This window comes from Pseudomonas azadiae (genome assembly GCF_019145355.1).
In the GTDB taxonomy this organism is placed as follows: Bacteria; Pseudomonadota; Gammaproteobacteria; order Pseudomonadales; family Pseudomonadaceae; genus Aquipseudomonas; species Aquipseudomonas azadiae.
This window is the reverse complement of sequence record NZ_JAHSTY010000001.1, coordinates 1888055-2341815: the sequence shown is the minus strand read 5'-3', so window position 1 is coordinate 2341815 and position 453761 is coordinate 1888055. Positions and strand designations below refer to the sequence as shown.

Annotated in this window: 412 protein-coding genes, 11 tRNA genes, 6 rRNA genes, 1 other RNA gene and 5 pseudogenes (2 of these 435 running past the window's edge); 258 read left to right on the top strand and 177 right to left on the bottom strand. The window is 59.1% G+C overall.

The window, feature by feature from the left end; translation table 11 throughout:
* Positions 1 to 30, top strand: partial view of an acyl-CoA dehydrogenase C-terminal domain-containing protein gene (locus tag KVG91_RS10695; protein ID WP_169376850.1) — the 3' portion only. Its footprint begins 1749 nt before the window's first position; only the last 30 of its 1779 coding nucleotides appear in the window; its start codon lies off the left edge, out of view; the stop codon is at positions 28 to 30.
* Positions 31 to 256: 226 nt separating this feature from the next.
* Here KVG91_RS10695 and KVG91_RS10690 read toward each other — a convergent pair whose 3' ends face one another.
* Positions 257 to 1156 (bottom strand): LysR family transcriptional regulator, encoded by a 900-nt coding sequence (locus KVG91_RS10690; protein WP_169376849.1) that lies wholly within the window; start codon positions 1154 to 1156, stop codon positions 257 to 259.
* Between the two features lie 209 nt (positions 1157 to 1365).
* On the opposite strand from KVG91_RS10690, the gene KVG91_RS10685 reads away from it, so the two are divergent.
* The 4 genes from KVG91_RS10685 to KVG91_RS10670 all read left to right on the top strand — a co-directional run bounded on the left by KVG91_RS10685 (position 1366) and on the right by KVG91_RS10670 (position 3703).
* Complete coding sequence (locus KVG91_RS10685) at positions 1366 to 2634, top strand: aspartate aminotransferase family protein (protein ID WP_169376848.1); 1269 nt, start codon at positions 1366 to 1368, stop codon at positions 2632 to 2634.
* 106 nt (positions 2635 to 2740) lie between these two features.
* Complete coding sequence (locus KVG91_RS10680) at positions 2741 to 3145, top strand: type II toxin-antitoxin system RelE/ParE family toxin (protein WP_169376847.1); 405 nt, start codon at positions 2741 to 2743, stop codon at positions 3143 to 3145.
* The gene (locus KVG91_RS10675; protein WP_169376846.1) at positions 3129 to 3449 is read left to right on the top strand and encodes a helix-turn-helix domain-containing protein; all 321 of its coding nucleotides are present in this window, start codon (positions 3129 to 3131) and stop codon (positions 3447 to 3449) included. The genes KVG91_RS10680 and KVG91_RS10675 overlap by 17 nt, the downstream gene beginning before the upstream one ends.
* A 95-nt stretch (positions 3450 to 3544) precedes the next feature.
* On the top strand, positions 3545 to 3703 hold the full coding sequence (locus KVG91_RS10670; protein WP_003176503.1) for a YqaE/Pmp3 family membrane protein: 159 nt from the start codon (positions 3545 to 3547) through the stop codon (positions 3701 to 3703).
* A 5-nt stretch (positions 3704 to 3708) separates the two neighbouring features.
* Here the strand turns inward: KVG91_RS10670 and pqqE are convergent, their stop codons facing one another.
* The 9 genes from pqqE to KVG91_RS10625 form a co-directional block, all read right to left on the bottom strand.
* On the bottom strand, positions 3709 to 4890 hold the full coding sequence (gene pqqE, locus KVG91_RS10665; protein ID WP_178115154.1) for a pyrroloquinoline quinone biosynthesis protein PqqE: 1182 nt from the start codon (positions 4888 to 4890) through the stop codon (positions 3709 to 3711).
* On the bottom strand, positions 4832 to 5107 hold the full coding sequence (gene pqqD, locus KVG91_RS10660; protein ID WP_003194772.1) for a pyrroloquinoline quinone biosynthesis peptide chaperone PqqD: 276 nt from the start codon (positions 5105 to 5107) through the stop codon (positions 4832 to 4834). Before pqqD ends, pqqE begins: the two co-directional genes overlap by 59 nt.
* Positions 5104 to 5856 carry a pyrroloquinoline-quinone synthase PqqC gene (gene pqqC, locus KVG91_RS10655; protein ID WP_169376844.1) on the bottom strand — a complete coding sequence of 251 codons (753 nt, stop codon included), beginning with the start codon at positions 5854 to 5856 and terminating at the stop codon, positions 5104 to 5106. Before pqqC ends, pqqD begins: the two co-directional genes overlap by 4 nt.
* Positions 5857 to 5867: 11 nt before the next feature.
* Complete coding sequence (gene pqqB, locus KVG91_RS10650; protein WP_169376843.1) at positions 5868 to 6779, bottom strand: pyrroloquinoline quinone biosynthesis protein PqqB; 912 nt, start codon at positions 6777 to 6779, stop codon at positions 5868 to 5870.
* Between the two features lie 66 nt (positions 6780 to 6845).
* Positions 6846 to 6920 carry a pyrroloquinoline quinone precursor peptide PqqA gene (gene pqqA, locus KVG91_RS10645; RefSeq protein WP_003194766.1) on the bottom strand — a complete coding sequence of 25 codons (75 nt, stop codon included), beginning with the start codon at positions 6918 to 6920 and terminating at the stop codon, positions 6846 to 6848.
* Positions 6921 to 7079: 159 nt separating this feature from the next.
* The gene (gene pqqF, locus KVG91_RS10640; protein WP_169376842.1) at positions 7080 to 9428 is read right to left on the bottom strand and encodes a pyrroloquinoline quinone biosynthesis protein PqqF; all 2349 of its coding nucleotides are present in this window, start codon (positions 9426 to 9428) and stop codon (positions 7080 to 7082) included.
* A 48-nt stretch (positions 9429 to 9476) separates the two neighbouring features.
* Entirely contained in the window at positions 9477 to 10271 is a 795-nt protein-coding gene (locus tag KVG91_RS10635; protein ID WP_169376841.1) for a carbon-nitrogen hydrolase family protein, read from the bottom strand.
* 11 nt (positions 10272 to 10282) lie between these two features.
* Entirely contained in the window at positions 10283 to 12001 is a 1719-nt protein-coding gene (locus KVG91_RS10630; RefSeq protein WP_169376840.1) for a flavin monoamine oxidase family protein, read from the bottom strand.
* Between the two features lie 145 nt (positions 12002 to 12146).
* Positions 12147 to 12593 carry an Lrp/AsnC family transcriptional regulator gene (locus KVG91_RS10625; protein WP_169376853.1) on the bottom strand — a complete coding sequence of 149 codons (447 nt, stop codon included), beginning with the start codon at positions 12591 to 12593 and terminating at the stop codon, positions 12147 to 12149.
* Positions 12594 to 12863: 270 nt separating this feature from the next.
* Here KVG91_RS10625 and KVG91_RS10620 point away from each other — a divergent pair, with 270 nt between their 5' ends.
* Positions 12864 to 13442 (top strand): hypothetical protein, encoded by a 579-nt coding sequence (locus KVG91_RS10620; protein WP_169376839.1) that lies wholly within the window; start codon positions 12864 to 12866, stop codon positions 13440 to 13442.
* A 157-nt stretch (positions 13443 to 13599) separates the two neighbouring features.
* Here the strand turns inward: KVG91_RS10620 and KVG91_RS10615 are convergent.
* The 5 genes from KVG91_RS10615 to rpsU all read right to left on the bottom strand — a co-directional run bounded on the left by KVG91_RS10615 (position 13600) and on the right by rpsU (position 22106).
* Positions 13600 to 13676: transfer RNA gene (locus KVG91_RS10615), tRNA-Ile, on the bottom strand.
* Between the two features lie 15 nt (positions 13677 to 13691).
* Positions 13692 to 17435 (bottom strand): EAL domain-containing protein, encoded by a 3744-nt coding sequence (locus KVG91_RS10610; protein WP_169376838.1) that lies wholly within the window; start codon positions 17433 to 17435, stop codon positions 13692 to 13694.
* Between the two features lie 120 nt (positions 17436 to 17555).
* Positions 17556 to 19406 carry an RNA polymerase sigma factor RpoD gene (gene rpoD / locus KVG91_RS10605; RefSeq protein ID WP_169376837.1) on the bottom strand — a complete coding sequence of 617 codons (1851 nt, stop codon included), beginning with the start codon at positions 19404 to 19406 and terminating at the stop codon, positions 17556 to 17558.
* A gap of 67 nt (positions 19407 to 19473) precedes the next feature.
* Positions 19474 to 21444 (bottom strand): DNA primase, encoded by a 1971-nt coding sequence (gene dnaG, locus KVG91_RS10600; RefSeq protein WP_169376836.1) that lies wholly within the window; start codon positions 21442 to 21444, stop codon positions 19474 to 19476.
* A gap of 446 nt (positions 21445 to 21890) precedes the next feature.
* Positions 21891 to 22106, bottom strand: a complete 216-nt coding sequence (rpsU, locus tag KVG91_RS10595) for a 30S ribosomal protein S21 (RefSeq protein ID WP_002551877.1) — start codon at positions 22104 to 22106, stop codon at positions 21891 to 21893.
* 202 nt (positions 22107 to 22308) lie between these two features.
* On the opposite strand from rpsU, the gene tsaD reads away from it, so the two are divergent.
* Entirely contained in the window at positions 22309 to 23334 is a 1026-nt protein-coding gene (tsaD, locus tag KVG91_RS10590) for a tRNA (adenosine(37)-N6)-threonylcarbamoyltransferase complex transferase subunit TsaD (protein WP_017739515.1), read from the top strand.
* Positions 23335 to 23367: 33 nt separating this feature from the next.
* On the opposite strand, the gene plsY is transcribed toward tsaD, so the two are convergent.
* Positions 23368 to 23937: a glycerol-3-phosphate 1-O-acyltransferase PlsY gene (gene plsY, locus KVG91_RS10585; RefSeq protein WP_169376835.1), complete on the bottom strand. Its 570-nt coding sequence runs from the start codon at positions 23935 to 23937 to the stop codon at positions 23368 to 23370.
* A gap of 74 nt (positions 23938 to 24011) precedes the next feature.
* Between plsY and folB the strand changes: the two genes are divergently transcribed.
* Positions 24012 to 24365, top strand: a complete 354-nt coding sequence (folB, locus tag KVG91_RS10580; RefSeq protein WP_169376834.1) for a dihydroneopterin aldolase — start codon at positions 24012 to 24014, stop codon at positions 24363 to 24365.
* The gene (gene folK / locus KVG91_RS10575) at positions 24356 to 24874 is read left to right on the top strand and encodes a 2-amino-4-hydroxy-6-hydroxymethyldihydropteridine diphosphokinase (protein WP_169376833.1); all 519 of its coding nucleotides are present in this window, start codon (positions 24356 to 24358) and stop codon (positions 24872 to 24874) included. Before folB ends, folK (KVG91_RS10575) begins: the two co-directional genes overlap by 10 nt.
* On the opposite strand, the gene KVG91_RS10570 is transcribed toward folK (KVG91_RS10575), so the two are convergent.
* The 11 genes from KVG91_RS10570 to KVG91_RS10520 form a co-directional block, all read right to left on the bottom strand.
* Positions 24869 to 26098: a multifunctional CCA addition/repair protein gene (locus KVG91_RS10570; protein WP_169376832.1), complete on the bottom strand. Its 1230-nt coding sequence runs from the start codon at positions 26096 to 26098 to the stop codon at positions 24869 to 24871. The genes folK (KVG91_RS10575) and KVG91_RS10570 overlap by 6 nt on opposite strands.
* Before the next feature lie 63 nt (positions 26099 to 26161).
* Entirely contained in the window at positions 26162 to 27724 is a 1563-nt protein-coding gene (locus KVG91_RS10565; RefSeq protein WP_169376831.1) for a SpoVR family protein, read from the bottom strand.
* On the bottom strand, positions 27721 to 28992 hold the full coding sequence (locus tag KVG91_RS10560; RefSeq protein WP_169376830.1) for a YeaH/YhbH family protein: 1272 nt from the start codon (positions 28990 to 28992) through the stop codon (positions 27721 to 27723). The genes KVG91_RS10565 and KVG91_RS10560 overlap by 4 nt, the downstream gene beginning before the upstream one ends.
* 113 nt (positions 28993 to 29105) lie before the next feature.
* On the bottom strand, positions 29106 to 31028 hold the full coding sequence (locus tag KVG91_RS10555) for a PrkA family serine protein kinase (protein WP_024077722.1): 1923 nt from the start codon (positions 31026 to 31028) through the stop codon (positions 29106 to 29108).
* A 284-nt stretch (positions 31029 to 31312) separates the two neighbouring features.
* Positions 31313 to 31642, bottom strand: coding sequence for a thiosulfate sulfurtransferase GlpE (gene glpE, locus KVG91_RS10550; protein ID WP_169376829.1), 330 nt, complete (start codon positions 31640 to 31642; stop codon positions 31313 to 31315).
* A gap of 9 nt (positions 31643 to 31651) precedes the next feature.
* The gene (locus tag KVG91_RS10545) at positions 31652 to 32500 is read right to left on the bottom strand and encodes a symmetrical bis(5'-nucleosyl)-tetraphosphatase (protein WP_169376828.1); all 849 of its coding nucleotides are present in this window, start codon (positions 32498 to 32500) and stop codon (positions 31652 to 31654) included.
* Entirely contained in the window at positions 32500 to 32880 is a 381-nt protein-coding gene (apaG, locus tag KVG91_RS10540) for a Co2+/Mg2+ efflux protein ApaG (protein ID WP_169376827.1), read from the bottom strand. Before apaG ends, KVG91_RS10545 begins: the two co-directional genes overlap by 1 nt.
* 209 nt (positions 32881 to 33089) lie before the next feature.
* A complete protein-coding gene (gene rsmA / locus KVG91_RS10535; protein WP_169376826.1) occupies positions 33090 to 33902 on the bottom strand; it encodes a 16S rRNA (adenine(1518)-N(6)/adenine(1519)-N(6))-dimethyltransferase RsmA in 813 nt (270 codons plus the stop codon).
* Positions 33899 to 34888, bottom strand: a complete 990-nt coding sequence (pdxA, locus tag KVG91_RS10530) for a 4-hydroxythreonine-4-phosphate dehydrogenase PdxA (protein ID WP_169376825.1) — start codon at positions 34886 to 34888, stop codon at positions 33899 to 33901. Before pdxA ends, rsmA begins: the two co-directional genes overlap by 4 nt.
* Positions 34885 to 36225, bottom strand: a complete 1341-nt coding sequence (locus tag KVG91_RS10525; RefSeq protein ID WP_169376824.1) for a peptidylprolyl isomerase — start codon at positions 36223 to 36225, stop codon at positions 34885 to 34887. Before KVG91_RS10525 ends, pdxA begins: the two co-directional genes overlap by 4 nt.
* Positions 36200 to 39013 carry an LPS-assembly protein LptD gene (locus KVG91_RS10520; RefSeq protein WP_169376823.1) on the bottom strand — a complete coding sequence of 938 codons (2814 nt, stop codon included), beginning with the start codon at positions 39011 to 39013 and terminating at the stop codon, positions 36200 to 36202. The genes KVG91_RS10525 and KVG91_RS10520 overlap by 26 nt, the downstream gene beginning before the upstream one ends.
* Before the next feature lie 130 nt (positions 39014 to 39143).
* Between KVG91_RS10520 and KVG91_RS10515 the strand changes: the two genes are divergently transcribed.
* Genes KVG91_RS10515 through KVG91_RS10505 form a run of 3 tightly spaced genes read left to right on the top strand, consistent with a single transcriptional unit; the run spans position 39144 to position 41606 of the window.
* Entirely contained in the window at positions 39144 to 40166 is a 1023-nt protein-coding gene (locus KVG91_RS10515; protein ID WP_169376822.1) for an aminoglycoside phosphotransferase family protein, read from the top strand.
* Positions 40163 to 40837, top strand: a complete 675-nt coding sequence (murU, locus tag KVG91_RS10510; RefSeq protein WP_169376821.1) for an N-acetylmuramate alpha-1-phosphate uridylyltransferase MurU — start codon at positions 40163 to 40165, stop codon at positions 40835 to 40837. The genes KVG91_RS10515 and murU overlap by 4 nt, the downstream gene beginning before the upstream one ends.
* Position 40838: 1 nt before the next feature.
* Complete coding sequence (locus KVG91_RS10505; protein WP_169376820.1) at positions 40839 to 41606, top strand: TerB family tellurite resistance protein; 768 nt, start codon at positions 40839 to 40841, stop codon at positions 41604 to 41606.
* Positions 41607 to 41751: 145 nt separating this feature from the next.
* Here the strand turns inward: KVG91_RS10505 and KVG91_RS10500 are convergent, their stop codons facing one another.
* Positions 41752 to 42726, bottom strand: coding sequence for an alpha/beta hydrolase family protein (locus KVG91_RS10500; RefSeq protein WP_169376819.1), 975 nt, complete (start codon positions 42724 to 42726; stop codon positions 41752 to 41754).
* Positions 42727 to 42803: 77 nt separating this feature from the next.
* On the opposite strand from KVG91_RS10500, the gene KVG91_RS10495 reads away from it, so the two are divergent.
* The 10 genes from KVG91_RS10495 to trpE all read left to right on the top strand — a co-directional run bounded on the left by KVG91_RS10495 (position 42804) and on the right by trpE (position 54573).
* The gene (locus KVG91_RS10495) at positions 42804 to 44798 is read left to right on the top strand and encodes a PAS domain-containing sensor histidine kinase (protein WP_169376818.1); all 1995 of its coding nucleotides are present in this window, start codon (positions 42804 to 42806) and stop codon (positions 44796 to 44798) included.
* Between the two features lie 18 nt (positions 44799 to 44816).
* Positions 44817 to 45446 (top strand): response regulator, encoded by a 630-nt coding sequence (locus KVG91_RS10490; RefSeq protein ID WP_169376817.1) that lies wholly within the window; start codon positions 44817 to 44819, stop codon positions 45444 to 45446.
* A gap of 225 nt (positions 45447 to 45671) precedes the next feature.
* Positions 45672 to 46784: an ABC transporter ATP-binding protein gene (locus KVG91_RS10485; protein WP_076953322.1), complete on the top strand. Its 1113-nt coding sequence runs from the start codon at positions 45672 to 45674 to the stop codon at positions 46782 to 46784.
* Positions 46785 to 46829: 45 nt separating this feature from the next.
* The gene (locus KVG91_RS10480; protein WP_169376816.1) at positions 46830 to 47870 is read left to right on the top strand and encodes an ABC transporter substrate-binding protein; all 1041 of its coding nucleotides are present in this window, start codon (positions 46830 to 46832) and stop codon (positions 47868 to 47870) included.
* Between the two features lie 164 nt (positions 47871 to 48034).
* Positions 48035 to 49261: an ABC transporter permease gene (locus KVG91_RS10475; protein ID WP_169376815.1), complete on the top strand. Its 1227-nt coding sequence runs from the start codon at positions 48035 to 48037 to the stop codon at positions 49259 to 49261.
* Positions 49262 to 49273: 12 nt separating this feature from the next.
* Complete coding sequence (locus KVG91_RS10470) at positions 49274 to 50098, top strand: ABC transporter permease (RefSeq protein WP_076953328.1); 825 nt, start codon at positions 49274 to 49276, stop codon at positions 50096 to 50098.
* A 200-nt stretch (positions 50099 to 50298) separates the two neighbouring features.
* A complete protein-coding gene (locus tag KVG91_RS10465) occupies positions 50299 to 51447 on the top strand; it encodes an iron-containing alcohol dehydrogenase (RefSeq protein ID WP_217894885.1) in 1149 nt (382 codons plus the stop codon).
* A gap of 84 nt (positions 51448 to 51531) precedes the next feature.
* Positions 51532 to 52206: a ribulose-phosphate 3-epimerase gene (gene rpe / locus KVG91_RS10460; RefSeq protein ID WP_024077703.1), complete on the top strand. Its 675-nt coding sequence runs from the start codon at positions 51532 to 51534 to the stop codon at positions 52204 to 52206.
* Entirely contained in the window at positions 52203 to 53021 is an 819-nt protein-coding gene (locus KVG91_RS10455; protein ID WP_169378776.1) for a phosphoglycolate phosphatase, read from the top strand. The genes rpe and KVG91_RS10455 overlap by 4 nt, the downstream gene beginning before the upstream one ends.
* A 70-nt stretch (positions 53022 to 53091) precedes the next feature.
* On the top strand, positions 53092 to 54573 hold the full coding sequence (gene trpE, locus KVG91_RS10450; RefSeq protein WP_169378777.1) for an anthranilate synthase component I: 1482 nt from the start codon (positions 53092 to 53094) through the stop codon (positions 54571 to 54573).
* Positions 54574 to 54616: 43 nt separating this feature from the next.
* On the opposite strand, the gene estP is transcribed toward trpE, so the two are convergent.
* Positions 54617 to 56536, bottom strand: coding sequence for an esterase EstP (gene estP / locus KVG91_RS10445; RefSeq protein WP_169378778.1), 1920 nt, complete (start codon positions 56534 to 56536; stop codon positions 54617 to 54619).
* 418 nt (positions 56537 to 56954) lie between these two features.
* Between estP and KVG91_RS10440 the strand changes: the two genes are divergently transcribed.
* From KVG91_RS10440 to KVG91_RS10425, 4 genes are all read left to right on the top strand, one after another.
* Positions 56955 to 57548, top strand: coding sequence for an aminodeoxychorismate/anthranilate synthase component II (locus tag KVG91_RS10440; RefSeq protein ID WP_169378779.1), 594 nt, complete (start codon positions 56955 to 56957; stop codon positions 57546 to 57548).
* Between the two features lie 9 nt (positions 57549 to 57557).
* A complete protein-coding gene (trpD, locus tag KVG91_RS10435) occupies positions 57558 to 58607 on the top strand; it encodes an anthranilate phosphoribosyltransferase (RefSeq protein ID WP_169378780.1) in 1050 nt (349 codons plus the stop codon).
* A complete protein-coding gene (trpC, locus tag KVG91_RS10430; RefSeq protein ID WP_169378781.1) occupies positions 58604 to 59440 on the top strand; it encodes an indole-3-glycerol phosphate synthase TrpC in 837 nt (278 codons plus the stop codon). The genes trpD and trpC overlap by 4 nt, the downstream gene beginning before the upstream one ends.
* A 156-nt stretch (positions 59441 to 59596) precedes the next feature.
* Positions 59597 to 60292 carry a lipoate--protein ligase family protein gene (locus KVG91_RS10425; protein WP_169378782.1) on the top strand — a complete coding sequence of 232 codons (696 nt, stop codon included), beginning with the start codon at positions 59597 to 59599 and terminating at the stop codon, positions 60290 to 60292.
* Here the strand turns inward: KVG91_RS10425 and crp are convergent.
* Positions 60289 to 60933: a cAMP-activated global transcriptional regulator CRP gene (gene crp, locus KVG91_RS10420; protein WP_169378783.1), complete on the bottom strand. Its 645-nt coding sequence runs from the start codon at positions 60931 to 60933 to the stop codon at positions 60289 to 60291. The genes KVG91_RS10425 and crp overlap by 4 nt on opposite strands.
* A 244-nt stretch (positions 60934 to 61177) precedes the next feature.
* On the opposite strand from crp, the gene KVG91_RS10415 reads away from it, so the two are divergent.
* On the top strand, positions 61178 to 61600 hold the full coding sequence (locus tag KVG91_RS10415; protein WP_005792019.1) for an OsmC family protein: 423 nt from the start codon (positions 61178 to 61180) through the stop codon (positions 61598 to 61600).
* An 84-nt stretch (positions 61601 to 61684) separates the two neighbouring features.
* Here KVG91_RS10415 and coq7 read toward each other — a convergent pair whose 3' ends face one another.
* From coq7 to hemJ, 6 genes are all read right to left on the bottom strand, one after another.
* Positions 61685 to 62332, bottom strand: a complete 648-nt coding sequence (gene coq7, locus KVG91_RS10410; protein ID WP_169378784.1) for a 2-polyprenyl-3-methyl-6-methoxy-1,4-benzoquinone monooxygenase — start codon at positions 62330 to 62332, stop codon at positions 61685 to 61687.
* Between the two features lie 116 nt (positions 62333 to 62448).
* Positions 62449 to 62787, bottom strand: a complete 339-nt coding sequence (locus tag KVG91_RS10405; protein ID WP_003194682.1) for a histidine triad nucleotide-binding protein — start codon at positions 62785 to 62787, stop codon at positions 62449 to 62451.
* Positions 62788 to 62834: 47 nt separating this feature from the next.
* Complete coding sequence (locus KVG91_RS10400) at positions 62835 to 63623, bottom strand: SDR family NAD(P)-dependent oxidoreductase (protein ID WP_169378785.1); 789 nt, start codon at positions 63621 to 63623, stop codon at positions 62835 to 62837.
* A 63-nt stretch (positions 63624 to 63686) separates the two neighbouring features.
* Positions 63687 to 64649 carry a DUF805 domain-containing protein gene (locus KVG91_RS10395; protein WP_169378786.1) on the bottom strand — a complete coding sequence of 321 codons (963 nt, stop codon included), beginning with the start codon at positions 64647 to 64649 and terminating at the stop codon, positions 63687 to 63689.
* Positions 64650 to 64718: 69 nt separating this feature from the next.
* Positions 64719 to 65681, bottom strand: coding sequence for an NAD(P)H-dependent flavin oxidoreductase (locus KVG91_RS10390; protein WP_169378787.1), 963 nt, complete (start codon positions 65679 to 65681; stop codon positions 64719 to 64721).
* A 24-nt stretch (positions 65682 to 65705) separates the two neighbouring features.
* Positions 65706 to 66134, bottom strand: a complete 429-nt coding sequence (hemJ, locus tag KVG91_RS10385) for a protoporphyrinogen oxidase HemJ (RefSeq protein ID WP_169378788.1) — start codon at positions 66132 to 66134, stop codon at positions 65706 to 65708.
* Positions 66135 to 66268: 134 nt separating this feature from the next.
* Between hemJ and argC the strand changes: the two genes are divergently transcribed.
* Both argC and erpA read left to right on the top strand, forming a co-directional pair.
* A complete protein-coding gene (gene argC / locus KVG91_RS10380; protein WP_169378789.1) occupies positions 66269 to 67303 on the top strand; it encodes an N-acetyl-gamma-glutamyl-phosphate reductase in 1035 nt (344 codons plus the stop codon).
* A gap of 165 nt (positions 67304 to 67468) precedes the next feature.
* A complete protein-coding gene (gene erpA, locus KVG91_RS10375) occupies positions 67469 to 67819 on the top strand; it encodes an iron-sulfur cluster insertion protein ErpA (protein ID WP_003176443.1) in 351 nt (116 codons plus the stop codon).
* A 91-nt stretch (positions 67820 to 67910) separates the two neighbouring features.
* On the opposite strand, the gene KVG91_RS10370 is transcribed toward erpA, so the two are convergent.
* Together KVG91_RS10370 and KVG91_RS10365 are read right to left on the bottom strand one after the other, a co-directional pair.
* Complete coding sequence (locus KVG91_RS10370; protein ID WP_169378790.1) at positions 67911 to 69002, bottom strand: anhydro-N-acetylmuramic acid kinase; 1092 nt, start codon at positions 69000 to 69002, stop codon at positions 67911 to 67913.
* Between the two features lie 3 nt (positions 69003 to 69005).
* The gene (locus KVG91_RS10365) at positions 69006 to 70424 is read right to left on the bottom strand and encodes a peptidoglycan DD-metalloendopeptidase family protein (protein ID WP_169378791.1); all 1419 of its coding nucleotides are present in this window, start codon (positions 70422 to 70424) and stop codon (positions 69006 to 69008) included.
* Positions 70425 to 70633: 209 nt separating this feature from the next.
* On the opposite strand from KVG91_RS10365, the gene tyrS reads away from it, so the two are divergent.
* The 55 genes from tyrS to bfr all read left to right on the top strand — a co-directional run bounded on the left by tyrS (position 70634) and on the right by bfr (position 113193).
* A complete protein-coding gene (gene tyrS, locus KVG91_RS10360; protein ID WP_169378792.1) occupies positions 70634 to 71833 on the top strand; it encodes a tyrosine--tRNA ligase in 1200 nt (399 codons plus the stop codon).
* A 553-nt stretch (positions 71834 to 72386) separates the two neighbouring features.
* Positions 72387 to 73923 (top strand): 16S ribosomal RNA (locus KVG91_RS10355).
* A gap of 122 nt (positions 73924 to 74045) precedes the next feature.
* A tRNA-Ile gene (locus KVG91_RS10350) sits at positions 74046 to 74122 on the top strand.
* 10 nt (positions 74123 to 74132) lie between these two features.
* Positions 74133 to 74208, top strand: a tRNA-Ala gene (locus KVG91_RS10345).
* A 236-nt stretch (positions 74209 to 74444) separates the two neighbouring features.
* Positions 74445 to 77336 (top strand): 23S ribosomal RNA (locus KVG91_RS10340).
* A gap of 157 nt (positions 77337 to 77493) precedes the next feature.
* Positions 77494 to 77609, top strand: a 5S ribosomal RNA gene (rrf, locus tag KVG91_RS10335).
* The 16S, 23S and 5S rRNA genes sit together here with 2 tRNA genes alongside, the layout of an rRNA operon.
* A gap of 165 nt (positions 77610 to 77774) precedes the next feature.
* Positions 77775 to 78734 (top strand): bifunctional biotin--[acetyl-CoA-carboxylase] ligase/biotin operon repressor BirA, encoded by a 960-nt coding sequence (gene birA, locus KVG91_RS10330; RefSeq protein ID WP_169377973.1) that lies wholly within the window; start codon positions 77775 to 77777, stop codon positions 78732 to 78734.
* A complete protein-coding gene (locus KVG91_RS10325; protein ID WP_169377974.1) occupies positions 78724 to 79473 on the top strand; it encodes a pantothenate kinase in 750 nt (249 codons plus the stop codon). The genes birA and KVG91_RS10325 overlap by 11 nt, the downstream gene beginning before the upstream one ends.
* 7 nt (positions 79474 to 79480) lie before the next feature.
* A complete protein-coding gene (locus KVG91_RS10320; RefSeq protein ID WP_169377975.1) occupies positions 79481 to 79927 on the top strand; it encodes a hypothetical protein in 447 nt (148 codons plus the stop codon).
* Between the two features lie 142 nt (positions 79928 to 80069).
* A tRNA-Tyr gene (locus tag KVG91_RS10315) sits at positions 80070 to 80154 on the top strand.
* A 24-nt stretch (positions 80155 to 80178) separates the two neighbouring features.
* A tRNA-Gly gene (locus KVG91_RS10310) sits at positions 80179 to 80252 on the top strand.
* 25 nt (positions 80253 to 80277) lie between these two features.
* Positions 80278 to 80353, top strand: a tRNA-Thr gene (locus KVG91_RS10305).
* Between the two features lie 163 nt (positions 80354 to 80516).
* Positions 80517 to 80592, top strand: a tRNA-Trp gene (locus tag KVG91_RS10300).
* 45 nt (positions 80593 to 80637) lie between these two features.
* Positions 80638 to 81006: a preprotein translocase subunit SecE gene (gene secE, locus KVG91_RS10295; RefSeq protein ID WP_169377976.1), complete on the top strand. Its 369-nt coding sequence runs from the start codon at positions 80638 to 80640 to the stop codon at positions 81004 to 81006.
* 9 nt (positions 81007 to 81015) lie between these two features.
* A complete protein-coding gene (gene nusG, locus KVG91_RS10290; RefSeq protein WP_003176436.1) occupies positions 81016 to 81549 on the top strand; it encodes a transcription termination/antitermination protein NusG in 534 nt (177 codons plus the stop codon).
* A 117-nt stretch (positions 81550 to 81666) separates the two neighbouring features.
* Positions 81667 to 82098, top strand: a complete 432-nt coding sequence (gene rplK / locus KVG91_RS10285; RefSeq protein WP_003210097.1) for a 50S ribosomal protein L11 — start codon at positions 81667 to 81669, stop codon at positions 82096 to 82098.
* Positions 82098 to 82793 (top strand): 50S ribosomal protein L1, encoded by a 696-nt coding sequence (gene rplA, locus KVG91_RS10280; protein ID WP_169377977.1) that lies wholly within the window; start codon positions 82098 to 82100, stop codon positions 82791 to 82793. Before rplK ends, rplA begins: the two co-directional genes overlap by 1 nt.
* Positions 82794 to 82992: 199 nt before the next feature.
* Positions 82993 to 83493, top strand: a complete 501-nt coding sequence (rplJ, locus tag KVG91_RS10275) for a 50S ribosomal protein L10 (RefSeq protein ID WP_015886139.1) — start codon at positions 82993 to 82995, stop codon at positions 83491 to 83493.
* A 78-nt stretch (positions 83494 to 83571) separates the two neighbouring features.
* Complete coding sequence (gene rplL / locus KVG91_RS10270; protein WP_003176432.1) at positions 83572 to 83937, top strand: 50S ribosomal protein L7/L12; 366 nt, start codon at positions 83572 to 83574, stop codon at positions 83935 to 83937.
* 219 nt (positions 83938 to 84156) lie between these two features.
* Entirely contained in the window at positions 84157 to 88230 is a 4074-nt protein-coding gene (rpoB, locus tag KVG91_RS10265) for a DNA-directed RNA polymerase subunit beta (RefSeq protein WP_169377978.1), read from the top strand.
* Positions 88231 to 88294: 64 nt separating this feature from the next.
* Complete coding sequence (rpoC, locus tag KVG91_RS10260) at positions 88295 to 92494, top strand: DNA-directed RNA polymerase subunit beta' (RefSeq protein WP_169377979.1); 4200 nt, start codon at positions 88295 to 88297, stop codon at positions 92492 to 92494.
* A gap of 217 nt (positions 92495 to 92711) precedes the next feature.
* Positions 92712 to 93083 (top strand): 30S ribosomal protein S12, encoded by a 372-nt coding sequence (gene rpsL, locus KVG91_RS10255; RefSeq protein ID WP_002555494.1) that lies wholly within the window; start codon positions 92712 to 92714, stop codon positions 93081 to 93083.
* A gap of 118 nt (positions 93084 to 93201) precedes the next feature.
* A complete protein-coding gene (gene rpsG / locus KVG91_RS10250; RefSeq protein WP_002555493.1) occupies positions 93202 to 93672 on the top strand; it encodes a 30S ribosomal protein S7 in 471 nt (156 codons plus the stop codon).
* A gap of 30 nt (positions 93673 to 93702) precedes the next feature.
* Positions 93703 to 95808, top strand: coding sequence for an elongation factor G (gene fusA / locus KVG91_RS10245; protein WP_076952600.1), 2106 nt, complete (start codon positions 93703 to 93705; stop codon positions 95806 to 95808).
* A gap of 30 nt (positions 95809 to 95838) precedes the next feature.
* Entirely contained in the window at positions 95839 to 97032 is a 1194-nt protein-coding gene (gene tuf, locus KVG91_RS10240) for an elongation factor Tu (RefSeq protein WP_003176426.1), read from the top strand.
* A gap of 158 nt (positions 97033 to 97190) precedes the next feature.
* A complete protein-coding gene (rpsJ, locus tag KVG91_RS10235) occupies positions 97191 to 97502 on the top strand; it encodes a 30S ribosomal protein S10 (RefSeq protein ID WP_003186070.1) in 312 nt (103 codons plus the stop codon).
* Between the two features lie 81 nt (positions 97503 to 97583).
* The gene (gene rplC, locus KVG91_RS10230) at positions 97584 to 98219 is read left to right on the top strand and encodes a 50S ribosomal protein L3 (RefSeq protein ID WP_003194649.1); all 636 of its coding nucleotides are present in this window, start codon (positions 97584 to 97586) and stop codon (positions 98217 to 98219) included.
* Positions 98220 to 98231: 12 nt separating this feature from the next.
* Complete coding sequence (gene rplD, locus KVG91_RS10225) at positions 98232 to 98834, top strand: 50S ribosomal protein L4 (RefSeq protein WP_057014518.1); 603 nt, start codon at positions 98232 to 98234, stop codon at positions 98832 to 98834.
* Complete coding sequence (gene rplW, locus KVG91_RS10220; RefSeq protein WP_002555488.1) at positions 98831 to 99130, top strand: 50S ribosomal protein L23; 300 nt, start codon at positions 98831 to 98833, stop codon at positions 99128 to 99130. The genes rplD and rplW overlap by 4 nt, the downstream gene beginning before the upstream one ends.
* Before the next feature lie 14 nt (positions 99131 to 99144).
* Positions 99145 to 99969: a 50S ribosomal protein L2 gene (gene rplB, locus KVG91_RS10215; protein ID WP_003176423.1), complete on the top strand. Its 825-nt coding sequence runs from the start codon at positions 99145 to 99147 to the stop codon at positions 99967 to 99969.
* A 16-nt stretch (positions 99970 to 99985) separates the two neighbouring features.
* Positions 99986 to 100261, top strand: coding sequence for a 30S ribosomal protein S19 (gene rpsS, locus KVG91_RS10210; protein WP_003232420.1), 276 nt, complete (start codon positions 99986 to 99988; stop codon positions 100259 to 100261).
* 11 nt (positions 100262 to 100272) lie between these two features.
* Entirely contained in the window at positions 100273 to 100605 is a 333-nt protein-coding gene (gene rplV / locus KVG91_RS10205; protein WP_003103908.1) for a 50S ribosomal protein L22, read from the top strand.
* A 13-nt stretch (positions 100606 to 100618) separates the two neighbouring features.
* On the top strand, positions 100619 to 101305 hold the full coding sequence (gene rpsC, locus KVG91_RS10200) for a 30S ribosomal protein S3 (protein ID WP_003176422.1): 687 nt from the start codon (positions 100619 to 100621) through the stop codon (positions 101303 to 101305).
* A gap of 12 nt (positions 101306 to 101317) precedes the next feature.
* Positions 101318 to 101731, top strand: coding sequence for a 50S ribosomal protein L16 (gene rplP, locus KVG91_RS10195; protein WP_003232424.1), 414 nt, complete (start codon positions 101318 to 101320; stop codon positions 101729 to 101731).
* Positions 101731 to 101922: a 50S ribosomal protein L29 gene (gene rpmC, locus KVG91_RS10190; RefSeq protein ID WP_002555481.1), complete on the top strand. Its 192-nt coding sequence runs from the start codon at positions 101731 to 101733 to the stop codon at positions 101920 to 101922. Before rplP ends, rpmC begins: the two co-directional genes overlap by 1 nt.
* 2 nt (positions 101923 to 101924) lie before the next feature.
* Complete coding sequence (gene rpsQ / locus KVG91_RS10185; RefSeq protein ID WP_003176419.1) at positions 101925 to 102191, top strand: 30S ribosomal protein S17; 267 nt, start codon at positions 101925 to 101927, stop codon at positions 102189 to 102191.
* A 23-nt stretch (positions 102192 to 102214) separates the two neighbouring features.
* Positions 102215 to 102583: a 50S ribosomal protein L14 gene (gene rplN, locus KVG91_RS10180; protein WP_002555479.1), complete on the top strand. Its 369-nt coding sequence runs from the start codon at positions 102215 to 102217 to the stop codon at positions 102581 to 102583.
* An 11-nt stretch (positions 102584 to 102594) separates the two neighbouring features.
* Complete coding sequence (gene rplX, locus KVG91_RS10175) at positions 102595 to 102909, top strand: 50S ribosomal protein L24 (protein ID WP_003176416.1); 315 nt, start codon at positions 102595 to 102597, stop codon at positions 102907 to 102909.
* 20 nt (positions 102910 to 102929) lie between these two features.
* Positions 102930 to 103469 carry a 50S ribosomal protein L5 gene (gene rplE, locus KVG91_RS10170; protein WP_003176415.1) on the top strand — a complete coding sequence of 180 codons (540 nt, stop codon included), beginning with the start codon at positions 102930 to 102932 and terminating at the stop codon, positions 103467 to 103469.
* Positions 103470 to 103482: 13 nt separating this feature from the next.
* On the top strand, positions 103483 to 103788 hold the full coding sequence (gene rpsN / locus KVG91_RS10165) for a 30S ribosomal protein S14 (protein ID WP_003176414.1): 306 nt from the start codon (positions 103483 to 103485) through the stop codon (positions 103786 to 103788).
* Between the two features lie 207 nt (positions 103789 to 103995).
* Positions 103996 to 104388, top strand: a complete 393-nt coding sequence (gene rpsH / locus KVG91_RS10160) for a 30S ribosomal protein S8 (RefSeq protein WP_003176413.1) — start codon at positions 103996 to 103998, stop codon at positions 104386 to 104388.
* Between the two features lie 12 nt (positions 104389 to 104400).
* A complete protein-coding gene (rplF, locus tag KVG91_RS10155; protein WP_003176412.1) occupies positions 104401 to 104934 on the top strand; it encodes a 50S ribosomal protein L6 in 534 nt (177 codons plus the stop codon).
* A 10-nt stretch (positions 104935 to 104944) separates the two neighbouring features.
* A complete protein-coding gene (gene rplR / locus KVG91_RS10150) occupies positions 104945 to 105295 on the top strand; it encodes a 50S ribosomal protein L18 (RefSeq protein ID WP_003176410.1) in 351 nt (116 codons plus the stop codon).
* A gap of 3 nt (positions 105296 to 105298) precedes the next feature.
* Entirely contained in the window at positions 105299 to 105799 is a 501-nt protein-coding gene (gene rpsE, locus KVG91_RS10145; protein WP_003176409.1) for a 30S ribosomal protein S5, read from the top strand.
* 2 nt (positions 105800 to 105801) lie between these two features.
* The gene (rpmD, locus tag KVG91_RS10140; protein ID WP_003176408.1) at positions 105802 to 105978 is read left to right on the top strand and encodes a 50S ribosomal protein L30; all 177 of its coding nucleotides are present in this window, start codon (positions 105802 to 105804) and stop codon (positions 105976 to 105978) included.
* A 3-nt stretch (positions 105979 to 105981) separates the two neighbouring features.
* On the top strand, positions 105982 to 106419 hold the full coding sequence (gene rplO, locus KVG91_RS10135; RefSeq protein WP_003176407.1) for a 50S ribosomal protein L15: 438 nt from the start codon (positions 105982 to 105984) through the stop codon (positions 106417 to 106419).
* A complete protein-coding gene (gene secY, locus KVG91_RS10130; RefSeq protein ID WP_003194637.1) occupies positions 106420 to 107748 on the top strand; it encodes a preprotein translocase subunit SecY in 1329 nt (442 codons plus the stop codon). It abuts the gene before it with no gap.
* A gap of 28 nt (positions 107749 to 107776) precedes the next feature.
* Positions 107777 to 107893 carry a 50S ribosomal protein L36 gene (rpmJ, locus tag KVG91_RS10125; protein ID WP_002555468.1) on the top strand — a complete coding sequence of 39 codons (117 nt, stop codon included), beginning with the start codon at positions 107777 to 107779 and terminating at the stop codon, positions 107891 to 107893.
* A gap of 129 nt (positions 107894 to 108022) precedes the next feature.
* Entirely contained in the window at positions 108023 to 108379 is a 357-nt protein-coding gene (rpsM, locus tag KVG91_RS10120; RefSeq protein ID WP_003210063.1) for a 30S ribosomal protein S13, read from the top strand.
* Between the two features lie 30 nt (positions 108380 to 108409).
* Positions 108410 to 108799, top strand: a complete 390-nt coding sequence (rpsK, locus tag KVG91_RS10115) for a 30S ribosomal protein S11 (RefSeq protein WP_002555466.1) — start codon at positions 108410 to 108412, stop codon at positions 108797 to 108799.
* A gap of 18 nt (positions 108800 to 108817) precedes the next feature.
* Positions 108818 to 109438 carry a 30S ribosomal protein S4 gene (gene rpsD / locus KVG91_RS10110; RefSeq protein ID WP_003176404.1) on the top strand — a complete coding sequence of 207 codons (621 nt, stop codon included), beginning with the start codon at positions 108818 to 108820 and terminating at the stop codon, positions 109436 to 109438.
* A gap of 22 nt (positions 109439 to 109460) precedes the next feature.
* Entirely contained in the window at positions 109461 to 110462 is a 1002-nt protein-coding gene (locus KVG91_RS10105; RefSeq protein ID WP_003176403.1) for a DNA-directed RNA polymerase subunit alpha, read from the top strand.
* A 41-nt stretch (positions 110463 to 110503) separates the two neighbouring features.
* On the top strand, positions 110504 to 110890 hold the full coding sequence (gene rplQ, locus KVG91_RS10100; RefSeq protein ID WP_007918448.1) for a 50S ribosomal protein L17: 387 nt from the start codon (positions 110504 to 110506) through the stop codon (positions 110888 to 110890).
* A 234-nt stretch (positions 110891 to 111124) separates the two neighbouring features.
* On the top strand, positions 111125 to 112573 hold the full coding sequence (locus tag KVG91_RS10095) for a catalase (protein ID WP_169377980.1): 1449 nt from the start codon (positions 111125 to 111127) through the stop codon (positions 112571 to 112573).
* Positions 112574 to 112728: 155 nt separating this feature from the next.
* Positions 112729 to 113193: a bacterioferritin gene (gene bfr / locus KVG91_RS10090; RefSeq protein WP_003176400.1), complete on the top strand. Its 465-nt coding sequence runs from the start codon at positions 112729 to 112731 to the stop codon at positions 113191 to 113193.
* A gap of 67 nt (positions 113194 to 113260) precedes the next feature.
* On the opposite strand, the gene uvrA is transcribed toward bfr, so the two are convergent.
* Positions 113261 to 116095, bottom strand: coding sequence for an excinuclease ABC subunit UvrA (uvrA, locus tag KVG91_RS10085; RefSeq protein ID WP_169377981.1), 2835 nt, complete (start codon positions 116093 to 116095; stop codon positions 113261 to 113263).
* Positions 116096 to 116273: 178 nt separating this feature from the next.
* Here uvrA and KVG91_RS10080 point away from each other — a divergent pair, with 178 nt between their 5' ends.
* From KVG91_RS10080 to KVG91_RS10055, 6 genes are all read left to right on the top strand, one after another.
* Positions 116274 to 117668 carry an MFS transporter gene (locus tag KVG91_RS10080; RefSeq protein WP_169377982.1) on the top strand — a complete coding sequence of 465 codons (1395 nt, stop codon included), beginning with the start codon at positions 116274 to 116276 and terminating at the stop codon, positions 117666 to 117668.
* Positions 117669 to 117677: 9 nt separating this feature from the next.
* On the top strand, positions 117678 to 118193 hold the full coding sequence (locus KVG91_RS10075; protein WP_017849542.1) for a single-stranded DNA-binding protein: 516 nt from the start codon (positions 117678 to 117680) through the stop codon (positions 118191 to 118193).
* A 129-nt stretch (positions 118194 to 118322) separates the two neighbouring features.
* Entirely contained in the window at positions 118323 to 119567 is a 1245-nt protein-coding gene (locus KVG91_RS10070; protein WP_169377983.1) for a tyrosine-type recombinase/integrase, read from the top strand.
* Positions 119564 to 121138 (top strand): site-specific integrase, encoded by a 1575-nt coding sequence (locus KVG91_RS10065; protein WP_169377984.1) that lies wholly within the window; start codon positions 119564 to 119566, stop codon positions 121136 to 121138. The genes KVG91_RS10070 and KVG91_RS10065 overlap by 4 nt, the downstream gene beginning before the upstream one ends.
* The gene (locus tag KVG91_RS10060) at positions 121131 to 123131 is read left to right on the top strand and encodes an integrase (protein ID WP_169377985.1); all 2001 of its coding nucleotides are present in this window, start codon (positions 121131 to 121133) and stop codon (positions 123129 to 123131) included. Before KVG91_RS10065 ends, KVG91_RS10060 begins: the two co-directional genes overlap by 8 nt.
* A complete protein-coding gene (locus KVG91_RS10055) occupies positions 123132 to 123575 on the top strand; it encodes a hypothetical protein (protein ID WP_169377986.1) in 444 nt (147 codons plus the stop codon). It begins immediately after the preceding gene.
* A gap of 163 nt (positions 123576 to 123738) precedes the next feature.
* Here KVG91_RS10055 and KVG91_RS10050 read toward each other — a convergent pair whose 3' ends face one another.
* Complete coding sequence (locus KVG91_RS10050; RefSeq protein ID WP_169377987.1) at positions 123739 to 125835, bottom strand: hypothetical protein; 2097 nt, start codon at positions 125833 to 125835, stop codon at positions 123739 to 123741.
* 417 nt (positions 125836 to 126252) lie between these two features.
* Between KVG91_RS10050 and KVG91_RS27545 the strand changes: the two are divergent.
* Positions 126253 to 126711: pseudogene (locus KVG91_RS27545) on the top strand (recombinase family protein); the annotation flags it as partial.
* A 375-nt stretch (positions 126712 to 127086) separates the two neighbouring features.
* A complete protein-coding gene (locus tag KVG91_RS10040; RefSeq protein WP_169377989.1) occupies positions 127087 to 127347 on the top strand; it encodes a hypothetical protein in 261 nt (86 codons plus the stop codon).
* 199 nt (positions 127348 to 127546) lie between these two features.
* On the opposite strand, the gene KVG91_RS10035 is transcribed toward KVG91_RS10040, so the two are convergent.
* Positions 127547 to 128416: a DUF2971 domain-containing protein gene (locus KVG91_RS10035; RefSeq protein WP_169377990.1), complete on the bottom strand. Its 870-nt coding sequence runs from the start codon at positions 128414 to 128416 to the stop codon at positions 127547 to 127549.
* Positions 128417 to 128739: 323 nt separating this feature from the next.
* Between KVG91_RS10035 and KVG91_RS10030 the strand changes: the two genes are divergently transcribed.
* The 3 genes and pseudogenes from KVG91_RS10030 to KVG91_RS10020 form a co-directional block, all read left to right on the top strand.
* Positions 128740 to 129564 (top strand): Hachiman antiphage defense system protein HamA, encoded by an 825-nt coding sequence (locus KVG91_RS10030; RefSeq protein ID WP_169377991.1) that lies wholly within the window; start codon positions 128740 to 128742, stop codon positions 129562 to 129564.
* Entirely contained in the window at positions 129554 to 132667 is a 3114-nt protein-coding gene (locus KVG91_RS10025) for a DEAD/DEAH box helicase (RefSeq protein ID WP_169377992.1), read from the top strand. Before KVG91_RS10030 ends, KVG91_RS10025 begins: the two co-directional genes overlap by 11 nt.
* 292 nt (positions 132668 to 132959) lie before the next feature.
* Positions 132960 to 133253, top strand: a pseudogene (locus KVG91_RS10020) (IS21 family transposase); the annotation flags it as partial.
* A 445-nt stretch (positions 133254 to 133698) separates the two neighbouring features.
* Here the strand turns inward: KVG91_RS10020 and KVG91_RS10015 are convergent.
* Complete coding sequence (locus KVG91_RS10015; protein ID WP_225926963.1) at positions 133699 to 133977, bottom strand: hypothetical protein; 279 nt, start codon at positions 133975 to 133977, stop codon at positions 133699 to 133701.
* 84 nt (positions 133978 to 134061) lie between these two features.
* Positions 134062 to 134718 (bottom strand): HEPN domain-containing protein, encoded by a 657-nt coding sequence (locus tag KVG91_RS10010; protein WP_169377993.1) that lies wholly within the window; start codon positions 134716 to 134718, stop codon positions 134062 to 134064.
* 218 nt (positions 134719 to 134936) lie between these two features.
* On the opposite strand from KVG91_RS10010, the gene istA reads away from it, so the two are divergent.
* Both istA and istB read left to right on the top strand, forming a co-directional pair.
* Positions 134937 to 135959, top strand: coding sequence for an IS21-like element ISPsy4 family transposase (gene istA, locus KVG91_RS10005; protein WP_002551322.1), 1023 nt, complete (start codon positions 134937 to 134939; stop codon positions 135957 to 135959).
* Complete coding sequence (gene istB, locus KVG91_RS10000) at positions 135956 to 136765, top strand: IS21-like element ISPsy4 family helper ATPase IstB (RefSeq protein ID WP_005741073.1); 810 nt, start codon at positions 135956 to 135958, stop codon at positions 136763 to 136765. The genes istA and istB overlap by 4 nt, the downstream gene beginning before the upstream one ends.
* A gap of 65 nt (positions 136766 to 136830) precedes the next feature.
* Here the strand turns inward: istB and KVG91_RS09995 are convergent, their stop codons facing one another.
* The 4 genes from KVG91_RS09995 to KVG91_RS09980 all read right to left on the bottom strand — a co-directional run bounded on the left by KVG91_RS09995 (position 136831) and on the right by KVG91_RS09980 (position 141209).
* Positions 136831 to 137265 carry a hypothetical protein gene (locus tag KVG91_RS09995; RefSeq protein WP_122310386.1) on the bottom strand — a complete coding sequence of 145 codons (435 nt, stop codon included), beginning with the start codon at positions 137263 to 137265 and terminating at the stop codon, positions 136831 to 136833.
* A 560-nt stretch (positions 137266 to 137825) separates the two neighbouring features.
* Entirely contained in the window at positions 137826 to 138137 is a 312-nt protein-coding gene (locus tag KVG91_RS09990) for a hypothetical protein (protein ID WP_169377994.1), read from the bottom strand.
* A gap of 283 nt (positions 138138 to 138420) precedes the next feature.
* Positions 138421 to 140112 carry a PDDEXK family nuclease gene (locus KVG91_RS09985; protein WP_122310396.1) on the bottom strand — a complete coding sequence of 564 codons (1692 nt, stop codon included), beginning with the start codon at positions 140110 to 140112 and terminating at the stop codon, positions 138421 to 138423.
* A 323-nt stretch (positions 140113 to 140435) separates the two neighbouring features.
* Positions 140436 to 141209, bottom strand: coding sequence for a hypothetical protein (locus KVG91_RS09980; protein ID WP_122310398.1), 774 nt, complete (start codon positions 141207 to 141209; stop codon positions 140436 to 140438).
* Between the two features lie 157 nt (positions 141210 to 141366).
* On the opposite strand from KVG91_RS09980, the gene KVG91_RS09975 reads away from it, so the two are divergent.
* Positions 141367 to 141852 carry a hypothetical protein gene (locus tag KVG91_RS09975; protein ID WP_169377995.1) on the top strand — a complete coding sequence of 162 codons (486 nt, stop codon included), beginning with the start codon at positions 141367 to 141369 and terminating at the stop codon, positions 141850 to 141852.
* A 775-nt stretch (positions 141853 to 142627) separates the two neighbouring features.
* Here the strand turns inward: KVG91_RS09975 and KVG91_RS09970 are convergent.
* The gene (locus KVG91_RS09970; protein WP_225926962.1) at positions 142628 to 144517 is read right to left on the bottom strand and encodes a restriction endonuclease; all 1890 of its coding nucleotides are present in this window, start codon (positions 144515 to 144517) and stop codon (positions 142628 to 142630) included.
* Positions 144518 to 145499: 982 nt separating this feature from the next.
* On the opposite strand from KVG91_RS09970, the gene KVG91_RS09965 reads away from it, so the two are divergent.
* Together KVG91_RS09965 and KVG91_RS09960 are read left to right on the top strand one after the other, a co-directional pair.
* Entirely contained in the window at positions 145500 to 147293 is a 1794-nt protein-coding gene (locus tag KVG91_RS09965; RefSeq protein ID WP_169377996.1) for a restriction endonuclease, read from the top strand.
* A gap of 248 nt (positions 147294 to 147541) precedes the next feature.
* On the top strand, positions 147542 to 148336 hold the full coding sequence (locus KVG91_RS09960) for a hypothetical protein (protein WP_169377997.1): 795 nt from the start codon (positions 147542 to 147544) through the stop codon (positions 148334 to 148336).
* Between the two features lie 993 nt (positions 148337 to 149329).
* Here the strand turns inward: KVG91_RS09960 and KVG91_RS09955 are convergent.
* A complete protein-coding gene (locus tag KVG91_RS09955; RefSeq protein ID WP_169377998.1) occupies positions 149330 to 149779 on the bottom strand; it encodes a hypothetical protein in 450 nt (149 codons plus the stop codon).
* Between the two features lie 84 nt (positions 149780 to 149863).
* Here KVG91_RS09955 and KVG91_RS09950 point away from each other — a divergent pair, with 84 nt between their 5' ends.
* Together KVG91_RS09950 and tam are read left to right on the top strand one after the other, a co-directional pair.
* Complete coding sequence (locus KVG91_RS09950) at positions 149864 to 150133, top strand: helix-turn-helix domain-containing protein (protein ID WP_169377999.1); 270 nt, start codon at positions 149864 to 149866, stop codon at positions 150131 to 150133.
* Between the two features lie 493 nt (positions 150134 to 150626).
* The gene (gene tam, locus KVG91_RS09945; protein ID WP_169378000.1) at positions 150627 to 151388 is read left to right on the top strand and encodes a trans-aconitate 2-methyltransferase; all 762 of its coding nucleotides are present in this window, start codon (positions 150627 to 150629) and stop codon (positions 151386 to 151388) included.
* Between the two features lie 14 nt (positions 151389 to 151402).
* Here the strand turns inward: tam and KVG91_RS09940 are convergent, their stop codons facing one another.
* Positions 151403 to 151966 carry a cysteine hydrolase family protein gene (locus KVG91_RS09940; protein WP_169378001.1) on the bottom strand — a complete coding sequence of 188 codons (564 nt, stop codon included), beginning with the start codon at positions 151964 to 151966 and terminating at the stop codon, positions 151403 to 151405.
* Positions 151967 to 152062: 96 nt separating this feature from the next.
* Between KVG91_RS09940 and KVG91_RS09935 the strand changes: the two genes are divergently transcribed.
* The 3 genes from KVG91_RS09935 (at position 152063) to KVG91_RS09925 (ending at position 155047) form a co-directional block, all read left to right on the top strand.
* Positions 152063 to 153022: a GlxA family transcriptional regulator gene (locus KVG91_RS09935; protein ID WP_169378002.1), complete on the top strand. Its 960-nt coding sequence runs from the start codon at positions 152063 to 152065 to the stop codon at positions 153020 to 153022.
* 170 nt (positions 153023 to 153192) lie between these two features.
* A complete protein-coding gene (locus KVG91_RS09930; protein WP_169378003.1) occupies positions 153193 to 154302 on the top strand; it encodes a DUF3182 family protein in 1110 nt (369 codons plus the stop codon).
* Complete coding sequence (locus KVG91_RS09925; RefSeq protein ID WP_076952611.1) at positions 154292 to 155047, top strand: alpha/beta hydrolase family protein; 756 nt, start codon at positions 154292 to 154294, stop codon at positions 155045 to 155047. Before KVG91_RS09930 ends, KVG91_RS09925 begins: the two co-directional genes overlap by 11 nt.
* Positions 155048 to 155144: 97 nt before the next feature.
* Here KVG91_RS09925 and KVG91_RS09920 read toward each other — a convergent pair whose 3' ends face one another.
* Genes KVG91_RS09920 through KVG91_RS09905 form a run of 4 tightly spaced genes read right to left on the bottom strand, consistent with a single transcriptional unit; the run spans position 155145 to position 159058 of the window.
* Positions 155145 to 156110: a lysylphosphatidylglycerol synthase domain-containing protein gene (locus tag KVG91_RS09920; RefSeq protein ID WP_169378004.1), complete on the bottom strand. Its 966-nt coding sequence runs from the start codon at positions 156108 to 156110 to the stop codon at positions 155145 to 155147.
* Entirely contained in the window at positions 156100 to 157362 is a 1263-nt protein-coding gene (clsB, locus tag KVG91_RS09915) for a cardiolipin synthase ClsB (RefSeq protein ID WP_169378005.1), read from the bottom strand. Before clsB ends, KVG91_RS09920 begins: the two co-directional genes overlap by 11 nt.
* Positions 157359 to 158135: an endonuclease/exonuclease/phosphatase family protein gene (locus tag KVG91_RS09910; protein ID WP_169378006.1), complete on the bottom strand. Its 777-nt coding sequence runs from the start codon at positions 158133 to 158135 to the stop codon at positions 157359 to 157361. The genes clsB and KVG91_RS09910 overlap by 4 nt, the downstream gene beginning before the upstream one ends.
* On the bottom strand, positions 158132 to 159058 hold the full coding sequence (locus KVG91_RS09905; protein ID WP_169378007.1) for a DUF72 domain-containing protein: 927 nt from the start codon (positions 159056 to 159058) through the stop codon (positions 158132 to 158134). The genes KVG91_RS09910 and KVG91_RS09905 overlap by 4 nt, the downstream gene beginning before the upstream one ends.
* A gap of 159 nt (positions 159059 to 159217) precedes the next feature.
* Here KVG91_RS09905 and KVG91_RS09900 point away from each other — a divergent pair, with 159 nt between their 5' ends.
* Positions 159218 to 161299, top strand: a complete 2082-nt coding sequence (locus KVG91_RS09900) for a mechanosensitive ion channel family protein (protein ID WP_169378008.1) — start codon at positions 159218 to 159220, stop codon at positions 161297 to 161299.
* 129 nt (positions 161300 to 161428) lie between these two features.
* On the opposite strand, the gene KVG91_RS09895 is transcribed toward KVG91_RS09900, so the two are convergent.
* Positions 161429 to 165676: a DEAD/DEAH box helicase gene (locus KVG91_RS09895; protein ID WP_169378009.1), complete on the bottom strand. Its 4248-nt coding sequence runs from the start codon at positions 165674 to 165676 to the stop codon at positions 161429 to 161431.
* A 142-nt stretch (positions 165677 to 165818) separates the two neighbouring features.
* On the opposite strand from KVG91_RS09895, the gene KVG91_RS09890 reads away from it, so the two are divergent.
* Positions 165819 to 166703, top strand: a complete 885-nt coding sequence (locus KVG91_RS09890) for a sugar nucleotide-binding protein (RefSeq protein WP_169378010.1) — start codon at positions 165819 to 165821, stop codon at positions 166701 to 166703.
* Positions 166704 to 166827: 124 nt separating this feature from the next.
* Here KVG91_RS09890 and KVG91_RS09885 read toward each other — a convergent pair whose 3' ends face one another.
* The 5 genes from KVG91_RS09885 to KVG91_RS09865 all read right to left on the bottom strand — a co-directional run bounded on the left by KVG91_RS09885 (position 166828) and on the right by KVG91_RS09865 (position 170870).
* Complete coding sequence (locus KVG91_RS09885) at positions 166828 to 167526, bottom strand: OmpW/AlkL family protein (RefSeq protein ID WP_016978527.1); 699 nt, start codon at positions 167524 to 167526, stop codon at positions 166828 to 166830.
* Between the two features lie 94 nt (positions 167527 to 167620).
* Entirely contained in the window at positions 167621 to 168133 is a 513-nt protein-coding gene (locus KVG91_RS09880) for a DUF3299 domain-containing protein (RefSeq protein WP_169378011.1), read from the bottom strand.
* An 11-nt stretch (positions 168134 to 168144) separates the two neighbouring features.
* Positions 168145 to 169410: an ABC transporter permease gene (locus tag KVG91_RS09875; RefSeq protein WP_169378012.1), complete on the bottom strand. Its 1266-nt coding sequence runs from the start codon at positions 169408 to 169410 to the stop codon at positions 168145 to 168147.
* A gap of 1 nt (position 169411) precedes the next feature.
* Entirely contained in the window at positions 169412 to 170122 is a 711-nt protein-coding gene (locus KVG91_RS09870) for an ABC transporter ATP-binding protein (RefSeq protein WP_169378013.1), read from the bottom strand.
* A 148-nt stretch (positions 170123 to 170270) separates the two neighbouring features.
* Positions 170271 to 170870, bottom strand: a complete 600-nt coding sequence (locus KVG91_RS09865) for a DUF2796 domain-containing protein (RefSeq protein WP_169378014.1) — start codon at positions 170868 to 170870, stop codon at positions 170271 to 170273.
* Positions 170871 to 171003: 133 nt separating this feature from the next.
* Between KVG91_RS09865 and KVG91_RS09860 the strand changes: the two genes are divergently transcribed.
* The gene (locus KVG91_RS09860; RefSeq protein WP_169378015.1) at positions 171004 to 171354 is read left to right on the top strand and encodes a hypothetical protein; all 351 of its coding nucleotides are present in this window, start codon (positions 171004 to 171006) and stop codon (positions 171352 to 171354) included.
* 117 nt (positions 171355 to 171471) lie between these two features.
* On the opposite strand, the gene trxA is transcribed toward KVG91_RS09860, so the two are convergent.
* The 3 genes from trxA to KVG91_RS09845 form a co-directional block, all read right to left on the bottom strand.
* Positions 171472 to 172344 carry a thioredoxin gene (gene trxA / locus KVG91_RS09855; protein WP_169378016.1) on the bottom strand — a complete coding sequence of 291 codons (873 nt, stop codon included), beginning with the start codon at positions 172342 to 172344 and terminating at the stop codon, positions 171472 to 171474.
* Positions 172345 to 172494: 150 nt separating this feature from the next.
* Positions 172495 to 173151, bottom strand: a complete 657-nt coding sequence (locus tag KVG91_RS09850) for a class I SAM-dependent methyltransferase (protein WP_169378017.1) — start codon at positions 173149 to 173151, stop codon at positions 172495 to 172497.
* A complete protein-coding gene (locus KVG91_RS09845) occupies positions 173148 to 173603 on the bottom strand; it encodes a YbaY family lipoprotein (protein WP_169378018.1) in 456 nt (151 codons plus the stop codon). The genes KVG91_RS09850 and KVG91_RS09845 overlap by 4 nt, the downstream gene beginning before the upstream one ends.
* Positions 173604 to 173743: 140 nt before the next feature.
* Here KVG91_RS09845 and nrdR point away from each other — a divergent pair, with 140 nt between their 5' ends.
* The 10 genes from nrdR (at position 173744) to KVG91_RS09795 (ending at position 181180) form a co-directional block, all read left to right on the top strand.
* Positions 173744 to 174214: a transcriptional regulator NrdR gene (gene nrdR, locus KVG91_RS09840; protein WP_076952627.1), complete on the top strand. Its 471-nt coding sequence runs from the start codon at positions 173744 to 173746 to the stop codon at positions 174212 to 174214.
* Positions 174211 to 175350, top strand: a complete 1140-nt coding sequence (ribD, locus tag KVG91_RS09835; RefSeq protein WP_169378019.1) for a bifunctional diaminohydroxyphosphoribosylaminopyrimidine deaminase/5-amino-6-(5-phosphoribosylamino)uracil reductase RibD — start codon at positions 174211 to 174213, stop codon at positions 175348 to 175350. The genes nrdR and ribD overlap by 4 nt, the downstream gene beginning before the upstream one ends.
* Before the next feature lie 47 nt (positions 175351 to 175397).
* Positions 175398 to 176072 (top strand): riboflavin synthase, encoded by a 675-nt coding sequence (locus KVG91_RS09830; RefSeq protein ID WP_169378020.1) that lies wholly within the window; start codon positions 175398 to 175400, stop codon positions 176070 to 176072.
* Between the two features lie 15 nt (positions 176073 to 176087).
* Positions 176088 to 177179, top strand: coding sequence for a bifunctional 3,4-dihydroxy-2-butanone-4-phosphate synthase/GTP cyclohydrolase II (gene ribBA, locus KVG91_RS09825; protein WP_169378021.1), 1092 nt, complete (start codon positions 176088 to 176090; stop codon positions 177177 to 177179).
* 89 nt (positions 177180 to 177268) lie between these two features.
* Positions 177269 to 177745, top strand: coding sequence for a 6,7-dimethyl-8-ribityllumazine synthase (gene ribH / locus KVG91_RS09820; protein WP_003194576.1), 477 nt, complete (start codon positions 177269 to 177271; stop codon positions 177743 to 177745).
* Positions 177742 to 178242 carry a transcription antitermination factor NusB gene (nusB, locus tag KVG91_RS09815; RefSeq protein ID WP_076952631.1) on the top strand — a complete coding sequence of 167 codons (501 nt, stop codon included), beginning with the start codon at positions 177742 to 177744 and terminating at the stop codon, positions 178240 to 178242. The genes ribH and nusB overlap by 4 nt, the downstream gene beginning before the upstream one ends.
* An 18-nt stretch (positions 178243 to 178260) precedes the next feature.
* Positions 178261 to 179214: a thiamine-phosphate kinase gene (gene thiL, locus KVG91_RS09810; protein WP_169378022.1), complete on the top strand. Its 954-nt coding sequence runs from the start codon at positions 178261 to 178263 to the stop codon at positions 179212 to 179214.
* A 147-nt stretch (positions 179215 to 179361) separates the two neighbouring features.
* Positions 179362 to 179979, top strand: a complete 618-nt coding sequence (gene ribA, locus KVG91_RS09805) for a GTP cyclohydrolase II (RefSeq protein WP_169378023.1) — start codon at positions 179362 to 179364, stop codon at positions 179977 to 179979.
* Positions 179976 to 180395, top strand: coding sequence for a nuclear fragile X mental retardation-interacting protein 1 (locus KVG91_RS09800; protein WP_169378024.1), 420 nt, complete (start codon positions 179976 to 179978; stop codon positions 180393 to 180395). The genes ribA and KVG91_RS09800 overlap by 4 nt, the downstream gene beginning before the upstream one ends.
* Positions 180392 to 181180 (top strand): cobalamin-binding protein, encoded by a 789-nt coding sequence (locus tag KVG91_RS09795; RefSeq protein WP_169378025.1) that lies wholly within the window; start codon positions 180392 to 180394, stop codon positions 181178 to 181180. Before KVG91_RS09800 ends, KVG91_RS09795 begins: the two co-directional genes overlap by 4 nt.
* A 91-nt stretch (positions 181181 to 181271) precedes the next feature.
* Here the strand turns inward: KVG91_RS09795 and KVG91_RS09790 are convergent, their stop codons facing one another.
* From KVG91_RS09790 to KVG91_RS27535, 8 genes and pseudogenes are all read right to left on the bottom strand, one after another.
* Positions 181272 to 183161: a TonB-dependent receptor domain-containing protein gene (locus KVG91_RS09790; protein ID WP_217894884.1), complete on the bottom strand. Its 1890-nt coding sequence runs from the start codon at positions 183159 to 183161 to the stop codon at positions 181272 to 181274.
* A gap of 156 nt (positions 183162 to 183317) precedes the next feature.
* On the bottom strand, positions 183318 to 185216 hold the full coding sequence (dxs, locus tag KVG91_RS09785) for a 1-deoxy-D-xylulose-5-phosphate synthase (protein WP_169375659.1): 1899 nt from the start codon (positions 185214 to 185216) through the stop codon (positions 183318 to 183320).
* 110 nt (positions 185217 to 185326) lie between these two features.
* Entirely contained in the window at positions 185327 to 186214 is an 888-nt protein-coding gene (locus KVG91_RS09780; RefSeq protein WP_169375658.1) for a polyprenyl synthetase family protein, read from the bottom strand.
* Entirely contained in the window at positions 186211 to 186453 is a 243-nt protein-coding gene (locus KVG91_RS09775; protein WP_003176346.1) for an exodeoxyribonuclease VII small subunit, read from the bottom strand. The genes KVG91_RS09780 and KVG91_RS09775 overlap by 4 nt, the downstream gene beginning before the upstream one ends.
* Before the next feature lie 75 nt (positions 186454 to 186528).
* Positions 186529 to 186735 (bottom strand): annotated as a pseudogene (locus KVG91_RS09770) (DUF4172 domain-containing protein); the annotation flags it as partial.
* A 251-nt stretch (positions 186736 to 186986) separates the two neighbouring features.
* Positions 186987 to 187283 (bottom strand): hypothetical protein, encoded by a 297-nt coding sequence (locus tag KVG91_RS09765; protein ID WP_225926961.1) that lies wholly within the window; start codon positions 187281 to 187283, stop codon positions 186987 to 186989.
* Between the two features lie 32 nt (positions 187284 to 187315).
* Complete coding sequence (locus KVG91_RS09760) at positions 187316 to 191950, bottom strand: RHS repeat-associated core domain-containing protein (protein ID WP_217894883.1); 4635 nt, start codon at positions 191948 to 191950, stop codon at positions 187316 to 187318.
* Positions 191951 to 192080: 130 nt separating this feature from the next.
* Positions 192081 to 192457, bottom strand: a pseudogene (locus KVG91_RS27535) (MerR family DNA-binding protein).
* A 104-nt stretch (positions 192458 to 192561) separates the two neighbouring features.
* Here KVG91_RS27535 and KVG91_RS09750 point away from each other — a divergent pair.
* Positions 192562 to 193593, top strand: a complete 1032-nt coding sequence (locus KVG91_RS09750) for a PDDEXK nuclease domain-containing protein (protein ID WP_169376716.1) — start codon at positions 192562 to 192564, stop codon at positions 193591 to 193593.
* Between the two features lie 48 nt (positions 193594 to 193641).
* Here the strand turns inward: KVG91_RS09750 and ycaC are convergent, their stop codons facing one another.
* The gene (ycaC, locus tag KVG91_RS09745; protein WP_169376717.1) at positions 193642 to 194274 is read right to left on the bottom strand and encodes an isochorismate family cysteine hydrolase YcaC; all 633 of its coding nucleotides are present in this window, start codon (positions 194272 to 194274) and stop codon (positions 193642 to 193644) included.
* 529 nt (positions 194275 to 194803) lie between these two features.
* Between ycaC and KVG91_RS09740 the strand changes: the two genes are divergently transcribed.
* Entirely contained in the window at positions 194804 to 195040 is a 237-nt protein-coding gene (locus KVG91_RS09740) for a hypothetical protein (RefSeq protein WP_169376718.1), read from the top strand.
* A gap of 289 nt (positions 195041 to 195329) precedes the next feature.
* Here KVG91_RS09740 and KVG91_RS09735 read toward each other — a convergent pair whose 3' ends face one another.
* From KVG91_RS09735 to exaC, 9 genes are all read right to left on the bottom strand, one after another.
* The gene (locus KVG91_RS09735; RefSeq protein WP_169376719.1) at positions 195330 to 196106 is read right to left on the bottom strand and encodes a LexA family transcriptional regulator; all 777 of its coding nucleotides are present in this window, start codon (positions 196104 to 196106) and stop codon (positions 195330 to 195332) included.
* A gap of 213 nt (positions 196107 to 196319) precedes the next feature.
* A complete protein-coding gene (gene ppa, locus KVG91_RS09730; protein ID WP_076952643.1) occupies positions 196320 to 196847 on the bottom strand; it encodes an inorganic diphosphatase in 528 nt (175 codons plus the stop codon).
* A 109-nt stretch (positions 196848 to 196956) separates the two neighbouring features.
* Complete coding sequence (locus tag KVG91_RS09725) at positions 196957 to 197772, bottom strand: M90 family metallopeptidase (protein WP_169376720.1); 816 nt, start codon at positions 197770 to 197772, stop codon at positions 196957 to 196959.
* Positions 197773 to 197778: 6 nt separating this feature from the next.
* Positions 197779 to 198435 (bottom strand): DedA family protein, encoded by a 657-nt coding sequence (locus tag KVG91_RS09720; RefSeq protein WP_169376721.1) that lies wholly within the window; start codon positions 198433 to 198435, stop codon positions 197779 to 197781.
* Positions 198436 to 198883: 448 nt separating this feature from the next.
* On the bottom strand, positions 198884 to 199342 hold the full coding sequence (locus tag KVG91_RS09715) for a GNAT family N-acetyltransferase (protein ID WP_169376722.1): 459 nt from the start codon (positions 199340 to 199342) through the stop codon (positions 198884 to 198886).
* 89 nt (positions 199343 to 199431) lie between these two features.
* A complete protein-coding gene (eutC, locus tag KVG91_RS09710) occupies positions 199432 to 200265 on the bottom strand; it encodes an ethanolamine ammonia-lyase subunit EutC (protein WP_169376723.1) in 834 nt (277 codons plus the stop codon).
* Positions 200262 to 201656, bottom strand: coding sequence for an ethanolamine ammonia-lyase subunit EutB (locus KVG91_RS09705; RefSeq protein WP_169376724.1), 1395 nt, complete (start codon positions 201654 to 201656; stop codon positions 200262 to 200264). The genes eutC and KVG91_RS09705 overlap by 4 nt, the downstream gene beginning before the upstream one ends.
* A 64-nt stretch (positions 201657 to 201720) precedes the next feature.
* On the bottom strand, positions 201721 to 203154 hold the full coding sequence (gene eat / locus KVG91_RS09700) for an ethanolamine permease (protein WP_169376725.1): 1434 nt from the start codon (positions 203152 to 203154) through the stop codon (positions 201721 to 201723).
* A gap of 210 nt (positions 203155 to 203364) precedes the next feature.
* A complete protein-coding gene (gene exaC, locus KVG91_RS09695; RefSeq protein WP_169376726.1) occupies positions 203365 to 204885 on the bottom strand; it encodes an acetaldehyde dehydrogenase ExaC in 1521 nt (506 codons plus the stop codon).
* 270 nt (positions 204886 to 205155) lie between these two features.
* Here exaC and KVG91_RS09690 point away from each other — a divergent pair, with 270 nt between their 5' ends.
* The 6 genes from KVG91_RS09690 to KVG91_RS09665 all read left to right on the top strand — a co-directional run bounded on the left by KVG91_RS09690 (position 205156) and on the right by KVG91_RS09665 (position 214311).
* On the top strand, positions 205156 to 207033 hold the full coding sequence (locus KVG91_RS09690; RefSeq protein WP_169376727.1) for a sigma-54-dependent Fis family transcriptional regulator: 1878 nt from the start codon (positions 205156 to 205158) through the stop codon (positions 207031 to 207033).
* Positions 207034 to 207432: 399 nt separating this feature from the next.
* On the top strand, positions 207433 to 210756 hold the full coding sequence (locus tag KVG91_RS09685) for a hypothetical protein (protein ID WP_178115146.1): 3324 nt from the start codon (positions 207433 to 207435) through the stop codon (positions 210754 to 210756).
* A 264-nt stretch (positions 210757 to 211020) separates the two neighbouring features.
* Positions 211021 to 211944, top strand: a complete 924-nt coding sequence (locus KVG91_RS09680) for a hypothetical protein (RefSeq protein WP_318840842.1) — start codon at positions 211021 to 211023, stop codon at positions 211942 to 211944.
* A gap of 114 nt (positions 211945 to 212058) precedes the next feature.
* Positions 212059 to 213408 (top strand): UDP-N-acetylmuramate:L-alanyl-gamma-D-glutamyl-meso-diaminopimelate ligase, encoded by a 1350-nt coding sequence (gene mpl, locus KVG91_RS09675; RefSeq protein ID WP_169376728.1) that lies wholly within the window; start codon positions 212059 to 212061, stop codon positions 213406 to 213408.
* On the top strand, positions 213405 to 214034 hold the full coding sequence (gene ubiX, locus KVG91_RS09670; RefSeq protein ID WP_076952653.1) for a flavin prenyltransferase UbiX: 630 nt from the start codon (positions 213405 to 213407) through the stop codon (positions 214032 to 214034). Before mpl ends, ubiX begins: the two co-directional genes overlap by 4 nt.
* Positions 214027 to 214311, top strand: a complete 285-nt coding sequence (locus tag KVG91_RS09665; RefSeq protein WP_169376729.1) for a YceK/YidQ family lipoprotein — start codon at positions 214027 to 214029, stop codon at positions 214309 to 214311. The genes ubiX and KVG91_RS09665 overlap by 8 nt, the downstream gene beginning before the upstream one ends.
* 122 nt (positions 214312 to 214433) lie before the next feature.
* Here the strand turns inward: KVG91_RS09665 and KVG91_RS09660 are convergent, their stop codons facing one another.
* From KVG91_RS09660 to KVG91_RS09650, 3 genes are all read right to left on the bottom strand, one after another.
* Positions 214434 to 215075 carry an oxidoreductase gene (locus KVG91_RS09660; RefSeq protein ID WP_169376730.1) on the bottom strand — a complete coding sequence of 214 codons (642 nt, stop codon included), beginning with the start codon at positions 215073 to 215075 and terminating at the stop codon, positions 214434 to 214436.
* 29 nt (positions 215076 to 215104) lie between these two features.
* Positions 215105 to 216823 carry a C13 family peptidase gene (locus KVG91_RS09655; protein ID WP_169376731.1) on the bottom strand — a complete coding sequence of 573 codons (1719 nt, stop codon included), beginning with the start codon at positions 216821 to 216823 and terminating at the stop codon, positions 215105 to 215107.
* 105 nt (positions 216824 to 216928) lie between these two features.
* Positions 216929 to 217384: a MaoC family dehydratase gene (locus tag KVG91_RS09650; protein ID WP_169376732.1), complete on the bottom strand. Its 456-nt coding sequence runs from the start codon at positions 217382 to 217384 to the stop codon at positions 216929 to 216931.
* Positions 217385 to 217542: 158 nt separating this feature from the next.
* Between KVG91_RS09650 and KVG91_RS09645 the strand changes: the two genes are divergently transcribed.
* Genes KVG91_RS09645 through KVG91_RS09635 form a run of 3 tightly spaced genes read left to right on the top strand, consistent with a single transcriptional unit; the run spans position 217543 to position 219221 of the window.
* A complete protein-coding gene (locus KVG91_RS09645) occupies positions 217543 to 217896 on the top strand; it encodes a CidA/LrgA family protein (RefSeq protein ID WP_076952658.1) in 354 nt (117 codons plus the stop codon).
* A complete protein-coding gene (locus KVG91_RS09640; RefSeq protein WP_169376733.1) occupies positions 217893 to 218609 on the top strand; it encodes an LrgB family protein in 717 nt (238 codons plus the stop codon). Before KVG91_RS09645 ends, KVG91_RS09640 begins: the two co-directional genes overlap by 4 nt.
* Positions 218610 to 218630: 21 nt before the next feature.
* Positions 218631 to 219221: an LON peptidase substrate-binding domain-containing protein gene (locus tag KVG91_RS09635; RefSeq protein ID WP_169376734.1), complete on the top strand. Its 591-nt coding sequence runs from the start codon at positions 218631 to 218633 to the stop codon at positions 219219 to 219221.
* 143 nt (positions 219222 to 219364) lie between these two features.
* Here KVG91_RS09635 and KVG91_RS09630 read toward each other — a convergent pair whose 3' ends face one another.
* Complete coding sequence (locus tag KVG91_RS09630) at positions 219365 to 220681, bottom strand: bifunctional DedA family/phosphatase PAP2 family protein (protein WP_169376735.1); 1317 nt, start codon at positions 220679 to 220681, stop codon at positions 219365 to 219367.
* A 91-nt stretch (positions 220682 to 220772) separates the two neighbouring features.
* A complete protein-coding gene (locus KVG91_RS09625) occupies positions 220773 to 221456 on the bottom strand; it encodes a DNA-3-methyladenine glycosylase (protein WP_169376806.1) in 684 nt (227 codons plus the stop codon).
* 175 nt (positions 221457 to 221631) lie between these two features.
* On the opposite strand from KVG91_RS09625, the gene KVG91_RS09620 reads away from it, so the two are divergent.
* The 13 genes from KVG91_RS09620 to KVG91_RS09560 all read left to right on the top strand — a co-directional run bounded on the left by KVG91_RS09620 (position 221632) and on the right by KVG91_RS09560 (position 234113).
* Positions 221632 to 222897 carry a glutamate-5-semialdehyde dehydrogenase gene (locus KVG91_RS09620; protein ID WP_169376736.1) on the top strand — a complete coding sequence of 422 codons (1266 nt, stop codon included), beginning with the start codon at positions 221632 to 221634 and terminating at the stop codon, positions 222895 to 222897.
* Positions 222897 to 223541: a nicotinate-nucleotide adenylyltransferase gene (nadD, locus tag KVG91_RS09615; protein ID WP_169376737.1), complete on the top strand. Its 645-nt coding sequence runs from the start codon at positions 222897 to 222899 to the stop codon at positions 223539 to 223541. The genes KVG91_RS09620 and nadD overlap by 1 nt, the downstream gene beginning before the upstream one ends.
* Before the next feature lie 69 nt (positions 223542 to 223610).
* The gene (gene rsfS / locus KVG91_RS09610; protein ID WP_003237041.1) at positions 223611 to 224105 is read left to right on the top strand and encodes a ribosome silencing factor; all 495 of its coding nucleotides are present in this window, start codon (positions 223611 to 223613) and stop codon (positions 224103 to 224105) included.
* Between the two features lie 9 nt (positions 224106 to 224114).
* A complete protein-coding gene (gene rlmH, locus KVG91_RS09605; protein WP_003176297.1) occupies positions 224115 to 224582 on the top strand; it encodes a 23S rRNA (pseudouridine(1915)-N(3))-methyltransferase RlmH in 468 nt (155 codons plus the stop codon).
* 15 nt (positions 224583 to 224597) lie between these two features.
* A complete protein-coding gene (gene mrdA / locus KVG91_RS09600) occupies positions 224598 to 226496 on the top strand; it encodes a penicillin-binding protein 2 (protein ID WP_169376738.1) in 1899 nt (632 codons plus the stop codon).
* 31 nt (positions 226497 to 226527) lie between these two features.
* The gene (rodA, locus tag KVG91_RS09595) at positions 226528 to 227631 is read left to right on the top strand and encodes a rod shape-determining protein RodA (protein WP_169376807.1); all 1104 of its coding nucleotides are present in this window, start codon (positions 226528 to 226530) and stop codon (positions 227629 to 227631) included.
* 17 nt (positions 227632 to 227648) lie between these two features.
* Positions 227649 to 228659: a lytic murein transglycosylase B gene (gene mltB / locus KVG91_RS09590; protein ID WP_169376739.1), complete on the top strand. Its 1011-nt coding sequence runs from the start codon at positions 227649 to 227651 to the stop codon at positions 228657 to 228659.
* On the top strand, positions 228659 to 229660 hold the full coding sequence (locus tag KVG91_RS09585; RefSeq protein WP_169376740.1) for a septal ring lytic transglycosylase RlpA family protein: 1002 nt from the start codon (positions 228659 to 228661) through the stop codon (positions 229658 to 229660). Before mltB ends, KVG91_RS09585 begins: the two co-directional genes overlap by 1 nt.
* A 178-nt stretch (positions 229661 to 229838) precedes the next feature.
* Positions 229839 to 230996, top strand: coding sequence for a D-alanyl-D-alanine carboxypeptidase family protein (locus KVG91_RS09580; RefSeq protein WP_169376741.1), 1158 nt, complete (start codon positions 229839 to 229841; stop codon positions 230994 to 230996).
* Between the two features lie 83 nt (positions 230997 to 231079).
* Positions 231080 to 231355: a DUF493 domain-containing protein gene (locus KVG91_RS09575; protein WP_048724650.1), complete on the top strand. Its 276-nt coding sequence runs from the start codon at positions 231080 to 231082 to the stop codon at positions 231353 to 231355.
* Positions 231355 to 232002 carry a lipoyl(octanoyl) transferase LipB gene (lipB, locus tag KVG91_RS09570; RefSeq protein ID WP_169376742.1) on the top strand — a complete coding sequence of 216 codons (648 nt, stop codon included), beginning with the start codon at positions 231355 to 231357 and terminating at the stop codon, positions 232000 to 232002. The genes KVG91_RS09575 and lipB overlap by 1 nt, the downstream gene beginning before the upstream one ends.
* A gap of 26 nt (positions 232003 to 232028) precedes the next feature.
* Positions 232029 to 233030 carry a lipoyl synthase gene (lipA, locus tag KVG91_RS09565; RefSeq protein ID WP_169376808.1) on the top strand — a complete coding sequence of 334 codons (1002 nt, stop codon included), beginning with the start codon at positions 232029 to 232031 and terminating at the stop codon, positions 233028 to 233030.
* 165 nt (positions 233031 to 233195) lie between these two features.
* A complete protein-coding gene (locus tag KVG91_RS09560; RefSeq protein ID WP_169376743.1) occupies positions 233196 to 234113 on the top strand; it encodes a S66 peptidase family protein in 918 nt (305 codons plus the stop codon).
* A gap of 108 nt (positions 234114 to 234221) precedes the next feature.
* Here KVG91_RS09560 and KVG91_RS09555 read toward each other — a convergent pair whose 3' ends face one another.
* From KVG91_RS09555 to leuS, 5 genes are all read right to left on the bottom strand, one after another.
* Positions 234222 to 235547 carry a lytic murein transglycosylase gene (locus tag KVG91_RS09555; RefSeq protein WP_169376744.1) on the bottom strand — a complete coding sequence of 442 codons (1326 nt, stop codon included), beginning with the start codon at positions 235545 to 235547 and terminating at the stop codon, positions 234222 to 234224.
* Between the two features lie 61 nt (positions 235548 to 235608).
* A complete protein-coding gene (gene arfA, locus KVG91_RS09550; protein ID WP_003176285.1) occupies positions 235609 to 235773 on the bottom strand; it encodes an alternative ribosome rescue factor ArfA in 165 nt (54 codons plus the stop codon).
* Between the two features lie 229 nt (positions 235774 to 236002).
* Entirely contained in the window at positions 236003 to 237040 is a 1038-nt protein-coding gene (gene holA / locus KVG91_RS09545) for a DNA polymerase III subunit delta (protein WP_169376745.1), read from the bottom strand.
* A 39-nt stretch (positions 237041 to 237079) separates the two neighbouring features.
* A complete protein-coding gene (locus KVG91_RS09540; RefSeq protein WP_169376746.1) occupies positions 237080 to 237685 on the bottom strand; it encodes an LPS-assembly lipoprotein LptE in 606 nt (201 codons plus the stop codon).
* Between the two features lie 88 nt (positions 237686 to 237773).
* The gene (gene leuS / locus KVG91_RS09535) at positions 237774 to 240380 is read right to left on the bottom strand and encodes a leucine--tRNA ligase (RefSeq protein WP_169376747.1); all 2607 of its coding nucleotides are present in this window, start codon (positions 240378 to 240380) and stop codon (positions 237774 to 237776) included.
* A gap of 261 nt (positions 240381 to 240641) precedes the next feature.
* Here leuS and KVG91_RS09530 point away from each other — a divergent pair, with 261 nt between their 5' ends.
* Positions 240642 to 240959, top strand: a complete 318-nt coding sequence (locus tag KVG91_RS09530; RefSeq protein WP_169376748.1) for a hypothetical protein — start codon at positions 240642 to 240644, stop codon at positions 240957 to 240959.
* 93 nt (positions 240960 to 241052) lie between these two features.
* Complete coding sequence (locus KVG91_RS09525; protein ID WP_169376749.1) at positions 241053 to 241814, top strand: YdcF family protein; 762 nt, start codon at positions 241053 to 241055, stop codon at positions 241812 to 241814.
* Between the two features lie 119 nt (positions 241815 to 241933).
* Here the strand turns inward: KVG91_RS09525 and lnt are convergent, their stop codons facing one another.
* From lnt to miaB, 5 genes are all read right to left on the bottom strand, one after another.
* The gene (gene lnt / locus KVG91_RS09520; RefSeq protein WP_169376750.1) at positions 241934 to 243457 is read right to left on the bottom strand and encodes an apolipoprotein N-acyltransferase; all 1524 of its coding nucleotides are present in this window, start codon (positions 243455 to 243457) and stop codon (positions 241934 to 241936) included.
* Positions 243458 to 243465: 8 nt separating this feature from the next.
* Complete coding sequence (locus KVG91_RS09515; protein ID WP_010206772.1) at positions 243466 to 244305, bottom strand: HlyC/CorC family transporter; 840 nt, start codon at positions 244303 to 244305, stop codon at positions 243466 to 243468.
* A 42-nt stretch (positions 244306 to 244347) separates the two neighbouring features.
* Entirely contained in the window at positions 244348 to 244806 is a 459-nt protein-coding gene (gene ybeY, locus KVG91_RS09510) for an rRNA maturation RNase YbeY (RefSeq protein WP_169376751.1), read from the bottom strand.
* Positions 244799 to 245803, bottom strand: a complete 1005-nt coding sequence (locus KVG91_RS09505) for a PhoH family protein (RefSeq protein WP_169376752.1) — start codon at positions 245801 to 245803, stop codon at positions 244799 to 244801. Before KVG91_RS09505 ends, ybeY begins: the two co-directional genes overlap by 8 nt.
* Positions 245804 to 246040: 237 nt before the next feature.
* Positions 246041 to 247369: a tRNA (N6-isopentenyl adenosine(37)-C2)-methylthiotransferase MiaB gene (gene miaB, locus KVG91_RS09500; protein ID WP_169376753.1), complete on the bottom strand. Its 1329-nt coding sequence runs from the start codon at positions 247367 to 247369 to the stop codon at positions 246041 to 246043.
* A gap of 131 nt (positions 247370 to 247500) precedes the next feature.
* Between miaB and KVG91_RS09495 the strand changes: the two genes are divergently transcribed.
* Positions 247501 to 247827 (top strand): DUF1820 family protein, encoded by a 327-nt coding sequence (locus KVG91_RS09495; protein WP_003194436.1) that lies wholly within the window; start codon positions 247501 to 247503, stop codon positions 247825 to 247827.
* A gap of 131 nt (positions 247828 to 247958) precedes the next feature.
* Here KVG91_RS09495 and KVG91_RS09490 read toward each other — a convergent pair whose 3' ends face one another.
* From KVG91_RS09490 to KVG91_RS09475, 4 genes are all read right to left on the bottom strand, one after another.
* Positions 247959 to 248513: a tetratricopeptide repeat protein gene (locus KVG91_RS09490; protein WP_169376754.1), complete on the bottom strand. Its 555-nt coding sequence runs from the start codon at positions 248511 to 248513 to the stop codon at positions 247959 to 247961.
* Positions 248514 to 248738: 225 nt separating this feature from the next.
* On the bottom strand, positions 248739 to 250022 hold the full coding sequence (gene hemL, locus KVG91_RS09485; protein WP_169376755.1) for a glutamate-1-semialdehyde 2,1-aminomutase: 1284 nt from the start codon (positions 250020 to 250022) through the stop codon (positions 248739 to 248741).
* A gap of 16 nt (positions 250023 to 250038) precedes the next feature.
* Positions 250039 to 250662: a thiamine phosphate synthase gene (gene thiE, locus KVG91_RS09480; RefSeq protein ID WP_169376756.1), complete on the bottom strand. Its 624-nt coding sequence runs from the start codon at positions 250660 to 250662 to the stop codon at positions 250039 to 250041.
* A 32-nt stretch (positions 250663 to 250694) separates the two neighbouring features.
* Entirely contained in the window at positions 250695 to 251492 is a 798-nt protein-coding gene (locus tag KVG91_RS09475; protein WP_169376757.1) for a hydroxymethylpyrimidine/phosphomethylpyrimidine kinase, read from the bottom strand.
* A gap of 286 nt (positions 251493 to 251778) precedes the next feature.
* On the opposite strand from KVG91_RS09475, the gene KVG91_RS09470 reads away from it, so the two are divergent.
* The 4 genes from KVG91_RS09470 to KVG91_RS09455 all read left to right on the top strand — a co-directional run bounded on the left by KVG91_RS09470 (position 251779) and on the right by KVG91_RS09455 (position 258249).
* Complete coding sequence (locus KVG91_RS09470) at positions 251779 to 254169, top strand: hybrid sensor histidine kinase/response regulator (protein WP_169376758.1); 2391 nt, start codon at positions 251779 to 251781, stop codon at positions 254167 to 254169.
* Between the two features lie 66 nt (positions 254170 to 254235).
* Positions 254236 to 255888, top strand: a complete 1653-nt coding sequence (locus KVG91_RS09465; RefSeq protein ID WP_169376759.1) for an acyl-CoA dehydrogenase family protein — start codon at positions 254236 to 254238, stop codon at positions 255886 to 255888.
* Between the two features lie 181 nt (positions 255889 to 256069).
* A complete protein-coding gene (gene amn / locus KVG91_RS09460; RefSeq protein ID WP_169376760.1) occupies positions 256070 to 257542 on the top strand; it encodes an AMP nucleosidase in 1473 nt (490 codons plus the stop codon).
* Between the two features lie 71 nt (positions 257543 to 257613).
* A complete protein-coding gene (locus tag KVG91_RS09455) occupies positions 257614 to 258249 on the top strand; it encodes a pseudouridine synthase (protein WP_169376761.1) in 636 nt (211 codons plus the stop codon).
* Here the strand turns inward: KVG91_RS09455 and KVG91_RS09450 are convergent.
* Together KVG91_RS09450 and KVG91_RS09445 are read right to left on the bottom strand one after the other, a co-directional pair.
* A complete protein-coding gene (locus KVG91_RS09450) occupies positions 258244 to 258453 on the bottom strand; it encodes a DUF2788 domain-containing protein (RefSeq protein ID WP_049713471.1) in 210 nt (69 codons plus the stop codon). The two genes, KVG91_RS09455 and KVG91_RS09450, sit on opposite strands and share 6 nt — an antisense overlap.
* Positions 258454 to 258647: 194 nt before the next feature.
* Positions 258648 to 259127 carry an Lrp/AsnC family transcriptional regulator gene (locus tag KVG91_RS09445; protein ID WP_003194418.1) on the bottom strand — a complete coding sequence of 160 codons (480 nt, stop codon included), beginning with the start codon at positions 259125 to 259127 and terminating at the stop codon, positions 258648 to 258650.
* Positions 259128 to 259524: 397 nt separating this feature from the next.
* Between KVG91_RS09445 and KVG91_RS09440 the strand changes: the two genes are divergently transcribed.
* The gene (locus tag KVG91_RS09440) at positions 259525 to 260559 is read left to right on the top strand and encodes a DUF6515 family protein (protein WP_169376762.1); all 1035 of its coding nucleotides are present in this window, start codon (positions 259525 to 259527) and stop codon (positions 260557 to 260559) included.
* Here KVG91_RS09440 and KVG91_RS09435 read toward each other — a convergent pair.
* Both KVG91_RS09435 and KVG91_RS09430 read right to left on the bottom strand, forming a co-directional pair.
* A complete protein-coding gene (locus tag KVG91_RS09435) occupies positions 260556 to 261449 on the bottom strand; it encodes a cation diffusion facilitator family transporter (RefSeq protein ID WP_169376763.1) in 894 nt (297 codons plus the stop codon). The genes KVG91_RS09440 and KVG91_RS09435 overlap by 4 nt on opposite strands.
* 9 nt (positions 261450 to 261458) lie before the next feature.
* The gene (locus KVG91_RS09430; RefSeq protein WP_169376764.1) at positions 261459 to 261878 is read right to left on the bottom strand and encodes a polyribonucleotide nucleotidyltransferase; all 420 of its coding nucleotides are present in this window, start codon (positions 261876 to 261878) and stop codon (positions 261459 to 261461) included.
* Positions 261879 to 262131: 253 nt separating this feature from the next.
* Here KVG91_RS09430 and hrpB point away from each other — a divergent pair, with 253 nt between their 5' ends.
* Complete coding sequence (hrpB, locus tag KVG91_RS09425) at positions 262132 to 264639, top strand: ATP-dependent helicase HrpB (protein ID WP_169376765.1); 2508 nt, start codon at positions 262132 to 262134, stop codon at positions 264637 to 264639.
* 43 nt (positions 264640 to 264682) lie between these two features.
* Here the strand turns inward: hrpB and KVG91_RS09420 are convergent, their stop codons facing one another.
* Complete coding sequence (locus KVG91_RS09420; RefSeq protein ID WP_169376766.1) at positions 264683 to 265771, bottom strand: endonuclease/exonuclease/phosphatase family protein; 1089 nt, start codon at positions 265769 to 265771, stop codon at positions 264683 to 264685.
* Positions 265772 to 265811: 40 nt separating this feature from the next.
* Positions 265812 to 266471, bottom strand: a complete 660-nt coding sequence (locus tag KVG91_RS09415) for a YciC family protein (protein WP_169376767.1) — start codon at positions 266469 to 266471, stop codon at positions 265812 to 265814.
* 176 nt (positions 266472 to 266647) lie between these two features.
* Here KVG91_RS09415 and KVG91_RS09410 point away from each other — a divergent pair, with 176 nt between their 5' ends.
* The 3 genes from KVG91_RS09410 (at position 266648) to KVG91_RS09400 (ending at position 268619) form a co-directional block, all read left to right on the top strand.
* Positions 266648 to 267388, top strand: coding sequence for a DUF2076 domain-containing protein (locus tag KVG91_RS09410; protein WP_169376768.1), 741 nt, complete (start codon positions 266648 to 266650; stop codon positions 267386 to 267388).
* Between the two features lie 116 nt (positions 267389 to 267504).
* The gene (locus KVG91_RS09405) at positions 267505 to 267981 is read left to right on the top strand and encodes a LabA-like NYN domain-containing protein (RefSeq protein ID WP_169376769.1); all 477 of its coding nucleotides are present in this window, start codon (positions 267505 to 267507) and stop codon (positions 267979 to 267981) included.
* Between the two features lie 26 nt (positions 267982 to 268007).
* A complete protein-coding gene (locus KVG91_RS09400) occupies positions 268008 to 268619 on the top strand; it encodes a 3'-5' exonuclease (RefSeq protein WP_169376770.1) in 612 nt (203 codons plus the stop codon).
* A 140-nt stretch (positions 268620 to 268759) separates the two neighbouring features.
* Here the strand turns inward: KVG91_RS09400 and KVG91_RS09395 are convergent, their stop codons facing one another.
* Positions 268760 to 269056, bottom strand: a complete 297-nt coding sequence (locus KVG91_RS09395) for a DUF6124 family protein (RefSeq protein WP_169376771.1) — start codon at positions 269054 to 269056, stop codon at positions 268760 to 268762.
* A 473-nt stretch (positions 269057 to 269529) separates the two neighbouring features.
* On the opposite strand from KVG91_RS09395, the gene KVG91_RS09390 reads away from it, so the two are divergent.
* Entirely contained in the window at positions 269530 to 270096 is a 567-nt protein-coding gene (locus KVG91_RS09390) for a hypothetical protein (protein ID WP_169376772.1), read from the top strand.
* Complete coding sequence (locus KVG91_RS09385; protein ID WP_169376773.1) at positions 270086 to 270349, top strand: acyl carrier protein; 264 nt, start codon at positions 270086 to 270088, stop codon at positions 270347 to 270349. Before KVG91_RS09390 ends, KVG91_RS09385 begins: the two co-directional genes overlap by 11 nt.
* A 133-nt stretch (positions 270350 to 270482) precedes the next feature.
* On the opposite strand, the gene KVG91_RS09380 is transcribed toward KVG91_RS09385, so the two are convergent.
* Positions 270483 to 270944, bottom strand: a complete 462-nt coding sequence (locus tag KVG91_RS09380) for an Lrp/AsnC family transcriptional regulator (protein ID WP_169376774.1) — start codon at positions 270942 to 270944, stop codon at positions 270483 to 270485.
* A gap of 160 nt (positions 270945 to 271104) precedes the next feature.
* Here KVG91_RS09380 and yedA point away from each other — a divergent pair, with 160 nt between their 5' ends.
* Together yedA and KVG91_RS09370 are read left to right on the top strand one after the other, a co-directional pair.
* A complete protein-coding gene (gene yedA / locus KVG91_RS09375) occupies positions 271105 to 272001 on the top strand; it encodes a drug/metabolite exporter YedA (protein ID WP_169376775.1) in 897 nt (298 codons plus the stop codon).
* A gap of 49 nt (positions 272002 to 272050) precedes the next feature.
* Positions 272051 to 273385, top strand: a complete 1335-nt coding sequence (locus tag KVG91_RS09370) for a DEAD/DEAH box helicase (protein WP_169376776.1) — start codon at positions 272051 to 272053, stop codon at positions 273383 to 273385.
* Positions 273386 to 273505: 120 nt separating this feature from the next.
* On the opposite strand, the gene KVG91_RS09365 is transcribed toward KVG91_RS09370, so the two are convergent.
* A complete protein-coding gene (locus KVG91_RS09365) occupies positions 273506 to 274732 on the bottom strand; it encodes a TIGR03862 family flavoprotein (protein WP_169376777.1) in 1227 nt (408 codons plus the stop codon).
* Positions 274733 to 274903: 171 nt separating this feature from the next.
* Positions 274904 to 275824, bottom strand: a complete 921-nt coding sequence (locus tag KVG91_RS09360) for a histone deacetylase family protein (RefSeq protein WP_169376779.1) — start codon at positions 275822 to 275824, stop codon at positions 274904 to 274906.
* Positions 275825 to 275900: 76 nt separating this feature from the next.
* Here KVG91_RS09360 and KVG91_RS09355 point away from each other — a divergent pair, with 76 nt between their 5' ends.
* The 3 genes from KVG91_RS09355 to KVG91_RS09345 are packed head-to-tail and all read left to right on the top strand — an operon-like array spanning position 275901 to position 277974.
* On the top strand, positions 275901 to 276470 hold the full coding sequence (locus KVG91_RS09355; RefSeq protein ID WP_169376780.1) for a GNAT family N-acetyltransferase: 570 nt from the start codon (positions 275901 to 275903) through the stop codon (positions 276468 to 276470).
* Positions 276471 to 276508: 38 nt separating this feature from the next.
* Positions 276509 to 277378, top strand: coding sequence for an acyl-CoA thioesterase II (gene tesB / locus KVG91_RS09350; RefSeq protein ID WP_169376781.1), 870 nt, complete (start codon positions 276509 to 276511; stop codon positions 277376 to 277378).
* Positions 277375 to 277974, top strand: a complete 600-nt coding sequence (locus tag KVG91_RS09345) for an HAD family hydrolase (RefSeq protein ID WP_169376782.1) — start codon at positions 277375 to 277377, stop codon at positions 277972 to 277974. Before tesB ends, KVG91_RS09345 begins: the two co-directional genes overlap by 4 nt.
* Before the next feature lie 255 nt (positions 277975 to 278229).
* Here the strand turns inward: KVG91_RS09345 and KVG91_RS09340 are convergent, their stop codons facing one another.
* Genes KVG91_RS09340 through KVG91_RS09330 form a run of 3 tightly spaced genes read right to left on the bottom strand, consistent with a single transcriptional unit; the run spans position 278230 to position 280545 of the window.
* The gene (locus KVG91_RS09340) at positions 278230 to 279204 is read right to left on the bottom strand and encodes an alpha/beta hydrolase (protein WP_169376784.1); all 975 of its coding nucleotides are present in this window, start codon (positions 279202 to 279204) and stop codon (positions 278230 to 278232) included.
* Entirely contained in the window at positions 279205 to 280086 is an 882-nt protein-coding gene (ypfJ, locus tag KVG91_RS09335; RefSeq protein WP_076952704.1) for a KPN_02809 family neutral zinc metallopeptidase, read from the bottom strand.
* Between the two features lie 45 nt (positions 280087 to 280131).
* On the bottom strand, positions 280132 to 280545 hold the full coding sequence (locus KVG91_RS09330; RefSeq protein WP_076952705.1) for a lipoprotein: 414 nt from the start codon (positions 280543 to 280545) through the stop codon (positions 280132 to 280134).
* A gap of 178 nt (positions 280546 to 280723) precedes the next feature.
* Between KVG91_RS09330 and KVG91_RS09325 the strand changes: the two genes are divergently transcribed.
* Entirely contained in the window at positions 280724 to 281602 is an 879-nt protein-coding gene (locus KVG91_RS09325; RefSeq protein ID WP_169376786.1) for a DMT family transporter, read from the top strand.
* 1 nt (position 281603) lies between these two features.
* On the opposite strand, the gene KVG91_RS09320 is transcribed toward KVG91_RS09325, so the two are convergent.
* Positions 281604 to 282938 carry an MFS transporter gene (locus KVG91_RS09320; protein WP_169376787.1) on the bottom strand — a complete coding sequence of 445 codons (1335 nt, stop codon included), beginning with the start codon at positions 282936 to 282938 and terminating at the stop codon, positions 281604 to 281606.
* Positions 282939 to 283150: 212 nt separating this feature from the next.
* Here KVG91_RS09320 and quiC point away from each other — a divergent pair, with 212 nt between their 5' ends.
* Together quiC and KVG91_RS09310 are read left to right on the top strand one after the other, a co-directional pair.
* Positions 283151 to 285052: a 3-dehydroshikimate dehydratase QuiC gene (quiC, locus tag KVG91_RS09315; RefSeq protein ID WP_169376788.1), complete on the top strand. Its 1902-nt coding sequence runs from the start codon at positions 283151 to 283153 to the stop codon at positions 285050 to 285052.
* Between the two features lie 78 nt (positions 285053 to 285130).
* Positions 285131 to 285772, top strand: coding sequence for a TetR/AcrR family transcriptional regulator (locus KVG91_RS09310; RefSeq protein ID WP_169376790.1), 642 nt, complete (start codon positions 285131 to 285133; stop codon positions 285770 to 285772).
* A gap of 144 nt (positions 285773 to 285916) precedes the next feature.
* Here KVG91_RS09310 and KVG91_RS09305 read toward each other — a convergent pair whose 3' ends face one another.
* Together KVG91_RS09305 and aroQ are read right to left on the bottom strand one after the other, a co-directional pair.
* Complete coding sequence (locus KVG91_RS09305; RefSeq protein WP_169376792.1) at positions 285917 to 286765, bottom strand: shikimate dehydrogenase; 849 nt, start codon at positions 286763 to 286765, stop codon at positions 285917 to 285919.
* Positions 286762 to 287211: a type II 3-dehydroquinate dehydratase gene (aroQ, locus tag KVG91_RS09300; RefSeq protein ID WP_169376793.1), complete on the bottom strand. Its 450-nt coding sequence runs from the start codon at positions 287209 to 287211 to the stop codon at positions 286762 to 286764. Before aroQ ends, KVG91_RS09305 begins: the two co-directional genes overlap by 4 nt.
* A gap of 328 nt (positions 287212 to 287539) precedes the next feature.
* Here aroQ and KVG91_RS09295 point away from each other — a divergent pair, with 328 nt between their 5' ends.
* Positions 287540 to 287968 carry a DUF4160 domain-containing protein gene (locus tag KVG91_RS09295; RefSeq protein ID WP_169376795.1) on the top strand — a complete coding sequence of 143 codons (429 nt, stop codon included), beginning with the start codon at positions 287540 to 287542 and terminating at the stop codon, positions 287966 to 287968.
* On the top strand, positions 287965 to 288429 hold the full coding sequence (locus KVG91_RS09290; RefSeq protein WP_169376797.1) for a DUF2442 domain-containing protein: 465 nt from the start codon (positions 287965 to 287967) through the stop codon (positions 288427 to 288429). Before KVG91_RS09295 ends, KVG91_RS09290 begins: the two co-directional genes overlap by 4 nt.
* 120 nt (positions 288430 to 288549) lie before the next feature.
* Here KVG91_RS09290 and trmA read toward each other — a convergent pair whose 3' ends face one another.
* Together trmA and KVG91_RS09280 are read right to left on the bottom strand one after the other, a co-directional pair.
* Positions 288550 to 289629: a tRNA (uridine(54)-C5)-methyltransferase TrmA gene (gene trmA / locus KVG91_RS09285; RefSeq protein WP_169376799.1), complete on the bottom strand. Its 1080-nt coding sequence runs from the start codon at positions 289627 to 289629 to the stop codon at positions 288550 to 288552.
* Entirely contained in the window at positions 289626 to 290921 is a 1296-nt protein-coding gene (locus KVG91_RS09280) for an NCS2 family permease (RefSeq protein ID WP_169376801.1), read from the bottom strand. The genes trmA and KVG91_RS09280 overlap by 4 nt, the downstream gene beginning before the upstream one ends.
* Before the next feature lie 173 nt (positions 290922 to 291094).
* On the opposite strand from KVG91_RS09280, the gene KVG91_RS09275 reads away from it, so the two are divergent.
* The 4 genes from KVG91_RS09275 to KVG91_RS09260 all read left to right on the top strand — a co-directional run bounded on the left by KVG91_RS09275 (position 291095) and on the right by KVG91_RS09260 (position 295310).
* Positions 291095 to 291541 carry a DUF4879 domain-containing protein gene (locus KVG91_RS09275; RefSeq protein ID WP_169376802.1) on the top strand — a complete coding sequence of 149 codons (447 nt, stop codon included), beginning with the start codon at positions 291095 to 291097 and terminating at the stop codon, positions 291539 to 291541.
* A gap of 96 nt (positions 291542 to 291637) precedes the next feature.
* On the top strand, positions 291638 to 292144 hold the full coding sequence (locus KVG91_RS09270; protein WP_225926960.1) for a (2Fe-2S)-binding protein: 507 nt from the start codon (positions 291638 to 291640) through the stop codon (positions 292142 to 292144).
* Positions 292141 to 293130, top strand: a complete 990-nt coding sequence (locus KVG91_RS09265) for an FAD binding domain-containing protein (protein WP_169376803.1) — start codon at positions 292141 to 292143, stop codon at positions 293128 to 293130. Before KVG91_RS09270 ends, KVG91_RS09265 begins: the two co-directional genes overlap by 4 nt.
* Positions 293127 to 295310, top strand: a complete 2184-nt coding sequence (locus tag KVG91_RS09260) for a xanthine dehydrogenase family protein molybdopterin-binding subunit (RefSeq protein WP_169376804.1) — start codon at positions 293127 to 293129, stop codon at positions 295308 to 295310. Before KVG91_RS09265 ends, KVG91_RS09260 begins: the two co-directional genes overlap by 4 nt.
* A 155-nt stretch (positions 295311 to 295465) precedes the next feature.
* Here KVG91_RS09260 and KVG91_RS09255 read toward each other — a convergent pair whose 3' ends face one another.
* Positions 295466 to 296704: an MFS transporter gene (locus tag KVG91_RS09255; protein ID WP_217894882.1), complete on the bottom strand. Its 1239-nt coding sequence runs from the start codon at positions 296702 to 296704 to the stop codon at positions 295466 to 295468.
* A gap of 313 nt (positions 296705 to 297017) precedes the next feature.
* Here KVG91_RS09255 and KVG91_RS09250 point away from each other — a divergent pair, with 313 nt between their 5' ends.
* Genes KVG91_RS09250 through KVG91_RS09240 form a run of 3 tightly spaced genes read left to right on the top strand, consistent with a single transcriptional unit; the run spans position 297018 to position 299661 of the window.
* The gene (locus tag KVG91_RS09250; RefSeq protein ID WP_169377531.1) at positions 297018 to 298472 is read left to right on the top strand and encodes a cytochrome ubiquinol oxidase subunit I; all 1455 of its coding nucleotides are present in this window, start codon (positions 297018 to 297020) and stop codon (positions 298470 to 298472) included.
* 1 nt (position 298473) lies between these two features.
* The gene (cydB, locus tag KVG91_RS09245; RefSeq protein WP_169377532.1) at positions 298474 to 299481 is read left to right on the top strand and encodes a cytochrome d ubiquinol oxidase subunit II; all 1008 of its coding nucleotides are present in this window, start codon (positions 298474 to 298476) and stop codon (positions 299479 to 299481) included.
* A 12-nt stretch (positions 299482 to 299493) separates the two neighbouring features.
* Positions 299494 to 299661 carry a DUF2474 domain-containing protein gene (locus KVG91_RS09240; protein ID WP_169377533.1) on the top strand — a complete coding sequence of 56 codons (168 nt, stop codon included), beginning with the start codon at positions 299494 to 299496 and terminating at the stop codon, positions 299659 to 299661.
* Between the two features lie 66 nt (positions 299662 to 299727).
* Here the strand turns inward: KVG91_RS09240 and KVG91_RS09235 are convergent, their stop codons facing one another.
* Together KVG91_RS09235 and KVG91_RS09230 are read right to left on the bottom strand one after the other, a co-directional pair.
* A complete protein-coding gene (locus KVG91_RS09235) occupies positions 299728 to 300852 on the bottom strand; it encodes a methyltransferase (protein ID WP_169377534.1) in 1125 nt (374 codons plus the stop codon).
* 156 nt (positions 300853 to 301008) lie between these two features.
* Entirely contained in the window at positions 301009 to 301719 is a 711-nt protein-coding gene (locus tag KVG91_RS09230) for a helix-turn-helix transcriptional regulator (RefSeq protein WP_169377535.1), read from the bottom strand.
* A gap of 387 nt (positions 301720 to 302106) precedes the next feature.
* Here KVG91_RS09230 and KVG91_RS09225 point away from each other — a divergent pair, with 387 nt between their 5' ends.
* Positions 302107 to 302883, top strand: coding sequence for a ferredoxin--NADP reductase (locus tag KVG91_RS09225; RefSeq protein WP_169377536.1), 777 nt, complete (start codon positions 302107 to 302109; stop codon positions 302881 to 302883).
* A gap of 43 nt (positions 302884 to 302926) precedes the next feature.
* Here KVG91_RS09225 and mscL read toward each other — a convergent pair whose 3' ends face one another.
* Positions 302927 to 303346 carry a large-conductance mechanosensitive channel protein MscL gene (mscL, locus tag KVG91_RS09220; protein WP_169377537.1) on the bottom strand — a complete coding sequence of 140 codons (420 nt, stop codon included), beginning with the start codon at positions 303344 to 303346 and terminating at the stop codon, positions 302927 to 302929.
* 287 nt (positions 303347 to 303633) lie between these two features.
* On the opposite strand from mscL, the gene katB reads away from it, so the two are divergent.
* Genes katB through radA form a run of 3 tightly spaced genes read left to right on the top strand, consistent with a single transcriptional unit; the run spans position 303634 to position 307173 of the window.
* Positions 303634 to 305175: a catalase KatB gene (gene katB, locus KVG91_RS09215; protein ID WP_169377538.1), complete on the top strand. Its 1542-nt coding sequence runs from the start codon at positions 303634 to 303636 to the stop codon at positions 305173 to 305175.
* Positions 305176 to 305230: 55 nt separating this feature from the next.
* Positions 305231 to 305770 (top strand): ankyrin repeat domain-containing protein, encoded by a 540-nt coding sequence (locus KVG91_RS09210; RefSeq protein ID WP_169377539.1) that lies wholly within the window; start codon positions 305231 to 305233, stop codon positions 305768 to 305770.
* Positions 305771 to 305805: 35 nt separating this feature from the next.
* Positions 305806 to 307173 (top strand): DNA repair protein RadA, encoded by a 1368-nt coding sequence (radA, locus tag KVG91_RS09205; RefSeq protein WP_169377540.1) that lies wholly within the window; start codon positions 305806 to 305808, stop codon positions 307171 to 307173.
* Between the two features lie 127 nt (positions 307174 to 307300).
* On the opposite strand, the gene KVG91_RS09200 is transcribed toward radA, so the two are convergent.
* Positions 307301 to 307669 carry a PilZ domain-containing protein gene (locus tag KVG91_RS09200; protein ID WP_169377541.1) on the bottom strand — a complete coding sequence of 123 codons (369 nt, stop codon included), beginning with the start codon at positions 307667 to 307669 and terminating at the stop codon, positions 307301 to 307303.
* A gap of 175 nt (positions 307670 to 307844) precedes the next feature.
* Between KVG91_RS09200 and KVG91_RS09195 the strand changes: the two genes are divergently transcribed.
* The 3 genes from KVG91_RS09195 to yjiA all read left to right on the top strand — a co-directional run bounded on the left by KVG91_RS09195 (position 307845) and on the right by yjiA (position 311270).
* Entirely contained in the window at positions 307845 to 309911 is a 2067-nt protein-coding gene (locus KVG91_RS09195; RefSeq protein ID WP_169377542.1) for a carbon starvation CstA family protein, read from the top strand.
* 15 nt (positions 309912 to 309926) lie between these two features.
* Positions 309927 to 310124 carry a YbdD/YjiX family protein gene (locus KVG91_RS09190; RefSeq protein WP_033901562.1) on the top strand — a complete coding sequence of 66 codons (198 nt, stop codon included), beginning with the start codon at positions 309927 to 309929 and terminating at the stop codon, positions 310122 to 310124.
* A gap of 186 nt (positions 310125 to 310310) precedes the next feature.
* Positions 310311 to 311270 carry a GTPase gene (gene yjiA / locus KVG91_RS09185; protein ID WP_169377543.1) on the top strand — a complete coding sequence of 320 codons (960 nt, stop codon included), beginning with the start codon at positions 310311 to 310313 and terminating at the stop codon, positions 311268 to 311270.
* Positions 311271 to 311453: 183 nt separating this feature from the next.
* On the opposite strand, the gene glyA is transcribed toward yjiA, so the two are convergent.
* Together glyA and KVG91_RS09175 are read right to left on the bottom strand one after the other, a co-directional pair.
* Positions 311454 to 312707 (bottom strand): serine hydroxymethyltransferase, encoded by a 1254-nt coding sequence (glyA, locus tag KVG91_RS09180; protein ID WP_169377544.1) that lies wholly within the window; start codon positions 312705 to 312707, stop codon positions 311454 to 311456.
* Positions 312708 to 312939: 232 nt separating this feature from the next.
* Entirely contained in the window at positions 312940 to 316791 is a 3852-nt protein-coding gene (locus KVG91_RS09175) for a bifunctional diguanylate cyclase/phosphodiesterase (RefSeq protein WP_169377545.1), read from the bottom strand.
* 239 nt (positions 316792 to 317030) lie between these two features.
* On the opposite strand from KVG91_RS09175, the gene KVG91_RS09170 reads away from it, so the two are divergent.
* From KVG91_RS09170 to gdhA, 10 genes are all read left to right on the top strand, one after another.
* Positions 317031 to 317705 (top strand): thermostable hemolysin, encoded by a 675-nt coding sequence (locus KVG91_RS09170; RefSeq protein ID WP_169377546.1) that lies wholly within the window; start codon positions 317031 to 317033, stop codon positions 317703 to 317705.
* Positions 317702 to 319258 carry an AMP-binding protein gene (locus KVG91_RS09165; protein ID WP_169377547.1) on the top strand — a complete coding sequence of 519 codons (1557 nt, stop codon included), beginning with the start codon at positions 317702 to 317704 and terminating at the stop codon, positions 319256 to 319258. Before KVG91_RS09170 ends, KVG91_RS09165 begins: the two co-directional genes overlap by 4 nt.
* Positions 319255 to 320163: a TauD/TfdA family dioxygenase gene (locus KVG91_RS09160; RefSeq protein WP_169377548.1), complete on the top strand. Its 909-nt coding sequence runs from the start codon at positions 319255 to 319257 to the stop codon at positions 320161 to 320163. Before KVG91_RS09165 ends, KVG91_RS09160 begins: the two co-directional genes overlap by 4 nt.
* Positions 320164 to 320173: 10 nt before the next feature.
* On the top strand, positions 320174 to 321079 hold the full coding sequence (locus KVG91_RS09155) for a diiron oxygenase (protein ID WP_225926959.1): 906 nt from the start codon (positions 320174 to 320176) through the stop codon (positions 321077 to 321079).
* 10 nt (positions 321080 to 321089) lie between these two features.
* Positions 321090 to 322472, top strand: coding sequence for an MFS transporter (locus KVG91_RS09150; protein ID WP_169377550.1), 1383 nt, complete (start codon positions 321090 to 321092; stop codon positions 322470 to 322472).
* 11 nt (positions 322473 to 322483) lie between these two features.
* Positions 322484 to 323263, top strand: a complete 780-nt coding sequence (locus tag KVG91_RS09145; protein WP_169377551.1) for an AraC family transcriptional regulator — start codon at positions 322484 to 322486, stop codon at positions 323261 to 323263.
* A 98-nt stretch (positions 323264 to 323361) separates the two neighbouring features.
* A complete protein-coding gene (locus KVG91_RS09140) occupies positions 323362 to 323838 on the top strand; it encodes a hypothetical protein (RefSeq protein WP_169377552.1) in 477 nt (158 codons plus the stop codon).
* A 102-nt stretch (positions 323839 to 323940) separates the two neighbouring features.
* Complete coding sequence (ettA, locus tag KVG91_RS09135; protein WP_169377553.1) at positions 323941 to 325605, top strand: energy-dependent translational throttle protein EttA; 1665 nt, start codon at positions 323941 to 323943, stop codon at positions 325603 to 325605.
* Positions 325556 to 325900 (top strand): hypothetical protein, encoded by a 345-nt coding sequence (locus tag KVG91_RS09130; RefSeq protein ID WP_217894916.1) that lies wholly within the window; start codon positions 325556 to 325558, stop codon positions 325898 to 325900. The genes ettA and KVG91_RS09130 overlap by 50 nt, the downstream gene beginning before the upstream one ends.
* Before the next feature lie 51 nt (positions 325901 to 325951).
* Positions 325952 to 327289 (top strand): NADP-specific glutamate dehydrogenase, encoded by a 1338-nt coding sequence (gene gdhA, locus KVG91_RS09125; protein WP_169377554.1) that lies wholly within the window; start codon positions 325952 to 325954, stop codon positions 327287 to 327289.
* Here gdhA and KVG91_RS09120 read toward each other — a convergent pair.
* Together KVG91_RS09120 and KVG91_RS09115 are read right to left on the bottom strand one after the other, a co-directional pair.
* On the bottom strand, positions 327286 to 327783 hold the full coding sequence (locus tag KVG91_RS09120) for a GreA/GreB family elongation factor (RefSeq protein ID WP_169377555.1): 498 nt from the start codon (positions 327781 to 327783) through the stop codon (positions 327286 to 327288). The two genes, gdhA and KVG91_RS09120, sit on opposite strands and share 4 nt — an antisense overlap.
* Before the next feature lie 103 nt (positions 327784 to 327886).
* Positions 327887 to 328243, bottom strand: coding sequence for a hypothetical protein (locus tag KVG91_RS09115; protein WP_169377556.1), 357 nt, complete (start codon positions 328241 to 328243; stop codon positions 327887 to 327889).
* A 425-nt stretch (positions 328244 to 328668) separates the two neighbouring features.
* Between KVG91_RS09115 and KVG91_RS09110 the strand changes: the two genes are divergently transcribed.
* A complete protein-coding gene (locus KVG91_RS09110) occupies positions 328669 to 328959 on the top strand; it encodes a DUF3077 domain-containing protein (RefSeq protein ID WP_169377557.1) in 291 nt (96 codons plus the stop codon).
* Between the two features lie 83 nt (positions 328960 to 329042).
* Here KVG91_RS09110 and KVG91_RS09105 read toward each other — a convergent pair whose 3' ends face one another.
* The 4 genes from KVG91_RS09105 to KVG91_RS09090 form a co-directional block, all read right to left on the bottom strand.
* On the bottom strand, positions 329043 to 330128 hold the full coding sequence (locus tag KVG91_RS09105; protein ID WP_169377558.1) for a type I restriction endonuclease: 1086 nt from the start codon (positions 330126 to 330128) through the stop codon (positions 329043 to 329045).
* Positions 330129 to 330364: 236 nt separating this feature from the next.
* The gene (locus KVG91_RS09100) at positions 330365 to 330676 is read right to left on the bottom strand and encodes a chorismate mutase (protein WP_169377559.1); all 312 of its coding nucleotides are present in this window, start codon (positions 330674 to 330676) and stop codon (positions 330365 to 330367) included.
* 40 nt (positions 330677 to 330716) lie between these two features.
* The gene (locus KVG91_RS09095) at positions 330717 to 332570 is read right to left on the bottom strand and encodes an Lnb N-terminal periplasmic domain-containing protein (RefSeq protein WP_169377560.1); all 1854 of its coding nucleotides are present in this window, start codon (positions 332568 to 332570) and stop codon (positions 330717 to 330719) included.
* A gap of 90 nt (positions 332571 to 332660) precedes the next feature.
* Positions 332661 to 333149 carry a DUF3015 domain-containing protein gene (locus tag KVG91_RS09090; RefSeq protein WP_010206666.1) on the bottom strand — a complete coding sequence of 163 codons (489 nt, stop codon included), beginning with the start codon at positions 333147 to 333149 and terminating at the stop codon, positions 332661 to 332663.
* Between the two features lie 265 nt (positions 333150 to 333414).
* Here KVG91_RS09090 and KVG91_RS09085 point away from each other — a divergent pair, with 265 nt between their 5' ends.
* Both KVG91_RS09085 and KVG91_RS09080 read left to right on the top strand, forming a co-directional pair.
* Positions 333415 to 335853, top strand: a complete 2439-nt coding sequence (locus tag KVG91_RS09085; RefSeq protein WP_169377561.1) for a Lon protease family protein — start codon at positions 333415 to 333417, stop codon at positions 335851 to 335853.
* A gap of 399 nt (positions 335854 to 336252) precedes the next feature.
* Positions 336253 to 336567: a PA4575 family protein gene (locus tag KVG91_RS09080; RefSeq protein ID WP_169377562.1), complete on the top strand. Its 315-nt coding sequence runs from the start codon at positions 336253 to 336255 to the stop codon at positions 336565 to 336567.
* A 10-nt stretch (positions 336568 to 336577) separates the two neighbouring features.
* Here KVG91_RS09080 and KVG91_RS09075 read toward each other — a convergent pair whose 3' ends face one another.
* Complete coding sequence (locus KVG91_RS09075; RefSeq protein ID WP_178115207.1) at positions 336578 to 338401, bottom strand: hypothetical protein; 1824 nt, start codon at positions 338399 to 338401, stop codon at positions 336578 to 336580.
* 163 nt (positions 338402 to 338564) lie between these two features.
* On the opposite strand from KVG91_RS09075, the gene KVG91_RS09070 reads away from it, so the two are divergent.
* Positions 338565 to 339053 (top strand): TIGR00645 family protein, encoded by a 489-nt coding sequence (locus tag KVG91_RS09070; protein ID WP_005791582.1) that lies wholly within the window; start codon positions 338565 to 338567, stop codon positions 339051 to 339053.
* 15 nt (positions 339054 to 339068) lie between these two features.
* Here the strand turns inward: KVG91_RS09070 and KVG91_RS09065 are convergent, their stop codons facing one another.
* The 3 genes from KVG91_RS09065 to galE all read right to left on the bottom strand — a co-directional run bounded on the left by KVG91_RS09065 (position 339069) and on the right by galE (position 343136).
* A complete protein-coding gene (locus KVG91_RS09065) occupies positions 339069 to 340502 on the bottom strand; it encodes an ArnT family glycosyltransferase (protein WP_169377563.1) in 1434 nt (477 codons plus the stop codon).
* 115 nt (positions 340503 to 340617) lie between these two features.
* Positions 340618 to 341643 carry a hypothetical protein gene (locus KVG91_RS09060; protein ID WP_169377564.1) on the bottom strand — a complete coding sequence of 342 codons (1026 nt, stop codon included), beginning with the start codon at positions 341641 to 341643 and terminating at the stop codon, positions 340618 to 340620.
* Between the two features lie 467 nt (positions 341644 to 342110).
* Complete coding sequence (gene galE / locus KVG91_RS09055) at positions 342111 to 343136, bottom strand: UDP-glucose 4-epimerase GalE (RefSeq protein WP_169377565.1); 1026 nt, start codon at positions 343134 to 343136, stop codon at positions 342111 to 342113.
* A gap of 310 nt (positions 343137 to 343446) precedes the next feature.
* Here galE and KVG91_RS09050 point away from each other — a divergent pair, with 310 nt between their 5' ends.
* The 9 genes from KVG91_RS09050 to KVG91_RS09010 all read left to right on the top strand — a co-directional run bounded on the left by KVG91_RS09050 (position 343447) and on the right by KVG91_RS09010 (position 353324).
* Positions 343447 to 344616 (top strand): glycosyltransferase family 1 protein, encoded by a 1170-nt coding sequence (locus KVG91_RS09050; RefSeq protein WP_169377566.1) that lies wholly within the window; start codon positions 343447 to 343449, stop codon positions 344614 to 344616.
* Complete coding sequence (gene glf, locus KVG91_RS09045; protein WP_169377567.1) at positions 344604 to 345797, top strand: UDP-galactopyranose mutase; 1194 nt, start codon at positions 344604 to 344606, stop codon at positions 345795 to 345797. Before KVG91_RS09050 ends, glf begins: the two co-directional genes overlap by 13 nt.
* Complete coding sequence (locus tag KVG91_RS09040) at positions 345794 to 346996, top strand: glycoside hydrolase family 1 protein (protein ID WP_169377568.1); 1203 nt, start codon at positions 345794 to 345796, stop codon at positions 346994 to 346996. The genes glf and KVG91_RS09040 overlap by 4 nt, the downstream gene beginning before the upstream one ends.
* Complete coding sequence (locus tag KVG91_RS09035) at positions 346993 to 348753, top strand: ABC transporter ATP-binding protein (RefSeq protein WP_169377569.1); 1761 nt, start codon at positions 346993 to 346995, stop codon at positions 348751 to 348753. The genes KVG91_RS09040 and KVG91_RS09035 overlap by 4 nt, the downstream gene beginning before the upstream one ends.
* Positions 348754 to 348910: 157 nt before the next feature.
* Positions 348911 to 349336, top strand: coding sequence for an HPF/RaiA family ribosome-associated protein (locus KVG91_RS09030; protein WP_169377570.1), 426 nt, complete (start codon positions 348911 to 348913; stop codon positions 349334 to 349336).
* Between the two features lie 11 nt (positions 349337 to 349347).
* Positions 349348 to 350475, top strand: coding sequence for a baeRF3 domain-containing protein (locus KVG91_RS09025; protein WP_169377571.1), 1128 nt, complete (start codon positions 349348 to 349350; stop codon positions 350473 to 350475).
* A 35-nt stretch (positions 350476 to 350510) separates the two neighbouring features.
* Positions 350511 to 350804 (top strand): hypothetical protein, encoded by a 294-nt coding sequence (locus tag KVG91_RS09020; RefSeq protein WP_169377572.1) that lies wholly within the window; start codon positions 350511 to 350513, stop codon positions 350802 to 350804.
* A 28-nt stretch (positions 350805 to 350832) separates the two neighbouring features.
* Positions 350833 to 352476: a malate dehydrogenase (quinone) gene (gene mqo / locus KVG91_RS09015; RefSeq protein WP_169377573.1), complete on the top strand. Its 1644-nt coding sequence runs from the start codon at positions 350833 to 350835 to the stop codon at positions 352474 to 352476.
* Between the two features lie 8 nt (positions 352477 to 352484).
* The gene (locus KVG91_RS09010; RefSeq protein WP_169377642.1) at positions 352485 to 353324 is read left to right on the top strand and encodes an MBL fold metallo-hydrolase; all 840 of its coding nucleotides are present in this window, start codon (positions 352485 to 352487) and stop codon (positions 353322 to 353324) included.
* 124 nt (positions 353325 to 353448) lie between these two features.
* Here KVG91_RS09010 and KVG91_RS09005 read toward each other — a convergent pair whose 3' ends face one another.
* The 4 genes from KVG91_RS09005 to KVG91_RS08990 all read right to left on the bottom strand — a co-directional run bounded on the left by KVG91_RS09005 (position 353449) and on the right by KVG91_RS08990 (position 356764).
* Positions 353449 to 353769, bottom strand: a complete 321-nt coding sequence (locus KVG91_RS09005) for a DUF2388 domain-containing protein (protein WP_169377574.1) — start codon at positions 353767 to 353769, stop codon at positions 353449 to 353451.
* 258 nt (positions 353770 to 354027) lie between these two features.
* Positions 354028 to 354288 carry a DUF6124 family protein gene (locus tag KVG91_RS09000; protein WP_169377575.1) on the bottom strand — a complete coding sequence of 87 codons (261 nt, stop codon included), beginning with the start codon at positions 354286 to 354288 and terminating at the stop codon, positions 354028 to 354030.
* 504 nt (positions 354289 to 354792) lie between these two features.
* Positions 354793 to 355620 (bottom strand): hypothetical protein, encoded by an 828-nt coding sequence (locus KVG91_RS08995; RefSeq protein ID WP_169377576.1) that lies wholly within the window; start codon positions 355618 to 355620, stop codon positions 354793 to 354795.
* Entirely contained in the window at positions 355583 to 356764 is a 1182-nt protein-coding gene (locus KVG91_RS08990) for a tyrosine-type recombinase/integrase (protein WP_318840841.1), read from the bottom strand. The genes KVG91_RS08995 and KVG91_RS08990 overlap by 38 nt, the downstream gene beginning before the upstream one ends.
* On the opposite strand from KVG91_RS08990, the gene KVG91_RS08985 reads away from it, so the two are divergent.
* Entirely contained in the window at positions 356731 to 357045 is a 315-nt protein-coding gene (locus KVG91_RS08985) for an antitermination protein Q (protein WP_169377578.1), read from the top strand. The two genes, KVG91_RS08990 and KVG91_RS08985, sit on opposite strands and share 34 nt — an antisense overlap.
* 152 nt (positions 357046 to 357197) lie before the next feature.
* Here KVG91_RS08985 and KVG91_RS08980 read toward each other — a convergent pair whose 3' ends face one another.
* Both KVG91_RS08980 and KVG91_RS28215 read right to left on the bottom strand, forming a co-directional pair.
* A complete protein-coding gene (locus KVG91_RS08980; protein WP_169377579.1) occupies positions 357198 to 357788 on the bottom strand; it encodes a hypothetical protein in 591 nt (196 codons plus the stop codon).
* A gap of 323 nt (positions 357789 to 358111) precedes the next feature.
* Positions 358112 to 358300, bottom strand: a complete 189-nt coding sequence (locus KVG91_RS28215; protein ID WP_450091393.1) for an ECs_2282 family putative zinc-binding protein — start codon at positions 358298 to 358300, stop codon at positions 358112 to 358114.
* A gap of 125 nt (positions 358301 to 358425) precedes the next feature.
* Between KVG91_RS28215 and KVG91_RS08970 the strand changes: the two genes are divergently transcribed.
* From KVG91_RS08970 to KVG91_RS08950, 5 genes are all read left to right on the top strand, one after another.
* Positions 358426 to 358743: a phage holin, lambda family gene (locus KVG91_RS08970; protein WP_169377643.1), complete on the top strand. Its 318-nt coding sequence runs from the start codon at positions 358426 to 358428 to the stop codon at positions 358741 to 358743.
* Positions 358740 to 359126, top strand: a complete 387-nt coding sequence (locus tag KVG91_RS08965) for a hypothetical protein (RefSeq protein WP_169377581.1) — start codon at positions 358740 to 358742, stop codon at positions 359124 to 359126. Before KVG91_RS08970 ends, KVG91_RS08965 begins: the two co-directional genes overlap by 4 nt.
* A complete protein-coding gene (locus KVG91_RS08960) occupies positions 359089 to 359274 on the top strand; it encodes a hypothetical protein (protein WP_065948823.1) in 186 nt (61 codons plus the stop codon). Before KVG91_RS08965 ends, KVG91_RS08960 begins: the two co-directional genes overlap by 38 nt.
* 228 nt (positions 359275 to 359502) lie before the next feature.
* Positions 359503 to 360507 carry a hypothetical protein gene (locus KVG91_RS08955; protein WP_169377582.1) on the top strand — a complete coding sequence of 335 codons (1005 nt, stop codon included), beginning with the start codon at positions 359503 to 359505 and terminating at the stop codon, positions 360505 to 360507.
* A gap of 216 nt (positions 360508 to 360723) precedes the next feature.
* On the top strand, positions 360724 to 361149 hold the full coding sequence (locus KVG91_RS08950) for a cell wall hydrolase (RefSeq protein WP_169377583.1): 426 nt from the start codon (positions 360724 to 360726) through the stop codon (positions 361147 to 361149).
* A gap of 379 nt (positions 361150 to 361528) precedes the next feature.
* Here KVG91_RS08950 and KVG91_RS08945 read toward each other — a convergent pair whose 3' ends face one another.
* The 14 genes from KVG91_RS08945 to KVG91_RS08880 form a co-directional block, all read right to left on the bottom strand.
* On the bottom strand, positions 361529 to 361759 hold the full coding sequence (locus tag KVG91_RS08945; protein ID WP_169377584.1) for a hypothetical protein: 231 nt from the start codon (positions 361757 to 361759) through the stop codon (positions 361529 to 361531).
* Positions 361756 to 361995: an excisionase gene (locus tag KVG91_RS08940; RefSeq protein ID WP_169377585.1), complete on the bottom strand. Its 240-nt coding sequence runs from the start codon at positions 361993 to 361995 to the stop codon at positions 361756 to 361758. The genes KVG91_RS08945 and KVG91_RS08940 overlap by 4 nt, the downstream gene beginning before the upstream one ends.
* 33 nt (positions 361996 to 362028) lie before the next feature.
* Complete coding sequence (locus KVG91_RS08935) at positions 362029 to 362226, bottom strand: DUF4224 domain-containing protein (protein ID WP_169377586.1); 198 nt, start codon at positions 362224 to 362226, stop codon at positions 362029 to 362031.
* Positions 362227 to 362257: 31 nt separating this feature from the next.
* The gene (locus KVG91_RS08930; protein WP_169377587.1) at positions 362258 to 362473 is read right to left on the bottom strand and encodes a hypothetical protein; all 216 of its coding nucleotides are present in this window, start codon (positions 362471 to 362473) and stop codon (positions 362258 to 362260) included.
* A gap of 111 nt (positions 362474 to 362584) precedes the next feature.
* Entirely contained in the window at positions 362585 to 362965 is a 381-nt protein-coding gene (locus KVG91_RS08925; protein ID WP_169377588.1) for a hypothetical protein, read from the bottom strand.
* Positions 362966 to 363053: 88 nt separating this feature from the next.
* Complete coding sequence (locus KVG91_RS08920; RefSeq protein WP_169377589.1) at positions 363054 to 363968, bottom strand: hypothetical protein; 915 nt, start codon at positions 363966 to 363968, stop codon at positions 363054 to 363056.
* 110 nt (positions 363969 to 364078) lie between these two features.
* Entirely contained in the window at positions 364079 to 364300 is a 222-nt protein-coding gene (locus tag KVG91_RS08915) for a hypothetical protein (RefSeq protein ID WP_169377644.1), read from the bottom strand.
* A gap of 22 nt (positions 364301 to 364322) precedes the next feature.
* A complete protein-coding gene (locus KVG91_RS08910; protein WP_169377590.1) occupies positions 364323 to 364631 on the bottom strand; it encodes a hypothetical protein in 309 nt (102 codons plus the stop codon).
* Positions 364632 to 364704: 73 nt separating this feature from the next.
* The gene (locus KVG91_RS08905) at positions 364705 to 364944 is read right to left on the bottom strand and encodes a hypothetical protein (RefSeq protein ID WP_169377591.1); all 240 of its coding nucleotides are present in this window, start codon (positions 364942 to 364944) and stop codon (positions 364705 to 364707) included.
* A 394-nt stretch (positions 364945 to 365338) separates the two neighbouring features.
* Positions 365339 to 365734 carry a hypothetical protein gene (locus KVG91_RS08900; protein ID WP_169377592.1) on the bottom strand — a complete coding sequence of 132 codons (396 nt, stop codon included), beginning with the start codon at positions 365732 to 365734 and terminating at the stop codon, positions 365339 to 365341.
* Between the two features lie 164 nt (positions 365735 to 365898).
* Positions 365899 to 366295: a transfer-messenger RNA gene (gene ssrA, locus KVG91_RS08895) on the bottom strand.
* Between the two features lie 104 nt (positions 366296 to 366399).
* The gene (locus KVG91_RS08890) at positions 366400 to 366678 is read right to left on the bottom strand and encodes a hypothetical protein (RefSeq protein ID WP_169377645.1); all 279 of its coding nucleotides are present in this window, start codon (positions 366676 to 366678) and stop codon (positions 366400 to 366402) included.
* Positions 366679 to 366814: 136 nt separating this feature from the next.
* The gene (locus KVG91_RS08885; RefSeq protein WP_169377593.1) at positions 366815 to 369625 is read right to left on the bottom strand and encodes an FAD-binding and (Fe-S)-binding domain-containing protein; all 2811 of its coding nucleotides are present in this window, start codon (positions 369623 to 369625) and stop codon (positions 366815 to 366817) included.
* A 69-nt stretch (positions 369626 to 369694) separates the two neighbouring features.
* Positions 369695 to 371389, bottom strand: a complete 1695-nt coding sequence (locus KVG91_RS08880) for a lactate permease LctP family transporter (protein WP_169377594.1) — start codon at positions 371387 to 371389, stop codon at positions 369695 to 369697.
* A 246-nt stretch (positions 371390 to 371635) separates the two neighbouring features.
* Between KVG91_RS08880 and KVG91_RS08875 the strand changes: the two genes are divergently transcribed.
* A complete protein-coding gene (locus KVG91_RS08875; RefSeq protein ID WP_169377595.1) occupies positions 371636 to 372403 on the top strand; it encodes an FCD domain-containing protein in 768 nt (255 codons plus the stop codon).
* 36 nt (positions 372404 to 372439) lie between these two features.
* Here the strand turns inward: KVG91_RS08875 and smpB are convergent, their stop codons facing one another.
* Positions 372440 to 372922, bottom strand: a complete 483-nt coding sequence (gene smpB, locus KVG91_RS08870) for an SsrA-binding protein SmpB (protein WP_049711476.1) — start codon at positions 372920 to 372922, stop codon at positions 372440 to 372442.
* A gap of 167 nt (positions 372923 to 373089) precedes the next feature.
* On the opposite strand from smpB, the gene KVG91_RS08865 reads away from it, so the two are divergent.
* Complete coding sequence (locus KVG91_RS08865) at positions 373090 to 373524, top strand: type II toxin-antitoxin system RatA family toxin (RefSeq protein ID WP_076952823.1); 435 nt, start codon at positions 373090 to 373092, stop codon at positions 373522 to 373524.
* Positions 373517 to 373819, top strand: coding sequence for an RnfH family protein (locus tag KVG91_RS08860; RefSeq protein WP_169377596.1), 303 nt, complete (start codon positions 373517 to 373519; stop codon positions 373817 to 373819). Before KVG91_RS08865 ends, KVG91_RS08860 begins: the two co-directional genes overlap by 8 nt.
* 63 nt (positions 373820 to 373882) lie before the next feature.
* Here KVG91_RS08860 and KVG91_RS08855 read toward each other — a convergent pair whose 3' ends face one another.
* Positions 373883 to 374410 carry an outer membrane protein assembly factor BamE gene (locus KVG91_RS08855; RefSeq protein WP_169377597.1) on the bottom strand — a complete coding sequence of 176 codons (528 nt, stop codon included), beginning with the start codon at positions 374408 to 374410 and terminating at the stop codon, positions 373883 to 373885.
* A gap of 98 nt (positions 374411 to 374508) precedes the next feature.
* Between KVG91_RS08855 and fur the strand changes: the two genes are divergently transcribed.
* Entirely contained in the window at positions 374509 to 374913 is a 405-nt protein-coding gene (gene fur, locus KVG91_RS08850; protein ID WP_003194220.1) for a ferric iron uptake transcriptional regulator, read from the top strand.
* Positions 374914 to 374999: 86 nt separating this feature from the next.
* Here the strand turns inward: fur and recN are convergent, their stop codons facing one another.
* Entirely contained in the window at positions 375000 to 376673 is a 1674-nt protein-coding gene (gene recN / locus KVG91_RS08845) for a DNA repair protein RecN (RefSeq protein ID WP_169377598.1), read from the bottom strand.
* Between the two features lie 253 nt (positions 376674 to 376926).
* Here recN and grpE point away from each other — a divergent pair, with 253 nt between their 5' ends.
* The 8 genes from grpE (at position 376927) to KVG91_RS08805 (ending at position 387398) form a co-directional block, all read left to right on the top strand.
* A complete protein-coding gene (grpE, locus tag KVG91_RS08840) occupies positions 376927 to 377487 on the top strand; it encodes a nucleotide exchange factor GrpE (protein WP_076952827.1) in 561 nt (186 codons plus the stop codon).
* 102 nt (positions 377488 to 377589) lie between these two features.
* A complete protein-coding gene (gene dnaK, locus KVG91_RS08835; protein ID WP_169377599.1) occupies positions 377590 to 379506 on the top strand; it encodes a molecular chaperone DnaK in 1917 nt (638 codons plus the stop codon).
* Between the two features lie 316 nt (positions 379507 to 379822).
* Positions 379823 to 380947: a molecular chaperone DnaJ gene (dnaJ, locus tag KVG91_RS08830; RefSeq protein WP_169377600.1), complete on the top strand. Its 1125-nt coding sequence runs from the start codon at positions 379823 to 379825 to the stop codon at positions 380945 to 380947.
* Positions 380948 to 380957: 10 nt separating this feature from the next.
* Positions 380958 to 381764, top strand: a complete 807-nt coding sequence (gene dapB, locus KVG91_RS08825; protein ID WP_169377601.1) for a 4-hydroxy-tetrahydrodipicolinate reductase — start codon at positions 380958 to 380960, stop codon at positions 381762 to 381764.
* 259 nt (positions 381765 to 382023) lie between these two features.
* Positions 382024 to 383160 carry a glutamine-hydrolyzing carbamoyl-phosphate synthase small subunit gene (gene carA, locus KVG91_RS08820; RefSeq protein ID WP_169377602.1) on the top strand — a complete coding sequence of 379 codons (1137 nt, stop codon included), beginning with the start codon at positions 382024 to 382026 and terminating at the stop codon, positions 383158 to 383160.
* A gap of 104 nt (positions 383161 to 383264) precedes the next feature.
* The gene (gene carB, locus KVG91_RS08815) at positions 383265 to 386486 is read left to right on the top strand and encodes a carbamoyl-phosphate synthase large subunit (protein ID WP_169377603.1); all 3222 of its coding nucleotides are present in this window, start codon (positions 383265 to 383267) and stop codon (positions 386484 to 386486) included.
* Between the two features lie 2 nt (positions 386487 to 386488).
* Positions 386489 to 386965: a transcription elongation factor GreA gene (gene greA / locus KVG91_RS08810; protein WP_057725061.1), complete on the top strand. Its 477-nt coding sequence runs from the start codon at positions 386489 to 386491 to the stop codon at positions 386963 to 386965.
* 28 nt (positions 386966 to 386993) lie between these two features.
* Positions 386994 to 387398 carry an MFS transporter gene (locus tag KVG91_RS08805; protein WP_169377604.1) on the top strand — a complete coding sequence of 135 codons (405 nt, stop codon included), beginning with the start codon at positions 386994 to 386996 and terminating at the stop codon, positions 387396 to 387398.
* A gap of 8 nt (positions 387399 to 387406) precedes the next feature.
* On the opposite strand, the gene KVG91_RS08800 is transcribed toward KVG91_RS08805, so the two are convergent.
* The gene (locus KVG91_RS08800; protein WP_010206607.1) at positions 387407 to 387715 is read right to left on the bottom strand and encodes a YhbY family RNA-binding protein; all 309 of its coding nucleotides are present in this window, start codon (positions 387713 to 387715) and stop codon (positions 387407 to 387409) included.
* Positions 387716 to 387821: 106 nt separating this feature from the next.
* Here KVG91_RS08800 and rlmE point away from each other — a divergent pair, with 106 nt between their 5' ends.
* The 16 genes from rlmE (at position 387822) to KVG91_RS08720 (ending at position 404195) form a co-directional block, all read left to right on the top strand.
* Complete coding sequence (gene rlmE / locus KVG91_RS08795; RefSeq protein WP_124425019.1) at positions 387822 to 388472, top strand: 23S rRNA (uridine(2552)-2'-O)-methyltransferase RlmE; 651 nt, start codon at positions 387822 to 387824, stop codon at positions 388470 to 388472.
* A 200-nt stretch (positions 388473 to 388672) separates the two neighbouring features.
* Positions 388673 to 390583, top strand: coding sequence for an ATP-dependent zinc metalloprotease FtsH (gene ftsH / locus KVG91_RS08790; protein ID WP_076952834.1), 1911 nt, complete (start codon positions 388673 to 388675; stop codon positions 390581 to 390583).
* A gap of 8 nt (positions 390584 to 390591) precedes the next feature.
* Positions 390592 to 391443 (top strand): dihydropteroate synthase, encoded by an 852-nt coding sequence (folP, locus tag KVG91_RS08785; RefSeq protein ID WP_169377605.1) that lies wholly within the window; start codon positions 390592 to 390594, stop codon positions 391441 to 391443.
* A 16-nt stretch (positions 391444 to 391459) separates the two neighbouring features.
* Positions 391460 to 392797, top strand: coding sequence for a phosphoglucosamine mutase (glmM, locus tag KVG91_RS08780; RefSeq protein ID WP_169377606.1), 1338 nt, complete (start codon positions 391460 to 391462; stop codon positions 392795 to 392797).
* A 66-nt stretch (positions 392798 to 392863) separates the two neighbouring features.
* Positions 392864 to 393619 carry a triose-phosphate isomerase gene (tpiA, locus tag KVG91_RS08775; protein WP_169377607.1) on the top strand — a complete coding sequence of 252 codons (756 nt, stop codon included), beginning with the start codon at positions 392864 to 392866 and terminating at the stop codon, positions 393617 to 393619.
* 4 nt (positions 393620 to 393623) lie between these two features.
* Positions 393624 to 394007, top strand: a complete 384-nt coding sequence (gene secG, locus KVG91_RS08770) for a preprotein translocase subunit SecG (protein ID WP_169377608.1) — start codon at positions 393624 to 393626, stop codon at positions 394005 to 394007.
* Positions 394008 to 394028: 21 nt separating this feature from the next.
* A tRNA-Leu gene (locus tag KVG91_RS08765) sits at positions 394029 to 394114 on the top strand.
* Between the two features lie 96 nt (positions 394115 to 394210).
* Positions 394211 to 394287: transfer RNA gene (locus KVG91_RS08760), tRNA-Met, on the top strand.
* A 140-nt stretch (positions 394288 to 394427) separates the two neighbouring features.
* Positions 394428 to 394886, top strand: a complete 459-nt coding sequence (gene rimP, locus KVG91_RS08755) for a ribosome maturation factor RimP (protein ID WP_169377609.1) — start codon at positions 394428 to 394430, stop codon at positions 394884 to 394886.
* A gap of 47 nt (positions 394887 to 394933) precedes the next feature.
* A complete protein-coding gene (gene nusA / locus KVG91_RS08750) occupies positions 394934 to 396415 on the top strand; it encodes a transcription termination factor NusA (protein ID WP_076952839.1) in 1482 nt (493 codons plus the stop codon).
* Positions 396416 to 396442: 27 nt separating this feature from the next.
* On the top strand, positions 396443 to 398968 hold the full coding sequence (infB, locus tag KVG91_RS08745; protein ID WP_076952840.1) for a translation initiation factor IF-2: 2526 nt from the start codon (positions 396443 to 396445) through the stop codon (positions 398966 to 398968).
* A gap of 159 nt (positions 398969 to 399127) precedes the next feature.
* Positions 399128 to 399523, top strand: coding sequence for a 30S ribosome-binding factor RbfA (gene rbfA, locus KVG91_RS08740; RefSeq protein WP_057725021.1), 396 nt, complete (start codon positions 399128 to 399130; stop codon positions 399521 to 399523).
* A gap of 3 nt (positions 399524 to 399526) precedes the next feature.
* On the top strand, positions 399527 to 400444 hold the full coding sequence (truB, locus tag KVG91_RS08735; RefSeq protein ID WP_014719950.1) for a tRNA pseudouridine(55) synthase TruB: 918 nt from the start codon (positions 399527 to 399529) through the stop codon (positions 400442 to 400444).
* 261 nt (positions 400445 to 400705) lie between these two features.
* Positions 400706 to 400975 (top strand): 30S ribosomal protein S15, encoded by a 270-nt coding sequence (gene rpsO / locus KVG91_RS08730; RefSeq protein WP_003176135.1) that lies wholly within the window; start codon positions 400706 to 400708, stop codon positions 400973 to 400975.
* Positions 400976 to 401170: 195 nt separating this feature from the next.
* Positions 401171 to 403276, top strand: coding sequence for a polyribonucleotide nucleotidyltransferase (gene pnp, locus KVG91_RS08725; protein WP_169377610.1), 2106 nt, complete (start codon positions 401171 to 401173; stop codon positions 403274 to 403276).
* A 298-nt stretch (positions 403277 to 403574) separates the two neighbouring features.
* A complete protein-coding gene (locus tag KVG91_RS08720; RefSeq protein WP_169377611.1) occupies positions 403575 to 404195 on the top strand; it encodes a BON domain-containing protein in 621 nt (206 codons plus the stop codon).
* Between the two features lie 289 nt (positions 404196 to 404484).
* Here KVG91_RS08720 and KVG91_RS08715 read toward each other — a convergent pair whose 3' ends face one another.
* The 14 genes from KVG91_RS08715 to dksA form a co-directional block, all read right to left on the bottom strand.
* A complete protein-coding gene (locus KVG91_RS08715; protein WP_169377612.1) occupies positions 404485 to 407403 on the bottom strand; it encodes a DUF748 domain-containing protein in 2919 nt (972 codons plus the stop codon).
* Positions 407404 to 407490: 87 nt separating this feature from the next.
* The gene (locus tag KVG91_RS08710) at positions 407491 to 408507 is read right to left on the bottom strand and encodes a class I SAM-dependent rRNA methyltransferase (protein WP_169377613.1); all 1017 of its coding nucleotides are present in this window, start codon (positions 408505 to 408507) and stop codon (positions 407491 to 407493) included.
* A gap of 67 nt (positions 408508 to 408574) precedes the next feature.
* Positions 408575 to 409444 (bottom strand): oxygenase MpaB family protein, encoded by an 870-nt coding sequence (locus KVG91_RS08705; protein WP_169377614.1) that lies wholly within the window; start codon positions 409442 to 409444, stop codon positions 408575 to 408577.
* A 16-nt stretch (positions 409445 to 409460) separates the two neighbouring features.
* A complete protein-coding gene (acs, locus tag KVG91_RS08700) occupies positions 409461 to 411398 on the bottom strand; it encodes an acetate--CoA ligase (protein ID WP_169377615.1) in 1938 nt (645 codons plus the stop codon).
* Positions 411399 to 411503: 105 nt separating this feature from the next.
* Entirely contained in the window at positions 411504 to 413168 is a 1665-nt protein-coding gene (gene pgi / locus KVG91_RS08695) for a glucose-6-phosphate isomerase (protein ID WP_169377616.1), read from the bottom strand.
* 212 nt (positions 413169 to 413380) lie between these two features.
* Positions 413381 to 414232, bottom strand: a complete 852-nt coding sequence (gene panC / locus KVG91_RS08690; RefSeq protein ID WP_169377617.1) for a pantoate--beta-alanine ligase — start codon at positions 414230 to 414232, stop codon at positions 413381 to 413383.
* Complete coding sequence (panB, locus tag KVG91_RS08685; protein ID WP_169377618.1) at positions 414229 to 415029, bottom strand: 3-methyl-2-oxobutanoate hydroxymethyltransferase; 801 nt, start codon at positions 415027 to 415029, stop codon at positions 414229 to 414231. The genes panC and panB overlap by 4 nt, the downstream gene beginning before the upstream one ends.
* Before the next feature lie 364 nt (positions 415030 to 415393).
* A complete protein-coding gene (gene folK, locus KVG91_RS08680; protein ID WP_169377619.1) occupies positions 415394 to 415879 on the bottom strand; it encodes a 2-amino-4-hydroxy-6-hydroxymethyldihydropteridine diphosphokinase in 486 nt (161 codons plus the stop codon).
* Between the two features lie 2 nt (positions 415880 to 415881).
* Positions 415882 to 417285 (bottom strand): polynucleotide adenylyltransferase PcnB, encoded by a 1404-nt coding sequence (locus KVG91_RS08675; RefSeq protein WP_169377620.1) that lies wholly within the window; start codon positions 417283 to 417285, stop codon positions 415882 to 415884.
* 707 nt (positions 417286 to 417992) lie between these two features.
* Entirely contained in the window at positions 417993 to 419420 is a 1428-nt protein-coding gene (locus tag KVG91_RS08670; RefSeq protein WP_169377621.1) for a sigma-54-dependent transcriptional regulator, read from the bottom strand.
* Between the two features lie 22 nt (positions 419421 to 419442).
* Complete coding sequence (locus KVG91_RS08665; RefSeq protein ID WP_169377622.1) at positions 419443 to 422397, bottom strand: sensor histidine kinase; 2955 nt, start codon at positions 422395 to 422397, stop codon at positions 419443 to 419445.
* The gene (locus tag KVG91_RS08660) at positions 422381 to 422557 is read right to left on the bottom strand and encodes a hypothetical protein (RefSeq protein ID WP_003176118.1); all 177 of its coding nucleotides are present in this window, start codon (positions 422555 to 422557) and stop codon (positions 422381 to 422383) included. Before KVG91_RS08660 ends, KVG91_RS08665 begins: the two co-directional genes overlap by 17 nt.
* A gap of 62 nt (positions 422558 to 422619) precedes the next feature.
* Positions 422620 to 423507, bottom strand: a complete 888-nt coding sequence (gene gluQRS / locus KVG91_RS08655) for a tRNA glutamyl-Q(34) synthetase GluQRS (RefSeq protein WP_169377623.1) — start codon at positions 423505 to 423507, stop codon at positions 422620 to 422622.
* Between the two features lie 83 nt (positions 423508 to 423590).
* A complete protein-coding gene (dksA, locus tag KVG91_RS08650; RefSeq protein ID WP_169377624.1) occupies positions 423591 to 424031 on the bottom strand; it encodes an RNA polymerase-binding protein DksA in 441 nt (146 codons plus the stop codon).
* Between the two features lie 319 nt (positions 424032 to 424350).
* Here dksA and KVG91_RS08645 point away from each other — a divergent pair, with 319 nt between their 5' ends.
* Both KVG91_RS08645 and sfsA read left to right on the top strand, forming a co-directional pair.
* A complete protein-coding gene (locus KVG91_RS08645; protein WP_169377625.1) occupies positions 424351 to 425523 on the top strand; it encodes a pyridoxal phosphate-dependent aminotransferase in 1173 nt (390 codons plus the stop codon).
* Positions 425523 to 426233, top strand: a complete 711-nt coding sequence (sfsA, locus tag KVG91_RS08640) for a DNA/RNA nuclease SfsA (protein ID WP_169377626.1) — start codon at positions 425523 to 425525, stop codon at positions 426231 to 426233. The genes KVG91_RS08645 and sfsA overlap by 1 nt, the downstream gene beginning before the upstream one ends.
* Here the strand turns inward: sfsA and KVG91_RS08635 are convergent.
* Complete coding sequence (locus KVG91_RS08635; RefSeq protein ID WP_169377627.1) at positions 426230 to 426547, bottom strand: Rieske (2Fe-2S) protein; 318 nt, start codon at positions 426545 to 426547, stop codon at positions 426230 to 426232. The two genes, sfsA and KVG91_RS08635, sit on opposite strands and share 4 nt — an antisense overlap.
* A gap of 156 nt (positions 426548 to 426703) precedes the next feature.
* Between KVG91_RS08635 and KVG91_RS08630 the strand changes: the two genes are divergently transcribed.
* The 3 genes from KVG91_RS08630 to KVG91_RS08620 are packed head-to-tail and all read left to right on the top strand — an operon-like array spanning position 426704 to position 429383.
* Entirely contained in the window at positions 426704 to 427582 is an 879-nt protein-coding gene (locus tag KVG91_RS08630; RefSeq protein ID WP_169377628.1) for a heme/hemin ABC transporter substrate-binding protein, read from the top strand.
* Positions 427579 to 428616, top strand: a complete 1038-nt coding sequence (locus tag KVG91_RS08625; RefSeq protein WP_169377629.1) for a FecCD family ABC transporter permease — start codon at positions 427579 to 427581, stop codon at positions 428614 to 428616. Before KVG91_RS08630 ends, KVG91_RS08625 begins: the two co-directional genes overlap by 4 nt.
* The gene (locus tag KVG91_RS08620; RefSeq protein WP_169377630.1) at positions 428616 to 429383 is read left to right on the top strand and encodes a heme ABC transporter ATP-binding protein; all 768 of its coding nucleotides are present in this window, start codon (positions 428616 to 428618) and stop codon (positions 429381 to 429383) included. The genes KVG91_RS08625 and KVG91_RS08620 overlap by 1 nt, the downstream gene beginning before the upstream one ends.
* Before the next feature lie 231 nt (positions 429384 to 429614).
* Here KVG91_RS08620 and KVG91_RS08615 read toward each other — a convergent pair whose 3' ends face one another.
* From KVG91_RS08615 to KVG91_RS08605, 3 genes are all read right to left on the bottom strand, one after another.
* Positions 429615 to 429887 carry a TfoX/Sxy family protein gene (locus tag KVG91_RS08615; RefSeq protein ID WP_169377631.1) on the bottom strand — a complete coding sequence of 91 codons (273 nt, stop codon included), beginning with the start codon at positions 429885 to 429887 and terminating at the stop codon, positions 429615 to 429617.
* A gap of 190 nt (positions 429888 to 430077) precedes the next feature.
* Entirely contained in the window at positions 430078 to 430422 is a 345-nt protein-coding gene (locus KVG91_RS08610; protein ID WP_169377632.1) for a pentapeptide repeat-containing protein, read from the bottom strand.
* Positions 430423 to 430514: 92 nt separating this feature from the next.
* Positions 430515 to 432071 (bottom strand): bifunctional aminoglycoside phosphotransferase/ATP-binding protein, encoded by a 1557-nt coding sequence (locus KVG91_RS08605; protein ID WP_169377633.1) that lies wholly within the window; start codon positions 432069 to 432071, stop codon positions 430515 to 430517.
* A 118-nt stretch (positions 432072 to 432189) separates the two neighbouring features.
* On the opposite strand from KVG91_RS08605, the gene mrcB reads away from it, so the two are divergent.
* The 16 genes and pseudogenes from mrcB to recB form a co-directional block, all read left to right on the top strand.
* Complete coding sequence (mrcB, locus tag KVG91_RS08600) at positions 432190 to 434514, top strand: penicillin-binding protein 1B (RefSeq protein WP_169377634.1); 2325 nt, start codon at positions 432190 to 432192, stop codon at positions 434512 to 434514.
* 16 nt (positions 434515 to 434530) lie between these two features.
* Positions 434531 to 435265, top strand: a complete 735-nt coding sequence (locus tag KVG91_RS08595; RefSeq protein ID WP_169377635.1) for a tetratricopeptide repeat protein — start codon at positions 434531 to 434533, stop codon at positions 435263 to 435265.
* A complete protein-coding gene (locus KVG91_RS08590; protein WP_169377636.1) occupies positions 435265 to 435594 on the top strand; it encodes a YqcC family protein in 330 nt (109 codons plus the stop codon). Before KVG91_RS08595 ends, KVG91_RS08590 begins: the two co-directional genes overlap by 1 nt.
* A gap of 431 nt (positions 435595 to 436025) precedes the next feature.
* A complete protein-coding gene (locus KVG91_RS08585; protein ID WP_169377637.1) occupies positions 436026 to 437750 on the top strand; it encodes an acetolactate synthase 3 large subunit in 1725 nt (574 codons plus the stop codon).
* A 2-nt stretch (positions 437751 to 437752) separates the two neighbouring features.
* A complete protein-coding gene (gene ilvN, locus KVG91_RS08580; protein ID WP_003176102.1) occupies positions 437753 to 438244 on the top strand; it encodes an acetolactate synthase small subunit in 492 nt (163 codons plus the stop codon).
* 47 nt (positions 438245 to 438291) lie between these two features.
* Entirely contained in the window at positions 438292 to 439308 is a 1017-nt protein-coding gene (gene ilvC, locus KVG91_RS08575) for a ketol-acid reductoisomerase (RefSeq protein WP_124359823.1), read from the top strand.
* Positions 439309 to 439453: 145 nt separating this feature from the next.
* Positions 439454 to 440311 carry a CDP-diacylglycerol--serine O-phosphatidyltransferase gene (gene pssA / locus KVG91_RS08570; RefSeq protein ID WP_169377638.1) on the top strand — a complete coding sequence of 286 codons (858 nt, stop codon included), beginning with the start codon at positions 439454 to 439456 and terminating at the stop codon, positions 440309 to 440311.
* Between the two features lie 63 nt (positions 440312 to 440374).
* Complete coding sequence (gene msrP / locus KVG91_RS08565; protein ID WP_169377639.1) at positions 440375 to 441388, top strand: protein-methionine-sulfoxide reductase catalytic subunit MsrP; 1014 nt, start codon at positions 440375 to 440377, stop codon at positions 441386 to 441388.
* A pseudogene (gene msrQ, locus KVG91_RS08560) lies at positions 441388 to 442007 on the top strand (protein-methionine-sulfoxide reductase heme-binding subunit MsrQ). Before msrP ends, msrQ begins: the two are co-directional and overlap by 1 nt.
* Positions 442008 to 442552: 545 nt before the next feature.
* Positions 442553 to 444089, top strand: a 16S ribosomal RNA gene (locus tag KVG91_RS08555).
* 82 nt (positions 444090 to 444171) lie between these two features.
* Positions 444172 to 444248: transfer RNA gene (locus KVG91_RS08550), tRNA-Ile, on the top strand.
* Between the two features lie 30 nt (positions 444249 to 444278).
* Positions 444279 to 444354 (top strand) — tRNA-Ala (locus KVG91_RS08545).
* A 248-nt stretch (positions 444355 to 444602) separates the two neighbouring features.
* A 23S ribosomal RNA gene (locus tag KVG91_RS08540) occupies positions 444603 to 447494 on the top strand.
* 157 nt (positions 447495 to 447651) lie between these two features.
* Positions 447652 to 447767: ribosomal RNA gene (gene rrf / locus KVG91_RS08535) — 5S ribosomal RNA — on the top strand.
* Between the two features lie 143 nt (positions 447768 to 447910).
* Entirely contained in the window at positions 447911 to 451360 is a 3450-nt protein-coding gene (recC, locus tag KVG91_RS08530; protein ID WP_169377786.1) for an exodeoxyribonuclease V subunit gamma, read from the top strand.
* On the top strand, positions 451357 to 453761 hold the 5' portion of the coding sequence (gene recB / locus KVG91_RS08525; protein WP_169377785.1) for an exodeoxyribonuclease V subunit beta. 1270 nt of this gene lie beyond the right edge of the window; the window shows 2405 of its 3675 coding nt (coding positions 1-2405); the start codon lies at positions 451357 to 451359; the stop codon falls past the right edge of the window. Before recC ends, recB begins: the two co-directional genes overlap by 4 nt.

Here is a 453761-nt window from a genome sequence, read left to right as displayed (position 1 = left end):
TTGTTTTTACTGGATGAAGCCCTGTTCTAAGGCGTTGGAGGGCGTGTAAGCATTCTCTTACATGACGTGCTGCTATTCGTCCTCTATCGCCAGATTGGATCCACGGATAATCTACTTCACATGGACGTCGCGCAGGAAGCGCAAAGCAACAACACGGACACGTAGGATTCTGCCAGGAAGGCGGAGTGAAATGGATGTCAGGGAAACAGTCTGCAAAGCCCCGCTTCGGCGGGGTTTTCTTTTGCCTGCGAAAAAGTCAGGCGGGCGCGTGCGGGGCGTTCATCACGTCTTCCAGCAAGGTGCGCAACAATGCCACTGTCGCCTGCTGGCGCTGCACATCGCGGCACACCAAGCCCACTTTCAATGGCACCCTGGGTTCACTCAAGGGTTTCCACAATAGCGACTGGCTGTTGTGTTCGTCCTGGGAGCGCCCCGGCAACACTGTTGCCAGCTTCGTATGAGGCAGGCTGTCGAGAATCCCCACCATGGTGTTGAGCTCCGCCTGCACTTGCGGGCGGCGGCCAAGGTTGGCCAACTGGGCCTGCCAGATCTGCCGCACCTGGAATTCTTCGCCCAACAGCAGCATCGGCAGCTCTGCCGCCTGTTTCAGCGAGACTTTCTTGAATTCGCGCAGAGGATGGTCCTCGGGGATGACGACCTTCAGTTCATCTTCGTACAACAACACGCCGTGCAGCCCTGGCTGGCGTGGTGGCAGGTAGCTGATACCGATGTCCAGCGAACCGTTGAGCAAGCGCCGCTCGATCTCAATCCCGGTCAATTCGTAGATCTGCACCACCAGGTGCGGCTGGGCTTTGCGCACGCGCTCGAGCATCTGCGGCACCAGGCTGGTGTGCACGGTTTGCAGCACGCCGATGGCCAGGGTGCGCATCGCCTGGCCTTTGAAGTTACGCAACGCTTCGACGGCCTGTTGCATCCCGTCGATCAACGGCAGCGCATGGTTGTACAAAGTGTGAGCAGCCAGCGTCGGCAACAGGCGCTTGCTGCTGCGCTCGAACAGGCTCACATCCAGGTTCTGTTCCAACTGGCGAATCTGCTGGGACAGGGCCGGCTGGGAGATCGACAGACGCTCCGCGGCACGGCCGACATGGCCTTCTTCATACACCGCGACGAAATAACGCAGTTGCTTGAAATCCATAACGCTTACTTATCGAAAATGCTGGAAAATCGAAATGGCCGCTGGCCCCCGAGACGCCTAGTCTAGCGCCTATTCGCAGGGCTTACAGGGCCGGATCGGGCAATGAACAGCATGCATGTTGAAAGCGTTTACATAGGCAAGGCAAACAATCCTCAGACTGCTTACAGGACGGATACCGACCAAGGTATGGTTGCCAGCGAGCGTGGCCTGTGAACCTGTTCACTAGGCGTCGCCCTGCACCGAGCCTGGACGATCTGGTCCTGGATGCCGCAGGCGGCAGGCTTTGCAGCGAATCCTTGATGCCCACGGTGGCCCGTCCGCCTCAAGTCTTTGTGCGGGGCCAGGGTTCATGGTTGTGGGACAGTGACGAGCGCGCCTACCTGGACTTCAGCCAGGGCGGTGCCGCCAACAGCCTCGGCCACAGCCCGAAGGTGCTGATCGAAGCGTTGGCCGACCAGGCCCAGGCGCTGATCAACCCAGGCAACGGTCTGCATAACCGCACCCAGCTCAACCTCATCGAGCGCCTGTGCCATCGCACCGGCAGCGACCAGGCGTACCTGCTCAACAGTGGCGCGCAAGCCTGCGAAGCGGCGATCAAGCTGGCGCGCAAATGGGGCCAACTGCACCGTGGCGGCGCCTACCGCATCATCAGCGCGAGCGGTGGTTGCCACGGCCGCAGCTTTGCAGCATTGGCCGCCTCGGCCGGCGCTGTCGCCAACCGGTTTGAACCGCAGTTGCCGGGCTTCAGCCATGTACCGTTCAACGACCTGGCAGCCCTGCATGCTGCCGTCGATGCGCAGACCGTCGCCATCATGCTCGAGCCGATCCAGGGCGAAGCCGGCGTGATTCCCGCGACGGAGCACTATCTCAAAGGCGTCGAGCGTTTGTGCCGGGAACTGGGGATCCTGCTGATCCTCGACGAGGTACAAACGGGTATCGGCCGTTGCGGCAGCCTGCTCGTCGAACAGCAATACGGCGTACGCGCCGACATCATCACCCTCGGCAAAGGCCTGGGCGGCGGCGTCCCCCTCGCGGCGTTGCTGGCACGCGGCAAAGCCTGTTGCTTTGAAGTGGGCGAGTTGGAAGGCACCCATCATGGCAATGCGCTGATGGCGTCGGCCGGGGTGGCCGTGCTTGATACGGTGTTGGAAAACGGCTTTCTGGAGCAGGTGCGTGACGCCGGTTTCTACCTTGGCGAGGGCCTTGCCCGTCTGGCCTATCGCTATGAACACGGCCCACTACGCGGCCATGGCCTGATGTGGGGGCTGACGCTGTTGGATGATTCTGCGGAGGCTGTCGTAAAAGCTGCCTTCCATGAAGGCTTGATCATTAACGCCCCGCAAGCGAACTGCCTGCGCTTCACGCCGGCCCTCACGGTAAGCAAAAGCAACATCGACGAAATGCTTCTGCGCCTGGCCCGCGCCTTCGCGCGCGTGCGCACCGCGCAGTTGCAATGCCGCAAGGGCATTGCCGTTTAAACCCCAGTTTACTCAACCGTCTCGCGGCCTACGCGGCGCCTCCAGCCTGATTTTTTCGGCTGGGGGCGTTTTTTTGTGCGCGTAATTTTTGGATTGGAAATGTTGATTGAGCACTTGTGAAAACAATGGCTCTTTAGCGGGTGTCGGTAAGGACTGCCGATGGGGTGCAGAGCTTTTTGCTGATGCGGCCCGTAAGGCTTGGATTTGTGATTCAGCGTTGAGCGAGGCATTTGGTCAGTTACTTAAGGGGCAAGCGGATAGTCTGGGAGGTGGAGTGTGGAAAAAGCGCCTAAATCAGAATAGACATCGCTCTATCATTCTGGCCAAGGGCAGGCATTACTGGGTTTATCAGTTTTTGTTCGCTAAGCAGGATCAAAGCAATATCAGTCAAAAGGATTTGATATGGTTTCGAGCAATGGCAAAGACTTATGAAGGTTTAAACGAAGCACAGGTCCAGCAACTTCTGGATCTCAGGGAGTTTGTGGAGATACATCATGATCAAAAAATATGAAAGCGAAGCGTTGGAGTCGATACACAAATCCGCCGTAGCGCTTTATGCCATCGGCGCCATTAGCAAAACCACGCTTCGTGAATATGACGAGGCGTGCTTATCCGCCGTCCCTGAGCAAATCCCGGCCGAACAAATCAAGCAGCTTCGTGAAAGCAGCCATGTGAGCCAACCTGTTTTCGCCCGCTACCTGAACACCAGCGCTTCCACAGTGAAAAAGTGGGAGTCCGGCGAGAAACAGCCCAGTGGCATGGCGCTCAAGCTGCTGAGCATCGTACAAAAACACGGGTTGGAAATTCTGGCCTGAAGATAGCCCAACGCCAGAGCCCACTGAACCCTCACGAACGCCCAAGGTCGATTAGCTACACGGCTCACACGAGCCGATTTTTCTGGAGCTGACCCATGGATTTCATTCGTATCATCATCGCCATTCTGCTGCCGCCATTGGGTGTGTTCCTGCAAGTGGGCTTCGGCGGCGCGTTCTGGCTGAACATCCTGCTGACGTTGTGTGGCTACTTTCCGGGCATCATCCACGCGGTGTACATCATCGCCAAGCGCTGAGGCCGTCAGCCTTTTGCGATGAGCCGTGAGTTGCGCTCGTTGCGAAAGGCCAACTGCTCGATGGTCTGGGTGGCGTGTTCGGCCTCTTCGCGCGCTTGCAGGATGATGCCGTGCTGCTCGGACTTGCTGCACACCGGGTCGGCATTGCTCGCATCCCCTGTGAGCATGAAAGCCTGGCACCGACAGCCGCCGAAGTCCTTTTCCTTTTCGTCACATGACCGGCACGGCTCGGGCATCCAGTCGTAGCCGCGAAAGCGGTTGAAGCCGAACGAGTCGTACCAGATGTGCTGCATGCTGTAGTCGCGCACGTTGGGAAATTGCACCGGCATCTGTCGGGCGCCGTGGCAGGGCAGGGCGGTGCCGTCGGGCGTCACGGTCAGAAAAATGCTGCCCCACCCGTTCATGCAGGCTTTCGGGCGCTCTTCGTAGTAATCCGGCGTGACAAAGATCAGCTTGCACGGGTGACCTTCGGCTTCCAGTTTGGCGCGGTATTCGTTGGTGATGCGTTCGGCGCGCACCAGCTGTTCGCGGGTCGGCAACAAACCCACGCGGTTGAGCTGCGCCCAGCCATAGAACTGGCAGGTGGCGAGTTCGACAAAATCCGCCTCAAGCGCGATACACAGCTCGATGATGCGGTCGATCTTGTCGATGTTGTGCCGATGGGTGACGAAGTTCAGCACCATCGGGTAGCCGTGGGCCTTCACCGCGCGGGCCATTTCGAGCTTTTGCGCGAAGGCTTTTTTCGAGCCGGCCAGCAGGTTGTTCACCTGTTCGTCGCTGGCCTGGAAGCTGATCTGGATATGGTCCAGGCCGGCCTTTTTGAAGTCACTGATCTTCTGCTCGGTCAAGCCGATGCCGGAGGTAATCAAGTTGGTGTAGAAGCCCAGCTTGCGCGCCTCAGCGATCAGCTCGGCGAGGTCTTGGCGCACCAGCGGCTCACCGCCGGAAAAACCCAATTGCGCCGCACCCATTTCCCGCGCTTCACGAAATACCTTGATCCATTGCTCGGTACTCAACTCCTTGCCCTGCTCGGCAAAATCCAGGGGGTTGGAGCAATACGGGCACTGCAACGGGCAGCGATAAGTCAGCTCGGCCAGCAGCCACAACGGCAGGCCAATTGCTGGTTTGTCAGGCAAGGGTGATCCAGTGCTCAGCACGGGCGACCTCCATGAATTGCTCGATGTCATCACCAAGCTCAGGCACGCCGGGGAATTGTTTATCCAGCTCGGCGATGATCGCCGCCACGTCGCGCTCGCCATCAATCAAGCCACCGATCAGCGCGGCGCTGTCGTTGAGCTTGATCATGCCTTCGGGATAGAGCAATACATGGCCCTTTTGCGCGGGCTCGTACTGGTAGCGATAGCCCTGGCGCCAGGTCGGTTTTTTGCTGCGATCAAAGCTCATAGGGTGATCCCTTTATGCCAAACCCGTTGCTCGGTCACGCTGTGATACGGCGGGCGTTTGAGTTCGTAGGCCATGCTCATGGCATCGAGCATGCTCCACAGGATGTCCAGTTTGAACTGGAGAATTTCCAGCATGCGTTCCTGGCCTTCGCGGGTGGTGTAATGCTGCAGGGTGATCGCCAACCCGTGCTCCACATCGCGACGGGCCTGGCCCAGACGGGTGCGGAAATACTCATAGCCGGCCGGGTCGATCCAGGGGTAATGCTGCGGCCAGCTGTCGAGGCGCGACTGGTGGATCTGCGGCGCGAACAGTTCAGTCAGCGAACTGCTGGCCGCTTCCTGCCAACGGGCGCGACGGGCGAAGTTGACGTAGGCATCCACCGCAAATCTCACACCGGGCAATACCAGTTCCTGGGAGCGCAGTTGGTCCGGGTCGAGGCCCACGGCTTGGCCCAGGCGCAGCCAGGCTTCGATGCCACCGTCTTCACCGGGAGCGCCGTCGTGGTCGAGCAGGCGCTGGATCCACTCGCGGCGGATCTCACGGTCCGGGCAGTTGGCCAGGATCGCGGCGTCTTTCAGGGGAATATTCACCTGATAGTAAAAGCGGTTGGCGACCCAGCCCTGGATCTGCTCGCGGGTCGCGCGGCCTTCATACATCGCCACATGGTAGGGGTGATGAATATGGTAGAAGGCGCCCTTGGCCCGCAAAGCGTGTTCGAACTCGGCGGGCGTCAGCGGTGTGTCAGTCATGGGGTCTGCTCCTACAATTCAATGCTCATGCCGTCGTAAGCCACTTCGACATTGCGCCGCACCAGCTCCGCGCGCTCGGGGGAGTCTTCATCGAGGATCGGGTTGGTGTTGTTGATGTGGATAAGCACCTTGCGCTGCCGGGGCAATTGCTCAAGCACTTCGAGCATGCCGCCGGGGCCGTTCTGTGCCAGGTGCCCCATTTCACGGCCGGTACGGGTGCCGACGCCGCGGCGTTGCATTTCGTCGTCGTCCCACATCGTGCCGTCCACGAGCAGACAGTCGCTGCCGGCCATGATGTCGAGCAACGGCGCGTCGACCTTGCCCAGGCCTGGGGCGTAGAACAATTTTCCGCCGGTGCGCAGGTCTTCGACGATCAGGCCGATGTTATCGCCTGGGTGCGGGTCGAAGCGGTGCGGCGAGTAGGGGGGCGCTGCGCTGCGCAATGGCAGTGGCGTGAAACGCAGGTTGGGGCAGGCCGGGATGGTGAAGCGGGCGTCCAGCTCGATACGGTTCCAGGCCAGGCCGCCATTCCAGTGGGTGAGCATGGTGAACAGCGGGAAGCCGGTGCTCAGGTCTTCATGGACCATGTCGGTGCACCAGACCTGGTGCGGGCAACCTTCGCGCAGGCTCAACAGGCCGGTGGTGTGGTCGATCTGGCTGTCCATCAGGATGATCGCGCTGATGCCGGTATCGCGCAGGGTGCGGCCGGGTTGCATCGGGGCGAAGCCTTGAAGCTGCGCACGGATATCCGGCGAGGCATTGCACAACACCCAGTTCACACCATCGTCGGAGATCGCGATGGACGATTGGGTACGCGCTTGGGCCCGCAGGCTACCGTCTCGGAAACCTGCGCAGTTCACGCAGTTGCAGTTCCACTGCGGGAAACCACCGCCGGCGGCGGAACCTAGAATCTGGACAAACATGGTCGCTCCATCAAGCTCAAAACAAAAACGCCCCGGGCGAACCGAGGCGTTGTATTACCCAGCGGATTAACGGCTGGCGAAGTACATGGTGACTTCGAAACCGATGCGCAGATCAGTGTAAGCAGGTTTGGACCAGGTCATATTCTTACTCCTACGAAGGGATGGGACGTTTACTACCAAGTAATACATATAGTCCACCTCCAGTCGGAGATGTTCAGATGTGTGCGTGGGAATGTTACGCAATTCTTTTCAAGTTAGCGCTGTCTCGGTGGAAAAAGCCTATTGCAGGGGCGGCAATGATCAATCGCCCGCTTGCCAATCAACCGAGACGCGCGGGCCGTTGGCCACGCAGCGCCAGCCGCCTGCGGCGTCGTTCAGTTGTTCGGCGGCCGTCTGCAGGGCTTGCGGTGTACAGGTTTGGATCCGGGATTGAAGATGCGCCAGATAGTCCGACGGATGGCCTGCCAGATGGGCGTGCCACAACCATTCGGCGGCTTGGGCGGTGGGCAGCGTCTGCGCTGAGAACTGCTGCGCCAGGGTCTGGTTGCCCAGGTCGTCGCTGCATTCGATCAACGCCGGCAGTTGCTTGAGGAAGTGTTGCAAGTGATCAGTGATTCCTTCCAGGGACACACTGGGCGATTGCACGCCGAATAGCAGGCCGGTCTGGCCGTTTATCTGTCGGATGCCGCTGAATACTGCGTAGCCGATTTGCAGTTCTACACGCAGGCGCTGGTAGAACGGTGCCTGAAGCAGGTGGCCGAGCAATCGCCATGCCGCTTCATCGGCCAGGGCCGGGCTTGGCGTTGGGCAAAACAGCAGCAGTGCGGCTTCGTTAGAATCGGTTTTCACCTCATGCCATACGCGTTGGCCGCTGAGGGAGGGGAGTGGTTGATTGAGCTTCGCAGACTGTCCAGGCAAACGGGCCGCTGCCGTTTTGATTGCGGCTTCATGCGCGGCCGAAAACCCCACCCCCAAGCCTTGCCAGCGGGCGGTGCCCCTGGCAGCAGGTTGCGGATCGATGGTGCCGCAGCAAGCGGGCAGTGCCTTTAGCAATGCTCGAATGGCGATCGTGGCGGGCTTGGCAAATTGAACCTCTTGGGGTTGGTTCAGGCTTTGCACCAAGGCATCCAGCACGGCGGGCATGGGTTCCTGCAGCCCGATCATTCTTACCAGCGAGTCGTTACCCAGGCTTTCGAAGGACAATTCGACACCCGCCTGGCGGGCATTTTCGCGCAGCGACTGCACTGTGGTTTCCAGGCCGGAAGGCGCCGCGCGCCATTGCAGATACAGCGCCGCTTCATCACTGTCGTCCGCCAATGCCGGACTGAAGGTCAACGCTGACATCTCCCTGCGCCCACGGGAGCGATCCTGGGCAAAGGTGCGCAAGCCCCGATGGGCGCTGGTCTGGCCACGAATCAAGCCAGCGCGCTCGTCCCTGGCCGGTGAGCGCAGGAACGGGTTGTTCGGCGGCAGTTGCCAGCGCTGCTCAGAGGGCGGCAGGCGCAGCGAAACCAGCAGTGTCTTGAGAGCGACGACATCCTGTTCCGAAAGGTCTTGGCAGTCATGCCTGGCCAACGCCAGGGCGCCCTGGATCTGTTGCTGGCGAGCAGCCAGCCGCGCAAATTCTTCGCGCAGTGACGTCCAATCGCTGTGTGCGAAAAAGCTCAGCCAGTCGTGCAGCAACGCTTCGACCTGCGTAACCGCTTCATCTTGGGTACTGAGCGTAAAGTCGATATCCAGCACCGCTTGCCCGGCGAAGTGATAAAGCACCGACGCCTGCAACGCGCTCGCCAGTTGTCGCGCTTTCAGTTCAGCCAGCAACCCGCCGGGTGCCGAGGCGTTAAGCCAGGTGCAGAGAAAGTCCAGTGCTTCACGGGGCGCATCACCTGTAATGACGTGGTGCAGGTGGTTATCGGCGATGTGCTGATAGCTGCGCGCTTGGCCCTGCATCAATGCCATGGGCGCGGATTGGGGGTGTAGAGGCCCTGAGGTGAGGTGTTCGCTGAACTGCTGCGCCAGGTTTTCCAATGCTTGCAGCGACTGCGGGCCGGCCAGGCTCAATGTCATCTGCCCGCTCTGGTAGAAGTGCATATGGAAGTCACGCAACGCCTGCTGAAATGCCTCACGCTCCACCGGCAGGCTATCGCGGTTACCCGCATGAAACCCTCGCAGCGGATGATCCGCCGCCAGGCCTTGCAGCAACGCGACCTGCTGCTGCGCCTGGGTATCCTGGGACCAGGCGATAAATTCCGCGTGCAGCACTTCGCGTTCGCGCAGTTGGTCTTCCAGGGCCAGGCGCGGATGAGTCAGCATGTCCGCCAAACGCTCCAGCCCACCGCTAAACGTTGCAACTGGCAACTCGAAGAAGAACTCGGTGGTGCGCTCACGAGTGCTGGCATTGACCAGGCCTCCATGACGTTGCACATAGGCCATCAGCCCTTCATTCGTGGGAAAACGCCGGGTACCGAGAAACAACAGGTGTTCCAGAAAATGCGCCAATCCCGGCCACGCCACTGGCACGTCATGGCTGCCGGCGGCTACCCGCAGGACGGCGGCGCAACGCTTCAAGCGCGGTGCATGACGCAAGGTAACCCGCAAGCCATTGGCCAGGGTCAGGTGGAGAGGATGAAGCGGGGCCGGCGCAGGCATGGGCACTTCCATAACGTAGGAACCGCCTATGCTAACAAACCCGCCGGATCAGGGCTTGTGCAGCGCGCCGTACAGCTCGGGGCGCCGGTCTTGCAGGTAGTGGTTGGCGGCGCGCGCATCAAGGATCGATTGCCGCTCCAGCGTGCCGACGATCAAGGCTTCATCCAGGCCCGCCTGGGCAATGCGCTGGCCATTCGGTGCGGCGATGCTGCTTTGCCCGCAGTACCGGATATCGCCTTCGTGCCCGCAGTAATTGGCATAGGCCACATAACACTGGTTTTCAAAAGCCCGCGCCCGCACGGTGACATCGGCGACAAAGTCGAACGGCACCATATTGGCGGTGGGCACCAGGATCAGTTCGGCACCTGCCAGGGCCAGGCGCCGAGTGTTTTCCGGAAACTCCAGGTCGTAGCAGATCAGAAAACCGAGCCTCCAACCGTTGAGTTCCACCAGCGGGAAATCATCGTCGCCGGCACTGAACATCGAACGGTCCAAATCACCAAACAGGTGCGTCTTGCGGTAGTTGCACCGGCGTTGGCCGTGGGCGTCGATCAACTGCACGGCGTTGTAGATTTGGCCGTCTTCGGCCCGTTCCGGGTAGCCGTACAGGATCGCCAGCCCGGCGCTTTTGGCCAGTTCGGCAATCGCCTGTGCCGACGGCCCATCCTGCGCCTCGGCCAGGGCCCCGACGGCTTCGGCACCGATGTTGTAGCCGCTGAGAAACATCTCCGGCAGCACCAGCAGATCGGCACCGGAGGCCTCATGCGCCAGCTGATGCAGGCGCTTGAGGTTGGCGGCAACATCCAGCGGCAGGGGCGGGCATTGGTAGAGGGCGACACGCATGGCTTGGCTCCTTATTCAGGCAGGGCGATCGGCCCGATTTCATCGAATACATCGCCCGGCCCCGGGTTCTCGGGGTGAGTGCTGCCGCCGAAGTGATTCATGATGCCCCACACCGCGTTCAGCGAGGTTTGCACCGCGCCTTCGACCCATGCCGGCGTCCAGGAGACGTCGTCACCGGCGATAAAAATCCCACGCTGTTCGGCGGGCATGTCCTTCTGCATGAAATGCGCATACATACGCTGGTTGTAGCGATAATGGCCGGGCAGGGCGCCCTTGAAGGCGCCGAGGAAATGCGGGTCGGCTTCCCACGACACCGTGATCGGGTCGCCGATGATGCGCGCCTTGATATCGACTTTCGGGTAGATCTTGTTCAGTGCGTCGAGGGCCAGCTTCACGCGTTTATCGATGGGCTGCGGCAGCATTTTCAGCGCGTCGCTCATCCACGAGTACGACAGGCAGATCACGCCTGGTTTGTCGTCACCGTTGTCGTACTTTCCGTTTTCGAACAGGTAGGTACCACGGGTGAGGCGATCGGTGAGGGTCATGCTCATCAGGTCGCGGCCGGTTTCCGGGTCTTTGTCTTTCCAGAACGGACGATCGACCATCACAAAGGTTTTTGACGATTGCATGTAGCGGGTGCGGTCCAGGGCCATCCACATCTTCTGCGAGAACAGGGTTTCGTCGCATTCGATCTGGGTGGTCAGCAGCCAGCTCTGGCAGGTGGTCAGCACGGCGGCGTATTCGCGGGTGTCGCCATAGGTGTCGGTCACTGCAAAACGGCCATCGGCGGCGTGGGCGATGCGTTTCACCCCGGCCCGTGGCGCGCCGCGGTGCAGCGAACTGAGGCTGGTACCGGCCGGCCAGTGGGCGCAGCGCTCCGGGACATGGCGCCAGATACCCATGGGGACCTGGGCAACGCCGCCGACGATCAAGTGCTGGTGGTCGTCGCAGTTGGTCATCACCACGCGAAAGATTTCCAGCATCGAGTTAGGGAAGTCCGAGTCCCAGCCTCCGGTGCCGAAACCCACCTGGCCAAACACCTCGCGGTGATGAAATGACAATTTGGCGAAGGCCTTCGAAGTGGCGACGAAGTCATAGAAGGTGCGGTCGTCCCACAGCGGCACCAGCGTGTTCCACAGCGCTTTGAGGCGCGGCACGTCACGGTCGCGGATGGCTTGCTGGATATCGGCGAACTGCGAGCCGGCTTCCAGCGCATCGGCCCAGGCGTCAGCCACTTCCTGGAACAGTGCGGGCAAGTCGGAGAGTTTCTGTGCGTAGTGAGTCTGGCCTTCGAGGTCGATCACCGTGCTGCCCGACGCCGGAGTCAGCGGGTTGGGAAACGGTTTGGTTTCCAGGCCCAGCTTGTCCACGTAGTGATAGAACGCGGTGGACGACACCGGGAAACGCATCCCGCCCAACTCGGCGATGATGCCTTCGGCGCCTTCAAACGCCTGGGAGCGCAGGCGGCCGCCCATTTTCGAGGCTTCATACACCACCGGCTTGAGGCCCAGCTTCATCAACTCGTAAGCGGCCACCAGGCCCGCGATCCCCGCGCCGACAATCGCCACTTCCGCACCATGGTTGGCGGCAGGAATGCTGCCCAGGCCAGCAGGGTGCTCGATCCAGTCATCAAAGGCGAACGGGAAATCCGGGCCGAAGATGGTGATGGGCTTCTGACCGTCGACCGGGTGGCGATGGGGCTTGGCGAGGGTGCTGGACGGAATGCTCATGGCTGACCTTACTGGCGACTGGGCGGACGTGACCCGCTGAGTATAGGAAAAGATGGCAGCCAGTTTAGGGAGCGTAGCGTTCGTTATTAAGACGCAATGTGTCGTCGGATTGAATTGATTTCAGTCATAACGACGAGATGCCTGGTCAGATTGATTGTCCACGATCCAATTTGTTGCTGAGGATGATCGACGTGGTGGTTTTTTCCACACCGTCCACGCTGCCGATCTGGTCGAGCAATTGGTCGAGCTGTTCCGGCGAATCCGTGCGCAGCCAGGCAACGTAGTCAAACTCGCCACTGACCGCGCACAACTGCTGTACCTGCGCCATGGCGCTGAGCCGACGCAGCACTTCCTTGCCCGAGCGCGCCTGCACAGTGATGCCGACGTACGCCTGCAAACCGCCATCCACCACGCGCTTGCCGAGACGCACGCCGTAACCGGTGATGACCTGGGTTTTCTCCAGGCGCGCCAAGCGTGAGGTTACGGTGGTGCGCGCGATGCCTAGTTGCCGGGCAAGCATGGCCACGCTTTCGCGGGCGTTGAGCTGCAGGGCGGCGATGAGTTGGCGGTCGATTTCGTCTAGGGCGGGCAAGGCGAGCTCCGGTTTGGCGGTGATAGGGAGCATGTTACAGACTTCCAGACACACAAAAGCCGCGCAATGCGCGGCTTTCTTGTTTGGTGGGCCCGCACGGACTTGAACCGAGGACGAAAATATTATGAGTTTTGTGCGTGATACTAAAAGGCTATTAGCGTTTCGCGTAGCCTATGTAAGCCTGGGTATCAGAGCGAGAAATAGGCTTCTCCCCCGTACAGCAATACTGCTATCGAATACAGTGCAGCTTCCTTTCAGCAGAGTAACGCCATGAACGTACAAATCGGTGGAGGCGCCCTCGCGGTCATTCTGACGGGCATGCTCATAGTTTTCGGCGTCAGCGAGTGCCAGCGTGGCCCGTTGAACCCGGAACTTGCCGACGACGCCAGCGACGCGCAAAAGACCTGGCTGACCATCGAGCACCGCATCAAGCGTTATGACCCGGCCCTGACGCAGGTCACGCGAGACCAGCAAGCTCTGACCGTTTTCTACCGTCCAGCCACGCCCGCCGAGGAGGTCGACGATTGGGCCCCGGACATGCTGCGTACCGTCGGCCACGCACTGGCGGCGCTGAACGGCGCGCCAGGAGGAAAGGCGTACACCCAAGTGACCGTCAGAGCGCGAATGCTCGCCGATGATGATGTGGGATTGGTGTACGACATGCCGGGGGTCGATGCCGTCAAGACCCAGCAGGATGGTTACTTCAACTTCGCCAGCACGCCGCGCAGCCTGTCATTCAGCCCGGCCGCCCTGGCGCAGATCAACGACGCTTGCCGGGGCATGAACGCCCAGGCGTTCTATCCGCAATTCTGCCGGCGAGTCGAAGAGGCCGCAACGAGCCATCCCTGAACGCGTGCACACCGCATGCGTTTAATCCGTTTTTTGACGCAATACTGTCAACTCTGACAGTAGGCGAGTTCATCCCGATTCCAAGCTCGAATCGTCGAAGGTAGCCGCGATGGTTCCGCCAAGAACGCGAAAGCCGCGCAATGCGCGGCTTTGGAGTTGGTGGGCCCACACGGACTTGAACCGTGGACCAAAGGATTATGAGTCCTCTGCTCTGACCAACTGAGCTATAGGCCCTTAACAGGTCGCGGATTATAACGATGGTTTCCCCGCTGTGCCATCCGAAAAATCCTCAATGCTCATACGAAGAAACGTCGCGGCAAAAAGCTCGGGCGGTAGCGGCAGGCTGACGATGTAGCCTTGCATCTGTTCGCAGCCTTCGGCAGCCAGGAAAGCCTGTTGCGCGGTGTTCTCCACGCCTTCGGCGATGATGGTGAATTGCATGCTATGGCCCAGGGCGATGATGGCGCGCACGATGGCGGCGTCGTGGGGGTCGTCGGGCAGGCCGCGGACGAAGGATTGGTCGATTTTCAGGAAGTCCAGCGGCAGGCGCTTGAGGTAGCTCAAGGACGAATAACCGGTGCCAAAGTCGTCAATGGCGAGCTGTACGCCCAAATCCTTGAGTTGGTGCAGGACCTGCAACGCTTCTTCGGCCTGGCTCATGATGAAGTTTTCGGTGATCTCCAGTTGCAGGCGGCCTGGGTCGAGCCGGTAGTCGCGCAGCAGTTGTTCGATGCGATCCAGCAAGCCGGGATGGCGCAATTGGGCACCCGCCAGGTTGACCGACAGCGGGCCGAAGTCGTCGAAGGTGCCTTGCCAGGCATGCAGTTGTCGGCAGGCTTGTTCGAGTACCCAGTCGCCGATCTGCAGGATCATGCCGTTTTCTTCGGCCAGGGCGATGAAGTGTTCGGGCGGCACGTCGCCAAAGGTGGGGTGGCGCCAGCGGATCAGCGCTTCAGCACCGATCAGTTCCTGGGTGGCCAGGCTGAGTTTGGGCTGGTAGTACAGGCTCAGTTCATCGCGCTCGATGGCGCGGCGCAATTCGTGTTCGAGTGCCAGGCGTTCGTTGGCTTGCGCGGTGAGATCGCTGGTGTAGCTTTCGACCCGGTTACGGCCCTTGGCCTTGGAGCGATACATCGCGGCATCGGCGTTCTTGACCAGCGTGGCGACATCCGTGCCGTCCTGGGGGTACAGGCTGGTGCCAATGCTGGCGCTGATAAAGAACTCGTGTTCGCCCGCCTGGAAGGGGGGGATGAAGCAGGCCAGCAGTTTATTGGCCAGGTACTCGGCGTCGTTGGCGTGCTGCAGGCCGGGGAGCAGGATGATGAATTCGTCACCGCCCAGGCGCGCAACGGTGTCAATGTCACGCAGTTGCTCCTTGAGGCGCACGGCGATGCCCTTGAGCAGCAAGTCGCCTATCGGATGGCCGAGGCTGTCGTTGATGTGCTTGAAACGGTCCAGGTCCAGAAACAGTACGGCGCCTTGCTTGCCGGTTTCCTGGTGTCCGTTGAGGGCGGCCTGCAGCCGACTTTCAAACAGCGTGCGGTTGGGCAGGCCGGTCAGCGGGTCGTGGTGCGCCTGGTAGTCGAGGCGGGCCTGGGCCAGCTTGAGGCTGGATATGTCGGCAAACACGGCGACGAAGTGGGTGATCACCTCGTCGCGGTCGCGCACGGCGCTGATGGTCAGCCAACTGGGGAACAGCTCACCGCTCTTGCGCCGATTGGAGATCTCACCCTGCCAGTGGCCCCGTGCGGCCAGTTGATGCCACATGGCGGCATAAAAGGCGCTGTCATGCAGGCCGGAGGCAAGCAGACGGGGTGTTTGGCCGAGGGCTTCGGCCTCGCTGTAGCCGGTGATCTCGGTGAAGGCGCGGTTGACTGCGCTGATGTTCTGGCGGATATCGGTGATCAAGACGCCTTCGGCCGTACTCTCGAACACCGTGGCAGCCTGTTGCAGTTTTTCCTGCATCAACTGGCGTTCGGTAATGTCCCGCGCGATGGTCAGCATGCATTCCTCATTGCCAATGCTCATTGGGCGGCTGGACACTTCACAGAGCCGAATCTGCCCGTCGCTGCGCCGTATATGGCAGATGTAGTCACGCACAAAGCCATCGCGCTGCATCGTTTCCAGCAGGTGTTTGCGTTCATTGAGATCGACCCAGATGCCCAGGTCCAGCGTCGATTGGGCGAGCGATGCGGCGCTGGAAAAACCGGTGATTCGAGTGAAGCCGTCGTTCACTTCAATCAACAGGCCATCCCGTTGTCGGCTCAGCAGCAGCCCATCGGGAGAAGCGTGGAAGGCCTTGGCAAATTTCTCTTCGGAAGTTTGCAGCAGCTGCTGGGTTTCCTTGAGTTGGGTGATGTCGCGCACCACCACCACGATGGCTTGCGTGGTATCAAGTTGAAACGGCTCGGCAGAAATCAGCCCGGTAAAGGCCTGGCCATTGCTGCGCAGGAAGGGCATTTCCAGGTTGCGGATGCTGGTGGTCTGCATCCGCTGCAGCAAGTCAGGGCCAACGCCTTGAATGTCCCAGATATCCAACTCGGTGATTCTTCTGCCGATCACGCACTCGGCACCCAGGCCGATCTGGTCCTCAAATGCCTTGTTCACCTCCAGCAGGCAGCCATCGGACAGTCGCGCGATCACCAACATATCCGGGCATTGCTGGAACACCGAGGCAAATTTTTGCTCGGACAGTTGCAAGGCTTCCTCGGTGCGCTTGGCCTCGCTGATGTCAATCATCAAGCCGCGCAATACGGGCTGGTGGCCGTGCTCGATCAGGCTGACGATGTCCCGTACCCATAAGCAGCGGCCATCGGCGGTGATCACGCGGTAATCAACGCTGTGGTCACGGTTGGCACGGGTTTCTCGGTAACAGTAGGCTTCGGTGCGGGTCCGGTCGGCGGGATGAATGATGTTGCGCCAGAAACCTGGAATCAGCCAGTGGGCGCGGGGGTACCCCAGCAGGTCTTCGGCGTGGGGTGACACATAGCTGTAGGTGAAATCGGCAACGCTGGCTTCCCAGGCGATGGCGGACAGGCTCTCCACCAGGCCGCGATAGTGATATTCGCTGCTGCGCAGTTCCTGTTCGAGGGCGACGCGGCGGGCAATTTCCGAACTGAGCCGGCGATTGATCCGGATCACGATGGCCAATACGGTGGTCAACAGCAAAACCGCCGGTAGGCCGTACAGCAATAAGTCTTCCCAGAAGCTGCGGTGGTCGGTGAAGCTGCCGACCCAGCGCCGCTGGATGGCGTTGGTTTCTTCCGGGCTCAGGTCGGCAAACACTTTGTCCAGGATGCCCACCAGCATTTTGTCGTTGCGGGGCACGCCCATCGCCAGTTGATAGCGGTAAGGCGTCTCGCCACTGACGTACAAGCCGTCGAGCTTGAGCTCGCGCAGGTTCCACACCGTCGAAGCCAAGTCGCTGACCACGGCGTCGACTTCACCGGTGGCCAGTGCTTGCAGGGTCGAGCTGACGTTGGGCAATGCCACCAGATTAAGGTCGGGGTGGTGGGTACGCAGCAGTTCGTGAGGGGAATAGTTCTCGACCACCGCAACTTTCAGTCCGTAGAGGTCCTTGAGATTGCGCGGACGAGCACCGCCTTCGTGCGCAAGGATGACCATCGGGAAGTCAATGTAGGGGCGTGTGAATGCCAGGTAGTTCTGTCGCTCCGGTGTCGACATGATGCTGGATATGAGATCCAGCTGATTGTTCCGTGCCATCTCCAGAACAGCACCCCAGGCGGGCGGTTCGATAAGCTTGATCCTCACGCCTAGGCGGTCTTGGATCAAACGGATGTAATCCGCCGCCAAACCTTGGTAGCGGCCCTCTTCATCACGGTATTCAAAAGGTGGCCATGAGGCATCCACCCCCAGCCGCAGCTCCTGATGGTCCGCCAGCCAGGCACGCTCATCATCATTGAACGTCAACGCGCCAGCCGTTGCGGTCCAGGTCAGCAGCCACAGCAAACACACAGCCGGCAGTCTGGGCATAACGGTCTCGTTATGGCACGGGGAATGTTTCGAGTGTAGACGGGCTTTTGGGGGAGGGATCTGGCGCGGGGTTTTATCTGTAGAAAACAAAACCCCCGGCCTGGGCCGGGGGTTTTGGTATCACTCGTCGAGGAAGGAGCGCAGATGCTCGCTTCGCGTCGGGTGGCGCAACTTGCGCAGCGCCTTGGCTTCGATCTGACGGATCCGCTCGCGGGTCACGTCAAACTGCTTACCGACTTCCTCAAGGGTGTGGTCGGTATTCATGTCGATGCCGAAACGCATGCGCAGTACCTTGGCTTCACGGGCAGTGAGGCCGGACAGTACGTCGCGAGTCGCTTCTTTAAGGCTCTCAACAGTGGCGACATCGATTGGCGACTGCATGGTCGAATCTTCGATGAAGTCACCCAGGTGAGAGTCTTCGTCATCACCAATCGGGGTTTCCATGGAGATCGGCTCTTTGGCGATCTTCAATACCTTGCGGATTTTATCCTCAGGCATTTCCATGCGTTCGCCTAGTTCTTCCGGGGTCGGTTCGCGACCCATTTCCTGCAACATCTGCCGGGAAATACGGTTGAGCTTGTTGATAGTCTCGATCATGTGCACCGGAATACGGATGGTGCGGGCCTGGTCGGCGATCGAGCGAGTGATCGCCTGACGGATCCACCAGGTGGCATAAGTCGAGAACTTGTAGCCGCGACGGTATTCGAACTTGTCCACAGCCTTCATCAAACCGATGTTGCCTTCCTGGATCAGATCGAGGAATTGCAGGCCACGGTTGGTGTACTTCTTGGCGATGGAGATCACCAGACGCAAGTTGGCTTCGACCATCTCTTTCTTCGCGCGGCGGGCCTTGGCCTCACCGATCGACATGCGACGGTTGATGTCCTTGATCTCGGCGATCGTCAGGCCGGTCTCGGTCTGCAGTGCGATCAGCTTTTGCTGGCAACGAATGATGTCCGGTTGCAGGCGACCGATGGCTTCGGCGTATTTCGCCTTGCCCTTGGCCAGTGCGTCGGTCCAGCTTTCGTCGACTTCGTTGCCCGGGAACTGGCGCAGGAAGTCGGCACGCGGCATGCGCGCATCACGGACACAGAGCTGCATGATCGCACGCTCTTGTGCACGCAGGCGCTCAAGGGCGCTGCGGACACGCTCGACCAGGCCTTCGAATTGCTTGGGCACCAGCTTGATCGGCATGAACAGCTCAGCCAGGGCAACCAGCTCGGCGATTGCCAGCTTGTTGGAACGGCCGTGCTTCTTCAGCGCCTTGCGGGTGATTTCCATCTGATCGGAAACCGCACCGAAACGCTGGGCAGCCACGACCGGATCCGGACCGCTTTCAACTTCATCTTCGTCGTCGCTGCTGGCTTCAGCATCGTCGTCTTCGGTTTCGTCGTCGGCTTTAACGGCTTTCGGGTCGACAGGCGGCGGCACTTCGGCGGCAGGCGGCGCGATGCCGTCGTCCGGGTCGATGTAGCCACTCAGCACGTCGGACAGGCGACCGCCTTCGGTGGTGACTCGGGTGTACTCGGAGAGAATATGGTCAACCGTGCCAGGGAAGTGCGCAATTGCGCCCATCACTTCACGGATGCCCTCTTCGATACGCTTGGCGATTTCGATTTCGCCTTCGCGTGTCAGCAGCTCGACGGTACCCATTTCACGCATATACATGCGCACAGGGTCGGTGGTACGACCGATATCGGTCTCCACAGCGGCCAGCGCGGCAGCCGCTTCTTCAGCGGCAGCCTCGTCGGTATCGGCGTCCGCCAGCATAAGGGAATCCTTATCTGGCGCAGCTTCGAATACGTTGATCCCCATGTCGTTAATCATGCGGATGATGTCTTCCACCTGCTCTGGATCTGAAATATCCTCAGGCAGGTGGTCGTTGACCTCCGCGTAAGTCAGGTAACCCTGCTCACGACCGAGAACGATCAACTCTTTGATACGAGACTGCTGTTGCGCTTTTCCGGACATAACACCCTATCCACTGAAGGTCTTGGCGGGCAAAAAACAAGCCGAGGATTATACCCGAGCTATGACCTCACACGCCAGCTGAGGTCGGGTTTGATGCGCAAACGTTCTGTTTTAAGAGGTCGCGCATCTGTTTTGCTATCTGAATTTTCTCTTCAGCCGATAAATCCGGCTGTCTTGCTCGCTTGATGAGCTCATCGAGGGTCTGTGTGTGCTGACCCGCGGATAACCTATTAATGGTGTCTAAAAACTGTTGTTCAAGGTTGTCGCCGTCAATTAGCCACTCCTTTTCCGCGAGGGCTTTCAACAGTCGGCCTTGTTCGGTGCCGTGCCAGCGTGCCATCAGCTGAATTGAGTTTAGCTTGGGATTTTTCTGTACCGCCTCGATCAAGGCGATCAGCACCTGGGCATAAGTATTGCTCGCGTTAGCAAAATGGTCGGCGCTCTCAACCTTGCCCGCCAGCTGCGGGTGATGGATGAGCGTACGCAGCGCAATAAGCGTTGGCGCTTCAACGGCCACCGGCGTTCTCGGCGCGTAGGATTCGTCGCGATCGCCACGCTTGCCGTTCTTGCTCCAGGGTTTGTTGTCCCATTTCTTGCCGCCGGCGCCGGGCTTTTTCGGTGTCCACTCCTGCTGGGGCGCATAGGCCTCCTGCGGTTGGTGGAAGTCGGAATAGTCCGGCATGGCGTCGTAATCCATGCCTGGGTCGTACGCCGGCGGGGCATCTTGCGGTGCGTTATGCACCAACTGGCTGACGGCCTCGCCGCTCAAGCCGGTGATTTCCAGCAGGCGCATGCGCATCAGCGATTTCAGGTTGGCGCCGGGGACTTTGTCGATCAGCGGTGCCGCGAGGGTGGCCATGTGGGCCTTGCCTTCGAGGGAGCGCGGGTCAGCCTCTTCGGTCAGTTGCTGGAAGAAATAGTCCGCCAGCGGCTGTGCGTGTTGATTGATGCGCGCGCGGAATGCGTCGGTGCCTTCGGAGCGCACCAGGGTGTCCGGGTCTTCGCCTTCGGGCAGGAACAGGAAGCGTGCACGACGCCCGTCCTGCAGGCTCGACAGTGTTGCCTCAAGCGCGCGCCAGGCGGCGTTGCGGCCGGCTTGGTCACCGTCGAAGCAGAAGAGCACGCTGGGCACCACGCGAAACAGGCGCTTCATGTGTTCTTCGCTGGTGGCGGTGCCGAGCGTGGCCACGGCGTTGCGCAGGCCCTGTTGAGCGAGCGCGATCACGTCCATATAACCTTCAACCACGATGATCTCGTCGAGGTTGCGGTTGTTCTTGCGTGCTTCAAACAGGCCGTAGAGTTCCTGGCCCTTGTGGAACACCGGGGTTTCCGGCGAATTCAAGTACTTGGGTTTGTCGTCCCCCAGCACCCGGCCACCAAAGGCGATGATGCGGCCACGGCTGTCCCGTATCGGGAACATCACGCGGTCGCGGAAACGGTCATAGCGTTTGCCGGTTTCGGCGTTTTCCACCAGCAGGCCGGCATCGATCATGGCTTTTTGCTGGAGGGTGTCGCTGCTCAGGTGCTTGTACAGGTTGTCCCAACCGGGCGGGGCGAAACCGAGGCCGAAGTCACGCGCGATTTCACCCGTGAGGCCACGGCCCTTGAGGTAATCGACGGCGGCTTTGCGCTGTGGGTGGCTTTTAAGCGCCTGGCGGTAGAAGTCGGCAGCAGCGGTCAGCAGCGGGTAGAGCGGCGAATCGGTGGGTTGTCGCGGTTTGTGCGGGCGGCCACTTTCTTCGCGGGGCACTTCCATGCCCGCCGCTTTCGCCAGGTCCTCGATAGCCTGGGGGAAGTCCAGGTTGTCGTGGTCCATGAGAAACCCCAGGGCGTTACCGCCGGCGCCGCAACCAAAGCAGTAGTAGAACTGCTTGTCGGGACTGACGCTGAACGATGGAGTTTTTTCCTTGTGGAACGGGCAGCAGGCGGTGTAATTCTTGCCAGCTTTTTTCAGTTGCACGCGCGAGCTGACAACATCGACGATGTCGGTGCGGTTCAGAAGGTCGTCAATAAAGCTCTGGGGAATCAGCCCGGCCATGGCGTTCTCGTCATCACTGCGTGTAAATGAGGGCCCATCAAGTATTCAAGCGCACGCATCGTGTGGCTCGATCATCAAATGCCCGCTTGGGCTTACAGGAAGTGTATCTGCCGCGCATTCGCTGACGTTAATTTCAATCAGGTTTTCGGCATGGAAATATTGCCCCGGCATCCGGTCTTGGCCAATGGCGGGCCTCGGAAGCGCATTATCGGGCACAGCCGATACAGTTGATCGCCTGCTTGAAAAATGAGTGTGCTCGTCAGTAGCCTTGATAGGCTCGTCAGAAGAGACGTGCACCGCTGGCAGAAGCGCCAGTCCTGACGTGTGAAGCAGGTGTTTCAGTCGCATGTGCGGCGTCAACAGTGAAACATCAAGCGATATCCGCAAATGCCATTAGCCCGGCTGAGGGCCGGGCTTGGCAGAAGCTTGCTACGAACGTCTGTGTATTAGTACAGACGAACGGCGCGGCGCTGTTCGCGCTGAACTTTCTTGGCGTGACGCTTAACAGCGGCTGCTGCTTTACGCTTACGCTCAGACGTTGGCTTCTCGTAAAATTCGCGGCTACGAACTTCAGCCAGTACACCGGCTTTTTCGCAGGAGCGCTTGAAACGACGCAGAGCTACGTCGAAGGGTTCGTTCTCTTTAACTTTGACGGCTGGCATCCAGAGCTACCTTCTTTCATTACCGGGATCAACGTTCTCGTCGCAAAAAATTCGCGGCTGAGGTCGTCGGTTTTTAAGGGTTGCGGATGTTAACCCCTCATTGCCCGGAATGCAAAGCCTCTGATCGAAAACCGCTAGTCGGGAGGGGGAGCGGCGACTATTATGCGCGCCTTCGAATCTAGCCTCTACAAGGCGAAAACCCATGCTAGTACTGGGACTTGAAACCTCCTGCGACGAAACCGGTGTCGCACTTTACGACAGTGAACGCGGGCTCTTGGCCGATGCGCTGTTCAGCCAGATCGACCTGCACCGTGCCTATGGCGGTGTGGTGCCGGAGCTGGCCAGCCGTGATCACGTCAAACGCATGCTGCCGCTGATCCGCCAGGTGCTGGATGAGGCCGGCTGCGTGCCGACAGAGATCGACGCCATCGCCTACACCGCGGGCCCTGGATTGGTCGGAGCCCTGCTGGTTGGGGCCTCTTGCGCCCAGGCGCTGGCATTCGCCTGGGGCATTCCCGCCCTCGGCGTGCACCATATGGAAGGCCATTTATTGGCGCCGATGCTGGAAAAAACACCCCCTGAGTTCCCGTTCGTCGCTTTGTTGGTTTCAGGGGGCCATACGCAGCTGGTTCAAGTGGATGGCATCGGCCAATACACCCTGTTGGGTGAGTCACTGGACGACGCCGCGGGCGAGGCATTCGACAAGACCGCGAAGATGATGGGCCTCAATTATCCCGGTGGCCCGGAAATCGCGCGTCTCGCCGAAAAAGGCGTTGCCGGCCGCTACACCTTCCCGCGCCCGATGTGCGATCGCCCTGGCCTGATGTTCAGTTTCAGTGGTTTGAAGACCTCTGCGCTGAACACCTGGCAGCACAGCGTCAGCGCCGGGGACGACAGTGAGCAAGCCCGTTGCGACATCGCACTGGCGTTCCAGCAGGCCGTGGTGGAGACTTTGACCATCAAGTGCAAGCGCGCCCTGAAACAGGCGGGCATGAAGCGCCTGGTGATCGCTGGCGGTGTCAGCGCCAACAAGGCCTTGCGCACTTCACTGGAAAAAATGCTCGGTGACATGAAAGGCGATGTGTTCTACGCCCGGCCCGAGTTCTGCACCGACAACGGTGCGATGATCGCCTATGCCGGTTGCCAACGCTTGCAGGCGGGTCAGCACGAAAGCCTGGCGATCAGTGTGCAGGCGCGCTGGCCGATGGAGCAGTTGTCGCCGCTGTAACGCCCAAGCGTGAGCCGGGCTCGCCGAAGGTATTTAAAAATGCCGTTCGCGCCCGGCAAACAGGTCGCGTAAATTGCCTCGGTGGCGCCACACGATCAGCAGTGTCAGCACGCTCATCGGCAGCAGCGCCGCCGGTTCTTGCCAGGCCAGCAGCGGCAGGGTGAGCGGAGTCGCGATCAAGGCGGCGAGTGAGCTGGTGCGGGTCAAGTAGAACGTCAGTAGCCAGCCGAGTAGGGCCAGCAAGGCCGCCGGGGGATAAATTCCCAGCAACATGCCGGCTGCCGTGGCGACGCCTTTGCCGCCGCGAAAACGGAAGTACAGTGGGAACAGGTGGCCGAGGACGGCGCATACGCCGATCCAGGCCTGTTGTTGCAGGGTAAGGCCGGCGAGGCTGGCGATCAGCACGGGCAACAAGCCTTTGCACGCGTCGCCCAGCAACGTGAGTACGGCGAGTTTCTTGCCGGCCAGACGCAACATATTGGTGGCGCCGGCATTGCCTGAGCCACTCATTCGCGGATCGGGATTTCCCGTCAGGCGGCTGAGCAAAATGGCGAAGGACAGCGAGCCGAGCAGGTAGGCGAAAGTCGCCAGTGACCAAAACATGCTAACTATTCCGGGCGAGGACGCCCTGATTCTAACGGGGCATCGCGCCCTTGTCGTGCTGCGGAGAAGAGTGCTTGGACAGAGTGTTTATCGAAGGCCTGGAAGTCGACACCGTGATCGGGGCCTACGACTGGGAGCGCGGAATCCGCCAATGCCTGCGCCTGGACCTGAGCTTCGCCTGGGACAACCGCCCGGCCGCCGCGGGTGACGACCTGACCTTGGCGCTGGATTACGCCAGCGTATCCGCTCGTATCCAGGCCTTTGCCGAACAAGCCCAGTACCAGTTGGTCGAGACGTTCGCCGAGCGCCTGGCCGAAGTGCTGATGAGTGAATTCCAGATTCCCTGGCTGCACCTCAAGTTGACCAAGCCAGGTGCCGTGCCGGCTGCCAAGGGTGTGGGTGTGGAGATCGAGCGCGGATGCCGCTAACTCAGGTTTACCTTGGCCTAGGCAGCAACATTGAGCGCGAGTCGCATCTGCGTGCCGGCCTTGATGCGCTGGCAAGTTTCTTGACCGATGTGCGTTGCTCGCCCGTGTTCGAAAGCCAGCCGGTGGGCATCAAGAGCGGTCCGTTCTTCAACCTGGTGGTGTCGGCTTATACCGACCTGCCATTGATGGAACTGGATCGCCGGTTGAAATTCATCGAGGCCGATAACGGCCGCTATGCGCCAGACCGCAAGGGCCTGCCGCTGGATATCGATGTGTTGCTGTATGGCGACCTGGTGGGCAACTTCGATGGTTTGATCCTGCCGCGTGCAGAAATCCTCAAGAACGCCTTTGTACTGTGGCCACTGTCGTTGATGGCGCCGGAGCGTGTGCACCCTGAAGTGGGCAAGACCCTGGCTGAGCTGTGGCGCGATGCGCAGATTGACCAGGTGCTGGCGCCTGTCGGTTTCGAGTGGCAGGGCCGGCAACTGACGCCGGATGCGTTCCTATAGGGAATGCCGTTCCTTGTAGGCCTTCAATGCCTTGTGCCGTTCGCGCTTGAGTGCCTCCCCCAGTTCCGGGCCTTTGAAGCCTTTCTCCAGCAGCGGCGCTACGGCGACTTCGCGTGCGGCCTGTGCCGCGCCGCGCAGGTAATCCGCCTGTGGATAACTTCTCAGTTCCAGGCCCTTGCGGCCTCGGGCATCCATCTCGCAGGCAACCACAAACTCTTCAAAGCGCTGCGGTCGCCGGTAAACGTCGAAACTCTGCAGCAACTCCAGCAACGTCGAGGCTTTCAGCTCCAGGGCCCGGTGGCCATGGGTGTGATATTGGCCCACCAGCAGCGCCAATTCCTGGCAGTCCTTGGGTACTTTGAAGCGCTCGTTGACGGCCTTGATCAGCTTTAAACCCAGGTGTTCATGGGCGATGTGCTGCGGCCACTTATCCACAGGCGTCACACCCTTACCCAAGTCGTGCAGCAGGCAGGCCCAGCGCACAGTCAGTGGCTGTTTGTGCCGGGCGGCTTGTTCCAGCACGCTTAAGGTGTGTACGCCGGTGTCGATTTCAGGGTGATGCGCTTCGGGCTGCGGCACGCCGAACAGCGCATCGACCTCGGGCATCAAGATTTTCAGTGCAGTGCAGTCGCGCAGCACCTGGATAAAGACTTGGGGCCGGTCTTCCAGCAGCGCTCGGGAGATTTCTTTCCAGCTGCGCTCCGGCGTCAGGGCTTCCAGTTCGCCGGACGCACTGAGCTCACGCATCAGTTCGAGTGTTTCTGGCGCCACGGTAAAACCCAGGTGTGCGTACCGCGCGGCAAAGCGTGCAACGCGCAGCACACGTAGCGGATCTTCGGCGAATGCCGGAGAAACATGGCGCAAAATGCGTGCGTCAAGATCGTGCCTGCCGTGATAAGGGTCGGTCAGGTTGCCATCATCGTCTTCCGCCATGGCGTTGATGGTGAGGTCGCGACGGATCAGGTCTTCTTCCAGCGTGACCTCGGGGCTGGCGTGAAACACAAAGCCCCCATAACCCCGGCCGCTCTTGCGTTCCGTGCGGGCAAGCGCGTATTCATCGCCGTTTTTGGGGTCCAGGAACACCGGGAAGTCAGCGCCGACCGGCTTGTAACCTTTGGCCAGCATCTCTTCGGCAGTTGCGCCAACGACAACGCGGTCAATATCGGTGACCGGGATGCCCAGGAGGCGGTCCCGTACCGCACCGCCGACTTTATAAATTTTCATGAAAAAGCCTCCATTAGCGCCACAGGATACCGTCTGTGCGTGGCTAATGGAGGCTTTGCCGTTTCAGAGATGGACGACGGCGAGGTCCAGGCGACCGTAGTCATCGTTATGATCGTTGCGCGGTGGCACATGGTGGGTTTTCATCACTTGGTCGCCCTGCAGGGTCTCCAGGTGAATGTCGAAGCCCCACAGCCGATGCAGGTGCTTGAGCACTTCCTCGGTGGATTCGCCCAACGGTTTGCGGTCGTGCTGCTGGTGACGCAAGGTCAACGATCGATCGCCACGCACATCAATGCTATAGATCTGCACGTTGGGCTCGCGGTTGCCCAGGTTGTACTGCGCCGCCAGCGTCTCACGAATGGTGCGGTAGCCGGGCTCATCGTGGATGGCCGGCACCACCAGGTCGTCCTTGAGGTCGTCGTCGAGGATGCTGAACAGCTTGAGATCCCGAATCACCTGAGGCGACAGGTACTGCAGGATAAAGCTCTCATCCTTGAAGCTGCTCATGGCGAACTTGAGGGTGGACAGCCAATCGCTGCCGGCGATTTCCGGAAACCAGCGGCGGTCTTCCTCGGTGGGGCGTTCGCACATGCGCCGGATATCGCGGTACATGGCGAAGCCCAGCGCATAAGGGTTGATGCCGTTGTAGTAAGGGCTGTCGAAGCCGGGCTGGAATACCACGCTGGTGTGAGCGGTGAGGAACTCCATCATGAAACCATCGGTGACCAGGCCTTCGTCGTACAGGTCGTTCATCAACGTGTAGTGCCAGAACGTCGCCCAGCCCTCGTTCATCACCTGGGTCTGGCGCTGTGGATAAAAGTACTGGGCGATCTTGCGCACGATACGCACGATCTCCCGTTGCCAGGGCTCCAGCAGCGGGGCATGTTTTTCCAGGAAATAGAGGATGTTTTCCTGCGGTTCGCTGGGGAAGCGCGCATTGTCCTTGTCGTTGTTTTTGTCGGCGCGCTTGGGAATGGTGCGCCACAGGTCGTTGATCTGCTTCTGCAGGTGCTCCTCGCGCTCCTTCTGGCGCAGGCGTTCTTCTTCGGCCGAAATCGGGTACGGGCGTTTGTAGCGGTCCACGCCGTAGTTCATCAGCGCATGGCAGGAGTCGAGCAGGTCCTCCACCGCATCGATGCCGTGGCGTTCCTCGCATTGCATGATGTACTGCTTGGCGAACACCAGGTAGTCGATGATCGAACTGGCATCGGTCCAGGTGCGGAACAGGTAGTTGCCCTTGAAGAAGCTGTTGTGCCCGTAGCAGGCATGAGCCACCACCAGCGCCTGCATGCAGATGGTGTTTTCTTCCATCAGGTAGGCGATGCAAGGGTCGGAGTTGATCACGATCTCGTACGCCAGGCCCATCTGGCCACGGGTGTAGGACTTCTCCGTGCTGAGGAAGTGTTTGCCATAGGACCAATGGTGATACCCCAGTGGCATGCCGACGGAGGCGTACGCATCCATCATCTGCTCGGCGGTGATCACTTCGATCTGGTTGGGATAGGTGTCCAGGGCATAACCTGCCGCGATGCGGCTTATTTCCCGGTCATAGGCCTGGATCAGTTCAAAGGTCCACTCGGATCCTGTGGAAATCGGTTGGCGCTTATGCTCTTTTTTGGCGGTCATGTCACTAACCTGCGCTGGAAGAGTTCACGGAAGACCGGGTAGATATCGCCGGCCGAGACCAGTTGCTGTTGGGCGAACGTATCGGCAAAGGCTTCGCCGATGCGCTCGTATTCGAACCACAGGGCCTGGTGCTCACGGGGGGTGATTTCAACGTACGTGTAGTACTGCACGAACGGCATGATCTGGTTGATCAGGATGTCGCGGCAAATAGGCGAGTCGTCGTTCCAATTGTCACCGTCCGAAGCCTGGGCGGCGTAGATGTTCCATTCGTTGGCGGGGTAGCGCTCGGCCATGATTTCCTGCATCAGCTTCAGGGCGCTGGAAACGATGGTGCCCCCCGTCTCCCGCGAGTAGAAGAACTCTTCTTCGTCCACTTCCCGGGCGCTGGTGTGATGGCGGATGAATACCACGTCGATCTTGTCGTAGTTCCGCTTCAGGAACAGGTACAGCAGGATAAAGAAGCGCTTGGCGATATCCTTGGTGGCCTGGGTCATGGAGCCGGAGACGTCCATCAGGCAGAACATTACTGCCTTCGAGCTGGGGTTGGGTTGCTTGACCAGCAGGTTGTACTTCAAGTCGAAGGTATCGAGGAACGGCACGCGATGGATGCGCGCGCTGAGTTTTTCGATCTCAGCTTCGATTTGCTGGATATCACCGAAGTTGTCCGGTTCCTCGCGCTTCAAGCGCGCCAATTCTTCTTTGGCTTCCTTCAATTTGGCGCGGCTGCTGCCCGACAACGCAATACGTCGGGCATGGGCTGAACGCAAGGTGCGGATGATATTGATACGGGACGGATTGCCCTCGTTGCTGATCCCGGCGCGCACGGTCTTGAACGTGTCGGTGCCGGTCAGGTGGCGCTTGACCAGGTTGGGCAGCTCCAGGTCCTCGAACATGAACTCAAGAAATTCCTCCTGGGTGATCTGGAACACGAACTCGTCCATGCCTTCGCCGGAATTGCCCGCCTTGCCCGGACCCTTGCCGCCGCCACCACCTTGGGGGCGCTGGATGTGCTCACCGGTGGTGAACTCCTTGTTACCCGGATGCACGACGGTCTGCTTGCCGCCGCGACCGTGGTGCAGCACCGGTTCGTCGATGTCCCGTCCGGGAATGCTGATTTGTTCGCCATGCTCCATGTCGGTGATGGAGCGGCGGCTGACGGCCTCTTCGACGGCCTTTTTGATGTGGCCACGGTAACGCCGCAGGAAACGCTGGCGGTTTACCGTGCTTTTGTTCTTGCCATTGAGGCGTCGGTCGATCACATAGCTCATGGGGAGCCCTCCGGGCAGCTTCACGTTACAAGCTTCAAGCCGCGAGCTGGAAGCTTAGAGACAAGCGGTCGGCTGCCAGGCCAATGGCCCGGCAGCGTATGCCTGTCGCTGCCTTACTGCGATTTCCGGACCCGTAGGTACCACTCGGAGAGCAGCCGTACCTGTTTGTCGGTGTAGCCGCGCTCGACCATTCGAGTGACGAAGTCGTTGTGTTTTTGCTGATCCTCCTTGCTGGCCTTGGCGTTGAAGCTGATAACGGGCAGCAGATCTTCGGTGTTGGAGAACATTTTCTTCTCGATGACCACCCGCAGCTTCTCGTAGCTGAGCCAGGTCGGGTTCTTGCCGTTGTTGTTGGCCCGGGCGCGCAGCACGAAGTTGACGATTTCGTTGCGGAAATCCTTCGGATTGCTGATGCCGGCCGGTTTCTCGATTTTCTCGAGTTCCTCGTTGAGGGCCACGCGGTTGAGGATCTCGCCGGTTTCCGGGTCGCGGTATTCCTGGTCCTGGATCCAGAAGTCGGCGTACAGCACATAGCGGTCGAAGATGTTCTGGCCGTACTCGCTGTAGGATTCCAGGTATGCGGTCTGGATTTCCTTGCCGATGAACTCGATGTAGCGCGGCGCCAGGTATTCCTTGAGGAAGCGCAGGTAGCGTTCGCGGGTTTCCGCCTGGAATTGCTCCTGTTCAATCTGCTGTTCCAGCACATAGAGCAGGTGCACGGGGTTGGCGGCGATCTCGTGAGGGTCGAAGTTGAAAACCTTGGACAGGATCTTGAACGCAAAGCGCGTCGACAGGCCGTTCATGCCCTCATCCACGCCGGCGGTGTCGCGGTATTCCTGGATCGACTTGGCCTTGGGGTCCGTGTCCTTGAGGTTTTCGCCATCGTAGACGCGCATCTTCGAGTAGATATTCGAGTTCTCCGGTTCCTTGAGGCGCGACAGTACGGTGAACTGGGCGAGCATCTTCAAGGTATCGGGCGCGCAGTGGGCCTTGGCCAGGGAACTGTTGAACAGCAGCTTGTCGTAGATCTTGATTTCATCGCTGACCCGCAGGCAGTACGGCACCTTGACGATGTAGATGCGGTCGATGAAGGCTTCGTTGTTCTTGTTGTTGCGGAAGGTGTGCCATTCCGATTCGTTGGAGTGAGCCAGCAGGATCCCGGTGAACGGAATCGCGCCCAGGCCTTCGGTGCTGTTGTAGTTGCCTTCCTGGGTTGCGGTGAGCAGTGGGTGCAGCACCTTGATCGGGGCCTTGAACATCTCGACGAATTCCATCAGGCCCTGGTTGGCCCGGCACAGCGCACCCGAGTAGCTGTAGGCATCGGCGTCGTTCTGCGGGAATTCTTCGAGTTTGCGGATATCGACCTTGCCCACCAGCGCCGAGATGTCCTGGTTGTTCTCGTCGCCCGGTTCGGTCTTGGCCACGCCGATCTGGTTGAGGATGGAGGGGTAGAGTTTCACCACGCGGAACTGGCTGATGTCACCGCCGAACTCGGCCAGGCGCTTGGTGGCCCAGGGCGACATGATGGTGTTGAGGTAGCGCCGCGGAATGCCGAAGTCTTCTTCGAGGATTGCGCCATCTTCCGTGGCGTTGAACAGGCCCAGGGGCGACTCGAACACCGGCGAGCCCTTGATTGCGTAGAAGGGCACCTTCTCGATCAGTTGCTTGAGTTTTTCGGCCAGGGACGACTTGCCGCCGCCGACGGGGCCGAGCAGGTAGAGGATCTGTTTCTTCTCTTCCAGGCCTTGGGCGGCATGACGGAAGTAGGAGACGATCTGGTCAATGCACTCTTCCATGCCATGGAAGTCTTCAAAGGCCGGATAGCGACGGATCACTTTGTTGGAAAATATCCGCGACAGGCGCGAATTGTTCGAGGTGTCTACCAGCTCCGGCTCGCCAATCGCCAATAGCAGGCGTTCGGCGGCAGACGCATAGGTGCTGCGGTCCTGCTTGCACAGCTCAAGGTACTCTTGAAGCGTGAGTTCCTCCTGCTGTGTGGACGCGAAGCGTTGTTGGAAGTGGCTAAAGATACTCATGACGTCGTCACCTCGCTCGATACGTGGAGCCGACGCCGGGTCAATCAGTCGATGCTGGCAGACATTGACGCATGCCAATGGCTGTTTTCCCCCCAAACACCCTGAAACGCTACCGATGACCCGCGCGCCGGTGTACCGGCTCTCCCCTGATTCGGATGGCCTGCGCTTAAGGATAGTTCGGAATCGGAGAGGTCAAGGCGCGATGCGCAATTAGTTTGGCTGCGCCGTTCGTCAGAATCGGCGCGAGCCCAAGCGTCACGCGGGGTAGCGGGGTGTGAAAAAAATTATTGCGAATTGTCGGAAGAAATTTCCGCCGGATAGGTCGTACGCCACAGCTCAAAGCCGCCGTCCAGGCTATAGACATCGGAGAAGCCCTGGCTGATCAGGTAGGCCGCGGCGCTCTGGCTGGAGTTGCCGTGGTAGCAGGCCACAATCACGGGCGCATCGAGGTCGGCGGCGCGGATGAAATCGGCGATGTTGACGTTATCCAGATGCTGGGCACCGGTGATGTGAGCCGCTGCATACGTCGGCTGGTCACGGATGTCGACCACCACGGCGCCTTGCTGGCGCAGTGCCTGGGCTTGTTCAGGGGGGATACGTTTGAATTCGCTCATGGCGGGCTCCTAGGGCTTGGCGGCCGGCAGTGTCAAAGAAAGAGGAGGTTCGCACCGGCAGCTCAGGCGCTCGCCGGTGTCGATGTTCATCAGGGTCATGGCGCCACCCCACACGCAGCCGGTGTCGAGGGCGAACACGCCGGGCTCGTCGCATTTGCCTTCCAGGGCCGCCCAGTGGCCGAAGATGATCTTGGTGTCACGGGCCTTGCGTTCCTTGTGCGCAAACCACGGTTTATAGCCGGGCAGTGCGGTGTCGGTGCCTTCCTTGCTCTTGAGGTCCAGCTTGCCCTCGGCGGTGCAGAAGCGCATGCGCGTGAAATAATTGGTAATTACCCGCAGGCGCGTGACACCGGTGAGGTCGTTGTCCCACTTCACCGGCTCGTTGCCATACATGCCGTCGAGGTAGACGGTGTACAGGTTGTCATCGGCCAGTGCGCTTTCAACTTCGGCGGCGCACTTGAGGGCCTTCTTAAGCGTCCACTGGGGCGGGATGCCAGCATGGACCAGGGCCATATTGCGGGCTTCGTCGTAATGCATGATTTTTTGCCGGCGCAGCCAGTCGAGTAACTCGGCGCGATCCGGTGCTTCAAGGATTTCGCGCAGGGTATCGCCCTTTTTCAGGCGCTCGATGTTATTGCCGGCCGCCAGCAAATGCAGGTCGTGATTGCCAAGGACGCATACCAGCGAGTCACGCAAGCCATATAGATAGCGCAGGGTCTGCAGGGATTCGGGGCCGCGATTGACCAGGTCACCGACCAGCCACAGGCGATCATTCGCCGGGTCGAAGGCGACCTGCTCAAGCAGGCACTTGAGAGGCGCCAGGCAACCCTGTAGGTCACCGACCGCATACGTCGCCATCAGTGCAGGGCTCCGGGCACCGCGAGGCGGAAGGGCTTGATCGTTGCGTCGAACAAATGCCCATCGGTGGCTTTCATCTGATACGAGCCCTGCATGGTGCCGACCTTGGAGGTCATCACCGTGCCGCTGCTGTAGGTGTGGCTCGCGCCGATGTCGATCAACGGTTGTTGGCCTACCACGCCTGCGCCGCGTACTTCCTCGACCTGGCCGTCACCGTCGGTGATTACCCAGTGGCGGGACAGCAGCTTGGCCGGCACCAGCCCGTTGTTTTTCACCGTGATGGTGTAGGCAAAGGCGAAGCGGTTCAGTTCAGGTTGCGATTGGTCCGCCAGGAAGCGGGTGACGACGCTGACGTCGATCTGGTAGCGAGGATCGGACATGCAAGAGGCCTTAAAAGCAAAAGCGGAGGACAGCAGATGCGGATCAGTCTAGGCCAAGAGGAGGGCACTAGGCCAGACATGCTGGCTCGTGGTGCGGAGAATGTGGGAGCGGGCTTGCTCGCGAATGCGGTGTGTCAGTTGATGCATGTGCCGACTGATCCGCCGTATTCGCGAGCAAGCCCGCTCCCACATTTGAGTTGCGTTGAGCCTTACTCCGATGTCGGGGCTGGCTGGATGGCAAGCTGGTCGGCCAGGCGCACGAATGCGGCCAGGTCCAGTTGCTCGGGGCGCAGGCTGCCGTCGACGCCGGCCGCTTCGATCTCGGCGTTGCTCAGCAGCGCCTTGAGCGTGTTGCGCAAGGTTTTGCGGCGCTGGTTGAAGGCTTCACGCACGACGCGCTCAAGCAGTTTGTGATCCTTGGCCGGATGAGGCAGCACGGCGTGGGGCACCAGGCGCACGATGGCCGAGTCGACCTTCGGCGGCGGGTTGAACGCGCCAGGCCCGACGTTGAACAGGTGTTCGACGCGGCAGTGGTACTGGACCATGATCGACAGACGGCCCCAATCACCGCCACCTGGGCCGGCAGCCAGGCGTTCCACCACTTCCTTTTGCAGCATGAAGTGCATGTCGCGGATGATCCCGGCGTTGTTCAACAGGTGGAAAATCAGCGGGGTAGAGATGTTGTACGGCAGGTTACCCACCACCCGCAGGCTGTTGGGCGCTGCGTTGAGGCTGTTGAAGTCGAACTTCAGTGCATCACCTTGATGCAGGTTGAAGTTGGGCTTGTCGGCGAATTGCTGGTTGAGGATCGGAATCAGGTCCTTGTCCAGCTCCACCACGTCCAACTGGCCGCCGCTGGCCAGCAGGCCTTGGGTCAGGGCGCCCTGGCCCGGGCCGATTTCCAGCAGACGGTCGGAAGATTTGGCATGGATGGAGCGCAGGATGCGGTCGATCACGCCAGCGTCGTGCAGGAAGTTTTGCCCGAAGCGCTTGCGCGCCCGGTGTTGGTAATGCTCGGTCATATACGGGTCTCGGCCATCTGATAGGCGGTTTCCAGGGCCACGTGCAGGCTGCCGGTGTCGATCCTGCCGCTGCCCGCCAGGTCCAGGGCGGTGCCATGGTCGACGGAGGTACGGATGATCGGCAGGCCCAGTGTCACGTTGACTGCGGCGCCGAAGCCTTTGTATTTAAGCACCGGCAGCCCCTGGTCGTGGTACATCGCCAGCACTGCGTCGCAGTGCTCCAGATATTTGGGGGTAAACAGAGTGTCCGCAGGCAGTGGGCCGCGCAGGTCCATGCCTTCTTGGCGCAGACGCTCCAGGGTTGGTTCGATGATGTCGATTTCTTCACGGCCCAGATGTCCGCCTTCACCGGCATGGGGGTTGAGCCCACAGACCAGGATGCGCGGTCGGGCGATGCCGAATTTGTGTTGCAGGTCGGCGTAGAGGATGCGCGTCACGCGCTCTATACGTTCGGCGGTAATGGCCTCGGCAACGTCGCGCAGCGGCAGGTGCGTGGTCACCAAGGCAACCCGCAGGCCGCGCGTGGCCAGCATCATGACGACTTGAGCGGTGTTGGTCAGCTCGGCGAGGAATTCGGTATGGCCGGAAAAGGCGATACCGGATTCATTGATCACACCCTTGTGCACGGGCGCGGTGATCATGCCGGCGAAGTCGTCATCGATGCAGCCTTGCCCTGCGCGTGTCAGGGTTTGCAACACGAACGCCGCGTTGGTTTTATCCAGTTGCCCGGCAACCACCTTGGCCTGTAAGGGGGTGTCCCACACATACAGGCTGCCGGCCGGGGCGGGCAGGTCGGGCCAGCCGCCTGGCGTCACGTTCAACAGATTGACCGCCACACCCAACTGCACGGCCCGCTCAAGGAGCAGGTCGCGGCTGGTAATGGCGATCAGGGGATGTGGCTGGGCTTGCGAGGCGAGCAGCAGGCACAGGTCTGGACCAATGCCGGCCGGCTCGCCGGGTGTTACCGCGAAACGCTTGGGTTTCACTGAACGGCCTGGTCGGTGCCTGTTTGCTCGGCGCCTGGCAGCTTGTTCTCAACGTAGGCTTCGTCGCGGATCTGACGCAGCCAGGTTTGCAGCTCTTCGTCGTATTTGCGGTTACGCAGTACGTTCAGCGCTTGTTGCTCGCGGGCCTGGTTGGTGTTGTCGGTGGCGCGGCGGCCAAGGACTTCCAGTACATGCCAGCCATATTGGGTCTTGAACGGCTTGGACAGCACACCTTGCGGGGTCTCGGCCATCACCTGCTGGAACTCCGGCACCAGCGCTTTCGGATCGATCCAGTTCAGGTCGCCGCCGTTGAGGGCCGAACCTGGGTCTTCCGAGAAGCTCTTGGCCAGGGTGGCGAAGTCTTCACCGCTTTCGATGCGGTCGTAGATCTTCTGGGCCAATTCCTTGGTTTGGGCTTCGGTGCGGATTTCGCTTGGTTTGACCAGGATGTGACGAACATGCACTTCGTCTTTCAGCGAGGTCTCGCCACCACGACGCTCCAGCAGCTTAAGGATGATGAAACCACCTGGCGTACGCGCTGGCTGGGTGATGCCACCGACTTCCATGGCGCTCAGTTCGCGGTCGAACGGCGGCGGCAATTGAGCGGCTTTACGCCAGCCCATGTCACCGCCTTCAAGGGCGTTGTCGCTGCCGGACTGGGCAATGGCCATCTGGGCGAAGTCGGCACCGGCCTTGAGGCGTTCATAGATAGCCTGGGTCTTGGCCGCCGCGGCATTGAGCTGCTCGGAGTTGGCGCTGTCCGGTGTCGGAATCAGGATGTTGGCCAGGTGCAGCTCTTCGGACAGCTGCATCTTGCCCAGGTCCGACGCCAGGAAGTTCTTCACTTCCTGCTCGGACACCTGCACGCGCTCGGCCACTCGGCGCTGACGCACACGGCTGATGATCATTTCGCGGCGGATCTGGTCACGGGCGTCCTCATAGGACAAGCCGTCGCGGGCCAGGGCGGCGCGGAACTGGTCAATGCTCATGTTGTTGCGCTGGGCAATGGTGCCGACAGCCTGGTTCAGTTCTTCGTCCGAAATACGGATGCCGGAGCGATCACCGATCTGCAGTTGCAGGTTCTCGACGATCAGGCGCTCCAGCACCTGTTGGTCCAGGACGCTGGTAGGTGGCACGCCACCGCCACGCTTGGCGATGGTTTGCTGGACTTCCTTGACGCGCTGGTCCAGTTGGCTCTGCATGATCACGTCGTTGTCGACGATGGCCACTACCTTATCCAGTTCCTGAACCGCGGCGTGCGCCGATGCGGTGCCCAGGAACAGCGCGCCCAGTACGAGCGGGCGCAGACAATCAGAAAGCTTGGTTTTCACGTTCACGATAACCTTCAATGCCTTTGTCTAGGAAGCTCTCTACCTTGGCGCCGGTCAGGCCGCCGAGTCCTTTGAGGACGATCTGCAGGAAGAGCCCGTGGTCACCCTTTTCGTTAAGCGGGGCGAGCTGGCTGTATTCGTCGTTGTCCACCCAGTAGCGGTTGATGACACGCAGTTTCCAGCAGCAGTTGTCGTACTCGAAACCACCGAAGGCTTCCAGGGTACGGTTGCGGGCGTAGTCATACTGCCAGCGAGTGATCAGATTCCACTGAGGGATGATCGGCCACATCATCGAGAAATCGTGTTGCTGGATTTTGTAGTAATCCTTCACGAAGTTCGGATCGCCCGGCTGACCATAGTCACCGCCGAACTGCCATCTGCCGGTCAGCTGGTTGTAGACCACCTGGTCGTTACGATAGCGATAACCGACGTTGATGATCTTGTTTGGATCGTTCTCCGGTTGGTAGTGGAGCATTGCGCTGCCTGAACGAGGGCTGTGTTCCTCGGTGTCCCAGTTGTAGTCGGCCGTGGCGCGCCAGTCGCGGTTGAAGCGGAATTCGTATTCCAGGGCAACGGGCGAAACGTCAGACTGTGCATCTGCACGGTCGGCGGCCAGGATGCCCGGTAATTGAACTTCGCGATCCTTGAAGTACACGGCTTGGCCGACGCTGACGCGCTGACGCTCAAAGCCGTTTTCCTCGATCCAGCGGCTTGTTACGCCCAGGGAAAGCTTGTTCTCGTCACCGATCCGGTCGGAACCGCTGAAGCGGTTGTCGCGAAACAGCGACGCATAGCTGAACGAGTACTCGCTGGTGTCGAAGACTGGGATGTCGCTTTGGTCTTTATTCGGAACATAAAGATAGAACGCGCGTGGTTCGAGGGTCTGGCGATACTCTTTGCCGAACCAGTTAGTGTTGCGATCGAAGTACAGGCCGCTGTCGACGCTGGCGATTGGAACTGCGCGGTCTTGCGAGCTATTAAACGTGCCGCCGGCGTATTGGGTGCCAGCTGACGCCGCTGCGGCTTGCGCTGCAACAATGTCGTTCTTGCCTATGTTATCCAGGTCAAGATCGTACTTGGTGTAAACGTACTTGAGCTTCGGCGTAATGAAACCGTAGGTCCAGTTCATCGGATAATCGACAGCAGGCGCTACGTTCAGGCGAGTACCGTTTGCACGGGTCAGGCCTCTCACGTTTGTGTCCAGTCGAGCAGTCTCTACACCGTCTTCGCCTGTGAACATGCCCTTTTCCAGGCTGCGCTCAAAGCGAACGGCTTCCGTCTCGTACGTGAAGTTCAACCCGCCCGGATGATAGGGCAGCGCACCATTGAAGGTGATCTGCGGCAGTCGATCATACGGCGTGATCTGGGAAATCGTCGCCAGCTGGTAAGCCTGGACGTTCAAACGGGCCTGATAGGAGTCGCCGCGATAGGTCACGGCACCCTGCTGATTGAGGAAGTCACGAGACTCCACGCCAATCTGGTTGCTCTTCAGATCCTGGAAATAATACGGATCGCTGATCCGGGTGTAGTCAACCTGAGTCGCTACGCGCGAATCCAGCCCGCCCTTATGCTGCCAGTTGAGCATGTAGCGGGTTTTTTCGTAATCGGTCTGCTTTTTCCGCTCGTCGCTGTCGTCGTTCAGGTACGCGCCGCCGAACTGGCCCTCGCTGGACTTGGTGAGGTAGCGGAATTCGCCTTCCATCAGCATGCCGCGCTTGGTCATGTACTGCGGATACAACGTGGCGTCGTAGTTGGGCGCCAGGTTGAAGTAGTACGGCGTGTTCAGCGTAAAGCCGGTTTCGCTGCCGGTGCTGAAGCTCGGTGGCAGGAAGCCGGATTGACGACGGTCGTCGATCGGGAAATAGATGTAAGGGGTGTACAGGATCGGGATGTTCTTGATCCGCAACGTCGCGTTGGTGGCCGTACCGAAACCGGTGGCCGGGTTCAACGTGATGTTGTTGCCCTTGAGCTGCCAGGCGTTGCTGTCTGGCTCGCAGGTGGTGTACGTACCGTCCTTGAGACGGATAATGGCGTTTTCGGCACGCTTGGCGTACAGCGCGTTACCGCGGATACGCGACTTGTGCATCACGTATTCGGCGTTGTCGATCTGCGCGGCGCCGGTGTCCAGCTGGACTTCGGCGTGGTCGCCCACGATCAGTGCGCCATTGTCGCGCAGACGGACTTTGCCGTTCAGCTCGCCACGGTTCTCGGCCTGGTACAGGCTGGCTTCTTCAGACTCCAGCTGCATGCTGCCCTGGCGCATGACGACGTCACCGGCCAGGGTCGCGACTTGCGATTCCTGCTCGTAACGCGAGGCCTTGGCGCCGATAAAGGTGGGCGCATCGCTCTTGTTCGTCTTGTCGTTCATGCCAGGACGAGTCGGCTCGATGTACGCACCACCGCAGTACGGACCAGTTTCGGCCAGCTGCGCGGCGGTCAGCTTGTCGCGCGGTACCCAGTCCAGGTGGCTGTAGTCGGCACTGCGCGAACGCAGGCCTCGGCCCTTGGCGTCAGTGACCAGCGCGGTCTTGGGCTCGGCCTCGGCTTTGCCGCCGGCATCGGCTTGCGCCGTGCTGTTGGCGGAGCTGACGGCTGCGCCGTCATGCACCGGGCGTGGTGGCAACGGGGCTGCGGCGGTTTTCGGCGCGCAATCCCAGGCACCCGAAGCAGAGACTGAGCAGTCATACTGTTCCGCGGCGACCACGAATGAGGTGGCGAAGGGTTGCAAGGCCAGCAGACTGCCGGTTACCAGCAACGGAAATTTTCTACGAAACGCGGGGGATTTCAATGCCATCTTATTAGTCCGGGCTTCCTGCGTGCCATCTGCCCGCGGTTTGGGCCGCACGCCTCTCGATGGTCTGAAAAAGATGCGTGATAATAAAGCATGCCCCGCTTGACGGCTAGCGCCGTCGGAGACCCTTGTAATGCCCGAGCAAGATCTACGTTTACAACAGCTGGAAGTCTGGCTGGATGAGCAGTTGCCGATTCTTTTCAACGCTCAGGATTGGGGCTCCGTACCCCCGGCTACATTGACCGCGGCCAGCAGCGACGCGAGTTTCAGGCGCTATTTCCGTTGGGAAGGCGGTGGCCGGACACTCGTCGTGATGGACGCTCCACCCCCTCAGGAAAACTGCAAACCTTTCGTCGATATCGCCCATTTGCTGGCGAAGTCAGGCATAAATGTGCCAAAAATTTATGCAGAAGATTTGCCGCGAGGCTTTCTTTTGCTCAATGACCTGGGCAGAAAAACCTATCTGGACGTGATTGACGACCAAAACGCCGATCAATTGTTTGCCGATGCCATCGACGCCTTGCTGGCTTTCCAGCAGCTCCCGATGGACGCGCCACTGCCCAGCTATGACGTCGCCTTGCTGCGCCGCGAACTCGAATTGTTTCCGGAGTGGTACGTTCGCCGGCACTTGGGTGTCCAGCTGGATGCGCAGCAACAAGCGCTTTGGCAGCGTGCCAGCGACCTTTTGATCGACAGCGCCCTTGCGCAGCCCAAAGTGCTGGTGCACCGCGACTACATGCCGCGCAACCTGATGATCAGCGAGCCGAGCCCAGGCGTGCTGGATTTCCAGGATGCAGTCTACGGGCCCGTGACCTACGACATTACCTGCCTGTTCAAGGACGCCTTCCTCAGTTGGCCGAAGGCGCGTGTGCGCGAATGGCAGCGTGGCTATTGGGAGCGTGCGGTTCAAGCGGGTATCCCGGTGCAGGCGGACTTCGACGACTTCGAGCGCGCCAGCGACCTGATGGGCGTGCAGCGTCACCTCAAGGTGATCGGTATCTTCGCGCGCATTTGCCATCGCGACGGCAAGCCTCGCTACCTGGCTGACGTGCCGCGCTTCTTCGCCTATATAGAAGCGGTGCTGGCCGACCGTCCGGAGTTGCGCGAGTTGGGCGAACTGCTGGCCAGCCTGCAGCCCGTCGAGGCAACTGTATGAAGGCGATGATCCTGGCGGCCGGCAAAGGCGAGCGCATGCGCCCGCTTACCCTGCATACGCCCAAGCCGCTGGTGCAGGCCGGCGGCAAGCGCCTGATCGAGTATCACCTGGAAGCGCTGGCCAAGGCCGGTTTCACTGATATCGTGATCAACCATGCCTGGCTCGGCCAGCAGATCGAAGGCTACCTGGGCGATGGCGCGCAGTTTGGGGTGCGCATCCGCTACTCCCCCGAGGGTGAACCGCTGGAAACCGGCGGTGGGATTTTCCAGGCGCTGGCGTTGCTGGGAGATGAACCCTTTCTGGTCGTCAACGGCGATATCTGGACCGACTACGATTTTGCCCGGCTCAAGCAGCCGCTCAAGGGCCTGGCTCATCTGGTGATGGTCGATAACCCGGCGCATCACCCCTCGGGGGGCGATTTCTACCTGGATCACGGTTTGCTTCATGATGCGGCGGCCGGTGCCGATAACCTGACCTTCAGTGGCATTTCAGTGCTCGACCCCAAGCTGTTTGCGGGTTGCAGTGCCGGTGCCTTCAAACTGGCGCCGCTGTTGCGGGCGGCCATGGCCAAAGGTCTGGTAACGGGGGAACACATGGCGGGACGCTGGATCGATGTCGGCACGCTGGAACGCCTGGCGCAAGTCGAAACCCTGCTGGCAGCGGGGCAGTAACATGCTGTGGCCAGGGACGCTGATCGGCGCCGGGGCTGGCTTTGCCATTGCCAGTATTCCGGGGGCCTTGTTGGGGGCATTGTTGGGGCAGGCACTGGACCGCCGCCTGCAATTGCAAAGTTGGGCGCAGTTGCGCGAGCGCCTCGGCGGGCGCCCGGCGTTGCGCAATGATGAACTGCTGTTTGTGTTGCTGGGGCGCCTGGCCAAGAGCAATGGGCGAGTGGTGGATGGGCATATCCAGCAGGCGCGCCAGGAAATGCGCTCGCTGGACATGACCGACTCGGCCCAGCGCCGCGCGATTGCCGCCTTCAATCGCGGCAAGTCCGGCTCCGACCGGGTGCGCAGCTACCTGCGTGTGCTCAAGGCTCAGCCCCACGCGGCGGAAGGCGTGTTGCGCGCGTGCTGGCGCATGGTCTGGGCGGACGGCAGGGCCGATGAAGCCGAGCGTGACCTGATCGACCTGTGGGGCAAATGGCTGGGGTGGACGCCGCAACAGCTGAAGGCGTTGGCTGCCGACTACACGCCGGAGCGCAAGCCGCTGGTCAATCGCAGCGTTACCTATCAGGACGCGTTGCGCTTGCTGGGCGTGACGGCCACCACCGAGCCGTCGGCTATCAAGCGCGCCTATCGTCGCCTGCTGAGCCGGCATCATCCGGACAAGATTGCCGGTACCGGTGCCACCCCCGCGCAAGTGCGGGATGCCACCGAGCGCACGCGCGAATTGCATAATGCCTACACGTTGATTCGCGAACGGCGGGATTTTCGCTAGCTGGCACTCTTTCACTTTGATAACCCATTCCCCTGTGGGAGCTGGCTTGCCTGCGATAGCGGACTTTCAGTGACACAGGCTTTGCTGACCCACCGCTATCGCAGGCAAGCCAGCTCCCACATTTGGATGGGTTACCAGCCCGGAATCAGTCCGAGCTGGCCTGCGGGCTCAACCACCCGCGGACCCTGCGATACAACTGCTCCTGCTCCGCAGCGCTATTGCCGGGCGAGGCCGTCAACGACACTTGCTTGTAACCGTCATTCTTCAAGCGCTTGGCCGCCTGGGCGCGGGCCAGGGCGCTTTTGCGTGTTTGAGCGTCGTCCTGATAGTAGATGTCAGCAGTCGGCACCTTCAGGCCCGGGGCCAGTTGCTGCACGTCCGGATGGCGCGCGTTGGGCGTCTTTGCCGCGACCATCACGAACTTCTGCACCTGGGACGGCTGCTTCTCGCTCAAATAGCGCGCGGCCCACCAAGCGCCGGTGCCATGCCCGAGCAGCACCACGCTACGCGCGCTCTGGGTTTGGGCGTACGCGACCGCGGCGTCGATGCGGGCAAAAATGCGCGACGCGTCGGTCTTGTCCTGCTCGTCGGCGCCAGGCACCACCGCCGGGTCAGTCCCTTCTGCTTCGGCGCTGGCGGCCTGCTCGATGGGTTTGTCGGCGGTGCTGGCTTCCTTGCTGCTGGTGTCGACCGTGGCCTGGGGCGCTTCCATCACGCGCGGCGGCAGGGTATCAACGCTTACATCCGGCAACGACAGGCTGAGGCTGCCCCAATTGGCATCCGGCAATTTATGCCGCAACGGGCTGATTGCTTGCGGCCAGTCAGCCGTCTCGCCAGCGCCTGGCACGATAATCACCACGCCTTCGGGCTCGGCGCTGTTGGCTGGCTTCCAGAGAGCGAGGAATGAGTCGCTACCGGCCTGCAATTGCTGCTGTTCCTGTTGTGGGATTTTGCGTTCCAAGGCACTGGCTTCTTCCAGGCTGCGCTCGGGCAAGGGTTGGCGCTCGACAGGTTTTTCGGCTTCAGGTGCGGGGGCGTCAGCAGCCTGCACAGAAAAGGCACTGGTAAAAAGCAGCGACAGGCACAATGCTGGCAGTGCTGAACGGTGGAGAAAGGGCATCGTTAATTCCCGGCCAGAAGTGATTCCAGCAGCCTAATGGGTTGGTCAGTATTTGTCAGTGATGTGAGACGTGGATCATGGGTTTTCGCTGTCTGCTGGTTATCGGCTGTTTGTGCCTTGCCTTGATGGCAAATGCCGCCCCCGCGCCCGCCGCGCCCCAGGCGCAGCTCAATGCGCAGCAACGCGATTGGCTGGCCCGGCACCCCGAGCTTCGGGTGGGCCTGGTGTTGCAGGCGCCCTACGCGCAGTACGATCGGCGTTTGCAGCGCCTGTCCGGGGCCAATGTCGAGTTGATGCAAGGGTTGGCCAAGGCGCTGAACATCGAGCTGACCTGGCGCAACTTCCCCACTCAGGAACAACTGGAAGCTGCCGTGCGCGAGGGCGAGGTGGATATCGCCCCCGGCCTGCAACAGACCCCGGCCAGCTTGCGCCTGTGGTCGTTCACCGACCCTTACATGCGCGTGCCGCAGCTTATCGTCGGTACCCGCGAGGGCGGCGGCGCCGTGGAGTTGGATAAGCTTGATGAGCAATCGCGCGTCGCTGTGCGCATGCCCAGCGCCGTGGCCGATTACCTGCGCAGCACCTATCCCGCTCTCAACCTGCAAGGTGTGCCGATGGAGCGCCAGGCCCTGCAATTGCTGGTAAGCCAGCAGGCGCGGTACGCGGTGGTGGATGAAGCGCAATTGAGCCGTTTGTCTGGCGAAGCTGAATTTGCCGGGCTGGCGGTGGTGGGTGATGTCGGCCTGCCGCAATTGCTTCGGGTGGCGACGCGGCGCGAATGGCCGGAACTGGCTGGCATCATGGAAAGTGCCTTGCGCGCCATCCCGGCACGCGACCTGGACCAACTGCACAACCGCTGGCTGCAGCCCCAATACCCGCACCTGAAGCAATCCACCGGGCTGTGGCAAAACCTCAGTTTGTTGTTGGGCCTGCTGCTGCTCGCCAGCCTGGCCGTCGTGTTCTGGCAGCGCCGCCAGCAGCGGGTGCTGGAACACGGCCTGCTGGCCGCGCGAGAAGAAAGCGCGGCCCGCGCCGCCGGTGCCGAAGCGCTGCGGTTGACGCAGTTTTCCATCGACCAAAGCACTGTCGGCATCCTCTGGGTCAACTGGGACAGCCATGTGCGCTACGCCAATCGTGCGGCTGAAAGCATGCTTGGCTACGCGCCCGGTGCGCTGATCGAGCGGCCCTTGGTCGACCTTGACCCAAGCCTGGACATGGACCGTTGGCTCAACCTGTGGAAACGCGCACGGGCCAGTGAAGACGGCCCGCAGAACTTTGCCACCGATTGCCGGCGTGCCGATGGCAGCATCCTGCCGACCCATGTGTCCTTGAGCTTCCTGCGGTTTGCCGAGGCCGAATACCTGGTGGTCTATCTCAACGACGTCACCGAGCTGCGCCGCACCTTGGCGGCCTTGCTGCAAAGTGAAGCGCAACTGCGCGAACTGTCCGCCCACCTGGAAACCGTGCGCGAAGAAGAAAAGGCCCGCATCGCCCGCGAAGTGCACGACGAACTGGGGCAAATGCTCACGGTGCTCAAGCTTGAAACCTCGATGTGTGAGCTGGCCTATGCGCAACTCGACCCTGGTCTGCATGAACGCTTGAACAGCATGAAGCGCCTGATCGCCCAGCTCTTCCAATTGGTGCGGGACGTGGCGACAGCGTTGCGCCCGCCAATTCTCGACGCCGGTATCGCCTCGGCCATCGAGTGGCAGGCCCGGCGTTTCGAAGCGCGCACGCACATTCCCTGCCTGGTGCGGGTTCCGGATAACCTGCCGGCCTTGAGCGATGCCAAGGCCATCGGCCTGTTCCGGATCCTGCAGGAGGCGCTGACCAATGTGATGCGTCATGCCCAGGCGCATACTGTGGAGCTGACCCTTGCCGTGGAGGGCACGGACCTGCGGCTGACCATCAGCGACGATGGCGTAGGTTTCGTGCCGGCCCAGGACCGCCCGGTGTCGTTCGGTCTGGTGGGCATGCGCGAACGGGTGTTGATCATGGGCGGGCAGTTGAGCCTGGACAGCGAGCTGGGGGAGGGCACCACCCTGAGTGTCACGGTGCCATTGGATGCCTAACATCAAGAGGAAGTCCCTGTGATCCGCGTACTGGTAGCCGAAGACCACACCATCGTTCGTGAAGGCATCAAGCAATTGATCGGCCTGGCCAAAGACCTGTTGGTGGTCGGCGAAGCGAGCAATGGCGAGCAACTGCTGGAGGCCCTGCGCCACGTGCCTTGCGAGGTGGTGTTGCTGGATATCTCGATGCCCGGCGTCAACGGCCTTGAAGCCATCGCGCGGATCCGTGCGCTGAGCCACCCGCCGGCGATCCTGGTGCTGTCGATGCACGACGAAGCGCAAATGGCCGCCCGCGCCTTGAAGGTCGGCGCCGCCGGTTACGCCACCAAAGACAGCGATCCGGCGCTGTTGCTGACGGCGATTCGCAAAGTGGCGGCGGGCGGTCGTTATATCGACCCTGACCTGGCCGACCGAATGGTCTTCGAAGTCGGCCTCACCGATGCCCGGCCGTTGCATTCATTGCTCTCGGAGCGCGAGTTCTCGGTGTTCGAGCGCCTGGCCCAAGGCGCCAATGTCAACGACATCGCCCAGCAACTGGCGCTGAGCAGCAAGACCATCAGTACCCACAAGGCGCGGCTGATGCAAAAGCTGCATATCACTTCCCTGGCTGAACTGGTGAAGTACGCCATGGAACACAAACTGCTCTAGCGGCATACCTGATAACGACACACCAGAATCACTGCCGCGCCCATTCCTGCCGCTTGCAGCTCGCCGCTTGTGGTTGCCCTGTTCCATCCCCGCCATCCGTGTAGGGCGATCCCTACCCCGAACCTTCCATCCGGCTGATGCCATTCTCTCCTGGCCCCCGATTTCCGGGGGCTTCGGCGTGGACTACGCTTGTGCCACAGCAGTCCAAAACACAAAGGTGCGGGTATGAGCGAGGTGGATTCAAATGATGTGCTGGTCAGCTTTCGTGGCGTGCAAAAGAGCTACGACGGCGAGAACCTGATCGTCAAAGACCTCAACCTGGAAATTCGCAAGGGCGAGTTCCTCACGCTGCTCGGGCCTTCCGGCTCGGGCAAGACCACCAGCCTGATGATGCTCGCCGGCTTCGAGACGCCGACTGCCGGTGAAATCCAGCTGGCCGGACGTTCGATCAACAACGTGCCCCCGCACAAGCGCGACATCGGCATGGTGTTCCAGAATTACGCATTGTTTCCGCACATGACCGTCGCCGAGAACCTGGCGTTCCCGCTCTCGGTACGCGGTTTGAGCAAGACCGATATCAGCGAGCGGGTCAAACGCGTGCTGAGCATGGTGCAGCTTGACGCCTTCGCCCAGCGCTACCCGGCACAACTCTCCGGCGGCCAGCAACAGCGCGTGGCCCTGGCGCGCGCGTTGGTGTTCGAACCGCAGCTGGTACTGATGGACGAGCCCCTTGGGGCCCTCGACAAGCAACTGCGCGAGCACATGCAAATGGAGATCAAGCACCTGCACCAGCGTCTCGGCGTGACGGTGGTGTACGTGACCCATGACCAGGGCGAAGCGCTGACCATGTCTGACCGCGTGGCGGTGTTTCACCAGGGCGAAATCCAGCAGATTGCCGCACCACGCACTTTGTACGAAGAGCCGAAAAATACCTTTGTCGCCAACTTCATCGGCGAGAACAACCGCCTCAACGGCCGCCTGCACAGCCACACCGGCGAGCGCTGCGTGGTGGAGTTGGCGCGCGGCGAGAAGGTCGAGGCGCTGGCGGTGAACGTCGGCCAGGTCGGCGGCCCGGTGACCCTGTCGGTGCGCCCGGAACGCGTCAGCCTGAATGGTTCGAGCGAAGCGTGCGTCAACCGTTTCTCGGGACGGGTGGCGGAGTTCATCTACCTGGGCGACCACGTGCGCGTACGCCTGGAAGTCTGCGGCAAGGCCGATTTTTTTGTGAAACAACCGATTGCCGAGCTGGACCCAGCCCTGGCGGTCGGCGACGTGGTACCGATTGGCTGGCAAGTCGAGCACGTTCGCGCACTCGACCCACTTCTAGAGGCGAATTGATCGCCCCCCCTGGCTTCACCAACCCTGCACGTGGAGAGCACAACAATGTTGAGATCCCTTAAGTATTCAGCGCTGGCGCTTGGCTTGATCGGCGCGACCCAGGCCATGGCGGGCCCGGACCTGACGGTCGTGTCCTTCGGCGGCGCGAACAAGGCGGCCCAGGTCAAGGCCTTCTATGCACCGTGGGAAAAGGCCGGCAATGGCAAGATTGTCGCCGGCGAGTACAACGGTGAAATGGCCAAGGTCAAGGCCATGGTCGACACCAAGAGCGTGTCCTGGGACCTGGTGGAAGTCGAATCGCCGGAACTGTCCCGTGGCTGTGACGAAGACATGTTCGAGCCGTTGGACCCGAAACTGTTCGGCAACAGCGCCGACTACGTGAAAGGCGCGATCCAGCCATGCGGCGTGGGCTTTTTCGTATGGTCGACCGTGCTGGCCTACAACGCCGACAAACTCACCAGCGCGCCGACCAGTTGGGCGGATTTCTGGGACACCAAGAAATTCCCGGGCAAGCGCGGCCTGCGTAAAGGCGCCAAGTACACCCTGGAATTCGCGCTGATGGCCGACGGTGTAGCGCCCAAGGACGTCTATAAAGTGCTGGCCGGCAAGGATGGCCAGGACCGAGCGTTCAAGAAACTCGACGAACTCAAGCCGTCGATCCAGTGGTGGGAAGCCGGTGCACAGCCGCCGCAGTACCTCGCCTCGGGTGACGTGGTGATGAGCTCGGCCTACAACGGCCGGATCGCCGCCGTGCAGAAAGAAAGCAACCTGAAAGTGGTGTGGAACGGCGGCATCTACGACTTTGACGCCTGGGCCATTCCCAAAGGCCTGGACAAGGACCGCGCTGAGGCGGCGAAAAAATTCATCGCCTTCTCGGTGCAGCCGCAGCAGCAGAAGACCTATTCGGAAAACATCGCCTACGGCCCGGCCAACACCCAAGCCGTGCCGCTGCTGGCCAAGGACATCCTCAAGGACATGCCGACCACCCCGGAAAACATCGCCAACCAGGTGCAGATCGACGTGAGCTTCTGGGCGGACAACGGCGAGCAGTTGGAGCAGCGCTTCAATTCATGGGCGGCCAAGTAACAGTGCATAACCCTCTGGCACAACCGGCTCATGTGGGAGCTGGCTTGCCTGCGATGCAGACACCTCGGTGTAGCTGACACACCGAGTCGATGCCATCGCAGGCAAGCCAGCTCCCACAGTGGCCGCGATCGCCAGGGACTCAACGTATATTTGCGGAGTTTGCCATGGCCATTGCCATTCCCACCCTCAAGCAGCGCCTGGCGCGTGCCGAACGGCTTAACCGCTGGAAGGCCCAGGCCTTGATCGCACCGCTGGTGCTGTTTTTGCTGCTGGTATTCCTGGTGCCGATCGTTGCGCTGCTGTTCAAGAGTGTCGGCAACCCGGAGGTGGTGGCCGGTTTGCCGCGTACCGTCGTGGCCGTAACGGCCTGGGATGGGCGTGGCTTGCCGGGCGAGCCGGTGTACCAGGCACTCACCGAGGACTTGGGCGAAGCACGCAAAAACCAGACGCTGGGCGATCTGTCCAAACGCTTGAACATGGAACTGGCCGGCTATCGCAGCCTGTTGACCAAAACCGCGCGGGCGCTGCCGTTCAGCGAAGTGCCCGGCTCCTATAAAGAAGCGCTGGAAAACCTCGACGAACGCTGGGGTGACCCGGCGTACTGGCAGGCGATCCGGCGCAATACCAGCAGCGTGACACCGTTCTACCTGCTGGCGGCCGTCGACCACCGCATCGACGATCTCGGCGAGGTCGCACCGGCCACGCCGGACCAGGCAATTTACCTGGACATCTTTGCCCGCACCTTCTGGATGGGCCTGGTGATCACGGCGATCTGCCTGCTGCTGGCCTATCCCCTGGCGTACCTGCTGGCCAACCTGCCTGCGCGTAAAAGCAACTTGCTGATGATCCTGGTGTTGTTGCCGTTCTGGACGTCGATCCTGGTGCGCGTGGCGGCGTGGATCGTGTTGCTGCAGTCCGGTGGGCTGATCAACAGCGCGCTCATGGGCATGGGGCTGATCGACAGTCCGCTGGAGCTGGTGTTCAACCGCACCGGGGTCTACATCTCCATGGTGCATATCCTGCTGCCGTTCATGATTCTGCCGATCTACAGCGTAATGAAGGGCATCTCGCCCACTTACATGCGCGCGGCGATTTCCCTGGGCTGTCATCCGTTCGCCAGTTTCTGGCGCGTGTATTTCCCACAGACCTACGCCGGCGTGGGCGCCGGCTGCCTGTTGGTGTTCATCCTGGCGATTGGTTACTACATCACCCCGGCATTGCTGGGCAGCCCGAACGACCAGATGGTCAGTTACTTCGTGGCGTTCTACACCAACACCAGCATCAACTGGGGCATGGCAACGGCGTTGGGTGGCTTGCTGCTGCTGGCGACCGTGGTGCTGTACCTGATCTATAACCGGCTGGTGGGCGCCAGTCGCCTGCGCCTGAGCTAAGGAGACCTAGCGATGCTGAGCCCTTATATGTCGCCCGTTGAGCGGGTCTGGTTCTACAGCTTGCGGATCCTCTGCGGCTTGATCCTGCTGTTTTTGATTCTGCCGGTGCTGGTGATCATCCCGCTGTCGTTCAACAGCGGCAGTTTCCTGGTGTACCCGCTGCAAGGCTTCTCGCTGCACTGGTACCAGGATTTCTTCGCCTCCGCCGAGTGGATGCGTGCACTCAAGAACAGCATCATCGTCGCCCCGGCCGCCACGCTGCTGGCCATGGTGTTCGGCACGCTGGCGGCCATCGGCCTGACACGCGGCGATTTCCCCGGCAAGGCGTTGGTAATGGCCCTGGTGATTTCGCCGATGGTGGTACCGGTGGTGATCATCGGCGTGGCCAGTTACCTGTTCTTTGCGCCTTTGGGCCTGGGCAACAGCTTTTTTTCGCTGATCGTGGTGCATGCGGTGTTGGGCGTGCCCTTTGTGATCATCACCGTGTCGGCGACCTTGCAGGGGTTCAACCACAACCTGGTGCGGGCGGCGGCCAGTCTCGGCGCTTCGCCATTGACCGCGTTTCGCCGGGTGACCTTGCCGTTGATCGCGCCGGGGGTGATCTCCGGCGCGCTGTTTGCCTTTGCCACTTCGTTCGATGAAGTGGTGGTGACCCTGTTCCTCGCCGGCCCTGAACAAGCCACCTTGCCGCGCCAGATGTTCAGCGGCATCCGCGAGAACCTCAGCCCGACGATTGCCGCGGCGGCGACCTTGCTGATTGCCTTTTCGGTGCTGTTGTTGCTGACCCTGGAATGGTTGCGCGGACGAAGCGAGAAACTACGTACTGCCCAGGTTTGAAGGTCGGACTCGGTTAACTGTGGGAGCTGGCTTGCCTGCGATGGCGATGTGTAATTCACCGCCGCCATTGCAGGCAAGCCAGCTCCCACATTGACCGTGCCCGCTTTGGCCCACCTGACCATTCAGCCGCTGAATGGCAGACAACCCCTCTGCATCAGCTACTCTTGTGCCAGCCCATCTATCAATAAGAGGCCGCGCACATGAGTACTTCCTCATTCAAGATCGCCCACAAACTGCTGACCGGCGCCGGTGCCATCGAGCAACTGGCCGCTGAGCTCACGCGCCTGGATGTGGACAACCCGCTGATCGTCACCGACGCAGCGCTGGTCAAGTCCGGCACGGTGGCGCTGGCGCTTGAACACCTGGGCGAACGCCCCTATGAAATCTTCGACCGCGTGCTGCCCGACCCGGAAATCGCCATCGTCGAAGACTGCATGCGCGTTTACCGCGAGGGCGGTCACGACGGCCTGATCGGGCTGGGCGGCGGCAGTGCCATCGATATCGCCAAAAGCGTGGCCGCCTATGCCGGCTACCACGGCGCCCTGGCGGATTTGTTCGGCGTCGACCAGGTGCCGCGCAAGGGCCCGCCGCTGATCGCCATTCCCACCACAGCCGGCACCGGTTCGGAAGTGACCAATGTGGCGATTCTCTCCGACAAGGCCGCGCAGCTGAAAAAAGGCATCGTCAGCGATTTCCTGCTGCCGGATGTGGCGCTGATCAGCCCGCAAATGACCCTGACCTGCCCGCGCAGCGTCACCGCTGCCAGTGGCGTGGATGCGCTGGTGCATGCCATCGAGTCGTACCTGTCGCTGAATGCTTCGCCGATCACCGACGCCCTGGCCATCGGCGCGATCAAGCTGATCGCCAATGCGTTGCCCAAGGCCTACGCCAACCCGGCCAACCTGCAGGCCCGCGACGATATGGCCACTGCCAGCCTGATGGCCGGCATGGCATTCGGTAACGCCGGGGTCGGCGCAGTGCATGCGCTGGCCTATCCGCTGGGCGGGCGGTTCAATATCGCCCATGGCGTGAGTAACGCGCTGTTGCTGCCCTATGTGATGCACTGGAACAAGTTGGCTTGCGTGGAGCGCATGCAGGACATTGCCCAGGCCATGGGCGTGAATGTCACCGGCTTGAGTGTCAACGCTGCCGCCGACCAGGCCGTCGAGGCGATGACGCAACTGTGTACCGCCGTCGAGATTCCACTGGGCCTGCGCAGCTTCGGCGTTCCCGAGGACGCCATTCCCGCCATGGCCATCGAAGCGGCGGGCATCGAGCGGCTGATGCGCAACAACCCGCGCAAGCTCAGCGCGGCCGACATCGAGAAAATCTATCGGGCAGCCTACTAGCCATTGAGCCAGGTCACGGTGCGCGCGGCAAAGCATGAGGTATACAATGCGCGCCATCGTGATTTAGCTCAAAAAAGGTGCGTCATGCAGCCCTTCGTCATTGCTCCATCGATTCTCTCCGCCGATTTCGCCCGCCTGGGTGAAGAGGTGGACAAGGTGTTGGCCGCCGGTGCCGACTTCGTGCACTTCGATGTCATGGACAACCACTACGTGCCCAACCTGACCATCGGCCCGATGGTCTGCGCGGCGCTGCGCAAGTACGGCATTACCGCGCCGATTGACGCGCACCTGATGGTCAGCCCGGTGGACCGCATCATCGGTGACTTCGTTGACGCCGGCGCGACCTACATTACCTTTCACCCGGAAGCCTCGCTGCACGTCGACCGCACCCTGCAACTGATCCGCGAAGGCGGCTGCAAGGCGGGCCTGGTGTTCAACCCGGCGACGCCGCTGGACGTGCTCAAGTATGTGATGGACAAGGTCGACATGGTCTTGCTGATGAGCGTCAACCCAGGCTTCGGCGGGCAGAAGTTCATCCCTGGCACCCTCGACAAGCTGCGCGAAGCGCGTGCACTGATCGACGCCTCGGGCCGTGATATCCGCCTGGAAATCGACGGCGGGGTCAACGTCAACAATATCCGCGAAATCGCTGCCGCCGGCGCCGACACCTTTGTGGCCGGCTCGGCGATCTTCAACGCGCCGGACTACCAGGAAGTCATCGCGAAGATGCGCGCCGAACTGGCGCTGGCGCGTCCATGAGCGGCTTTGAGCAGCTGTTCCCCGGCAAGCTGCCACGGCTGGTGATGTTCGATCTGGACGGTACCTTGATCGACTCGGTGCCTGACCTGGCGGCGGCGGTGGACGAGATGCTGCTCAAACTGGGGCGCAAGCCGGTCGGGATCGAGTCGGTGCGTGAATGGGTCGGCAACGGTGCGCCGATGCTGGTGCGCCGGGCCTTGGCCAATCATATCGATGCCGAGGGGGTCGATGAGGTCGAAGCCGAGCACGCCCTGGAGTTGTTCAACGCCGCCTATGAAAACGGCCACGAATTGACTGTGGTGTATCCCGGCGTGCGCGACACCCTTAAATGGCTGCACAAGCAGGGCGTGGAAATGGCCCTGATCACCAACAAGCCGGAGCGCTTCGTCGCGCCGCTGTTGGACCAGATGAAAATTGGCCGTTATTTCCGCTGGATCATCGGTGGCGATACCCTGCCACAGAAAAAGCCTGATCCGGCGGCGCTGTTTTTCGTGATGAAAATGGCCAATATTCCGGCCTCGCAGTCGTTGTTTGTCGGCGATTCGCGCAGTGATGTGCAAGCGGCGAAGGCCGCGGGCGTGCAGTGCGTGGCGCTCAGCTACGGCTACAACCACGGCCGGCCGATCGCCGAAGAATCGCCTTCCCTGGTGATTGATGACCTGCGACTGCTAATCCCCGGTTGCCTGGGCGCTGGCGCTGAGATAACGTTGCCCGGTATCGATCCTTCCCCTTCTGGAAATGCCATCGTGGTGGTCACTCGCAAACTCTGGATGAAAGTCATCAAGGCCCTGGCCCGCTGGCGTTGGCGCGCCTGACCGATCCTGGCCGCGCTGCGCGGCACGTTTGCCTACCTGACTGTTAGACCCTCATGCCACGAGGCACATCATGACCCGCGAAGAATTCCTGCGTTTGGCCGCTGCCGGCTATAACCGCATCCCCCTGGCCTGCGAAACCCTGGCCGACTTCGACACGCCGCTGTCGATCTATCTGAAACTGGCCGACGAGCCCAATTCCTACCTGCTGGAATCGGTGCAGGGCGGCGAGAAGTGGGGCCGTTACTCGATCATCGGCCTGCCGTGCCGCACCGTGATGCGCGTTCACGATCATCATGTGAGCATTACCCATGATGGCGTCGAGATCGAAAGCCATGATGTGGAAGACCCGTTGGCGTTCGTCGAGGCGTTCAAGGCGCGCTACAACGTACCGACCATTGCTGGCCTGCCGCGTTTCAACGGCGGGCTGGTGGGTTACTTCGGTTACGACTGCGTGCGTTACGTGGAAAAACGCCTGGGCAAATGCCCTAACCCGGATCCTTTGGGTGTGCCGGACATTCTGTTGATGGTCTCGGATGCGGTCGTCGTATTCGACAACCTCGCCGGCAAGATGCACGCGATCGTACTCGCCGACCCTTCCCACGCCGACGCTTTCGAGCAAGGCCTGGCGAGCCTGGAAACCCTGCTGGACAAACTGCGCCAGCCGATCACCCCGCGTCGCGGCCTGGACCTCAGCCGTCCACCGGCGGCCGACCCGGTGTTCCGCTCCAGCTTTACCCAGGATGACTACGAGCGCGCCGTCGACACCATCAAGGAATATATCCTCGCCGGTGACTGCATGCAGGTGGTGCCGTCGCAACGCATGTCCATCGACTTCAAGGCCGCGCCGATCGATCTGTACCGGGCGCTACGCTGTTTCAACCCGACGCCGTACATGTACTTCTTCAACTTCGGTGACTTCCACGTGGTGGGCAGCTCGCCGGAAGTACTGGTGCGCGTCGAAGACAACCTGATCACGGTGCGCCCGATCGCCGGTACCCGTCCGCGTGGCGCGACTGAAGAAGCCGACCTGGCGCTGGAAGAAGACCTGCTGAGCGACGACAAGGAAATCGCCGAGCACTTGATGCTCATCGATCTGGGCCGCAACGATACCGGGCGTGTCTCGGAAATCGGTTCGGTGAAGCTCACTGAGAAGATGGTGATCGAGCGCTATTCCAACGTGATGCACATTGTGTCCAACGTCACCGGCGAGCTGAAGGCCGGCTTGACCGCGATGGATGCACTGCGCGCTATCCTGCCGGCCGGCACCTTGTCGGGCGCGCCGAAGATCCGCGCGATGGAAATCATCGACGAACTGGAGCCGGTCAAGCGCGGTGTCTACGGCGGCGCCGTGGGGTATTTCGCCTGGAATGGCAACATGGACACGGCCATTGCGATCCGCACGGCCGTGATCAAGGACGGGGAACTGCATGTGCAGGCCGGCGGCGGGATTGTCGCCGACTCGGTGCCGGCCCTCGAATGGGAAGAAACCCTGAACAAGCGCCGCGCGATGTTCCGCGCGGTGGCGCTGGCCGAGCAAACCCCTCAGGACTGAAGGCTGACTCCCACACTAGGTTTTGTGGGAGGCTCAAGCCCTATTAGAAGTCCAGGCTTACCCCGACACTGACCCCTTGCTGGGTCAGGTTGTCATCTTTGCTCACGTTATACGCCGCGCGTAGCGCCAGCGCCTGCGTCAGCTTGTGGCTGACACCCAGGCTCAAACGATCCGAGTTGCTGCGCGGGGTATAACCGTCCAGCTTGAAATCGATCCCCTGCACGCTGTTGAGCGAGATATTCACCTTCTGCGTATCGTTTTCGAATTCATGCTCGTGGGCCACTTCGCCAAACACTTGGGTCTGTGGTGTGACTCGGTAGCTGCCCTTCAGGCCGACGCCGAGACGTTTGGAGTCGCGCTGCTGGTCATCAAAGGTCAGCGCGGTGGAGCGGCTGTCCTTTTCCGAGTAGCCCTCAACGTCTACACGTGAATAGTCGGCGCTGAGGAAGGGTGACAGGTGCCAGTCGCTGCCCGGCGGGGCAATGTCGTAACCCACGCGGCCGCTCAAGGCCCACAGCCAGCCATCGGTGTCGCCCTTTTCGGAGCCTTCGCTGACGCCCAGGGCAAACTTGCGCTTGAGGCTGTCGAAATCCAGCTTGCCGCCGCTCAACGCCGCATCGGCCCACCAGTGATTCTGCTGAAACTGCGCGAAGGCTGTCCCCATGTAGCTGTTGAGTTTGTAGTCTGAGTCGCTGGCGCCGGCTTCAAGAGTCTGGCGATATAAGCCAGCGGCCACTCCGACGCGCCACGCCTCGTTGAGCCGGTAGCTGCCACCGATATTCAGGTTGTAGCCCCCGCCGTCACCGCTTGCCGAGCTGTCTTGGGCATCGAAATCCAGGCGCTGGCCACCGGCGGCCACGATCGCGCGCCATTGGCCGACCGCCTGCCAGTGGCCGTCATCGGCCTGCCACTGGTTACGCAATTCATCCTGATGGGCGCGCAAGCTGCCTTGGGCCATTTCTGGCAACAACGTCAACTCCCAGGGCGCAGCCAGCAGCGAATAGGCGTAGTCGGCGATCAGGCGTTGCCCTGCAATGGTGGGGTGAGCCGCGTCGTTATAGATCAGCCGGGTGGGATCGGGGGTGGTGCCGCCGATGCCATAGGTCGGGTTGGCGGCGCAGCCGTTGCCGCTGAAGCAGGTTCCCGTGAGGTTTTGACCGATGGCCAGGCCGAAGCGGCCGGGGTCGGCGAAGGTTTCCTGGAGGAGCAGCGGAATATTCAGCGGGATCACTTGGGCGTCAATCTGCGACAGGCGTTGCACCAGCGCCTGGTTGAACAGGCTGCTGAGGGCAGTGCTTGGCGCTTGCAAAGGTGTGCCGTTGATGGCCGGCGTCAGGCCGAGGTCGGGCAGCATCCATACCATGATGTAGCGCGCGCCGGCTTGCTGCAGCACCTGGGCGCTGTCGGCCAGGCGCCCGCCGGCGGCAACGGCCTGGCCGGGGCTGAGTACGCGTCCTTGCAGGAAGTCATTGCCGCCGCCGGATAGGAAGTACAGCGCATTGGGATCGGCTCGTCCGCCATTGGCCGGCAGATAACCCTGGCGACTGCGCAACACCGTGCCGCCGCCGGGGTTTCCGGGTGGGATCGCCGCGTCGGAAACCGTGGTGATGGAGTCGAGGATGTTGTCCGTACGGTAGCCGCCCACGGCCCAGTTATTCCCGTCGGGCAAGCTCTGGGCCGCACGCACGGGTGAGGTGGAAGCGTTCAAGTCATTGGCGGCAACGCCCAACCTTGCGCCGAGCAAGGTTGACGACACCAGGCCGAAATCACCCTGGAAGCCAGGCCCGGTGCGGTTGGTAAAGCGCAAGGTGGAACCGCGGGTGCCGTCGGGAAACTGGCCGGCATCCGCCAGGCTGTCACCAAACACAACCATGGTGGAGTAGGGCGATGCTGCCAGCGCCTGGGCGCAGGCCAGTGATAAGAGGCAGCCGGCAAGGGGGGTAAGAAACGCAGGTCTGGGCATAGAAAAATCCATTTCGTTGTTGTATCGGGAAGAAAACATTAACAAAGTAGTGGGTTTTTTCTGCAACTCAAAACAGCTTTAGGCTACAAACCGCCCAAAGGCGCTGCCCCCGTATTTGCTGCTCCATATTGCACCGCTGGCGAGGCTACGTTACTGTGCCTGAACGTATGAATGAGACCCTCCCTGTGTTGATCATCAGCAAACTCTTGATGCGCGTAGTCAAGGCACACGCCCGTTGGCGTTGGCGCGCCTGACTTTTTCTTTACCGGCCCGGCCGGACCTGTACCGATTTGCCTTCTTTACCCTTGCTCGACGCCCCTTGCCTGCGATGCCGGCAACCGGAACGTGCGTCTGGCAGCGGGCTTTTCCCTTGAAGGCCGTCACTAAAAATCAGTGAGTTCAAGAGGTGTTAGCTTCCATGTTGCTGATGATTGATAACTACGATTCCTTTACCTACAACGTTGTGCAGTACCTGGGCGAGCTGGGTGCCGAGGTCAAGGTGGTGCGCAACGACGAACTGACCGTGGCCCAGATCGCTGCCCTGAATCCGGAGCGCATCGTGGTTTCGCCCGGCCCGTGCACGCCCACCGAGGCGGGTATTTCCCTGGAAGCCATCAACTACTTCGCCGGCAAATTGCCGATTTTGGGCGTGTGCCTGGGTCACCAGTCCATCGGCCAGGCCTTTGGCGGTGACGTGGTGCGCGCGCGCCAGGTCATGCACGGCAAGACCAGCCCGGTGTTCCATAACGATGTCGGCGTGTTTCACGGGCTGAACCTGCCGGTGACGGTGACGCGCTACCACTCGCTGGTGGTCAAGCGTGAAACCCTGCCGCAATGCCTGGAACTGACGGCCTGGACCCAGCTTGAAGACGGCTCCGTCGACGAGATCATGGGCCTGCGCCACAAGACGCTGAATATCGAAGGGGTGCAATTTCACCCCGAGTCGATCCTGACCGAGCAGGGCTACGAGCTGTTCGCCAACTTTCTCAAGCAGAGCGGCGGCACGCGCTAAGGACTTTCCATGGATATCAAGACTGCCCTGAGCCGTATCGTCGGCCACCTGGACCTGAGCACCGCCGAGATGAGCGATGTGATGCGCGAGATCATGACCGGTCAATGCACCGACGCGCAGATCGGCGCGTTCATGATGGCCATGCGCATGAAGAGCGAGAGCATCGACGAGATCGTCGGCGCCGTGTCGGTGATGCGTGAGCTGGCGGACAAGGTCGAACTCAAGACCCTCGACGGCGTGGTGGATGTGGTGGGCACCGGCGGTGACGGTGCTAACATTTTCAACGTGTCGACCGCTGCGTCGTTTGTTGTGGCGGCGGCGGGTTGCACCGTGGCCAAGCACGGTAACCGCGCAGTGTCCGGCAAGAGCGGCAGCGCCGATCTGCTGGAGGCGGCCGGGATCTACCTGAACCTGACGCCGGTGCAAGTAGCGCGTTGCATCGACAACGTCGGCATCGGCTTTATGTTTGCCCAATCCCACCATGGTGCGATGAAGCACGCCGCCGGCCCGCGCAAGGACCTCGGCCTGCGCACCCTGTTCAACATGCTCGGCCCGCTTACGAATCCGGCCGGTGTGAAGCACCAGGTGGTGGGCGTGTTCAGCCAGGCGCTGTGCCGGCCGTTGGCCGAAGTGCTGCAGCGCATGGGCAGCAAGCACGTGCTGGTGGTGCATTCCAAAGACGGGCTGGACGAATTCAGCCTGGCGGCACCGACGTTTGTCGCCGAGCTGAAGAATGACCAGGTCACTGAGTATTGGGTCGAGCCGGAAGATTTGGGCATGAAGAGCCAGAGCCTGCACGGCCTGGCGGTGGAAAGCCCGGCCGCGTCGCTGGAATTGATTCGCGATGCCCTGGGGCGTCGCAAGACCGAGAACGGCCAAAAAGCCGCTGAGATGATTGTTTTGAATGCCGGCGCCGCACTTTATGCGGCCGACCATGCCTATAGTCTTAAGGAGGGTGTCGCCTTGGCCCACGATGCACTGCACACCGGTCTGGCTCGCGAGAAGCTCGAAGAGCTGGGAGCATTCACCGCAGTATTCAAGATGGAGAATGAAGAATGAGTGTGCCGACCGTTCTGGAAAAAATCCTGGCCCGCAAGGCTGAAGAGGTGGCCGAGCGCCGCGCCCGTGTGAGCCTGGCCGAGCTGGAAAGCCAGGCCAAGCTGGCTGATGCGCCGCGTGGTTTTGCCAACGCGTTGATCACCCAGGCCAAGCTCAAGCAGCCGGCTGTCATCGCTGAAATCAAGAAAGCTTCGCCAAGCAAAGGCGTGATCCGCGAGCACTTCGTGCCGCAGGAGATTGCTGTCAGCTACGAAAAGGGCGGGGCGACCTGCCTGTCGGTACTGACCGATGTGGACTACTTCCAGGGCAGCGACCTGTTCCTGCAGCAAGCCCGCGCCGCCTGCAAGTTGCCGGTGATCCGCAAGGATTTCATGGTCGACCCGTACCAGATCATCGAAGCCCGTGCCTTGGGCGCCGACTGCGTGCTGCTGATCGTCTCCGCACTGGATGATGTGAAGATGGCTGAGTTGGCGGCCGTGGCCAAGAGCGTCGGCCTGGACGTACTGGTGGAAGTGCACGACGGCGATGAGCTGGAGCGCGCGTTGAAAGCCCTCGACACACCGCTGGTGGGGGTCAACAACCGTAACCTGCACACCTTCGAGGTCAGCCTGGAAACCACCCTCGACCTGCTGCCGCGCATACCGCGCGACCGTTTGGTGATTACCGAGAGCGGCATCCTCAATCGCGCCGACGTGGAGCTGATGGAAATCAGCGACGTGTACGCATTCCTGGTGGGCGAAGCCTTCATGCGCGCTGAAAACCCAGGGACGGAACTGCAGCGCCTATTCTTCCCGGAGCGTGGCGTGGCGGTCAGCGGTTCGACCCTCGATTAATTCAAAGCGCGGCCTGGCTGCCAGAAGCAGGCTTCTGTGGGAGCTGGCTTGCCTGCGATTGCATCACTTCGGCGTTACTGAAAACCGAGGTGCCAGCATCGCAGGCAAGCCAGCTCCCACATTTGATTTTGTGTGATTCAGATAGGCAGGTGTTTGATGGCTAAGCCGGTGTCGATGACTGTTGAAGCTGGGCTGGCCGCGGAGCAAGCCTTACTGGCGGCCGTTTGCGCTGGCGATCAAGAGTTCGGCCTGCTGTTCTGGCAACCCAACGACCAAGCCTTGGTAATGCCGCGTCGTTTGAGTCGCCTGCCCGCGTTCGAAACCGCCAGCCAGGTCTCGGCCGACGCCGGGTGGCCGGTGTTGCTACGGGAAACCGGCGGCGAACCGGTGCCGCAGTCGAACGCCACGGTCAATATCGCCCTGGTCTACGCCCCGCCGCGTAGTGAAGGGGACCAGAACCGTATCGAAACCGGTTACCTGCGTTTATGCCAGCCGATTTGCGACCTGCTGATAGAGTTGGGGGGCGATGCCAGCGTCGGCGAAATCGATGGCGCGTTTTGCGACGGTCGCTACAACGTCAACCTCAACGGCCGCAAAATGGTCGGCACCGCCCAGCGTTGGCGACAAAGCGGCGGCCGCCCGGTGGGGTTGGTGCACGGTGCGTTGTTGCTGGATAACGACCGCGAAGCACTGATCACTGCGGTCAATCGCTTCAATGAGGCCTGTGGCCTGGAGCAGCGTGTTCGCGCCGACAGCCATATCGCCCTGCACGAAGCTTTCCCTGCGCCGGACGCAATCGGCCGCCTGGACACGCTGTATCGTCAAATGCTGGCCAGCTTTCTGCCGGTTTAACGCGTGCCGAACACCACCATCGTCTTGCCTTTGACGTGCACCAGGCTGCGCTCTTCCAGATCCTTGAGCACGCGGCCGACCATCTCCCGTGAACAGCCGACAATGCGCCCGATTTCCTGGCGTGTGACTTTGATCTGCATGCCATCGGGGTGAGTCATGGCGTCGGGCTGTTTGCACAATTCCAGCAGGCAGCGGGCTACCCGGCCGGTGACATCAAAGAAGGCCAGGTCGCCGACCTTGCGCGTGGTGTCCCGCAGGCGCTGGGCAATCTGGCCACTGAGCGCGTAGAGAATGTCCGGATCCTGCTGGGCCAGTTCGCGAAACTTGGTGTAGCTGATTTCGGCCACTTCGCACTCGACCTTGGCCCGCACCCAGGCGCTGCGCTCCTGTTCCTTGCCCGCTTGCTCGAACAGCCCCAGCTCGCCAAAAAAGTCCCCGGTATTGAGGTAGGCAATGATCATTTCGCGGCCGTCTTCGTCCTCGATCAGGATAGTGACGGAGCCTTTGATAATGAAGAATAGCGTTTCGGAGCGTTCGCCGGCGCAGATGATGTTGTGCTTGGTCGGGTAGCGGCGGCGCTGGCAATGCATCAGCAGCTTGTCGAGATTCTTGATCTTGGGTATGGGAGTAAGGGCAACCATGGTTGTATCCCGAAAAGACTGCGCGAAGTAGTTGGAGTTGTTGTGTCACCGGTATCGGCACTGATACAGGTTGTATGAGCGGTGGCAATAAGCCATCCATTTGGCGCCAGCTTAACAGACACATTCTGTCTCGATTAGTCAATTTTCCCGGTAAGTCCTACTATTGATCGCTTTTGTGCGAAACACTGACCCAGGCGGGCCCTGTGCTAAGCTGGCACCCTTTTTTAGCAGTGGAGTCTGGGCGATGAAGGCACGCATCCAATGGGCGGGCGAAGCCATGTTCCTCGGTGAGTCGGGCAGTGGCCATGTGGTAGTTATGGACGGCCCGCCTGAAGCCGGTGGCCGCAACCTGGGCGTACGTCCGATGGAAATGCTTCTGTTGGGTGTGGGCGGTTGCAGCAATTTCGATGTGGTCAGCATCCTGAAAAAGTCCCGTCAGGCCGTGGAAAGCTGCGAAGCCTTCCTGGAAGCGGAGCGCGCCACTGAGGACCCCAAGGTATTCACCAAGATCCACATGCATTTCGTGGTGAAGGGCCGGGCATTGAAAGAAGCGCAGGTCAAGCGAGCTATCGAGCTGTCGGCCGAGAAGTACTGCTCGGCGTCGATCATGCTCGGCGCGGCGGGTGTGGCCATCACCCATGATTACGAAATCATAGAGTTGGGTTGATCGCTCAATCGGTGGCCAAAAGAAAGGGCGCTGTGATAGCGCCCTTTTTTGCGTCTGGAATGGATGCATCCAGATGTGATGCGCCTAGATGCGATAGGTACTTTTGGTCATGACCTTGGCCAGCACGCTCATGCCAAACCGCACCGGTGCAGGAAAGCGGAAACCGCCCGCACCCAATGCACTTTCTGCGTGGTGTTCTTCGTCGATGCGCATCTGCTCCAGAATTGCCCGGGACTTTTCGTCCTCGGCCGGCAGTTGTTTCAAGTGCTCGTCCAGGTGCTTGCACACCTGGTGCTCGGTGGCGGCCACAAAGCCCAGGCTGACCTTGTCGCTGATCAGGCCGGCAGCGGCGCCTATGCCAAACGACAAGCCATAAAACAGCGGATTCAGCACGCTGGTATGGCTGCCGAGTTGATGAATGCGCTGCTCGCACCAGGCCAGATGATCGACTTCTTCCTCGGCGGCATGTTCCATGGCTGCGCGCACTTGCGGCAGCTTGGCGGTCAGGGCCTGGCCTTGATACAGCGCCTGGGCACAGACTTCGCCGGTGTGGTTGATGCGCATCAGGCCAGCGACGTGGCGGGTCTCGGTCTGGCTCATCTGCGCGTCGGGTTGCACGACAGCAGGCGAGGGGCGATGGGGCTGGCCGCTGAACGGCAGCAGCGTGCGCATGGCCATGTCGGCTTGCAGCAACAGACGGTCAATCGGCGAGTAGTGACGTTGGGTAGTCATGCAGACCTCCGGAAAGAATCTCGACGGCCAGTTTACCGCAAGAGAGGGGGGAGCGTTTGCGCTGAGTCAGGGCATGGGGTCGCAGCGCCAGGCCGCGACCTTGGCTGGAGGGCTTATCAGCCCGGCGGCCAATTCATCTGACGCTGACCCAGCACGTGCATATGAATGTGATAGACGGTCTGCCCGCCGTCTTCGTTGCAGTTCATCACCACACGAAAACCCTTTTCGCAGCCTTGCTCGACGGCGAGGCGCTGGGCGGTGAACAGGATATGGCCGGCGAGGGCTTTATCGTCTTCCGTCAGATCGTTCAAGGTCCGGATAGGTTTCTTCGGAATGACCAGAAAATGCACGGGGGCTTGCGGAGCGATATCGTGGAAGGCCAACACTTGGTCGTCTTCGTAGATAATCTTCGCGGGTATTTCTCTGTTGATGATCTTGGTGAACAGAGTATCCACAGCTGTTTCTCCATTGTTAAGTAGGCAGGTTGAGTGTACTCAGCCAGTCAGCGCGGGCAATAGGCCTTGTTGATGGCGCCGGCGATCCTGCGGGTTAGCCAGCGCGGGCTCAAGCGCGGGCTGAAGGCGATCCAGCGGTTGCGCCGGCCGGGAATAATGATGGCTTTGTTCTTTTCCAGGGCGCGTACGGTATAGAGCGCCACTTCTTCGGGGCTCATCAACTGTTGGCTGCGATCGAGCTTGGCGGTGTCCATGTGTGCGGTGCCGAAGAATGCCGTACGTGTCGGGCCGGGGCAGAGGACCGAGACCTTGATGCCGCAGCTCTTAAGCTCTTCGCGCAGGCCTTCGGAAAAGTGCAGCACATAAGCTTTGCTGGCGTAGTAGGTGCTCATCCAGGGGCCGGGCTGAAACGCGGCGATGGAAGCCACGTTGAGAATTTGCCCGCCGCCCTGCAGCGCCATGGTATTGCCAAGCGCATGGCACATGCGAGTCAGGGCTAGAACGTTGACCTCTATCAGGTCTTGCTCGGTCATCCAGTCCTGGGCCAGGAATGGCCCGCTGGTGCCGATGCCGGCGCAGTTCACCAGCAGATCGATCTGCCGCTCGCCTTCTTCAAGCTCCAGCAGAAACCCGGACAAGCGCAGCGGCTCGCCCAGGTCGCAGGCCCGGAACAGCACCTCGACGCCAAAGCGCTGGGTCAATTCAATTGCAATGCTTTCCAACTGATCACGCTGGCGGGCCACCAGAATCAAGCTGCGGCCGCGACGGGCCAGCGCTTCGGCCAAGGCCAGGCCGATGCCGCTGGAGGCACCGGTGATCAGAGCGTAACGGGTCATGCCTTTCTCCATCGCGACGCCGCCGCGCCTGTGACAAAGGCATCACAGGCCGGGGGCTTTTCTTCACTGTTCTGGAGAGTCTACAGGTTCGCCCGCGTCCTCAGCACTTTGCGCTTGGTCTTCCTCTGCGTTCGCGCTCTGGTCAAGGTCTTCATCGGAGGTGATGGCGCTGCTTTCGTAGCTGCTGTCCACGTTGGCTTCGAGTTGGTTCAGGTAGCCGTTCATGCCCAGGGTCAGCCCGATGATGAGCATCAACGGGATAAACGCCAACCACAGCGAGGCCAGGACCTTCACAGCAGTGGAATTGCGCGGTGGTGGTGCGCCGTATTGGTTGGCGCCCGAGTTGCCTGGCAACACCAGCAGCAACAGCGGGAAGATGCTGTTCACCAACGGTACCAGGTTCAGCAGGTACAGCCAGCCCGACCAGCCCAGGTCGTGCAGGCGCTGCACACCGATTTGCACGCTCACGACGACAAGCGCGACGAACAGTGCGAAGCCCAGCAACGAACCAAGAATAATGGCGATTGTTGGGGAGGCGGTCGCAATGGCGAAGCACACGGTACTGATGATGCCCGCCGCCACCAGCATCGCAACGCTCAACACCAGCGTCCATGCCAGGTAGCGCAGACGCCCGATGCGCCCATTGATAGTGAAGACGTTGAGCGTGGCGTACTCCGGCAGGTCTTCACCTACGGCAGCGCGCGGTGGTGCGTACGGCGAAGCGGCCGGGCGGGAGAAATCGGAAGCGCCGGCATCGGTTTCATGGGTTTCGGCGAGGCTGAACGCTACGGGTTGTTCGGCTTCGATGCGCGCGTCGACACCGGCGTTCTTCAACGCGGTGAGGTAGGTTTCCGCGTCCGGGCGGGTAAGGTCGCGCTTGAGCGCAACCGGGCTGCCGGTGAAAAGCTTATCGATGCCTTCGACGTCGCTCTTGAACAGCTCGGCCAGGTTCAGTTTGGCCGTGGTGCTTTCGACACCCGGGAGCAAGGCTCCATCAAACACAATCTTGAAACGGTTGTCGCTCATGCGGGCATCCTTGGCAATCATACAGGGAGGTTGTGCAGGCCTGCACAATCAGCGGGCCTTGCGGTTGGGTCAGCGTGGCCAGCTTAGTTGAGCCGCCTGTTCGCGCGCCTTGCGGTATTCGGCATCCAGGCGGGCAACCAGTTCATCGACGCTGGGTAAATCATCAATGTCACCGACGCCTTGGCCGGCTGACCATACAGTCTTCCACGCCTTGGCCTCGTCGCTCAACGGCTTGAGCTTGGAACCTGCGTTGACTTCGCCTTTGCCTTGCAGGGCTGCGAGGTCGAAACCGGCATTTTCCAGGCTCTGGCGCATAAAGCTGGCGGGCACGCCGGAGACAGCGGGAGTGTGCACTATGTCGGCGGCGTGCGCTGTGAGCAGCATCTCTTTATACGCATCCGGTGCGTGGCTTTCGGTGGTGCCGATAAAGCGCGTGCCGAAATAAGCCAGGTCTGCACCGAGCAGTTGTGCTGCGAGAATCTCGTGCCCGTGGTTCAGGCAACCGGCCAGCAGCAGGGTTTTATCGAAGAACTGGCGAATTTCGGCAATCAGCGCGAATGGGCTCCAGGTGCCGGCATGGCCGCCGGCACCTGCTGCCACGGCGATCAAGCCATCCACGCCGGCTTCGGCGGCCTTTTCGGCATGACGCCGGGTGGTGACGTCATGGAACACCAGGCCGCCGTATCTGTGCACGGCGTCTACCAATTCCTTCACGGCGCCCAGGCTGGTAATGATGATCGGCACTTTATGTTCGACGCAAATCGCCAGGTCCGCCTCCAGGCGTGGATTGCTGTTGTGCACGATCAGGTTAACGGCATAAGGCGCGGGGTTGTCTAGTTGCACCAGGCCCGCTTCGATTTCCTCCAGCCAGGCCTTGAACCCGCTGCTTTCGCGTTGATTGAGCGCCGGGAAACTACCGACCACCCCATTGCGGCAGCACGCCAGGACCAGTTGCGGGTTGGAAATCAGGAACATCGGCGCTGCCACGACGGGCAGGCGCAGACGTTGTTCAAGCAGAGCGGGCAGCGACATTGGATGGACCCCGAGTAATTGACGTTAGAACGGTTTGACCACGACCAGAATGACGATTGCCAGCAACATTAGAACAGGCACTTCATTGAACCAGCGATAAAACACATGGCTGCGGGTGTTTTCGCCACGCGCAAAACGTTTTACCTGCGCGCCACACATATGGTGATAGCCAATCAGCAACACCACCAGGGTCAGCTTGGCGTGGATCCAGGCGCCCGACTGGAAGATGCCTGGGTTAAGGACGATCAACCAGATGCCGAATACCAGCGTCGCCAGCATCGCCGGGCCCATGATGCCGCGGTACAGCTTGCGTTCCATGACGCTGAAGCGCTCCTTGCTGACGGTGTCCTCGCTTTGGGCATGGTAGACGAACAGGCGCGGCAGGTAGAACAGCCCGGCAAACCAGCACACGATGGCGACGATATGGAAAGCTTTGACCCATAGATAGAGCATTTTTAGTTATTCCCAGGTTCACGGTACGAAGATAGTAGTGGCTCGGGTGTCCACGCGTCACCTTGATGGTTGTCGCGGGACGATGCGGCCCCTATTATCGACCGCTTTCCAGTGGGTTCGTTGAGGGCAGGTTTATGGTCAAGGTCGGTATCGTCGGCGGCACGGGTTACACCGGTGTCGAATTGCTGCGTCTGTTGGCTCAGCATCCGCAGGCTGAGGTGGTGGTCATCACCTCTCGATCCGAGGCTGGGCTGGCCGTGGCCGATATGTACCCGAACCTGCGCGGCCATTACGACGGCCTGGCGTTCAGTGTTCCGGACACCAAGACCTTGGGCGCTTGCGACGTGGTGTTCTTTGCCACGCCTCACGGTGTCGCCCATGCCTTGGCCGGCGAGTTGCTGGCGGCGGGCACCAAGGTGATCGATCTGTCGGCGGACTTCCGTTTGCAGGACGCCGATGAGTGGGCCAAGTGGTACGGCCAGCCCCACGGCGCACCGCAGCTGCTGGAAGAGGCGGTGTACGGCCTGCCGGAAGTCAACCGTGAGCAGATCAAGCAGGCGCGCCTGATTGCGGTGCCGGGTTGCTATCCGACGGCCACTCAACTGGGTTTCCTGCCATTGCTGGAAGCGGGGCTGGCGGATGCATCGCGCTTGATCGCCGATTGTAAGTCGGGCGTCAGCGGCGCGGGTCGCGGTGCAGCGGTGGGTTCGCTGTACTCCGAGACGTCGGAAAGCATGAAGGCTTATGCGGTAAAAGGGCATCGTCACTTGCCTGAAATCCGCCAGGGGCTACGTCGCGCTGCCGGTAAGGACGTGGGCCTGACCTTTGTGCCGCATCTGACCCCGATGATCCGCGGCATTCATTCAACGCTTTACGCGTCCGTGGTTGACCGTTCCGTAGACCTGCAAGCGCTGTTCGAAAAGCGTTATGCCAACGAACCGTTTGTCGACGTGATGCCTGCGGGTAGCCACCCGGAAACACGCAGTGTGCGCGGCGCCAACGTATGCCGGATCGCCGTGCACCGTCCGCAGGATGGTGACCTGGTCGTGGTGCTGTCGGTGATCGACAACCTGGTCAAGGGCGCGTCGGGCCAGGCGGTGCAGAACATGAACATTCTGTTTGGCCTGGACGAGAAACTGGGTCTGTCCCACGCAGGCATGCTGCCTTAAGACGCTGCAGCTACTGCACAAAAGGCCCGTTGATCGGGCCTTTTGTGTTTTTAATGACAGCGGTGCAGATTGATATACCGTAACAATAGTTGACCGATTTTCTAGGAGAAGCGGATAATACCCACCATTACGCATAGGGCGGCGCTACGCCGGGAGATTATCAGCATGAGCGTTGAATCCTTCACCCCCACGGCTTTGCAATTCACCCACGGTGCTGCGCACAAGGTGAAGAGCCTGGTCGATGAAGAGGGTAATGATCGCTTGAAGCTGCGCGTATTCGTTACGGGCGGCGGTTGTTCTGGGTTTCAGTACGGTTTTACCTTCGATGAAGATGTGGCCGACGATGACACCATCGTTGAGCGCGAGGGCGTCAGCCTGGTCGTGGACCCGATGAGCTTCCAGTACCTGGCAGGTGCCGAGGTGGATTATCAGGAAGGTCTGGAGGGTTCGCGTTTCGTGATCAAGAATCCTAACGCCACTACTACCTGTGGTTGCGGGTCTTCGTTCTCGATCTGACCGGTAGCTTGATCTGCGACACGTGAAAAAACGCCGCTTGGCTTTGTAGGCCAAGCGGCGTTTTGCTGTCTGCTGATTCTCTACGGAGCAGTCAGGCCGGGTAAATAGCGCCCAGTACCCGTAGTCCGCGTGCGCCAGTGACACTGGGGCGGTTGGCGGCGATGCCTTCAAGGCAGCAATGGGCCAGCCAGGCGAAGGCCATTGCTTCAACCCAGTCGGGGTCTACGCCGTAGGCGGCGGTGCTGCTGACTTGGGTCGACGGCAGCAGAGCGGCCATTCGGTCCATCAGCGTGATGTTGTGAGCGCCGCCGCCACACACCAGCAGCGTTTCTGTCCGGGGTTGGGCGAACTGCAGGGACTCGACGATGGTCAGCGCGGTGAGCTCCAGCAGCGTGGCCTGCACATCCTGAGGCTCGAATGCGGGTAAACGGTCTAGGTGTTGTTGCAGCCATCCCAGGTTGAATACTTCGCGTCCGGTGCTTTTAGGGCCCTGGGTCACGAAGAATGGGTCGCTGAGCAGCGCGTTGAGTAGCTGCGGTTCAACCTTGCCGCTGGCAGCCCACTGCCCATCCCGATCAAAGTGTTCGCCATGTTGTTGGTGAATCCAGGCATCCAGCAAGACATTGCCTGGACCACAGTCGAAGCCGGCTACCGGTTTGCCGGCCTCGATCAGGCTGAGGTTGCTGAAACCCCCCACATTCAATACGGCACGGTTGCCGGTGTGCTCACCAAATAACGCTTCATGAAATGCGGGTACCAGCGGCGCGCCCTGACCACCTGCAGCAACGTCGCGGCTGCGGAAATCGCTGACCACGGTGATGGCTGTCAGCTCGGTGAGCAAGGCCGGGTTGCCGATCTGTACGGTAAACCCCCGAGCGGGTTCATGGCGGACGGTCTGGCCGTGGCTGCCAATCGCGCGAATGTCCTGGGGACTGAGGTGTTGCTGATCGAGCAAAGCGTGAATCCCCTGTGCAGCAAGCTTCACCCAGTTCTGTTGGGCAATGGCTGAACGTGCGATCTCATCCGGGCCGCTGGCGCACAGGCCGAGCAACTCGCCGCGCAGGGCATCCGGCATGGGGATGTAGTGAGTGGCGATCAGTTTGACCGCCTTGCCCTGTTCGATCAGGGCGATATCCAGGCCATCGAGGCTGGTCCCGGACATCACGCCTATGTAGAGCGGCATACCTTAACGCTTCGCCGAAGCCAGCAGGGTGGAGCGCTCCTGGTCCATGCGGGCCATCAACGGCTGGCTCTGTTGCATGAAGCGCGCGCGTTCGGCCTTGGCGATTGGGTCGGCCATCGGCAGTTTCTGACCAAGCGGATCGACGTGCACGCCGTTGACCTGGAATTCATAGTGCAAGTGCGGGCCGGTAGACAGGCCGGTAGTGCCGATATAACCAATCACCTGGCCTTGCTTCACCGTACCGCCGGTTTGCACGCCCTTGGCGAAGCCCTGCATGTGGCCATACAGCGTACGGTAGGTATTGCCGTGCTGGATGATCACGGTGTTGCCGTAACCACCGCGGCGCCCGGCCAGCAGCACCTTGCCGTCGCCTGCGGCCTTGATCGGCGTGCCACGTGGAGCGGCGTAGTCGACGCCTTTGTGGGCGCGGATTTTGTTCAAAATTGGATGCTTGCGACCCATGGAAAAACGCGAGCTGATACGAGCGAAGTCCACCGGCGTACGGATGAAGGCCTTGCGCATGCTATTGCCATCGGCCGTGTAGTAGCTGCTGTTGCCTTGCTTGTTGGTATAGCGAACGGCGGTGTAGGTCTTGCCGCGGTTGGTGAAGCGAGCAGAGAGGATGTTGCCGGTGCCGACCACTTTGCCATTGGCGACTTTCTGCTCGTAGATCACGTCGAATTCGTCACCTTGGCGGATGTCCTGGGCGAAGTCGATGTCGTAGCCAAACACGCTGGCCATGTCCATGGTCATGCTGTGGGACAAGCCCGCGCGAGCGGCGGATTGCGAGAGCGAGCTATTGATCACGCCGTGCACGTAGGCGGAGCGCATCACCGGCTTGGTGGTAATGCGGTTGAAAGCGAAGCCTTTGGCGCCCTTGGTCAGGGTGATGCTTTCGAGGTCGCTGACATTGCTGTGCAGGTTGTTGAGCTGGCCGTCGGGCGTCAGTTCGAATTCAAGCTTTTGGCCGCGCTTGAGCTGGGTGAATTGCTTGGCTTGTTTGTCGCTGGCGAGGACTTCGTTGACGGCGGCCGCCGGCAGGCCGACTTTCTCGAACAGGGTCGAAAGCGTATCGCCTTTGCCTACGATCACTTCGCGGTGCTGGGGACTCTTGGCTGCGTCCACGGCTGGCGCAGGCTGGGCCTGGGCGGCTTGCAGTGTGTCTTCCGGGCTGTTTTCTATCTGGGCAAACGGCGAATCGGCTGGAGCGTTTGTGGCTTGTTGTGCGTCGGAAGCGTCTTGATCCTGTGTCAGTTGTTCAACTGGACTTTCCAGGTCAAGGCTCAGGGATGTTCGTTTGGCTTCTACGTCACTGGAAGGGAAGACCAGGAGTGCCAGGCTGAGAAGGGCGGCGATACCACTTGCGGCGAGCAGGTGGGTCTTCGGGTAAAGCGGTGGCGCTTTAGACGGTTCAGTGGTCATAGGTAATTTTGACTTTGAAGATGAAATGGAAAAGATGAATGACATGATGAAGATGAAATAACTGTATAAAATATAACCAAATCATCTGTGGCGCAAGCTCGCGAACGCTGGGCTTGCTGAACGGTGTCCGTTCGCAGGGCAAAACTTGTAATTAGGCCCTGATCTTGTATGGTTGGTTCCCTTTTGAATTTGAGCCTTGCGGGTCTGTTATGAAGTCGGTTGAAGAGCAGCTAGCGCTGATAAAACGTGGTGCGGAAGAACTGTTGGTCGAGGCCGAGCTGATCGAAAAGCTCAAGCGTGGCCAACCCCTGCGTATCAAGGCCGGCTTTGATCCGACGGCGCCGGATCTGCACCTGGGTCATACCGTGCTTATTAATAAGCTGCGTCAGTTCCAGGAGCTGGGGCATCAGGTCATCTTCCTTATCGGTGACTTCACTGGGATGATCGGCGACCCGAGCGGCAAGAGCGCCACGCGTCCGCCGCTGACCCGTGAGCAGGTGCTCGATAATGCCGAGACCTACAAGACGCAGGTATTCAAAATTCTCGATCCGGCCAAGACCGAAGTGGCGTTCAACTCCACGTGGATGGATCAGATGGGGCCGGCAGACTTCATTCGCCTGACCTCCCAGTACACCGTTGCGCGCATGCTTGAGCGTGATGACTTCGATAAGCGCTACTCCACCAATCAGCCAATCGCGATTCATGAGTTCCTGTATCCGCTTGTCCAGGGTTATGACTCGGTAGCGTTGCGTGCTGACGTCGAGCTGGGCGGTACCGACCAGAAGTTCAACCTGCTGATGGGGCGTGAGTTGCAGCGCGCGTATGGCCAGGAAGCCCAGTGCATTCTGACCATGCCGTTGCTGGAAGGGCTGGATGGCGTCAAGAAGATGTCCAAGTCCTTGGGCAACTATGTCGGTATCCAGGAAGCGCCAGGCGTGATGTACGGCAAGTTGGTTTCGATTCCTGATGCGCTGATGTGGCGCTACTTTGAGCTGCTGAGCTTTCGCTCGATGGAGGAGATCAATGCGCTGCGTGCTGATGTAGAGGCTGGCGCTAACCCGCGTGACGTGAAAATCAAGCTGGCGGAAGAGATCGTTGCGCGTTTCCACGGTGAGGAGGCTGCGGCCAATGCCCACCGTGCGGCGGGCAATCGCATGAAAGATGGCGAGCTGCCGGATGATCTGCCGGAGATTGAGTTGTCGGCTGCCGAGGCGATGCCGATTGCTGCTGTCCTTAATAAGGCGGGCCTAGTCAAGAACTCCGCAGTCGCGCGTGATCTGCTGGGTTCTGGCGGTGTGCGTATAGATGGTGAGGTTGTGGACCGCACCTTTATATACGAACTGGGTGCTACCCACGTTTGTCAGGCTGGGAAGAAGGCATTTGCGCGTATTACGCTCATATCCGAATAAATCTGGAATTAAGTGTTGACGGCGAATTATATCTGTCTATAATTCGCCCCACTTCCGGCGCAGTCGAAACGGAAAACTCCTTGGTAAACAAAGAGTTATGCGAGATTCGACAGCGGCCTGCTTCAGTTCATCGAAGCCTGGAAGGAGTTGGTAGGGCGGTGTTGTTTGGCTCTATTAACGTTTCGATCTTCTCGGTCGAAAGCGGAGAAAAAGAGGTGTTGACAGCAGCGTGTAACGCTGTAGAATTCGCCTCCCGCTAACGAGAGATCGGAAGCGCAAGTGGTTGAAGTTGTTGAAGAATTCTTCGAAAGCTTCTGAAAATAATCACTTGACAGCAAATGAGGCTGCTGTAGAATGCGCGCCTCGGTTGAGACGAAAGATCTTAACCAACCGCTCTTTAACAACTGAATCAAGCAATTCGTGTGGGTGCTTGTGGAGTCAGACTGATAGTCAACAAGATTATCAGCATCACAAGTTACTCCGCGAGAAATCAAAGATGTAACCAACGATTGCTGAGCCAAGTTTAGGGTTTCTTAAAAACCCAAAGATGTTTGAACTGAAGAGTTTGATCATGGCTCAGATTGAACGCTGGCGGCAGGCCTAACACATGCAAGTCGAGCGGTAGAGAGAAGCTTGCTTCTCTTGAGAGCGGCGGACGGGTGAGTAATGCCTAGGAATCTGCCTGGTAGTGGGGGATAACGTTCGGAAACGGACGCTAATACCGCATACGTCCTACGGGAGAAAGCAGGGGACCTTCGGGCCTTGCGCTATCAGATGAGCCTAGGTCGGATTAGCTAGTTGGTGAGGTAATGGCTCACCAAGGCAACGATCCGTAACTGGTCTGAGAGGATGATCAGTCACACTGGAACTGAGACACGGTCCAGACTCCTACGGGAGGCAGCAGTGGGGAATATTGGACAATGGGCGAAAGCCTGATCCAGCCATGCCGCGTGTGTGAAGAAGGTCTTCGGATTGTAAAGCACTTTAAGTTGGGAGGAAGGGTTGTAGATTAATACTCTGCAATTTTGACGTTACCGACAGAATAAGCACCGGCTAACTCTGTGCCAGCAGCCGCGGTAATACAGAGGGTGCAAGCGTTAATCGGAATTACTGGGCGTAAAGCGCGCGTAGGTGGTTTGTTAAGTTGGATGTGAAATCCCCGGGCTCAACCTGGGAACTGCATTCAAAACTGACTGACTAGAGTGTGGTAGAGGGTGGTGGAATTTCCTGTGTAGCGGTGAAATGCGTAGATATAGGAAGGAACACCAGTGGCGAAGGCGACCACCTGGACCAACACTGACACTGAGGTGCGAAAGCGTGGGGAGCAAACAGGATTAGATACCCTGGTAGTCCACGCCGTAAACGATGTCAACTAGCCGTTGGGAGCCTTGAGCTCTTAGTGGCGCAGCTAACGCATTAAGTTGACCGCCTGGGGAGTACGGCCGCAAGGTTAAAACTCAAATGAATTGACGGGGGCCCGCACAAGCGGTGGAGCATGTGGTTTAATTCGAAGCAACGCGAAGAACCTTACCAGGCCTTGACATCCAATGAACTTTCCAGAGATGGATTGGTGCCTTCGGGAACATTGAGACAGGTGCTGCATGGCTGTCGTCAGCTCGTGTCGTGAGATGTTGGGTTAAGTCCCGTAACGAGCGCAACCCTTGTCCTTAGTTACCAGCACGTCATGGTGGGCACTCTAAGGAGACTGCCGGTGACAAACCGGAGGAAGGTGGGGATGACGTCAAGTCATCATGGCCCTTACGGCCTGGGCTACACACGTGCTACAATGGTCGGTACAGAGGGTTGCCAAGCCGCGAGGTGGAGCTAATCCCACAAAACCGATCGTAGTCCGGATCGCAGTCTGCAACTCGACTGCGTGAAGTCGGAATCGCTAGTAATCGCGAATCAGAATGTCGCGGTGAATACGTTCCCGGGCCTTGTACACACCGCCCGTCACACCATGGGAGTGGGTTGCACCAGAAGTAGCTAGTCTAACCTTCGGGAGGACGGTTACCACGGTGTGATTCATGACTGGGGTGAAGTCGTAACAAGGTAGCCGTAGGGGAACCTGCGGCTGGATCACCTCCTTAATCGACGACATCAGCTGCTCCATAAGTTCCCACACGAATTGCTTGATTCATTGAAGAAGACGATAGAAGCAGCTTTAAGCTCCAAGCTGATAGCTCAAAGCTAATCAGTTGCGCTCGAAATTGGGTCTGTAGCTCAGTTGGTTAGAGCGCACCCCTGATAAGGGTGAGGTCGGCAGTTCGAATCTGCCCAGACCCACCAATTTTGTTATGGGGCCATAGCTCAGCTGGGAGAGCGCCTGCCTTGCACGCAGGAGGTCAACGGTTCGATCCCGTTTGGCTCCACCATTAACTGCTTCTGCTGTTAGAGTTTAGAAATGAATATTCTGAAGTGAATATTGATTTCTAGTCTTTGATTAGATCGTTCTTTAAAAATTTGGGTATGTGATAGAAAGATAGACTGAACGTTACTTTCACTGGTAACGGATCAGGCTAAGGTAAAATTTGTGAGTTCTCTTAACGAGAAATTCGAATTTTCGGCGAATGTTGTCTTCACAGTATAACCAGATTGCTTGGGGTTATATGGTCAAGTGAAGAAGCGCATACGGTGGATGCCTTGGCAGTCAGAGGCGATGAAAGACGTGGTAGCCTGCGAAAAGCTTCGGGGAGTCGGCAAACAGACTTTGATCCGGAGATGTCTGAATGGGGGAACCCAGCCATCATAAGATGGTTACCTTACACTGAATACATAGGTGTATGGAGCGAACCAGGGGAACTGAAACATCTAAGTACCCTGAGGAAAAGAAATCAACCGAGATTCCCTTAGTAGTGGCGAGCGAACGGGGACTAGCCCTTAAGTGGCTTTGAGATTAGCGGAACGCTCTGGAAAGTGCGGCCATAGTGGGTGATAGCCCTGTACGCGAAAATCTCTTAGTCATGAAATCGAGTAGGACGGAGCACGAGAAACTTTGTCTGAATATGGGGGGACCATCCTCCAAGGCTAAATACTACTGACTGACCGATAGTGAACTAGTACCGTGAGGGAAAGGCGAAAAGAACCCCGGAGAGGGGAGTGAAATAGATCCTGAAACCGTATGCGTACAAGCAGTGGGAGCCCACTTTGTTGGGTGACTGCGTACCTTTTGTATAATGGGTCAGCGACTTATTTTCAGTGGCGAGCTTAACCGAATAGGGGAGGCGTAGCGAAAGCGAGTCTTAATAGGGCGTCTAGTCGCTGGGAATAGACCCGAAACCGGGCGATCTATCCATGGGCAGGTTGAAGGTTGGGTAACACTAACTGGAGGACCGAACCGACTACCGTTGAAAAGTTAGCGGATGACCTGTGGATCGGAGTGAAAGGCTAATCAAGCTCGGAGATAGCTGGTTCTCCTCGAAAGCTATTTAGGTAGCGCCTCATGTATCACTGTAGGGGGTAGAGCACTGTTTCGGCTAGGGGGTCATCCCGACTTACCAAACCGATGCAAACTCCGAATACCTACAAGTGCCGAGCATGGGAGACACACGGCGGGTGCTAACGTCCGTCGTGAAAAGGGAAACAACCCAGACCGTCAGCTAAGGTCCCAAAGTTATGGTTAAGTGGGAAACGATGTGGGAAGGCTTAGACAGCTAGGAGGTTGGCTTAGAAGCAGCCACCCTTTAAAGAAAGCGTAATAGCTCACTAGTCGAGTCGGCCTGCGCGGAAGATGTAACGGGGCTCAAACCATACACCGAAGCTACGGGTATCACGCAAGTGATGCGGTAGAGGAGCGTTCTGTAAGCCTGTGAAGGTGAGTTGAGAAGCTTGCTGGAGGTATCAGAAGTGCGAATGCTGACATGAGTAACGACAATGGGTGTGAAAAACACCCACGCCGAAAGACCAAGGTTTCCTGCGCAACGTTAATCGACGCAGGGTTAGTCGGTCCCTAAGGCGAGGCTGAAAAGCGTAGTCGATGGAAAACAGGTTAATATTCCTGTACTTCTGGTTATTGCGATGGAGGGACGGAGAAGGCTAGGCCAGCTTGGCGTTGGTTGTCCAAGTTTAAGGTGGTAGGCTGAGATCTTAGGTAAATCCGGGATCTTAAGGCCGAGAGCTGATGACGAGTCGTCTTTTAGACGACGAAGTGGTTGATGCCATGCTTCCAAGAAAAGCTTCTAAGCTTCAGGTAACCAGGAACCGTACCCCAAACCGACACAGGTGGTTGGGTAGAGAATACCAAGGCGCTTGAGAGAACTCGGGTGAAGGAACTAGGCAAAATGGCACCGTAACTTCGGGAGAAGGTGCGCCGGTGAGGGTGAAGGACTTGCTCCGTAAGCTCATGCCGGTCGAAGATACCAGGCCGCTGCGACTGTTTATTAAAAACACAGCACTCTGCAAACACGAAAGTGGACGTATAGGGTGTGACGCCTGCCCGGTGCCGGAAGGTTAATTGATGGGGTTAGCTAACGCGAAGCTCTTGATCGAAGCCCCGGTAAACGGCGGCCGTAACTATAACGGTCCTAAGGTAGCGAAATTCCTTGTCGGGTAAGTTCCGACCTGCACGAATGGCGTAACGATGGCGGCGCTGTCTCCACCCGAGACTCAGTGAAATTGAAATCGCTGTGAAGATGCAGTGTATCCGCGGCTAGACGGAAAGACCCCGTGAACCTTTACTATAGCTTTGCACTGGACTTTGAATTTGCTTGTGTAGGATAGGTGGGAGGCTTTGAAGCGTGGACGCCAGTTCGCGTGGAGCCAACCTTGAAATACCACCCTGGCAACTTTGAGGTTCTAACTCAGGTCCGTTATCCGGATCGAGGACAGTGTATGGTGGGTAGTTTGACTGGGGCGGTCTCCTCCTAAAGAGTAACGGAGGAGTACGAAGGTGCGCTCAGACCGGTCGGAAATCGGTCGTAGAGTATAAAGGCAAAAGCGCGCTTGACTGCGAGACAGACACGTCGAGCAGGTACGAAAGTAGGTCTTAGTGATCCGGTGGTTCTGTATGGAAGGGCCATCGCTCAACGGATAAAAGGTACTCCGGGGATAACAGGCTGATACCGCCCAAGAGTTCATATCGACGGCGGTGTTTGGCACCTCGATGTCGGCTCATCACATCCTGGGGCTGAAGCCGGTCCCAAGGGTATGGCTGTTCGCCATTTAAAGTGGTACGCGAGCTGGGTTTAGAACGTCGTGAGACAGTTCGGTCCCTATCTGCCGTGGACGTTTGAGATTTGAGAGGGGCTGCTCCTAGTACGAGAGGACCGGAGTGGACGAACCTCTGGTGTTCCGGTTGTCACGCCAGTGGCATTGCCGGGTAGCTATGTTCGGAATAGATAACCGCTGAAAGCATCTAAGCGGGAAACTAGCCTCAAGATGAGATCTCACTGGAACCTTGAGTTCCCTGAAGGGCCGTCGAAGACTACGACGTTGATAGGTTGGGTGTGTAAGCGCTGTGAGGCGTTGAGCTAACCAATACTAATTGCCCGTGAGGCTTGACCATATAACACCCAAGCAATTTGACGACTCTAACGAGCATCAGATTGCGGTGTGTGAAGACGCAATGAACCGAAAGTTCGACGCTCACAAAACACCGAAAGCTGTCACATACCCAATTTGCTGAAGCGAGGCCATCTGGTCACGACTCAGTACCCGAATTTCTTGACGACCATAGAGCATTGGAACCACCTGATCCCATCCCGAACTCAGCAGTGAAACGATGCATCGCCGATGGTAGTGTGGGGTTTCCCCATGTGAGAGTAGGTCATCGTCAAGATTAAATTCCGAAACCCCATTTGCGAAAGCAGATGGGGTTTTGTTTTGGGCGATCGGAAAGCACGAGTGAATTCATCGCAGTCGTCTTGAGGTTAACCTTCGGCCTTTCTATGCAATGCCCCTGCGCATGGCTATCATGCGTGCCTCATTGTGAGGCGATACTTGCATGCTGACGTTGTTAAAACTTTTGAAAGATGGCCGATTCCATTCCGGAGAAGCACTTGGCGCCGCCTTAGGCGTGAGTCGCAGTGCTGTCTGGAAGCAGCTGCAGCATCTTGAGGCTGAATTGAATTTGCCCATCCATAAAGTTCGTGGCAAGGGGTATCAATTAGCATCGCCGCTGGTGTTTTTGAATGCCGAGAACATAGCGCTGAATGCGCCCTCCTTGGAATGGCCTATACATATCTCTGACTCGATTGACTCCACGAATACCGAAGGCTTGCGCCTGGCGGATTCAGGATGTCCAGCGCCATTTCTAGTACTTGCGGAGCAGCAAACAGCAGGGCGAGGCAGGAGAGGGCGGAAGTGGGTCAGTCCTTACGCACAGAATGTGTACTACAGCCTCGTCTTGCGTATCGAATCGGGTCTTAGGCAGTTGGAAGGCCTGAGCCTTGTCGTGGGTTTGGCCGTCATGCGGGCATTGCGCGAATCGGGTGTGCAGGGTGCAGCATTGAAGTGGCCAAACGACGTCTTGGTAGGGCAGAAAAAAATCGCCGGGATTTTGCTCGAGTTGGTGGGAGATCCTGCTGACATCTGCCACGTTGTTATCGGTATAGGTATCAACGTGAATATGCGCAGGGCTGACGAGGTAGACCAGCAATGGACCTCGGTACAGCTTGAGACGGGTTCTCCTGTCGATCGGAATGGCTTAGTGGCGCAACTGAGTATGCAGTTGCAGGGCTATCTTGATCGCCATAAAGCGGGTGGTTTTGTCTCGCTTCAAGAGGAGTGGGAGCAAAATCACGCATGGCAGGGAAGAGCTGTATCTCTCATCGCCGGTGTAAACCAAGTTGATGGGGTCGTGCTGGGTGTAGATCATCAGGGTGCACTGCGGTTGAGCGTGGATGGTGTTGAGAAAATATACAGTGGTGGTGAGTTAACCCTGAGGTTGCGTGATGATTCTTGAGCTCGACTGTGGGAATAGCTTTATCAAATGGCGTGTGCTGGATTCGGAAAAGGCAGCAGCCTCGGCGGAGGGCATCGTAGGTTCCGATCTGGCGTTGATTGAAAGCCTGGTCGCGCTTCCTGGATTGCTGTTGACGCGCTGCCGGCTGGTGAGTGTTCGTGCCCTGGAGGAAACAAACAAGCTAGTGACGGCTCTGCATGAGGCATTCGGCGTGAGCGTCTCCTGCGCGGCTCCGGCGCGACAGATGGCTGGAGTGCGCAACGGCTACGAAGACTTCGAGCGCTTGGGTCTTGATCGCTGGTTAGCGATGCTGGGTGGATTCAAGCTGGCAAAGGGTGCCTGCCTGGTGCTCGATTTTGGCACGGCAGCAACGGCAGACTTTATAGCGGCAGATGGTGAGCACTTGGGCGGTTTCATTTGCCCTGGTATGCCCCTCATGCGCAACCAGCTGCGAACGCACACGCGTAAGATACGGTACGACGACGCTTCTGCTGAAAGAGCGTTGGAGCGCCTCTCTCCGGGTCGCACGACGGTAGAGGCGGTAGAGCGGGGCTGTACGCTGATGCTCAGAGGGTTTGTGCTGACGCAATTGGAGTTGGCCCGCAGTTACTGGGGTGATGACTTCACTGTATTCCTGACCGGTGGAGATGCTGAATTGGTGTCGAATGCAGTGCCCCAGGCGCGGCTCGTTCCCGACCTGGTTTTCGTCGGTTTGGCGATGGCGTGCCCTTTATCCTGAGGTGATTATGCGTTGGCTGTTTCTGCTTTTACTGGTCCTTAACGCCTTCTACTACATCTGGCATCAGCAGGAAGCGCCACTGCGTGCCAAAGATGTAACGCCTCTGAGCCTTTATAAGGGGGCGCAACAAGATATTCGCCTGTTGAGCGAGTCCTCTGAGGCTGTGGTGCGCCGAGATCGCACGCGCGCGTCTGATGCGCAAACTAATTGCCTATACATCGGCGGTTTCGTGGATCAGCGTCAAGCGCAGGTCGTTGAGCAGCGGCTCACTAGCCTGGATATAAAGGTCAAGGTTCAGTTGTTGAATACGTCTGACGCTTCCGGCTATTGGCTTCGCGTAGCCCCTGAAAGCAGGCGCCTGGCTGACGACCTGCCCTTTGAAAACCTTGCTAAGGAATTCAATGAGTTAAAACACAAAATAATGTTGTGCGAAGGCGTTGCAACTCTCGGATAGTTTGCATAGAATGGCGCCCGCTTCGCAGTGAAGACCTTTAAGGTCCAACGCGCAAAGCAAAGGTCAACGCAGCTAACCTCATATTTTTTATGAGAAAATGCTTGACAGAAGGCCGGCGTGATGTAGAATGCCGGCTCGCTTAGGAGGGGTTCCCGAGCGGCCAAAGGGATCAGACTGTAAATCTGACGTCTACGACTTCGAAGGTTCGAATCCTTCCCCCTCCACCATTTTTAGCGTGAGCTGCAAGCTCCGCGGGTATAGTTTAGTGGTAGAACCTCAGCCTTCCAAGCTGATGATGCGGGTTCGATTCCCGCTACCCGCTCCAAGTTTGCAGGTTGTGCAGGTGTTTTGCTCTTGTAGCTCAGTTGGTAGAGCACACCCTTGGTAAGGGTGAGGTCAGCGGTTCAAATCCGCTCAAGAGCTCCATATAACAAGGCAGATATGAAAATATCTGCCTTTGTTTTAACAGCTGCCTCGGCTTGTATCGTGTTGTGTCTGGTGCTCGTTGTCAGGTGATTTCAAGTCTGTTGGGGTTGGTTGTTGTAAAGTCTTTTTCAGGCCTGCATAATGGTCGGCCTGATTTTGTTTTAGGTCAGTAGCTCAATTGGCAGAGCGACGGTCTCCAAAACCGTAGGTTGGGGGTTCGATTCCCTCCTGACCTGCCAGATTCACGTGGTGTGTCTGGCTTTCTTTTCACAGGATCTTCATAGATGACTCCTAAGGCTGAAGCTCAAAGCTCTCGTTTCGATCTGATCAAGTGGTTCGCCGTAGTCGCCTTGGTGGTCGTAGGCGTTGTCGGCAATCAGTACTATTCTGCTTCGCCGATCCTGTATCGCGTCCTCGCTTTGCTCGCCCTCGCTGCTGTAGCTGCCTTTGTTGGCCTGCAGACTGCTAAAGGCAAGTCTTTTGCGGTCCTGGTAAAGGAAGCTCGCACCGAAATACGTAAAGTCGTTTGGCCGACTCGCCAAGAAACTACGCAGACCACGTTGATCGTTGTGGCTGTTGTTCTGGTTATGGCGTTGCTGTTGTGGGGGCTTGATTCCCTGCTCGGTTGGCTTGTTTCCTTGATTGTTGGCTAAGGGTGTCCCGTGGCTAAGCGTTGGTACGTTGTGCATGCTTACTCGGGTTACGAGAAGCATGTTATGCGCTCTTTGCTGGAGCGCGTAAAGCTCGCAGGCATGGAAGATGGCTTCGGCGAAATTCTGGTTCCCACTGAAGAAGTGGTTGAGATGCGTAATGGCCAGAAACGCAAAAGCGAACGCAAGTTCTTCCCTGGCTATGTGCTGGTACAGATGGACATGAATGAAGGTACTTGGCACTTGGTCAAGGACACTCCTCGTGTCATGGGCTTCATCGGCGGTACCGCTGACAAGCCTGCTCCTATCACCGACAAGGAGGCGGAAGCGATTCTGCGTCGTGTTGCTGATGGTAGCGACAAGCCCAAGCCGAAGACGCTTTTCGAGCCGGGTGAGGTTGTTCGTGTCACAGATGGTCCGTTCGCTGATTTCAACGGCACTGTCGAAGAAGTTAACTACGAAAAGAGCCGGATCCAAGTGGCGGTGCTCATTTTCGGTCGCTCTACTCCGGTAGAGCTGGAGTTCAGCCAGGTCGAGAAGGTCTAGCTGAGCAAGCATCCCAACCCCGCAGCCCTAGGCTGTGGGGTTTTGTCGTCACTGGGATAAACGCGCAAGTAACCGGGGAGCCTTTCGAGGCGTTCGAACCCGTAATTGGAGTGCCTCATGGCCAAGAAGATTACCGCTTACATCAAGCTGCAAGTGAAGGCCGCACAGGCCAACCCTAGCCCACCCGTCGGTCCAGCTCTGGGTCAGCACGGCGTGAACATCATGGAATTCTGCAAGGCCTTCAACGCCCGTACCCAGGGTATTGAGCCAGGTCTGCCGACTCCAGTGATCATTACTGTATACAGCGACCGTAGCTTCACTTTCGAAACCAAGTCGACTCCGGCCTCGGTTTTGCTGAAGAAAGCTGCCGGTCTGACCAGCGGTTCCGCTCGTCCGAACACCGTTAAGGTTGGCACCGTCACTCGTGCTCAGCTGGAAGAAATCGCGAAAACCAAAAACGCGGATCTGACTGCAGCTGATATGGATGCAGCCGTGCGTACCATCGCCGGTTCTGCTCGTAGCATGGGCCTTAACGTGGAGGGTGTGTAATGGCTAAGCTGACCAAGCGCCAAAAGGCTGTCGCCGGCAAAATCGAAGCAGGCAAGGCCTACAACTTTGTAGACGCCGCTGCTCTGCTGACCGAGCTGTCGACTGTCAAGTTCAGCGAGTCCGTTGACGTTGCTGTAAACCTGGGTGTAGACCCGCGTAAATCCGACCAGGTCGTTCGTAGCGCTACAGTGCTGCCACACGGTACTGGCAAGACTGTGCGTGTTGCTGTCTTTACCCAAGGCCCAGCCGCTGAAGCTGCTCTGGCCGCCGGCGCTGATCGCGTTGGCATGGACGACCTGGCTGCCGAAATGAAAGGCGGCGACCTGAACTATGACGTCGTTATTGCTTCCCCGGATGCAATGCGCGTCGTAGGTCAGTTGGGTCAGATCCTGGGTCCACGCGGCCTGATGCCTAACCCTAAAGTCGGCACCGTAACGCCAGACGTAGCCACCGCGGTTAAAAACGCCAAGGCTGGTCAGGTTCGTTATCGCACCGACAAAAACGGCATCATTCACACCTCCGTTGGCAAAGTCGGCTTTGACGCCGTCAAGCTGAAGGAAAACGTTGAAGCCCTGATCGCTGATCTCAAGCGTATCAAGCCCGCTTCCTCGAAAGGTATCTACGTCAAGCGCGTTACCCTGAGCACCACTATGGGTCCAGGTCTGGTCATCGACCAAGGCTCGCTCGACGTATAAGACACAGATTGGCGCAAGTGATTGCGCCAATTGAAAGATTGGGGTCCCTGCCTGGCGGGGGCTATCCAAGACCGTAGGCGACGCAAGTCTTAAACCAACAAGCCTACGCAGATGGTGCTCCCGGTTCCTTACCGAATCAGACACCAAAACGACATCAGGCCTAGGCCAGATGAAACGGTAACAAGCAGGAGTTAAACCCGTGGCAATTAATCTCGAAGACAAGAAGGCCATCGTCGCTGAAGTCAACGAGGCTGCCAAAGCTGCTCTGTCCGCTGTCGTGGCTGATGCCCGTGGTGTGACAGTAAGCGCTATGACCGGACTCCGTAAAGAGGCTCGTGAAGCTGGCGTATACGTACGTGTTGTACGTAATACCCTGCTCAAGCGCGCTGTTGCTGACACTGAATACAGTGTCCTCAACGACGTGTTCACCGGCCCGACCCTGATTGCGTTCTCCACCGATCATCCAGGCGCTGCTGCCCGTTTGTTCAAAGAGTTCGCCAAGGGTCAGGACAAGTTCGAGATCAAGGCAGCTGCGTTCGAGGGCAAGTTCCTCGCAGCTAACCAAATCGACGTACTGGCAACACTGCCGACCCGTAACGAAGCTATTTCGCAGCTGATGAGCGTGATTCAAGGCGCTACCAGCAAGCTGGCTCGTACTCTGGCTGCAGTTCGCGAGCAAAAAGAAGCTGCCGCAGCCTAAGGCTGAGCAAATTCTCTCGCGTATTTTTGTTTATTTCGATGGCCGCGTAGGCCGTCCCCCAATTCAGGAAATACAGCAATGTCTATCTCCCAAGACGATATCCTCAACGCCGTAGCTGAAATGTCGGTTCTGCAGGTTGTTGAGCTGATCAAAGCTTTCGAAGAAAAATTCGGCGTTTCCGCTGCTGCTGCTTCCGCTGGCCCAGCTGTTGCTGCTGTCGCTGCTGAAGAGCAAACCGAATTCAACGTCATGCTGCTGGAAGCTGGCGAGAAGAAAGTAAACGTGATCAAGGCAGTACGTGAACTGACCGGTCTGGGCCTGAAAGAAGCCAAGGCTGTAGTTGACGGCGCTCCTGCCCAGGTTCTGGAAGCTGTGTCGAAAGACGCTGCTGACAAAGCCAAAGCTACTCTGGAAGAAGCAGGCGCTAAAGTCGAGCTGAAGTAAGCATCGACCTTGCGTCTCCAGCCCAAGCTTTAAGCTGAAGGCTGATGGCTGGTGGCTCTTGCCACCGGCCTTTTTCCGTTCTTGGCTGTCGACTCGGTCGCCGCCATTAACGCGCTGTAGCCACCCGATGCGGTGGTGCAAACCATGGGGTTTGCAAGATTTTCTGGCTGCTCCCGTCGGGAGGGCCAAACAAGCAGGTGACCAAGCTGGGGAACGCTGATGGCTTACTCATATACTGAGAAAAAACGTATCCGCAAGGACTTTAGCAAGTTGCCGGACGTCATGGATGTCCCGTACCTTCTGGCTATCCAGCTGGATTCGTATCGTGAATTCTTGCAGGCGGGAGCGACCAAAGATCAGTTCCGCGACGTGGGCCTGCATGCGGCCTTCAAATCCGTTTTCCCGATCATCAGCTACTCCGGCAATGCTGCGCTGGAGTACGTCGGTTATCGCCTGGGCGAACCGGCATTTGATGTCAAAGAATGCGTGTTGCGCGGTGTTACGTACGCCGTACCTTTGCGGGTAAAAGTCCGCCTGATCATTTTCGACAAAGAATCGTCGAACAAAGCGATCAAGGACATCAAAGAGCAAGAAGTCTACATGGGTGAAATCCCACTGATGACTGAAAACGGCACCTTCGTTATCAACGGTACCGAGCGTGTAATCGTTTCCCAGCTGCACCGTTCCCCGGGCGTGTTCTTCGACCACGACCGCGGCAAGACGCACAGCTCCGGTAAGCTCCTGTACTCCGCGCGGATCATTCCGTACCGCGGTTCGTGGTTGGACTTCGAGTTCGACCCGAAAGACTGCGTGTTCGTGCGTATCGACCGTCGTCGCAAGCTGCCGGCCTCGGTACTTTTGCGCGCGCTCGGCTATACCACTGAGCAAGTGCTGGACGCCTTCTACACCACCAACGTATTCAGCCTGAAGGATGAAACCCTCAGCCTGGAGTTGATTGCTTCGCGTCTGCGTGGTGAGATTGCCGTTCTGGACATTCAGGACGAGAAGGGCAAGGTCATTGTTGAAGCCGGCCGTCGTATTACTGCGCGCCACATCAACCAGATCGAAAAAGCCGGTATCAAGTCGCTGGACGTGCCTCTGGACTACGTCCTGGGCCGCACTACCGCCAAGGTCATCGTTCACCCGGCTACAGGCGAAATCCTGGCTGAGTGCAACACTGAGCTGAACACCGAGATCCTGGCCAAAATCGCCAAGGCCCAGGTTGTTCGCATCGAGACCCTGTACACCAACGACATCGACTGCGGTCCGTTCATCTCCGACACACTGAAGATCGACTCCACCAGTAACCAATTGGAAGCGCTGGTCGAGATCTATCGCATGATGCGTCCTGGTGAGCCGCCTACCAAAGACGCTGCCGAGACCCTGTTCAACAACCTGTTCTTCAGCCCTGAGCGCTATGACTTGTCTGCGGTCGGCCGGATGAAGTTCAACCGTCGTATCGGTCGTACCGAGATCGAAGGTTCGGGCGTGCTGTGCAAGGAAGACATCGTCGCGGTACTGAAGACCCTGGTCGACATCCGTAACGGTAAAGGCATCGTCGATGACATCGACCACCTGGGTAACCGTCGTGTTCGCTGTGTAGGCGAAATGGCCGAGAACCAGTTCCGCGTTGGCTTGGTACGTGTTGAGCGTGCGGTCAAAGAGCGTCTGTCGATGGCTGAAAGCGAAGGCCTGATGCCGCAAGACCTGATCAACGCCAAGCCAGTGGCTGCCGCGGTGAAAGAGTTCTTCGGTTCCAGCCAGCTCTCGCAGTTCATGGACCAGAACAACCCGCTCTCCGAGATCACCCACAAGCGCCGTGTTTCCGCACTGGGCCCGGGCGGTCTGACCCGTGAGCGTGCAGGCTTTGAAGTTCGTGACGTACACCCGACGCACTACGGTCGTGTTTGCCCGATCGAAACGCCGGAAGGTCCGAACATCGGTCTGATCAACTCCTTGGCCGCTTATGCGCGCACCAACCAGTACGGCTTCCTCGAGAGCCCGTACCGTGTGGTGAAGGAGGGTCTGGTTACCGACGAGATCGTATTCCTGTCCGCCATCGAAGAGGCCGATCACGTGATCGCCCAGGCTTCGGCCACGATGAACGACAAGAAAGTTCTGATCGACGAGCTGGTAGCTGTTCGTCACTTGAACGAGTTCACCGTCAAGGCGCCGGAAGACGTGACCTTGATGGACGTTTCGCCGAAGCAGGTTGTTTCGGTTGCCGCGTCGCTGATCCCGTTCCTGGAGCACGATGACGCCAACCGTGCGTTGATGGGTTCCAACATGCAGCGTCAAGCTGTACCAACCCTGCGCGCTGACAAGCCGCTGGTAGGTACCGGCATGGAGCGTAACGTAGCCCGTGACTCCGGCGTTTGCGTCGTGGCTCGTCGTGGCGGCGTGATCGACTCCGTTGATGCCAGCCGTATCGTGGTGCGTGTTGCCGATGACGAAGTTGAAACCGGTGAAGCCGGCGTCGACATCTACAACCTGACCAAATACACCCGTTCGAACCAGAACACCTGCATCAACCAGCGTCCGCTGGTGCGTAAGGGTGACCGCGTTCAGCGCAGCGACATCATGGCCGACGGCCCGTCCACCGACATGGGTGAGCTGGCACTGGGCCAGAACATGCGCATCGCGTTCATGGCCTGGAACGGTTACAACTTCGAAGACTCCATCTGCCTGTCGGAACGAGTCGTTCAAGAAGACCGCTTTACCACGATCCACATCCAGGAACTGACCTGTGTGGCACGTGACACCAAGCTTGGGCCGGAGGAAATCACTGCAGACATCCCGAACGTGGGTGAAGCTGCGCTGAACAAGCTGGACGAAGCCGGTATCGTTTACGTAGGTGCCGAAGTAGGCGCAGGCGACATCCTGGTCGGTAAGGTCACTCCGAAAGGCGAGACCCAACTGACTCCGGAAGAAAAACTGCTGCGTGCCATCTTCGGTGAAAAAGCCAGCGACGTTAAAGACACTTCCCTGCGTGTACCTACCGGTACCAAGGGTACTGTCATCGACGTACAGGTCTTCACCCGTGACGGCGTTGAGCGTGATGCTCGTGCACTGTCCATCGAGAAGACCCAACTCGACGAGATCCGCAAGGACCTGAACGAAGAGTTCCGTATCGTTGAAGGCGCGACCTTCGAACGTCTGCGTTCCGCGCTGGTAGGCCACAAGGCTGAAGGCGGCGCAGGACTGAAGAAAGGTCAGGACATCACCGACGAAGTCCTCGACGGTCTTGAGCACGGCCAGTGGTTCAAACTGCGCATGGCTGAAGATGCTTTGAACGAGCAGCTCGAGAAGGCCCAGGCCTACATCGTTGATCGCCGCCGTCTGCTGGACGACAAGTTCGAAGACAAGAAGCGCAAACTGCAGCAGGGCGATGACCTGGCTCCAGGCGTGCTGAAAATCGTCAAGGTTTACCTGGCAATCCGTCGCCGCATCCAGCCGGGCGACAAGATGGCCGGTCGTCACGGTAACAAAGGTGTGGTCTCCGTGATCATGCCGGTTGAAGACATGCCGCACGATGCCAATGGCACCCCGGTCGACGTTGTCCTCAACCCGTTGGGCGTACCTTCGCGTATGAACGTTGGTCAGATCCTCGAAACCCACCTGGGCCTCGCGGCCAAAGGTCTGGGCGAGAAGATCAACCGTATGATCGAAGAGCAGCGCAAGGTCGCAGACCTGCGTAAGTTCCTGCACGAGATCTACAACGAGATCGGCGGCCGCAACGAAGAGCTGGACACCTTCACCGACCAGGAAATCCTGGACCTGGCGAAGAACCTGCGCGGCGGCGTTCCAATGGCTACCCCGGTGTTCGACGGTGCCAAGGAAAGCGAAATCAAGGCCATGCTGAAACTGGCAGACCTGCCGGAAAGCGGCCAGATGCAGCTGTTCGACGGCCGTACCGGCAACAAGTTCGAGCGCCCGGTTACTGTTGGCTACATGTACATGCTGAAGCTGAACCACTTGGTAGACGACAAGATGCACGCTCGTTCTACCGGTTCGTACAGCCTGGTTACCCAGCAGCCGCTGGGTGGTAAGGCTCAGTTCGGTGGTCAGCGTTTCGGGGAGATGGAGGTCTGGGCACTGGAAGCATACGGTGCTGCTTACACTCTGCAAGAAATGCTCACAGTGAAGTCGGACGATGTGAACGGCCGGACCAAGATGTACAAAAACATCGTGGACGGCGATCACCGTATGGAGCCGGGCATGCCCGAGTCTTTCAACGTGTTGATCAAAGAAATTCGTTCCCTCGGCATCGATATCGATCTGGAAACCGAATAACACGTGACGCGAATCGAGAGCGGGGCCGTTTGGCCCGCTCTCTGCTCCGCCAGGAGGAAAGGCCTTGAAAGACCTACTGAATTTGCTGAAAAACCAGGGTCAAGTCGAAGAGTTCGACGCCATCCGTATTGGGTTGGCATCGCCTGAGATGATCCGTTCGTGGTCGTTCGGTGAAGTTAAAAAGCCGGAAACCATCAACTACCGTACGTTCAAACCCGAGCGTGACGGCCTGTTCTGCGCCAAGATCTTTGGCCCGGTCAAGGATTACGAGTGCCTGTGCGGTAAGTACAAGCGCTTGAAGCACCGTGGTGTGATCTGCGAGAAGTGCGGCGTTGAAGTTGCACTGGCCAAGGTTCGTCGTGAGCGCATGGCGCACATCGAACTGGCTTCGCCGGTTGCCCACATCTGGTTCCTGAAATCGCTGCCGTCCCGTATCGGCTTGCTGATGGACATGACCCTGCGTGATATCGAGCGCGTTCTCTATTTCGAGAGCTATGTCGTTATCGATCCAGGCATGACCACCCTTGAAAAAGGTCAGCTGCTCAATGACGAGCAGTACTTCGAAGCGCTGGAAGAGTTCGGCGACGATTTCGATGCCCGCATGGGTGCCGAGGCTGTCCGCGAGCTGCTGCACGCTATCGACCTGGAACACGAGATTGGCCGTCTGCGTGAAGAAATTCCGCAAACCAACTCCGAAACCAAAATCAAGAAGCTGTCCAAGCGTCTGAAGTTGATGGAAGCCTTCCAGGGTTCCGGCAACTTGCCAGAGTGGATGGTGCTGACCGTTCTGCCGGTTCTGCCGCCAGACCTGCGTCCGCTGGTACCGTTGGACGGTGGTCGTTTCGCGACGTCCGACCTCAACGACCTGTACCGCCGCGTGATCAACCGTAACAACCGCTTGAAGCGTCTGCTCGATCTGTCCGCTCCGGACATCATCGTGCGCAACGAAAAGCGTATGTTGCAGGAAGCGGTCGATGCCTTGCTCGACAACGGTCGTCGTGGCCGTGCTATCACCGGCTCCAACAAGCGTCCTCTGAAATCCCTGGCTGACATGATCAAGGGTAAGCAAGGTCGTTTCCGTCAGAACTTGCTCGGCAAGCGTGTTGACTACTCCGGTCGTTCGGTAATTACCGTAGGCCCGACCCTGCGTCTGCACCAGTGCGGTCTGCCCAAGAAGATGGCACTTGAGCTGTTCAAACCATTCATCTTCGGCAAGCTGGAAATGCGCGGTCTCGCGACCACGATCAAGGCGGCCAAGAAAATGGTCGAGCGCGAACTGCCAGAGGTTTGGGACGTTCTCGCTGAAGTGATCCGTGAACACCCGGTTCTCCTCAACCGTGCACCGACCCTTCACCGTCTGGGTATCCAGGCGTTTGAACCGGTACTGATCGAAGGCAAGGCTATCCAGCTGCACCCTCTGGTCTGTGCTGCGTACAACGCCGACTTCGACGGCGACCAAATGGCCGTGCACGTACCGCTGACACTGGAAGCCCAGTTGGAAGCGCGTGCGTTGATGATGTCGACCAACAACATTCTGTCGCCAGCCAACGGTGAGCCAATCATCGTTCCGTCGCAGGACGTTGTATTGGGTCTGTACTACATGACCCGTGAAGCGATCAACGCCAAGGGCGAAGGTCGTGTATTCGCTGATCTGCAGGAAGTTGACCGTGTTTTCCGTGCTGGCGAAGCTGCCTTGCACGCCAAGGTCAAAGTGCGGATCAACGAAACCGTCAACGACCGTGACGGCGGCAGCGTGAGCGGCACCCGTATCGTCGACACCACTGTCGGCCGTGCGCTGCTGTATCAGGTTGTGCCAAAAGGTCTGTCGTACGACGTCGTCAACCTGCCGATGAAGAAAAAGGCGATCTCCAAGCTGATCAACCAGTGCTACCGCGTGGTTGGTTTGAAAGAGACCGTGATCTTCGCTGACCAGTTGATGTACACCGGTTTTGCCTATTCGACTATTTCCGGCGTTTCCATCGGTGTTAACGACTTCGTTATCCCGGATGAAAAAGCTCAGATCATCGCCGCTGCTACCGATGAAGTGAAAGAGATCGAAAGCCAGTACGCCTCCGGCCTGGTAACCCAGGGTGAGAAGTACAACAAGGTGATCGACCTTTGGTCCAAGGCCAACGACGAAGTGTCGAAGGCGATGATGGCCAACCTCTCGAAAGAGAAGGTTATCGACCGTCATGGCGTGGAAGTCGACCAAGAGTCGTTCAACTCGATGTATATGATGGCCGACTCGGGCGCACGGGGTTCTGCTGCGCAGATCCGTCAGCTCGCCGGTATGCGTGGCCTGATGGCCAAGCCGGACGGTTCCATCATCGAGACGCCGATTACCGCGAACTTCCGTGAAGGGTTGAGCGTACTTCAGTACTTCATCTCCACTCACGGTGCTCGTAAAGGTCTGGCGGATACCGCGTTGAAAACCGCTAACTCCGGTTACCTGACGCGTCGTCTGGTAGACGTTGCGCAAGACTTGGTTGTGACTGAAGTCGACTGCGGTACCGAACACGGTCTGCTGATGACTCCGCACATCGAAGGCGGCGACGTTGTAGAACCGTTGGGTGAGCGCGTACTGGGCCGAGTCATCGCCCGTGACGTATTCAAGCCAGGTACCGAGGAAATCATCGTTCCTGCCGGCACTCTGGTAGATGAGAAGTGGGTCGAGTTCATCGAACTCAACAGCATCGACGAAGTGATCGTTCGCTCGCCGATCAGCTGCGAAACCCGCTACGGCATCTGCGCCAAGTGCTACGGCCGTGACTTGGCTCGCGGTCACCAGGTGAACATCGGTGAAGCGGTCGGCGTTATCGCTGCCCAGTCCATCGGTGAGCCGGGTACCCAGCTGACCATGCGTACGTTCCACATCGGTGGTGCGGCAAGCCGGACCTCCGCAGCCGACAGCGTTCAGGTGAAGAATGGCGGTACTGTCCGCCTGCACAACCTCAAGCACGTTGAGCGAGTGGATGGCCACCTGGTTGCTGTATCCCGTTCCGGTGAGCTGGCAATCGCCGACGACTACGGTCGTGAGCGTGAGCGTTACAAGCTGCCGTACGGTGCTGTGATTTCGGTCAAGGAAGGTGACAAGGTCGACGCTGGCGCAATCGTGGCCAAGTGGGATCCGCACACTCACCCAATCGTTACCGAAATGAAAGGTACCGTGACCTACGTGGGCATGGAAGAAGGCATCACGATCAAGCGTCAGACTGACGAATTGACCGGTATGACCAACATTGAAGTACTCGACGCTAAAGATCGTCCAGCTGCCGGTAAGGACATCCGCCCTGCCGTGAAGATGGTCGACGACAACGGCAAGGACTTGTTGCTGCCAGGCACTGACGTAATCGCTCAGTACTTCCTGCCAGCCAACGCCCTGGTCGGTGTAGCGGATGGTGCGAAGATCGCGATCGGTGATGTTATCGCGCGTATCCCGCAAGAAACTTCGAAGACCCGTGACATCACCGGTGGTCTGCCGCGTGTTGCCGACTTGTTCGAAGCTCGTCGTCCGAAAGAAGCGTCGATTCTGGCTGAAGTCAGCGGCACCATCGCGTTCGGTAAGGAAACCAAAGGCAAGCGCCGTCTGGTTATTACCCCGAACGACGGTAGCGATCCGTACGAAGAGCTGATTCCGAAGTGGCGTCACCTGAACGTCTTCGAAGGCGAACAGGTAAACCGCGGCGAAGTTATCTCCGACGGCCCGAGCGATCCACACGACATCCTGCGTCTGCTGGGTGTGAGTGCGCTGGCCAAGTACATCGTTAACGAGATCCAGGACGTTTACCGCCTGCAAGGCGTGAAGATCAACGATAAGCACATCGAGACCATCCTGCGTCAGATGCTGCGTAAAGTTGAAATCGCTGAGTCCGGCGATTCCAGTTTCATCAAGGGCGACCAGATGGAACTGACTCACGTACTGGTAGAGAACGAGCGTCTGGGCGCGGAAGACAAGTTTGTCTCCAAGTTCACTCGCGTGCTGCTGGGTATCACCAAGGCGTCGTTGTCCACTGAGTCGTTCATCTCGGCGGCCTCCTTCCAGGAGACCACTCGCGTACTGACCGAAGCAGCGGTAACCGGCAAGCGCGATTACCTGCGCGGCCTGAAAGAAAACGTAGTCGTGGGTCGTCTGATCCCGGCGGGTACCGGTTTGGCTTACCACAGCGAGCGTAAACGCCGCCGTGATGCTGACAAGCCGCTGCGCGTAAGCGCCAGTGAAGTGGAAGCTGCACTGACCGAAGCACTGAACTCAAGCGGTAACTGAGTTCTGCAGTAGATTGAGTCCGGGCCCTGGCAGTCCCATTCGTCGGATCGAGGCAATTTTGCCCCGGTTCGATGCGCGGGGAGGCCGGGGCCTTGCCTTGACTGGGGGCAAGATCCTCTTTAGACTCTTGTACCCCTAAATTTGGCGGGAATTCGTTCCTGCCATTTTGCTTTTCTTGTAAGACAATAGCGTCGCAAGACAACAGTGGAGCTAGTAGATGGCAACTATCAACCAGCTGGTACGTCAGCCGCGTAAGCGTATCGTCGAGAAATCCGACGTGCCTGCGCTGCAGAACTGCCCGCAACGTCGTGGCGTATGCACCCGTGTGTATACCACCACGCCGAAAAAACCTAACTCGGCACTGCGTAAAGTATGCCGTGTGCGCCTGACCAACGGTTTCGAGGTTTCCTCGTACATCGGCGGTGAAGGCCACAACCTGCAAGAGCACAGCGTGGTGCTGATCCGCGGCGGTCGTGTAAAAGACTTGCCAGGTGTTCGTTACCACACCGTACGCGGCTCCTTGGATACTTCCGGCGTTAAAGGTCGTAACCAGGGTCGTTCGAAGTACGGTACCAAGAAGCCTAAGTAGTAGCGGCTTTTTGTAAAAACTGAATCATCTTATTTTCTGAGTCGATAAGAGTAAGGTCGGAGGCGTCCCGTAAGGGCCAGATTCCGAACGAACCTGAAGACCGTTTGAGGGCTTATCCATGCCAAGAAGACGCGTAGCAGCCAAGCGCGAAGTGCTTGACGATCCAAAATACGGAAGCCAAATCCTGGCCAAGTTCATGAACCACGTGATGGAAAGCGGCAAAAAAGCCGTTGCCGAGCGTATCGTTTATGGCGCGCTGGAAAAGGTTAAAGAACGCAAGAACAGCGACCCCCTGGAAATCTTCGAGAAAGCTCTCGACGCCATCGCTCCGCTGGTCGAAGTGAAGTCGCGCCGTGTAGGCGGTGCTACTTACCAGGTTCCGGTCGAAGTTCGTCCGTCTCGTCGTAACGCTCTGGCAATGCGCTGGTTGGTAGACTTCGCCCGTAAGCGCGGCGAGAAGTCTATGGCCCTGCGTTTGGCTGGCGAACTGTTGGACGCTGCTGAAGGTAAAGGTGCTGCTGTTAAGAAGCGTGAAGACGTGCACCGTATGGCTGAAGCTAACAAAGCTTTCTCGCACTACCGCTTCTAATCTTAGCTTCACTAATTTTGCGAGGGCTTTATGGCTCGTACTACTCCGATTAGCCGCTACCGTAACATCGGTATCGTTGCTCACGTGGATGCTGGTAAAACCACCACCACCGAGCGCGTACTGTTTTACACCGGCAAAAGTCACAAGATGGGCGAGGTGCATGACGGCGCCGCGACCACAGACTGGATGGTTCAGGAGCAGGAGCGTGGTATTACCATTACTTCTGCTGCTATTACCGCCTTCTGGAAAGGTTCCGAGAAGCAGTACAAAGATGAGCATCGCTTCAACGTAATCGATACCCCGGGTCACGTAGACTTCACCATTGAAGTTGAACGTTCCCTGCGCGTACTCGACGGCGCTGTCGTTGTGTTCTGTGGTACCTCGGGTGTTGAGCCGCAGTCGGAAACCGTATGGCGTCAAGCCAATAAATACGGCGTTCCACGTCTTGTTTACGTAAACAAGATGGACCGTGCCGGTGCGAACTTCCTGCGCGTGATCGCTCAGATCAAGCAGCGCTTGGGTCACACCCCGGTGCCAATTCAGTTGGCTATCGGTTCCGAAGATAATTTCCAAGGCCAGATCGATCTGCTGACCATGGAAGCTGTCTACTGGAACGATGCTGACAAAGGTATGGTTCCTGTTCGCAAGCCTATCCCTGCTGAACTGCAGGAACTGGCTGACGAATGGCGCAACAACATGGTTGAAGCTGCGGCTGAAGCCAACGAAGAACTGATGAACAAGTACCTCGAAGGTGAAGAACTCACCAACGTGGAAATCAAGGCCGCTCTGCGTCAGCGTACTATCGCTGGCGAAATCGTCCTGGCTGTTTGTGGTTCCTCGTTCAAGAACAAGGGCGTTCCCCTGGTTCTCGATGCTGTGATCGACTACCTGCCGGCACCAGTAGATATTCCTGCCATCAAGGGTACCGACCCGGATGACGAGACTATCGAGCTGGAGCGTCATGCAGACGACGCTGAACCGTTCTCCGCTCTGGCATTTAAAATTGCCACTGACCCATTCGTGGGCACATTGACCTTCGTCCGCGTTTACTCGGGCGTGTTGAACTCCGGCGACGGCGTGATCAACTCGGTTAAAGGCAAAAAAGAGCGCGTTGGTCGTATGGTGCAAATGCACGCAAACGCTCGCGAAGAGATCAAGGAAGTACGCGCTGGCGACATCGCGGCCTTGATCGGCATGAAGGACGTCACCACCGGTGAAACCTTGTGCAACGCTGACAAGCCAATCATCCTGGTTCGCATGGACTTCCCGGAGCCGGTTATTTCGGTTGCCGTAGAGCCTAAGACCAAGGATGACCAGGAAAAAATGGGTATCGCTCTGGGCAAGCTTGCTCAGGAGGATCCATCTTTCCGCGTCAAGACTGATGAAGAGACTGGTCAAACGATCATCTCCGGCATGGGCGAGCTTCACCTGGACATCCTGGTTGACCGGATGCGCCGTGAGTTCAACGTCGAAGCCAACATCGGTAAGCCTCAGGTTTCCTATCGTGAGCGCATCACGAAGAACTGTGAAATCGAAGGCAAGTTCGTTCGTCAGTCCGGCGGTCGTGGTCAGTTCGGTCACTGCTGGATCCGTTTTGCTCCTGCTGACGAAGGTCAGGAAGGTCTGCAATTCGTGAACGAAGTAGTGGGCGGTGTGGTTCCTAAGGAATACATCCCTGCTATCCAGAAGGGTATCGAAGAGCAGATGAAGAACGGTGTTGTTGCCGGCTATCCGCTGATCGGCCTGAAAGCAACCGTTTTTGACGGTTCTTACCACGACGTCGACTCCAACGAGATGGCGTTTAAGGTGGCTGCCTCCATGGCAACCAAGCAACTGGCCCAGAAGGGCGGTGGTGAGTTGCTTGAGCCAATCATGGCGGTAGAAGTTGTTACACCTGAAGACTATATGGGTGATGTCATGGGCGACCTTAACCGTCGTCGCGGCATGATTCTGGGTATGGAAGACACGGTTTCCGGCAAAGTGATTCGCGCCGAGGTTCCGTTGGGTGAGATGTTCGGTTATGCGACCGACGTCCGCTCCATGTCTCAGGGTCGCGCAAGCTACTCTATGGAATTCAAAAAATACAACACAGCTCCGGCGCACATCGCTGAAACTGTATCCAAAAAACAAGGCTGATTCAGTCCTTTAGGCAAGGAGTTAATTGTCGTGGCTAAAGAAAAATTTGATCGTTCCCTACCGCACGTCAACGTTGGCACCATCGGTCACGTTGACCACGGTAAAACCACGCTGACTGCTGCTCTGACTCGCGTTTGCTCCGAAGTTTTCGGTTCCGCAATCGTTGATTTCGATAAAATCGACAGCGCACCAGAAGAAAAAGCTCGTGGTATCACCATTAACACCGCGCACGTTGAATACAACTCGCTGATCCGTCACTACGCTCACGTTGACTGCCCAGGTCACGCTGACTATGTGAAGAACATGATCACCGGTGCTGCCCAGATGGACGGCGCAATTCTGGTTTGTTCGGCCGCTGATGGTCCGATGCCACAAACCCGTGAGCACATCCTGCTGTCCCGTCAGGTTGGCGTTCCGTACATCGTGGTTTACCTGAACAAGGCCGACCTGGTAGACGACGCTGAGCTGCTGGAACTGGTTGAGATGGAAGTGCGCGATCTGCTGAGCACTTACGACTTCCCAGGCGACGACACTCCGATCATCATCGGTTCTGCTCGTATGGCTCTGGAAGGCAAAGACGATAACGAAATGGGCACCACGTCCGTTCGTAAACTGGTTGAGACTCTGGACAGCTACATCCCAGATCCAGTCCGTGTTATCGACAAGCCGTTCCTGATGCCAATCGAAGACGTGTTCTCGATCTCCGGTCGCGGTACTGTTGTAACTGGTCGTATCGAGCGCGGTATCGTCAAGGTTCAAGATCCACTGGAAATCGTTGGTCTGCGTGACACCACCGTCACCACCTGCACCGGTGTTGAAATGTTCCGTAAACTGCTCGACGAAGGTCGTGCTGGCGAGAACTGCGGCGTTCTGCTGCGTGGTACCAAGCGTGACGACGTTGAGCGTGGCCAGGTTCTGGTCAAGCCAGGTTCGGTTAAGCCGCACACCAAGTTCGAAGCTGAAGTGTACGTGCTGAGCAAAGAAGAAGGCGGTCGTCACACTCCGTTCTTCAAAGGCTACCGTCCACAGTTCTACTTCCGTACTACTGACGTGACTGGTAACTGCGAACTGCCGGAAGGCGTTGAGATGGTAATGCCGGGCGACAACATCAAAATGGTTGTTACCCTGATCAAAACCATCGCAATGGAAGACGGTCTGCGTTTCGCTATTCGCGAAGGCGGCCGTACCGTTGGTGCTGGCGTTGTAGCTAAAATCATCGAGTAATTTTCTCTTCTGAGATCGCTCGATGTTTTGAGAGGGCCCCCGCTTAGCGGGGGCCTTTTTTATTGGGTTGACACCTACCAGGGGCGTCTATAGAATTGCGCCTCCTTTTAACGGGCGTATTGCGCTCGCTGGGAATAGCAGCCGGAGTCTGAAATCCAATGCAAAATCAGCAAATTCGTATCAGGTTGAAGGCTTTTGACCATCGCCTGATCGACCAATCCACCCAGGAAATCGTGGAAACCGCGAAACGTACTGGTGCTCAAGTGCGTGGTCCAATTCCACTGCCTACCCGTAAAGAGCGGTTCACCGTTCTGGTCTCCCCGCACGTCAACAAGGACGCGCGTGACCAGTACGAGATCCGTACTCATAAGCGCGTACTGGACATCGTCCAGCCAACGGATAAAACCGTTGATGCACTTATGAAGCTCGATCTGGCGGCCGGTGTGGAAGTACAGATCAGCCTCGGCTAAGACTTGGGTCTTAGTCGTGTAACGCTCTGAAATGGGCGGCCATAGCGGGTGAAAGCCCCGTACACTCATGAGGTTTACAACATGACTATTGGTGTAGTCGGTCGTAAATGCGGTATGACCCGTATTTTCACCGAAGAAGGTGTCTCCATTCCGGTCACGGTCATTGAGATCGAACCGAATCGCGTCACCCAGTTCAAAACTGAAGAAACCGATGGCTATCGTGCAGTGCAAGTCACTGTCGGCGAGCGTCGTGCTTCGCGCGTGACTGCTGCTCAAGCAGGTCACTTCGCTAAAGCAAACGTTGCAGCTGGTCGCACCGTCATGGAGTTCCGTCTTGAAGACGGCGACTACCAGGCAGGCGATCTGATCAACGCTGAAATCTTCGCCGCTGGTCAACTGGTTGATGTAACCGGTCAGTCCAAGGGTAAAGGCTTCCAGGGTACGATCAAGCGTTGGAATTTCCGTGGCCAAGACAACACTCACGGTAACTCCGTTTCCCACCGCGTCCCGGGCTCTATTGGCCAGTGCCAGACTCCTGGTCGTGTATTCAAGGGCAAAAAAATGTCCGGTCATATGGGCGCTGAGCGCGTGACCGTGCAGTCCCTCGAAGTAGTGCGCGTCGACGCTGAACGCAATCTGTTGTTGGTCAAGGGTGCTGTTCCTGGCGCTACTGGCGGCAACCTGGTTGTACGTCCAGCGGCCAAGGCTCGCGGTTAAGGGGAAGCTGACATGCAATTAAATGTAAATGACGCTCAAGCGATCGAAGTTTCCGAACTGACATTTGGCGGCGAATTCAACGAGACGCTGGTTCACCAAGCAGTCGTGGCCTACATGGCCGGCGGCCGTCAAGGTAGCAAGCAGCAAAAGACCCGTTCCGACGTACGTGGTGGCGGTAAGCGCCCTTGGCGTCAGAAAGGCACTGGCCGTGCTCGTGCCGGTACTATCCGTAGCCCAATCTGGCGTGGCGGCGGTACCACTTTCGCAGCTCGTCCACAGGATCACTCGCAGAAGCTCAACAAGAAGATGTACCGCGCAGCTCTGCGCTCCATCCTTGCTGAACTCGTGCGTACCGATCGTCTGGTCGTGGTTCAGGACTTCGCTGTTGAAAGTCCAAAAACCAAAGAACTGCTGGGCAAACTGACCAACATGAGCCTGACCGATGTTTTGATCGTGTCTGAAGCCGTTGATCAGAACCTGTACCTGGCTGCTCGCAACCTGCCACACGTTGATGTACGTGACGTGCAAGGTTCCGATCCAGTTAGTCTGATCGCATACGACAAGGTGTTGATCACCGTGTCGGCCGTGAAGAAATTCGAGGAGCTGCTGGGATGAACCAGGAACGCGTATTTAAAGTTCTGCTTGGCCCGCACGTTTCCGAAAAGGCTACGGTTCTGGCTGACAAGAAAGGCCAGTTCGTTTTCAAGGTTGCAACTGACGCAACCAAGCTGGAAATCAAGAAGGCCGTCGAAAGCCTGTTCAGCGTGAAAGTAGAGCGTGTTACTACCCTGAATGTTCTGGGTAAGAGCAAGCGCACTGCTCGCGGTCTGGGCAAGCGTAATGACTGGAAGAAGGCAGTTATCTCCCTTCAGCCAGGCCAAGATCTCGATTTCAGCAGCAGTGCTGAGTAAGGAAGGGGTGCATCATGGCAATCGTTAAATGCAAACCGACTTCCCCTGGCCGCCGTTTTGTGGTCAAGGTGGTCAACCAGGAGCTGCATAAAGGCGCTCCTCACGCACCGCTGCTCGAGAAAAAATCGAAGACTGGTGGTCGTAATAACAATGGTCGTATTACCACGCGTCACATCGGTGGTGGCCATAAGCAGCATTATCGTCTGGTCGATTTCCGTCGCAACGACAAAGATGGCATCTCTGCCACTGTCGAGCGTATTGAATACGATCCAAACCGTACTGCTCACATCGCTCTGCTGCTGTACGCAGATGGCGAGCGTCGCTACATCATCGCCCCTAAAGGCGTGAGTGCTGGCGACCAGCTGATCGCAGGTGCCTTGGCGCCGATCAAGCCGGGCAACGCTCTGCAACTGCGCAACATTCCAGTTGGTAGCACCGTACACGGCATCGAATTGAAGCCAGGTAAAGGCGCGCAAATCGCTCGTTCCGCTGGTGCTTCGGCTCAGCTGATCGCTCGTGAAGGTGTCTACGTGACCCTGCGTCTGCGTTCTGGTGAGATGCGTAAAGTGCTGGCTGAGTGCCGCGCGACCCTGGGCGAAGTCTCGAACTCCGAGCACAGCCTGCGTTCGCTGGGTAAAGCTGGTGCCAAACGCTGGCGTGGCGTTCGCCCAACCGTTCGTGGTGTTGCCATGAACCCGGTTGACCACCCACACGGTGGTGGTGAAGGTCGTACCTCTGGTGGTCGTCATCCGGTATCGCCATGGGGCTTCCCGACTAAGGGCGCGAAGACTCGTGGTAATAAGCGTACCGACAAAATGATCGTCCGTCGTCGCAAGTAAATAGAGGGATACGACAGTGCCACGTTCTCTGAAAAAAGGTCCTTTTATTGATCTTCACCTACTGAAGAAGATCGAAGTGGCGGCGGAAAAGAACGATCGCAAACCAGTTAAGACCTGGTCGCGTCGTTCGATGATCCTGCCACAAATGGTCGGTCTGACCATCGCTGTACACAACGGTCGCTTGCACGTCCCAGTTCTCGTGAACGAAGACATGGTCGGCCACAAACTAGGCGAGTTTGCCGGTACCCGCACTTATCGTGGGCACGTGGCAGACAAGAAAGCCAAGCGTTAAGGGGTTAGGAAATGGAAGTAGCCGCTAAGTTGTCGGGCGCTCGAATCTCCGCCCAGAAAGCCCGCTTGGTCGCCGACCAGATCCGCGGGAAGAAGGTGGGCGAAGCGCTCAACCTGTTGGCTTTCAGCAGTAAGAAAGCCGCCGAGATCATGAAGAAAGTGCTGGAGTCGGCCGTAGCCAACGCCGAGCATAACGAAGGCGCAGACGTTGATGACCTTAAAGTCAGCACCGTTTTCGTCAACGAAGGGCGTTCGCTGAAGCGAATCATGCCACGTGCCAAAGGCCGTGCTGATCGCATCGTCAAGCGGTCTTGCCATATCACTGTCAAGGTTGCTGACAAGTAACGGAGTCGAAGAGATGGGTCAGAAAGTACATCCCATTGGCATTCGCCTGGGAATCGTCAAGGAACACACCTCCGTCTGGTATGCAGACGGCCGGACTTATGCGGACTATTTGTTCGCTGATCTGAAGGTGCGTGAGTATCTCCAAGACAAACTAAAAAGCGCGTCCGTAAGCCGTATCGATATCCATCGCCCGGCGCAAACCGCACGTATCACCATCCACACCGCTCGTCCAGGTATTGTTATCGGGAAGAAAGGTGAAGATGTTGAGAAACTGCGTCAGGACCTGACCAAGCAAATGGGTGTGCCTGTGCACATCAATATCGAAGAGATCCGCAAGCCGGAGCTCGACGGTATGCTGGTTGCGCAGAGCGTAGCTCAGCAGCTGGAGCGTCGCGTCATGTTCCGTCGCGCTATGAAGCGCGCTGTACAGAACGCCATGCGCATTGGTGCCAAAGGCATCAAAATCCAAGTGAGCGGTCGTCTCGGCGGTGCTGAAATCGCACGTACTGAATGGTATCGCGAAGGTCGTGTGCCACTGCACACCCTGCGTGCCGACATCGACTATGCCAACTACGAAGCTCACACCACTTATGGTGTGATCGGTGTAAAGGTTTGGATCTTCAAAGGCGAAGTAATTGGTGGTCGCCAAGAAGAACTGAAACCACAAGCACCAGCGCCTCGTAAAAAAGCTGCTAAGTAAGGGGTACGCCAAATGTTGCAACCAAAGCGTACGAAGTTCCGCAAGCAGATGACAGGCCACAACCGTGGTCTGGCTCAGCGCGGTAGCAAAGTCAGCTTCGGCGAGTTCGCGCTGAAGTCTGTAGCTCGTGGTCGTCTCACCGCTCGTCAGATCGAGTCAGCGCGTCGTGCACTGACCCGTCACGTAAAACGTGGTGGCAAGATCTGGATCCGTGTATTCCCGGACAAGCCGATCTCCAAAAAACCTCTCGAGGTTCGTATGGGTAAAGGTAAGGGTAACGTGGAATACTGGGTAGCCCAGATTCAGCCAGGCAAAGTCCTGTATGAAATCGAGGGCGTAACTGAAGAGCTGGCGCGTGAGGCTTTTGCCCTGGCTGCTGCAAAGCTGCCGCTCGCCACCGCCTTTGTTAAACGGACGGTGATGTGATGAAAGCGAATGAACTTCGTGAAAAATCCGCACAGCAGCTGAACGAGCAACTGCTCGGCCTGCTGCGCGACCAGTTCAATCTGCGCATGCAGAAAGCAACTGGCCAGTTGGGGCAGTCTCATCTGCTCTCGCAAGTTAAGCGTGACATCGCTCGCGTGAAGACTGTGCTCAACCAGCAGGCAGGTAAGTGATCATGGCTGAAGCCGAAAAGACTGTCCGTACGCTGACTGGCCGTGTTGTCAGCGACAAGATGGACAAAACCATCACCGTTTTAATCGAGCGTCGCGTTAAGCACCCGATCTACGGTAAATATGTTAAGCGTTCGACTAAGCTGCACGCGCACGACGAAACCAATCAGTGCCACATCGGCGACAAAGTCACTATTCGTGAAACTCGTCCGCTGGCCAAGACCAAGTCTTGGGCACTGGTTGATGTTCTCGAACGCGCTGTGGAAGTCTAAGGACTAGGGGTCGGAGAAATTATATGATTCAGACTCAATCCATGCTCGATGTGGCCGATAACAGCGGCGCTCGCCGCGTTATGTGCATCAAGGTGCTGGGTGGCTCCCATCGTCGTTACGCTGGTATCGGTGACATCATCAAAGTTACCGTGAAGGAAGCAATTCCTCGCGGTAAAGTGAAAAAAGGCCAAGTGATGACTGCTGTTGTAGTCCGCACTCGTCACGGCGTACGTCGTGCTGATGGCTCCATTATCCGCTTTGATGGCAACGCTGCTGTTCTTCTGAACAACAAGCAAGAGCCTATCGGCACCCGTATCTTTGGGCCAGTGACCCGTGAACTTCGTACTGAGAAGTTCATGAAGATCGTCTCGCTCGCCCCAGAAGTGCTGTAAGGAGATCCGACATGCAAAAGATTCGTCGTGACGACGAGATCATCGTGATCGCCGGCAAAGACAAAGGTAAGCGCGGTAAGGTGCTTAAGGTTCTCGCTAACAACCGTCTGGTTATCGGCGGTTTGAACCTGGTCAAGCGTCATACCAAGCCTAACCCGATGTCGGGCGTGCAGGGCGGTATCGTCGAAAAAGAAGCTCCGCTGGACGCTTCTAACGTCGCCATTTTCAACGGCGAAACCAACAAGGCTGATCGCGTTGGTTTCAAAGTAGAAGATGGCAAGAAAATTCGTGTCTTCAAGTCGACCCAAAAAGCGGTTGATGCTTGAACACTGCTAGGTAGAAGACCATGGCACGACTAAAAGAGATTTACTGGAAAGAAATCGCACCGAAACTTAAGGAAGAACTTAAGCTTTCGAACGTGATGGAAGTTCCACGCGTTACCAAAATCACCCTGAACATGGGTTTGGGCGAAGCGGTCGGTGACAAAAAAGTCATCGAACACGCTGTTGCTGACCTGGAAAAGATCACCGGTCAAAAAGTCGTTGTGACTTACGCTCGGAAATCCATCGCTGGCTTTAAAGTCCGCGAAGGCTGGCCGATTGGCGTCAAAGTGACTCTGCGCCGTGAGCGTATGTACGAATTCCTGGATCGTCTGCTGTCGATCTCCCTGCCTCGGGTTCGCGACTTCCGCGGCCTGAATGCCAAGTCCTTCGATGGTCGTGGTAACTACAGCATGGGCGTGAAAGAGCAGATCATCTTCCCGGAAATCGACTACGACAAGATCGATGCTCTCCGCGGTCTGGACATCACCCTGACCACCACTGCCAAGAACGATGATGAAGGTCGCGCCCTGTTGCGTGCTTTCAAATTCCCGTTCCGCAACTGATTGGAGTAGGACCATGGCCAAGATGAGCATGAAAAACCGCGAGCTGAAGCGTCAGCTCACGGTTGCCAAGTACGCCAAGAAGCGTGCAGCACTGAAAGCAATCATCGTTGATCTGAACGCAAGTCCAGAAGCGCGTTGGGAAGCTACAGTTGCCCTGCAGAAGCAGCCACGTGACGCAAGCGCCTCGCGCATGCGTAACCGCTGCCGCCTGACCGGTCGTCCACACGGCGTTTACCGCAAGTTCGGCCTCGGCCGTAACAAACTGCGTGAAGCGGCAATGCGTGGTGACGTTCCAGGTCTGGTTAAAGCCAGCTGGTAAGTACTTTCAGCGTCAAGGCGGTTGGTATCGCAAGATACTGACCGCCGGTGACCCTGAATCTGGAACAAGCCCCTTTTGGGGCTTGTTTCATTTCCGCAGTGTGTCTAAAATACGCGGCTCGCCTGAGCCCGTGTGTTTTATGCTCGGAGATTCTCGGCGACATATGTAGCCGCAAGGCTAATTTTTTTGTATTAGGAGCGTCTAGCCATGAGTATGCAGGACCCGTTAGCGGACATGCTAACTCGTATCCGTAATGCCCAGATGGCTGAAAAGTCCGTCGTAAGCATGCCATCTTCCAAATTGAAGGTAGCTGTTGCCAAAGTCCTGAAAGACGAAGGCTACATTGCGGGTTATCAGATCAGCAGCGAAATCAAACCTCTGCTGTCCATCGAGCTGAAATACTTCGAAGGCCGTTCGGTCATCGAAGAAGTGAAGCGCGTTAGCCGTCCAGGCCTGCGTCAGTACAAGTCCGCTGAAGATCTGCCGAAAGTTCGTGGCGGTCTGGGCGTGTCTATCGTCTCCACCAACAAAGGTGTGATGACGGATCGTGCTGCGCGCGCTGCCGGTGTCGGCGGCGAAGTTCTTTGCACTGTGTTCTAAGGGGGGATAAGCATGTCTCGCGTCGCTAAGAACCCCGTTAAGCTGCCAGCCGGTGTCGAAGTCAAATTCGCAGGCCAACAGCTTTCGGTGAAGGGTGCCAAGGGCACTCTTGAACTGAACATCCATTCGTCCGTTGAGATCGTTGAAGAAGCTGGTGAGCTGCGTTTCGCTGCTCGCAATGGCGATCAACAAACTCGCGCAATGGCCGGTACCACGCGTGCGTTGGTAAACAACATGGTCCAAGGCGTAAGCCAAGGCTTCGAGCGCAAGCTCCAGCTGGTCGGTGTTGGTTACAAAGCGCAAGCAAAAGGCACGGTTTTGAACCTTGCCCTTGGCTTCTCGCACCCAGTGGATTACGAACTGCCGGAAGGCATCACCGCTGAGACCCCTAGCCAGACCGATATCCTGATCAAGGGCATCGACAAGCAGCTGGTAGGTCAGGTGGCCGCTGAGATCCGCGACTTCCGTCCACCAGAGCCGTACAAAGGCAAAGGTGTGCGCTACGCGGACGAAGTCGTCCGTCGTAAAGAAGCCAAGAAGAAGTAGGGCATAGCAAATGACCGACAAAAAAGTTACTCGACTGCGTCGCGCTCGCAAAGCACGCCTGAAAATGCACGAACTCGAAGTCGTGCGTCTCTGCGTGTACCGCTCGTCGCAGCACATCTACGCCCAGGTCATCTCGGCCGACGGCAACCAGGTCCTGGCAAGCGCCTCGACTTTGGACAAAGAACTGCGTGATGGTGCCACCGGCAACATCGACGCGGCCACTAAGGTTGGCCAGCTGGTCGCTACGCGTGCTAAGGCCGCTGGCGTCTCGCAAGTGGCTTTCGACCGCTCTGGCTTCAAGTACCACGGCCGCGTTAAAGCGCTGGCTGATGCTGCTCGTGAAGCTGGGCTGGAGTTCTAAGTTATGTCAAATAACGACCAAAAGCGCGACGAAGGCTACATTGAGAAGCTGGTTCAAGTTAACCGCGTAGCCAAAACCGTTAAAGGCGGCCGTATCTTCACTTTCACCGCGTTGACCGTGGTAGGTGATGGTAAAGGGCGTGTTGGCTTCGGCCGTGGCAAGTCACGTGAAGTGCCTGCCGCGATCCAGAAGGCAATGGAAGCTGCTCGTCGCAACATGATCCAAGTTGATCTGAACGGCACCACGCTGCAGTACGCAATGAAGTCCGCCCATGGCGCTTCGAAGGTGTACATGCAGCCTGCTTCTGAAGGTACCGGTATCATCGCTGGCGGCGCTATGCGTGCTGTCCTCGAAGTTGCTGGCGTCCAGAACGTTCTGGCCAAGTGCTACGGCTCGACTAACCCGGTAAACGTGGTTCACGCCACTTTCAAGGGTTTGAAAGCTATGCAATCTCCTGAGTCCATTGCTGCCAAGCGCGGCTTGACTGTCAAGGAGATCTTCTGATCATGGCTACCGTTAAAGTAACGCTGATCAAAAGCATGACCGGCCGCATCCCTAACCACAAATTGTGCGTTAAAGGTCTGGGTCTGCGTCGCATCGGTCACACTGTAGAAGTCCAGGATACTCCCGAGAATCGCGGGATGATCAACAAGGCTTACTACATGCTGCGTGTAGAGGGTTAATCGATGAAACTCAATGATCTGAGTCCAGCGCCGGGTTCCCGTCGCGAAAAGCATCGTCCGGGCCGTGGTATCGGTAGCGGTTTGGGTAAGACTGGTGGCCGTGGCCACAAAGGTCAAACCTCCCGCTCCGGTGGCACCATCGCTCCAGGCTTTGAAGGCGGCCAACAGCCGCTGCATCGTCGCCTGCCTAAGTTCGGTTTCGTATCCTTGAAGGCCATGGACCGCGCAGAAGTGCGTCTGTCCGAGCTGGCTAAAGTGGAAGGCGACATCGTTACTGTGCAGACCCTGAAAGATGCCAACGTGATCAACGTCAACGTACAGCGTGTGAAAATCATGCTGTCCGGTGAAGTGACTCGCGCTGTCACTATCGGCAAGGGAATCGGCGCCACCAAAGGTGCGCGTTCGGCTATCGAAGCAGCTGGCGGCAAGTTCGAGGAATAAATGGCTAAGCAAGGTGCTCTCTCAGCGCTCGGCAAAGGCGGTATGTCTGAACTTTGGGCTCGTCTGCGTTTTCTGTTCCTGGCGATTATCGTCTACCGAATAGGCGCACACATCCCGGTTCCAGGTATCAACCCGGACCGACTCGCAGACCTGTTTCGACAGAATGAGGGGACCATTCTTAGCTTGTTCAACATGTTTTCCGGCGGCGCGCTGGAACGGATGAGCATCTTTGCACTGGGGATCATGCCGTACATTTCGGCATCGATCATCATGCAACTGATGACCGCCGTCAGCCCGCAGCTGGAGCAGTTGAAGAAGGAAGGTGAAGCTGGTCGTCGCAAGATTAGCCAGTACACCCGCTACGGCACTGTCGTCCTCGCCCTGGTTCAAGCTATCGGCATGTCCGTTGGCCTGGCCGGGCAGGGCGTTGCGTTCACTGGTGACTTTGGCTTCCATTTCGTCGCGGTATCCACTTTTGTGGCTGGTGCGATGTTCATGATGTGGCTGGGTGAGCAGATTACTGAGCGTGGTGTTGGCAACGGTATCTCGATGTTGATTTTCGCAGGTATCGTCGCCGGTCTTCCGAGAGCAATCGGGCAGTCTTTCGAGTCTGCACGTCAGGGTGATATCAATATCTTCGCCCTGGTTGCCATCGGTTTGCTGGCAGTAGCGATTATCGGTTTTGTGGTGTTCATTGAGCGTGGCCAGCGTCGTATTGCTGTTCACTACGCCAAGCGTCAGCAGGGCCGTAAGGTCTTTGCTGCGCAGACCAGCCACTTGCCGCTGAAAGTGAATATGGCCGGCGTTATTCCGGCAATTTTCGCGAGCAGCATTTTGCTGTTTCCGGCTTCGTTGGGTACCTGGTTTGGTCAGTCTGAAAATATGGGCTGGCTGCAGGACCTCTCTCAGTCGATCGCTCCTGGTCAGCCGTTGAATATTCTGCTGTTTAGTGCAGGGATTATTTTCTTCTGCTTCTTCTATACGGCGTTGATGTTCAATCCGAAAGACGTAGCGGAAAACCTGAAGAAGTCCGGTGCCTTTATTCCGGGTATTCGTCCAGGTGAGCAGTCTGCGCGCTACATTGATGGCGTTCTGACTCGTTTGACCCTGTTCGGTGCTCTATATATGACGGCCGTGTGTCTGCTTCCCCAGTTCCTGGTGGTTGCAGCAAACGTTCCGTTCTACCTTGGCGGGACCTCGTTGCTGATCGTGGTCGTGGTTGTGATGGACTTCATGTCCCAAGTACAATCGCACCTCGTTTCGCACCAGTACGAATCCCTGATGAAGAAAGCCAACCTGAAGGGCTACGGCAGCGGCATGTTGCGCTGAGTACCCCATAAGGTTCGAGGAGTTGGTGATGAAAGTTCGTGCATCGGTGAAAAAGCTGTGCCGTAACTGCAAGATTATTCGCCGCGAAGGTGTTGTTCGAGTAATTTGCAGCGCGGAACCGCGTCACAAACAGCGCCAAGGCTGAATGTGATCCGCTTGAAGCCCGGCAGCTAGTGCGCTGCCGGGTTGATTATTTGTTATTACAGCGATATTATCTCGCGCCCTATTTCTTGGCTTCCGGGGCGTAGGTAGCTGTCAATTGGAGTCCCACTGAATGGCCCGTATTGCAGGCGTTAACATTCCAGATAACAAGCACACTGTTATCTCGCTGACCTACATCTATGGTGTTGGTCGCACTACTGCGCAGAAAATTTGCGCAGACACTGGGGTAAACCCAGCCGCAAAGATCAAGGATCTGAGCGACGAGCAGATCGAGCTGTTGCGTGGCGAAGTGGCGAAGTTCACCACTGAAGGTGACCTGCGTCGCGAAATCAACATGAAAATCAAGCGTTTGATGGACCTCGGTTGCTACCGCGGTCTGCGTCATCGTCGTGGTCTTCCAGTACGCGGTCAGCGTACCAAGACTAACGCGCGTACCCGTAAAGGTCCGCGTAAGCCGATCCGCAAGTAATCGCCCACGCGAATCGACAGGAAAATTATCATGGCAAAACCTGCTGCTCGTCCTCGTAAAAAAGTTAAAAAGACAGTGGTTGATGGCATCGCCCACATCCATGCATCTTTTAACAACACCATCGTGACCATCACCGACCGTCAAGGTAACGCGCTTTCTTGGGCTACCTCCGGTGGTTCGGGTTTCCGCGGTTCCCGCAAGTCCACGCCGTTTGCCGCTCAAGTAGCTGCTGAACGTGCTGGTCAAGCTGCGCTGGAATACGGCCTGAAAAACCTCGACGTTAACGTCAAAGGTCCAGGTCCAGGTCGTGAGTCTGCTGTCCGTGCTTTGAACGGCTGTGGCTATAAGATCGCCAGCATCACCGACGTGACGCCAATCCCGCACAACGGGTGCCGTCCGCCGAAGAAGCGCCGCGTGTAATCCAGGAGATTGTAAAGAATGGCTCGTTACATTGGTCCAAAATGCAAACTCGCTCGTCGCGAAGGCACCGATCTCTTCTTGAAGAGCGGCGTGCGCGCGATCGAATCGAAGTGCAACATCGAAGCAGCACCTGGTATCCACGGCCAACGCCGCGGTCGCCAGTCCGATTACGGCACCCAACTGCGTGAAAAGCAGAAGGTCCGTCGTATCTACGGCGTTCTCGAGCGTCAATTCAGCGGCTACTACAAAGAAGCTGCTGGCAAGAAAGGTGCAACCGGTGAGAACCTGCTGCAACTGCTCGAATGCCGTCTGGACAACGTTGTATACCGTATGGGCTTTGGTTCGACTCGTGCCGAATCCCGTCAGCTGGTATCGCACAAGTCGATCAGCGTTAACGGTCAGACCGTAAACGTTCCGTCCTACCAGGTTCGTGCTGGTGACGTGGTCGCAGTTCGCGAGAAAGCTAAAAACCAACTTCGCATTGTCCAAGCTCTCGATCTGTGTGCCCAACGTGGCCGCGTAGAATGGGTAGAAGTAGACACTGAGAAGAAGTCGGGCGTTTTCAAGAACGTTCCTGCTCGCAGTGATCTGTCCGCCGACATCAACGAAAGCCTGATTGTCGAGCTCTACTCCAAGTAAGGGCTAGAAAATAGGTGCATCCATGCAGATTTCGGTAAATGAGTTCCTGACACCCCGCCACATTGATGTGCAGGTTGTCAGTCCAACCCGCGCCAAGATCACTCTCGAGCCTCTCGAGCGTGGTTTTGGCCACACCCTGGGCAACGCGCTGCGCCGCATCCTGTTGTCCTCAATGCCCGGCTGTGCAGTAGTCGAGGCCGAGATTGACGGTGTGCTCCACGAGTACAGCGCCATCGAAGGTGTACAGGAAGACGTAATTGAAATCCTGTTGAACCTTAAAGGTCTGGCTATCAAGCTGCACGGCCGTGACGAAGTTACGCTGACCTTGTCGAAGAAGGGTTCGGGGGTGGTTACCGCTGCCGATATTCAGCTGGATCATGATGTCGAGATCGTTAATCCCGATCACGTAATCGCTAACCTGGCGTCTAACGGCGCCCTGAACATGAAGCTCACTGTAGCTCGTGGTCGTGGTTATGAACCGGCCGACTCGCGTCAGAGCGATGAAGATGAAAGCCGCAGCATTGGTCGCTTGCAGCTTGACTCTTCGTTCAGCCCGGTTCGCCGTATCGCATACGTGGTGGAAAACGCCCGTGTCGAGCAGCGCACCAACCTGGACAAGCTGGTTATTGATCTGGAAACCAACGGTACCCTGGATCCTGAAGAGGCTATTCGCCGCGCTGCAACCATTCTGCAACAGCAGTTGGCTGCGTTCGTCGACCTCAAAGGTGACAGCGAACCAGTGGTAATCGAGCAGGAAGACGAGATCGATCCGATCCTGCTTCGCCCGGTTGACGATCTGGAACTGACTGTACGTTCGGCTAACTGCCTTAAGGCGGAAAACATCTACTACATCGGTGACCTGATTCAGCGTACCGAAGTAGAGCTGTTGAAGACTCCGAACCTGGGCAAGAAATCCTTGACTGAAATCAAGGACGTTCTGGCCTCCCGCGGTCTGTCCCTCGGCATGCGCCTCGACAACTGGCCGCCTGCAAGTCTTAAGAAGGACGACAAGGCGACTGCCTGATCGTCGTAATCACCGAACGTGAGTTTGGTAAGGAATGAACCATGCGTCATCGTAAAAGTGGTCGTCACCTGAGCCGTACCAGCTCGCACCGCAAGGCCATGTTTCAAAACATGGCGGTGTCGCTGTTCGAGCACGAGCTGATCAAAACTACACTGCCGAAAGCTAAAGAACTGCGTCGCGTTGCTGAGCCGCTGATCACTTTGGCCAAGACAGACAGCCTGGCTAACCGCCGTCTGGCTTTCGACCGTACTCGCTCGAAAGCTATCGTTGGTAAGCTCTTCAACGACCTGGGCAAGCGTTACGCTACCCGTGAGGGTGGCTACCTGCGCATCCTCAAGTGCGGTTTCCGCACTGGCGACAACGCGCCTATGGCGTACGTCGAGTTGGTTGATCGTGCTACTGCCGGCGAAGCTGTAAGCGCCGAGTAAAACGATAAGCTGTATCGAAAAACCGGGCCTAGCGCCCGGTTTTTTGTGCGCGTGACAAAAGCGCGATTTATACAAGCTTCCCTGGCGAGCTTGGCACTATGGTTGGGCGGATCGTTGTTAGTTATTTTCTATTGATCCCGACAATTTAATGAATTTGTAGCCGTCATGTTGATGGTCAATACTCCTCCCAAGCCGTTAGCCGGCAGTTCCAAGTCCGACCTAAGGAAATTGCGCATGAGCCAGAATAAAGTCCTTACCACCGCCAGCGGTGCACCCGTTGCGGATAACCAGAATTCCCGTTCCGCCGGCCCGCGCGGCCCATTGCTGCTCGACGACTTCCACCTGATCGAGAAGCTCGCTCACTTCAATCGCGAGAACATTCCTGAGCGTCGCGTGCACGCCAAAGGCTCGGGCGCTTACGGCACCTTCACAGTCACCCAAGACATCACTCAATTCACCAGCGCCAAGCTGTTTGAGTCCGTCGGCAAGCAAACCCCAACCTTCCTGCGGTTCTCAACCGTGGGCGGCGAGCGCGGTTCAGCCGATACCGAGCGCGATCCCCGTGGTTTCGCCCTGAAGTTCTACACCGAAGAAGGCAACTGGGACATCGTGGGTAACAACACCCCTGTGTTCTTCATTCGCGACCCATTGAAGTTCCCGGACTTCATCCACACCCAGAAACGCCTGCCGCAAAGCAACCTGAAGAGCGCGCAGATGATGTGGGACTTCTGGTCGCACTCTCCTGAGGCGCTGCACCAGGTCACCATTCTGTTTTCGGACCGTGGCATTCCCGACGGCTATCGTCACATGCACGGCTTTGGTAGCCACACCTACAGCCTGATCAACGCCAGTGGCGAGCGTCACTGGGTCAAGTGGCACTACAAGACCCAGCAAGGCATCAAGAACCTGGCGCCGGCTGAAGCTGCACGCCTGGCCGGCACCGACCCTGATTACGCCCAGCGCGATCTGTTCGGCGCGATCGAGCGCGGGGATTTCCCGAAATGGCGCGTCTGCATCCAGATCATGAGCGAGGCCCAGGCGAACGCTCATTATGAGAACCCCTTCGACGTGACCAAAACCTGGTCGCAGAAAGAATTCCCGTTGATCGAGGTCGGTGAACTGGAGCTCAACCGCAATCCGCAAAACTACTTCGCTGAAGTTGAGCAGGCTGCGTTTGGCCCGAGCAATATGGTTCCAGGTGTGGGCCTGTCGCCGGACCGCATGCTGCAGGGTCGTGTGTTCGCGTACGCCGATGCCCACCGCTACCGCGTGGGCACCAATCACCAGCAACTGCCGGTGAACGCCCCGCGCAATCAAGTGAACAGCTACCAGCGTGACGGCTCGATGGCCTTCGGCAGCAACGGTGGTGCAGCGCCCAACTATGAGCCGAACAGCTACGCCGATGCGCCAAAGCAGGCGCCTCAGTATGCAGAGCCGGCCTTGGCCTTGAGCGGCGCCGCAGACCGTTATGATCACCGGGAAGACACCGATTACTACAGCCACGCCGGTGCGCTGTTCCGCCTGATGAATGATGAGCAAAAAGCCTTGCTCACCAGCAACATCGCGGGCGCAATGGGGGGCGTTTCCAGTGATGTGGTTCAGCGCCAGTTGCAGCACTTCTACAAGGCAGATCCTGCTTATGGAGAAGCAATCGCAAAGGCACTGGGCGTATCGCTTAACTAACTCTAAACGATAAGCAGAACCGCCCTCATTTGGGCGGTTTTTGCGTTATTTCAGCTACTTTTCTTCGAAAGCCTTCACTTTTCTGCCGTTGGTCCCGTGACCTTCGAGTCATCATGGTTCAAACTACAGCCTTTAAAGCAGGGAGATGTAGGGCGATGCAAGGTCACCCCGACGTAATCGATTACCTCAACACGTTGCTGACGGGCGAACTGGCGGCTCGTGACCAATATTTCATCCACTCGCGCATGTACGAAGACTGGGGCTTTACCGAGCTCTACGAGCGTATCAACCACGAGATGGAAGAAGAGGCACAGCACGCCGACGCACTGATGCGCCGTATCCTCATGCTTGAAGGCACGCCGCGTATGCGTCCGGATGACTTGGATGTGGGCACCACAGTACCTGACATGCTCGCTGCCGACCTGCGCCTCGAGTACAAGGTCCGTGCCGCGCTCTGCAAGGGCATCGAGCTCTGCGAGCAGCACAACGACTACGTCACGCGGGAAATCCTGCGAGTGCAGTTGAATGACACCGAAGAAGATCACACCTACTGGCTGGAAAAGCAGCTGGGCCTGATCAAGCTGATTGGCCTGGAGAATTATCTGCAGTCGCAGTTCTAATTCCCAGCTTCAAAAAAGCCCCTGTCACCGCAAAGTGGCAGGGGCTTTTCATTGGGCCCGGAAAAAGTCAGGCCCGGTCGCGCTCCAGCAGCGGCTTCAAGTAATAGCCGGTGTGTGACTGCGGCATCTCGGCAACTTGCTCCGGCGTGCCCACCGCGATGATCTGGCCACCCTTGGAACCACCTTCCGGCCCCAGGTCAACCAGCCAGTCGGCGGTCTTGATCACATCCAGGTTGTGCTCGATCACCACCACGGTGTTGCCGTGGTCGCGCAAGCGGTGCAGCACGTCCAACAGCTGTTGGATATCCGCGAAGTGCAGGCCGGTGGTCGGCTCATCGAGGATATACAAGGTCTTGCCGGTATCGCGCTTGGACAGCTCGCGCGACAGCTTCACCCGCTGCGCCTCACCACCGGACAGCGTGGTCGCCGACTGGCCCAGTTTGATATACGACAGGCCCACATCCATCAATGTCTGCAGCTTGCGCGCCAACGCTGGAACCGCGTCGAAGAACACCCGCGCTTCCTCGATGGTCATCTCCAGGGTTTCGTGGATGTTCTTGCCCTTGTATTTGATCTCCAGTGTCTCGCGGTTATAGCGCTTGCTCTTGCACACATCGCAAGGCACGTAGATATCCGGCAGGAAATGCATCTCCACCTTGATCAAGCCATCGCCCTGGCACGCTTCACAGCGCCCGCCCTTGACGTTGAACGAGAAACGGCCTGGGCCGTAACCCCGCGAACGGGATTCCGGAACACCCGCAAACAGCTCGCGAATGGGCGTGAACAACCCGGTGTACGTCGCCGGATTGGAACGCGGCGTACGGCCGATAGGGCTCTGGTCGATATCAACGACCTTATCAAGCAGTTCCAGGCCTTTGATGCTGTCGTGGGGCGCCGCCTCTAGGGTGGTCGCGCCGTTCAAGGCGGTGGCACTCAAGGGGAACAGCGTGTTGTTGATCAGCGTCGATTTGCCCGAGCCGGAAACGCCGGTCACACAGGTGAGCAGGCCCAGCGGAATCTCCAAGTCAACATTGCGCAGGTTGTTGCCACGCGCGCCCTTGAGGTGCAACGCCATCTTCTTGTTACGCGGCGTGCGCTTGGCCGGCACGGCAATTTTCACACGGCCTGACAGGTACTTGCCTGTCAGCGAATCCGGATGCGCCATGACTTCGGCAGGCGTGCCCTGGGCGACAATGTGTCCGCCATGCACGCCCGCGCCCGGGCCAATGTCGACTACGTAATCCGCCAGGCGAATCGCGTCTTCGTCGTGCTCGACCACGATCACCGTGTTGCCGATATCGCGCAGGTGTTTCAACGTACCCAGCAAGCGATCGTTGTCGCGTTGATGCAAGCCAATCGACGGCTCATCGAGGATGTACAGCACACCCACAAGGCCGGCACCGATCTGGCTGGCCAGGCGAATCCGCTGGGCCTCACCGCCCGATAACGTGTCGGCACTGCGATCCAGCGACAGGTAATCCAGGCCGACGTTGACCAGGAACTGCAGGCGCTCGCGAATTTCCTTGAGGATCTTGTCGGCGATTTCCCCGCGCCGGCCGGTCAGCTTGAGCACACCAAAGTACTCACAGGCATCGCCGATCGGCAGGTTGGTCACCGCCGGCAATGTCTTCTCGCCGACCCACACATGCCGCGCCTCGCGACGCAGCCGGGTGCCGCGGCAATCCGGGCAAGGCTGGGTACTGAGGAATTTCGCCAGTTCTTCGCGCACGCTGGCCGATTCGGTCTCGCGGTAGCGACGCTCCAGGTTCGGCACGATGCCTTCGAACGGGTGGGAGCGTTTGACGATATCGCCACGGTCGTTCAGGTACTTGAAGTCGACGTTCTGCGAACCGCTGCCGTTGAGGATGACTTTCTGCTGGTCGGCCGGTAGTTGGGTGAACGGCACTTCGAGGCTGAACTTATAGTGTGACGCCAACGACCCCAGCATCTGGAAGTAGTAGACGTTGCGCCTGTCCCAGCCACGAATCGCCCCCTCCGCCAGCGTCAGGTCGCCGTTGACCAGACGCTTGATGTCGAAGAACTGCTTCACCCCCAGGCCGTCACAGGTCGGGCAGGCGCCGGCCGGATTGTTGAAGGAAAACAGCTTGGGTTCCAGCTCGCTGATGGCATGGCCGCAGATCGGGCAGGCAAAGCGCGCGGAGAAGATGATCTCTTCGCCCGGCTCGTCATCCATTGGCGCCACCAGGGCAATGCCATCGGCCAGCTTCAGCGCGGTTTCGAATGATTCGGCCAAGCGCTGCTGCAGGTCGGCGCGCACCTTGAAGCGGTCGACCACCACATCAATCGAGTGCTTCTTCTGCTTGTCCAGCTTGGGTGCTTCATCCAGCTCGTAGAGCTTGCCGTTGATCCGCGCGCGTACAAAACCTTGGGCACGCAGCTCTTCGAAGACGGAAAGGTGTTCACCCTTGCGCTCACGAATCACCGGGGCCAGCAGCATCAGCTTGGCGCCTTCCGGCTGGGCCAGCACCAGGTCGACCATTTGGCTGACGGTCTGTGCTTCCAGGGGAATATCGTGGTCCGGGCAACGCGGAATACCCACGCGTGCATACAGCAGACGCAGGTAGTCGTAGATCTCAGTAATGGTGCCCACGGTGGAGCGCGGATTATGGGACGTCGACTTCTGCTCGATGGAAATGGCCGGCGACAGGCCTTCAATGGTGTCGACGTCGGGCTTTTCCATCATCGACAGGAACTGGCGGGCGTAGGCCGACAGGGATTCCACATAGCGACGCTGGCCTTCGGCATACAGCGTGTCGAACGCCAGCGACGATTTGCCGGAGCCGGACAGGCCGGTGATGACGATCAGTTTGTCCCGGGGTAGGGTCAGGTCGATGTTCTTCAGGTTGTGGGTTCTAGCCCCACGAATCAGGATCTTGTCCAAGATGGCCTCGCACGGCGGGCGTAAATAATGCCGGAGTATACGGCTAAAGACTGGATGAATATACACTGTCAAAAGGCCGCTTGCAGCCTTAGATGAAAGCTGCGCGGCAAACCGCCGCATATACCCTCTCAATCGATGGGACTGGTAGAATCGCCGCCGGTTCACACGAGGTTTTTCCATGCACGATCCCCACAGCGAAGGCATGAGTAGCGGCGAGACCCGGGCGGCAGGCGGTCTGGCCCTGGTGTTCGCCTTCCGTATGCTTGGCATGTTCATGGTGTTGCCGGTGCTGGCGACCTATGGAATGGATCTCGCAGGCGCGACCCCCGCATTGATTGGCCTGGCGATTGGCGCCTATGGCCTGACCCAGGCGATTTTCCAGATTCCGTTCGGGATCATTTCCGACCGCATCGGCCGCCGCCCGGTGATCTACCTTGGATTGATCGTCTTCGCTCTGGGCAGTGTGCTTGCGGCTCAATCCGATTCCATCTGGGGCGTGATCGCCGGGCGCATCCTGCAAGGCGCCGGTGCGATTTCCGCCGCGGTCATGGCGTTGCTTTCCGACCTGACCCGCGAACAGCACCGCACCAAGGCCATGGCCATGATCGGCATGACCATCGGCCTCTCATTTGCCGTTGCCATGGTGGTCGGCCCCTTGCTGACCCGCGCGTTCGGCCTGCATGGGCTGTTCCTGGCCACCGGCGGCATGGCGTTGTTCGGCATCGTGATTGTGGCCTTCATGGTGCCGCGCTCCACTGGCACGCTGCAGCACCGCGAGTCGGGCGTCGCGCGCCAAGCGCTCTTGCCGACGCTCAAGCACCCCGACCTGCTGCGCCTGGATTTAGGTATCTTCGTATTACATGCAATGCTGATGTGCAGCTTCGTCGCCTTGCCCCTGGCACTGGTGGAAAAAGCCGGGCTGCCCAAGGAACAGCACTGGTGGGTGTACTTGACCGCCTTGCTGATTTCATTCTTCGCCATGATTCCGTTCATCATCTATGGCGAGAAAAAACGCAAAATGAAACGAGTTTTGCTCGGCGCCGTCGCGACGCTGATGCTCACTGAGCTATTCTTCTGGCAGTTCGGCGACAGCCTGCGGGCGCTGGTAACCGGCACGGTGGTATTTTTCACCGCGTTCAACCTGCTCGAGGCTTCATTGCCTTCGCTGATCAGTAAAGTTTCACCGGCCGGTGGCAAGGGCACGGCGATGGGGGTGTATTCCACCAGCCAGTTCCTCGGTTCCGCATTGGGCGGCATCATGGGTGGCTGGATGTTCCAGCATGGCGGTTTGTCGGTTGTTTTCCTGGGATGCGCCGGGCTGGCTGCACTTTGGCTGGCCTTTGCTGTTACCATGCGCGAACCTCCCTATGTGACGAGTCTGCGCTTGCCGTTATCGCCCGCCGCGATGCGCGAAGCTGGCCTGGCCGAGCGCCTGAAGACCGTTACCGGGGTTACCGATGCCGTGGTTGTCGCTGAAGAAGCCGCCATCTACATCAAACTAGACACCGAATTATTGGATCGCGCGACGCTCGAGCACCTGGTCAACCCAGTGCCGACAGCGCGCCCAGCTTAGGAGAACGTTATGGCCCGTGGGGTTAACAAAGTCATATTGGTCGGTACGTGCGGCCAGGATCCTGAAGTTCGCTACTTGCCTAACGGTAACGCCGTGACCAACCTGAGTCTGGCGACCAGCGAGCAATGGACCGACAAGCAGACTGGCCAGAAAGTCGAGAAGACCGAATGGCACCGTGTGTCGATGTTCGGCAAGGTTGCGGAGATCGCTGGTGAGTACCTGCGCAAGGGTTCGCAGGTGTACATCGAAGGCAAACTGCAAACCCGCGAGTGGGAAAAAGACGGCATCAAGCGTTACACCACTGAAATCGTGGTCGATATGCAAGGCACCATGCAACTGCTGGGCGGCCGTCCACAGGGCGACCAACAAGGCCAGGGCGGCATGTCCAACTCGGCACCGCGCCCGCAGCAGTCACGTCCGCAGCCAAGCCAGCAGCCACAACGTGAGTCGCGTCCAGCGCCACAACAGGCCGCGCCGCAACCGGCTGCGGATTTCGACAGCTTTGATGACGATATTCCGTTCTAGGGTATAGCTTAGACCTAAAGTGTAAAGTCTTTCCCTGAAGGCCCCAAGAATCAAGCTCTTGGGGCTTTTTCTTTGCCCCAAAAAATGTAAAATTTTGAGCCGCGAGTGTCAGCAGGGGGATAGTTAGGGATGAGTGTTAAATTTGCAGAGGTATTTGTTCCAGTTCGTGTTGCGACCGTTAGGCAAATCGTCTTTGAGGACGGCGAAAGGTCATGCGTGGTTGTCGATACTGAAGGAATGCCCCTTTTTTATCCGAACCTCTTCTTGACGACTCAAATGCGGAATGACGACCTTTCATCCTCAACCTTGTCGAATAATGCAGGTCACTTATGTGCATTCCTGCAAGCTATGGAAGAGTCGCAAATAGATCTAATAGCACGCCTGTCTGAAGGAAAGGTGTTAGAGCCATATGAGGTCGAAGCGCTGCGCGGTGATTTACAGAGGCGATTGACGAGTAAGCCAGAAGGTCGCGGCCTTCGTTCTTACTTCTCTCAGGCAGAGTACATTTCTAAAGAAATAATGCATGCGCGTATTACTGTGTCCGCTAAATATCTGGACTGGCTTGCGACGTTATACCTGCGTAATCCGCGTGATTCAGATGAGCTAGCACGGGTGCTCGCGGCGATGAGAGAAATTCGCCCTGTAAATAAGAAGCGGAACACTATAAAGAGGAAGCGTGGGCTGAGTGCTGAAACCGCTTCTGCGATAAAAGAGGTGCTCCGGCCTGGTTCTGAGTACAACATCTGGTCAGATCCAGCTATTCAGGTAAGAAATCGCTTAATTCTATCTTTGTTGTATGAGGCAGGTATACGGCGTGGAGAGCTGCTTAATCTGATGGTCGAGGATTTTAACTTTGGTGCTAATTCTCTTGAAATAGTTAGGCGGGCTGATGAAAAAGCTGATCCGCGCGTAGATCAGCCTCTTGTTAAAACTAACGACCGAGTTATCCCGATAAAGGCCTCTTTGATGGCAGAGGTTCGTCTGTATGTATTTGACCATCGTCGGCATGTTCCGGGAGCCAAAAAACATGGCTTCCTGTTTGTTACCCACAAGCTTGGACCTACTGTAGGTCAGCCTATGACTATTGTAAATTATAAACATATAGTCAATACGCTTCGTGCGGCAGTGCCTCCTCTAAAAGACTTTTCCGGTCATGATTTACGCCATTATTGGAATGAGCGGTTCTCCGATTTGATGGACAAGACTGAACTGACTCCAACTGAGCAAGAACAGATACGCTCCCAATTGATGGGGTGGAGGTTTGGCAGCGGTACAGCTGCGACCTACAATCAGCGATTCGTAGAGAGGAAAGCAGCAGAGTTCGGCATGAAGCTACAGGCAGGCATCATTGGAAGCAAAGGAGTGCAAGGATGATGAACCTAATCAAGGTTGTCCCTATTGACGATGAAGTGATATTAGACGCTGACCAGCCGGACCGTCGAGTAGCGAACGGGACCGTCCTGAGATCAGTTATGGGCTATGAGTTTCTGTCTGAAGATGAGAGATGGAAGCTATCTAAGGATACTTCTCTTAACGTCTCATTGCTAATGAGCCGGATACCTTCCCAACACCGTGGTGCAGCAAAAAAAATGCTGGTTCACTACGCCACGACTTTCTCTGGTGGTACGGTACTGAGGCTGGCGGCCGCACTGCATGATTTTTTTTCGAAGACATCCGGCGACATAAGCACAACGCAGCTCATTAACTACAAATCCGGGCTGGCTGACAATGAGCACTTAATGCAGCTTCGCCCGTTCTTTAGGCGCTGGTTAAATTTTCGACTCCCTGGCGTTACGAAAGAAGTAGTCTCGATGCTCGATAGCTGGCGGCTAGCCGGTCGTGAAAAGGGGCTGGCGGTTAAAACTCTCGATCCTAGGGGCGGTCCGCTCTCTGATTTCGAGCACTCCGCATTTAACGAAGGCCTGACATTCTCGTATGAGGCGGGTGAGATCGATCTATACGAGTTGTGCGTCTGTCTGATCATAAGTACTACCGGCAGGCGGCCCATTCAGCTCACTCATTTGAAATGTGGCGATTTGGTTGACGTCGTTGGGTCGGATGGCGTGATAAATTATTTTCTACACATTCCCAGAGCAAAGCAGCACGGTTCAAGCTTTAGAGATGAGTTCAAAACTTATCAGCTTACACGCGAAATGTATGATCTCTTGAACAGTCACCGAGAGAAGCTATGGCGTGACGTTGACCTTATGGGATATCGCCTGTCTCAAGATCACATGAAGCTGTTACCGCTTTTTCCAGCTAAACGAAGCTTACCGAGGTATGGTTCAACTGCTGAGTTGATAAAGGTTTTGCCTGGAGAACGACTGCACGTGGTTGTGGGTGTATTTACTCAGATAATGAAGCGAGCGGTAGAGTCTCTGGGAATTGTCTCCGACCGCACCGGTGATCTTCTTGAGGTTTTCGCGAGACGTTTCAGGTATTCGCTGGGGACGCGCGCAGCACGAGAAGGTGTCAGTAAGTTTGTCATCGCAGAGCTACTTGATCACTCCGATACTCAGCATGTTGATACCTACACCTTGAATGTCCCAGAGCATTTGAAAAAAATAGATGAAGCGTTAGGCTTTCAGCTCGCTGTATATGCGCAAGCGTTTACCGGCAATCTGGTTGATACAGAATTGGATGCGTTGCGCGGATCAGATCCTGCCAGTCGGGTAAAACATAAAAGAAGTGGAGTAGGGACTTGCGGAAATTTTTCATACTGCGGCATGAACGTACCCCGCCCGTGCTACACATGTGTAAACTTTCAGCCTTGGCTTGACGGGCCACATGATGAACTCTATTTCGAGCTGCTGGACGAACGAGAGAGAATCATGTCTGAGACGGGTGATCTAACTATGGCTGCCATTCTAGACCGCACAATTGTCGCGGTTGCTCAAGTAATAATGAGATGTTCCGAGCGTAAAAGGGAGATGGCATGTGAGTAATATTTTTTATTTTTCCAGCAGAAGTGACATTGCGGCTAGCCAAAACCTAGAAATTTTTATTGAGCGGTGTCGCAATGAACTAACTGTGTTCGGCGCGGACCTGGATTTTGATTCATGGCTGTGGCCGAAAGTGGCTAACTTTACAACGCTTGGTTCTGGGTCTCGTTCATCCTCCATTGAAGATAAGATGGCTGAGCCGTTTATATCATTTGCTAAGGCTTACTTTAGATATCAACAGGGGCACAGACCGGCTAAGACCCGCAACGAGTCCAAGGCGCTAAAGGTCCTTGAGCGTGCTTTGACCGAAGCACACGGTGAGCCAGATATTTTGAAGCTGGATGCTTCCATTTTAGACCGGGCTGCTTTGATCGCTCGTGAGCATTACGCCTCGGCTGCCTATCAGTGTGGCAGGGAGTTGGCACGTCTAGCAAAGTTTGTGTCGGATAATCATTTAATCTCTAAACCATGCGGGACTTGGAAAAATCCGATTTCTCGGCCGCAGGATGACAATAAAGTCGGAAAGAAGGCTAGAGAGGCGAGATCTCGAAAGCTACCTTCTCGTGACGCGGTGTTAGCAATGGGAGATATATTTGCTAATGCCGGTGATGACCCTAGAGATATTTTTACTAGCAGTGTCTTTGCTCTGTTGATGAGTGGAAGTGTGCGTATCACAGAGGTTCTGCATCTGCCGGTTGATTGTGAGGTGCATGATTTCAATCAGCAGGGAGAACCAGTATACGGTTTGCGGTTCTATTCCGGAAAGGGGTTTGGCGCGAACATTAAATGGGTTCCTACCGTTATGTGGCCTATTGTTAAAGAGGCTATATCTCGTGTTAAGGCGATCACCGAGGAAGGTAGGGCGCTTGGAGCCTGGCTAGAGAAAAATCCCGATTTAATGTTCATTCATCCTGACTCAAACTATGCCGACCGCTCTAAACCTCTTACAGAGGTTGAGGCCTGTGAAACGCTTGGCCTGTATCTGGATCAAGATGCGGCCAAGCAGCGCATTTATTACGCTTATGAATTCAAGCGGGGGGATTTGCTCACTATGGAAACAGTTTGGAAGAAGCTAAGGCATAGACTTCCAGATCAGTTTCCATATGTTGAGGAGAAGGCAAATATTACTTTTGGTAACGCTTTGTTTGCAATGCAGATTAATGCACTTCATGCAAAAAGGGGCGTGGTGCGAGTATTGCCTTGGCTTCCAAGTGTAAACATCGTCAACAACGATCTATCTCCACGGGATCACTTAGCAGAAGGCGCTCATCGGAGTATTTTCTCACGTTATGGATATTTCCATGCGGATGGCTCCGAAATGCACATTACGACGCATCAGATGCGGCATATGATCGACACGATGGGGCATCGCGGTGGTATGAGTGATGAGGAAATTGCCCGCTTCGCAGGCCGGGCAGATCCTAAGCAAAACCGTGTTTATAACCATCTGACTGGTAAAGAACTGGCAGTTAAGTACGAGCAGGCGCAAGTTGCGGCGGGCTACGAAGAGTCCATGCTGATCCATTGTGAACCAGTCAGTCGCGAAGCCTACGATCTTGCTCCTAAAGGGCCTGTTCATCGCTCGCTGTGGGGATTTTGTTTACACGATTTTGCTGCTTCTCCATGTGGGTTGTTTCGTGATTGTTTAAACTGTGATGAGCATTTGTGCGAGAAGCGGTCTGGGACCAAGGAAGAGCTTACGGCTCAGCTGGCTGACACAGAGGCAAATCTTCTAGCTTCTGAAAAAGCAATGACTGACGGCGAGTATGGCGCAGATCGCTGGTACGAACACCACAAGCTAACTGTTGCCCGGTTGCGTGAACTAATCGCTATTATGAACGATAGCAATGTGCCTGACGGCTCGTTAATTCGGCTACGCCAGGACTATGCGCCTAGTCATTCAAATCGCGCGTTACGTGCTCGCGGTGACCTGGCGCGTAGATCTCTAGGCCATGCAGAGATGCCGTTGTTGAGCAGTCTGATGGAAGAAATTTAAATGACAAAGCATCTTACTCCACTTGAGCTTTCGGCAATTGAAGATGCTTTGTATTCTTGGGAAGGCACTATTACGTGGGCTGGCGTATGCGATAAGGTTGAGGCGCTTATCGGGAAAAGTGTTACGAGGCAGACATTAAGTGGTAATTACGTAATCAAGCGTGCTTATGATCAGGCTAAATCTCGAAGCAGTAATGTAGCTCCAGTTACACCATCACCCTCCAGTTTGAAAATCGCTGCTGATAGGATTTCTAGGCTAGAGTCGGAAATAGCTGCTTTGAAGTCTGAGAACTCAAAGCTTATAGAGAAATTTCTACGCTGGCAGTATAATGCGTATATCAAGGGATTGACTGAAGCCCATTTGGATAAGCCATTGCCGATTATTGATCGTGAGCGCTCGGATGCGCCTCTTCGGGTGGTTCGGAGGGGGAGAAAAGGAAGATAGTGTTTCAGCCCAAGGGTAACTATGCTGGCGGTTCAAAGTTTTAATCAAAGGGGTAAGCCACTAGCTTATACAGCTAGTGGCAAGTCTTCTTTATATCTGGCTCGTGCCGCGTAGTTAGTTTTGCGGAAGCCAACCCCAATTTTCCTTGTGGTAGGAATTTATTCTACTCACTGAGTTTATAGTGCGCGGACCAAAAATTTCTTGATGACCACACTGCGCCCAGTATTCTTATTTTTTTCATGCTCACTCCTGCTCCTTGGAACACAGCCAAACACTTGCATTTAAGGTAGTTGCCACGGCAGCTAAGGCATTTTGCCCTCTGAATTATATTTGCAGGCGTCAAAAATAGGCACTGCCGTTCCATCATTAGCTCTAATAGTTCGGTGTTTGAAGAGTGGACTTTATATGTGAATTGGCCATTGCTATTGAGTTCGTACTCGCTTCTTTCCGCGAATTTTCTACTAACTCTGAAGTCTCCTATATTTTTCAGTAGTGATCTGTCGGGGATGCTCCTTTCTTGCTCAGATATGCTAAGTTTAAGACATTCACTTTGAGTTTTGATCCAGTCCGGTATTTTCGAAAATGAGCTTGGGAGTGAGAATCTCTCAGGGTCTAGCAATTCGTGGAGCGCTTTGATGCTACATGCAATTGCATACTTTACCGTGGCTTCTGGATATACTACGCACACGCTCGCGGTAATGATTCTATCATCTAATGCCAGCTTGCTTAGAGAGATAGATCGTGCACATTGAAAGATTTTGTTAGCATTCGAGATCGAACTGCTCCCTCTACACACAAACAGAGGAAGATTTATGTCGAAGTCGTCATATGCAAGTAAATTTACATGCTTGGGTATTGGGCAGGCTGATCCTGTGGATTTTCTGATGTCTTTCAGTAAATCAACTGCCTCAAATTCAATCACGTTAACACGCATGTCTCCGATTACTATGGAGTCCACCGCAATAATCTCTACCTCCTGTTTCCCCGGGAAGGTTTCTAACGGATGGTAAGAAATAAATATCTGGGATTTATCATTTGGACGCGATTTGCACGTGTACTTGTGCAGTGGGTCTTCACTGCTTTTAGCTGACGGTGAGGAAGTGGATTGCTCGGATATAGTATCTACTCCGCCAAAGTACTCGCCTATCAAATGGTTGTCTTTATAGAAATCACATATTAACTCCTTCCAAGTGGATAGTGGTATATCCCCATCAATTCTCCATAGCTTAAAGTAATTTGAATTTTTCCCTGCATTTGAAATTGATGCGTCTAACCTGTCAATGTAAGACTCTTCGTCGTAGAGTCGAATTGCACCATCCAAGTGATAAGCGCTTCCTTCATCATTAACCATTGAGTGTACATATCTACACCCGTAGTCTTCCCCACTTACTCCATACGAAGGATTATCTCTTAGCTCCTCGCATTCAAGAGACTGGATGCCATTTTGTTTGTGCCACCAAAACTCTGTGGCTGAAACTCCCGAAAAGAAACGACCTCGTTCCGTATTTTCATATTTTGTAACGCCAGAGGGTATGTCCAGTAACGAGTCGTTGAATTTTGGACCCCACCAGTAATCTAATTCAATGGGTTCGGCATAACTGTTTATAAGCCCAATGCTATGCGGGTCTAAAGAGATCTTTACATCCAAGTCGTCTGAGTTGCAAAGTTGAATGAGCCGATTTAGGAAGCTCATGTTTAGGTTGTTGAATTGAGAAAGTGATCGCCTGAAGAATCTATGCGCAAAAACTGCATGGCCTTCATACTCAAATACGCCCGGAGCAATTACCTTTAAGTCTTTCAGCGAGCATAGATTACGCTTGTCTTGCTCGTCCCCCTTGAAAAGGTTAGGGAAAGCTTTGCGTGCTATGTTTTCATCTATTAGCGAAATGCACTCTCTAACTGCAAATACTTCACTGCCAGTCAGTAAATGCTCTTTGCCTGAAATTAAAGAGTTCTTATCTGTCTCACTTACGGCTTGTATTTTATAAGACACAAACTTAGATGAAAGCGTATTTATTTCATTCTGCTCTTCATCGTTTTCTGCGAAGCTTGACAAGCCCATCAGCTCTACTTGGTGTGAGAAAATTCTCAGCCCTAATGGCTTGGACCAACCTAGCGGCCTGTGAAAGTCGTGGCTTATGAACATGGGAGTGCCTAGCTCCCAGGACTGCCTTAATCCACTCTCTAATGCATCGATAGAGAAACGGTATCCGTATTTGTTAAGTTGGTCGGTATTAAATAGGCTCAGATATTCTTTCATGTGTTGCTCGCTGTGAGTCGAGAGGTCAAGCTTGCGCCGATGATACGACAGCTTTATGATTGTGTCTAAATTTGTTATTACGGTTTTATTTGGGGTTTTTTGGGTTTTTATTGTGATAAAGCCTACTGCTAAAAATGTGGGGTGTTAGTTTTCTGTCCCTTTGTCTATTGTCGGATTTATCTCGTTAATGCATGTTGTGTAGTCGCCGGTGATGATTTCTCGCTGCTCGCTGCTGATGTAGTTTTCCACATGGGGTGTTAGTACGCCTCGCCTGTAGCCAATTCTGTAGCAAATGTTCATACTTGAGCGACAGGCCCATGCGCTTTTCAATTTAATGTTTTGTATTTTGCATGATATTGTTGCTTTATCTGTTAGGCTGTATACATAACTTGCGCAGTGTTAGCTATAAGTCATTCAATTGGATATGCAAGAGTATCAACAGTAACGCAAAGCCTTGAACAGCAGCGCTCTCAGTTGTCAGAGCTGGGATGTATCAGGATTTTTGAAGAAAAAGTCAGTGGCACGAAGCGAGACCGCCCGGAGCTAATCTGTATGCTTGATCACCTTCGGGCAGGTGATGTGCTTTTGGTCACGCGCCTAGATCGCCTGGCGCGCTCTACGGCGGATCTCCTCCACATTGCAGAGCTGTTGCGTGAGCGCGGCGCGGGCTTGCGATCAGTGGCAGAGCCCTGGGCTGACACCACCACTCCTGCCGGGCGGATGATCCTTACTGTCTTCGCTGGCATCGCGGACTTTGAACGGTCACTGATCGTCGAACGAACTAGCAACGGGCGGCAAGCTGCCAAGTCTCGGGGTGTTCGATTCGGTCCCAAACCAGTGCTCACTTCATCACAGATCGCGCATGCCCGTGAGTTGAGTAAATCACTGCTGAGCATCGGGCCGTTCAGCGTCAGTAGGTCGATGAGCGCGTTGTCAGCCATGATCGTTCTCGCACTGGTGTCACACAGCGCTATTTATACTGGTACTGCTTGTAAACAAGGGACAACACCTCTTTCGCGCGCCTGTTGTGCGACATAGGAAAAATAGGCCTTCTGGAGCATTCGGCGGAGATTTTTTGTAAAAATGTCACAATGAGTTCAGACCAAATCAACGCTTCCTTTCGGCGTGGCGGATAGATAGAGGGTGTCTAAATTGGACCCGCTGGCCAGCTTTGACGAATCCGGTTGATTTGGGCCAAGCTCTCTGCACTCTTGCATAATCCTGGCAAAATTTCAGCGGAGCATTGTCGGCATGAGCAGCAACTGGGAACTGGCCTTGATAGCCGTCGTTGAGAAGGAGCTTGGTCAATTGAAGTGGTTGATCGATTGCCAGCGAGACGGCGTCGAGGATATTGAAAAGCAGGATGTCCATGCCCAGGTTAGTCGCGTTACAGCTCTCACAGACCTTGCGTACCCTGATGCACTTCCTCTCAGTGAAACCAGTGCTGCAAGGCTGCGTCAGTTCAATGACACCGCGATGCGATGGGTGCGAGCAAGCGCTTTGGAGCGGTGACCCTTGGGGCGCTAGGCTGCATCTGTGAGAGCATCCGGCTCATGACGAATCACGGCATGAGAAAACTGCGGTGGCAACGGACCATGCTTTGGCTGGGATAGTGAAAAAAACGCGCTCGCAGTGGAGGTCGTTTTCGGCAGCGAGAATCGTGTCTATATGCACGAGACGTGGCTCCACTAGAGTGATCAACCCAGAGTTTTCATGATCTGTTGGCCTCCGCATCATCCAGAGTTAGCTGGCGTTTTTCGAAGCTCCATGACGTCTGATTGACATCTAACCGGAACACCTGGCATTGCAACTGGAACGTGCTAGCAAAGTCTGGGTCATTCACAAAGGTGCTGCGGGCTCCGAGATACACTTCTCGTATCGGCATTTTGTGGTTGAACAGATACAGCTCACGGGAATTATCGTTAAGGGGCGCGACGAAGTAACCAGGCTCAAAATCTACGTCAGGAATTTCCTCCGCCCCGAGGTCTCTAGTAAGCATGTAAAAGGAACGCAGCGGGTCAGATTGATCTTCCTCGACCGTCCGGGTCCAGTCCAACACCTTCTTGACGACTCGCACCTCTTCTTCGTAGACCCAACTCGCGTGCTTCGTCAAAAAGAGCCGCCTTGCCAGGGCCCTGTCAGCTGCAGCTTCGAATCCCATGGCATGCTGGTAGACCCCATTCAAGGCCTCCATGCTTTCTGGGTTCAAAGCAAATGGTGTTTTCGTGTTTGTGTATAGGACATCACCCGAGTCGACGGTGATTAGGTTGTATTCGGGCGAGTTGAGAAACGGACCTGAGGTGTCGTAGCCAATCACAAAACCTTGATGCTGGTCTGCGTAATGGGCCCACATCAGCGGATTTACGGCGCTGCGTGTTAAGCAAAGGATGGCGACCTGGTCTTTGAGCTGATCGATCCTTCTTTTCAGCGTTTCCTGCTTACTGATGGGCCCGACGCTGTTAGACAGGGCTGTTAGCTCAAAAGGATCGTTGAAGAATTCGGGTTTCCGAAAGCCCAGGTTTTGGCTTTTGAGAGCGGCTTTACCACCGGCGTAGCTGTAATACTTGTAGAGGACTGTCATGCGCAACTCCCTTCGCGAAATCACCTGATCTTAGCGGTTCTCTCCATGATCGTCTCTGATCACAGCCTTCATAGATGCTGGCGCCTAACCGCCTCACGCAGCTGTTGCTGTGTTGCCAGGACCCGACGCTGGGAAGGTTCAGCGCTCGCGCTGCTTTGAGTAGGCGTACCGGTGTAGGGAGCAGTCTGATGGGTGAACGCAGCAGCGGCGCTTAAGGTGAACAGCTGGATACGTTTGTGGGATAGTGTCACTATGCCTCATCAAGCGCGGTGAGCATCACCGTGCGATGCATGGATTGCCAGTAGTTCGTCGCAGGGTTGCATATGACAGCTCCTTCCTACCTTCAGTGGTTAACTGATTCAGGCACCGCCCTCACGTCAGCTTGCGGGAAGCCTATCCCTGTGTGGGTGTTAGGCCATGACCTCGCTGACGCTAAGATGATGAGTGAGTGGGCACGGCAATTTCGAAGCCACTACTGCTCCGATGGGGAGCTGGCGTTTCTCAAGCCATCAGGGATGTCCAATGCGGAGTATTTGAGGAATCTGAAATTTCCTCATCAGACAGAAAAACCTGGCCCCAGCATCAGGGCGGGTGATTTCGCGGAATTGCTGGTGGCGGATTACCTAGAGTATGTTCGAGAGTATCTGGTCTATCGCACACGTTACGATAGAAAAACCATAACAAACGAATCTACCAAAGGATCCGATGTTATAGGTTTCAAGAAAAAGCCGAATTTAATCAGTGATCAGGATGAGCTTCTGATTTTTGAGGTGAAAGCCAAAGCTAGTCCGACTAAAGGTAAAAGTAAAAAAGTTAACGTGTTGCAGACGGCAATCGATCACTCTGTGAAAGATGAGTTCAGGCTGGCAGAGTCGTTAAATGCGATGAGGCAAAGGCTCTACGATAAAGGCGACCATGCTTCGATGGCAGTTGTTGGCCGCTTTCAGCAAGAATCTGATAATCCATATAAGAGACGCTATGGTGCAGCTGCGGTGTATACATCATCATCGGTAGATGCGGCTACCCTAGCACTTTCAGATTCTAGCTCGCACCCCGGCAAAGATGCCATTGAGCTGATTGTGATCCATGGATCACTTCTGATGAAGCTGGTTCACGCCTTGTACGAGCGAGCTGCCGATGAAGCTTGAAGTAAATTCAAAGGTAATTTTAGATATCACTCGTGCCAAAGCTAAACTTTATGAGTTTGGCATTGAGGAACAATTTCATCTTGATATGACTCAAGACCCCAAGCGTCTAATTTTACTGACAATTGGGATCCTCGGTGAGCTATCAGCCGTGGAGGCCAGAAGCCCAGGTACTGCAGATAGCTACAAGCAAGAGTTGCAGGAGCAGCTTGTGCATGTCGGGCAGTATTTCGAATCGTTGACAACCAGCAGAGTTACTTCTGGAGTCGACGAGTACCTGACGCTTCTTTCTTCCGCAGCGTACTATTTGGCCGATATGCCTGGTAGCTCGCTCGTGGTGGCAAGGCTTTTACCACCTAATCCGGACACACTTACTGATAGCTACCTTGAAGGGTTTCTTGTATGGCTTCTCAAGCAGGATAATGGTGAGGGCTATTACTACGTAGGTTTAGGTGGGTTTAATAACTTAATTTCATTCCTTCATGCATATTTTTTGTCGTTCTTCCAGCTTGGCTCTGATCTTGAGGCTGTATTAGACGCAGCGGCACAGCTTCGGAAAGCCGTCTACGAACGAGGCTCTGATCGCGAAATACTACTGGTAGACACCATTTGTGCTGTTGTCTCCAAGCGTCTTCATACGTCCTCCATTATCTGCCTTCCACGGTATACGGGAATACCTATCAACGACTGGGCTCCGGTCCTGAGTGAAGGGAAAGTTGTCCGAGAATTTTGGCCCGGTCAGCGACTTATAGCGGAGGCAGGCGTCTTGAATGGCAAGTCCGCCGTTATTCAAATGCCGACGAGCGCAGGGAAGACCAAGTCAGCAGAAATTGTGATAAGAAGCGCATTCATGAGCGGGCGCGCGGACCTTGCCGTCGTGGTTGCGCCATTCCGTGCGTTATGCTCCGAAATTACGAGCGAGTTTGAAAAGTCATTTGCTAATGAGCTTGTGGGCGTTAACGAGTTAAGAGATGTCAGCCACGTTGATGCTCATGAGGCAGAGTTTTTAAAATTCTTGCTCGGCGATGAGTACAAAGGCAGTGCAGAAAATAATATTTTGATCTCCACGCCTGAGAAGCTCGCTTATTTGCTACGGCAGAAGCCCGAGCTGGCGCAGAAAATCGGACTGATAATATTTGACGAGGGGCATCAGTTCGATACTGGTACGCGGGGAGTCACATATGAGTTGTTGATCTCATCTCTAAATGTCGCTCTGCCTGCTGACGCGCAAAAGCTTTTAATTTCTGCTGTGGTATCGAATGCAGAAAGCCTAAATGACTGGTTGAATGGCGAGGCAGGAATTTACATCCAGGCGGGTAAAAAACTCCCTACAATAAAGAGTGTAGCATTTCTAAGTTGGGTCACAGATATGGGGCAGCTTAGCTATCTGGACAGTGATCATGTGAAGGACAGCGGGCTGTATGTTCCTAGAGTTATTCAAGAGACGAAGCTGAATAGAAAAAAGGGCGAAAGAAAAGATCGGTATTTTCCTGAGCGAAATAAGTCATCCAGTTGCGCCTGTTATCTCGGTATTCGATTAGCCAATCAAGGTCCAGTGGCGATGTTTTGTGGGACCAAAGCTACCGTTAAATCCACTTTAAAAATTATAGTTGGGAATTACGAACGCGGCCTATCGCTTCCTCCGCCGTCGACTGTCAGCGATTCTGGTGAATTACTGCGGATAGCTAGACTGATGAATATGCATTTTGGTGAGGGAAACATCTACTCCAAAGCTATCGAACTAGGTGCCCTCCCTCACAGTACAGGAATTCCGAACGGTGTCAGGGTTTCTGTCGAATGGGCTATGAGTCACAACCAGGCTCGTCTGGTTGTGTGCACCTCAACGTTGGCCCAAGGTGTAAATTTGCCTATCAAGTATTTGATAATTTCAAGTCTGGCGCAGGGAAAGAAGTTGATCAAGACACGGGATTTTCAAAACCTGATAGGAAGGGCTGGTCGTGCTGGATACCATACTGAAGGAAGCATAATTTTTTCAGACCAGAAGATCTATGATGGCCGTAAGACCTGGGCGGGTAGAAGAAAGTGGGCAGATGTTTTGGGGTTGCTGGACTTTAGTAACTCCGAAGACTGCATCAGCAGTTTGCTGGAGCTAATCAAGCCCTTCGACCCGTTGTCGGATGTGAATGCCAGTCTTCAATTCTTGAGAGCCCCGTCTGAGGCTATCCAGCATCTCAAGCAGTCTCTTGGTGTAGAAGAGGCTAAGAAATTGCCGATCTACGAAGATATGGTGTATAGAGCAAGTTTAGTAGACTCAATCGAGAGCTTTTTTCTTGCAATGATAAGAGAAAATCCTGACACGGCAGAGTTAAGCAGCTTCGTAGAACTATGCCATGGCACCTTGGCGTATCACCTATCAGACCCGCAGCAAAAGGCGCATCTGGATGCGGTCTTCTTAATTTTTCACGATAGAATAAGCTCCCTGCCACCAGAAAAGTTTTCTTATTATGGAAAAACTTTGCTGGGTTTGGATGCTCTGAAAAAAATCGATGAGTGGTTGATCGAAAACTCGTTTGAGCTAGATCTCCAAGACGATGCGCTAGAAATGCTAGTGCTCTTTTGGGATCTGCTTGAAGACGTCATTGGCGACAGAATGAGTCGTATCGAGCCGAGGGAGTCAAGATTTACGGTAGCTGACATGTGGGTTAGAGGGTGTAGTTACGACGATATCTACAAAAAATTAGTTGAGATGGGTGCTGTTATTCGAGCCGGTTCAACTCTTCGCAAAATGACCCAGGAGGCAGTGGTAGATTTTACGTCTATGCTTGCGTTTGACGGCATGTCTGTAGTAGGAGCTTCCGCTGATATATTGGAGGAGACTACAGATAATGAGATGGCTTACAACTTGGTTCGTCGGCTCCAAGAAAGTCTTCGTCTGGGACTGAAATCAGAGTTTGAAATTTGGCTGTACGGAAAAGGCTACACGGATCGAGAGGTCTGCAAGATATTGAACGAATCTCTTAAAGAGGTGAGGAAGGAGAATATTGTGAATTTTAAAATTCTATCCGAGAATGCTGAGATTGTCGGAGAAGCTCTCAAAGATCTTCCTAGCGTATATTCTCAGATAGTTGAGCCTCGCCCATTGTAATAGGCATGGGGACATAGCTATGAGCCCTTGCACAGACCGCCGCTGAGGGGAGTTGCAAAGATGTCTTGTCGCGCACCCTGAGGAGCTCGGATGCCTAACCTATTTTTCTCAGCACGAGTATGTATCTAAGGAGGTCATGCACGCGAGAGTGGGCGTAGCAACGCAATATATACGATGGCTTGCTGCTCGCTACTTACGAAACCCTCGTGACCCTGAAGAGCTCAAGCGTGTGGTAGCTGCGTTCAAGCAAATTCGACCAGTCGATAAGAGAAGGAATACAGTTAAGCGGAAGCGCGGCCTGTCGAGAAACACCATCCGAAAATGGGTCAGAGCTCCCGAAGCCACTCAGCCGGCGTACCAGCGATGCGCGACCTTCAACAAACTCAGCCCATTCCACGACACGTTGGAACAGGCGCTGAAAGCCGATTCGTTTCGGGCAAAGCACAACCGCAGAAGCGCCAAAGCACTTTTCGAGCAGATCAAGGCCGAGGGTTATGACGGCGGCTACAGCCAGCTCACAGCGTTTGTACGCTCGTGGCGAGGTGAGCAAGGCAAGTCTTTACGCGCTTTTGTTCCGCTGACGTTTGGTACCATCGCCTTTGGTATCGGGGTCAGGAGGGTGTGTTGGCCGGACGCATACGCTTGTGCGAATGAGAATGTACTTGTGCTCGCCTAGTCACTCCAAATCGAGGCCAAAAAAAACCACCTGAGGGGCGGTTTTCTTTTGCGGGTCTGGTTGAGAGACCTAACCTGCGGGTTCCACTAGATACAGTCACTGAGGACAATCATAAATAACGATTCCACAAGCGTCAACAAGGCTCTACAAGCGTTCACAAGAGATTTCGAGCCTAGATCGGTTGCCTGCGAGCATGGCGACAGGCCATTCTTAGCTTACGGTTTTGTCCGTTTTCTGGTACGTATAGCGCGTGGCATGACGTCGGGCATTGGCGCCTTGCGCTGGGTCAAAACCGCCCGTGCGCTTCGGTGACACCTGCTCGCAGATCTTGGTAGCTTACCTATTTGAGCCACCCCTAGCTCATGCCTGAACGATAGCGTTCACGCGCAGATCCGCAGGTAATGTCAATGACGACACCATCGAGCTCCACCCACGCATGGGAAGCCCCATCCTGCTCGCCAAACACATATTCAACCCGCAGCCCAAGCTGGGTATTGAGATAGTCACCGAGTAGTTCCGAGACCACGCCGCAGCAGCCCCTTGGAAAGTTCAGCAAGTGAGCCGGCAGGTGGCCCAAGACATGTTGTGCTTCAAGCGATTTGCGAAAGGCGTGGACGACAGTAAAAAGGTCCATTGATTTCCCAGGTGATTTCGCGGACGCCAAAGTGGGCGTCCTCTCACCGACTCAGCTCCATTCAAGGGGCTCTGGTGTACCTGGTCATTTCATCAGTAAGGCTGCTGGTTCTTTCATAGCTGCTTCAAGGCTTTCAAAAATGTCATTCGCGAAGTTTTCAATCACCCCAATGCTTGTATTTACTGCCTTCTCATCGATGAAGTGAGGTTCGTCATTGATCGTTTTGCCGTCTCTGTGAACCAAGTCATGACGCTTTTCAATCACGCTCTGCATGGCGGCCATATACGTGTCAGTCAATGACTGGCCGGTGATGATGCTGACGAAATGCTTGACCGTTACAGGGTTGTGGTAAAGCTGCTCGTTTAGGATTCCGAGAACAATCCCATTCAGGCCAAGCACTGCGATCTCCTTGAGTTGGAATTTCCGGCTCTTGTCTTCACCAAGCTTGTTGACCATACGGCTCATCAGGTGTGGATAGGCCAAGACCGTTGCCTTCAATACATCACCCACCATGGCTTCGAACAGCGTCACCGCGTGGACGTAGGCCATTTTCTGGAGCATTTGGTCATCGAATGGATCTGCTTTCCTGCTCACCATCAGCTTCAGTTGTCGCAGCTTGTCAGTAAAAATGCTGTACGTTTCAAGAAAGGGGTGTTCCTCGAACCACTTCATTTCCGCTTCGTACTGCTCGTACTGATAGTCCAGTTCCCTCAGTCGGTCCTGTTCCATCAGGACCTCCATAGCCCACTCCTTGGTACGTCCCATTAGCATTCCCTTAGGTATACAAACAACATGGTGGTTGTTAATTAGCCTGGCTTCAGAGATGCGAAGCGCCTAATGCTCTGCGGGCAGGTCGAGGTATGGCTCTGCTGGATGTCACCGCCACTGTAAAAATGACCCCCTAACGCCAACCTAGAATTGACCCCCCTGGGTAAAACTGGCGGCTTTGAGCTGCCAATATGTTGACCCAGGAGCAGTCTGTGGAAATTAAAGTGTTGGCCCGTCAGGGCCATGGCATCAAATTCATCGCCCGTGAGCTGGGTATTTCGCGTAACACCGTGCGCAAGTACCTGCGAAAGGCCCGGTCGCTACCCAGTGACAAGGTGAGACCCGCACGTCCGTGCAAAATCGACCCCTTCAAGGACTACCTGCACGAGCGTATTGAGGCGGCGCGCCCACACTGGATTCCGGCGACCGTCCTGCTGCGTGAGATCACGGCATTGGGGTACAGCGGCGGCGTCAGTCGTCTGAAGGCTTATATTCGCCCCTTCAAACGTAAGGCAGAAGAGCCGGTGGTACGTTTCGAGACACTGCCCGGCAAGCAGATACAGGTGGACTTCACCACCATTCGACGAGGCCGTCAGCCGCTTAAGGCGTTCGTGGCGACACTTGGTTTTAGTCGAGCAAGCTTTGTCCGTTTCTCCGAGCGAGAGGACAGCGAAGCCTGGCTGACAGGGCTTCGGGAGGCGTTCGCTTACTTTGGCGGCGTGCCCGAGCAGGCATTGTTTGATAACGCCGGAACCATCATCACCGAGCGAGATGCTTTTGGGGAGGGCCAGCACCGTTGGCATCCCCGATTGGCTGCGCTGGCCGATGAGTTTGGTTTTATTCCCAAGGTCTGCCGCCCTTACCGTGCCCAGACCAAGGGCAAGGTTGAGCGCTTCAACGGGTATCTGAAGGGCAGTTTCATTACCCCGTTGGCCGCTACGCTCAAGAGTGCGGGTCTGACGCTGGATGTGGTGACGGCCAACGCACATATCGGCCAATGGCTCGACGAAGTCGCTCATCAGCGGATTCACGGCACGACGGGTGTTCAACCGGCGGTACGTCTGGCCCAAGAGCAGCAGGTACTATTACCACTGCCAACACAGAGCCTGCGCCCACAACCCGCCCAAGGCCTACGCCTGGGACGGGTCCTGCCGTACGAGAGCTTGCAGCATCCGCTGTCGGTTTATGAGCAACTGCTGGAGGTGAGAGCATGAACCTTCAACATGCTCGCCTGACAGAACTATGCAAGGGGCTAAAGCTTGAGCGCGTCGGGGTGGACTGGCCGCACCTGGCCCAACAAGCAGCAAGCGGCGAAGACAGCTTTGCCGACTTCCTCGAAAAGCTGCTGGCTGCCGAGACCGATGCCCGAAGTGAACGCTCTCGACAGGCCCTGCTGAAAACTGCCGCGCTGCCCGCTGTGAAAACGCTGGAGCAATACGACTTCGCGTTTGCCACCGGCGTCCCCCGAGCACAGCTCCAGGAGCTGGCAGCACTGAGTTTTGTTGGACGTGCCGAGAACATCGTGTTCCTGGGGCCTAGTGGTGTAGGCAAGAGCCACCTGGCTATCGCCCTGGCCTACCGGGCAGTGATGGCCGGTATCAAAACCCGCTTCGTCACGGCGGCTGACTTGATGCTGCAACTGACCGCTGCGCACCGCCAGGAACGGCTCAAGGAATACTTCAGTCGTGTGGTGATGGCCCCTGGGTTGTTGGTCATCGATGAAATCGGCTACCTGCCGTTTGGTCGTGATGAAGCCAACCTGTTCTTCAATGTTGTCGCCAAGCGCTACGAGCAAGGCAGCCTGATCCTCACGAGTAACTTGCCGTTTACCCAGTGGGCCGGAACCTTTGCGGATGATCAAACACTGACAGCGGCCATGCTGGACAGGCTGTTACATCATGCCCATATCGTGCAGATGACAGGTGAAAGCTATCGACTCAAGGACAAGCGCAAAGCAGGAACCAAATCTTCTCGGGCCGAACCGGCTCGAAAATATGAACCCGAGGGGGGTCAAAACTAAGTTGGCGATTTAGCACGGAAGGGGGTCACTTTTTAGTTGGCGTTGACAGCTGGAAACAATAAATATCAACGAGGTGACTGCACGAGACCAAGAGACTCATGCCAAAACCTAGCTGCGTCATGAACACGGAAGTGAACGTTTTCAGGTCCACCACCAGCGCCGTGGACTATGTCCCAGTATGTTGCATCTGGATTATTTCCGAAGAGAGCACCGCCGTCTGCCAACCACTGGCCAGATTCATCCTGCAGATGATAAGGCTGTCTGACAGCAGGATGCCCGTCGAGAGAGTCAATAGTAGGAACTGGTAAAACAGAGATGAGGAGCGTGTGGCTGCCAGAACACTCCGAATGGCCGCAAGGAAAAGTGACTTTGAAATCAGGCTTCCAGTTGGATATAGGGGAAATATTTGTATTCCATTGCCAGCCAGCAAGGTCAAAAAAAGCTGCCCATCGAGCAAGCAATTCAGTTGGAAATTCTAATCCTTTATAGCTCACAGACATCGCGCTGCTCCTTGAATGAATCTGATAGTGACGTCCAGAGTACAGCGAAAAAAAGCCGCGCATAATGCACGTAGCGCCGGTTTTTTTCGCGGGCGCGAAAATGCATAGCCGGAATCTTTCCCTGTTTCAGACCCGGTTGAGAATTTCGCGGACGCGAAACTGGGGGCCTTCCAGGCCAAGCTCACAAGGAGCAGAAGACCGATCCGGAATCCTTCCCTGTTTCAGACCCGGTTGAGAGTTTCGCGGACGCGAAATTGGGGTCTTCCAAGCCAAGCTAACAAGGAGCAAAAGACCGACCCGGAATCTTTCCCTGTTTCAGACCAAGCTGAGAATTTCGCGGAAGCAGTGTAAATGATGGCCTCGCATAATAGACGTTATGGATAAATCCAGCGCCGGGGCTTCGCAATTTTCCCGGCGCCGAATTCTGCCCGTTCGGGCGGCAAGTACTATAACGTCAGGCTCATTATGCGAAGCGTCCTATGGAGGCTTGGCGTAACCACGCAAGGTGTGCTGGGCAAACGCTACTTCGTATCCGACCGCTTGCGATTTGCGGACACTATCTATCGGCTCCCAGCGTCACCAAAATAATCATCCTTCTCGACCAGACCGAGATTATCGGTGAGATCCTGGCCATCCTCGCTGAGCAGATGTTGAGTTCGCCGCTCCTGCTTGAGGTAAGCCAACGTTCGGAAGAAGCATTCCTCACACAGGTGCAGTTCATAGCGCTCCCCGTCATGGGCAGTGCCATAGCCCCAGTGTGCTTGTAGGGTGCCGAACTGATGCCCACCAGTATTCAAGCGGGTGGAGCAACGGCATACATCGCACACGACGTCCGTGACGGTCTCGACTTCGACTCTTCCGGTTATTTTCATCGCTGACTCCTACACACGGCTCTGACTTTTGCTTTCAGCATACAGGCTCCAGGACGGAGCGTAGGCTGGCTATTGTTACATCCACCGTTTGAATCCACAGTCGTTCTCTGCCGGTCAAGGTCATGAAATGTGGTGGTCAATCCCATGCAAATGGCTGGTCAGGTCGAATGCAATTGGATGGGCGAGTCTGCGCAATACCCCAACCACGCAAGGTGAGTTGGGGGAACGCTTACAAAGACACTATCCGTGCCCGGCATTAGTCTGCTGGCATCGGCTGGACGCCTCAAGGCACGATGCGCAGCTCTCCCTGGAGTTCGGTGCTCACTGAGTCTCCTACTACGATCTCACCCAATGTGTGCAACGGCGTTAGTGGTGGTGGCGCGATTGGGACTGCTATGCGGCGCTTCACAGCTCGGTCTTCCCTACGCTTTTGCCGCCTCTTCTCAGCCTCGAATTCTTGCATAGGGTGCTTCACGAAATGCTGCTCATACGTCTTCAGAAGACCCGCCTCCTTACTCGCTTTTGCTTCGTCCAGAACGTATTCAGCGTCACGCAGCTGGATCACGAGCTTGCTGCTCTTTTCCTGTCTAGCGCTCACAAGGGCTAGTGCTTTCTCGGAAAATCTACCGCTCGTCCACAGCTCATAGCGCTGAGTCAGTGCTGCCCAATCCGAATGACTTTTTGCGGCCCCTCTTAGGATAGGAATTCGCTTATCCAGCCATTTGATAACCTCGTCGTCGTCAAGGGTGCTTGCCGGGTGAATACCCTTGCACTCGATGAAAATGACTTCATGATTTTTGCGTACCGCAAGCACGTCAATTTCGGCCTGTTTTCCCATCGGGTCCTTCACGATCCGATTCATCTCTTGATCGTATCCTGCGAACGTGGACCTACAAATTTGAGCCACTGCGAATTCAAAAAGGCTTCCACGTAATGAATAGGACGCACCCTCTATTCGTGATAGGTCGTTGAAGATTTTATCCAACGCAGCGGGGCTCTCTGTAAGCTTGGCGGTGTCGTTCAAAACGTTGCACAGGTTTTTTAATGCAACGGCTACGTCATGGCCAAAGAGGCTTTCAGTCGTAGCCGGGATGACTCCCTCGCCTTTGAGCAGGGCAAATGCCTCGGTTTGATAAGCCTCAGCCACAAACACCTGAAGGCATTTGCCGACTTTCGGTAAGCTACGAAGGGTGGTGCATTTGTGCAGGAAAGCGCCTATGTCGTCTGGAGAGATCCAGCCATTCAGGGCTATATCGCAAACGAAGAAGCCAGGCTTCAAGACTGTGCTTGAATAGGTCCGCATTGGATGTAGGTAGGAGGGCCCAGCCAGGTCCCAGTTGAAGGTGCCGACTTTAGGCAACGTATCGCGACCCTCATCCTCCCTGGTCTCCACCGACTCATAGCTCACCATCCCAAGGTTTCTTGCCCAATCTTTGACAGCCAGAAGCGTGACCTTCTCTGCGATCAGGCGGCTTTTCATTTTTCCCCACATTGATGGAATATCTGACATTTGCTCCCTGTCGCATCGCATGACGGAAATCTGTCCACCTGGAAGGTCAACTTCCTTCACCAAGGCTGCTTTGATCAGTCGTTCGAGCAGGCTTTCCGCTGAAATGTGTTTTTTCTGCGCTATGGGAGCTCCGCACGCGATTAGGAAATGTGCCCGCGGCATCACGTTGTCCCGCAGCTCAAGTGCCCTCAACGCCAGATAATACGCACTCCGCGTTTTCTTCAGAGCTTCCATTAGGTTGTGGAAGAAATGCTGGGATCCGTAGCTTTGTTCCAGATAGACGAACCGAGCACGATGAGGGAAGACGATTTGGCTCAGCTTATTCACCCCATCACAACCACGCTCGACGCGTTTTCGGGCAGCTGTTGGATTCAAGCCGTACCTCTGCTCCAGCAGTTTCGATAAGTCACTGCTCAACATTGGTCCTTCGCGCTTGAGGATGTCCGCGATTGGGCTGTCGTTCATGATGGTTACCTGAGATGTCACACAGCGCTATTTATACTACTTGTAAACAAGTGTGATCCGATATTTCTTGATTCCTCAAGAAGTGCCCGGAAATCAAGGCATGCAGCGCCTTAAAAATTCATTTTTGTCGAAAATGTCACAATAGGCATTTCCTGAGGGTTTGAGTAATCCCGCAAGTGCTTCTGACGGACGCCGCCACGTGGTGGCCTTTTTCATCCTGTATAGCTGAGCGCCTAGGCGTTGTGAGCGCTTACTAGCACACGCGCTTTGGCATACCCGTGGCTTGATTGAATTCGAACGCATTTCCTAGGCGGAGCATTCCCTCAGGTATTTGGGTTGTTGTCTTGCTGCAAGGCGTTCATGAACCACTTTGGCGGGCTAAGATCATCCCCATTGAGGATGTTCGCGGGAACGTCTTTCCAGAACGCTACGATGGCGTCAGATATGCTTTGTATCTGATCGTCGGTCACGCTCAAATGCGTGTGATCCAGCCACTCTAGATCGGTAGCGGGTAAGCCGTGTACTGACTGTATCGGATCAGCTAAATATTCAGGGAATCGCTGCTTCAGGTCCGCGAGCGATTTTCCGTCACCGTGCTTGTAGACGTTCACGAGACACCGACAGCCGTCCAAGGTCTGCAAATATGTGTGGCTGTTCAGCGGCCATCCTAAGCCCTCCAGGAGAGACATAATCGACGGGAAGTCAGCAGACCATACCTTGGCTGCTGCGCTGGGGCCGCGATGCCAGTGCCGCATTTCGTCCGTGATCCACCCTCTAAGCTTCTTGTCCCAGGCGTGGAACATTCCGGCGACGACGCTCAGTCGCGTTTGCATCCGCATCTTGTCCAGAAGAAGATAAAACTCGATACCTTCGTCCCCGGACGCTTCGTAAATGGAGCCAACATCATCTCTATCAGGGTCGAAATGCTTTGAGCGCTCATTCAGCCACTCGTCCGCAGCGGTGTCGGCATCTTGCTCCATATTTGCAAATTGGCTTAGGAGTCGGTTACGTGCCTGCTCTACGTAGAAGTTGTGCTGGCCTATCAGCGACTGCCTATACGGTTCCCACATTTGAAACAAAACTTGAGCGCTAGGCATGATGCGATACTCATCCAGATGGCAGATCCATGATTTAGAATTACCTCTGGTGAGGCCTCGCGCAACATGTTTTCTAAGCGCTGCTGTACGTTCCGTCTAACCTTTGTAAGGGGCGAGGCTCGACCAATGTGGTGCGGCGTCGCGCGCTGACACGCTTATGATTGTTGGATTCTTGAGCTATGCGTTTTTCCGCTATCAGCCCAAGGTGCCGGAAAGACCTGTGCCTTCAGTCGAGGAATGTAAAATGGGATGGGATGCACTTCTGGGAATCATCACCACGATGATCCCGATCCTTGATGCCAAGCGGGCACGAGAGCAAGAGCACGTTGAACGGGTTTTGAATGCGTTAGGGACTGCATACTTCGCGACCGAAACCTATTTCGCGAACCTCGAATCTGGGAGTCCCTCCTCACGCGCCGATCAATTAGCGCTTGCGGAAAAGTGGGATCATGTCGCAAACGTGATTCGTCGCTACGATCAAAATTTGGCCAGTCGCTTTAGTATCAAAAGCAGATTTTGGAGTGAAGGTGGCACTTGGGACAGGCGTCAGATCCAGCAGGCCAATATTGGTCTGGAGAAAATCCGCATGGATGCTAGAAGCATGCTTTTGCTGAAGCAGTATGCCAAGCCCGCTCGGCCCTGATTGCCCCTATCCACACCCCACGGCGCTGGGGCAATTCACCAGCGCCCGCGCTGGCGGTTGATAGCTGATCTCTATATTGGAAATTTGGCTTTCATAGAAGCACCCAAAACGGCGAGCTCAGTAGAACTCGGTGGAGTTTTTGTATTCGGAATGAAAGACTGTTTCCCGTCTCGTATAAAGCTGTATCCACCGATAGAACTAAAGTAGTGCAAAGAGTGCACAGATGCCTCGCAGCCCTCGCCATATTGTGTTTTCAGTATCTCAAGCACCGCTGAGGGGCCTTGCTTGAACGCCCCTGAAAGGCCTGTGTCACATGCGAAAAGCACGTCGATTCAAGTTCAGACACGTACCATGAGGCTAGGGGTTGAGGCCGGGCTTTCATTGCCGCCGTCTTCATTATCGCGATGGCGGATACCCGTCATAGATTTTCTGCTCTTCTTCTAGAGCGCAAACGATGCAGACCCAGATCGCGCGCGGGTTCATATCGCCGCCCACGTCGTGAGAATGGTGCCAAGTATGCTGCCCTAGACGGCGGCATCGAAAACGCTGCCACATGGTTGGTGTTGCTGAGAATGCTGACATCGGTAAGGTAGCTCCTTTAGGTGGTGACTTCACTAGCATGTGTCGGGAGCTTGAGCTGGCACAAGGCTATTCCTTCTGAGAGAACAGTGCATCTAGGCCAACTCTTTTCAGCAAGCAAAATCCGTGACCAGCATTAATCAGTGGCTCCTGGCCGTTTCGACCAGAAGCCATTGTTCCAAACCTAGCTGGGATTTCAGGAAAACATTTCGCACAACAGGTCTTCGCGCATCCTCGCCCAGACCGGCTCAAGCATCTGTTTAGTCCACTTCAAGTCATTGTCGATCCCGTTTATGGTTTCACAGCAGCAGATCAACGACCGAAGCGCCATTTCCAACATTGTGCAATTGGTCGAACGTGTATTGCTGGCCGCTATCAGCTCGACGAGACTGTTTACCAGTGGCCCTTGATCCAGTTGAAGGTTGCCTCGGATGTAGTTGTGGTGCTGCTCAGGGAGGCGGTAAGCCAAATGTTGAACGCAGCGCAACACACTCTTCAGCAGGTCCTGCTCAAGATCAGCCGCAGTACTAAGGCAGCTGAAATGCAACTGCATTGCATGTAGGCAGCTGTTTAACTCTTCGACAGTCATTGCTTCAGCGATCTGCCGCACGCTGAGCCGAGCTAGCGAAAAGACATGATCTTCAGTGACTAAACCAGGGACGTTGCCCGTTAGCTTCTCAACCGGGTTGCTCAACCAGGATAGATTCTGCTGGGTTTTGCGTCGATACCAGTCCCTAACGTTAGGTAGGAGTGTCGATCTCAGCCAATCATGGGTAAATTCAGCATCCCATTGCCCTCTTGGACCCCAGTGGCTGGAAAGCTCGCGCAGATTATTGGGGTTCCAACAGATACTAATGTTGGGCTCATAACGGCCGGTTGGGCCACCGTCATCATATGCATATGAAATCAGATGATATCCAGCATCCAGCGCAGTGGTGGTATTCGGTGAAAATACCTTCAGGACGCTATTGGATGCATCGAAAATGTGCTCACCAGACTCACCTTTGGCGTAATCGTGCTCGCTGACATAATCCATCATCACGCGCCAAAGAGTCCGTGGCAGGCTGACAAGCGCATGCACTGGTTGGGATGATTCACTTAGCCTCTTGAACCGAAGACATCTCCAATCGTTTTCCAGTGCCTGGATTGCGGAAAGGTAATGAGTCCATGCATGTCGCAGACACCAGTCCAGATGTTCGAACTCAGAGCTATCCAAGCTCAGCTGAAATTTTGGCGTTGTCAGAAGAAACCGATCTGGGTCGCTCAACGGGAGCGTGAAGGGGCCACTCAGGGGGTCGTGAGGATGTCCCGCCCATTGCAGCCACCGCACAAGGTCCTTTCCGTCGATAGCAAGTGACACGCCTTCTAAATTGGACCGAGCAAACGACAGAATGGCAGACGCGCGGGGAGAACTACGATTGGGCAGAATAACTTCCATTCTGACGCTTTCGTTTTCTGCAGTGAAACGCGAATCATATTGGCCTATGTAGGTACGACGAAAGAGCCGTGGCTCTTCGGTCGGCATACTGAGGGTGTGGCAAAAGCGGTCGCGAATTTCTTTAGAAAAAAACCGCTCCACAAGCTCAGGGCTGCCCCGCAAAAGCTCTTCAATAACTCCTCGGTCCCAAACCAGTGCTTGAATGTCATGTGACTCAAGCTCAGTTTTCGCGGCGTCCCAAGCCATCAGTAGCTTATTGTTATGTTCAACATCAACTGATAGGCAGAGGATCCAAATGCGAGAGTCAGTTGCCCGCTCGCCCTTCAGAAATGCTTTTAGCCATTTTTGAATGTTTGATGGCTTAACGGTTTCCCAATGCTTTACTTCCGCGACGCTGTATTTACTCTCTCCTGTCGTTTTCCAAATGATGTCGATTCCGTCTTGCTCCTGGCCAGTTTTTCCATACTGGAACACCTGAGTGCCGCTTCCGAGATGCTGACGCTGGATCAATCGAGCGCACAGCTTTTGAAAGTCTTCCCAGTGCATCTGCCTCCAAGGCAATTCGCCGAGCTTGGGCTCGAAGTTGTCTGTGGTTACCAGTCTTGGATCAGCTAGCAAATTTCCGAGATCAATGTCTGTGTACTTCATCCATTCCCCTGATTTTTTCAGAATGTAGCTGATGGGATTATCGAACCACCTTCGCTTCAGTGGATGATCCGAGCTACCCGGTATCAACCCTTTGGACCACCTCTTGTCTTCCTGCCGTCGGCGTTTTGAGTCGGGATCTTTGTGATTTATGACGGGCAGTCGCTCGGTTGGAGTGCAAACGCTCTCTTTCAAAGGTATCTATAAATACTGGATGAATCAACAGTGATTTTGTGGTGTTCGGGTTCCGACGCCGAGAGGAGATTGAGCAACTAACAGCGGGCGGCAACCGCAAGGTGGCTTCGGCATAGTCGTTAATTTCACGCGGTAAATTCTTATGCACATCGCCCTATGGCAGACTCAATAGCTCAAGCATTTAATTGTTAGGAGATGAGGGATGCCGACGGTAAGCAAGGAAAGCGCTGAGGCTCTTAATGAAGAGGCTCCAATGGCGTTTGGTACCCCCACCAAATATCAGCCTATATCGAAGGATATTCTTGCCAAGCTGTTGACCCCTTTCCTGTACGCGTCAATTGGACAGCTTTACTTTGGGCCTGCCGGGCTGTCCGAGGATGGAGTGCCATGGGTTGTGCTGATAACGCGAGACATCAAACGTCCAGCAATTTATCGTGAATCTGGCAGGTTTGGCCTTCTTGGGTGGCGATGGAATACTTCGCCATCTTGCTTCTTCAGCCTGACAGCGATGGGGCTCAGGGAATCGAGACCCCATGTGCGATGGATGGGATCGTCAGAGGATCCGGTGGTGCAGGCAATTCGCGACGTCGGTCGAGTTCGAGTTTGCATGGCGCACCCGACAGGCAGCCACAGCGGCTGGTTCGAAGCCGTGTTTAGCATGCGTGGTCCGTCAGGCCATCAGGTTCCGTCCAACGCCCCGTTATTGAGGCAGTGGACATTTCCGCCGTCAGGCATCCCACACTCTGCTGTCGGTCAACGTTTTGATCCCGGTGAGCGGGGCGACAGGGATATGGATAACGAAATCCCACTTTGGCCGCATTCTTTATCTGATGGTTGGTTGACGCTGCAAGGAACAGGAGGGCCGTGGCGGGGTGATCTGGAGGAGGCTGATGAGAAAATCGCTGACTGGGCGAGTTACTTCCATCATAAACGAGCACGCGCAGCGGGTCTGCTGCTTGCAATCAAAGAGCGGAGTCTTTATGGGGAATCCCCTTGGTTGATGAATGCCGAGGGCCGATGGGTATTGCCCGGCTCTGAGGAGGAAAATGTCGAAGCATTCCTGCAACAACACCAATCCATTAGGAAATGGTTGTTGGCAGTTGTTGGCCCTACACCGGACGCATCTCTAGCCCATGAGGCCGCATTTCAGCTGCTAAATGATCCGAAAGGTATATTTGCGTTCGTTGCTAATTTCATGGGGCTAATGCGTACCCTCAACGATTTTTTGTTGGCAGAAGCTTTGCAGCAAAGCCTGGAAGCTGCACTTATCGATTCTCGTATTACTGATTTAGGTCGCAAGAGGCCTTGGTTAAAAAATATAGGGAATTCTGAACTTGAGCTCTGCACGATCAACTTGGATTCAGGTTGCCCACGGGATGATTTGGATACTCTCTGGCGTAGTGGCTTACAGTTCGGAGATCTGCTCGATGCGGGTGAATGGTTCGGGCCGACAGATTTGCCCGCGGCACCAAGCGTTGTGAATGAGGCGCTAGAGTCGGTCCGCATCGAAGGTTCGATTGAGGACGCATTCTGTCGCGCTCAGCAGTTGCTGTACGAAGCTCAGGAGTCACGGCAGTGGTCAGTTCCGTGGGGGGCAAGGGTACAAATCCAATTTGGTTCATTTGTCGCAATGAGGATCTTTGAAAAAGACGGAGAGTTTTCCTGCCACTTTCTTGATGAGCAGGAAAGGTATTTTCACGTCGCCATCGGTTTGGGCCAGGGCAACCCGACGATCAGCAATGTCGATCTTGTCCGAAAGTCGGCAAACGATGAGGTCGAGTGGAATGAAGATGCCGAGGTAAGCTTGCAGCTAATTGCTTCAGCAATTGTTCGAGATTTTCTTGTGGTAGAGCAGCGCGAAAAGGTCTTCAACACCAAACCTTATCGTGCTCGAGTGGGAAAGCGAAAGATCCAGACCATCATCTACTTACCTAGAGTGCGCTATAGCCAAATGCGGCATGATCAGCCTCCGGTCAGTGATGCTGCCAAACAGCACAGGGCAAAACATAAAGTGGCGTTCCACGTGCGTCGCTCGGCAAGCGCATCAGCAACACAGCATTTTTTGGCTCAGCGGTACGGGCTATCTATCCCTCAAGGATTCACGTTCGTCCGCCCGCATGAAAGGGGGGCGAGTGGTCTTTCTGAGCGTGTGAATATCTATAGAAGCAGGTCAGCTTCTCGCATGATTTATGAGGCAATTAGCAGTGCTCCAGAGGGTTCTAGGCCCGCATGGTTTGATTTTGAGAAAGCTTGTGCTCGACTTCTTGAGCGTGAAGGGAAGTCAGTTATTCACCAATCTGCCAATCGCGACGGCGATGGAGGTGTCGACCTTTTTGCAGTCGACCAAGACGGTGCATCCTGGGTTGTGCAGTGCAAATGCTGGGCGCCCAATCGTCCTGTAGGACCTGATGTGGTGAGGGAGCTTATAGGTTCAATTATCCAGGCGGACCGCAACTCGGATCAAAATAGCCGTGGGATGATAATCACGACAAGTCGGTTGACCTCTGGCGCGGCTTTGGAGGCTGAGGCTGCTGGATTTCGTGTCATCGATGGTAGTGAGCTATCCACCTATTCGCTTGAGTAATTAGTGATACGGCTCGTGTCACCCAATGCGCGTCGTCAACATCGCGTCTTGCGGGCTTGCGGGCTTGCGGGTGAGCGGGAAGGGCAGTGAGCCATTTGGCGAGCGTCGATTACATTGAAATGGCCGACGCCCGATGCTGAAGGCTGCGTCCACTTGGCATCGTAGGCTTTAACGTACTGGCTGCATTTTTGTTGAACGGGTAGATTATTGTTTAGAAGGTACTTCAGATGTCATACAGGAGTTAGCTAATGTCGTTCCCCAAGCGTCTTGAGCAGATGCTGCCGCCTTTTGTAGATCCATTTGTCAGCGCTATTTCACTAATCAAGCCTGGTGATTATCGAGATCCACCCGGAGATCATCATGGGACCGGGTCTTTTCTTTACTTGGATGAAACTAGGCTGATTCTCACATGTGAGCATGTAGCTAGCGTTCAACAAGACGCAATGCTTGGCATGACACAATTTGGAGCTAACCACGCAATTTCTATTCCTGGCGCTTTTAGTTCAGATAAATATCCGATTGACGTCGCAGTGAACCACATTCCAGATAGAAACTGGAACCGTGTGCCGCATATGGCCAAGTGTGTTGATATAGGGGTGATCGCAAGAAGACATGAGCCGGTTGATGGTGAGTACCTTTATGTTTATGGCTTTCCTGGGGACGACGCGGCAGTCGGGTTTGGCCAGCATCACCACCGCGGCTTAGCAGTATTTTCTCATGAGCGAGATTTTTCTACCGTCTTGATTGATGAGGATCCTAAACCGATAGACAAGTATCATTTTCTCATACCATATAATCCAGAACATGCAGTTCTACTTGATGGTAAAAATCCATTGCTTCCTAAGCCGCCAGGAATGAGCGGTTCGTTGGTTTGGAATACTCGATATGTCGAAGTGACAAACCAAGGCAAAGAATGGAGCCCCGAAGACTCTCGCGTAACTGGGGTTGTTTGGGGGCACTCCTCAAAGGCTAGCGTGCTGGTGGCGACCAAAATTGAATTTCTTCGTTATTTTCTAAGTATTGATAATGACTTAGATGGGTAAGCGTTGGTGAGGCGACCTTGTTTTTCATCGTCGTGAGTTCGCAGCTTCGCAAGTGTATGGCCAATTCACCTTACGTAAGTCAGGCCGGCATTCACAGGTAGTTCTGGAGTACATGATCTCACTTGCTATTTGTGTCGGCATATCATTGGGATAGGCATGCGAATCGTGCCTGCTCATGCGTGCCGACCGGATCAAGCCCATTACCACCGACGCCCCTTTTCCGCCGGGTAGCGATCCGAGCAGCGATCCCTGTCGCTCATGTATCTTGCTAGGTGTTCAACTTTGCACAAGCCGCCAATCGAATGCAGTGCCTTTTCGGCTATCCCCCATAACGAGTACGTGAGTACCCTCGGCGAAAATCGCTAGGGGCCTGCTGCTATTGCTTGAAGCGTTCCAACCTACAGAAGCAGGATATCGATGGCCGTTGAGCCCGCTAGCTATTAGGTCCAATGCTGCAGCATAGATCCCCATCGGATGATGCTATTCTTGAAGCAATAGGTGGTGCAGTGTGCGGTCAAGAGATTTGAACCTGCAATAATATGTGCTTTGTGGGGGATGTATGAGGAATATCATAGTTCTAAGTCTTACTCAGCTTTCCGAATTATCCCCGGATTCCGGAATAAATGATTATTCAATACGTGGATTATGTAATGCATATATTGTTCTGCTTGCTACGCGAAAGTTATCTCAGGCTCAGATAGTCGGCCGAACGGGCTTCTCTTTGTCTATGGTTTCAAGTTGTTTTAATTCTGTTGATGTAACTACGATAGCTCGGGTTAACTATGCGATCTACGGTCAATTTTCGAGTCTCACGTCTGAAGAGCTAGTCTCCTTAAGGTCGGAGATGCAAAATGACGGAAAGTGGATGCGGGCACGACTTCGAGAACTCCGAGTCAGCCCGTCGAAAAAATGCTGATGCGTTCGGTGGCTGAAATTTGTATTGTTGGTTTTGGCTGCTGGTGTTTTTTGCGGAGGTATCCTGTAGTAGGCCACTCAAGGTGTTGGTGCTAGATGTTGCAGCATAGATCTTCGGTATATTATAGTTTTCTCTAAAACGACCGCGTCGCGGAGTTGGTCTCGCTCCAGAGTTGTATAAAAGTAACCGCCTTCGACTTCGTAAAACTCAAAGCTGCCTAGTTTTAAATCATGGCCATAAGAGAACTCTAAGAGCTTTTCCATTTGCCAGAGTGACCCGCCATTTATGTGCGGTGGAGTGACAAGTTGCACTTCTTTTATCTGTAGTGATTTTTGGTGTTGCTCCAATAATTCAATGAAAGTCTTAGGGTCCATCACCTGAAGCATTGTTGTTGTCTGGGTTTCATCGCCTATAAGAGTGACATAGAACCATGGCAAGGCGAGACTGTGCTCAATGCACCCCCAATGAAAACAGTCGCTCTCGACGGCGGGCGATCCCAGCAAGGTGGAGGTATGCGTACGAAACATGCTTAAGCTCCATGAATGAGTCCTATAGATTGTAGCTCTATAGGGCTCGATAGCGCTTTATCTTCTGTTTTGTGGGACGAAACCATGGAATTGAAGCGAGCCTTCGGTCTCACCTTGAAGCGCATGCGAATTGAGAAGGGGCTCACCCAGGAAGATTTTTCCTTGGTTAGCAGTCGGACGTATCTCAGTACGTTGGAGCGTGGCCTTAAGTGCCCTACCTTGGAAAAGCTAGAGGATCTTGCCGCCGTGATTGGCGTGCATCCTGTGACGTTGCTGGTTGCTGTATATACTCGGGAGGGCGGTGTAGAGGCGCAGGACGCTCTGCTACAAGAGGTCAAGACGCAGCTTAAGTGAGTTTTGGGGGTTTCGGCATACGCGCTTCTGCAGAAAGCGTTCTGCTCGCGCTATCGCTCATCCGTGAACGGTAGCGTTCACGGATGAGCTACCCCTAGCTCACTAGATGAGCTACCTCAGCTTCAGAGTTGTATCAATGCGGGGTGACTCCGGGATTCTTAAATTGCTAGCCTCAGAGCTGATAGAAAGAAAAGTAAGTAAATTTTTGTGGGCTAAGTGGTCATTTCTTTACATTTTTCACGCTAATATGATAATTATTAGCTCATAAATGCCCAGGGTGATGGGGGAAAATTTTACATTGATGGTCTCAGCTGTCCTTTCCCGTTCTAGGCCAAATTTGAAACGAACAGAACCCCCGCAGGCTCAGGCCTCGGGGGTTTTTTATTGCTGGTGATCAAACCAGTCGCTGCTGCGAGTGCTCCAACCGGGGCAATTGTTCTCACGGTCCACACGTTTTAGGCTGTACCCAATCCTCAATAAATAGGAAAGCGCGATGACCTGGTCAGCCAAGCAATACACCCTGTTCGAACAGCAGCGCACCCGTCCTGTCCGTGACTTGGTCGCGGCCATTCCAAACACCCAAGTGCGTAATGCGGTTGACCTCGGTTGCGGCCCCGGCAATTCCACTGAGGTATTGGCCGAACGCTTCCCGCACGCGCTCATCACCGGCCTGGACAGCTCCGACGACATGCTGGCCGACGCGCGCAAACGCCTGCCGGCGCTCAGCTTCGAGCTGGCGGATATTGGGGCGTGGAACCCTACGCAGACCTTCGATGTGATCCTGGCCAATGCGTCCCTGCAATGGCTGCCGGATCACGCCACGCTTTATCCGCATCTGATCAGTCAACTGAGCCCCGGCGGCACGCTGGCGGTGCAGACGCCCGACAACCTCGATGAGCCCGCCCACCGGCTTGCCCGAGAAGTCGCGGCTGATGGGCCGTGGTCTTCCAAGATCGGCGCGGTCAAACACAATGAGCGCCACACGGCGAGCTACTACTACGCGTTGCTGGCTAAACACTGCAGCACCGTCGACGTGTGGCGCACCACTTATCTGCACCCGCTGGCGGATCACGCCTCGGTGGTGGAATGGTTCAAGGCTTCAGCATTGCGGCCCTTTCTGGCGCCGTTGAACGGCGCTGAAAAAACCGCTTTCCTGGGTGAATATCAAGCGCGGATTACCCAGGCTTACCCCGCGCTGGAGGATGGCACCGTGTTGCTGCCTTTTCCGCGCTTGTTCATCATTGCCACACGCTGATACCTGAGCGGCGGTCACGCGGCCGCCGCTTGCGCCTTCAGGTACTCATCCGTCGACACCACGCTTGCGTAACCAAACGCCAGCGACGCCATATAGGCCCCGTGCACCTGGGCCGCTGGAATCACCTGCCCATTAAATTCCTGATCCCGCGTCGCGCACGCGTCATGAATCACTGTGACCCTGTAGCCCAGGTCCGCCGCCGCTCGCACCACGGCATCAATGCACATATGGCTCATGCTGCCGACCACGACCAATTCCGTGATGCTGCGTTGTTCCAGCGCCGCACGCAGGTTGGTCTCGCGAAACGCATTCACGAAATGTTTGAGCACCACCGGTTCATTGGCTTCGTTCAGCACTTTGGTGTGCAGATGCGCACCCTCGGAGCCCGGCGTGAAGAACGGCGCGTCGTCAGAAGTGAATTCGTGACGCACGTGAATCACCGCATCGCCCGCCTGGCGAAATGCTTGCAACACCTGCGCGGCTTTGTCGGCCGCGGCCTCCACGCCGTCGAGTGGCCACTTGCCCTTGGGAAAGTAGTCGTTCTGGATATCGATTAGGATGAGCGCTTGCTTGGCCATGTGTGTCGCCTCGTGATGGGTTGATGGGCCCAGTATGTTAGCTGGCGCCTGCACCGGGGATTGGCTGCACCGACAATAACAGAGGGAAAACTGACAATGGTCGTTGTTGAGCTGGGCGTATTGATCTATCAAGGTGCGCAGTTGGCGGCCGTGCATGGCTTGACCGATCTGTTCGGCGTGGCCAACCGCATTGCCGCCGAGCACCAGTCGGCGCAGTTGCCGTTGCTGCGGGTCAGCCATTGGCAAGTGGATGCGACCGGCCAACCGGTGCGCGTGTTCAGCAGCCATCCCGGTCCGGCTCAACCGATGATGGCGGTGCTGGTACCACCGTCGGTGGGTGAGTTCACCGAAGAACAATCACCCCCCGCACTGCTGGAATGGATCCGCCAGCAACACGCGGCAGGCACTGTGCTCGGCGGCGTATGCATCGGTTCGATCATGCTGGCGCGCAGTGGCCTGCTGGACGGGCGCAGCGCCACCACGCACTGGTCTTCCGCCGAATCCTTCGCCGCCCGTTACCCGGCCGTACGCCTGGAGGCGGACAAGCCCATCGTCGATGACGGCGACCTCATCACCACCGCCGGCTTGATGGCCTGGTCCGAACTCGGCCTGCGCCTGGTCGATCGCCTGATGGGCCCGAGCCTCGCGGCCGATACCGCACGTTTCCTGGTGATTGAGCACAGTGACAGCGCCAGCCAATGCGGTAGCAATTTTGCACCGATTCTCGGCCACGGTGACGCTGCCATCCTCAAGGTCCAGCACTGGCTGCAGGCGAGCGGCGCGGTGGATGTTTCCCTGGCGGCGATGGCGCAGGAAGCGGGCCTGGAAGAGCGCACCTTCCTGCGGCGGTTTCGCAATGCCACGGGCTTGAAACCCACTGAATATTGCCAACACCTGCGGGTGGGCAAAGCGCGGCAGATGCTGGAGTTCACCACTGGCACCATCGACCATATTGCCTGGACCGTGGGTTATCAGGACCCCAGCGCGTTTCGCGTCCTCTTCAAGAAAATTACCGGTTTGGCGCCGAGTGACTATCGCCGCCGCTTTGGGGTGTGAATCGTGCAGAACGCCGCAACGTCAACGCAGGGTCGTGCAGAATAAAACAGGCCAACTGCCATCGATTGCCGTCAACCGGTTGATAGGTAAACCCTCTCTGTTAAAGAGGCTTTGGCCTGATCCCTGCAACCTTCTTGCCTCACCCACAGCGGGATAGCCAAGGAGGATGCATGACCCCGACTCAGCGCAAAAAGCTGGTAGTCGCTCACTCCACACGGGCGGGCGCGCCAACGCATGAGATCGAAACCAACCGAGCCTTGGCGCGCTGGCTGGCGCAGATTCTGGGGCTCCCATTCGGCGGCAACTACGACCCCGACCTGCATGCGGGGCGAGCGCTGTACCTGTTGCCCACGCAAACCCTGGTCGGCCCGGCCCAGGCGCATGCGCTTAATGTCCGAGGGCCGCAGGATCTGTGGGGCGGCTACGTCGATTACGACTTCATCTGCACCAAAGCCATCAGCCATGGCTTGATCGGCCCGGAAGCCAAAGCGCCCCGCGGTTGGTCGGCATTGTTCTGCGAGCGTGTGCGAAACGTCGTACTGGATGGCTTGAGCGTTTTCGCGCTGGAGGACGCACGACCCGCCGCCACACGCTTGCTCTACAGCGGGCCTATCCGCTTGAAACCGGTGCATGCCTGCGCGGGCCGGGGCCAGGAGGTTATCCACAGCCTCGACGACCTCGATGCCGTGCTGGCTCGGCCGGATGCCGCCACACTCTTCAACCAAGGCGTGGTGCTGGAACAAGACCTGAAGGATGTAGTCACTCACAGTGTCGGCCAGAGCTTTATCGGCGCTCATGTGTTCAGCTACTGCGGCGAGCAGTACCTGACTACAGACGGGCAGGGCGCTGAGGTCTACGGCGGTTCCAGCCTGTTGGTCGTGCCTGGCGGCTACGCTGATCTGTTGAAGCTCGAACTGCCCGACGATGTGCGCGAAGCCATCGGACAAGCCCAGGTCTTCGACAGCGCCGCTGATGAAGCCTACCCCGGTTTCTATGCGTCGCGGCGCAACTACGACATCGCCCAGGGCCTGGACAGCGACGGTCAACCTCGCAGCGGCGTGCTCGAGCAGTCCTGGCGCATGGGCGGGGCCAGCAGCGCGGAGGTTGCGGCGCTGCGCAGCTTTGTCAACGACCCTGGTCTCAAAGCCATTCGGGTGTCTTCGGTGGAAACCTACCAGGACCAAGCGCTGCCGGCCGATGCCATCGAGGTGTACCGCGGCCCGGCGGAAAACAGCGACTTTCTTCTCAAGTACGTGACGGTTGAATCTTATGACGGCTAGAAGCGAAAGCATTGCGATCGACATCGACGACGAACAGATGAGCGGCACGTTCCTGAGCCCCAAATCCAAAGTGCCGGGCGTGTTGTTCGTGCACGGCTGGGGCGGCAGCCAGGAGCGCGACCTCGAGCGAGCCAAAGGCATCGCGGGGTTGGGGTGCGTGTGCCTGACCTTTGACCTGCGCGGCCACGCGGGCGCCGGTATCCCGTTATCGCGCGTTACCCGCGAAGACAATCTGCGCGATCTGCTGGCGGCCTACGACCGCTTGCTGGCGCACCCGGCCATCGACACCTCGGCGGTGGCGGTGGTGGGCACCAGTTACGGGGGTTACCTGGCGGCGATCCTCACCTCATTGCGCCCGGTGCGCTGGCTGGCGCTGCGCGTGCCTGCGTTGTACCGCGATGAAGAATGGCTCAAGCCCAAGCGTGACTTGGACAAAATGGACCTGATGGATTACCGCAGCACCCTGGTCCATGCCGAAACCAATCGCGCCTTGCACGCGTGTTCGGCGTTTACCGGTGATGTGTTGATCGTGGAGTCGGAAACCGACGATCACGTACCTCATGCCACCATCATGAGTTACCGCGCGGCGTGCCAGCAGACGCATTCGCTGACCCATCGCATCATTGACGGCGCCGACCATTCCCTCAGCGATCCGGTGTCCCAGCAGGCCTACACTTCGATCCTGGTGGACTGGATTACCGAGATGGTGGTGGGGGAGCGGTTGAGCATTATCCAGTCCAGATGATGGGTTTCCATAAAGCCGTCATCGCGGGCAAGCCCGCTCCCACATTGGAACGCATACGCCTGTGGGAGCTGGCTCGCCTGCGATAGCGATTAACCAGTCAACACCTTTCAGCAGGTGTCTTCTTCACCCGCAACGCCTTGGCCTTCGCCTCCACCCCGAGGTACATCACCAGTGCAATGAGCAGCGGCACAATAAAGTAGATCGCCCGGTACGCAATCAACCCCGCCAACAAACTGCCCCGCGACGCCTCATGCTGCAACAACGCAATAAACACCGCCTCCAGCACGCCGAGTCCGGCCGGGATATGCGTGAGCACCCCGGCAATCGCGCTGATCAGCAGCACACCCAACACCAGCGGGTAGTCCAGTTTGGACGGCAGCAGCGTGAAGATCACCGCCGCCATCAGCGACCAGTTCAACGCGCCCAGCATCAACTGCAGGCACGCCATGCGCAGCGACGGCAGGTTGATTTCCATGCCACGAATCGTCCATGCGCGCTTTTTCGAAAACTGGCAGGCGGCCAGGTATCCCAGGCTGGCCAGCACCAGCAGCGCGCCGATGCCTTGCAAGGCCGTGGTGCTGACCTTCCAGCCCGGCGGCATGGTGACCAGGCCGCTGCTGAAAATCACTCCCGAGATGGCCATGTAGCCGAACCAGTTGGTGGCCAGGCTCAGGCCGAGGATCTTGGCGATATTGCTGGTGCTCACCCCCAGCCGTGAATACAAGCGATAGCGCATGGCGATACCGCCGACCCACGCGCTCAGGTTGAGATTGAAGGCATAGCTGATGATCCCCACCGGCAGGATCTGCTTCCACCCCAGGTTCTGGCGAATGTAGGTGCGCCCGATCAAGTCGAAGCTGGCATAGACCAGAAAGCTGCACAACGTCAGGGCGCCCGCGATCAGCAAGGTGCGCACCTTGAATTCGCCGAGGGTCTGCAGCACTTCGCTCCAATCGATGCGCCGCGCGAGCATCGTGAACAGCACGATCAGCAGCAGGAAAAAGGCGATAGTCAGCGGTTTTTTCCAGCGTTGGAACCGCGAGCCTTTGGTTTCAGACGTCATGGGGCTGGGCCTCGAAGGGTTTCAATCGTGGCTTGTGGGCAGGCAGCCAGCCGGTCAGTGCGGGAAAGTGGCGCATCACATGGAACACCAGGAAGCCCACGGTCAGACGCCACAGCCACAGGCGTGGCTTGCGCTTTTCCGGCATGGTCTGGCAATGATCCCTGGCCAGGGCTTCCAGGCTGTCATAAAGCTGTTGATTGAAGCCACGGTCACGAATCAACACGTTGGCTTCCAGGTTCAGCGCCAGGCTCAGTGGGTCCAGGTTGCTCGAACCCACGGTGCTCCAATCGTCATCCACCAGCGCCACTTTGCCGTGCAGCGGGCGCTGGCAATACTCATGAATCACCACGCCATCCTTGAGCAAATAGTCGTAGAGCATGCGTGCCGCCAGCTTGGCCAGCAGCACGTCGGGCTGGCCCTGCATGATCAGTTGCACGTGCACGCCACGGCGCGCGGCGTTACGGATTTCACGCAGCAGGCGGTAGCCGGGGAAGAAGTAGGCATTGGCGATCACCGCGCGTTTTTTCGCCTTGCTCAATGCGTGGATGTACGCCTCTTCGATGTCGTCGCGATGCTGCAGGTTGTCACGGTAGATCAAGCGCACCAGGCCATCGCCTTGCTCGCTCGACCATGCCGACGGCCGTTGCTGGCGCCGCCGCCAGCCGCGTCGGGTGCGCACCTGGCGCCCGCTTTGGGCCAAGGCGAAATGATGCAGGTCGGCGACCACCGGCCCCGTCACTTGCACGGCGTAATCCTGCTTGGCTTCGGGACCGAAGTCCCCCAGGTGGTCGGCGGAAAAATTGATCCCGCCGATAAACCCCACGCTGGCGTCCACCACCACGATTTTTCGGTGCAGGCGGCGAAACCAGTTGGTGCGAATGCCCAGGGTCTTGGACGCGGGATCAAACATCTGCACCATGACGCCGGCCTCGGCCAACTCACGCAGGAACGACGGGCTCAGCTCGCCGCAGCCAAAACCGTCGAGGCTCGCCACTACCTTTACGCCCCGCTGCGCCGCCTCGATCAGGATGTCTTTGAGCTCGTAGCCAACCTTGTCTTCGAAAAGGATGAAGGTCTCCAGCAGGATCTCGCGCCGGGCCTGGCGCATGGCCTCGAACACTTTGGGAAAGTACGCCTCGCCGTTCTCCAGCAACTCAATCTGGTTGCCGCTTTGCCAGCCGTAGTCCAGGTCACGGGCCTTGGTTTCATCCGGCGGCTGGTCTGTGGAAATGTGTTCTACCGCGACGTTCATAACTCAACCTCCACCGACAGCGGCACATGATCAGACAAATGGGACCAGGGCCGGGTGTTCAATACCCTGGGGTTATGCGCGGTCAGATTGCGTACGTAAATGCGATCCAACGCCAGCAATGGCAAGCGCGCCGGAAAGGTGCGCGCCAGTTTGCCGTCGGCTTCGAAAAACACTTCCTTCAGGCCGCTCCGGCTCAGGTCGGCGCGCTGGCGCCAGTCGTTGAAATCGCCGGCCACCACCAGTGGCGCGTCGGCCGGGATCTCGCTGATACGCTGCTCCAGCAAGCGCAATTGCTGTTGGCGATGCACCTCGCGCAAGCCCAGGTGCATGCAGATCGCGTGCACTTCCTGGCCGGTGCCCGGCAGGCGCAGCACGCAATGCAGCAGGCCACGGTTTTCGTGGCCGCTTTGGGAAATGTCGAGGTTGTCGTAGCTCACGATCTGGAATTTCGACATCAGCGCATTGCCGTGGTCGCCGTGGGGGTAGACGGCATTGCGCCCGTAGGCGAATTGCGGCCAGATGCTGTCAGCGAGGAACTCGTACTGCGGCATTTTCGGCCAATCGCTATAGCGCTGCGGATGGCGCTCGTGGGTGCCATGGATTTCCTGCAGGAATACGATATCGGCGCCCACGCTGCGCACGGCTTCACGTAATTCGGGCAGGATGAAACGTCGGTTCAGCGCGGTGAAGCCTTTGTGGATATTCACTGTCAGCACCGTGAAGCGCTTGATGGCGGTGGTGGGCGGGGTGGGGATCAGTTCCGGATGGGTCATGGCAGTACCCCCGGCGCTGGCAGTTTTCCGGGCTCGGTGGCGAGGTGTTTATCCAGCTCGAAACGCTGCAGCAGTTGGCGTGCATCAAAGGGCGCACGCACCTTGATGTCATTGTCGAAAAAACAGAACACATCACGCTGTTTGCGGGCGCGGGGTTTGTGCTGCGGGTCGGCCAGCTGGGCGTCCGCAGGCTGTTTGCCCTCGGACCAACGCTCGATGCGATCCCCCCAGCGCTTGAGGGCTTCGTCACTGTAGCCACTGGCGTACAGCTCCTTGTCGCCATGCAGGCGCAAGTACATGAAGTTGGCGGTGACGTCTTCCAGGTACGGCCACTTGCTGGCGGTATCCGCCACCACGAGTGCCACCCCGTATTTGTCCAGCATCTGCACAAACTCCGGCACGGCGAAACTCTTATGACGGATCTCCACCGCATGGCGCAGCGCGCGCTTGCCATGGGCTTGCATGCTCGCCTTGCCATTCAGGCGCGGTTCATGCTGGCGGGCGAGGGCGGCGGCCTGTTGGGTGTCGGTGGGCAGTTCCCGTAGAAAGGCTTCGAACAGCGGCGGGTCGAACTTGAAGCTGGGCGGAAACTGCCAAAGGATCGGGCCGAGCTTTTCCTTGAGCTCCAGTACCCCGGAGGCGAAAAAGTTGGCCATCGGCGCATGCACGTCCCTTAACCGCAGGATATGGGTAATGAAGCGCGGCGCCTTGACGCTGAACATGAAGCCTTCAGGCGTATCGGCGTACCACTCGGCGTAACGCTTGGGGGTTTGCAGCGCATAGAACGAGCCATTGATTTCGATGCTGTTGACGGCGCGTGACGCAAACTGCAGCTCGCGTTTCTGGGTCAGCCCTTCGGGGTAGAAATCCCCGCGCCAGGGCGTGTAGCGCCAGCCGGAAATACCGATGTGAATCGCCGCCATGAATGCTCCCGTCAAAATTGGGTCGGTTGACCGCCGTTTTTGGATGACTGCGGTAGGCGTCTGAAAGTTTCGCGCTTCCTACAGACGGCACTTTCTCGGGAACGATCAGGCATCAAACCCGTCAGTTCCTTACAGACCCCTCTGCAGGAGCTCGGTGTTTTGCTGAATCTAAAGACTGCATTACTGCTCGGTGCGTTGCTGTTTTGCGGCAGTGGCGCACTGCAAGCGGCGGCGACCGCGCCAGAACCGGATGCGCCGGCCAAACCGGAATTGCTGGTGGAAGGCGGATTGCTGGGGGCCATCAGTTCCAGCATTGACGACGTGCAGCAAAAGCTCGACCTCAATCAGGGCTTTATCGATCAATGGCGCCTGCGCGCGGATCGGGCCGCAGATGAAGTGGGGCGCCTGGTCGACCAGACCGCTGCGCGTTCGCCCTGGAGCGTGGCGGGCGACTTTCTGTTGCTGACGAGCGTGTGGGTTGGTGCCTTTGTGGGGTTGACCTTGCTTGGGCGATTTGTCGTGCAGCGCCTGGGGCGTCGAACCTTCTTTGAAAAACGCGAACGCTTGCTGGCGGTGCTGGGGTATGTGATTCCATACACGATCCCCGCGCTGGTGTGCCTGCCGCTGACGCTTTACGTCAGCCACTTTTTACCGACCTCCGTGGGCCGCGCGCTGGCGCTGTGTTTTGCCTACGCCACCAGCAGCGGCATCTTTTCCACCTCGATGCTGCTCTGTGTGATTGTCATGTTCAATGTCGGCCACAAGCGCCCCGCGGTGCAGATTATTCGCAGCTACTGCCCCAAACCGCTGTTCCTGATCGGCTTTCTCGCCGCCCTCAGCGATGCCCTTACCAGTCCGCAGATCGCCCGCCAGCTGGGCGGCAATATCACCAGCAGCATCGCCGTGTTTACCGGGCTGTTCGCTGCGGTGATCTTCGGCGTGCTGGTGGTGCGCCTGCGCCGCCCGGTGGCCCATCTGATCCGTAACCGGCCATTGGCCCAGCGCCTCAAACACCCGGCGTTGCAGCAATCGCTGCGGGTGTTTTCCGGGTTGTGGTACTGGCCAATCCTGTTGATGGTGCTGGTCTCGGCGATCAACCTGATCGGCGCCGGTGACGATAACCAGAAGGCGCTGCGCTGCGCGTTGTTCACCACGATCCTGCTGATCGGCACCGTGTTCCTGAGCACCGTGTTGCAGCACCTGTTCAAGTCGCGCAGCCAAGTGGCGATCCAGCGCAGCAGTGCCTACAAGGAGCGCTTCCTCAGCCTGTTGCATGCGATCCTGCGCATTGTCATGGCCGTTGCGTTCATTGAAGTGCTCGGGCGGATCTGGGGCGTGTCGCTGTTCGAGTTCGCCGAGCGCAACTCCATTGGCCGGGCGATCAGCGACTCTCTCAGCAGCATCGGCCTGATCCTGCTGATGACATGGCTATTCTGGGTGGTGCTCGACACGGCGATCCAGGAAGCGCTGAAGCCGCCGGTGAACAAACGCTCCAGCCGCCAGCCCAGCACGCGAATCAAGACCATTCTGCCGCTGCTGCGCAATGCGGTGAAGATTATCCTGGTGGTGATCTGCGCGATCACCACCATGGCCAACCTCGGCATCAACGTCGCACCGCTGCTGGCCGGCGCCGGGGTGGTGGGCCTGGCGATCGGTTTCGGTTCCCAGCAGTTGGTGCAGGACGTGATCACCGGCCTGTTCATCATCATCGAAGACACGCTGTCGATCGGCGACTGGGTGGTGCTCGACTCCGGCCACGCCGGCACCGTCGAAGGCCTGACCATCCGCACCCTGCGGCTGCGCGACGGCAAGGGCTTTGTGCACTCGGTGCCGTTCGGGCAGATCAAGGCGGTCACCAATCAGTCGCGGCAGTTTGCCTATGCGTTTTTCTCGGTGCAGTTCACCTATGACACCGATGTGGACAAGGCGGTGGAGCTGATCCAGGAGGCCGGGCAGTCGATCCGTGATGACGTGTTCCTCAAGTACAACCTGCAAGGCCCGCTGGAGGTGTTTGGTGTCGACAAGATGGACCTTAACGGCGTGGTGCTGACCGCGCAGTTCCGTACGGTGTCGGGTGGTCAATATGCGGTGAGTCGCGCGTTTAACCAGCGGTTGAAGAAGCTTGTGGATAACTGTGACGAGGTGCACTTTGCGCAGACGTATCCACAGCAGGTGGTGTTGCCCAAGCGCATGGCGCAGGATGAGGCCTTGGTGCTGACTGAACAGCCGCGCACCCAATGATCAGCGGTGCCTGGGCTGACGCCTTCGCGAGCAAGCCCGCTCCCACAGTTGGACCGTATTCCAAGGATGTACCCGGTCCAACTGTGGGAGCGGGCTTGCTCGCGAAGAGGCCCTCAATGTCAACCCATTTCAGTGCCTGATCAACTTCTCCTGCACCGCCAACTGATCCACCTCCAACAACACCTGCTGCTTGCCCGCCACCCTCACCGCCGCTGGCAACCCATCCCGGTACACAATCCGATTACCGCTCACCGCGGGCACCTTGTCCCCCGGTAACAGCGTGCCCACCAGATTCAACGGATCAGCCCCGCACACCGCAATCAAACTGCCGTCATGGGGCCGACGCCGCACTTCACGCAGCAATGCAATCGCCTCCGGCAACGCAAACTGTTCCCCCGCCAAGCCGCTGACAAAGCGCCCGCCGCGAATCTCCCCGCGCGCTTCCAGGCGATGGAAGGTGCGCAATAACTCGCGCCAGCTCGGCAACCAATCCGCCTCGCGCTCCAGCAAGCGCCAGAATACCACGCCATAGCGGCGCAGCAGGGTCATCGCCACATGCTCCAGCGTCTCGGCCGAATGCGGGCCCGCGGCGGTTGATGAACGCCGCACCAGAGCCCAGCGCCCGGCGTCGTCCATGCCGCCGATAAACGCTCCGCGCCCACGCCGACTGCTGCGCGCCTGGCGTTTGCTCGCTGGGGTGGTCAGCGCGCGCAGCCCGGCGAAGCTGTCGGCGTTTACCAGCCCGGCGCCCACCAATTCCTGCAGGGCGGTTTCCAGTTCGCTGCGCAGCAAGTGGGCTTCGTGCACCAGCTCATCGAAAAACAGCGCGCCGTGATCGCGCAGGGCTTGATGCACCTTTTGCGCCTTGGGTGACAGCGTTGCGGCGTCGGTGAGCTCGGTCAATCCGCTCCACAATGCCGCTTGGCTACGTGGCAGCAACACCACCGGCGTGCTGCGCAAGGCCATGGCGCCGGCCTTGTTGCTCAAGCGCGTCCACACCAGCTTGCCGCTGCGGCACAAGTCATCCAGCCACGTGGATGAGTAGTCCTTGAGCCGCGCACTAAGCAGGTCGCTGTCCCAGGCGGACGTGGCGGCGGCGTAACCTTCGAACTGGCCGACGATCTGCGCCAACATCGCGCTGCCCTGGCCGCGAGTGCCGTCGGACAGGTGCTGCCAATCGAACAGAAAACGCATGAAGTCCTGCAACGCCACCGGCTCGATTTCGCGGCGCAGGCGTTTGATCGTGTAGCGGTGAATGCGCGCCAGCAGGTGACGTTCGCACCATTGCTCTTCGGTGGCGTCGGGGCTGAAATGACCGCGCAGCACGTAGCCTTCCTGTTCCAGGCGCGCGAGTGCCTGAGTGACATCCGTCACAGGCAACGCGAGCGGTGCGGCGATTTGGTTCAGCGTCAGCGGGCCGAACCCGCCCAGACGTGCGCGCAGCACTTCGACCACGGCCTCATCGAAGGTCCAGGGCTCATCGAAACCCGGCAGCAGCGGCAGGTTGCTGGGGTAGATCGCCTGCAAACAGCTCAGGCGCTCCACCGCGACCCACAAGCCGTTGTGCAACTGATACGCACGGCCACCCTTGGCCAGGGCGTCGAGCCATTCTCGCCACTGCGCGGGGACTTCGGCGTCGGCGATGCACGCCAGGCTCATCAGCGCCTCATGCATTTCATCCACGCCGTTGGGCGCCGGCCACGCTTCTTCGCGCACCCCGGCGATGGCGTCGGCGTCCAGGGCGCCAAGATCATCGGTGCTCTGCGGGTCGCTCCAGCGTCGGTTGAACACCGCCTGGGTGCGGCGCTCTTCCAGTGGCGCGTCGTCGAGAAAGGTGTAGGGCCGCGCGCTGAGAATTTCCGCAGCCATGGGCGAGGGCGCCGGCAGGTCGCGACTGATCAGGCGCACTTCGCCGCGCTCCATGCGTTGCAGCAGGGCCAGCCAGGCGTCGCTGTCCATGGCCTCGTGCAGGCAATCGTCGAGGGTCTGCTCGATCAACGGATGGTCCGGGACTTCGCGTTCGCCGGCGAGGTTTTCCAGGCAGGCGATCTGGTCGGGAAACACACTGGCAATCAGGTCTTCGCTTTTCATGCGCTGGATCTGCGGCGCTACCTTGCGCCCGCCGGTATAACGCGGCAATGCCAGGGCCACACCGGCATTCCAGCGCCAGCGCACGCCGAACAGCGGCGCATCCAGCACCGCCTGGATCAGGATGTGTTCGGCGCTGTTGCTGTTGAGGTAACGCCACACCTCGTCCAGCTCGAAACTGTGGCTGGTGGACAGCGACAGCACGATGGCATTTTCGCTGGCCGCCGCCTGCAATTCGAAATTGAAGGTGCGGCAAAACCGCTTGCGCAACGCCAGGCCCCAGGCACGGTTGACGCGGCTGCCGAACGGCGTGTGGATGATCAGTTGGGTGCCGCCGGACGCGTCGAAGAAGCGCTCCATGATCAAGGTGTCCTGGGACGGCAACGCGCTCAGGGCCAGGCGTGTGCGCGCCAGGTAATCGAGGATTTGTTCGGCGCTGGCATGGTTCAGGCGCAGGGTGTCGGTGAGCCAGTCCAATGCCGGTTGCAAGTCGCCGGGTGTGGCGCTGAGCAGCGCGTCCAGCAGGCCCTGCAGACGCGCCACCGCGGCCGACAATTCGTTGCTGCGCCCCGGCGCTTCACCGAGCCAGAACGGGATGGTCGGTGGCTGGCCATGGGCGTCTTCGACCCGCACTTTGCCGGCTTCGACCCGCAGGATCCGGTACGACGTGTTGCCCAGCTGGAAGATATCCCCTGCGATGCTTTCCACCGCAAAGTCTTCGTTGACGCTGCCGATGTTCAGGCTCTGGGGTTCGAGCAACACGCTGTAGTCGGCGTTGTCGGGAATGGTGCCGCCGCTGGTCACGGCGGTGAGTTTGGCGCCCCGCCGACCGCGCAGCGTGCGGGTGAGGGCGTCGCGGTGCAGGTAGGCGCTGCGGATACCCTGGCGCCCGTTGTAGCCGTCGGCGAGCATCTGCAACAACGCCTGGTAGTGATGCTCATCCAACTCGGCATAGGGCGCGGCGCGGCGGATCAGCGCCAGCAACGTCTGTTCCGACCATTCCTGGGCGCTGACCTCGGCGATGATCTGCTGGGCCAGCACATCCAGCGGCGCGACCGGTATGTGCAAGGTGTCCAATTCGCCCCGGCGCACGCAGTCGAGCAGCGCGGCGCATTCGATCAGGTCGTCGCGGGTGGTTGCGAACAGGCGCCCCTTGGGCGTGCCGCCGACCTGGTGCCCGGAACGTCCGACTCTTTGCAGAAAGCCATTGATCGAGCCGGGCGAGCCGATCTGGCAGACCAGATCGACATCGCCGATATCAATCCCCAGTTCCAGGGAGGCGGTGGCGATCAGCACTTGCAACTCGCCGGCCTTGAGGCGCTGTTCGGCATCCAGGCGCATCTCCTTGGCCAGGCTGCCATGGTGGGCGGCCACTGCAGTTTTGCCCAGGCGCTCGCTCAAATGCCGGGCCAGGCGTTCGGCCAGGCGGCGGGTGTTGACGAAGACCAATGTAGTGCGGTGTTCGCGGGCCAGGTCGGCGAGGCGGTCATAGACCAGCGCCCACACATCGTTGGCCATGACTGCCGAAAGCGGCACCGGCGGCACCTCGATATCCAGGTCACGGGGGCGGGCGTGGCCGATGTCGACGATCGCGCAATCGCGGCCGCTGCCCACCAGGAACCGCGACACCGCCTCGATGGGCTTTTGCGTGGCCGACAGGCCGATGCGCGTCAGCGGTTCCCTGCACAGCCCTTGCAGACGCTCCAGGCTCAACGCCAGGTGGCTGCCGCGTTTGCCGGCGGCGATAGCGTGGATTTCATCGACAATCACCGTTCGCGTGCTGGCGAGCATTTGTCGACCGGAGTCCGAGCCCAGCAGCACGTAGAGCGATTCCGGGGTGGTCACCAGGATGTGAGGCGCTCGCTTGCGCATCTGCGCGCGGTCTTTTTGCGGCGTGTCGCCGGTGCGCACGGCGGTGCGGATCACCAGCGGCGGCAGGCCCAGGCGCTGCAGGTGCTCGGTGATACCGGCCAGCGGGTTTTGCAGGTTGATCTGGATGTCGTTGGACAGCGCCTTGAGCGGCGACACATAGACCACCAGGGTTTCATCCGGCAGTTGCCCGCCGTTGGCCAGGCCCTGATGGACCAAGTCATCCAGCACCGCCAGGAAAGCCGTCAGTGTCTTGCCGGAGCCGGTGGGCGCGGCGATGAGTGTCGATTGGCGTTGGCGGATCAGTGGCCATGCCTGGGCCTGGGCGCCTGTCACCGAAGGGAAGGTGCTGGCAAACCAGGCGCTGACGGCGGGGTGGAAGCCGTTCAAGGCTGTGTCGGTGGATTCGGGTCGGTTCATGTAGTGATTGATACTGCCCGATCCAACAAGTTGCAATGGCGCAGTTTATCCGTGACGGTTGCGCTACAAACCCGCAAAATGCAACGATTCTGACGAATACCTGAAAAACCTTCGTTCCACACTGACCGGGCCTGCTCAATCTATGCGAATGCGCCTTATGTTACTGGGCGGCGGGAATGCCCTCGGGCAGGCGCTGATTCGCCTTGGTGCAGAGGAAGACATCGGTTTCCTCGCACCCAAACCGCCCCAAGACGGCTGGGATGCCGCGAGCCTCACCCAACTGCTCGACGACACCCGTCCCGATGCCTTGATCAACCTCGCCTACTATTTCGACTGGTTCCAGGCCGAAGCGGTCAGCGAAACGCGCCTGGCCTCCCAGGAGTTCGCCATCGAGCGCCTGGCCGAGCTGTGCCAACACCACAACATCACCTTGCTGCAACCGTCCAGCTATCGCGTGTTTGATGGCTCCCGCGCCACCGCCTACAGCGAAAAGGACGAGCCAGTGCCCCTGGGCCTGCGCGGCCAGGCGTTGTGGCGGATCGAGCAAAGCGTGCGCGCCACATGCCCGCAACATGTGCTGCTACGGTTTGGCTGGTTGCTCGATGACAGCGTTGACGGAACGCTCGGGCGCTTCCTGGCGCGGGCCGAGAAGCCGGATGAATTGCTCATGGCGGACGACCGTCGTGGCAACCCGACGCCGGTGGACGACGCGGCGCGGGTGATCATCTCGGTGCTCAAGCAACTCGATTGCGCGGCGCCGTTGTGGGGCACCTATCACTATGCCGGCCAGGAAGCGACCACACCGTTGGCGCTGGGCCAGGCGATCCTCACCGAAGCGCGCACCTTTCACCCGCTGGCGATCGAATCCCCCACCGCCCAGGCCCACGCAGCCCGGCCGGATGCCGGTGAAGAACCGCAGCACGCGGTGCTTGCCTGCAAGAAAATCCTTCATACCTTCGGCATCAAGCCACGGGCTTGGCGGGCAGGGTTGCCGGCATTATTGGACAGGTTCTATCGCCGTAGCTGATACACCTGAAACCAAATGTGGGAGCGGGCTTGCTCGCGAAGGCGGCGTGTCAGTCAACAGATTCATCGACTGATCCACCGCATTCGCGAGCAAGCCCGCTCCCACATTTGTTATGCAGTGTTGCTTAGAACTTGTAGCCAATCCCCACCATGTAAACCATCGGGTCCACGTCCACATTGACCTTGGCGCGAGTGCCCGGCGCCACGCCGTTGTTTTCCACGGTGGCCTTGGTGCTGATGTCGATGTAGCGCGCCTGGGCGTTGATCATCCACTTGTCGTTGATCATGTAGTCCGCACCGATCTGCGCGGCCCAGCCCCAGGAGTTTTCAGCCTTGAAGTTGCTGAAGCCGGCGCCTTGGGCACGGCTGCCGACGTGTTCGTCATAAATCCAGGTGTAGTTGATACCGGCGCCCACGTACGGCTGGAAGGCCGACTTGTTGTCCAGTGGGTAGTAGACGACGCTCAGGGTCGGCGGCAGGTGTTTGAGGGTGCCGAGCTTGCCGTTGGCCGGGCTCAGTGCGGTGCCTTTGATCTTCACATCGTGCTCGAACGGCGTGGCGGCCAGCAATTCGATACCAACGTGGTTGGTCAGCATGTAGGCGAAGTTCAGGCCCAGTTGAGTGTCGCTGCTCATGGTCGCCTTGCCGCCCAGGTTGGTGCCCGCCAAGGGGCCCTGGTCGACTTTGACGTGGCCGCTGTCCGCCTTCGGGTTCACCGTAATTGCACCGGCGCGAACCAGAATGTCGCCCGCTTCGTGAGCGTGTGCGACAGGGGCGACGAGGGCAAGCGCGAAGAGGGACGCGCCGAGCAGAGACTTGTTCATGGGAGCTCCAAAGGACGTTTAAAAGTTGTACGTCCAATGGTAAAGATCGTTCCGCCCGGTCTTTTGACTCAGCTCAATGAAAGCTTCATCAGCTCTATTCCGGCAGCTCATACATGTAAATCTTCTCGGCTTCCATCTGGTAACCGGCGTCGGCCAGTTCGCTGCTGGACGGCTTGACCTGCATCGCGCCTTCGATCCAGTACGGCTGATACAGCTCATCGAGCTTCACGCCGACTTCGCTTTTGACATGCACGATCTGGTTCGACGGTGGCGGTGGCACATGGATGCAAGCGCCGAAATACGGCACCAGCAAAAACTCGGTGGTGCGGCCGTTCTCGCCGACTTCCAACGGCACGATATAACCCGGCAGGCGGATGTGCTTGCCGTCAAGGGCCGGCACCACGGGCGCGTGGGGCATTTCCTGCTTGGCCGCCGGTGCCGATTCCAGCGCATCGGCCATGCCGGACAAATTGTGCAGCGGCTGCATGTTCGGCACTTCCGGCTCGGCGTCCGGCGGGATCAGCTCCGACCAGGTCAGCTCTTTGGGCTCGGCGGCCCAGGCGGGCAGAGCGATCAGCAGCAACAAGGCAAACAGGCCACGGCGCATCGAAACCTTCCTCATAAACGAATGGACAGGCCATCGGCCAAAGACTGCCGGTAGGCGCGCCATGCGGGCACGCTGCCCATCAACAGCGCGGCGGCCAGGATACCGGCGAGCAGCGTCCATTCATATTCGCTGGGCCACGACATCGGCAGGTCCAGCCCGTAGTTGGCCTGTAAATACCCGCGCGACGCAGCGATACACACGTAGAGCAAAGCCACACCCGCAACCACGCCGGACAACGCCAGGGCAAACGCTTCGAAGATCAGCAACGTCGCGATATGCCACGGGCGGGCGCCCACCGAACGCAGGATCGCCATTTCGCGGCGGCGCTCGTTGAGGCTGGTGAGGATCGCCGTGAGCATGCCGATCAAGCCGGTGAGCACCACGAACAGCGAGATCACGAACAGCGCTTTTTCAGCGGTGCCCATCATGCTCCACAATTCTTGCAGCGCCACGCCGGGCAGAATCGCCAGCATCGGCTCGCCACGGAATTCGTTGATCTCCCGTTGCAGGGCGAAGGTGGAAATCTTGTTGTTCAGGCCGAGCATGAACGCCGTGATGGCCTGCGGCGTGAGGTCCATATTGCGCGCCTGGTCGGCACTGATCCGACCTTTGCCCTGGGCCGGCACGCCGTTGTGCCAGTCGATATGGATCGCTTCCATGCCGCCCAGGCTGATATGCAGCGTGCGGTCCACTGGTGTGCCGGTGCGCTTGAGAATGCCGACCACGGTGAAGGGTTTGTCATCGTGTTTGACCAGGCTGACCACCGCCACGCCATGGGCCAGCACCAGCTTGTCGCCGAGCTTGTAGTGCAGCGCGTCGGCCACTTCGGCACCGAGGACCACTTCGAACGGGTCGGTGGCAAAGGCGCGGCCGCTGGCCAGTTCGAGGTTTTGCTTGCGTCCGTACTGGTAGTGCTCGAAGTAGGACGCGTTGGTGCCCATGACGCGGTAGCCGCGATGGGAGTCGCCCAGGGAAATCGGGATGGCCCACTTCACTTGAGGGCTGGCGGCAAAATGCTCGTAGCTGTCCCAGCGGATGTTGTTGGTGGCGTTGCCGATGCGAAATACCGAGTACAGCAGCAAGTTCACCGAGCCCGAGCGGGCGCCGACGATCAGGTCGGTGCCACTGATGGTGCTGGCGAAACTGTTGCGCGCCTCAACGCGTACGCGCTCCACCGCCAGCAACAGGCACACCGACAGGGCGATGGCGAAGGCGGTGAGGATCGCGGTAAACCGGCGGTTAGCCAGGCTGGCCATGGCTAGACGGAACAGATACATCTCAAACCTCTGCGGGCGTGGCGGCGCGATTGAGTTCGGCCAACGACAGGTTACGGTCGAACAGGGCGGCCAGGCTTTGGTCATGGCTGACAAACAGCAGGCTGGCGCCCGCGTCGCGGCACTCGGCGAACAACAGCTGAAGGAAGGCTTCGCGGGCGTCGTAGTCCAGGGCCGAGGTGGGTTCGTCGGCGATCACCAGTTCCGGTTGGCCGATGAGCGCGCGGGCGGCAGCCACCCGTTGTTGCTGGCCGATGGACAGCGAGTCGGCACGACGTTCCAGCAGGTCTTTGTCGTTCAAGCCCAGATGCGCCAGCAAGGTCGCGGCGGCCCGGTCGACACTGCCGTGGCGCTGCTTGGCCCGTTGCGCACGCAGCTTGGAAAAATGGCACGGCAACTCGACGTTTTCCCGCACCGACAAGAACGGCAGCAGGTTGAACTGCTGGAAGATGTAGCCGGTGTGATCGACACGGAAACGGTCACGGGCCCCGGCGGAGAGTTCGGTCAGCTCCTGGCCCAGCAGGCGAATGCTGCCCCGGCTGGGTTTCTGCACGCCGCCGAGCAGGCCCAGCAGCGTGGTTTTGCCGCTGCCGCTGGGGCCCTTGAGGAACAGGGTTTGCCCCGCTTCCAGGCGGAACGCGGGGATGTCCAGCAGTTGCGGGTGACCGGGCCAGTTGAAGCCCAGGTCAGACAGTTCGATTAAGGCATGAGTCATGGGGAATCAATGTCACCGGGTTTTGGAACATGGCGCCGATCCACTGTGGGAGCTGGCTTGCCTGCGATAGCATCACCTCGGTATCACTGATACACCGAGGTGCCTGTATCGCAGGCAAGCCAGCTCCCACATTGACCGCATTTGCACTTCAGAATTTGAGGGTGGCTGCCTTGGCCGTCGCATCAACACCCTGCTGACCGCTCGGGCCGATCAGTTGTACCTGAATTTTCTGAGTGGCGGGGAAGGTCTTGAACACTTGGGTCAGGTCAAGATGGCTCAGGGCCGTCGGCGTGGCGCAAGTGAATTGGTAGTGAGCGTGGATTTCGCTGTGGTCGTGATGGTGTTCGTGGGCAGCGTCTTTGGCGTCATCATCATCGTCATGGTCGGCTTCGGGTTTGTCGCCGAACAACGGGCTGTTGAGTTCCTGGGAACTGACTACGCAACCGGCGGCTTTGGGCAGGTTGAACAGGGCCGCCGGGTTCTCCAGCTGCTTGCGCGCGGCGGCGACCTTGGCTTTGTCGGCGGCGCTGGTAGCCACGTGTTCAAAGCCCACCAGATTCATCGCCGGGCTGTCCAGCTCAAGCTCCAGCGCCTGGCCATCGAGTACGGCGTTGAGTCGCCCGACGCCGTGCTCGTGGGCGCCGAGGCTGCCGTGTTCATGGTCATGATCGTGGTCGTGTTCATCGGCCGCATGGGCAATGGCCAGTGGCAGCAGGGCAAACGGCAAAGCAAGCAGCAGACGGCGCATGGGAAAGCTCCAGGACATGAATATTTTGTTATGTGATCTTATAACAAATGGTGTCGAGAGTTTGACCGCCTGCTTGGCGTTGCGCAAGCCACATGGGAGCATGCCTGTCAGAAAAAGTGCAGGAGTAAGGATGATGTTGCGAATTCGTGGAACCGTCGGCGACCTGCCGGTGGACTTGACTCTGGAGCTGGACGACGGCGATTGGGCGCGATTGGGCGCGCACTTACAGGCAACGCCCGTGCCCAGCTCGGCCGCCGCGCCAGTGGCGCCGGTCAAACACAATGATGACCTGTGGCAGAACGCCCAGGACCTGCTACGCAAGGCCGGGCAGCTCAGTGGCCTTGAGCTGCTCGACCAACTGGAAGGCTTGACCGGTGACGCCTCGGCGGGTAAACGCCTGCTGGTGCGCCTGCGCCACAACGCCCAGGTGAAAGTGGCCAGCGGCGGGGACACGCCGATCTACACCTGGATCGAACCCCTGTAGGAGCGAGCTTGCTCGCGAAAAACGCTAGGACGCCGCCGTCATCCATGATGCTCGCGTTATCGTTAACGGTCTTCGCGAGCAAGGACTAGGCGTCCCCCTCGCTCCTACAGAGTGTGGTTAGTACAACGCGGCAAACATTTTGCGGCGGTATACGGTCACCAGTGGGTGGTCGTTGCCCAGCAGTTCGAATACCTGCAGCAAGGTTTTGTGCGGCAGGCCTTCGCTGTAGCCACGGTTGCGGATAAACAGCTTGAGCAAGCCTTCGAGCGCTGCATCGTACTGCTGGCGCGCCAGTTGCTGGATCGCCAATTGGTAGGCTGCTTCGTCGTCCTGCGGGTTTTGCGCCAGGCGGCTTTTCAAGTCAGCGGCGTCCGGCAGCTCGGCGGCCTGACGCAAAAAGGTGATTTGCGCCTTGGCCCCGGCGAGGGCAGCTTTGTGGTCGTCGCTTTTTACCGCGTCCAGCACGGTCTGGGCTTCACCCAATTCACCGCGCTCGGCCAGGCAGCGCGCATACAGGATCAACGCGCCAGCATTGGTATTGTCTTCGCCCAACAGCGCCACCAACAGAGCCTCGGCATCGCTGATGCGGCCTTCGGCAAACAACGCCTGGGCCTGCTCCAACGGATCTGCCGCGGCCGGTGGCGGCATCTGCACATGGGGTTCGAGCATCGCCCGCACCGCCGACTCCGGCTGCGCCCCGGCAAACCCATCCACCGGCTGGCCGTCCTTGAACAACACCACCGTCGGCAGGCTTTGAATGCCAAAGCGCGCGACGATATCCTGCTCGGCCTCGCAATCGACCTTAGCCAGCAGCAACTCGCCCTGATAACTCTCGGCGATCTGCGCCAGCATCGGCATCAACGCCTTGCACGGCGCGCACCACTCGGCCCAGAAATCCACCAGCACAGGTTTTTCGAAGGAATTCTGAATCACCGCCTGTTCGAAGTTGGCGGTGGTGACGTCGAAGATGTAGGGCGTGGGCTCACTCATGGGGAATCTCGAATAAAGCGGGAATGGGGCAACTATAAGGGCTGGCGCGGTTGGCTGAAAGCATGTCGGGCTTTAGATCGCTATCGCAGGCAAGCCCGCTCCCAAAGAGGAGTGCGGTCAAATGTGGGAGCGGGCTTGCCCGCGATGGCCTCAAGCGCGCCGCGAATGGTACAGGCTTACCTTGCGAAACTCCCAAGGCTCGGCCAGGTCCGGCAGGGTCAGCGCGTCGAGTATCTCCAGGCGCCGATAAGCCGGATGCTGGAAGTCGCGCACACGTGAATCCGCCACCAGTGCCTCTCGGCCACGGCTCAGGAACTGATCCAGCAGCGGCAGGTTGGCGCGATCGTAGAGCACGTCGGCGACAAGGATCAGGTCAAAGCGGTCGGCTTCGGCGAAAAAATCCGCCGAATAACCCAATTCCACCCCATTGAGTTCGGCATTGGCCCGGCAGGCTGCCAGCGCCAGCGGGTCCAGGTCGCAAGCGACCACTTCCGATGCGCCTGCTTTAAGCGCAGCAATCGCGGCGACACCGGAGCCCGCGCCAAAATCCAGTACGCGTTTGCCGGCCACCCATTCAGGATTCGCCGCCAGGTACCGCGCCAGTGCCAGGCCGCTGGCCCAGCAAAAACTCCAGTAGGGCGGTTCGTGCAGGATGCGTCGGGTTTCTTCGGGGCTGAAGGCGCGGTCCATGTTGTCCGCATCCAGCAGCCACAGCGACAGCGCGGTGCCCGGCAGCGGGCAGGGCACCAGGTGAGCATCGCCGATCAGCTCGCTCAGGGCGTGCTGCAAGTCCAACGGTGGCGTCATGGTGCCTTGACGAGTTCCAGGGGGCCGGTGGTCTGGGTGATCGCCTGGGTAATACGTACGGCCGGCAGGTGCAGGATCAACTGGCCGGACTGGCTGGCGCGGCCGCGCAGTTCAACCCGCGCACCGGCCGGGAACGCCTCGGGGTTGAAGCGCAGGCGGAAGGCCAGTGGCTTGCCGTTGCCGGTCAGTACGCTGCTGGCGAGCAGTTGTTGCGGACGTGAACGGTCGTCGATCACCAGCAAGGCCATCTCGACTTCGGCGCCGGCCGGCACGTTACTCAGGCTGCCGTTGATCTCGCGCTGGTAGGCCGGCAACGGGCCAAGGTCTTCAATGCCTGGGACTTTTTTCTCTTGCGCAGGCGTGGGTTGTGGCGCGGAAGGCTTGGGTGCTTCGCTGCTGCAGGCGACCAGAACACTGAACAAGGTGAGTAAAACAAGTGGTCGTAACTGCATATACGGCTCCAGAAAGGACAAAATCCGTGGCTTGAATAATATGAAACATATAAGCCTGCCTATATACCGTAAAGGCTATGGCTTGTCTTGCCACGGGGATGCGCTACCATGGCCCTCCCTTTATTTGTTGCCTGCCAACCATGCACTGTCCCTTCTGCGGTGCCAACGACACCAAGGTCATTGACTCACGTCTGGTCGCCGAGGGCGATCAAGTACGTCGCCGGCGCGAATGCCTGGCCTCTGGCTGCGGTGAACGTTTCACCACCTTCGAAACCGCCGAACTGGTGCTGCCACGTCTGATCAAGTCCGACGGCAGCCGCCAACCTTTCGACGAAGACAAACTGCGCGCCGGTATGCAGCGCGCCCTGGAAAAACGCCCGGTGAGTGTCGAGCGGCTGGAGGCGGCGCTGGTGCATATCAAGCACAAGCTGCGCGCCACCGGCGAGCGTGAGGTCAAGAGCCTGGTGGTGGGAGAGCTGGTGATGGGCGAGCTGCAAAAGCTCGACGAAGTCGCCTACATCCGTTTCGCCTCGGTGTATCGACGCTTCCAGGACCTCAATGAGTTCCGCGAAGAGATCGACCGCCTGGCCCGTGAGCCGATCAAAGAATGAATCCACCTTCCATGACAGAGCAGGCTGTCCTCGACGCCCACTACATGGCCCGCGCCCTCGAACTGGCGCGCAAGGGCCTGTACACCACCCATCCCAACCCCCGGGTAGGCTGCGTGATCGTGCGCGATGGGCAGATCGTCGGCGAAGGCTGGCACGAGCGCACCGGCGAGCCCCATGCCGAGCCCAATGCCCTGCGCGCCGCAGGTGCCAAGGCCCGTGGCGCCACGGTGTACGTGACTCTGGAGCCGTGCAGTCACCATGGGCGCACGCCGCCCTGTGCCGATGCGTTGGTCACGGCCGGTGTCGCCCGTGTCGTGGCCGGCATGCAGGACCCGAACCCTGAGGTGGCCGGGCGCGGCATGCAGCGTCTGGCCCAAGCCGGGATCGAGGTGCGCAGCGGCGTGCTGGAAGCCGAGGCGCGGGCGCTCAACCCCGGGTTCCTCAAACGCATGGAACACGGCTTGCCTTTCGTGCGGGTCAAGTTGGCGATGAGCCTGGACGGGCGCACCGCGATGGCCAGCGGCGAAAGCCAGTGGATCACCGGCCCCGCCGCCCGCGCCGCCGTGCAGCGCCTGCGTGCCGAAGCCAGTGTGGTGCTGACCGGCGCCGACACGGTGCTGGCCGACGGTGCGCGCCTGACCGTGCGCGCCGCCGAGCTGGGCCTGGACGAAGCCACCACCGCCCTGGCCATGTCGCGCCCGCCGCTGCGCGTGCTGATCGACGGCCGTCTGCGTGTGCCGCTCAACGCGCCGTTCTTCAAGGCTGGCCCGGCGCTGGTGATTACCTGCGTCACCCCGGAAAACCAGTTTCCTCGGGGCCCCGAGTGCCTGGTGGTGCCGGGTGTCGAGGGCCAGGTCGACCTGCGCTCGGCATTGGTCGCGCTGGCCGCCCGTGGCGTCAACGAAGTATTGGTGGAAGCCGGCCCAAGCCTGGCGGGCGCGTTTGCCCAACAAGGCCTGGTGGATGAATATGTGATTTTCATCGCCGGCAAGTTCCTTGGCTCCGCCGCCCGCCCTTTGCTGGACTGGCCGCTTGAGAAACTGGCCGACGCCCCCCACCTCAAGATCACTGAAATGCGCGCTGTGGGCGACGACTGGCGAGTCACTGCCATCCCGCTACCCGCAGCGAGCGTATAATTCCCGGCCTGCGCTTGCGCGTCAGCCCCCGTTTTCAGGAGAACGAAATGTTCACCGGCATTATCGAATCCATCGGCAGCATCCGCGCCATGACCCCAAAAGGCGGCGACGTGCGCCTGTTGGTTGAAACCGGCAAGCTCGACCTGGGCGACGTCAAGCTGGGTGACAGCATCGCCGTCAGTGGCGTGTGCCTGACCGTCGTCGAATTGCCGGGCAACGGCTTTGCCGCCGACGTCAGCCGGGAGACCCTGGACTGCACCGCGATGAACGACCTCAAGGCCGGCAGCCCGGTGAACCTGGAAAAAGCCCTGACCCCGACCACGCGGCTGGGCGGTCACCTGGTCAGCGGCCACGTCGACGGCGTCGGCGAAGTGGTTGCCCGCAGCGAAAACGCCCGCGCCGTGGAATTTCGCATCCGCGCGCCCAAAGAACTGGCCAAGTACATCGCCCACAAAGGCTCGATCACCGTCGACGGCACCAGCCTGACCGTGAACGCCGTCAATGGCGCCGAATTCGAACTGACCATCATTCCCCACACCCTCAGCGAAACCATCATGGCGTCCTACCAGCCAGGTCGCCGGGTGAACCTGGAAGTCGACTTGCTTGCCCGTTACCTGGAACGCCTGCTTAAGGGCGATAAGGCCGCAGAGCCTGACTCTTTGCAGGGGCCTGGCAACATCACCGAAAGTTTTCTAGCCGCCAACGGCTACCTCAAATCCTGACCAAGGGGGTGCCGCGTGGCGCTCAATAGCATCGAAGAACTGGTTGAAGACATCCGCCAAGGCAAGATGGTCATCCTGATGGATGACGAAGACCGCGAGAACGAAGGCGACATCATCATGGCGGCCGAGGCCTGCCAGGCTGAGCACATCAACTTCATGGCCAAGCACGCCCGTGGGCTGATTTGCATGCCCATGAGCCGCGAGCGCTGCGAGCTGCTCAAGTTGCCGTTGATGGCGCCGCGCAATGGTTCGGGCTTCGGCACCAAGTTCACCGTGTCCATCGAAGCCACCACGGGCGTCACCACCGGGATCTCCGCCGCTGACCGCGCGCGCACCGTGCAGGCCGCCGCCGCGAAAGACGCCAAGGCCGAAGACATCGTCAGCCCTGGCCACATCTTCCCGCTGATGGCCCAACCGGGCGGCACCCTGGCCCGCGCCGGCCACACCGAAGCCGCCTGCGACCTGGCGCGCATGGCCGGGTTCGAGCCGAGCGGTGTGATCTGCGAAGTGATGAACGACGACGGCACCATGGCCCGTCGCGCCGAACTCGAAGCCTTTGCCGCCGAACACGGCATCAAGATCGGCACCATCGCCGACCTGATCCACTACCGGATGATCCACGAACGTACCGTTCAGCGGATTGCCGAGCAGCCGCTGGACAGTGAGCTGGGCCAATTCAATTTGGTGACCTACCGTGATTCGGTGGAAGGCGACGTGCACATGGCGCTGACGCTGGGCACCATCAGTGCCGACGTACCGACCCTGGTGCGCGTGCACAACATGGATCCGCTGCGCGACCTGCTGATGGTCAAGCAACCGGGCCGGTGGAGCCTGCGCGCCGCGATGGCGGCGGTGTCCGAGGCCGGCAGCGGCGTGGTGCTGCTGTTGGGCAACCCGGTCGATGGCGATGTGCTGCTGGCGCATATCCGTGAAACCGCCGAGCAGACCCAGGTGAAAACACCGACCACCTACAGCATCGTCGGTGCCGGCTCGCAGATCCTGCGTGACTTGGGCGTGCGCAAAATGCGCCTGATGAGTGCGCCAATGAAATTTAATGCGATATCCGGTTTCGACCTGGAAGTAGTAGAATACGTGCCCTCCGAATAAAGGCCGGCGATTGTCGCCCTTGTTCGCGGTTCAAATATCACTAAGGGGCGCGTCCTACACGCGTCCCGGCTCTTTAAGAGATTTGTCGAATGACCCTGAAGACCATCGAAGGTACCTTCATCGCCCCCAAAGGCCGCTACGCCCTCGTAGTTGGCCGCTTCAACAGCTTCGTGGTTGAAAGCCTGGTAAGCGGTGCCGTGGATGCCCTGGTTCGCCACGGTGTGAGCGAAAGCGATATCACCCTTATCCGTGCGCCTGGCGCCTTCGAAATTCCACTGGTTGCGCAAAAAGTTGCTCAGCAGGGCGAATACGCGGCAATCATCGCCCTGGGCGCGGTCATTCGTGGCGGTACGCCGCACTTCGAATACGTGGCTGGCGAATGCACCAAGGGCCTGGCCCAGGTGTCCATGGAGTTCGGCGTGCCGGTCGCGTTTGGCGTACTGACCGTGGATTCCATCGAGCAAGCCATCGAGCGTTCCGGCACCAAGGCCGGTAACAAAGGCGCTGAAGCTGCCCTGTCCGCCCTGGAAATGGTCAGCCTGCTGTCGCAGCTGGAGGCCAAGTGATTTCCGACGAGAGCGACAACTTCAACCCGCGCGAACCACGCCCGGCGGACGCCGGCAAGCCATCCAAGAACGAGAAGCGCCGCGCGGCTCGTCAGTTGGCGACCCAGGCGTTGTATCAGCGCCAGATGGCGGGTACGTCGTTGAACGAAATCGAAGCACAGTTTCGTGTCGACAACGACTTTACCTTCGCTGACCTGCCTTACTTCCACGACATCCTGCACGGTGTGCATGCCAACCTGACCGAGATCGACACGGCGCTGGCGCCCTGCCTGGACCTGACCCTCGAAGAGCTGGACCCGGTCGAGCTGTGCGTGATGCGCCTGTCCACCTGGGAGCTGCTCAAGCGCGTCGACGTGCCGTATCGCGTGGTGATCAACGAAGGCATTGAACTGGCGAAAGTCTATGGTTCGACCGACGGCCACAAGTTTGTCAACGGCGTGCTCGACAAGCTGGCCCCGCGCCTGCGGGAAGCCGAAGTGAAGGCGTACAAGCGCTAATCCGCGCTTGACTCCCGAATGGGCGAGTTCGAGCTGATCCGCAAGTATTTTGCCGCCGCGCCCTGTGCGCAAGGCGGCGAAGGCATTGTCCTGGGGATCGGCGACGACTGCGCCTTGCTGGCGCTCCCTGCCGGGGAGCAGCTGGCAATTTCTACCGATACGCTGGTGGCCGGGGTGCATTTTGCCGACCCCTGCGACCCGTTCTTGCTGGGCCAGCGCTCGTTGGCCGTGGCGGTGAGCGACCTGGCCGCCATGGGCGCCCATCCTCTTGCGTTTACCCTTGCCCTCACCACGCCGACGGTCGATGCCGATTGGCTGCAGCGCTATGCCTTGGGTTTGAACCTCATGGCGCAGAACTGCGGCGTCGGCCTGGTGGGCGGTGATACCACGCGCGGGCCGTTGAGCCTGACCCTGACCGTGTTTGGTCGCGTGCCGGCCGGGCAGGCCCTCACGCGCAGCGGCGCACAACCGGGCGATCTGCTCTGTGTCGGTGGCGAGCTCGGCAACGCCGCCGGCGCCTTGCCGCTGGTATTGGGCCAGCGCAGCGCCGAAGCCGCCATCGCCGAGCCGCTGCTGGCCCATTACTGGTCGCCGCAACCGCAACTGGCCCTTGGCCTGGCGCTGCGCGGCAAGGCCACGGCAGCCATGGATATCTCCGACGGGCTGCTGGCCGATTGCGGGCATATCGCCAAGGCATCACAGGTCAGCCTGTTGATCGAGCATCGCAAGCTGCCGTTGTCAAAAGCCTTGCTGGCATTTGTCGGCGATGACGCAGCGCGCGTGGCCGCGTTGAGCGGTGGCGACGATTACGTGCTGGCCTTCACCTTGCCAGCTGCACAATTGCCGTCGCTGCTGGCCGAGGGCTGGCCGATCCACGTGATCGGCCGGGTGCAGACGGGGCAGGGAGTGACATTGCTCGACGCCAACGGCCAGGACATCACCCCGGCCGTACGCGGTTACCAGCATTTTTAACGGTGCGCCCCGACGCGGCCTGCATAGAACCAAAGCAAACACCAATCGAACCGATTGATCTTTATCAGCGATCATTCAGCTTAAGCGTCTGTAGGAACCTGCTGTTACAATGGCCGCCTTTGAAAAAACTGAAATCAGGAGCACACGGTGCCCGTCGTTTTCGTCGCCGCTTCCAAGCTGCCTACCCCTTTTGCCACGTTCACCATGCACGGCTTTCTCGAAGAAGGCACCGGGCGTGAACATGTTGTGCTCAGCCTCGGCGATATCGCTGACGGCGCGCCGGTGCTGGGTCGGGTGCACTCCGAATGCCTGACTGGCGATGCGTTGTTCAGCCAGCGTTGCGACTGTGGTTCGCAACTGGAGGCCGCCATGCGCGCCATCGCCCACGAAGGCCGTGGCGTGCTGCTGTACTTGCGCCAGGAAGGCCGTGGCATTGGCCTGATGAACAAGATCCGCGCCTACGAGCTGCAGGATGGCGGCGCCGATACCGTCGAAGCCAACGAGCGCCTGGGCTTTGCCGCCGACCAGCGCGACTATGCGATCTGCCTGCCGATGCTGCAACACTTGGGCGTCCAGTCCCTGCGCTTGATGACCAACAACCCGCGCAAGGTCAAAGCCTTGACCGAGATGGGCATCACCGTGGCCGAGCGCGTGCCGTTGCACACCGGGCACAACCCGCACAACAAGCTCTACCTGGCCACCAAGGCCAGCAAGCTCGACCACATGATGGGCAACGAGCACCAGGGCGAGGTCGACCGCGCGTGACCCGTGGCCAGGTAAAACGGCGACTCTCCTTCAGTTGGTGGCAGTACCTGGCCCTGGCGTTGCTGCCGTTGTTCGTGATCAACCTGGTATTTGGCCGTGGCGAGTCCCTGCTGCCGGTGCTGGCCATGCCGTTCTTCATTGCCGGCGTGGCCTCGATGTTTCTCACCCTGCGCTACTTCAACGGCTATAAACACGCGTTGATCGCCACCTCCAAAGCCCTCGATACCCCCGAAGAACCGGCCGCCTGGATCACCCTGGCGGCGCGCCGGCGCACGGCCTTGCTGGTGGCCGGCATCCCCGCCTGGATCGGTGCGCTGGCGGTGTTCGTCGGCCTGGAAGCCGTGCCGCTGTTTCTCCTGGCGCTGTCGACCACCGTGCTGTTTTACCTCTATCGCATCCCGCGTCAGCTGGGATGATGCGTCGCTGGCTGGCGCTCCTGCTATTGGCATTGAGCGCCCAGGCATTGGCGGCCGAGCGGGTCGTCAGCCTGGCACCGTCCTTGTCTGAAATTGTGGTCGAACTGGGCGCTGCCGACCTGCTGGTGGGCCTGCTCGACGGCGGCGATCGCCCGCCCGTCCTGGCGCAAGTGCCGTCCGTGGGGCATTACGGCCAATTGAACATGGAGCGCCTGCTCAGCCTCCAGCCCGACTTGATCCTGCTGTGGCCCGGCAGCGTCGGCCCGGCGCAGCGTGAGCAACTGCAGCGTCTGAACATTGCGGTGTACGTCGCCGAACCCCATGACCTTGAACAGCTCACTACCCAGGTCCAGGCCATTGCCGAGCAATTGGGCCGCGCGCAAGCCGGTCGGCAGCTCGCCGCGCAGTTGCGCCAGCGCCTGGCCGAACTGCGCCAGCGCTATCAGCGTGCCGAGCCGTTGCGGGTGTTCTACCAAGTGTGGAACACGCCGCTGTATACGGTAGGCGGCGGCCAGATCATCAGCGATGCGTTGAGTGTGTGCGGTGCGCGCAACGTGTTTGATGACCTCAAGTTGCCGGCGCCGCAGGTGAGTATCGAAGCGGTGTTGCAGCGTGATCCCGAGTTGATTCTGGTGGGCGACCAGGCGCAGAAGGAGGCCTGGAACGTCTGGCCGGCGATGGCGGCGCGTGTGCGGCTGGTTCCGGATAAAGGACTTGAGCGGCCCAGTGGGCAGATGTTGGAAGCGGTGGCGCGGTTGTGTCAGGTGGTTGCTCCGAACCTGTGACACCGCTTTCGCAGGCAAGCCAGCTCCCACCTTTTGAAATGCATTCCCCTGTGGGAGCTGGCTTGCCTGCGATGAGGCCGGTATGTACACCTCAGATATCAGGCGTCCAAGTCACCCCAAACATCCACACCCGACCTTCCTCCCGATAATCCTGGTTATTCAAGAAGCTCGGATCGTCATAGCTGTAACGCGCCCGCGCATAAGCCTTGTCCAGCAGGTTATCAACCTTCAACGACAACGCCACTTCCCGAGTTACCGCCCAACGGCTGCGCAGCCCAAGCAAGGCATAACCGCCCAGGCGTTGCCTGTTGTCTTCATCGTCATAGCTGCTGCTGATCGCCTGCCAGCTTGCGCCCACCCCCAGCGCGTCGAACTGCCGGTCCAGATCCAGGCTCAGCGTACGCCGCGCCCGGCGAGCCAGGGTGTGGCCGCTGTCGCGGTCGCGTGGGTCGATGAGCGACAGCCCCAGGTTGCCTTGCCAGCCGAACAGCTCCTGCTTGAGCGCGGCTTCGAAGCCATTGATGCGTGCCGTCGCCACGTTCTGCGGCTTGCCGGCGCGGTCGAGGATGATCGCATCGCTCAAGTCGGTGCGGTACAGCGAGGCTTCCAGGTGTGTGCTGTCGCTCAACTGGCTACGCCATTGCAGCTCGTAGCTTTTCGAGGTTTCGGGCTGCAGGTTGGGGTTGCTGTACTGGGTGTCGGGGTAGTACAGGTCATTGAAGGTCGGCGCGCGGAAGCCTTCGCTGTAACTCAACAGCAAGTCGTTGTCCGGGTTGAGCGGCAAGGTGACGGTGCCGCTCCAGCTGTTCTGGCTGCCGAACTGCTGGTTCTGGTCGCGACGCACGCCCAGTTCCGTGGAGAACCAGTCGCCGTGGAAGCGATGCTGCACGAATGCCGCGCGGTTCCAGCGGCTGTTTTCGGTAAAGGTCGTGGAGCCGTGGAAGCGGTCTTCGTACCAGTCGCCGCCGAGAATCAGGCTGTTCCGGTCGTTCAGCGTCAAGTCGTTCTGCCAGTTGACCGAGTCGCGGTAGGTATTGAACACGCTGAAGTCATCGCTGAGGGTGTCGCGTTTGGTATCGCGGTTTTCGCTGTGGCCCAGCTCCAGGCGTGATTGCCAGCGCTCGTTGAATGCGGCATCGACATAGCCGCTGGCGCTGCTGACGCTGTAGTCGGTGTAAGGCTTTTGCCCGACGGTTTGCCCGCTGGCGACGTCATAGCGGCCGAAGCTGTTGTCGTACTCCGACTTGCCACGGCTATCCAACAGGTTGAAGCCCAGCTCCAACTCATCGCTGAAGGCGTGGCTGAGGTTCAAGCTCAGGGACTGGTTGCGGTAGGCGTCATGGTCGCCATCGCTGGGGAATGAGGTGTGCGTCGAGTTGATACCGGCAGTTTCATCCACACTCGCGCCGAGGTTGAAGCGCGTGTGTTCATCGCCACCGGAGAGGCCGAGGCTGCGTTCCCAGGTCTGGTGGCTGCCAACACCCAGTTTCAGGCGCGGTTGCAGGCCTTGCTCGGCATTGCGGCGGGTGAAGACCTGAATCACCCCGCCAATGGCATCGCTGCCGTAGATCACCGAGCGTGAGCCGCGCAGGACTTCCACTCGTTCAATCTGGTCGACGTTCAGGTATTGCAGGCCGCTGTCACCGGAAGTGCTGTTGGCGATGCGCTGGCCGTCCACCAGCACCAGGCTCTGGGCGGATTTGGTGCCGCGGATGTATATCCCCGGCAGGCTGCCACGGCCACCGGTGGGCGCTATTTGCACGCCGGGAACGTGGCTGAGCAGGTCGGTGAGGCGGGTGGGTTGCAGGCGGTCAATGTCGTCGCGGGTGAACACGGTGTTGGCGGCGCTGCTGTCGTTGCGTGCCTGGACCTGGCGGTTGGCGCTGATGACTACGTTGGGGAGTTTGAGGGCGTCGTCGCGGGTGTCGGCGAGCAGATCCGGAGTGGGTAGCAGGAGCAAGGCGAGGTGCAGGCGTTTCATGGGCTGTCCATAGCATTCAAAAACAATGCAAAACCAATGTGGGAGCTGGCTTGCCTGCGATAACGGTGTATCAGACACATTGATGTTGAATGTGCTGCCGTTATCGCAGGCAAGCCAGCTCCCACACTTTAGTCCGGTTTCTACCGGAGGATTAGGTCACAGGCCGAGCAGTGCTATGCGCCGACGCACCGCCGCCTCTATCCCGGCCTCATCCAGCCCGCATTCAGCCAACATCTGCGCCGGCTTGGCGTGCTCGACATACACATCCGGCAAACCCAGGTGCAGCACCGACTTGAGGATATTCTCCCGCGCCAGAAACTCGCTGACGGCCGCACCGGCGCCGCCCATGATGGCGTTTTCTTCGACGGTCACCAGCAACTCATGGCTGCCGGCGATTTCTCGTACCAGGGCTTCATCCATGGGTTTGACGAAGCGCATATCGACCACGGTCGCGTCGATCTTCTCGGCCACCTTCAGCGCTTCGGCCAGTTGCACGCCAAACACCAGAAACGCGGTCTTGCTGCCTTGGCGACGAACAACACCTTTGCCGATCTCGATAGGCTCCAGGTCCTTCTCGATCAGCGCATTCGGGCCATTGCCGCGCGGATAACGCACGGCCGCCGGGCCTTTGTACAGGTGGCCGGTGCTGAGCATTTTGCGCAGTTCGTTTTCATCGCTCGGCGTCATCACCAGCATGCCGGGGATGCAGCGCAGGTAAGAGAGGTCAAAGCTGCCGGCGTGGGTCGGGCCGTCTTCGCCCACCAGGCCTGCGCGGTCGATGGCGAACAGCACGTCGAGGTTCTGCACCGCCACGTCATGCACCAGCTGGTCGTAACCGCGTTGCAGGAACGTCGAATAGATCGCCACCACCGGCTTGGCGCCTTCACAGGCCATGCCGGCCGCAAACGTGACGGCGTGCTGCTCGGCAATCGCCACGTCAAAGTAGCGCAGCGGGAAGCGCTCGCTGAACGCCACCAGATCGGAGCCTTCTTTCATCGCCGGGGTAATGCCTACCAGGCGCGAATCGGCGGCGGCCATGTCGCACAGCCATTCACCGAACACGCCGGAATACTTCGGCCCGCTGGCTTGTTTCGGCGCGGCGGCCGGGGCGTCCAGGGGGTCCAGCTTGGTGATCGCGTGGTAGCCGATCGGGTCGACCTCCGCCGGGGCGAAGCCCTTGCCTTTCTTGGTGACGATATGCAGGAATTGCGGGCCCTTGAGGTCACGCATGTTGCGCAGCGTGGCGATCAGGGTGGGCAGGTCGTGACCGTCGATCGGGCCGATGTAATTCCAGCCCAGCTCTTCGAACAGGGTGCCGGGAACCAGCATGCCCTTGGCGTATTCTTCGGTACGACGGGCAATTTCCCACGCGCCGGGCAGGCGAGAGAGCACCTTCTTGCTGCCTTCGCGCATGCTGGCATAGGTACGGCTGGAGAGAATCTTTGCCAAATAATTCGACAAGCCACCGACGTTGCGCGAAATCGACATGTCGTTGTCGTTGAGGATCACCAACATGTTGGCGTCCACTTCCGGCGCATGGTTCAGCGCTTCGAAGGCCATGCCGGCGGTCAGCGCACCATCGCCAATCACTGCAATCGCCTTGCGCTCGCTGCCTTGCAGGCGGGCGGCAATCGCCATGCCCAGCGCGGCGCTGATGGACGTGCTGGAGTGACCGACGCCAAAAGTGTCGTATTCGCTCTCGGCGCGGCGCGGGAAGGCGGCAATGCCGTCCTTCTGGCGTAGCGTGCCCATCTGCTCGCGGCGCCCGGTGAGGATTTTATGCGGGTACGCCTGATGACCCACGTCCCACACCAGCCGGTCGTCCGGGGTGTCGAACACGTAATGCAGGGCGATGGTCAGCTCGATGACGCCCAGGCCTGCCCCAAAATGCCCACCGGTCTGGCCGACCGTGTAGAGCAATTCCAGGCGCAACTCATCGGCCAGGGTTTCCAGCTCGGCTTCAGCCAGTCGACGCAGGCCGGCCGGCGTGACAGCACGGTCAAGCAGGGGCGTGGACGGGCGCTTGCGGGGAATCTCTTGAAACGTCGTGGGCATCAGGCGAATCGTTATAGGTATAGAAGAGGCCGCAGTTTACCTCAAGCATCGCAAACTGCGCACGCCGAGCGCCGAACTTGGCGGACAGGTGGCCGCAATGGCCGTTGTTATCAGTGCCGGCGTTCGACGATATACCGCGCCAGGTCTCGCAATGGCGCGGCTTCCGCGTCGAAAGGTCGCAGGGCGTTCAGGGCCTGGTCACGCAGTTCAATGGCATACGCCTTGGCCGCGGCAAGCCCGAGCAACGCAGGATAAGTCGGTTTGTCCCGTGCAATATCGGCGCCTTGGCGTTTGCCCAGGGTCGCGGTGTCACTTTCTACGTCGAGAATGTCGTCCTGCACCTGGAACGCCAGGCCGATGGCCCGGGAATAGGTCTGCAACGCCGCCAATTGCGCCGCTTCGGCACGGCCACTGGCCAAGGCGCCCAAGTGCACGGCGGCTTCGATCAGGGCGCCGGTCTTGTGACGGTGCATGTGTTCCAGGGCCTGTTGATCCAGCTTGAGGCTGACCGAACCCATGTCGATGGCTTGCCCGCCGACCATGCCGGCCGGGCCGGCGGCCAATGCCAGGGCGGTGACCATGCGCAAGCGGATCTCGGCGTTGACGCTGCTCAAGCGCGGGTCCAGCAATGCGCTGAACGCCAGGCTCTGCAGGCCATCACCGGCCAGGATCGCGTAGGCTTCATCAAAAGCTTTGTGGGTGGTCGGTTGGCCACGACGCAGATCGTCGTCGTCCATTGCCGGCAAGTCGTCGTGTACCAGCGAATAGGCGTGAATCAGTTCTACCGCGCACGCCGCACCATTCGCCTCTTCGGCTGGCCCACCCAGCGCTTCACACGCCGCATACGCCAGCAACGGGCGCACACGCTTGCCGCCGTTCATCACGCTGTAGCGCATGGCGGCATAGAGGCGCTCCATTTCCGGGCTTGGCGCAACAAACAAGGGTTCCAGCGCCGCATTCACCCGGGCTTGGCTGCTGGCTTGATACGCGTCGATCATTCGGGTTGTTCCGCATCGAAAGGTTCTTCGGCCAACTCCCCATCACGTTCCAGCAACACCTGCACCTTCTGCTCCGCCTGTGCGAGCGCGCTCTGGCAGTCACGGGTCAGGCCGATGCCTTGCTCAAACGCGGTCAACGAGTCTTCCAGCGACAACTCGCCGTTCTCCAGACGCTCGACCAAGGTTTGCAGGTCGGCGAGGGATTGTTCGAAATCGAGTGCAACTTTTTTGCGGGCCATGGCGGCTATTCCGGTAGACGGTAAACCCGCGCGACACTAGCAGACATGCGGATTCTGGGCAAATGAGCGGGGGCGTTACTCGCCCGCTGTATTGACCTGATAACGCGTGCTGCGGCCTCCGCCGCGCAAGCGCAGAAGGCAGTTCTTTTCCAGCATGTCGTCCAGGTGACGCGTCGCGGTGACCTTGGACACCTTTGCTACCGTTTGATACTGCGCGGCGCTGATGTCATGTTCAAAGCCCTTGTCCCTGCCGTCTAGCAGACGGTTGAGCACATTCATCTCAATGGGTCGAGCTTCGGTTGGGGTGGTCGATTGGGGAACTGCCTTGGTGTGAGCCGATTAAGCAGGGTATTCGGCTCATTCTGTGAGCCGATTGCGTATGCTATCTGGCTCATCGCCTATGAGTATTTTTCGCTCATGCTTAGGTATTCAAGGACGAAGGGCGGATTACCCTGTGCCCAGAACTTACTGCGCTGATTGTATGCAGGATACGGTTCCTGTGTCCGCTAGAGCACTAGAGTATTTGTAATAAGCTAAAAGTAGAAAAAAAGGCCTGTACGGTTTTTGATCGCAAGGGTGTTCAGGTTGATCAGCTTTTTCATTGTTAAGGAGTTCCCAAGCGTCAGATGGTCTTTGAGTATCGCTAAGCTTTTGTTGAGCTCATCAATGTTGTCGATTGCTTCGTCTTCGTAGTCATCAATCATTTTTCCAAGCGTATTGTTTATAGCTTCCAGTGCGCCTGATTCAAGAAACTGCTCGTACTCATCGTCGGTGAGGGTGACGCTTTCGAGTAAGGAGTCCGGGCAGTCGTTTATGTCTAATAAATTCATGGCCTCCAACGTAAGAGGTGTACAAATTATTTTCATTTTTTGTAATCTCCTTTGTTGAAATGGGTAGCTTCATTGTATTCGCTTTTCGTTCTGCCTATTTGCTTTCCAGAATGAGATATTTTGTTATTAGGGACTATGCCTTCAAGACTTAAATAGCGTCGTTTACCTGGCAGTGATGGATCATAGATCCTGAAGTAGGCTCCATTGAGGTCCTCTACAATTTCAATGCCGTTGGTAGGGTTTTTGTATATCTTCTTGCCCTTATCTGTCGTCGTCACGATTGGGTTAGCGCTGGCAAATTTGACTACGTTTTCATCCAGGCTGGCTGTTTTCCAGTTTGAGGAATATTTTGCTGCTCGCTGAGCTCCTCCAGTTTTTGGTAGTTCAGCTTCTCCTTCATTCACTTGTGGCGATTTGGCCGGATCCTTGGCAATCGCCTCTGGTTTACACCCGTCTCCGCCAGGGCAAGAGTTCAAACCTAGGGGATCCACCCACCCGGTCGGGTTGGGCACGTACTGGTACGAATTGATCCCACCCGCCAACTTCACCGGATCCGGCGTCAGGTAGCGACCAATGTCCGGATTGTAGTAGCGATGGCGGTTGTAGTGCAGGCCGCTTTCCTGATCGAAGTACTGCCCTTGGAAGCGCAGTGGATTGTTGATTTTTCCTATGTCTAGGCGGCTAATTTCGCCATAGGCACGGTAATGCGCGGACCACACGATTTCGCCGTCCGGGGCGGTGAGTTCCTGGGGCGTGCCCAAGTGGTCGAGTTGGTAGTGGTAGGGATTGGTTTCTTTGGGGCCAAACCCTTCCAATAGGGCTAGTGGCCGGAAACTGTCCGGTTCGTAGAGATAGCTGCGGTGGCGGTCCGCATGGTGTTCGGCGATCAGCTTGTCGCCTTGCCAGAAGAACTCGGTGGTGATGTTTTTGACGGTCTTGCTGATACGCCGGCCGAACGGGTCGTAGCGGTAGTTGGCGGTTTTTCCGTTGGGTTGGGTGATGCCGATCAGGCGGTGCTGGCAGTCGTAGCGGTATTCGGTGACGAGTTGGTGGCCTTTGCCGCGTCGTTCGCGGTTGAGGTTGCCGAAGGCGTCGTAGTCGTAATGGCGGTCGCCCTGGATCATCAGGCGGTTGCCGGCGACGATGTCGGGGCCGGGGCGGTCTTGCATGAGCAGGTTGCCGGCCGGGTCGTGGGCGAAGCGTTCCTGTTCGCCTTGGGAATGGTCGGCGCGGGTGAGACGGTTCAGTGGGTCGTAGTGGTAGCGGTGTTCGCCTTTGCGGGTGTCGTTGAGGCGGGTGAGGTTGCCGGATTTGTCGTAGTCGTAGTGGCGCTGGTAGAAGTAGTTGTTCTGTTGGGTGACGGCGTGGGTGTGGAGGCGCTGCTGATCGTCGTAGTGGTAGCGGCTGATCAATTGGCCTTGTTGGCGTTGGTGTTCCTGGCCGGATTTGAACAGGTGTGAGGTGAGCACTTCACCGTTCAGTTCTACGGTGGCGAGGTGGCCGCCCTTGTCGTGGTTGAAGGTGAGGCGGTTGTTGTCGGGCAGGCGCAGCTTTTGGAGCTGGCCGCAGGCGTCGTAGCCGTAGCGCAAGGTGCCCCAGCCTTGGTGTTCGGCGGTGAGGCGGTTTTGTGGGTCGTATTCGTAGGCTAAAAACCAATGGCCGTCGTCGACGCTGAGGAGATTGCCTTGGCGGTCGTAGGCGTAATCGATGATATTGCCGTCGGGCAGGGTTTTTCGTACGAGGCGCCCGGCGTGGTCGCGCTCGTAGTGGGTGATTAGCTGACTGCCATCGTCGCCGTGTTCGGTTTTTTCCTGCAGATTGCCGTTGAGGTCGTAGACGTAGGCGGTGCGCTGGCCGTCAAAGCCGGTTTCCTGCTGGATCAGGCCGTTGTTGTGGTACTGGAGTCGGTAGGTTTCGCCGGCTTCGTTTCCGATCTCGGTCAGCAGCAGCCGGGCGTTGTCGTAGCGGTAGTTGACCTGGGTGCCATCGGCGTTGATGCGGCGGCTGATCAGGTGCAGGCCGTCAGCGTATTCGTAGCGGGTGACGTGGCCCAGTTCGTCGCGTTCGGAGGTGATTTTTCCGTAAGCGTTGTAACTGTATTCCCGCGTGGCACCACCGGGTTGAGTCAGTTTCAGCAAACGGCCTGCGGCATCCCATTGATACTGCGTCAGCGCGCCATGTTCATCTTCGCGCGCAACCTGCCGTCCAAGATCGTCATAGCGATAGCGCTTGAGGCCGCCATTCGGCAACTGTTCTTCAAGCAACTGCCCGCGCGCGTTCCAAATGAGCCGGTGACAGCTGTGATCGGGATACCAAACCCCAACCAGCTGGCCGTATCTGTTGTAGCTGTAGTCCGTAGCATTACCGTCGGGATCGGACCTGCGCGTAATGTCGCCTCGCTCATTACGCTCGTACTTCCAGACCGCCTCGCCACGCCGCACCACCCGTACGAAACCGTTGTCATGCTCGTAGGTTGTCGGCTCATCGTCCCCCGGAAACAACGCCACCAAGCGGCCCGCTTCGTCGTATTGATATGCCGTGATTGCCCCGAGCGGATCCTGCTCAACCGTCAGCCGACCTTTGTCGTCGTAGGATTTGAAGTGTTGAGCGCCATCCGGGTCGATGCGTTGCACCAGCCGCGCACGATCATCGTGCACATAGACTTCCTGGCTGCCGTCGGCGTTAAAAACTGTGACACTGCCGTTGTCATCCCAGACATACCGCGTGTCCATCTGCGAAAAGCTGGCCCAATGCCGGACACATCGCGCCGCCTTGCCAGACCTTTCCCACTCCCAGTAAAAACTCGCCCCACCGGCCAGCCCACGCTCAAGAATGACGTGCTGTTCGTCGTACCGATAAACCTCGCTTTCGCCTACGGCATTGGTCGCCGAAACCAACCGTCCAAGGTCGTCATAGGCGTAGGAAACAACGTTCTGCTCCGTCACCCAGACAAACGGGCCGTCGTCCACTGCCCGCTCAATCTGGTAATCCACCGCCACGATGCGGCCCGATGCGTAGCGCAGAAACAGCGAGCGCCCGACACCGTTATCGAGCCGCTCAATCTGTCCAAGATAATTACGGAAAATACGTAGCCGGTTGTCGTACGCATCGCTGATCGCGGTCAGCACACCGTCGCGAAAGTGATAGAAACGCGACGCCTGGGCCAGCACCAACTCATCCGGCAAAGCACCCAGATAAATCGCCGCTTCAGCCAGGCTATTGGTAATGGCTGGTCGAGAAACCGTGGGCAAGGGCAGGGCAGTCGACCGATTCTCATGATCGACCCACACCACCGAATCACCAGAAACACTCAGCCGATGCGATAAAGAGTGGCTCCAGCCAAACCCCAATCCAACATCCACCTCCACCGCACTGGTGCGGTACAACCGGGTCCACTCGAACGGCAGAATCCCGTCCAGGGCACCATCGGTCAGCGTCAGCAGTTCCTCGCCAGTGACCATCGACACGGGGCAACCGTTGGTGGCGGTTTTATCCGCAGAAGTGGCCGCATCTCCCGCCGGGTTCTTCGCCACCGCAGGCACATCATCGACATGCTCTGTCTGCTTCAAAGTCGCGTTCTGCCGCGCCTTCCAGCGCATCTGCATCCTGCCTTGCTTCAGCCCGCCAGCCACCCCGCGAACCGCCACCGCCTTGTAGCGATCCACTGTCTGCATGAACTGCGTCAGAATCCCTAAAAGCCCCTTAACAAAGCCCACCGCAGCCTCAAGAATCCGCGCGCCATACTTGACCAGCCGCAAACTCAAATACGCTACGCCCGCCGCCGGTAACGCGATGGTCAGCACCGCGCCAATCACCAGGTCAATCAGCAACGACACCACAAACCCGGCGGCCACCTCGGCGATCTCACTGGGCGGCAATGCGTCCAACCAAATCATCGCCGTGCGCACCATCAGGAACAGCGCCGCTTCGTCACTGGCCAGCAACATCGCCTGTTCCATGACCTTGGGCGTATCAATAGAGATCTGCGCCAGTTGGGCGGCCTGATGACCCAACTGCTCGACGAATTTCAGCGGGTCTTCAAGAATCGCCTGCACCAGCTTGATGCTGTCCCACACATCGCGGATCGCGGCCCAACTGCCCGCCAACACGCCGCTGCCAATCGCGCTGGCGGTGGACTGCTCCCAATGCGGTTTGAAACCTGCCCATTGCTTGCGCAGCCACTGCTCAAGATCTGAAGTCAGCCCGTTGTAGGTGGCGAACAGCGCACCCACCTGTTCCTCGGAAACTGCACCCTGCACCCGCACCTGATAGCGTCCGCCCGCGGCGCAGTAGTGCGAGCCTTTGCCCTGATCATCCAGCATGATCAGGGTGGAACTGCCGTCATCCAGCCCGATCACCTCAACCGGGATATTGCCGATCGGCACGTCATACACCGACTCGAACAGACTCTCGATCTTCAGCTCACCGCCCACGGGACACTGGGCCACGGTGGCAAATTCAGAGTCGGAAATACTCACGGAGCGTAGCGAATCCCCCGCCCGCAACACCCGGTCCATCCCCAGCAACGACGGCATATCCAACCCATGACTCACCGACTCCAGCGCACGGGAATACCAGGCGCTCATCTGCTGGCGATAAACCTCCAGGCTCTGATGGAAGCCATTGAGCTCAAATTCGATAAGGGCAATGTGGGCAGCGTGGGTCATCCGTGACGTCTCGACGAGGGGCAAGGCGTCGGAGAATGCCGCAGCGAAAAGCTACTGGATGAACGGTTGGGAAAATCAGAATGGGCTTACGAAAGGGCCGCAAAAGTCAGCGCTAACTCGCGCTGAAGAGCTACGTCAAATAGCGACCATACTGATTGACGAGCATTTGCCCCTGCGCTTCTTTCAACTGGTTTTCAAACGCTGTCAGCCCCGCCTGTATTTTCTGCAGCACGGCAATCTGCGCGGCCAGCTCGCGTTTCTTGTGGGTGATGGCCTGGTCTGCCGGTCCCAGGGCAAGGTTTCTCGCGGACTATTGCGTAGAATCTCCTGCAACTCCTTGAGCTTGAACCCCAACTGCTGAGCGCACTTGATAAATATCAGTAACTCAACGCTTTGCTCCGAATAAACCCGGTAATGGCAAAGGCGTTGCGGCGCTGGCAGCAGCCCAATTGCCTCATAGTGACGAATCGTGACGAACGCAATATGCCGATTTGTGATTGCCAGCAGGACGGATCTGTAACTTTTGCGAGACCTTTCCTTGAGCGCTGGCTGCCCCTTGTGAACGCGGAACCGGCTCACTAGCCTTGCCCAAAACTCAAGAGTGAAACGGCATGAGCGAAATCGCAATTGGCTTGATCGAACCGCCTGCGGGTTACAGCGACTGGCTGAGCGACCTGAAAGGTCGCATTCACTCCGCCCAACAACGCGCATCACTGTCGGTAAACCGCGAATTGGTGCTGCTCTATTGGCAGGTCGGTCACGATATTCTGATCCGCCAGGCCGAACAGGGGTGGGGTACCAAGGTGATTGAGCGCCTCGCTCAGGATTTACGTGCGGCCTTTCCAAAAATGAAAGGATTTTCGCCACGTAATCTCAAGTACATGCGTGCTTTTGCGCAGGCCTGGCCTGATGCGGAATTTGTGCAAGAGGTGCTTGCACAGTTGCCTTGGTATCACCAACTGGCTCTGCTGGATAAACTGCCCGGCCCCGAAACCCGACGTTGGTACGTTAGCCAGGCAATCGAGCACAACTGGTCGCGCAACACGCTGGTGATGCACATCGAAAATCGTCTGCTGGAGCGCAGTGGCAAAGCCGTCAGCAACTTCGAAACCCACCTGCCCAAACCACAATCCGATCTTGCGCGCGAATCGCTGAAAGACCCTTATCGCTTCGATTTCCTCAGCTTGACCCGGGGTGCCCAGGAGCGTGAAATTGAAAACGCCTTGATAAAGCACGTCACTGACTTTTTATTGGAACTGGGCGCGGGGTTCGCTTTCGTCGGACAGCAGGTCTTGCTGGATGTTGGCGGTGACGAATTCTTCGTGGATCTGTTGTTCTATCACTTGAAGCTGCGTTGCTACGTTGTGATCGAGCTCAAGGCCGGCAAATTTAAGCCCGAGCACCTGGGCAAACTGAGTTTTTACCTCGCGGCTGTGGATGCCCAACTGAAACATCCCCAGGATGGCCCGACCATTGGCTTGCTGTTGTGCAAGGGCAAGAATGAGGTCGTGGCGGAATATGCGTTGCGTGACAACAACCGGCCTATTGGGGTGGCGGAATATCAACTGGTTGAATCGTTGCCTGCGGAGCTGCAAACCAGTTTGCCAAGCATCGAGCAGATAGAACGAGAACTGGCTAAATAACGGCGAAAGCCTGCTTCTAAGGGCAGGCTTGTCGTACGGCTTTGCTACTTACTTCTGATGAGCCGTCAGCGCCGCATACCCATTCATCAAGTTCCGATAGTTGGGAATGCGCTGGGACAGCAAATTCCCCAGCCCTTCAATATCGTTGCGCCAGTCGCCCTGCAGCTCACACGCCACCGAAAACCAGTTCATCAACTGCGCACCCGCTTGTGTCATCCGGCTCCACGCCGCCTGCTGCACCGTGGTATTGAACGTGCCCGACGCATCGGTCACCACAAACACCTCAAACCCCTCCGCCAGCGCCGACAAGGTCGGGAACGCGACGCACACATCCGTGACCACGCCGGCGATGATGATCTGCTTACGGCCGGTGGCCTTGATCGCCTTGACGAAGTCTTCGTTGTCCCACGCATTGATCTGGCCAGGGCGGGCGATGTACGGCGCATCCGGGAACATCGCCTTCAACTCCGGCACCAGCGGGCCGTTGGGGCCTTGCTCGAAGCTGGTGGTGAGGATGGTCGGCAAGTTGAAGAACTTGGCCAGGTCGGCCAGGGCCAGCACGTTGTTCTTGAACTCGTTGGGCGAGAAGTCCTGCACCAGGGAAATCAGGCCGGTTTGGTGGTCGACCAGCAGAACTACGGCGTCGTCTTTGTTGAGGCGGTTGTAGGTTGGAGTGCTCATGGTTGAATCCTTTTTTGTTTAGGTTGGTTGGGCGTTGCGTTCAACATGGGCACAGGTTAATGGGTGGAAGCTGGGTGATAAATCGGTTGGAAGGCGTCTTACTGTCAACTTAAAAGGGACGATTAGGTTTGGCGGTTTGTGCAGCAGCCTGTTGCACAACTCTAAGTAGCGAGTGGATTGCTGTCAGGTTTTGGCCTTGATCTTGAGTGGCCAGCAGGGCCTCTCCCTTTCATTTGCAGGACGTTTCCGAGAGAATCCCAACTGCATTGCGCCAGTGGGGATGGGTGACTAGGCTGCGGATTGTCACTGCACATTCAGTGATCGGGTTTAGTCGCCCGGACTTCGCTAGGCGCACGCGCCATCCCAAAGACGGGTGTCTTCCCACCTGCACTTTATGGTGGCTGTGCGCAGGGCACCTCCGGGTGCGCCGGTGCCTAGCGGCCGGTCGACTAACCTGTGTACAGCCACCACCTCTACTCGTTTAGTCGCGAAAGGACGGTGGTAGTCACTTACTGCTAGAGGTTTTGCTATGGATAACGTTTTTTCGAATTCGCCGTGGTCGGCTGCGACCAACCCATTTACTGTCAATGAAGAACTGAGCTTCGAGGATGCCTGGGTGCGTGTGGCGGAGTTGCTGCAGTGTGCGGTGGCGACATCGCAGGTGCTCGGGGAGCCGCTGGGTGCGCCGCAGAAGGCGGTAATGCACTTGGTGGAGATGGCAAAGATGGTGGCGGATCGGGCTGTGGAGTGTATGCAGCCTAGCTAACACCCTTCAGGCGCGGAAGCCGCCCGCTTTGGTCATTCAAGTGTCCAACAGCTGTTGGACACTTGAATCGGATTTTTACAGGCATTAAAAAGCCGGCTTGTGGCCGGCTTCTCGGGGACTGGTTCAGTCTATTTTTGGTAAACCTCGCCAGCCTTCAAATCGCTCAGCCCACATTGCGTCGGGCTGAATAGTAGGGGCATACGCGGGAACTCCTCCGCATCGCCGGGCAGGGTGAATAGCTTCAAGCCACCCCCTGCCAAATGTGCGGGGCATGATACCCACATCCCTCTCAGTTGCCCACCTCCGGATCCGATTTAGCGCCTTCCCAGCCCAGCAGGTGATCATCCAGCGGCACCGGTGGCCTGCGGTTGTTGAGGGTGGACCACCAGAATACCCAGCCCAGAATCTGGAAATTCTGTTCGAAGCGTTGCTCGTAGGTGAGGTATTCGTCGGGATGTTCGCTTGCATTGTGGCTACGCATGCGCAAACCACCTCCGGGTCGGTTGTAGAGGTATTTGATGCGCAGCATGCCGTCGTGCTCTACGGCGTAGATCTCGCCGTCGATGATTTGGGTGCGGCCTCGGTCCACGGCGAGGGTGGCGCCTTGTTGGATGATGTCGGTCATGCTGTTGTCGACCATGTAGGCGCCCAGGGCGCGGTCGGGGTTGACGTTAAGGGTTTCGAAGGTGTGCAGCGAGATGCGGATGCGTTCGGTTGAGGTGAATGAGGCGTGGAGGTCGATCTCCACGTCGATTTTTTCTGGGGTGCAGGCGGGGCCTGTGAGGTATTTGCCGCTTCCTTCGCGCAGTGTGGGCAGTCCTTTTCGGGTGTCCGGGCCTTCCAGCAGAAAGTTGGCCGGTGGGTGTTTGGGGCCTTCGCCGGTGCGCAGCCAACGGCTGGAGACGCAGAGCAATTCTGCGATCTCGTTGAGTCGGCCCATGGGTACACCGCGCTTGAACCAGTTGTTCACGTGTTGAGGCGTGACATTGCGGTTCTTGGCGAAGTCGGAGGCGGAAAGATGAACTTCCCGCAGTAGTGCTTTTAAACGATCACCTGATGTATTCATAAACGCAGAGTTTACTGGCGGGATTTACAGATCAAATAAACCATGCGTTGAGTTGCGCGTGTAGGCTTTTGCTTAGTTGTAGCTTGATACTTCAGATTCACGTGCTAGTTAAACGGTGTTTATAAAGTATTGAACCAGGTGTTTAAAATTGCCCACAAAAAAGCCCCGAATGATCGGGGCTTTTTCAATTGCGAGTGCAATGAGGAGCGGGTATCAGCCTTTGTAGGCGGCGACCGACTTCATGATCTCGGCGCGGGCGGCTTCTGCGTCGCCCCAACCGTCGATCTTCACCCATTTGCCTTTTTCGAGGTCTTTGTAGTTCTCGAAGAAGTGCTTGATCTGTTCCAGCAACAGGGGCGGCAGGTCGGTGTATTCCTTCACGTCCACGTACAACTGCGACAGCTTGTCGTGGGGGACCGCGATAACCTTGGCGTCGCCGCCGCCGTCGTCGGTCATGTGCAGGATGCCGACCGGGCGGGCGCGGATGACCGAGCCTGGGGTGACGGGGTAAGGGGTTACCACCAGCACGTCGAGGGGGTCGCCGTCGTCAGCCAGGGTGTTGGGGATAAAACCGTAGTTGGCCGGGTAGAACATAGGGGTGGCCATGAAACGGTCAACGAACAGGCAGTCGCTGTCTTTGTCGATTTCGTATTTGATCGGCGCGTGGTTGGCCGGAATCTCGATGGCGACGTAGATGTCGTTCGGCAGGTCTTTGCCAGCCGGAATCTTGCTATAGCTCATTGGGCGTTGCCCCCGTTAGTTGACCATATGACATGGCCGGATTGGCCTAAAAGTGGCGGCGATTATAGGCATATTCTGACGCCGATGCCATGCGCCAGACGTCGTACGGTCATTCGTCTTGCGGCTGATAACGTGGGTCGCGCGCTTGCAGCAGGGCGAGGCGGGCCAGTGGATCCTGGCGATAAAAGCGGCTGAGTTGGGCGTACACCTGTGGATAACTATTGACCAGCAGGTCTGGGGCGCTAAAAAAATATTCGCTGGTGACGGCAAAGAATTCCGCCGGGTTTTCCGCGGCGTAGGGGTCGATCTCGGTGTCGGCGTCCGGGTTGGCGTCCAGTTGGCGGTTGAGGTCGTCATAGGCGCTTTGCATCACGCTGGCCCATTCCTGCACGCGCATGTCGTTGTGCAGCGGCGGCAGGCCGTTGGCGTCGCCGTTGAGCATGTCGAGCTTGTGCGCCAATTCGTGGATGACCAGGTTGTAGCCTTCCCAGTTGCCACTGGCCAGCACGCCGGGCCAGGCGAGGATCACCGGGCCCTGTTGCCAGGCTTCGCCGCTGTGTTCGCCGTCCCATTCATGTTCGACGCCGCTGCTGTCGCGATGGCGCTGGGGGCTGACGAAGTCGTCGGGGTACAGCACGATTTCGTGAAAGCCCTGGTACCAGTCGAGGTCGCCCAGGTTCATCAGTGGCAGTTGCGCCTGGGCGGCGAGCAGCAGGCGTTGTTCCTGGTGCAGTTCGACGCCGGGCAGGGCGGTGAGGTGTTTGTCGGCGAGGAACAGCACGCAGGCTTCGCGCAGCCACTGGTCCTGTTCGGGGCTGATGCCGTCGAGAATGGTCAGGTGTTCGCGCACCCGCTGCCATGTGTCACCGGCAATCGGGTGCTTGGCCAGCAAGCGCTGGCGACGCCAGGCGCTGAGGGACCACATCGCAGGTTACTGCTGCTTGGCTTCGGAGGACGCACGGCCAAAGCGGCTGCGGAACACGCCAATGATCATCGGCACCAGCGACAGCAGGATGATGAACACCACCAGCAGCGACAGGTTTTTCTTGATGAACGGCACGTTGCCGAAGAAGTAGCCCAGGGTCACCAGGCCACCGACCCAGAGGATGGTGCCAAGCACGCTGAAACCGAAGAAGCGCGGGTAGGGCATTTTCGCGATGCCGGCAACGAACGGCGCAAAGGTGCGCAGGATCGGCAGGAAGCGCGCCAGAGTCACGGTTTTGCCGCCGTGCTTGTCGTAGAACTCATGGGTTTTTTGCAGGTAGTCGCGGCGGAAGATTTTCGAGTTCGGGTTGTTGAACAAGCGTTCACCCACCGTTCGCCCAATCACGTAGTTGGTGCTGTCGCCGAGGATGGCCGCCAGCATCAACAGGCCCCCCAGCAGCACCGGGTCCATGCCGCCGCCTGCCGCTACGGCGCCGGCGATGAACAGCAACGAATCACCCGGCAGGAACGGCATGACTACCAGGCCGGTTTCGCAAAAAATGACCAGGAACAGAATGGCGTAGATCCACGGACCGTAGTTGGTTACCAGCAGGTCGAGGTAAACATCGAGATGCAGGATAAGGTCGAGCGGGTTGAAATCCATGGGTGGCACCTGTGTGAATGGCCCGGCTCAGCAGGCCTGTGCGGAAGCTCGGGTAATAAGGCTACAAGTGTATGCCGCATTTCTTACAACCCTGAAAGGTCCGCATTATACGGATTGAGTGGTGAAAAGCGTGTTGGTTTTGTAGCGGGGGATGTCGCGCAAATGCTGGGGTGCGGTGTGAATGTTATCGAATGTCCAAATAGCGGAATAGGGCCTATGTGGGAGCTGGCTTGCCTGCGATAGCCACGGGTATCTACGCATTGTAGTGAGCGGGCTTGTCGAATCGTCGCACCGCCCGCGCTGGGTGGCGAAGCCGCCCCAATCGGTTGCTGCGGTGTTTCAGGTGAAATTGGGCAGACTGGTTTTGGGGCGGCTTCGCCACCCAGCGCGGGGCAAGCCCGCTCACTACAGAAATATCCAGCCTCGCCAGCGTTCGACAGATGTTCGTTTAATCCTCGTTGATGGGCAACGTGTAGTTCTTGAATTCGGTGTCCTCCCGAAACCCGATCGACTCATACGTCTTCTGCGCCACTTCGTTGTCGCTGCTGGTCGACACCCGCAGCCGTACCGCCTGGGTTTCCTTGGCCATCTTCTTGGCCGTGCGCATCAGGTTGTCCGCCACCAACTGGCGTCGCGCATCTTCGGCGACATAGATGTCGTTAAGAATCCACACACGCTTGAGCGACAACGACGAAAAGCTCGGATACAACTGGCAAAACCCCAGTAGCCGTTTGTCGTCATCATCCGCCAGCGCCAGGTAAATCACCGATTCCTGGCGGCGCAGGCGTTTTTCCAGAAAGGCCCGCGACGAATCCGGGAAGGGCAGGGCCCCGTAGAACTCGCGGTATTTGACGAACAACGGGGTCAACAGGTCCAGGTGTTCCAGGGTCGCTTGAGTAATCCGCATGCCAGGCCTCAACTTCCAAATGGGTGACCACACACGCGGCCGTGACTCGATGCTGCCTAATGGCGTGAAAAAGCGCAATCGTGCAGCGATCAGTCCTCCGGCGGGCTGAGCAGGAAGTTATCTTTCATCAAGTCGGGATCGTCGGACTCGATGGTTTGGACTTGCGCTTCGTCCTTGAGATGGACCCCCGACAACTGCCGGCGACACGCCTCTCGCATCAAGTACAGCAGACGGTGGGCCGCCATGCCGTAGCTCAGGCCTTCGAGGCGCACGTTGGAGATGCAATTGCGATAGGCGTCGGTGAGGCCCACTTTGGGGTTGTAGGTGAAATACAGGCCCAGGCTGTCCGGCGAGCTGAGCCCGGGCCGTTCGCCGATCAGGATCACCACCATTTTGGCGCCGAGCAATTGCCCGATCTCATCCGCCACTGCGACGCGGCCCTGTTCCACGAGAATGACCGGCGACAAAGTCCAGCCTTCGGCGTGGGTGTGTTCTTCCAGGCGTGTCAGAAACGGCAAGGTATGTTTATGCACGGCCAGCGCCGATAAACCATCGGCCACCACCACCGCCAGGTCCACCCCGTCGGGATTGGCCGAGGCGTGATCACGCAAGGCCTGGGCCGACTCATCACTGAGCCGCCGCCCCAGGTCCGGGCGCTGCAGGTAGCTGTGGCGGTCGGCGGCGGCACTGTGCAGCAACAGGCTGTCGCGGCCACGGTCGGCCAACTGGCTGCTGAGACCTCCATGGTCAAACGGCAAATGCACCGCGTCCCGCGCCTGGGCGTGGGCGAATTGGAAATCCAGCTGCGCGCTGGTGGGGAGGCTGGTGCCGGTGCGGCCCAGGGCAATGCGCGCCGGGGTGAGTCGGCGCAGTTGCAGCCATGGGTTGTCAGGCAGGTCGAGTGGCACAGTCGGCTCCTTCATCCCAGTTGCGCCAAGGCGTGGCGGAACGCTGGCGGCAGGCTGTTGCCGAAGCGCACCTTGCCGTCGGCTTGCGTGAAGATGCCCATCTTCGCCAACCACTGTTCAAACTCAGGCGCCGGTTTCAACCCCAGCGTCTGGCGGGCGTACAAGGCGTCGTGAAACGAGGTGGTCTGGTAGTTGAGCATGATGTCGTCGGAGCCGGGGATGCCCATGATGAAGTTGATCCCGGCCACACTCAGCAAGGTCAGCAGCGTGTCCATGTCGTCCTGGTCGGCTTCGGCGTGGTTGGTGTAGCAGATGTCGCAACCCATGGGCACGCCGAGCAACTTGCCGCAGAAGTGGTCTTCAAGACCCGCGCGGATGATCTGCTTGCCGTTGTAAAGGTACTCAGGGCCGATGAAACCGACCACGGTGTTCACCAGAAACGGCTTGAAGTGCCGCGCCACGGCATAGGCACGGGTTTCGCAGGTTTGCTGGTCCACGCCAAAGTGCGCGTTGGCCGACAAGGCGCTGCCCTGGCCGGTTTCGAAATACATCAGGTTCTGCCCCAACGTGCCGCGATTGAGGCTCAAGCCCGCGTCGTAACCTTCCTGCAGCAGGCTCAGGCTGATGCCGAAGCTGGCATTGGCCGCTTCGGTGCCGGCAATCGACTGGAATACCAGGTCCAGCGGCACGCCACGGTTGATCGCCTCGATGGAGGTGGTGACGTGGGTCAGCACGCAGGCCTGGGTCGGGATCTCGTAGCGCTGGATGATCGCGTCGAGCATCTCCAGCATGGCGCAGATCGAGGCGGTGCTGTCGGTGGCCGGGTTGATGCCGATCATGGCGTCGCCGTTGCCATACAGCAGGCCGTCGAGGATGCTCGCGGCGATCCCCGCCGGTTCGTCCGTGGGATGGTTGGGTTGCAGGCGTGTGGATAAACGCCCGCGCAGGCCCATGGTGCCGCGAAATTGCGTGACCACGCGGATCTTCTGCGCCACCAGTACCAGGTCCTGCACACGCATGATCTTGGACACGGCGGCGGCCATTTCCGGTGTCAGCCCTGGCGCCAGCGCGCGCAGGGATTGTTCATCGGCTGCGTCGCTGAGCAGCCAGTCACGCAGGCCGCCGACGGTCAGGTGGCTGACGGCGGCAAACGCCTGCTTGTCGTGGGTGTCGATGATCAGGCGGGTGACTTCGTCACTTTCATACGGGATCAGCACTTCCTGCAGAAAGTGTTTGAGCGGGATGTTCGCCAGCACCATTTGCGCCGCCACCCGCTCACCGTCATTTTGCGCGGCGACGCCGGCGAGAAAATCCCCGGAGCGCGCGGGGCTGGCCTTGGCCATCACGTCCTTGAGGCTGTCGAAACGGTAGGTCTGTGCGCCCACCGCGTGGGAAAAGCTTGCCATACAGTGTCTCCTTGATGACGCGGGGCGCTGGTAAACAAGGCTCCCGCGTCGAGGTTTACGGCATTCAGTGCAGGGCGGCCTCTGCGGCCTGGATCGCCGCGAATTCCTCTTCGGGCGTGCCCGCAACCAAGTGATGCCGGCTGTAGAAAGCAAAGTAAGCAATTAATACTCCATAGATGATCGCGGCGCCAATCACCACCCGCGGATCCACCAGAAAGCCCGCCACTACGGCCACGCAGGCCAGTACCAGCGCGACGCCCGAAGTGAAGATGCCGCCCGGTGTACGGTACGGGCGATCCATTTTGGGGCGACGGATGCGCAGGGTGATGTGCGCGGCCATCATCAGTACATAGGAAATGGTCGCGCCGAACACTGCCACCAGGATCAGCAAGTCACCCTGGCCGGTCAGCGACAAGCCAAACCCGATGATGCCGGGGATGACCAATGCCAGCACCGGCGCCTTGCTTTTGTTGGTCTGGGACAGTTTGCGCGGCAGGTAGCCGGCACGGGACAGCGCGAAGATCTGCCGCGAATAGGCATAGATGATCGAGAAAAAGCTCGCGATCAGCCCGGCCAGCCCAACCAGGTTGACGAAGCTGCCCATCCAGGTCGAACCGCCGTAGGCCAAGGCCAGCGCTTCCACCAGCGGGTTGCCGGATTTGACCAGGGCATTGGTGCCCGCGCCACCCGGAGCGATGACCAGGATCAGCAGGGCAAAGCTGGTCAGCACCACAATGGCGCCGATCAAGCCGCGCGGCAGGTCGCGTTTCGGGTTCTTGGTTTCTTCAGCCGCCAGGGGCACACCCTCTACCGCGAGGAAAAACCAGATGGCGTAGGGAATCGCCGCCCACACACCCACATAGCCGAACGGCAGGAAGGTGCTGGCGCCCTTGGCTTCGCTCACTGGAATATCCAGCAGGTTGGCGACGTTGAAGTGCGGCACCATCGCCACCAGGAATACACCCAAGGCAATCGCCGCCACGGCGGTGATCACAAACATCAGCTTCAAGGCTTCGCCGACACCAAAAATGTGGATGCCGATAAAGATGACGTAGAACGCCAGGTAGATCATCCAGCCGCCGATACCGAACAGCGACTCGCAATAGGCGCCGATAAACACCGCAATGGCGGCGGGGGCGATGGCGTACTCAATGAGGATAGCGGTGCCGGTGAGGAACCCGCCCCAAGGGCCAAAGGCGCTGCGGGCAAAACCGTAGCCACCGCCGGCGGTGGGGATCATGGAAGACAGTTCGGCCAGGGAAAAACACATGCACAGGTACATGGTGGCCATCAGCAATGTCGCAAGGAACATTCCGCCCCAGCCGCCTTGGGCCAGGCCGAAGTTCCAGCCGGCGTAGTCGCCGGAAATCACGTAGGCAACACCCAGGCCAACCAGCAGCACCCAGCCGGCGGCGCCTTTTTTCAATTCGCGTTGTTGGAAGTATTGGGAATCGACTTTTTCGAAGTCGACCGAGGATCCAGTGGGTTCGCTAGGCATGGAGAAGTACCTTTCGTTGTTATTGTTTTTAACTCGGCCTCTGTGTGCCGAATGCAGTTCGCAAGTACTTATGAAAATCTGAAACTGTGGGAGCTGGCTTGCCTGCGATTGCGGTGTCTCAGCCAATGCACAGCCAACTGACACGCCGCTATCGCAGGCAAGCCAGCTCCCACATTTGATTGCATTTCAAATGTGAGAGTGGGGAGTTAGTTAGAAAAAGCCCAACGGGTTGATGTCGTAACTCACCAGCAGGTTCTTGGTCTGCTGGTAATGATCCAACATCATCTTGTGCGTCTCACGCCCCACGCCGGACTTCTTGTAACCGCCAAACGCGGCGTGCGCGGGGTAAAGGTGGTAGCAGTTGGTCCACACGCGGCCCGCCTTGATCGCCCGGCCCATGCGGTAGGCGCGGTTGATGTCGCGGGTCCACACGCCGGCGCCCAGGCCGAACTCGGTGTCGTTGGCAATCGCCAGGGCTTCGGCCTCGTCCTTGAACGTGGTGATGCTCACCACCGGGCCGAAGATTTCTTCCTGGAAGACGCGCATTTCATTGGTGCCCTTGAGCAGGGTCGGCTGGATGTAATAGCCGCCGGCCATATCGCCTTCGAGCTTCTCGACCTTGCCACCGGTGAGCAGTTGCGCGCCTTCGCCCTTGGCGATTTCCAGGTAGGACAGGATCTTGTCGAATTGCTGCTCGGACGCCTGGGCACCGACCATGGTGTCGGTGTCCAGCGGGTCGCCGCGTTTGATCTGCTCGACTTTCTTCATCACCACTTTCATGAAGTCGTCGTAGATCGACTCTTCCACCAGCGCGCGGGAAGGGCATGTGCACACTTCGCCCTGGTTGAAGAACGCCAGCACCAGGCCTTCAGCGGCCTTTTCGATAAACGAGGGTTCGGCTTTCATGATGTCGGCGAAGAAGATGTTCGGCGACTTGCCGCCCAGTTCAACGGTGGACGGAATGATGTTCTCGGCTGCCGCATGCATGATGTGCGAGCCCACCGGCGTGGAGCCGGTGAACGCAATCTTGGCGATGCGCTTGCTGGTGGCCAGGGCTTCGCCGGCTTCCTTGCCGAAACCGTGCACCACGTTCAGCACGCCCGGTGGCAACAGATCGCCGACCAACTCCATCAGCACATTGATGCCCAGCGGCGTTTGCTCGGCCGGCTTGAGCACCACGCAGTTACCGGCGGCCAGGGCCGGGGCGAGTTTCCAGGCGGCCATCAGCAGCGGGAAGTTCCACGGGATGATCTGGCCGACCACGCCCAGCGGTTCATGGAAGTGATAGGACGCGGTGTGTTCGTTGATCTCGGCGCTGGTGCCTTCCTGCGCGCGGATGCAGCCGGCGAAATAACGGAAGTGGTCGGCGGCCAATGGGATGTCGGCGTTGAGTGTTTCACGCACGGCCTTGCCGTTGTCCCAGGTTTCGGTGATGGCCAGCAGTTCGAGGTTCTGTTCGATGCGGTCGGCGATTTTCAGCAGGACCAGCGAACGGTCCTGGGCGGAGGTCTTGCCCCAGGCGTCGGCGGCGGCATGGGCGGCGTCCAGTGCCTTGTCGATGTCCTTGGCGGTGGAGCGCGGGAATTCGGCGATTGGCTTGCCGTTGACCGGCGAAGTGTTGGTGAAATAATTGCCATCGACCGGTGCAACGAATTCGCCACCGATGTAGTTGCCGTACTTGGCCTTGAACGAAACGATGGCACCTTCAGTACCGGGGTGTGCGTAACGCATGGTGGGTATCTCCTGGCTTTTATGTTTATTGGGAGCGCAGCGCAAAGCGCTTGATAAAGCGTAGAGCAAAGGTTGGGCCACTGCCGGGCGGGCCAGCAAAATCAGGGGTTTGGAGTTGTGGCAAAGCATAACTGTCACCCAGGCGGTACAAGCACAGTGACAGTTTGTGCCATGACCGGTACAGCCAGTGACCGGTGGGTCGGCCCGGGATTGCATTGCCCGGATGCCTGAGGGATGCTGGGCGCTCTCACGCAGGGAGAATAATAAGAAATGCACAACGATCATTTCAGCCGGCATGCCCAGCAGGTGCTCACCGTGGCGCATGGCCGCGACCCGTCAAGCGACCCCTCCATCGCCCGCTCCTGGCTGCGTTGCCTGGAGGACTACCACCTCGACCCTGCGCAAACCCTTGCGCCCACTGTGCTTGAACATGGCCGCTTGCTGGAAAGCCGCGAACGCTTGCAACAGGTGCTGCACATCGCCGGCAGTGAGATGAACAGCCTGCATCAACAGCTCTCGGGTGCGGGGCATGCCGTGCTGTTGACCGATGCGCGCGGGGTGATCCTCAACTGCGTCACCGCGCCGTCCGAGCGCAAGATCTTCGAGCGCGCCGGGCTGTGGCTGGGCGCCGATTGGAGCGAAGCCTGCGAAGGCACCAATGGCATCGGCACCTGCCTGGTGGAGCGCCAGTCCCTGACTATTCATCGCGATGAGCACTTTCGCGGCCGCCACACCGGGTTGACCTGTTCGGCAAGCCCGGTGTTCGACCCCCATGGCGACCTGCTGGCGGTGCTGGATGTGTCCTCGGCGCGCGAAGCGGTGTCGCGCCAGAGCCAGTTCCATACCATGGCGCTGGTGAACCTGTCGGCGAAGATGATCGAAAGTTGCTACTTCCTGCGTCACTTCGAAAACCATTGGCTGCTGCGTTTTCACCTGCAGGCAGAATCGGTGGGCCTGTTCAGTGAGGGACTGCTGGCGTTTGACGGCGAAGGGCGCGTGTGCGCGGTCAACCAGAGTGCGCTGAACCTGCTGGGACAGGTGCGCAGCAGTCTGGTCGGGCAGTCGGTGGAGGCGTTTTTCGACAGCTCCCTCGACCAGTTGCTCGACCGTGCCAGTGCCCAGGCCACCGCCAGTTGGCCGTTGCGCACCCGTGACGGCCGGCCGCTATTCGCTGCCTTGCGCGGGCAGCCGCGCAGCGTGCCCATGCCTCGGGCCAAGGTTGACGCGCCGCACCTGCCTGGCATCTGCCTGGGCGATCCCGCACTGCAGGTTGATTTTCGCCGGGCGCTGAAAGTGTTCGAGCGTGATGTGCCGCTGCTGATCAATGGCGAAACCGGCTGTGGCAAGGAGGCCTTCGCCAAGGCCGTGCATCAAGCCAGTTCGCGTGCCGACAATGCCTTCGTGGCCCTCAACTGCGCTGCCATCCCGGAGAACCTGATTGAAAGCGAGCTGTTTGGTTATCGCGGCGGCAGTTTTACCGGCGCGCTCAAAGAAGGCATGCGCGGCAAGTTACAGCAGGCGGATGGCGGTACCTTGTTTCTGGATGAAATCGGCGACATGCCCTTTGCCTTGCAGACCCGTCTGCTAAGGGTGCTGGAAGATCGCCTGGTGGTGCCCATCGGCGGCGCGCCGCAGGCGGTGGACGTCAGGATCATCAGCGCGACTCACCGCCACTTGCTGGAGCGCGTTCAGGCTGGCAGCTTCCGCGAGGATTTGTACTACCGGCTCAACGGGTTGGAGGTGCAACTGCCTGCGCTGCGCGAACGCACTGATAAAACGCAATTGCTGGAGTTTTTACTGGCTCAAGAGGCCGCAGGGCAGGCCGTCACAATGGAGGCTGCAGCGCGGGAGGCACTGCTCGCGTATGCGTGGCCGGGCAATGTGCGGCAATTACGCATGGTGTTGCGCACATTGGTCGCGTTGACTGAAGAGGGGCGCATTGCAGTCAGCGATTTACCTGCGAATGTGCGTACACCCGTCATCCCCGTGAGTACCTCGCCTCTGGACGAGGCTGAGCGTAAAACATTGCTGAACGCTCTGGAAGAGCAGCGCTGGCACATGACCCGGACCGCTGAGCAACTGGGGGTCAGCCGCAATACGCTGTACCGCAAGTTGCGCAAGCATGGAGTTATGCCCTCTAATAATTAAGTGGCCATGCAAGCATGGCTTAACGGACTAGTTATCAGTTATAGGCGTGCTCTATAGGGGTGTTAGTTATATTCAATCGATAAAATGGCTGAATGCCTTGTTTGTCGAGGAACTGCTTGGTTGGCGATAGCCACATAATAAGTCGAGAGTCGGGGCGTCTCTCTTCAATATCGAGCACTGTCTGGTTAGTTTGTTGGTCAGCTGGTTTGCGCTCATCTTACAAGGGATTTTAAATAGCTCGCCAGTTTGAGTGTTCGAATGATTGGTTGTCAGGTGTAGCGCTTATTGTCATTGAATGGGCGTTGGGCCTGATCGGTTTATAAAAAGTTGCCCATCATTCGCGCTGTGCATTCAGTTGCGTTTACGAGCTGTTCATCGAAACCATGATAGAGATAAAATATGACTGTGCTTAATCCAGGTTCGGCGCGCTTTGGCTCGGCGAAAAGTAACTTCCCTCAGGAAGATATTAACGCGAACTCTGCCCCGCCCATAATAAGTGGGAGCAGCGCGGCAGATGACTCCGAGGCTACCCGAGCGGCTGCCGATGCTCGATTGAAGCAAGATTCCATTGCGCGACATGCACCAGGCGCGCGTATACCCGTTCCAGCAGAGTCCACATTGGGGCGCTGGCTTGAAGCACTGAAGCAGGTGATCAATTCTACGGCGTTCAAGCGTCTGGAGGAGATTTTTGGTGGGCGTGGTTCGTTCTCTCATATTGACCCCAACAAAGGTGAGATCTGGTTGGACGGCGGGCGCGTAAAAATAACCAGGGACTCCGCTGAATTAGACAGTATTCCAGGCGGCAAAGAGTTGTTTGACAATGTGATGACCATCGGTAAAAAAATGACGCCTTATGGCATCTTGAGCCGTCATGATGTTTTTAAATCTGACGCGTCCGGGGCGAACACGGTCGATTCGAACGTCGTTCAACAATTTCTCTATGGCCCAGGTCCAGGGGCATTGCCTGACCATCACGTGCCTGCCGATATTTTGCGCAAAACGGGCGAAGCCGACACACGACATAACTTGCTTGGTGCTTTAAAAAAACAGATTGAAACGCCTGGCGTTAAGCCGGATCTGGAATCCATCACCGTGGAGATCGCGCCGCACTCCGTACTTTGGAGCGCAGCGCAAACGCAGCCCGTTACGATGAACCTCAAGCAATTGCTGGCTGCCTATGGCTTGCAAGTTCCAACCACATCGCAGGCGCTTGCCAATCTGGAACTCACATTGTTCACGCCGCCTTTGAGTGCACCGGCACAAGCCAACTATGGAGGATTGTTGAGCAAGGCGGTGCCATTGGGCGAGGAGGAACAGAAGAAAATAAACGAAACCGTCAGCGCCTGGAAAGTCCAGCAAACACAGGTTCGAGTTGATTCATCGGGGCGTACTCAATCGCTTTTCAATTATCTGGCGCGTGCGCTCTCAGAATCACAGAGAGCGTTGGCCGAGACGGATCCTCAGGCGTTTTTAAACGCTTTGATCAATACGCCTCAAGCCCGGGCATTAGGCAAGCAGTTGCAGGAAGCAATTGGCGCGTTGCCCACCCCCTCCAGCGGTCAGGAAGCGTTGCTCGCCGCATTGGGGCTGGAGGCAGATCCGGCTGGAGGCCAGGAACGCAATAATTTGGCCGGGTATAACCTGCGTCAGCGAGACAACGTTGGCAGGACGCCAGCGGATATCGTCGAACGGTTCCAGGATCATATGGAAGGCCGAGTGGGTCGGGACATGGCTAAAGCCGGAGCCTATCAACTGCTGGCAATGTCTGCTCCGGAGTTCCTGGCCAAGGATGTGCCTCCCAATCTGGTTTATGGTTCACAGCAATGGGCCGCCTTTAGTGCGGCGGTGTCGCGTCGTGAGCAGGACACACCGGGTTCAACGGCTGGTAAAACCTACGCCGAGATCATGCAGCATGACGCTCTTGAGCCTGTTACAGAAGCAGGACACCACCAGGTGCAACTGGCTGCCATGACATCGGTCATCGACTGGGGTATTGCCAATGGCGTCATTGAGGAAAGCAAGGACGGCAATTACAGCCCTGAGACCATAGAGCGCGTATTCGCTGCCATGCAAGCGCAGGCCGAGCGCTTGATCAGCACCGTCGAATCACTCGCCGCTACGATGCCGACGCGCAAGGATGTAGCGCTGGCTGAATTAAAGCGGGTATATGGTGAAGAAAAAGCTCACCTCTTTGAAAAAAAGGTTTTCCGGCGTTCTGGTCAGCCATCCCGCGACGATAGCCGATACTCTTTGCTTGATATTTATATGTCGGGTGAACTGAGGTCGTATCATTGGGACTCTAACAGTCATGAGGCCTACATAGGCGCTTTTGCAAGTGGCTTCTCTAAGTTGGAGAGCGCACAAAAAAAGTTTGACGAGGCCTTTGATCAATATACCGACAATTTGAGCAAGGCGGCAGGCGTGAACTTCCAGTATCAATTGTCGCAATTGCCAGCGGAGGAGCGGGAGAGGTTTGAGCGCGGTAGTGTCGTTGTCCACCACTTGAACGCTTCCAGTTTCTCCCCTTTCCCCGAAGGCAGTGATGAGCATCCTGTCTTCAAACTCTTTGGCGTCGGCGCAGTTCTCTTCGAGACTCATCATGAGGGGAAAGTGGTCAAGTATGTGTTCTCGCCTACGCTGGGCAAAATCATCAAGGCGGGCGAGCCCTTTCCTGGTGCTCCTGAAGGGTGGAACATAAACGTCAGTGTCCGCAGGCGTAAGGACGGTGGAGGTTATCGTCGAACCCGTTACGGCTTGACTGTTGGCGATAAGTTTTACGAACTCAAGGAGAATCACCAGACAGCAAAATCACTCGAGGCTTTGCCCGAGTCGCATTCCGCTCTTGGCACAAAGGAGCTATCGGCGAGATCGGAGGAGTTAGCCAAGGGGGTCACTTCCATGTATAGCAATGCTGTAAATGAGTTCAGAAAGAGCGCGCGTGGCGTCACTGAGCGCGAGAAAGTTGAAGCTCAGCGCAAGTTTCTCACTAACTTCCTGTTAGGCCTTGTTCCCTTTCATAATTTCATTAAAAGCATTGTTGAGGGTAACAAGCATGATGCGGTTGTCTACGGGCTGTTGGACTTTCTCGGTTTGATCGTTCCCGGCTTCAAGGGCGGCTATGCAGGCGCTAAAATCGGGGCCAAGGGACTCGGGTCAGCGTTGGGTTTTATCAAAGGTTTTGCCAAGGCAGGCCTCAAGGCCGCCAACCCTTTCGGAAGCATTTATGACGCGGGTAAAGGTGTGTTCAAACTAGGCAAAACCGTTGTCAAATCGTTGCCGTCGGTCAAGTTTTCCTTGTTTGACAAGGCGCGTAATCTCAGCGGGCGCAGCGGCAGTTGGAATATTCCTCAGGGGGGCTACAAGCAGACCATCGCCGATGGTACTTATCGGCGATTAGGCGGAGATGGTGCGCCGGTATCCGTACTGGCCACGCAACAAAACGGCAAGTGGTACGCCCTGGACCCCAAGACCATGTCGCCGTACGGCACTGCGTTGAAAGGTTTCACACCGACTAACGTGCAGGACTTGCGCGACCTTCGCCAAGGCACGGCTGTATCTATAAAAGATGGGAGTTCTTTCAAAGAGTCCCAACAAGAGCACCAGGATATTCAAGCCAGGCCCGGTACTGCCCCAACGCCTTCATCGCAAGTTGAAGAGCAGAACCGCAAGGCCGTCGAACAGTCGCGCGATACTACCAGGCTGGTTAAGAACGCTCAGTCTTGAGTGGCCCCGGTTATTCACCAAACCTGGGTGAACGGTGCGTTGTTTAGCGCCGTAACGCTCGTATCGTACACATCGACGTGGGTTGTTCCGACGGAACCGCTCGTAAGCAGTTGCTCACTCAATGGGGGCAACTGCTTACGGTGTTTCCAAACAATAACAACCATCTGGGTGAACACGATGATTACTCCAACCGCCACAAGGGCTTTCATTCCTCAACAATCCCCACATATCCAAGACACCTCTGAACACGCCGGGCCCCAAGAGGTGCCTGCCGCCCCACCGTTGGTGCGCAGCAAACGAGGCCTGTTTGGCAAGGGCAAAAGCCTGTCTTTCGGGTTTGGAAACAAACCTGCCGCGAGCCTCCCTTCCGCGCCCAAGCCCAAGCCCGGCCCTTCATTCAAGCCAGGCTCAGCGCTGACGCCGCCAGGCAGCAAGCTCAAAGATGTCGGGCAGACGGTCATCCACGCCAACAAGGTCAAGGCGAATGACGAGTTGATCATGGCCAACCTGCGAAAGCAGGCGCCGATCAGTGTGGCCGAGGCCACCAAGCGACTGATCGATGCCGAAAGCCTGGTCAAGTCCGGCGTAATCTCTACGGGGCCCAATGCCAGCCGCGTGGCCCGTGACGCCTTTATCAGTGCCGGCATTACCGGGCTGGTCAGTGCGCCGATCAATGTGGGCGCCTATGCCGGCTCCGTGGCCGCGGGCGAGTCAATCAAGGCGAACTATGCGCCGGGGGTGTTGCCGCCGCCGTTTTTGCCGGGTGCTGCCGCTCAGTCCAAATCCACGTCCGCTGAAGCGGCAACGGCTCCGGACTCGCTCGGCACGCGTTTGGACGAAGTGGAGAGCACGGTACTGGGCATGGCGTCCGCGGTGATGTTTATGCTCGGCGATACCAGCAGTGTGTTCACCAAAAATGAAAGTTGGCCAAAAGATGACGCCGGACGTTTGAATAACCTGGAAAAGTTGCTTGGCACTGCGGAGCATCACTTGAAGAAAGCCGCGCGGCAGAACGACATTGTGTTCAAACCCTACAAACCTGGCGAAAAAATCCCTGAAGACGCAAAGGGGCGCCTTGATCTGTTGAAGAAGAAGTTGGAACGCATGACGGAGTCCTACGACAAGCTGCGAATTCTGGCAGCGATCAAGCACAGTGAACGCGAAGAACAGGCTGCAATCCTCGCCTGAGCAAGCGCTGCCGAGCGATAGGCACCGGCGCACTTCGCTCGGCACGCTGACGCATAAAGGGTGCGATTTGCCCCTCCCTGCGCTAACCTGCCTCGATGTTTTACGAGGTCGACTATGCACATTCATATTCTCGGTATTTGCGGCACGTTCATGGGGTCGATGGCAGTGCTTGCCAAAGAACTGGGCCATCACGTGACGGGCTCCGATGCCAACGTCTACCCGCCCATGAGCACGCAACTCGAGGCACAGGGCATTGAGCTGACCCAAGGCTACGATCCCTCGCAGTTCAACCCGGTCCCGGACTTGGTCGTGATCGGCAACGCCATGTCGCGCGGCAACCCAGCCGTCGAATACGTGCTCAATAAAGGCTTGCCTTATGTGTCCGGCCCGCAATGGCTGGCGGACCACGTGCTGCAAGGCCGCTGGGTGCTGGCGGTTGCCGGCACCCACGGCAAGACCACCACCAGCAGCATGCTGGCCTGGGTGCTGGAGCATGCGGGGATGAGCCCGGGTTTCCTGATCGGCGGTGTGCCGCAGAACTTCTCGGTGTCGGCGCGCCTGGGCGGTACGCCGTTCTTCGTGATCGAGGCGGATGAATATGACAGTGCCTTTTTCGACAAGCGTTCCAAGTTTGTCCACTACCGACCCCGCACGGCCATCCTGAACAACCTTGAGTTCGATCACGCGGACATCTTCCCCGATCTGCCGGCCATTGAGCGTCAGTTCCACCACTTGGTGCGCACCATTCCAAGTGAGGGCCTGGTGATCCACCCGACCACCGAGCCCGCGTTGCAGCGCGTGATCGAGATGGGCTGCTGGACCCCGGTGCAAACCACCGGCGTGAGCGGGCAGTGGCAGGTCAACCTGCTCAGTGAAGACGGTTCCCGCTTTGAAGTGCTGTTCGAAGGCCAGGCCCAAGGCATTGTCGAGTGGGACATGACCGGCCAGCACAACGTTGCCAATGCGTTGGTCACGTTGGCTGCCGCACGGCATGTGGGCGTGGTGCCGTCCATGGGCATTGCCGCGCTCAGCGCCTTCAAGAGCGTGAAGCGGCGCATGGAAAAAGTCGCCGACGTGAACGGGATTACCATCTACGACGACTTTGCCCACCACCCGACGGCGATCGCGACTACCCTGGATGGCTTGCGCAAGCGTGTCGGCGATGCGCCGATCATTGCGATTGTCGAGCCGCGTTCCAACTCCATGAAGTTGGGCGCCCATCGCGATGGCTTGCCGCAAAGCGTCGACGATGCCGACCAGGTGGTGTGGTACGCGCCGGCCAATCTCGGCTGGGACCTGCCGGCGATTGCAGCGCTGTGCACGGTGCCGTCCACCGTGTGTGATTCCATCGAAGGCATCATCGAACACGTCAAGCGCTTGGCCACGCCTGGCACGCACGTGGTGGTCATGAGCAACGGCGGCTTCGGCGGCCTGCACGGCAAATTGGCCGAGGCGCTTAAATGAGCGGCCCGGAACGCGTCACCCTGGCGATGACCGGTGCATCCGGCGCGCCCTATGGTCTGCGCCTGCTCGATTGCCTGGTGCGCGAAGACCGTGAGGTGCACTTCCTGATTTCCAAGGCTGCGCAGTTGGTGATGGCGACCGAGACCGACGTGGCGCTGCCGCCCAAGGTGCAGATGATGCAGGCCTTCCTGACCGAATACACCGGTGCGGCGGCGGGGCAGATCAAGGTTTACGGGAAGGAAGACTGGATGTCGCCCGTGGCCTCCGGCTCCGGTGCGCCGGCCGCGATGGTGGTGGTGCCGTGTTCCACCGGGACCTTGTCGGCGATTGCCACCGGTGCCTGCAACAACTTGATCGAACGCGCGGCGGACGTAACCTTGAAGGAGCGCCGCCAGTTGATCCTGGTGCCGCGTGAAGCGCCGTACTCGAGCATTCACTTGGAGCACATGCTCAAGTTGTCGAACATGGGCGTAACGATCCTGCCGGCCTCGCCAGGGTTTTATCACCAGCCGCAAACCATCGATGACCTGGTGGACTTTGTGGTGGCGCGCATTCTCAACCTGCTGAACATCCCCCAGGATATGCTGCCGCGCTGGGGCGAACACCATTTGAGCAATGATGAATAAGGTCCTGTCGGCGGTATTGGCGTTGCATCTGACGGGGTGCGCCACCGTGCGCACGCTGGACGCGGCACAGCCGAATGCGCCGGTGGTGTATGCCGGCACGCGCCTGGATCTGTATGCAATGAATGGCGGTTGCTGCGCCAAGGACAGGTTTGGTGCCGAGGCGCCGAGCTATCCGGGCCTTGATCTGCCGGCGAGTGCGTTGCTCGACACGCTGCTGTTGCCCTTGTCGGTGCTGACGGTGATTGGGGTTGGCTTCAACGCCACCGGCGGTCTATAGACGTGTATTGCCTGTGCCGGCTTCATCGCAGGCAAGCCAGCTCCCACATTTGAGCTGTGTGAACCCGATCAAATGTGGGAGCCGGGCTTGCCCGCGATGAGGCCAGCATAGCCACCTCAAAATCATTTGCCCAGCTTGCGCAGTTCATCCGATTCCACCACCCGCACCCCATCCTGTTCCTCCAGCGCCAGCCGCCACATGGCCCGGGCCAGTTCGCACACTTCAATGCCGTGGTACTTGCCTGGAATCAGCCGTGACAGTGGCCCGGCCAGTTGCTCGGCCAGGCGCGGTTCCAGCCGTTCCCCCAGTAACAGCGAAGGCCGCACGATGGTCAGTTGTGGCCAATCCTGGGCCTTGAGCACCTCTTCCATTTCCCCTTTGACGCGGTTGTAGAAGATCGAGGATTTCGGATCGGCACCGATTGCGCTGATCACGATCAGGTGCCGCGCACCCATGTCCCGCGCACGCTTGGCGAAGGCCACGACCAGGTCCAGGTCGACGGCGCGAAAGGCGGCTTCGGAGCCCGCTTGTTTAATGGTGGTGCCCAGGCAGCAGAAGGCGATGTCCACCCGGCCGGTCAGTTGCGGCAGAATCACCGCAGGGTCTCCGACCGGGTTTTCCAGATGCGGGTGTTCGGCCAGCGGTTTGCGACTCGGTGCCAGCACGCGGGTGACGGTGGGTTCGTTGAGCAGGCGATCGAGCAGGTGTTCGCCGGTAAGGCCGGAAGCTCCGGCAAGCAGGATATGCTGAGGCGTCAGGTACATGGTGTTTCCCCCTTGTTACAGGTTACAGCTTAGTTGCCTTTGGCTTCCTTGCTATTCATTGAGACGCTTTCGAGCGCCTTACGTGCCTGCTGCTTGCGTAATAATTGCCAATGGGCGATGACGCCCTTTGGGGCCCAGATCTGCGGTTCAGAGGCTTCGAAGTTGTCCGCCTGTTCGCGTTCGGCCACATGCAGTTGCGCCAGCTTGAAGGCTTGCTGCAAGTCGTCGGTCTGGTTGAAGGCCTGGGCGAAGAGGGCGTCGCCGAAGTAGGTGAAATCGGCTTCCTCCGAGCAGCCGAAGGACACGCGGTCGGCCCGGGAGGCGGTCATGATCAGGGTGCGCTCATCTTTCAAGGCCGGGATGAAACCACCGGAGTAGCAGGCCGAAATCACCACGATCTTGTCGCGGTTCTTCAGCGGCGCCAGCACGGCGGCCAGCTCATCGGCCGGCAGGTCGGCCAGTTCCATGCGCGGTTGGTCCAGCACCAATTCGTGCTCGTGGGTGCCGTGGCTGGTCATGTAGATAAACACCAAGTCTTCCGGGCCGGTGCGTTCGGCCAGGGTTTGCACGGCGCGACGCAGGCTTTCGCGCGTGGCCAGCGGGCGGTCGGTGATGTGGTCGCGGTGGTTGACCAGGCGAACCTGCCCGCGTGCGCCGAAACGGGTAGCGAGCAGGTTGCTGACGTAATCGGCCTCGCGCAGGAACACGCTTTGTTTGCCGTCGCCGGCCACGGCCAGGGTGTACAGCTCCACCGCAGGCGTGGAGGCGGGCACGGCGATCAGGGCCGCATCCAGCAGGCGGCCCTGGGCCAGCACGCCGATTTCCAGCGGGTCGGGCAACAAGCTGCCGTCAGCGTCTCGCACGCGCATGCCGTTGACCCAAGTGCCGGCCTGTACGGTGCCGTCGGTAAGCACCAGGGTGCCTTTGCCCTGGTAGCTGTCGCCGTCGAAGCCGCCGATATAGAAGCTGCCGTCGGTGAGGTTCAAGCGGCCTTCGCCGCTGAAGCGCCAATCGCTGAACTCACCGACATAGTGGCTGCCGTCGACGCCAATCAACTCGCCCTTGCCGCTGAGCGCGCCTTCCTTGAACTGGCCGATCCAGACGTCGCCATCGGCGTTCTCATAGCGACCTTTGCCGTTGAGCTGGTTCTGTTTGAACTGGCCGACATAGATGTCGCCATCGGCGCTGTTGAACGTGCCGTTACCTTCCAGTTGGCCATCGACGAAATGGCCGCTGAACTGATTGCCGCTGTCATCGTTGCGCTGGCCTTCGCCATTGGGCTTGCCGTGGGCGAACTGGCCCTGGTACTGGCTGCCGTCGGCCAACTCCAGGCGACCGAGGCCGGAGTACTGGTCATCCTTGAACTCGCCGCGATACGTCATCTTCCCCTCTTTGAGGGTGCCTTCGCCGTTGCGTCGTCCGTTCTTGAACCCGCCCACATACTCGCTGCCCGCGGTGGTCAGGCTGCCCTGGCCATCAAACAGGCCCTGCTTGAACTGGCCCTTGTAGACTTCGCCGTTGCTGCCATGCCACTCGCCCTGGCCGTGCCATTGGCCCTTGTCGAACTGCCCGGCATACCAACTGCCATTGGGATAGTCCACGCGACCCTGGCCTTGCAGCAAGCCATCGACCACGTCGCCCCGGTAGCGCCCGCCATCAGGCAGACGCGCGTCGGGCGGCAACAGTGATTCGCCGTCTCCGCAAGCGGTGAGCAACAGGGCAAGGGCAAGGGGAGCGAGTGGGCGCATAGCGGGATCCGGATAATTGAGCGCCGAGTATGCCGCAGCTGCGAGTTTCATACATAAATTTACATACGCTGTGGCAAGGTTTATCGCCTCACCACAGGCACGGCCCTACACGAAGCAGAGGGACAACGACTCGGCGATGTAAGCGGGCTTTTCCTGGCCTTCGATCTCCAGGGTGGCGGTGGCCTTGAATAGCCATTGGCCAGGTTTTTTCTCGGTCACGTCGGTGAGGGTCACGTTCAGGCGCACCTTGGAGTCAACCTTTACCGGCTGGATGAAGCGCACGCTGTCCAGGCCGTAGTTGACCGCCATCTTCAGGCCTTCGGGCATGATCAGGATGTCTTCCATCAGCTTGGGCATCAGCGACAGCGAAAGGAAACCGTGGGCGATGGTGCTGCCGAACGGCGTTTGCGCGGCCTTGACCGGGTCGACGTGGATGAACTGATGATCGCCCGTGGCTTCGGCGAACAGGTTGATGCGTGCCTGGTCGATGGTGAGCCATTCGGAACGTCCCAGTTCCTTGCCGACGTAATCTTTGAGCTGCGCTACGGGTACAGAAGGCATTGCGTCTCTCCTTGGTTCATCAGTTGTTGTGGGTGACAGAGAACCCATGTAGATCATCATGGCCATTGGGTCCGGTCAACCCACCATGCTTTTGGCGAATGCCGACGCATAGGTCGGGCGTGCTTATAATGCGTGCGAGTCTTGAAGGGGAACGACGGATGCTGTTACGTGGCCTGACCTGGCTGGTGCTGTTTCAACTGATCGGTACGGCGATCAATCATTTGCTGTTGCCGGTGTTGCCGGGGCCGATCATCGGCCTGTTATTGATGCTGGGCTTTCTGGTCTGGAAGGGCGAAGTCGGCGAACCGTTGAGCCTGGCGGCCAGCAGCCTGTTGCGTTACCTGCCGTTGCTGCTGGTGCCGCCGGCGGTCGGGGTGATGGTGTACGCCAAGGACATTGCCGCAGACTTCTGGGCCATCGTCGGTGCACTGGTCCTGTCGCTGGTGATCGCCATGGGCTTTGTCGGCGTGCTGATGCAGCACTTGGTCAAGCGCAAGGAGGGGGATCAATGATCTTCGACTGGCAGGGTGCGTGGACGGCGGTGATTCATCATCCGTTGTTCGGCATCGGCATTACCCTCGGCGCCTATCAACTGGTGCTGGCAGGGTTTGAGAAGACCCGCTGGATCTTCCTGCAACCGGTGCTGGTCTCCATGCTGTTGGTGATCGGCGTGCTGGTGACCTGTGGCCTGAGCTATGCCGAATACCGCAAGAGCACCGAGATCATGGGCGTCCTGCTGGGCCCGGCGACAGTGGCGCTGGCCGTGCCGCTTTATCTGAACCTGCGGCGTATTCGGCAATTGTTCTGGCCGATTTTTACTACGCTGGTGGTAGGCGGGGTGCTGGCTACCGGCCTGTGTGTGCTGCTGGGGTGGTGGTTCGGCGCCGAGCACAGGATGTTGATGACCATGGCGCCCAAGTCGGTCACGTCGCCGATCGCCATGCTGGTGGCCGAGCAGATCGGCGGCGTCGCGGCATTGGCGGCGGTGTTTGTGCTGATCACCGGGGTGGTGGGCGCGATGGTCGGCCCGGCGCTGCTTTCACGCTTGGATGTGAACAGCGTTGAGGCGCGCGGCATGGCCCTGGGCATGACGGCCCACGCCGTCGGCACCTCGGTCGCCCTGCAGGAAAGCGAAGAGTGCGGCGCCTTTGCGGCGTTGGCGATGAGTCTGATGGGCGTGGCCACGGCGGTGTTCCTGCCGCTGGCCGTGTCGGTGATCGTTTAAACCGGGTTTAAGGAAACCTTTATGAGTCTGGCGCTGTTCCCGCTCAATACCGTGCTGTTCCCTGGCTGCACCCTCGACCTGCAACTGTTCGAGGCGCGCTACCTGGACATGATCAGCCGCTGCATGAAAAAGGGCGAAAGCTTCGGCGTGGTGTGCATCCTCGACGGCACGGAAGTGGGCCAGGCGCCGGACGGCTATGCGCTGGTTGGCTGCGAAGCGCTGATTCGCGACTTCAAGCAACAGGACAACGGCCTGCTGGGGATTCGCGTCGAAGGCGGTCGCCGGTTTCGTGTGCGCGATGCGGGCGTGCAGAAGGACCAATTGCTGGTGGCCGAGGTGCAATGGCTCGAAGAGGCGCCGGACCGGCCATTGGAAGAAGAGGACGCTGACCTGCTGGCGCTGCTCCAGGCCTTGGCCGAACACCCCATGGTGGCGTCGCTGGACATGGACGCCCATGCCCAAGGGCAACACGCCTTGGGGCATCAGCTGGCATATCTGTTGCCCTTCTCCGAGGCCGACAAGATCGACCTGCTGCAGCTCGACGACCCGCAGCAGCGCCTGGATGCGATCCAGATGCTGCTTGATGAGCTGCAGGGCGAGCTGTTTACCTGATGGGACTTGTAGTGAGCGGGCTTGCCCCGCGCTGGGTGGCGCAGCCGCCCCAACCGAGGCGACCTGGTTCTACCTGGAGTTCGGCGGTGCCTTTATTGGGGCGGCTTCGCCCCCCAGCGCGGGGCAAGCCCGCTCACTACAATTTAATAGGCGTAGCGCAGCAGCGCGTGCGATGTGCCGACCAGTGCGATAAAGCTCAGCACCGCCACCAGCGCCGGGAGCAGCAGCCACCAAACTTTTTGCGACATGGCCGGCAGCGGGCTTCGGTATTCGCTGATGCCCAGGCTGAACGCACACACCGTCATGGCCAGCAGCGTGCCGGCGAGAATGTCGGTGGGCCAATGGGCGCCGAGGTAAACCCGCGACAGCGCGATGAATGCCGCGGGAATACAACCCAGCAGCATCCAGGTCAGGCGCAGCCGCGTGGGTTGGCCGCGCCCGGCCAGTACCGCCAGGGCCAGGAAAAACGCGAACGCGCCGGACGCGTGGCCGCTGGGCATGCTGAAACTGGTCAAGGGGTCTGTCAGGATTTCCGGGCGGCCACGCGCGAAAAACAGCTTGGTCCCGGTGTTGATCACCGCAGCCCCGGCCAGCGTTACGCCGACAAACAGCGCATGCCGCCATTGCCGCGCCAGCAGCAGCAGGCCGGTAAAGAGGGCGCTGGCCACGAACATCTTCTTGAATTCGCCCAACTGGGTGATGCGCACCATCACTTCGTCCAGCCAGGGGCTGCGGTGTTCCTGCACCAGGGCGCTCAGGCCGTGGTCGAAGTTATCCAGCGAGTGGTAGCCGATAAACAGCGCAATCAACAGCACCAGGCTGGCGCAACCAATCCACAAGGTGGCGCGACGATGGCCGCGCAGGCTGCTGTTCAGGCTCAGCCCGATCACCACCGCGAGGCACCCCGCGACCACCGCCGCCTCGGGCCAGAACCCTTCGGGCAATGGCAGGCGGAAGGCGGCGCCGGTCGCCCAGCCCGGTAACAGATACGCCACTGACCAGCCCGCCGCCGCCACGACACTCACGATCGCGAAGCGCGGGAAGGGCATGTCGCACATCCCGGCCACCATCGGCAGCATAGGGCGCAGCGGGCCGATGAAACGTCCCACCAGCAGGCTGGCGATGCCGTACTTGTGGAAGTAGGTTTCGGCGCCATTCATCCATTCCGGGTGCTGGCGCAGGCCGGGCAGGCGCCTGATGTTCTGGTGGAAATGTCGCCCCAGGAAGTAGGAAACCCCATCACCCAACAACCCGCCGAGGAAGCCCAGCAGCAAGGTTTCACTCAGTGACAGCGCGCCGCTGCCGGCGAGCGCCGCAATGGCGAACAACAATACCGTGCCCGGCACGATCAGGCCGGCGATGGCCAGGCATTCCACGCAGGCGACGACAAATACCGCCACTGCCAGCCATTCGGGGTTCAGGGTTAACCAGCCGGTAATGCTATCGAGCCATTGGCCCATACAATCCACTCCGTCAATGCATAACATACTTGGAAACACTGGGGATCAACTGTGGGAGCTGGCTTGCCGCAGGGTTCAACGTGAATTCAATTCAAATCAAAAAATAGTCGCGGCCTTCGACCTGGCCCCTGCGCAACGGGTTCCGTGTGCAATAAGGCGCATAGCCAGCATCGACGAAGCGGTACATCAGGTGTTCATCGCGACCGATCGGAATACCCAGGCGCGTGGTCTGGATGATCTGGTTCGGCGTCTGGCCCACATCTTCGACGTAGAGCAGTTCCTGGTCGAAGCGCTTGGCATCCCACATCGGCACCTTGAGCCCCAGGGCTTTGCACAGCAGGGTCTGGCCGGCGCACAGCTTGTGGGACGGGCGCGGGCTGCCGTCGGGATTCGGGTTGTTCAACAGCATTTGCGCCAGGCTGGCCGGGCCGGACAACGCGTCGACCCACGGATACGCCGATTTGATCAGCACGGCATTGCCGGGCCCGTGTGCGCTGAAATTCAGGGAATCGCCGCCGCGGGCGTAGTACATGTAGATGTGACCGCCGTCCAGAAACAAAGCCTTACGCTTTTCTGTGTAACCCAATGAAGAGTGGCTGCCCTTTTCGGCCGCGTAATACGCTTCGGTTTCAATAATCCGCGCCGAAAGCCAGATGTCACCGACGCGATGGCGGATTATTTTCCCGAGCAATTGCTGCGCAAGCATCTGCGCGTCGCGGTCGAAGAAGCTGTCGGGCAGGGCGCTGGCGGGGAGTTGCGGCGATAAGCTGGGCATGGCGGTAAGGGTAAATAAGGCTAAATGTGACGGAATCATAACAACTCCCGCCTTAATTACCGCTGAACACAAGGTTTTTACAGTTCATTTCGACCATCCGCCCCTCACCGCTGTCAGTCAGGCGGCGTCACGGCTATAATCTGCCGCTTTCCTCTTTGCCAAGACTTTCCGACCCATGACTGAGTCCGTTCTTGACTACATGACCCGCCTGGGTCGCGCTGCCCGTCAGGCCTCGCGATTGATCGCCCGTGCGAGCACCGCGCAGAAGAACCGTGCACTGCTGGCCGCCGCCGATGCGCTGGATGCTTCGCGCACAGGGCTCGCCGCCGCCAATGAGCTGGACCTGGCCAACGGCCGCGCCAATGGCCTGGAGCCGGCCCTGCTGGACCGCCTGGCGCTGACCCCGGCACGTATCGACGACATGATCGAAGGCCTGCGTCAGGTGGCCAAGCTGCCTGACCCCATCGGTGAAATCCGCGATATGCGTTACCTGCCGTCCGGCATCCAGGTCGGCAAGATGCGCGTGCCCCTGGGCGTGATCGGCATCATTTATGAGTCGCGTCCGAACGTGACCATCGACGCCGCGAGCCTGTGCCTCAAGTCCGGCAACGCCGCCATCCTGCGTGGCGGTTCCGAGGCCATCCATTCCAATCGAGCCATTGCGGCATGTATCCAGCAAGGCCTGGCCGTGGCCGAGCTGCCCGCTGAAGTGGTGCAAGTGGTGGAAACCACCGACCGCGCTGCCGTCGGCGCGCTGATCACGATGCCAGAATTTGTCGACGTGATCGTGCCGCGCGGCGGCAAGGGCCTGATCGAGCGCGTCAGCCGCGATGCCAAGGTGCCAGTGATCAAGCACCTGGACGGCGTGTGCCACGTGTTCATCGACGTCGCCGCCGACCTCGACAAGGCGATCCGTATTGCCGACAACGCCAAGACGCATCGCTACGCCCCGTGCAACACCATGGAAACCCTGCTGGTGCACGCCGGCATCGCCGAGCGCGTGCTGCCGCCGCTGGCCGCCATCTACCGCGACAAGGGCGTGGAGCTGCGCGGATGTCAGCGCACCCGTGCGCTGCTGGGCGCGGACGTGATCGAGGCGACCGAACTGGACTGGTACACCGAGTACACGGCACCGATCCTGTCGATCAAGATGGTCGACGACCTGGACGAGGCCATTGAGCACATCAATACCTACGGCTCCAAGCACACCGACGCCATTGTTTCCGAGCATTTCAGCGATGCGCGGCGCTTCCTCAACGAAGTGGATTCCGCTTCGGTGATGATCAACGCCTCGACGCGCTTTGCCGACGGCTTCGAGTACGGCCTGGGGGCGGAGATCGGTATCTCCACCGACAAGCTTCACGCCCGTGGCCCGGTTGGGCTGGAAGGCCTGACCAGCGAGAAGTACGTGGTGTTCGGCGACGGTCATGTGCGCACTTGATGGCTAAACGCATCGGGCTGCTCGGCGGCACCTTTGACCCCGTGCACATCGGCCATTTGCGCAGTGCCCTGGAAGTGGCGGACGCGCTGGCGATGGACGAGCTGCGCCTGATCCCCAATTTCCGGCCGCCGCATCGCGACACGCCGCAGGTGGCACCGCAACAACGCCTGGAAATGGTGCGCCTGGCGGTTGAAGGCATTGCACCGCTGGTGGTGGACGATCGCGAGCTCAAGCGCGATAAACCGTCCTACACTGTCGACACCCTGGAACTGATGCGCGCCGAGTTGGCCGCCGACGACCAGTTGTTTCTGCTTTTGGGCTGGGACGCATTTTGCGGCCTGCCCTCTTGGCATCGCTGGGAGGAACTCCTCCAGCATTGCCACATCCTGGTTTTGCAACGCCCGGATGCCGACAGCGAACCGCCGGATGCCTTGCGCAACCTGCTGGCCGCGCGGTCGGTAAGTGACCCCTTGGCCCTGACCGGGCCGAACGGGAATATTGCATTCGTCTGGCAGACCCCGCTTGCGGTGTCTGCCACCCAGATCCGTCAACTGCTGGCCAGCGGGAAGTCGGTACGTTTCCTGGTGCCTGACGCGGTCCTGGCCTACATCGATGCGCACGGGCTTTACCGTGCGTCGAACTGAAAAGGCGCGCTTGAATCTACGCACAGTCGTAGCGCGAGCGCCCGAACATACGAGCAAAACAGGTTTTATATGACGAACAAAGACGTAAGCAAAGTTAAGCGCAAAGGCACGTTCAAAAGTGCTCCGCTGCCGGTTGAAGCCCACGTTGGCCCTGAGCTGGCTGGCGAAGAGCTGGTAAAAGTCGCCGTGGCGGCCCTGGAAGACGTTAAAGCCCAGGACATCCAGGTGCTGGACGTGCGCGACAAGCAGAGCATCACCGACTACATGATCATCGCAACCGGTACGTCGAACCGCCAGATCGGCGCGATGCTCGACAAGGTGCGCGAAGCCGTCAAGGCCCAGGGCGTCAAGCCGCTGGGTGAAGAAGGCAAGGGCGACAGCGACTGGGTGCTGCTGGACATGGACGACGTGATCGTTCACATGATGACCTCCAACGCTCGCCAGTTCTACGACCTGGAGCGCCTGTGGAAAGGCGCCGAGCAGAGTCGTGCCGCCGATGGCAAGCACCACAGCCCGGAAGTGGGCCACGCGCACTTCGACAAGCTCAACAAAGACCAGGAATAAGGAACGGCTGTGCGCCTGCGTCTGATTGCTGTCGGTTCACGCATGCCCAAGTGGGTGGAAGAAGGCTGGCACGAGTATGCCAAGCGTCTGCCCGCCGAGCTGTCGCTGGAACTGGTAGAAATACCGCTCAATACCCGGGGCAAGAATGCCGATGTGGCGCGCTTCATCCGTCAGGAAGGCGAAGCCATGCTGGCCAAGGTCGGCCCCAACGAGCGCATCGTCACCCTCGAAGTGCACGGCAAACCCTGGAGCACCGAGCAACTGGCGGTGGAGTTGGACCGCTGGCGCCTGGACTCGCGTACCGTCAACTTCATGGTGGGCGGTCCCGAAGGGCTGGCGCCGGAAGTCTGTGCGCGGGCGGACCAGCGCTGGTCGTTGTCCGCGCTGACGCTGCCGCACCCGTTGGTAAGGATCCTGATCGGTGAACAGCTGTATCGCGCCTGGACAGTTCTGTCCGGGCACCCTTACCACAAATAATTCGCGCCCCTCCCGATGACCCAGCCGATCCGCATCAAGGACCACGAGAAAGACGCACGTCTTGTACGCGCTCGTGTGGTGTTTGGCGCCTTCATGGTGGTGGGGTTGATCGCGGTGTTGATCGCGCGCCTGTATTTCCTGCAGGTGATCCAGTACGAGTATCACTCCACGCTGTCGGAAAACAACCGGGTGCATGTGCAACCGATTCCGCCGACCCGTGGGTTGATATTCGACCGCAATGGCGTGGTGGTCGCGGATAACCGGCCCAGCTTCAGCCTGAGCATGACCCGCGAACGCTCCGGCGACTGGCAGCAGGTGCTCGACGTGATCGTCGAGGTGCTGCAGCTGACCCCGGAAGACCGCGTGATCTTCGAAAAGCGCATGCGGCAAGGGCGCCGGCCATTCGAGCCGGTGCCGATCCTGTTTGAGCTGACCGAAGAGCAGATCGCGCGGATCGCGGTGAACCAGTTCCGTCTGCCGGGTGTGGAAGTGGTGGCGCAGTTGGTGCGGCATTACCCGCAAGGCCCGCACTTTGCGCACTCGGTCGGCTACATGGGGCGGATCAACGAGAAAGAGCTCAAAACCCTCGACCCGGTCAATTACAGCGGTACCCACCATATCGGCAAGACCGGCATCGAGCGGTTCTACGAGCCGGAACTGCACGGGCAGGTGGGTTACGAGGAAGTCGAGACCAACGCCCGTGGCCGTGTGCTGCGGGTGCTCAAGCGCACCGACCCGGTGCCGGGCAAGGACATCGTGCTGAGCCTGGACATCAAGTTGCAGGAAGCGGCCGAGATGGCCCTGGGCGGTCGTCGCGGCGCGGTCGTGGCACTGGACCCGAAAACCGGTGAAGTGCTGGCGATGGTCAGCCAGCCGAGCTTCGACCCCAACCTGTTCGTGACGGGAATCAGCTTCAAGGCCTACGCTGAATTGCGCGATTCCATTGACCGGCCGCTGTTCAACCGCGTGCTGCGCGGCCTGTATCCGCCGGGTTCGACTATCAAGCCGGCGGTGGCCATTGCGGGCCTGGATGCCGGCGTGGTCACCGCCTCCAGCCGCGTGTACGACCCCGGTTACTACATGCTGCCCAACTACGATCACAAATACCGTAACTGGAACCGCACCGGTGATGGCTATGTCGACCTCGACACCGCCATCATGCGTTCCAACGACACCTATTTTTATGACTTGGCCCACAAGCTGGGCATCGACCGCTTGTCCGCCTACATGGGCAAGTTCGGCCTGGGTCAGAAAGTCTCTCTGGACATGTTCGAAGAGTCGCCCGGCCTGATGCCATCGCGTGAATGGAAGCGTGCGACCCGCCGGCAGGCCTGGTTCCCGGGCGAAACCCTGATCCTCGGCATCGGCCAGGGCTATATGCAAGCCACGCCGCTGCAACTGGCCCAGGCCACGGCGCTGGTGGCCAACAAAGGTGTGTGGAACCGTCCGCACCTGGCCAGGACCATCGAAGGCGAGAAGCCGGTGGATGAAAACCCGATCCCGGACATCGTCTTGCGCGACCCCTCCGACTGGGACAAGGTTAATCACGGCATGCAACAGGTGATGCACGGCGCCCGCGGTACCGCGCGCAAAGCGGCGATCGGCGCGCAATACCGCATCGCAGGCAAGAGTGGTACGGCCCAGGTGGTCGCGATCAAGCAGGGCGAGAAATATGACCGCTCCAAGGTGCAGGAACGCCACCGCGACCACGCCTTGTTTGTCGGCTTCGCGCCGGCGGAAGACCCCAAGATCGTGGTGGCGGTGATGGTCGAGAACGGCGAATCCGGCTCCGGCGTCGCGGCGCCTGTGGTGCGCCAGATCATGGACGCCTGGCTGTTGGCGAGCGACGGCAGGCTCAAGCCCGAATATGGTGGCCCCCCTACAAGCACCGAGGTTACGGCCAATGAAGAGTAATTTTGACCGCATCCTCTCCAGCGAAGATGTGATGCGTCGCCGTGCAACGTTGCTGCAACGTATGCACATTGATGGCCCGCTGCTGATCCTGCTGCTGACCCTGGCGGCCGGTAGCCTGTTCGTCCTCTATTCGGCCAGCGGCAAGAACTGGGACCTGCTGATCAAGCAAGCGTCATCGTTCGGCCTGGGGCTGTTGTCGATGGTGGTCATCGCGCAGCTCGAACCGCGCTTCATGGCGCGCTGGGTGCCGTTGGGTTATGTGGCCGGCGTGTTGCTGCTGGTAGTGGTGGACGTGATGGGCCACAACGCCATGGGCGCGACCCGCTGGATCAACATTCCGGGGGTGATTCGCTTCCAGCCGTCGGAATTCATGAAGATCCTGATGCCGGCGACCATCGCGTGGTACCTGTCCAAGCGCACCTTGCCGCCGCAGCTCAAGCACGTGGGCATCAGCCTGCTGCTGATTGGCATACCGTTCATCCTGATCGTGCGCCAGCCGGACCTGGGTACATCGTTGCTGATCCTGGCGGGCGGTGCGTTCGTGCTGTTCATGGGTGGCTTGCGCTGGCGCTGGATCCTCAGCGTGCTGGCCGCCGCCGTGCCGGTGGCCGTGGCCATGTGGTTCTTCTTTATGCACGATTACCAGAAGCAGCGGATCCTGACCTTCCTCGACCCGGAAAGCGACCCGCTCGGCACTGGCTGGAACATCATCCAGTCGAAGGCCGCGATCGGTTCCGGCGGTGTATTTGGCAAGGGGTGGTTATTGGGTACGCAGTCGCACCTGGACTTTTTGCCCGAAAGCCACACCGACTTCATCATTGCGGTGCTGGGCGAAGAGTTCGGCCTGGTGGGCATCTGCGCGCTGCTGCTGATCTATCTGTTGTTGATTGGTCGCGGCCTGGTGATCACCGCGCAGGCGCAGACGTTATTCGGCAAACTGCTGGCCGGCGCGCTCACCATGACTTTTTTTGTTTATGTTTTCGTCAACATCGGTATGGTCAGTGGCCTGCTGCCGGTGGTGGGGGTGCCGTTGCCGTTCATTAGCTACGGCGGAACTTCGCTGGTGACGTTGATGTCAGCGTTTGGGGTTTTGATGTCGATTCATACGCATCGCAAATGGATCGCACAGGTTTGAATAAGGTGAAGATGTCAATGCAAGTAATGCGCGGCTGGGCGACTCGGCACGCGTCCTGGATGGGCCTGATCGGGCTGCTGGGCGCCACGCAAGAGGCGCAGGCCGGTGACTATGATGGTTCACCCCAGGTCGCCGAGTTTGTCGGTGAAATGACCCGCGACTATGGTTTCGCCGGCGAACAACTGATGGGCGTGTTTCGCGAAGCCCAGAAAAAGCAGGCGATCCTCGACGCCATCTCCCGCCCTGCCGAGCGTGTAAAGCAGTGGAAGGAATACCGCCCGATGTTCCTGACCGACGCCCGCGTGGCCCGAGGTGTGGACTTCTGGCGCCAGCACGAGGCGGTACTGGCCCGCGCCGAGCAGGAATACGGCGTGCCGGCGCAGGTGATTGTCTCGATCATTGGCATCGAAACCTTTTACGGGCGCAACACCGGCAGTTACCGCGTGATCGACGCCTTGGCGACCCTGGGCTTCGATTACCCGCCGCGCGCTGACTTCTTCCGCAAGGAGCTGCGCGAATTCCTGTTGCTGGCGCGCGAAGAGCAGGTCGACCCGTTGACCCTCAAGGGTTCCTACGCCGGTGCGATGGGCCTGCCGCAGTTCATGCCGAGCAGCTTTCGCGCCTATGCGGTGGATTTCGACGGTGACGGCCATATCAATATCTGGAGCAACCCCGACGACGCCATCGGCAGCGTGGCCAGCTACTTCAAGCGCCACGGCTGGGCGGCGGGCGAACCGGTGGTGGCCCGCGCAGAGGTCGCCGGCGATCGCGCCGACGAGGGCCTGACCCAGGGCATCGAGCCGGTGAAGACGGTCGGGGAGTTGCGGGCGCTGGGCTGGTCGAGTCAGAATGCGCTGCCTGACGATATGCCAGTGACGGCGTTCCGCCTTGAAGGCGAAAACGGCCCGGAATACTGGATGGGCCTGAGGAATTTTTACGCAATCACGCGTTATAACCGCAGTGTGATGTACGCCATGGCCGTGCATCAACTGTCAGACATGCTGGTCCAAGCACGGGGCAACAAGTAATGCGGGCATCGCTGTTCAATCAACCGCTCAAGCTGGTGGCGTTCGCCGCGTTGTCCCTGCTGGTCGTCAGTTGTTCCACCAGCCGGGCACCGGTGCAGCAGAAATCCGGCGGCGCAGTGGTCCGTGCCCAGCCGGGCCTGGATATCAACCGCGCGCACAAAGACGGCGCGCCGTGGTGGGACGTCGACGTGTCGAAGATCCCGGACGCCACGCCGACCCTGCACACCGGCCCGTACAAGGCCAACCCCTATACCGTGCTCGGCAAGAACTACTTCCCGCTGCAGGATTCCAAGACCTACGTGCAATCGGGCACGGCGTCCTGGTACGGCACCAAGTTTCATGGCCAGAACACCGCCAACGGCGAAGTGTATGACCTGTACGGCATGAGCGCGGCCCACAAAACCTTGCCGCTGCCCAGCTATGTACGCGTGACCAACCTGGACAACAACCGCACCGTGATCCTGCGGGTCAACGACCGTGGGCCGTTCTATTCGGACCGCATCATCGACTTGTCCTACGCGGCCGCGAAGAAGCTCGGTTACGCCGAAACCGGTACCGCGCGCGTGAAGGTCGAAGGTATCGACCCTGCGCAGTATTGGGCCCAGCGTGGCAAACCGGCGCCGTTGATGCTCAATGAGCCACCGACCCAGCAGCCGCAAATGACCGCCTCGACGGGCAAGATCGAGCAATGGACGCCGCCGCCACAGCAGCACGCGCCGGACACGGTCGTGGTGCCCAGGGCTGCGCCGGGCGCAGCGGCAGCGGGTGGCCAATACCTGCAGGTCGGCGCTTTCGCCAACCCCGACGCGGCAGAACTGTTAAGGTCCAAACTCAGCGGCATGGTCAACGCGCCTGTCTTCATCAGCTCCATCGTGCGTAACCAGCAGACCCTGCACCGGGTGCGCATGGGCCCGATCGGCTCGCCGAGCGAGGTCGCGCAAGTGCAGAACAGCGTGCGCCTGGCCAACCTGGGGCAACCCAGCGTCGTCACGGCTGAATAATAAAGCATTGATGGCTCTGGCTCGTCGGGCCTGGGCTGTGGTTGTTGGCTCGTTGAACAATAAAAACCCAGGGGCAAGGGGTGGAGCGGGCAACCGAACACGCGACAGTCTGGCAACGGGCTGTCTGAATAAGTTTTGCCCGCGAGGGCAAGTTTCCATAAGCAATTTCGAGAGACGGATGAACATCACCACCTTAGCCAAACGCACGTGCCTGCTTCTTTCGCTGATCATCACCCCGGCCGCCTGGGCGGTTGAAATGGTGCCGGCTTCCCCGCAACTGGCCGCCAAGTCCTGGGTCCTCATGGATGCTGCCAGTGGCAACGTGCTGGTCGAGAGCAACGGTGACCAGCGCCTGCCGCCGGCCAGCCTGACCAAACTGATGACCGCCTACATCGCGACCCTGGAAATCCGTCGCGGCCAGATCGGCGAGAACGACCCGGTGACCGTCAGCGAAAACGCCTGGCGTACCGGCGGTTCGCGGATGTTCATCAAGGTCGGCTCGCAGGTCACGGTGAGCGACCTGCTGCACGGCATCATCATCCAGTCCGGTAACGACGCCAGCGTCGCCCTGGCCGAGCACATCGCCGGCAGCGAAGACGCGTTCGCCGACATGATGAACAAAACGGCCGGCGACCTGGGCATGACCAACAGCCACTTCATGAACCCGACCGGCTTGCCGAACCCAGAGCATTATTCGTCGGCTCACGACATGGCGTTGTTGGCGCGCGCGATCATTCGCGTCGACCCGGTGCACTATGCGATCTACTCCCAGAAGGAGTTCTTCTGGAACAACATCAAGCAGCCTAACCGCAACCTGCTGCTGTGGCGCGACAAGACCGTCGACGGTCTGAAGACCGGCCACACCGAAGAAGCCGGCTACTGCATGGTGTCGTCCGCCGTGCGTGACGGCCAGCGCCTGATCGCCGTGGTCTTCGGCACCAACAGCGAGCAGGCCCGCGCGGCCGAGACGCAAAAACTGCTGACTTACGGTTTCCGCTTCTTCGAAACCCAGACCTTCTACCAGAAGGGTGCCGAGCTTGCGACTGCTCCCGTCTGGAAGGGCGCTACCTCCCAGGTCAAGGCCGGCCTGGCCGAAGACCTGACCCTGACCATGCCTAAAGGCCAGCTGAAAAAGCTCGCGGCCAGCATGACCATGAACCCGCAATTGGTGGCGCCGATCGCCAAGGGCGACGTGATCGGTAAAGTCGAAGTCAAGCTGGACGACAAGGTGGTGCACAGCGCCGACCTGATCGCGCTGGACGCCGTCGACGAAGGTGGTATCTTCCGCCGCGTGTGGGATAGCATCCGTCTATTCTTCTACGGCTTGTTCAACTGATTGTGTGCACCTGCAAAGCCCCGCGTTGATCCGACGCGGGGCTTTGTTGTCGCCAAGGCTTACGCTTACGAGGCCGTTACGCCATGACCGATACCGAAGTAAAGGCGCCAAAGATCGAATTCCCGGTGGTGGACTATCCGATCAAGATCATCAGCGATACCGGCGTAGGCCGCAAAGATCTGATCCTCGAGATCGTGCGTAAGCACGCGACGATCAATGATCAGCGTGTGGACGAGCGATCCAGCTCCACAGGCAAATACACCACAATCCAATTGCACATCGTTGCAATTGGCCAAGACCAGCTCTACGACATCAACAGCGAACTGCGAGCCACCGGCTTCGTGCACATGGTGCTGTGATGCCACAGGTATTGGGCTTTCGCGAGCTCGGTCGGATGGACTATGAGCCCGTCTGGCATGCCATGCAGCGCTTCACCAACGAACGCGGTAGCGCGGCCGCCGATGAAATCTGGCTGGTGGAACACCCGCCGGTGTTCACCCAGGGCCAGGCCGGCAAGGCCGAGCATCTGTTACTGCCGGGGGATATTCCGGTGGTGCAGGTCGACCGGGGTGGCCAAGTGACTTACCATGGGCCGGGTCAACTGGTGGCTTACTTGCTGCTGGACGTACGCAAGCTTGGGTTTGGTGTGCGCGACCTGGTGAGCCGCATGGAGGCTTGCCTGATCGAGCTGTTGGCCAGTTACGGCGTGACCGCCGCGGCCAAGCCCGATGCACCCGGTGTGTATGTGGATGGCGCAAAAATCGCCTCCCTCGGCTTGCGCATTCGCCACGGTTGTTCCTTTCACGGCCTGGCCCTGAATGTGGACATGGACCTGGCGCCGTTCCGGCGGATCAACCCGTGCGGCTATGCCGGGTTGGCGATGACGCAACTGAGTGAGCATGCCACACCGATTAAATTTGCCGAGGTAAGTGCCCGGCTGCGTGCGCAGCTCGTCAAACACCTCGACTATGCTGAGCAGACGACCCTTACGGGCGGAATCGACTGACTATGACTACTGATGCAGTGCAAACCATGATCCCGACGGTCGACGTGACCGACCGTCCGGCCCCGGCCCCGCGTGCCAAGGTGGAAGCCGGCGTCAAGCTGCGCGGCGCCGAGAAGGTTGCACGCATCCCGGTGAAGATCATTCCGACCACCGAGCTGCCGAAGAAACCCGACTGGATCCGCGTGCGCATCCCGGTTTCGCCGGAAGTCGACCGTATCAAGGCGCTGCTGCGCAAGCACAAGCTGCACAGCGTGTGCGAAGAAGCCTCCTGCCCGAACCTGGGTGAGTGCTTCTCCGGCGGCACCGCCACCTTCATGATCATGGGCGATATCTGCACCCGTCGTTGCCCGTTCTGCGACGTCGGCCACGGCCGGCCGAAGCCTCTGGACGTCAACGAGCCGCAAAGCCTGGCCATCGCCATCGCCGACCTGAAACTCAAATACGTGGTGATCACCTCGGTCGACCGTGACGACCTGCGTGACGGCGGCGCGCAGCACTTCGCCGACTGCATCCGCGAAATCCGCAAGCTGTCGCCGAACGTGATGCTCGAAACCCTGGTGCCGGACTACCGCGGCCGTATGGACGTGGCGCTGGAAATCACCGCCGCCGAGCCGCCGGATGTGTTCAACCACAACCTGGAGACCGTGCCGCGCCTGTACAAGGCAGCGCGTCCGGGTTCGGATTACCAGTGGTCGCTGACCCTGCTGCAGAAATTCAAGCAGATGATGCCGCACATCCCGACCAAGTCCGGCTTGATGCTGGGCCTGGGCGAGACCGATGAAGAAGTGATCGAAGTCATGAAGCGCATGCGCGAACACGACATCGACATGCTGACCCTGGGCCAGTACCTGCAACCGTCCCGCAGCCACTTGCCGGTGCAGCGTTTCGTGCACCCGGACACCTTCGCCTGGTTCGCCGAGGAAGGCTACAAGATGGGCTTCAAGAACGTGGCATCGGGCCCGTTGGTGCGCTCCTCGTACCACGCGGACGAGCAGGCCAAGCTGGTCAAGGCGAGTTTGGTCTCTTAATACAGAGATGGAGAACACCGCTGATCCAATGTGGGAGCGGGCTTATGTGGGAGCTGGCTTGCCTGCGATGCAGACGCCTCGGTACAACAGATGTACCGAGGAGATGCCATCGCAGGCAAGCCAGCTCCCACAGTTCGTTCTGCGTTAATTTAGGGAGAATCGTGGATGAGCATTGCCGTACCTGCCTTGCGACCCGAAGGCACCATCGCCCTGATCGCCCCCGCCGGCCCCGCCGCGCTGGACGTTGAAAAAGCCGGCCAATGGATACGCTCCCGTGGCTACGACCTGCGAATCCTGCCTGGCGTCTATGAACGCGACGGCTACCTGGCCGGCAGCGATAAAACCCGTCTCAACGATTTGCACACAGCCTTCGCCGACCCTGAAGTCGACGCCATCTTCTGCCTGCGCGGCGGCTACGGCACGCCACGTCTGCTCGACAGCCTTGATTTTGAACTGCTGCGCGGCAACCCCAAGCCCTTCGTCGGCTACAGCGACATCACTGCCCTGCACCTGGCGATCAACCGCTATGCCGGTTTCGTGACGTTCCACGGCCCGATGCTCAATGCCGACTTGCTCGGTGCCAAGCAACCACCCACCGAGTCGTCATTGCTCGGCATGCTGCGCGGTGACCTCGGTGCGGGCAGCGTGCTGGCACACCCGGCCGCCTTCCCGTTGATCACCCTTGAGCCCGGCATCGCCTGTGGTCACTTGCTGGGTGGCAACTTATCAATGATCGCCGCCGTGATGGGCACGCCCTACGAGATCGACGCCGACGGCATCATCCTGTTTATCGAAGACGTCAACGAGCCGATCTACCGCATCGACCGCCTGCTTACGCATTTACGCCTGGCGGGCAAGCTGGCCCAGGTGGCCGGCGTGCTGGTGGGGGATGTGGCGGGTGTGGAGCCTGTCGCCCTGGAGCGTCTGTTGAAGCAGACCTTTGCGCCGCTGTGCATTCCGGTATTGTCCGGCTGGCGCAGTGGGCATTGCGACCCGAACCTGACGCTGCCGATGGGTGCGCTGGTACGGTTGGATGCGGGGGAGCAGCGGGTGGTGCTGGAGCAGGATGTGGTCTTCAAATAGTTGCCGCCTGTGGTGCCGTCATCGCAGGCAAGCCAGCTCCCACAGGGGAATGCATTCCTAATGTGGGAGCTGGCTTGCCTGCGATAGCGCCGGTCGCCATAAGCAAATCTAACGGTTCTGCAACGATTCCAGCAGTTTCACCGTCGGATACCCATCCGCCGGCCAGCCCAGTGCCTGCTGCGCCGCGCGTATCGCCTTGCGCGTATTGGCGCCGATGATCCCGTCCGGGTTGCCCGCGTCATAGCCATTGGCACTCAGCGCCGTCTGCAAATCCATACGCTGTGAGCGGCTCAGCGGCAGCTCGTCTTTTGGCCAGTCGCCACGAATCACGCCGCCACCGCCGAACCGCTCCGACAGCAAGCCGACCGCCAACGCGTAGGACGACGAGTTGTTGTACTTGAGAATCGCGCGGAAGTTATCCAGCACCAGGAATGCCGGCCCACGGTAGCCCGACGGCAACAACAGCGCGGCGGACAGTTGCTCGACGTTGGGCGGCAGGCTTGCGCCCGGTGGCAGTTGGACGCCCAATTGCAGCCATTCGGCAACAGTCTTGCGGATGCCGCCATCGGCGAGGGCGTAATCAAAGTTCGTTGGCAGTTGTTTCACCTCGAAACCCCACGGCTGGCCTTTCTGCCAGCCGGAGCTTTGCAGGTAGTGCGCGGTGGAGGCGAGGGCGTCAGCCGGGCTGTTCCAGATATCGCGGCGACCGTCGCCATCGAAGTCCACGGCGTGGGTGTTGTAGGTGGTCGGGATAAATTGGGTCTGGCCCATGGCGCCGGCCCAGGAGCCTTTCATCTGGTCGGCCTGGATGTCGCCGTGCTGGATGATCTGCAACGCCGCCAGCAGCTGCGCCTGGGCAAACGCCGGGCGGCGGCCTTCGTAGGCCAGGGTCGCCAGTGAGCGGATCACTGAGTTATTGCCCTGGAACTGGCCGAAGTTGCTTTCCATGCCCCACACCGACACCAGCGCCTGGCGGTCGACGCCGTACCGTTGCTCGATGCTTTGCAGGATGTCGGCGTATCTGACCAGCAAGGCCTGGCCGTTGCGCACGCGCACCGGCGACAGGGCGCCGTCGAGGTATTCCCACACCGGGCGGGAAAACTCCGGCTGGCTGCGGTCGGCACGAATCACCGCCATGTCGGGCGTGACGTTGGCGAAGGCATCGTCGAACACGGCGGCAGTGATGCCCGCCTGCAGGGCTTGCGCGCGAAAGCCGGCCTGCCATTCGGCAAAGGTCTGGGTGGGTTGGATATCAAGATTGTCCACGGCCAGCGGGGCCACTACGGCAGGCGCGACCACCGGGGCGGTCTGGACTTTGGGCAGTGGTTGAGCGTCGGCGGCGGTTGGTTTCTCCGCGCAGGCGACAAGCAGAATGAGGCTGGAGGCAGCGATCAATTGGCGAAGGTGCCAACGACGGGAAAGACTAGAGGGCATGCACAGGTCCAGGGATTACAAATCAGAAGCAGACCTTATCATGCCGGAGGGGCGCTTGCCTTCAGGCAGCCAGAAAGTAAGAAGCCTCCCAGCTATTAGACTGGAAGGCTTCGCGGCGGTAGCTGCCTTTGCCCTTGCCGGCGCGTTCCTGGCGGCTGCGGAACAATGGCTGGGCGATGATGGATTTGGCCTTGTTGGGGCCATGCTTGGATGGCTTTTTGCTCATGATGGTACGCTCTTTGGGTGGGGGAATCGGAGCAAATAATCTGCTGAAGTTTGGCCGCTGTAAAGCCCGACGATGTGTAGGCTTTTTCAAAGAATCAAGTGGGCACGGTCAATGTGGGAGCTGGCTTGCCTGCGATGGCGGTGTATCGGTGCCAGAGATGCAAGCTGATCCACCGCTATCGCAGGCAAGCCAGCTCCCACAGGGGGGTGTGGTGATTTTGAGAGAGGTGTTATTCGGCAGGCAGAGTAAGGCGCTGGCCGCACATCAAAAGCGACAAACGGCTCAGGCTCATCCACGGCGAACCGGCTGCCTGGCCCTTGATCTGCGCATCGATGCGCTGCGCTTCCAGCAAAAGCTGCGCCCAGCGTTGCGCCGAGTGCCGTTGCAGGGCTTTGCTCATCAGGGGCTTGCGCTTGTCCCAGACCGGCGGTCGAGCCTGGCTGAAGCATTTGTCCAGCGGCGTGCCTTGGCTGTATTGCAGCGCGATATTGGCCAGCACCCGCAGTTCACGGGCCAAGGCCCACAGAATCACCGGCGGCTCCACGCCTTCGCCGCGCAGGCCTTCCAGCATGCGCAGTGCGTGGGCGGGTTCGCCGTTGAGGATCGCATCCACCAGCCCGAACACGTCAAAGCGCGCGCTGTCCGCCACGGCGCCCTGAACGGTTTCGACGGTGATCTGCCCGTCTTCGGCCATCAGCTTGAGCTTTTCGATCTCCTGGGCGGCGGCCAGCAAGTTGCCTTCGACCCGCGCGGCGATCAACTCCACCGCGTCCTGAGTGGCCGACAGCCCCGATTGGGACAGGCGCTGGCGAATCCACTGCGGCAACTGGCTGCTGTCCACCGGCCAGATCTGGATGAACTGGGTGTGTGCTCCCTCGACCAGGGCCTTGCCCCATTTGGTTTTCTGCGCACTGCCATCGAGCTTGGGCAGGCTGATCAACAGCACCGTGTCTTCGGCAGGCCGTGAGCAATATTCCATTAGGGCTGCCGCCCCCTTGTCGCCGGGCTTGCCCGACGGCAGGCGCAGTTCCAGCAGGCGTTTTTCGGCAAACAGCGACATGCTCGCGCCCGCTTGCAGCAACGTGCCCCAGTCGAAACTGGCGTCGGCGCTGAAAACCTGGCGTTCATCGAAGCCTTGCTGGCGCACAGCAGCGCGGATAGCGTCGGCGGCTTCCTGGCACAGCAGCGGATCGTCTCCGCTGATGATGTAGACAGGCGCAAGGCTGCCTTGCAGGTGCTTGGCGAGTTGGGCGGGGGCGAGTTTCATAGGCAGGGCGAACGGGGCGCTTGGCGCGCCCCGTCTGGCTTACTCGACAGGGACTTCAACAGGCGATTGTTTCGGCGTGTTGTCTTCGTATTCCTGGGCGGCCTTGAGCGCATCGGCATCAGCCTTTGCCTTGTCGTCAGCTTTCTGCTGCAGGACCTCGAGCTGTTGCGGCGTAATCATCGACAGGCGCACCATCATGCGCTGTACCAGCTCGCGACGCATTTCCTTGCGCACCTGAATGATTTCGGAGTCCGAACCCACCAGATTGTTGCCGTCGTGGCTGACAACTTTCTGAACCTGGAGGTCGTCGCCCATCAAAGGCACTTTGTCGCGGCCCTGGAGTTCAAAGCTGAGCACGCTGCTCAGTTCGATATCGGATGCACGACCGGCGCTGGCATAGCTGAGGTTGCGCTGGGTTTCCCGCTCGTTGGCCAGGTACAGCTTGTAGGTCGCGCCGTTGTAGACGTGAACGCCGCTGTTTTCCAGAACCTGACGCAGCTGGGTCACCGTTTCGCTGTAGGCGTCGCGGGCGCTGAGGTCCAGTTCCTTGACCGCCAGTTCGGTGGTGCCTGTGCCACGCAGTTGGAAGCCGCAAGCGCTCAGCAGCACGGCAAGGCCCATAACCAGCAAATTGCGTTTGATCATTTTGTTGCTCCCCTTGAAACCATGTGGGCCTTATCGAGGCCCTGAAGGCTTTATTCGGCGCAGCGCTCAAGCCCTGCGCCCGATCCGATTAGCTAGCGACGATATTGACCAGTTTGCCAGGCACCACGATCACTTTGCGGATCGTCAGGCCTTCGGTAAAGCGCAGCACGTTTTCGTTGATGCGGGCGGCCGCTTCCACGTCTTCGCGGCTGGCGCTGGCAGGCATGTCGATCTGGCCGCGCAGTTTGCCGTTGACCTGGATCACCAGCTGCAGCGTGTCCTGTACCAGGGCGCTGTCATCCTGCACCGGCCAGCGTGCATCAATGACCGCTTCGCTGTGGCCCAGACGGTTCCACAGGTCATGGCTGATGTGCGGCGTGATCGGGGCCAGCAGCAGGGTGACCGTTTCCAGGCCTTCCTGCACCAGCGCGCGATCCTGTTCAGTGGCTTGTGGGGCTTTTTCCAGCACGTTCATCAGCGTCATCACCTGGGCGATGGCGGTGTTGAACTTGTGGTGCTGGCCCACGTCCTGGCTGGCTTGCTTGATGGCCAGGTGGGTGCTGCGGCGAATGGCTTTCTGCTCGTCGTTCAAGGTCGCCACGTCCAGCTTGCCCGGCAGGCCCTGGCTGATGTGCGCGTGCGCCAGGCGCCAGACGCGCTTGAGGAAACGGTGCGAACCTTCGACGCCGGAGTCGGACCATTCGGCGCTCATGTCAGGCGGCGAGGCGAACATCATGAACAGGCGGCAGGTGTCGGCGCCGAACTGATCGATCATCGACTGTGGGTCAACGCCGTTGTTCTTCGACTTGGCCATCTTCTCGGTGCCACCGATTTCCACCGGCAGGCCGTCGGCGATCAACTTGGCGCTGATGACCTTGGCCTTGCTGTCGCGCTCAAGCTCCACGTCAGCCGGGTTGAACCAGGTGTAGGCGCCATTGGCTTCACGGCGATAGTACGTCTCGGCGACAACCATGCCCTGGGTCAGCAGGTTCTTGAACGGCTCGTCGGAACTGACCAGGCCTTCGTCGCGCATCAGCTTGTGGAAGAAGCGCGCGTACAGCAGGTGAAGGATGGCGTGTTCGATACCGCCGATGTACTGGTCCACCGGCAGCCAGTGGTCGGCTGCGGATTTTTCTACCAGGCCGCCTGCATAGTGCGGCGAGGCGTAGCGAGCGTAGTACCACGAGGACTCGACGAAGGTGTCCATGGTGTCGGTTTCACGCTTGGCAGGCTGGCCGCATTTCGGGCAACTGCACTCATAGAACTCAGGCATGCGCGCCAGTGGCGAACCGGCACCATCCGGTACCACGTCTTCCGGCAGGACGACCGGCAGCTGGTCTTCCGGCACCGGCACGTCGCCACAGCTTTCGCAGTGGATGATCGGGATCGGGCAGCCCCAGTAGCGCTGGCGGCTGATGCCCCAGTCGCGCAGGCGGAACTGGGTGCGCGAGGCACCGAGGTTTTTCTTGATCAGGGCAACTTCAATCGCGTCGAAAGCGCCCTGGAAATCCAGGCCGTCGAACTCGCCGGAATTGATCAGTGTGCCATGTTCGTTGTATGCGTCCTGCCAAGGCGCCGGGTTGGTATCACCCGAACTGGTACGCACCACGGATTTGACCGGCAGGTTGTACTTGGTGGCGAACTCGAAGTCGCGCTCGTCGTGGGCTGGCACGGCCATCACAGCGCCATCGCCGTAGTGCATCAGCACATAGTTGGCGACCCATACCGGCAGTTTCTCGCCCGTCAGCGGGTGCTCGACAAACAGGCCGGTCGGCAGGCCTTTTTTCTCCTGGGTGGCGACGTCGGCTTCAGCCACGCTGCCGCCTTTGCATTCGGCGATAAACGCCTGCAGCTCAGGATTGTTGTGTGCAGCCTGGGTGGCCAATGGGTGTTCGGCGGCTACGGCGACGTAGGTCGCGCCCATCAGGGTGTCCGGACGGGTGGTGAAGACTTTGAGCGCGCCCGCTTCGCCGATCGAATCGACGTTGTACGGGAACTGCACTTCCATGCCCTTGGACTTGCCGATCCAGTTGCGCTGCATGGTCTTGACCTGTTCAGGCCAGCCCGGCAGGTCGTCGAGGCTCGACAAGAGTTCATCCGCGTAGGCGGTGATCTTGAAGTAGTACATCGGGATTTCGCGCTTCTCGATCAGCGCGCCGGAGCGCCAGCCGCGACCGTCGATCACCTGCTCGTTGGCCAGCACGGTCTGGTCGATCGGGTCCCAGTTCACGGTACCGCTCTTTTTGTAGATCACGCCTTTTTCGAACAGACGCGTGAACAGCCATTGTTCCCAGCGGTAGTAGTCCGGCTTGCAGGTGGTCACTTCGCGGGACCAGTCCACCGCCAAGCCCAGGCTGCGCAGCTGGGTCTTCATGTAGGCGATGTTTTCGTAGGTCCACTTGGCGGGGGCCACGTTGTTTTTCATCGCGGCGTTTTCCGCCGGCATGCCGAAGGCGTCCCAACCCATGGGTTGCAGAACGTTCTTGCCTTGCATGCGCTGGTAGCGCGAAATCACGTCGCCGATGGTGTAGTTGCGCACATGCCCCATGTGTAGCTTGCCGCTGGGGTAAGGGAACATCGACAGGCAGTAGAAAGTCTCCTTGCCCGGCTGTTCACTGACTTCAAAGGACTTTTGCTCGTCCCAGAAGGTCTGGGCGGCATTTTCTATTTCACGGGGCTGATAGTGTTCGTGCATGGCTACTTTTGAACTGGATAGGGGTGGCCTAATCCTCTTCGGTGCAACGTTCAGGTTGATCGACACCGGAAAGCGGCGCGTCCGTGCCCAAACCCTGCGGGAAGTGGAGTGACAGGAAGCGCCGTAGCATACATGACCCCACTCTATCGAGGGAAACCCTGATTGCGCAGGCCAGGCCGTCTGTCGCGGCGCCAGGCAGGCGCAGCAACGGGGACTACGCTGTTTATTGGGGAGCAAGTCTTTCTTCAATGAGGTGAGGGGATGGTTGAATCGCAGCGAATCGTATCGAAACCGGATATCTACGAAGGACTGATCGACCGATTGGGTCGTGCATTGGATGCGGCGAGGACAGCGGGTCGATTGCGTGATGAACGGCCCGTTGAGTTGGAGTTGCGCGGTCTGAGCCGCGCGGAACTGGAACTGATCAAGGCTTATCTGGAACGCAATGGGCGTACCGCAGCACCCTGGGTGGCGAACCCGCCGGCCAAGGGGCCTGCTCATTCAGCCAAGGTGGTATGGCTCAAGGACTTGTCTGCCGGTCGAGGCCCGGAGAAGCTCCGGTCCGCCCGCTACAAGTAGTTCACTGCTCTCCTGAGCTGCACCGTTTTTATCGTAGAGATTGTCGCTAAACCCCGTTACACCTTAGGCTTCGGGCATCTATGGAGATGCCCGATGCCTATTCGTTATTTCATCAAACAACTGCTCCTGCCGCCCGGCATTCTCTTGCTGTTGCTGGCCCTTGCCTGGTGGTTTCGTCGCACCCGCCCACGCCTGGCGGCGTGTTGTTTTGCCCTGGGTTTGGGCGGGATGTGGCTGATCAGCCTGCCGGTGGTAGTGGAATGGAGTGCGCGGACCCTGGAAACCGAACCGCCGCTGGCACGGGAAGATTGGTCGACCCTGGCCGGGCGCGCCGACGCCATTGTGGTGCTGGGTTCGGGACGCGAGCGCGGTGACCCGGCCTGGGGCACCGACCAGCCCACCGGCATTGGCCTGGAGCGCCAGCGTTATGCCGCGCGTTTGGCCAAGGCTTCCGGTTTGCCGGTGCTGACCACCGGCGGCCTGCACTACGGCACGCCGCCCAGCGAGGCCGAGTTGATGGCGGTGTCGATGCGCGATGACTTCGGCGTGACCGTGCGCTGGAAGGAAGAGCGCAGCCGCACCACCTGGGAAAATGCGCAGATGAGCGCCGAGATACTGCTTCCAGAAGGCGTCAAACGCGTGGTGGTCGTGACTCAGGCCTGGCACATGCCGCGCGCGGTATGGAGCTTTGAGAAGGCCGGTTTCACCGTAGTGCCGGCGCCGGTGGGGTTTCTGGGCGTGGATAACGCTCGCCCGCTGGGTGGCTGGATGCCGGAGTTCAAGTCGATATGGCAGAGCGGGCAGTTGATCAATGAAGCGGTGGGGCAGGTGGGGTATCGAGTATTTTACAGGTAACACCGCAGGGCAAATGTGGGAGCTGGCTTGCCTGCGATGGCATCCCCCCGGTCTCACTGATACACCGAGGTGCCTGCATCGCAGGCAAGCCAGCTCCCACCAGGTTTTGTGGTTGTCTGTCAGACGGTCTTCGACATGCGGGCCGCCAACAGCGCCCAGCCGAACAGCAGCAGGCACACAATGATCAACGGCCACGAGCGCCATTGCAGGTACGGCGTGAGGTTGTGCATCGGCACCACTTCACCGTAGAGAATGCCGCGCTCGAATTGCGGGATCTGCGCGGTGATCTGCCCGAATGGGTTGATCAGGCCGGTCACGCCATTGTTGGTGGCGCGGATCATCCAGCGGCCGGCCTCAAGTGCACGCATCTGCGCCATTTGCAGGTGTTGCAAGGGGCCGATGGAACGGCCGAACCAGGTGTCGTTGCTGATGGTCAGCAGCAGGTCGCTCTGGGCCGAGAGGCCGGCGGCGAATTCCGGGTACACCACTTCGTAACAAATGAACGGCGCAATCTGGTAGCCCTTGGCCTGCAACATCGCCTGGTCAGCCGGGCCGCGGGCGAAGTCCGACATCGGCAGGTCGAAGAAGGCGATCAGGCCGCGCAGCATGTCCTGCAGTGGTACGTACTCACCGAAGGGCACCAGTTTCTGCTTGAGGTAGGTGCCGTCGCCTTCACCGACCACGGTGATGCCGTTGTAGTAGCGCTTCTGGTGATGCACTTCCTGGCGGATGGGCACGCCGGTGATCAGCGCCGTATGCCGGTCGGCGGCGAACTTGCCCATCATCCCCAGGTAGCCTTCGACGGACTCCTTGAGGACGGGCACGGCGGTTTCCGGCCACACCAGCAAGTCGACGCGCTTGGAGGCGAAGCTCATGTCGCGGTACAGCGCGAGTTGCGCATTGAGCTGCTCCGGGTCCCACTTCATGCTTTGTTCGACATTGCCTTGAAGGGCGGCCACGGTCAGCGGCGCGCCAGACGGGCTGGTCCAGGCGTGGTGCTTGAGCGCAAGGCCGATCGCCCAAGGCGCCACCAGCAACACCAGGCCCGCGCCGATAAACGCGTTGCGCTTGCCTGCCAGCAGGCGCGGCAGGTTGCACAACAGCGCCGCGGTCAGTGCCAGGGTAAACGAAATCAGCCACATGCCGCCCACGGGCGCCAGGCCCGAGAGGGGGCCGTCAAGCTGGCTGTAACCGGAGTACAGCCACGGGAAGCCGGTGAGGAACCAACCGCGAAACGCTTCCTGGCCCACCCACAGGGCCGCGAATGTCAGCGCATCCGCCAGCGGTGCTTCATTACGCCGCAACCAGCGTGCCCACAGCCACGCGGGCAGGGCAAAGAACCAGGCGATGGCGGCGGTAAACAGCAGCATCAGGAAGCCCGCCAGCAGCACCGAAGCGCCGCCGAAGTGGTGAATGCTGTAGTAGATCCAACTGGTGCCGGCACCGAACAGACCGAAACCAAAACACCAGCCACGGCCCAAGGCCTGGCGTGGGCTCAGTTCCCGCAGCCCCACATAAAACAATCCGACCGCCACCAGGGCCAGCGGCCACAGATCGAACGGCGCCAGCGCCAGGGTGGTGATGGCGCCGGCCACCGCGGCCAGCAGATTACCGGGCCAGCCGGGTGCGATCAGACGGCGCATTTCAGTCCTTAACGAGCAATAGGGGTCAGACGGATCAGGTGGATACGACGGCTGTCCGCATTGAGGATGCGGAACCGATACGCGCCGATCTCGGTGGTTTCGTTACGCTTGGGCAGATGCCCGAACGCGCTCATCACCAGGCCGCCGACGGTGTCGAACTCGTCGTCGGAAAACTCGCTGTCGAAGAACTCGTTGAAGTTCTCGATCGGCGTCAGGGCCTTGATCAGGAAATCACCGCTGGGCAGTGGCTTGATGTAGCTGTCTTCTTCGACGTCGTGTTCATCTTCGATGTCGCCGACGATCTGCTCCAGGACGTCTTCAATCGTCACCAGGCCGGCCACGCCGCCGTATTCGTCGATCACAATGGCCATGTGATTGTGGTTGGCGCGGAATTCGCGCAGCAGCACGTTCAGGCGCTTGGATTCCGGCACGAAGGTGGCCGGACGCAGCAGGTCCTTGATGTTGAAGCTGTCGCCGTTTTCCTTGAGGATCAGCGGCAGCAGATCCTTGGCCAACAGGACGCCCATGACGTCGTCATGGCTTTCACCGATCACCGGGTAGCGCGAGTGCGCTGAATCGATCACGGCCGGGAGGAACTCCCGTGGGGTCTGGGTCGCCTTGATGCTGATCATCTGCGAGCGCGGGACCATGATGTCGCGTACTTGCAGGTCAGCCACCTGAATGGCGCCTTCGACGATGGCCAGCGCTTCGCTGTCCAGCAACTTGTTCTGGTGGGCCTCGCGCAGCAGCTCAAGCAGCTCCTGGCGGTTTTTCGGCTCGTGGGCAAAAGCCTGGGTCAGTTTCCCCAGCCATGACTTCTGCCCGTTGCTCGATCGGTCTTCGCTCATAGCGATTACTCTGAATCCTTTAGTGTGACAGTTGAGTGTTTTTTAAACTTCGTCGTCTGCATACGGGTCCGGATGGCCCAGTTCTGCAAGCAACGTTTGTTCCAGCGCTTCCATTTCCTCGGCTTCGTCATCGTCTATATGGTCGTAACCCAAGAGATGCAAGCAGCCGTGGATGACCAGATGAGCCCAGTGGGCTTCGAGTGCCTTGCCCTGTTCCTTCGCTTCGCGTTCCACCACCTCGACGCAGATCACCAGGTCGCCCAGCAGCGGGATATCCAGCAATTCGTCCGGTACGTCGGCGGGAAAGGACAACACGTTGGTCGCGTAATCCTTTTGACGCCAGGTGTGGTTCAGCGCTCGACCTTCGGGCTCATCCACCAGACGGATGGTCAGCTCCGAGTCGGCGCTGCGCTGGCGCAGGGCCAGCGCACACCATTGGCGCAACTGTGCTTCGCTGGGGACGGGCGCTTCGGTGGCCAGCTGCAGGTCAAGCTCAAGCATCGCGGCGCGTGTCCTTGGCCGGTGCGTCGTCGCGATGATCGAAGCGCTCATAGGCCTCGACAATGCGCTGCACCAGCGGGTGGCGCACCACGTCCTTGGGCATGAAGTGCGTGAAGCTGATCCCCGGTACGTCCTTGAGCACCTCGATCACTTGGGCCAGGCCCGATTTGGTGCCCTTGGGCAGGTCAACCTGGGTGACGTCACCGGTGATCACGGCGGTGGAGCCGAAGCCGATGCGGGTGAGGAACATCTTCATTTGTTCGACGGTGGTGTTCTGGCTTTCGTCGAGGATGATGAAGCTGTTGTTCAAGGTGCGTCCACGCATGTAGGCCAGCGGAGCGATCTCGATCACTTGGCGTTCTATCAGTTTGGCCACGTATTCAAAGCCGAGCATCTCGTAGAGCGCGTCATAGAGCGGGCGCAGGTACGGGTCGATCTTCTGGGCCAGGTCGCCGGGCAGGAAGCCGAGCTTCTCGCCGGCCTCGACCGCCGGGCGCACCAGCAGGATGCGGCGCACCTGCTCGCGCTCCAGGGCGTCGACCGCGCAGGCCACGGCCAGGTAGGTTTTGCCGGTACCGGCGGGGCCGATGCCGAAGTTGATGTCGTTGCCGAGGATTTCCTTGACGTACCTCTGCTGATTCAGGCCGCGCGGGCGAATCATGCCTTTTTTGGTACGCAGCGCCACGCTGGCTTCGGCCACGGGGTTATTGGCGAGGTCTTCGACCGCCGATTCCTGCAGGTACAGATGCACGGTTTCCGGCGACAGCTCGCTACCCTTGGTTTCGCGGTAGAGGCGGCGCAGCAGGTTTTCTGCGGACGTCGTGTGTTGGGGTTCACCAATGAGCTCGAACTGATTGCCGCGGTTGCGGATCTCGATGCTCAGGCGTTGTTCGATCAGGCGCAGGTGCTCGTCGAACTGTCCGCACAGGTTGGCGAAACGGCGAGCCTCAAACGGCTCGAGCGTGAAACGATGGGGTTCTACTATGGGTGCGTTCAAGGTCGCTTTTAGCCGCCCTTTGGCTGTTGAGGTGGACTAGAGAATAACGCCAGCCGCCCGTGTGCGAAAGCACTTATATGGGCTGGGTTATCTCTCAAGAACAACAAAAATCTACTGTGGGAGCTGGCTTGCCTGCGATAGGGCCGGCACATTCAAAAAAGATATTGCCTGTTGCACCGCTATCGCAGGCAAGCCAGCTCCCACATTTGATCTTCATCAGGCTTGAAGGTTTGCATGTCAGTTAAGCAGCGACCCCCGCAACGAATGCGGTTGCGCCGCATCGATATGCACATCGGCAAACTGGCCGATCAGGGTCGGATTGTCGCACCGGAAGTTGACGATTCGGTTGTTCTCGGTTCGGCCCTGCAATTCGCCGGGGTCTTTTTTCGAGTAGTCGGTGACCAGGATGCGCTGGGTCGAACCGACCATTTGTCGGCTGATCTCGAAACCTTGTTGGTTCAGGCGATGTTGCAGCGCATTCAGGCGCTCTTTTTTCAGCGCTTCCGGGGTTTCATCCGCCAGGTCGGCCGCCGGGGTGCCGGGGCGCTGGCTGTAGACGAACGAGTAGGAGAAGTCGAAACCGACGTCTTCGATCAACTTCATGGTCTGCTCGAAGTCTTTCTCGGTCTCGCCGGGGAAGCCGACGATAAAGTCCGAGCTGATGCAGATGCCCGGCACCGCCGCGCGCAATTTGCGCAGTTTGGATTTGTACTCCAGCGCGGTGTGGTTGCGCTTCATCGCCGCCAGGATGCGGTCCGAGCCCGATTGCACCGGCAGATGCAGGTGCTTGACCAGTTCCGGTACTTCGGCGTGAGCCTGGATCAGGCTGTCGGAGAACTCCAGCGGGTGCGAGGTGGTGTAGCGAATGCGCTCGATCCCGTCCACGGCGGCGACCACGCGGATCAACTCTGCCAGGTCGGCCAGGCGGCCGTCGTGGGTCAGGCCGCGATAGCCGTTGACGTTCTGGCCCAGCAGGGTCACTTCACGCACGCCGTTTTCGGCCAGGTGGATGATTTCCGACATGACATCGTCAAACGGCCGGCTGACTTCTTCGCCACGGGTGTAAGGCACCACGCAAAAGGTGCAGTACTTGCTGCAGCCTTCCATTACCGACACGTAGGCGCTTGGCCCGTCGATACGCGGTTCGGGTAAATGGTCGAATTTTTCGATCTCCGGGAAGGACACGTCGACCTGCGGCAGCTTGGTGAGGCGCGCGGCGTCGATCATTTCCGGCAGGCGGTGCAGGGTCTGAGGGCCGAACACCACGTCGACATAGGGCGCGCGGTCGCGGATCGCGGCGCCTTCCTGGCTGGCCACGCAACCACCAACGGCGATCACCATGTCCGGGTTGGCCAGTTTCAGTTCGCGCCAGCGGCCCAGCTGGGAGTAGACACGGTCCTGGGCCCGTTCGCGGATCGAGCAGGTATTGAGCAGGATCACGTCGGCATCTTCGGCGCGGGCGGTGACTTCCAGGGCCTGGTGTTCGCCCAGCAGGTCGACCATGCGCGAGCTGTCGTACTCGTTCATCTGGCAACCGTGGGTTTCGATGTAAAGCTTCTTGGCCATGGGAATCGTCAACTGGTGGTAAAGAACCGCGCATTATAGGGCGCATGTCCATTGGTTCCTAGCGTTGTGCATCGGGTGCCATGCTATAGTTCGCGCCCTCTTTTATATCCCCGATGTGTTATCCGCCCACCATGACCAAACGTGAAGCTCCAATCTATAAGGTGATTTTCCTCAACCAGGGCCAGGTGTTCGAAATGTACGCCAAGCAGATCTATCAGAGCGATCTGTGGGGTTTCCTGGAGGTGGAAGAGTTCGTCTTTGGCGAGCGCACCCAGTTGGTCGTCGACCCCGGCGAAGAGAAGCTCAAGGCGCAGTTTGAAGGCGTGGTGCGCAGTTTTGTGCCGATGCATTCGATTGTGCGCATCGATGAAGTCGAGCGTTTGGGTACGCCGAAGATCAGCGAAGCGCGGGGCACCAGCAATGTAATGCCGTTTCCGATGCCGATGCCTGAGAAGTAGTAGGGCGTTAGACCGCGCCGCGCCCATCGCAGGCAAGCCAGCTCCCACAGTTGAATGCATTCCAAGGTTGGAACTCGATCGACTGTGGGAGCTGGCTTGCCTGCGATGGCGGTAGAAGGGTTTAGCTGAAATCAGGGCAGGGGTGAAAAGGGCGAACGCCCATCCGCACTCTGCAATTCCTGCAGATAATTGCGGAAAATCTGCCCCAGCACCTGGGTCGCCACTTCCAGCTCATCGCGCTGCATGTGCTCGGCCACTTCATCGGCCGTGTCCAGTGCGTCTTCGGCGCCGTTGACCGCGGCCATTTTCAGCACGATGTACGCCTGCACGTTGTTGGCCGGTACGCCTTCGCCTTTGAAAAACATGCTGCCCAGCTGAAACTGCGCCTGGGCGTGGCCCTGCAATGAGGCTTTTTCGAAGTAGCTCAAGGCCTTGTTGAGGTCGCGGGCAGGGTTTTTGCTGTCGTGGAAGTACTCGCCCAACTCGTATTGGGCCTGCGCATCCCCGCCGTCGGCCTGTTTCTGGCACGCGCTCAGGGTTTCGGCCTGGCTTTCTGGCTGGGTATTGAGGGTGCAGCGACCCATCGCTGGGATTAACAACGAGTTGCCGCCTGCTTGTGCATGTGCCAGCAGCGGCTGAAGGAGCAACAGGCAGCCCAGAACCAGGGTGCGGCCGGTGCGTTTCATGGGAATCGACTTACCTCTGACGGGGCGCGCGGACCCTCGTGGGATCCAATAAGCGCGCATTATGAAATAAGCAGGCCTCTGCTTACAAAGTCTTTACTCGTTTTTCTGCTGGTTGGGCAAGTTATCTGCCGGATTGCAGGTAATTTCTCGAAATAATTCGGAAATATCTGTCGGCAAAGCGGCAAATCAGGCACCGATCGCGCGATGCCTGAGGGTTGCGGCCGATTACTTCAGTGCAGCGAAGGCTCGCTCGGCGGCGTCGAGGGTCAGTTTCAGCTCGGCGTCGCCATGGGCGATGGAGGTGAAGCCGGCTTCGAAAGCGCTCGGTGCCAGGTACACACCGCCTTCCAGCATGAGGTGGAAGAAGCGCTTGAACAGATCGGCATCACTGCCCATCACGTCATCGAAGGTGACGATATCGTCGGCGCCGCTGAAGTACAGGCCGAACATACCGCCCGCCTGGGTGGTAACAAAGGGGATACCGGCGGCATCGGCGCGCTGTTGCAGGCCGTCGAGCAAACGCGTGGTGTAGTCGGTCAGTTCGGCGTGGAAGCCTGGGCGGCTGATCAGGCGCAGGGTGGTCAGGCCGGCGGCCATCGCCAGCGGGTTACCCGACAAGGTACCCGCCTGATACACCGGGCCCAGCGGCGCGATGTGCTGCATGATTTCGCGTTTGCCGCCGAAGCAGCCTACCGGCATGCCGCCGCCGATGATCTTGCCGAAGGTGCTCAGGTCCGGCGTCACACCGTAGTGGGCCTGGGCGCCGCCGAGGGCGACGCGAAAGCCGGTCATCACTTCGTCGAAAATCAACACCACGCCGTGCTTGTCGCACTGCTCGCGCAGCCCTTCGAGGAAGCCTGGCGCCGGCGGTACGCAGTTCATGTTGCCGGCCACCGGTTCGACGATGATGCACGCCACGTCCTGGCCGACTTCACTGAGCATCTGCTCGACGGCGGCGATGTCGTTGAACGGCAGGGTCAAGGTGTGTTTGGCAAACGCTGCCGGTACACCGGCCGAGCTTGGCACGCCTTGGGTCAGCGCGCCGGAGCCGGCTTTCACCAGCAGGCTGTCGGAGTGACCGTGGTAGCAGCCTTCGAACTTGATGATGCTGTCGCGGCCGGTAAAACCACGGGCCAGGCGGATTGCGCTCATGGTCGCTTCGGTGCCGGAGCTGACCATGCGCACCATTTCCATCGACGGCACAATGCTGCATACCAAGTCGGCCATCTCGGTTTCCATGGCGGTCGGCGCGCCGTAGGAGAGGCCGTGTTGCAGTTGCTGACGCACCGCGTCCAGCACGTCCGGGTGGCTGTGACCGAGGATCATGGGGCCCCATGAGCCCACATAGTCGACGTAGCGCTTGTCATCCTCGTCGGTGACGTAGGCGCCTTCGGCATGCTTGAAGAACAACGGCGTGCCGCCCACGCTCTTGAACGCACGCACGGGGGAGTTCACACCGCCGGGGATGTGTTTCTGGGCATTGGCAAACAGGGTTTCGGAACGGGACATGATGGGCTCTCTGAAATCAAATCTTGAAAAGGGCGTTGAACGCACGGGCGCGGCGCGTGACTTCCTGGGTGCTGTCGGCACCGAACAGGCCGTGCACCACCGCCAGCAGGTCGGCACCGTGGGCCACCAGGGGCTCGGCGTTCTCCAGGGTGACGCCGCCGATCACGCAGATCGGCAGGTGCAGCCGCTTGCGCGCTTGCGCGAGCATGTCGACGGCGGCGGCCGGGGCACCGGGCTTGGTGCTGGAATTGAAAAAGCGGCCGAAGGCAACGTAGCTGGCGCCTTCCTTGGCGGCCTGTTCGGCCAGTTCGATCTGGCTGTGGCAGGTGGCGCCGATGATCGCCTTGGAGCCGAGCAGCGCACGGGCCGGCGTCAGCGGGCCGTCGGTCTGCCCCAGGTGCACGCCGACGCCGAGGCGAGCGGCCAGTTCAGCGTCATCGTTGATGATCAGTTGAGTCTTGTAGCGCGAGCACAGTTCCCGCAGTTTTTGCGCTTCACGCAAGCGTCGGGCTTCGTCGCTGCTTTTGTCGCGGTACTGCAGCAGGGTCACGCCACCGTCCAATGCCGCTTCGACGTAGGCGAGGAATTTGCCGGCCAATAATTGGCTGTCGGTAATGGCGTAAAGGCCACGTAGTTTCATCGGGCGAGTCCCTTGATTTTACGAGCAGGGTGTTACGAGCAGAAATCCAGTGGCAACCGGCGCGGTACAAACTGGCCCTGGCCGAGTTGTTCGGCGTCACGCAGGGTGCGCCACGTATAGTTGAGCGCCGTTTGCACGGCGCTCACCAAGCCTTCGCCCTGGGCGATTCGCCCGGCCAACGCGCTGGCCAACGTGCAGCCCGAACCGTGATAACTGCCGGGCAGGCGCTGGCAGGTGAAGGTCTGGCGCGTGCCGTCGCGACTGTACAGGCGGTTGTGCACTTCGTGCTCGTCGCCGTGGCCGCCGGTGATCAGTAGATGCTTGATATACGGCAGCAGCTTTTCGGCGCATTCGTCCGCCGTGCCTTCAGGCAGTTCTGCGAGGATGCGCGCTTCGGGCAGGTTTGGTGTGGCGATCAGCGACAACGGCAACAGCCGCTCGCGCATCGCGAAGCCGACCTCGTCCTTGCCCAGGCTGCCCCCGCCACCGGCGCGCAGCACCGGGTCGCACACCACCGGCAGGTGCGGGTGCGCCTGCAGCAGTTCAACCACGGTGTCGACCATCGCGGTGGAACCGAGCATGCCCAGCTTGACCGCCGCCACCTCGGAATCGCCGAGCACGGCATTGGCCTGGGCCAGCACCCACTCGCGGTCGAGCACACGGAAATCGCTGACGTTGACGGTGTTCTGCACGGTCAGCGCGGTGACGGCCGCAGCCGCGTGGCAACCCTGGGCGAGCAGGGCTTCGATATCTGCCTGCAAGCCGGCGCCACCACTGGGATCATGGCCGGAGAGACAGAGGACAACGGGGCGAGAGCTGTAGATATTCATGGAGCGCGAGCTTACCACCAAACGCTTTTGGCGGGGCCTTCCGGCGAAGGTTGAATGATAGACGCATTTATCATGAGTTTTGGCGGTTTGCTAGTCTTCGCCGCGGTAGAGAAAGGCGCTGAAAGCCTTGTTCTAGAGCCTTTCGAAATTTTATTTCAATGGTGTCCAATGGCCTTTAGCGGCTATGCTAGAGTGGATCCAAACTACTTACTGTATTGCCGGTATACGTCTTCTCAAAAGGATGGGGGGCTTTTTGACATAACCGGACAGGCCACGCTGGGGCTCTATGCGCTATTTGCTGATGTTACTGTTGTGCGGGCTGCCGATGCTCGCCGGCGCCGTTGAGTTCACCCAGGACACGCGAAGCCTGCCGTTGGGCCGGGCCATGCAAGTGCTCGAAGACCCGACCGATGCGTTGACCATCGCTGATGTCAGCGCGTCTTCCGCCGCCGCGCAGTTCAAGCCCCACGACAAAGACACCCTGAATGCGGGCTACTCACGCTCGGTGTTCTGGCTCAAGGTCAATCTGCACTACCTGCCCAATCATTCCGACGCGCAACGCACCTGGTTGCTGGAACTGGCCTATCCGCCACTCGACCATCTTGACCTCTACTTGCCCGACAGCACCGGCACCTATCGCCTGGCCGGGCGAACCGGGGATGCGCTGCCGTTTTCCGCCCGCGAGATCCGGCAGAACAACTACCTGTTCAAGGTCGACTTTGTCCCTGGCGAGGCTAAAACCGTCTACCTGCGCCTGCAAAGCGAAGGCTCGATCCAGGCGCCATTGACGCTCTGGTCGAGCACCGCCTACCTGGAACAACAACCGCTGCGCCTGTATGTACTGGGCCTGATTTATGGCGTGTTGCTCGGCATGTTGGTCTACAACCTGTTCATCTACCTCAGCGTGCGCGACACCAGCTACCTCTATTACATCTTCTATATCGCTTCGTTCGGCATGTACCAGCTATCGGTCAACGGCGCGGCGGTGGAGTATTTCTGGCCGAACAACCCCTGGTGGGCGAATGCCGCGACGCCGTTCCTGATCGGTGCATCGGCGCTGTTCGGCAGCCTGTTTGCGCGCAGCTTTTTGCACACAGCCCAGCACAGTCGGTGGATCAATCGCCTGCTGCTGGCGCTGGTGGCCTGCGGTGGCGTGGTGATGTTGTTGTCGTTGATGACCAGCTACGCCCTGGCGCTGCGCCTGGCCACGGGGTTGGCGCTGATGTTCACCGTGACTATCTTTGTCGCGGCCATCAAGGCCTGGTATTGCGGCCAGCGCGTGGCGCGCTATTTCATCATCGCCTGGTCGGCGTTCCTGCTGGGTGGTGTGGTGAATACATTGATGGTGCTGGGCTACCTGCCCAATGTGTTCCTGACCATGTACGCCAGCCAGATCGGCTCGGCGATCGAAGTGGCGCTGTTGTCCCTGGCCCTGGCCGACCGCATCAACGCCATGCGCGAGCAACAGGCGCAGATCCTGTTCGATGCCAGCCAGAAGCTCGAAGTGCTCAACCAGCAATTGGCCCGCAGTAACCGCCTCAAGGATGAATTCCTCGCCACCCTGACTCACGAGCTGCGCACGCCCATGAACGGCGTGATCGGTTCCCTTGAGCTGATGCAAACCATGCCGCTGGACACGGACCTGGCGAGCTACCAGCAAACCGCCGCCGGTTCGGCGCGGGACATGATGCGCATGGTCAATGGCATCCTCATCCTGACCGAACTGCAGGCCGGACGCCTGGGTGCCCAGCCCCAGGTGTTCAGCCTGCGCGGCACACTCGACACCTTGCGTCAGCAGTTCAATGCCAGCGCTCTGGGCAAAGGCCTGGCGTTTTCCATCGACGTGGCGGACGAACTGCCGGACCGCGTGCTGGGCGATGCCGATAAACTGCTGCAGTGCCTGGACTGCCTGCTGGACAACGCCTTCAAGTTCACCCATGCAGGCTCCGTGCGCCTGCGTGTGGTCGGCGTGCCCCAGAGTAACGGTGCCCTGCACACGAGCTTTATCGTCACCGACACCGGTATCGGCTTTGCTTTCCTCGACGAGGCCACGTTGTATCAGCGGTTCTTTCAGCTCGATGGCTCCACGACGCGCGAGTACGGCGGCCTGGGTATCGGGCTGGCGATCTGCCGTCAATTGATCGAGTTGCTGGGCGGGCGCCTGACCCATCATTCCGAACCGAGCAAAGGCAGCCGCTTTCAGCTGGACGTGGCGCTCAGCCCGGCCCCGCCCGAAACCAAGCCTGCGCCAGAGCGGCAACGTTCGCCCCAGGAGTGCGCGGTGCTGTTGGTCGATGACAACAGCGTCGGCCAGTGGGTGGTGCGCGGCATGCTGCTCAAGCTGGGTTACCGGGTGAAAACCGTCGACACCGGCCCGGACGCGTTGGCGGCCTTGCAGGCCGGGGATTTCGACGCGGTACTGCTGGATATTCCTGAAGGTGGCTTCTCATTGTGCTGTCAGATTCGTGCACTGCCTGGCTGCGGTGAACTGCCGGTGATCGCCTTGAGCACCTCGCTGAATGTGCCGGAGCGTGAGCGTTGCCACGGGGTGGGTGTCTCTGATCGCCTGGCCAAGCCCGTGCGTTTCGAGGCGTTGCAAGCGGTCTTGGAACGCCGTTTGTTGTGTCCGGTAGAGGGCAAAAGCGCAGCGTATTCGGCGGGTATGCCACTTTTTTAAGCGGGTTGACGGTGCTTAACTGAAATCCAGGCCTCAATCAGACGTGGCCTTTTCCAGGAGGCCCGTATGAACCTGCACCCGTTCGCCGAAACCCACGACGTCACCAACCAGCCACCGTCCCTGGACGGCACCAACCTGTACCGTATCGATGTGCCCCTGCAGGAATGGTCGCGCCGCTTTGGCGCAGGCTGGGCGCACACGCGCATTGATGCCTACGGAGCGCTAGCCGGCGGGCCGCTGATGGCGGCCGGGTTCCTGGCGAACCAGAACAAACCGGTGTTCAACAGCCATGACCGTTACGGCCACCGCATCGACCTGGTGGAGTTTCATCCGGCTTATCACGAGCTGATGCGCACGGCCGTCGAGCACGGCCTGCCGTCGCTGCCGTGGGCCCATCCGCAGCCCGGCGCCCATGTGGCCCGCGCCGCCATGACTTACCTGCACAGCCAGGCCGAAGCCGGCACCGGTTGCCCGCTGACCATGACGTTCGCCTGCGTACCGGCCCTGCGCTTGCAGCCGGAGCTGGCTGACACTTGGCTGCCGAAAATCCTCGGCACCCACTACGACCCGCGCAACGTCGGCATCGCCCACAAGACCGGCGCCACCATCGGCATGGCCATGACCGAAAAGCAGGGCGGCACCGATGTGCGCGCCAACACCACCCGCGCTTATCCAGTAGGCGCCGGCGGCCCGGGCCAGGCCTATGAACTGGTCGGCCATAAATGGTTCTGCTCGGCGCCGATGTGCGACGCTTTCCTCACCCTGGCCCAGACCGACAAGGGCCTGACCTGTTTCCTGCTGCCCCGGCACCGCCCGGATGACACGCGCAATGCGTTCTACATCCAACGCCTGAAAAACAAACTCGGCAACTGCTCGAATGCGTCCAGCGAAGTGGAGTTTCGCGGCGCCCTGGCCTGGATGGTCGGCGAAGAGGGCCGGGGCGTGCCGACCATCATCGAAATGGTCGCCATGACCCGCTTCGATTGCATGGTCGGCTCCAGCGCCCTGATGCGCCAGGCGCTGACCCAGGCCAGCCATCATTGTGCCCATCGTTCAGTCGGCGGCCGCGTTCTCAGCGAGCAACCGCTGATGCAAAACGTGCTGGCTGACCTGGCGCTGGAAAGCGAAGCCGCACTGGCCTTGAGCCTGCGCATGGGCCGCGCGTTGGACCACTTGGGCGATGAGCAGGAAGCCAAGTTCGCCCGGCTGGTGACGGCGGTGGGCAAATATTGGATCTGCAAGCGCGCCCCGGCGATGATCAACGAAGCCGCCGAGTGCATGGGCGGCGCGGGGTATGTCGAGGACAGCATCCTGCCGCGCCTGTACCGTGAGGCACCGGTGAACTCGACGTGGGAAGGCTCCGGCAACGTGCAATGCCTGGACGTGCTGCGAGCGTTGTCGAAGGAGTCGGGGGTGCTGGAGGCGTTGTTTGAAGAGTTGGGGGACGGCCATGGGGACAAGCAATTGGCACGGCGGATTGAACAGCTGAAGTCGGCATTCATGGACACCCAAGACATCCAGTACCGCGCGCGGCAACTCACCGAGGATATTGCCGTGGCATTGCAGGCCAAGTTGTTGCTGGAGGCGGGGAATGGGGCGGTCAGCGATGGGTTTATCGCCAGCCGGTTGGGTGAGGCCTCCGGTCGGGTCTACGGCACTCTGCCGCGTGGGGTGGATGTGGAGGCGCTTGTCGCCCGCGCAACTCCTCAATCTATTTGAATAAACACGATCAATTGTGGGAGCTGGCTTGCCTGCGATGGCGGTGGGTCAGTCATAGGGTTGTCAACTGGCACACCGCTATCGCAGGCAAGCCAGCTCCCACATTGATAGCATTCCAATTCCTTTGTTTAAGTGAGGCCTCGATACAGGCAAGATAAAGACCTGCAACTCAGTACACAGGATGCTTACCGTGACCGAAGCTTTTGTTGTCGTTCAAACCGCCGAAGAAGCCGTGGATCGGCTGGCGGCCCTGCATGAGCGCGCTACCGGCGCGCTCAATCGAGCCCTCAAGCAATACCTCAAGGACCGCGTCGAGCCCGACGCCGAACAACGCGCGCTGTTTCGCTACCCGGAACTGCGCCTGACCTACCACTGCCACGGCGAAGTCCCACAGACCACCCGGGCGTACGCCAAAGTCCAATTGCCGGGAACCTACAGCGTTACCGTCACCCATCCTGCGGCGTTCCGTAAGTACCTGCTGGAGCAACTGGTGCCGTTGATGCACGACTTCACCGTGACGGTGGAAGTGGGCGTCAGCCAGCAGAACATCCCGTATCCGTACGTGGTGGAGCAGGGCGACGAGCTGGCCGGCTCCGGCGTGACCGCCGCGACCCTGGCCCGCGTGTTCCCCAGCACCGACCTGTCGGCCGCCACCGATGGCATCGCCGATGGCCTGTACGACTGGGAAAACACCGACCCGCTGCCCCTGGCGTTGTTCGATGCGGCGCGCGTGGACTTTTCCCTGCGCCGCCTGGTGCATTACACCGGCAGCGACTGGCGCCATGTGCAGCCGTGGATCCTGCTGACCAACTACCACCGCTATGTCGACCAGTTCATCCTGCATGGCCTGGAACAACTGCGCAGCGATCCACGGTTTATCCGCATGGTGCTGCCGGGCAACGTGATCATCGACAAGAGCATGGACCATGGCGAAGCGTCGGCGATTGCCGCCGGCGTGGTCTGGCACCGCTATCAGATGCCGGCCTACCACCTGCAAGCCACTGACGGCCACGGCGTGACGCTGGTGAACATTGGCGTTGGCCCGTCCAACGCCAAGAACATCACCGACCACCTGGCTGTGCTGCGTCCGCATTGCTGGCTGATGATCGGCCACTGCGGCGGCCTGCGCCAATCCCAGACCATCGGCGATTACGTACTGGCTCACGCCTACATGCGTCGCGACGGGATTCTCGACCGCGTGGTACCGCCGAATATCCCGATCCCGGCCTTGGCCGAAGTGCAATTGGCGCTGCAGCAAGCGGCGGCCCATGTGACCGGGGAAAAAGGCGAAGAGCTGAAAAAACGCCTGCGCACCGGCACCGTACTGACTTACGACGACCGCAACTGGGAACTGCGCTGGGCCCAGGAACGGCCGTTGATCAACCTGTCCCGCGCGGTGGCGGTGGACATGGAAAGCGGCACCATCGCGGCGCAAGGCTACCGTTTGCGGGTGCCGTACGGCACGTTGTTGTGTGTCTCGGACAAACCGCTGCACAGCGAGATCAAGCTGCCGGGTTCGGCCAACGCGTTTTATGAGCGCGCGGTCAGCCAGCACCTGAAGATCGGCATCGAGGCGGTCGACCTGTTGCGCACCGAACTCAACTCGCTGCACTCGCGCAAGCTGCGCAGCTTCGACGAGCCGCCGTTCCGCTAAGCGCAGGGGATGGTCATTTAACGGTCAGGCCACTAGCATTGTCGGTCCTGACCGTTAGATGTTCCCTTGCCATGTCCCGTCCCACCCGCTCCGATTCGCGCCGCCCTGGCGTGAAACCTCCGCACTCCGCTGCGCGTCGCGTCGCCAAGGCGCCACCGGCCGAGCCGAAGCTGATCCTGTTCAATAAGCCGTTCGACGTACTGACCCAGTTCAGCGACGAAGGCGGGCGCGCGACCCTCAAGGATTTTATCGACATCCCCGGCATCTATCCGGCGGGCCGCCTGGACCGTGACAGCGAAGGCCTGCTGCTGCTGACCAATGATGGCCAGTTACAGGCGCGCATCGCCGACCCCAAGCACAAGCTGGCGAAAACCTATTGGGTGCAAGTCGAAGGCGAGCCCAGCGAAGAACAGCTGCAACGCCTGCGCGACGGCGTGGAGCTCAACGACGGTAAAACCTTGCCCGCCGAGGCTCGGCAGTTGGATGAGCCTGAGTTGTGGCCACGCAACCCGCCGGTGCGCTTTCGCAAAAGCGTGCCCACTCATTGGCTGGAGCTGGTGATTCGGGAAGGGCGCAACCGCCAGGTTCGACGTATGACGGCGGCCGTGGGGCTGCCCACGTTGCGGCTGGTGCGTGTGCGAATCGGCGAGTGGACACTCGACGGCCTGGATCAAGGCCAGTGGCGGGAAGTACCGGCGCGCTTATAAGGCGCCGGACTCGATCAGGCCGATTACCACGCTCTTGATGATAAACGCGGCCACGCCCAGCCCCAGCACGAAGAACAGAATGAACGAGCCAAAGCGTCCGGCCTTGGACTTCTTCGCCAGGTCCCAGACGATAAAGCCCATGAAAATGATCAGGATCGTGACCAGGCCGGTCATCATCCATTCTTCAAACAGGACGGGGTCGATGTTGTTCATGGGACGTTTCCGACAAGACAAGCGAGCAGTATACGGCAGCGTCACAGGTGCAATATTGACCTGAGTCGGTGGCGGTCAATGTGGGAGCTGGCTTGCCTGCGATGGCGGTGGACCAGTTTGCATCCATGTGACTGACAGACCGCTATCGCAGGCAAGCCAGCTCCCACCTTGGATCTTCGTTGTTCCTAAGTACGCAGGTGGGTCAGCGGCAGTTCGGTGCTATTCAATACCTGGTTCAGCACAAAACTGGAACGCACACTGGTTACGCCTTCAATGCGGGTCAAATGCCCCAGCAGCAGCTTCTGGTAGTGATCCATGTCCGGCACCACCACTTTCAACTGGTAGTCGGCATCCATTCCAGTGACCAAACTGCACTCCAATACCTGTGGCAGGGTGCGGATGGCCGCTTCGAAATTCTCGAAACGCTCGGGGGTGTGGCGGTCCATGCCGATCAGCACATAGGCCGTCAGGCTCAGGCCGAGCATCTTGCGGTCGAGCAACGCGACTTGGCGGGCGATGTAGCCGTCGTCTTCCAGCTGCTTGACCCGGCGCGAGCACGGCGAAGGCGACAGGCCGATACGCTCGGCCAACTCCTGGTTGGAGATCCTCGCGTCACGCTGCAATTCCGCCAAAATACTCAGGTCGTATCGGTCAAGCTTGCTCATTGGGTTGGCCTTTGTCGTAACTATTGCGGTGAATTATCTATGAAGGGTTAAAAATTGCGCAAGCACTGTTTATTGACGCAATCTTCGCAATCATCTGTCGGACGCAGGCGGGTATCGTTATCAACAGAATCACCGCCTGGACAACAGTCCATAGCAGCGAGCCCAATCAGGCCCGCTGCGGCCGCCACCCCAGCAGGGTTGAGTTGGCCTCCAGGCTGCGCACTGTCCACAAGACGGCGTGAGGTGAGCCAACGTCAAAAGCGTTGAGCCAGGACGAAGTTCTCAAGGGGTGGCCGACGGGTCGCCCCTTTTCTTTTGCCTGCTGATAACCTGTGCCAGAACCGGGCCTCGCTTTTCCAGTCTCATGGACAGGCCCTAATCCGCAGTGAGGAATAGCATGAAGCGCATCTGGCGTATGGCAGGTGTTGGTTTGCTGGTGGTCAGTGTCGGTACGCAGGTGATGGCCGACGAGCGCGATAACTCACCGAATCAGGGGCAACGGCCGCAGGGCGGTGGCGGGCAGCATGAGCGAGGTCCTGAGGGCGGGCGGCCAGACAATAATCCGCCGCGACCCGAGAACAATCAGCCACGCCCGCAGAATCAGCATTTTGATCGTGGCGGCCAGCACGACGGCGGTCAATGGCAAAGTCGTCCGCCAAACAATGAACAGCCTCGGCCGGCGCCGCAACCCCAACCGGCGAGCAACCTGCCGATCCAGGGCCGGCCCGATACCGTGCGCCAGACCCAGGAACCGCGCCAGGGCTATTACCGCGACATTCCCCGGCGCAACGACGACAACCGACACTGGGAGGCGGGCGGCCCCGGTTCGCGCCCCGGCTACAACGGCCATCCCAACGATAACCGCTGGCCAGGCCGCCCCGACGGCCACGGCAATGGCTGGGGCCAAGGCCCGCAGTATCGCCCCGGCTATATCGTCGACCGTTTCCCGGAGCGTAATTACCGCGTGCCCTATCGCGGCCAGGATTACTTTTTCTCGGGCGGCTATTGGTATCGTCCCCAAGGCCCGCGCTACGTAGTCGTAGCGCCGCCGTATGGCATCCGTGTGCATTATCTGCCGGACTATGCGCGGGAAGTGTGGGTAGGCGGTTCGCTGTTGTTCCTCGCCGCCGGTGCTTATTACGCCTATGAAGAAAGCACCCAGCAGTACGTGGTGGTGCAACCGCCGGCGGCTGTGCCCACGCCGCCGCCCGCGCCCCAGGGCAACGGTTATGACGTGGTGGCCTACCCCGCCAACGGCCAGTCACCGGCTCAGGTGCAGCAGGACGGCAATGACTGTTATCGCTGGGCGGTGCAGCAAAGCGGCTTCGACCCGCAGCAAGTGACCTACGCACCCGACCCGGCCGTGGTGCGCACCTACCGCCAGGCCCAGGGCAACTGCCTGAGCAGCCGCGGCTATCAGGTGCAGTACTAGGCCTTGTTGCCCGTGACCACTTCCCGTGGGTCGGCGTGCACCAGCACTTCGGCGCGCGGGTAGGCTTGGTGGATGGCATCGGCGGCTTTGTCGCTGATGCCATGGGCGACGGACAGCGTCAATTCCCCCGGCAACTCCAGGTGCAACTGCACAAACCAATGGTTGCCCGACACGCGCGTGCGCAGGTCATGGGCACCCAATACCCCCGGTACGCCACGGGCCAGTTCCAACATGTGCTGGCTCACGTCCGGCGGCAGTTCCTCATCCATCAGCACCGCGAAGCTTTCGCGGGCGATCTGGATCGCGCTCCACAGGATGTAGGCGGCGATGCCCAGGCCGAACCAGGCATCCACCTGATGGTAGCCAAAGCCGGCCAGGATCAATGCCACCAGAATGCTGCCGTTGAGCATCAGGTCCGAACGGTAGTGCAGCGAGTCGGCGCGCACGGCGTTGGAGCCGGTTTCGCGAACCACTCGGTGTTGCAGCATCAACAACGCCACGGTCAGCATCAGCGAGAAGACGATCACGCCGATGCTCAACCACGGCGCGCCCACCGGTTCCGGGTGTTGCAGGCGCCCGTAGGCCTGGAACGCGATCAGCACCGCGCTGCCGCCGATAAACAGCGCCTGGGCCATGCCTGACAGCGACTCCGCCTTACCATGCCCATAGCGGTGATCGTCATCGGCCGGGCGCAGCGCGTAATGCACCGCCACCAGGTTCAGCAGCGAGGTCACGCCGTCCAGCAGTGAGTCGGTCAGCCCGGCGAGCATGCTCACCGAACCGCTGAACCACCAGGCGATGGCCTTGGTGACTATCAGCACACAGGCCACGCCCACCGACGCGCGGGTGGCCAGGCGCAAGAGCCTGGCATGTTCGGCACTGCTGGTCATAAACGGTCCTTAGGCGGCGGGCTGCAGGCCCAGGGCCGCGAGTTGCTGCACGCTGCCCTTGAACTGGATCATGCGCGGATCGTCCAGCGGCAGGCTGCGCCCGGTTTCCTTTTGAATGATGCTTTGCAGCTTGGCGTTGTCGACCTTGCCGTCGGCGCCGATGGCTTCGTGGAGTTTTTCCGGGGCGACCTGGGCGGTCTTGCCCGGTTCGAAGTAGATGGCGCCGGTGGCGAAGTCGACGCCAAAGGCGATCAGGCCGGGGATCACGTAGAACAACAGCCCGATGGCGTCGAGCGCAGCGATAGCCGGGTCGATCTTGCCGTCGATCTGGCCACGGCGGTCGGGGTAGAAGATCGAGCCGCAGGCGGTGAGTTGGCTCAGCAGGGTGACGGCGAGAACACCGCCGATGACACGGGAAGCGATACGCATAAAATTCTCCTGAACACCGTTTAAGGATGACTATAAGCCAGATCTACCGGGCGACGCTGTTCCCATGTGGGAGCTGGCTTGCCTGCGATGGCGGTGGGTCAGTTAATGAATAGCTGACTGACCCACCGCTATCGCAGGCAAGCCAGCTCCCACCTTTGATTGTGTTTGCAATCAAACAGAGTGGATGCAGATGAGACCAGCGCCGGCATCTGGCAGTTCGCCGTTATACTCGCCGCTCTGCTTTGGAGCCAGTATGAATTCGTTGCCCATTGATGAAGTTTTACCCGCCCTGCGTGACGCTTTGGCCAACCGCCACGAAGCCGTGCTGGAAGCGCCGCCCGGCGCCGGTAAAACCACCCGCGTGCCCTTGGCTTTATTGAACGAGCCGTGGCTGGCCGGGCAGACCATCCTGATGCTCGAACCCCGGCGCCTGGCCGCCCGCGCCGCAGCGGAGCGAATGGCCAGCGAATTGGGCGAAAAGGTCGGTGAAACCGTCGGCTATCGCATCCGCCTCGACAGCAAAGTCGGCCCCGACACTCGCATCGAAGTGGTCACTGAAGGCATTCTCACCCGGCGACTGCAGGATGACCCGGCATTGGACGGCGTGGGCCTGTTGATCTTTGACGAGTACCACGAACGCAGCCTCGACGCCGACCTGGCGCTGGCCCTGAGCCTGAACGGCCGCGATCTGTTTCGTGATGAGCAACCGCTGAAAATCCTGCTGATGTCCGCCACCCTGGAAGGCGAGCGCCTCTCCGGTTTGTTGGACAACGCGCCGATCCTGCGCAGCGAAGGGCGCATGTTCCCGGTGCGGATGCGCTGGGGGCGGCCGTACCAGGCTGGGGAATTTATCGAGCCGCGTGTGGTGCAGACCATCCTTGAAGCGCTGCATGACGAAACCGGCAGCGTGCTGGTGTTCTTGCCGGGGCAGGCGGAGATTCGAAGGGTCAACCAGCAGTTGGCCGAGGCCCTGGGCGATAGCACCGATGTGCTGTTATGCCCGTTGCATGGCGAGTTGGACCTCAACGCCCAACGCGCCGCCATCGACCCCGCGCCCGCCGGTAAACGCAAAGTCGTGCTGGCCACCAACATCGCCGAGACCAGCCTGACCATCAACGGCGTGCGCGTGGTGATTGACGCCGGCTTGGCGCGGGTGCCGCGTTTCGACCCGGGCAGCGGCATGACCCGCCTCGATACCCAGCGCATTTCCCGCGCCAGCGCCACCCAGCGCGCCGGCCGGGCAGGGCGTTTGGAGCCGGGCGTGTGCTATCGCCTGTGGTCCGAAGACCAGCATGAAGGCCTGGCGGCCTATGGCAGTGCGGAAATCCTCGCCGCCGACCTGGCCGGCCTGGCCTTGCAGTTGGCGCGCTGGGGCGTCACGCCCGCGCAGCTGGCGTGGCTGGATGTGCCGCCGGCCGCTGCGTATGCCCAGGCCCAGGATTTGCTGGTGCGCCTGGGCGCATTGAAGGAAGACAAACTCACCGCCCACGGGCAGAAGATGGCCGAGTTGCCGGCCCATCCGCGCATCGCCCATTTATTGTTGCGCGGGCAGGACCTGGGGTTGGCGGCGATGGCGTGCGATGTCGCCGCGCTGTTGGGTGAGCGCGATATCCTGCGTGGCGGCGGTGCGGACCTGCACAGTCGCCTGGCGCTGCTGTCCGGCGAAGAGCGCGCGCGCGGTACGCAAGGCGGCGTACAGCGAGCCAAGCAACTGGCCCGGCAATATCGTGGCTACCTGAGAGGCCAGGCCACGCAACCGGTGGCCGACCCCGACCACCCGCGCTGGCTCGGCGCCTTGCTCGCCCTGGCGTACCCGGACCGCGTCGCCCAGCAACGCCGCCCCGGTGGCGCCGAATACCGCCTGGCCAATGGCCGCGCCGCGCTGTTCGCCGAGGCTGACAGCCTGATGAAGCAACCCTGGCTGGTCATCGCCGACCTGGGCAGTCGCCAGGGCCAGCGCGAAGAACGCATCTACTTGGCGGCTGAGTTTGATTCGGCGCTGTTCGACACGGTACTCGCCGAACAAGTGCGCACTGTCGACCAGCTGGATTGGGATGAACGCGAAGGCGTCCTGCGCGCCGAGCGCCAGCGCAAGGTCGGCGAACTGGTGCTCAGCCGCGAAGCGCTGGCCGGCCTCGACGAGGCCGCGCGCAGCCAAGCGCTGGTCAACCTGGTGCGCCGCAAGGGCCTGGAACTGCTGCCGTGGACGCCCGAGCTGCGCCAATGGCAGGCCCGTGTCCTGCTGCTGCGCCACCTCGACACCGGCAAACCCAACGAATGGCCCGACGTCAGCGACAGCGCCTTGCTCGCCAGCCTCGAACACTGGCTGATGCCCTACCTGGGCAAAGTCTCACGCCTGAGTCATTTCGCCAATCTGGATATTTCCAGCTACCTGCACAACCTTCTGCCCTGGCCGCTGCCCCAGCGCCTCGACGAACTGGCGCCGCAGCATGTGAAAGTGCCGTCTGGCTCGTCGGTGCGCCTGGACTACAGCGAACAGCCGCCGATTCTGGCGGTGCGTTTGCAGGAATTGTTCGGGTTGGCGGACACCCCGCGCATTGCCGGCGGGCGTCAGGTGGTGAAGCTGCACTTGCTGTCCCCGGCACGGCGGCCGGTGCAGGTGACGCAGGACCTGGCGAACTTCTGGCGCAGTACCTACGCCGAGGTGAAGAAGGATTTGAAGGGGCGGTACCCCAAGCATTACTGGCCGGATGACCCGTTGATCGCCGAGCCCACTGCCCGGATCAAACCCCGCAAGTAGCCGCGACAGAGGTCAAATGTGGGAGCTGGCTTTGTGGTGTGGGTTATTGCGCGGCGGGCAGCAGGAACCGCGCAATCACCGGCAGATGATTGGAAATACGCAACGTATCCTCCTGCCGCACCTTGGCCTCCACCCGCTTGATCCTCGGGCTGTAGAACAGGTAATCAAGCGTGCGATCCGGGCCATCCACGCTGGGGTCATTCGGGAAGTTCGTCAGCCATTTCTCACGGTCGATCCCGCTGGATTGGCTGTTGCTCGGGATCATCGGGTATTTATCCCACAGCAAATGCAGTTCGCTGTCCGGTGAATACTGCCCGCGTTTGCCGGCGTCCAGGCGCAGGAATTGGCCCAGGGGCAGCAGGTTGAAATCCCCGCCGATCAGCCAGGGCGTGCCACGGCCTTCGAATTTATCCAGCAGCTTGACCGTGGTTTTGACCTGCTCCTGTACCGCGTTGCGCCCAGGGGCATCGCCGTCCAGGCGCGTGTTGAGCACCGCCAGTTGGCCACCGTCGCTCAGCGGCAGGTAGGTCAGCAGCAGGGCCGGCTTGGGTTGGAACTGGCGGCTCAGCATATTGGCCTCGGGCGCCGGCAATTGCAGGCGTTCGGCGTGTTCGATCTGGTAGCGGCTCAGGGTCGCCAGTTTGCGGCCGACGCTGCCGAAGATGTGCAGGTTGGGCACGAAGTCGGCTTTCCAGTCGAAGGCTTGTGCGCTGCACGGGTAAAGGTCGACCAGGCGTTCCTGCAGCAGGGCGAGTTGGTCCTGGTAGTGGGAGGGCTTGGCGTTTTCGTCGAGTTCCTGCAGCAGCAGGATGTCCGGTTGTTCGTCGCGAATCACCCGCGCCACTTCGTCGAGGCTGGCGGCCATGTCCTCGACTGTGGGGCGGTCGTCGGGGCCGCTGCCGTCGGGGGTGTCATACCAGAACACGTAGTTCTTGCCGGCCAGGTATTGCACGTTCCAGGTCATGACCTTGAGCGCCTGTCCCGGCAGCAAGGTCGGTGCACGCGGCGCGACGCAGCTCACCGGCAGGGTTTCCTTGGCTTCGGGGCGCCAGGTTGCGCTATAGATCAGGGTCGCGAGCAGGCCTGCGGTGATCAACAGGCCCAGCAAGGTGATGCGCAATAAACGGGTCATCGGCTCGGCTTATGGTGTTTCAGGAATGGAGCGGAGCATATCACCGCGCGTCGGCATCGCCACCGATCAACATGAATAAGCGGAACAGCACCACGCTGGTAAACAGCTGCAAAAAGCTGTGAGCGCTGTCGAGCAACAAGCCGACCAACGGCGCAGGCGTCGGATACGCCGCCACACTGGCGCCCTTGAGCAACCACAGTGGCGTCATCACGCACAGCAGGCACACCAGGATCCGCCAGAAATGCCCACGGGTCAGGCGAAAGCTTTCCTTCATCGCCTCCAGCGCCGGCATACCGCGCAATACCAGCAGGTACTCGGCAAAGGCCAGTACCACCATCAGCCACAAGCCCGGCAGGAAATACAGCGACAGCCCCAGCAGGATCAGCAGCGTGCTCATGGCCGTCAGCAGGGCGAAGCGCGGCCACAGGGTCAGCGTCATGGCCCACACGTCCTGGGTGCGCGGCGATTCGCCACGGGTGCGGGCGTCGAGAAACAGGATCAGGGCGCCGGTGTAGAGCGGGTACACCAGCAACCCCACCACCACGCTGTAACCGGCAAACGCATCCGGGCCGACGACATGGTTGAGCACCTGTTGCAGCAGGGCTTCGAAGATCACCAGCGGCAAACACAGCTGGACGATGGCGCCCAGGTTGTGCCGAGTGAAACGCAAGGAGTCACGTAATACGTCTAACGGATTCATCAAGTTCATCGCAGGCCTGAGAGCAAGGGCGACACTTTAACCGATCATCACCGGCGGTGAGCAAACGTAAACCTTGAGTAAAGACCATTGAAACAACTCGTAACACCCCCATAACTGGAAGGGCGCCTGATAACAGGCGAAACCACGATTTCCAACGGCAATCTAACGAGGTCGCCATGAACAGCGAAGAGCAAACCCTGATCGATGGACTGTTTTCACGGTTGCAACAAGCCGAAACGGACTCAGCCCCCCGCGACGCCCAGGCCGAAGCGCGGATCAAGGAGCACATGACTCGCCAACCGGCCGCCGGGTACTACATGACCCAGTCGATCCTGGTGCAGGAACACGCGCTCAAAAGTCTCGACGCGCAGAACAAGCAACAGGCGCAACAAATCCAGCAATTGCAGGATGAGCTGCAACGGGCCAAAGCCACGCAGCCTGCCGCTTCGGGTGGCGGTGGTTTCTTGTCGAGCATCTTTGGCGGCGGCTCGCGTGACCCGCAACCGGCCCAAAACGCACCGGCATCGTCGAACAGTGGCTGGCGTGAACCGGCGCGGCCTGCGTTTGGCCAACCTGCGCCGCAGCAGAACTATCAACAGCCGCCCCAACAAGCTGCCGCCGCAGCGCCAATGGGTGGCGGTTTCCTCGGCGGCGCGATGAAAACCGCTGCCGGTGTGGCCGGTGGTGTGTTGCTGGCCGAAGGCATCAGCAGCCTGTTCCACCATAACCAGCAGCCGCAGGTGGTGGAGGAAATCATCGAACAACCGGCACCGGCCAGCGACACGAGCGGCTGGGGCAATGACGACCAGAAGTTCGCCGGCAATGACAGCTGGGGCAGCAACAATTCGGACAGCTTCGCCGACAGCGATTATTCCGACGACTCCTCTTCCTTCGGCGACGACGATTCCTTCGTCTGACACCCCTGGCCCGGGGCGCTTTGTCGCCCCGGTCTGATTTTTCCCGGAAACCTACTCGCGGCTGGCATACTTGCACCCTTTCCGGGCCTGGCGCCTGGCTGTCATGAGGAAGTGCGGTGAAGAAAATTGCAGTGTTCGCCGATGTGCAAAACCTCTACTACACCGTTCGCCAGGCCTATGGCTGCCACTTCAACTACGCCGCCCTGTGGGCTGACATCAGCGCGCGTGGGCAGATCGTCGAGGCGTACGCCTATGCCATCGACCGTGGCGACAGCAAGCAGCAGCAATTCCAGCAGATCCTGCGCAACCTGGGCTTCACGGTAAAACTCAAGCCGTATATCCAACGCAGCGACGGCTCGGCCAAAGGCGACTGGGACGTGGGCATCACCATTGACATCATGGACGCCGCCGACCACGTCGACGAAATCGTACTGGCCTCCGGCGACGGCGACTTCGACATGCTGCTCGACCGCGTTATCCACAAGCACCACGTCGAAGCCGTGGCCTACGGCGTGCCGGGGCTGACGGCCAACTCGCTGATACGCGCTGCCAGCCGCTACGTGCCGATCGAAGGCGCACTGCTGCTTAAATAAAATTGTTAGACGGAGTTGAAACAGGTTTGGAACGTATAGCGGTCATCGACTTTGAAACCACCGGTATCACCCCCAGCAGCCATTGCCGGGCCACGGAAATCGGCGTGGTCATCCTTGAGCGTGGGCAAATCGTCGACCGCTACCAAAGCCTGATGAATGCCGGCGTGCGCGTCCCCGGTTTCATCGAGCAACTCACCGGCATCAGCAACGCCATGCTGCGCAACGCGCCGCCGGCCGAGCGGGTGATGAACGAAGTCAACGAATTCGTCGGTACCACGCCATTGATGGCGCACAACGCCGCGTTCGACCAGAAGTTTTGGGACTTTGAGTTGGGCCTGATCCGCCGTACCCGTTTGCAGAAGTTCGCCTGTTCCTTGTTACTGGCGCGACGGTTGATGCCTTCGGCGCCCAACCACAAGCTCGGCACGTTGAACGCCTTCGCGCAACTGCCCCACACCGGCAAGGCTCACCGGGCGCTGGCGGATGCGGAGATGGCGGCGAACCTCACGGCGCACCTGGCCAAGGAACTGCGCGGGACCCACGGGTTGCGTGAACTGTCCCATGAGTTGCTGTGCAGTTTGCAGAAAGTGCCGGCGGCGAAGATCAATGAGCACCTGAAGAAACATCGCGGGTTCTGAGCCAGCCACAACCTCAGGAACACCGAAGATCCAACTGTGGGAGCTGGCTTGCCTGCGATAGCGGTGTATCAGGCAGCCATTTTTCGCCTGACCCTCCGCCATCGTGGGCAAGCCCGACTCCCACATGGGTTAGGCGGTGCCTATTGAGGCTGCACACACTCCAGCGCCCGATCCACCACCCCCTTCGCCATCTCCACCAAATGCATCACCGCCCGCTGCTGCACGTTCATCGCTTCAGCGGATGAATGCGCCGTCTCGACCGCGCACTGCAGCAAATCCGCCGCATGGGCGAGGGCGTCTTCAAAGCTCAGGTTGTCGTTCAGAATAAAGGTGGGCGCATCCGGGGCGGATGCCTTGAGGTAGTAGTCAATGGCTCGGCGATTGAGCAGGGCGTCTTCGCTAAGGAAACGGGGTGGATCGGGGGTGACTTTGACCATGGTGAAACTCCTTGCTGGAAGAAGTCGACACCGTTCGCTTGCACGCGAATTAGGGTGGCAACTGTGCGTAGGTGTGCAAGACCGGGGCAAGGATCCAAACCCAGCAGGCCCGAAGGCCTCCCACGCACAGCCGCCATAACAGGCTTATTGGCTGTAGGTTTATTTGTGATCTTGCTTGCCATCGGACTTGCACGTCCGGTCACCGAACATTCGATGACTGGCCGAGACTAGCTACCCAATCCGACGGAAACAAGGCCGTGGGATTCTCTCGGAAACGTCCCGCAAATGAAAGGGATCGGTCTTGCTGGCCATTGAAACATCATCTCTTTGCGGGGGCTTTTATCTGCTTTCTGAATCGTCAGTAGGCTTAGCCCTGCTGCCTCGTCGGACCTTTCTGAATTCTCTCTTCATCCGCCTATCGCCCTTTGCTGCGACCTACCATCCCGCTGTTATTTACTTACAGGGATTACGTCATGCAGGAAAGCGATCTTCACACAGCAATCATGCGAAGCCAGTTTGAGCTTCAACGCAACGGCATCGATTTCGGCTCACCTTCAAGCATGGCCTTTCATTTAGGAAACACGATGACAAGCTGCCCGGCAGTCATGGTCTTGCCTAATTCGCCAAGCCTTAACAACGGAGGTAGTTACCAAGTCCTTAGACCCATACATGCCGACTCTCAGGCCCCGAGTACGACTACCGATGACCTCTGGAAATGCACGCAGGAACACTACGGGTTGACGGCAGCAACACTTATTACCGGCGCGACAGGCATACCGATCAGCAAAATAGCCGTGGGTACTTGGGTTCACGTTGGCTCCAGCAGGACGACCAACCTGGCGAGCCTTATCGGAATGCGCTTCTTCCCCCGTACGTTGATCAGGCAGCCGACAGCGGCCAGGATCGCGAAAGCAACGTTTGGCACGGTGCGAGTTTTTGGCATTATCGGCCGGGGCATTCCCTTTGTTGCAGCCGGTTTGGCTGTCTTTGATCTAATCAGTATTGGCAAGTGTGCTTATGAGGCAAGAAATGGAAGGTAGTCTGACCAGAGCCGAAATCAGCGAGAAGGTTATTCAACTGTTTGTCGATATCATCGGTTTCATCGACCGAAGCCAGGTGACGGAGCAAACGGATTTCATCCATGATTTCAAGATTATCGATGACGATTTGACCTGCTTCGTCATGCAGATCAAATGGCAATTCAAGCTGCAAGCGACTCAGGAAGATTGGGACCACATCACGACCATCCAACAAATTGTCGATTTGATTGTTCAGCACTCAACTCTTCGTTGAGGCCACTGACGCCATGTTGATCGTTCCCACGCTCCGCGTGGGAATGCCGCCTTGGACGCTCTGCGTCCGCTCTTGAGGTCGTGACGCGGAGCGTCACAAGATGCATTCCCACGCAGAGCGTGGGAACGATCGGTCAGCCAGCACTTTTCCCATTGCTCTCCAACTGCCCCAACGGCACCCGCCGTTCTATCGCACTCGACAAGATGATCGAGGTCTTGCTGAACCCAAACTTCGCGATCCGGTTGATCAAGTCTTCCAACTCCGGCATCGAGCCCACCGCCGCTTGCATGATCACGCACGGATCGCCCGTCACCCGGTGGCATTCGGTCAGTTCGGGAATCTCGGCCAGGGCGTCGTATACCTTCTGACTGCCATGATTGGTCAACCTCAACTCAATCACGCACTGAATCGGCAAACCCACCTTGGACAAGTCCACCTTGGCCTGGTACCCGGTGATCACGCCGCTGGCTTCCAGCTTGGCTACGCGTTCGGCCACGGCGGGGGCGGAGAGGTTTACCGTGCGGGCCAATTGCGCGTAGGACGCGCGGCCGTCGTCGAGCAGGGCGCTGAGGAGCATGCGGTCGTATTTGTCCATGATAAGGCTCCGGTTGCGCGTGGCTTTCGAAAGCATGGTTTATAGCCTTCACAACCATGCTTTGAAAAGTGTATGGGCGGTTTAAACAGGTTTTGTAACTTATGTTTATTCGCCTTCGTTTCTAGAATAAGCCTCCCATCTACTGCCAAAGAGCCACCCAATGCCTGGCCCACGTCGCTTTCCCTTACCGTTGATCGCCGCCTTTTTTGCGCTGTATGTGATCTGGGGTTCCACCTACCTGGTGATTCGTATCGGCGTGGAGTACTGGCCGCCGCTGTTGCTGGCGGGGATTCGGTTTTGCACGGCAGGCGCGTTGATGTACGGCTACCTGAGGTGGCGCGGGGTGCCGGCGCCGACCTGGGCGCAATGGAAGGCGGCGGGAATGATCGGTATTTTGCTGCTCACCTTCGGCAATGGCGGCGTGAGCGTGGCCGAACACACCGGCGTGTCGTCCGGCGTGGCGGCGCTGGCGGTGGCGACCGTGCCGTTGTTTACCTTGTTATGCGGGTATTTCTGGGGCGCGCGCAATACGCGCCTGGAATGGGCCGGGGTGATCCTGGGGATTGTCGGCATCGCCATGCTCAACATGGGCAGCACCTTGCAATCGAGCCCGATGGGCGCGGCGTTGCTGTTGTTTGCGGCGGCATCCTGGGCGTTCGGTTCGGTGTGGAGCCGCCACTTGCCGTTGCCCCAGGGCGCCATGGCCAGCGCGGCGGAAATGCTGGTGGCCGGTGTGGCGCTGTTGATCGCCAGCGCGGTGTCCGGCGAGCACCTGCAGGCCATGCCACCGCTGGAAGGTTGGTTGGCCCTGGCGTACCTGACGGTGTTCGGCTCGATCATCGCCTTCAATGCCTATATGTACCTGCTTAAAAATGTACGCCCGGCGGCGGCGACCAGCTATGCCTACGTCAACCCGGCGGTGGCGGTGTTGCTGGGGATTGTGTTCGTCGGCGAAACCATCGGTTTGGAGGAGGCCCTGGCGATGCTGGTGATCATCAGCGCCGTGCTGTTGATCAGCCTGCCCCAGTGGCGCAAGCCCAAGCTGGAAATAAGGTAAACTGCGGCGCAATTGCGACCTTGCGCTGAATTTTCCCTACGGTAACTACATGACTTTCGCCACCCTTGGCCTGATCGAACCCTTGCTGCGCGCCCTTGAGACGCTTGGCTACCAGACCCCGACGCCGGTGCAGGCGCAAGCCATTCCGGCGGTGCTGGCCGGTCGCGACCTGATGGCCGCGGCCCAGACCGGCACCGGCAAGACCGCAGGCTTCGCCGTGCCGCTCTTGCAACTGCTGACGCTGGAAGGGCCGAAGGTCGCCGCCAATTCGGCGCGTGCGCTGATCCTGTGCCCGACCCGCGAGCTGGCCGAGCAGGTTCACGCCAGTGTCGCCGAGTACGCGCAAAACCTGCCGCTGACCACTTACGCGGTGTACGGCGGCGTGAGCATCAACCCGCAGATGATGAAGCTGCGCAAGGGCGTCGACATTTTGGTCGCCACGCCTGGCCGCCTGATCGACCTGTTCCGCCAGAACGCGCTGAAACTCAATCAGCTGCAAACCCTGGTGCTGGATGAAGCCGACCGCATGCTCGACCTGGGCTTCTCCGAGGAACTGGCGAACATCTACCGCATGCTGCCGAAAAAACGTCAGACCCTGCTGTTCTCCGCGACCTTTTCCGATGAGATCCGCCTGCTGGCCGGGCAGATGCTCAACGACCCGCTGACCATCGAAGTCAGCCCGCGCAACGTCGCCGCCAACACCGTGAAGCAGTGGGTGGTGCCGGTGGACAAGAAGCGCAAGGCGGAGCTGTTTGTGCACCTGATGCGCAAGGGCCGTTGGAAGCAGGTGCTGGTGTTCGCCAAGACCCGTAACGGCGTGGACGCGCTGGTGGATAAGTTGCAGGGCCTGGGCATCAATGCCGACGGCATTCACGGCGACAAACCGCAAGCCACGCGCCAACGTGCGTTGGACCGTTTCAAGTCCAGTGACGTGCAGATCCTGGTGGCCACCGATGTGGCCGCGCGTGGGCTGGACATTGAAGACCTGCCGCTGGTGGTCAACTTCGACTTGCCGATCGTGGCGGAGGACTACATCCACCGTATCGGGCGTACCGGGCGTGCGGGCAATACCGGTGAAGCGATTTCCCTGGTGTGCGCCGATGAGGTGAACATGCTGTCGGCCATCGAGATGCTCACGCGTCAGACCTTGGCCCGGCACATGGAGCAGGATTTTGAACCGGAGCATCGCGTGCCGGACACCGATGCCAGCGGGCAGGTGGTGAAGAAGCCGAAAAAGCCAAAGAAGCCTAAATCGTCGGGCGGCGGCGGTAAGCGCAACCTGGGCAAGTGGGTGGACAGCGGGGAGGTTGCGCCGGCGGAGCCTTCGATCAAGCCGGTGCGCAAGGTGCCTGTTTTTAACACTGGGCCGCGTAAGAAGAAGTAAGATTTTCGGCGCCTGTGCGGGCGCTATCGCAGGCAAGCCAGCTCCCACATTGACGGTGTTTACACATCAAAATGTGGGAGCTGGCTTGCCTGCGATGCGATCTAAAGTTCACCGCAAGACTCAGCGGTTAAGCCACTCCAACATCCCCCGTCCAGCCGCTCTGCCACTGGCAAAACACCCGGTCAGCAAATACCCCCCGGTCGGCGCTTCCCAATCGAGCATCTCGCCCGCACAAAACACCCCGGGCAGTTGCTTGAGCATCAGCCGTTCATCCAGCGCCTCAAACGGCACGCCGCCGGCGGTGCTGATGGCTTCATCGATGGGCCGCGTCTTCACCAGCGTCAATGGCAACGCCTTGATATCCACCGCCAATTGCGCCGGATCGTTGAAGTGTTCGGCCGGCGTCAGCTCGCGCAATAACGCGGCCTTGACCCCATCCAGGCCCAACTGACTGTGCAAATGTTTGCTCATCGAGCGTGAGCCACGTGGTTTGGCAAGGGCAGCCTGGACCTTGTCCAGCGGCTTGCTTGGCAGCAGATCGACATGCACCGTGGCCGCGCCGTCGCGATTGATCGCCTCACGGATCGGCGCCGACAGCGCGTAGATCAGGCTGCCCTCGATGCCCGTGGCGGTGACCACGCATTCGCCCAGTCGTGGTTTGTCATCCCCCAACCCGATGGCGACGTTTTTCAACGGCGCGCCGGCGAATTTGCTGACCATCAGGTCGCTCCAGGCCGACACCTCGAAGCCACAATTGCTCGGTTGCAGACGCACGTAGGGCACGCCTTTGCCTTCCAGGATGTTAAGCCAGGCCCCATCGGAGCCCAGGCGTGACCAGCTGCCGCCGCCAAGGGCCAGCAGCACGGCGTCGCTGTGGACAACGTGTTCGCCTGCCGGGCTGTGGATAAGTAAATCGCCTTGGGCATTCCAGCCGGTCCAACGATGCCGGGTGTGGATAACCACGCCCTGGTCGCGCAGGCGCTTGAGCCAGGCACGCAGTAAGGGGGCGGCTTTCATGTCGGTGGGAAACACTCGGCCGGAGGTGCCGACGAAAGTCTGGATGCCCAGGCCATGGATCCATTCGCACAACGTTTGGGCACCAAACCCGCGCAGCAACGGCGCCATGTGAGGCGCGCGTTCTGCATAGCGCGAGAGAAACGCCGGGTACGCCTCGGAGTGGGTGATATTCATGCCGCCCACGCCAGCCAGCAGGAATTTGCGCCCTACCGAAGGCATGCCGTCGTACAGGTCCACGCGAACCCCAGCCTGGCTCAAGACTTCGGCGGCCATCAGCCCGGCGGGGCCGCCGCCGATAACGGTGACGCGGTGAGGTTGGGTCTGAGGCATGGGCAAGGCTACGGTGCTGTGAATAGGCCGAACATTCTACCGGACAGAGCGGCGCCTGCCTGATCAAAAAACGTACAGTTTCCTACAGGCCTTGCAGCCACGAGCTCTGCGCCGCTTACGCTCAAGTTATCCACAGGCCGTTCCACAGGCATTGTGGGTAACGCCCACACCTCAATGACACCCTGATGACGTCCACACCCGTTGCGCACTGTGGTGCAGGATGCCGTGACGGCGGGCCAGGGCCGGGCGGTCCTTGCTGTAGCCGCCGCCGATCACGCCCATCACCGGAATGTCGCGGCCCAGGCAGTGGCGCATCACGCTTTCATCGCGGGCAGCGACGCCTTGGTCTGTCAGTTTAAGGTAGCCGAGGGCGTCGTCTTTATGCACATCGACGCCGGCGTCGTACAGCACCAAGTCCGGTTGATAGAGCGGCAGCAGGTAGTTGAGCGCGTCGTCCACCACCTTGAGGTAGTCGGCATCGCCCATGCCCATGGGCAACGGAATGTCCCAGTCGCTCTGGGCCTTGCGCGCGGGGAAGTTTTTTTCGCAGTGCAGCGACACGGTGATGGCGTCCGGCGTGTCGTGGAGGATGCGCGCGGTGCCGTCGCCCTGGTGCACGTCGCAGTCGAAGATCAGCACGCGGTTGACCCGGCCGCTGGCCAGCAGGTAATGACTGATCACCGCCAGGTCATTGAAGATGCAAAAGCCCGCCGGGTAGTCGTAGTGCGCATGGTGGGTGCCGCCCGCCAGGTGGCACGCCAGGCCGTGCTCCAGCGCCTGTTCCGCCGCCAGGATAGAACCGCCGACCGCACGCACGGTGCGCCGCGCCAGGGCCTCGTTCCAGGGCAGACCGAGGCGCCGTTGGTCTTCGCGGGACAACTCGCCGCCCATGTAGCGTTCGATATACCCAGCGTCATGGGCAAGCGCCAGAATCTGTGGCGGGCACAGCTGCGGGCGCAGCAACTGGCTGTCCTCGGTCAGGCCGCTGTCCACCAGGTGGTCGCGCAACAGGCGGAACTTGTCCATGGGGAAGCGATGGTCCGCCGGGAACTCGGGGCTGTAGTCATCGTGGTAGATCAAAGGCAAGGGCATGGGATTTTCTGACGGGAACCTGCGACGGATCTTACCAGCGCTGTACACTCACGCACATGGCAAGGAGAGGGGCCCCATGGAGCCGATACTGGAATTGGAAAGCGCACGCCTGGTGCTGCGTCAATGGCGCGACCGCGACCTGCCGGACTTTGCGCGCATGTGCGCGGACCCGCAGGTGATGCGCTATTTCCCGGCCAAATTGAGCCACTTGGAAAGCGCCGCGTTCATCGGCCGTATTCGCGGCCACTTCGCCGAATACGGCTTTGGCTTTTGGGCCTTGCAGCGCAAGGACACCGGCGAATTCATCGGATTGACCGGGCTGCAGAACGTCAGCTTTGAAGCCGGCTTCACGCCTGCGGTGGAAATCGGCTGGCGCTTGGCCCGTGAGCATTGGGGCCTGGGCTACGCCAGCGAGGCCGCCTGGACCGCCTTGCGCTGTGGGTTCGACCGCCTGCAGCTGGATGAAATGGTTGCATTCACCACCGAAGCCAATCTGCCATCACAAAAAGTCATGCAGGCCATCGGTATGCATTACGATCCGCTGGCAGATTTTGAACACCCCAAGGTCGCAGCCGATGACCCGCTGCGCCATCACGTTTTGTACCGCATCACCCGCGCCCAATGGTTGGACACGCTGCATGGATAAGCAGCCCGGAATGCCCCATAGATTGTAGGAGTTGCTCTATGAGCCAAGTATTGGAAGATCTGGTGGACTTGCTGACCCTGGAGCCGATCGAGGAAAACCTCTTTCGCGGCCGCAGCCAGGACCTGGGTTTTCGCCAACTGTTCGGCGGCCAGGTGCTTGGCCAGTCGTTGTCGGCGGCCAGCCAGACCGTGGAAGAAGCGCGGCACGTGCATTCCCTGCACGGTTACTTCCTGCGCCCGGGTGACGCGGCGTTGCCGGTGGTGTACTCGGTGGACCGGGTGCGCGACGGTGGCAGTTTCAGCACCCGCCGCGTAACGGCGATCCAGAAAGGCCACCCGATCTTCACCTGCAGTGCCTCGTTCCAGTACGACGAAGAAGGCTTCGAGCACCAGACCACCATGCCCGTGGTGGTCGGCCCGGAAAACCTGCCGTCGGAACTGGAGTTGACCAAGCAGCGCGCGCACCTGATTCCCGAGCACATGCGTGACAAGTTGCTGTGCCCCAAGCCGATCGAAGTGCGCCCGGTCACCGAAAAAGATCCGTTCAACCCGCAACCGTCCGACCCGGTCAAGTACGTGTGGTTTCGGGCCGACGGCGCCCTGGCCGACGCGCCGGCGCTGCACAAGTACTTGCTGGCCTACGCTTCGGATTTCGGCCTGCTGACCACTTCGTTGCTGCCCCATGGCAAGACCGTGTGGCAGAAAGATATGCAAGTCGCCAGTCTTGACCACGCGCTGTGGTTCCACGCCGACCTGCGGGCCGATGACTGGCTGCTTTACGCCATGGACAGCCCGTGGGCCGGCAATTCCCGTGGTTTCTCCCGTGGCAGCGTGTACAACCGCGCCGGGCAACTGGTGGCTTCGGTGACTCAGGAAGGCTTGATCCGTCATCGCAAGGATTGGGCATGAGCCTGGGCGAGGTTAAGCATTGGGTGTTCGACATGGACGGCACCCTCACGGTGGCCGTGCATGACTTCGCGGCCATTCGCGTGGCCTTGGAGATCCCTGCGCAAGACGACATCCTCACGCACCTGGCCGCATTACCAGCGGATGTCGCGGCGGCCAAGCATGCCTGGTTGCTGGAACACGAGCGTGAGCTGGCGCTGGGTTCGGTCGCGGCTGATGGCGCGGTTGAACTGGTTCGCGAGCTGGCCGGGCGCGGTTACCGCTTGGGCATCCTGACCCGCAACGCACGGGAGTTGGCGCATGTCACACTGGATGCGATCGGCCTGGCGGACTGCTTTGCCATCGACGATGTGCTGGGGCGTGAGGATGCGCCTCCCAAACCGGACCCCGGCGGTTTGCTGAAACTGGCGGCGGCGTGGGATGTAGCGCCGAGCGAGATGGTGATGGTGGGGGATTACCGCTTTGACCTGGATTGCGGCCGGGCGGCGGGGACGCGGACGGTGCTGGTCAACCTGCCGGAAAACCCGTGGCCGGCATTGGCGGATTGGTATGCTGAGGATTGTGAGCAATTGCGCCGGATGATCCAGTCCAGGCAATAGGGATCAAATGTGGGAGCGGGCTTGCTCGCGAATGCGGAGTGTCGGTATCAAATAGGCTGACTGATTCACCGCCTTCGCGAGAAAGCCCGCTCCCACAGTTCTTTCGGTGCCAGGCACAGGACTGGCGAACAGCATCAATCCCCTGTGGGAGCTGGCTTGCCTGCGATAGCGGTGGGTCAGCTAAACCTATATCAGCTGACAGTCCGTTATCGCAGGCAAGCCAGCCCCCACAGGTTGACTCGGTTTCTTCAGGGGCTATTGAGGAAACAATACTTCCTGTCCTTCCGGCGATGTAAACATCTTATCCCCGTCATGCCCCACCCCGGGTACCTCCACCAGCCTGTGGCTCAACTGCGGATGCCGCAGCTTCAGGGCGTCAAAGTAGTTATGCCCTCGAATCAACCGATACGCGCCCTGGGTCTCGGCTTCGCAGCCTTTATCCAGCGCCGGATGGTTGGGGTCGATGTCCTGTTCGCCCAGCAGATACGTGATATCCCGTGACACATAAGCCTGTTCCAACTGTTGGGGCCCGCGGCCCTTGGCATAGGCTGGCAACTTCTGCATGCCGTACTTCCAGTCGTTGAAGCTCGGGCAATCGGCCACGGCGAATCTTACCGGGCGTTGTGGATTGAAGTAGGCGTAGGAAGAAGGGTTGGCGACTACGTAACGCAGGCGGATGCCTTCGCTTTGCAGGGCAGGGTGGTCGCGGCCGGTGAGGGCGAAACGCTGCACCACCTGGCCGCCGCCGGAATGGCCGGCCACCACGATCTCCCTGAGCGCCGGGAATAACCTGCGGTCGCCCAGGTGCTTGATGATCTGGTCCAGGGCGCCGAAGGAACTGATGTGGCCAGGCCCGACCGATGCCTCGCCGGCCATCCAGTCGTTGCCGTTCCAGCGCAGCAGCTGGGTGCCCAAGTGGTTGCGCTTGACGTCGGCGTCGTTGAGAAACTGCGGCGCAATCACCAGCGTGGTGCCGCCAACCTTCGCGTGCGCAGCCGCATCCTCACCACTTTTCAGATAGGTCTGTGCATTACGCAGGCGGCCATGCACGATGATCAGCGCGCGGGTGACGTTCGGCAGCGGCTGGCGCCAGTCCTGGCTCATGCCCAGGCCGAGGTCGCCGGCCTGCAGATGAAAACGATCGGGGCTGACCACGTTCACGCCATGCTCGGCCGCCACCGTTGGACACGCCAGCAACACGGCCAGCAGCCAGCCCCATCGTGTATTCATTTAAAGACTCTTGGCGGCAAAGGTGTCGCATTGCGAGATCTGGCCCTGGGCAAAGCCGGTCTTGAACCAGCGCACCCGTTGCGCCGAGGTGCCATGGGTAAACGAGTCCGGCACCACGCGGCCCTGGCCTTGTTGCTGCAAACGGTCGTCGCCAATGGCGTTGGCCGCATTCAGCGCCTCCTCGATGTCGCCGGGTTCCAGCCAGTTCAAGCGCTTTTGCGCGCGGTTGGCCCACACCCCGGCGAAGCAGTCGGCTTGCAGTTCCTGGCGTACCAACAGGCCGCCGTCACCTTCCATCTGCCGGCCTTGTTGGCGCGCGGCCTGGATCTTCGACGAAATGCCCAGCAGCGTCTGCACGTGGTGTCCGACTTCATGGGCGATCACGTAGGCCTGGGCAAAGTCGCCGGCGGCCTGGAAGCGTTGCGACATTTCCCGGAAGAACTCCAGGTCCAGGTACACCTGCTGGTCAGCCGGGCAGTAGAACGGGCCGCTGGCCGAGGTAGCCCCGCCGCAGGCGGAATTCACCCGGCCACGGAACAGGACCAGTTTGGGGTTCTTGTAGGCCAACCCGTTTTCCTGGAATACCTGGCCCCAGGTGTCTTCGGTATCGCCCAGCACGGCGCGGACGAAATCGGCCTGCTCATCGTTGGCCGGCGGCGCCTGGCGCGACTGTGTGCTCACCGAAGGCGCCTGTTCCATCTGCCCGGTCAGTTGGCCGAGGATCTGCATCGGGTCCTGGCCGGTCAGCCAGCCGATGCCGACGATCAGCACAATGGCCGTGAGGCTCAGGCCCTTGCCGCCACCGAAGCGCATGCCGCCACCGCCGCCGCCATCGCGGGCATCCACCACGTTGTCGCTGCGTCGGCCTTTTTTCCATAGCATGTGGGCAATCCTCTGGGTGATGACAGTGTTTGAGTATGGCTGTAATTAGCGGCAGTAGCCTTCGCCGGTATCGACAATCAGGCAGTCCTTCTTATCGGCCAGCCATTTCAGCCCGGTGGCTTCACCGTCACCGGCACGCAACAGTTGCGGGCCGTCCGGGCGATTGAAGGCGATGCCGTCTTCGGCGGCCTCACCCTTGAAGGTGCCCGAGTCGTCGGCATCGAGGCCGTATTGCATGGTGAGCAGGTAGTGACCGCGGCCGACGCTGTCGTCCTTGGCAATGGTCAGGTAGAGGCCTTCGACGCCAATCCACTTGCCGACCCATTTGTCGGTGGGCGGCGTTTCTGGCACCAGGGTGGCCTGCACGGAAGCCGGCGCGGGTTTAGGCGCGTCCTTGGCTTCCTGGTTGCACGCGGTGAGCAGGGCAAGGGCAGACAAGGCGAATAGTATTTTTTTCATAGTGGCAGGGCCTTGGTTAAAAAATGTACAGCACGGAGATCAATGTGCAGCGTTGGACTCGAATCCCGTGATTTAGTGCGCCGTTCGCACGGTGTTTGGTTATGCTCTTGGGGCAGACTCTGGCCTAACTGCTAGATTATCGGGTTGAACGCCATCGCGCTCCCCACACGAGGATTCAATGACACTCAGCACCCCCCTTTCCGGCGTCAACCATCCTTTCAAAGGCATTTTACTGATTGTGCTGGCGACGTTTCTGTTCTCCAGCCATGACGCGTTGTCCAAGTACCTGGCCGGGTTCTATCCGATCGTGATGGTGGTGTGGGCACGTTACTTGGTGCATACCTTGTTGATGGCCGGCATTTTCCTGCCGCAATCAGGCCTGCGCGTACTGCGCAGCAAACGGCCTGGCATGCAGGTGGTGCGGGCGCTGTGCCTGTTGGGCACCAGCCTGTTTTTCACGGCGGCGCTGCATTACATCCCGCTGGCCGAAGCCACGGCGGTGAACTTCCTCGCGCCGATCCTGGTGACCGCGCTCTCGGTGCCGCTGCTCGGCGAGCACGTGACGCGTGGCCAATGGCTGGCGGTGATCTGCGGGTTTGTCGGCGTGCTGATCATCATCCACCCCGGCGGCGAGTTGTTTACCCCGGCGGTGCTGCTGCCGCTGTGTTCGGCGATGTTTTTCTGCTTTTACCAATTACTCACACGCATCCTGAGCAAATTCGACACGCCGACCACCAGCAACTTCTTCGCCGGGCTGTGCAATACCTTGGTGATGAGTGCGATGGTGCCGTTCTTCTGGCAGGTGCCGACGCTGTGGCACGGCGTATTGATGTTGGCGCTGGGCACGTGCGGGATGACCGCGCACTTGATGCTGACCCAGGCGTTCCGCTTCGCGGCGCCGGCGTTGCTGGCGCCGTTCGGCTATTGCCAGATCGTGTTCGCGGGCTTGTTGGGCTGGCTGGTGTTCAACCATACCCCCGACATGACCACCGTGGTCGGCATCGGGGTGATCTGCATGAGCGGGTTGGCCGCTGCCTGGCAGCAGCGGCGCAGGTAGGTCAGGCGTCTACGGCGGGAATCCTGCGCGGCGCCATGAAGTACATCCAGGTCAGCGCAACGAAGTACATCGCCGGGATCAGGGTGAACAACACGGTGTAATTGTTGTTGGTCACCGTGAGGATGTGGCCGACGATCTGGGTCATGAACATGCCACCGATGGCCGCGCACATGCCGCCGAAACCAAACACCGTGCTCATCATGTGCTTGGGCGTGTAGTCCATCACCAGGCTCCAGATATTGGCGGTCCAGGCCTGGTGCGCGCCAATCGCCAGGGAGATGGCAAACACCGCGACCCACAGCTGGCTGGAGCCGGCGGCCATGATCACGCCGACGATGCAGCAGGCAAACAGCAGCATCGACAGCAGCCGCGCCTTGATCGAGTTCATCCCGCGACCGATCAGGAACGAGGACAGGATCCCGCCCCCCACGCTGCCGAAGTCCGCGGTCAGGTAGATGATGATCAGCGGGATGCCCATTTGGGTCACGTTGATGCCCAGGTTGTATTGCTGGTTCAGGAACGGCGGCAGCCAGTACAGGTAGAACCAGAACACCGGCGCGGTCAGCGCGTAGGCAATGGCGAACGCCCAGGTGCCGCGCATGCGCAGGATGCGGCTGAAAGGTACGCCAGGTTGTTCCGGCTCGACTTGCTGCTGCACGTAATCCAATTCGGATTGTTTAACCGTCGGATGCTCTTCCGGGTTGTAGTACTTCAACCCCCAGAACACCAGCCAGATCGCGCCCAGCGATGCCATGCACAGGAACGCCGCTTGCCAGCCCCACACCTGCAGGATCACGGGCAGCAGCATCGGCGTCATCATCGCGCCAACGTTGGTGCCGGCGTTGAAGATACCGGTGGCCACCGCCCGTTCGCCCGCCGGGAACCACAAGCGCGTGGTTTTAACGCACGCCGGGTAGTTGGCCGCTTCGGTCAGCCCGAGGATAAAACGGCACACCATAAAGCCCACCGCCGACGTGGCCAGGCCGTGGGCGCCGGTCGCCAGGCTCCACAGCAATACGGCGCAGAAGAACACGCGCTTGACGCCCACCCGGTCGATCAAGCGGCCTTGCAGCACAAAGCCGATGGCATAGCCGACCTGGAACCAGAAGTTGATGTTGGCGTAGTCCATCGCCGTCCAGCTCATTTCCTTGGCCAGGATCGGTTGCATTACGCCCAGTGCGGCGCGGTCGATGTAGTTCAGGGTGGTGGCGAAAAACACCAGGGCCAGCATGCCCCAGCGCGTTTTACCCACGGCCAGGGCGCCGCGGATCTTGTCGCCGATGCCGGCGTGCGGGTTGCCTGGGCGATCGGCCAGGACGGAATTTTGCAGAGGCATGAGGTCGTACCCGTTTTTTGAAATTTTTATGGTGTGTTTTGGGTCTTCTTTGCGTGATCGATGGTGCGCAGTGGCTAAAAACTCGTCAATTCGCCAAATCGGCATAGTGTTCGATAATCGCACCGAAAACTAACCGGTTCGTACATTTTAATTGCTGCGTGCAGGCTGGGGGCGAATAATTTGCTGCAAACAACAATTGCCGGGAGTCGCCCATGCAACGTTCCATTGCCACCGTTTCCTTGAGCGGCACCCTGCCGGAAAAGCTCGAAGCCATTGCCGCCGCCGGGTTTGACGGGGTTGAAATCTTCGAGAACGATTTGTTGTATTACGACGGCAGCCCGCGCGAAGTCAGGCAGATGTGCACCGACCTGGGCATCGCCATCACCTTGTTCCAGCCGTTTCGCGACTTCGAAGGATGCCGCCGCGACCGCTTGGCGCGCAACCTTGAGCGTGCCGAGCGCAAATTCGATTTGATGCAGGAACTGGGCACCGACCTGGTGCTGGTGTGCAGCAACGCGTCGGCCGATTGCGTCGGCGACGAGCACATTTTGCTGGATGACCTGGGCCTGCTCGCCGAACACGCCGGCCGCCGTGGCCTGCGCATTGGCTATGAAGCCTTGGCCTGGGGCAAGCATGTGAACACCTGGCAACAGGTGTGGAACCTGGTGCGCCAGGTCGATCATCCGGCCCTTGGTGTGCTGTTGGACAGCTTTCATACCTTGTCCCTAAAGGGCGACCCGAGCGCCATTGCGCAGATCCCCGGCGACAAGATCTTTTTTGTACAAATGGCCGACGCGCCAATCCTGGCCATGGACGTGTTGGAGTGGAGTCGGCATTTTCGCTGTTTTCCCGGCCAGGGCGAATTCGACCTGGCCGGGTTCCTCGCGCCGATCATCAAGAGCGGTTACACCGGGCCACTGTCCCTGGAGATTTTCAACGACGGCTTTCGTGCCGCGCCCACCCGGGCGAACGCGGCGGATGGCTTGCGCTCCCTGCTCTACCTGGAAGAGAAGACCCGCGAGCGTCTGCAACAGGAGGCCCCCGCGCAACCGGTCGAGATTCTGTTCGATACCCCAGCCGCCAGCGAGTACGACGGCATTGAGTTCCTCGAGTTCGCCGTCGATGAAAGCCTCGGCGCCAAACTCACGCACTGGCTGGAGCGCCTGGGCTTCGTCAAGGCCGGGCAGCATCGCTCCAAGAGCGTAAGCCTGCTGTGCCAGGGCGATATCAACCTGATCCTCAACTGCGAGCCCTATTCCTTCGCGCACAACTTTTTCGAAGCCCACGGGCCGTCGTTATGCGCCACTGCGATGCGGGTCAAGGACAGCGCCAAGGCCCTGGAGCGGGCGGTGGCCTACAAGGGCCAGCCGTATCGCGGCCTGGTCGGCCCCAATGAGCTGGAACTGGCAGCGGTGCGCGCGCCGGACGGTAGCCTGATTTACCTGGTGGACCCGAGCGAAGGCGGCCTGTACGACACGGATTTCAACCTGCAACCGCCATCGTCGTCCAGCGGTGGCTTGCTGCGCATCGATCACATGGCCATGGCGCTGCCGGCCGACAGCCTCGACAGTTGGGTGCTGTTCTACAAGAGCCTGCTGGACTTCGAGGCCGATGATGAAGTGGTGTTGCCCGACCCTTATGGCCTGGTAAAAAGCCGTGCACTGCGCAGCCGTTGCAGCTCGATTCGCCTGCCGCTGAATATCTCCGAGAACCGCAACACGGCCATTTCCCACGCGCTGTCGAGCTATCGCGGCTCGGGCGTGCACCACATTGCCTTCGACTGCGCGGATATTTTCGCCGAGGTACGCCGCGCCAAAGAGGCCGGGGTGCCGCTGCTGGATATTCCGCTCAACTATTACGACGACCTGGCGGCGCGCTTCGATTTTGACGACGAGTTCCTCAGCGAGCTGGCCTACTACAACGTGTTGTACGACCGCGACGCGCAGGGCGGTGAATTGTTTCACGTGTACACCGAACCCTTCGAGGGGCGATTTTTCTTCGAGATCCTCCAGCGCAAGAACGGCTATGCCGGCTACGGCGCGGCCAACGTGGCGGTGCGCCTGGCGGCGATGGCCAAATCGCGCAGCGGTGCGGTGCGCCAGGCGCGGTTATAACGGCGGGCGGGGTGCTTTCTTTCGTTGTGCATCGCGGCCCATAATCATGGCCTGCATAGCACTGGCCGTGAGCGCACCATGACCTCCGAGGCAACCCGCAAGAGTCGTAAGAACAATCCGGAAAAGACCCGCGAGAACATACTCCAGGAAGCCATTGTCGAGTTTGTCCAACAGGGCCTCGCCGGTGCTCGCGTGGACGCCATCGCCGAGCGCATCCACACCTCCAAGCGCATGATCTACTACTACTTTGGCAGTAAGGAGCAGTTGTACGTCGAGGTGCTCGAGAAGCTCTACGGCGACATCCGCAACACAGAGACCCGCATGAACCTCACCGCCCTGGAACCGCGCGAAGCGATCCGTCGGCTGGTGGAATTCACCTTCGATCACCACGACCAGAACGTGGATTTCGTGCGCATCGTCAGCATCGAGAATATCCACAACGCCGAATTCGTGAAGCGCTCGGATGCGATCAAGGCGATGAACAGCAACATCCTCGAAGCGCTGGGCGCAACGTTGCGCCGTGGGGCGCAGATGGGCCTATTCAGGGATGGGCTGGAGCCGCTGGACGTGCACCTGCTGATCAACTCATTCAGCTTTTACCGCGTGTCCAACCGCCATACGTTCAGTGAGATCTTTCAGATCGAGCTGTCGGATGAGGCGGTCAAGCAGCGGCACCGCGAGATGATATGCGACTCGGTGATGCGCTACTTGCAGGCCTGACTACACGCAATGCTCCAGGCTGGAATACAATCCATGTGGGAGCCGGGCTTGCCCGCGATAGCGGTGTGTCAGAGCTACACCTTCGCCTGGCAAACCGCTATCGCAGGCAAGCCAGCTCCCACAGGTTTAATCCGGTTTTGGCAGTCAGGTATTCAGGCTCTGGAAGTGCGCCAGCATGCGTTGCGCATCCGCTGCCTGCCCACTGAATAACTCGAACGCCTTCACCGCCTGAAACACCGCCATGTTGCCGCCATCCAGCGTGCGGCAACCCAAGGCGCGGGCGTCGCGCAGCAGTTCGGTTTCCAAAGGGAAATACACGATTTCCGCCACCCATAGCTCTGCCCGCAACAGGGCCGCGGGAACCGGCGTTCCGGGCAGCTTGGCCATGCCCATCGGCGTGGTGTTGACCACGCCGTCCGCCTCGGCCATCGCGTTTTCCAAGTGGCTGCCCACCTGGGCGCGACCGGTGCCGAAATGCTGCGCCAGGTTATCCACAAGGTCGCGGGCGCGTGTGACGTCCACATCGAAAATACTCAAGTGCTCCACGCCTTCTGCCAGCAACGCATGCGCCACCGCCGCGCCAGCCCCGCCAGCGCCCATCTGCACCACGCGTTGACGGGCCACGTCATTCAAATTGCGTCGGAACCCTTCGGCGAACCCGAGGCAATCGGTGTTGTGGCCGATGCGTTTGCCGTCCTTGAACACCACCGTGTTGACCGCGCCTATGCCGCGGGCCTCGTCGGACAAGTTATCAAGCAGCGGCAGAATTGCCTGTTTGCAGGGGTAAGTGATGTTCAGCCCGGTGAACTGCATCAACTCGGCGGCGTGCAGCAGGTCGGGCAGGGCGTTGATGTCCAGATGCAGCGGCTCAAGGTCGATCAAACGGTACAGGTAGCGCAGGCCTTGGGCGTCACCTTCCTGTTCATGCAAAGCGGGCGTGCGAGAGGCCTGGATGCCGGCGCCGATCAGACCGGCGAGGATGCGCGGTTTCATTGTGCCGACCCTTTGAGCAGATGGCTGAAATGTTCCAGGGCCAAGTGGTAGCCCTGGCTGCCGAACCCGGCCAATACCGCTGTGGCAATGGGCGATACGAACGAGTGATGACGGAACGCTTCACGGGCATGCACGTTGGACAGATGCACCTCGATCACCGGCACTTCACTGGCGACCAGCGCGTCGCGAATGGCCACCGAGGTGTGGGTCCAGGCTGCCGGGTTGATCACGATGCCGGCGCAGCGAGCGCGGGCGCCGTGGATCCAGTCAAGCAATTCGCCTTCGTGGTTGGTCTGGCGGAATTCGATGTTCAGCCCGAGTTGTTCGGCGCTGCGGCCACACAGGGCAGCGACATCGGCCAGGGTTTCATGGCCATAGGTAGCCGGCTCGCGGGTGCCGAGCAGGTTCAGGTTGGGGCCGTTGAGCACCAGCACGAGGGGCGGCATAAGGGGGTCTCCACAGTTCTTGTCAGTTGTGTGGATAAAATGTACTGGTTGGTTAATTTGGTCAATTGATGTGGGCGGATATGTTCGATTATCGAACCTTTAATTATCGCCCGAAGAAGCCAAGGTATTACGGGGGATTGCTGGGCGAGCAGGGTTGGCGAGCGTTGGCCGCGTATTTCCAACCATTGGCATGAGTGGTTACAACCCGACGTTCGCCGGTTTTTTAGTCGTTACTAGTCTGTGAAGCAGCTTCGGAAAAAGGAGCCGGTTGTCGGGTGGCACGGAAAAATTGTTACCTGACGGAATAAAACCTAACGGATGGGTTAGTATGAAAGTAGGTGCTTACAGAGGCTATGTGATTTCGGTATTTCTTCGGGATGAGCATTGCCCTCCCCACGTACATGTCAGAGGACGGGTCTGGGATGCGCGTTTTCGCTTCAGCTTTCTGAATGGGGACGTGGAGTTGTGGGATGTAAACCCTGAACGCAGCGGGCCGCCCACGGCGGTCCTGAAGGAAATACGCGAGGTCATCATGCAGCGGCACTACCTGGTGCGGGCACGCAGGATCTGGTGGGAAAACCTGCAAACAGTTTGCCTGGAGAATCATTCCTGGGATTGGGAGGCTGGTGAGTTGGTTCCAGGATTAGTCATTCGACGCGGTGTTTATGTCATTGCAAGCGCCCGGCACGACGTCGTAGAGCAACGGACAATTTTGAGTCTGATAAGAGCGCCAGATAACGTGGGAATTAATTTATGAAAATCGTAAAAGCCAAAGTCACACCCTATGTGCCCCTCACCGACGCTGATGTCGAAAAGGCAATAGCCCGTGGGCGCAAGCTCAAGCGTCTGTATGCCAACGCCAGCAACGTGCGCTATCAAGACGACTGCATCTCCATTGGCTTCAGCGACGGCAGCCGCGTCATGTTGCCGGTGGCCGGCCTGCCGGAGTTCGAGGGGTTTTCCCCGCAGGACTTCCAGCAGTTGGAAGTAGGTTTCGGCGGCAAGGCGCTCTGCTGCGAGGCCAAGGATCTGGACGTTTCGATCACGGGCCTGATCGCGACAAGCCAGCCGCTGATGGACCTCGCGACAAGCCTGGTGGCCTCCCGCAACGGTCGCAAACGCAGCGCCGCCAAATCGGCGGCCGCCCGGGCCAATGGCAAGAAGGGTGGTCGGCCCCGCAAGGAAGTCGTGGAGCCCGGCGATTCACCGGATACATGAAGTTCCAATGTGGGAGCTGGCTTGCCTGCGATAGCGGACTGTCTGCCGACGGTGTGTGGCTGATACACCGCTATCGCAGGCAAGCCAGCTCCAACAAGGGATTGGTGGTGTCGGGCCGGCCTATCGGCGGGTCAGCAACACCCCGGATTCCATATGGTGTGTCCACGGAAACTGGTCAAACATCGCGCATCGGGTAATACGATGAGTGTCATGCAACTGCGCAATGTTCGCCGCCAGCGTCTCCGGGTTGCAGGAGATGTACAGGATGTTGTCGAAGCGTCGGGTCAGTTCGCAGGTGTCCGGGTCCATGCCGGCGCGCGGCGGGTCGACGAATACGCTGCCGAATTCGTAGCTTTTCAGGTCGATGCCGTGCAAGCGGCGGAACGGGCGCACTTCATTGAGGGCTTCGGTGAGTTCTTCGGCGGAGAGGCGCACCAGGGTGACGTTGTCCACCGCGTTTTCATCGAGGTTGCTCAAGGCGGCATTCACGGAGGTCTTGCTGATCTCGGTGGCCAGCACTTTGCGCACGCGGGTCGCCAGCGGCAGGGTGAAGTTACCGTTGCCGCAGTACAGCTCGAGCAGATCGTCCGGGCGATCGCCCAGGGCTTCGTATGCCCAGTTGAGCATCTTCTGGTTCACGGTGCCGTTGGGCTGGGTGAACGCGCCTTCAGGTTGGCGGTAGCTGAAAGTACGGCCGCCCACCTCGAGTTTTTCCACCACGTAGTCATGGCCGATCACATCGCGCTTGCCCTTGGAGCGGCCGATGATGCTCACGTTCAGGTCTGTTGCCAGCTTGTTCGCGGCGTTGTGCCAATGCTCGTCCAGCGGGCGGTGATAACACAGGGTGATCATCGCGTTGCCGGCCAGGGTGGTCAGGAACTCCACCTGGAACAACTTGTGGCTCAGGGCGGCGCTGGCTTGCCAGGCAGCCTTGAGTTGCGGCATCAGTTGGTTGATGCGTTGGCTGGCAATCGGGAAGTCTTCGATCAGGATCGGCGTGCGCTTGTCGTCCTGCGAGAACATCGCATAGTGGCGCTCGCCGTCCTCGCGCCACAGGCGGAACTCGGCGCGCAGGCGGAAGTGCTGCAGCGGTGAGTCGAATACCTGCGGCTCGGGGGCGTCGAACGGCGCCAGCAGGTCACGCAAGCGCGTGACCTTGTCCTGAAGTTGCGCGGTGTAGCGTGCGGCGTCAAAAGTCATGCGTTGAACCAGCCCAGCTTGATCACAAACAGAATCGACAGAATCACCAGCGCCGGGTTCAGCTCACGGTAGCGGCCCGAAAGCAGCTTGATGGCGGTCCAGGCGATGAAACCGAAGGCGATGCCGTTGGCGATGGAGTAAGTGAAGGGCATCGCCAGGGCGGTGATCACCACCGGCGCTGCCACCGTAATGTCGTCCCAGTCGATCTCGGCCAGGCCCTGGGTCATCAGCACGGCGACGAACAGCAGTGCCGGTGCAGTGGCAAACGCTGGAACGCTGGCGGCCAGTGGCGAGAAGAACAACGCCAGCAGGAACAGGATCGCGACCACGATGGCGGTCAAGCCGGTACGGCCACCGGCGCTCACGCCCGCGGCCGATTCGATGTAGCTGGTGGTGGTCGAAGTGCCCAGCAAGGAACCGGCCATGGCGGCGGTACTGTCGGCAATCAACGCACGGCCCATTTTCGGCATATGGCCATCCTTGCCCATCAGCCCGGCACGCTTGGCCACGCCGATCAGGGTGCCGGAGTTGTCGAACAGGTCGACGAACAGGAACGCAAAGATCACGCTGACCAGGCCGATATCCAGCGCGCCTTTGATATCCAGTTGCAGGAACGTCGGCGCCAGGGACGGTGGCATCGAGGTCACGCCGCCGAAGGGAGTGACGCCCAGCAGTATCGACACGATAGTCACGGCCAGGATGCCAATGAGCACGGCACCGCGTACGGCCAGGGCTTCCAGTGCGACGATCAGTACGAAACCCAGCGTCGCGAGGATGGGAGCAGGTTGTTTCAAGTCACCCATTCCCACCAGGGTGGCCGGGTTGGCGACCACGATACCGGCGTTATGCAGCGCGATCAGCGCCAGGAACAGGCCGATACCCGCGGCAATCGCCGAGCGCAGGGGCAGCGGAATGCTGTTGATGATCCATTCACGAATGCGAAAAATCGACAGCAGGAAGAACAGCACCGCCGAGATGAACACCGCGCCCAGCGCAACCTGCCAGGTGTGGCCCATGTGGAGGACCACGGTGTAGGTAAAGAAGGCGTTGAGGCCCATGCCCGGCGCCAGGGCGATCGGGTAGTTGGCGATCAGGCCCATCACCGTCGAACCGATGGCGGCCGCCAGGCAGGTCGCGACGAACACCGCACCCTTGTCCATGCCGGTCTCGCCGAGGATGCTCGGGTTCACGAACAGGATGTAGGCCATGGCCAGGAAGGTCGTGATGCCCGCGAGGATCTCGGTGCGCACGTTGGTGTTGTGTGCCTTGAGTTGAAACAGCTTTTCCAGCATGCCTGCTCCCTGTGACGCTTGGTTGCGTCGTGATTTGTTGACCTCTAAGTCAAAGCACAAACTGCGCCAAGCGCCTGTGGTTCCAGAGAGGATCGGAAAAAGCGGCGCATCATACCAGCAGCCGAGGCCTTGAGGCATACTGCGCCGACGTTTAAACGAAGGTCACCCGCCCCATGAAAAAAACCAACCCATGGAGTCTAGCCCTGATCCCTTGTCTGAGCCTGTGGCTCGGCGCAGCACCGGCGTGGGGCGCCACTGCACCGCCCTTGAGCGAGGTGCGCGTGTTCAAGGTCGAGTCGGCGGCTTGCACCGAAACCATCCCTGAGCGCGTGAACACCACGCAGATGTGCACGCACCGCGGAGCCACCCAGGTCTCGGTGATGGAAGTCGGCCTGGGCAATAACCCGGTCGGCCTCTTTAATGGTGCGGTGCTCAATGGCCAGCGGACCGCTGTGTGCCAGGTCGGCAACATCAGCCAGGCCTGCACCGGGTCGGGCACGTTGGTGGGTTACATCTACGTGTATGAGCTGAATGTGCAGGCGCAAGGCTGGTTCGAATACAGTAACGCCTCGATCAACCCACCGCGCAACACCCTCAAGACGCTACTCAATATCCGCTGATCAATCCGCTTGAACGCTCAAAACCCCTGGAAGTCGTACCCCTGAGACGGCGACTTCCCAGAACGCCGCGGATGTACACCAACCCGTGAGGTGTTTATGAGCGCGACCCCCAATGGCGCGGCGGATCAACCGTTCGTCAGCCACTCGATACGCCTGAGCCTCAACGGCCAGGATCGCCAGCTGGATGTATTGCCCTGGACCACGCTGCTCGACCTTTTGCGCGAACAGCTCAACCTGGTGGGCAGCAAGAAAGGCTGCGACCACGGCCAGTGCGGTGCCTGCACGGTGTTGCGCGATGGCAAACGGATCAATGCCTGCCTGACCCTGGCGGTGATGTGCGACGGTGCCGAGCTGACCACCATCGAGGGCCTGGCCACCGGCGACCAACTGCACCCGATGCAGCAGGCCTTTATCAAACACGACGCCTTCCAATGCGGTTATTGCACCCCCGGCCAGATCTGCTCGGCCGTTGGCCTGGTCAACGAAGGGCGCGCCCATGACAGCGCGCAAATCCAGGAGCTGATGAGCGGCAACCTGTGCCGCTGCGGCGCCTACAACAATATTCGCGACGCCGTGCAGGAAGTCTTGGGAGGTGAGCAGTGAATCCCTTCCACTACAGCAAACCGGCCGATGTGCAGGAGGCCGTGCACCTGAGCAGTGGCGCTTCGCGTTTTATCGCCGGAGGCACCAACCTGCTGGACCTGATGAAAGAAAACATCAGCCGCCCCGAGCATCTGATCGATATTACCGGGTTGCCGTTAAACCACATTCAGGAGACAGCCGAGGGCGGTGTGCTGATCGGCGCCCTGGTGAGCAACGCCGACCTGGCCTGGCACCCGCTGATCGAACAGCGTTACCCGCTGTTGTCCCAGGCGATCCTCGCGGGCGCCTCGCCGCAACTGCGCAATATGGCCAGTACCGGCGGCAACCTGTTGCAACGCACGCGGTGCTACTACTTCTATGACACCCACGTGCCCTGTAACAAGCGCGAACCCGGCAGTGGCTGCCCGGCGCGCACCGGCCTGAACCGCATCCACGCGATTCTCGGCGCCAGTGAACAGTGCGTCGCGACCCATCCTTCAGACATGTGCGTGGCCCTGGCAGCGCTGGCAGCGCGGGTGCATGTCGAAGGTCGCGGCGGCGCGCGGGTGATCGAATTCGCCGACTTCCACCGTCTGCCCGGTGATGCGCCGCAGCGCGACAACCAATTGGCCGATGACGAGCTGATCACCGCCATCGAACTGCCCGCCGACAACCTGGCGAGCCATAGCAACTACCTTAAAATCCGCGACCGTGCCTCCTACGCGTTCGCCCTGGTGTCCGTGGCCACAGCACTCGAGCTGGACGGCGACACCATCATTGACGCGCGCCTGGCGTTGGGCGGGGTGGCCCACAAACCCTGGCGTGACCGCGCGGTGGAAGCCTCGTTGATCGGCCAGGTGGTCAGCCGCGAAACCTTCAGCCAGGCCGCCGACGCACTGCTGCAGGACGCCGAGCCGCTGGCGCACAACGGCTTCAAGATCAAGCTGGCACGCCGGGGGATTATTCGTGCCCTGAGTGACGCCGCTGTCGCAGGAGAGCGCCCATGACCGCTATCGGAAAACCCCTGGACCGTGTCGACGGTCTGCTCAAGGTCACTGGCCAGGCGCGTTATGCCGGTGAATTTCCTGAACACGGTCTGCTCCACGGCAGCGTCGTGTCGAGCAGCATTGCCAAGGGCCGCGTGATTAAAATCGAGGCGTCCAAGGCCCTGGCGTTGCCGGGCGTGGTGGAAGTCATCCACCACCTCAACCGGCCCAGGATCGCGAGCTACGACGATGCCTTCCAGGACGCGGATGCGGCCGACGGTTCGCCGTTTCGCCCGCTCTACAACGACCGCGTGCTGTACAGCGGCCAGCCCCTGGCCCTGGTGATCGCCGACAACCTGGAGCTGGCGCGACATGCCGGCTCCCTGGTGGAGATCGAGTACGCAACCGAGGCGTTCGAAACCGACCTGGCGGCAGTGCAGGAACAGGCCCACCCCTCACCGCAAACCCCGCCAGGGCCGCGCGGCAACTTCCAGGCCGAATGGGCCGGCGCCGCCATCAGCCTGGACCTGCACTACAGCACGCCGGTCGAACACCACAACCCCATGGAGCCCCACGCCAGCACCGTCCTGTACCAGACCGACGGCACCCTGCATATCCATGACAAGACCCAAGGCCCGCAAAACTGCCAGGCCTATGTGCAAAAAGTGTTCGGCCTGGATAAAAGCCAGGTGCGCATTTTCGCCGCGTTCGTCGGCGGCGCTTTTGGCTCCGGCCTGCGCCCGCAATATCAATTGCCGCTGGCGGTGATGGCTTCTCTGGCGCTCAAGCGTTCGGTGCGGGTCACGCTGACGCGCCAGCAGATGTTCACCTTCGGCTACCGCCCGCGCACTTTGCAGCGCTTGCAAATGGGCGCCGCCGCCAACGGGCGTTTGCTGGCGTTAGGGCACACGGCTATCGGCCAGACGTCGCGCTTCGAGGATTTCAGTGAACATGTGGTGGAATGGAGCGGCATGCTCTACCACTGCGATAACGTGCAGCTCACTTATAAGCTGGCGCCACTGGACGTGTTCACGCCCTTGGACATGCGCGCGCCGGGTGCGGCCCTCGGGGTGATCGGCCTTGAATGCGCCATGGACGAACTGGCCTGCGCCTTGGCCATCGACCCGGTGCAACTGCGCCTGATCAATTACGCCGAGCGCAACCAGAACGAAGACAAGCCCTGGTCGAGCAAGGCCCTGCGCGAGTGTTACAGCGAAGGTGCCGAGCGTTTCGGCTGGAGCCAGCGCAACCCCGAACCGCGCAGCATGCGTGATGGCCGCCAGTTGATCGGCTGGGGCATGGCCGGCGGCGTGTGGGAGGCCATGCAGATGAAGGCCAGCGCCAAGGCGCGGATCGACGCGCACGGCAAGCTCACTGTCAGCAGCGCCACCACCGATATCGGTACCGGCACTTACACGGTAATGACCCAGATCGCCGCGCAGGCCAGCGGCGTGGCGGTCGAGAACGTGGCCTTTGTGCTGGGTGATTCATCACTGCCTACCGCACCGCTGCAGGGCGGCTCGTTTACCGTGTCCTCCGTCGGCACGGCCGTGCAGCAAGCCTGTGAAGCCTTGACCGCCAAGCTATTGGAAATCGCCCGGCAGACTTACCCGGTGTTCAAGGATGCCGCGTCCGTGCGCTTTGAAGAGGGCCAATTGCATACCGGCGACGTGAGTGTGTCGTTGGCACAGCTGGTCAAGGACAGCGGCGAAGACGCATTGGAGGTGCAGGTCGACAGTGAGCCGGACAAGAAACGTGAAGGCTACGCCACGGCCACCCATTCGGCGGTGTTTGTCGAGGTGCGCGTGGATGAGGACCTAGGCACCATCAAGGTCAGCCGCGTGGTCAGCGCCATCGCCGCCGGGCGCGTGGTCAACCCGAAGATGGCCCGCAGCCAGATCCTCGGCGGTGTGGTGTGGGGCATCGGCATGGCCCTGCATGAAGAAACCCAGATTGACCATCAGCTGGGGCGCTACATGAACCACAGCCTGGCGGAGTATCACATTCCGGTGAACGCCGATATTGGCGAGATTGATGTGGTGTTTGTCGAAGAGCACGACGAGATCGTCAACGCCCTGGGCTCCAAGGGAGTCGGTGAAATCGGGATTGTCGGCGTAGCGGCGGCGGTGGCGAATGCGATTTATCACGCCACCGGCAAACGGGTGCGGGAGTTTCCGATTACCTTGGATAAGGTGCTCTAGCCCCGATCCTCAACCCACCGAAGATCCAAAATGTGGGAGCGGGCTTGCTCGCGAAGGCGGTGGATCAGCCAGCCGATCAGGTGACTGACCCACCGCCTTCGCGAGCAAGCCCGCTCCCACATTTACTGTATTTCAACAATAAGATGGCGGCGGGCTTAAACCTTAGGCTCTACCACCGGCACATGCATCCGATCTCGATTCGCCAAGGTCGGAAACAACTTGATCCACACCCCGGTCACCACCAGCGTACCGATCCCGCCCATGACCACGGCGGGCACGGTGCCGAACCAGTGCGCGGTAATCCCGGACTCAAACTCACCCAACTGATTGGACGCGCCGATAAACAAGCCGTTGACCGCACTGACGCGCCCGCGCATTTCATCCGGCGTTTCAAGCTGCACGAACGAGGCGCGGATCACCATGCTGATCATGTCGGCTGCGCCCAGCACCACCAGCACCGCCAGGGAAAACCAGAACGAAGTGGACAGGCCGAAGGCGATGGTTGCCACGCCGAACACGCCCACCGCGGTAAACATCACGCGGCCAACGTGCCGGTCGACAGAGAACCGCGCCAACCACAATGACATCAGCAACGCACCCACCGCCGGTGCCGAACGCAGCAGGCCCAGGCCCCAGGGGCCGGTCAACAGGATGTCCTTGGCGAACACCGGCAACAACGCGGTGGCGCCGCCCAGCAGCACCGCGAACAAATCGAGGGAGATGGCGCCGAGGATGTCCGGGCGGCTGCGGATGAAGCGGATGCCGGCCAGCAACGAATCCATGGTCGCCTTGGCTTTGTTCAGCGGTGTCTGGCGCGCAGGCAAGTTCAGGGTCAGCCCGCAGGCAATGAGGTACAGCACCACCGTGGGGCCATATACCCACACGCTGCCGAATGCATAGAGCAAACCGCCGAGGGCCGGGGCAACAATGGTTGCCAACTGCTGGGCTGACTGCGACGAAGCCACTGCCCGCGGGAACAGCGCGCTGGGCACGATGCTGGGGAGCATCGCCTGGGTGGTGGGCATTTCGAACGAGCGCGCGGCACCCAGCAGGAAGGCGAGGATAAAGATCATCTCGCGGGTCACGTTACCGGTCAGGCCACCGATGGCCAGGGACAGTGCGATCAAAGCCTGCACGGTCTGGCAAATGGCGGCGACCTTGCGTCGCTCATAGCGGTCGGCCACATGCCCGGTGTGCAGCATGAACAGCACGCGCGGTACGAATTCCACCAGGCCGACCAATCCCAGGTCCAGCACATTGCCGGTCAGTTGGTAGAGGTTCCAGCCGATGGCCACGGTGAGCATCTGGAAACCGCTGGCGGTGAAAATGCGCGCCAGCCAGAACGCGATGAAAGGGCGGTGGTGACGCAACAACAACGCGGGTTCACTGGGCATTGGGAGTTCAGGTCAGGGCCGAAGGAAGCGCCGAGATTATCATTAAGTTGTAACAGATAGTTGCGCCAACTGAGCTGAGACAGTCTGTCACGCGGCAAAAGACCACGCCGCCCTGCGTCGAAAATGGGACTACTCTTTGAGCAATGCTTGATCCAGATCAATTTCCGCACGTTGGTCTGGCGGCCTCAGGGCCAGATTCCCCGCACGGCGGGTAAAAAAAGAAACGAATTGAAATTCGCCAGACTCCATATCCGTGGGGGCAGTGGGTGCAGGCTTGCGCCCGGAACCGGTTTCACCTGACAGAGGAAGACTTATGTTCGGTTTGGAGGCGCTAGATCTCGCCCGAATCCAATTTGCGTTCACCATCTCTTTCCACATCCTGTTCCCGGCGATCACCATCGGCCTGGCCAGTTACCTTGCGGTGCTGGAAGGCTTATGGCTCAAGACCAAAAACGACACCTACCGCGACCTCTACCATTTCTGGTCGAAGATCTTTGCCGTCAACTTCGGCATGGGTGTGGTGTCCGGTCTGGTCATGGCCTACCAGTTCGGCACCAACTGGAGCCGCTTCTCGGACTTCGCCGGTGCCGTCACCGGGCCGCTGCTGATGTACGAAGTGCTCACGGCCTTCTTCCTCGAGGCGGGTTTTCTCGGCGTGATGCTGTTTGGCTGGAATAAAGTGGGGCGCAACCTGCACTTCTTCGCCACGGTCATGGTGGCCGTGGGTACCTTGATTTCCACGTTCTGGATCCTGTCGTCCAACAGCTGGATGCAGACCCCGCAGGGCTTTGAGATCGTTGACGGCCGAGTGATTCCCACCGACTGGTTTGCCATCGTCTTCAACCCGTCGTTCCCCTATCGCCTGGCGCACATGGCCACGGCGGCTTTCGTGGCCACCGCGTTCTTCGTCGGCTCCTCGGCGGCCTGGCACTTGTTGCGTGGCAAGGACAACCCGGCGATCCGCAAGATGCTCTCCATGGCGATGTGGATGGCCCTGATCGTTGCGCCTATCCAGGCGGTGATCGGTGACTTCCATGGTCTCAATACGCTGGAGCACCAGCCGGCGAAAATCGCCGCGATCGAAGGCCACTGGGAAAACAAAGGCAACGAGCCAACCCCGCTGATCCTGTTTGGCTGGCCCGACATGAAAGCCGAAAAAACCAAGTACGCGGTGGAAATCCCTTATCTGGGCAGCCTGATCCTCACCCACTCCCTGGATAAGCAGGTGCCGGCGCTCAAGGAGTTTCCACCCGAGGATCGCCCCAACTCGACCATCGTGTTCTGGTCGTTCCGAGTCATGGTCGGCCTGGGTTTCCTGATGATCTTCACCGGCCTGTTCAGCCTCTGGCTGCGCCGGGGCGACAAGATGTACACGTCCAGGCCGTTCCTGTACCTGGCGTTGTGGATGGGGCCGTCCGGCCTGATCGCGATTCTTGCGGGTTGGTTCACCACCGAGATCGGCCGTCAGCCGTGGGTCGTCTACGGTTTGATGCGCACGGCGGATGCTTCTTCCGGGCATAGCCTGGCGCAGATGACGATTACCCTGGTGCTGTTCGTGGTGGTGTACTTCGCGCTGTTCGGCGCGGGCCTGGGCTACATGATGCGCCTGGTGCGCAAAGGCCCGGTCACCCATGACGTCACTGAGCCAACCCATGGTGGGCCCGGCCAGAAACGCACACCGGCGCGTCCGTTGTCGGCTGCCGATGATGGCACCGAGAATGATATGCCATCCGACCAGCACGACGACATCCAGCACAAGGGGCATTGAGATGGGTATTGATCTTCCGCTGATCTGGGCCGTGATCATCATCTTCGGCATCATGATGTACGTGATCATGGACGGCTTCGACCTGGGGATCGGCATTCTCTTTCCGTTCGTTCCGGGCAAGACCGATCGCGACGTGATGATGAACACCGTAGCGCCCGTGTGGGACGGCAATGAAACCTGGCTGGTACTGGGCGGCGCGGGGTTGTTCGGCGCTTTCCCGCTGGCCTATTCGGTGGTGCTGTCGGCACTGTATCTGCCGCTGATCCTGATGCTGATCGGCTTGATCTTTCGCGGGGTGGCCTTCGAGTTTCGCTTCAAGGCCAAGGACGACAAGCGGCACCTGTGGGACAAGGCGTTTATCGGCGGCTCGATTGCGGCCACCTTCTTCCAGGGCGTGGCGCTGGGCGCATTCATTGATGGCTTCCAAGTGGTCGATCGCCAATTTGCCGGAGGTTCGCTGGACTGGGCCACGCCGTTCACAATGTTCTGCGGCGTGGCGCTGATCGTGGCCTATGCGTTGCTTGGCTGTACCTGGCTGATCATGAAAACCGAAGGTCCGCTGCAGGAAAAGATGCACAACCTGGCACGGCCGCTGGCGCTCGTGGTGTTGGCGGTGATCGGCATCGTCAGCCTGTGGACGCCATTGACGCATCCTGAAATCGCCTCGCGCTGGTTCACCCTGCCGAACCTGTTCTGGTTCCTGCCGGTGCCGATCCTGGTACTGGTGACGCTGTACGGGCTGTTCCGCGCCGTCGCACGGCATGCGCATTACACGCCGTTCCTGCTCACGCTGGTGCTGATCTTCCTGGGCTACAGCGGTCTGGGGATCAGCCTGTGGCCTAATATCATTCCGCCGTCGGTGTCGATCTGGGACGCCGCCGCGCCGCCGCAAAGCCAGGGCTTCATGCTGGTGGGCACGTTATTCATCATCCCGCTCATCCTGGGTTACACCTTCTGGAGCTACTACGTGTTCCGCGGCAAGGTCACCCACGAAGACGGTTATCACTAGGAGGGTATTTCCATGTCCGGCAAACCTTCGTTGCACGATATTGAACAGGCCGAGAAACGGCCGTTGTGGCGGCGCCTGGGATGGCTGGCGATGATCTGGGCCGGCAGCGTGCTGGCGCTGTTTATCGTGGCCAGCCTGATGCGCATGTTCATGAATGCGGCCGGCTTGACCACGCACTGACTTCCCATCCCGTTGCCTTGCGGCACGGTTTTGGCCTTGCCCCTCTTAGGAGTGGCAGGGCCTTTTTTATTTGCGCGCCTTAAGGATCACGAATTTTGGCGTGGTGGCGACGTGTTCGACGCCCCGGAACAAGCGCGCCAGCTTGGTGTGATAACCCAAATGCCGGTTGCCGACGATATACAGCGCACCGCCTGCCACCAGCGCTTCCCGGGCCTGCTGGAACATGCGCCAGGCGAGAAAATCACCGACCACTTGCTGCTGGTGGAACGGCGGGTTGCACAGCACCACCTCCAGAGAATCGGCGGCCTGGCCCGCCAGGCCATCGGCGGCACGCACGACAGCATCGCGTTCACCGAGCGCGGCGTGCCAATTGGCGGCCGCCGATTGCACGGCCATATACGACTCGTCCACCAAGGTGTACTGCGCATCGGGGTTTTGCAGCGCGCTGGCGATGGCCAGTACACCGTTGCCGCAACCCAGGTCTGCCACCCGCGCGTTGCCCAGGTTTTTCGGCAGGTGCGGCAGGAACGCGCGGGTGCCGATGTCCAGGTTTTCACGGCAGAACACGTTGGCATGGTTCAGCAGTTCGATGGCCGGTGCGTCGAGCGTGTAACGGGTGGGGTAAGGCGAAACGGCAACCGGGCGGTCTTGCACCGTGGCGATCAGCAAGCGTGCTTTTTTGACCGCCAGCGACGCCTGCATCGGCCCGATGTAGCGCTCCAGCAACTCGCCGGCCGCCCGTGGCAAGTGCTTGATCATTGCCCCGGCGATGACCTGGGCACCCGGCGCCAGGTGCCCTTGCAGGCGGATCAATTGTTCTTCAAGCAGTGCCAGGGTTTTCGGCACGCGAACCAGCACGCGGTCGAAAGGCCCGGCGGGTATCTGGCTGGCCGGGATAAACGGTACAGCATCAAAGCTCTTGCCGTTGCGTATCAGGTTTTTCTCCAGGCCCTGTGCCGCCAGGAATGAGTCGCCACTGGAGGTGACTTGCACCTGGCCCTCTAGGCTGGCCGCCAGGGCGCCGAAGCTGTCGTTGAGCACCAGCACGCGGGTTGCAGAAGACGGCTGCTGTTCGGCCAGATGATTGAGCAGGTACTCGTCAGCGGCATCGAACGCTTGCAGCGGATCGTTGTGTTGCTCTGGCTGGCGGATCAGGTCGAGCTGGGCGAAGGGGCTTTCAAGCAGGGGCATGGCGGGGGAGGCTCTGGGTAAACGATAGGTGTTCGGCAGTGGCCGGCCGAACCGTCTGAGTGAACTGCGTGCTGCGCCCGGAGGCTGCTCAACACTCAGATTTGGCCGTAAATGTTACGTTTTTTCCAGCGCGATTACATGGCGTTTCTCGTTGGGCTAAAACAGCCCCATTTTTGATGCGCGCAGCACCGCGGCGATCTTGTTATTGACGCCTAGCTTCCTGAGTATGCTGCTGACGTGAAAGCCCACCGTACGGGGTGTAATTTTAATGATTTGGCTGATTTCGTCAGCCGTCTTGCCCAAGGCAGACCATTTGAGGATCTCGGTCTCCCGTGCGGTCAAGGTGCTGACAGGGTTGGCATGGGGTCTGTCGGCATGCTTGCGCGCCAGTGCGTCATGTATCAAATGGCACAGCCATAGCGCCAGGCCTGCTTTTTCGTAGAGCTCTTCCGGGGTGACTGCGCCTTTACTGCGGCTCAGGGTCAACATGCTGATCACCCCTCGGGGATCATGCACGCTAAAGGTCAGCGCGTTATGCACGCCCAGGGTTCGTGCCAATGTCCAGAGGCTGGGTACGTATTGGAATAGTGCTTTTCGCCAGACAAGGGGTAATACATTGCTCTGGCAGTATTCCACGACGGGGTCTATGCGGAAGAACTCTGCCTTGGCATAGAGTATTTCCCATTCATCCGGACAATTTGTAAGTACAGTTGGGTGCGCATTGTCTCTCGATTCATTGGAACTCATCTTCACGCAACAGTAGTCGAAGCCAAGCTCATAGGTTTTAGTGATCACCCTTTCAAAGACCTCGGTCAGCTCGTCCTCGTCTTTATGTTGGAGGGGTTGTGTATTTATCCAGCGGATCATCGGATATTCTCCATGCCGTCCCATTCTCTGTGCCCTGAGGTACATCCTGAACCCCCAACGCCGCACGGGAATGAGTGTAGGACAGCGGCTACATCTCAAGAGGAAAATTTCGTTATTGAACAGAAGAATTTAAGAATTTTTTTGCAAGAATATTTGCATGTGCTCTTAAGCGGGCCGCTGAAAGTCACGGATTATTAATAGATTGAAGCGTTCTGTAACGATCAACTAACACCCTCTTTATGAACTTGCCAAAACGGCTAATAGCGAATTGATTGGCGGTGGAATTATTTAGCCACTACTGCTGCCTGCACGAAGCCACTACTCGCCGTAGGTGTTTCCATGCGCCACTTTGAGGGACACTAGGCCACCTGCTGAACGGAGGCCCCTATGACGGCCAGTGCTGAGAAATTTACCCGCCAGACCTTGCTTGATGTGCAATCGCTGACCCCCAGCCTGTTTACCCTGCGCACTACCCGCGATCCGGGGTTTCGTTTCACTGCCGGCCAGTTCGTCCGCCTGGGGGTGACCAAGGCGGACGGCAGCACCGTATGGCGCGCTTACTCGCTGGTGTCCTCGCCGTTTGACGAACACTTGGATTTCTTCTCCATCGTCGTCCCAGGCGGTGAGTTCACCAGTGAGCTGAGCCGCCTGCGGGTGGGCGACACGCTGCTGGTGGAACGCCAGGCCACGGGCTTTCTGACCTTGAACCGGTTTGTCGACGGCCGCGATTTGTGGATGCTGGGCACCGGCACCGGGGTGGCGCCGTTCCTGTCGATTTTGCAGGACTTCGAAGTCTGGGAAAAATTCGAGCGCATCGTCCTGGTGTACAGCGCCCGCGAAGCCAGGGAACTGGCTTATCAGGCGCTGATCAAGGAACTGGGTGAGCGCGAATACCTGGCCGAATACGCGCACAAGCTCACCTATATTCCCATCGTCACCCGAGAACAACATCCCGGCGCGCTGAATGGGCGGATCACGGCCCTGATTGAAAATGGCGAACTGGAAAGCGCGGCCGGCGTCGAGCTGACCCCGGAACATTCGCGCGTACTGATTTGCGGCAACCCGCAGATGGTCGATGACACGCGCCAGTTGCTCAAACAGCGTGATATGAACCTGAGCTTGAGCCGTCGTCCTGGCCAGGTGGCGGTCGAAAACTACTGGTAATAAAAAGGCGCCCCTGGCAGGCGCCTTCTTTCCAAGCCGGCATTTATTGAAGCGGCTTGTCGTGCTGCGCCTTGAGCAGATCGCGGATCTCGCCCAGCAACACTTCTTCCTTGGTAGGCACCGGTGGCAGCTTTGGCGCAACGGCCTCTTCGCGCTTCAGGCGGTTGATGACTTTTACGCCCATAAAGATCGCAAACGCGACGATCAGGAAGTCCACCACGCTCTGGATGAATTTACCGTAGGCCAGGATCACCGCAGGCGCGTCGCCTTGGGCTGCCTTGAGTGTCACGGCCAGATCACCGAAGTCCACACCGCCGATCAACAGACCGAGTGGCGGCATCACCACGTCGCCTACAAACGATGAAACAATTTTGCCGAAGGCGGCGCCGATGATGATACCGACCGCCATGTCGACCACATTACCTTTGACCGCGAAGGCCTTGAACTCACTGATCACGCCCATAGGTTATTCCTTGTTACAGATGAGAAGGGTGGGGCTTAGTGTAAGTCAGTCGTGGCGGGCTTGCCTGACACAACCGTTAACACTGTTAGTTTTTATCGACACATCAAAGCGCAAATAGTTTGCAAAGTGCCACTAATCGCGCGCGAAATACGCGCCGAATCATGGGTTTACCAGATTATTTTATTAATCGGGTTGGTACGGCTTTTCTATTTATCTTCTGACTCGGGTGTCACTAGCCTCTGGCAAGCACAACTGAATGTGCATTAAAAAAACCAGAGGAAACCTCGATGAAAAATCCAAAGAGCCGCGGGCCTGTTGCAGCGCGATCCGTGCTGATACTGGTAACCGCCAGCCTGCTTTCCCTTTCTGTGCAGGCCGCCAACCTGACGCGCGATAACGGCGCCGCCGTGGGCGATAACCAGAACTCGCAAACAGCCGGCCCCAACGGCCCAGTATTGCTGCAGGACGTGCAACTGATCCAGAAGTTGCAACGCTTTGACCGCGAACGCATCCCTGAGCGCGTGGTACACGCCCGTGGCACCGGGGCCCACGGCACCTTCACGGTCACGGACAGCCTCAGCGACCTGACCAAGGCAAAAGTGTTCGCAGCCGGCGAGGCCACGCCGGTATTCGTGCGCTTCTCTGCCGTGGTCCACGGTAACCACTCCCCGGAAACCCTGCGTGACCCGCGCGGTTTCGCCACCAAGTTCTACACCGCTGAGGGTAATTGGGACCTGGTCGGCAACAACTTCCCGACGTTCTTCATCCGCGATGCCATCAAGTTCCCGGACATGGTCCACGCGTTCAAGCCAGATCCGCGAACCAACCTGGACGACGATTCCCGTCGCTTCGACTTCTTCTCCCACGTGCCCGAATCCACTCGCACCCTGACCGAGCTGTACTCCGACTCCGGCACCCCGGCCAGCTATCGGGAAATGGACGGCAACGGTGTGCACGCCTACAAGCTGATCAACGCCAAAGGCGAAGTGCACTACGTCAAATTCCACTGGAAAAGCCTGCAAGGCATCAAGAACCTGGATCCCAAGCAGGTCACCGAAGTGCAGGGGCGTGACTACAGCCACATGACCCACGACCTGGTCACCCATATCAACAAGGGCGACTTCCCCAAGTGGGACCTGTATGTGCAGGTGCTCAAGCCCGAAGACCTGGCCAAGTTCGATTTCGACCCGCTGGACGCCACCAAGATCTGGCCGGATGTGCCCGAGCGCAAAGTCGGGCAAATGGTGCTGAACCGCAACCCGGCCAACGTCTTCCAGGAGACCGAGCAAGTGGCCATGGCCCCGGCCAACCTGGTGCCGGGTATCGAACCGTCGGAAGACCGCCTGCTGCAAGGCCGGGTGTTCTCCTACGCCGATACCCAGATGTACCGCCTGGGCGCCAATGCCCTGCAACTGCCGATCAACGCGCCACGGGTTGCGGTCAACAACGGTAACCAAGACGGCGCGCTCAACATGGGCAAAACCACCTCCGGTGTGAACTACCAGCCAAGCCGTTTGGAGCCTCGCGAAGAACCGCAGACCGCGCGCTACAGCCAGTCTGCCCTGTCGGGCAGCACCCAGCAGGCGAAGATTCAGCGTGAGCAGAACTTCAAGCAGGCCGGGGATTTGTATCGCTCCTACAGTAAGAAAGAACGTCAGGACCTGATCGAAAACTTCGGCGGCTCCTTGGCGACCACCGACGACGCGAGCAAGCACATCATCCTGTCGTTCCTCTACAAGGCTGACCCGGAGTACGGCACCGGCGTGGCCAAGGTTGCCAAGGGCGACTTGGCGCGCGTGAAAGCGCTGGCGGAAAAGCTGACTGACTGATCCGTTGGTTCCGGTCGGCGCCCTTAAGGGCGTCGACCCTTGGCAGGAGAAACCCATGCGTATTTCTATCGGTTTGCTGATGGCCATGCTGGCCTTTGTCGCCCAGGCCGAGTCTCCCGACCCGGTCGCGCTCAAGGCCCAGCTTCAAGATTATTATCTCGACGCCGCCCGCCGTGGCGATGTCGACATGCTCAACACCTTTATCGACTCCGGCTACAGCCTCAACACACAAGACGACAAGGGCTATACGGCGCTGATCCTCGCGGCCTATCACGGCCAGGGCCCGTTTGTGGAGCGTCTGCTCAATGCTGGCGCCGACGCCTGCGTGCAAGACAAACGCGGCAACACCGCGCTGATGGGGGCGATTTTCAAGGGCGAGCTGAAAATCGCCCAGCGCCTGCTGGCCACCGATTGCAACCCCGACCAGCGCAACGGTGCCGGACAGACGGCGGCCATGTACGCTGGGCTGTTCAAGCGCCTTGAGCTGCTGGACGATCTGAAAGCCAAGGGCGCCGACCTTAACGCCGAAGACCCGATCGGTAACAGTGCTTCACGATTGGCCAGCGGTGAAATCCGGACCCCGGCGCCGCGCTGAGCTATCATCGCGGTTTTTCGGTTGGAGGTTCTCAAATGGCGAAGGCCAAGCGCATGTACGGCTGCACGGAGTGCGGCGCGACCTTTCCCAAGTGGGCCGGCCAATGCACCGAGTGCGGTGCGTGGAACACCCTGACTGAAACCATGATCGAAAGCGGCGGCGCCGCAGCGCCCACCGGCCGTGCCGGCTGGACCGGGCAACAGGCGCAGATCAAGACCCTGGCCGAAGTCAGCGTCGAAGAGATCCCGCGCTTTTCCACCGCGTCCGGCGAGCTGGACCGCGTCCTCGGCGGCGGCCTGGTGGACGGTTCGGTGGTGCTGATCGGCGGCGACCCCGGCATCGGCAAGTCGACGATCCTGCTGCAAACCCTGTGCAGTATCGCCAGCCGCATGCCGGCGCTGTACGTCACCGGTGAAGAATCGCAGCAACAAGTGGCCATGCGCGCGCGCCGCCTGGGCTTGCCTCAGGACCAGTTGCGGGTAATGACCGAAACCTGCATCGAAAGCATCATCGCTACGGCGCGCATCGAAAAGCCCAAGGTCATGGTGATCGACTCGATCCAGACCATCTTCACCGAGCAACTGCAATCGGCACCGGGCGGCGTGTCCCAGGTACGCGAAAGCGCGGCGCTGCTGGTGCGTTATGCCAAGCAGAGCGGCACGGCGATCTTCCTGGTCGGCCACGTGACCAAAGAGGGCGCGCTGGCCGGGCCACGGGTGCTGGAGCATATGGTCGACACGGTGTTGTATTTCGAAGGCGAGTCCGACGGCCGTTTGCGTTTGCTGCGGGCGGTGAAGAACCGCTTCGGTGCGGTGAACGAGTTGGGTGTGTTCGCGATGACTGACAAGGGGCTGAAAGAAGTCTCCAACCCATCGGCGATTTTTCTGACTCGAGCTCAGGAAGAAGTCCCAGGCAGTGTGGTCATGGCAACGTGGGAAGGCACACGCCCGATGCTGGTGGAGGTGCAGGCGCTGGTGGATGACAGCCATTTGGCCAACCCACGGCGCGTAACGCTCGGCCTGGATCAGAACCGCTTGGCGATGCTGCTGGCGGTGTTGCACCGTCACGGCGGCATTCCTACCCATGACCAGGATGTGTTCTTGAACGTGGTCGGCGGGGTCAAGGTGCTGGAGACCGCGTCCGACCTGGCGTTGATGGCGGCGGTGATGTCGAGCCTGCGCAACAAACCGTTGCCCCACGACCTGCTGGTGTTTGGCGAAGTCGGCCTGTCCGGCGAAGTACGCCCGGTGCCCAGCGGCCAGGAACGCCTCAAGGAAGCCGCCAAGCACGGTTTCAAGCGTGCGATCGTGCCCAAGGGCAACGCGCCGAAGGAAATGCCTGCGGGGTTACAAGTGATAGGCGTGACACGCCTCGAACAGGCGTTGGATGCGTTGTTCGAATAATTCAGTAGCACCGCGACCCCCATGTGGGAGCGGGCTTGCTCGCGAAGGCAGGGTGTCAGTCGATAAATTCATCACTGACACATCGCTTTCGCGAGCAAGCCCACACACATTTGAATTGTGTTGACTGTTACAGCTGCAGCAACGCGCCCAACTCCCGTTCCAACTCTTCCTGATCACCCAGGTTCAGCTCGATCAGCCGCCGCAAATGGCTGATCGAGTCCAGGTCGATTTCCTTGCACGCAAAGCCTAACTGGCCGTGGTCATCGTGGGTCAGCTTGACCTGCATCTTTATATGGGCTTTCGGGTCCAGGCGAATATCGACGTCGAACGGCAGCGCCTTATTGCCTTTCCAAGTGTCGGGCCGCTTTATCGCCAGGCCCTTGAGCGACAAATCCACCAGTTCCACTGGCCATTCGTGGCCGTTTTGCCGCAGTTCGGTGGTTGCATCAATCGCGATCCGGCGGAAACAGCGGCGGTCAGACGGTTGCTCGGACATGGTTAAACCCTCGGTGGATAGAAAGGAGTGTAGCCCTGCGCCATCATTGGGCCGGGTTTTCTGCTTTTTTTACCTGGGCAAGGCTCTAGACCAACGTAGGGGGGTGGCCTTTAAGGCCAGTAGCGCTAAACTCCGGTTGGCTGTCCTTTCTGTCCACCCTGGCTGGAATATAAAAATGAAAAATAATAATAGCCTGCTACGCCATCTACCCTGGCTGGTGCTGGCAATCGTAGGAGCGTGCGCCCTGGGCGTAGTGGCCTTGCGCCGCGGTGAGGCGATCAACGCCTTGTGGATTGTGGTCGCTGCGGTGGCCATCTATCTGGTTGCGTACCGTTACTACAGCCTGTTCATCGCTAACAATGTGATGCAACTCGATCCACGGCGGGCCACCCCCGCAGTGCTCAACAATGACGGTCTGGACTATGTGCCGACCAACAAACACATCCTTTTCGGTCACCACTTTGCGGCGATTGCCGGTGCAGGCCCGCTGGTCGGCCCGGTGCTGGCAGCGCAAATGGGGTATCTGCCGGGCACGCTCTGGCTGATTGCCGGCGTGGTGCTGGCCGGTGCGGTGCAGGACTTCATGATCCTGTTCCTGTCCACGCGTCGTAACGGCCGGTCCCTGGGGGACATGGTTCGCGAAGAAATGGGCCGCATCCCCGGGACCATCGCGCTGTTTGGCTGCTTCCTGATCATGATCATCATCCTTGCGGTGCTGGCGCTGATCGTGGTCAAGGCCCTGGCCGAGAGCCCGTGGGGTATCTTCACGGTGATGGCGACCATCCCGATTGCGATGTTCATGGGCATTTACATGCGCTACATCCGCCCGGGTCGTATCGGTGAAATCTCGATCATCGGTGTGGCGTTGCTGCTGGGTTCGATCTGGCTGGGCGGGCAAATTGCCGCTGATCCGGTCTGGGCCAAGGCGTTCACCTTTACCGGGATCCAGATTACCTGGATGCTCATCGGCTACGGTTTCGTCGCGGCGGTACTGCCGGTATGGCTGATCCTCGCGCCACGCGACTACCTGTCGACCTTCCTGAAAATCGGCACCATCATCGCCCTGGCGATCGGCATCCTGGTCACCATGCCAGACCTGAAAATGCCGGCGCTGACCCAGTTCATCGACGGCACCGGCCCGGTGTGGAAGGGCGGTCTGTTCCCGTTCCTGTTCATCACCATTGCCTGTGGCGCGGTCTCGGGTTTCCACGCGCTGATTTCTTCGGGCACCACGCCCAAGTTGCTGGCCAATGAAAGCCATGCGCGCTACATCGGCTATGGCGGCATGTTGATGGAGTCGTTCGTGGCCATCATGGCCATGGTTGCCGCCTCGGTGATCGAGCCTGGCGTGTACTTCGCCATGAACAGCCCGGCCGCGATTGTCGGCACCGACGTGGTGACTGTTGCGCAAACCGTCAGCAGCTGGGGCTTTGCGATTACGCCTGAGGCGCTGTCGGCCGTGGCCCATGACATCGGTGAAACCACCATCCTGGCGCGTGCCGGCGGTGCGCCGACGCTGGCGGTGGGTATCGCGCAGATCCTGCACAGTGTGCTGCCGGGTGAAAACACCATGGCATTCTGGTACCACTTTGCGATCCTGTTCGAAGCCTTGTTCATTCTTACCGCCGTCGACGCCGGTACCCGTGCCGGTCGCTTCATGCTGCAAGACCTTCTGGGCTCGTTCGTCCCGGCGCTCAAACGCACCGAGTCCTGGACCGCCAACTTGATCGCGACCGCAGGTTGTGTGGCGATGTGGGGTTACCTGCTCTACCAAGGCGTGATCGACCCACTGGGCGGCATCAACACCTTGTGGCCGCTGTTCGGTATCTCCAACCAGATGCTGGCGGGTATCGCGCTGATGCTGGCCACCGTTGTGCTGATCAAGATGAAACGCCAACGCTACATCTGGGTGACCATGGTGCCGGCGGTCTGGCTGCTGATCTGCACCACCGCAGCGGGCCTGATCAAGCTGTTCGACGCCAACCCGGCGATCGGCTTTCTGTCCCTCGCCAAGAAATACAGCGATGCCCTGGCCAACGGCCAGATCCTCGCTCCGGCCAAGAACATCGACCAGATGCAGCACGTAATCTGGAACGCCTACACCAACGCAACGCTGACGGCGCTGTTCCTGTTTGTGGTATTCAGTATCCTGTTCTATGCGCTCAAGGTCGGCGTTGCCGCCTGGGGCAACAAAGAACGTACGGATAAAGAAGCCCCGTTCCAGGCCGTACCGGACGCGTGATCGAGGATTGCAACCATGTTCAATGACATCAATCGCCTCGGTAAATACCTCGGTCAGGCCGCGCGCCTGATGGTCGGCATGCCCGACTACGATACGTACGTCGAGCATATGCAAACCAAACACCCGGACAAACCGATGATGGACTACAAGGCGTTCTTCCGAGAACGCCAGGAAGCCCGTTACGGCGGCAAGGGTGGGCCCAAGTGCTGCTGACCCGATAATTCGGGCTGGCAGTGAATCCCCTGTGGGAGCGGGCTTATGTGGGAGCTGGCTTGCCTGCGATAGCATCACAACGGTGTAACTGATACACCGAGGTGTTTGCATCGCAGGCAAGCCAGCTCCCACATAAGCCCGCTCCCACATTTGTTTTGTGTTCCTTCAGTTAACAGGAGATCAGTTTTGTCCTCTCCCATTCCCGTCACCGTCCTCAGCGGCTTCCTTGGCGCCGGCAAGACCACCTTGTTGCGGCACCTGCTCAAGGCCGAGCATGGCTTGAAAATCGCCGTGATCGAAAACGAATTCAGTGATGCCGGTATCGACACCCAACTCTTGGGCGCAGAGCCGGTGCAAGTCATGACCCTGTCCAACGGCTGCGTGTGCTGCACCATCCACACCGACCTGACCAAAGCCCTGTACCTGTTGCTCGAACGACTGGACAGCGGTGAGATCGCCTTCGACCGTCTGGTGATCGAGTGCACCGGCCTGGCCGATCCGGCCCCGGTCGCCCAGACCTTTTTCATCGACGAGGAGCTGCGCGAGCGCTACATCCTCGACGGCATCATCACCCTGGTGGACGCCGCCCACGCCGAGCATCACTTGACCCAGACCATCGCCCAGGCCCAGATCGGTTTTGCCGACCGCCTGCTGGTGAGCAAACGCGACCTGGTGGATGCCGCCACCTTTGATGCCCTCAGCGAACGCCTGACCCGCATTAACCGCCGCGCGCCGATCCGCGTGATGGACCATGGCGCCATTGACCTGGCCGAACTGCTCGATGTGCGTGGCTTCAACCTCAACGCAGGCATGACTCTGCGCCCGGTGAGCACCGCACCGTCCATCGACCGCATTTCAAGCCTGGTGCTGCGCACCGACCAACCGCTGGACATCGACCGGCTCAGCGCGTTCATGAACGAGCTGCTGGAAGACCACGGCAAGCAACTGCTGCGCTACAAGGGCGTGCTGCACATCGCCGGGGAAGAGCGGCGCATGGTGTTCCAGGGCGTGCTGAAGCTCTACGGGTTCGATTGGGATACCGAGTGGGAGGAGGGTGAGGCGCGGGAGAGTGTGATTGTGTTTATTGCCGATGAGTTGCCGGAAGACAAGATTCGCGAAGGCTTTGCCAAGGCCTACCAAGCCTGACCTGAAATGCCTTCAAAATGTGGGAGCTGGCTTGCCTGCGATGGCGGTCTGTCAGTTATTCCATCAATGACTGGCCACCGCCATCGCAGGCAAGCCAGCTCCCACAGTTGACCCTGTTTCAAATTGAAATTGGCATAAAAAAGCCCGACTCTTCAGCCGGGCTTTTTGTTCAAGCAACTGCTATTAAGCGCCGTATACCGGCAGCTTCTTGCAGATGGCCTTGACCTTCTCACGCACCGCATCGATCACGGCTTCGTTGGAAAGGTCCGCCAGGATGTCGCAGATCCAGCCGGCCAGCTCCTTGCACTCGGCTTCCTTGAAGCCGCGAGTGGTCACCGCCGGGGTGCCGAAGCGCAGGCCGGAGGTGACGAACGGCGAACGTGGGTCGTTCGGCACGGAGTTCTTGTTCACGGTGATGAAGGCTTTGCCGAGGGCGGCGTCAGCATCCTTACCGGAAATGTCCTGCTTGATCAGCGACAGCAGGAACAGGTGGTTTTCGGTACCGCCGGAGACCACGTCAAAGCCACGCTCGATAAACACTTCGGCCATGGCCTTGGCGTTCTTCACCACTTGTTGCTGGTAGGTCTTGAACTCAGGCTGCAGCGCTTCCTTGAAGCAAATCGCTTTAGCGGCGATCACGTGCTCCAGCGGGCCACCCTGGGCGCCCGGGAATACGGCGGAGTTCAGCTTCTTCTCAATCTCGGCGTTGGCGCGTGCCAGGATCAGGCCGCCACGTGGACCGCGCAGGGTCTTGTGGGTGGTGGTGGTGACCACGTCAGCGTAAGGCACCGGGTTCGGGTAGACGCCCGCAGCGACCAGGCCCGCCACGTGAGCCATGTCGACGAACAGGTAGGCGCCAACCTTGTCAGCGATTTCACGGAAGCGCGGAAAGTCGAGGATCTGCGAGTAGGCAGAGAAACCGGCCACGATCATTTTTGGCTTGTGCTCGACCGCCAGGCGCTCGACTTCGTCGTAGTCGATCAGGCCGTTGGCATCGATACCGTATTGAACGGCGTTGTACAGCTTGCCGGAGGAGGAAACGCTGGCGCCGTGGGTCAGGTGACCGCCGTGGGCCAGGCTCATGCCCAGGATGGTGTCGCCGCCTTGCAGCAGGGCCAGGTACACGGCGCTGTTGGCTTGGGAACCGGCGTGGGGCTGGACGTTGGCGTAATCGGCGCCGAACAGTTGCTTGGCACGGTCGATGGCCAGTTGCTCAACCACGTCGACGTACTCGCAGCCGCCGTAGTAGCGCTTGCCTGGGTAGCCTTCGGCGTACTTGTTGGTCAGCACCGAACCTTGAGCCTCCATCACCGCGGGGCTGGTGTAGTTTTCCGAAGCGATCAGCTCAATGTGCTCTTCCTGGCGCACGGCTTCTTGCTCCATGGCGGCAAAGAGATCGGCGTCGTACTTGGCAATAGTCAAATCACGGCTGAACATGGCGGTCCTCAAGGATCGGGGGCAGAAAAGGAGGGCATTCTAACCCAATGGGTTTTAGATGGCATATGAAAGGACATCATGTCGCGCACAAGCGGGGTTCACTTGGGGATAGGCGGTGCCTGGGCGGACGCTATCGCAGGCAAGCCAGCTCCCACACTTGATCGGGTTCACACAGTCAAAATGTGGGAGCCGGGCTTGCCCGCGATGAGGCCATTCGCCCCACTACAAGACCTCAGTCGAACATGAACAGCGCATCATTACTGAACTGCGCCTCGAACCGATTCGCCGGCATCGGCCGCCCGAACAGATAACCCTGCACCTCATCGCAGCCATGCTCGCGCAGGAAGTCCAACTGCTCATGGGTTTCCACACCCTCGGCGATCACCGCCAGGTTCAGGCTGTGGGCCATGGCGATAATGGCGCGGGCGATCTGTGCATCCTGCTCGCCTGACGGCAGGCCATCGACGAAGGTGCGGTCGATCTTCAGCACATCGATGGGGAATTGCTTGAGGTAGTTGAGCGAGGAATAACCGGTACCGAAGTCGTCCACCGCAATGCTCAGGCCCAGGTTTTTTAAGCTGTCGAGGATCTGCATGGCCTCGTTGACTTCGCGCATCAGGATACTTTCGGTCAGCTCCAGCTCCAGACACGCAGGCGGCAGGCCAGTGTCCTTGAGGATGGTGGCGATGCGCGTGCCGAGCTGGCCGTCGGAGAACTGCCGCGCCGAGATGTTCACCGAGACTTTCGGCACGCGCACCTTGTTCTGGTGCCAGGTCTTGAGCTGGCGGCAGGCTTCGCTGATGACCCAGTCGCCGACATCCACCACCAGGCCCAACTCTTCCAGTACCGGGATGAAATCCCCCGGCGGCACCAGCCCGCGGCGTGGATGGCGCCAGCGCAGCAGGGCTTCGGCGCCGGTCAGGCGCTTGCCGTCGCCGCTGAACTGTGGCTGGTAATAAAGCACGAATTCGTTCTGTTCCAAGGCATGACGCAAGTCGCTTTCCAGCTCCAGGCGTTCCAGCGCACTGGCGTTCATGTCGGCCTGGTAGAACTGGAAGTTGTTCTTGCCGCGTTCCTTGGCGTGATACATCGCCGTGTCAGCGTTTTTCATCAGCTGGCTCAGCTCATTGCCGTCCTGCGGGCTGAGGGCGATGCCGATGCTGGCGGTCACGAAGAATTCGCGGCCTTCCAGTACAAAGGGCTTCACCAGGCTGGCGAGGATCTGTTCGGCCACATGAATCGCGCGGTTCAATGCCAGTTCACGGTTGACCCGTGGTTGCAGCAGCAAGGTGAACTCGTCGCCGCCCATGCGCGCCACGGTGTCGTCTTCGGCCACGCAGCCCAGCAGGCGCGTGGCCATTTCCTTGAGCATGCGGTCGCCGGCGGCGTGGCCCAGGGAGTCGTTGATCGGTTTGAAGCGGTCGAGGTCGAGGAACATCAGCACCACCCACGACTTCTGCCGCTCGGCCGCCTGCAACGCGGTGTGCAGGCGGTCCTGGAACAGCGTGCGGTTGGGCAGGTGGGTCAGGGCATCGTAATAGGCCAGGCGGTGGATGCGCTGTTCGCTGGCCTTGCGCTCGCTGATATCACTGAAGAAACACACGTAGCTGGCCAGGTCGCCTTCGTCGTCGAACACGGCGGTAATGCCGACCCACGCCGGGTAATGCTCGCCGTTGCGGCGCTTGAGCCACACTTCGCCTTCCCAGGTGCTGTGCTGGTGCAATTGCTTGAGCACGTAGCGCAGGTGCGCTTCCTGCTGTTCGTCGACGGTGAGCATGTTCGGTAACTGGTCGAGTACATCGCTCACCGCGTAGCCGCTGACCCGGCTGAACGCCTCGTTGGCCTGCACGATATAGCCCGCCGGGTCGGTAATCAGGATCGCCGAGGTGGAATGCTCGAATACCGTGGCCGCCATGCGCAGGTCTTTCTCGGCGCGGCGTTGCTGGCTGATGTCGCGACCCACGCCAAGGATGCCCTCGAAAGCGCCGTGCTCATCCCATACCAGCACCAGGCGCAGCTCGATCAGCACCTTGCGCCCGTCGGCGCGCAGGCAATCGAACAGGAACAGTTGGGTTTGAATGTCATCGCGCAGCGTGTTCAGCGCCTCGGGGTTGCCCAGCGCGCGGCTGACCTGTTCCATCAGGCTATAAATGCCGTTCAATTGCTTGGGATTGGCGATGATCGACTGCCAGCCGTGCTTGAACACCCAGTCCACGTCATAGCCCAGCACCGCGTTGACCGAAGGGCTGATGTAGTTGAGGGCCAGTTGGCTGTCGGTGGAGCAGATCACGTCGCTGATGCTTTCGGCCAACATGCGGTAGCGCTTTTCACTGTCGCGCAGGGATTCGCTGGCTTCGATCTGGTCGGTGATGTCCTTGGCCACGCCGATAATGCGGGTGATCTGCGCCGTCTTGTCGCGGGCCAGGGCTTGTTCGCGAATGTCGAAGCGGCGCCACTGGTTATTGCGATGGCGAAAGCGCAACTGGCACTGCAATTGGGTGGTGTAGCCGATCTGGCGCTGTTGCTGGCGCAGGTCGTGATAATGCTCGGCGTCTTCGGGGTGCAGCAGGATTTCCCAGAAGTACTCGCCCATTTGCTGCAGTTCGGCTTTGTTATACCCGAGGGTATGGCCCAAATGGTGGTTGCTGAAGATCATGCGCTGGCTGATGACGTCCTGCACATACAGGTGGTCGGGCACGGTGCGGACCACGTCCGACCAGAACCCCTCACGCTCCACCAGCGACAGCTCGATCAGCTTGCGGCTGGTGATATCGCTGATGCTGAGGATCACGGCCTTGAAATCGTCCTGCTGCTCCGGCAGGCGCATGACCAGCCACAGGTATTGGTCGTTGCCGGCCACGTCCTTGAGCTGGATCTCAAGCTCCAACTGGTTCTGGCGGGCCAGGAAGGCTTCGAGTATCGAGTAACCGATCGCGGTGGCGTTGTGCGGGCAGTCATCGATCAGGCGGTCCCAGGCTTCTTCGCAGGAGCTCACATTCAACAGGCGCACCGCCACCTGGTTGACCTCGGTGACGCGCAGCTCCTTGAGCAGTCGCTTGCGCTCGTCGGGGTTGTCCTGCAGCCAGGCATGCAAGTGTTCACGAGTCTGCAAGGCGGTCTTGTCGAAAAAGGCGTTGAGGCCAGAAAGGTCAAGCACGCACAGGGCCACGCCGGTGCCTTCGAAAATGTCCTGGTAGCGCCGCCGGCCTTCGTTGACCTGGCGCTGACGGCGGCGCATGTTCAGCAGCACGATCACCGGGATCAGCGAGAACGCCAGGCCCAGCAGGCATTTGCCGATAAACGCCGGCAGCAGTTGTTCCAGCACGGCGGTGCGGTCGAACAGCCCGCGCAATTGCCAGTCGCTTTTGCTCAGGGGCGTGACCAGCACGCTTTTGTTCATTTCGTCCGGCGTCAGGGCACCGGCCCATTGGGCTGGCATGCCGCTGTCACGGCTGATGACGCGCTGGTTGAGGCGATTCTCGATAACCCACGTCGGGCGTTGGTCCTGGCCGTCCTGGCGCGTCAGGCTGGCCAGGTAGTCGGGCGTCAGGCGCAGCGCCCAATACATCTTCGAGCCGCCGCTGGGCTGGTGCAGCAGCAGATAGATGAGGTTGCCGTCGTTGCTGTTGCTCAGGTAATAAGATTGGGAGTGGCTGCGCTGGACCAGTTCTTCGAGCCAGGCGCCATCCTGGCTGTCGGTGGCGCTGTCACTGATCATTGCGCCGCTGGGGGCGAGCAGGGCAACGCTGCGCAGCTCCGGCAGCGAGCGCTGCAGCATGCGCATCAAGGCCACTTGCTGTTCGCTGTCACGGGGCGGTTCGACCATCGGGAGCAGGTTCAGGGCGATCTTGGCGCTGAGGGCCATGTTCAGGCTGATCTGTTCAGCCAGGTCGGCGCTGTAGTCGATGGTGTATTGCTGCTGGTCCTTCTGGTTCTGCTGCAGTTGATCCAGCAGTTGCCAGAACAAAAGCGCAAGCAGCAGGAGGACAAGCGTCGCCAACGCGCCCTTGAGGGTGCCGTGCAGGGGCGCTCCCGGCGCTATATGAGCGGCGCGCAGGGGAGTGGGCGGCGTGACTTTGGACAAGCTGTGATCCTGCGGTTTGGCTGGACTGGCGCGCGACGTGCACTATAAGCCGGACGCCCGGAGGGCGGCTAGCATGCCTTGACTTGTGGCAAAGTGCCAGCCCCGCTCGGCTGAACGTTTTTGTGTCTGATTATGTCAGTCGTCCGTTTCAATCGACTTGTTGTCCTGGCTGAGCATTTTCGTCCGAGTGGCGGTTACGTAGCTTTGTGATCGGCAAATGCCGTTCACAGGGATACGTCATGAATAGTTTTCTGCACACTTCAAGCCAAGATGAAAATGATCATGCACGGTTCGAAATAATTAGAAGAAGCGAGCAGGGTGCACCAGAAACATTAGCCTATATCAAGGATATTTATCAGCGCCGTTACGGGGCCGAGATGACGCCCGGTTCCGATTGGCTGGTGGCGCGTCGCAACCTGGCCAGTGGTGCGTTGACCGCCTGCGCGGGCATCTCCTTCGCGTCGCCTGCCCGGCCACTTTTTTCCGAGCGCTATTTCGACACACCGATCGAAACCGTGCTGGCGGGGCTGAGCAAGCAGGTACTGCGGCGGGAACACATCGTTGAGATCGGCTCGCTGGCGTCTGACGACTCCCATGCCGCCGCGGAAATTATCAAGGCATTGCCGATACTCGCCTGGTTCATGGGCGCCAAAGCCATCCTGTGCACGTCGACGCGCAGGTTGCGCGTTTTGCTCAAGTACCACGGCATTCCGCTGCGGGTCATGGGCGAGGCCGAAAGTGCTCGGCTGTCGCCGCAGGAACTGCAGCAGTGGGGCACTTACTACGCGCAGTCGCCGCAGACCGGCGTGATTCTGCTCGAAGAGTGCTCGCATCTGTTCAACCAGTACTGCGGCCGGTTGAAGTTTTCTGCGTTTGATCACCTGATCGCCCATACCGAGCAGGTGGCGGCATGAATGTCCTGAGTGAAATCATGGCGCAGGCGCTGCACACACCGGATGCGCCTGCCGTGGTGCAACTGGCGGCGGATTGTACGGCGCCCGAGGCGGTGGCACTCACCTATCGACAACTGGTGGCCCAGGCACAACGGTTGGCGAGCGTCCTGATCGATGATACGCCCGCCGCCGGCCAGGTGGGCCTGGTGATGGGGAACAGCGTCGAGTGGGTGGTGGCCGATCTGGCATCAATGCTGGCTGCACGGGTCGAGGTGCCTGTACCCCTGGCGTTTTCCGTGGATCAGGCGCGGCATCTGTTGCAGGGGTGTGCGCTGGTCCTGGTCGACGAAGCGGGCGAACGCACCCTGGATATGTGGCGTTGCGCCGGGCTGAGGCTGTCCGCGGCGGTGCGCAGCGTCTCGGTGGTCAATGAGCCTGCGCCGGGCCGGGTGTCGACGCCCGCCGCGTGCGCCGCCACCGACAGCGTGATCAAGGTGATTCACACCTCCGGTACGACGTCCCGGCCCAAAGGTGTGAAGATCCGGCGCGACGGGTTGGGCGCATTGGTCGAAGCGCTGTGGCAACGGGCGCGGCGCGATGATTATCAGCGCTACCTGGTTCTGGTGCCATTGAGCCTGTTGATCGAACAGGTCACCGCGCTCTATATGCCCCTGACGTCTGGCGGTGCCGTGCTGTTGCCCGCACCCAGCCTCGCTCCCCTTGGCAGCCCGGGAGTGATCGCCGAAGACCGCCTGGACTTGATCCGTCAGGCACGACCCACGGCCATGACACTGACCCCGGCGCTGGTCGAGGCGATTGCCCGGCGCGTTGAAACCCTGGGGGCCATCGAGCGCATCGAAGGGTTATTCGGTACGCCGCGATTGCCGCTGCTGGCGGCCGGTGGCGGCCCAGTGGACGTGGAGGTCCTGCTGCGCCTGCAGCGAGCAGGCATTGATGTATTTCAAGGGTATGGCCTCAGCGAGAACAGTTCGGTGGCCACTTGGAACTTTCGCGGCGCGAACCGCGTGGGCAGCGTCGGGCAAGCATTGCCGCATGTCACGTTGCGCCTGGGCGCGGACGGTGAGCTGCTGCTGCGCAGCAGTTCGCTGTTTGCCGGGTACACCAATGAAGACCCCAGCAGTTGCGCCCTCGATGATGAAGGCTGGCTGCACACCGGCGACCTGGCCCGGATCGACGCAGACGGCTTCGTCAGCATCATCGGTCGCAAAAAAACCATGATCATCACCGGCAATGGCCGCAACGTGTCTCCCGAATGGCTCGAAGCCGCTTACCGGCAAGTGCCGGGTGTCGAGCAGGCGATTGTCTACGGCGACCGGCAGGCGTTCATGGGAGGCGTGTTTATCATCGACGCCCAGGCCGACCCGGCCGACGTCGGCGCCGCCATCGCAGCGTTCGCCCGCACACACCTCAACGAAATTGAACAGATTGCGCAGCCGCTGCTGATTCCGCGCAGTGAAGAGGCCATGCGTCGATTGTTCACGGTGACTGGACGGCCCCGTCGCGACCAGGTGCCCGCGTTCCTGAATGACTGCACCGCGAGGATTCGCGCATGAAGCTCCTGACTTCACCCCACACCGCCCACGCTGGCCTGATCGTCGTGCCCGAGAGGCCTCAGGCACTGCATGCACTGGAACCCGGCATGCTGAAACAGTGGTTGATCACCCATGGTTACCTGGTACTGCGCGGCTTTGACCACAGCATTGACGCGTTCTCCCGGTTGGTTCGCCAGAGCAGCAGTCGAATCAGTCTGGACCCCGCACGCAGTTTCGATGGCGACACGGCGCAGAAAGTCGACGCCGGACTGGGCGCCGTGGGCCTGCACTGTGAAAACGGCAACAGCCCCTTCTGGCCAGACCTCTGCTGGTTCTATTGCCAAGTGCCGCCGGCGCGCGGTTCCCAGACGACCCTGTGCGATGGCAAGGCGGTGTATGGGCATCTGGCGCCCGAACATCGCGCGGCGTTCAGCGAGCGCGACATCCTGTACGCCCGCCGCGTGGAGGCCATTAAATGGAAGACCTATGCCTTTCATGCGTTGGCCCACAGCGAAGGCGCACCGGCCTGCATTGAGTCCGTCGTGCTGCAGGACTTGGTCTCGCTCACCGCCGGCACCCCTGGCGCGCAGATCGAGCTCAATGCGGACGATTCGATCACTTACCGCTTTCGCACCCCCGCCGTGCGTAACAGCCGGCTTTCAGACGAGATTGGACCGAGTTTCGCCAACAGTATTTTCGGTCCCTCCAACCATTACGAAGCGCCACGCATCACCTTTGCCGATGGCGAACCGATCGATCCGCAGCTGTTGCTCGCCGTTGAGGCCGTGTGCGAGCGCTTCACCGTCGACGTCGGCTGGCAGCACGGCGACGTGGTGCTGATCGACAACACCCGTGTCATGCACGGGCGTCGAGCGATCGACGACCCGGCCCGCACCATCTTCAACGCCCTTTCCTATGCCCATTGAGAACACCGCGATGAACGCTCTGAAGAACATTAACGAACTGGCTCATATCAATTACTTGCACCCCAACCGCATGGAGTGGGCCGCCGCCCGCACTGATGCCGAGTTGCAGTTCCTCTCCACGGCGCTGGTCGGGGAGGCTGGTCAGGAAGAAAAAGCAGTGGCTTATCTGTACAAGGAACTGGGGCAACTGGCCGAAATCGAGATGCATGTCGCCAATACCATGACGCGCATACTCTGCGAAGCGCAGGCCGACCACGATACGCTCGGCGCGGGGGACGCACTGTATGGCGCGCTGTCGTGTTTCGCCGCCGAAGAAATCAACCACGCCAGCAGCTTCTATCAGTACATCCGGCATTTGTCCGGGCGTGACATCAAGCTCAAGGACAACCTGTTCAACGAGCGTCGTGCACTCTATGACGAAAACGACTCGCCGCGGATCAAGCTGGCCGCACTCTGTGCCACCGCCTATGTGGGCGAATCAATCATTACCGTGTTCGAACGTCGTTTGAAGGTGCTCGACCCGATGCAGCGTAGCCTGCTGACGCGTCTCCTGCATTTTCATGGCCTGGATGAGGCACGGCATATCCAGTTCGATCATTACATCTTCGAACACGTGATTCCGTCGCTCACCGCCTCCGAGCGTCGACGCATGCACCAGTTGATTCACGACACCGAGGCGATGAACACGCAACTGGCTATTACCAGCGGCGAGCAGATCAAGGCGGCATTCAATCTGGACTACACGCAAAACAACAGGGCCGCCGAGACCCAGTTGGACATGACGCTGCGGTTTCGTGAAATTGTGCAGTCTCAGGATTTGATTCGCACTGTCGACGAGCACATGGACGTGGACACGGCGGGCATCGTCAAAGCGTTCTCCAGCGCCAGCGCGATACATACCCAGTACTTTCATTGAGGGGTGCCACATGAAGCCGCAAACACTTGCCGCACAGGCATCGGTGAACCAAGGGAAGTACCCGTTGAGTGTCGTGGCAGTGCTTGTTGCGCTGTTTCTGGCAGCGATGGACAGCACGGCGGTCAGTACCATCCTGCCGCAGATCAATGCGCAGCTGCAGGACACGACGCTGTATCCGTGGGTTGTTTCCGGCTTCTTGTTGCCCTTGGCGCTGATCGCACCGTTGGCGGGGGCCTTGGCCGACCGCTTCGGGGTCAGCGTGATGATGAAAGTCAGCCTGCTGGTATTCATTGGCGCCTCGGCCTGGATCGCCAGCAGCCAGAGCATGCTCATGGTGATTGTCGGCAGGGCGCTGCAAGGCATGGGCGCGGGCGGGATCATTGTGCTGTCCTATTCATTGCTGGCCTCCCTGTTCGAGGGGGCACGGCGCGCGAATATGCAAGGCATGCTCAGCGGCGTATGGGGCCTGGCCGCCATTCTGGGGCCGGTCGCGGGGACGGTATTGGGCAGCACTTTGAGCTGGCGCGCGGTCTTTTGGCTGAACTTGCCGTTGGGGGCGCTGGCCTTGTTGGCGCTGTGCTTTGCCCCGACGGTGGGGCGTGGCCAATCGAGCCGGCATGTCGACGCGCTGGCGCAAAGTGCGCTGGCCATATTGGCGTGTGCCGGGTTGTTCCTGCTGAGCGGCGATCCGCTGGCATGGATGGCGTATCCCATATCGACACTGGTGGTCATCATGCTCATCAGCCTGTTGGTACTACTGGTGCGTGTGCGCAGGACTCCGCGCAGCAGCCCAGTGCCCCTGGGTTTCTTCGCTCAACCAGCGCTGGGGGCGACCCTGGTGCTGGTGATCACTTCGAGCATCGGTCTTTATGCCTCGGTCAGTCTGTTGCCGATTGCCCTCAGTCATGGCACCGGTGGGGCGTTGTCGAGCGGCGCGCTGGTCATGCTGGCCGCGCTGGGCTGGGTGGCTGGCGCGACATTCTGCGGCAAGCGTCTGGCGCGCGTGGGCTTCAGGCCCATGGCGGCGGGCGGTATGTCGATGCTGCTGCTCGGCTGCCTGTTCGTCGCGGCAGGCCTGCGCTGGGCGTTCTGGCCAGCCATTGCCGTCGGCCAGGTATTGATTGGCTCCGGCATGGGCTTCACCGCGACCACCACCCTGGTTTTTGCGCAGAACTGCGCGCCCCCGGATCAGTTGGGTGCCTACACCTCCACGGTACAATTCCTGCGTAGTCTGGGTGCGGCGTTTGGTGTTAACGGCATGGTCGCCGTGGCGCTTCATCTGCCTTCGGAGAGTGCCTATCCAGGCACCTTCCTGCTGCTTGGTCTTGTCATGGGATGCGGTTTATTCTTCGCCTACGGATTGCCTGTAAAACATGGATTACGAGAAGACTGACCGGGGTAGGCATGCATCACGATGAAACACATTATTCAGCATTAGTCATTGAGCGGCAGTTAACGAACATCAAGGACGAGGGGGAGCCCCACAGGCACCCGGTCGGCCAATTTGTATTAGTGAAAAAAGGCATGCTCTACGGCCATACGGAAGACCAGCGCTGGTTGCTTAAACCCGGCATGGCCGTGTGGATTCCGCCGCAGACCCTGCATGCAGGCGTTGCGTACAGCCAGGTTGACCTTACCGTGTTGTACCTGGGCCGGGAACAGTCGAAGGGGTTCTCCACCACCCTCAAACTGATTGAATCCTCGGCGCTGATCATTGCGCTGTGCGATCGACTGGCTGAAGAAGCCGCCCGGCCGCTGTCGGAAGCGCAGCGCAACTGCATTCTGCAACTGTTGTTACAGGACATCACCGAACTCTCAGCCAGTAATATGGTGTTGCCTTTGCCCAGTGACGGGCGGCTCAAACGCGTCACCGACCAGTTGATTGCCCGGCCAGGGTTGCGCAAGAGCCTGGCGGAGTGGGGCAATGAAGTGGGTGCCACCGAGCGCACGCTGACTCGCCTGTTTCGCAAGGAAACCGGGTTGTGCTACACCCAATGGTATAACCGCCTGTTACTCGTCGAGGCCTATCGCGGGTTGATGATCGAACCTACCAATGAGCGCCTCGCGCACCACCTGGGGTTTGCCTCCAGCGATTCATTCGGCCATTGGTTTCGCCGTGTCACCGGCAGCAGCCCGGGAAAAGTGCGCAGCAGTCTGCAGGGCGTCGCTGCAAGAGCGGCTTGAGACTGTCCGTTTCGTTCGGCTTTGTGGCTGACTGAACCATTTTGGACAGGATGCCGCTGCCTTAGGGTGAAGGCTCATATCCGATGAGGTTGGGCCTGATGATCGACTACGACGCAATTAAAATCTTCCACGCGCTGGCAGCGGTCGCGGCAACCGGACCGCTGCTGGTCGCCCCATGGATGTCCGCCCAGCTCAAACACTGCAGTCATGACAACAAGCCATTACTGCTGCGCGGTCTGACGTTTACCGATCGCTTCTATAATGTAGCGGGTTGGGGGCTGATCCTGAGCGGCATCCTGATGTTTTGGCTCAAGGAGTGGCAGCGCTGCTTCGAACTCTGGTTTTTGCTCAGTGTGGCCCTGTTCGTGCTGGATTCGGCAGTGGAGAAGCGTTGGCGCGAGCCTGCGCACGAGGTGTTGCAAACCAGTACCCCTGATGCCGAACAGTGGCAACCGGCGGCGAGGCAGATCCATCGTGGGGTGCTGGGGCAAGCGCTATGCACCTCTGCGATCCTGCTGGTGATGCTGCTGCACAGCACGCTGGACCTGAAGGTGCTGGCGCTCAAGCTATTCTGAGGAGCCTTGAGCGACGTCGGTCGGCGTTCCGCATCTGTGCACAGGATCATCTTGACGTAGAATACCTGCCTTTGTTTATGCAGTTCATCAGAGGGCTCCATTTTGGCTCAATACGTCTTCACCATGCATCGGCTGGGCAAAGTTGTTCCGCCGAAGCGGGAAATCCTTAAAAACATTTCGCTGTCCTTCTTCCCAGGCGCCAAGATCGGCGTGCTCGGCCTTAACGGTTCGGGTAAGTCCACGCTGTTGAAAATCATGGCCGGTGTCGATACCGAGTTCGAAGGCGAAGCCCGCCCGATGCCTGACCTGAACATCGGCTACCTGCCGCAGGAGCCGATTCTCGACCCGACCAAGACCGTGCGTGAAGTGGTCGAAGAGGCCGTCAGCGTGATCAAGGACGCCCAGGCGCGCCTGGACGAGGTCTACGCTGCCTACGCCGAACCGGATGCCGACTTCGACAAGCTGGCCGCTGAACAGGCCAAGCTCGAAGCCATCCTGCAGGCCGGCGACGGTCACAACCTGGAGCGCCAGCTGGAAGTGGCCGCCGACGCGCTGCGTCTGCCGGCGTGGGACGCCAAGGTCGAGTTTTTGTCCGGCGGTGAAAAGCGTCGTGTGGCCCTGTGCCGCCTGCTGCTGTCGGCCCCGGACATGCTGCTGCTCGACGAACCGACCAACCACTTGGACGCCGACTCCGTCGCCTGGCTGGAACATTTCCTTCACGACTTCCCGGGCACCGTGGTTGCGATCACGCACGACCGCTACTTCCTGGACAACGTGGCCGGCTGGATCCTCGAACTCGACCGTGGCGCCGGTATCCCTTACGAGGGCAACTACTCCGGCTGGCTGGAAGCCAAGTCCGACCGTCTGGCCGCCGAATCCAAGCAGCAGTCGGCCCACGAAAAAGCCATGAAGGAAGAACTGGAGTGGGTGCGCAAAGGCGCCAAGGCTCGCCAGTCCAAATCCAAGGCCCGCCTGCAACGCTTCGAAGAAATGCAGTCGCAGGAATTCCAGAAGCGCAGCGAAACCAACGAGATCTACATTCCGGCCGGGCCGCGCCTGGGTGACAAGGTCATCGAATTCAAGAACGTCTGCAAAGGCTATGGCGACCGTGTGTTGATCGATAACTTGTCGTTCTCCATGCCAAAAGGCGCGATCGTCGGCGTTATCGGCGGTAACGGTGCGGGTAAATCCACACTGTTCCGCATGCTGATGGGCAAGGAAACCCCGGACTCCGGCAGCATTGAGATCGGCGAAACCGTGCAGTTGGCCTGCGTGGATCAGAGCCGTGAAGACCTGGACGGCAGCAAGACGGTGTTCCAGCAGATCTCCGACGGCTCCGACCAGATCCGCATCGGCAATTATGAAATCCCGGCGCGCACCTATGTCGGCCGTTTCAACTTCAAGGGCGGCGACCAGCAGAAGTTCGTCAAGGACCTGTCCGGTGGTGAGCGTGGACGCTTGCACCTGGCCCTGACCCTGAAAGAGGGCGGCAACGTCCTGCTGCTCGACGAACCGTCCAACGACCTCGACGTTGAAACCCTGCGTTCCCTCGAAGAAGCCCTGCTGGACTTCCCGGGCGCCGCCATTGTGATCTCTCACGATCGCTGGTTCCTTGACCGCGTCGCGACGCACATCCTGGCGTACGAAGATGACTCGCAAGCGGTGTTCTTCGAAGGCAACTACACCGAGTATGAAGCGGACCGTAAAAAGCGTTTGGGTGACGCAGCTGCCCAGCCGCACCGCGTACGGCATAAAAAGCTGGCCTGATTCGGGTTGGTGGTTTGAAAGAGCGGAGCCTTCGGGCTCCGTTTTTTTGTGTGCGTTTCTGGAATACCGAGTCGTTTGCATCGCAGGCAAGCCAGCTCCCACACCTGACCGCGCCGAGGCGGATGTACTCGATCAAGGTGGGAGCTGGCTTGCCTGCGATAGCGGTTTAACTGTTGGTGCACCACTCAAGGCTAAATCCCCATTTAAGGGCAAAAAAGACAGTTATTTATATCAAATGCACCATTTAAATTCACAAAAGCGACATTTTGCCCTGTTGCAGTGCGAAATGAATTGATAAAGTCCGGCTCAATCTCCCTTAACAACAATCAATTTGCCGAGACTGTTCATGACCGAATCCGTCGAGTCCTTCCTCGCCCGCCTCAAGAAACGCGACCCCGACCAGCCGGAATTCCACCAGGCCGTGGAAGAAGTCCTACGCAGCCTGTGGCCGTTTCTCGAAGACAACCCCCACTATCTCAATTCCGGCATTCTGGAACGCATGTGCGAGCCGGAACGTGCGATTACTTTCCGGGTGTCGTGGGTGGATGATCAGGACAAGGTTCAGGTCAATCGCGGGTTCCGTATTCAGATGAACAGCGCCATCGGCCCTTACAAAGGTGGCCTGCGCTTCCATCCTTCGGTGAACCTTGGGGTGTTGAAGTTTCTCGCCTTCGAACAGACCTTCAAGAATTCCCTGACCTCGCTGCCCATGGGCGGCGGCAAAGGTGGCTCGGATTTCGACCCCAAGGGCAAGAGCGACGCGGAGGTCATGCGCTTCTGCCAGGCGTTCATGAGCGAGCTGTACCGCCATATCGGCGCCGATGTGGATGTACCTGCCGGCGATATCGGCGTGGGCGCCCGGGAGATCGGCTTCCTGTTCGGCCAGTACAAACGCCTGAGCAACCAGTTCACCTCGGTCTTGACCGGCAAGGGCATGACCTACGGCGGCAGCCTGATCCGCCCGGAAGCCACCGGTTTCGGCTGCGTGTACTTCGCTGAAGAGATGCTCAAGCGCAACGCTCAGCGGGTTGAAGGCAGACGCGTGGCCATATCCGGCTCCGGCAACGTGGCGCAATACGCAGCGCGCAAGGTCATGGACCTGGGCGGCAAAGTGATCTCCCTGTCTGATTCCGAAGGCACGCTGTACGCCGAAAACGGCTTGACCGAAGAACAATGGTCGGCGCTGCTGGCGCTGAAAAACGTGCAACGCGGTCGCATCAGCGAACTGGCTGAGCGTTTCGGCCTGGAGTTCCGCAAAGGCCAGGCGCCATGGGCACTGGCCTGCGACATCGCGTTGCCCTGCGCGACCCAGAACGAACTCGACGCCGACGCCGCCCGCACCCTGCTGCGCAACGGCTGCATCTGCGTGGCCGAAGGCGCCAACATGCCGACGACTTTGGAGGCTGTGGATATCTTTATCGAGGCCGGTATTCTGTTCGCGCCGGGCAAGGCGTCCAATGCCGGCGGCGTTGCGGTCAGTGGCCTGGAAATGTCGCAGAACGCCATGCGCCTGCTGTGGACCGCCGGTGAAGTGGACAGCAAGCTGCACAGCATCATGCAGTCCATCCACCACGCCTGCGTGCATTACGGCGAAGAAAACGGCCGGATCAACTACGTGAAAGGCGCGAACATCGCGGGTTTCGTCAAAGTCGCCGACGCGATGCTGGCCCAAGGCATCGTCTAAACCTCGGGCTCGATGCGCAGCACTTCAATCAACTGGTCACCGACGGGGCGTTTCCACAACACCTCGTCACCCACCTGCGCAGCCAGCAACGCGCGGCCCAGGGGCGAGCCCCAGTTGATCAAGCCTGCACCCGCATCGGCCTGGTCCTCGCCGACCAACTGAATGCGTTGTTGCTCGTCCTGCTCATTGGCAAACGTCACCCAACTGCCGATCTGCACCTTGTCGGTGGAGGTGGCGGGTGCGACTACCTGGGCGCTTTGTACGCGTTGGTTAAAGTAGCGCAGATCTCGCTCAAGGTCGGCCTGGCGCTGTTTATCGGCCTTCTCACCCTTGGCGGATTCGGCGCTGTGCTCAGCCTGCAATTGCGCTACCTTGGCCTGCAACAGCGCCAACCCTTGCGCGGTCAGGCGATTGGGCTGCTCACTGACCTGACGCTCCACTGGCTGATCAGCCTGGGCGGCGGCGTTGTCTTCATTTACAAATGCACGGCTCATGGTGTTCTCCCTCAATGGAGTTTGGGCCATGTTCGCTGCGCGATCGTTCCAACGCTCTGCGTGGGAATGCAGCCATGGACGCTCTGCGTCCCCGAAAAACGACCTATTGCGAGCGATAAGCCCTGGCGGCGTCGCGGTCTTTCTCCCGTTGCCACGCGCGATCCCGGTCATCCCAGCGGCGTTCCTTATAATCGCGCAGGTCCTCGTTCTCGCGCATCGCCTTGCACTGGCGAAACCCGTCTTCCCAGCCTTGGGCATATTGCCGATCCTTGAGATAGCGCGGCACGTTCTTGCGAAACTCACCGGTAATCACGCCCGCGGCTTGGCGACCGCTGCTGCAGCCATCAACAAAACCGTCCGCAAACGCCGGTGGGTAACCCTTGGCCAGCAAATCCTGATGAGTTGACTGGCAACCGGACAACACCATCACTGCACACAGCAATATCGCAGACCGCCACATGGCGTACTCCCTGGCCGTTTCACGGCGTATAGGGAGAAGTCTAGATCGGGATTCGTTGGGGGGATGTGAAAGGGGTGTGAGAAAGGTGTTGTTAAAGGGCCATCAACGACGATTCCCTTTAAATTGCAGGACGTTTCCTAGAGAATCTCCAGCCTATTGCGGCTTAGGGTTTGGGCCACTAGTCTCCTGGCTTCGCTGTGAAAACAGCGACCGGGTTTAGCGACCCGAACCACTGAGACTCATCCTCTTTGCACACTGGCAGGCGGTTCTTGCGCCTATCGGTCGTGTTATGGCGGCTGTGCGCGGGAGATCTTCGGATCTACCGGGTGTCTAGGTGACCGGTTCGCTAACCTGCGTACAGCTGCCACCCCATTATGTTTAGCGACGTGCTGTGGTGGCCCTTTATCTCACTTAGTAGGTACACCATGTCTAAAGTCGTCCCCGATCCACCCCTGTCCTCAATCACCACCCTCGGCGTCGTCACGTTCGGTGATTACGGCGAAAACGAAAAACCGCTGTTCCGCGTCAATGCCGGCATGCCGCTTGATCAAGCACTGGAACACGCCTCTACTTTGCTTTTCTACTCCAAGAAACTCGCCATGGAAGCCGCGATGGATGTGCGTGGCGAACAATACGCATGGGCTGCGCATTACCTGTGCGAGATGGGCAAGGCCGTCGTGGATGACTTGACCCAAGCGATGACACCTGCCGCTTAAGCGGTGACATTACTTATGTGGCGAGCGGTGCTAGCCCGCTCACCACAAGGTTAGCGAAGATTTTCGGTCGTTCAAATGTAATCTCAGTCGTAATAGCCGACTGTTTTTTTCAGTTGCTCCGCGTACTCATAAATCTCATCAATGGATGAAATCGCATGACGGGTCTCATTTTTTTCTTCGTCAAATATTCCGAGGTATTTTTGGCTGCGATTGAAGTGGAGACGGCAAATAGGCTTACGATTGTTGTCGTCCAGTAATATCCCAAAGTAACTCTGGGTATCACGCTGAACGATTCGTTTGGCGTCGACAACGGAGCGGACGACAGCCCGGACGATGTGATACCCCTCCAACTCTTCAAGCGTCGTCAGTACCTTATCTTCAGACTCGTCTCGGCCTTGAATATCTGCGTTCGCGCTGTTTGCGACAGTCAATGACGCTATCGTCGGCTGAATCGCACCGCTCATTGCCGACTTGAGCCGATCATTGATTTGGTCATTAAGAAACTGAGCCAGCGCTTTCCGTGTCAGTTCGAAAAATTGTTCGCGGACTTTTTGGGTGATTACGCCTTCGTAAACACGGGATGCGAAAAACTTCACGAATTCGTCTTCTGGTTTACTGACCTGGGCACCGATAATTTTTTTGAGTTGACTGACATATTTCAACTCTCCAGCAGCGTTGATGATTGAGTCGACGTCGAAAGCAGACTTGGTGAGCTTTATCAACTCCGGCACGGAGTATTCATCGATATCCAGTAAGTCCAATTCCAAAAAAGGCTTCTCGTCCATTTTATTAGGGGCGTCCAGATCGGTAAAAAACCTATAAACCTGGCCGTTGGTGAGAATTGAAATTCTTGCGCTTGTTACGTGGAAATAGCGGAAAAGCTGCGAAGCGTGATTGATGCTCAATGACTCGCCGATTTTTTTGCATTCGATGAGTATCTGGACTTCTCCATTTTTCATGATTGCGTAATCGATTTTTTCGCCTTTTTTCGTCCCGACATCGCAGACAAATTCAGGCGTCACTTCTTGCGGATCAAATACGTCATAGCCTAATACCGTGTTGATAAAGGGCATTACAAAAGCATTCTTTGTGGCTTCTTCCGTTTGGATGGCAGGGCCTTGCAAACGGACTTTTGCTGCAAGACTGGTGAGTTTTTCAAAAAATTCCATATAAGCCTCTTACCCTATCGGATCCGTGAATAGATGTGATGGCAAAGTGACTGCCATTCGATACTAGACACAAAACGCCGCAAAGAGAATGAAGTAAAAGGAAAGTTTGTCTGAACTGAAAAAGCTAAAAACTTTCTGGAATTTCTTTCATAGTTTTCAATAAGTTGAAAGCGGAGTGTGAATTTTTGCGTGTAAGCACACACGTCAGAAAATTCTGAGCCGCTCAGATCGATGGATTAAGCTTGCCGTTCACCAACTTTCGTCATCGCCGCATGCTCGCCCAATTCCTGCTGGATAAACGCCGCAATCATCGCCCGATACACATGCTCAGTTACCTCAGGATTGGCGCCCACGGTTTCCGATAACCCCCGCACCTTGGCAATCACTTGTTCAACCCGTTGCGGCGCCTTGACGTCAGCGGTGTCTTTCTTGAAACGCGCTGCCTGTGACACGTAGCGGCCACGCTCGGCCAGTAGAGTGATGATTTGCTTGTCGAGAAGGTCGATGTTGGTTCGCACTTCTTCAAGGGTGGTGCAGGTAGCGGCCATGTTGGTTGGAACTCCATTTTGATTTTTTGGCAGGCTTGAATCAGTAGTGATACCACTTCACCTCAAGCATCACTTCATTCACCGGCGTCGACAGGTGGCTGTACTCGCGCTGCGCGCTCAGGCGCAGGCCCAGGTTGCGTGACAGTTCCCATTGCTGGTTCAGGCTGATGCTGCGCCGTACTTCACCATTGGTGAAGAAATCACCCTTGGCTTCCAGGCTCAGATTCCCCAGCGGATTCTTCCACAGCACACCGGTGTTAAACCCGGCCGCAGGGGAGATGACTTCGTTGAAATCATTGTTGTGTTCCACGCGCACGGTGCCGAGGGCGAAGCCGAGCATGTCGTCGCGCAGTTGCCAAGTGCCGCCGGCGCCGCCGTTGACGTGGGCGACCAGGGTTTCGTCATCGTGTTTGCCGGGTACCCGCTCCAGGCCGCCGGTGACTTGCCATGACCACGGCTGCAACAGGGCGTTGCGCGGGGTCAGGGAGCGGATGGTGGCAAGGTCCAGTTGCTGCAATTGCCAGTGGTTGCCTTCGTACTGGCGCAGTTTCATTTGCAGGATTTCGATCTGCGCGCCGAGGGGGAAGCCTTCGGCGTTGTCGTTGAGGTCGTGGTAGGCCATGCGCAGGCCGTATTCACCGAATGCCTTGTCGCCACGGGTGCCGAGGCCGGCTTGCCAGGTGCGCGATTCATGGCCGTTTTCCGGCAGGCCAGGGGGCGTGATCTTCAGGTCGGGCGCGGGGTTCTGGTTGATCGCGCGCAGCAGTTCGAAGCTGCGCTGGGAGCGTGCGGTGTCGCGTTCCAGGCCATTGGCGCGGTAGCGGCCCAGGCGATAGGCGGCGTCGATGATCAGGGCCTGGCGCTCGCGGGGCAACGCTTTGAAAGCTGGGTCCTGCAATTGTTTCTGGTCGTCGCTGACGTTGAGCACCCATTGTTGCTCATCGCCGTCCAACGGTTTGGCGCGCTCGAGCAGCTCGCGCTCACGGGACGGCCGGTAATCGATCTTTTCTACAAGACCTGCCTCTTTCACGGCCTTGACCGTGTCGGTCGGGATGGCGGTGAGTGGGAACTGTTCGGTCAGGCGCAGGCCGGGGCGCGCCACTTGCAGCAGTTCGAGCAGGCGATAGGAGCAGTTTTCGTCGAAGAAAAAGTAGTCGAACTGGATCTGCTTGAGCTCCCACACGTGCTCGACCATGCGTTTGGTCTCGACTTCGGTCAGGTTCAGGCGGTATTCCCACAGGTCGCGGTTTTCGAGGCTACGGTACTCGGAGAGTTTTTCCTGGTAGGGCACCAGGGCGAACAGCCCGGGATAACCGCCCATCAGGCCTTTCCAGGCGTAGAGGATGCTGTTGTCGGAGCCCTCGATATAGGCGCCGAAGTTGATCGCGTAGCTGAGCAGGGCGGTGTTGTTGCTCTGTACGTCGGCCTGGTCGATGCGCAGCAGGGTGTGGCCGAACATCGAGGACGGGCTGTTAAGGTAGGCCGCCGGGAAGATCATCACCGCGCTGTGGGGTGCGACGTCCTTGAACCATTGCTTGAATTCTGTGCAGTCCACGGCCGGCAGGTCAGTGAGGTGCAGCTGATCCTTGAGCCAGCGGGTACGTGCGGGATAAACGCATTGGGCGTGCTTTTCGCCAAGGCTGGCCGGTGCGTAGAGCGCATCAACGGTGGCCTTGAGTTCGGCGTCGGGATGGTGGGCGCCATCGGCGGCGAGGAAAAACTTTTTGTCGCTGACATAGCTGCGCCAGCCACTGATTTTACCGGCTTCGTAATGGCCCAGAGATAGCCAGAACGGATCATTGGCCAGGTGCTGCAAACGTTGATCGTCAATCTGCGGTGCCGCGTACAGCGGGGCGCAGGCCAAGAGTGCCATCCAGGCAAAGCGTTTGAGCATAGGGGCAACTTAAGTCGGAAAAATAGAGACCCAAAGGGAAGGCGGGCCCAAAAAAGAGCCCGCGCCCTGTTAGGCGCGGGCGGGTCGAGCTTAAGCCTGGGTAGCGTATTTCGCCAGACGGGCATCACTTTTCAGTACGGCAATGGTGTTGTTGTGCACATCGTCAGCGGTCACGTCGGCCTTGCTGAAGATTTGCTGGAAATGTTCATGAGTCACGGCTGCGAAGTGCTCGCGGTCTTCCGGTGCAACGCCCAGTACCACGGCGTACGTGGTCAGCGCTTCGCCATTACCCTTGGCCATGTCTTCGGACAGCTCGTTCATCATGCCATTCATGGCAATCCAGGACTTGCCGCCGTAGGACAGCGCGCTGTTGGTGCTGCAACCGTTGGTGCCCGAGGTCATGCCGAAGGTGGCGTTGCCCGAGGTACCGTTGGTGGTGGACGCCAGGAAGTGAGCGGGAGTGCCGCGCTGGCCTTCGAACAACATGTTGCCCCAACCGCAGTTCGGGCCACCTGGTGCTTCTGCCATTGCATTGAGGGAGACGACGGTGAAAAGAGTACCGAGAAGGATCCGTTTCATAGCTTTGTTCTCTTTGTGTGCAACCAATGGACAAGGGTTCAGGCACTTCATAGCGCCCTAGGGATCGGTTATTAGTCCAACCCGCGCAGTTTGGAGTTTAGGCACGTTCCAAGGGTTCCGTGATTTTTTATAAAACAATTGACGAAGTCACGATATTTTTGCAGGACGCCTCCCACGTCTATGCTTTCCCGAAAGCGCGCCTTGCCAGAGCGCGTAACCGGGAGCCAGAATGCCTCATCTGCCCCGCCTGATGTAAGGAAGCCCGATGCCTGATCCTGTTGCTGCCAGCTTGCGTCTAGCGCCCGAAGCGCTGACTCGCCCTTTCTCCGCTGAACAGTTCAGCTTCTCGACCACCAATGATCTGGAACCCTTTCGCGGTGTGCTTGGCCAGGAACGTGCGGTTGAAGCCTTGCAGTTCGGTGTGGCCATGCCACGCCCCGGTTACAACGTGTTTGTCATGGGTGAGCCCGGTACCGGCCGCTTTTCGTTCGTCAAACGCTACCTGAAGGCCGAAGGCAAGCGCCTGCAGACCCCGGCTGACTGGGTCTACGTCAACAATTTCGACGAGCCACGCGAACCCCGCGCCCTGGAATTGCCGGGCGGTGCGGCGGCGGCATTCATCGCCGATATCAATGGCCTGATCGACAACCTGGTGGCCACCTTCCCGGCGGCCTTCGAACATCCCACCTACCAGCAGCGCAAGAGCGCCATCGATCGCGCTTTCAACCAGCGCTACGACAAGGCCCTGGATGTGATCGAGCGCCTGGCCCTGGAAAAAGACGTGGCGCTTTACCGCGACAGCAGCAATATCGCGTTTACCCCGATGCTCGACGGCAAGGCGCTGGACGAGGCCGAGTTCTCGCAGTTGCCGGAAGCCGATCGCGAGCGTTTCCACACCAATATTTCCGAACTGGAAGAGCGCCTCAACGAAGAACTGGCCAGCCTGCCGCAATGGAAGCGTGAGTCCAACAACCAACTGCGTCAGTTCAACGAAGAAACCATCACCCTGGCCCTGCAGCCGTTGCTCGCGCCGCTGTCGGAAAAGTACGCGGAAAACGCCGCCGTCTGCGGTTACCTGCAAGCCATGCAGGTGTACTTGCTCAAGACGGTGGTCGAGCAATTGGTCGACGATGCCAAGACCGACGCCCAGGCGCGCAAGCTGCTCGAAGAGCAATACTGCCCCAGCCTGGTGGTGGGCCATTCGGTCAACGGCGGCGCACCGGTGGTGTTTGAACCGCACCCGACCTACGACAACCTGTTCGGCCGTATTGAATACAGCACCGACCAGGGCGCGCTCTACACCACCTATCGCCAGTTGCGTCCTGGCGCCTTGCACCGTGCCAACGGCGGTTTCCTGATTCTTGAAGCCGAGAAAATGCTCAGCGAGCCGTTTGTATGGGACGCGCTCAAGCGTGCCCTGCAATCGCGCAAGCTGAAGATGGAATCACCGCTGGGCGAGCTGGGCCGCCTGGCCACCGTGACCCTCAACCCGCAAATGATCCCGTTGCAGGTCAAGGTGATCATCATCGGCTCGCGCCAGTTGTACTACGCGCTGCAGGATGCCGATCCGGACTTCCAGGAGATGTTCCGGGTGCTGGTGGATTTCGACGAAGACATCCCAATGGTGGACGAAAGCCTGGAGCAGTTTGCCCAGCTGCTCAAAACCCGCACCTCGGAAGAGGGCATGGCACCGCTGACCTCGGATGCGGTGGCGCGGTTGGCCACTTACAGCGCGCGGTTGGCCGAGCACCAGGGGCGTTTGTCGGCGCGCATTGGCGACTTGTTCCAGTTGGTGAGCGAGGCGGACTTCATTCGCCACCTGGCGGGAGACGAAATGACCGACGCCGGCCACATCGAGCGCGCGCTCAAGGCCAAGGCCACGCGCACCGGGCGAGTCTCGGCGCGGATTCTCGACGACATGCTCGCCGGGGTCATCCTGATCGACACCGCGGGCGCGGCAGTGGGCAAGTGCAACGGCCTGACGGTGCTGGAGGTGGGCGACTCGGCCTTTGGCGTGCCGGCGCGGATTTCCGCCACGGTGTACCCGGGCGGCAGCGGCATTGTCGACATCGAGCGCGAGGTCAACCTTGGCCAGCCCATCCACTCCAAGGGCGTAATGATCCTCACCGGTTACCTGGGCAGCCGCTATGCCCAGGAATTCCCGCTGGCGATCTCGGCGAGTATCGCGCTGGAGCAGTCCTACGGTTATGTGGACGGCGACAGTGCGTCGCTGGGCGAGGCGTGCACCTTGATCTCGGCCCTGTCGAAGACGCCGCTCAAGCAGTGTTTTGCCATTACCGGCTCGATCAACCAGTTTGGCGAAGTGCAGGCGGTGGGCGGGGTCAACGAGAAGATCGAAGGCTTCTTCCGTCTCTGCGAAGCACGCGGTTTGACCGGGGAGCAGGGGGCGATCATTCCCCAGGCCAACGTCGCCACGCTGATGCTCGATGAGAAAGTCCTGCAGGCCGTGCGCGCCGGACAGTTCCATATCTATGCCGTGCGCCAGGCCGACGAGGCCTTGAGCCTGCTGGTGGGCGAACCTGCCGGTGAGCCGGATGCCGAAGGGCAATTCCCCGAAGGCTCGGTGAATGCGCGCGTGGTAGAGCGGTTGCGGGCGATTGCCGAGATGATCAGTGAGGAAGACTTGAAGGAGGCGGAGAAAGAGTTGGCGCTGCAGGCGTTGGCGGAAGCCAAGCCGAGCTGATTGTTTTGCCGTGACGCCATCCAAGTGTGGGAGCGGGCTTGCCTGCGATAGCCATCTTTGTAGTGAGCGGGCTTGTCCCGCGCTGGGTGGCGAAGCCGCCCCAAACCAGGCGACCCGGTCCAATCTGGAACTCGGCGGTGTCTTTATTGGGGCGGCTCCGCCACCCAGCGCGGGACAAGCCCGCTCACTACAGATACGCCTGCGGTGTGGTTGGATCGCTTGCAAGGCTCGTCACTAAATTGACTCCAGCCTGAGGAGCCAACGCCCGTTGGTCCCTACAACCTTGGTTTGTTGTGGCTTTCTTCTATTCTTGATTCAGGGATATCCACAGGAGTCGCTGGATAGAAACAGCCTCGCCTCAGGTCGAGGCTGAACACCGATCTGCCGAGGGTCGCCGCCATGCCGCGCAACCTTTGCCTCACCCGCCAGTGCTTTGGCCTGGTCACCCGTATCGAATGTTCCATTCGCCCTCTTGCGGGGGATAACGGCCTGTGGACGTTATTGTTTGCCGCAGGGATGAGTGGCGAACAGCCTACCACCATCAAGTCCGAAGGCCCGTTTGCCGGGCCAGCCGTGGCGCAAGGCATGCTGGAAGCCATCGTGGACAACCTGACCTTGTACGGCTATGAGGTGGCGGGCGACACGCCGATCTGGTGCCTGCACCTTCAGGCCTATCTGCGCCAGCTCAACGGTAGGCACGAACAGCTGGCCTAATAGCCGTCGTTTATTTGCTCTCAGGCTTGTCCAGCTTGACCTCGAAGCCGTATTGCACGGTGCTCAGGTCGGTGCGCTGGTAACTTTCCAGCACGGTCGGCTGGCCGTAGAAGTAATGCACGTCAAACATCGCCGTGCCGTACTCCTCGGCACGGTGGCTGACCCCGAGTATCTCCTTGAGGTAATTGCCGCTGGCGTCTTTGGCGTAGAAACGCCAGCTGTCGGCGGGGAACGCCTTCTGGTCGACGATCAGCGCATTGTCCTTGAGCGATAGCCCCTTGGGCAGCTTGGCCACGTCTATTTCGCCTTTTTCGATGGTCGCCAGGAACAGCGGAATCGAGCCCACCACAAAGGCCGGGTCTTCCGGAAACAGGTTCAGGTCGTAGGTGAGGGTGCCACGCGTCGGGTTGAGTTCGAAGGCTTCGGTCGGCAGCTCGATCGGCTCGCCGCGTTCGCCTTTTTCGTCGGCGGTGAAGAAGGTCACCGGTGACTCGCTGCTGTTGCGCTCGCTGCCCACCAGGTCGTCGTTGAAGGTAAACGGGTGATCGAACACGATGTGCGCGGCGCTGGCATCTTCGACCGACTGGCTGATAGTGACGCTGTTTTTCAGCTGCTCTTCGGTCATGCTCGCGCCTTTGAGCCAACTGGCGGCGCCGTCGTCGTAGACGGTGACCGGCATCGGCAACGTCTGCACGGTTTGCTGCAAGCTGTTCTTGTCAAAGCGCAGCACCGGCAGGTCGAGGTCTTTGCGGGTCAGCGTAGCGGTGGAAAAATCCAGCACGTTGACCTGCAGGTTGTCGACCAGCCCGTTGAAATACACCTTGGCATAATGGCTGCTCTGCTGGTGTTCAAAGGCTTTCTGTTGTTCGGCCAGTTGTTTTTCGAACGCATCCGACCATGCGTTCTGCTTTTGCATCTGCGCCAGCTGTTTCTCGTAGAACGCCACCTGTGCGCTGCTTTCGTTGATCGAACCCGAGCGTGTGAGAAATTGCCCAGTGCTGTCGCGCGCCTGTACCAGCAGCGGGTTAGGCGACTCGTCGCCCACTTGCGGCGCCAGTGGCCGGCTGTTGGTCATCTCGATTTCGGCGTAGTTTTTTTCCAGATGCACCAGGGTAAGGGTGATATTGCCTTCGGTGCGCTTGTGGCCCACGTCCTGTTTCGATAGTTCGAATGTCAGCACATTGCCCGGCGCAACCACTTCAACCGTGCCTTTGAGGCTGACCGGCTGCGGCTGGCTCTTGTTTTCCGTCTCGATGCCGTCGAAGAACGGGTAGGTCACCGTCAGGTCGTCGGGGTTGGTCAGGTTGGAACTGCTGGGGCTCAGTTGGATGCCAGGATCGGTTTCCGACCATTCCAGCTGGAAGGGGATGACTTTGTTGTTGCTCAAGGTCACCGACTGCCATTCCAGGCCATGGGGGAAAGGAAATGAGTCGGGCATCCCAAAATTGAAGGGGAAGACTGGCTGCAGATCCGTCAGATAATCGGAGTGTGAGGTCTTGCGCAGCACAAACAGGCCATTGATGTAAGTATCCACCAGTGCCTGGGGCGTGGGGTAATGCTTGAGCAGGGCCAGGGAGTCTTCGCCGTATTCGGTTTCGATGGGCTTGCTGGCGAGCTTGTTCCGTGCCCGCTCCAGTAACAGCAGCGAACCGCCAAGGTCGGCGATGGCGTCGCGCAGCTTGGGGTCCTGGATGCCGTCGAGGGACTGTTCGAACGTTGCGGTTTTCTCTTCGAGGGTAGCCTGCTTCTGCTCGTCGCTGGGGGAGCACCCGCCGGCCGCCAGCAATGCCGCGCACAGGCCGATACTGGCCAAAGGGAATCGCACATCCATCATCTGAGTTTTTCCTGTCCGACGTCATCGAGCCGAGTTATTGGGCTCGACACTAGCAGAAAAATTCTCTTACAGATGCCGCCCAGGTCAGTTTTCTCGTGGTTACAGGTGGCTTGTAGCGGCTGGTATACTCGCCGTCATTTCTAGCCAAGCTGTGTGAGATCCCATGGAACGCTTTATCGAAAACACTATGTACGCCTCACGCTGGCTGCTGGCGCCGATCTATCTCGGGCTGTCCCTGGGCTTGCTGATCCTGGCGTTGAAGTTCTTCCAGGAAATCATTCACGTGATTCCCAACATTTTCACCATGCTGGAAGCCGAGGTGATCCTGCTGCTGCTGTCGCTCATCGACATGGCACTGGTCGGTGGCCTGTTGGTCATGGTGATGATATCCGGCTACGAAAACTTCGTTTCGCAGCTGGATATCGATGAAAACAAAGAAAAGCTCAATTGGCTCGGCACCATGGATTCTTCATCGCTGAAGATGAAGGTCGCGGCCTCCATCGTGGCCATTTCGTCGATCCACCTGCTGCGCATTTTCATGGACGCCAAGAACGTCGATCCCCAGCACCTGATGTGGTACGTGATCATCCACATGACCTTCGTGGTTTCAGCCTTTGCCATGGGCTACCTGGACAAGCTCACCAAGCACTGATACCCGGCGCCGGCCTTACTGCGCCACAAAATAGTAAGGCTGGCGGTTGATCGAGATTTCCTTGAGCACTTTCATCGGTGTGCTCAAGCCGTTGGTATGGTCCAGCAACGCAATGTTGCCGGGCTTGGCGGCGAGGTAATCGTGCAACTGGGCCTCGGTCTGCAGGATCGGCAGATAGGCCCGCAGGTAAAACACACTGGCCCCGGCGATGCGCTCGTTGGGCTGGAACAGCACCACTTCCTTGCCGTCGTCCCTCAACGCCTGAACCTGGCTGATCACCGGTATGAACGACTGGCGCGCATCCGCCTTGGGCGCGAACCAGAACACCGCGCTCAGGTAGCAACCCACGGCCAGGGTGAACACAGCGCCTACCAGGGATTTTTGATGTTTGTGCAACGCGGGTTGGCGAGCTTGCAACCAACCCAGCAACACCCGCGCAAATTCCGCAGCCAATACGGCGGCGGCCGGTGTCAGTGCCATCAGGTACACCGTGCGCTTGCTCGATGCCAGGCTTAGCAGGGTGAATTGCGCCACCAGCCAAACACTGAAGAACAGGCGGTAGCGGTTGCGCACCAGGCTTTTTCGAAAGTGCCAGAGACCCAGATACACAAGGATGTTCCAAGGCAGAAAGGCCTCCGGCAGCTTGGCGATGTAGTAATAGAACGGCTCGTAATGGCCCGCTTCGACGAACGAACCGCTGAACCGGCCGACGCTGTTGGTCAACAATACTTCGGCTACCGCCTGCATGCCGCCGCGTTGGAACAGCAAGCCCAGCCAGATCACCAGTGGCACCAATGCCAACAGGGTGAACAGCGCAGGCTTGAGCCAGGCGTCAAGTTGCACGCGCTTGTCCATCAGGCTGGTACTGGCCAGGTACACAAAAATCACAATGCCAGGCATCGCCAGCCCCAGCACCCCTTTGCTCAGGGTGGCGATCGCCATCCCGGCGGTAAACAGCGCCCACGCGCCTGCGCTGGAGCCTTCGCGATCGGGTCGTACAGCCTGGTAGAACGCCAGCAGCGCGGCGGTCACGCCCAGTGTGAGCAACGAGTCCTCACCCACACCGCGCACGTTGCTCCAGTAGCTGGCCATGGTCGCCAGGATCAATGCCGCGCTGAACGCCAGCGTTTGCGGGCGTCCAAACCGTCGCAGCATGGCGTACAGCAGCATCACGCTGAACAAGCCGGCAAACGCCGAGGCCAGGCGCACGGCCCAGGTGGTGCCGCCAAACAGGCGAATGGCCCCGGCGTCGATCCACAGGCTCAAGGGCGGTTTTTCCAGGAAGGGCTCACGAAACAACTGGGGCACCACCCAGTTGTTGTCCAGGTGCATGGCCATGGCGATTCCGGCGACGCGGGCTTCGGTGGAGCCTTGCAACTCGTGGTTACCCAGGGCGAAAAAGAACAGCAGGCCAGCAAGCAGCAGCAGCAGAGGAGCGGGACGCGTCATGGGTGGGGCTACCAAGGCAGGAGGACCGTCCGGGGTGACGGTCATTGCAGTTGGCTAGTATCTGTCTGTGCTTCTGAACATTTCGTGAACGAATCGGCAATTTTTTAGAGGCTGGTCACGGCATTCTCAAGCTGGGCACCGCCTCTTTACCCTGCGTCGTCAGCACCGGCTCCAGTTCTTCCCAGGTAAAGCTCAGTTCGTTGTCACAACCGTCGCCCTGGGCGGGTGTCGAGAGTTGCAGGCCCTGGGTGTTGAAACTCAGGTCGAACGTCGAATAGCTGGTGATGGCCGGGCACCCTTCGTCGGCGGTGGTCTGCTTGGCCAGCCATGTACTGAAGACGGCGGGCAGTTTGACCTGGCCGGAGTAGGGGCTGTCCCATTCCTGCAGGCCACCCAGCCATGTCCACGGGTCGACGCGTTCGCCGGTTCGCAGGTTCCAGCTGTGCAGCCCCCAACTGATGCCGCCGCGTCCGTAACCTGCCGACCAGCGGTAGAAGCGCACGGTGATCCAGTGCGAGGACCAATAGAAAGGCTCGACCGTGATCTCGCTCGTGGTGGTGCCGCCGCTCTGCTCCAGGGCGTTGCGCCGTTCTGTGTAGAACTCGGCCTGCCCGTCAGGATTGATGGCCATGCGCGCCAGGTCTCGGTTGATCTCATCGATGGCTGCGCCGTCACCCTCGAGTTGCAAAATGACCTGGCCGCCCTGGGTTTTCACTTGATAGGCATGTTCGCCGAACGTCTTCTTCTCCACCTTAACCGCAGGCGGCGCCGCTTCAAGCGCGTTGTTGTAGGCGTCGCTTGCGCAGCCGTCGGTGTCAGCGCGTTTGAGCCTGAGCGCCAGGCTTTTACCGCCCAGGGTTTTGCTCCAGGTACCGGTCAACGTGTCACCCTGAGGGTCGTCCAACTGCCAGAAACCGGTTTGCCCTTCTTCGGCCCACGGCTCGCTGGCGTTGGCCTGTGTCAACTGGATGGGCGTAAGAATGCGCTGGTAGTAATAACTGCCATTGGACCCATGGGCGCCGTTGAAACAGGCGGTGATCGCGGATTTGCCCAGGGTCCCCCTCCAGACACCGGCCAGGTCGGCGGCGTTTGCAAGCAGTGGGGCGCAGGCGAATGCGAGGACAGCAAGTGGCTTGAGCACGGGTATCGGACTTCCGATTGTCTGATAGAGGGGATCAGGGTAATGGGAAGTGCGGGGGGATTCCAGATAGGGATTGTTTTGCTTCGAAGGGTTTAGTCGATGTGCAGGGGGCTAAATTTTTATCTGGTCAAGTTTTCCTGGGGCAGAAAACCGCCACGGCACGTTGAATGCGGCGCCTCCTCTTATCAGCTCTGATGTGGGCGCTCAAATAGTTGCGTTCAACTATGGTCAGACGAGCAGTCGTTCGAAGCGTATTCGAGCTATTCACTTCGCGCCAGTTCATCTAAGGCACACCAACGTGCAGGAATTTTCCGTCGGCCGATGTAAGTGGCAGTAGTCTGCATCAGAAGCCCAGCCCCACGCGCTTCGAGCACAGAAGAAGACGCCCTCAGGCATCTTCTTCTGCTCCAGCAGATGACTCGGGTTGACCCGAATCAACCATCAATGTCCCCGCCAATGCGCGCGCTTCAATTCGCCTGCCGAACCACCTCCTGCTCGCGCTGGTTGCATTGCCAGCGCCACGCATCGGCGAGCATCCGCTCCAATGAATAGCGCGCTTGCCAGTCCAGCTCGTCGATGGACTTTTTCGGGTCGGCCCAGCAGCAGGCTATATCGCCTGGGCGACGTGCTTCGAAGTTCAGGGGGATCTGGACGCCGGTCACTTTTTCAAAGGCCTTGATCACGTCCAGTACCGAGTATCCACGGCCTGTGCCCAGGTTCCAGATGCTGACGCCGCGGCGTTCGCGCAACGCTTCGAGCGCGCGGATATGGCCCAGGGCCAAATCCACGACGTGGATGTAATCGCGGACGCCGGTGCCGTCCGGGGTGGGGTAGTCGTTGCCATAGACCGACAACGCTTGGCGCTCGCCGCTGGCGACCTGAAGCAAATAGGGTAATAGATTGTTCGGTGTGCTGGTCGGCGCTTCGCCGAGCAGGCCGGAGGCATGGGCACCGATCGGGTTGAAGTAGCGCAGCAGGCCTATTGACCAGCGCGGGTCGGAGCTGGCCACGCTTTTCATGACGTTTTCACACATCAGCTTCGACATCCCGTACGGGTTGGTTGGTTGCCCGGTGGCGCACGCTTCGTTGATCGGCATGCGGGTGCAGTCCCCGTACACCGTTGCGGATGAACTGAACACCAGCCGGAACACGCCGGCCTGCGCCATGGCCTGGCACAGGACCACGCTGCCGCCGACATTGGTGTCGTAGTAGCGCAACGGCTCACGCACGCTTTCGCCGACGGCTTTCAAGCCGGCGCAATGCACCACGGCGTCGATGGGGTAGTCACGCAGCAACGTGTCGAGCAGACGTCGGTTGCGCACGTCGCCATAAATGAACCCGGGCCGCTTTCCGGCCAAGGTGCTTATCCGGTCGATCGCCGAGCGATGGCTATTGCACAAATTGTCCACTATCAACACTTCTTCGCCTCGCACCATGCATTCCAATGCGACGTGCGCACCGATGTATCCCGCACCGCCCGTAATCAAGATCATGCGCTCGCCCTCGTTCGCCCTGGCATCTGGCCGATGCCTGTTTCCTCAGTTCGGTCAGCGCTGTTTCTGCGCTGACTGTTCAAGGTAGGGGGCGCTTTTTGCGAGGAGTTCAAACCGGTTGACCGACCGGTATGTGCAGTTCATCGGCTTCGCTCAATCTTCCTGTGAACGCCCCGCGACGACCGTGCTTCCAACCTTCAAGAGCCGAATGGCCTGAATAAGGGCCGTCGTGCACTTGCCGTATCGACACGGTATGGCCGAGGGGCTCGATGCATGAGCCGTCATCTTTTCGCTTGATAAGGACGTTGATATGAACCTTGCAGAACAGCCCGGGCCGTTTGCCCAAGTGAGTGCGCAAAGCCCCGTTGAATCCCCCAGCCTGGCCCGTCCTACGCTGGTGTGCCTGTCCCATTTGCGCTGGGGGTTTGTCTACCAGCGTCCGCAGCATGTGATGTCGCGCCTGGCGAAAGACTACGACGTGATCTTCTTCGAAGAACCGGTCGTGGGCGGTGGCGAGCCTCCTTGGCTTGAAACGTCGAGCCCGGCGGCGGGCATCCAGGTGGTGGTTCCGCACCTGCCCGAGGGCCTGGATGAGCAGGCGATGATTCAAGCGCAGCGGCGGTTGCTGGATGAGCGTCTTTCCGAGGCCCTGCACGGTGATCTTCTGCTCTGGTATTTCACGCCCATGAGCCTGGCATTCACCGACCACCTCCAGGCGCAGGTCACGGTGTTCGACTGCATGGATGAGCTGTCTGCGTTCAAGGGCGCGCCGGCACAACTGGTGGACATGGAGCGGCTGCTCATGGACAGGGCCGACGTGGTATTCACCGGCGGTTTCAGCCTCTGGGAGGTCAAGCAGCACCAGCACGGCAATGCGCACCCGGTGCCGAGCAGCGTCGACATTGCGCATTTTGCGCAGGCGCGAAACGCCTTGGCGGACCCCGCCGACCAGGCGCCGATCGCGCGGCCACGCCTGGGCTTTTTCGGTGTGATCGATGAACGCTTTGACATCGAGCTGGTTGACCACGTGGCGGCGCTGCGTGCCGACTGGCAGATCGTGCTGGTCGGGCCGGTGGTCAAGATCGACCCTCAAACGCTGCCGCGGCGGCCCAATATTCATTATCTGGGCGGGCGGCAATACGCCGATCTGCCGGCTTACCTGAGCGGCTGGGACGTGGCCCTGATGCCATTTGCGCTCAACGCGTCCACCCGTTTCATCAGCCCCACCAAAACCCCGGAGTACCTGGCCGGCGGCTGTCCCGTGGTCTCGACGCCGATACGCGATGTGGTCAATGGCTACGGCCAAAGCGGCGCCGTGTTCATTGCCGACACCGCCGAGGCGTTTGTCAGCGCCATCGAAGGCGCGCTGCGCCTCAAAGGTACCCCCGACTTCCTGCAACGCGCCGATGCGGCGCTTGAGGGAATGTCCTGGGACAACACGTGCCGCTTTATGAAGGAGCAGATCGAATGCCTCAGATAAACCTCGAAACCGCCAAATCCGGACCGTCCTGCCAACCCGGGCGCGGCGTCTATGACTACCTGATCGTCGGCGCCGGGTTTGCCGGCAGCGTCATCGCCGAACGGCTGGCCCAGGGGCTGGGCCGCAACGTGCTGTTGATCGACCGACGCCCGCACATTGCCGGCAACGCCTACGATCACCCGGATGAGGCAGGGGTGCTGGTGCACCGCTACGGGCCGCACATCTTCCACACCAACGCGCAGCGGATCGTCGACTACCTGTCGCGCTTCACGCAGTGGCGGCCCTATGAGCATCGGGTGCTGGCACAGGTCGATGGGCAATTGGTGCCGATCCCTATCAATCTCACCACGCTCAACAAGCTGTACGGTTTGTCGATGACGTCCGAGCAAGCCGAAGTGTTCCTGGCCGAGCGCGCGGAGCCGGTGGCTACGATTCGCACGTCGGAAGACGTGGTGGTCAATCAGATCGGGCGCACGCTCTACGAGAAATTCTTCCGTGGCTACACCCGCAAGCAATGGGGCCTGGACCCTTCCGCGCTGGACAAGTCGGTGACCTCGCGGGTGCCCACGCGCACCAATGAGGACGACCGGTATTTCACCGACACCTTCCAGATGATGCCCCGCGATGGCTATACGCGCCTGTTCGAGCAGATGCTCGACCACCCCCGAATCGACCTGCTGCTGGACACCGACTTCAAGGCCGTGCGCGATGAAGTGAAGTTCAAGCACGTGATTTATTGCGGCCCGATTGACGAGTACTTCGACTTCCAGCTGGGCCGCTTGCCCTATCGTTCGCTGCGGTTCGAGCACCAGACGCTCGAGCAGGAGCACTATCAGCCCGTGGCGGTGGTCAACTACCCTGACCCGGACGTGCCCTACACGCGCATCACCGAGTACAAGCACCTGACCGGTCAGGTCCACCCCTGCACCAGCATCACCCGCGAGTTTCCCTGCGATGAGGGCGACCCTTATTACCCGGTTCCGCGGGCCGAGAACGCCGAGTTGTACAAACGTTACAAGGCCCTCGCGGAGCAGACGCCGAACGTGACCTTCCTCGGGCGCCTGGGTACCTACAAGTACTACAACATGGACCAGGTGGTGGGCCAGGCGCTTGCGTTGTACCGCGATATTGAAGCCGCAAGCAGTGAAGCCAGCGTCGCAGTGGGGCTCGACGCAATATGAGTGCGCTGCCGGAGGAGAGCCGACTGGAGCCCCGCGAGCGCGGTCATCACGCGCTGTTCAACAGCTTCGTGATGGCGGGCTACGAATGCTCCAGCCAGCGCCGCCAGGATGGCCGGCGCCTGGACTTGCTGGCCGACACCGGGCATGCGCGCTGGGCGCAAAAGGACTACGCGCAACTGGCGGGCCTGAATGTGCGTTGCGCCCGTGACGGCCTGCGTTGGCACCTGATCGAGCGCAGCCCGGGGCGCTACGACTGGAGCAGTTTCCTGCCGATGCTCAGGGCCGCGCGCGATCACCAGGTGCAGGTGATCTGGGACCTTTGCCACTACGGGTATCCGGATGACCTGGACGTCTGGCGCCCGTCGTTTGTCGACCGGTTCGCGCGTTTTGCCGGCGCGGTGGCGGCGCTGATGGTGGAGGAAGGCATCAGCGTTCCGTTCTATTCGCCGGTCAACGAGATCTCGTTCTGGAGCTGGGCGGGGGGCGACGTCGGTTACTTCAACCCGAACGCCCACGGGCGTGGGCAGGAGCTCAAGCACCAGTTGGTGCGCGCCAGCATCGCGGCGATCGAAGCGATTCGCGAACGCGCGCCGGCTGCGCGTTTCGTGCAGTGCGACCCGTTGATCAACGTGGTTTCCGAGTCGCGGCGTAGCGAGGACATTGAAAACGCCGAACGTTACCGGGTCGCCCAATTCGAGGCCTGGGACATGCTGATCGGGCGGCAGTGGCCGGGCTTGGGCGGGCAGGAAGACTACCTGGATATCATCGGTGCGAATTTCTACCCGCACAACCAATGGTATTTCCACGGCGGTCGCATTGCGCTGGGTGAGTCGGATTACCGCCCGCTCGCCGGTATGCTCAAGGAGTTGCACCAGCGCTACCAGCGGCCACTGCTGATCTCCGAAACCGGGGCAGAGGACCAGGAGCGTGTGCCCTGGTTGAACTATGTCGTGGACCAGGTGCTGATGGCGCTGGAGCGTGGGGTGCCGGTGCAGGGCATTTGCTGGTACCCCTTTCTTGATTACCCCGGCTGGGATGATGGGCGTTATTGCCCCACCGGCGTGTTCGGCTACGCCGACGGAGAGGGCGAACGCGCGCCTTTTCACCCGTTGCACCTGCAGCTCCAAGCGCTGCCCGAGCGTGTCGAGGCATGCTTGCGCGAGCTTGATGGCAGGCGGGCGCAGAGGCGCCGGCCATGATCTTCCAGCGCTTGCGCGACGAGCCCTTGCCGGCGACACCCAGCGCGTTTTTATGGCGCTACGTTAAGGTACGCCCGCTGCATTTCAGCGCGATGTTGTCACTGGTGATCGGCGCGGCCTGCTGCGCGGTGGCGGTGCAGTACGGCATGAAGCTGCTGGTGGACGCCATGGCCGGCGACTCGCAGGCCGACCAGGTGTGGCATGCGTTCAGTCTGTTCATCGGGTTGATCGTGTTGGAAAACCTGCTGTGGCGGCTGGGCGGTTGGGTCGGCTGTCATACCGTGGTGGGCAGTTGCGCCGACCTGCGCGTTGACCTTTTCCATCACCTGACCGGGCATCCGATGCGCTATTTCAACCGGCATTTCGCCGGTGCGCTGGCCAATCGAGTGTCGGCGGCCGGTGCCGCGGCCAACACGGTATACGGTGGCCTGGCCTGGCGCATCGTTCCGCCGTGCGTGGATTTTATCGGCGCGGTGGTGGTGTTGTTTGCCGTGCGCGGCTCAATGGCCCTGGCCCTGATCGCATGCGTGGTGCTGGTGGCCGCGTTGATCACCGTGGTCGGCGTGCGCGGCAGGAACCGGCATATCGCATTCGCTTCACAGTCGGCGCGGGTCGGGGGCGAGATCGTCGACCTGGTGTCCAATGTGTGGACGATCAAAGCGTTCTCCGGCCGCGAGCGCGAGCGCGTCAGGCTGGAGCGGGAGATTGGCGTCGAGGCAGGCGCGCACCGACGCAGCTGGATCTATCTGGAAAAGGCGCGCGTGCTCCACGACATCTGCCTGTCCATCATGGCCGGGTCCATGTTGGGCTGGGCCATCCTGCTGTGGCGCCAGGGCCAGGTCACGGCGGGCGATGTGGTCATGGTCAGTGCGTTGACGTTTCGCATCCTCCATGGCTCGCGCGATCTGGCGCTGGCGCTGGTGGAAGCCAGCCAGCAGATGGGCGTCATCGCCGAAACGCTGGGCATCATCGCGCAGCCGCACGAACTCAGCGATGCGCCGGAAGAGCTCGCGCCGACCCGGGGCAGCATCAAGCTGCTGGATGTCAGCTATGCCTACCCCGGCGGTCGCCAGGTGTTCAACCATTTATTCCTGGAGATTCCGGCGGGTCAGAGTGTCGGGATTGCCGGTACCTCGGGCTCGGGGAAATCCACACTGCTCAGCTTGCTGCAACGCCTGGACGACGTGCACAGCGGCGTGATCCTGATCGACGACCGGGACATCCGCTCGGTCAGCCAGGACAGCTTGCGTCGACAGATCGCCGTGGTGCCCCAGGAACCTGCGCTGTTCAATCGCAGCATCCTGGAAAACATCGGCTACGGCCAACCGCGCGCGACCGAGCAACAGATTATTGAAGCGGCCCGGCGAGCCTACTGCGATGAGTTTGTGCAGGCGCTGCCCGGCGGTTATCACACACTGGTGGGGGAGCGTGGCGTGACCCTTTCCGGCGGGCAACGACAGCGCCTGGGGCTGGCGCGGGCATTCCTGAAGAACGCGCCCATCCTGATCCTCGACGAGGCGACCTCTGCACTGGATTCCGACTCCGAGGCCATCATCCAATGCGCGCTGATGGACCTGATGCGCGGCAGGACCGTGCTGGCGGTGGCCCACCGACTCTCGACCATCGCCAGCTTCGACCGGGTGCTGGTGCTGGAGGAGGGGAAAGTGGTTCAGGACGGTCCCCCTGATGAACTGCGCCGCCGCCAGGGACGTTTCCGCACACTCTGGCAGATGCAGGGGATGACCCAGGACCACTGATGCCAGGGGTTGCGGCGCGCACGGGAGTGGGAGTGCGCCGTTGATCGGCCTGCGCCGTTTGCCGAACGAACTGGCGAGAATGGCCTCGGTTCGAACTTTACATAGCCGTTGACGCCTTGGGGCGAACCTACTTTTCAGGACAGAAGAGGAATTGACCATGCTGGTACAGGTAGACAGTAATCATATTGAAGGCAGCGCCGATCTTCAGGCGTGGGTGGGCAGTACGGTGGTGGATGAGCTGGAGCGCTACACCTCGGTGCTGACCCGCGTGGAAATCCACGTAGGGGACGTGAATGCGCAGAAATCCGGCCCGCAAGACAAGCGTTGCCAGATCGAAGTGCGCCCCAAGGGCCACAGTTCGCTGTCGGTTACGCATCAGGCGGAAAGCCTGGAGCTGGCCGTCGCTGGCGCCGCCCGGAAAATCCACCATGCGCTCGAGCATTTGCTGGGACGCTTGTCACCCAAAGTCGAATCCACCGGGCATCTGACGGCGCCTCCGGTCCAGGAAGAATCGCCCGCGCAGATCGATGCGTTGCTCGAAGACGATTTCCTGGCCAGGCAGGCTGATCTGGACAAACACTGAGGAGGCTTCCCATGGTCCACGTTCAAACCTTTACCCGCGACACCCTGGACACACTTCTGGCCCTGGCGGACCGCACCAACCTGAGTGTCTACATGCCCGCCCAGCAAACGTTTCCCGAACGCACGCAAAACCCGATTCGCTTGAAGAACCTCATCAAAGACCTCGAAGGCCAACTGGCTGATCAGGCGCAGGCCGAGACGCTGCTTGCACCGTTTCATGACTTGGTCGCCGACACAGAATTCTGGAATAGCTGCCCGCCTTCGATCGCGATCTTTGGCGGCGCTGAGCATTTTCTGGTGGTGGGCTTGCATCAACCGGTTCAAGAGATCGCCATCGTCAACCGCCACCCGTACCTCCGGCCGTTGCTGCGCCAGGCGCCGATGACCGAGCGCTACCAGGCGCTGTGCCTGACGCGGGACAGCGTGCAGGTTTATGAGGGGGCCGGGCCGACGCTGCAGCAAATCGAGTTGCCGGAGGCGGTTCCCACCTCCCAGGTCGACGCCTTGGGCGAGGAACTGACCCCCCGGAACCAGCAAGGTCACCCCGACGGATTCAGCGGCGCGGGGGAACGTGGCGATCCGATGATGCATGAGTCCGGCGGCGGCGGTAAGCAGGACGAAGTGAACCTGGACCGCGAGCGGTTCTTCCGTGCCGTCGACAAAGCGATCACCGAGCACTGTTCGCGCGTTTGCAAACTGCCGTTGGTGCTGGTGGCGCTGCCGGAAAACCAGGCCGTGTTCAGGGCGCTCAGCCACAACCCTTTCCTGCTGGCGGACGGCGTGCGTACCGACCCCGCCACGCTGTCGCCGGCCGAGTTGGCGCAAGCCTGCACCGCCGTGATGAGCAAGCGCTACGAGGACTCGCTGAACACGGCGTTTGATCGATTTGGCGTGGCCGTGGGGCAGCGGCTCTATGCCTCGCGGCTGGTGGACATCGAGCATGCGACGCTGGAAGGCCGGGTGGCGTTGTTGCTGGTGGAGGCTGACGGCAGCGAGCCAGGCGCCCAGGTCGCCGAGGAAGACGCTGCGCTGGACGAGCTGATCCTGGCCGTTATCCGTCAGGGCGGCGAAGTGGTGGTCGTGCCTGCCGAGCGCTCGATGCCCACCGACAGCCGTGCGGCAGCTGTATTGCGTTACTGAGGCGCACGGGCTTTTTACTCAGCAGGAGCGCGACCATGGAAAAGAGCGAAAAGGCGATTGAGATTCGGGCCTGGCACCTGTTGCTCGAGGACGACAGCTACCGCCTGGACCAGCCTGACGACTTTTATCGGACCCTCATCAACCGCGCCGATGAGCTGGTGCTGCGGGAAATCATCAGCCTGGAGGAATGGCAACGGCTCAAGGATGCCGCAGACGCGGTCTATGCGAAAACGCTGCAAAGCCTTGCCGTCCAGCAACGCGATCGACTCGACACCGTAGCCATCGACCTGTGCATCGATGCAGCACAGTCGACGTCCCCCCCGAAATAGAAACCGACCGCCGTGTCTTGGAGGCAACATGAACAACCCGACACTCAAAGGGGCACTGACCGCCCTGGCCCTGTCGCTGGGCATCTCGCACGCGTACGCCGCCGAAACCAAGCGCGTCGATGTGATGTTGGTGGGGGGCGGGATCATGAGTTCGACCCTGGCGGTGTGGCTCAGCGAACTGGAGCCGGGCTGGTCAATGGAAATGGTCGAGCGCCTGGACAAGGTGGCCGAGGAAAGCTCCAACGGCTGGAACAATGCCGGCACCGGCCACTCGGCGCTCGCCGAGCTGAACTACACCCCGGAAAAAGACGGCAAGATCGACATCACCAAGGCCGTGGAAATCAACGAAGCGTTCCAGATCACCCGGCAGTTCCTGGCTTGGCAGGTAAAGGCCGGGGTGCTCAAAAACCCTCGCTCGTTCATCAACTCCACGCCGCACATGAGTTTCGTATGGGGCGACGACAACATCCGCTTCCTGAAAAAACGCTACGAGGCGCTGCAGGCCAGCCCGCTGTTCCGGCCGATGCAATATTCCGAAGACCCGCAGCAGATCAAGCAATGGGTGCCGCTGATGATGGAAGGCCGCGATCCAGCGCAAAAAATCGCCGCGACCTGGACGCCGATCGGCACCGACGTCAACTTCGGCGAGATCACCCGCCAGTTCGTCAGCCACCTGCAGACCCGCCAGAACTTCGCCCTCAAGCTGTCGACGGAAGTGCGCGACATCACGCGCAACGAGGATGGCTCCTGGCACGTTGAATACAAAAACCTCAAGGACGGCACGACCGGCGCCACCGATGCGAAATTCCTGTTCATCGGCGCGGGCGGCGCAGCGCTGCCGTTGCTGCAGAAGTCCGGCATCGATGAAGCCAAGGACTACGCCGGCTTCCCGGTGGGCGGTTCGTTCCTGGTGACCGACAATGCGCAGGTGGCCGAGCAACACATGGCCAAGGCCTACGGCATTGCCTCCACGGGCGCGCCGCCGATGTCGGTGCCGCACCTGGACACCCGGGTACTCGATGGCAAACGCATGATCCTGTTTGGCCCGTTTGCGACGTTTTCCACCAAGTTCCTCAAGGAAGGCTCGTACTTCGATCTGGCCGCCAGCATGACGTTGCACAATATCTGGCCAATGATGCGCGTTGGCGTGCGGGAGTTCGACTTGGTGCAGTACCTGGCCAGCGAACTGATGCAATCCGACGATGATCGTTTCAACGCGCTGAAAGCCTATTTCCCCAACGCCAAACAGGAAGACTGGCGCTTATGGCAGGCCGGGCAGCGCGTGCAAATCATCAAGAAGGATGAAGACCAGGGCGGCGTGCTCAAGCTGGGCACCGAAGTGGTGGCATCGAAAGACGGCAGCATCGCCGGGTTGCTGGGGGCTTCACCGGGGGCGTCGACCGCGGCGCCCATCATGCTCGACCTGATGCAGAAGGTATTCAAGGACAAACTGGCAAGCGCGCCCTGGCAGGACAAGCTGCGCCAAATCGTCCCCAGCTACGGCACGCACTTGAATGATAATCCCGACAAAGTCATGGAAGAATGGCGCTACACCAGCGAGCTGCTGCAACTGACGCCGCCGCCGGACATCGACCGCCAACCCGGCGCAAACCCCCCTATCGACCCGATCAAGCAGCCGCACGTCGATACTGACCCGGATCTGAACCCATGACCCAGGGCCTGCGTGTGCATCATCTCAATTGCGGGTGCATGTGCCCGTTGGGCGGCGCCCTGTTCGATGGCTACAGCTGCGGACTCACCGCCTCGGTGGTGTGCCATTGTCTACTGATCGAAACCGCCACCAATGGCCTGATCCTGGTGGACACCGGTTTCGGCCAGCAGGACGTCGACCATCCCGAACGCCTCAGCCGGTTTTTTCGGACGTTCAATAACATCCAACTCGAGCACCGTTTCACCGCCCTCGAACAACTGCGCCTCATGGGCTTTCACCCCAACGACGTCCGCCACATCCTGCTCACCCACCTGGATTTCGACCACGCCGGTGGCCTGCAAGACTTCCCGAATGCGCGTGTGCACGTGATGCACCAGGAACTCAACCACGCCACCCTGGCGAATGGCTGGATCGAACGACGCCGCTTCCTGCCCGCGCAATGGCGTGACGTCGCCGGCTGGCAACTGTACGCCCCGCACGGCGACACCTGGTTCGGCTTCGACTCGGTACGCGCCTTGGTCGGCGCCCAAGAAGAAGACATCCTGCTGGTGCCCCTGCGCGGCCACACCGCCGGCCACGCCGGCATCGCCATCCGCACCGCTGAGGGCTGGAAACTGCATGCTGGCGATGCTTACTTTCATCATGATGAAGTGCATCTACCCAAACGCCGCTGCCCACCTGGGATGCGCTTCTACCAGACCCTGATGGACACCGACCGCCAGGCACGGCTGCATAACCAGCAGAGGTTGCGCCAATTGGCGGCTGATGGTGGCGCGGCGGTGGATATATTTTGCAGCCATGATGCGCGTGAGCTGCAACGAGCGCGGGAGGCTGGCGGTGGGAAATGAGGTGAGGGCAAATTCCAGACAAAGAAAAGCCCGCGATGGGGAAAAGCGGGCTTGAAAGGGATGTTCACAAGGAGCTGGGGTAACCATAGATGCTCGAGTGTGAAAGGGATGTGAAAGCGTGAACTCAGTATGAAGTCGCGATTGCCAGGGCGAGTTGAGGGTCAGTCATCAACGGCGGGCTATACGTCGTTCGGTAAAAGCGTACGGCTTGCTCAAACTGAGCGCCGCGGATTTCCCCATCCGTGCCGATGAAGGTAAGCGCGTCAGCCTTGGCTGGCTTGAAGTTTTTTGTAGCCAGCATCGTAAGGCCACTGGTTGCGCTAAGTAGGGCGGTGGGCGCCAGCGTTATCATCATCATTGAGTTCTGGTAGGAACCTTTATCTTCCGCAACGGCTGGAGCGCTGGTCAGTATTAGGGCGATTGCAAGATACGTCCGTGAGTGCATGCTTGGTGCTTCCGTTGCGATGTGCGGCTGGCGGGGTGGGGGGAAGCTTATCCTAGTAGGCTTAGACTCAAGGATTCCAGGCACAAAAAAAGACGTCCGTGGACGTCTTTAGATGATGATGCCGAAGACAAAGGTACAGATTTATTTTTCTGAAATAAGTCTGTCCCTTCTACGCAGTATGACGTCGCGATTGCTTGGGCGAGTTCAGGGTCAGTCATCCGCGGCGGTGGCCTGTGCGCGGCTCGCTTGCTACTGAGATCACGTCGGGAAAGGTTGCGCATCGGTGGTGGGTACCAACGTGGCCAGCACACGCTCGACGAGTAATCCGCCCAGCACCACGAGTTGCTGGCTACCCAAGAGTTTTTGACGGTTTATGCCCTCGAGTTCAAAGGCCAGGTCGGTGATGATCGCGTCCAGCGAAGCAAGGGTTTCGCTGGCCTGGATCAGCAGGGTTTCGGGATCGACGTTTTCATTGACGGTGAAGAGAGACGCTGGAGGATTGGGCGTGATTTTTTTCATGGCTGAAACTCCTTGATTGATGGAGCCGCCAGACATCGCTGCTAAACGAAAAGGGTGGCGACCGTACGCGGGTTAGCAGACCAGGAATCAAGGAACCCAGCGCACCCGAAAGTGCCCCACGCACAGCCGCCATAATGCGAACCAGCGGATGCTGAAAGCATCGCTTGTACGAAGGGTGGCTTTGCAGGCCTTGATATTAACCGAGCTGCTAAACCCGGTCGCTGATTTTGCAGCGACGGGGGAAGGTTATGCGCATAGGTCGAAGGGTGCCAGTTCATCAACAGCGCTACACCTTGCAGGAAAATTCCGAAGCTCCATGCAGCGACAATTCGGGTTTCGCGTTAAGTTTGGATCCAAACTCCGCTTGCACGTGTGTTGAGTTTTCAAGAACAAAAAAAACGTCCGTGGACGTTTTTTTCGTTGAAGTGGCGGGCCGGGGGGATTTGAACCCGCATCCAACCCTTCTATCACAAGGCTTTCAGCGCTCAAGCTGCCATTTTGCTGTCATTCTGTGGTGATGGGCACGAGCCTGCGGCCCTTCTTCGTCTTCCTGTCTTCGTAAAATTTAAGCGTGTCCCAATAGACTCTGCACACCATGCTGTTTTCTTTCGCCAGTTCAGCCATATTCTCGAACGGTGAGGGCGACTGTGTCTGCAGACTGCTGTAGCGCATGATCGCATGGGCTGGTAGGTTGCCGCCAAGGCGGAACGCAAGGTAACCATCACCATCTACTGTCCAGCTATGAAGCGTTGCAGGCGCCTTAGAATTGTTATTGATCAAGTTCACTTGGCGTCGAATGCGCTTCGCGAGCAGGCAAAACCTCCTAAAGTCTCTTGCATTTTCCATTGACCGAGTTCGTTTATTGAAAGCATCTGCGTAGGTTTCGTCAGGTCCGACACTGACTGGATACCTTGCGTCATTTTTTACAAATGTACTGAGAGTTGCTAAGTCCAGCAGGCATTGCTCATCAAGGGATAGATGCAAGTCACAAGCTAGACTTTTGAAGTCATGAGAATATTCACGAAGCGTGCAACGGAACAGTTCTTCTCCGCATCCAAGCAACATCTTTGCCAGGCCTGACTTTAGATACATTTCCACCGCGTAACCTAATAACAGCATTGCCGCCTTGGGAAACGCGTTTATTTTCTGGTGGGCTTTGGGTATGACCTTGGTTTGTTCTTTGATAGTTACAGCTCTTTCAACTTTTCTGATTTCTTGCAGAAACGACATGCGCATGTGGCGCGCTGATAGATACAGGTGCTCTCCTTCCTTTTGCCAGTCTCGGTGAGATAGATCACCCTGACTTCTTATCTGTAATCGAGGCTCTGCCATCAACTTCTCCTTGCTTTGTTTTTATGGCAGCACCTGCCCATAAAGCTTCTGCCTTGTCACCGGCGACAATATCCGCAGCAGGCATCCATCTACCATATACGCGTGCAATCATAGTCCAGTCAGTATGCCCCATCTGCTTGGCAACCCACATGGGATGTTCACCAGCAGATAGCATCATCGAGGCGTATGTGTGTCGGGTCTGGTAGGGCCGGCGGTAGCGGACGCCAGTCTTCTTCATCGCTGGTACCCACATTGTTTTCCGGATCGGCCCGTCTCCGGCCCAGCGCTCAAGAGTGCGTGGATTCTGGAAGACTTCAGCGTCAGCCAAGAACGTGTATGCCTTTTGCGCTCTCAACGCCTCCAGTGCAGGCCGGAGCAGCTTCACGCTTCGGCGCCCAGCGGCGGTCTTCGTTGTCTCTGCCTTCCCCTTGCTGGCCTGAGTCATTGCACGGCTGACCATCACCTCTTCGCGCAGCAACCAATCAATATCACCCCAATCCAGTGCAACCAATTCACTGGTACGCAGCCCTGTCCACAAGGCGAACTGCATCATATTGCGCGCCTGGCCGGAGAGGGCGGACAGCACGGCCTGTTGTTCCTCAGGGCTGAAGGGGTCGACGTCATCCTCTTTTGGCGGAGCTGCCTTGCGTGAGTAGGTCCAGCCGGCGAGCGGATTCAATTCGATCAACTCTTCCTCAGTTGCATCGTTGAGCGCTGACCGTAGGCAGCTCTGGATATTGCTGAGCGTCTTGTTGCTCACCTCTAGGGTGTCGAGCCAGTCGCGTACCGCCTTTCTTTTCAGGTCCACGAGCATGGTATCGCCGAGGGCCGGGATCAGGCGAAGCGTGACCAGCTTCCGGTACCCATCGAAGGTGCTGCTGGCAACGTGCTTTTCCTTCGCAGCCAGCCACCTGGTCAAGTAGCCGTTGACCGTCTCTCGGGATACCTCGGGCGCAAACTTTGCCGCCCGGGCAGATCCCGGAAAGGTCACCGAGTACTCGAAGGTGCCGATCGATATAGCGTGTTCGATCGCGGCCTTGTGCTGCTCAGCCTTCTTCAGGTTAGTGGCGGTGGGCTTGAGCGTGATCCGCTCGCGGCACCTGGTGGCGCATGGATGGAATGGGCGTGCCTCGGTACGTTTCACCACTCTATGCGCTCATCCGAGACAACAACGTCACGGAGGGCGGCATCAAGAATTACTGCGTCACTGATGACGTTGCCCTGGTCGTGGATCGGGCGGTGGCCAAGCTCGCCACGCGTGACGCGCAGATGGGCAACTTCATCTGGCTGTACTTCGGCGCGAAGTGGCCAGCGTTGCGGATTGCCCGGGAGAACGACATGGGTGAGGCTGAGGCGCGCGAGTTGATTAAGGCTGGTGTGGCCTGGGTTGACTGCGCTATTGAGGTGTTTCGCGAAGTCGCGTAGAAATAGCTTTCCTCGCGGATAAACACCTGTTTTCATGACACCGTGTTCAGCTTTTCAAGCGCGACACCACATAAAAAGCCCCGCGATTGCGCAGGGCTTTTTTATGTGTAGTGTTTTTATGAAAGGATAGCTGGCTGTCTAGCAGTTGATACCTAGGTAGGCCTGAAGGAAATAGTGTCAATGTCTATTCCTTGGAGGGCTTTCAATATCGCCAGCCACATTACTGCTGCGTTAAAACCAAGTATAAATAAAATCACAATGATATCGAGTGGTTTGAGTTTTGGTTTGTCTTCCAGGCTGGAGAAGAGTCCGATTAAATTGTAAATACTGAATACTGTTGCTGCACCAAATGCAATGCAAATAGAGTTGATTGTTAGCGCAGGGTTATTGTAGGCCTTGAATAAAACTTTTGTAAGTTCTGGGATCGCGAGCATTATAGCAATGCATAAGGCTTGGTTCTTAAGGTAGTCAAATATTGACTTTATGTCTGCGATAGTTGGTTTGTTAATTATTGCTTCTGTTCGGCTAATAATTATCTGATTTTTGACGATCAGGTAGTGTTTGTCTGAGAGTTTGTTTACAGCTTCGCCTGTTGATAGAAAGTATGACTTTTGGATGGTTACAAAGACTTGTTTGTAGTGTGTGCTTGGTTCATTTGTTTCTTTGGTTTTCTCAATGACTTTGTATTTCTTTCCTGATCCGCATTTGGCTATAAAACTTCCGGATTCGATAGCTGATGTCATTTTTTGTGATTTCTGAGGTTTTGGGTGATGTCTCATAGCTATTATGTACTTTTAAATCGGTTTTTCATATGTATTTAGCTGTGCCGAGTCTGTTTGCCTGGTCGGGTTAGCCTCTGTTAAGCACTGTACCTCTTTAAAGGTTTGCCATGCTGGCATCTCTTTTCTTAACTCACGCCCTTATGTGAGAGGACACCGGATGCCTACCATGCCTGACAAGCAGGCCAGTGCCTTTCGTTTTTGGAGACTGTATGAAAACGCTCGAGCTGGAAGTGGGCATAGAGGGTTTAGAAGGCCTTGTCTGCCCACTGATTGAGGCTATGCAGTCACTTGAACATCTTCCCGAGTTTCCGCTTCAGGTCTTCCGCGACCTTGTCGCCAACAGCCTTCATGACGTTTCCGTAAGTTTCGACGGCGCCGCACTTACCGCAGGTAATCTTCGAGGAGTTTGTCGGCCTAGCCGGAATTTCGAACTGGTCACTGCCGCACTTCTTGCACTTAACGCTTACCTTCATCGCTGATGCTCCATGGTTCGTTCGGTGTGGAAACTGGACGATAGCACGGAGCCATATGCCCGCCACTGAGCGGGCTTTTTTATTCACGCTCCCCCAAAAGGGAGGACAGCCGGATGCCCCTGAACATGCCTGAGAAAACCCCTGACTTTTGGGCCCAGGTCTGGCTAGTCCTTTCTAATCCACTGTGGCAAGGCGCAATCATGGCCTTCACCATCACTCTGTTGCGTGTGCTGTACGAAGCCAAAGAGCCGAACAAGTGGAGGATATTTTTCGAGGCTCTGATCTGCGGCGCCTTGAGCCTGTCTGCCAGTAGCATCATTGAATGGATGACTTGGCCGCCTAGCCTTTCAGTTGCTGCCGGCGGGGCCATTGGCTTCATTGGTGTGACGGCGATCCGTGACCTGATCATCAGGTTCCTAGGCAGAAAGGCGGACTTGGGATGAAGGCGATCGCTGCGGCAATCATCATCGCCCTTGTGGGCCTTCTTTTGGTTGGCATTCAACAGCTGCGGGTCGAGGATCTTCGCGAAGAGAAGCTCGTCGAGACCCAGGCCAAGGATGAAGCTATCAAGGCCAATACCGAAAGCCAGGCCACCATCACTACGCTGCGCGCTGAAGCGAAGCGCAATGCCGAGTACCAAGCTGATCTGGCAAAGCGCCTCAGGGCCAGCCAGGACAAAGCAAAAAAGGCGGAGAAGAACTTTGAAGACCTCAAGCGCAACAGCAAGCCTGTTCGTGATTGGGCTGCTCAGCCTCTGCCTGACGGGCTGCGCGGCAAAGCCGGCGGTAGTGACAAAGACCCAGGCCGTAAGAATCGAAGCCCCTGAGCTGATTCCTTGCGAACGCGTTGATGAGGATGCAGCCGACCTTCGCCTGAATGGCGATGTGTGGGAGCTGAAGGACAGGGCAATCAACCTGCTCGACACCTGCGCCGACCAGGTAGACGCCCAGATCAAGCGCAGCCAGAGCAAGTAGTCAGCGACGGTGACCTCAGATGCTTCAGATCGACGCTCGAACCAACATCGAAGAGCTTTCTAAGGCGTTTCGAACAGTTGGTGAAAAGCAGCTGCCCTTCGCCTTTGCGTTGATGGCTACGCGCCTGGGGCTACGGTCGATAACAAGTTCACCGAAGGGGACCCAGTGGGCGGTATTCAGGCTACGATTGTCACCGACGATTGGTGCAATGACGTACAGGAAGAACTGATGAGCATCCTGGCGGCGGCAGGGATTTCCCCCATAAAAGGGGTTCAAAGCCAGGTGCTCCAGGCAATTCGCACCATCGGTGCTGGGGTCGTCGGTGGTACCCGCAACAGTGCTATGACCGTAACCACAGCCTCTGCTTCTGCGAACTACGTTGCAGATGAAGTGGTGGTGAAGTCATTGCTTGGGAAATCGGCCTATACACTCGCCTCACTTAGCAAAACAATAAACTTGGCTACTGTCGGCGCTGGCGGTATGGATACCGGAATAGCGCCGGCCAATGGATTTGTCGCACTGTACGTGATTTACAACCCGGCAACGGGGGCTTCAGCAATGCTCGCTGTTAATTCGACTTCATCTGTGGCGCCCGAAATCTACGGCGGGGTATTCATGCCATTCGCGAGTGCCGCTTCGGCCCTGGTTGGCGTCTGGCCAACAAATGCAAGCCGTCAGTTAATTGCTGGGTTCATGTCTGACAGAAAGTTATCTTTCTTTGGCATCAGTGCGCTCATTACGAGCACTGGCCCAGCATCATACACTGCGCTTTCTATAGCGGGGGTTGTTCCCCCTAATGCCAAGCGCATATCTGGAAACTTAAACGGAGCCTCGTCTGCTGTGAACAGCACAATGTTAGTTGCTGTTGCTTCTGATGCTACGGGAATGGGAAGTTCTTCAATTGGCTTTTCGACCACAGTTTCCGGGCAGGGGACAAACGGTTACGTCGATATCGGCATTTTAACTCCACAGACACTATGTTGGAGAGGGCAAGCACGGCCGGGACTCCGACATATAGTATTTCATGCTCTAGCTACACATTTTAAAGCGCTAAAGGAGTTCAAAGATATGACAGTTAGATATATACAGTGCTCAGGCCCGGATCATAAGAAAATAATCTCTATTTTTTCTGCTCCGCAAAATGAGGATGATTACCCTAATCGGGGTGAGTTGGAAGATAATGATCCGCTACTAATTGCTTATTTGGAATCCATAGGTCTCCCCATGCCATAAACTGGAAATCCCTGCCGCAGAGGGATGTTGATTGCCCTTGGAGGTAATGGCGGTAACGGTATTAACCACCCATCCGGATTGGGCCACAAAGAGGTGTATACGCAGGAGGCCAAGATTTTAGTTGATGTATCTAGAAATGTTGCGCGCACCACGTAATTTTTTAAGTTATGCGCCTAGACCTGCCAAGAGCAGGTTTTTTATGCTTGGAGAAAAATTATGAATGCAGCCGAGAAAGACCGAGACGTACTTGCTCGCACACTGTGGGGTGAGGCCCGCGGCGAAGGGCTGTCCGGCCAGATCGCCGTGGCCTGGACGATCCGCAACCGCGTGGTCGACGGAAAAGCCAAGTCCTGGTGGGGCGAAGGATACGCCGGCGTGTGTCTGAAGCCGTGGCAGTTCAGCTGCTGGAACCAGAACGACCCGAACTATGCCTACCTCAGCGGCGCCAAGCCGATCCCGGCTGCGCAGTTCGCCCAGGCACAGAAAGCAGCTGACCAGGTAATGTCCGGCGCGGTGCCAGATCCCACCGGCGGCGCCACCCACTACTACGCCACGACTATGCCGAAGCCGCCGGCCTGGGCAGTGAAGGCAAAGCAGACGCTACGCCTTGGGCATCACGTCTTCTTCAAAGACATATCTTAATCACCATCAGTTGCCTAGGACTTATGGGCGCAGGGTGTATAGATACGGTGGTGAGCTTGCCGCAGTAAAAGGGCCACCCGAAGTGAGGGCGGCCGTCGGACATTACTTACTTTTTGATGGCGCGTTTCCTCTGCCGCCCCCAGAAGGATTACCCGTGGTGCTTGGCAGATTAGGTACTGCTGGAATTTTGGAACCACCTCCTGCACTGCCGCTACCCTTGCTTGATGATCCCGAACTGCTCTTACTACCTGACGACTTCGACATAACGCTCTCCTGAATATGACCAGCGGGACTGCACAAGAGACTTTAGTCCAGCTGGTAGCATTTACTGAAAAAAACGAACGTTAGCTACGATACGACTGAGAGGTTTGGCAAGCAGTCAGTCAATTTTAAGCATCTGTGCGAGCAGCGGATCATTCGATCCCATTGTCGCCGCCTGTACGTCTACAAAGTACATCCCTCCCGTGATCTCACCGATGATCTCGCCCTCCTCAATCCATTTCTTCAGTTGCTGCAGGCTAGGTTTATTCCCTACATACCGCAGTTTTCTATACTCGCCGGCCTCCATGAGCCTTGGCAGTTTCACTGTCATCTGGGAAATGATTTTCATAGTCCAAAGACCCGTCGAGCTGCTTCGACTCTTTCGATGAGAGTATCGCCTGGCGATCTTCCCCCCTGCTTCACGGATGCAACGTATTGCGAGTTCGCGTCCACATAGTAATTGCGTCCGTGTTTGATTGGCTTAGGGGTGATCCGGCCTTCTCGGGCCCATTTGCGTAGGGTATTGGGGCTCGGCGGCGTTTTATAGTTTTCCGCAGCCCATTCTGCGAGAGTCAATTTCGTCATGAGTTCACCTGCCACTAGGCTAATGTAGGCCCGCTATTTTAGTCGTAGCTCAGGGCTTTTTTTCTGAGCCGTCTGGTCTCCCAGGCGACTGAGTACGACTTGGCGTAGCACTTTTGGGACGCCGTCGCCTCCCACGACAAAACCGAATTGTTGCGCCTGTAACCATCTGATTTGCGCACTCGGCTTTTGATAACCAGTGAGTTCAGTTACCTCGTCCTTCGTTAAAAACATCGGATTTCTCCAGGCGCTATATCTGATAAGGCTACATCTTTCCAGTCTGCTTGATGCGCGCCAAGCCCTGTTTGATATGCCCCGCGTTCTCGCCGATGGTCTCCAGGGCGCCGCAGATGTTATCGTCAACGTGCGCGGCCCCTTCGTGCCCAGCCCACAGCGAGAGCTCCATGATGGCGGCCTCCAAAGCGAGCTGGTTCTCGTAGATTCGTTCGAGCATATCGGGAAGGGAGTAGGGCGCAGGCATTGAAAGGCTCCAAGATTTGAAGTTGAAGTGTAGCAAGGAGCTCAGAAACAAAAAGCCCGGCGCGCTGGGCCGGGCTCAATGATGTGCGCCAATGCGGCTACCGCCAAGGCATTATCCCTCGCAAGCACCCGGATCTTTGTACGCCTCGCACCAGGCGGCCTTTAGAAGAACTTTGCATTCGGCATCGTATTTTTCACGTAGCTTAGCAGTGCTAGCTGGCGTCATCGGCCCGGTTGTCTCTTTGTGCAAGTCCACCATTTTCTGCGCGACGTAATCCTGAGCCTGCGGGGTATAACCAGCATGCACCAAAAGTGCATAGGAGGCTTTTGAGGACTGCTTGCGGCTTATGTCGGGCTGGTCACCAGCTACTGAAAGCACTTCGTAGTAGGCCGCGCAGTGGAGGTCTCTCTCTTTTTGGGTTTCGGCTTGGGCAGTTAAGGAAATGCAGGTGAAGATGGCGCAAAAGGCTAGCGGCATCGGGGATATGCGCATGAGAACGAGTCCATTCGAGGGAGGCACAGATTTTATCAGCTCAGGGCATAGATACAAGAAGCCCGGCGTTGGGCCGGGCTCTATATCGTTATTTTATCTGTTTCGGCTTGTACATTGAGCCGATCTGCAGGGCCTCGGCCTTGCCACCTGTCAACATTGGCGCTTTTTTCAAGATGTACTCCGGAAATTTAGTGACGAGATAGTCGTACCTAAACCACCTGCGGAATTCGGCTAGAGCGTGGTTCGGATAAGCGCTGGCTTCTTGCGGATTACTCTTTGCCTGCGGGTATTTTGCTGGGTAATTATGTTGGCAAGGGACTCGCTCTCCGTAAGTAGAAGACAAGTTGAACTCTTTCCAGTGCTTCGCCCACATTTGCCCAACGCTTATATCCGGTATGGTCTTATGATTCACAGTGAGGTCTGCCGTGATTAGATCCACAATCAAACCTGTGATCTCATTGAAAATTATGAAATATCCAAGCGGCGCGGCATTGTTGAGTATCGAAACCCTTTCGTGGTGGAACTGCCACTTGTCTCCAGGAGCATAGTTGAGGGAGTCGTAAATGAACTTTTGAAGACCGTAGGCCGCAAAGTTCCGGTAGCTATCGATGGCCACCTGGTTCGTAGTCCTAGACTCAAAAGCATAGAACTCTAGAATGGCCATGCAGACGATATCTGGATAGGCATAGTGTGGGCTGCCATCCCGAATGGTTTCTATGTATAGCTTGCGATCCGTATATCCTCTCTGGGATAGGTACTGTTTGATAAAAGATATCCGATCCTTCGTCAGTACCACATCATCAAAATGATCCTCCCATTCCTGACTGATATCTTGAATAAGGCTTCGGTGGGCCCCAGTGACTAGCGACAGGCCTCGCTGAGTGAGAAACGGAATCCCGTTCTCGAGCACACCCATCTCTATTCCATTTACATCCCTCTGGACTTCGACGCCGAGTTCAAGAACGAACTGTTTTGGGCCGGCGCCCGGCAAACCACTTTTCATATCTAATTCCTTGATATACATTGGTTTTTACCCGGCGGTCAGCCGGTATCGTTGAGCTTATGGCGACCCCATATATCAGTTAAGCTTATCCCGCAAAATCCTTCCCGCCTTCACCTCGTCCCCGCACCGTAAAAGTGATTCAGAAGTATCAGCTCAATCACAGCCACGAACACGCAGAGCACAACGAAGCCAGGGCTGAAGACGCGCTTGCGATTAGATGAACCATCACCTAGCCAGAACGCGCCAGTGTAGCTGGTAAAGACGGCCATGAATGCCAGCCAGGCCCAGACCCAAAACTTGCTCCAGAAGCTTTGCTCTCGCCATGCAGTCATTGGCTCACCCTGGGCACCAGCATCAAGAAAACCAACCATACCCAAGGCACTTCATGGCCCTTAGACGATGCCTGATCGCTTGAGTCTTGGTATATTCTGAATCCGAGGCGCCCATCTTGGACCGCAGTGCGTACTGCACAAAATCCTCAGCCTGCTGGCGATCTGCGGCTAGCTTAAAGGTACGGCATTGCTCTAGACGCTCCGCTTCCGTAATAGGCATCGGTACTCCGTCGATCTGTTTTTCGTACTCGGTTTTTTCTTTTGGCGTGCTGAAGCAGCCCGATAGGATAAGAGGTGCGACTAGCAGGGCTGCGATCCGTAAAGCGTTCATCACCACATTCCTTGTGCGCGCGAGCGCTGATCAGCTCACGATAGTTCGGTCTATATTGCCGCGTCAGACGCGTCTATTCGGGCTTGCTTCTGTTGATCCGCCCGGCCTTCACCTCATCCGCATAACCCGCCAGCCGATCCTCGACCGCCTGGTAGCTCGTCGCGACGTTCCGCAGCTCCCTTGCCTCGTCTTCCTGGCCTCCCTCAGAAAGCCTCACGGCTGCCTGCATCAGGTCGACGCCCGACCACTTGAGCAGGTCCGCTGTCTCCTTCAGGTCGCGGCGCAGCTGCTGATTGGGCTTGATCAGTGGCAACGTGCTTCCGTAAAGTCAGATTGATATCTGGCGAGTATGGGCAGAACCCTGGGATGAACTCAAGATCGCGGATGCTCAATGTGAGTTATCGCCGTCCCCGACGACGGCGACCAAGGACTGATCGCGCTGCGGGCTTGCCAGGCGTATGTGCGCGAAACGACTCTCTGGCCATACGAGAGCGTCAAGATCAGCCAGAAGTTGAGTTATCGTTTTACGGCGAACCCCATGCCTTTCATCACCCATTTCGAAGTAGATGCATCTAAAAGTTCGCGTTTCGCGGCGAATCCGTGCATGTCGCCGAACGGTGTAAACTTCGCTATCCCGAAAATTTGTTCATGCAGCAGTAAGCAAAAGTCCAATGCATCGCCAATAGCCTCTCTCAGCTCTGCGGGCTCTACTTTTTTCCGTGAATCACTTTGTCGCGGATTTTCTCGGCCCGCTCGATATAGGGCTGACCGGCAGGTTGACGACCATAAACGTTTTCGAACAGCTGCCTATACCCTTCACGGGTGAGATGTTGGAGATTCATGATTCGACGGGCGAAGGTGGTGTCAAGGTTGTGCATCCTCACCAGTCCACCGTAAAGCGATCTGTTGCAAGCCAATTCAATCTTTAAAAACAAATAAGCGATAGGGATTTCGAAAGGTAGCTCGTTCGTGACCAAGCTATCGAAGTGAGGAAAATGCCAGCGAATATGTTCGGGCATCCCCTCGAAATGACGCAAAAGAGATTTGTAGCTGGGGAAGCGTGGCGCAGGTGGCGCGGGCTTCGGAGTTTTCTTGGTTACCATAGTGACATCCCTGAAAAATTATTCCTGGGTGTTACGGTCCCATACGCGGCCTGATTTATGGCTCGCGCTGTCATTAAGCTGGCATAACCGAGCAAAAACCACCCACTTAGGCACAAAAAAGGCACTTGCGATAACCGCTAAGTGCCTGATTTGTAAGGTCTATTTGGTGGAGCCGGGGGGATTTGAACCCCCGTCCGCCAGTACTCCGCTGTCGGTACTACATGCGTAGCCGTTTCTATTAAGTTAACCCGCAGCGACCCGAAGGGCAGGGTGCTTTGGGCGAGTTGTGTAAGTTTTAGCCGCTTCGTCCACAACGTACTGCACGGCGATTCTGTTCTATATGACAATCACTTTGGGTTTACAGACATCCCCTGGTGATTGCTGGACCCGAAGGTACCAGAAGCTCAGGGCTAAGGCTGCTTACGCAGCGAGAGCGAATTCCTGGCCGTAGTTTTCGTCATTGGCAACTATAAGTAGTTGCAACAGTGGATTTACGAGTTCTGTTACCAACTCGGCATGCACCTAAAGTTTCGCGACCGGCGTCGAATCCTAAACGGCCCCGTGCTTGTAACTCGTTGTTTCATAGTGAGTGACAAGCTCGTGCAGTGTACTCCAAACCGTCACGGAAGGCCAACCCGAAGGTTGGTCCTGCGCTGGCGGGATGTTTACTGATCGCCTTTTTCGCTGTTCTGCAGGTCCTGCAGCGCTTTTGAGGTGATCTCGATGCACTTCTTCTCATCCCCGGCGGCGTGGGCCGCTTTGGCTTGGGAGACGGCATTGTCTATCTCGCCGCTTTTGCCACTGGTGTCGGTGGCGAGCAGCGCCTTGCCGTTGTTGATTTTGTTCAGGTTGATCTCGCAGAGGTCTTTGTCGCCCGCAGCAAACACAGGGGACGCCAGCATCGCAGCGGTAATGAACAAGCCAGCCAGAGCGGAACGCTTCATAAGTATCTCCTTGCGCAAAAGGGCTCGACGCTGCTGGCGTTCAACGGCTGCCAGCGACATCACTGATGAGCCTCGTCTGTCGAGGCCTATGCAGATGACTGCGCCAGCGCTTAAGGGTTCTGTTTTTTTGCCTGGATCAATGGGCACGGGCCTGGGTGACGCGGTCAACCAGGTAGACCAGACCGTGATAATCAATGCCGCCATGCTGGCTCAGGCCGATCTCGCAGGTGCGGCTGGTGGAGATGCCTTCGCTGCAATGTTGCACGGCGTCCTTGAGGCTGCGCAGTGCATGGGCGTTGAGTTGCGGTGTGGTGAAGCCTTTGTCGCCGGCAAATCCGCAGCAGTGGATGCCTTCCGGGATCACCACGGTCTTGGCGCAGCGCCGGGCCAGGTCGATCAGGGCCTGGCTTTCGCCCAGGTGTTGGGTGCTGCAGGTAACGTGCACGGCGATGGGCGCTTCCTGGGGTGTGAACTCGAGACGATCCATCAGGTGCGTGCGGATAAAGCGTACGGGGTCGTAGAGGTCCAGGCGCGTTTCGCCCAGGTCCTGGACCAGGCGCAGGGTGCAGGGGCTGGTGTCGCAGTAGATCGGGTCGAGCCCGCCGCGGCTGGCGTGGAGCAGGGCACCGAGCAGTTCCTGGCGCTTGTGTTCGGCTTGTTCGGCATAGCCTTTGGAGGCGAAGGGTTGACCGCAGCACAGGCTGTCCTGGTTCTCGGGGAGGACCACTTGATAACCGGCTTTTTCCAACAGGCCGCGGGTTTTGTCGTACAGCGACATCTGCTCTTTGTCCCCCGCCGCCGGGCCCATGGCGCGTGAGACACAGGCGGCCAGGTAGACCACCCGTGGTCGTTCGTCCGTCACGGCCGGGCTGAAGCGGATGGCTTTTTCCGGCTGGGGCATGGCGTTGCTCCACTGCGGGATCTGCCCCTTGGACATCCGGGTGACAGTGGCAGAGAGCTTGGCCAGGCGCGGTGCGCCCAGCAGCATGCGTGCGCCGTTGGCCACATGCAGCGTAAAGCGCGCGCCTTGCAGCGCAGTGGAGAAATGGCTGGCGAGCCATTCGGCCGTTTTCGTACGGTCGGCTTCGCGGCTGCGCAGTTTTTTCACCAGGTCGCCGGTGTTGATGCCCACGGGGCAACGTTGCGCGCACAGGCCGGTGGCGGCGCAGGTGTCGATGCCTTGGTAGTGATACGCGGCTTCCAGTTCGGTGGTGTCGACGCCGGCGCGTTTCTTCGCCTGAATGTCGCGCCAGATCACGATGCGTTGGCGCGGGCTCAAGGTCAGGCCTTTTGACGGGCACACCGGTTCGCAGAAGCCGCATTCGATGCACTTGTCCACCAGCTCGTCGGCGGCCGGTAGCGGCTTGAGGTGTTTAAGGTGAATTTGCGGGTCTTCGCTGAGCACCACGTCCGGGTTGAGGATGCCGTTGGGGTCGAGCAGGCGCTTGAGTTGCCACATCAATTGGTAGGCGTCGCTGCCCCATTCCAGCTCGACGAATGGCGCCATATTGCGGCCGGTGCCGTGTTCGGCTTTCAGCGAGCCACCAAACTCTACCGCCACCAGTTGCGCTACGTCGTCCATAAACGCCTGGTAGCGTGTGACTTCTTGCGCGCTGTTGAAGCCTTGGGTGAAGACAAAGTGCAGATTGCCTTCCAGCGCGTGTCCGAAAAGGATCGCTTCGTCGTAGTGATGTTTGTCGAACAGTTCGATCAAGCGATTGACCCCGAGTGCCAGTTGCTCGACAGGGAAGGTCACGTCTTCGATGATCACCGTGGTGCCGGTTTTGCGCACGGCGCCGACGGCGGGAAAGGTGTCTTTGCGGATCGCCCACAGGCGGGCGTTTTCCAGCGGGTCTTCGGTGAAGTCGACCTGTTTTTCCACGGGGAAACCGGCCAGGGAGCCCATGATCAGCGCCAATTGCTCATGCAGCAGGGTCGGCGACGCGGCGCGGGATTCGATCAACAGTGCGCAGGCATTTTCCGATAGTTGCTGTACGAAAGCGGGCATGCCCGGCTTGTCCTGCACCGAGCGCATGCTGCGTCGGTCCAGCAGCTCGACGGCGGCGACCGGTTGGGTTTTGAGAACGGTCACCGCGTTGCAGCAGGTCTCGACATCCGGGAACACGATCAGCGCCGAGGCTTTGTTCGGGTGATCGACCACCGTGTCGTAGGTGACTGCACTGATAAAGCCGAGCGTCCCCTCCGAACCCACCAGCAGATGGCTGAGGATATCCAGCGGCTCATCGAAATCCACCAGGGCATTGAGTGACAGCCCGGTGGTATTTTTCAGACGGTATTTGTGGCGGATTTTGGCTGCCAATTCAGCATTTGCCCGCGTCTCGCGGCCCAGTGACGCCAGGCGTTCAAGCAACGGCCCGTGTTGTTCGCGGAACGCTGCGACGCTGTCCGCATCTTCCGTGTCCAGGCGGCTGCCGTCAGCCAGTACCAGGCGTATGCCCGCCAGAGTGTGGTAGGTGTTCTGCGCCGTGCCGCAGCACATGCCGCTGGCATTGTTGGCGACGATGCCGCCGATTTTGCAGGCGTTGATCGACGCCGGGTCTGGCCCGATCTTGCGCCCGAACGGCGCCAGCCACGCGTTGGCCTGGGCGCCGATGACGCCCGGCTGCAGGCGGATCTGCGTGCCTTGCCCACGGATCTCGCGGCCGTTCCAGTTGTCACCCAGCACGATCAGCACCGAGTCGCTGATGGCCTGCCCGGACAAGCTGGTGCCGGCTGCGCGAAAGGTCACGGGTACGCGGTCGCGTTGGGCCAGCTGTAACAGCGCTACGACTTCATCTTCCGACTCCACGCGGATCACCAGTTGTGGGACCAGTCGGTAAAAACTGGCGTCGGTGCCGAACGCGAGGGTGGAAAGTGGATCGTCGAAACGCCGATCGTTCGGAATCAGGTGTGCGACGTCGCTCAGGAAAGCAGCAGGCAGGCTCATCGGTCCTCCAGAAATAGCTGACGCCGGCATCGTTGTCCGGCGTCGATTCTTACTCTGTTACGTGCAGGCCTAGTGCACCAGCATACCGGTGAACCAGTACGCCTGGGCCAGGGTGATCAGCCCGACGATCGTGGCAAAGAACAGGCTGTGTTTGAGCGTGAAGCGGAACAGGTCGGATTCCTTGCCCACCAGGCCGGTGGCGGCGCAGGCCACGGCGATCGACTGGGGCGAGATCATTTTGCCGGTGACGCCGCCGCTGGTATTCGCGGCGACCAGCAAGGTGTCGTTCACGCCGATCTGGTGCGCAGTGGTGGCTTGCAGTGAGCTGAACAGGGCGTTGGACGACGTGTCGGAGCCTGTCAGGAAAACCCCCAGCCAGCCGAGGAAAGGTGAGAAGAACGGGAAAGCAGCCCCTGTGCCGGCCAACACCAATGCCATGGTTGAAGACATGCCCGAGTAGTTGGTGACAAAGGCGAACGCCAGCACCATGCCGATGGACAGGATCGGCCAACGTAGCTCGTAAAAGGTCTCTCTTAAAGTGGTAAGACCAGTTTTAATGTCTATCTTCAATACCAGCATCGAGATCAGGGCGGAGAAGAAAATCGCCGTGCCGGTCGCTGAAATCGGGTCCAGCTTGAACACGGCCGGGATCGCAGTGGGGTTGGTCACGATTGGTGCGACCTTGACCACCAGTTGATCCAGATGGGGGATCGCGAAGTTGAATACCCAGCTGTACATCGAGCCGCCGGCGGCGAACATCGCCTTGAACGGTTTGAGCGTCCAGAGGGTGACCAGCACGGTAAGAATCAGGAACGGCGACCACGCCTTGAAAATCTGCCCCAGGCTGTAGGGTGAAACCGCTGTGTTGCGCGGCAGGCCGAAACCGCCGGCGCTGGCGGTGACCGCTGCGCTGGAGGTGGCGCCGGCAATTTGTGCACCGGCGGTGCGCTTGGGTTGCCAGATTTTCAGGAACAGTGTGAGGGCGATCAGGCTGGCGAGCGCCGAGGTGATGTCCGGCAGTTCCGGGCCGATGAAGTTGGAGGTGAAGTACTGAGTGATGGCAAAGCTCAGGCCCGCGACCAGTGCCGCTGGCCAGGTTTCGCGCACGCCACGCACGCCGTCCATCATGAACACCAGCCAGAACGGTACGAACAGCGACAGCAGTGGCAACTGGCGACCGGTCATGGCGCCGATCTTGAAGGCGTCGATACCGGTCACCTGGCCGGCCACGATGATCGGGATGCCCAATGCGCCGAAGGCCACGGGGGCGGTGTTGGCAATCAGGCAGAGGCCGGCGGCGTACAGCGGGTTGAACCCAAGGCCGACCAGCAGCGCGGCGGTGATCGCCACGGGCGCGCCGAAACCAGCCGCGCCTTCGAGGAAGGCGCCGAAGCAGAAGCCGATCAGCAGCACTTGCAGGCGCTGGTCGTCGGTGATCGACAGCACAGAGCTGCGGATGATTTCGAACTGACCGCTTTTGACCGTGAGTTTATAGAGGAAGACCGCAGCGACAATGATCCACGCGATCGGCCACAGGCCATAGGCAAAGCCGTAACCGGCGGCGGCGAGAGCCATGTCCACCGGCATCTGGAAGGCAAAGATCGCCACCAGGATCGACAGCGCTAACGTGATGCTGCCGGCCACATGGCCTTTTAGGCGAAACACGGCCAGGGCCAGGAAGAAGAATACGATCGGAATGACGGCCGCCAGTGCGGACAAGCCGAGGCTGCCGAGCGGGCTGTAGAGCTGTTGCCAGGTTTGCATGGGGGTGGCCCTGATTGTTGTTGTTTGATCAGCTGGATAATTGGTAATACCAATTTACAGTCGCTGTCGGCTAGAGTAAAAGCCTTGGCAGGGGTGTGTCAATTTGCCGCCCACGAAACTTTGGTCGTAGGTGTTCGCGCAGCGCGCGCTGATCGGGTGAAATGAAGGCGCTCTGATAGGTGCTGCCAGCGCTGCGATAGGCCAGAATGGGCCCCGGCGAAGGGTCGAGATCGTGGAGAGTGAGTGATGGGGTTTGATCAGGTGCGTCAGCGCCGTTTGTCTGACGATATCGTCGAGCAGCTTGAGGGCATGATCCTTGAGGGCACGCTGAAGTCGGGCGAGCGCTTGCCGGCCGAGCGCGCGTTGGCCGAGCAGTTTGGTGTGTCGCGTCCTTCTTTACGGGAGGCAATCCAGAAACTGGCGGCCAAAGGTTTGCTCGTCAGCCGTCAAGGTGGCGGTAACTACGTGGCTGATTCACTGGGCTCGACGTTCAGTGACCCGCTGCTGCATCTGTTGGAAAACAATCCCGAGGCTCAGCGTGATCTGCTGGAATTTCGGCAAACGCTCGAAGCCTCTTGCGCCTATTACGCAGCGCAGCGCGCCACCGAAGTCGATCGCGAGCGGCTTACGGCGGCGTTCGAAGCGCTGCAGGATTGCTATACCCGCTCTGATGAAGTGAGTCGGTTGGAGGAGGGCGCGGCGGATGCGAGGTTTCACTTGGCAATCGCCGAGGCCAGCCACAACGCCGTATTGCTGCACACCATTCGCGGTCTTTTCGACCTGCTCAAGCGTAACGTCGTGACCAACATCGGTGGCATGTATCAGCAGCGTACGGAAACCCGCGACATGCTGATCAGTCAGCATCGGGATTTGTACCTGGCGATTATCGAAGGGCGGGCCGAGCAGGCGCGCGAGGTTTCAACACGGCACCTGCTGTATGTGCAGGAAGTGTTGGAGGAAGTGCGTCAAGAGGTTCAGCGTGTGGCGCGTGCGCAGCGGCGCAAGGGGATGTAGCCGAGGGAGGCTCCCTAGGCTACATCACTGCAAGGATCAATCTTCCTTGCCCTTGTTGCGCACGGCGCGGTGCAGCTCACGATTGGAGTCGCGCTCGCGTTCGGTATCACGCTTGTCGTACTCCTTCTTGCCCTTGCCCAGGGCAATCTCGCACTTGACCAGGTGCTTGCTCCAGTACCAGGACAGGCAGATGCAGGCATAGCCCTTCTGCTGTACGGCGGAAGCGAGTTTTTCCAGTTCGCGTGCATTAAGAAGCAGCTTGCGCGTGCGTACCGGGTCGGCAATCACGTGCGTGCTCGCCGTGGTCAGCGGGGTGATATGACTGCCAAGCAGCCAAGCCTCGCCATCCTTGAGCAGCACATAACTGTCGACCAGTTGCAGCTTGCTGGCACGCAGACTCTTTACTTCCCAGCCGGCCAGGACCAGACCAGCCTCGAACCGATGTTCGATGAAGTAATCGTGTCGCGCCTTTTTATTTTGCGCGATGGTCCCTGTGGGGTGTTTCTTTTGTTTAGCCATAGGGGCGGCATTATAGGGAGTTGCGAGCGAGTAGGCTACGGTCAACCTGCGTGCTTGAGCGTGTTGGACGAATCCCGGACAATGCCGGCAGTTCTCTGGTTTTTTTCTCTCGCGGATCGGGCTGTTCTTTCGCGATGTTTTGCCTCAGCAGTGGAAATAACGCACACATGACGACGCATATTCAACGTTCGGCGCTGCTGCCCTATCCGGCACAGGCGCTCTATGACCTGGTCAACGACGTGGCGCGTTACCCGGAATTCCTGCCTTGGTGCTCAACCGCCGAGGTGCTGGAAAGCAGTGATGAGCACATGGTCGCCAGTGTTGGGGTCGCGAAGGGCGGTCTTAGCCAGCACTTTGTCACGCGCAATGTGCTGGTGCCTGGGAAGTCCATCGAGATGAACCTGCAGGAAGGGCCGTTTACTCAACTGCATGGGGTCTGGGTATTCAAGGCGCTGACGGATAAGGCGTGCAAAATCAGCCTGGATCTGTCTTTTGATTACGCCGGTCCGATCATACGAGCGACGTTGGGGCCTTTGTTCAATCAGGCGGCCAATACGCTGGTCGATGCGTTCTGTGAACGGGCCAAGCAACTGCATGGTTGAGGTTGAGGTGGTGTATGCCGCCGAAGATCGTCAGGTGTTATTGACGGTGGCGGTACCGGTGGGCATCAGTCTGCGGGCGGCCGTGCAGGCGTCGGGTATTGCGTTGCAGTTTCCCGACCTGGACTTGGCTGATTGCCCTCTGGGCATATTCGGCAAGGTGGTCGCGGACGCTGAAATGCGTGCTGTGCAAGCGGGTGATCGCATCGAGATTTACCGGCCATTGCTGGCAGACCCGAAAGAAGTGCGCCGACTGCGCGCAGCCAAGGCGGCGCTTGCCAGGCAGCAGAATTCATAAGCCCGCCAAATGGCAGGCAACAAAAAGCCCGGCATGCCGGGCTTTTTGTTGAGCGCCGCACCGTTACTGCGGGCTGGTGTCCAGAGGCTGTGGCGTCGGGACGGGCACAGTTTCCACGCCGTCGACGTCCTTCTGGATCTTGTCGAGCAAGGAGCCAGGCTTGGCCGGAACCTCGGACTTCGGCTGCTCGCCTTCCTTCGCAGGGGCGGTGACATTGGTGCCGGTGTCCTTGCCAAGCAGGGCTTCATCACGGCTTACGCCGGGCATGAAGTCGCCGGACAGGCTGACGAGCTGGTCATTGCCATTGAAAATGACACTGACGCGCTCCTGCTGGCGTTCACCGCCACCAGGCTGGAGGCTGTAGAGATAATCCCAGCGATCGGCATGGAAAGTGTCGGTCAGCAGGGGGTTACCCATGATAAACCGTACTTGCCGTCGGGTCATTCCGGGGCGTAACTGGTCTATCATGTCCTGCGTGACGACATTGCCCTGCTGGATGTCGATTTTGTAAACCCCGGGGAATGAACAACCGGCGAGTGCGAGCAGTCCCACAAAGGTGAAACTGGTTAGCAAGAGCTTGGTGTTTTGCATCGGTGGGCGACTTCCACTATCTTGGCTGGGACAACGTAAACGCCGATCATACCCGTATTAAGAGAAGCTGCGAAGCAGCATCCGCGAGAAAGCTAACCATGGTTGAAAATAGCGAACTACGCAAAGCCGGTCTCAAAGTGACTCTGCCACGCGTCAAGATTCTACAAATGCTCGATTCTGCTGAGCAGCGCCACATGAGTGCCGAGGATGTCTACAAGGCGCTGATGGAGTCTAACGAGGACGTTGGTCTGGCCACGGTTTACCGTGTGCTGACCCAGTTTGAAGCCGCTGGGCTGGTGGTTCGTCATAATTTCGACGGCGGTCATGCAGTGTTCGAATTGGCTGACGGTGGTCATCACGATCACATGGTCGACCTGGATACCAACGAGGTTATCGAGTTCACCAGCCCTGAGATCGAAGCGCTGCAGCATAAGATCGCTGAGGAGCATGGCTTCGATTTGGTTGACCATAACCTGGTCCTCTACATCCGTAAGAAAAAGTAACAAGCGCTGCAGATTTACGCTGCAAAACGATCGAAGGCGACCTTAGGGTCGCCTTCGTGCTTTCTATAAGAGAGAAAGTCGTCGGTTCAGGCCTTCGCCGCCACAACCATCTTCTTCGCGTGCGCCAGCGATTCCTTGGTCAAATCAATACCGCCCAGCATGCGCGCCACCTCTTCCACGCGCTCCGACTTGTTCAGCTTGGACACGGCTGTGTGCGTCGCATCACTGCCTCTTACTTTATGCACAAACAAGTGCTGATGCCCCTGGGCCGCCACTTGCGGTAAATGGGTCACGGTAAGGACCTGGCCTCGATCCCCCAGGCGTCGCAACAGTTGGCCTACAATTTCCGCCGTCGGGCCGCCAATACCTACGTCGACTTCGTCGAATACCAGCGTCGGTACCCGAGAGGTTTGCGCGGTAATCACTTGGATTGCCAGGCTGATCCGCGAAAGTTCGCCGCCAGATGCCACTTTCGCCAGCGCCTTGAGCGGTTGCCCTGGGTTGGCGCTGACCAGAAGTTCGACCTGTTCCAGGCCGTGAGGTTGTAACTCATTGCTGGCGTTGGCGCGCAGCTCGATAGTGAAGCGTCCGCCGGGCATGCCCAGGCGCTGGATCTCCAATTCCACCGCGCTCGCCAGCCCAGTGGCCGCTTGCTGGCGAAGGTCGCTCAGTTCGCGCGCTTTCTCCTGATAGTGGCGAGCGAAAGAGGCGAGCTCGTCGCCCAGGCGTTCGATGGATTCATCGTTGGCGTTCAGCGTTTCGATTTCATCCATCAGCTTTTGCTGCATCGTCGCCACTTCGGTGGGCTGGATACGATGTTTGCGCGCCAGGGTATAGATGGTGTCCAGGCGTTCTTCTATTTCCTGCAAGCGTGCCGGGTCGGCATCGAAGTGATCCAGGAAGCGGTTGAGCTCGCCGACGGCTTCCTCGACCTGGATTTGCGCGCTGGTGAGCAGGGTCGTGGCCTCGCTCAGCGAGCCGGAAGCGTTGTTCACGCTGGACAGGCGGTTGAGGCTGGCGGTCAGTGCGTTGAGCACGTTGCCGGAATCACTCTCGCTGCATTGCTCTACCACCTGGCGGCAGATACCCAACAGGGTTTCTGCGTTGGTGAGGTTCTTGTGTTCCTGCTCGAGTTGTTCAAGCTCGGTCTCGCCCAGGCCCAGGCTTTCCAGCTCTTCGAGTTGGTAGCTGAGCAATTGGTGGCGAGCGCGTTGTTCATCGCCGGAGTTGGAGAGTCGTTCCAGCTCCTGGCGGGTCTGGCGCCAGCGCTGGGCGGCAAGCTGCACCTGGCGCGCAAGGTCGGTGGCGCCCGCATATTCATCGAGCAGGCGGCGGTGGGTGTCGGTTTTCAGCAGGGATTGATGTTCATGCTGGCTGTGGATATCGATCAGCAGCTCGCCCAGCGCCTTCAGATCGCCAAGCGGGCAAGGTGTGCCATTGATGTACCCGCGTGAGCGGCCTTCCGCCGTAATGACCCGGCGCAGGATGCATGGGCCGTCATTATTTAGGTCGCGCTCGGCCAGCCAGGTTTCGGCCTCGGGAATGTCCGCCAGGTCGAAGGTGGCGAGAATATCGGCCTTGTCCGCACCGGGGCGCACCACGCCGCTGTCGGCACGATCACCCAGGGTCAGGCCCAAGGCGTCGAGCATGATCGACTTGCCGGCGCCGGTTTCGCCTGTGATTACGCTCATCCCGCGATCCAGTTCAAGATCCAGATGTTCAACGATGGCGTAGTTATGTACGGACAAGTGCACGAGCATGACGGCCGCTCCCAGGCTTTAGGTCTGGTTATTTATACAGTGTTTTGTTCGGGGCTGACAATCCTGATGCTTAGCTTGATTTGCTTGGTTTGAGCGTTTTTTAAGCGCAATTGGGAATGACCGAGCAAGAATTGACGAAGGTCAATTGAAAGACTTTTGGTAACGCCCGTGCCCTTGAACCTGGAAATTGTGGCCCCATATACCGGAACAGAAGCGCGAGTTGAGTTCGCGCAGGATTTGAAAGGAGAAAACTATGGCTGACGAACAGACGCAGGATACGCAAACTCCAGACGCCAATTCGGCTGTCGGCGATGAGCTGGCGACTCGTGTGCAAGTGCTCGAAGAGCAATTGGCCGCTGCGCAGGATCAGTCTTTGCGTGTTGCCGCCGATCTGCAGAACGTCCGCCGCCGTGCCGAGCAGGACGTAGAGAAGGCTCACAAATTCGCACTGGAAAAATTCGCTGCAGATTTGCTGCCGATCATCGACAGCCTGGAGCGCGGTCTTGAGTTGTCCAACCCGGACGACGAGAACATCCGTGCGATGCGCGAAGGGATCGAACTGACCCTGAAAATGTTCCAGGACACCCTGAAGCGTTATCAGTTGGAAGCCATTGATCCAGCCGGCGGCGAACCGTTCAACGCTGAACATCACCAAGCCATGGCGATGCAGGAAAGCCATGACCTGGAACCAAACAGCGTATTGAAGGTGTTCCAGAAAGGTTATCTGCTCAATGGTCGCTTGCTGCGCCCGGCGATGGTGGTGGTGAGCAAGGCTCCGGCACCCGTTTCGCCTTCTATTGATGAGCAGGCTTGAAATACGCCGCAAGGCCCCCATCTATAAGTCAAGCGTTTAAGTGCTACCGCAGTTAGCCACCACTGCTGCGGCAACCAAATTCAAGTTTCGGGAGAGTCAATCATGGGTAAAATTATCGGCATCGACCTGGGGACCACCAACTCGTGCGTCTCGGTCATGGAAAACGGCAAGGCCAAAGTTATCGAGAACGCTGAAGGCGCGCGTACCACGCCGTCGATCATCGCTTACGCCAACGACGGCGAGATCCTCGTAGGTCAGTCGGCCAAGCGTCAGGCCGTGACCAACCCGCACAACACTCTGTACGCGGTAAAGCGTCTGATCGGTCGTAAGTTCGACGAAGAAGTCGTACAGAAAGACATCAAGATGGTGCCTTACAAAATCGCCAAGGCTGACAATGGTGACGCCTGGGTTGAAGTAAACGGCAACAAGATGTCGGCGCCGCAGATCTCGGCTGAAGTCTTGAAAAAGATGAAAAAGACTGCCGAAGACTACCTCGGTGAAACCGTGACTGAAGCGGTGATCACCGTTCCGGCCTACTTCAACGACAGCCAGCGCCAGGCGACCAAAGACGCCGGCCGCATCGCGGGCCTGGACGTAAAACGTATTATCAACGAACCTACCGCAGCCGCTCTGGCTTACGGCATGGATAAGGCCAAAGGCGACCACACCGTGATCGTTTATGACCTGGGTGGTGGTACTTTCGACGTCTCCGTCATCGAGATCGCTGAAGTTGACGGTGAGCACCAGTTCGAAGTGTTGGCCACCAACGGCGACACCTTCCTCGGTGGTGAAGACTTTGACATTCGTCTGATCGACTACCTCGTTGACGAATTCAAGAAAGAAAGCGGCATGAACCTCAAGGGTGACCCGCTGGCGATGCAGCGCCTGAAAGAAGCCGCTGAGAAAGCCAAGATCGAGCTGTCCTCGAGCATGTCGACCGACGTGAACCTGCCGTACATCACTGCCGATGCCACCGGTCCTAAGCACTTGAACGTGAAGATTTCTCGCGCCAAGTTGGAAGCACTGGTTGAAGACCTGGTTCAGCGCACCATCGAGCCATGCCGCATCGCCCTGAAAGACGCCGGTATCGACGTGGGTTCCATCAACGACGTGATCCTGGTGGGCGGCCAGACCCGCATGCCGCTGGTGCAGCAGAAAGTTACCGAGTTCTTCGGCAAGGAAGCACGTAAAGACGTGAACCCGGACGAAGCGGTTGCCATGGGTGCTGCCATCCAGGGCGCGGTATTGGCCGGTGACGTCAAAGACGTGCTGCTGCTGGACGTGAGCCCGCTGACCCTGGGTATCGAAACCATGGGCGGCGTTATGACTGCGCTGATCGAGAAAAACACCACGATTCCTACCAAGAAATCCCAGGTGTTCTCGACTGCCGACGACAACCAGGGCGCTGTGACCATTCACGTGCTGCAAGGTGAGCGTAAGCAGGCTGCTCAGAACAAGTCCCTGGGCAAGTTCGACCTGGCCGAGATTCCACCTGCACCGCGTGGCGTGCCACAAATCGAAGTGACCTTCGACATCGACGCCAACGGCATCCTGCACGTCGGCGCGAAAGACAAGGCGACCGGCAAAGAGCAGAAGATCACCATCAAGGCCAACTCCGGTCTGTCTGATGAAGAAATTCAACAGATGATTCGTGATGCTGAAGCCAACGCCGATGCGGATGCCAAGTTTGCCGAACTGGCCGGCGCCCGTAACCAGGGTGATGCCCTGGTTCACTCGACGCGCAAAATGGTCGCTGACGCTGGCGATAAAGTGACTGCTGAAGAGAAGGCCGCAATCGAAGCTGCCGTGGTTGCCCTGGAAGCCGCCGTCAAAGGCGACGACAAGGCCGCTATCGAAGCCAAGATCGAGGAGCTGTCCAAAGTCTCCGCGCCAGTCGCTCAGAAAATGTATGCCGAACAAGGCCAGCCAACTGAAGGTGCAGCGCAGCAGGCAGAGCCTGAAGCCAAGCACGATGACGTTGTCGATGCCGAGTTCGAAGAAGTCAAAGACAACAAGTAAGTCGGTTGTCCGGTTGACCGCTTTCAAGCGGTGACTGGTAGGATGTCGCCGCGCGGGAGCTTGCTCCCGCGTTGGCGTGTCTGGGGTATACGAATTTTTACAGCATGCGACAGCGTTCGGATGCTGGCGGTGTGATCGGGAATGCTCCTGCTTTCCGAGCAATAAATACCGCGTTTTGGCCGGGTCCCTGGCTGAAAGTAGTAACGACCAGGATCGTTGAATTGACGTGAGTTGGGTCCGGGCCTGTATTGGGGCTCAACGAGTTTGGCAGGGCTCAGGAGGGTCTGGCCGAACGTCCTTAAGAGTGCAAAGACTTATGGCAAAGCGTGACTATTACGAAGTGTTGGGTGTGGAGCGCGGCTCCAGCGAGGCGGACCTGAAGAAGGCCTACCGTCGCCTGGCGATGAAGCATCACCCGGACCGTAATCCGGACAGCAAAGAATCCGAAGAGATGTTCAAGGAGGCCAACGAGGCCTACGAATGTTTGTCTGATCCCAACAAGCGTGCGGCCTACGACCAGTATGGCCATGCGGGCGTCGACCCGAGCATGGGCGGCGGCGGTGCCGGGTTTGGTGGTCAGAACTTCTCCGACATTTTCGGCGACGTATTCAGTGATTTCTTCGGCGGTGGCCGGGGCGGTCAGCGTGGCGGCGCCCAGCGTGGCAGCGATTTGCGCTACACCCTGGAATTGAACCTAGAGGAAGCCGTACGCGGCACCAGCGTCAATATCCGCGTGCCAACGCTGGTCAACTGCAAGCCGTGTGATGGTTCGGGTGCCAAGAAAGGCTCGTCGCCGATCACCTGTCCGACCTGTGGCGGCATCGGTCAGGTCCGCATGCAGCAAGGCTTTTTCTCGGTGCAGCAGACCTGCCCGCGTTGCCATGGCCAGGGCAAGATCATTTCCGATCCGTGCGACGCCTGCCACGGCGAAGGTCGTGTCGAAGAGTACAAGACGCTGTCGGTGAAAGTGCCGGCGGGCGTGGATACCGGTGACCGCATTCGCTTGTCGGGTGAAGGCGAGGCGGGTGCCCAGGGTGGCCCTACGGGCGACCTGTACGTGGTGATCAGTGTGCGTGAGCACTCGATCTTCCAGCGCGACGGCAAGCACCTGTTCTGCGAAGTGCCGATCAGCTTTGTCGATGCCGCCCTGGGTGGCGAGCTGGAAATCCCGACGCTCGATGGTCGCGTCAAACTGAAGATCCCTGAAGGTACTCAGACCGGCAAGCAGTTCCGTATCCGTGGCAAAGGCGTTGCGCCGGTGCGCGGTGGTGGAGCGGGCGACCTGATGTGTCGCGTCGCGGTTGAAACGCCGGTCAATCTGGGGCGTCGTCAGCGCGAGCTGCTTGAAGAGTTCCGCAGCTCCCTGGAGGGCGATGACTCCCATTCGCCGAAAACCACCGGCTTTTTCGATGGCGTGAAGCGCTTCTTCGGCGACCTGTAAGGAGTTGACTATGCGACGTATAGCCGTGATGGGCGCAGCCGGGCGCATGGGCAAGACGCTGGTGGAGGCGGTGCAGCTGCGTTCACCGGCGTCCGGGCTGACGGCGGCGATCGTTCGCCCGGGCAGCACGCTGATCGGCGCGGATGCCGGTGAGCTGGCGTCACTGGGACGTATCGGCGTTTCGTTGTCCGGCAGCCTGGAGCAGGTAGCCGACGAGTTCGATGTGCTGATCGATTTCACCCTGCCGGAGGTGATGCTGAAAAACCTGGCGTTCTGCCGCAAGGCGGGCAAAGCCATGGTAATCGGCACCACCGGTTTGACGCCTGAACAAAAGCAATTGCTGGTGGAGGCGGGCAAGGGTATTCCCATCGTCTTCGCCGCCAACTTCAGCGTCGGCGTGAACCTGTCGCTCAAATTGCTCGACCTTGCTGCGCGGGTGTTGGGTGACGAGGCGGATATCGAGATTATCGAGACCCATCACCGTCACAAGATCGATGCGCCGTCGGGCACTGCCTTGCGCATGGGTGAAGCGATTGCCGATGCGCTGGGCCGCGATTTGTCGAAAGTGGCGGTGTACGGTCGTGAAGGCCATACCGGCGCGCGTGCGCGTGACACCATTGGGTTTGCTACGGTGCGCGGTGGCGATGTGGTGGGTGATCACACCGTGTTGTTCGCCAGTGAAGGCGAGCGCCTGGAAATCACGCACAAGGCGTCCAGCCGCATGACGTTTGCCAAGGGTGCGGTACGTGCTGCGCTCTGGTTGGAAGGTCGCGAGCCAGGTCTGTACGACATGCGTGATGTGCTGGATCTGCACTGATCAGTAGCTAAAACAGGGCCTCAAGCTTATGCTTAGGCCCCGTTTTTACCCGCTAAGCGACGCCCTGTCGCATTCCCCTGCCTTTAAGGCTCATTAGCGGTGGACCAAAAAAGCCTTTTTCTGTAAGCTACAGCTTTAGTGTGTCCACTAAAAGCGCGCAGAATAATTCAGTGAAGAAGCGGGGTGACGTGTCCATACGTCACTCCGCTTTTTTGCAACCTGCGATCGCCCTTTCAGGCTTTATTTACGGGAGGTCTTCTTGACTAAGCCAGCCATACTCGCCCTTGCTGATGGCAGCATTTTTCGCGGCGAAGCCATTGGAGCCGACGGTCAAACCGTTGGAGAGGTGGTGTTCAACACCGCCATGACCGGCTATCAGGAAATCCTTACCGATCCTTCCTACGCCCAACAGATCGTTACCCTGACCTATCCGCACATCGGCAACACCGGTACTACACCGGAAGACGTCGAGTCTGATCGTGTCTGGTCGGCCGGTCTGGTGATTCGTGACCTGCCATTGGTTGCGAGCAACTGGCGTAACACGATGTCGCTCTCCGATTACCTGAAAGCCAACAACGTTGTGGCGATCGCCGGTATCGATACGCGCCGCCTGACACGCATCCTGCGTGAAAAAGGCTCGCAGAACGGCTGCATCATGGTCGGTGAGAATATCTCCGAAGAGGCGGCGATTGCCGCGGCGCAAGGTTTTCCTGGCCTTAAAGGCATGGACCTGGCGAAAGTCGTCAGCGTCAAAGAGAAGTACGAATGGCGCTCCACTGTCTGGGACTTGAAGACCGACAGCCACGCGACCATCGAAGCTGCCGACCTGCCTTACCACGTGGTCGCATACGACTACGGCGTCAAGTACAACATCCTGCGCATGCTGGTTGAGCGCGGTTGCCGCGTCACCGTGGTGCCAGCACAAACCCCGGCCAGCGATGTGCTCGCCCTGCAGCCGGACGGTGTGTTCCTGTCCAACGGCCCGGGTGACCCGGAGCCATGCGACTACGCCATCCAGGCCATCAAGGACGTGCTGGAAACCGACATTCCGGTGTTCGGTATCTGCCTCGGCCACCAGTTGCTGGCCCTCGCCTCCGGCGCCAAGACCCTGAAAATGGGCCACGGCCACCACGGCGCCAACCACCCTGTGCAAGACCTGGACACCGGCGCCGTGATGATCACCAGCCAGAACCACGGTTTTGCGGTGGATGAAGCGACCCTGCCGGCGAACGTGCGCGCCATTCACAAGTCGCTGTTCGACGGCTCCCTGCAAGGCATCGAGCGCACCGATAAGAGCGCGTTCAGCTTCCAGGGCCACCCTGAAGCCAGCCCCGGCCCGAACGACGTAGCGCCGCTGTTCGACCGTTTCATCAATGAGATGGCCAAGCGACGCTGACTGAGCAGCCTGCGGGCGGCCCCGACCTCGGTGGCCCCCGCAGGCTCTTCAAAGAATGTTCAAGACGGCTTGCCGACTGACCTGCGGATTTGAGTGACAAACCCATGCCAAAACGTACAGACATAAAAAGCATCCTGATTCTCGGCGCTGGCCCGATCGTGATCGGCCAGGCCTGCGAGTTCGACTACTCCGGCGCCCAGGCCTGTAAAGCGCTGCGCGAAGAGGGCTACCGCGTCATCCTGGTGAACTCCAACCCGGCCACCATCATGACCGACCCGGACATGGCCGACGCCACCTACATCGAGCCGATCAAGTGGCAGACCGTTGCCAAGATCATCGAGAAAGAGCGTCCGGACGCACTGCTGCCGACCATGGGCGGCCAGACCGCCCTGAACTGCGCCCTGGACCTGGAGCGCGAAGGCGTCCTGGAAAAGTTCGGCGTAGAGATGATCGGTGCAAACGCCGACACCATCGACAAGGCGGAAGACCGCTCGCGTTTCGACAAGGCCATGAAGTCCATCGGCCTTGACTGCCCGCGCTCCGGTATCGCCCACAGCATGGAAGAGGCCAATGCCGTTCTCGAAAAGCTGGGCTTCCCCTGCATCATCCGTCCGTCCTTCACCATGGGCGGCACCGGTGGCGGCATTGCTTACAACCGTGAAGAGTTCGAAGAAATCTGCGCCCGTGGTCTGGATCTGTCGCCGACCAAAGAGCTACTGATCGACGAATCCCTGATCGGCTGGAAAGAGTACGAGATGGAGGTTGTCCGCGACAAAAAGGACAATTGCATCATCGTCTGCTCCATCGAAAACTTCGACCCGATGGGCGTCCACACCGGCGACTCGATCACCGTTGCTCCGGCGCAGACCCTGACGGACAAGGAATACCAGATCATGCGTAACGCCTCCTTGGCGGTATTGCGTGAGATCGGCGTTGAAACCGGTGGTTCCAACGTTCAGTTCGGCATCTGCCCGGACACCGGCCGCATGGTCGTGATCGAGATGAACCCGCGTGTATCGCGTTCTTCGGCACTGGCATCGAAAGCCACCGGCTTCCCGATCGCACGTATCGCGGCCAAGCTGGCGATCGGTTACACCTTGGACGAGCTGCAAAACGAAATCACCGGCGGCGCTACGCCGGCGTCTTTCGAGCCGTCTATCGACTACGTTGTGACCAAGCTGCCGCGTTTTGCCTTCGAGAAATTCCCCAAGGCCGACGCGCGCCTGACCACTCAGATGAAGTCGGTCGGTGAAGTCATGGCCATCGGCCGAACCTTCCAGGAATCCCTGCAGAAAGCCCTGCGTGGCCTGGAAGTAGGCGTTTGCGGCCTGGACGAGAAACTTGACCTGAGCAACCCGGAAAGCATGAGCGTGCTCAAGCGCGAGCTGACCGTGCCGGGCGCCGAGCGCATCTGGTACGTGGCTGACGCGTTCCGTGCGGGCATGACCGTCGAAGACATCTTTGGCATGAACATGATCGACCCTTGGTTCCTGGTGCAGATCGAAGACCTGATCAAGGAAGAAGAGAAGGTCAAGACCCTCGGTCTGTCGTCCATCGACCGCGACCTGATGTTCCGCCTCAAGCGCAAAGGCTTCTCCGACCAGCGTCTGGCCAAGTTGCTGGGTGTGACCGAGAAAAACCTGCGTACCCATCGCCACAAGCTGGATATTTTCCCGGTCTACAAGCGCGTTGACACCTGCGCCGCCGAGTTCGCCACCGACACTGCCTACCTGTACTCCACCTACGAGGAAGAGTGCGAAGCCGCGCCGTCGGGCCGCGACAAGATCATCATCCTGGGCGGCGGTCCGAACCGCATCGGCCAGGGCATCGAGTTCGATTATTGCTGCGTACACGCCGCCCTCGCGCTGCGCGAAGACGGGTACGAGACCATCATGGTCAACTGCAACCCGGAAACGGTTTCCACTGACTACGACACCTCCGACCGTCTGTACTTCGAGCCGGTAACCCTGGAAGACGTCTTGGAAATCTGTCGCGTCGAGAAGCCCAAAGGCGTGATCGTCCAGTACGGTGGCCAAACCCCGCTGAAACTGGCGCGTGCCCTGGAAGCCGCCGGTGTGCCGATCATTGGCACCAGCCCGGACGCCATCGACCGCGCAGAAGACCGTGAGCGCTTCCAGCAAATGGTCGAGCGCCTGAACCTGCGTCAGCCGCCGAACGCCACCGTGCGCAGCGAAGAAGAAGCCATTCGCGCCGCCAGCAAGATCGGCTACCCGCTGGTGGTGCGTCCGTCCTACGTACTGGGCGGGCGTGCGATGGAGATCGTCTACGAAGAAGACGAGCTCAAGCGCTACCTGCGTGATGCGGTAAAAGTCTCCAACGACAGCCCGGTGCTGCTCGACCACTTCCTCAACTGCGCCATCGAGATGGACGTGGACGCGGTTTGCGACGGCACCGACGTGGTGATCGGCGCGATCATGCAGCACATCGAACAGGCGGGTGTTCACTCCGGTGACTCCGCGTGCTCGCTGCCGCCATACTCGCTGCCCGCGCACATCCAGGACGAGATGCGCGAACAGGTCAAGAAAATGGCCCTGGAGCTGGGCGTGGTCGGCCTGATGAACGTTCAGTTGGCGCTGCAAGGCGAAGACATCTACGTCATCGAAGTCAACCCGCGTGCTTCGCGTACCGTGCCGTTTGTATCCAAGTGCATCGGTGTGTCCCTGGCCATGATCGCTGCCCGCGTGATGGCCGGTAAGACCCTGAAGGAAATCGGCTTCACCAAGGAAATCATTCCGAACTTCTACAGCGTGAAAGAGGCGGTGTTCCCCTTCGCCAAATTCCCTGGCGTGGACCCGATTCTGGGCCCGGAAATGAAGTCCACCGGTGAAGTGATGGGCGTGGGGGATACCTTCGGCGAAGCGTTCGCCAAGGCCCAAATGGGCGCCAGCGAAGTGCTGCCGACCGGCGGTACCGCGTTCATCAGCGTGCGTGATGATGACAAGCCTCTGGTTGCAGGCGTGGCCCGTGATCTGATCAACTTGGGTTTTAAAGTCGTGGCCACCGCCGGGACCGCCAAGCTTATCGAAGCTGCCGGCCTGAAAGTGCGTCGCGTGAACAAGGTGACGGAAGGCCGTCCGCACGTGGTCGACATGATCAAGAATGACGAAGTCACCTTGATCATCAACACCACCGAAGGTCGCCAGTCGATCGCGGACTCCTACTCCATTCGTCGTAATGCCTTGCAGCACAAGATCTACTGCACCACCACCATTGCTGCAGGCGAAGCCATCTGCGAAGCGCTCAAGTTCGGTCCGGAAAAGACCGTGCGTCGCTTGCAGGATCTACACGCAGGATTGAAGGCATGAGCATAACCAAATACCCGATGACCGTTCAGGGCGCTCGCGCCCTGGAAGAGGAACACGCCCACCTGACCAAGGTCGTCCGTCCAAAGCTGAGCCAGGACATAGGTACGGCCCGCGAACTGGGTGACTTGAAGGAAAACGCCGAGTATCACGCTGCCCGTGAGCAGCAGGGTATGGTCGAGGCGCGTATCCGCGACATCGAAGGCCGCATGCAGAACGCGGTGATCATCGACGTGACGACCATTCCACATACTGGCAAGGTGATTTTCGGGACCACCGTGGAAATCGCCAACGTCGAGACGGACGAGCGCGTTGTTTATCACATCGTTGGCGAAGACGAGGCTGACTTCAAACTGGGCAAGATCTCCGTCGGTTCACCGCTTGCCCGCGCCTTGATCGCCAAGGAAGAAGGGGATGTGGTGTCTGTAAAGACCCCTGGCGGCGTGATTGAGTACGAGATTGTTGAAGTTCGTCACATCTGAAAGACGGCGCCCGCTTCGGGCGGGCGCCATGCTTTGGCAGCTCTCCCAGATGCTCTGGGTCGGCGGCCTGTGGTTGTTGCACATTTGCGTATTACCGGCGCTGGGCCTGATTGGCTTGGCGCCGTTGCTGATCGATGAGATCGATGGAATGCTCAGTGCGTTGCTGGTAGGTTTTGCGGCGGCGTGCGTGGCTCTGCAGGCGTTGGTGCTGGTCAAGGCCGAGGGCGTGGGGAGTTTGTGGCGGGATATGCGCGGGCAACTGCTGTTGATGGCTCTGTATGCGTGCGCAATGTATAGCATTGTGCATGTCTGGCTGCCGGAAGCGTTGCGCTGGCAGCTATTCAGCTATCTTGTGCTAGGGTTCTCCGGCCTGGTGCTGGTTGTACAACCCGCACCGGGATGGAGTGGCGGGGCGCGCGAAGCACGCCCGTAGCCCTTGTTTTACTTGAAGCGATGAACGTTCGACAGTTGCTTGTTGACGCTGAAGTTCTTGCGATACAGCAGCGCCATCTTGCCGATGACCTGAACCAGGTCCGCTTTGCCCACCTTGCACAGTTCTGCAATGGCAGCCAGGCGCGCCTCGCGATCAAGGATGTTGACCTTGATCTTGATCAGTTCGTGATCGTTCAGTGCGCGTTCAAATTCGGCTAACACACCTTCAGTCAAGCCGTTATCTGCCACAATCAGAACTGGTTTCAGATGGTGGCCAATGGACTTGTACTGTTTCTTCTGCTCTTGAGTGAGCGGCATAATCTGACCCCTGCGTCTGATCTTGTAAAAAGCGGCGGCCAGTTTACCCGAGCGAGTCCGGGACCGCCCAGTTAATCACGACCCGTTTTATTTTTCGAGGTGGCCCGTGGCCCGTTCCAAAACCAGCCTTAAGTGGCTACAAGAACATTTCAACGATCCTTACGTCAAAAAGGCGCAGAAGGACGGCTACCGTTCCCGGGCCAGCTACAAGCTGCTGGAGATCCAGGACAAGGACAAATTGATCCGTCCCGGCATGAGCGTTATTGATCTGGGCGCGGCGCCGGGTGGCTGGTCCCAGGTGACCAGTCGTCTGATTGGTGGGCAAGGCCGCTTGATCGCTTCCGACATCCTGGAGATGGACAGCATCCCGGATGTGACCTTTGTTCACGGTGATTTCACCCAGGACGCTGTGCTCGCACAGATTCTTGAGGCTGTGGGAAATTCCCAGGTAGACCTTGTGATTTCCGACATGGCCCCCAATATGAGTGGATTACCGGCCGTCGATATGCCGCGCGCGATGTTCCTTTGTGAGCTGGCGCTGGATTTGGCGGGTCGGGTTCTGCGTCCTGGTGGTGATTTTCTGGTGAAAGTCTTTCAGGGCGAAGGGTTTGACGAGTACCACAAGAACATCCGCAAGCTGTTCGACAAGGTGCAGACGCGCAAGCCTGACTCTTCCCGAGACCGGTCTCGGGAGCAATATCTGCTCTGCCGCGGCTTCCGCGGCGTAGAAGGCGCTACGAGCGAAGAGCGTTTTTGAGGAATTCGAGGAGGGCGATAGGTTTTTTTATTTCGCTTTCGTCACGAAGCTTTACGAATATTGTGTAGTCAAAGTTTCACAAAGGGTTACAGACGGCGCCTGCCAGAGTTGTAGGTAATGTAGTAAGTTAGGCCGGTGAATATCATGCGAAGCACGCGCCAGTAGCGGAGCTTGCTTCAGAGGGTAGTTAATTGAACGATATGGCAAAGAATCTGATCCTGTGGTTGATCATCGCGGCTGTCCTGGTGACGGTGATGAACAACTTCTCCAGCCCTAACGAGCCGCAGACCCTCAACTATTCCGACTTCATCCAGCAAGTCAAGGATGGCAAGGTCGAGCGCGTAGCGGTTGATGGCTACGTGATTACCGGCAAACGAATTGATGGCGACAGCTTCAAGACCATTCGTCCGGCAATCCAGGACAACGGTCTGATCGGCGACCTGGTGGACAACAAGGTCGTTGTGGAAGGCAAGCAGCCCGAGCAGCAGAGCATCTGGACCCAACTGCTGGTGGCCAGCTTCCCGATCCTGGTGATCATCGCCGTGTTCATGTTCTTCATGCGCCAGATGCAAGGCGGTGCGGGAGGCAAGGGCGGGCCTATGAGTTTCGGCAAGAGCAAGGCGCGCCTGCTCTCCGAGGATCAGGTGAAGACCACTCTGGCTGACGTCGCCGGTTGTGACGAAGCCAAGGAAGAAGTCGGCGAGCTGGTCGAGTTTCTGCGTGACCCGGGCAAGTTCCAGCGCCTGGGCGGCCGCATTCCTCGTGGCGTACTGATGGTCGGTCCTCCGGGTACCGGTAAAACCTTGCTGGCCAAGGCGATTGCCGGCGAAGCCAAGGTGCCTTTCTTCACCATCTCCGGTTCCGACTTCGTCGAAATGTTCGTCGGCGTGGGTGCCAGCCGTGTTCGCGATATGTTCGAACAAGCCAAGAAGCACGCGCCATGCATCATCTTTATCGATGAAATCGACGCCGTCGGCCGCCATCGTGGCGCCGGCATGGGCGGTGGTCATGATGAGCGTGAGCAAACCCTTAACCAATTGCTGGTTGAGATGGACGGCTTTGAAATGAACGATGGCATCATCGTCATCGCCGCCACCAACCGTCCGGACGTGCTTGACCCTGCATTGCTGCGTCCAGGCCGTTTCGACCGTCAGGTTGTGGTGGGCTTGCCGGATATCCGTGGCCGCGAACAGATCCTGAAAGTGCACATGCGCAAAGTTCCCATGGGCGACGACGTGGCTCCGGCCGTGATTGCACGGGGTACGCCGGGTTTCTCCGGTGCCGACCTTGCTAACCTGGTCAACGAGGCGTCGCTGTTCGCTGCCCGTACCGGCAAGCGCATCGTTGAAATGAAAGAGTTCGAACTGGCGAAAGACAAGATCATGATGGGCGCCGAGCGCAAATCCATGGTCATGTCCGAAAAAGAGAAGCAGAACACGGCCTACCACGAAGCGGGTCACGCCATCGTCGGCCGTGTTGTGCCTGAGCACGACCCGGTCTACAAAGTCTCGATCATTCCCCGTGGGCGGGCGCTGGGCGTCACCATGTTCCTGCCGGAAGAGGATCGTTACAGCCTCTCCAAGCGTGCGTTGATCAGCCAGATCTGTTCCCTCTACGGCGGTCGTATCGCCGAGGAAATGACCCTGGGCTTTGACGGTGTGACGACAGGTGCCTCCAACGACATCATGCGTGCGAGTCAAATTGCGCGGAACATGGTGACCAAATGGGGCTTGTCGGAGAAACTTGGCCCGTTGATGTATGCCGAGGAAGAAGGTGAGGTGTTCCTGGGTCGTGGCGGCGGCGGTCAAAGCGCCAGCTTCTCCGGCGAGACCGCCAAGCTGATCGATTCCGAGGTGCGCAGCATCATTGACCAGTGCTACGGCACGGCCAAGCAGATCCTGACCGACAACCGCGACAAGCTGGACGCCATGGCTGATGCGTTGATGAAGTACGAGACCATTGATGCCGACCAGATCGACGACATCATGGCCGGCCGTACGCCGCGCGAGCCTCGCGATTGGGAAGGTGGTTCGGGCACTTCGGGCACTCCGCCCGTGGTTCAGAACGAACGCCCTGAAACTCCGATCGGCGGCCCTGCAGCTGACGTCTAAGGTTTGAAATGACTTCCGTGTCGTCCTCCACCCGGTTGCCTTGCGGCAACCGGGTTCTTGATTTGGCTCATGCGCATGTCATGGGCATCCTCAACGTAACGCCCGACTCCTTTTCCGATGGTGGCCGCTTCAGCCAGCTTGATGCAGCCCTGCGTCATGCCGAGGCGATGGTGGCGGCCGGCGCGACGCTGATTGATGTCGGTGGTGAGTCGACTCGGCCTGGCGCACGTATGGTTTCTCCCTTGGAGGAGCTGGAGAGAGTGGCGCCAATCGTCGAGCGTATAGCGCGTGAGCTGGACGTGATCATTTCGGTGGATACGTCGACGCCTGCGGTAATGCGCGAAACTGCGCGCCTGGGGGCAGGACTGATCAACGATGTGCGCGCTCTGCAGCGTGACGGCGCCCTTGATGCCGCCGCGGCGACCGGTTTGCCGGTGTGCCTGATGCATATGCGCGGCGAGCCAGGCAACATGCAGGACAGCCCTCACTACGATGACCTGGTCGGCGAAGTGAGTGGTTTTCTCGCTGAGCGAATTTCTCAGTGCGCTGCCGTCGGAATTGCTGCGCACAAGATCATCCTCGACCCCGGCTTCGGCTTCGCCAAGACCCTGCAGCACAATTTAAGCCTGTTCAAGCATATGGAGTCCCTGCATCGCCTTGGTCGGCCGCTGTTGGTCGGCGTTTCGCGCAAGAGCATGATAGGGCTCGCCCTGAATCGTCCGGTGGGCGAGCGGTTGTACGGTGGACTTGCACTGGCAGCGCTTGCGGTAGCCAAGGGCGCGCGTATCTTGCGTGTGCACGATGTCGCCGAGACAGTGGATGTGGTGCGTATGATTAGCACGGTAGAATCAGCCGAATAAGAATGATGGAGCACTTATGACTAAAAAATACTTTGGCACCGACGGTATCCGTGGTCGGGTCGGCGAATTCCCGATTACCCCCGATTTCATGCTCAAGCTGGGTTGGGCAGCGGGTATGGCGTTCCGCAGTATGGGCGCGTGCCGTATCCTGGTGGGCAAGGACACCCGCATCTCGGGGTATATGTTCGAGTCCGCGCTGGAAGCAGGCCTGTCCGCGGCGGGTGCCGATGTGATGTTGCTGGGGCCGATGCCTACGCCAGCGATCGCTTACCTGACGCGTACCTTTCACGCTGAAGCCGGCATCGTGATCAGCGCCTCGCACAATCCCCATGACGACAATGGCATCAAGTTCTTTTCGGGGCAGGGCACCAAACTGCCGGACGAAATCGAGTTGATGATCGAAGAGCTGCTGGATGCGCCGATGACGGTGGTTGAGTCCGGTAAGCTGGGCAAGGTATCGCGTATCAATGACGCGTCCGGCCGTTATATCGAGTTCTGCAAGAGCAGTGTGCCCAGCAGCACCAACTTCGCCGGCCTGAAAATTGTGGTCGATTGCGCGCATGGTGCTACCTACAAGGTGGCACCTAGCGTGTTCAAGGAGTTGGGCGCGGACGTCACGGTGCTGTCGGCCCAGCCTAACGGTTTGAACATCAACGACAACTGCGGCTCCACGCACATGGAGCAGTTGCAGGCGGCTGTCCTCGCCGAGCATGCCGATCTGGGTATTGCTTTTGATGGGGATGGTGATCGTGTACTCATGGTGGACCACACCGGGGCCATCGTCGATGGTGATGATCTCTTGTTCATCATTGCCCGTGACCTGCACGAGCGTAACAAGCTGCAAGGTGGCGTCGTCGGTACGCTGATGAGCAACCTTGGACTCGAGCTGGCCTTGGCGGACCTGGGCATTCCGTTCGTGCGCGCCAACGTCGGTGACCGCTATGTGATCGCTGAGCTGCTTGAGCGCAACTGGCTGGTGGGCGGCGAGAATTCCGGGCATGTTGTCTGCTTCCAGCACACCACCACCGGTGATGCGATCATCGCTGCGCTGCAGGTCCTGCTGTCTCTGCGTCGTCGCAAGGAGAGCCTGGCCCAGGCGCGCCAAGCGCTGCGCAAGTGTCCGCAAGTGCTGCTCAACGTGCGTTTTGGCGGCGGCGAAAACCCGATCGAGCATCCGGCTGTGAAAGAGGCATGCGAGCGCGTCACCCTTGCAATGGCAGGCCGTGGTCGCGTGTTGTTGCGCAAGTCCGGCACAGAGCCTCTGGTGCGTGTCATGGTCGAAGGCGACGACGAAACGCAGGTTCGCGGCCATGCTGAAGACCTGGCAAAACTGGTAACTGAAGTTTGCGCCTGAATTCGGCTTGCCAGTGGTGATGTGGTTGGGTAACATCTGCGCCCACTTTGACCGACGGGGTACAGCATGCGTCGCACTATGGTAGCTGGTAACTGGAAGATGCACGGTACCCGCGCCAGTGTCGCTGAGCTGATCAATGGCCTTCGTCACCTGGCCTTGCCTGGCGGTGTTGATATCGCGGTTTTTCCGCCTTTCCTGCATATCGGCCAAGTGGTTGATGGCTTGAAAGGTCAGTCGATTCAGGTCGGCGCGCAGAATTCTGCGGTGGAACCCGCCCAGGGTGCGTTGACCGGTGAGATTGCGCCGAGTCAGTTGGTTGATGCGGGTTGTGCCTATGTGCTTGTCGGGCACTCCGAGCGCCGCCAGTTGATGGGTGAGAGCGATCAGATGCTCAATCGCAAGTTTGCAGCGGCACAGGCTTGTGGCTTGATCCCGGTGTTGTGCATAGGGGAGACCCTGGAGCAGCGCGAATCGGGCAAGACGCTGGAAGTTGTCTCGCGTCAGCTGGGCAGCATCATCGAAGAGCTGGGTGTTGGTGCATTTGCAAAAGCTGTCATTGCTTACGAGCCGGTCTGGGCCATTGGCACCGGGCTGACTGCTACACCGCAACAGGCGCAGGATGTGCACTCAGCCATCCGCGCGCAGTTGGCGGCAGAGAATTCTGAAGTCGCACAAGGTGTGCGTCTTCTATACGGCGGCAGCGTGAAGGCGGCCAATGCGGTCGAACTGTTCGGCATGCCGGATATCGATGGGGGGCTCATTGGTGGAGCCTCCCTGAATGCAGATGAGTTCGGTGCGATCTGTCGCGCCGCGGGAAACTGAAAAAATGCTGGAAACAGTCGTAGTCGTTTTTCATCTGTTGGCTGCCCTGGGCGTAGTTGCCCTGGTTTTGTTGCAACAGGGTAAAGGTGCGGATGCTGGTGCGTCTTTCGGTGCAGGTGCTTCAAATACTGTGTTCGGAAGCCAAGGTTCCTCTACCTTTCTTAGTAAGTTTACTGCTATACTCGCCGCCGGTTTCTTCATAACCAGCTTGGGGTTAGGTTACTTTGCTAAAGAGAAAGCTCATGTGCTGACTCAAGAAGGTCTCCCGAACCCGGCAGTGTTGGAAGTGCCAAAAGCAAAACCGGCTTCTGATGATGTCCCGGTGCTTCAAGAGCAAAAGTCGGCTACTCCAGCGACTGACGTACCTCCAGCTCAAGAGCAGAAGTAAGAAGGTTGTAAGCGCTGTATTGCCGAGGTGGTGGAATTGGTAGACACGCAACCTTGAGGTGGTTGTGCCCATAGGGTGTAGGGGTTCGAGTCCCCTTCTCGGTACCAATTATCAGGAGAGCCCGCAGTTGCGGGCTTTCTTGTAGGTGGAAGGTTACATTGACCCTGCAAGGGATCGGTCGTATACTTCCGCCCCAGCTTTGTCGCGGGGTGGAGCAGTCTGGTAGCTCGTCGGGCTCATAACCCGAAGGTCGTCGGTTCAAATCCGGCCCCCGCAACCAGTTTTAGCGGAGCCCCTTTTAAGGGGCTTTTTGTTAGCTGGACACTTTCAACGCCGCTGTTCGACGGCGTTTCAAGGATGGGCGTTTCGCCCATTTTTTTATTTTGCACAGCATGCACATACATGCACGAGGGGGTTCAGGTGTCGAGCAAGCTAGAAGAGTTGCAGGCCTTGTTGGCCCCGGTGATCGTGGCCCTAGGCTATGAATGCTGGGGTATTGAGTTTTCGGCTCAAGGTCGCCACTCAATGTTGCGCGTTTATATCGATAAAGAGGGCGGTGTGCTGGTGGACGATTGCGCCATTGTCAGCCGCCAGATCAGCGGTGTGCTGGATGTTGAAGATCCGATCGCCGTTGAATACACCCTCGAAGTTTCCTCGCCAGGCATGGAACGCCCACTGTTCACTATTGATCAGTTTGCAAAATTTGCCGGTGAACAAGTGAAGATCAGGCTGCGCTCGCCCTTTGAAGGGCGGCGCAACTTTCAGGGCCTTCTGCGCGGTGTAGAAGAACAGGACGTCGTGGTGCAGGTAGAAGACCATGAGTTCCTGTTGCCGATCGATATGATCGACAAGGCCAACATTATTCCCAGTTTTGACTGAGACGCGGATCCCGCGGATCCAATGGCTTGCGAAAGGCGAGGCGTACGATGAGCAAAGAAGTACTGCTGGTTGTTGAGTCGGTATCCAATGAAAAGGGCGTACCGGCAAACGTGATTTTTGAAGCGCTGGAGCTGGCCCTGGCCACTGCTACCAAGAAGCGTTTTGAAGACGAAGTTGATCTGCGTGTGGAAATCAACCGCCACACCGGTGCCTATGAGACTTTCCGTCGCTGGACGGTCGTCGAAGAAGCCGATCTTGATGATCCGGCCATCGAAACCTGGCCGAGCAAGGTTGCGCAAACGCACCCTGGCGCCCAGGTCGGTGATGTCGTCGAAGAAAAGATCGAATCGATCGAGTTCGGCCGTATCGCTGCACAGACCGCCAAGCAGGTCATCGTGCAGAAGGTTCGCGAAGCCGAGCGCGCGCAAGTCGTTGACGCCTATCGCGAGCGCCTGGGAGAAATCATCTCCGGCACCGTGAAAAAAGTCACCCGCGACAACGTGATCGTTGACCTGGGCAACAACGCCGAAGCGTTGCTGGCCCGTGAAGACATCATCTCTCGCGAAACCTTCCGTGTCGGCGTGCGCCTGCGTGCGCTGCTCAAGGAAATCCGCACCGAGAACCGCGGCCCTCAGCTGATCCTGTCGCGTACCGCGCCGGAAATGCTGATCGAGCTGTTCCGTATCGAAGTGCCGGAAATCGCCGAAGGCCTGATCGAAGTCATGGCAGCGTCCCGCGACCCGGGTTCGCGCGCCAAGATCGCGGTCCGTTCCAAGGACAAACGCATCGACCCGCAAGGCGCTTGCATCGGTATGCGCGGTTCGCGCGTCCAGGCAGTGTCGGGCGAATTGGGCGGTGAGCGTGTGGACATCGTCCTGTGGGACGATAACCCGGCGCAGTTTGTAATCAACGCCATGTCGCCGGCTGAAGTGGCGGCAATTATCGTTGACGAAGATGCCCATGCAATGGACATCGCCGTTGGCGCAGACAATCTGGCTCAGGCCATTGGTCGTGGTGGTCAGAACGTGCGTCTGGCCAGCCAACTGACCGGTTGGACCCTGAACGTGATGACCGAATCGGACATCCAGGCTAAACAGCAAGCGGAAACCGGCGACATCCTGCGCAACTTTATCGAAGAGCTTGAAGTCGATGAAGAACTGGCACAGGTGCTGGTGGACGAAGGCTTTACCAGCCTGGAAGAGATTGCCTACGTACCGGTGGAGGAGATGCTCAACATCGACGGCTTTGACGAGGATATCGTCAACGAGCTTCGCGCTCGGGCCAAGGATCGTTTGTTGACCAAAGCCATCGCTACTGAGGAAAAGCTGGCAGACGCCCATCCGGCCGAAGACCTGCTCTCGCTTGAGGGTATGGACAAGGATTTGGCGATGGAACTGGCGGTGCGCGGCGTAATTACCCGCGAAGACCTGGCCGAGCAGTCTATTGACGATCTGCTCGACATCGACGGCATTGACGATGATCGTGCCGGCAAGTTGATCATGGCCGCCCGAGCCCATTGGTTCGAGTAACTAGGCGCGGCCTGAGGAGAGAAGTGCATGACGCAAGTCACGGTGAAACAACTGGCCGATGAGGTCAAAACACCGGTAGAGCGCCTGTTGCAGCAGATGCGTGAGGCAGGTCTGCCGCACACCGCCGCCGACGAAGGTGTGAGCGACAGTGAGAAGCAGTCTTTGCTGACTCACTTGAAGAGCAGCCACAAGGCGAAAGTGGAAGAACCGCGCAAGATTACACTGCAGCGCAAAACCACCAGCACCCTGCGTGTTGCGGGTAGCAAGAGCATCAGCGTTGAAGTACGCAAGAAGAAAGTCTTCGTACAACGCAGCCCGGAAGAAATCGAAGCCGAGCGCAAGCGCGATCTGGAAGAACGTCGCGCAGTAGAAAATGCTGCACGTCAGAAGGCTGAAGAAGAAGCCAAGCGTCGCGCCGAAGAAGAAGCGCGTCGCCAGCCTGCTGCTGCGCAACCTGCTGGCACTGACGCGGTTGCCGCGCCTGGCGCACCAGTGGAAGCTGTGCGTGAGGCCGCTCCGGTTGCCCCTGCACCAGCGCCGGCTGCTGACGCCCGCAAACGCGACGAACCTCGTCGTCCGGACAAGCCGCGTGCTGACGATAACAATCGTCGCGGTGGCGGCGGTGATGGCGAGCGCAAAAACGCTCCGCATCGTGCTTCGGTCAAAGAGAAAGCGCCTGCGCCACGCGTTGCCCCACGGACTACCGATGAAGAAAGCGACGGTTTCCGTCGTGGTGGTCGCGGCAAGGCCAAGCTGAAAAAGCGCAACGCCCACGGTTTCCAGAGCCCAACCGGCCCTGTCGTGCGTGATGTGCAGATCGGCGAGACCATCACCGTTGGCGATCTTGCCAACCAGATGTCGGTCAAGGCGGCTGAAATCATCAAGTTCATGTTCAAACTGGGTACTCCAGCGACCATCAACCAGGTGCTTGATCAGGAAACTGCTCAGCTGGTAGCCGAAGAACTGGGCCACAAAGTGACCCTGGTCAGCGACACTGCCCTGGAAGATTCCCTGGCCGAGTCCCTGAAGTTTGAAGGTGAGACGTTCTCCCGTGCGCCAGTTGTGACCGTAATGGGCCACGTTGACCATGGTAAGACGTCGCTGCTCGACTACATCCGTCGTGCCAAGGTAGCGGCTGGCGAAGCCGGCGGTATCACCCAGCACATCGGTGCGTACCACGTTGAAACCGAGCGCGGCATGGTCACCTTCCTCGACACCCCAGGTCACGCCGCGTTTACCGCGATGCGCGCCCGTGGTGCCAAGGCGACTGACATCGTGATCCTGGTGGTTGCAGCGGATGACGGCGTGATGCCGCAGACCATTGAAGCTGTCCAGCACGCCAAGGCTGCCGGTGTTCCACTGGTTGTTGCAGTGAACAAGATCGACAAGCCGGGCGCCGATCTTGATCGCATCCGTAGCGAACTGTCGGTTCACGGCGTGACTTCCGAAGAGTGGGGCGGTGATACGCCGTTCGTTTCGGTCTCGGCGAAAGTCGGTACCGGTGTAGACGAACTGCTCGAAGCGGTCCTGCTGCAAGCCGAAGTACTCGAACTCAAGGCAACCCCATCGGCTCCAGGCCGCGGTGTTGTGGTTGAATCGCGTCTCGACAAAGGTCGTGGCCCGGTTGCAACCGTCCTGGTTCAAGACGGTACCCTGCGCCAAGGCGACATGGTACTGGTCGGTTCGAACTACGGCCGCGTACGTGCCATGCTCGACGAGAACGGCAAGCCAATCAAGGAAGCCGGTCCCTCCATCCCTGTCGAGATCCTCGGCCTGGACGGTACCCCGGATGCTGGCGACGAGATGAGCGTGGTTGCCGACGAGAAGAAAGCCCGTGAAGTGGCTCTGTTCCGTCAAGGCAAGTTCCGCGAAGTCAAACTGGCGCGTGCTCACGCCGGCAAGCTGGAAAATATCTTCGAGAACATGGGCCAGGCAGAGAAGAAGACGCTCAACATCGTCCTCAAATCTGACGTCCGTGGTTCCCTCGAAGCGTTGAACGGCGCCTTGAACGGCCTGGGTAACGACGAAGTGCAAGTGCGTGTCGTGGGTGGCGGTGTCGGTGGTATCACCGAATCCGACGCCAACCTGGCACTGGCTTCCAACGCTGTACTGTTCGGCTTCAACGTGCGTGCCGATGCTGGCGCTCGCAAGATCGTCGAGCAGGAAGGCCTGGACATGCGTTACTACAACGTCATCTACGACATCATCGAAGACGTCAAGAAAGCCCTTACCGGCATGCTTGGCAGCGACGTTCGGGAGAACATCCTGGGTGTGGCCGAGGTGCGTGACGTGTTCCGCTCGCCGAAATTCGGCGCGATCGCCGGTTGCATGGTTATCGAAGGTGTTGTGCACCGTAACCGTCCAATCCGTGTACTGCGTGAAGACATCGTTATCTTTGAAGGCGAGCTGGAATCCCTGCGCCGCTTCAAGGATGACGCTTCCGAAGTGCGTGCCGGCATGGAATGTGGTATCGGCGTCAAGAGCTACAACGACGTCAAGCCTGGCGACAAGATCGAAGTCTACGAGAAGGTTCAGGTTGCTCGCAGCCTCTGACTCGCGCACTTCAGGAGCCACACGGCGTGTGGGCATGCAGATGCCCCGCGTTGTGTCCGGACTCTAAACGCAACGCCCGGTCTGGCTTTTGTCAGGCCGGGCGTTTGCCGCTTTCAGACCCCACGGGTTTCACCGTGTGGCAGTAACAGGTAACAAGACATGGCAAAAGAATACAGCCGTACCCAGCGTATCGGCGATCAGATGCAGCGCGAGCTGGCCCAACTGATCCGTCGCGAAGTCAAGGATCCACGTGTTGGCCTGGTCACCATCACTGCAGTTGAAGTGAGTCGTGACGTAGGTCACGCCAAGATCTTCATCACCGTGATGGGGCAGGACAGCAGCGAAGAAATCGCGCAAAGCATCAAGGTGCTCAATGCTGCCGCGGGTTTCCTGCGCATGCAGTTGGCTCGTGAAATGAAGCTGCGCAGCGTGCCCCAGTTGCATTTCCACTACGACGAAAGCGTCGTACGCGGTGCGCACCTGTCGGCTTTGATCGAGCGCGCGGTGGCTGAAGACAGCCAGCACCCGTCCACACCTGAAGACGCCAAGGAGTAAGCGGTGGCTCAGGTCAAACGTATCCGTCGCAACGTCAGCGGCATCATTCTGCTCGACAAGCCGATTGGCTTTACCTCCAATGCCGCGCTGCAGAAGGTCCGCTGGCTGCTCAACGCCGAGAAGGCCGGGCACACTGGCAGCCTCGATCCCCTGGCCACCGGCGTACTGCCGTTGTGCTTTGGCGAGGCCACCAAGTTCTCGCAATACCTGCTCGATTCCGACAAGGGTTATGAAACCTTGATGCAACTGGGCAAGACCACCACCACGGCCGACGCCGAGGGTGATGTCTTGCAGGTTCGCGATGTGACCGTTGGTCGTGCCGATATTGAAGCTGCCTTGCCCGCTTTCCGTGGGCAAATCAGCCAGATACCGCCGATGTACTCGGCTCTCAAGCGTGATGGGCAACCTCTTTACAAGCTGGCGCGTGCGGGTGAAGTGGTGGAGCGTGAACCGCGTTCTGTTACTATTGCCCGGCTGGAATTGCTTGCCTGTGAAGGTGACACTGCCCGACTGGCGGTGGACTGCAGCAAAGGCACCTATATCCGTACCCTGGTGGAAGATATCGGTGAAAAGCTCGGTTGCGGCGCGTACGTTGCAGAACTGCGACGCACCCAGGCCGGCCCTTTCAGCCTGGCCCAGACGGTCACGCTGGAAGAGTTGGAAGCGGTACACGCCGAAGGTGGCAACGAAGCGGTTGATCGCTTCCTGATGCCGTCGGACAGCGGGTTGCTGGATTGGCCATTACTGCACTTTTCGGAGCACAGCGCGTTTTATTGGCTCAACGGCCAACCGGTACGTGCCCCGGATGCACCGAAGTTCGGTATGGTGCGGGTACAGGATCATAACGGTCGCTTTATCGGTATCGGTGAAGTGAGCGAAGACGGGCGCATCGCGCCACGTCGACTGATTCGGTCAGAATGACCGGAACCAGTTTGTGGTAAAAGCGTAGCGAGCGAAGGTAAGACAAGGAAAAAACAGGCGAGGAAGCGGAGTTAACTGCTGTTAATGAGCATTCCGAGCCTGTTTTTGACGCAGGATTACCGAGCGCAGTAGCTTTTACGCAAACTGGAACGAGGGTGGCTGTTAACAGGCATGGTCACTTCTCATTTTTAGATACAGGGATTTGTCCCTGGCCTGTTGAAACTGCCCTTTGGGTGGTTTCCTGAAAAAAAGGATTGCCTCATGGCTCTCGACGTTCAAGAAAAAGCACAAATCGTAGCTGACTATCAGCAAGCTGTTGGTGACACTGGTTCGCCAGAAGTGCAAGTTGCACTGCTGACCCACAACATCAACAAGCTGCAGGGTCACTTCAAGGCCAACGGTAAAGATCACCACTCCCGTCGTGGTCTGATCCGCATGGTAAACCAGCGCCGTAAGCTGCTGGACTACCTGAAAGGCAAGGATCTGGGTCGTTATCAGGCTCTGATCGGTCGCCTGGGTCTGCGTCGCTAATCAGCGATTGCGCTAGAGGTTGGTTGTCTGCCGTGTGTCAGTGGGATTCCCGCTGGCCCATGGCAGGCTCCCAGCCTCAAGTTTTATCTGGATACAACGTTTTACCCTGGACGAGGGTCGGGCCGATTCCCGACATTGCCCAAGAATTTCGCAAGAAAACAAGTTCCCCAAGAGCCACAAAGAAGGTAGGACACCGTGAACCCGGTTATCAAAAAATTCCAGTTCGGTCAGTCGACCGTTACCCTCGAGACAGGCCGTATCGCCCGTCAAGCCTCCGGCGCAGTGCTGGTTACCGTTGACGACGACGTTACCGTACTGGTGACCGTTGTTGGCGCCAAGACCGCTGACCCGAGCAAAGGCTTTTTCCCTCTGTCCGTTCACTACCAGGAAAAGACTTACGCTGCTGGTAAGATCCCTGGCGGTTTCTTCAAACGTGAAGGCCGTCCTTCCGAGAAAGAAACCCTGACTTCCCGACTGATCGACCGTCCGATCCGTCCGCTGTTCCCAGAAGGCTTCATGAACGAAGTGCAGGTTGTCTGCACCGTCGTTTCCACCAGCAAGAAGACCGATCCGGACATCGCTGCGATGATCGGTACTTCGGCCGCCCTGGCTATTTCCGGTATTCCTTTCGATGGCCCGATCGGCGCTGCCCGCGTTGCGTTCCACGAAAGCACCGGCTACCTGCTGAACCCGACTTACGAGCAACAGAAAGCATCGAGCCTGGACATGGTCGTTGCCGGTACCTCGGAAGCCGTGTTGATGGTTGAATCGGAAGCCAAAGAGCTGACCGAAGACCAGATGCTGGGCGCCGTACTGTTCGCCCACGACGAGTTCCAGGTGGTGATCAACGCCGTCAAGGAACTGGCCGCTGAAGCTGCCAAGCCAACCTGGACCTGGGCTCCACAGCCTGAAGCCACCGAGTTGCTGGCCGCTATCCGTGCCGAGTTCGGCGACGCGATCTCCCAGGCCTACGCCATCACCGTCAAGGCCGACCGTTACGCTCGCCTGGGCGAGCTGAAGGACCAGGTCGTCGCCAAGCTGTCCGGTGAAGAAGGCCAGCCTTCTTCCAGCGAAGTCAAAGCGGCTTTCGGCGAAATCGAATACCGCACCGTTCGCGAGAACATCGTTAACGGCAAGCCACGTATCGACGGTCGCGACACGCGCACCGTGCGTCCGTTGAACATCGAAGTCGGCGTCCTGCCGAAGACTCACGGTTCGGCACTGTTCACCCGTGGTGAAACTCAGGCACTGGTCGTCGCGACCCTGGGCACCGCCCGTGACGCACAACTGCTGGACACCCTGGAAGGCGAGAAAAAAGACCCGTTCATGCTGCACTACAACTTCCCTCCGTTCTCGGTGGGCGAGTGTGGTCGCATGGGTGGCGCCGGTCGCCGCGAAATCGGTCACGGCCGTCTGGCCCGTCGTTCGATCGCCGCGATGCTGCCGGCTGCCGACGTGTTCCCATACACCATTCGCGTCGTGTCGGAAATCACCGAATCCAACGGTTCCAGCTCCATGGCTTCGGTCTGCGGCGCTTCCCTGGCACTGATGGACGCCGGTGTGCCGATGAAGGCACCGGTTGCCGGTATCGCCATGGGCCTGGTTAAAGAAGGCGAGAAATTCGCCATCCTGACCGACATCCTGGGCGACGAAGATCACTTGGGCGACATGGACTTCAAGGTAGCCGGTACCGCCAAAGGTGTGACCGCGCTGCAGATGGACATCAAGATCAAGGGCATCACCGAAGAGATCATGGAAATCGCCCTGGGCCAAGCCCTGGAAGCGCGCCTGAACATCCTCGGCCAGATGAACCAGATCATTGGTCAGTCGCGTACCGAGCTGTCGGAAAATGCTCCGACCATGATCGCGATGAAAATCGACACCGACAAAATCCGTGATGTCATCGGTAAAGGCGGCGCGACCATCCGTGCGATCTGCGAAGAGACCAAGGCTTCGATCGACATCGAAGACGACGGCTCGATCAAGATCTTCGGCGAAACCAAGGAAGCTGCAGAGGCCGCGCGTCAGCGCGTTCTGGGTATCACCGCTGAAGCCGAGATCGGCAAGATCTACATCGGCAAGGTTGAGCGCATCGTCGACTTCGGCGCATTCGTGAACATCCTGCCGGGCAAAGACGGTCTGGTTCACATCTCCATGCTGAGCGACGCTCGCGTTGAGAAAGTGACCGACATTCTCAAAGAAGGCCAGGAAGTGGAAGTGCTGGTACTGGACGTGGACAACCGCGGCCGTATCAAGCTGTCCATCAAGGACGTAGCAGCAGCCAAGGCTTCGGGCGTTTAATCAAACCCCTGGTTCGACGCTGAAAAAAAGGACTCTTCGGAGTCCTTTTTTTTGCGTGACGGAAAAATACCAAAAAAATCAGTTGTTTAATCCGTGGCAAAAGCCGCAACTTGCATGCAAGCGAAGCCGTGTTCATGCAAGTTGCACGATTACAAGAATGCTCTGATTTTACAACTCGTTGTTTTTAAAGGGTTTCATTCGAGCATGGATCTTGGCACATTGCCTGCAATATCCCTGTCAGCGCTGCAGTATCGAGGTTTACGTACTGCAGTCTTTTAATAAAACAGGAGTTACTCGTATGAAGAAGTTCGCTCTCGCTACTGCTACCGCTCTGACTCTGGCCATGGGTGCTAACGTAGCCTTTGCTCAGACTTCCCAAGCCCCGATGACCTTGGCGGCCGGTGAAATGACCAAAGCCAAAGAGTCTACCTCGGACACTTGGATCACCACTAAAGTCAAAGCTGACCTGCTGACTGAAAAAGGCATCCCTGGTTCGGATATCAAGGTCGAGACCAACAAAGGTGTGGTTTCCCTGTCTTCCGAAGTCGCTATCTCGGACTCGCAGAAAGCGACCGCTGTAGCCATCACCAAGAAAATCAAAGGCGTGACTGCTGTTTCGGCAGACGGCCTGCTGGCTGGCGGCGCTACCAAGGCTGACGGTATCGATAAAACCAAAGGCGCAGCCCACAACGCTGGCGAGGCGACTAGCGATACTTGGATCACCACCAAAGTGAAGGCTGACCTGGTTACCGAGAAAGGCATTCCTGGCACCGATATCAAAGTCGAAACCAACAAAGGTGTTGTTTCCCTGTCGTCCTCTACTGCCGTAACTGAAGCGCAGAAAGAAACCGCAGTAGCGATCACCAAGAAGATCAAAGGCGTTAAAGCTGTATCGGCCGATGGCCTGAAAGCAGAGTAACGCTCAACAATTCGTCTGAACTATAAGGCGGCGGCAACGAGTGAGTTAGATATCCACTCAATGCACCTCACAGGTTCATGCGACCGACCACACGGATGTGGTCATTACAGGCCCCGGCACTTGTGTCGGGGCCTGTTCTATTGTGGGCCTGAACCGAAGTCTTGAGACCGACAAAGATCAATGTGGGAGCTGGCTTGCCTGCGAAAGCATCACCTCGGTTAAGCTGATTGACCGAGGTATCTGCATCGCAGGCAAGCCAGCTCCCACATTTTGATGGGTCGCTCAACAGTTATTCGGCATCCAGATGCATCGGCGTGACCACCCGACCGTCTTTTTCAGCCTGCCCCAACTGCGCATCAATGAAGTACACCCGATCATCTTCCAACTGGCCTTTGTCCACCAGGTAGTCCTTGATGGTGCCTGCGCGGTCCTGACCCAGTTGGCGCAGTAACACATCACTGGCGCTCCAGAACTTGATCACGCCGTCACGAAGCTTCGCACTGCGTTCGTCGTTGCTCAGGTCCTTCCATTCGGCCGGCGGTTGTTGTTTCAGGCGGGTGCGGTAGATGCCTTCGAGCAAGGGCGCCTTTTCTTTTTCGGGTACGACAAGCAGCGAAGCCTGGGCGGGCACCTTGTCGCCACGTCGCTGGAGGATCTTGTAGTAGTTGTATTGGTATTCACGTTCCAGTCGCTGTGCAGCGAGGAACGGGCCATCGCTGCTGGCGGCCGCGGTGCCTTCGATTTCCAGGCGCAGGGTAGGCCGTTCTTTCAGGGCCTTGGCCAGGGTATTCAAGGCCCCCTCGGCGTCCTTGTTCAACTCGCTGGATCCTGCGGCGAACGACACATTACCGAGGTCTTCCGAGCCCCCGCCGGTCACCAGCCCGCCGATAAACTTGAAGGGTGCCGTTGCCGCGCGCAGCACCAGGTTACGCAGGGTCTGCCAAACAATCGGCATCACGCTGAATTGCGGGTTGTTCAGATCGCCTGTCACCGGCAATTCGATGGTGATCTTGCCATTTGTATCCTTGAGCAGCGCGACCGCCAGGCGAATTGGAAGGTCCACCGCATCGTCACTGTCGACTTTCTCGCCCAGCTGCAATTGCTCGACCACCACTTTGTTTTCGGCCTTCAACTGGCCCTTGGTAATCACATAGTGCAGGTCGAGGTTCAGACGCCCCTTGCGGATACGGAACCCGGCAAACTTGCCGGAATAGGGGGTCAGGGTGGTCAGTTCGACACGTTTGAAACTGGTGGCAATGTCCAGCGCCGCCATGGGATCAAACGGGTTCACGCTGCCTTTGATGGTAACCGGCGCATAGCGATCAACTTTACCCTTGATATCGACGCTGGCCGGTTTGGCCTGGCGGCTGTCAATCGTGCCGATCTGCCCGTTGAGCTGTTGAATGGCGGTGGCGAAGTTTGGTGTAAGGCTGAAGTCGGCAAAGTTGGCCGAACCGTCGTTGATCGCAATCTGCCCGATACGGATGCCCAAAGGCTTTTCGTTGTTGGCGGGCTTGGCGCCTTTGTCGGCCGGTTGCGGGATCAACAGGTCGTCAACGTTGGTGGTGCGGTCATCGTTGATCATGAAGCGCGCATAGGGCTGCAGCAGGTTGACCTTGTCGATCGACAGGCTATCGCCGTGCTGGTAGTTAACGCCTTCGAGCATCAGTCGCTGCCATTTGACGAAGTCGCGGGTCTTGAGGGTGTCCAGCGTATGCAACTGGTCGACCTGCGCCCGTCCCGTGATCTGCAGCTTCAAGGGATCAGTGCTTTTCAAGTCGACGTCGAGATTGCTACCGAGCATGCCGCTGCGCAGTTCCAGGCGGATGAACGGGCTGATATAGGGCTGCGCAACCCGCAGGTCGATGTCCTGGGTATTCACGTTCAGCTTGGCGCTGACCGGATTGAGGCTGACCGCGCCGGTCGCCTGAAGCTTGCCTTGCTTGCCCAGGCCCGTGTCGACCTTCAAGCTGAACGGGCTCTGGTTGAGGCTATCGAAGTTCTGCACATCGACATTCAACGGGCCCAGTTCCAGCGCGACCGCAGGCTTGGCCTGACGGTCTGCCAGGTGCACCTGATAGTTACGCAGTTGCACATCCTTGAGGAGTACTTGCCAGGGCTTGCCTGGTGCGGCGGGTTCAGCTTTAGGCGAGTCGGCAGTGGCCGGCGCAGTGGCGGGTTCCGGCGCCTTGGCGGGTTTGGTAGGTTGGCTGGCGAACAGTTTTTGCCAATCCAGTTGGCCGTCGGCCTCAAGGGCCGCCCAGGTTTCCAGTTTGCTGCTGCGGATCTTGCCGACTATCACCTGCTGCTTGGCCAGGTCCACTGTGGTCTCGCTGACATCCAGGCGCTCCAGGCGCACCAATGGACGACCGTCCGGTGCCTTCATGGCAAAGGGCGCAATGCTGGCGGCGGTGTTGGTCAGTTTCAGCTCGGTCTCCTGGGCCAGGCTGAACTTATATTCGGTGCTGAAGTTGAGCACGCCGTCTTCCAGCACCAAGGGCAGCGCGTCGCGTACATAGGGCCACCAGGCTTTCATCTTGCCATCGGTGACCTTCAAGGTGCCTTCGGAGGTGATAGGCACCAGGCTGAAGTTGCCTTTCCAGTCGATCTGCCCGCCATCAGGCCCGGCTGCCACCAGCGTCATGTCGGCATTGTCTTCCGGCAGGGTACTGAGGTTCTTCAGTTCGAAGTCGAGGGTGTCATAAAGGAATTCGATAGGCTCGCTGGGGCGCAAGTCCTGGAAGTGCACATAACCGCCGGCCAGTTTGATGCTGTCTATACGCAACGGAAACGGCTTGGCATCAGGATCGGCCGGGGTTGGCTCGCTGGGTGGCAGCTTGAACAGCTGCGCCAGGTTCAACTGGCCGGATTTGTTGAACAGCAGCTCGGTCTTGGGCTTGTCCAATTGCACGTCAGCCAGATGCAGGGCGCGGGTCCAGAGGCTGTCGATCTGCAGGTTGGCGTAGAGGCGCTCGAAACCCACCTGTTCCTTGCCGGGCTCACCGATTTTCAACCCCCATGCTGTCACTTCCAGGCTGAACGGGTTGAGCTCGATCCGCTCGATCCGTGCCGGTACCGTGGCGTAATCGGCCAGTTGCTGGTTGGCAATCCGAAGCGCGATACCGGGGAGAATCAAAAAGCCCAGCAAGCTGTACAGGGCAAGGGCAGTCAACAACGCGCCAGCGGCGCGGATCAATCCTTTGGGCATGGGGCGGCGCCATCTATGTCAAACAGGAGTGCCTTGGAGTATGGCACGGCTTTTCGGTTCCGAAGCGCTGGGCCTTTGGGAAACCTCTTACAGCTGAAGTATCAGGGTTTTCAACGGAGGCTGTTGATCCTGTGAGGGAAAGTCCGCACCAGGCGTCATGATTTCCCATTCGCGCACGGGGCGCCCGGCCTTGTCCGCACAACGCAGTACCTGTTCACGCCAGTCCTCCATGCTGACTTTCGCCAGGTTGTTGCAGCAGATCAGCACGCCATTATCGGCGGTGGCAAGCAGCGCCGGCTTGAGCAGGCTCTGGTAGTCGCGCAGCAGGTCGACGGTGCCGAACGCGCTCTTGGCCCAGGCTGGAGGGTCGAGCAATACCAAGTCGTATTGGCGCTGTTCCAGGCGCGGATAACTGGGCAGCTTTTGCCCGCGCCGCTGGGTGATCGGCAGGCCCGCCAGTTGGCGGATCGCCGGAAAGTAGTCGGACTGCACGAATTGCATGGTCGGCAACTGCGGGTTCAGCAGGCCATTTTCGCGGCCGACCGCCAGGTTGCCCTCGGCAAAATCCAGGTTGCACACCTCGCGTGCGCCCCCGGCGGCGGCGCTCAGGCCCACGCCGCAGGTGTAGGCGAACAGGTTCAGCACGCTCTTGCCGGTGCTGTGTGCCTTGACCCAACCCCGCGTGTTACGCAGATCCAGGAACAGCAGCGGGTCTTGCCCCGCATGCCGCCCGCGCACGCGGTAATTGAGGCCCCATTCGTGGCCAACCAGATCGTCCAGCGCCGCGGGTTCGGCGCGGTAGACCGTGTCTTCGCGGTCGATGCGCGAATTGCCACGGGAGCGGTCGTTGTACACCAGCAGCAGTTCCAGGCCCATGTACTGGTTGACCTGCTGATGCAGGGCCAGCAGGTCTGCGCTTTCCAGGGCGTTGTGGAAGCTCTGTACCAGCAATTGCGGGCCGTAGCGATCGATGGTCAGGCCGCCGGCGCCTTCCTGGCTGCCATGGAACAGCCGGTAGCAATCGGTGCCCTGGGCGTGCAACTCGCCGATCAGGTCTTGGCGATGATCGAGGGCGGCGCGCAGCGCCTGGTTCAAGGAAGACATGGAGCGCGCCTGGCTAAGTAAATGGATGGCAATGAGGGCGCGGAGTTTAGCAGCTATGCACCGTCGCCTACATCAACCCCATCCGCCGATGGGCGCGTTGCACCGAACCGTTGCGCATCGCCCAACGCAACATTGGCGCACTGCGCTTGACCCCGGCGCGGACCATCTGGCGCTGCAGCGGGCTCTGGGGTTGCTGGAGCATGGCGCTGGCCCAGTCCGGCAGCAGGTCGATCCCGGCCTGCATCATCAAGCTGCCGAAGGGTTTGGCCAGCAGGCTGGGGGAGGGCGCGTTGAGCAGCAAACGCAGCACTTCGCGGCTGCGGTCGTCGCACAGCAATTGCGGGCGGATGCGGACCATGTAATCCGCAATGTCCTGGCGGGAGCGCGGAACATTCAGCGCGCCCAGGCGTTCCGCCACCAAGGCAATTTCACTGTAGTAGCGGTCCTGGTTCAGGCCCGAAAGATGCGGGTTACGGTAGCGCAAGTGCGCGGCCAGGAAGTTACTGACTTCCGCCACATGCACCCAGGTCAGCAGTTCCGGATCGCTGGCCGCATAAGGCCGCCCGTCTGGCGCGTGCCCCACCACCTGCAGGTGAATGGTGCGCACTTTTTCGATCAGCCATTCGGCGTCTTTGCGCGAGCCGAAGGTGGTGCCGGAGATGAACTGCGAGGTACGCCGCAAGCGCCCGAGCATGTCCTGGCGAAAATTCGAATGGTCCCACACACCGGCCAGGGCCAATGGGTGCAAGGCTTGCAGCATCAAGGCACTGATGCCGCCAATGAGCATGCTGCTGAAATCACCATGGACTTGCCAGCTCACCGAGTCCGGCCCGAACAGGCCCGGGTCGCCCTTGGGGTTTTCCAGGTCCAGCTGGCCCAGCGCCAGGCCGGTCAGGCTCAGCAACTGGGTTTCGATACGGCTGCGGATAAATTCCATGGCGATTCAGGGGTTCCTATCGGTTCAGGCGTTTGTCGATCAGGCCTTCTACAACGCTGGGGTCGGCCAGGGTCGAAGTATCACCGAGGCTGTCGAGTTCGTTGCAGGCGATCTTGCGCAAAATTCTGCGCATGATCTTGCCGGAACGGGTTTTCGGCAAGGCCGGTGCCCATTGGATCAGTTCCGGCTTGGCAAAGCTGCCGATTTCCTTGCTGACCAATTCCAGCAGGTGCTTTTTCAGCGCGTCGCTGGGCTCTACGCCATTCATGGGCGTGACAAAGGCATAGATGCCCTGGCCTTTGACGTCATGGGGATAGCCGACCACGGCGGCTTCGGCCACTTGATCGTGGAGCACCAGGGCACTCTCCACCTCGGCGGTGCCGATGCGGTGGCCGGAAACGTTGATCACATCGTCGATGCGCCCGGTGATCCAGTAATCGCCGTCCTCATCGCGCCGCGCGCCGTCACCGGTGAAGTAATAACCGGGGTAGGGTTTGAAATAGGTGTCGACCATGCGCTGCGGATCGCCGTACACGCTGCGGATTTGCCCCGGCCAGCTGGCCTTGATCGCCAGCACGCCGCTGCCGGCGCCACTGATTTCCTTGCCTTGCTCGTCGAGCAATACGGGCTGCACGCCGAACATTGGCCGGGTTGCGCAGCCGGGCTTGATCCGCTGGGCGCTCACCAATGGGCTGAGCATGATGCCGCCGGTCTCGGTCTGCCACCAGGTGTCCACGATCGGGCAGCGCTGTTCGCCCACGGCGTTGAAGTACCAGTCCCAGGCTTCCGGGTTGATCGGCTCGCCCACGCTGCCGAGCAAGCGCAGGCTGGCGCGGGACGTATTTTCCAGCGGGCCATGGCCCTCGCGCATCAACGCGCGCAACGCGGTAGGCGCGGTGTAGAAGATATTGACCTTGTGCTTGTCGATCACTTGCCAGAAGCGCGAGCTGTCCGGGTAGCTCGGTACACCTTCGAACATCAGCGAGGTCGCGCCGTTGGCCAGCGGACCGTACACGATGTAGCTGTGGCCGGTGACCCAGCCCACATCGGCGGTGCACCAGAACACTTCGCCGTCGCGGTAGTCGAGTACGTATTTGAAGGTCATGGCCGCTTGCAGCAGGTAGCCGCCGGTGCTGTGCAGCACGCCTTTGGGTTTGCCGGTGCTGCCGGAAGTGTAGAGGATGAACAGCGGGTCTTCGGCGTCCATCGGCTCGGGTGGGCAATCGTCGCTGGCGGCGTCGAGGGCCTGTTGATACTTGAGATCGCGGCCTTCGGTCCAATTGACGGTCGCACCGGTGCGTTCAACCACCAGCACCGTACTGACGTCGGGGCAACTGGCCAAGGCCTTGTCTACATTCTGTTTCAGTGCCACGGGCTTGCCGCCGCGCACGCCTTCATCGGCGGTGATGACGGTGCGGCAGTCGGCATCAAGAATTCGGTCGCGCAGGGCATCCGGCGAGAACCCGCCAAATACCACCGAGTGCACCGCGCCAATCCGTGTGCAGGCCAGCATGGCGTAGGCGGCTTCCGGGATCATTGGCATGTAGATGCACACCCGATCGCCTTTCTTTACGCCACGGCTTTTCAGCACATTGGCCAGGCGGCTGACGTTCTGGTGCAGTTGGCGGTAGGTGATTTGGGCCGCGTTCGTCGGATCATCGCCTTCCCAGATGAAGGCCGGCTGATCGGCACGTTGTGCCAGGTGACGGTCGATGCAGTTGTAGCTGACGTTCAACTGGCCGCCGGCAAACCATTGTGCGTCGCCGGTATGAATGTCTGAGCGATGAACGGTGTGCCAGGGGGTTATCCAGTCGAGAAAGCCGTTGGCCTGTTCAGCCCAGAATGTGTCCGGCTGTTCGATGGATTGGCGGTAGAGGCGCTGATAGTCCTCTTGACTGAGTTGCGCAGCCCGGCGGACGGCATCGGCGGTGGGAAACGTGCTGATATCGAACATGAGCGATCCTTATTCTTGTTTTTGCGACAAGTCATAAAGATGCACCCTGGAAGGGGAGGGTTCAAGGCCAACCTCCAAACGGACGTTGGCCTTGCGACACCTGGATCAGCCGCGGTGACGACCGCGGAAGTAGTTGATCAGGCCTTGGGTCGACGCATCGTCAGCCAGGGTTTCCTCGGCACCGGTGAGGCGGTTGTAGACGCCCTTGCCCAGCTCTTTACCGAGTTCCACACCCCATTGGTCGAACGCGTTGATGCCCCAGATCACGCTCTGCACAAACACTTTGTGTTCATACATGGCGACCAGTGCGCCCAAGCGACGCGGGCTGATGCGCTCGACCACCAGGGTGTTGCTCGGGCGGTTGCCCGGGATCACCTTGTGCGGGGCGAGCTTCTGCACGTCTTCTTCCGGGATGCCCTTGTCGCGCAGCTCGGCTTCGGCTTCGCTGCGGGTCTTGCCGAGCATTAATGCCTGGCTCTGGGACAGGCAGTTGGCGTACAGCCACTGGTGGTGGTCGGACACCGGGTTGAAGCTGACGATCGGCACGATGAAGTCGGCCGGGATCAGTTGGGTCCCCTGGTGCAGCAACTGGTGGTAGGCATGCTGACCGTTGCAGCCCACGCCGCCCCAGATGACCGGACCGGTCTCGGTGCCCACCGGCGTACCGTCCTGGCGCACGCTCTTGCCGTTGGATTCCATGTCCAACTGTTGCAAGTGCTTGGTGATGTTACGCAGGTAGTGGTCGTACGGCAGGATCGCATGGCTCTGCGCGCCCCAGAAGTTGCCGTACCACACGCCCAGCAGGCCCAGCAGCACCGGCATATTCTGTTCGAAAGGCGCGTTCTGGAAATGCTGGTCCATGGTGTAGGCGCCGGACAGCAGTTCCTTGAAGTTGGACATGCCGATGGCCAAGGCGATCGGCAAGCCAATGGCCGACCACAGCGAGTAACGCCCGCCCACCCAGTCCCACATCGGGAAGATGTTCTCTTCGCGGATACCGAAGGCGACCGCTGCCGCGTTGTTGCTCGAGACGGCGATGAAGTGCCGGTACAGCTCGGCTTCCGAGCCACCCTGGGCCAGGTACCAGGCGCGGGCGGCCTGGGCGTTCTTCAGGGTTTCCAGGGTGTTGAAGGATTTCGACGAAACGATGAACAGCGTGGTCTCGGCGCGCAACTTCATGGTCAGTTCATGGAACTCGCTGCCGTCGATGTTTGCCAGGTAGTGGCAGCGCACGCCTTTGTGGGCGTAGGACAGCAGCGCTTCGGAGACCAGCTCCGGGCCGAGGAACGAGCCACCGATACCGATGTTCACCACGTCGGTGATCGGCTTCTCGGTGTAGCCACGCCACAGGCCGTCATGGATGCGCCCGACCAGGTCGGTCATCTGGTTCAGCACCTTATGCACGTCCGGCATGATGTTCACGCCGTTGACCGACAACTTGTCACCCACAGGGCGGCGCAGCGCGGTGTGCAGGGCTGGGCGGTGTTCGGAAGAGTTGACGGGTTCGCCGTTGTACAGCGCGTCGATCGCCGCCTTGAGGTCGACTTCCTTGGCCAGCGCCACCAGCAGGTCACGGGTTTCGCCGGTAATCAGGTTTTTGGAGTAATCCAGGAAAAGTCCGCAGCTGCTCAAGGTGAACTGTGAAAAACGCTGCGGATCGGCATTGAACGCTTCGCGCATGCTGAAATCCTGCATGGCTTGGCGATGTTGATTGAGCGCTTGCCAGGCGGGCAGAGCGGTAACGTCATGAGGAGTGCGGTAGTACGCCATCGCTGCGGGTTTCCTTTTTATTACGGGGACTGCCTTTAGGACACTTCTGGGTCCGGAACGTCCAGTTTTTATCAGCCAATGGGTTCCGGACAGCGCTAACCATAGCGCAGGGCGATTACATTAAACCTAGCGTGCCGATATGTCTTGGCTTTGTCTGCGCTGTGGCCGGTACTTTTTTATACCGGCACAGCGTGAAGAGCAACCGGCGGGGGTCAGTCGAGGATCAGATGCAGGTTGTCGATGAGGCGGGTGGCGCCCAGGTACGCCGCGACCAGGATCACGATATCCCGGTCCTCAGCCGTGGCCTGGCGCAGGTGCACGCCCTGGCGTACTTCGAGGTAGTCCAGGCGCAGCCCGGCGGCTTCGATCTGCTTGAGCTGTTCGGCGCGCAGCCTGGAAAAATCGCGCTCACCGGCTTTGATCGCCGCGCCAATCTGGCTGAGGCAGCGGTACAGCACCGGCGCGATGACGCGTTGCTCGTCGGTGAGGTAGCCGTTGCGTGATGACAGCGCGAGGCCGTCGTCGGCACGCACGGTGGGCTCGCCAATGATCTGGATCGGCATGTTCAGGTCGTGGACCATGGCGCGGATCACCGCCAGTTGCTGATAGTCCTTCTGGCCAAACACCGCCATGTCTGGCTGGACCATGTTGAACAGCTTACTCACCACCGTCGCCACGCCTTCGAAGTGCCCCGGACGGCTGGCACCGCACAGACCTTCAGACAGATGTGGCACGCTGACACGGGTCTGGCCGGTGGTGCCGCCGGGGTACATTTCCTCGACGGTGGGCGCGAACAGCAGATTGCAGCCGGCCTGCAGCAGCTTTTCCTGGTCGGCAGCCAAGGTGCGAGGGTATGTGTCCAAGTCTTCGCCGGCGCCGAACTGCAGCGGGTTGACGAAGATGCTGGCGACGACGAAATCCGCCTGTTGGGCAGCCTTGGTCACCAAGGTGGCGTGGCCGCTGTGCAGGTTGCCCATGGTGGGCACAAAGCCGATGCGCTTGCCGGCGCTGCGGGCATGGGTCACGGCAGCCCGCAGTTCACGTACGGTTTTAACGGTGTTCATGCAGAGAATCCGTGTTCGGTGCCAGGGAAGGCCACGCTTTTGACGTCAGCCACGTAGGCGCTCAATGCGTCGTGGATACTGGTTTGGCCGGCCATGAAATTCTTCACGAATTTGGGCACGCGACCGCTGATCGACAGGCCGAGCATGTCGTGCAATACCAGCACTTGGCCATCAGTGGCCGAACCTGCGCCAATCCCGATCACCGGCACTTTCACCGCCTGGGTGATTTCGGCCGCCAGTTCGCTCGGCACGCATTCGAGCAGGATCATTGCTGCGCCCGCTTGTTCCAGGGCGATGGCGTCGGCACGCATCTGGCGCGCCTGGGCTTCATTGCGCCCTTGGACCTTATAGCCGCCAAGAAGGTTGACCGACTGCGGCGTCAGGCCCATGTGCGCGCATACCGGCACGCCGCGTTCCGCCAGCAGGCGGATCGATTCGGCCAGCCATACCGCGCCTTCCACTTTGATCATGTGCGCACCGGCCTGCATCAGCTTGCCGGCATTCTGGAACGTCTGTTCGAGTGTGGCGTAACCCATGAACGGCATGTCGGCGATGATGAAAGCGCCGTCGTTACCGCGCTTGACGCTGGCGGTGTGGTACGCGAGTTCATCGGTGGTCACGGGCAGTGTGCTGTCATTCCCTTGAAGCACCATGCCCAGGGAGTCACCCACCAGCAACACTTCGACCCCGGCCTGGCAACTGGCGTGGGCGAAGGTGGCGTCATAGCAGGTCAGCATGGTGATTTTTTCACCTTTGAGCTTGAGGCTCTGCAAGGTGGTCAGGGTAATGTCTGGCATGAAAAGGGTCCTCGTTCAGGCGCTTGGAAACAGCGAGTAACGCGCGTGAGTCTTCGTTTATACAGGCGCACTGTCTTGAGAGCAGTGCTTATAAGGCCTGGATTGCGCCCTTCAGCGCCGGGTTGGCGGCAGCGGGACGCCTATAGTCGTGAGGAGGACACGGGAAGTCAATTGGATGTGTTACCGCATTGTTACGATGGCGGTGTTACCGCTGTTACTGATGCGATTCAGCAGCTGGCAAGCCGTTTCGAGTGACATGAGATCAAAATGTGGGAGCTGGCTTGCCTGCGATAGCATCCCCTCGGTCTCACTGAAAGACCGAGTTGCTTGCATCGCAGGCAAGCCAGCTCCCACATCGACCGAGTCAGTCTTGGGGAAGGCGTTCCAAGCCGACAAACGGGCAGGCGGCCAGCAAGTCGCTGAGCGTTTGACCGTCGGGCAGGTGCAGTGCTGCGGGCGCCAGTTCAGCCAGCGGGTACAGCACAAACGCCCGCAGGTGTATCTGATAATGCGGCACCTTCAAGCGCGGCTCGTCGATCAGGCGATCCCCGAACAATAGAATGTCCAGGTCGAGCGTACGTGGGCCCCAACGCTCAAGGCGTTCGCGGCCCTGATCGTTCTCAATGGTTTGCAGCGCATCCAGCAGCTCGAGGGGCGCAAGGCTGCTGTCCAAGGCGGCAACCGCATTGGTGTAGCGCGGCTGGCCCGGGAGCAGGGAATCACTTTGATAGAAAGCGGAAACGCCGGCGACGGTGGTGCCTGGCAATTGCGCCAGCGCTTTGATCGCGCTGCGCAACTGCTTATCCGGGGCCGCCAGGTTGCTGCCCATGCCGATGTAGATGCGTTCCACGTTTATTCGCCTGCGGCGCCCGACGCGTCAGCAGCGCTGCGTTTGCGTTTGGTGCCACTGCGACGGCGCTTCTTCGGCCCCTCGCCAATGCCATCGCCTTTGCCGGCAAGGTCGCGGATCATGTCGCGGCGCTCGCTGTCATTGGCGTCCTGGTAGGCGGTCCACCATTCACCGAGGCCGTCAGTCTGCTCGCCGGCGCTTTCACGCAGCAGCAGGAAGTCATAGCCGGCGCGGAAACGCGGATTGTCCAGCAACAGGTCGGCACGCTTGCCACTACGGCGCGGCAGGCGCTCCTGCATGTCCCAGATCTCGCGGATCGGCATGGTGAAACGTTTAGGGATTGCAATGCGCTGGCACTGCTCGGCGATCAGCTCATGCGCGGCTTCCTGCATGGCTGGAATCGGCGGCATGCCACGGTCCTGCAGGCGCAGCACGCGTTTGGGCAGGGCGGGCCACAACAGGGCGGCAAACAGGAACGCCGGGGTTACCGGCTTGTTCTGCTTGATGCGCAGGTCGGTGTTGATCAGCGCTTCGCTGATCAACGTATGGGTGTACGTCGGGTTGTGTTCCAACGCTTCGGCGCTGGCCGGGAACAGCGGGTCAAACAGTTGCAGGTCGACGAGCATTTCGAAGGTGTCGGCAGCATAGCCCGAGAGGAACAGCTTGAGCACTTCTTCGAACAGGCGCGCCGAGGGAATCTCCCGCAGCATCGGTGCCAGCTCGCGGATCGGCGCAGCAGTATGTTTCTCGATACCGAAGTCCAGCTTGGCGGCAAAACGCACCGCACGCAGCATGCGCACCGGGTCTTCCTGATAACGCTTGACCGGATCGCCGATCAGGCGGATCAGATGGTTGCGAATATCGTGCACGCCATTGGCGTAATCGAGGATGCGCTCGCTGACCGGGTCGTAATACAGGGCGTTGATGGTGAAGTCGCGGCGTTGCGCGTCTTCTTCCAGGGTGCCGTAGACGTTGTCGCGCAGGATACGGCCGCTCTCGTTGCGGGAAGACTGGTTGGTGTCTTCCTCTTCATCGTTTTGCGGGTGGCCGGCGCGGAACGTCGCGACTTCGATGATTTCGCGACCGAAGTGGATATGCACCAGCTTGAAGCGCCGGCCGATGATCCGCGCGTTACGAAACTCGGCGCGTATCTGTTCGGGCGTGGCGCTGGTGGCGACGTCGAAATCCTTGGGCGTGATGTTGAGCAACATGTCACGTACGCAGCCGCCCACCAGATAGGCCTGGTAGCCGGCGTTCTGCAAACGTTCGACGATGTTCACCGCATAGCGGCTGAATTGGGCGCGCTGCAATGAATGCTGATTGCTGTTAAGCACTTCAGGCGTGCTGCGAATGTGTTGCGTACGACGCAAGGGAGAACGGAATGACTGGAACAACTTCTTCAGCATGGGATGCACTGTTTGAAGGAATGTTCGGCCATAACGAAGAATGACCGCATGATGGGCCGGGATTCTAGCATTTAGTCGGGGGATGGTGTAGGAACAAGCTGCGAGCCTTGCGTCAAAAGCGTTTGAGCATCAAAACGGCGCGGAACAGCGGAAACTACAAGGGGAGCCGAAGCTCCCCCAGAAGTAGTTGCGTGCTCTATTTTTATTATGGTTGCGGGCTTCTTGTTTTTGTTGATCGCCCTCGCCATGAAGCTTCACCTTCATGACACTCCCAATCGGGAGCCAAGAGCAAACGGATTGCTTTGGTCGCTGTGTTGCTGATCTACGATCCAACCAGTTCAGGCTCTGCCTTAGGGCAGTTTTTGTTGTTCTCGGCCTGGTTGCGGGGCAAGCCCCAAATGCAACGCCTCTCCAAAAGAATCAGTTAGCTGCGCCTCCGCCGTGTTGTTTTTGTTATGCGTGAGTCGATTCGTCTTATTTTTATTGTCTTGTACATAGCTTGTTATTGTTTTTGTACTAAGCATATAGCAGGGTGCGTGCCAACTTTCGTGACACCCAGCAAAACCAGGGGGTTGAGGCAGATTCGGGTTTTTGACGGGCCAAAAAAAGCCGGGGCTTCGTTACCGTAAGCCCCGGCTTTTGTTACGCGAAATATCTGCGGTAACAGTTTTTTCACATCTGTGGGTGTTACCTGTGGGGGCGCACCCTCAGCTCTCGCTGGCCACACCCGTCTTGCGGCGTGGAATGCCCAGGCGCTGGCGGCGTTCCCACAGGCATTTACGGCTTACGCCCAGTTTGCGCGCCAACTCGGTCTCGGTCATATGGTCCTGATGCTCAAGGACAAAGTGCTGGAAGTAGTCTTCAAGTGACAAATCTTCCGTCGGCTCATGGCTGGTATTGCTGCCGCCCTGCTGCGGGGCCAGGCCGACAAAATCGTCGTCGTCCAGGTCGCTCAGCTCGATATCGATGCCGAGCAGCTCGGCGGAAATTTCCGGGCTCTCCGACAGGATTACCGCACGCTCGACCGCATTCTCCAGTTCCCGCACGTTGCCCGGCCACGAGTAATGCCGAATCGCCTGCTCGGCGTCCGCCGCGAACTTCAGGTCGGTGCGGTTGATGCGGGCGCTCTGGCGCAGCAGGAACGCCTGGGCGATCTCATTGACGTCGGCGCCACGTTCACGCAGGGGCGGTAGCTTGAGAGCGATGACATGCAGGCGATAGTACAAGTCTTCACGGAACTGGCCGATCTTGGCCAGGCTCTTCAGGTCGCGGTGGGTAGCGGCGATCAGGCGTACATCGACCTTTTGCGACTGCACCGAGCCTACGCGGCGGATCTCGCCTTCCTGGAGCACGCGCAGCAACCGCGCCTGGGCTTCCAGAGGCAGTTCGCCGATTTCATCAAGGAACAAGGTGCCGCCGTCCGCCGCCTCTACCAAGCCCGCACGCCCGGCGCTGGCGCCGGTAAACGCGCCTTTTTCGTGGCCGAACAGTTCGGATTCGATCAGGGATTCGGGAATCGCCGCGCAGTTCACCGAGATCATCGGCGCCTTGGCACGCTTGGACAGGTTGTGCAGGGCGCGCGCCACCAGTTCTTTACCGGTGCCTGACTCGCCCTGGATCAATACATTGGAGTCGGTCGGGGCGACTTTGCGGATCTTGCTGTACAGGTCCTGCATCGGTGGGCAGGAACCGATGATGCCGATCTCGCCGTTGCTGTTGTCGACGTTGGGCTTGTCGGCGGTTTTGCCCGCCGGGCGCGGTTCGGCCGGCGTACTGCTGGCCGACTGGCGGTCACGCAGGATACGGGCCACGGCTTGAAGCATTTCGTCATGGTCGAAAGGCTTGGCGATGTAGTCCACCGCGCCCATCTTCATGGAGTCCACCGCCGAGCGCAGGCTGGCGTAGCTGGTCATGATCAGCACCGGGGTCCCCTGGCCAAGCTTGATCAACTCGGTGCCAGGCGCGCCAGGCAGGCGCAGGTCGCTGACAATCAGGTCGAACGTGGGAATACTGAAACGCTCCTGGGCTTCCTGCACCGAGCCGGCTTCGCTGACCTGGTACTGATTTCGTTCAAGCAGGCGACGCAAGGCAGAGCGGATGATGGTTTCGTCTTCGACGATCAAAATGTGCGGCATTGATTCAATTCTCTCGACGGTCTCAGTTCACAGCGGACGTCGCTTCGACATGACGCGGCAAGGTCACCCGGATACGGGTGCCGCGTTGGCTTTCGGTGTCAGCCGGGCTGTCGATGGTGATTTGTCCATAATGCTCTTCAACGATGGAATAGACCAGTGCAAGGCCCAGACCGGTACCTTCACCGGGGTCCTTGGTGGTGAAGAAGGGTTCGAACAATCGGTCCATGATGTTCTGTGGAATACCGCTACCTTCATCTTCGACGATCAGATCGACCGTATGTTCGAAAGCCTCGGTCTTGACGCGTACCGCGCTGCCGGCCGGCGTTGCATCGCGGGCGTTGGACAGCAGGTTGATCAGTACCTGGGCCAGGCGTTGCGAGTCGCCATCGACCCAATGGTCGGGGTCGCACAAATTGAAGAACTGTACTTCGAAATTGCGCCGGTTCAGGGCCAGCAGCCCAATGGCATCCTGCGCCACTTCGGCCAGGCACACCGCTTCGTCCTGGTTCTGATGGCCGCCTGCGTGGGCAAAGCTCATCAGCGATTGCACGATGCGCGACACACGCTTGGTCTGTTCGAGGATCTGCCCGCTGATCTCGATGATTTCGCCGTCCTCTTCGCGCTCTTCCCGCAGGTTCTGCGCCAGGCAGGCGATACCGGTGATCGGATTGCCGATTTCGTGGGCCACGCCCGCCGCCAGTCGGCCAATGCTGGCCAGGCGCTCGGAGTGCACCAGCTTGTCTTCGAGCATCTGCGTTTCGGTCAGGTCTTCCACCAGCAACACCAGGCCGCTGTTGCCGGGCGCCAGGGGTTCGTCAATCGCAGCTTTGTGCAGGTTCAGCCAGCGGGTCTGGCCATCTAGGGCCAGGTGTTGCTTGTGCAGATGCTCATCGGGCAGATCGATAAATCCTTGTAACAATTCTTTCCAGGGTTCGCCCAAGGTATTCAGCCGTGAACCGACAACCCGCTGCGCGGCGATGCCGGTGAGTTCTTCCATGGCCTTGTTCCACATCAGGATCTCCTGATCCTTGGCCAGGGAGCAGACGCCCATCGGCAGTTCCTGCAGGGTCTGGCGGTGATAGCGGCGCAGCGCATCAAGTTCGGCGGCCAGGCCTGTGAGGCGTGAGTGGTAGTCCTCCAGCCGGCTCTCGATGAAATGGATGTCTTCGGTGACGTAATTTTCGCCGCCGGCCTTGTAGGGCAGGAAGGTTTCAACCATGTCCTGGGACACGCTCGGTCCCATCAGCCCCGACAAGTTGGCTTCGATACGGTCACGCAAGCGACGTAGCGCGTAAGGGCGGCGTTCGTCGAACGGCAGGTAGAGATCGCGCAGTGCCTGTTCCACTTCTTTCTGTGCGGCCTTGGCGCCCAGGGGTTTGGCCAGTTGCGTGGCGAATTCCTGGGGCGAGGCCGCATGCAATTCACGCCGTTGCGGTCGGCGCACGTTGTCCACCGCGCAGGCTTCGGCGGCGCTGGTTTCTTCCGGGCTGGCATTGGTGAACAGCGAGATCAGGGTGAACATCAAGACGTTGGCGGCCAGGGATGCAATCGCCGCCATGTGCCAACTGGTGTCGTCCAGCACGTAAATCATGTTCAGCAAGGGGATATAGAAGCCCTGCAGATTACCGACCAGCGGCAGCAACATGGTGACGATCCAGACCAGGATCCCCGCCAGCAGCCCGGCGATGAAACCGCGACGGTTGGCGGTGGGCCAATACAGGACCGACAGCACTCCCGGCAGGAACTGCAAGGTGGCGACGAACGCGACGATTCCCAGGTTGGCCAAGTCTTGCCCAGGGCCGAGCAACAGGTAGAACCCGTAGCCGGCCATGATGATCGCGACGATCAGCGCGCGCCGTGTCCATTTCAGCCAGCGGTAGATATTGCCTTCGGCCGGCGGCTGGTACAAAGGCAGTACCAAATGGTTGAGCGCCATGCCCGATAATGCCAGCGTCGTGACGATGATCAAGCCGCTGGCAGCGGACAAACCGCCCACGTACGCCAGTAATGCCAGGGATTTGCTATTGGCGGCAATGCCCACGCCAAGGGTGAAGTACTCGGGGTTGGTGGTGGCCCCCAGTTTCAAACCGGCCCACAGGATCAGCGGTACCGCCAGGCTCATCAACAGCAGGAACAGCGGCAAGCCCCAGCTGGCGCTGACCAGCGAGCGCGGGTTGAGGTTTTCGGTAAAGGTCATGTGGTACATGTGCGGCATCACGATTGCCGAGGCGAAGAACACCAGCAGCAGGGTGCGCCATGGGCCTTCCTGCAGCGGCGTGTGCAAGGCGGCGAGGGCGGTCTGGTTTTGCAGCAACCACAGTTCCAGCTGCTGCGGGCCGTCGAATACGCCATAGAGCGCATACAGGCCGACGCCGCCGATGGCGATCAGCTTGATCACCGACTCGAAGGCAATCGCGAACACCAGGCCTTGGTGTTTCTCGCGAGTGGCGATATGGCGCGAGCCGAAGAAGATCGTGAACAGCGTGATCAGCGCGCAGAAAGCCAGGGCAACGCGATGTTGCACAGGCTCGCGGGTGAGAATGCTGATGGAGTCGGCCACGGCCTGGATCTGCAGGGCCAGCAAGGGCAAGACGCCGATCAGCATGAAAATAGTGGTCAGCGCGCCGGCCCAGGTGCTGCGAAAGCGAAAGGCGAACAGGTCGGCAAGGGAAGACAGCTGGTAGGTACGGGTGATTTTCAGGATCGGGTACAGCAGCACCGGCGCCAGCAGAAACGCGCCGGACACCCCGAGGTAACTGGACAGAAAACCATAACCGTATTGATAGGCCAAGCCTACGGTGCCATAGAACGCCCAGGCACTGGCGTACACGCCCAGGGACAAGGTGTAGGTCAATGGATGGCGAATGATCGCCCGCGGAATCATTCCGCGCTCACTGATCCAGGCAACGCCGAACAACGCGGCCAGGTAGGCGGCGCTGATCAGCAGCATCTGGGTGAGGCTAAAGCTCATCGGCATCTTTTTGGCTCTGCAGGATGAAAGTCACGACGATCAGGATCAGCCACAGCAGATAAGGGCGATACCAGGCGCCCGTGGCGTCGATCCACCAATCCATGATGGCGGGGGAAAACAGGTAGATCCCGACGACCAGCAGCAGGACCAATCGATAGATATACATGTTGGCCTCTGAATGAAAAACTGCGGCGATGGTAACGGATGCCTGGCAAGCTGCAAGCGCCTTCAGCTCAATTGCGCTTCTGCCAGGGTCAGTGTGCGGGGGATCCGTGTGGCGTCCCAGTGGGCGATGCCCCAATCCAGCAGTTCACGTGGGCTGGCGTGCAGCAGTTCGTCGCCGGGTGGCTGGCCGAGGGCGCGCAGTGCTCTCAACAGCAGAGGCGTGGCCTGGCCAGGTGCCAACGGCGGCGATCGGTAGGATTTGCCCAACTTGTTGCCGTCCGGCTGGACGATCAGCGGCACGTGCAGGTAGCGCGGTTGGCGCAGGCCCAGCAACTCCTGCAAGTACAGTTGGCGTGGCGTGGAGTCCAGCAGGTCGGCGCCTCGCACGATATCGGTCACGCCTTGCCAGGCATCGTCGAGAACCACCGCCAGTTGATAAGCATAAAGGCCGTCACGCCGGCGAATGACGAAGTCGCCAACATCGCGGCCCAGGTGCTGTCGGAATTCGCCTTGGACGCGGTCGGTAAAGTGGTACGCAAGCTCGGGCACACGCAAACGGATAGCGGCGTCCTGCTGGTCGTGGCCGGCATTGCGGCACAGGCCGGGGTAAATTCCGTTGTAGGGTTCCAGTTGTTTGCGCGAGCAGGTGCAAGCGTAGGCCAGGCCGTGGTTGAACAGGTCGTCCAGCACTTTGGCATAGGCTTCGTGCCGCTCGCTTTGTCGGACTGTTTCCCCGTCCCATTCAAAGCCATAGCTTTCCAGTGCATGCAGGATTGCCGCCTGGGCGCCGGGCTCTTCACGGGGCGGGTCGAGGTCTTCCATGCGCATCAGCCAGCGGCCGTGGTTGGCGCGGGCGTCGAGGTAGGAGGCAAGGGCGGCGACCAGGGAGCCGAAATGCAAATGGCCGCTGGGTGTGGGGGCAAAGCGCCCGATATAGGTAGAGGCTGTCATGGGTCGGATACTACTGGAAATTCGATAAACGCCAGAAACAAAAATGGGGCGTTCGCACGCCCCATTCGTTCAGCTCGGCTGAATTACTTGCCGACCTGTTTTTCCTTGATTTCGGCCAAGGTCTTGCAGTCTACGCAGAGGTCCGCGGTCGGGCGGGCTTCCAAGCGACGGATACCGATCTCGACACCGCAGGATTCGCACCAGCCGTATTCTTCGTCTTCGATCAGTTGCAGCGTTTTGTCGATCTTCTTGATCAGCTTGCGCTCGCGATCACGGGCGCGCAGTTCGAGGGCGAATTCCTCTTCCTGGCTGGCACGGTCTGCCGGGTCAGGGAAGTTGGCGGCTTCGTCCTTCATGTGGTCTACCGTGCGGTCCACTTCCTGCATCAAGTCCTGCTTCCATTTTTGCAGGATCTTGGTGAAGTGCTGGCGCATGGGCTTGCTCATGTACTCCTCACCCTTCGCTTCGACGTAAGGTGTGAAGCCGCTGAGGCTCTGCTGCTGTTGCTTTGCTTGGGTGGACATGAATAGACCGCCTCTCACTCTTCTAATCCATTGCGCAGGATTTCAACGTCACCGACACCTGCCGGCCCTGCGGCTGCAAGCGGGCGAACTTACCAGATAGATTCGGGGCGCGCCACTCCCGGTTGTCGAGGCCCATGGCAAAGGGGTTGCAAACCGCATCAGCCCGCTGTTGCTGGGTATGTGTTGCCTCGGGTGTTGATTTTAGTCGTTTTGCAGGCGCTTGCCCGGCCTGCAAATGCCGCCGGACAGGCAATAGAGCATGTTTTACCGCCGGGGTTCGGTAGAATCTGGAATTTGTCCTCACCGTTAAGGAAGGCTAATGGCTCAGCCCTACAGCGCGCGCAGTCGCGCCATCGAACCTTTTCATGTCATGGCATTGCTGGCGCGGGCCAACGAACTGCAAGCCGCCGGCCATGACGTGATCCACCTGGAAATCGGCGAGCCGGATTTCACCACCGCCGAGCCGATCATCCAGGCCGGCCAGGCGGCATTGGCCAATGGCAAAACGCGATACACCGCAGCCCGCGGCCTGCCGGAACTGCGCGAGGCCATCAGCGGTTTTTATCAACAGCGCTACGGCCTGAGCATAGATCCCGAGCGCATCCTGATCACCCCCGGTGGCTCCGGTGCGCTGCTGCTGGCCAGCAGCCTGCTGGTGGACCCAGGCAAGCATTGGCTACTCGCGGACCCCGGTTACCCATGCAACCGCCACTTCCTACGGCTGGTGGAGGGCGCGGCCCAGTTGGTGCCGGTCGGCCCTGATGTGCGCTATCAGTTGACCGCCGAGTTGGTGGCCAGGCACTGGGATCAGGACAGTGTCGGCGCGCTGGTGGCCTCCCCGGCCAACCCGACCGGGACGATCCTCACGCGCGACGAATTGGCCGCGCTCTCCGGCGCGATCAACGCGCGTAACGGCCATCTGGTCGTGGACGAGATTTACCATGGCCTCACCTACGGCACCGACGCCGCCAGCGTGCTGGAAGTCGACGACGATGCGTTCGTCCTTAATAGTTTTTCCAAGTATTTCGGCATGACCGGCTGGCGCCTGGGTTGGCTGGTGGCGCCTCCGGCGGCGGTGGGTGAGCTGGAGAAACTGGCGCAAAACCTCTATATCAGTGCGCCAAGCATGGCCCAACATGCGGCGCTGGCGTGTTTCACCCCGCAAACCCTGAGCATTCTGGAAGAGCGCCGCGCCGAATTCGGTCGTCGTCGCGATTTCCTGCTGCCGGCCCTGCGCGAGCTGGGCTTCGGCATTGCCGTCGAGCCGGAGGGTGCGTTCTATTTATATGCCGATATCAGTGCGTTCGGCGGGGATGCCTTCGCGTTTTGCCGCCACTTCCTCGAAACCGAACATGTGGCCTTTACCCCCGGCCTGGATTTCGGCCGCTATCAGGCCGGTCACCATGTGCGCTTTGCCTACACGCAAAACATCGATCGGTTACAGCAGGCGGTGGAGCGAATCGCCCGTGGCCTGCGGAGTTGGCAAGGCTGATGCGTTTTTATCCTCCCCTCGAAGAAGCGCGGCTGATCCGCCGCTACAAGCGTTTTCTTACCGATATCGAAACCGTTACCGGCGAGTTGTTGACCATTCACTGCCCCAACACCGGCTCGATGCTCAATTGCATGGTCGAGGGCGGGCAGGTCTGGTTCAGTCGCTCCGATGATCCCAAGCGCAAGTTGCCCGGCACCTGGGAAATCGCCGAGACCCCCCAGGGCCGTCTGGCGTGTGTGAACACGGCGCGGGCCAATCAATTGGTGGAAGAGGCGTTGCGTGCCGGGGTGATTACGGAGCTCAACGGTTTCACCGCATTGAAGCGTGAAGTGCCCTACGGTCAGGAGAAAAGCCGGATCGACTTTCGCCTGGATTACCCTCACGGGGCGGCATTTGTCGAAGTCAAAAGCGTAACCTTGGGCTTTGATGGCTCTTCGGTTGCAGCCTTCCCCGATGCCGTTACCCAGCGCGGCGCCAAGCACTTGCGCGAGCTGGCCCACTTGGCGCGTAGCGGGGTGCGGGCGGTGCAATTGTATTGCGTCAATCTTTCGGGGATCGATGCCGTGCGCCCGGCCGTTGAGATCGACGCGACCTACGCTGCGGCCTTGCGAGAAGCCAAGCTGGCGGGAGTGGAGGTGCTGGCCTATGGCGTGCGGGTGACATCTGAAGAGATCTGCGTGGATCGGCGTCTGGACGTGCTGCTCGACTAGAGTTCCACCCACAATCCCTGGGCGTCTTCGCGGCCGGGCAGGGCGGTAAGGCTTTGCCCTGCGCAAGGCCCGGCGATGCATTCGCCACTCTCGATCAGGAACAGGGCGCCGTGAGTGGCGCATTGGATCAGGCTGGCGCTGGTGTCGAGAAACTGGCCGGGCTGCCAATCCAGCGGAATGCCGCGATGGGGGCAGCGGTTGATATAGAAGTAGGCAATGCCGTCGCGGCGTACCGCCAGCAGCTTGCAGCCGTCGATGTCAAAACCGAGGCTGCAATCGGCTGCGAGCGTGTCGGAGGGGCAGAGAAACTTCATGTCAGTCCTTAAGTGCCTTGACGTTCAAATGCAAACAATTATCAAATGCCGGCTTCGCCCGTTAGCCGACCGGGTGCTCAATACGATGCCGGGCAGGGGTTATCTGTCACATCGATGAGTGCTTGAGCGGCCCTGCCCTTGGAAGGAAACCCTGTTATGCGCCTGAGTACCAGCGCTATTGCGCTTGTTGCCTCCCTGCTGGTTAACCTTGGAGCCCAGGCCTCTGAGCTGCCGCAGCGCTGGGTCAGTGCCGGTGGGGCATTGTCGGAATGGGTAACGGCCATGGGCGGCGAAACGAAATTGGTGGGTGTGGACACCACCAGCCAGCATCCCGAGTCCCTCAAGGCCCTGCCGAGCATCGGTTACCAGCGGCAATTGTCGGCGGAAGGCATTCTGAGTTTGCGTCCGCAGGTGCTGGTAGGTACCGAAGAAATGGGCCCGCCGCCGGTGCTGGCGCAGATCCGCAACGCGGGTGTGCAGGTAGAGATGTTTTCGGCGCAGCCGGACCTGCAGGCGTTGAAAGACAACCTTCAGCACTTGGGCAAGTTGCTGGGCAATGGCGCCAGAGCCAGCGAATTGTTTGCCGGGTATGAACAGGCAATGGAGCAGCAGAAACGTTGGGTGGCCAGGGCCCAGTCCACTCAAAAGACGCCTGGCGTATTGCTGTTGCTTGGCCATGCGGGCGGCAAGCCGATGATCGCAGGCAAAGACACGGCGGCTGACTGGATGCTGCAACAGGCGGGCGGACTTAATCTGGCAACCCATAGCGGCTACAAGCCGTTTTCCATGGAGTCATTGGCAGGGTTGAGTCCGGATGTGCTGGTGTTTGCCGATCGCGCCCTGACCGGTGAAGCGGCACGTGCGGCACTGTTCAAGGAAAATCCGATCCTGGCGGCGATGCCGGCGGCGCATAACGGGCGGGTGTTCGAGGTGGACCCAACTTTGCTGGTCGGCGGGCTTGGGCCGCGTCTGCCGCAAAGCCTGGTGGAACTGTCTGCCGGTTTTTATCCGTCCCAGCCTAAGCCTGCCCCATGACCACGCTGGTTAAACCCAAGACCTTGTTTATCGGGTTGGCACTGCTGTGCTTACTGGCCATCTGGTTATCCCTGGCGCTGGGACCGGTCAGTCTGCCATTGCTGGATACGCTCAAGGCCGCATTGCGTTTGATGGGGTTGCCGATCGAGGCCCAGGGGTTGGAGCAGGCTGAATTGATCCTGGGGCAGATCCGTTTGCCGCGTACGCTGTTGGGCTTGGCAGTCGGCGGCGTGTTGGCCTTGTCGGGCGTGGCGATGCAGGGATTGTTTCGCAATCCGTTGGCTGATCCGGGGTTGGTGGGGGTTTCCAGTGGTGCTGCGCTGGGCGCGGCGGTGGCGATTGTCGGTGGTTCGTTTTTCGGTGGTTTACCGGAGGCGTTCGGGCCTTATGTTTTATCTGCGTGCGCCTTCCTTGGCGGCTTGGGCGTGACGGCGTTGGTTTATCGCCTGGGACGGCGCAACGGCCAGACCAACGTCGCGACCATGTTGCTCGCCGGCATTGCCTTGACGGCGCTCGCCGGTTCGGCGGTGGGCCTGTTTACCTACCTGGCCGACGACGCCACCTTGCGCACCCTCACGTTTTGGAACCTGGGCAGCCTCAACGGCGCCAGCTATTCGCGCTTGTGGCCGTTGCTGCTGGTGAGCGCGGGTGTCGCGCTGTGGTTGCCGCGCCGAGCCAGGGCGTTGAATGCGTTGCTGCTCGGTGAGTCAGAGGCCGGTCACCTCGGTATTGATGTAGAAAGGCTCAAGCGTGAGTTGGTGTTCTGCACCGCCTTGGGTGTGGGGGCTGCGGTGGCCGCAGCGGGCATGATCGGGTTTGTGGGGTTGGTGGTTCCGCATCTGGTGCGATTGCTGGCGGGGCCGGATCATCGAGTCTTGCTGCCGGCATCGCTATTGGCGGGTGCAAGCCTGCTGCTGTTTGCCGATCTGGTTGCGCGCCTGGCGTTGGCGCCGGCTGAATTGCCCATCGGTATTGTCACTGCGTTTATCGGCGCACCGTTTTTTTTGTACCTGTTGTTGCGGGGGCGTGCCTGATGCTGCGTGTGGAGGACCTGCAGATCCGTCGCGGTCGCAAGACAGTGTTGGCGGATGTCACGCTCGATCTGTTGCCGGGTGAAGTGCTGGGCGTGCTGGGCCCTAATGGCGCGGGCAAGAGTACGTTGCTCGGTGCTTTGTGCGGTGAGTTGCATCCCGCCCAGGGCAAGGTGTTGTTGGATCAACGCCCATTGACTGATTGGAGTGGCGCGCAGCGGGCGCAACGCCTGGCGGTATTGCCACAGGCCTCGACGCTGGACTTCGCCTTCCGTGTCGAAGAGGTTGTGGGCATGGGCCGCTTGCCCCACCAGACCGGGCGCGTGCGCGATGACGAAATTATCGAGGCAGCCTTGAAGGCTGCAGATATCGGCCACTTGAGCGGCCGCAGCTACCTGGCGTTGTCGGGCGGAGAACGGCAACGGGTGCACCTGGCGCGCGTGTTGGCGCAGTTATGGCCGGGCGAGGCGGGGCAGACGCTGCTGTTGGATGAGCCGACATCGATGCTGGATCCCTTGCATCAGCACACCACTTTGCAGGCCATTCGCAGCTTTGCCAATCGGGGGGCTGCGGTATTGGTGATCCTTCACGACTTGAACCTGGCGGCCCGCTATTGCGATCGCATTCTGCTGCTGGAGGCCGGCCGTCCCCACGCCTTGGATACGCCGGCGCGGGTGATGCAGCCTGAGCCGCTCAAAGCCGTGTTTGGCCTGGATGTGCTGGTGCAGCCGCACCCGGAGCGTGGACATCCGCTGATCATTGCGCGCTAGTTTTTTACAGGCAAAAAAAGACCCGGCAAAAGCCGGGTCAAATAACCGTGATTAGCCTGATGAGGAGATAATCTGAGAGTCCGAACCAATGGTCTTTCAGTTATCGGCTGATCTCGCGACCAGTTGTGATAATCATAACGATTCTCATTTGAGAGTCAACCTTTGTTTTTGGCTGTCCTGCGCGTTTTCTCAAACGCCTGTTCGGAAAGCCTGTAAATACTGGGGCTGCGATCAGTTTTTCTGACGGGTCGATAGAGCGTCCAACTGACGGTTCAACGCTTCCTTGCGCTCGGCGGGAATGTCGTTCCAGTGCACATCCAAGAGCGCCCCTTCAATTGCATACAGCAGTACTTTCGAGGCACGGAACCCGCGTGTGCGCACGGCGCGGTACGCATCGACAGCGCCCAGGCGGCGCAAGTCGGAGGCACTGTGGATGCCCACCGCATGCAGCCACTGTGCCGACGTCTTGCCGAGGTTTTTCAGGAGTTGCAGCTCATCGTTCATCAGGCCTCCTTGCGACGGCCGAATGGTTCGGTGGGTATCGTGACCATGCAAGCCTGAGAGGAGTGTAGCGCTCAGTAGGAAAAGCGCAGTTCTTTAGTCGGAAACGGCCTAAAGACTGATAAGAAAGGGGGCGTCAGATGCCGGATAGCCCCCGCCAGGCGGGCGCGAGGCGGGGCGAAAAAGCGCGGGTTCAGCGGGTACGGTAGCGTAGGCGGGTGCCGAAATTGACCGACATGAGGATCTCGTCGGCGCTCAGTTCCGGCGGGAAGTAGGTGCCGGAAATTTGCGCATGGGCCAGGCTCGCCCCTTCCAGCGGACAGTCGCGAAGGTCCAGGCCGCGCAAATCGGCGGAGCGGAAATAAGCATCGGTGAAATCCACGCCCGCGGCGTTCAGCTCACGCAAGTCCAACCCACGGAAGTCGCCACCGCGCATGTCGATGACGCCGTTGTCTGGGCGTTCCTGGTTGAAGCCCCGGATATCATCTTTATGCAGGAGCGAGTAGAGGGGAGAATCGAGAAGCTTGGGCTGACTCATGACGGCGACTCCTGTTGGATTTGTGGCGCCATTATAGTGCCACTATTGCTCGATCGTGCGCCCTAGTCGACAACACGATCAAGAAATTTTTCTTACAGGCCTGGCAGGCACTGACGAATATGCGCCACCAATGCATCGAGGGTGCCGCTTTCATTAGTTTCGACACGCTTGCTGAGCAGCTGTTCCTCGGCGGTCAGCGGTTCGCGATTCATCTGCTGTTCGTCGATCACCGACAGTGTTGCGTCGGAAGGATCGTTTTTGTCTGCCTGACGTTGTGCCAACCAGCTGGCAATGACCGCTTGGGGCGCATTGCAATCCAGAATCAGGAAGGGCGCGCCGGTCGCCTCGGCAACCTTCGCCGCTGCGTCACGTTGCTCGCGCTTCAAGAAGGTCGCATCCAGCACCACCGGGTAACCGGCGCGCAGTACGGTAGCGGCGATCTCATTCAAGCGCGTGTAAGTTGCCGCACTCGCGTCGGCCGCATAGATACCGGCCTGCGGCGTGTTTTCTACCTGTTGCTCGCCGAACAGGCGCTTGCGCTCCACGTCCGAGCGTAACCGCACGGCGCCCAGAGCCTCCACCAGGCGCATCGCCACGTGGCTTTTGCCCACGGCCGAAACACCGTGGGTGATCGCAAGAAAGCGCGACGGGATGGTGCTGTAGCTCTCCGCCAAGTTGGCGTAGTTGCGATACTGGCGCAGAGTCGTGGCGCGTTGTACCGGGCTGGCCTCGCTCGGCATGCTGAACAACGCGACCTTGGCGCGTACCAGGGCGCGATAGGCTTTGTAGAAGTTCAGCACTTCCAGGCCTTGATAGTCACCGGTCAGCTCCAGGTACTGGCTGATAAAGCGCCGCGCCAGAAACTTGAGGCCGCGGTCTTCCAGGTCCATCGCCAGGAAGGCGGTATCGGCGTACACGTCAGTAAAGCGGAAAGGTTCGTTGAACTCGATGCAGTCGAAGATCACCACGTGGCCATCGATCAAGGTGGCGTTGCCCAAGTGAATATCACCGTGGCATTCGCGGGTCAAACCCTCCACTTTGCGCTGGGCAAACAGTGGCTTGAGGCGCTCGAAACTGCTTTCGGCCCAGGCTTGCAAGGCGTCCAACTGAACCAGGTCAGCCTTGTCACTGAGGAACGGGCGGATCTGGTCGAAGTTCTGGCGAACCGGCGCCATCACTTCTTCCGGCGTGCCGGCCGGATGTTCCTGCGGGACTTTCGGCGCAGTCAGATGGAACTGCGCGATCTGCCTGGCCATCTCATCGATGTGCGCGCTGGTCAGTTCGCCATTGGCCTGCAAGGTGCTGAGCAATTGGCTCTGCGGGAACTGGCGCATTTTCAGTGCGTATTCGATGACCGGGCCATCGCCGCCCAGCTGCGGGGCTTCGGCGGTGCCGGTGATCGGCAACACGTCGAGATACAAATCTTGCGTCAGACGCTGGTTGAGGCGCAGTTCTTCGCGGCAGAAGTGGCCGCGCTTTTCCAGATCGGTGAAATCCAGAAAGCCGAAGTTCATCGGTTTCTTCAATTTATAAGCATACGGGCCAGTCAGTACGACCCAGGAAATATGGGTCTCGATGACTTGGAACGCTTCAACCGGGTGCGGGTATAAAGCCGGGTTTTGCAGGGCAGCGATCAGGAACTGGCTCACGGGCGATCCTTCAGAGTCTGGGGGAAAACATGGCGGGCATTATGGCTGCTGTGGCCGGTCGTGCAAACCGCTGTCCGGCTCATGTTGATCCTCAATAAAGTGCGTATAATCCGCCGCCATGACTCGAACCCGATCTCCCCGTTCCCGTAAAAAACCTCCTTCCCGCGGCCTGCGCCCTTGGCTGGGCTGGGCGCTCAAGCTCGGCCTGGTGGGGCTTGTAGTGCTCGCTGGCTTTGCGGTGTACCTCGACGCTGTGGTCCAGGAGAAATTCTCCGGCAAGCGCTGGACCATTCCCGCCAAGGTGTACGCGCGCCCGCTGGAACTGTTCACCGGCCAGAAGCTGAGCAAGGACGACTTTCTCACCGAGCTCGACGCCTTGGGCTATCGCCGCGAACCCGTGAGCAATGGTCCGGGGGCGGCCGCCGTCAGCGGTAATACCGTCGACCTGAATACCCGTGGCTTCCAGTTCTACGAAGGCCTGGAAAAAGCCCAGCCGGTGCGCGTGCGCTTTTCCGGCGATTACGTCGCCGAGTTGTCTTCACTCAATGGCTCCAAGCTGCCTGTGGTGCGCCTGGAACCGCTGATGATCGGCGGCATTTATCCGAAGAATCTCGAAGACCGCATCCTGATCAAGCTTGATCAAGTGCCGCCGTTCCTGCTCGAAACCCTGGTGGCCGTCGAAGACCGCGATTTTTATCATCACTGGGGCGTTTCCCCGAAGTCGATCGCCCGCGCAGTCTGGGTGAATACCTCCGGCGGCAAAATGACCCAGGGCGGCAGTACGCTGACGCAACAGTTGGTCAAGAACTTTTACCTGACCAGCGAGCGCAGCCTGACCCGCAAGCTCACCGAAGCCATGATGGCGATGCTGCTGGAATTGCACTACAGCAAGCAGGAGATCCTCGAGGCATACCTCAATGAGGTATTCGTCGGTCAGGACGGCCAGCGCGCGGTGCACGGTTTCGGCCTGGCCAGCCAGTTCTTCTTTGGCCAGCCATTGTCCGAACTGAAGTTGCATCAGGTCGCATTGTTGGTGGGCATGGTCAAGGGGCCTTCCTATTACAACCCGCGCCGCAATCCCGAGCGGGCGTTGGAGCGTCGTAACCTGGTGCTCGATGTGCTCGAGCAACAAGGCGTGGCCACGGCCGAACAAGTGGCTGCGGCGAAGAAAATGCCGTTGAGTGTTACCACTCGCGGCAAACTGGCGGACAGTTCCTTCCCGGGCTTTATCGACCTGGTCAAACGCCAACTGCGTGAAGACTACCGCGACGAAGACTTGACCGAAGAAGGCCTGCGGATCTTCACCAGTTTCGATCCGATTTTGCAGATGAAAGCCGAAGCGTCGGTCAATGACACCTTCAAGCGCCTGACGGGCCGTAAAGGCTCGGACGAAGTCGAAGCGGCAATGGTCGTGACCAATCCGGAAACCGGCGAAGTGCAGGCCATGATCGGCAGTCGGCAGGCCAGCTTTGCCGGTTTCAACCGCGCGCTGGATGCGGTGCGGCCGATCGGCTCGCTGGTCAAGCCGGCCGTTTACCTGACCGCCTTGGAAAAACCGAGCAAGTACACCCTGACCAGTTGGCTGTCGGATGACCCGTTGTCGGTCAAAGGCGCGGATGGGCAGGTATGGACGCCGCAGAACTTCGACCGTCGTTCCCACGGTACGGTGTTCCTGTATCAGGGGATTGCGCACTCTTACAACATTTCCACGTCGCGACTCGGCCTTGAAGTCGGCGTGCCCAATGTCCTCAAGACGATAGCGCGGCTGGGCGTCGGCCGTGAGTTCCCGGCTTTCCCGTCGATCCTGCTGGGCGCCGGTGCGATGACGCCGATGGAAGTGGCGACCATGTACCAGACCCTCGCCAACGGTGGCTTCAATACGCCGATGCGCGGCATCCGCAGTGTGCTGACCGCCGAGGGCGAGCCGCTCAAGCGTTATCCGTTCCAGATTCAGCAGCGGTTCGATGCAGGCTCCATCTATTTGATCCAGAACGCCATGCAGCGTGTGATGCGTGAAGGTACGGGCAGCTCCGTCTATAAGGTCCTGCCGTCCAACCTGACGTTGGCAGGCAAGACCGGTACCAGTAACGATTCGCGCGACAGTTGGTTCGCCGGCTTCGGCCAGGACGTGCTGGCGGTGGTGTGGCTGGGGCGCGACGATAACGGCAAGACACCGTTCACCGGCGCTACCGGTGCGCTGCAGGTCTGGACCAGTTTCATGCGCAAGGCCGACCCGCTGCCGCTGAACATGCCGCAGCCGGATAACATCGTGCAGGCCTGGATTGATCCGCATACGGGCCAAGGCTCCGATGCCAACTGTCCGGGCGCGGTGCAGATGCCGTATATTCGCGGCAGCGAACCGCCACCCGGTGCCGCGTGTGGAGGCAATGCCCCTGCTGACGCGGAATCGGTGATGGATTGGGTCAAGGGCTGGATGAATTAAGCAGAGAGGGTTTCAAGTGAATAAGTGGTGGATTCCAGCGATTACAGCTCTGGCTTTGCTCAGCGGTTGCTCCAGTGTGCAACGCGGCTCCATTCCCGTGGTGGACTCGAGCACGGCCGTCTCCAATAGCGACCGGATTTCGGCCAATGGCGGTTTCCGCCAGACCGTGACCAATCGGCCCGCCCAGGCCGCGACCCAAGCGGTGCCGCAGGATTCGGGCGTGGTGGTGATGGTGCCGGGTGCCGGCGCCGCGACTTCCGCGCCGATCAGCGCCGAGCCGTGGACCCCAGGGCCAAGCGCATCCGGGCCGATCGATACCGCGCCGATTCAAACCGCACCGATCAACCAGGGCACCTACAACATGCCTTCGACACCGAGCGGCATCCCATCGTCCTCCAGCACCGGCGGCCTGTCGGCTGACGAGCAACTGGACGGCCCGGTGCTGGCCTTGCTCACCACGGCTCAGCAACAGCAGGCGGGTGGCGATTTGAATGGCGCATCGTCGAGTCTCGAGCGTGCCCAGCGCGTTGCTCCGCGTGAGCCGCAAGTGCTGTATCGCCTGGCACAGGTACGCATGGCCCAGGGCGACGCACCGCAAGCGGAGCAGTTCGCTCGTCGTGGCTTGTCCCTGGCCAACGGTCGCCCTGATCTGCAAGCCAGCCTGTGGGCGTTGATTGGTGACGCGCGTGCCGCACAGGGCGATGCCGCCGGTGCTGCCCAGGCGCGCCAGAAAGCCAAGGTCAGCCTCTGATGGATGCACGCTTTCCGGCGATTGCCGAACAGTTATTGCTGATTGAACGCGAGTTGCGCGTGCAGGGCTGGTGGGACGAGGCGTCCCCCAGCCCCGAGGCGCTCAGCAGCGTCGAGCCTTTTTCGGTGGATACCCTGGACTTTCACCAATGGCTGCAATGGATCTTCCTGGTGCGCATGAAGCATATCCTCGAACAGGACCTGCCGCTGCCCAATGCGTCGGGCATTCTGGAAATGGCCGAGATGGTCTATGCCGACCGCCCGCTTGAAAGCCTCGGATTGCGCAATGCGCTGAAAAAGTTCGATCAATTGATCGCCGACGCTCGTTAATTGCCTGACTGCCGGCTTTTCCGGCAGTCTTGCGCATATTTCTACCGCTTGACGACATTCAGGCGAGTTTTATCCCTCCTCAAAGCCCTTTCTTCTACGTTCTCATGCGCTTAGTTGGAGAAAAGCGCAATTATTGCTTGACTTGAAGGGGCTGAAACAGAAGAATCCAAAGTCCGCTGTATCGGGACTGCCAGAAGCAGGCCCGCTCAGCAGATCATGAGGCGCACACCCGCGCCGACCTGTTACACCCGCAACGCGTTACCTCGCGCTGGGTGGGAAAAGCCCGCAACACTTGGGACGATCCCAATACTTGCTCAGTCAGTGCTGACGTAGTCGGCGACCACCGTCGCTCATGCTCTGTTGAGAAGTAAACCTATTAAGACCCGTCGGTTTTCAACGGACGGTATTCTGGCGTTTTAGAGGTGAACAACGTGGAGCTTTTATCTGGCGGTGAGATGCTCGTCCGCTTTTTGCGTGACGAAGGCGTCGACTATATCTACGGGTACCCAGGTGGTGCTCTGCTGCATGTCTACGACGCACTGTTCAAGGAACCGGCTGTTACCCACATCCTGGTTCGCCACGAACAGGCCGCGACCCATATGGCTGATGGTTATGCCCGTGCCACCGGTAAAGCCGGCGTGGTCCTGGTAACGTCCGGCCCAGGCGCAACCAATGCCATTACTGGCATCGCGACTGCCTATATGGACTCCATTCCGATGGTGATCATTTCCGGCCAGGTCGCCAGCACCATGGTCGGTACCGATGCGTTCCAGGAAACCGACATGATCGGTATCTCCCGGCCGATCGTGAAACACAGCTTCATGATCAAGCACGCCTCGGAAATTCCGGAAGTCATGAAGAAGGCGTTCTACCTCGCACAGTCCGGTCGTCCGGGTCCTGTGGTGGTCGATATCCCGAAAGACATGACCAACCCGGCTGAAAAATTCGAATACATCTTTCCGAAGAAAGCCAAGCTGCGTTCCTACAGCCCGGCTGTTCGTGGGCACTCGGGGCAGATCCGCAAGGCCGCGGAAATGCTCCTGGCGGCCAAGCGCCCTGTGCTGTACTCCGGTGGTGGCGTGATTCTGGGCGGCGGTTCCGCACCGCTGACCGAACTGGCCAAGCTGCTCAACCTGCCGGTGACCAATACCTTGATGGGCCTCGGCGCGTTCCCGGGTTCGGACCGTCAGTTCGTCGGCATGCTTGGCATGCACGGCAGCTACACCGCCAACCTGGCCATGCACCATGCGGACGTGATCCTGGCAGTGGGCGCGCGTTTTGACGACCGAGTGATCAACGGCGCGAGCAAATTCTGCCCGAATGCCAAGATCATCCATATCGACATCGACCCGGCGTCCATTTCCAAGACCATCAAGGCCGACGTGCCGATCGTAGGTCCTGTTGAAAGCGTCTTGACCGAAATGGTCGCAGCGCTGAAGGACATCGGCGAAACGCCGAACAAGGAATCCGTCGCCAGTTGGTGGAAGCAGATCGACGAATGGCGTGGTGATCGCGGCCTGTTCCCTTACGACAAGGGTGACGGCAGCGTTATCAAGCCGCAAACCGTGATCGAGACCCTGTGCGAAGTGACCAAGGGCGATGCTTTTGTAACCTCCGACGTGGGCCAGCACCAGATGTTCGCCGCGCAGTACTACACGTTCGACAAGCCTAACCGCTGGATCAACTCCGGTGGCCTGGGCACGATGGGCTTTGGTTTCCCTGCGGCCATGGGCGTGAAACTGAGCTTCCCGGATACGGACGTCGCGTGCGTCACCGGTGAAGGCAGCATCCAGATGAACATCCAGGAACTGTCGACCTGCCTGCAGTACGGCCTTCCCGTGAAAATCGTCTGCCTGAACAACGGCGTGCTGGGCATGGTTCGTCAGTGGCAGGACATGAGCTACGGTAGCCGCCACTCCCACTCCTACATGGAATCGCTGCCGGATTTCGTCAAGTTGGTTGAAGCCTATGGCCACGTCGGCATTCGCATCACCGATCTGAAAGATCTGAAGCCGAAGATGGAAGAAGCGTTCGCCATGAAGGACCGCTTGGTGTTCATCGATATCAAGGTGGATACCAGCGAGCACGTCTACCCGATGCAGATCAAAGACGGCTCTATGCGCGACATGTGGCTGAACAAGACGGAGCGTACTTAATCATGCGGCACATTATCTCCCTGCTTCTGGAGAACGAACCCGGCGCTCTGTCTCGTGTTGTCGGCCTGTTTTCGCAACGCAACTACAACATCGAAAGCCTGACCGTGGCACCGACCGAAGACCCGACCCTGTCGCGCCTGACGTTGACCACCGTGGGCCATGATGAAGTGATCGAGCAGATCACCAAGAACCTCAACAAGCTGATCGAAGTGGTCAAGCTGGTCGACCTGTCGGAAAGCGCCCACATCGAGCGTGAACTGATGCTGGTCAAGGTCAAGGCCACGGGTGCCCAGCGTGCCGAGATCAAGCGCACGACCGACATTTATCGCGGGCAGATCGTTGATGTGAGTGCCAGTGTTTATACCGTGCAACTGACCGGTACAAGCGACAAGCTGGACAGCTTCATCCAGTCGATCGGGACGGCCTCGATTCTGGAAACCGTACGCAGTGGTGTCACCGGCATTGCCCGTGGCGACAAAGTACTCAGCATCTAACCCAAATTAGCGAATGGCCTTACGGCCTGGATATATAGAGGAACCTCATGAAAGTTTATTACGATAAAGATTGTGACCTGTCGATCATCCAGGGCAAGAAAGTCGCCATCATCGGTTACGGCTCCCAGGGCCACGCTCAAGCGTGCAACCTGAAAGATTCCGGCGTTGACGTTACCGTTGGTCTGCGCAAAGGCTCGGCTACCGTTGCCAAGGCTGAAGCACACGGCCTGAAAGTGACCGACGTTGCTTCCGCTGTTGCGGCGGCCGACCTGGTCATGATCCTGACCCCGGACGAGTTCCAGTCCGCGCTGTACAAGAACGAAATCGAACCGAACATCAAGCAGGGCGCTACCCTGGCCTTCTCCCACGGTTTCGCGATCCACTACAACCAGGTAGTGCCACGCGCTGACCTCGACGTGATCATGATTGCGCCGAAGGCACCGGGCCACACTGTGCGTTCCGAGTTCGTCAAAGGCGGCGGCATCCCTGACCTGATCGCGATCTACCAGGACGCTTCGGGCAACGCCAAGAACGTTGCGCTGTCCTACGCTGCCGGTGTCGGCGGCGGTCGTACCGGTATCATCGAAACCACCTTCAAGGACGAGACTGAAACTGACCTGTTCGGCGAACAAGCCGTACTGTGCGGCGGTACCGTTGAACTGGTGAAAGCCGGTTTCGAAACCCTGGTTGAAGCGGGCTACGCGCCGGAAATGGCCTACTTCGAATGCCTGCACGAACTGAAGCTGATCGTTGACCTCATGTACGAAGGCGGTATCGCCAACATGAACTACTCGATCTCCAACAACGCCGAATACGGCGAGTACGTGACCGGCCCGGAAGTCATCAACGCCGAATCCCGTCAGGCCATGCGCAACGCCCTGAAACGCATTCAGGACGGCGAATACGCCAAAATGTTCATCAGCGAAGGCGCTACCGGCTACCCTTCGATGACCGCCAAGCGTCGTAACAACGCCGCTCACGGCATCGAAGTCATTGGCGAGCAACTGCGCTCGATGATGCCGTGGATCGGTGCCAACAAGATCGTCGACAAAGCCAAGAACTAAGTCGTACGTATCCAGAGAAAACGCGGCTTAGGCCGCGTTTTTTCGTTTGGCAGGCAGGTTCTGGTATAAAGCTGCATCGTTTGCGGGCGAACACTCGCCGCAAGTATTTGTCGAATTTTTTTCACCCCGTTGCAAGGTAAAGTCCATGAGCGAACGTCCCGAAGAGCCAAGCCAGGCTTCTGACGCCGAAAGCCTGCTACCCATCGATGAGCATGTCGAAGAAGGACATGACGCGGAAGGTCGCAAGGTTCGGCATCGTGGCATCTATCTGCTGCCCAACCTGTTCACCACGGCGAACCTGTTTGCCGGTTTCTATTCCATCATCAACTCCATGAGCGCCCAAAGCGCACTGGCGGCAGGTGATGCGGCGAGTGCCAGCAAATATTTCGGTTTTGCGGCCATCGCCATTTTCGTGGCGATGGTGCTCGACGGCGTTGATGGTCGCGTGGCGCGCATGACCAATACGCAAAGTGCCTTCGGCGCCGAGTACGACTCGTTGTCGGACATGGTCGCGTTTGGTGTTGCCCCTGCGTTGCTGGCATTTGCCTGGGCGCTGGGTGACATGGGCAAGGTCGGCTGGATGGTTGCCTTCATTTATGTCGCGGGCGCGGCTTTACGCCTGGCACGCTTCAACACCCAGGTGGGGACTGCCGACAAGCGTTACTTCATTGGTCTGGCCAGTCCGGCGGCTGCGGGTGTGGTGGCGGGTATCGTCTGGGCGTTCAGTGATTACGGAATTCAGGGTTCAAAGATGTCGTTCCTGGTGGCCTTGATGGTAGCGGCGGCCGGCATGCTGATGGTCAGCAACATCAAGTACAACAGCTTCAAGGAGCTGGACCTCAAGGGGCGCGTGCCTTTCGTAGCGATCCTGGCAGTGGTGCTGGTGTTCGCCGTAGTGTTCAGTGATCCTCCGCGGATTCTGCTGCTGGCGTTCCTGGTCTATGCCGCTTCGGGGCCGGTTCAATATTTGCTGCATATGCGCCGCGACAAAACATTGCCTTAATGTAATTTCGCCCATACTCCGCAGTCTATTGGTGCATCTGTTCTCCAATGCTGCGGAGTTGCCATGTTAATCAAATTGCATAAAACGTCCGATTGCCACGAATCGGATGTCACCCCAGAGTCCTTCTACCTTTCCCGCCGCAGCTTGCTCGGTGGTGCGCTCGCCGGCATTGCAGCCAGCAGCTTGCCGCGTTGGGCCGATGCTGGCGAGGCCTCGCGCTACGCTGATGTCGAGGCGGGCAGGGCGCCGAACTGGTTCGCCGAAAAACTGCCGAGCACCCAATGGCAAGCGATCACGGTTAAGGACGAAGCGATCACGCCGTTCAAGGACGCGACTCACTACAACAACTTCTATGAGTTCGGCACCGGCAAGGGCGACCCGGCAACCAATGCGGGTTCATTGAAGACCGAGCCGTGGAGTGTGGTGATTGACGGCGAAGTGGCGAAGCCGGGCCGTTATGCCCTGGAAGACTTCATGAAGCCCTATCAATTGGAGGAACGCATCTACCGCCTGCGCTGCGTGGAGGCGTGGTCGATGGTTATTCCATGGATCGGCTTTCCGATCTCGGCATTGCTCAAGCAGGTTGGGCCGACCTCCAAAGCCAAATACATCCGTTTCGAAACGCTGCAGGATCCCAAGAGCATGCCGGGGCAGCGTTCGAGCTTTGGCTTGATCGACTGGCCATATGTAGAAGGCTTGCGACTGGATGAGGCAATGAATCCGCTGGCGATCCTGGCTGTGGGCATGTATGGGCGCGAATTGCCGAATCAGAACGGCGCGCCGCTGCGCTTGGTGGTGCCTTGGAAGTATGGCTTCAAGAGTGTGAAATCGATTGTGCGGATCAGTTTGATAAGCGAGCAGCCGAAGACCACCTGGCAGAGTATCGCCGCGGATGAATATGGGTTCTATGCGAACGTGAACCCTACGGTCGACCATCCGCGCTGGACCCAGGCGCGGGAGCGTCGTCTGCCGAGCGGCTTGTTCAGCCCGAATGTGCGCGAGACGCAGATGTTCAACGGCTACGCCGATGAGGTGGCTTCTCTTTATACCGATCTGGATTTACGGAAGAACTACTGATGCGCTATCCGATCTGGCGCATTGGCGTCTTTATAGCGGTGGCGATATGGCCGTTGTATTGGTTGTATGAGGCCTGGAGTTTTGCCCTGGGGCCTGATCCGGGCAAGGTATTGGTCGATCGCTTGGGGCTGGGCACGTTGATCCTGTTGCTGATCACCCTAGGGATGACGCCACTGCAGAAACTCAGCGGTTGGGCGGGGTGGATCGCGGTGCGCCGGCAACTGGGGTTGTGGTGCTTCGCTTATGTGGTGCTGCACCTGGCAGCCTATTGCGTATTTGTACTCGGCTTGGATTGGTCGCAGCTGGGCGTTGAGCTGCGCAAGCGGCCCTACATTATTGTCGGTGCGTTGGGGTTCCTGTCGTTGCTGGTACTGGCGGTGACGTCGAACCGCTACAGCCAGCGTCGACTCGGCAGTCGCTGGAAGAAGCTGCATCGCCTGGTGTATGTGATTCTTGGGCTTGGCTTGCTGCATATGTTGTGGATCGTGCGGGCGGATCTGAAGGAGTGGGCTATCTATGCGTCTATAGGTGCGCTGCTGCTGGTGTTGCGGGTACCGCCGGTAATGCGGCGAATCCCCGCCTTATTGCGAAAAAACCACTTTCTGCAACAAAAGCGTAATTAACGGTTGACGGCAGATTCTGGAAGTCTATAATTCGCCCCACTTCCGGCGCGGTCGAAACGGAAAACTCCTTGGTAAACAAAGAGTTATGCGAGATTCGACAGCGACCTGCTTCAGTTCATCGAAGCCTGGAAGGAGTTGGTAGAGCGGTGTTGTTTGGCTCTATTAACGTTTCGATCTTCTCGGTCGAAAGCGGAGAAAAAGAGGTGTTGACAGCAGCGTGTAACGCTGTAGAATTCGCCTCCCGCTAACGAGAGATCGGAAGCGCAAGTGGTTGAAGTTGTTGAAGAATTCTTCGAAAACTTCTGAAAATAATCACTTGACAGCAAATGAGGCTGCTGTAGAATGCGCGCCTCGGTTGAGACGAAAGATCTTAACCAACCGCTCTTTAACAACTGAATCAAGCAATTCGTGTGGGTGCTTGTGGAGTCAGACTGATAGTCAACAAGATTATCAGCATCACAAGTTACTCCGCGAGAAATCAAAGATGTAACCAACGATTGCTGAGCCAAGTTTAGGGTTTCTTAAAAACCCAAAGATGTTTGAACTGAAGAGTTTGATCATGGCTCAGATTGAACGCTGGCGGCAGGCCTAACACATGCAAGTCGAGCGGTAGAGAGAAGCTTGCTTCTCTTGAGAGCGGCGGACGGGTGAGTAATGCCTAGGAATCTGCCTGGTAGTGGGGGATAACGTTCGGAAACGGACGCTAATACCGCATACGTCCTACGGGAGAAAGCAGGGGACCTTCGGGCCTTGCGCTATCAGATGAGCCTAGGTCGGATTAGCTAGTTGGTGAGGTAATGGCTCACCAAGGCAACGATCCGTAACTGGTCTGAGAGGATGATCAGTCACACTGGAACTGAGACACGGTCCAGACTCCTACGGGAGGCAGCAGTGGGGAATATTGGACAATGGGCGAAAGCCTGATCCAGCCATGCCGCGTGTGTGAAGAAGGTCTTCGGATTGTAAAGCACTTTAAGTTGGGAGGAAGGGTTGTAGATTAATACTCTGCAATTTTGACGTTACCGACAGAATAAGCACCGGCTAACTCTGTGCCAGCAGCCGCGGTAATACAGAGGGTGCAAGCGTTAATCGGAATTACTGGGCGTAAAGCGCGCGTAGGTGGTTTGTTAAGTTGGATGTGAAATCCCCGGGCTCAACCTGGGAACTGCATTCAAAACTGACTGACTAGAGTGTGGTAGAGGGTGGTGGAATTTCCTGTGTAGCGGTGAAATGCGTAGATATAGGAAGGAACACCAGTGGCGAAGGCGACCACCTGGACCAACACTGACACTGAGGTGCGAAAGCGTGGGGAGCAAACAGGATTAGATACCCTGGTAGTCCACGCCGTAAACGATGTCAACTAGCCGTTGGGAGCCTTGAGCTCTTAGTGGCGCAGCTAACGCATTAAGTTGACCGCCTGGGGAGTACGGCCGCAAGGTTAAAACTCAAATGAATTGACGGGGGCCCGCACAAGCGGTGGAGCATGTGGTTTAATTCGAAGCAACGCGAAGAACCTTACCAGGCCTTGACATCCAATGAACTTTCCAGAGATGGATTGGTGCCTTCGGGAACATTGAGACAGGTGCTGCATGGCTGTCGTCAGCTCGTGTCGTGAGATGTTGGGTTAAGTCCCGTAACGAGCGCAACCCTTGTCCTTAGTTACCAGCACGTCATGGTGGGCACTCTAAGGAGACTGCCGGTGACAAACCGGAGGAAGGTGGGGATGACGTCAAGTCATCATGGCCCTTACGGCCTGGGCTACACACGTGCTACAATGGTCGGTACAGAGGGTTGCCAAGCCGCGAGGTGGAGCTAATCCCACAAAACCGATCGTAGTCCGGATCGCAGTCTGCAACTCGACTGCGTGAAGTCGGAATCGCTAGTAATCGCGAATCAGAATGTCGCGGTGAATACGTTCCCGGGCCTTGTACACACCGCCCGTCACACCATGGGAGTGGGTTGCACCAGAAGTAGCTAGTCTAACCTTCGGGAGGACGGTTACCACGGTGTGATTCATGACTGGGGTGAAGTCGTAACAAGGTAGCCGTAGGGGAACCTGCGGCTGGATCACCTCCTTAATCGACGACATCAGCTGCTCCATAAGTTCCCACACGAATTGCTTGATTCATTGAAGAAGACGATAAGAAGCAGCCCGAAATTGGGTCTGTAGCTCAGTTGGTTAGAGCGCACCCCTGATAAGGGTGAGGTCGGCAGTTCGAATCTGCCCAGACCCACCAATTTTGTGTGGGAAACGCCTGTAGAAATACGGGGCCATAGCTCAGCTGGGAGAGCGCCTGCCTTGCACGCAGGAGGTCAACGGTTCGATCCCGTTTGGCTCCACCACTACTGCTTCTGACGTTATGAAAGCTTAGAAATGAGCATTCCATCGTGATGATGGTGAATGTTGATTTCTAGTCTTTGATTAGATCGTTCTTTAAAAATTTGGGTATGTGATAGAAAGATAGACTGAACGTTACTTTCACTGGTAACGGATCAGGCTAAGGTAAAATTTGTGAGTTCTCTTAATCGAGAAATTCGAATTTTCGGCGAATGTTGTCTTCACAGTATAACCAGATTGCTTGGGGTTATATGGTCAAGTGAAGAAGCGCATACGGTGGATGCCTTGGCAGTCAGAGGCGATGAAAGACGTGGTAGCCTGCGAAAAGCTTCGGGGAGTCGGCAAACAGACTTTGATCCGGAGATGTCTGAATGGGGGAACCCAGCCATCATAAGATGGTTACCTTACACTGAATACATAGGTGTATGGAGCGAACCAGGGGAACTGAAACATCTAAGTACCCTGAGGAAAAGAAATCAACCGAGATTCCCTTAGTAGTGGCGAGCGAACGGGGACTAGCCCTTAAGTGGCTTTGAGATTAGCGGAACGCTCTGGAAAGTGCGGCCATAGTGGGTGATAGCCCTGTACGCGAAAATCTCTTAGTCATGAAATCGAGTAGGACGGAGCACGAGAAACTTTGTCTGAATATGGGGGGACCATCCTCCAAGGCTAAATACTACTGACTGACCGATAGTGAACTAGTACCGTGAGGGAAAGGCGAAAAGAACCCCGGAGAGGGGAGTGAAATAGATCCTGAAACCGTATGCGTACAAGCAGTGGGAGCCCACTTTGTTGGGTGACTGCGTACCTTTTGTATAATGGGTCAGCGACTTATTTTCAGTGGCGAGCTTAACCGAATAGGGGAGGCGTAGCGAAAGCGAGTCTTAATAGGGCGTCTAGTCGCTGGGAATAGACCCGAAACCGGGCGATCTATCCATGGGCAGGTTGAAGGTTGGGTAACACTAACTGGAGGACCGAACCGACTACCGTTGAAAAGTTAGCGGATGACCTGTGGATCGGAGTGAAAGGCTAATCAAGCTCGGAGATAGCTGGTTCTCCTCGAAAGCTATTTAGGTAGCGCCTCATGTATCACTGTAGGGGGTAGAGCACTGTTTCGGCTAGGGGGTCATCCCGACTTACCAAACCGATGCAAACTCCGAATACCTACAAGTGCCGAGCATGGGAGACACACGGCGGGTGCTAACGTCCGTCGTGAAAAGGGAAACAACCCAGACCGTCAGCTAAGGTCCCAAAGTTATGGTTAAGTGGGAAACGATGTGGGAAGGCTTAGACAGCTAGGAGGTTGGCTTAGAAGCAGCCACCCTTTAAAGAAAGCGTAATAGCTCACTAGTCGAGTCGGCCTGCGCGGAAGATGTAACGGGGCTCAAACCATACACCGAAGCTACGGGTATCACGCAAGTGATGCGGTAGAGGAGCGTTCTGTAAGCCTGTGAAGGTGAGTTGAGAAGCTTGCTGGAGGTATCAGAAGTGCGAATGCTGACATGAGTAACGACAATGGGTGTGAAAAACACCCACGCCGAAAGACCAAGGTTTCCTGCGCAACGTTAATCGACGCAGGGTTAGTCGGTCCCTAAGGCGAGGCTGAAAAGCGTAGTCGATGGAAAACAGGTTAATATTCCTGTACTTCTGGTTATTGCGATGGAGGGACGGAGAAGGCTAGGCCAGCTTGGCGTTGGTTGTCCAAGTTTAAGGTGGTAGGCTGAGATCTTAGGTAAATCCGGGATCTTAAGGCCGAGAGCTGATGACGAGTCGTCTTTTAGACGACGAAGTGGTTGATGCCATGCTTCCAAGAAAAGCTTCTAAGCTTCAGGTAACCAGGAACCGTACCCCAAACCGACACAGGTGGTTGGGTAGAGAATACCAAGGCGCTTGAGAGAACTCGGGTGAAGGAACTAGGCAAAATGGCACCGTAACTTCGGGAGAAGGTGCGCCGGTGAGGGTGAAGGACTTGCTCCGTAAGCTCATGCCGGTCGAAGATACCAGGCCGCTGCGACTGTTTATTAAAAACACAGCACTCTGCAAACACGAAAGTGGACGTATAGGGTGTGACGCCTGCCCGGTGCCGGAAGGTTAATTGATGGGGTTAGCTAACGCGAAGCTCTTGATCGAAGCCCCGGTAAACGGCGGCCGTAACTATAACGGTCCTAAGGTAGCGAAATTCCTTGTCGGGTAAGTTCCGACCTGCACGAATGGCGTAACGATGGCGGCGCTGTCTCCACCCGAGACTCAGTGAAATTGAAATCGCTGTGAAGATGCAGTGTATCCGCGGCTAGACGGAAAGACCCCGTGAACCTTTACTATAGCTTTGCACTGGACTTTGAATTTGCTTGTGTAGGATAGGTGGGAGGCTTTGAAGCGTGGACGCCAGTTCGCGTGGAGCCAACCTTGAAATACCACCCTGGCAACTTTGAGGTTCTAACTCAGGTCCGTTATCCGGATCGAGGACAGTGTATGGTGGGTAGTTTGACTGGGGCGGTCTCCTCCTAAAGAGTAACGGAGGAGTACGAAGGTGCGCTCAGACCGGTCGGAAATCGGTCGTAGAGTATAAAGGCAAAAGCGCGCTTGACTGCGAGACAGACACGTCGAGCAGGTACGAAAGTAGGTCTTAGTGATCCGGTGGTTCTGTATGGAAGGGCCATCGCTCAACGGATAAAAGGTACTCCGGGGATAACAGGCTGATACCGCCCAAGAGTTCATATCGACGGCGGTGTTTGGCACCTCGATGTCGGCTCATCACATCCTGGGGCTGAAGCCGGTCCCAAGGGTATGGCTGTTCGCCATTTAAAGTGGTACGCGAGCTGGGTTTAGAACGTCGTGAGACAGTTCGGTCCCTATCTGCCGTGGACGTTTGAGATTTGAGAGGGGCTGCTCCTAGTACGAGAGGACCGGAGTGGACGAACCTCTGGTGTTCCGGTTGTCACGCCAGTGGCATTGCCGGGTAGCTATGTTCGGAATAGATAACCGCTGAAAGCATCTAAGCGGGAAACTAGCCTCAAGATGAGATCTCACTGGAACCTTGAGTTCCCTGAAGGGCCGTCGAAGACTACGACGTTGATAGGTTGGGTGTGTAAGCGCTGTGAGGCGTTGAGCTAACCAATACTAATTGCCCGTGAGGCTTGACCATATAACACCCAAGCAATTTGACGACTCTAACGAGCATCAGATTGCGGTGTGTGAAGACGAGATGAACCGAAAGTTCGACGCTCACAAAACACCGAAAGCTGTCACATACCCAATTTGCTGAAGCGAGGCCATCTGGTCACGACTCAGTACCCGAATTTCTTGACGACCATAGAGCATTGGAACCACCTGATCCCATCCCGAACTCAGCAGTGAAACGATGCATCGCCGATGGTAGTGTGGGGTTTCCCCATGTGAGAGTAGGTCATCGTCAAGATTAAATTCCGAAACCCCATTTGCGAAAGCAGATGGGGTTTTGTTTTGGGCGGTCGAAAAGACATCTAACATCCCAGTTCCGCCAATAACAGCACACAGTGCTAAAGTCGCACCCTCGATTTTGCTTTTCCCAAGGAAGCCGTTATGCCGGACGCGACGTCCCTCAGTGCTGGATTCATGGTGGTTCACGGCAACCGCCTGGACGAACTGCGCAGCCTGGTGGTCAGCTGGATGCGTCGCTATCCCCTGGCGCCTCTGGAAAACGAAATTGCCCTGGTACAAAGCAACGGTATCGCCCAATGGCTCAAGTTGGCGTTGGCTGAAGATCCGGAAGATGACGACATGGGCGGCTGCGGCATCGCTGCAGCAATCGACGTGCAACTCCCCGGCAGCTTCATGTGGCAGCTCTACCGCATGGTCTTGGGCCGTGACGAAATCCCGGCAAAGTCCCTGCTCGATAAAGCTCCTCTGACCTGGCGCCTGATGCGCCTGCTCCCGGAGCTCATTGATCAACCACATTTTGAACCGCTGCAGCGCTTCCTCACCCACGACACAGACCTGCGCAAACGCTACCAACTCGCTGAGCGCCTGGCTGACCTGTTCGACCAATACCAAGTCTACCGCGCCGACTGGCTGGAAGACTGGGCAGCCGGTCGCCACCAGCTGCGCAACGGCCGAGGCGAGTCCAAACCGCTCAACCCCGCCAACTGCTGGCAAGCCGAACTGTGGCGCGCGCTGCTGCTGGATGTAGGTGAAAAAGGCATGGCCCAAAGCCGCGCCGGCGTTCACCAACGTTTCATCGAACGCATCAATACGCTTGAGACAGCCCCCATGGGCCTCCCATCCCGGGTTATCGTCTTCGGCATTTCCTCGTTGCCGGCCCAGGCGCTTGAAGCCCTCGCCGGTCTTGCGCGCTTCAGCCAAGTCCTGCTCTGCGTGCACAACCCGTGTCGCCACCATTGGTCCGACATCGTTGCCGACAAAGACCTGCTGCGTAACGAATACAAACGCCAGGCGCGTAAAGCCGGCATGCCCGTCACCATAGACCCGCAAACCCTGCATCAGCACGCGCACCCGTTGCTGGCTGCCTGGGGCAAACAAGGTCGTGACTACATCAGCTTGCTGGACAGCTACGACGATCCGAATAGCTACCGCGCAGCCTTCCGCGATGGTCGTATCGACCTGTTCAGCGACAGCGAACCCACCACACTGCTCAATCAGCTCCAGGACGATATCCTCGAACTGCGCCCACTCAATGAAACCCGCGAGCTATGGCCCGCCGTCGACCTGGAAAGTGACACCTCCATCCGCTTCCACATCGCCCACAGCGCCCAACGCGAAGTGGAAATCCTTCACGACCAATTGCTCCAGCGCTTCAGTGCCGACCCCACGCTGCGCCCCCGGGACATCATCGTCATGGTCCCCGATGTCGACAGCTACGCACCGCACATCCGTGCCGTCTTCGGTCAGCTTGAGCGCAATGACTCACGCTTAATCCCGTTCACCCTTACCGACCAGGGCCAACGCGGCCGCGATCCCCTGCTGATCGCCGTCGAGCACCTGCTGAAACTCCCCGACAGCCGCTTCCCCGTCAGCGAAATCCTCGACCTGCTCGACGTTCCGGCCTTGCGCGAACGCTTTGCCATCAAGGAGCGTGACCTGCCCACGTTGCACCGTTGGATCGAAGGCGCCGGCATCCGCTGGGGCCTCAACGCCGAACAGCGCGCCGGCCTGGGCCTGCCAACGGAACTGGAGCAAAACAGCTGGCGTTTCGGCTTGCGCAGAATGCTGCTTGGCTACGCCGTAGGCACAGGTGCTACCTGTGACGGCATTGAGCCCTACGACGAAATCGGTGGCCTCGACGCGGCCCTGATCGGTCCGTTGGTCGCCTTGCTCGACGCACTCAACGACGCCCATCAAGCGCTGTCGCAACCCGCAGCTCCACAGGCGTGGGGCGAACGCTTGCAACGCCTGATGCAACTGTTCTTTTTGCCGAGCAGCGAACACGACGATTATCTGCTGGGCCAACTCGAGCAACTGCGCGAAACCTGGCTGGAAACCTGCGAGTCCGTAGGCCTTCAGGACGAGTTACCCCTCACTGTAGTCCGTGAAGCCTGGCTGGCGGGTCTGGACCAAGGCCGCCTTTCACAACGCTTCCTCGCCGGTGCGGTCAATTTCTGCACCTTGATGCCCATGCGTGCAATCCCGTTCAAGCTCGTTTGCCTGCTTGGCATGAACGATGGTGATTACCCGCGCGCCCAACCACCGCTGGACTTCGACCTGATGGGCAGCGACTATCGCCCCGGCGACCGTTCACGCCGAGAAGACGACCGTTATCTGCTGCTCGAAGCCCTGCTTTCAGCCCGCGACCAGCTCTACGTCAGCTGGGTGGGCCGTAGCATCCGCGACAACAGCGACCGCCCGGCCTCGGTATTGATCGGCCAACTGCGCGACCATCTCGCCAGTGGCTGGCATCACGCAAACAGCGACCAGCCGCTTATTGACGCCATGACCCAAGAACATCCGTTGCAACCGTTCAGCGCCCGCTATTTCCATGAAGGCGATGCGCTATTCAGCTACGCTCGCGAATGGCAATTGCTCCACGAAGCATCCGACGCCGTCCCGATACAACACGACCTGACCCCGCACGAACAGGAAGAGCCCCTGAGCCTCGGCCAGTTACAGGACTTCCTGCGCAACCCGGTCAAACACTTCTTCAGCCAGCGGCTGAAAGTATTCTTCGAAGCCGCCGAAGTGCCGCTGGCCGACGAAGAACCCTTCGTTCTCGACGCACTGCAGCGCTACAACCTGAGTGACAGCCTGCTGAACGCTGCACTCACCCAGCCTGATCAACCCGGCCACGCCCTCAATGCCCAGGCATTGCGTCTGCAAGGCAGTGGCCTGTTGCCCATGGTCGGTTTCGGTGAATGCCTGCGCAACGAACTGATTGAGCCATTGCCCGATCTGCTGCACCGCTATCAACAATTACTGGTCCTTTGGCCCACCCCGCACACCGCTGCCGAACCGGTCAGTTTTGAGCATCAGGGTATTCAGTTGGAAGGCTGGATCAGCGGTCTGCATCGGCGCAGTGATGGCGGCCTGCTAAGCGTCACCACTATTCCCAACAGCATTGGCTCGATCAAGACCCGCAAGTGGCATCGACTGATTCGCCCGTGGGTCAATCATGTGGTGGCCTGCGCCTGCGGCCTGCCGTTGAGTACCGGCCTGGTGGCCAGCGACGACACCTTGTTGCTGCCTCCTCTGGAGAAACCCGTTGCCCAGGAAATCCTCGGCCATCTGCTGCTCGCCTGGCACACCGGCATGAGTAAACCGCTGCCTGTGGCCGTCAAAACCGCTTTTGCCTGGCTCGGCCAAACCGATCCAGGCAAAGCCCAGGCAGCAGCCTGTAAAGCCTACGAAGGCGATGGCCTGACCACCGACGGCGAACGTCGCGAAACGCCGGCGCTCACCCGGCAATTTCCCGACTACGCCGCGCTGGTCGCGAGCGAAGAATTCGAAGGCTGGTGCGAAACCCTGTACCGCCCACTGATCAACGCCCCTTGGCGATCCCTCACCAGCGAGGCCTGCGCATGATCGGTAAACCCTTGGCCCTGGCCTTCCCGCTCAAAGGCAGCCAGCTGATCGAAGCCAGCGCCGGCACGGGCAAGACGTTCACCATCTCTGCGCTTTACCTGCGCCTGGTGCTCGGCCATGGTGGCGACCCATCAGGCTTTGGCCGTGAGCTGTTGCCGCCGCAAATCCTGGTTGTGACGTTCACCGACGCCGCCACCAAGGAGCTGCGCGAACGCATCCGCATTCGCCTGGCTGAAGCCGCACGCTTTTTCCGCGAAGAAATCGAACAACCCGACGCCCTGATCGCTGACCTGCGCGACGACTACCCAGTCGAACAATGGCCCGCCTGCGCCAACCGGCTGGACATCGCCGCGCAATGGATGGACGAAGCCGCCGTCTCGACCATCCACAGTTGGTGCCAGCGCATGCTGCGCGAACACGCCTTCGACAGCGGCAGCCTGTTCACCCAAACCCTGGAAACCGACCATAGCGACTTGCTTGGCGAAGTGCTGCGTGATTACTGGCGATTGTTCTGCTACCCGATGCACGACGACGCGCTTAACTGGGTGCGCAACAACTGGGGTGGCCCGGCCGCCTTGATGCCGCGCGTACGCGCGTTGTTCGGCAGCGAACGGCCCACCGATGAGACCCGCGAGCCGGCCGAACTGATCACGGCTTGCCTGCAAGAGCGTCGCGAAGCGCTCACAACTCTCAAGGCGCCTTGGCTGCAATGGGCCGCCGAGCTACGCGACCTCTGCCTGCAAGCGGTCGCCGCCAAAGCCGTCGACGGACGCAAGATGCAAGCACGTTACTTCGAACCCTGGTTCGAGAAGATCAGCGCATGGGCCGCTGACGAATCCCTGGAACAACTGGACATCGGCACCGGCTTCATTCGCCTGACGCCCGACGGCATGGCCGAAGCCTGGAAGGGTGAGCCACCGCGGCATCCCGGTATCGGCGCCATGGCCGGCCTCAAGCAGGCCCTTGATGCGCTGCCGACGCCCGACGCCGCCGTGTTGCAACACGCCGCCGGCTGGGTGGGCAAACGCTTCGAAGAAGAAAAACGCCGCCGCGCCGAAATGGGCTTCGACGACATGCTTATTCGTCTCAATGCCGCGCTGCAAGCCGATGGAGGCGAACGCCTGGCCAGTGTGATTCGCGAGCAATTCCCGGTGGCCTTGATCGACGAGTTCCAAGACACCGACCCCGTGCAATACAGCATCTTCGACAGTATTTACCGCATCGAAGAAAACCACCTCGACAGCGGCCTGTTCCTGATTGGCGACCCCAAGCAGGCGATCTATGCCTTCCGTGGCGCTGACATCTACACCTACCTGCGCGCCCGCCAGTCCACCACCGGCCGCCACCACACGCTGGGCACCAACTTCCGTTCCAGCCATGCGATGGTCGAGGCGGTGAACCATGTGTTCCAGCGCGCGGAAAAAGGCCGTGGCGCGTTCCTGTTCCGCGAGCCGGAGGGCGAGAACCCGGTGCCGTTCCACTCGGTGTTGTCCCAAGGCCGCAAGGAACACTTGCAGGTCAACGGCCAGACGCTGCCGGCGCTGAACCTCTGGCACTTGTCCACCGATCAGCCTGTTTCCAACCTGGTTTATCGTCAGCAACTCGCGGCGGCCTGCGCCACACATATTGTTGAGTTGCTCAACGGCGGACAGCAAGGCACTGCCGGTTTCCTGCAGCCGGACGCGAGCTTCAACGGCGTGCTTCCTTCAGATATCGCCATCCTCGTTCGCGACGGCAAAGAAGCCCAGGCCGTGCGCGCCGAATTGGCCGCACGTGGCGTACGAAGTGTCTACCTGTCTGACAAAGATTCGGTGTTCGCGGCCCAGGAAGCTCACGACCTGCTGGCCTGGCTCAAGGCATGCGCCGAACCGGATGTCGAACGCCCGCTGCGCGCCGCCCTGGCCTGCGTCACGCTGAACCTGTCACTGCCGGAACTGGAGCGTCTGAATCAGGACGAACTCGCGTGGGAAAGCCGCGTCATGCAGTTCCGTGGCTACCGCGCAATCTGGCGCACCCAAGGCGTGCTGCCGATGCTGCGTCGTCTGCTGCACGACTTCAAACTGCCGCAAACCCTGATCGCGCGCAGTGACGGCGAACGGGTGCTGACCAACCTGCTGCACCTCAGCGAACTGCTGCAGCAGGCAGCCTCCGAACTGGACGGCGAACAGGCGCTGATCCGCCATTTGGCCGAGCACCTGGCGCTATCAGGCCAGGCCGGAGAGGAACAAATCCTGCGCCTGGAAAGCGACGAGCAACTGGTCAAGGTGGTGACTATCCACAAATCCAAAGGCTTGGAATACAACCTGGTCTTCCTGCCTTTCATCTGCTCAGCCAAACCGGTCGATGGCAGTCGCTTGCCCCTGCATTACCACGACGAACACGGCAAATCCCAAGTCAGCCT

What these genes read in the sequence shown, in the direction of transcription:
- KVG91_RS09260 (WP_169376804.1), top strand. Translation starts at nt 293,127, where the DNA reads ATGACCGCTATCGGAAAACCCCTGGACCGTGTCGACGGTCTGCTCAAG.
- rpmD (WP_003176408.1), top strand. Translation starts at nt 105,802, where the DNA reads ATGGCTACCGTTAAAGTAACGCTGATCAAAAGCATGACCGGCCGCATC.
- lnt (WP_169376750.1), bottom strand. Translation starts at nt 243,457, where the DNA reads ATGCGCCGTCTGATCGCACCCGGCTGGCCCGGTAATCTGCTGGCCGCG.
- KVG91_RS08950 (WP_169377583.1), top strand. Translation starts at nt 360,724, where the DNA reads ATGAATGCAGCCGAGAAAGACCGAGACGTACTTGCTCGCACACTGTGG.
- KVG91_RS09790 (WP_217894884.1), bottom strand. Translation starts at nt 183,161, where the DNA reads ATGAAACGCCTGCACCTCGCCTTGCTCCTGCTACCCACTCCGGATCTG.
- KVG91_RS08985 (WP_169377578.1), top strand. Translation starts at nt 356,731, where the DNA reads ATGGATGGAATGGGCGTGCCTCGGTACGTTTCACCACTCTATGCGCTC.
- yedA (WP_169376775.1), top strand. Translation starts at nt 271,105, where the DNA reads ATGCCTGGCCCACGTCGCTTTCCCTTACCGTTGATCGCCGCCTTTTTT.
- KVG91_RS09960 (WP_169377997.1), top strand. Translation starts at nt 147,542, where the DNA reads ATGTCGTTCCCCAAGCGTCTTGAGCAGATGCTGCCGCCTTTTGTAGAT.
- KVG91_RS10485 (WP_076953322.1), top strand. Translation starts at nt 45,672, where the DNA reads ATGAGCGAGGTGGATTCAAATGATGTGCTGGTCAGCTTTCGTGGCGTG.
- grpE (WP_076952827.1), top strand. Translation starts at nt 376,927, where the DNA reads ATGGCTGACGAACAGACGCAGGATACGCAAACTCCAGACGCCAATTCG.
- KVG91_RS09955 (WP_169377998.1), bottom strand. Translation starts at nt 149,779, where the DNA reads ATGTTTCGTACGCATACCTCCACCTTGCTGGGATCGCCCGCCGTCGAG.
- KVG91_RS09165 (WP_169377547.1), top strand. Translation starts at nt 317,702, where the DNA reads ATGAATGTCCTGAGTGAAATCATGGCGCAGGCGCTGCACACACCGGAT.
- KVG91_RS09440 (WP_169376762.1), top strand. Translation starts at nt 259,525, where the DNA reads ATGAAGCGCATCTGGCGTATGGCAGGTGTTGGTTTGCTGGTGGTCAGT.
- KVG91_RS09830 (WP_169378020.1), top strand. Translation starts at nt 175,398, where the DNA reads ATGTTCACCGGCATTATCGAATCCATCGGCAGCATCCGCGCCATGACC.
- KVG91_RS09965 (WP_169377996.1), top strand. Translation starts at nt 145,500, where the DNA reads ATGGATAACGAAATCCCACTTTGGCCGCATTCTTTATCTGATGGTTGG.
- KVG91_RS10010 (WP_169377993.1), bottom strand. Translation starts at nt 134,718, where the DNA reads ATGGAGGTCCTGATGGAACAGGACCGACTGAGGGAACTGGACTATCAG.
- KVG91_RS09420 (WP_169376766.1), bottom strand. Translation starts at nt 265,771, where the DNA reads ATGACCCGTTTATTGCGCATCACCTTGCTGGGCCTGTTGATCACCGCA.
- rpsH (WP_003176413.1), top strand. Translation starts at nt 103,996, where the DNA reads ATGAGTATGCAGGACCCGTTAGCGGACATGCTAACTCGTATCCGTAAT.
- glmM (WP_169377606.1), top strand. Translation starts at nt 391,460, where the DNA reads ATGACTAAAAAATACTTTGGCACCGACGGTATCCGTGGTCGGGTCGGC.
- KVG91_RS08705 (WP_169377614.1), bottom strand. Translation starts at nt 409,444, where the DNA reads ATGGAATTTATCCGCAGCCGTATCGAAACCCAGTTGCTGAGCCTGACC.
- estP (WP_169378778.1), bottom strand. Translation starts at nt 56,536, where the DNA reads ATGCCCAGACCTGCGTTTCTTACCCCCCTTGCCGGCTGCCTCTTATCA.
- KVG91_RS09995 (WP_122310386.1), bottom strand. Translation starts at nt 137,265, where the DNA reads ATGTCTGTGAGCTATAAAGGATTAGAATTTCCAACTGAATTGCTTGCT.
- rodA (WP_169376807.1), top strand. Translation starts at nt 226,528, where the DNA reads ATGCGTCGCCGTGCAACGTTGCTGCAACGTATGCACATTGATGGCCCG.
- KVG91_RS10395 (WP_169378786.1), bottom strand. Translation starts at nt 64,649, where the DNA reads ATGAGCGACAACCGTTTCAAGATTGTGTTTGATGGAGCCTTGCTCCCG.
- KVG91_RS09925 (WP_076952611.1), top strand. Translation starts at nt 154,292, where the DNA reads ATGACGGCTAGAAGCGAAAGCATTGCGATCGACATCGACGACGAACAG.
- KVG91_RS09365 (WP_169376777.1), bottom strand. Translation starts at nt 274,732, where the DNA reads ATGCCTCAGACCCAACCTCACCGCGTCACCGTTATCGGCGGCGGCCCC.
- KVG91_RS08625 (WP_169377629.1), top strand. Translation starts at nt 427,579, where the DNA reads ATGACCACGCTGGTTAAACCCAAGACCTTGTTTATCGGGTTGGCACTG.
- KVG91_RS09650 (WP_169376732.1), bottom strand. Translation starts at nt 217,384, where the DNA reads ATGCCTTCTGTACCCGTAGCGCAGCTCAAAGATTACGTCGGCAAGGAA.
- KVG91_RS08925 (WP_169377588.1), bottom strand. Translation starts at nt 362,965, where the DNA reads ATGCGCATATCCCCGATGCCGCTAGCCTTTTGCGCCATCTTCACCTGC.
- trmA (WP_169376799.1), bottom strand. Translation starts at nt 289,629, where the DNA reads ATGACTTTTGACGCCGCACGCTACACCGCGCAACTTCAGGACAAGGTC.
- KVG91_RS09740 (WP_169376718.1), top strand. Translation starts at nt 194,804, where the DNA reads ATGGATAACGTTTTTTCGAATTCGCCGTGGTCGGCTGCGACCAACCCA.
- dnaG (WP_169376836.1), bottom strand. Translation starts at nt 21,444, where the DNA reads ATGGCCGGGCTGATTCCCCAGAGCTTTATTGACGACCTTCTGAACCGC.
- pgi (WP_169377616.1), bottom strand. Translation starts at nt 413,168, where the DNA reads ATGGCGTACTACCGCACTCCTCATGACGTTACCGCTCTGCCCGCCTGG.
- argC (WP_169378789.1), top strand. Translation starts at nt 66,269, where the DNA reads ATGGTCAAGGTCGGTATCGTCGGCGGCACGGGTTACACCGGTGTCGAA.
- KVG91_RS09025 (WP_169377571.1), top strand. Translation starts at nt 349,348, where the DNA reads ATGGTCCACGTTCAAACCTTTACCCGCGACACCCTGGACACACTTCTG.
- KVG91_RS09120 (WP_169377555.1), bottom strand. Translation starts at nt 327,783, where the DNA reads ATGAGCCGTGCATTTGTAAATGAAGACAACGCCGCCGCCCAGGCTGAT.
- KVG91_RS10320 (WP_169377975.1), top strand. Translation starts at nt 79,481, where the DNA reads ATGCGTTGGCTGTTTCTGCTTTTACTGGTCCTTAACGCCTTCTACTAC.
- KVG91_RS09665 (WP_169376729.1), top strand. Translation starts at nt 214,027, where the DNA reads ATGAATAAGGTCCTGTCGGCGGTATTGGCGTTGCATCTGACGGGGTGC.
- KVG91_RS09905 (WP_169378007.1), bottom strand. Translation starts at nt 159,058, where the DNA reads ATGGCGGCGATTCACATCGGTATTTCCGGCTGGCGCTACACGCCCTGG.
- KVG91_RS09635 (WP_169376734.1), top strand. Translation starts at nt 218,631, where the DNA reads ATGAGTCTGGCGCTGTTCCCGCTCAATACCGTGCTGTTCCCTGGCTGC.
- panC (WP_169377617.1), bottom strand. Translation starts at nt 414,232, where the DNA reads ATGAACACCGTTAAAACCGTACGTGAACTGCGGGCTGCCGTGACCCAT.
- KVG91_RS09105 (WP_169377558.1), bottom strand. Translation starts at nt 330,128, where the DNA reads ATGGAATTTTTTGAAAAACTCACCAGTCTTGCAGCAAAAGTCCGTTTG.
- KVG91_RS09290 (WP_169376797.1), top strand. Translation starts at nt 287,965, where the DNA reads ATGAAAATCGTAAAAGCCAAAGTCACACCCTATGTGCCCCTCACCGAC.
- katB (WP_169377538.1), top strand. Translation starts at nt 303,634, where the DNA reads ATGAAAAATCCAAAGAGCCGCGGGCCTGTTGCAGCGCGATCCGTGCTG.
- rpoD (WP_169376837.1), bottom strand. Translation starts at nt 19,406, where the DNA reads ATGTCCGGAAAAGCGCAACAGCAGTCTCGTATCAAAGAGTTGATCGTT.
- KVG91_RS08645 (WP_169377625.1), top strand. Translation starts at nt 424,351, where the DNA reads ATGGCTCAGCCCTACAGCGCGCGCAGTCGCGCCATCGAACCTTTTCAT.
- KVG91_RS10675 (WP_169376846.1), top strand. Translation starts at nt 3,129, where the DNA reads ATGATCAAAAAATATGAAAGCGAAGCGTTGGAGTCGATACACAAATCC.
- KVG91_RS08665 (WP_169377622.1), bottom strand. Translation starts at nt 422,397, where the DNA reads ATGCCGATGAGCTTTAGCCTCACCCAGATGCTGCTGATCAGCGCCGCC.
- lipB (WP_169376742.1), top strand. Translation starts at nt 231,355, where the DNA reads ATGCCACAGGTATTGGGCTTTCGCGAGCTCGGTCGGATGGACTATGAG.
- mpl (WP_169376728.1), top strand. Translation starts at nt 212,059, where the DNA reads ATGCACATTCATATTCTCGGTATTTGCGGCACGTTCATGGGGTCGATG.
- rpsE (WP_003176409.1), top strand. Translation starts at nt 105,299, where the DNA reads ATGTCAAATAACGACCAAAAGCGCGACGAAGGCTACATTGAGAAGCTG.
- istB (WP_005741073.1), top strand. Translation starts at nt 135,956, where the DNA reads ATGAACCTTCAACATGCTCGCCTGACAGAACTATGCAAGGGGCTAAAG.
- KVG91_RS10050 (WP_169377987.1), bottom strand. Translation starts at nt 125,835, where the DNA reads ATGAAAGAATATCTGAGCCTATTTAATACCGACCAACTTAACAAATAC.
- KVG91_RS08900 (WP_169377592.1), bottom strand. Translation starts at nt 365,734, where the DNA reads ATGGTAACCAAGAAAACTCCGAAGCCCGCGCCACCTGCGCCACGCTTC.
- KVG91_RS09885 (WP_016978527.1), bottom strand. Translation starts at nt 167,526, where the DNA reads ATGAACAAGTCTCTGCTCGGCGCGTCCCTCTTCGCGCTTGCCCTCGTC.
- KVG91_RS09250 (WP_169377531.1), top strand. Translation starts at nt 297,018, where the DNA reads ATGTTCGGTTTGGAGGCGCTAGATCTCGCCCGAATCCAATTTGCGTTC.
- KVG91_RS09455 (WP_169376761.1), top strand. Translation starts at nt 257,614, where the DNA reads ATGTCCCGTCCCACCCGCTCCGATTCGCGCCGCCCTGGCGTGAAACCT.
- KVG91_RS09725 (WP_169376720.1), bottom strand. Translation starts at nt 197,772, where the DNA reads ATGTGGTCCCTCAGCGCCTGGCGTCGCCAGCGCTTGCTGGCCAAGCAC.
- arfA (WP_003176285.1), bottom strand. Translation starts at nt 235,773, where the DNA reads ATGAGCAAAAAGCCATCCAAGCATGGCCCCAACAAGGCCAAATCCATC.
- pqqF (WP_169376842.1), bottom strand. Translation starts at nt 9,428, where the DNA reads ATGCCTGCGCCGGCCCCGCTTCATCCTCTCCACCTGACCCTGGCCAAT.
- folP (WP_169377605.1), top strand. Translation starts at nt 390,592, where the DNA reads ATGACTTCCGTGTCGTCCTCCACCCGGTTGCCTTGCGGCAACCGGGTT.
- murU (WP_169376821.1), top strand. Translation starts at nt 40,163, where the DNA reads ATGAAGGCGATGATCCTGGCGGCCGGCAAAGGCGAGCGCATGCGCCCG.
- ribH (WP_003194576.1), top strand. Translation starts at nt 177,269, where the DNA reads ATGACCCTGAAGACCATCGAAGGTACCTTCATCGCCCCCAAAGGCCGC.
- KVG91_RS09035 (WP_169377569.1), top strand. Translation starts at nt 346,993, where the DNA reads ATGATCTTCCAGCGCTTGCGCGACGAGCCCTTGCCGGCGACACCCAGC.
- KVG91_RS09320 (WP_169376787.1), bottom strand. Translation starts at nt 282,938, where the DNA reads ATGCCTCTGCAAAATTCCGTCCTGGCCGATCGCCCAGGCAACCCGCAC.
- KVG91_RS09530 (WP_169376748.1), top strand. Translation starts at nt 240,642, where the DNA reads ATGGTTGAATCGCAGCGAATCGTATCGAAACCGGATATCTACGAAGGA.
- KVG91_RS08615 (WP_169377631.1), bottom strand. Translation starts at nt 429,887, where the DNA reads ATGAACGATGAGCTGCAACTCCTGAAAAACCTCGGCAAGACGTCGGCA.
- pqqB (WP_169376843.1), bottom strand. Translation starts at nt 6,779, where the DNA reads ATGTTTGTCCAGATTCTAGGTTCCGCCGCCGGCGGTGGTTTCCCGCAG.
- KVG91_RS09110 (WP_169377557.1), top strand. Translation starts at nt 328,669, where the DNA reads ATGTCTAAAGTCGTCCCCGATCCACCCCTGTCCTCAATCACCACCCTC.
- rpsD (WP_003176404.1), top strand. Translation starts at nt 108,818, where the DNA reads ATGGCTCGTTACATTGGTCCAAAATGCAAACTCGCTCGTCGCGAAGGC.
- trpD (WP_169378780.1), top strand. Translation starts at nt 57,558, where the DNA reads ATGGATATCAAGACTGCCCTGAGCCGTATCGTCGGCCACCTGGACCTG.
- KVG91_RS09150 (WP_169377550.1), top strand. Translation starts at nt 321,090, where the DNA reads ATGAAGCCGCAAACACTTGCCGCACAGGCATCGGTGAACCAAGGGAAG.
- msrP (WP_169377639.1), top strand. Translation starts at nt 440,375, where the DNA reads ATGTTAATCAAATTGCATAAAACGTCCGATTGCCACGAATCGGATGTC.
- rplR (WP_003176410.1), top strand. Translation starts at nt 104,945, where the DNA reads ATGACCGACAAAAAAGTTACTCGACTGCGTCGCGCTCGCAAAGCACGC.
- rsfS (WP_003237041.1), top strand. Translation starts at nt 223,611, where the DNA reads ATGACGAACAAAGACGTAAGCAAAGTTAAGCGCAAAGGCACGTTCAAA.
- KVG91_RS09075 (WP_178115207.1), bottom strand. Translation starts at nt 338,401, where the DNA reads ATGATGGATGTGCGATTCCCTTTGGCCAGTATCGGCCTGTGCGCGGCA.
- KVG91_RS09225 (WP_169377536.1), top strand. Translation starts at nt 302,107, where the DNA reads ATGACGGCCAGTGCTGAGAAATTTACCCGCCAGACCTTGCTTGATGTG.
- thiL (WP_169378022.1), top strand. Translation starts at nt 178,261, where the DNA reads ATGGGCGAGTTCGAGCTGATCCGCAAGTATTTTGCCGCCGCGCCCTGT.
- glpE (WP_169376829.1), bottom strand. Translation starts at nt 31,642, where the DNA reads ATGAGCGAATTCAAACGTATCCCCCCTGAACAAGCCCAGGCACTGCGC.
- gluQRS (WP_169377623.1), bottom strand. Translation starts at nt 423,507, where the DNA reads ATGACAGCCTCTACCTATATCGGGCGCTTTGCCCCCACACCCAGCGGC.
- KVG91_RS09340 (WP_169376784.1), bottom strand. Translation starts at nt 279,204, where the DNA reads ATGAATACACGATGGGGCTGGCTGCTGGCCGTGTTGCTGGCGTGTCCA.
- KVG91_RS09140 (WP_169377552.1), top strand. Translation starts at nt 323,362, where the DNA reads ATGATCGACTACGACGCAATTAAAATCTTCCACGCGCTGGCAGCGGTC.
- KVG91_RS10415 (WP_005792019.1), top strand. Translation starts at nt 61,178, where the DNA reads ATGAAGGCACGCATCCAATGGGCGGGCGAAGCCATGTTCCTCGGTGAG.
- KVG91_RS10365 (WP_169378791.1), bottom strand. Translation starts at nt 70,424, where the DNA reads ATGACCACTGAACCGTCTAAAGCGCCACCGCTTTACCCGAAGACCCAC.
- KVG91_RS10030 (WP_169377991.1), top strand. Translation starts at nt 128,740, where the DNA reads ATGACAGCTCCTTCCTACCTTCAGTGGTTAACTGATTCAGGCACCGCC.
- pssA (WP_169377638.1), top strand. Translation starts at nt 439,454, where the DNA reads ATGAGCGAACGTCCCGAAGAGCCAAGCCAGGCTTCTGACGCCGAAAGC.
- KVG91_RS10620 (WP_169376839.1), top strand. Translation starts at nt 12,864, where the DNA reads ATGAACGTACAAATCGGTGGAGGCGCCCTCGCGGTCATTCTGACGGGC.
- clsB (WP_169378005.1), bottom strand. Translation starts at nt 157,362, where the DNA reads ATGAACGTCGCGGTAGAACACATTTCCACAGACCAGCCGCCGGATGAA.
- exaC (WP_169376726.1), bottom strand. Translation starts at nt 204,885, where the DNA reads ATGCGTTACGCACACCCCGGTACTGAAGGTGCCATCGTTTCGTTCAAG.
- KVG91_RS09390 (WP_169376772.1), top strand. Translation starts at nt 269,530, where the DNA reads ATGCAGGAAAGCGATCTTCACACAGCAATCATGCGAAGCCAGTTTGAG.
- KVG91_RS09715 (WP_169376722.1), bottom strand. Translation starts at nt 199,342, where the DNA reads ATGCGGATTACTCAAGCGACCCTGGAACACCTGGACCTGTTGACCCCG.
- KVG91_RS10370 (WP_169378790.1), bottom strand. Translation starts at nt 69,002, where the DNA reads ATGCCGCTCTACATAGGCGTGATGTCCGGGACCAGCCTCGATGGCCTG.
- ilvC (WP_124359823.1), top strand. Translation starts at nt 438,292, where the DNA reads ATGAAAGTTTATTACGATAAAGATTGTGACCTGTCGATCATCCAGGGC.
- smpB (WP_049711476.1), bottom strand. Translation starts at nt 372,922, where the DNA reads ATGGCTAAACAAAAGAAACACCCCACAGGGACCATCGCGCAAAATAAA.
- KVG91_RS09765 (WP_225926961.1), bottom strand. Translation starts at nt 187,283, where the DNA reads ATGAATTTATTAGACATAAACGACTGCCCGGACTCCTTACTCGAAAGC.
- KVG91_RS08590 (WP_169377636.1), top strand. Translation starts at nt 435,265, where the DNA reads ATGGATGCACGCTTTCCGGCGATTGCCGAACAGTTATTGCTGATTGAA.
- KVG91_RS09795 (WP_169378025.1), top strand. Translation starts at nt 180,392, where the DNA reads ATGATGCGTCGCTGGCTGGCGCTCCTGCTATTGGCATTGAGCGCCCAG.
- KVG91_RS09310 (WP_169376790.1), top strand. Translation starts at nt 285,131, where the DNA reads ATGACCTCCGAGGCAACCCGCAAGAGTCGTAAGAACAATCCGGAAAAG.
- KVG91_RS08800 (WP_010206607.1), bottom strand. Translation starts at nt 387,715, where the DNA reads ATGCCGCTCACTCAAGAGCAGAAGAAACAGTACAAGTCCATTGGCCAC.
- KVG91_RS10515 (WP_169376822.1), top strand. Translation starts at nt 39,144, where the DNA reads ATGCCCGAGCAAGATCTACGTTTACAACAGCTGGAAGTCTGGCTGGAT.
- KVG91_RS08955 (WP_169377582.1), top strand. Translation starts at nt 359,503, where the DNA reads ATGAGCATCCTGGCGGCGGCAGGGATTTCCCCCATAAAAGGGGTTCAA.
- KVG91_RS09645 (WP_076952658.1), top strand. Translation starts at nt 217,543, where the DNA reads ATGCTGTTACGTGGCCTGACCTGGCTGGTGCTGTTTCAACTGATCGGT.
- KVG91_RS08670 (WP_169377621.1), bottom strand. Translation starts at nt 419,420, where the DNA reads ATGCCGCACATTTTGATCGTCGAAGACGAAACCATCATCCGCTCTGCC.
- KVG91_RS09655 (WP_169376731.1), bottom strand. Translation starts at nt 216,823, where the DNA reads ATGCGCCCACTCGCTCCCCTTGCCCTTGCCCTGTTGCTCACCGCTTGC.
- secG (WP_169377608.1), top strand. Translation starts at nt 393,624, where the DNA reads ATGCTGGAAACAGTCGTAGTCGTTTTTCATCTGTTGGCTGCCCTGGGC.
- KVG91_RS09685 (WP_178115146.1), top strand. Translation starts at nt 207,433, where the DNA reads ATGACTGTGCTTAATCCAGGTTCGGCGCGCTTTGGCTCGGCGAAAAGT.
- KVG91_RS09470 (WP_169376758.1), top strand. Translation starts at nt 251,779, where the DNA reads ATGCGCTATTTGCTGATGTTACTGTTGTGCGGGCTGCCGATGCTCGCC.
- KVG91_RS09910 (WP_169378006.1), bottom strand. Translation starts at nt 158,135, where the DNA reads ATGACCCATCCGGAACTGATCCCCACCCCGCCCACCACCGCCATCAAG.
- KVG91_RS09895 (WP_169378009.1), bottom strand. Translation starts at nt 165,676, where the DNA reads ATGAACCGACCCGAATCCACCGACACAGCCTTGAACGGCTTCCACCCC.
- KVG91_RS10095 (WP_169377980.1), top strand. Translation starts at nt 111,125, where the DNA reads ATGAGCCAGAATAAAGTCCTTACCACCGCCAGCGGTGCACCCGTTGCG.
- KVG91_RS09410 (WP_169376768.1), top strand. Translation starts at nt 266,648, where the DNA reads ATGAACAGCGAAGAGCAAACCCTGATCGATGGACTGTTTTCACGGTTG.
- KVG91_RS28215 (WP_450091393.1), bottom strand. Translation starts at nt 358,300, where the DNA reads ATGAAGGTAAGCGTTAAGTGCAAGAAGTGCGGCAGTGACCAGTTCGAA.
- KVG91_RS09560 (WP_169376743.1), top strand. Translation starts at nt 233,196, where the DNA reads ATGAGCATTGCCGTACCTGCCTTGCGACCCGAAGGCACCATCGCCCTG.
- KVG91_RS10425 (WP_169378782.1), top strand. Translation starts at nt 59,597, where the DNA reads ATGGCTAAGCCGGTGTCGATGACTGTTGAAGCTGGGCTGGCCGCGGAG.
- KVG91_RS10635 (WP_169376841.1), bottom strand. Translation starts at nt 10,271, where the DNA reads ATGCGTGTCGCCCTCTACCAATGCCCGCCCCTGCCGCTGGATGTTGCC.
- pqqC (WP_169376844.1), bottom strand. Translation starts at nt 5,856, where the DNA reads ATGACTGACACACCGCTGACGCCCGCCGAGTTCGAACACGCTTTGCGG.
- rpsJ (WP_003186070.1), top strand. Translation starts at nt 97,191, where the DNA reads ATGCAAAATCAGCAAATTCGTATCAGGTTGAAGGCTTTTGACCATCGC.
- rpmC (WP_002555481.1), top strand. Translation starts at nt 101,731, where the DNA reads ATGAAAGCGAATGAACTTCGTGAAAAATCCGCACAGCAGCTGAACGAG.
- apaG (WP_169376827.1), bottom strand. Translation starts at nt 32,880, where the DNA reads ATGTCCGATCCTCGCTACCAGATCGACGTCAGCGTCGTCACCCGCTTC.
- KVG91_RS08945 (WP_169377584.1), bottom strand. Translation starts at nt 361,759, where the DNA reads ATGAAAATCATTTCCCAGATGACAGTGAAACTGCCAAGGCTCATGGAG.
- KVG91_RS09935 (WP_169378002.1), top strand. Translation starts at nt 152,063, where the DNA reads ATGGTCGTTGTTGAGCTGGGCGTATTGATCTATCAAGGTGCGCAGTTG.
- KVG91_RS09735 (WP_169376719.1), bottom strand. Translation starts at nt 196,106, where the DNA reads ATGAATACATCAGGTGATCGTTTAAAAGCACTACTGCGGGAAGTTCAT.
- KVG91_RS09080 (WP_169377562.1), top strand. Translation starts at nt 336,253, where the DNA reads ATGCCGCGCAACCTTTGCCTCACCCGCCAGTGCTTTGGCCTGGTCACC.
- KVG91_RS09160 (WP_169377548.1), top strand. Translation starts at nt 319,255, where the DNA reads ATGAAGCTCCTGACTTCACCCCACACCGCCCACGCTGGCCTGATCGTC.
- KVG91_RS08635 (WP_169377627.1), bottom strand. Translation starts at nt 426,547, where the DNA reads ATGAAGTTTCTCTGCCCCTCCGACACGCTCGCAGCCGATTGCAGCCTC.
- mrcB (WP_169377634.1), top strand. Translation starts at nt 432,190, where the DNA reads ATGACTCGAACCCGATCTCCCCGTTCCCGTAAAAAACCTCCTTCCCGC.
- miaB (WP_169376753.1), bottom strand. Translation starts at nt 247,369, where the DNA reads ATGGCCAAGAAGCTTTACATCGAAACCCACGGTTGCCAGATGAACGAG.
- KVG91_RS10610 (WP_169376838.1), bottom strand. Translation starts at nt 17,435, where the DNA reads ATGCCCAGACTGCCGGCTGTGTGTTTGCTGTGGCTGCTGACCTGGACC.
- KVG91_RS09775 (WP_003176346.1), bottom strand. Translation starts at nt 186,453, where the DNA reads ATGGCCCGCAAAAAAGTTGCACTCGATTTCGAACAATCCCTCGCCGAC.
- KVG91_RS09115 (WP_169377556.1), bottom strand. Translation starts at nt 328,243, where the DNA reads ATGTGGCGGTCTGCGATATTGCTGTGTGCAGTGATGGTGTTGTCCGGT.
- KVG91_RS09850 (WP_169378017.1), bottom strand. Translation starts at nt 173,151, where the DNA reads ATGACGCCACCGTTGGACTTGCAGCACGCCCTGAGCGAGCTGATCGGC.
- nadD (WP_169376737.1), top strand. Translation starts at nt 222,897, where the DNA reads ATGGCTAAACGCATCGGGCTGCTCGGCGGCACCTTTGACCCCGTGCAC.
- cydB (WP_169377532.1), top strand. Translation starts at nt 298,474, where the DNA reads ATGGGTATTGATCTTCCGCTGATCTGGGCCGTGATCATCATCTTCGGC.
- KVG91_RS10495 (WP_169376818.1), top strand. Translation starts at nt 42,804, where the DNA reads ATGGGTTTTCGCTGTCTGCTGGTTATCGGCTGTTTGTGCCTTGCCTTG.
- plsY (WP_169376835.1), bottom strand. Translation starts at nt 23,937, where the DNA reads ATGTTTTGGTCACTGGCGACTTTCGCCTACCTGCTCGGCTCGCTGTCC.
- rpsM (WP_003210063.1), top strand. Translation starts at nt 108,023, where the DNA reads ATGGCCCGTATTGCAGGCGTTAACATTCCAGATAACAAGCACACTGTT.
- rplD (WP_057014518.1), top strand. Translation starts at nt 98,232, where the DNA reads ATGCAATTAAATGTAAATGACGCTCAAGCGATCGAAGTTTCCGAACTG.
- KVG91_RS09090 (WP_010206666.1), bottom strand. Translation starts at nt 333,149, where the DNA reads ATGAAACGGATCCTTCTCGGTACTCTTTTCACCGTCGTCTCCCTCAAT.
- mqo (WP_169377573.1), top strand. Translation starts at nt 350,833, where the DNA reads ATGAACAACCCGACACTCAAAGGGGCACTGACCGCCCTGGCCCTGTCG.
- KVG91_RS08720 (WP_169377611.1), top strand. Translation starts at nt 403,575, where the DNA reads ATGAAGAAGTTCGCTCTCGCTACTGCTACCGCTCTGACTCTGGCCATG.
- infB (WP_076952840.1), top strand. Translation starts at nt 396,443, where the DNA reads ATGACGCAAGTCACGGTGAAACAACTGGCCGATGAGGTCAAAACACCG.
- KVG91_RS09630 (WP_169376735.1), bottom strand. Translation starts at nt 220,681, where the DNA reads ATGGGCCAATGGCTCGATAGCATTACCGGCTGGTTAACCCTGAACCCC.
- recN (WP_169377598.1), bottom strand. Translation starts at nt 376,673, where the DNA reads ATGCTCGTGCACTTGTCCGTACATAACTACGCCATCGTTGAACATCTG.
- KVG91_RS09580 (WP_169376741.1), top strand. Translation starts at nt 229,839, where the DNA reads ATGAACATCACCACCTTAGCCAAACGCACGTGCCTGCTTCTTTCGCTG.
- KVG91_RS09930 (WP_169378003.1), top strand. Translation starts at nt 153,193, where the DNA reads ATGACCCCGACTCAGCGCAAAAAGCTGGTAGTCGCTCACTCCACACGG.
- KVG91_RS08935 (WP_169377586.1), bottom strand. Translation starts at nt 362,226, where the DNA reads ATGTTTTTAACGAAGGACGAGGTAACTGAACTCACTGGTTATCAAAAG.
- KVG91_RS09200 (WP_169377541.1), bottom strand. Translation starts at nt 307,669, where the DNA reads ATGTCCGAGCAACCGTCTGACCGCCGCTGTTTCCGCCGGATCGCGATT.
- KVG91_RS10630 (WP_169376840.1), bottom strand. Translation starts at nt 12,001, where the DNA reads ATGAGCATTCCGTCCAGCACCCTCGCCAAGCCCCATCGCCACCCGGTC.
- KVG91_RS08675 (WP_169377620.1), bottom strand. Translation starts at nt 417,285, where the DNA reads ATGCTGAAGAAGTTGTTCCAGTCATTCCGTTCTCCCTTGCGTCGTACG.
- pqqD (WP_003194772.1), bottom strand. Translation starts at nt 5,107, where the DNA reads ATGAGCTTTGATCGCAGCAAAAAACCGACCTGGCGCCAGGGCTATCGC.
- KVG91_RS09625 (WP_169376806.1), bottom strand. Translation starts at nt 221,456, where the DNA reads ATGCCCAGCTTATCGCCGCAACTCCCCGCCAGCGCCCTGCCCGACAGC.
- dapB (WP_169377601.1), top strand. Translation starts at nt 380,958, where the DNA reads ATGCGACGTATAGCCGTGATGGGCGCAGCCGGGCGCATGGGCAAGACG.
- KVG91_RS09295 (WP_169376795.1), top strand. Translation starts at nt 287,540, where the DNA reads ATGAAAGTAGGTGCTTACAGAGGCTATGTGATTTCGGTATTTCTTCGG.
- KVG91_RS09780 (WP_169375658.1), bottom strand. Translation starts at nt 186,214, where the DNA reads ATGATCGACGCGTATCAAGCCAGCAGCCAAGCCCGGGTGAATGCGGCG.
- erpA (WP_003176443.1), top strand. Translation starts at nt 67,469, where the DNA reads ATGAGCGTTGAATCCTTCACCCCCACGGCTTTGCAATTCACCCACGGT.
- KVG91_RS10470 (WP_076953328.1), top strand. Translation starts at nt 49,274, where the DNA reads ATGCTGAGCCCTTATATGTCGCCCGTTGAGCGGGTCTGGTTCTACAGC.
- holA (WP_169376745.1), bottom strand. Translation starts at nt 237,040, where the DNA reads ATGAAACTCGCCCCCGCCCAACTCGCCAAGCACCTGCAAGGCAGCCTT.
- rplA (WP_169377977.1), top strand. Translation starts at nt 82,098, where the DNA reads ATGGCTAAGCTGACCAAGCGCCAAAAGGCTGTCGCCGGCAAAATCGAA.
- ubiX (WP_076952653.1), top strand. Translation starts at nt 213,405, where the DNA reads ATGAGCGGCCCGGAACGCGTCACCCTGGCGATGACCGGTGCATCCGGC.
- glyA (WP_169377544.1), bottom strand. Translation starts at nt 312,707, where the DNA reads ATGTTCAGCCGTGATTTGACTATTGCCAAGTACGACGCCGATCTCTTT.
- KVG91_RS09330 (WP_076952705.1), bottom strand. Translation starts at nt 280,545, where the DNA reads ATGAAAAAAATACTATTCGCCTTGTCTGCCCTTGCCCTGCTCACCGCG.
- mscL (WP_169377537.1), bottom strand. Translation starts at nt 303,346, where the DNA reads ATGGGCGTGATCAGTGAGTTCAAGGCCTTCGCGGTCAAAGGTAATGTG.
- KVG91_RS09475 (WP_169376757.1), bottom strand. Translation starts at nt 251,492, where the DNA reads ATGAATATCTACAGCTCTCGCCCCGTTGTCCTCTGTCTCTCCGGCCAT.
- aroQ (WP_169376793.1), bottom strand. Translation starts at nt 287,211, where the DNA reads ATGCCGCCCCTCGTGCTGGTGCTCAACGGCCCCAACCTGAACCTGCTC.
- recC (WP_169377786.1), top strand. Translation starts at nt 447,911, where the DNA reads ATGCCGGACGCGACGTCCCTCAGTGCTGGATTCATGGTGGTTCACGGC.
- KVG91_RS09940 (WP_169378001.1), bottom strand. Translation starts at nt 151,966, where the DNA reads ATGGCCAAGCAAGCGCTCATCCTAATCGATATCCAGAACGACTACTTT.
- KVG91_RS08970 (WP_169377643.1), top strand. Translation starts at nt 358,426, where the DNA reads ATGCCTGAGAAAACCCCTGACTTTTGGGCCCAGGTCTGGCTAGTCCTT.
- KVG91_RS09145 (WP_169377551.1), top strand. Translation starts at nt 322,484, where the DNA reads ATGCATCACGATGAAACACATTATTCAGCATTAGTCATTGAGCGGCAG.
- rplN (WP_002555479.1), top strand. Translation starts at nt 102,215, where the DNA reads ATGATTCAGACTCAATCCATGCTCGATGTGGCCGATAACAGCGGCGCT.
- KVG91_RS09990 (WP_169377994.1), bottom strand. Translation starts at nt 138,137, where the DNA reads ATGAAAATAACCGGAAGAGTCGAAGTCGAGACCGTCACGGACGTCGTG.
- KVG91_RS10455 (WP_169378776.1), top strand. Translation starts at nt 52,203, where the DNA reads ATGAGCGGCTTTGAGCAGCTGTTCCCCGGCAAGCTGCCACGGCTGGTG.
- rpsO (WP_003176135.1), top strand. Translation starts at nt 400,706, where the DNA reads ATGGCTCTCGACGTTCAAGAAAAAGCACAAATCGTAGCTGACTATCAG.
- KVG91_RS09275 (WP_169376802.1), top strand. Translation starts at nt 291,095, where the DNA reads ATGAAAAAAACCAACCCATGGAGTCTAGCCCTGATCCCTTGTCTGAGC.
- KVG91_RS09515 (WP_010206772.1), bottom strand. Translation starts at nt 244,305, where the DNA reads ATGAGCGAAGACCGATCGAGCAACGGGCAGAAGTCATGGCTGGGGAAA.
- lipA (WP_169376808.1), top strand. Translation starts at nt 232,029, where the DNA reads ATGATCCCGACGGTCGACGTGACCGACCGTCCGGCCCCGGCCCCGCGT.
- rpe (WP_024077703.1), top strand. Translation starts at nt 51,532, where the DNA reads ATGCAGCCCTTCGTCATTGCTCCATCGATTCTCTCCGCCGATTTCGCC.
- crp (WP_169378783.1), bottom strand. Translation starts at nt 60,933, where the DNA reads ATGGTTGCCCTTACTCCCATACCCAAGATCAAGAATCTCGACAAGCTG.
- rplL (WP_003176432.1), top strand. Translation starts at nt 83,572, where the DNA reads ATGTCTATCTCCCAAGACGATATCCTCAACGCCGTAGCTGAAATGTCG.
- KVG91_RS10390 (WP_169378787.1), bottom strand. Translation starts at nt 65,681, where the DNA reads ATGTCGCTGCCCGCTCTGCTTGAACAACGTCTGCGCCTGCCCGTCGTG.
- KVG91_RS09980 (WP_122310398.1), bottom strand. Translation starts at nt 141,209, where the DNA reads ATGCCTAGCGCTCAAGTTTTGTTTCAAATGTGGGAACCGTATAGGCAG.
- KVG91_RS09495 (WP_003194436.1), top strand. Translation starts at nt 247,501, where the DNA reads ATGACCAAACGTGAAGCTCCAATCTATAAGGTGATTTTCCTCAACCAG.
- ribD (WP_169378019.1), top strand. Translation starts at nt 174,211, where the DNA reads ATGAATCCACCTTCCATGACAGAGCAGGCTGTCCTCGACGCCCACTAC.
- secY (WP_003194637.1), top strand. Translation starts at nt 106,420, where the DNA reads ATGGCTAAGCAAGGTGCTCTCTCAGCGCTCGGCAAAGGCGGTATGTCT.
- KVG91_RS09845 (WP_169378018.1), bottom strand. Translation starts at nt 173,603, where the DNA reads ATGCAGTTACGACCACTTGTTTTACTCACCTTGTTCAGTGTTCTGGTC.
- KVG91_RS09540 (WP_169376746.1), bottom strand. Translation starts at nt 237,685, where the DNA reads ATGATCAAACGCAATTTGCTGGTTATGGGCCTTGCCGTGCTGCTGAGC.
- rplP (WP_003232424.1), top strand. Translation starts at nt 101,318, where the DNA reads ATGTTGCAACCAAAGCGTACGAAGTTCCGCAAGCAGATGACAGGCCAC.
- KVG91_RS09760 (WP_217894883.1), bottom strand. Translation starts at nt 191,950, where the DNA reads ATGACCCACGCTGCCCACATTGCCCTTATCGAATTTGAGCTCAATGGC.
- rplO (WP_003176407.1), top strand. Translation starts at nt 105,982, where the DNA reads ATGAAACTCAATGATCTGAGTCCAGCGCCGGGTTCCCGTCGCGAAAAG.
- pqqE (WP_178115154.1), bottom strand. Translation starts at nt 4,890, where the DNA reads ATGACATCGAGCAATTCATGGAGGTCGCCCGTGCTGAGCACTGGATCA.
- KVG91_RS10065 (WP_169377984.1), top strand. Translation starts at nt 119,564, where the DNA reads ATGATGAACCTAATCAAGGTTGTCCCTATTGACGATGAAGTGATATTA.
- mrdA (WP_169376738.1), top strand. Translation starts at nt 224,598, where the DNA reads ATGACCCAGCCGATCCGCATCAAGGACCACGAGAAAGACGCACGTCTT.
- rplE (WP_003176415.1), top strand. Translation starts at nt 102,930, where the DNA reads ATGGCACGACTAAAAGAGATTTACTGGAAAGAAATCGCACCGAAACTT.
- hrpB (WP_169376765.1), top strand. Translation starts at nt 262,132, where the DNA reads ATGAATTCGTTGCCCATTGATGAAGTTTTACCCGCCCTGCGTGACGCT.
- KVG91_RS08930 (WP_169377587.1), bottom strand. Translation starts at nt 362,473, where the DNA reads ATGCCTGCGCCCTACTCCCTTCCCGATATGCTCGAACGAATCTACGAG.
- KVG91_RS09270 (WP_225926960.1), top strand. Translation starts at nt 291,638, where the DNA reads ATGAGCGCGACCCCCAATGGCGCGGCGGATCAACCGTTCGTCAGCCAC.
- KVG91_RS09415 (WP_169376767.1), bottom strand. Translation starts at nt 266,471, where the DNA reads ATGAATCCGTTAGACGTATTACGTGACTCCTTGCGTTTCACTCGGCAC.
- tpiA (WP_169377607.1), top strand. Translation starts at nt 392,864, where the DNA reads ATGCGTCGCACTATGGTAGCTGGTAACTGGAAGATGCACGGTACCCGC.
- KVG91_RS10500 (WP_169376819.1), bottom strand. Translation starts at nt 42,726, where the DNA reads ATGCCCTTTCTCCACCGTTCAGCACTGCCAGCATTGTGCCTGTCGCTG.
- trpC (WP_169378781.1), top strand. Translation starts at nt 58,604, where the DNA reads ATGAGTGTGCCGACCGTTCTGGAAAAAATCCTGGCCCGCAAGGCTGAA.
- KVG91_RS09070 (WP_005791582.1), top strand. Translation starts at nt 338,565, where the DNA reads ATGGAACGCTTTATCGAAAACACTATGTACGCCTCACGCTGGCTGCTG.
- KVG91_RS09005 (WP_169377574.1), bottom strand. Translation starts at nt 353,769, where the DNA reads ATGCACTCACGGACGTATCTTGCAATCGCCCTAATACTGACCAGCGCT.
- KVG91_RS09280 (WP_169376801.1), bottom strand. Translation starts at nt 290,921, where the DNA reads ATGCTGGAAAAGCTGTTTCAACTCAAGGCACACAACACCAACGTGCGC.
- trpE (WP_169378777.1), top strand. Translation starts at nt 53,092, where the DNA reads ATGACCCGCGAAGAATTCCTGCGTTTGGCCGCTGCCGGCTATAACCGC.
- birA (WP_169377973.1), top strand. Translation starts at nt 77,775, where the DNA reads ATGCTGACGTTGTTAAAACTTTTGAAAGATGGCCGATTCCATTCCGGA.
- KVG91_RS08805 (WP_169377604.1), top strand. Translation starts at nt 386,994, where the DNA reads ATGCTTTGGCAGCTCTCCCAGATGCTCTGGGTCGGCGGCCTGTGGTTG.
- KVG91_RS10475 (WP_169376815.1), top strand. Translation starts at nt 48,035, where the DNA reads ATGGCCATTGCCATTCCCACCCTCAAGCAGCGCCTGGCGCGTGCCGAA.
- KVG91_RS09865 (WP_169378014.1), bottom strand. Translation starts at nt 170,870, where the DNA reads ATGCGCCGTCTGCTGCTTGCTTTGCCGTTTGCCCTGCTGCCACTGGCC.
- tesB (WP_169376781.1), top strand. Translation starts at nt 276,509, where the DNA reads ATGAGCCAAGTATTGGAAGATCTGGTGGACTTGCTGACCCTGGAGCCG.
- dnaK (WP_169377599.1), top strand. Translation starts at nt 377,590, where the DNA reads ATGGGTAAAATTATCGGCATCGACCTGGGGACCACCAACTCGTGCGTC.
- KVG91_RS09380 (WP_169376774.1), bottom strand. Translation starts at nt 270,944, where the DNA reads ATGGACAAATACGACCGCATGCTCCTCAGCGCCCTGCTCGACGACGGC.
- eutC (WP_169376723.1), bottom strand. Translation starts at nt 200,265, where the DNA reads ATGAAGGAGCCGACTGTGCCACTCGACCTGCCTGACAACCCATGGCTG.
- istA (WP_002551322.1), top strand. Translation starts at nt 134,937, where the DNA reads ATGTTGACCCAGGAGCAGTCTGTGGAAATTAAAGTGTTGGCCCGTCAG.
- KVG91_RS09155 (WP_225926959.1), top strand. Translation starts at nt 320,174, where the DNA reads ATGAACGCTCTGAAGAACATTAACGAACTGGCTCATATCAATTACTTG.
- amn (WP_169376760.1), top strand. Translation starts at nt 256,070, where the DNA reads ATGCTTACCGTGACCGAAGCTTTTGTTGTCGTTCAAACCGCCGAAGAA.
- KVG91_RS09230 (WP_169377535.1), bottom strand. Translation starts at nt 301,719, where the DNA reads ATGATCCGCTGGATAAATACACAACCCCTCCAACATAAAGACGAGGAC.
- ypfJ (WP_076952704.1), bottom strand. Translation starts at nt 280,086, where the DNA reads ATGCTATGGAAAAAAGGCCGACGCAGCGACAACGTGGTGGATGCCCGC.
- KVG91_RS09190 (WP_033901562.1), top strand. Translation starts at nt 309,927, where the DNA reads ATGTTCAATGACATCAATCGCCTCGGTAAATACCTCGGTCAGGCCGCG.
- KVG91_RS10545 (WP_169376828.1), bottom strand. Translation starts at nt 32,500, where the DNA reads ATGGCGACGTATGCGGTCGGTGACCTACAGGGTTGCCTGGCGCCTCTC.
- KVG91_RS08865 (WP_076952823.1), top strand. Translation starts at nt 373,090, where the DNA reads ATGACGACGCATATTCAACGTTCGGCGCTGCTGCCCTATCCGGCACAG.
- KVG91_RS09325 (WP_169376786.1), top strand. Translation starts at nt 280,724, where the DNA reads ATGACACTCAGCACCCCCCTTTCCGGCGTCAACCATCCTTTCAAAGGC.
- secE (WP_169377976.1), top strand. Translation starts at nt 80,638, where the DNA reads ATGACTCCTAAGGCTGAAGCTCAAAGCTCTCGTTTCGATCTGATCAAG.
- leuS (WP_169376747.1), bottom strand. Translation starts at nt 240,380, where the DNA reads ATGCACGAACACTATCAGCCCCGTGAAATAGAAAATGCCGCCCAGACC.
- rpsC (WP_003176422.1), top strand. Translation starts at nt 100,619, where the DNA reads ATGGGTCAGAAAGTACATCCCATTGGCATTCGCCTGGGAATCGTCAAG.
- KVG91_RS10465 (WP_217894885.1), top strand. Translation starts at nt 50,299, where the DNA reads ATGAGTACTTCCTCATTCAAGATCGCCCACAAACTGCTGACCGGCGCC.
- KVG91_RS09970 (WP_225926962.1), bottom strand. Translation starts at nt 144,517, where the DNA reads ATGAAGTACACAGACATTGATCTCGGAAATTTGCTAGCTGATCCAAGA.
- KVG91_RS10440 (WP_169378779.1), top strand. Translation starts at nt 56,955, where the DNA reads ATGTTGCTGATGATTGATAACTACGATTCCTTTACCTACAACGTTGTG.
- KVG91_RS09860 (WP_169378015.1), top strand. Translation starts at nt 171,004, where the DNA reads ATGTTGCGAATTCGTGGAACCGTCGGCGACCTGCCGGTGGACTTGACT.
- KVG91_RS09890 (WP_169378010.1), top strand. Translation starts at nt 165,819, where the DNA reads ATGCGAATGCGCCTTATGTTACTGGGCGGCGGGAATGCCCTCGGGCAG.
- KVG91_RS09195 (WP_169377542.1), top strand. Translation starts at nt 307,845, where the DNA reads ATGAAAAATAATAATAGCCTGCTACGCCATCTACCCTGGCTGGTGCTG.
- KVG91_RS09170 (WP_169377546.1), top strand. Translation starts at nt 317,031, where the DNA reads ATGAATAGTTTTCTGCACACTTCAAGCCAAGATGAAAATGATCATGCA.
- KVG91_RS10105 (WP_003176403.1), top strand. Translation starts at nt 109,461, where the DNA reads ATGCAGATTTCGGTAAATGAGTTCCTGACACCCCGCCACATTGATGTG.
- KVG91_RS10690 (WP_169376849.1), bottom strand. Translation starts at nt 1,156, where the DNA reads ATGGATTTCAAGCAACTGCGTTATTTCGTCGCGGTGTATGAAGAAGGC.
- coq7 (WP_169378784.1), bottom strand. Translation starts at nt 62,332, where the DNA reads ATGACTACCCAACGTCACTACTCGCCGATTGACCGTCTGTTGCTGCAA.
- KVG91_RS08965 (WP_169377581.1), top strand. Translation starts at nt 358,740, where the DNA reads ATGAAGGCGATCGCTGCGGCAATCATCATCGCCCTTGTGGGCCTTCTT.
- KVG91_RS10075 (WP_017849542.1), top strand. Translation starts at nt 117,678, where the DNA reads ATGGCCCGTGGGGTTAACAAAGTCATATTGGTCGGTACGTGCGGCCAG.
- hemJ (WP_169378788.1), bottom strand. Translation starts at nt 66,134, where the DNA reads ATGCTCTATCTATGGGTCAAAGCTTTCCATATCGTCGCCATCGTGTGC.
- rpsK (WP_002555466.1), top strand. Translation starts at nt 108,410, where the DNA reads ATGGCAAAACCTGCTGCTCGTCCTCGTAAAAAAGTTAAAAAGACAGTG.
- KVG91_RS10505 (WP_169376820.1), top strand. Translation starts at nt 40,839, where the DNA reads ATGCTGTGGCCAGGGACGCTGATCGGCGCCGGGGCTGGCTTTGCCATT.
- rplV (WP_003103908.1), top strand. Translation starts at nt 100,273, where the DNA reads ATGGAAGTAGCCGCTAAGTTGTCGGGCGCTCGAATCTCCGCCCAGAAA.
- KVG91_RS09465 (WP_169376759.1), top strand. Translation starts at nt 254,236, where the DNA reads ATGAACCTGCACCCGTTCGCCGAAACCCACGACGTCACCAACCAGCCA.
- KVG91_RS09000 (WP_169377575.1), bottom strand. Translation starts at nt 354,288, where the DNA reads ATGAAAAAAATCACGCCCAATCCTCCAGCGTCTCTCTTCACCGTCAAT.
- glf (WP_169377567.1), top strand. Translation starts at nt 344,604, where the DNA reads ATGCCTCAGATAAACCTCGAAACCGCCAAATCCGGACCGTCCTGCCAA.
- KVG91_RS09720 (WP_169376721.1), bottom strand. Translation starts at nt 198,435, where the DNA reads ATGGATTTCAACCCGCTCGACCTTATCCTGCATCTCGATGTTTACCTC.
- quiC (WP_169376788.1), top strand. Translation starts at nt 283,151, where the DNA reads ATGCAACGTTCCATTGCCACCGTTTCCTTGAGCGGCACCCTGCCGGAA.
- KVG91_RS09085 (WP_169377561.1), top strand. Translation starts at nt 333,415, where the DNA reads ATGCCTGATCCTGTTGCTGCCAGCTTGCGTCTAGCGCCCGAAGCGCTG.
- nusA (WP_076952839.1), top strand. Translation starts at nt 394,934, where the DNA reads ATGAGCAAAGAAGTACTGCTGGTTGTTGAGTCGGTATCCAATGAAAAG.
- KVG91_RS10325 (WP_169377974.1), top strand. Translation starts at nt 78,724, where the DNA reads ATGATTCTTGAGCTCGACTGTGGGAATAGCTTTATCAAATGGCGTGTG.
- KVG91_RS09620 (WP_169376736.1), top strand. Translation starts at nt 221,632, where the DNA reads ATGACTGAGTCCGTTCTTGACTACATGACCCGCCTGGGTCGCGCTGCC.
- KVG91_RS09255 (WP_217894882.1), bottom strand. Translation starts at nt 296,704, where the DNA reads ATGCCCAGTGAACCCGCGTTGTTGTTGCGTCACCACCGCCCTTTCATC.
- bfr (WP_003176400.1), top strand. Translation starts at nt 112,729, where the DNA reads ATGCAAGGTCACCCCGACGTAATCGATTACCTCAACACGTTGCTGACG.
- KVG91_RS08995 (WP_169377576.1), bottom strand. Translation starts at nt 355,620, where the DNA reads ATGGCAGAGCCTCGATTACAGATAAGAAGTCAGGGTGATCTATCTCAC.
- dxs (WP_169375659.1), bottom strand. Translation starts at nt 185,216, where the DNA reads ATGCCCACGACGTTTCAAGAGATTCCCCGCAAGCGCCCGTCCACGCCC.
- KVG91_RS09985 (WP_122310396.1), bottom strand. Translation starts at nt 140,112, where the DNA reads ATGAACGACAGCCCAATCGCGGACATCCTCAAGCGCGAAGGACCAATG.
- KVG91_RS10015 (WP_225926963.1), bottom strand. Translation starts at nt 133,977, where the DNA reads ATGGACCTTTTTACTGTCGTCCACGCCTTTCGCAAATCGCTTGAAGCA.
- KVG91_RS08660 (WP_003176118.1), bottom strand. Translation starts at nt 422,557, where the DNA reads ATGTATATCTATCGATTGGTCCTGCTGCTGGTCGTCGGGATCTACCTG.
- KVG91_RS10670 (WP_003176503.1), top strand. Translation starts at nt 3,545, where the DNA reads ATGGATTTCATTCGTATCATCATCGCCATTCTGCTGCCGCCATTGGGT.
- KVG91_RS10070 (WP_169377983.1), top strand. Translation starts at nt 118,323, where the DNA reads ATGAGTGTTAAATTTGCAGAGGTATTTGTTCCAGTTCGTGTTGCGACC.
- KVG91_RS08885 (WP_169377593.1), bottom strand. Translation starts at nt 369,625, where the DNA reads ATGAGCCTGCCTGCTGCTTTCCTGAGCGACGTCGCACACCTGATTCCG.
- KVG91_RS09880 (WP_169378011.1), bottom strand. Translation starts at nt 168,133, where the DNA reads ATGCGCCGTGGCCTGTTTGCCTTGTTGCTGCTGATCGCTCTGCCCGCC.
- panB (WP_169377618.1), bottom strand. Translation starts at nt 415,029, where the DNA reads ATGCCAGACATTACCCTGACCACCTTGCAGAGCCTCAAGCTCAAAGGT.
- hemL (WP_169376755.1), bottom strand. Translation starts at nt 250,022, where the DNA reads ATGTCCCGTTCCGAAACCCTGTTTGCCAATGCCCAGAAACACATCCCC.
- ftsH (WP_076952834.1), top strand. Translation starts at nt 388,673, where the DNA reads ATGGCAAAGAATCTGATCCTGTGGTTGATCATCGCGGCTGTCCTGGTG.
- nrdR (WP_076952627.1), top strand. Translation starts at nt 173,744, where the DNA reads ATGCACTGTCCCTTCTGCGGTGCCAACGACACCAAGGTCATTGACTCA.
- KVG91_RS09920 (WP_169378004.1), bottom strand. Translation starts at nt 156,110, where the DNA reads ATGACGTCTGAAACCAAAGGCTCGCGGTTCCAACGCTGGAAAAAACCG.
- KVG91_RS08910 (WP_169377590.1), bottom strand. Translation starts at nt 364,631, where the DNA reads ATGAACGCTTTACGGATCGCAGCCCTGCTAGTCGCACCTCTTATCCTA.
- rplX (WP_003176416.1), top strand. Translation starts at nt 102,595, where the DNA reads ATGCAAAAGATTCGTCGTGACGACGAGATCATCGTGATCGCCGGCAAA.
- thiE (WP_169376756.1), bottom strand. Translation starts at nt 250,662, where the DNA reads ATGAAACTACGTGGCCTTTACGCCATTACCGACAGCCAATTATTGGCC.
- KVG91_RS08630 (WP_169377628.1), top strand. Translation starts at nt 426,704, where the DNA reads ATGCGCCTGAGTACCAGCGCTATTGCGCTTGTTGCCTCCCTGCTGGTT.
- tam (WP_169378000.1), top strand. Translation starts at nt 150,627, where the DNA reads ATGACCTGGTCAGCCAAGCAATACACCCTGTTCGAACAGCAGCGCACC.
- ybeY (WP_169376751.1), bottom strand. Translation starts at nt 244,806, where the DNA reads ATGCTTGAGCTTGACCTGCAGCTGGCCACCGAAGCGCCCGTCCCCAGC.
- KVG91_RS09660 (WP_169376730.1), bottom strand. Translation starts at nt 215,075, where the DNA reads ATGTACCTGACGCCTCAGCATATCCTGCTTGCCGGAGCTTCCGGCCTT.
- rplF (WP_003176412.1), top strand. Translation starts at nt 104,401, where the DNA reads ATGTCTCGCGTCGCTAAGAACCCCGTTAAGCTGCCAGCCGGTGTCGAA.
- KVG91_RS08880 (WP_169377594.1), bottom strand. Translation starts at nt 371,389, where the DNA reads ATGCAAACCTGGCAACAGCTCTACAGCCCGCTCGGCAGCCTCGGCTTG.
- eat (WP_169376725.1), bottom strand. Translation starts at nt 203,154, where the DNA reads ATGCCTAGCGAACCCACTGGATCCTCGGTCGACTTCGAAAAAGTCGAT.
- rpoB (WP_169377978.1), top strand. Translation starts at nt 84,157, where the DNA reads ATGGCTTACTCATATACTGAGAAAAAACGTATCCGCAAGGACTTTAGC.
- KVG91_RS09490 (WP_169376754.1), bottom strand. Translation starts at nt 248,513, where the DNA reads ATGAAACGCACCGGCCGCACCCTGGTTCTGGGCTGCCTGTTGCTCCTT.
- rsmA (WP_169376826.1), bottom strand. Translation starts at nt 33,902, where the DNA reads ATGACCGAGCATTACCAACACCGGGCGCGCAAGCGCTTCGGGCAAAAC.
- mltB (WP_169376739.1), top strand. Translation starts at nt 227,649, where the DNA reads ATGCAAGTAATGCGCGGCTGGGCGACTCGGCACGCGTCCTGGATGGGC.
- KVG91_RS09345 (WP_169376782.1), top strand. Translation starts at nt 277,375, where the DNA reads ATGAGCCTGGGCGAGGTTAAGCATTGGGTGTTCGACATGGACGGCACC.
- rpsU (WP_002551877.1), bottom strand. Translation starts at nt 22,106, where the DNA reads ATGCCAGCCGTCAAAGTTAAAGAGAACGAACCCTTCGACGTAGCTCTG.
- carB (WP_169377603.1), top strand. Translation starts at nt 383,265, where the DNA reads ATGCCAAAACGTACAGACATAAAAAGCATCCTGATTCTCGGCGCTGGC.
- KVG91_RS08920 (WP_169377589.1), bottom strand. Translation starts at nt 363,968, where the DNA reads ATGAAAAGTGGTTTGCCGGGCGCCGGCCCAAAACAGTTCGTTCTTGAA.
- KVG91_RS09360 (WP_169376779.1), bottom strand. Translation starts at nt 275,824, where the DNA reads ATGCCCTTGCCTTTGATCTACCACGATGACTACAGCCCCGAGTTCCCG.
- KVG91_RS09355 (WP_169376780.1), top strand. Translation starts at nt 275,901, where the DNA reads ATGGAGCCGATACTGGAATTGGAAAGCGCACGCCTGGTGCTGCGTCAA.
- KVG91_RS09305 (WP_169376792.1), bottom strand. Translation starts at nt 286,765, where the DNA reads ATGAAACCGCGCATCCTCGCCGGTCTGATCGGCGCCGGCATCCAGGCC.
- KVG91_RS09585 (WP_169376740.1), top strand. Translation starts at nt 228,659, where the DNA reads ATGCGGGCATCGCTGTTCAATCAACCGCTCAAGCTGGTGGCGTTCGCC.
- KVG91_RS09445 (WP_003194418.1), bottom strand. Translation starts at nt 259,127, where the DNA reads ATGAGCAAGCTTGACCGATACGACCTGAGTATTTTGGCGGAATTGCAG.
- KVG91_RS08980 (WP_169377579.1), bottom strand. Translation starts at nt 357,788, where the DNA reads ATGACATCAGCTATCGAATCCGGAAGTTTTATAGCCAAATGCGGATCA.
- KVG91_RS10055 (WP_169377986.1), top strand. Translation starts at nt 123,132, where the DNA reads ATGACAAAGCATCTTACTCCACTTGAGCTTTCGGCAATTGAAGATGCT.
- KVG91_RS09525 (WP_169376749.1), top strand. Translation starts at nt 241,053, where the DNA reads ATGCCTATTCGTTATTTCATCAAACAACTGCTCCTGCCGCCCGGCATT.
- KVG91_RS08715 (WP_169377612.1), bottom strand. Translation starts at nt 407,403, where the DNA reads ATGCCCAAAGGATTGATCCGCGCCGCTGGCGCGTTGTTGACTGCCCTT.
- KVG91_RS09690 (WP_169376727.1), top strand. Translation starts at nt 205,156, where the DNA reads ATGCACAACGATCATTTCAGCCGGCATGCCCAGCAGGTGCTCACCGTG.
- ilvN (WP_003176102.1), top strand. Translation starts at nt 437,753, where the DNA reads ATGCGGCACATTATCTCCCTGCTTCTGGAGAACGAACCCGGCGCTCTG.
- KVG91_RS08875 (WP_169377595.1), top strand. Translation starts at nt 371,636, where the DNA reads ATGGGGTTTGATCAGGTGCGTCAGCGCCGTTTGTCTGACGATATCGTC.
- KVG91_RS10555 (WP_024077722.1), bottom strand. Translation starts at nt 31,028, where the DNA reads ATGAGTATCTTTAGCCACTTCCAACAACGCTTCGCGTCCACACAGCAG.
- KVG91_RS09640 (WP_169376733.1), top strand. Translation starts at nt 217,893, where the DNA reads ATGATCTTCGACTGGCAGGGTGCGTGGACGGCGGTGATTCATCATCCG.
- KVG91_RS09430 (WP_169376764.1), bottom strand. Translation starts at nt 261,878, where the DNA reads ATGCGTATCGCTTCCCGTGTCATCGGCGGTGTTCTCGCCGTCACCCTG.
- tyrS (WP_169378792.1), top strand. Translation starts at nt 70,634, where the DNA reads ATGAAGTCGGTTGAAGAGCAGCTAGCGCTGATAAAACGTGGTGCGGAA.
- dnaJ (WP_169377600.1), top strand. Translation starts at nt 379,823, where the DNA reads ATGGCAAAGCGTGACTATTACGAAGTGTTGGGTGTGGAGCGCGGCTCC.
- KVG91_RS09030 (WP_169377570.1), top strand. Translation starts at nt 348,911, where the DNA reads ATGCTGGTACAGGTAGACAGTAATCATATTGAAGGCAGCGCCGATCTT.
- KVG91_RS09870 (WP_169378013.1), bottom strand. Translation starts at nt 170,122, where the DNA reads ATGACTCATGCCTTAATCGAACTGTCTGACCTGGGCTTCAACTGGCCC.
- galE (WP_169377565.1), bottom strand. Translation starts at nt 343,136, where the DNA reads ATGATCTTGATTACGGGCGGTGCGGGATACATCGGTGCGCACGTCGCA.
- rbfA (WP_057725021.1), top strand. Translation starts at nt 399,128, where the DNA reads ATGGCAAAAGAATACAGCCGTACCCAGCGTATCGGCGATCAGATGCAG.
- KVG91_RS09235 (WP_169377534.1), bottom strand. Translation starts at nt 300,852, where the DNA reads ATGCCCCTGCTTGAAAGCCCCTTCGCCCAGCTCGACCTGATCCGCCAG.
- KVG91_RS08915 (WP_169377644.1), bottom strand. Translation starts at nt 364,300, where the DNA reads ATGACTGCATGGCGAGAGCAAAGCTTCTGGAGCAAGTTTTGGGTCTGG.
- KVG91_RS08890 (WP_169377645.1), bottom strand. Translation starts at nt 366,678, where the DNA reads ATGAAGCGTTCCGCTCTGGCTGGCTTGTTCATTACCGCTGCGATGCTG.
- KVG91_RS09435 (WP_169376763.1), bottom strand. Translation starts at nt 261,449, where the DNA reads ATGACCAGCAGTGCCGAACATGCCAGGCTCTTGCGCCTGGCCACCCGC.
- gdhA (WP_169377554.1), top strand. Translation starts at nt 325,952, where the DNA reads ATGACCGAATCCGTCGAGTCCTTCCTCGCCCGCCTCAAGAAACGCGAC.
- KVG91_RS10400 (WP_169378785.1), bottom strand. Translation starts at nt 63,623, where the DNA reads ATGACCCGTTACGCTCTGATCACCGGTGCCTCCAGCGGCATCGGCCTG.
- KVG91_RS09750 (WP_169376716.1), top strand. Translation starts at nt 192,562, where the DNA reads ATGAGCGAAATCGCAATTGGCTTGATCGAACCGCCTGCGGGTTACAGC.
- KVG91_RS09240 (WP_169377533.1), top strand. Translation starts at nt 299,494, where the DNA reads ATGTCCGGCAAACCTTCGTTGCACGATATTGAACAGGCCGAGAAACGG.
- rpmJ (WP_002555468.1), top strand. Translation starts at nt 107,777, where the DNA reads ATGAAAGTTCGTGCATCGGTGAAAAAGCTGTGCCGTAACTGCAAGATT.
- KVG91_RS09370 (WP_169376776.1), top strand. Translation starts at nt 272,051, where the DNA reads ATGACTTTCGCCACCCTTGGCCTGATCGAACCCTTGCTGCGCGCCCTT.
- KVG91_RS09065 (WP_169377563.1), bottom strand. Translation starts at nt 340,502, where the DNA reads ATGACGCGTCCCGCTCCTCTGCTGCTGCTGCTTGCTGGCCTGCTGTTC.
- rpsN (WP_003176414.1), top strand. Translation starts at nt 103,483, where the DNA reads ATGGCCAAGATGAGCATGAAAAACCGCGAGCTGAAGCGTCAGCTCACG.
- KVG91_RS09100 (WP_169377559.1), bottom strand. Translation starts at nt 330,676, where the DNA reads ATGGCCGCTACCTGCACCACCCTTGAAGAAGTGCGAACCAACATCGAC.
- KVG91_RS08610 (WP_169377632.1), bottom strand. Translation starts at nt 430,422, where the DNA reads ATGAGTCAGCCCAAGCTTCTCGATTCTCCCCTCTACTCGCTCCTGCAT.
- ppa (WP_076952643.1), bottom strand. Translation starts at nt 196,847, where the DNA reads ATGAGCTATAGCAAGATTCCGGCTGGCAAAGACCTGCCGAACGACATC.
- KVG91_RS09095 (WP_169377560.1), bottom strand. Translation starts at nt 332,570, where the DNA reads ATGCTCAAACGCTTTGCCTGGATGGCACTCTTGGCCTGCGCCCCGCTG.
- rpsL (WP_002555494.1), top strand. Translation starts at nt 92,712, where the DNA reads ATGGCAACTATCAACCAGCTGGTACGTCAGCCGCGTAAGCGTATCGTC.
- KVG91_RS09705 (WP_169376724.1), bottom strand. Translation starts at nt 201,656, where the DNA reads ATGGCAAGCTTTTCCCACGCGGTGGGCGCACAGACCTACCGTTTCGAC.
- KVG91_RS09575 (WP_048724650.1), top strand. Translation starts at nt 231,080, where the DNA reads ATGACCGATACCGAAGTAAAGGCGCCAAAGATCGAATTCCCGGTGGTG.
- KVG91_RS10565 (WP_169376831.1), bottom strand. Translation starts at nt 27,724, where the DNA reads ATGACCGCCAAAAAAGAGCATAAGCGCCAACCGATTTCCACAGGATCC.
- KVG91_RS10480 (WP_169376816.1), top strand. Translation starts at nt 46,830, where the DNA reads ATGTTGAGATCCCTTAAGTATTCAGCGCTGGCGCTTGGCTTGATCGGC.
- acs (WP_169377615.1), bottom strand. Translation starts at nt 411,398, where the DNA reads ATGTTCGATATCAGCACGTTTCCCACCGCCGATGCCGTCCGCCGGGCT.
- KVG91_RS08710 (WP_169377613.1), bottom strand. Translation starts at nt 408,507, where the DNA reads ATGTCTTCCTTGAACCAGGCGCTGCGCGCCGCCCTCGATCATCGCCAA.
- ycaC (WP_169376717.1), bottom strand. Translation starts at nt 194,274, where the DNA reads ATGAGCACTCCAACCTACAACCGCCTCAACAAAGACGACGCCGTAGTT.
- KVG91_RS08855 (WP_169377597.1), bottom strand. Translation starts at nt 374,410, where the DNA reads ATGCAAAACACCAAGCTCTTGCTAACCAGTTTCACCTTTGTGGGACTG.
- KVG91_RS09395 (WP_169376771.1), bottom strand. Translation starts at nt 269,056, where the DNA reads ATGGTCAAAGTCACCCCCGATCCACCCCGTTTCCTTAGCGAAGACGCC.
- KVG91_RS10520 (WP_169376823.1), bottom strand. Translation starts at nt 39,013, where the DNA reads ATGGCATTGAAATCCCCCGCGTTTCGTAGAAAATTTCCGTTGCTGGTA.
- KVG91_RS10080 (WP_169377982.1), top strand. Translation starts at nt 116,274, where the DNA reads ATGCACGATCCCCACAGCGAAGGCATGAGTAGCGGCGAGACCCGGGCG.
- KVG91_RS09020 (WP_169377572.1), top strand. Translation starts at nt 350,511, where the DNA reads ATGGAAAAGAGCGAAAAGGCGATTGAGATTCGGGCCTGGCACCTGTTG.
- KVG91_RS10560 (WP_169376830.1), bottom strand. Translation starts at nt 28,992, where the DNA reads ATGAGCTATGTGATCGACCGACGCCTCAATGGCAAGAACAAAAGCACG.
- KVG91_RS09040 (WP_169377568.1), top strand. Translation starts at nt 345,794, where the DNA reads ATGAGTGCGCTGCCGGAGGAGAGCCGACTGGAGCCCCGCGAGCGCGGT.
- KVG91_RS09050 (WP_169377566.1), top strand. Translation starts at nt 343,447, where the DNA reads ATGAACCTTGCAGAACAGCCCGGGCCGTTTGCCCAAGTGAGTGCGCAA.
- dksA (WP_169377624.1), bottom strand. Translation starts at nt 424,031, where the DNA reads ATGTCCACCCAAGCAAAGCAACAGCAGCAGAGCCTCAGCGGCTTCACA.
- KVG91_RS10570 (WP_169376832.1), bottom strand. Translation starts at nt 26,098, where the DNA reads ATGAAAATTTATAAAGTCGGCGGTGCGGTACGGGACCGCCTCCTGGGC.
- fusA (WP_076952600.1), top strand. Translation starts at nt 93,703, where the DNA reads ATGGCTCGTACTACTCCGATTAGCCGCTACCGTAACATCGGTATCGTT.
- KVG91_RS09950 (WP_169377999.1), top strand. Translation starts at nt 149,864, where the DNA reads ATGGAATTGAAGCGAGCCTTCGGTCTCACCTTGAAGCGCATGCGAATT.
- rplW (WP_002555488.1), top strand. Translation starts at nt 98,831, where the DNA reads ATGAACCAGGAACGCGTATTTAAAGTTCTGCTTGGCCCGCACGTTTCC.
- KVG91_RS09385 (WP_169376773.1), top strand. Translation starts at nt 270,086, where the DNA reads ATGGAAGGTAGTCTGACCAGAGCCGAAATCAGCGAGAAGGTTATTCAA.
- tsaD (WP_017739515.1), top strand. Translation starts at nt 22,309, where the DNA reads ATGCTAGTACTGGGACTTGAAACCTCCTGCGACGAAACCGGTGTCGCA.
- KVG91_RS09975 (WP_169377995.1), top strand. Translation starts at nt 141,367, where the DNA reads ATGATTGTTGGATTCTTGAGCTATGCGTTTTTCCGCTATCAGCCCAAG.
- KVG91_RS10035 (WP_169377990.1), bottom strand. Translation starts at nt 128,416, where the DNA reads ATGACAGTCCTCTACAAGTATTACAGCTACGCCGGTGGTAAAGCCGCT.
- fur (WP_003194220.1), top strand. Translation starts at nt 374,509, where the DNA reads ATGGTTGAAAATAGCGAACTACGCAAAGCCGGTCTCAAAGTGACTCTG.
- KVG91_RS09555 (WP_169376744.1), bottom strand. Translation starts at nt 235,547, where the DNA reads ATGCCCTCTAGTCTTTCCCGTCGTTGGCACCTTCGCCAATTGATCGCT.
- trxA (WP_169378016.1), bottom strand. Translation starts at nt 172,344, where the DNA reads ATGAGTGAGCCCACGCCCTACATCTTCGACGTCACCACCGCCAACTTC.
- folK (WP_169376833.1), top strand. Translation starts at nt 24,356, where the DNA reads ATGCCGCTAACTCAGGTTTACCTTGGCCTAGGCAGCAACATTGAGCGC.
- rpsQ (WP_003176419.1), top strand. Translation starts at nt 101,925, where the DNA reads ATGGCTGAAGCCGAAAAGACTGTCCGTACGCTGACTGGCCGTGTTGTC.
- KVG91_RS08860 (WP_169377596.1), top strand. Translation starts at nt 373,517, where the DNA reads ATGGTTGAGGTTGAGGTGGTGTATGCCGCCGAAGATCGTCAGGTGTTA.
- rpsG (WP_002555493.1), top strand. Translation starts at nt 93,202, where the DNA reads ATGCCAAGAAGACGCGTAGCAGCCAAGCGCGAAGTGCTTGACGATCCA.
- rplQ (WP_007918448.1), top strand. Translation starts at nt 110,504, where the DNA reads ATGCGTCATCGTAAAAGTGGTCGTCACCTGAGCCGTACCAGCTCGCAC.
- KVG91_RS10025 (WP_169377992.1), top strand. Translation starts at nt 129,554, where the DNA reads ATGAAGCTTGAAGTAAATTCAAAGGTAATTTTAGATATCACTCGTGCC.
- rplC (WP_003194649.1), top strand. Translation starts at nt 97,584, where the DNA reads ATGACTATTGGTGTAGTCGGTCGTAAATGCGGTATGACCCGTATTTTC.
- KVG91_RS10040 (WP_169377989.1), top strand. Translation starts at nt 127,087, where the DNA reads ATGAGCAGCAACTGGGAACTGGCCTTGATAGCCGTCGTTGAGAAGGAG.
- rplK (WP_003210097.1), top strand. Translation starts at nt 81,667, where the DNA reads ATGGCCAAGAAGATTACCGCTTACATCAAGCTGCAAGTGAAGGCCGCA.
- rplB (WP_003176423.1), top strand. Translation starts at nt 99,145, where the DNA reads ATGGCAATCGTTAAATGCAAACCGACTTCCCCTGGCCGCCGTTTTGTG.
- KVG91_RS09210 (WP_169377539.1), top strand. Translation starts at nt 305,231, where the DNA reads ATGCGTATTTCTATCGGTTTGCTGATGGCCATGCTGGCCTTTGTCGCC.
- KVG91_RS08940 (WP_169377585.1), bottom strand. Translation starts at nt 361,995, where the DNA reads ATGACGAAATTGACTCTCGCAGAATGGGCTGCGGAAAACTATAAAACG.
- radA (WP_169377540.1), top strand. Translation starts at nt 305,806, where the DNA reads ATGGCGAAGGCCAAGCGCATGTACGGCTGCACGGAGTGCGGCGCGACC.
- KVG91_RS08620 (WP_169377630.1), top strand. Translation starts at nt 428,616, where the DNA reads ATGCTGCGTGTGGAGGACCTGCAGATCCGTCGCGGTCGCAAGACAGTG.
- KVG91_RS09875 (WP_169378012.1), bottom strand. Translation starts at nt 169,410, where the DNA reads ATGTATCTGTTCCGTCTAGCCATGGCCAGCCTGGCTAACCGCCGGTTT.
- sfsA (WP_169377626.1), top strand. Translation starts at nt 425,523, where the DNA reads ATGCGTTTTTATCCTCCCCTCGAAGAAGCGCGGCTGATCCGCCGCTAC.